This is a genomic window from Oxalobacter paeniformigenes, from assembly GCF_027158465.1.
Taxonomy (GTDB): domain Bacteria; phylum Pseudomonadota; class Gammaproteobacteria; order Burkholderiales; family Burkholderiaceae_D; genus Oxalobacter; species Oxalobacter paeniformigenes.
Genome location: NZ_JAMKYL010000001.1, coordinates 461,374 through 862,539, shown reverse-complemented (window position 1 = coordinate 862,539; position 401,166 = coordinate 461,374). Strand labels below are relative to the sequence as shown.

The 401,166-nt window shown below is 56.6% G+C and carries 361 protein-coding genes, 6 tRNA genes, 2 pseudogenes and 1 CRISPR repeat array (1 of these 370 only partly in view); of the genes and pseudogenes, 144 read left to right on the top strand and 225 right to left on the bottom strand.

Annotated features, from left to right (window positions below; translation table 11 throughout):
• Nucleotides 1-78 precede the first annotated feature (78 nt).
• The 4 genes from NAI64_RS03945 (at nt 79) to NAI64_RS03930 (ending at nt 4,102) form a co-directional block, all read left to right on the top strand.
• Nucleotides 79-1,248 (top strand): glycosyltransferase family 9 protein, encoded by a 1,170-nt coding sequence (locus NAI64_RS03945; protein WP_269297946.1) that lies wholly within the window; start codon nt 79-81, stop codon nt 1,246-1,248.
• A 207-nt stretch (nt 1,249-1,455) separates the two neighbouring features.
• Entirely contained in the window at nt 1,456-1,944 is a 489-nt protein-coding gene (locus NAI64_RS03940) for a class I SAM-dependent methyltransferase (RefSeq protein WP_331282605.1), read from the top strand.
• Nucleotides 1,944-2,885, top strand: coding sequence for a hypothetical protein (locus tag NAI64_RS03935; RefSeq protein WP_269297945.1), 942 nt, complete (start codon nt 1,944-1,946; stop codon nt 2,883-2,885). Before NAI64_RS03940 ends, NAI64_RS03935 begins: the two co-directional genes overlap by 1 nt.
• A 29-nt stretch (nt 2,886-2,914) precedes the next feature.
• Nucleotides 2,915-4,102, top strand: coding sequence for a glycosyltransferase family 9 protein (locus NAI64_RS03930; RefSeq protein WP_269297943.1), 1,188 nt, complete (start codon nt 2,915-2,917; stop codon nt 4,100-4,102).
• 220 nt (nt 4,103-4,322) lie between these two features.
• Here the strand turns inward: NAI64_RS03930 and NAI64_RS03925 are convergent.
• From NAI64_RS03925 to mutL, 5 genes are all read right to left on the bottom strand, one after another.
• Nucleotides 4,323-4,398 (bottom strand) — tRNA-Phe (locus NAI64_RS03925).
• Nucleotides 4,399-4,457: 59 nt separating this feature from the next.
• Nucleotides 4,458-4,534, bottom strand: a tRNA-Met gene (locus NAI64_RS03920).
• Nucleotides 4,535-4,628: 94 nt separating this feature from the next.
• Complete coding sequence (gene miaA, locus NAI64_RS03915) at nt 4,629-5,594, bottom strand: tRNA (adenosine(37)-N6)-dimethylallyltransferase MiaA (protein WP_269297942.1); 966 nt, start codon at nt 5,592-5,594, stop codon at nt 4,629-4,631.
• A 201-nt stretch (nt 5,595-5,795) separates the two neighbouring features.
• On the bottom strand, nt 5,796-6,263 hold the full coding sequence (locus tag NAI64_RS03910) for a hypothetical protein (RefSeq protein ID WP_269297941.1): 468 nt from the start codon (nt 6,261-6,263) through the stop codon (nt 5,796-5,798).
• Nucleotides 6,264-6,531: 268 nt separating this feature from the next.
• The gene (gene mutL / locus NAI64_RS03905) at nt 6,532-8,421 is read right to left on the bottom strand and encodes a DNA mismatch repair endonuclease MutL (RefSeq protein ID WP_269297939.1); all 1,890 of its coding nucleotides are present in this window, start codon (nt 8,419-8,421) and stop codon (nt 6,532-6,534) included.
• 198 nt (nt 8,422-8,619) lie between these two features.
• Between mutL and NAI64_RS03900 the strand changes: the two genes are divergently transcribed.
• The 3 genes from NAI64_RS03900 to NAI64_RS03890 are packed head-to-tail and all read left to right on the top strand — an operon-like array spanning nt 8,620 to nt 10,209.
• Nucleotides 8,620-9,267: a VTT domain-containing protein gene (locus NAI64_RS03900; RefSeq protein ID WP_269297937.1), complete on the top strand. Its 648-nt coding sequence runs from the start codon at nt 8,620-8,622 to the stop codon at nt 9,265-9,267.
• A 10-nt stretch (nt 9,268-9,277) separates the two neighbouring features.
• Nucleotides 9,278-9,736 (top strand): hypothetical protein, encoded by a 459-nt coding sequence (locus NAI64_RS03895; protein ID WP_269297935.1) that lies wholly within the window; start codon nt 9,278-9,280, stop codon nt 9,734-9,736.
• Nucleotides 9,733-10,209 (top strand): GNAT family N-acetyltransferase, encoded by a 477-nt coding sequence (locus NAI64_RS03890; protein ID WP_269297932.1) that lies wholly within the window; start codon nt 9,733-9,735, stop codon nt 10,207-10,209. The genes NAI64_RS03895 and NAI64_RS03890 overlap by 4 nt, the downstream gene beginning before the upstream one ends.
• A 65-nt stretch (nt 10,210-10,274) precedes the next feature.
• On the opposite strand, the gene NAI64_RS03885 is transcribed toward NAI64_RS03890, so the two are convergent.
• Both NAI64_RS03885 and NAI64_RS03880 read right to left on the bottom strand, forming a co-directional pair.
• On the bottom strand, nt 10,275-11,684 hold the full coding sequence (locus NAI64_RS03885; RefSeq protein WP_269297930.1) for a homospermidine synthase: 1,410 nt from the start codon (nt 11,682-11,684) through the stop codon (nt 10,275-10,277).
• Between the two features lie 126 nt (nt 11,685-11,810).
• Nucleotides 11,811-12,101, bottom strand: coding sequence for a hypothetical protein (locus NAI64_RS03880; RefSeq protein WP_269297928.1), 291 nt, complete (start codon nt 12,099-12,101; stop codon nt 11,811-11,813).
• On the opposite strand from NAI64_RS03880, the gene NAI64_RS03875 reads away from it, so the two are divergent.
• The 4 genes from NAI64_RS03875 (at nt 12,100) to prmC (ending at nt 15,202) form a co-directional block, all read left to right on the top strand.
• Entirely contained in the window at nt 12,100-12,606 is a 507-nt protein-coding gene (locus tag NAI64_RS03875; protein ID WP_269297926.1) for a response regulator transcription factor, read from the top strand. The two genes, NAI64_RS03880 and NAI64_RS03875, sit on opposite strands and share 2 nt — an antisense overlap.
• A gap of 103 nt (nt 12,607-12,709) precedes the next feature.
• Nucleotides 12,710-13,792, top strand: a complete 1,083-nt coding sequence (gene prfA / locus NAI64_RS03870) for a peptide chain release factor 1 (RefSeq protein WP_269297924.1) — start codon at nt 12,710-12,712, stop codon at nt 13,790-13,792.
• Nucleotides 13,793-13,881: 89 nt separating this feature from the next.
• On the top strand, nt 13,882-14,343 hold the full coding sequence (locus tag NAI64_RS03865; RefSeq protein ID WP_269297923.1) for a disulfide bond formation protein B: 462 nt from the start codon (nt 13,882-13,884) through the stop codon (nt 14,341-14,343).
• 19 nt (nt 14,344-14,362) lie between these two features.
• Nucleotides 14,363-15,202, top strand: coding sequence for a peptide chain release factor N(5)-glutamine methyltransferase (prmC, locus tag NAI64_RS03860; protein ID WP_269297996.1), 840 nt, complete (start codon nt 14,363-14,365; stop codon nt 15,200-15,202).
• Nucleotides 15,203-15,309: 107 nt separating this feature from the next.
• On the opposite strand, the gene NAI64_RS03855 is transcribed toward prmC, so the two are convergent.
• The 7 genes from NAI64_RS03855 to NAI64_RS03825 all read right to left on the bottom strand — a co-directional run bounded on the left by NAI64_RS03855 (nt 15,310) and on the right by NAI64_RS03825 (nt 23,857).
• Nucleotides 15,310-16,686 (bottom strand): MATE family efflux transporter, encoded by a 1,377-nt coding sequence (locus tag NAI64_RS03855; protein WP_269297922.1) that lies wholly within the window; start codon nt 16,684-16,686, stop codon nt 15,310-15,312.
• Nucleotides 16,687-16,796: 110 nt separating this feature from the next.
• Entirely contained in the window at nt 16,797-18,527 is a 1,731-nt protein-coding gene (locus NAI64_RS03850) for an ABC transporter ATP-binding protein/permease (protein ID WP_269297920.1), read from the bottom strand.
• Nucleotides 18,520-19,431 (bottom strand): ChaN family lipoprotein, encoded by a 912-nt coding sequence (locus NAI64_RS03845; RefSeq protein ID WP_269297918.1) that lies wholly within the window; start codon nt 19,429-19,431, stop codon nt 18,520-18,522. The genes NAI64_RS03850 and NAI64_RS03845 overlap by 8 nt, the downstream gene beginning before the upstream one ends.
• Nucleotides 19,432-19,441: 10 nt before the next feature.
• Entirely contained in the window at nt 19,442-21,733 is a 2,292-nt protein-coding gene (locus NAI64_RS03840) for a TonB-dependent hemoglobin/transferrin/lactoferrin family receptor (protein ID WP_269297916.1), read from the bottom strand.
• Nucleotides 21,734-21,749: 16 nt separating this feature from the next.
• A complete protein-coding gene (locus NAI64_RS03835) occupies nt 21,750-22,184 on the bottom strand; it encodes an ExbD/TolR family protein (protein ID WP_269297914.1) in 435 nt (144 codons plus the stop codon).
• Between the two features lie 2 nt (nt 22,185-22,186).
• Nucleotides 22,187-22,942 carry a MotA/TolQ/ExbB proton channel family protein gene (locus tag NAI64_RS03830; RefSeq protein WP_269297913.1) on the bottom strand — a complete coding sequence of 252 codons (756 nt, stop codon included), beginning with the start codon at nt 22,940-22,942 and terminating at the stop codon, nt 22,187-22,189.
• 33 nt (nt 22,943-22,975) lie between these two features.
• Complete coding sequence (locus NAI64_RS03825) at nt 22,976-23,857, bottom strand: energy transducer TonB (RefSeq protein ID WP_269297911.1); 882 nt, start codon at nt 23,855-23,857, stop codon at nt 22,976-22,978.
• A 184-nt stretch (nt 23,858-24,041) separates the two neighbouring features.
• Here NAI64_RS03825 and hutX point away from each other — a divergent pair, with 184 nt between their 5' ends.
• The 8 genes from hutX to NAI64_RS03785 all read left to right on the top strand — a co-directional run bounded on the left by hutX (nt 24,042) and on the right by NAI64_RS03785 (nt 33,840).
• On the top strand, nt 24,042-24,569 hold the full coding sequence (hutX, locus tag NAI64_RS03820; RefSeq protein WP_269297909.1) for a heme utilization cystosolic carrier protein HutX: 528 nt from the start codon (nt 24,042-24,044) through the stop codon (nt 24,567-24,569).
• Nucleotides 24,566-25,228 (top strand): NAD(P)-dependent oxidoreductase, encoded by a 663-nt coding sequence (locus NAI64_RS03815; RefSeq protein WP_269297908.1) that lies wholly within the window; start codon nt 24,566-24,568, stop codon nt 25,226-25,228. Before hutX ends, NAI64_RS03815 begins: the two co-directional genes overlap by 4 nt.
• Nucleotides 25,212-26,573 carry a heme anaerobic degradation radical SAM methyltransferase ChuW/HutW gene (gene hutW / locus NAI64_RS03810; protein WP_269297907.1) on the top strand — a complete coding sequence of 454 codons (1,362 nt, stop codon included), beginning with the start codon at nt 25,212-25,214 and terminating at the stop codon, nt 26,571-26,573. Before NAI64_RS03815 ends, hutW begins: the two co-directional genes overlap by 17 nt.
• A gap of 222 nt (nt 26,574-26,795) precedes the next feature.
• Entirely contained in the window at nt 26,796-27,449 is a 654-nt protein-coding gene (purN, locus tag NAI64_RS03805; protein ID WP_269297904.1) for a phosphoribosylglycinamide formyltransferase, read from the top strand.
• Nucleotides 27,446-28,702, top strand: a complete 1,257-nt coding sequence (locus tag NAI64_RS03800; RefSeq protein WP_269297902.1) for an RsmB/NOP family class I SAM-dependent RNA methyltransferase — start codon at nt 27,446-27,448, stop codon at nt 28,700-28,702. The genes purN and NAI64_RS03800 overlap by 4 nt, the downstream gene beginning before the upstream one ends.
• Nucleotides 28,703-29,114: 412 nt before the next feature.
• A complete protein-coding gene (locus tag NAI64_RS03795) occupies nt 29,115-30,728 on the top strand; it encodes a hydantoinase/oxoprolinase family protein (RefSeq protein WP_269297900.1) in 1,614 nt (537 codons plus the stop codon).
• An 11-nt stretch (nt 30,729-30,739) separates the two neighbouring features.
• On the top strand, nt 30,740-32,050 hold the full coding sequence (locus NAI64_RS03790; RefSeq protein WP_269297899.1) for a histone deacetylase: 1,311 nt from the start codon (nt 30,740-30,742) through the stop codon (nt 32,048-32,050).
• Between the two features lie 149 nt (nt 32,051-32,199).
• Nucleotides 32,200-33,840 carry an AAA family ATPase gene (locus NAI64_RS03785; protein WP_269297897.1) on the top strand — a complete coding sequence of 547 codons (1,641 nt, stop codon included), beginning with the start codon at nt 32,200-32,202 and terminating at the stop codon, nt 33,838-33,840.
• Nucleotides 33,841-34,051: 211 nt separating this feature from the next.
• Here NAI64_RS03785 and NAI64_RS03780 read toward each other — a convergent pair whose 3' ends face one another.
• Nucleotides 34,052-34,996 (bottom strand): MBL fold metallo-hydrolase, encoded by a 945-nt coding sequence (locus tag NAI64_RS03780; RefSeq protein WP_269297895.1) that lies wholly within the window; start codon nt 34,994-34,996, stop codon nt 34,052-34,054.
• 177 nt (nt 34,997-35,173) lie between these two features.
• Between NAI64_RS03780 and NAI64_RS03775 the strand changes: the two genes are divergently transcribed.
• Nucleotides 35,174-35,347, top strand: coding sequence for a hypothetical protein (locus tag NAI64_RS03775; RefSeq protein WP_269297893.1), 174 nt, complete (start codon nt 35,174-35,176; stop codon nt 35,345-35,347).
• Between the two features lie 48 nt (nt 35,348-35,395).
• Here NAI64_RS03775 and frc read toward each other — a convergent pair whose 3' ends face one another.
• From frc to NAI64_RS03755, 4 genes are all read right to left on the bottom strand, one after another.
• Nucleotides 35,396-36,682 carry a formyl-CoA transferase gene (gene frc / locus NAI64_RS03770; RefSeq protein ID WP_269297892.1) on the bottom strand — a complete coding sequence of 429 codons (1,287 nt, stop codon included), beginning with the start codon at nt 36,680-36,682 and terminating at the stop codon, nt 35,396-35,398.
• Between the two features lie 216 nt (nt 36,683-36,898).
• Nucleotides 36,899-38,212, bottom strand: coding sequence for a sigma-54 interaction domain-containing protein (locus NAI64_RS03765; protein WP_269297891.1), 1,314 nt, complete (start codon nt 38,210-38,212; stop codon nt 36,899-36,901).
• Between the two features lie 145 nt (nt 38,213-38,357).
• Complete coding sequence (locus tag NAI64_RS03760) at nt 38,358-39,068, bottom strand: alpha/beta hydrolase (protein WP_269297995.1); 711 nt, start codon at nt 39,066-39,068, stop codon at nt 38,358-38,360.
• A 209-nt stretch (nt 39,069-39,277) separates the two neighbouring features.
• The gene (locus NAI64_RS03755; RefSeq protein ID WP_269297889.1) at nt 39,278-40,189 is read right to left on the bottom strand and encodes a LysR family transcriptional regulator; all 912 of its coding nucleotides are present in this window, start codon (nt 40,187-40,189) and stop codon (nt 39,278-39,280) included.
• A 99-nt stretch (nt 40,190-40,288) separates the two neighbouring features.
• On the opposite strand from NAI64_RS03755, the gene metE reads away from it, so the two are divergent.
• Nucleotides 40,289-42,586, top strand: coding sequence for a 5-methyltetrahydropteroyltriglutamate--homocysteine S-methyltransferase (metE, locus tag NAI64_RS03750; protein WP_269297887.1), 2,298 nt, complete (start codon nt 40,289-40,291; stop codon nt 42,584-42,586).
• A 48-nt stretch (nt 42,587-42,634) separates the two neighbouring features.
• Here the strand turns inward: metE and sdaAA are convergent, their stop codons facing one another.
• Together sdaAA and sdaAB are read right to left on the bottom strand one after the other, a co-directional pair.
• A complete protein-coding gene (gene sdaAA / locus NAI64_RS03745; RefSeq protein ID WP_269297885.1) occupies nt 42,635-43,528 on the bottom strand; it encodes an L-serine ammonia-lyase, iron-sulfur-dependent, subunit alpha in 894 nt (297 codons plus the stop codon).
• Between the two features lies 1 nt (nt 43,529).
• Nucleotides 43,530-44,204, bottom strand: a complete 675-nt coding sequence (gene sdaAB, locus NAI64_RS03740; RefSeq protein ID WP_269297883.1) for an L-serine ammonia-lyase, iron-sulfur-dependent subunit beta — start codon at nt 44,202-44,204, stop codon at nt 43,530-43,532.
• Nucleotides 44,205-44,480: 276 nt separating this feature from the next.
• Here sdaAB and NAI64_RS03735 point away from each other — a divergent pair, with 276 nt between their 5' ends.
• From NAI64_RS03735 to NAI64_RS03720, 4 genes are all read left to right on the top strand, one after another.
• A complete protein-coding gene (locus NAI64_RS03735) occupies nt 44,481-45,752 on the top strand; it encodes an amidohydrolase family protein (protein WP_269297882.1) in 1,272 nt (423 codons plus the stop codon).
• Nucleotides 45,753-45,814: 62 nt separating this feature from the next.
• The gene (locus tag NAI64_RS03730) at nt 45,815-47,302 is read left to right on the top strand and encodes an NCS2 family permease (RefSeq protein ID WP_269297881.1); all 1,488 of its coding nucleotides are present in this window, start codon (nt 45,815-45,817) and stop codon (nt 47,300-47,302) included.
• An 84-nt stretch (nt 47,303-47,386) separates the two neighbouring features.
• Nucleotides 47,387-48,076, top strand: coding sequence for an MOSC domain-containing protein (locus NAI64_RS03725; RefSeq protein WP_269297879.1), 690 nt, complete (start codon nt 47,387-47,389; stop codon nt 48,074-48,076).
• 98 nt (nt 48,077-48,174) lie between these two features.
• On the top strand, nt 48,175-48,663 hold the full coding sequence (locus NAI64_RS03720; RefSeq protein ID WP_269297877.1) for an OsmC family protein: 489 nt from the start codon (nt 48,175-48,177) through the stop codon (nt 48,661-48,663).
• Nucleotides 48,664-48,802: 139 nt separating this feature from the next.
• On the opposite strand, the gene NAI64_RS03715 is transcribed toward NAI64_RS03720, so the two are convergent.
• Complete coding sequence (locus NAI64_RS03715; protein WP_269297875.1) at nt 48,803-49,279, bottom strand: RrF2 family transcriptional regulator; 477 nt, start codon at nt 49,277-49,279, stop codon at nt 48,803-48,805.
• A gap of 97 nt (nt 49,280-49,376) precedes the next feature.
• On the opposite strand from NAI64_RS03715, the gene NAI64_RS03710 reads away from it, so the two are divergent.
• The 3 genes from NAI64_RS03710 to NAI64_RS03700 are packed head-to-tail and all read left to right on the top strand — an operon-like array spanning nt 49,377 to nt 51,131.
• Nucleotides 49,377-49,946, top strand: coding sequence for an HPP family protein (locus tag NAI64_RS03710; RefSeq protein WP_269297873.1), 570 nt, complete (start codon nt 49,377-49,379; stop codon nt 49,944-49,946).
• Nucleotides 49,947-49,967: 21 nt separating this feature from the next.
• Nucleotides 49,968-50,198 (top strand): hypothetical protein, encoded by a 231-nt coding sequence (locus NAI64_RS03705; RefSeq protein WP_269297871.1) that lies wholly within the window; start codon nt 49,968-49,970, stop codon nt 50,196-50,198.
• A gap of 9 nt (nt 50,199-50,207) precedes the next feature.
• Nucleotides 50,208-51,131 (top strand): FAD:protein FMN transferase, encoded by a 924-nt coding sequence (locus NAI64_RS03700; RefSeq protein ID WP_269297869.1) that lies wholly within the window; start codon nt 50,208-50,210, stop codon nt 51,129-51,131.
• 247 nt (nt 51,132-51,378) lie between these two features.
• On the opposite strand, the gene NAI64_RS03695 is transcribed toward NAI64_RS03700, so the two are convergent.
• Nucleotides 51,379-51,627 (bottom strand): hypothetical protein, encoded by a 249-nt coding sequence (locus NAI64_RS03695; protein WP_269297867.1) that lies wholly within the window; start codon nt 51,625-51,627, stop codon nt 51,379-51,381.
• 247 nt (nt 51,628-51,874) lie between these two features.
• On the opposite strand from NAI64_RS03695, the gene NAI64_RS03690 reads away from it, so the two are divergent.
• Nucleotides 51,875-53,038 (top strand): serine hydrolase domain-containing protein, encoded by a 1,164-nt coding sequence (locus NAI64_RS03690; protein ID WP_269297865.1) that lies wholly within the window; start codon nt 51,875-51,877, stop codon nt 53,036-53,038.
• A gap of 140 nt (nt 53,039-53,178) precedes the next feature.
• On the opposite strand, the gene NAI64_RS03685 is transcribed toward NAI64_RS03690, so the two are convergent.
• The 15 genes from NAI64_RS03685 to NAI64_RS03615 all read right to left on the bottom strand — a co-directional run bounded on the left by NAI64_RS03685 (nt 53,179) and on the right by NAI64_RS03615 (nt 67,569).
• Nucleotides 53,179-53,868 carry a nitroreductase gene (locus NAI64_RS03685; protein WP_269297863.1) on the bottom strand — a complete coding sequence of 230 codons (690 nt, stop codon included), beginning with the start codon at nt 53,866-53,868 and terminating at the stop codon, nt 53,179-53,181.
• A 105-nt stretch (nt 53,869-53,973) separates the two neighbouring features.
• Nucleotides 53,974-54,465, bottom strand: coding sequence for a TspO/MBR family protein (locus NAI64_RS03680; RefSeq protein WP_269297861.1), 492 nt, complete (start codon nt 54,463-54,465; stop codon nt 53,974-53,976).
• Nucleotides 54,466-54,570: 105 nt separating this feature from the next.
• On the bottom strand, nt 54,571-55,008 hold the full coding sequence (locus NAI64_RS03675) for a pyrimidine dimer DNA glycosylase/endonuclease V (RefSeq protein ID WP_269297859.1): 438 nt from the start codon (nt 55,006-55,008) through the stop codon (nt 54,571-54,573).
• A 20-nt stretch (nt 55,009-55,028) separates the two neighbouring features.
• A complete protein-coding gene (locus NAI64_RS03670; RefSeq protein ID WP_269297857.1) occupies nt 55,029-55,616 on the bottom strand; it encodes an NAD(P)H-dependent oxidoreductase in 588 nt (195 codons plus the stop codon).
• Between the two features lie 267 nt (nt 55,617-55,883).
• Nucleotides 55,884-57,344, bottom strand: a complete 1,461-nt coding sequence (locus NAI64_RS03665; protein WP_269297855.1) for an efflux transporter outer membrane subunit — start codon at nt 57,342-57,344, stop codon at nt 55,884-55,886.
• A 9-nt stretch (nt 57,345-57,353) separates the two neighbouring features.
• Nucleotides 57,354-58,265: an efflux RND transporter periplasmic adaptor subunit gene (locus tag NAI64_RS03660; RefSeq protein WP_269297853.1), complete on the bottom strand. Its 912-nt coding sequence runs from the start codon at nt 58,263-58,265 to the stop codon at nt 57,354-57,356.
• Nucleotides 58,266-58,267: 2 nt separating this feature from the next.
• Nucleotides 58,268-58,477 (bottom strand): DUF1656 domain-containing protein, encoded by a 210-nt coding sequence (locus NAI64_RS03655; RefSeq protein ID WP_269297851.1) that lies wholly within the window; start codon nt 58,475-58,477, stop codon nt 58,268-58,270.
• The gene (locus NAI64_RS03650; RefSeq protein ID WP_269297850.1) at nt 58,474-60,537 is read right to left on the bottom strand and encodes an FUSC family protein; all 2,064 of its coding nucleotides are present in this window, start codon (nt 60,535-60,537) and stop codon (nt 58,474-58,476) included. The genes NAI64_RS03655 and NAI64_RS03650 overlap by 4 nt, the downstream gene beginning before the upstream one ends.
• Nucleotides 60,531-60,989 (bottom strand): MarR family winged helix-turn-helix transcriptional regulator, encoded by a 459-nt coding sequence (locus NAI64_RS03645; protein WP_269297849.1) that lies wholly within the window; start codon nt 60,987-60,989, stop codon nt 60,531-60,533. Before NAI64_RS03645 ends, NAI64_RS03650 begins: the two co-directional genes overlap by 7 nt.
• A gap of 99 nt (nt 60,990-61,088) precedes the next feature.
• Nucleotides 61,089-63,224: an FUSC family protein gene (locus NAI64_RS03640; protein ID WP_269297847.1), complete on the bottom strand. Its 2,136-nt coding sequence runs from the start codon at nt 63,222-63,224 to the stop codon at nt 61,089-61,091.
• Nucleotides 63,208-63,681 carry a MarR family winged helix-turn-helix transcriptional regulator gene (locus NAI64_RS03635; protein ID WP_269297845.1) on the bottom strand — a complete coding sequence of 158 codons (474 nt, stop codon included), beginning with the start codon at nt 63,679-63,681 and terminating at the stop codon, nt 63,208-63,210. The genes NAI64_RS03640 and NAI64_RS03635 overlap by 17 nt, the downstream gene beginning before the upstream one ends.
• 262 nt (nt 63,682-63,943) lie before the next feature.
• Complete coding sequence (locus NAI64_RS03630) at nt 63,944-65,083, bottom strand: metallophosphoesterase (protein ID WP_269297843.1); 1,140 nt, start codon at nt 65,081-65,083, stop codon at nt 63,944-63,946.
• Nucleotides 65,084-65,227: 144 nt separating this feature from the next.
• Nucleotides 65,228-65,728, bottom strand: coding sequence for a (R)-mandelonitrile lyase (locus NAI64_RS03625; protein ID WP_269297842.1), 501 nt, complete (start codon nt 65,726-65,728; stop codon nt 65,228-65,230).
• A 40-nt stretch (nt 65,729-65,768) separates the two neighbouring features.
• The gene (locus NAI64_RS03620) at nt 65,769-66,503 is read right to left on the bottom strand and encodes a carboxymuconolactone decarboxylase family protein (RefSeq protein ID WP_269297840.1); all 735 of its coding nucleotides are present in this window, start codon (nt 66,501-66,503) and stop codon (nt 65,769-65,771) included.
• Nucleotides 66,504-66,573: 70 nt separating this feature from the next.
• Nucleotides 66,574-67,569: an aldo/keto reductase gene (locus tag NAI64_RS03615; RefSeq protein ID WP_269297838.1), complete on the bottom strand. Its 996-nt coding sequence runs from the start codon at nt 67,567-67,569 to the stop codon at nt 66,574-66,576.
• Nucleotides 67,570-67,758: 189 nt separating this feature from the next.
• Here NAI64_RS03615 and NAI64_RS03610 point away from each other — a divergent pair, with 189 nt between their 5' ends.
• Nucleotides 67,759-68,715 (top strand): AraC family transcriptional regulator, encoded by a 957-nt coding sequence (locus NAI64_RS03610; protein WP_269297836.1) that lies wholly within the window; start codon nt 67,759-67,761, stop codon nt 68,713-68,715.
• A 582-nt stretch (nt 68,716-69,297) separates the two neighbouring features.
• On the opposite strand, the gene NAI64_RS03605 is transcribed toward NAI64_RS03610, so the two are convergent.
• Together NAI64_RS03605 and NAI64_RS03600 are read right to left on the bottom strand one after the other, a co-directional pair.
• Nucleotides 69,298-70,935 carry an FAD-dependent oxidoreductase gene (locus tag NAI64_RS03605; RefSeq protein ID WP_269297834.1) on the bottom strand — a complete coding sequence of 546 codons (1,638 nt, stop codon included), beginning with the start codon at nt 70,933-70,935 and terminating at the stop codon, nt 69,298-69,300.
• 353 nt (nt 70,936-71,288) lie between these two features.
• The gene (locus tag NAI64_RS03600) at nt 71,289-71,627 is read right to left on the bottom strand and encodes a hypothetical protein (RefSeq protein ID WP_269297833.1); all 339 of its coding nucleotides are present in this window, start codon (nt 71,625-71,627) and stop codon (nt 71,289-71,291) included.
• A 288-nt stretch (nt 71,628-71,915) separates the two neighbouring features.
• On the opposite strand from NAI64_RS03600, the gene NAI64_RS03595 reads away from it, so the two are divergent.
• Entirely contained in the window at nt 71,916-72,272 is a 357-nt protein-coding gene (locus NAI64_RS03595; RefSeq protein WP_269297831.1) for a DsrE/DsrF/TusD sulfur relay family protein, read from the top strand.
• A 49-nt stretch (nt 72,273-72,321) separates the two neighbouring features.
• On the opposite strand, the gene NAI64_RS03590 is transcribed toward NAI64_RS03595, so the two are convergent.
• Complete coding sequence (locus NAI64_RS03590) at nt 72,322-73,302, bottom strand: TDT family transporter (protein ID WP_269297829.1); 981 nt, start codon at nt 73,300-73,302, stop codon at nt 72,322-72,324.
• Between the two features lie 102 nt (nt 73,303-73,404).
• Between NAI64_RS03590 and NAI64_RS03585 the strand changes: the two genes are divergently transcribed.
• Nucleotides 73,405-74,307, top strand: coding sequence for a LysR substrate-binding domain-containing protein (locus NAI64_RS03585; protein WP_269297828.1), 903 nt, complete (start codon nt 73,405-73,407; stop codon nt 74,305-74,307).
• 42 nt (nt 74,308-74,349) lie between these two features.
• On the opposite strand, the gene NAI64_RS03580 is transcribed toward NAI64_RS03585, so the two are convergent.
• The 9 genes from NAI64_RS03580 to NAI64_RS03540 form a co-directional block, all read right to left on the bottom strand.
• Nucleotides 74,350-75,348: an aldo/keto reductase gene (locus tag NAI64_RS03580; RefSeq protein WP_269297826.1), complete on the bottom strand. Its 999-nt coding sequence runs from the start codon at nt 75,346-75,348 to the stop codon at nt 74,350-74,352.
• 158 nt (nt 75,349-75,506) lie between these two features.
• The gene (locus NAI64_RS03575; protein WP_269297825.1) at nt 75,507-76,070 is read right to left on the bottom strand and encodes a sugar O-acetyltransferase; all 564 of its coding nucleotides are present in this window, start codon (nt 76,068-76,070) and stop codon (nt 75,507-75,509) included.
• A 191-nt stretch (nt 76,071-76,261) separates the two neighbouring features.
• Nucleotides 76,262-77,119: a DMT family transporter gene (locus NAI64_RS03570; protein ID WP_269297822.1), complete on the bottom strand. Its 858-nt coding sequence runs from the start codon at nt 77,117-77,119 to the stop codon at nt 76,262-76,264.
• Between the two features lie 1,270 nt (nt 77,120-78,389).
• Complete coding sequence (locus tag NAI64_RS03565; RefSeq protein WP_269297820.1) at nt 78,390-78,770, bottom strand: transcriptional initiation protein Tat; 381 nt, start codon at nt 78,768-78,770, stop codon at nt 78,390-78,392.
• A gap of 290 nt (nt 78,771-79,060) precedes the next feature.
• The gene (locus NAI64_RS03560) at nt 79,061-80,131 is read right to left on the bottom strand and encodes an alpha/beta hydrolase (RefSeq protein ID WP_269297818.1); all 1,071 of its coding nucleotides are present in this window, start codon (nt 80,129-80,131) and stop codon (nt 79,061-79,063) included.
• Nucleotides 80,132-80,138: 7 nt separating this feature from the next.
• Complete coding sequence (locus NAI64_RS03555; protein ID WP_269297816.1) at nt 80,139-80,681, bottom strand: cyclophilin-like fold protein; 543 nt, start codon at nt 80,679-80,681, stop codon at nt 80,139-80,141.
• Between the two features lie 427 nt (nt 80,682-81,108).
• Complete coding sequence (locus NAI64_RS03550; RefSeq protein ID WP_269297814.1) at nt 81,109-81,366, bottom strand: hypothetical protein; 258 nt, start codon at nt 81,364-81,366, stop codon at nt 81,109-81,111.
• Between the two features lie 729 nt (nt 81,367-82,095).
• Nucleotides 82,096-85,347 (bottom strand): AAA family ATPase, encoded by a 3,252-nt coding sequence (locus NAI64_RS03545; RefSeq protein ID WP_269297812.1) that lies wholly within the window; start codon nt 85,345-85,347, stop codon nt 82,096-82,098.
• A 2-nt stretch (nt 85,348-85,349) separates the two neighbouring features.
• Nucleotides 85,350-86,588, bottom strand: a complete 1,239-nt coding sequence (locus tag NAI64_RS03540) for an exonuclease SbcCD subunit D C-terminal domain-containing protein (RefSeq protein WP_269297810.1) — start codon at nt 86,586-86,588, stop codon at nt 85,350-85,352.
• 525 nt (nt 86,589-87,113) lie between these two features.
• Here NAI64_RS03540 and NAI64_RS03535 point away from each other — a divergent pair.
• The gene (locus NAI64_RS03535) at nt 87,114-89,693 is read left to right on the top strand and encodes an AAA domain-containing protein (RefSeq protein ID WP_269297808.1); all 2,580 of its coding nucleotides are present in this window, start codon (nt 87,114-87,116) and stop codon (nt 89,691-89,693) included.
• 41 nt (nt 89,694-89,734) lie between these two features.
• Here NAI64_RS03535 and NAI64_RS03530 read toward each other — a convergent pair whose 3' ends face one another.
• The 5 genes from NAI64_RS03530 to pgaB form a co-directional block, all read right to left on the bottom strand.
• Nucleotides 89,735-92,260 (bottom strand): excinuclease ABC subunit UvrA, encoded by a 2,526-nt coding sequence (locus NAI64_RS03530; RefSeq protein WP_269297806.1) that lies wholly within the window; start codon nt 92,258-92,260, stop codon nt 89,735-89,737.
• Between the two features lie 181 nt (nt 92,261-92,441).
• Nucleotides 92,442-92,582: a hypothetical protein gene (locus NAI64_RS03525; protein ID WP_269297804.1), complete on the bottom strand. Its 141-nt coding sequence runs from the start codon at nt 92,580-92,582 to the stop codon at nt 92,442-92,444.
• Nucleotides 92,583-92,835: 253 nt separating this feature from the next.
• Entirely contained in the window at nt 92,836-93,360 is a 525-nt protein-coding gene (gene pgaD, locus NAI64_RS03520; RefSeq protein WP_269297803.1) for a poly-beta-1,6-N-acetyl-D-glucosamine biosynthesis protein PgaD, read from the bottom strand.
• A gap of 38 nt (nt 93,361-93,398) precedes the next feature.
• Entirely contained in the window at nt 93,399-94,676 is a 1,278-nt protein-coding gene (gene pgaC / locus NAI64_RS03515; RefSeq protein WP_269297801.1) for a poly-beta-1,6-N-acetyl-D-glucosamine synthase, read from the bottom strand.
• Between the two features lie 21 nt (nt 94,677-94,697).
• Nucleotides 94,698-96,698, bottom strand: coding sequence for a poly-beta-1,6-N-acetyl-D-glucosamine N-deacetylase PgaB (gene pgaB / locus NAI64_RS03510; protein ID WP_269297800.1), 2,001 nt, complete (start codon nt 96,696-96,698; stop codon nt 94,698-94,700).
• A gap of 561 nt (nt 96,699-97,259) precedes the next feature.
• Between pgaB and NAI64_RS03505 the strand changes: the two genes are divergently transcribed.
• Nucleotides 97,260-97,757 (top strand): hypothetical protein, encoded by a 498-nt coding sequence (locus NAI64_RS03505; RefSeq protein WP_269297798.1) that lies wholly within the window; start codon nt 97,260-97,262, stop codon nt 97,755-97,757.
• A gap of 205 nt (nt 97,758-97,962) precedes the next feature.
• On the opposite strand, the gene NAI64_RS03500 is transcribed toward NAI64_RS03505, so the two are convergent.
• Nucleotides 97,963-98,667, bottom strand: coding sequence for a phosphoribosylaminoimidazolesuccinocarboxamide synthase (locus NAI64_RS03500; RefSeq protein ID WP_269297796.1), 705 nt, complete (start codon nt 98,665-98,667; stop codon nt 97,963-97,965).
• A gap of 476 nt (nt 98,668-99,143) precedes the next feature.
• Between NAI64_RS03500 and NAI64_RS03495 the strand changes: the two genes are divergently transcribed.
• Nucleotides 99,144-99,725: a flavin reductase family protein gene (locus tag NAI64_RS03495; protein ID WP_269297795.1), complete on the top strand. Its 582-nt coding sequence runs from the start codon at nt 99,144-99,146 to the stop codon at nt 99,723-99,725.
• 55 nt (nt 99,726-99,780) lie between these two features.
• Here the strand turns inward: NAI64_RS03495 and NAI64_RS03490 are convergent, their stop codons facing one another.
• A complete protein-coding gene (locus NAI64_RS03490) occupies nt 99,781-100,998 on the bottom strand; it encodes a histidine-type phosphatase (RefSeq protein WP_269297793.1) in 1,218 nt (405 codons plus the stop codon).
• A gap of 202 nt (nt 100,999-101,200) precedes the next feature.
• Between NAI64_RS03490 and NAI64_RS03485 the strand changes: the two genes are divergently transcribed.
• Both NAI64_RS03485 and NAI64_RS03480 read left to right on the top strand, forming a co-directional pair.
• Nucleotides 101,201-102,112 carry a DMT family transporter gene (locus NAI64_RS03485; RefSeq protein WP_269297791.1) on the top strand — a complete coding sequence of 304 codons (912 nt, stop codon included), beginning with the start codon at nt 101,201-101,203 and terminating at the stop codon, nt 102,110-102,112.
• A gap of 151 nt (nt 102,113-102,263) precedes the next feature.
• Nucleotides 102,264-102,803 carry a flavodoxin gene (locus NAI64_RS03480; protein WP_269297789.1) on the top strand — a complete coding sequence of 180 codons (540 nt, stop codon included), beginning with the start codon at nt 102,264-102,266 and terminating at the stop codon, nt 102,801-102,803.
• Here the strand turns inward: NAI64_RS03480 and NAI64_RS03475 are convergent.
• The 8 genes from NAI64_RS03475 to NAI64_RS03440 all read right to left on the bottom strand — a co-directional run bounded on the left by NAI64_RS03475 (nt 102,790) and on the right by NAI64_RS03440 (nt 110,031).
• Nucleotides 102,790-103,767: a 3'-5' exonuclease gene (locus NAI64_RS03475; protein WP_269297788.1), complete on the bottom strand. Its 978-nt coding sequence runs from the start codon at nt 103,765-103,767 to the stop codon at nt 102,790-102,792. The two genes, NAI64_RS03480 and NAI64_RS03475, sit on opposite strands and share 14 nt — an antisense overlap.
• 100 nt (nt 103,768-103,867) lie before the next feature.
• The gene (locus tag NAI64_RS03470; protein ID WP_269297787.1) at nt 103,868-104,773 is read right to left on the bottom strand and encodes a transporter; all 906 of its coding nucleotides are present in this window, start codon (nt 104,771-104,773) and stop codon (nt 103,868-103,870) included.
• Nucleotides 104,774-105,125: 352 nt separating this feature from the next.
• Complete coding sequence (locus NAI64_RS03465; protein ID WP_269297785.1) at nt 105,126-105,911, bottom strand: PIG-L family deacetylase; 786 nt, start codon at nt 105,909-105,911, stop codon at nt 105,126-105,128.
• The gene (locus NAI64_RS03460; RefSeq protein WP_269297784.1) at nt 105,908-106,636 is read right to left on the bottom strand and encodes a hypothetical protein; all 729 of its coding nucleotides are present in this window, start codon (nt 106,634-106,636) and stop codon (nt 105,908-105,910) included. The genes NAI64_RS03465 and NAI64_RS03460 overlap by 4 nt, the downstream gene beginning before the upstream one ends.
• A 27-nt stretch (nt 106,637-106,663) precedes the next feature.
• Entirely contained in the window at nt 106,664-107,134 is a 471-nt protein-coding gene (locus NAI64_RS03455; protein WP_269297783.1) for a hypothetical protein, read from the bottom strand.
• Nucleotides 107,135-107,288: 154 nt separating this feature from the next.
• Entirely contained in the window at nt 107,289-108,236 is a 948-nt protein-coding gene (sppA, locus tag NAI64_RS03450; protein ID WP_269297782.1) for a signal peptide peptidase SppA, read from the bottom strand.
• Between the two features lie 28 nt (nt 108,237-108,264).
• Complete coding sequence (locus tag NAI64_RS03445; RefSeq protein ID WP_269297781.1) at nt 108,265-108,924, bottom strand: HAD-IA family hydrolase; 660 nt, start codon at nt 108,922-108,924, stop codon at nt 108,265-108,267.
• An 87-nt stretch (nt 108,925-109,011) separates the two neighbouring features.
• Entirely contained in the window at nt 109,012-110,031 is a 1,020-nt protein-coding gene (locus tag NAI64_RS03440; RefSeq protein ID WP_407946903.1) for an RluA family pseudouridine synthase, read from the bottom strand.
• A 539-nt stretch (nt 110,032-110,570) separates the two neighbouring features.
• Here NAI64_RS03440 and NAI64_RS03435 point away from each other — a divergent pair.
• On the top strand, nt 110,571-113,606 hold the full coding sequence (locus tag NAI64_RS03435; protein ID WP_269297779.1) for an Rne/Rng family ribonuclease: 3,036 nt from the start codon (nt 110,571-110,573) through the stop codon (nt 113,604-113,606).
• 152 nt (nt 113,607-113,758) lie between these two features.
• On the opposite strand, the gene NAI64_RS03430 is transcribed toward NAI64_RS03435, so the two are convergent.
• The gene (locus tag NAI64_RS03430; protein ID WP_269297777.1) at nt 113,759-114,451 is read right to left on the bottom strand and encodes an alpha/beta hydrolase; all 693 of its coding nucleotides are present in this window, start codon (nt 114,449-114,451) and stop codon (nt 113,759-113,761) included.
• Between the two features lie 277 nt (nt 114,452-114,728).
• Between NAI64_RS03430 and moaA the strand changes: the two genes are divergently transcribed.
• The 4 genes from moaA to NAI64_RS03410 are packed head-to-tail and all read left to right on the top strand — an operon-like array spanning nt 114,729 to nt 118,639.
• Nucleotides 114,729-115,814: a GTP 3',8-cyclase MoaA gene (moaA, locus tag NAI64_RS03425; RefSeq protein ID WP_269297775.1), complete on the top strand. Its 1,086-nt coding sequence runs from the start codon at nt 114,729-114,731 to the stop codon at nt 115,812-115,814.
• 2 nt (nt 115,815-115,816) lie between these two features.
• Complete coding sequence (mobA, locus tag NAI64_RS03420) at nt 115,817-116,479, top strand: molybdenum cofactor guanylyltransferase MobA (RefSeq protein WP_269297773.1); 663 nt, start codon at nt 115,817-115,819, stop codon at nt 116,477-116,479.
• Nucleotides 116,476-117,771 carry a molybdopterin molybdotransferase MoeA gene (gene moeA, locus NAI64_RS03415; protein ID WP_269297771.1) on the top strand — a complete coding sequence of 432 codons (1,296 nt, stop codon included), beginning with the start codon at nt 116,476-116,478 and terminating at the stop codon, nt 117,769-117,771. Before mobA ends, moeA begins: the two co-directional genes overlap by 4 nt.
• 31 nt (nt 117,772-117,802) lie before the next feature.
• Nucleotides 117,803-118,639, top strand: a complete 837-nt coding sequence (locus NAI64_RS03410) for a deoxyribonuclease IV (RefSeq protein ID WP_269297769.1) — start codon at nt 117,803-117,805, stop codon at nt 118,637-118,639.
• Here the strand turns inward: NAI64_RS03410 and NAI64_RS03405 are convergent.
• From NAI64_RS03405 to NAI64_RS03335, 15 genes are all read right to left on the bottom strand, one after another.
• On the bottom strand, nt 118,634-119,908 hold the full coding sequence (locus tag NAI64_RS03405; RefSeq protein ID WP_269297767.1) for a type II toxin-antitoxin system HipA family toxin: 1,275 nt from the start codon (nt 119,906-119,908) through the stop codon (nt 118,634-118,636). The genes NAI64_RS03410 and NAI64_RS03405 overlap by 6 nt on opposite strands.
• Nucleotides 119,909-120,368: 460 nt before the next feature.
• A complete protein-coding gene (locus tag NAI64_RS03400; RefSeq protein ID WP_269297765.1) occupies nt 120,369-121,451 on the bottom strand; it encodes a porin in 1,083 nt (360 codons plus the stop codon).
• Between the two features lie 397 nt (nt 121,452-121,848).
• On the bottom strand, nt 121,849-122,313 hold the full coding sequence (locus tag NAI64_RS03395; RefSeq protein WP_269297763.1) for a hypothetical protein: 465 nt from the start codon (nt 122,311-122,313) through the stop codon (nt 121,849-121,851).
• Between the two features lie 154 nt (nt 122,314-122,467).
• Nucleotides 122,468-123,472: a DUF3829 domain-containing protein gene (locus NAI64_RS03390; protein ID WP_269297761.1), complete on the bottom strand. Its 1,005-nt coding sequence runs from the start codon at nt 123,470-123,472 to the stop codon at nt 122,468-122,470.
• 106 nt (nt 123,473-123,578) lie between these two features.
• Nucleotides 123,579-124,526: a DUF3829 domain-containing protein gene (locus tag NAI64_RS03385; RefSeq protein WP_269297759.1), complete on the bottom strand. Its 948-nt coding sequence runs from the start codon at nt 124,524-124,526 to the stop codon at nt 123,579-123,581.
• Between the two features lie 290 nt (nt 124,527-124,816).
• Nucleotides 124,817-125,074 (bottom strand): glutaredoxin domain-containing protein, encoded by a 258-nt coding sequence (locus NAI64_RS03380; RefSeq protein WP_269297758.1) that lies wholly within the window; start codon nt 125,072-125,074, stop codon nt 124,817-124,819.
• A 213-nt stretch (nt 125,075-125,287) separates the two neighbouring features.
• Nucleotides 125,288-125,363, bottom strand: a tRNA-Asn gene (locus NAI64_RS03375).
• 113 nt (nt 125,364-125,476) lie between these two features.
• A complete protein-coding gene (gene ftsB, locus NAI64_RS03370) occupies nt 125,477-125,821 on the bottom strand; it encodes a cell division protein FtsB (RefSeq protein ID WP_269297756.1) in 345 nt (114 codons plus the stop codon).
• A gap of 78 nt (nt 125,822-125,899) precedes the next feature.
• Nucleotides 125,900-127,183: a phosphopyruvate hydratase gene (gene eno, locus NAI64_RS03365; protein WP_269297754.1), complete on the bottom strand. Its 1,284-nt coding sequence runs from the start codon at nt 127,181-127,183 to the stop codon at nt 125,900-125,902.
• Nucleotides 127,184-127,228: 45 nt separating this feature from the next.
• Nucleotides 127,229-128,080 (bottom strand): 3-deoxy-8-phosphooctulonate synthase, encoded by an 852-nt coding sequence (gene kdsA / locus NAI64_RS03360; protein ID WP_269297752.1) that lies wholly within the window; start codon nt 128,078-128,080, stop codon nt 127,229-127,231.
• Nucleotides 128,077-129,738, bottom strand: coding sequence for a CTP synthase (locus NAI64_RS03355; protein ID WP_269297751.1), 1,662 nt, complete (start codon nt 129,736-129,738; stop codon nt 128,077-128,079). The genes kdsA and NAI64_RS03355 overlap by 4 nt, the downstream gene beginning before the upstream one ends.
• A gap of 326 nt (nt 129,739-130,064) precedes the next feature.
• Nucleotides 130,065-132,488, bottom strand: coding sequence for a DNA internalization-related competence protein ComEC/Rec2 (locus NAI64_RS03350; RefSeq protein ID WP_269297749.1), 2,424 nt, complete (start codon nt 132,486-132,488; stop codon nt 130,065-130,067).
• On the bottom strand, nt 132,489-133,292 hold the full coding sequence (locus NAI64_RS03345) for a TatD family hydrolase (RefSeq protein ID WP_269297747.1): 804 nt from the start codon (nt 133,290-133,292) through the stop codon (nt 132,489-132,491).
• 37 nt (nt 133,293-133,329) lie between these two features.
• Complete coding sequence (gene lolD / locus NAI64_RS03340; protein WP_269297745.1) at nt 133,330-134,016, bottom strand: lipoprotein-releasing ABC transporter ATP-binding protein LolD; 687 nt, start codon at nt 134,014-134,016, stop codon at nt 133,330-133,332.
• The gene (locus NAI64_RS03335) at nt 134,009-135,277 is read right to left on the bottom strand and encodes a lipoprotein-releasing ABC transporter permease subunit (protein WP_269297743.1); all 1,269 of its coding nucleotides are present in this window, start codon (nt 135,275-135,277) and stop codon (nt 134,009-134,011) included. The genes lolD and NAI64_RS03335 overlap by 8 nt, the downstream gene beginning before the upstream one ends.
• A gap of 262 nt (nt 135,278-135,539) precedes the next feature.
• Between NAI64_RS03335 and recJ the strand changes: the two genes are divergently transcribed.
• Nucleotides 135,540-137,246, top strand: coding sequence for a single-stranded-DNA-specific exonuclease RecJ (recJ, locus tag NAI64_RS03330; RefSeq protein WP_269297741.1), 1,707 nt, complete (start codon nt 135,540-135,542; stop codon nt 137,244-137,246).
• Nucleotides 137,247-137,383: 137 nt separating this feature from the next.
• On the opposite strand, the gene proC is transcribed toward recJ, so the two are convergent.
• Complete coding sequence (gene proC, locus NAI64_RS03325; RefSeq protein WP_269297739.1) at nt 137,384-138,172, bottom strand: pyrroline-5-carboxylate reductase; 789 nt, start codon at nt 138,170-138,172, stop codon at nt 137,384-137,386.
• Nucleotides 138,173-138,558: 386 nt separating this feature from the next.
• On the opposite strand from proC, the gene nadB reads away from it, so the two are divergent.
• Complete coding sequence (nadB, locus tag NAI64_RS03320; protein ID WP_269297737.1) at nt 138,559-140,184, top strand: L-aspartate oxidase; 1,626 nt, start codon at nt 138,559-138,561, stop codon at nt 140,182-140,184.
• A gap of 20 nt (nt 140,185-140,204) precedes the next feature.
• On the opposite strand, the gene NAI64_RS03315 is transcribed toward nadB, so the two are convergent.
• From NAI64_RS03315 to mltG, 5 genes are all read right to left on the bottom strand, one after another.
• Entirely contained in the window at nt 140,205-140,918 is a 714-nt protein-coding gene (locus NAI64_RS03315) for an ankyrin repeat domain-containing protein (RefSeq protein WP_269297736.1), read from the bottom strand.
• A gap of 961 nt (nt 140,919-141,879) precedes the next feature.
• On the bottom strand, nt 141,880-142,680 hold the full coding sequence (locus tag NAI64_RS03310) for a TatD family hydrolase (RefSeq protein ID WP_269297734.1): 801 nt from the start codon (nt 142,678-142,680) through the stop codon (nt 141,880-141,882).
• 57 nt (nt 142,681-142,737) lie between these two features.
• The gene (holB, locus tag NAI64_RS03305; RefSeq protein WP_269297732.1) at nt 142,738-143,784 is read right to left on the bottom strand and encodes a DNA polymerase III subunit delta'; all 1,047 of its coding nucleotides are present in this window, start codon (nt 143,782-143,784) and stop codon (nt 142,738-142,740) included.
• 57 nt (nt 143,785-143,841) lie between these two features.
• Nucleotides 143,842-144,474 (bottom strand): dTMP kinase, encoded by a 633-nt coding sequence (gene tmk, locus NAI64_RS03300; RefSeq protein WP_269297730.1) that lies wholly within the window; start codon nt 144,472-144,474, stop codon nt 143,842-143,844.
• Nucleotides 144,471-145,472 (bottom strand): endolytic transglycosylase MltG, encoded by a 1,002-nt coding sequence (mltG, locus tag NAI64_RS03295; RefSeq protein WP_331282604.1) that lies wholly within the window; start codon nt 145,470-145,472, stop codon nt 144,471-144,473. Before mltG ends, tmk begins: the two co-directional genes overlap by 4 nt.
• A gap of 102 nt (nt 145,473-145,574) precedes the next feature.
• On the opposite strand from mltG, the gene ygfZ reads away from it, so the two are divergent.
• A complete protein-coding gene (ygfZ, locus tag NAI64_RS03290; RefSeq protein WP_269297728.1) occupies nt 145,575-146,546 on the top strand; it encodes a CAF17-like 4Fe-4S cluster assembly/insertion protein YgfZ in 972 nt (323 codons plus the stop codon).
• 50 nt (nt 146,547-146,596) lie between these two features.
• On the opposite strand, the gene thiD is transcribed toward ygfZ, so the two are convergent.
• Nucleotides 146,597-147,403, bottom strand: a complete 807-nt coding sequence (gene thiD / locus NAI64_RS03285) for a bifunctional hydroxymethylpyrimidine kinase/phosphomethylpyrimidine kinase (RefSeq protein ID WP_269297727.1) — start codon at nt 147,401-147,403, stop codon at nt 146,597-146,599.
• Between the two features lie 294 nt (nt 147,404-147,697).
• On the opposite strand from thiD, the gene NAI64_RS03280 reads away from it, so the two are divergent.
• The 7 genes from NAI64_RS03280 to bioC all read left to right on the top strand — a co-directional run bounded on the left by NAI64_RS03280 (nt 147,698) and on the right by bioC (nt 157,186).
• Nucleotides 147,698-148,951 carry an efflux RND transporter periplasmic adaptor subunit gene (locus NAI64_RS03280; protein ID WP_269297726.1) on the top strand — a complete coding sequence of 418 codons (1,254 nt, stop codon included), beginning with the start codon at nt 147,698-147,700 and terminating at the stop codon, nt 148,949-148,951.
• Between the two features lie 2 nt (nt 148,952-148,953).
• A complete protein-coding gene (locus NAI64_RS03275; protein WP_269297724.1) occupies nt 148,954-152,196 on the top strand; it encodes an efflux RND transporter permease subunit in 3,243 nt (1,080 codons plus the stop codon).
• The gene (locus tag NAI64_RS03270; RefSeq protein ID WP_269297722.1) at nt 152,193-153,626 is read left to right on the top strand and encodes an efflux transporter outer membrane subunit; all 1,434 of its coding nucleotides are present in this window, start codon (nt 152,193-152,195) and stop codon (nt 153,624-153,626) included. The genes NAI64_RS03275 and NAI64_RS03270 overlap by 4 nt, the downstream gene beginning before the upstream one ends.
• A 127-nt stretch (nt 153,627-153,753) precedes the next feature.
• Nucleotides 153,754-154,494, top strand: coding sequence for an NRDE family protein (locus tag NAI64_RS03265; RefSeq protein ID WP_269297720.1), 741 nt, complete (start codon nt 153,754-153,756; stop codon nt 154,492-154,494).
• 36 nt (nt 154,495-154,530) lie between these two features.
• The gene (gene bioF, locus NAI64_RS03260; RefSeq protein WP_269297718.1) at nt 154,531-155,685 is read left to right on the top strand and encodes an 8-amino-7-oxononanoate synthase; all 1,155 of its coding nucleotides are present in this window, start codon (nt 154,531-154,533) and stop codon (nt 155,683-155,685) included.
• A complete protein-coding gene (locus NAI64_RS03255) occupies nt 155,682-156,419 on the top strand; it encodes an alpha/beta fold hydrolase (RefSeq protein ID WP_269297715.1) in 738 nt (245 codons plus the stop codon). Before bioF ends, NAI64_RS03255 begins: the two co-directional genes overlap by 4 nt.
• Entirely contained in the window at nt 156,416-157,186 is a 771-nt protein-coding gene (bioC, locus tag NAI64_RS03250; RefSeq protein WP_269297713.1) for a malonyl-ACP O-methyltransferase BioC, read from the top strand. The genes NAI64_RS03255 and bioC overlap by 4 nt, the downstream gene beginning before the upstream one ends.
• A gap of 15 nt (nt 157,187-157,201) precedes the next feature.
• Here the strand turns inward: bioC and NAI64_RS03245 are convergent, their stop codons facing one another.
• Complete coding sequence (locus NAI64_RS03245; protein WP_269297711.1) at nt 157,202-158,830, bottom strand: MFS transporter; 1,629 nt, start codon at nt 158,828-158,830, stop codon at nt 157,202-157,204.
• A gap of 183 nt (nt 158,831-159,013) precedes the next feature.
• On the bottom strand, nt 159,014-160,327 hold the full coding sequence (locus NAI64_RS03240; RefSeq protein ID WP_269297709.1) for a YihY family inner membrane protein: 1,314 nt from the start codon (nt 160,325-160,327) through the stop codon (nt 159,014-159,016).
• A gap of 174 nt (nt 160,328-160,501) precedes the next feature.
• On the opposite strand from NAI64_RS03240, the gene NAI64_RS03235 reads away from it, so the two are divergent.
• Nucleotides 160,502-161,917 (top strand): FAD-binding oxidoreductase, encoded by a 1,416-nt coding sequence (locus NAI64_RS03235; RefSeq protein WP_269297708.1) that lies wholly within the window; start codon nt 160,502-160,504, stop codon nt 161,915-161,917.
• 4 nt (nt 161,918-161,921) lie between these two features.
• Here the strand turns inward: NAI64_RS03235 and NAI64_RS03230 are convergent, their stop codons facing one another.
• Together NAI64_RS03230 and NAI64_RS03225 are read right to left on the bottom strand one after the other, a co-directional pair.
• On the bottom strand, nt 161,922-164,753 hold the full coding sequence (locus tag NAI64_RS03230) for a bifunctional diguanylate cyclase/phosphodiesterase (protein ID WP_269297707.1): 2,832 nt from the start codon (nt 164,751-164,753) through the stop codon (nt 161,922-161,924).
• 497 nt (nt 164,754-165,250) lie between these two features.
• Nucleotides 165,251-165,640 (bottom strand): nuclear transport factor 2 family protein, encoded by a 390-nt coding sequence (locus tag NAI64_RS03225; protein WP_269297706.1) that lies wholly within the window; start codon nt 165,638-165,640, stop codon nt 165,251-165,253.
• A 142-nt stretch (nt 165,641-165,782) separates the two neighbouring features.
• Between NAI64_RS03225 and NAI64_RS03220 the strand changes: the two genes are divergently transcribed.
• A complete protein-coding gene (locus tag NAI64_RS03220; protein WP_269297704.1) occupies nt 165,783-166,136 on the top strand; it encodes a winged helix-turn-helix transcriptional regulator in 354 nt (117 codons plus the stop codon).
• 225 nt (nt 166,137-166,361) lie between these two features.
• Here the strand turns inward: NAI64_RS03220 and NAI64_RS03215 are convergent, their stop codons facing one another.
• Together NAI64_RS03215 and NAI64_RS03210 are read right to left on the bottom strand one after the other, a co-directional pair.
• Nucleotides 166,362-167,789, bottom strand: coding sequence for a DNA recombination protein RmuC (locus tag NAI64_RS03215; protein ID WP_269297702.1), 1,428 nt, complete (start codon nt 167,787-167,789; stop codon nt 166,362-166,364).
• 67 nt (nt 167,790-167,856) lie between these two features.
• Nucleotides 167,857-170,193, bottom strand: coding sequence for a heavy metal translocating P-type ATPase (locus NAI64_RS03210; protein ID WP_269297700.1), 2,337 nt, complete (start codon nt 170,191-170,193; stop codon nt 167,857-167,859).
• Between the two features lie 109 nt (nt 170,194-170,302).
• On the opposite strand from NAI64_RS03210, the gene cadR reads away from it, so the two are divergent.
• The 4 genes from cadR (at nt 170,303) to NAI64_RS03190 (ending at nt 173,982) form a co-directional block, all read left to right on the top strand.
• Complete coding sequence (gene cadR / locus NAI64_RS03205) at nt 170,303-170,782, top strand: Cd(II)/Pb(II)-responsive transcriptional regulator (RefSeq protein ID WP_269297698.1); 480 nt, start codon at nt 170,303-170,305, stop codon at nt 170,780-170,782.
• 87 nt (nt 170,783-170,869) lie between these two features.
• Nucleotides 170,870-171,706 carry a presqualene diphosphate synthase HpnD gene (gene hpnD / locus NAI64_RS03200; protein ID WP_269297989.1) on the top strand — a complete coding sequence of 279 codons (837 nt, stop codon included), beginning with the start codon at nt 170,870-170,872 and terminating at the stop codon, nt 171,704-171,706.
• A complete protein-coding gene (gene hpnE, locus NAI64_RS03195) occupies nt 171,699-173,012 on the top strand; it encodes a hydroxysqualene dehydroxylase HpnE (RefSeq protein WP_269297696.1) in 1,314 nt (437 codons plus the stop codon). The genes hpnD and hpnE overlap by 8 nt, the downstream gene beginning before the upstream one ends.
• 178 nt (nt 173,013-173,190) lie before the next feature.
• Nucleotides 173,191-173,982, top strand: a complete 792-nt coding sequence (locus NAI64_RS03190) for a copper resistance protein NlpE N-terminal domain-containing protein (RefSeq protein ID WP_269297694.1) — start codon at nt 173,191-173,193, stop codon at nt 173,980-173,982.
• Nucleotides 173,983-174,277: 295 nt separating this feature from the next.
• On the opposite strand, the gene radA is transcribed toward NAI64_RS03190, so the two are convergent.
• Together radA and alr are read right to left on the bottom strand one after the other, a co-directional pair.
• On the bottom strand, nt 174,278-175,648 hold the full coding sequence (gene radA, locus NAI64_RS03185; RefSeq protein WP_269297693.1) for a DNA repair protein RadA: 1,371 nt from the start codon (nt 175,646-175,648) through the stop codon (nt 174,278-174,280).
• A gap of 13 nt (nt 175,649-175,661) precedes the next feature.
• On the bottom strand, nt 175,662-176,741 hold the full coding sequence (alr, locus tag NAI64_RS03180) for an alanine racemase (RefSeq protein WP_269297692.1): 1,080 nt from the start codon (nt 176,739-176,741) through the stop codon (nt 175,662-175,664).
• 255 nt (nt 176,742-176,996) lie between these two features.
• Here alr and lplT point away from each other — a divergent pair, with 255 nt between their 5' ends.
• A complete protein-coding gene (gene lplT / locus NAI64_RS03175) occupies nt 176,997-178,247 on the top strand; it encodes a lysophospholipid transporter LplT (protein ID WP_269297689.1) in 1,251 nt (416 codons plus the stop codon).
• A 109-nt stretch (nt 178,248-178,356) separates the two neighbouring features.
• On the opposite strand, the gene NAI64_RS03170 is transcribed toward lplT, so the two are convergent.
• Both NAI64_RS03170 and NAI64_RS03165 read right to left on the bottom strand, forming a co-directional pair.
• Nucleotides 178,357-179,559 (bottom strand): multidrug effflux MFS transporter, encoded by a 1,203-nt coding sequence (locus NAI64_RS03170; RefSeq protein ID WP_269297687.1) that lies wholly within the window; start codon nt 179,557-179,559, stop codon nt 178,357-178,359.
• Between the two features lie 113 nt (nt 179,560-179,672).
• Nucleotides 179,673-180,095 carry a hypothetical protein gene (locus NAI64_RS03165; protein WP_269297685.1) on the bottom strand — a complete coding sequence of 141 codons (423 nt, stop codon included), beginning with the start codon at nt 180,093-180,095 and terminating at the stop codon, nt 179,673-179,675.
• Between the two features lie 273 nt (nt 180,096-180,368).
• On the opposite strand from NAI64_RS03165, the gene NAI64_RS03160 reads away from it, so the two are divergent.
• Genes NAI64_RS03160 through NAI64_RS03150 form a run of 3 tightly spaced genes read left to right on the top strand, consistent with a single transcriptional unit; the run spans nt 180,369 to nt 182,356 of the window.
• Entirely contained in the window at nt 180,369-181,208 is an 840-nt protein-coding gene (locus NAI64_RS03160) for an energy transducer TonB (RefSeq protein ID WP_269297684.1), read from the top strand.
• A gap of 22 nt (nt 181,209-181,230) precedes the next feature.
• A complete protein-coding gene (locus NAI64_RS03155; protein ID WP_269297682.1) occupies nt 181,231-181,941 on the top strand; it encodes a MotA/TolQ/ExbB proton channel family protein in 711 nt (236 codons plus the stop codon).
• Nucleotide 181,942: 1 nt separating this feature from the next.
• Entirely contained in the window at nt 181,943-182,356 is a 414-nt protein-coding gene (locus NAI64_RS03150; protein WP_269297680.1) for an ExbD/TolR family protein, read from the top strand.
• Here NAI64_RS03150 and NAI64_RS03145 read toward each other — a convergent pair.
• From NAI64_RS03145 to NAI64_RS03125, 5 genes are read right to left on the bottom strand one after another with little or no spacing between them, the layout of a single operon-like run.
• The gene (locus NAI64_RS03145) at nt 182,337-183,242 is read right to left on the bottom strand and encodes a uracil-DNA glycosylase (RefSeq protein WP_269297679.1); all 906 of its coding nucleotides are present in this window, start codon (nt 183,240-183,242) and stop codon (nt 182,337-182,339) included. The two genes, NAI64_RS03150 and NAI64_RS03145, sit on opposite strands and share 20 nt — an antisense overlap.
• A complete protein-coding gene (rimI, locus tag NAI64_RS03140) occupies nt 183,239-183,739 on the bottom strand; it encodes a ribosomal protein S18-alanine N-acetyltransferase (RefSeq protein WP_269297677.1) in 501 nt (166 codons plus the stop codon). The genes NAI64_RS03145 and rimI overlap by 4 nt, the downstream gene beginning before the upstream one ends.
• Complete coding sequence (gene tsaB, locus NAI64_RS03135) at nt 183,736-184,434, bottom strand: tRNA (adenosine(37)-N6)-threonylcarbamoyltransferase complex dimerization subunit type 1 TsaB (RefSeq protein WP_269297675.1); 699 nt, start codon at nt 184,432-184,434, stop codon at nt 183,736-183,738. Before tsaB ends, rimI begins: the two co-directional genes overlap by 4 nt.
• Before the next feature lie 60 nt (nt 184,435-184,494).
• Nucleotides 184,495-185,670, bottom strand: a complete 1,176-nt coding sequence (locus NAI64_RS03130) for an MFS transporter (RefSeq protein WP_269297673.1) — start codon at nt 185,668-185,670, stop codon at nt 184,495-184,497.
• Complete coding sequence (locus NAI64_RS03125; RefSeq protein WP_269297671.1) at nt 185,660-186,166, bottom strand: MarR family winged helix-turn-helix transcriptional regulator; 507 nt, start codon at nt 186,164-186,166, stop codon at nt 185,660-185,662. The genes NAI64_RS03130 and NAI64_RS03125 overlap by 11 nt, the downstream gene beginning before the upstream one ends.
• 406 nt (nt 186,167-186,572) lie before the next feature.
• Between NAI64_RS03125 and NAI64_RS03120 the strand changes: the two genes are divergently transcribed.
• On the top strand, nt 186,573-186,851 hold the full coding sequence (locus NAI64_RS03120) for a hypothetical protein (RefSeq protein WP_269297668.1): 279 nt from the start codon (nt 186,573-186,575) through the stop codon (nt 186,849-186,851).
• 223 nt (nt 186,852-187,074) lie between these two features.
• On the opposite strand, the gene NAI64_RS03115 is transcribed toward NAI64_RS03120, so the two are convergent.
• From NAI64_RS03115 to gluQRS, 3 genes are all read right to left on the bottom strand, one after another.
• Nucleotides 187,075-187,503 carry a CoA-binding protein gene (locus tag NAI64_RS03115; RefSeq protein WP_269297666.1) on the bottom strand — a complete coding sequence of 143 codons (429 nt, stop codon included), beginning with the start codon at nt 187,501-187,503 and terminating at the stop codon, nt 187,075-187,077.
• A gap of 87 nt (nt 187,504-187,590) precedes the next feature.
• Nucleotides 187,591-188,004: a CoA-binding protein gene (locus NAI64_RS03110; protein ID WP_269297665.1), complete on the bottom strand. Its 414-nt coding sequence runs from the start codon at nt 188,002-188,004 to the stop codon at nt 187,591-187,593.
• A complete protein-coding gene (gluQRS, locus tag NAI64_RS03105) occupies nt 187,994-188,920 on the bottom strand; it encodes a tRNA glutamyl-Q(34) synthetase GluQRS (protein WP_269297664.1) in 927 nt (308 codons plus the stop codon). Before gluQRS ends, NAI64_RS03110 begins: the two co-directional genes overlap by 11 nt.
• Nucleotides 188,921-189,066: 146 nt before the next feature.
• Between gluQRS and NAI64_RS03100 the strand changes: the two genes are divergently transcribed.
• Nucleotides 189,067-189,498, top strand: a complete 432-nt coding sequence (locus NAI64_RS03100) for a thioredoxin family protein (RefSeq protein WP_269297663.1) — start codon at nt 189,067-189,069, stop codon at nt 189,496-189,498.
• Nucleotides 189,499-189,501: 3 nt separating this feature from the next.
• Here NAI64_RS03100 and dnaQ read toward each other — a convergent pair whose 3' ends face one another.
• Both dnaQ and trhP read right to left on the bottom strand, forming a co-directional pair.
• Complete coding sequence (gene dnaQ / locus NAI64_RS03095; protein ID WP_269297662.1) at nt 189,502-190,254, bottom strand: DNA polymerase III subunit epsilon; 753 nt, start codon at nt 190,252-190,254, stop codon at nt 189,502-189,504.
• Nucleotides 190,251-191,627 (bottom strand): prephenate-dependent tRNA uridine(34) hydroxylase TrhP, encoded by a 1,377-nt coding sequence (gene trhP / locus NAI64_RS03090; RefSeq protein WP_269297661.1) that lies wholly within the window; start codon nt 191,625-191,627, stop codon nt 190,251-190,253. Before trhP ends, dnaQ begins: the two co-directional genes overlap by 4 nt.
• 212 nt (nt 191,628-191,839) lie before the next feature.
• On the opposite strand from trhP, the gene NAI64_RS03085 reads away from it, so the two are divergent.
• Nucleotides 191,840-192,106: a zinc ribbon domain-containing protein gene (locus NAI64_RS03085; RefSeq protein WP_269297659.1), complete on the top strand. Its 267-nt coding sequence runs from the start codon at nt 191,840-191,842 to the stop codon at nt 192,104-192,106.
• Between the two features lie 3 nt (nt 192,107-192,109).
• Here NAI64_RS03085 and NAI64_RS03080 read toward each other — a convergent pair whose 3' ends face one another.
• Nucleotides 192,110-192,484, bottom strand: coding sequence for a DUF805 domain-containing protein (locus NAI64_RS03080; RefSeq protein WP_269297657.1), 375 nt, complete (start codon nt 192,482-192,484; stop codon nt 192,110-192,112).
• Nucleotides 192,485-192,704: 220 nt separating this feature from the next.
• Between NAI64_RS03080 and NAI64_RS03075 the strand changes: the two genes are divergently transcribed.
• On the top strand, nt 192,705-193,004 hold the full coding sequence (locus tag NAI64_RS03075) for a hypothetical protein (RefSeq protein ID WP_269297655.1): 300 nt from the start codon (nt 192,705-192,707) through the stop codon (nt 193,002-193,004).
• Here NAI64_RS03075 and NAI64_RS03070 read toward each other — a convergent pair.
• Nucleotides 192,989-193,270, bottom strand: coding sequence for a hypothetical protein (locus NAI64_RS03070; RefSeq protein WP_269297653.1), 282 nt, complete (start codon nt 193,268-193,270; stop codon nt 192,989-192,991). The two genes, NAI64_RS03075 and NAI64_RS03070, sit on opposite strands and share 16 nt — an antisense overlap.
• A gap of 41 nt (nt 193,271-193,311) precedes the next feature.
• On the opposite strand from NAI64_RS03070, the gene NAI64_RS03065 reads away from it, so the two are divergent.
• Entirely contained in the window at nt 193,312-193,602 is a 291-nt protein-coding gene (locus NAI64_RS03065; protein WP_269297651.1) for a hypothetical protein, read from the top strand.
• Nucleotides 193,603-193,865: 263 nt separating this feature from the next.
• Here the strand turns inward: NAI64_RS03065 and NAI64_RS03060 are convergent, their stop codons facing one another.
• The 4 genes from NAI64_RS03060 to NAI64_RS03045 form a co-directional block, all read right to left on the bottom strand.
• Nucleotides 193,866-194,939 (bottom strand): NAD(P)-dependent alcohol dehydrogenase, encoded by a 1,074-nt coding sequence (locus NAI64_RS03060; RefSeq protein WP_269297649.1) that lies wholly within the window; start codon nt 194,937-194,939, stop codon nt 193,866-193,868.
• A 373-nt stretch (nt 194,940-195,312) separates the two neighbouring features.
• Entirely contained in the window at nt 195,313-196,161 is an 849-nt protein-coding gene (locus tag NAI64_RS03055) for an MBL fold metallo-hydrolase (RefSeq protein WP_269297647.1), read from the bottom strand.
• Between the two features lie 140 nt (nt 196,162-196,301).
• A complete protein-coding gene (locus NAI64_RS03050) occupies nt 196,302-197,159 on the bottom strand; it encodes an alpha/beta hydrolase (RefSeq protein ID WP_269297645.1) in 858 nt (285 codons plus the stop codon).
• Nucleotides 197,160-197,384: 225 nt separating this feature from the next.
• A tRNA-Leu gene (locus NAI64_RS03045) sits at nt 197,385-197,471 on the bottom strand.
• Nucleotides 197,472-197,960: 489 nt separating this feature from the next.
• On the opposite strand from NAI64_RS03045, the gene NAI64_RS03040 reads away from it, so the two are divergent.
• Together NAI64_RS03040 and NAI64_RS03035 are read left to right on the top strand one after the other, a co-directional pair.
• Nucleotides 197,961-198,614: a LexA family protein gene (locus tag NAI64_RS03040; protein WP_269297643.1), complete on the top strand. Its 654-nt coding sequence runs from the start codon at nt 197,961-197,963 to the stop codon at nt 198,612-198,614.
• Nucleotides 198,615-198,782: 168 nt separating this feature from the next.
• A complete protein-coding gene (locus NAI64_RS03035) occupies nt 198,783-199,517 on the top strand; it encodes a copper resistance protein NlpE N-terminal domain-containing protein (RefSeq protein ID WP_269297641.1) in 735 nt (244 codons plus the stop codon).
• A gap of 73 nt (nt 199,518-199,590) precedes the next feature.
• Here NAI64_RS03035 and NAI64_RS03030 read toward each other — a convergent pair whose 3' ends face one another.
• Nucleotides 199,591-200,283, bottom strand: coding sequence for a glutamine amidotransferase (locus tag NAI64_RS03030; protein WP_269297639.1), 693 nt, complete (start codon nt 200,281-200,283; stop codon nt 199,591-199,593).
• A gap of 153 nt (nt 200,284-200,436) precedes the next feature.
• Between NAI64_RS03030 and NAI64_RS03025 the strand changes: the two genes are divergently transcribed.
• A complete protein-coding gene (locus NAI64_RS03025; RefSeq protein WP_269297637.1) occupies nt 200,437-201,354 on the top strand; it encodes a LysR family transcriptional regulator in 918 nt (305 codons plus the stop codon).
• 17 nt (nt 201,355-201,371) lie between these two features.
• Here the strand turns inward: NAI64_RS03025 and mdcH are convergent, their stop codons facing one another.
• From mdcH to NAI64_RS02960, 13 genes are all read right to left on the bottom strand, one after another.
• On the bottom strand, nt 201,372-202,304 hold the full coding sequence (mdcH, locus tag NAI64_RS03020; protein ID WP_269297635.1) for a malonate decarboxylase subunit epsilon: 933 nt from the start codon (nt 202,302-202,304) through the stop codon (nt 201,372-201,374).
• Between the two features lie 19 nt (nt 202,305-202,323).
• Nucleotides 202,324-203,001 (bottom strand): malonate decarboxylase holo-ACP synthase, encoded by a 678-nt coding sequence (locus NAI64_RS03015; RefSeq protein WP_269297633.1) that lies wholly within the window; start codon nt 202,999-203,001, stop codon nt 202,324-202,326.
• On the bottom strand, nt 202,998-203,831 hold the full coding sequence (gene mdcE / locus NAI64_RS03010) for a biotin-independent malonate decarboxylase subunit gamma (RefSeq protein WP_269297631.1): 834 nt from the start codon (nt 203,829-203,831) through the stop codon (nt 202,998-203,000). Before mdcE ends, NAI64_RS03015 begins: the two co-directional genes overlap by 4 nt.
• Nucleotides 203,828-204,661 carry a biotin-independent malonate decarboxylase subunit beta gene (locus NAI64_RS03005; protein ID WP_269297629.1) on the bottom strand — a complete coding sequence of 278 codons (834 nt, stop codon included), beginning with the start codon at nt 204,659-204,661 and terminating at the stop codon, nt 203,828-203,830. Before NAI64_RS03005 ends, mdcE begins: the two co-directional genes overlap by 4 nt.
• Nucleotides 204,654-204,953 carry a malonate decarboxylase acyl carrier protein gene (gene mdcC / locus NAI64_RS03000; RefSeq protein ID WP_269297626.1) on the bottom strand — a complete coding sequence of 100 codons (300 nt, stop codon included), beginning with the start codon at nt 204,951-204,953 and terminating at the stop codon, nt 204,654-204,656. Before mdcC ends, NAI64_RS03005 begins: the two co-directional genes overlap by 8 nt.
• A 14-nt stretch (nt 204,954-204,967) precedes the next feature.
• A complete protein-coding gene (locus NAI64_RS02995; RefSeq protein WP_269297623.1) occupies nt 204,968-205,822 on the bottom strand; it encodes a triphosphoribosyl-dephospho-CoA synthase in 855 nt (284 codons plus the stop codon).
• Nucleotides 205,822-207,477, bottom strand: coding sequence for a malonate decarboxylase subunit alpha (gene mdcA, locus NAI64_RS02990; RefSeq protein ID WP_269297621.1), 1,656 nt, complete (start codon nt 207,475-207,477; stop codon nt 205,822-205,824). Before mdcA ends, NAI64_RS02995 begins: the two co-directional genes overlap by 1 nt.
• 332 nt (nt 207,478-207,809) lie before the next feature.
• Nucleotides 207,810-208,421 (bottom strand): N-acetylmuramidase family protein, encoded by a 612-nt coding sequence (locus NAI64_RS02985; protein WP_269297619.1) that lies wholly within the window; start codon nt 208,419-208,421, stop codon nt 207,810-207,812.
• Nucleotides 208,406-208,903 carry a methylated-DNA--[protein]-cysteine S-methyltransferase gene (locus tag NAI64_RS02980; protein WP_269297617.1) on the bottom strand — a complete coding sequence of 166 codons (498 nt, stop codon included), beginning with the start codon at nt 208,901-208,903 and terminating at the stop codon, nt 208,406-208,408. Before NAI64_RS02980 ends, NAI64_RS02985 begins: the two co-directional genes overlap by 16 nt.
• A 166-nt stretch (nt 208,904-209,069) precedes the next feature.
• Entirely contained in the window at nt 209,070-209,999 is a 930-nt protein-coding gene (locus tag NAI64_RS02975) for a DMT family transporter (protein ID WP_269297616.1), read from the bottom strand.
• Nucleotides 210,000-210,645: 646 nt separating this feature from the next.
• On the bottom strand, nt 210,646-212,145 hold the full coding sequence (locus tag NAI64_RS02970; protein ID WP_269297614.1) for a DNA methyltransferase: 1,500 nt from the start codon (nt 212,143-212,145) through the stop codon (nt 210,646-210,648).
• A gap of 19 nt (nt 212,146-212,164) precedes the next feature.
• On the bottom strand, nt 212,165-213,115 hold the full coding sequence (locus tag NAI64_RS02965; RefSeq protein ID WP_269297612.1) for an AvaI/BsoBI family type II restriction endonuclease: 951 nt from the start codon (nt 213,113-213,115) through the stop codon (nt 212,165-212,167).
• Nucleotides 213,116-213,289: 174 nt separating this feature from the next.
• Complete coding sequence (locus tag NAI64_RS02960) at nt 213,290-214,216, bottom strand: AEC family transporter (protein ID WP_269297610.1); 927 nt, start codon at nt 214,214-214,216, stop codon at nt 213,290-213,292.
• Nucleotides 214,217-214,588: 372 nt separating this feature from the next.
• Between NAI64_RS02960 and recC the strand changes: the two genes are divergently transcribed.
• From recC to NAI64_RS02920, 8 genes are all read left to right on the top strand, one after another.
• Nucleotides 214,589-217,930 carry an exodeoxyribonuclease V subunit gamma gene (gene recC / locus NAI64_RS02955; protein ID WP_269297608.1) on the top strand — a complete coding sequence of 1,114 codons (3,342 nt, stop codon included), beginning with the start codon at nt 214,589-214,591 and terminating at the stop codon, nt 217,928-217,930.
• Nucleotides 217,927-221,631 carry an exodeoxyribonuclease V subunit beta gene (recB, locus tag NAI64_RS02950; protein ID WP_269297606.1) on the top strand — a complete coding sequence of 1,235 codons (3,705 nt, stop codon included), beginning with the start codon at nt 217,927-217,929 and terminating at the stop codon, nt 221,629-221,631. The genes recC and recB overlap by 4 nt, the downstream gene beginning before the upstream one ends.
• Complete coding sequence (gene recD / locus NAI64_RS02945) at nt 221,628-223,463, top strand: exodeoxyribonuclease V subunit alpha (protein ID WP_269297604.1); 1,836 nt, start codon at nt 221,628-221,630, stop codon at nt 223,461-223,463. Before recB ends, recD begins: the two co-directional genes overlap by 4 nt.
• A 183-nt stretch (nt 223,464-223,646) precedes the next feature.
• Entirely contained in the window at nt 223,647-224,678 is a 1,032-nt protein-coding gene (locus NAI64_RS02940) for a hypothetical protein (RefSeq protein WP_269297602.1), read from the top strand.
• A 200-nt stretch (nt 224,679-224,878) separates the two neighbouring features.
• Entirely contained in the window at nt 224,879-225,277 is a 399-nt protein-coding gene (locus NAI64_RS02935) for a helix-turn-helix domain-containing protein (protein WP_269297600.1), read from the top strand.
• A gap of 216 nt (nt 225,278-225,493) precedes the next feature.
• Entirely contained in the window at nt 225,494-225,760 is a 267-nt protein-coding gene (locus NAI64_RS02930) for a hypothetical protein (RefSeq protein WP_269297598.1), read from the top strand.
• Nucleotides 225,753-225,974, top strand: a complete 222-nt coding sequence (locus NAI64_RS02925; RefSeq protein ID WP_269297596.1) for a hypothetical protein — start codon at nt 225,753-225,755, stop codon at nt 225,972-225,974. Before NAI64_RS02930 ends, NAI64_RS02925 begins: the two co-directional genes overlap by 8 nt.
• A gap of 414 nt (nt 225,975-226,388) precedes the next feature.
• Complete coding sequence (locus NAI64_RS02920; RefSeq protein ID WP_269297594.1) at nt 226,389-226,919, top strand: phospholipase D family nuclease; 531 nt, start codon at nt 226,389-226,391, stop codon at nt 226,917-226,919.
• Between the two features lie 385 nt (nt 226,920-227,304).
• Here NAI64_RS02920 and NAI64_RS02915 read toward each other — a convergent pair.
• Nucleotides 227,305-227,378, bottom strand: a tRNA-Gly gene (locus NAI64_RS02915).
• 247 nt (nt 227,379-227,625) lie between these two features.
• Here NAI64_RS02915 and NAI64_RS02910 point away from each other — a divergent pair.
• Nucleotides 227,626-227,711, top strand: a tRNA-Leu gene (locus NAI64_RS02910).
• Nucleotides 227,712-227,974: 263 nt separating this feature from the next.
• Here NAI64_RS02910 and NAI64_RS02905 read toward each other — a convergent pair.
• Both NAI64_RS02905 and NAI64_RS02900 read right to left on the bottom strand, forming a co-directional pair.
• A complete protein-coding gene (locus NAI64_RS02905) occupies nt 227,975-228,295 on the bottom strand; it encodes a hypothetical protein (RefSeq protein WP_269297593.1) in 321 nt (106 codons plus the stop codon).
• A gap of 53 nt (nt 228,296-228,348) precedes the next feature.
• Complete coding sequence (locus NAI64_RS02900) at nt 228,349-228,537, bottom strand: hypothetical protein (protein ID WP_269297591.1); 189 nt, start codon at nt 228,535-228,537, stop codon at nt 228,349-228,351.
• A gap of 343 nt (nt 228,538-228,880) precedes the next feature.
• Here NAI64_RS02900 and NAI64_RS02895 point away from each other — a divergent pair, with 343 nt between their 5' ends.
• The 6 genes from NAI64_RS02895 to NAI64_RS02870 all read left to right on the top strand — a co-directional run bounded on the left by NAI64_RS02895 (nt 228,881) and on the right by NAI64_RS02870 (nt 233,456).
• A complete protein-coding gene (locus NAI64_RS02895; RefSeq protein ID WP_269297589.1) occupies nt 228,881-229,138 on the top strand; it encodes a hypothetical protein in 258 nt (85 codons plus the stop codon).
• 97 nt (nt 229,139-229,235) lie between these two features.
• The gene (locus tag NAI64_RS02890) at nt 229,236-229,520 is read left to right on the top strand and encodes a hypothetical protein (protein WP_269297588.1); all 285 of its coding nucleotides are present in this window, start codon (nt 229,236-229,238) and stop codon (nt 229,518-229,520) included.
• Between the two features lie 305 nt (nt 229,521-229,825).
• The gene (gene hpnC, locus NAI64_RS02885; RefSeq protein ID WP_269297587.1) at nt 229,826-230,644 is read left to right on the top strand and encodes a squalene synthase HpnC; all 819 of its coding nucleotides are present in this window, start codon (nt 229,826-229,828) and stop codon (nt 230,642-230,644) included.
• 183 nt (nt 230,645-230,827) lie between these two features.
• On the top strand, nt 230,828-231,064 hold the full coding sequence (rpmB, locus tag NAI64_RS02880; protein ID WP_269297585.1) for a 50S ribosomal protein L28: 237 nt from the start codon (nt 230,828-230,830) through the stop codon (nt 231,062-231,064).
• A 37-nt stretch (nt 231,065-231,101) separates the two neighbouring features.
• Entirely contained in the window at nt 231,102-231,269 is a 168-nt protein-coding gene (rpmG, locus tag NAI64_RS02875) for a 50S ribosomal protein L33 (protein ID WP_269297583.1), read from the top strand.
• A 129-nt stretch (nt 231,270-231,398) separates the two neighbouring features.
• On the top strand, nt 231,399-233,456 hold the full coding sequence (locus tag NAI64_RS02870) for an acyltransferase family protein (protein ID WP_269297582.1): 2,058 nt from the start codon (nt 231,399-231,401) through the stop codon (nt 233,454-233,456).
• A 101-nt stretch (nt 233,457-233,557) separates the two neighbouring features.
• On the opposite strand, the gene NAI64_RS02865 is transcribed toward NAI64_RS02870, so the two are convergent.
• Genes NAI64_RS02865 through NAI64_RS02850 form a run of 4 tightly spaced genes read right to left on the bottom strand, consistent with a single transcriptional unit; the run spans nt 233,558 to nt 237,290 of the window.
• Nucleotides 233,558-234,544, bottom strand: a complete 987-nt coding sequence (locus NAI64_RS02865; protein ID WP_269297581.1) for a siderophore ABC transporter substrate-binding protein — start codon at nt 234,542-234,544, stop codon at nt 233,558-233,560.
• A 33-nt stretch (nt 234,545-234,577) separates the two neighbouring features.
• Nucleotides 234,578-235,336: an iron ABC transporter ATP-binding protein gene (locus NAI64_RS02860; RefSeq protein WP_269297579.1), complete on the bottom strand. Its 759-nt coding sequence runs from the start codon at nt 235,334-235,336 to the stop codon at nt 234,578-234,580.
• Nucleotides 235,333-236,310, bottom strand: a complete 978-nt coding sequence (locus tag NAI64_RS02855) for an iron chelate uptake ABC transporter family permease subunit (RefSeq protein WP_269297577.1) — start codon at nt 236,308-236,310, stop codon at nt 235,333-235,335. The genes NAI64_RS02860 and NAI64_RS02855 overlap by 4 nt, the downstream gene beginning before the upstream one ends.
• Nucleotides 236,310-237,290 (bottom strand): ABC transporter permease, encoded by a 981-nt coding sequence (locus NAI64_RS02850; protein WP_269297575.1) that lies wholly within the window; start codon nt 237,288-237,290, stop codon nt 236,310-236,312. The genes NAI64_RS02855 and NAI64_RS02850 overlap by 1 nt, the downstream gene beginning before the upstream one ends.
• Nucleotides 237,291-237,688: 398 nt before the next feature.
• On the opposite strand from NAI64_RS02850, the gene NAI64_RS02845 reads away from it, so the two are divergent.
• Nucleotides 237,689-238,051, top strand: coding sequence for a hypothetical protein (locus NAI64_RS02845; protein WP_269297574.1), 363 nt, complete (start codon nt 237,689-237,691; stop codon nt 238,049-238,051).
• Here NAI64_RS02845 and NAI64_RS02840 read toward each other — a convergent pair.
• From NAI64_RS02840 to NAI64_RS02830, 3 genes are all read right to left on the bottom strand, one after another.
• Nucleotides 238,048-239,220 (bottom strand): iron-containing alcohol dehydrogenase, encoded by a 1,173-nt coding sequence (locus NAI64_RS02840; protein WP_269297573.1) that lies wholly within the window; start codon nt 239,218-239,220, stop codon nt 238,048-238,050. The genes NAI64_RS02845 and NAI64_RS02840 overlap by 4 nt on opposite strands.
• Before the next feature lie 115 nt (nt 239,221-239,335).
• The gene (locus NAI64_RS02835; protein ID WP_269297571.1) at nt 239,336-239,755 is read right to left on the bottom strand and encodes a GNAT family N-acetyltransferase; all 420 of its coding nucleotides are present in this window, start codon (nt 239,753-239,755) and stop codon (nt 239,336-239,338) included.
• 89 nt (nt 239,756-239,844) lie between these two features.
• On the bottom strand, nt 239,845-240,267 hold the full coding sequence (locus NAI64_RS02830) for a hypothetical protein (protein ID WP_269297569.1): 423 nt from the start codon (nt 240,265-240,267) through the stop codon (nt 239,845-239,847).
• 9 nt (nt 240,268-240,276) lie between these two features.
• On the opposite strand from NAI64_RS02830, the gene NAI64_RS02825 reads away from it, so the two are divergent.
• Nucleotides 240,277-240,822, top strand: coding sequence for a DNA-deoxyinosine glycosylase (locus NAI64_RS02825; RefSeq protein WP_407946902.1), 546 nt, complete (start codon nt 240,277-240,279; stop codon nt 240,820-240,822).
• A gap of 113 nt (nt 240,823-240,935) precedes the next feature.
• Nucleotides 240,936-241,790, top strand: a complete 855-nt coding sequence (locus tag NAI64_RS02820; RefSeq protein WP_269297568.1) for a fumarylacetoacetate hydrolase family protein — start codon at nt 240,936-240,938, stop codon at nt 241,788-241,790.
• An 88-nt stretch (nt 241,791-241,878) separates the two neighbouring features.
• On the opposite strand, the gene NAI64_RS02815 is transcribed toward NAI64_RS02820, so the two are convergent.
• The gene (locus NAI64_RS02815) at nt 241,879-242,811 is read right to left on the bottom strand and encodes a universal stress protein (RefSeq protein ID WP_269297567.1); all 933 of its coding nucleotides are present in this window, start codon (nt 242,809-242,811) and stop codon (nt 241,879-241,881) included.
• 234 nt (nt 242,812-243,045) lie between these two features.
• Here NAI64_RS02815 and NAI64_RS02810 point away from each other — a divergent pair, with 234 nt between their 5' ends.
• Nucleotides 243,046-243,543 carry a low molecular weight protein-tyrosine-phosphatase gene (locus NAI64_RS02810; RefSeq protein ID WP_269297565.1) on the top strand — a complete coding sequence of 166 codons (498 nt, stop codon included), beginning with the start codon at nt 243,046-243,048 and terminating at the stop codon, nt 243,541-243,543.
• A 19-nt stretch (nt 243,544-243,562) separates the two neighbouring features.
• Entirely contained in the window at nt 243,563-244,843 is a 1,281-nt protein-coding gene (locus NAI64_RS02805; RefSeq protein WP_269297563.1) for a DUF445 domain-containing protein, read from the top strand.
• Between the two features lie 27 nt (nt 244,844-244,870).
• On the opposite strand, the gene NAI64_RS02800 is transcribed toward NAI64_RS02805, so the two are convergent.
• From NAI64_RS02800 to NAI64_RS02790, 3 genes are read right to left on the bottom strand one after another with little or no spacing between them, the layout of a single operon-like run.
• Nucleotides 244,871-245,296 (bottom strand): DUF6691 family protein, encoded by a 426-nt coding sequence (locus NAI64_RS02800; RefSeq protein ID WP_269297561.1) that lies wholly within the window; start codon nt 245,294-245,296, stop codon nt 244,871-244,873.
• A gap of 1 nt (nt 245,297) precedes the next feature.
• Nucleotides 245,298-245,735, bottom strand: coding sequence for a YeeE/YedE family protein (locus NAI64_RS02795; RefSeq protein WP_269297559.1), 438 nt, complete (start codon nt 245,733-245,735; stop codon nt 245,298-245,300).
• Nucleotides 245,732-246,058: an ArsR/SmtB family transcription factor gene (locus NAI64_RS02790; RefSeq protein ID WP_269297557.1), complete on the bottom strand. Its 327-nt coding sequence runs from the start codon at nt 246,056-246,058 to the stop codon at nt 245,732-245,734. Before NAI64_RS02790 ends, NAI64_RS02795 begins: the two co-directional genes overlap by 4 nt.
• 234 nt (nt 246,059-246,292) lie before the next feature.
• Between NAI64_RS02790 and mscL the strand changes: the two genes are divergently transcribed.
• Nucleotides 246,293-246,748: a large-conductance mechanosensitive channel protein MscL gene (mscL, locus tag NAI64_RS02785; protein WP_269297555.1), complete on the top strand. Its 456-nt coding sequence runs from the start codon at nt 246,293-246,295 to the stop codon at nt 246,746-246,748.
• Between the two features lie 42 nt (nt 246,749-246,790).
• On the opposite strand, the gene NAI64_RS02780 is transcribed toward mscL, so the two are convergent.
• The 5 genes from NAI64_RS02780 to mgtA all read right to left on the bottom strand — a co-directional run bounded on the left by NAI64_RS02780 (nt 246,791) and on the right by mgtA (nt 254,038).
• Complete coding sequence (locus NAI64_RS02780) at nt 246,791-247,567, bottom strand: potassium channel family protein (protein ID WP_269297553.1); 777 nt, start codon at nt 247,565-247,567, stop codon at nt 246,791-246,793.
• 217 nt (nt 247,568-247,784) lie between these two features.
• Nucleotides 247,785-248,648 carry a sulfite exporter TauE/SafE family protein gene (locus tag NAI64_RS02775; protein ID WP_331282603.1) on the bottom strand — a complete coding sequence of 288 codons (864 nt, stop codon included), beginning with the start codon at nt 248,646-248,648 and terminating at the stop codon, nt 247,785-247,787.
• Nucleotides 248,649-248,770: 122 nt separating this feature from the next.
• The gene (mdtD, locus tag NAI64_RS02770) at nt 248,771-250,210 is read right to left on the bottom strand and encodes a multidrug transporter subunit MdtD (RefSeq protein ID WP_269297549.1); all 1,440 of its coding nucleotides are present in this window, start codon (nt 250,208-250,210) and stop codon (nt 248,771-248,773) included.
• Between the two features lie 317 nt (nt 250,211-250,527).
• Entirely contained in the window at nt 250,528-251,070 is a 543-nt protein-coding gene (locus NAI64_RS02765; RefSeq protein ID WP_269297546.1) for an inorganic diphosphatase, read from the bottom strand.
• A gap of 256 nt (nt 251,071-251,326) precedes the next feature.
• Nucleotides 251,327-254,038, bottom strand: a complete 2,712-nt coding sequence (gene mgtA, locus NAI64_RS02760) for a magnesium-translocating P-type ATPase (RefSeq protein ID WP_269297544.1) — start codon at nt 254,036-254,038, stop codon at nt 251,327-251,329.
• Between mgtA and NAI64_RS02755 the strand changes: the two genes are divergently transcribed.
• Nucleotides 254,037-254,207: a hypothetical protein gene (locus NAI64_RS02755; protein ID WP_269297543.1), complete on the top strand. Its 171-nt coding sequence runs from the start codon at nt 254,037-254,039 to the stop codon at nt 254,205-254,207. The genes mgtA and NAI64_RS02755 overlap by 2 nt on opposite strands.
• A 163-nt stretch (nt 254,208-254,370) precedes the next feature.
• On the opposite strand, the gene NAI64_RS02750 is transcribed toward NAI64_RS02755, so the two are convergent.
• Together NAI64_RS02750 and NAI64_RS02745 are read right to left on the bottom strand one after the other, a co-directional pair.
• Complete coding sequence (locus NAI64_RS02750) at nt 254,371-254,886, bottom strand: hypothetical protein (protein ID WP_269297542.1); 516 nt, start codon at nt 254,884-254,886, stop codon at nt 254,371-254,373.
• A 185-nt stretch (nt 254,887-255,071) separates the two neighbouring features.
• Nucleotides 255,072-256,412: an MFS transporter gene (locus NAI64_RS02745; protein ID WP_269297541.1), complete on the bottom strand. Its 1,341-nt coding sequence runs from the start codon at nt 256,410-256,412 to the stop codon at nt 255,072-255,074.
• Between the two features lie 557 nt (nt 256,413-256,969).
• Here NAI64_RS02745 and NAI64_RS02740 point away from each other — a divergent pair.
• On the top strand, nt 256,970-257,551 hold the full coding sequence (locus NAI64_RS02740; RefSeq protein ID WP_269297540.1) for a manganese efflux pump MntP: 582 nt from the start codon (nt 256,970-256,972) through the stop codon (nt 257,549-257,551).
• A gap of 53 nt (nt 257,552-257,604) precedes the next feature.
• Here NAI64_RS02740 and ybaK read toward each other — a convergent pair whose 3' ends face one another.
• Complete coding sequence (ybaK, locus tag NAI64_RS02735; protein ID WP_269297538.1) at nt 257,605-258,090, bottom strand: Cys-tRNA(Pro) deacylase; 486 nt, start codon at nt 258,088-258,090, stop codon at nt 257,605-257,607.
• Nucleotides 258,091-258,142: 52 nt separating this feature from the next.
• Nucleotides 258,143-258,286, bottom strand: coding sequence for a hypothetical protein (locus tag NAI64_RS02730; protein ID WP_269297536.1), 144 nt, complete (start codon nt 258,284-258,286; stop codon nt 258,143-258,145).
• Between the two features lie 503 nt (nt 258,287-258,789).
• Between NAI64_RS02730 and NAI64_RS02725 the strand changes: the two genes are divergently transcribed.
• Entirely contained in the window at nt 258,790-259,764 is a 975-nt protein-coding gene (locus tag NAI64_RS02725; protein ID WP_269297535.1) for a hypothetical protein, read from the top strand.
• Nucleotides 259,765-259,773: 9 nt separating this feature from the next.
• On the opposite strand, the gene NAI64_RS02720 is transcribed toward NAI64_RS02725, so the two are convergent.
• The 10 genes from NAI64_RS02720 to NAI64_RS02675 all read right to left on the bottom strand — a co-directional run bounded on the left by NAI64_RS02720 (nt 259,774) and on the right by NAI64_RS02675 (nt 271,915).
• Nucleotides 259,774-260,109 carry a hypothetical protein gene (locus tag NAI64_RS02720; RefSeq protein ID WP_269297534.1) on the bottom strand — a complete coding sequence of 112 codons (336 nt, stop codon included), beginning with the start codon at nt 260,107-260,109 and terminating at the stop codon, nt 259,774-259,776.
• A 127-nt stretch (nt 260,110-260,236) separates the two neighbouring features.
• On the bottom strand, nt 260,237-260,683 hold the full coding sequence (locus tag NAI64_RS02715; RefSeq protein ID WP_269297532.1) for an Hsp20/alpha crystallin family protein: 447 nt from the start codon (nt 260,681-260,683) through the stop codon (nt 260,237-260,239).
• 309 nt (nt 260,684-260,992) lie between these two features.
• Nucleotides 260,993-262,555: direct repeats of the CRISPR family, unit length 32 nt; unit sequence GTTTCAATCCACGCACCCGCGTGGGGTGCGAC.
• Between the two features lie 216 nt (nt 262,556-262,771).
• On the bottom strand, nt 262,772-263,062 hold the full coding sequence (gene cas2, locus NAI64_RS02710; RefSeq protein WP_269297530.1) for a CRISPR-associated endonuclease Cas2: 291 nt from the start codon (nt 263,060-263,062) through the stop codon (nt 262,772-262,774).
• A gap of 3 nt (nt 263,063-263,065) precedes the next feature.
• A complete protein-coding gene (gene cas1c, locus NAI64_RS02705; RefSeq protein ID WP_269297528.1) occupies nt 263,066-264,085 on the bottom strand; it encodes a type I-C CRISPR-associated endonuclease Cas1c in 1,020 nt (339 codons plus the stop codon).
• Entirely contained in the window at nt 264,082-264,708 is a 627-nt protein-coding gene (gene cas4, locus NAI64_RS02700) for a CRISPR-associated protein Cas4 (RefSeq protein ID WP_269297525.1), read from the bottom strand. The genes cas1c and cas4 overlap by 4 nt, the downstream gene beginning before the upstream one ends.
• A 2-nt stretch (nt 264,709-264,710) precedes the next feature.
• Complete coding sequence (gene cas7c, locus NAI64_RS02695; RefSeq protein ID WP_269297524.1) at nt 264,711-265,556, bottom strand: type I-C CRISPR-associated protein Cas7/Csd2; 846 nt, start codon at nt 265,554-265,556, stop codon at nt 264,711-264,713.
• Nucleotides 265,553-267,607, bottom strand: coding sequence for a type I-C CRISPR-associated protein Cas8c/Csd1 (cas8c, locus tag NAI64_RS02690; RefSeq protein WP_269297522.1), 2,055 nt, complete (start codon nt 267,605-267,607; stop codon nt 265,553-265,555). The genes cas7c and cas8c overlap by 4 nt, the downstream gene beginning before the upstream one ends.
• On the bottom strand, nt 267,604-268,311 hold the full coding sequence (gene cas5c, locus NAI64_RS02685; protein WP_269297520.1) for a type I-C CRISPR-associated protein Cas5c: 708 nt from the start codon (nt 268,309-268,311) through the stop codon (nt 267,604-267,606). Before cas5c ends, cas8c begins: the two co-directional genes overlap by 4 nt.
• Nucleotides 268,312-268,320: 9 nt before the next feature.
• The gene (gene cas3, locus NAI64_RS02680) at nt 268,321-270,777 is read right to left on the bottom strand and encodes a CRISPR-associated helicase Cas3' (protein ID WP_269297518.1); all 2,457 of its coding nucleotides are present in this window, start codon (nt 270,775-270,777) and stop codon (nt 268,321-268,323) included.
• A gap of 262 nt (nt 270,778-271,039) precedes the next feature.
• The gene (locus tag NAI64_RS02675) at nt 271,040-271,915 is read right to left on the bottom strand and encodes a helix-turn-helix domain-containing protein (protein ID WP_269297516.1); all 876 of its coding nucleotides are present in this window, start codon (nt 271,913-271,915) and stop codon (nt 271,040-271,042) included.
• A 676-nt stretch (nt 271,916-272,591) separates the two neighbouring features.
• Between NAI64_RS02675 and ribB the strand changes: the two genes are divergently transcribed.
• Nucleotides 272,592-273,233 (top strand): 3,4-dihydroxy-2-butanone-4-phosphate synthase, encoded by a 642-nt coding sequence (gene ribB / locus NAI64_RS02670; protein WP_269297515.1) that lies wholly within the window; start codon nt 272,592-272,594, stop codon nt 273,231-273,233.
• 55 nt (nt 273,234-273,288) lie between these two features.
• Here ribB and ftsH read toward each other — a convergent pair whose 3' ends face one another.
• The 4 genes from ftsH to NAI64_RS02650 form a co-directional block, all read right to left on the bottom strand.
• Entirely contained in the window at nt 273,289-275,262 is a 1,974-nt protein-coding gene (ftsH, locus tag NAI64_RS02665) for an ATP-dependent zinc metalloprotease FtsH (protein ID WP_269297514.1), read from the bottom strand.
• Nucleotides 275,259-275,432 (bottom strand): hypothetical protein, encoded by a 174-nt coding sequence (locus NAI64_RS02660; protein ID WP_269297512.1) that lies wholly within the window; start codon nt 275,430-275,432, stop codon nt 275,259-275,261. Before NAI64_RS02660 ends, ftsH begins: the two co-directional genes overlap by 4 nt.
• 191 nt (nt 275,433-275,623) lie before the next feature.
• Nucleotides 275,624-276,610 (bottom strand): tRNA dihydrouridine(20/20a) synthase DusA, encoded by a 987-nt coding sequence (dusA, locus tag NAI64_RS02655; protein ID WP_269297510.1) that lies wholly within the window; start codon nt 276,608-276,610, stop codon nt 275,624-275,626.
• A gap of 87 nt (nt 276,611-276,697) precedes the next feature.
• Nucleotides 276,698-277,003, bottom strand: coding sequence for a hypothetical protein (locus tag NAI64_RS02650; RefSeq protein WP_269297509.1), 306 nt, complete (start codon nt 277,001-277,003; stop codon nt 276,698-276,700).
• A gap of 249 nt (nt 277,004-277,252) precedes the next feature.
• Here NAI64_RS02650 and NAI64_RS02645 point away from each other — a divergent pair, with 249 nt between their 5' ends.
• Complete coding sequence (locus tag NAI64_RS02645; RefSeq protein WP_269297507.1) at nt 277,253-277,381, top strand: hypothetical protein; 129 nt, start codon at nt 277,253-277,255, stop codon at nt 277,379-277,381.
• Between the two features lie 39 nt (nt 277,382-277,420).
• Nucleotides 277,421-277,900 (top strand): DUF2569 family protein, encoded by a 480-nt coding sequence (locus NAI64_RS02640; protein ID WP_269297505.1) that lies wholly within the window; start codon nt 277,421-277,423, stop codon nt 277,898-277,900.
• Nucleotides 277,901-277,936: 36 nt separating this feature from the next.
• On the opposite strand, the gene NAI64_RS02635 is transcribed toward NAI64_RS02640, so the two are convergent.
• The 9 genes from NAI64_RS02635 to NAI64_RS02595 all read right to left on the bottom strand — a co-directional run bounded on the left by NAI64_RS02635 (nt 277,937) and on the right by NAI64_RS02595 (nt 283,726).
• A complete protein-coding gene (locus NAI64_RS02635; RefSeq protein ID WP_269297503.1) occupies nt 277,937-278,506 on the bottom strand; it encodes a DUF2569 family protein in 570 nt (189 codons plus the stop codon).
• A gap of 53 nt (nt 278,507-278,559) precedes the next feature.
• The gene (locus NAI64_RS02630) at nt 278,560-279,111 is read right to left on the bottom strand and encodes a hypothetical protein (protein ID WP_269297501.1); all 552 of its coding nucleotides are present in this window, start codon (nt 279,109-279,111) and stop codon (nt 278,560-278,562) included.
• Nucleotides 279,112-279,543: 432 nt separating this feature from the next.
• The gene (locus NAI64_RS02625; RefSeq protein ID WP_269297499.1) at nt 279,544-280,059 is read right to left on the bottom strand and encodes a hypothetical protein; all 516 of its coding nucleotides are present in this window, start codon (nt 280,057-280,059) and stop codon (nt 279,544-279,546) included.
• A gap of 67 nt (nt 280,060-280,126) precedes the next feature.
• On the bottom strand, nt 280,127-280,696 hold the full coding sequence (locus tag NAI64_RS02620; RefSeq protein WP_269297497.1) for a lysis protein: 570 nt from the start codon (nt 280,694-280,696) through the stop codon (nt 280,127-280,129).
• A gap of 22 nt (nt 280,697-280,718) precedes the next feature.
• Nucleotides 280,719-281,213, bottom strand: coding sequence for a lysozyme (locus NAI64_RS02615; protein ID WP_269297495.1), 495 nt, complete (start codon nt 281,211-281,213; stop codon nt 280,719-280,721).
• A complete protein-coding gene (locus NAI64_RS02610; protein WP_269297493.1) occupies nt 281,213-281,512 on the bottom strand; it encodes a hypothetical protein in 300 nt (99 codons plus the stop codon). The genes NAI64_RS02615 and NAI64_RS02610 overlap by 1 nt, the downstream gene beginning before the upstream one ends.
• Nucleotides 281,513-281,961: 449 nt before the next feature.
• Complete coding sequence (locus NAI64_RS02605) at nt 281,962-282,291, bottom strand: hypothetical protein (protein WP_269297491.1); 330 nt, start codon at nt 282,289-282,291, stop codon at nt 281,962-281,964.
• Between the two features lie 282 nt (nt 282,292-282,573).
• Nucleotides 282,574-283,053 (bottom strand): hypothetical protein, encoded by a 480-nt coding sequence (locus tag NAI64_RS02600; protein ID WP_269297489.1) that lies wholly within the window; start codon nt 283,051-283,053, stop codon nt 282,574-282,576.
• A gap of 154 nt (nt 283,054-283,207) precedes the next feature.
• Nucleotides 283,208-283,726: a cupin domain-containing protein gene (locus tag NAI64_RS02595; RefSeq protein ID WP_269297487.1), complete on the bottom strand. Its 519-nt coding sequence runs from the start codon at nt 283,724-283,726 to the stop codon at nt 283,208-283,210.
• 222 nt (nt 283,727-283,948) lie between these two features.
• On the opposite strand from NAI64_RS02595, the gene NAI64_RS02590 reads away from it, so the two are divergent.
• Nucleotides 283,949-285,514 carry a TerC family protein gene (locus NAI64_RS02590; RefSeq protein ID WP_269297485.1) on the top strand — a complete coding sequence of 522 codons (1,566 nt, stop codon included), beginning with the start codon at nt 283,949-283,951 and terminating at the stop codon, nt 285,512-285,514.
• Between the two features lie 210 nt (nt 285,515-285,724).
• Nucleotides 285,725-287,125, top strand: coding sequence for an alanine/glycine:cation symporter family protein (locus NAI64_RS02585; protein WP_269297484.1), 1,401 nt, complete (start codon nt 285,725-285,727; stop codon nt 287,123-287,125).
• A gap of 34 nt (nt 287,126-287,159) precedes the next feature.
• Here the strand turns inward: NAI64_RS02585 and NAI64_RS02580 are convergent, their stop codons facing one another.
• Complete coding sequence (locus NAI64_RS02580) at nt 287,160-288,377, bottom strand: MFS transporter (protein ID WP_269297482.1); 1,218 nt, start codon at nt 288,375-288,377, stop codon at nt 287,160-287,162.
• A gap of 129 nt (nt 288,378-288,506) precedes the next feature.
• The gene (locus NAI64_RS02575) at nt 288,507-289,571 is read right to left on the bottom strand and encodes a porin (RefSeq protein ID WP_269297480.1); all 1,065 of its coding nucleotides are present in this window, start codon (nt 289,569-289,571) and stop codon (nt 288,507-288,509) included.
• A gap of 60 nt (nt 289,572-289,631) precedes the next feature.
• Here NAI64_RS02575 and NAI64_RS02570 point away from each other — a divergent pair, with 60 nt between their 5' ends.
• A complete protein-coding gene (locus NAI64_RS02570; RefSeq protein WP_269297478.1) occupies nt 289,632-289,847 on the top strand; it encodes a hypothetical protein in 216 nt (71 codons plus the stop codon).
• A 94-nt stretch (nt 289,848-289,941) separates the two neighbouring features.
• Here NAI64_RS02570 and rfaD read toward each other — a convergent pair whose 3' ends face one another.
• Nucleotides 289,942-290,925, bottom strand: coding sequence for an ADP-glyceromanno-heptose 6-epimerase (rfaD, locus tag NAI64_RS02565; RefSeq protein ID WP_269297476.1), 984 nt, complete (start codon nt 290,923-290,925; stop codon nt 289,942-289,944).
• Nucleotides 290,926-291,237: 312 nt separating this feature from the next.
• Between rfaD and NAI64_RS02560 the strand changes: the two genes are divergently transcribed.
• The 4 genes from NAI64_RS02560 (at nt 291,238) to NAI64_RS02545 (ending at nt 294,671) form a co-directional block, all read left to right on the top strand.
• Nucleotides 291,238-291,630, top strand: a complete 393-nt coding sequence (locus NAI64_RS02560) for a YgiW/YdeI family stress tolerance OB fold protein (protein WP_269297474.1) — start codon at nt 291,238-291,240, stop codon at nt 291,628-291,630.
• A gap of 85 nt (nt 291,631-291,715) precedes the next feature.
• Entirely contained in the window at nt 291,716-292,078 is a 363-nt protein-coding gene (locus NAI64_RS02555) for a NirD/YgiW/YdeI family stress tolerance protein (RefSeq protein WP_269297472.1), read from the top strand.
• A gap of 234 nt (nt 292,079-292,312) precedes the next feature.
• The gene (locus tag NAI64_RS02550) at nt 292,313-292,957 is read left to right on the top strand and encodes a hypothetical protein (protein WP_269297470.1); all 645 of its coding nucleotides are present in this window, start codon (nt 292,313-292,315) and stop codon (nt 292,955-292,957) included.
• Nucleotides 292,958-293,468: 511 nt separating this feature from the next.
• Nucleotides 293,469-294,671 (top strand): GNAT family N-acetyltransferase, encoded by a 1,203-nt coding sequence (locus NAI64_RS02545; RefSeq protein WP_269297468.1) that lies wholly within the window; start codon nt 293,469-293,471, stop codon nt 294,669-294,671.
• Nucleotides 294,672-294,686: 15 nt separating this feature from the next.
• On the opposite strand, the gene NAI64_RS02540 is transcribed toward NAI64_RS02545, so the two are convergent.
• Nucleotides 294,687-295,193: a hypothetical protein gene (locus tag NAI64_RS02540; protein WP_269297466.1), complete on the bottom strand. Its 507-nt coding sequence runs from the start codon at nt 295,191-295,193 to the stop codon at nt 294,687-294,689.
• Nucleotides 295,194-295,357: 164 nt separating this feature from the next.
• Between NAI64_RS02540 and bla (NAI64_RS02535) the strand changes: the two genes are divergently transcribed.
• The 4 genes from bla (NAI64_RS02535) to NAI64_RS02520 all read left to right on the top strand — a co-directional run bounded on the left by bla (NAI64_RS02535) (nt 295,358) and on the right by NAI64_RS02520 (nt 298,548).
• Nucleotides 295,358-296,413 (top strand): class A beta-lactamase, encoded by a 1,056-nt coding sequence (gene bla, locus NAI64_RS02535; protein WP_269297464.1) that lies wholly within the window; start codon nt 295,358-295,360, stop codon nt 296,411-296,413.
• Nucleotides 296,414-296,731: 318 nt separating this feature from the next.
• The gene (locus tag NAI64_RS02530) at nt 296,732-296,917 is read left to right on the top strand and encodes a hypothetical protein (RefSeq protein ID WP_269297462.1); all 186 of its coding nucleotides are present in this window, start codon (nt 296,732-296,734) and stop codon (nt 296,915-296,917) included.
• Between the two features lie 171 nt (nt 296,918-297,088).
• On the top strand, nt 297,089-298,123 hold the full coding sequence (bla, locus tag NAI64_RS02525; RefSeq protein WP_269297461.1) for a class A beta-lactamase: 1,035 nt from the start codon (nt 297,089-297,091) through the stop codon (nt 298,121-298,123).
• On the top strand, nt 298,120-298,548 hold the full coding sequence (locus NAI64_RS02520) for a hypothetical protein (RefSeq protein ID WP_269297460.1): 429 nt from the start codon (nt 298,120-298,122) through the stop codon (nt 298,546-298,548). The genes bla (NAI64_RS02525) and NAI64_RS02520 overlap by 4 nt, the downstream gene beginning before the upstream one ends.
• 64 nt (nt 298,549-298,612) lie before the next feature.
• On the opposite strand, the gene NAI64_RS02515 is transcribed toward NAI64_RS02520, so the two are convergent.
• The gene (locus tag NAI64_RS02515) at nt 298,613-299,506 is read right to left on the bottom strand and encodes a DMT family transporter (protein WP_269297458.1); all 894 of its coding nucleotides are present in this window, start codon (nt 299,504-299,506) and stop codon (nt 298,613-298,615) included.
• 75 nt (nt 299,507-299,581) lie between these two features.
• Here NAI64_RS02515 and NAI64_RS02510 point away from each other — a divergent pair, with 75 nt between their 5' ends.
• Nucleotides 299,582-299,887 (top strand): hypothetical protein, encoded by a 306-nt coding sequence (locus NAI64_RS02510; protein ID WP_269297457.1) that lies wholly within the window; start codon nt 299,582-299,584, stop codon nt 299,885-299,887.
• Nucleotides 299,888-300,240: 353 nt separating this feature from the next.
• On the opposite strand, the gene NAI64_RS02505 is transcribed toward NAI64_RS02510, so the two are convergent.
• The 7 genes from NAI64_RS02505 to NAI64_RS02475 form a co-directional block, all read right to left on the bottom strand.
• Complete coding sequence (locus tag NAI64_RS02505) at nt 300,241-302,694, bottom strand: autotransporter domain-containing protein (protein WP_269297455.1); 2,454 nt, start codon at nt 302,692-302,694, stop codon at nt 300,241-300,243.
• A 644-nt stretch (nt 302,695-303,338) separates the two neighbouring features.
• The gene (locus NAI64_RS02500) at nt 303,339-303,830 is read right to left on the bottom strand and encodes a GNAT family N-acetyltransferase (protein WP_269297453.1); all 492 of its coding nucleotides are present in this window, start codon (nt 303,828-303,830) and stop codon (nt 303,339-303,341) included.
• A gap of 153 nt (nt 303,831-303,983) precedes the next feature.
• Complete coding sequence (locus tag NAI64_RS02495) at nt 303,984-305,606, bottom strand: terminase large subunit domain-containing protein (RefSeq protein WP_269297451.1); 1,623 nt, start codon at nt 305,604-305,606, stop codon at nt 303,984-303,986.
• A complete protein-coding gene (locus tag NAI64_RS02490) occupies nt 305,593-306,006 on the bottom strand; it encodes a hypothetical protein (protein WP_269297450.1) in 414 nt (137 codons plus the stop codon). The genes NAI64_RS02495 and NAI64_RS02490 overlap by 14 nt, the downstream gene beginning before the upstream one ends.
• 33 nt (nt 306,007-306,039) lie before the next feature.
• Nucleotides 306,040-306,663 (bottom strand): terminase small subunit, encoded by a 624-nt coding sequence (locus NAI64_RS02485; RefSeq protein ID WP_269297449.1) that lies wholly within the window; start codon nt 306,661-306,663, stop codon nt 306,040-306,042.
• Nucleotides 306,660-307,751, bottom strand: a complete 1,092-nt coding sequence (locus NAI64_RS02480; protein WP_269297447.1) for a hypothetical protein — start codon at nt 307,749-307,751, stop codon at nt 306,660-306,662. Before NAI64_RS02480 ends, NAI64_RS02485 begins: the two co-directional genes overlap by 4 nt.
• A gap of 81 nt (nt 307,752-307,832) precedes the next feature.
• Nucleotides 307,833-310,103: a hypothetical protein gene (locus NAI64_RS02475; protein ID WP_269297444.1), complete on the bottom strand. Its 2,271-nt coding sequence runs from the start codon at nt 310,101-310,103 to the stop codon at nt 307,833-307,835.
• Between the two features lie 479 nt (nt 310,104-310,582).
• Between NAI64_RS02475 and NAI64_RS02470 the strand changes: the two genes are divergently transcribed.
• Nucleotides 310,583-311,392, top strand: coding sequence for a PDZ domain-containing protein (locus NAI64_RS02470; RefSeq protein ID WP_269297442.1), 810 nt, complete (start codon nt 310,583-310,585; stop codon nt 311,390-311,392).
• Between the two features lie 135 nt (nt 311,393-311,527).
• On the opposite strand, the gene NAI64_RS02465 is transcribed toward NAI64_RS02470, so the two are convergent.
• The 12 genes from NAI64_RS02465 to NAI64_RS02410 all read right to left on the bottom strand — a co-directional run bounded on the left by NAI64_RS02465 (nt 311,528) and on the right by NAI64_RS02410 (nt 320,776).
• Nucleotides 311,528-312,298 (bottom strand): hypothetical protein, encoded by a 771-nt coding sequence (locus NAI64_RS02465; protein ID WP_269297440.1) that lies wholly within the window; start codon nt 312,296-312,298, stop codon nt 311,528-311,530.
• 199 nt (nt 312,299-312,497) lie between these two features.
• Nucleotides 312,498-313,130, bottom strand: coding sequence for a hypothetical protein (locus NAI64_RS02460; RefSeq protein WP_269297438.1), 633 nt, complete (start codon nt 313,128-313,130; stop codon nt 312,498-312,500).
• 18 nt (nt 313,131-313,148) lie between these two features.
• Entirely contained in the window at nt 313,149-314,072 is a 924-nt protein-coding gene (locus NAI64_RS02455) for a hypothetical protein (protein WP_269297437.1), read from the bottom strand.
• Nucleotides 314,066-314,503, bottom strand: coding sequence for an acetate and sugar kinases/Hsc70/actin family protein (locus NAI64_RS02450; RefSeq protein WP_269297435.1), 438 nt, complete (start codon nt 314,501-314,503; stop codon nt 314,066-314,068). Before NAI64_RS02450 ends, NAI64_RS02455 begins: the two co-directional genes overlap by 7 nt.
• Nucleotides 314,500-315,936 carry a hypothetical protein gene (locus NAI64_RS02445; RefSeq protein WP_269297433.1) on the bottom strand — a complete coding sequence of 479 codons (1,437 nt, stop codon included), beginning with the start codon at nt 315,934-315,936 and terminating at the stop codon, nt 314,500-314,502. Before NAI64_RS02445 ends, NAI64_RS02450 begins: the two co-directional genes overlap by 4 nt.
• Nucleotides 315,937-315,938: 2 nt before the next feature.
• Complete coding sequence (locus tag NAI64_RS02440) at nt 315,939-316,643, bottom strand: phage adaptor protein (RefSeq protein WP_269297431.1); 705 nt, start codon at nt 316,641-316,643, stop codon at nt 315,939-315,941.
• Nucleotides 316,644-316,718: 75 nt separating this feature from the next.
• Nucleotides 316,719-316,955: a hypothetical protein gene (locus tag NAI64_RS02435; protein WP_269297429.1), complete on the bottom strand. Its 237-nt coding sequence runs from the start codon at nt 316,953-316,955 to the stop codon at nt 316,719-316,721.
• Nucleotides 316,939-317,604, bottom strand: coding sequence for a DUF4376 domain-containing protein (locus tag NAI64_RS02430; protein WP_269297427.1), 666 nt, complete (start codon nt 317,602-317,604; stop codon nt 316,939-316,941). Before NAI64_RS02430 ends, NAI64_RS02435 begins: the two co-directional genes overlap by 17 nt.
• Before the next feature lie 10 nt (nt 317,605-317,614).
• Nucleotides 317,615-318,121, bottom strand: coding sequence for an InlB B-repeat-containing protein (locus NAI64_RS02425; protein WP_269297425.1), 507 nt, complete (start codon nt 318,119-318,121; stop codon nt 317,615-317,617).
• Nucleotides 318,118-319,257 (bottom strand): hypothetical protein, encoded by a 1,140-nt coding sequence (locus NAI64_RS02420; protein WP_269297423.1) that lies wholly within the window; start codon nt 319,255-319,257, stop codon nt 318,118-318,120. The genes NAI64_RS02425 and NAI64_RS02420 overlap by 4 nt, the downstream gene beginning before the upstream one ends.
• A gap of 72 nt (nt 319,258-319,329) precedes the next feature.
• Complete coding sequence (locus tag NAI64_RS02415) at nt 319,330-319,662, bottom strand: hypothetical protein (RefSeq protein WP_269297422.1); 333 nt, start codon at nt 319,660-319,662, stop codon at nt 319,330-319,332.
• 64 nt (nt 319,663-319,726) lie between these two features.
• Nucleotides 319,727-320,776: a phage major capsid protein gene (locus NAI64_RS02410; RefSeq protein WP_269297420.1), complete on the bottom strand. Its 1,050-nt coding sequence runs from the start codon at nt 320,774-320,776 to the stop codon at nt 319,727-319,729.
• Between the two features lie 448 nt (nt 320,777-321,224).
• Here NAI64_RS02410 and NAI64_RS02405 point away from each other — a divergent pair, with 448 nt between their 5' ends.
• The 3 genes and pseudogenes from NAI64_RS02405 to NAI64_RS02395 all read left to right on the top strand — a co-directional run bounded on the left by NAI64_RS02405 (nt 321,225) and on the right by NAI64_RS02395 (nt 324,766).
• The gene (locus NAI64_RS02405; RefSeq protein WP_269297419.1) at nt 321,225-322,400 is read left to right on the top strand and encodes an MFS transporter; all 1,176 of its coding nucleotides are present in this window, start codon (nt 321,225-321,227) and stop codon (nt 322,398-322,400) included.
• A 618-nt stretch (nt 322,401-323,018) separates the two neighbouring features.
• Nucleotides 323,019-323,159: pseudogene (locus NAI64_RS09095) on the top strand (LysR family transcriptional regulator); the annotation flags it as partial.
• A gap of 485 nt (nt 323,160-323,644) precedes the next feature.
• Nucleotides 323,645-324,766 (top strand): iron-containing alcohol dehydrogenase family protein, encoded by a 1,122-nt coding sequence (locus tag NAI64_RS02395; RefSeq protein ID WP_269297415.1) that lies wholly within the window; start codon nt 323,645-323,647, stop codon nt 324,764-324,766.
• A gap of 193 nt (nt 324,767-324,959) precedes the next feature.
• Here the strand turns inward: NAI64_RS02395 and NAI64_RS02390 are convergent, their stop codons facing one another.
• Entirely contained in the window at nt 324,960-326,273 is a 1,314-nt protein-coding gene (locus tag NAI64_RS02390; RefSeq protein ID WP_269297413.1) for an OmpP1/FadL family transporter, read from the bottom strand.
• Between the two features lie 286 nt (nt 326,274-326,559).
• Here NAI64_RS02390 and NAI64_RS02385 point away from each other — a divergent pair, with 286 nt between their 5' ends.
• The 3 genes from NAI64_RS02385 (at nt 326,560) to NAI64_RS02375 (ending at nt 329,804) form a co-directional block, all read left to right on the top strand.
• The gene (locus NAI64_RS02385; protein ID WP_269297411.1) at nt 326,560-326,835 is read left to right on the top strand and encodes a hypothetical protein; all 276 of its coding nucleotides are present in this window, start codon (nt 326,560-326,562) and stop codon (nt 326,833-326,835) included.
• Nucleotides 326,836-327,767: 932 nt separating this feature from the next.
• A complete protein-coding gene (locus NAI64_RS02380; RefSeq protein ID WP_269297409.1) occupies nt 327,768-327,947 on the top strand; it encodes a hypothetical protein in 180 nt (59 codons plus the stop codon).
• Between the two features lie 1,113 nt (nt 327,948-329,060).
• Nucleotides 329,061-329,804: a cupin domain-containing protein gene (locus tag NAI64_RS02375; protein WP_269297407.1), complete on the top strand. Its 744-nt coding sequence runs from the start codon at nt 329,061-329,063 to the stop codon at nt 329,802-329,804.
• A 72-nt stretch (nt 329,805-329,876) separates the two neighbouring features.
• On the opposite strand, the gene NAI64_RS02370 is transcribed toward NAI64_RS02375, so the two are convergent.
• Nucleotides 329,877-331,310, bottom strand: a complete 1,434-nt coding sequence (locus NAI64_RS02370; protein WP_269297406.1) for a tetratricopeptide repeat protein — start codon at nt 331,308-331,310, stop codon at nt 329,877-329,879.
• 261 nt (nt 331,311-331,571) lie between these two features.
• Nucleotides 331,572-332,504, bottom strand: a complete 933-nt coding sequence (locus NAI64_RS02365; protein WP_269297404.1) for an EamA family transporter — start codon at nt 332,502-332,504, stop codon at nt 331,572-331,574.
• A 390-nt stretch (nt 332,505-332,894) separates the two neighbouring features.
• On the opposite strand from NAI64_RS02365, the gene NAI64_RS02360 reads away from it, so the two are divergent.
• The 3 genes from NAI64_RS02360 to NAI64_RS02350 all read left to right on the top strand — a co-directional run bounded on the left by NAI64_RS02360 (nt 332,895) and on the right by NAI64_RS02350 (nt 334,912).
• The gene (locus NAI64_RS02360) at nt 332,895-333,074 is read left to right on the top strand and encodes a hypothetical protein (RefSeq protein ID WP_269297402.1); all 180 of its coding nucleotides are present in this window, start codon (nt 332,895-332,897) and stop codon (nt 333,072-333,074) included.
• 235 nt (nt 333,075-333,309) lie between these two features.
• Nucleotides 333,310-333,522 carry a hypothetical protein gene (locus NAI64_RS02355; RefSeq protein ID WP_269297400.1) on the top strand — a complete coding sequence of 71 codons (213 nt, stop codon included), beginning with the start codon at nt 333,310-333,312 and terminating at the stop codon, nt 333,520-333,522.
• 514 nt (nt 333,523-334,036) lie between these two features.
• Nucleotides 334,037-334,912, top strand: a complete 876-nt coding sequence (locus NAI64_RS02350; protein ID WP_269297398.1) for a tetratricopeptide repeat protein — start codon at nt 334,037-334,039, stop codon at nt 334,910-334,912.
• Nucleotides 334,913-335,239: 327 nt separating this feature from the next.
• Here NAI64_RS02350 and NAI64_RS02345 read toward each other — a convergent pair whose 3' ends face one another.
• The 13 genes from NAI64_RS02345 to NAI64_RS02285 form a co-directional block, all read right to left on the bottom strand.
• Nucleotides 335,240-335,752 carry an FKBP-type peptidyl-prolyl cis-trans isomerase gene (locus tag NAI64_RS02345; protein WP_269297396.1) on the bottom strand — a complete coding sequence of 171 codons (513 nt, stop codon included), beginning with the start codon at nt 335,750-335,752 and terminating at the stop codon, nt 335,240-335,242.
• Nucleotides 335,753-336,017: 265 nt separating this feature from the next.
• The gene (locus NAI64_RS02340; protein ID WP_269297394.1) at nt 336,018-337,484 is read right to left on the bottom strand and encodes a carbon starvation CstA family protein; all 1,467 of its coding nucleotides are present in this window, start codon (nt 337,482-337,484) and stop codon (nt 336,018-336,020) included.
• 174 nt (nt 337,485-337,658) lie between these two features.
• Nucleotides 337,659-338,951, bottom strand: a complete 1,293-nt coding sequence (locus NAI64_RS02335) for a tetratricopeptide repeat protein (protein WP_269297393.1) — start codon at nt 338,949-338,951, stop codon at nt 337,659-337,661.
• Nucleotides 338,952-338,986: 35 nt separating this feature from the next.
• Nucleotides 338,987-340,612, bottom strand: a complete 1,626-nt coding sequence (locus tag NAI64_RS02330; protein ID WP_269297392.1) for an SEL1-like repeat protein — start codon at nt 340,610-340,612, stop codon at nt 338,987-338,989.
• 9 nt (nt 340,613-340,621) lie between these two features.
• A complete protein-coding gene (locus NAI64_RS02325; protein WP_269297390.1) occupies nt 340,622-342,874 on the bottom strand; it encodes a tetratricopeptide repeat protein in 2,253 nt (750 codons plus the stop codon).
• Nucleotides 342,875-342,884: 10 nt separating this feature from the next.
• A complete protein-coding gene (locus NAI64_RS02320) occupies nt 342,885-343,511 on the bottom strand; it encodes a tetratricopeptide repeat protein (RefSeq protein WP_269297387.1) in 627 nt (208 codons plus the stop codon).
• Nucleotides 343,512-343,721: 210 nt separating this feature from the next.
• Entirely contained in the window at nt 343,722-344,387 is a 666-nt protein-coding gene (locus tag NAI64_RS02315) for a MarR family winged helix-turn-helix transcriptional regulator (RefSeq protein WP_269297385.1), read from the bottom strand.
• Nucleotides 344,388-345,019: 632 nt separating this feature from the next.
• The gene (locus tag NAI64_RS02310) at nt 345,020-345,361 is read right to left on the bottom strand and encodes a hypothetical protein (RefSeq protein ID WP_269297383.1); all 342 of its coding nucleotides are present in this window, start codon (nt 345,359-345,361) and stop codon (nt 345,020-345,022) included.
• Nucleotides 345,362-345,384: 23 nt separating this feature from the next.
• Nucleotides 345,385-345,996 (bottom strand): tetratricopeptide repeat protein, encoded by a 612-nt coding sequence (locus NAI64_RS02305; RefSeq protein ID WP_269297381.1) that lies wholly within the window; start codon nt 345,994-345,996, stop codon nt 345,385-345,387.
• A gap of 355 nt (nt 345,997-346,351) precedes the next feature.
• Nucleotides 346,352-347,125: a RusA family crossover junction endodeoxyribonuclease gene (locus tag NAI64_RS02300; protein WP_269297379.1), complete on the bottom strand. Its 774-nt coding sequence runs from the start codon at nt 347,123-347,125 to the stop codon at nt 346,352-346,354.
• Nucleotides 347,122-347,538, bottom strand: coding sequence for a winged helix-turn-helix domain-containing protein (locus NAI64_RS02295; RefSeq protein ID WP_269297378.1), 417 nt, complete (start codon nt 347,536-347,538; stop codon nt 347,122-347,124). Before NAI64_RS02295 ends, NAI64_RS02300 begins: the two co-directional genes overlap by 4 nt.
• Before the next feature lie 5 nt (nt 347,539-347,543).
• A complete protein-coding gene (locus NAI64_RS02290; RefSeq protein WP_269297377.1) occupies nt 347,544-348,383 on the bottom strand; it encodes a hypothetical protein in 840 nt (279 codons plus the stop codon).
• On the bottom strand, nt 348,370-349,593 hold the full coding sequence (locus NAI64_RS02285) for a YdaU family protein (RefSeq protein ID WP_269297375.1): 1,224 nt from the start codon (nt 349,591-349,593) through the stop codon (nt 348,370-348,372). The genes NAI64_RS02290 and NAI64_RS02285 overlap by 14 nt, the downstream gene beginning before the upstream one ends.
• 197 nt (nt 349,594-349,790) lie before the next feature.
• On the opposite strand from NAI64_RS02285, the gene NAI64_RS02280 reads away from it, so the two are divergent.
• Both NAI64_RS02280 and NAI64_RS02275 read left to right on the top strand, forming a co-directional pair.
• A complete protein-coding gene (locus NAI64_RS02280) occupies nt 349,791-350,522 on the top strand; it encodes a LexA family protein (protein WP_269297374.1) in 732 nt (243 codons plus the stop codon).
• 231 nt (nt 350,523-350,753) lie between these two features.
• Nucleotides 350,754-351,011: a hypothetical protein gene (locus NAI64_RS02275; RefSeq protein WP_269297372.1), complete on the top strand. Its 258-nt coding sequence runs from the start codon at nt 350,754-350,756 to the stop codon at nt 351,009-351,011.
• A 566-nt stretch (nt 351,012-351,577) separates the two neighbouring features.
• On the opposite strand, the gene NAI64_RS02270 is transcribed toward NAI64_RS02275, so the two are convergent.
• A complete protein-coding gene (locus NAI64_RS02270) occupies nt 351,578-352,333 on the bottom strand; it encodes a class I SAM-dependent methyltransferase (protein ID WP_269297369.1) in 756 nt (251 codons plus the stop codon).
• A 261-nt stretch (nt 352,334-352,594) separates the two neighbouring features.
• Here NAI64_RS02270 and NAI64_RS02265 point away from each other — a divergent pair, with 261 nt between their 5' ends.
• The 6 genes and pseudogenes from NAI64_RS02265 to NAI64_RS02240 all read left to right on the top strand — a co-directional run bounded on the left by NAI64_RS02265 (nt 352,595) and on the right by NAI64_RS02240 (nt 361,815).
• Nucleotides 352,595-353,482: an HlyC/CorC family transporter gene (locus NAI64_RS02265; RefSeq protein ID WP_269297367.1), complete on the top strand. Its 888-nt coding sequence runs from the start codon at nt 352,595-352,597 to the stop codon at nt 353,480-353,482.
• A gap of 129 nt (nt 353,483-353,611) precedes the next feature.
• Nucleotides 353,612-354,115, top strand: a complete 504-nt coding sequence (locus tag NAI64_RS02260; RefSeq protein ID WP_269297365.1) for a hypothetical protein — start codon at nt 353,612-353,614, stop codon at nt 354,113-354,115.
• 88 nt (nt 354,116-354,203) lie between these two features.
• The gene (lnt, locus tag NAI64_RS02255; RefSeq protein ID WP_269297364.1) at nt 354,204-355,760 is read left to right on the top strand and encodes an apolipoprotein N-acyltransferase; all 1,557 of its coding nucleotides are present in this window, start codon (nt 354,204-354,206) and stop codon (nt 355,758-355,760) included.
• Nucleotides 355,761-355,981: 221 nt separating this feature from the next.
• Nucleotides 355,982-358,636 (top strand): annotated as a pseudogene (locus tag NAI64_RS02250) (calcium-translocating P-type ATPase, PMCA-type); the annotation flags it as partial.
• A 119-nt stretch (nt 358,637-358,755) separates the two neighbouring features.
• Nucleotides 358,756-360,966: a BspA family leucine-rich repeat surface protein gene (locus tag NAI64_RS02245; RefSeq protein WP_269297362.1), complete on the top strand. Its 2,211-nt coding sequence runs from the start codon at nt 358,756-358,758 to the stop codon at nt 360,964-360,966.
• Between the two features lie 96 nt (nt 360,967-361,062).
• Nucleotides 361,063-361,815 (top strand): SDR family NAD(P)-dependent oxidoreductase, encoded by a 753-nt coding sequence (locus NAI64_RS02240; RefSeq protein ID WP_269297360.1) that lies wholly within the window; start codon nt 361,063-361,065, stop codon nt 361,813-361,815.
• A 236-nt stretch (nt 361,816-362,051) separates the two neighbouring features.
• Here the strand turns inward: NAI64_RS02240 and NAI64_RS02235 are convergent, their stop codons facing one another.
• The gene (locus tag NAI64_RS02235; RefSeq protein ID WP_269297359.1) at nt 362,052-362,498 is read right to left on the bottom strand and encodes an anti-virulence regulator CigR family protein; all 447 of its coding nucleotides are present in this window, start codon (nt 362,496-362,498) and stop codon (nt 362,052-362,054) included.
• A 151-nt stretch (nt 362,499-362,649) separates the two neighbouring features.
• Here NAI64_RS02235 and NAI64_RS02230 point away from each other — a divergent pair, with 151 nt between their 5' ends.
• The 3 genes from NAI64_RS02230 (at nt 362,650) to NAI64_RS02220 (ending at nt 369,329) form a co-directional block, all read left to right on the top strand.
• A complete protein-coding gene (locus tag NAI64_RS02230; protein ID WP_269297357.1) occupies nt 362,650-364,056 on the top strand; it encodes a deoxyguanosinetriphosphate triphosphohydrolase in 1,407 nt (468 codons plus the stop codon).
• A gap of 496 nt (nt 364,057-364,552) precedes the next feature.
• On the top strand, nt 364,553-367,168 hold the full coding sequence (locus NAI64_RS02225) for an autotransporter family protein (protein ID WP_269297354.1): 2,616 nt from the start codon (nt 364,553-364,555) through the stop codon (nt 367,166-367,168).
• A gap of 973 nt (nt 367,169-368,141) precedes the next feature.
• Nucleotides 368,142-369,329, top strand: coding sequence for an iron-containing alcohol dehydrogenase (locus tag NAI64_RS02220; protein WP_269297353.1), 1,188 nt, complete (start codon nt 368,142-368,144; stop codon nt 369,327-369,329).
• Nucleotides 369,330-369,627: 298 nt separating this feature from the next.
• Here NAI64_RS02220 and NAI64_RS02215 read toward each other — a convergent pair whose 3' ends face one another.
• Nucleotides 369,628-369,900, bottom strand: a complete 273-nt coding sequence (locus NAI64_RS02215; RefSeq protein WP_269297352.1) for an autotransporter domain-containing protein — start codon at nt 369,898-369,900, stop codon at nt 369,628-369,630.
• Nucleotides 369,830-370,852: an autotransporter outer membrane beta-barrel domain-containing protein gene (locus NAI64_RS02210; protein ID WP_269297350.1), complete on the bottom strand. Its 1,023-nt coding sequence runs from the start codon at nt 370,850-370,852 to the stop codon at nt 369,830-369,832. Before NAI64_RS02210 ends, NAI64_RS02215 begins: the two co-directional genes overlap by 71 nt.
• Nucleotides 370,853-372,829: 1,977 nt before the next feature.
• Here NAI64_RS02210 and NAI64_RS02205 point away from each other — a divergent pair.
• From NAI64_RS02205 to NAI64_RS02190, 4 genes are all read left to right on the top strand, one after another.
• Nucleotides 372,830-374,362: a hypothetical protein gene (locus NAI64_RS02205; RefSeq protein WP_269297349.1), complete on the top strand. Its 1,533-nt coding sequence runs from the start codon at nt 372,830-372,832 to the stop codon at nt 374,360-374,362.
• A 69-nt stretch (nt 374,363-374,431) separates the two neighbouring features.
• Entirely contained in the window at nt 374,432-375,307 is an 876-nt protein-coding gene (locus tag NAI64_RS02200; RefSeq protein ID WP_269297347.1) for a tetratricopeptide repeat protein, read from the top strand.
• 272 nt (nt 375,308-375,579) lie between these two features.
• Nucleotides 375,580-376,563 carry a DUF4405 domain-containing protein gene (locus NAI64_RS02195; RefSeq protein WP_269297345.1) on the top strand — a complete coding sequence of 328 codons (984 nt, stop codon included), beginning with the start codon at nt 375,580-375,582 and terminating at the stop codon, nt 376,561-376,563.
• Between the two features lie 276 nt (nt 376,564-376,839).
• On the top strand, nt 376,840-377,739 hold the full coding sequence (locus tag NAI64_RS02190) for a tetratricopeptide repeat protein (protein WP_269297343.1): 900 nt from the start codon (nt 376,840-376,842) through the stop codon (nt 377,737-377,739).
• A gap of 879 nt (nt 377,740-378,618) precedes the next feature.
• Here NAI64_RS02190 and NAI64_RS02185 read toward each other — a convergent pair.
• Together NAI64_RS02185 and NAI64_RS02180 are read right to left on the bottom strand one after the other, a co-directional pair.
• Entirely contained in the window at nt 378,619-380,523 is a 1,905-nt protein-coding gene (locus NAI64_RS02185; RefSeq protein WP_269297341.1) for a heavy metal translocating P-type ATPase, read from the bottom strand.
• Between the two features lie 12 nt (nt 380,524-380,535).
• A complete protein-coding gene (locus tag NAI64_RS02180; RefSeq protein WP_269297339.1) occupies nt 380,536-380,811 on the bottom strand; it encodes a metal-sensing transcriptional repressor in 276 nt (91 codons plus the stop codon).
• Nucleotides 380,812-381,075: 264 nt separating this feature from the next.
• Here NAI64_RS02180 and NAI64_RS02175 point away from each other — a divergent pair, with 264 nt between their 5' ends.
• From NAI64_RS02175 to NAI64_RS02165, 3 genes are all read left to right on the top strand, one after another.
• Nucleotides 381,076-381,738: a tetratricopeptide repeat protein gene (locus NAI64_RS02175; RefSeq protein WP_269297338.1), complete on the top strand. Its 663-nt coding sequence runs from the start codon at nt 381,076-381,078 to the stop codon at nt 381,736-381,738.
• A gap of 134 nt (nt 381,739-381,872) precedes the next feature.
• Nucleotides 381,873-384,398, top strand: a complete 2,526-nt coding sequence (locus NAI64_RS02170) for an autotransporter outer membrane beta-barrel domain-containing protein (RefSeq protein WP_269297336.1) — start codon at nt 381,873-381,875, stop codon at nt 384,396-384,398.
• A gap of 233 nt (nt 384,399-384,631) precedes the next feature.
• Complete coding sequence (locus NAI64_RS02165) at nt 384,632-385,558, top strand: tetratricopeptide repeat protein (RefSeq protein WP_269297335.1); 927 nt, start codon at nt 384,632-384,634, stop codon at nt 385,556-385,558.
• Between the two features lie 502 nt (nt 385,559-386,060).
• Here the strand turns inward: NAI64_RS02165 and NAI64_RS02160 are convergent.
• From NAI64_RS02160 to NAI64_RS02150, 3 genes are all read right to left on the bottom strand, one after another.
• On the bottom strand, nt 386,061-388,289 hold the full coding sequence (locus NAI64_RS02160; protein ID WP_269297333.1) for an autotransporter outer membrane beta-barrel domain-containing protein: 2,229 nt from the start codon (nt 388,287-388,289) through the stop codon (nt 386,061-386,063).
• A gap of 369 nt (nt 388,290-388,658) precedes the next feature.
• Complete coding sequence (locus NAI64_RS02155) at nt 388,659-389,243, bottom strand: chromate transporter (RefSeq protein ID WP_269297331.1); 585 nt, start codon at nt 389,241-389,243, stop codon at nt 388,659-388,661.
• Entirely contained in the window at nt 389,240-389,923 is a 684-nt protein-coding gene (locus NAI64_RS02150) for a chromate transporter (protein ID WP_269297330.1), read from the bottom strand. Before NAI64_RS02150 ends, NAI64_RS02155 begins: the two co-directional genes overlap by 4 nt.
• A 360-nt stretch (nt 389,924-390,283) precedes the next feature.
• On the opposite strand from NAI64_RS02150, the gene NAI64_RS02145 reads away from it, so the two are divergent.
• From NAI64_RS02145 to NAI64_RS02135, 3 genes are all read left to right on the top strand, one after another.
• On the top strand, nt 390,284-390,991 hold the full coding sequence (locus NAI64_RS02145; protein ID WP_269297328.1) for a tetratricopeptide repeat protein: 708 nt from the start codon (nt 390,284-390,286) through the stop codon (nt 390,989-390,991).
• A gap of 155 nt (nt 390,992-391,146) precedes the next feature.
• Nucleotides 391,147-391,896: a class I SAM-dependent methyltransferase gene (locus tag NAI64_RS02140; protein WP_269297326.1), complete on the top strand. Its 750-nt coding sequence runs from the start codon at nt 391,147-391,149 to the stop codon at nt 391,894-391,896.
• A gap of 173 nt (nt 391,897-392,069) precedes the next feature.
• A complete protein-coding gene (locus tag NAI64_RS02135) occupies nt 392,070-395,486 on the top strand; it encodes an autotransporter outer membrane beta-barrel domain-containing protein (protein ID WP_269297324.1) in 3,417 nt (1,138 codons plus the stop codon).
• A 134-nt stretch (nt 395,487-395,620) separates the two neighbouring features.
• On the opposite strand, the gene NAI64_RS02130 is transcribed toward NAI64_RS02135, so the two are convergent.
• The gene (locus NAI64_RS02130; RefSeq protein ID WP_269297322.1) at nt 395,621-395,845 is read right to left on the bottom strand and encodes a hypothetical protein; all 225 of its coding nucleotides are present in this window, start codon (nt 395,843-395,845) and stop codon (nt 395,621-395,623) included.
• A gap of 143 nt (nt 395,846-395,988) precedes the next feature.
• On the opposite strand from NAI64_RS02130, the gene NAI64_RS02125 reads away from it, so the two are divergent.
• Nucleotides 395,989-397,335, top strand: coding sequence for a tetratricopeptide repeat protein (locus NAI64_RS02125; RefSeq protein ID WP_269297320.1), 1,347 nt, complete (start codon nt 395,989-395,991; stop codon nt 397,333-397,335).
• A 391-nt stretch (nt 397,336-397,726) separates the two neighbouring features.
• Nucleotides 397,727-398,074: a LexA family protein gene (locus NAI64_RS02120; RefSeq protein ID WP_269297305.1), complete on the top strand. Its 348-nt coding sequence runs from the start codon at nt 397,727-397,729 to the stop codon at nt 398,072-398,074.
• A gap of 425 nt (nt 398,075-398,499) precedes the next feature.
• Here the strand turns inward: NAI64_RS02120 and NAI64_RS02115 are convergent, their stop codons facing one another.
• Nucleotides 398,500-398,964, bottom strand: a complete 465-nt coding sequence (locus tag NAI64_RS02115; RefSeq protein ID WP_269297303.1) for a GNAT family N-acetyltransferase — start codon at nt 398,962-398,964, stop codon at nt 398,500-398,502.
• 278 nt (nt 398,965-399,242) lie between these two features.
• Here NAI64_RS02115 and NAI64_RS02110 point away from each other — a divergent pair, with 278 nt between their 5' ends.
• Together NAI64_RS02110 and NAI64_RS02105 are read left to right on the top strand one after the other, a co-directional pair.
• Nucleotides 399,243-400,706: an NAD-dependent succinate-semialdehyde dehydrogenase gene (locus tag NAI64_RS02110; RefSeq protein ID WP_269297301.1), complete on the top strand. Its 1,464-nt coding sequence runs from the start codon at nt 399,243-399,245 to the stop codon at nt 400,704-400,706.
• A 158-nt stretch (nt 400,707-400,864) separates the two neighbouring features.
• Nucleotides 400,865-401,166, top strand: partial view of a hypothetical protein gene (locus tag NAI64_RS02105; protein WP_269297299.1) — the 5' portion only. It continues 220 nt past the right edge of the window; 302 of the gene's 522 nt are visible here — the first part of the coding sequence; its start codon is at nt 400,865-400,867; its stop codon lies beyond the right edge, outside the window.

Here is a 401,166-nt window from a genome sequence, read left to right as displayed (position 1 = left end):
TTGAGAGTTAATTTGGTATAAATGCAATATGTGTTTTTGTTTCGTTTTGTAATTTTTACATAAGAGTGGAATGGTGTAATGCGTAAATATCTTGAAGATTTGCAAAGAAAGATCAAGAATTATAGCGTGAGAAAAGGAATAACTGCAAAACAAATTGCTATTAAATTGGTAGTATGGAATATTAAATTTTTGTTCAGAAAAATAAAAAAAAAGTCGGAATTTTCTGGTGATATTTTTCATGTTGCAATAATACCACAGGCTGGTGTTGGTGATTTTGTTTATGCAGCAAAATATATTTATTGTTTGAAAAAAAAATTTGATAAAAATATTTCTATTGATGTTTATGTGGATCATAATTTTGAGGTTGCTGAATGTTTTTGGCGTTCAGCATCATATATAAATAGTATAAATACGCAAAAAAATAATAAATGTTATGACTGCGAAATCGAAATATGTCGTTTTCCTTGTATTCAATATCTCGATAAAAATCGACTTCTTGAAATTGGGAATTCTCAACTAAAGGAATATTTTGAATTCATAGATAGATTTCAAGCGGAAAACGAGCTTTTATATCAATCGGATTATCTTGGGAGGTGTTATTCGATATTAAATGGAAGAAAATGTGAAAATCAGGCTGACATAGCTGATATGTTGAATATGACTGATGCTAATAAATTTATTATAAAAACTAAAGAGGATTTTGAAATTCTATCGAAATTTGGTTTAACTAAAGATCGTTACATTGTGATTCAAACTGGACCAGGTTTACATTTTAAAGGTGTAAATGATGTTCGTCAATGGCCGATAGAATATTATGTTGAACTGGTTGGCAAATTAAAGTTAGCATATCCTGATGTAAAAATTTTACAAGTTGGAGAAGTTTATCATAAACCTGTATTAAATGCTGATATTAATTTGCTCGGTAAAACTAGCTTTTTGGAAATGCTTGTTATATTAAAGTGGGCATGCATTCTAATTGCTCAAGATGGCGGTATGCCGATACTGCGACACTTTACTTCAAGGAAATCGTCATGTATTTTTTTTGGACCTACTGATAAGAATTTTTATGGATTTGATGAAAATATTAATTTATCTGCGAATGTTTGCGCAGGATGTGAATGGTTGACGGAAGATTGGTATTTGAATTGTGTAAATAAAAAAAAATCATTGTGTATGAAAAGTATATTGCCTAATTTAGCATTTGAAAAAATTAAAATGGTTATAAATAAGGCTCTTGGTTTTAATTGAGGTTTTTATTTCAAATGCTAATTTATTTTGATGGGGTGCGGTTATGAATTTTTTGTGTAAATATGAAGTGTGTGGAAATGGTGTAATAAAAGAAATAAATATTGATAAAAAATTTGTTTATGATAATGATTATGTTGAAAATAGTTATATAAGAAAATATCCGAACTTACAGCTCAAACGATGGCATATTTGCGTCTGGGAAATTTGGTGGGTGCAATTGGTCATGTTCCTGAGAGTATTTTGGATGTGGGATATGGTAGTGGGGTTTTTTTAAAAGCGGCAGCGGAAATTATTAGAGATGTTAATGGGTATGATGTGCCACCTGCGTATCCAATTGATGATAGCAGGATAAAGGTTCAAGATTCCATGTTTTCAAGATATTATGAATGTGTTTGTTTTTTTGATTCATTGGAGCATTTTCATGATATTTACGAAATTAGAAAATTGAAAACGAATTATATTTATATTTCTTTGCCATGGTGCCATTATGAAGAAAATAAAGATGATAAACAATTTATGCAATGGAAGCATAGAAAGCCATCTGAACATTTGTGGCATTTTGGAAAGAAATCACTGGAAAGTTTTATGAAAGAAATTGGGTTTGAATATATTTGCCACTCAAATATTGAGGATGCCATTCGAAAGCCAGAACGAAATGAAGCGAATATTCTTACGGCTTTGTTTAGGAGACGTTGATGTTTAAAAAAATACGTTATGATGATGGGCGGAGGGTAATTACTTTCCTTGGGTTAAAAATATTTAGTTATTATAAAAGAAAAACCTCCAAGGAAGTACAAAAGGAAATTCGCAATTATTTAAAGCAGATAAATGATGTTTCTAACTTTATTTGGCGTATTCATATTGAATATGTAAGAGGAAATTTGAGAGCTGTATTGCCAAAAGGGCGTCTTGAGCACTATGAGTTTTCTGTATATTCACAGAATGGTGAGGATGGAGTAATTGCTGAAATTATTAGGAGAACGGGTATAGATAATAGAACCTTTGTGGAATTTGGCTCTGCAGATGGAAGCGGAAGTAATACTCTTTATCTCTTAGTGCAAGGATGGAAAGGTTTGTGGATTGAAGGAAATTACAAATATTATGAAATCGCAAAAGATAGGTTGAAAAAATATATTGAGCAAAATAATTTGTTTGTTGAAAATAAATATATATATCCAAATAATATAAATGAAATTATATCAAAATATTTTGACAATGTAGAAATAGGTGTATTGTCAATAGATATCGATAGTTATGACTATGATGTATGGAAGGCTATTGATTGTATATCACCATGCATTGTTGTTGCTGAATATAATGCAACATATCCTCCACCTGTAAAATGGTATTTGCCATATACAAAAGACTACAGTGGATACCATGATGATAATTATTTTGGAATGTCACTTTCTGCAGCAAATTCTCTGGCTAAACAAAAGGGTTATGTTTTGGTTGGGACGGAAATGAATGGGTCAAATGCCTTTTTTGTTAGACAAGATATTTTCGATAAAGTAAAAGATAGATTTCCTTATCCACTTGATGAAGTTTCGCTATATAATCCGCCAAGATACAATTCTATGCCCTACTATAGGGGGCATAAAGAGAGTTTTAAATATTCAAAAATAAATGACGAATAAAGATTGTCTGTTATTTATATGGAGAGGCTATGAGTTATAGCGAGGAATCAGAACGTTTGATGGCGTATTATAGAAAAAAATATAATTACAATTCAAGAAAAATTGCATTGCGAATGCTTAAATGGAATTTTAAATGGCTATTTAAAGATGACATTGCGCTTGAACGTGGAAATCATTATCCATATGTTGCCGTTGCTACAGGCATTGGTGATGCATTATGGAGTTTTGTATTGATTCCCGCATTATTAAAAAAACTGAATACAAAAAAAATAAATTTGGTTGTTTATGATGATGATAATATGGGGGTGGTCAGAAAGCGTTCTTTTGATATGCTTTATAGATTTAATTATGTAGAGGACGTCGTATCATTCAATTTTAAGATATATGATAATCCACAAATTGATGATAAAACAGGGTGCTATAATTACCTGAAAGCTGGTAAATATGATTATTCATCCAAACATCCTTTTGACTATTCACTCATTGTGAATGGCTATCTAGAACGTGGTATAGGTTTTGATGCTATTGCAAATCAACTTGGATTAGATGAAAATTATATAGATCTTAACATATTTTCTCATTATAATGCTTTACCTCAGGATAGCATCATTAGTAATAAATTATTAAAAAACGGTAAATATATTGTTTTATACTTTGGCCCCTTAAAGGGAAATACCTCGGAGATGTTCAATCGAGGTGAATATTGGAAAACTAAAGATTGGTATTTGCTTTGTAAGGCATTGTATAAAGCATGGGGGTTGCCGCTTGTCATAATAGGAGCAAATTATGATTTGTCATACTATCATAAATTTATGAATGAAATACAGGATCTGGAAATATTGCCTTATATCATAAATCTTATTGGTGTAACATCATTACCAGAAACTATTGCGATTATAAAAAATGCGCATTGTTTGATTGGCTATACATCAGGGATGCCGATAGTATCTACTTATCTTGGTACAAAAACGGTAATGTTTTGGCGGCCTGGTAATTTGTCGTTATTTGAAGATCACCATGTTGGATTTAATGACGGTTTTACCACGAACTGGGTGCCAAAAAGTATGAAAGATCTGGGGGAATATATACCTGTATGGTATTCTCAAGATAATGCAAAATCTGTTTTTCAGAAAATAATATATTCTGGATGGTCTCCTACATCAACATGTGAGAAAAAATCAAAAGAAATATTAGATGATCCTGAATTCTTTATATAATTGGAAAATAATATTTATGGATGATGGTTGAAATATCATATATTTAGTGTATGCATTTTGATTTTTAAGATTTTAACTGAGCGATGTGGCTTAGTATTTGTGGTATAGGAATATTTTGAATAATGCATGTTAATTATTTAGTTTTACTAAAAATATGTTCTTAGATTAATTGAGTATAAAATAAAAAAAGCCCGATCATATGATCGGGCTTTTTAAATTCTGGTGGCCCGGGGCGGAATCGAACCACCGACACAAGGATTTTCAGTCCTCTGCTCTACCAACTGAGCTACCAGGCCATTGCGGTGATTATAACAGATTTTAAATACTGCTCAAAAATGTTATAACCGCTTTAATTTGGTGGTGATAGGTGGACTTGAACCACCGACCCCAGCATTATGAGTGCTGTGCTCTAACCAGCTGAGCTATATCACCGAAGAGATGTGCATTCTGACGGTTTTACGCCTGATTGTCAAGCGTCTTTTTTAATTTTGTCGTTTTGATGTGATAAAAACCTGTCATTTGTCATTTAGGACTTTTCGGAAATTATTGGTTTGCCGATCTTGCCCTTGATATGCTCCATGATTTGCACGGGCGCGTCGGGTGTGAGGCAGTCGATGACGATGCGTTCCGGCATGGCGCGCAGCCAGGTTAGCTGGCGTTTGGCGAGCTGACGTGTGGCGGCGATGCCTTTGTCTCGCAGGGTCTTTCGGTCGTAGTCTCCGTCAAGGTATTGCCAGGTCTGGCGATAGCCGACGCAGCGCATGGAGGGCATGCCGAGGTGCAGGTCACCGCGTTGGCGCAATCGGCGGACTTCTTCGATCAATACGTCGTTTTCGAGCATCTGGTCGAACCGCAGTGCGATGCGTTCGTGCAGTTTGCTGCGGTCGGATGGTTCCAGCGTGAACGGTATCAGCTCAAAGGGCAGGTTTGCCTGTTTTTTGCCTGAATGCAGGGCGGACAAGGGTTTTCCGGTCAGTTCGATGATTTCCAGTGCGCGCTGGATTCGCTGGGCGTCGTTCGGTTTGAGCCGTTGTGCGGTTTCAGGGTCCAGTTCGGCCAGTCTGGCATGCAGGGAGGGCCATCCGGCCTGTGCGGCTTCTTCGTCGAGTCTGGCGCGTATCGCGGGGTTGGCTTCGGGGAGGTTGTCCAGTCCTTTTGTCAGGGCGTGGAAATACAGCATGGTGCCGCCGACCAGCAGGGGCAGTTTTCCGCGCTGCAGGATGCTTTGGATGAGCGAGAGGGTGTCTTCGCGGAATTGTGCGGCGGAGTAGGTTTCGGCCGGGTCGATGATGTCGATGAGATGGTGCGGAACGGCGGCTTGTTCTTCGCGGGATGGTTTTGCGGTGCCGATGTCCATGTCGCGATAGACGAGGGCGGAATCGACCGAGATGATTTCGCATGGGATATGGCGGGCGATTTCGAGCGCGGCGGCGGTTTTTCCGGAAGCTGTCGGTCCCATGATGGCGATGACAGAGGGTTTTGTATCCTTCATGTTGTGTGTGATGCGGCTACGGAACAGGTGTTGCCTTGTTGTTTTTGAAAATGGAATGCCGGTTGTAAATGTTTTTCCGGCATACCCGTTGTGATAACAGGAAGCGATACAGACGGGATATCTGTATCGCTTGTATGATTTTACACGGACGTGAGGAATGGTTGCATTGCATGCACTGGCGGAAGTGCATGATGCGATGTGTTATCTCTTGAGCAGGTTTTTCAGAAGGTTGCTTCCCTGGTTCGTAGCGGAACCGTCGCCGGATGTCAGGATGGAATTTGACAGAACGCTTTTCGCGCTTGTCCGGATTTGTTCGCGGATCATGTAGGAGCTGATGGTGGTAGCTGCATCCTGCAATCCGGTCGTGGGTTCGTGCAATGCGACTTGTAAAGCCTCCTTGCTGCACGACGAGGCGACCAGTCGTGTCAACAGACTTTTGGTTTTCTGATCCACCTCGCTGGTTTTTTCAGCAGGAATGGTCGCGATCGATTTGGTGGCGCTGCTTTTGCCCAGTGTCACGAAAGCCCATTGCGTCAATGTCGTTTTGTCTTCGGATGTGGTGTTGTTGTAGAGGCATTCTCCCAGTGCGGTCGCGTAGTCTCCGGCAACGGCCGAGCCACAGGTTAACAGGCCAAGTAATGCTGCGGCAGTGATGGTTTTGATTTTCATGGTTTGCCTTTCTGTTTGCGATGTATGAATGGAAATATGCGTTTGCCGGAGTGTATTGCCTGAATGGATCGGTTTTCCGGCGATACGTGGATGGACAAAAGATATCCTGTTTGCAAATGATACGCTGTCGGAGCGATATGTTCAGCATGAAAATACGGCCGACGTTTGTCGGGATTCTGAAAGAGATATCAGCGCGGTGGTCCGGTATAACCGGAAATCGGTTTTTTCATCAATTGACTGTCGGAGTACGGGATATCCACGTTTCGGGTTATTGTCCGCGCATGAACAGGGCATCGAGTTCGGCCATTCCCAGTTGTGTCCATGTCGGGCGGCCGTGGTTGCACTGGTTGGCGCGTTCGGTTTTTTCCATGTCGCGCAGCAGTGCGTTCATTTCGGGGATGGTCAGGCTGCGGTTGGCGCGGACGGCATGGTGGCAGGCGATAGTGGCGAGTCTTTCGTTTCTTTTTTCCTGTGTGATGCTGGATGTGCCGTATGCGTGCAGGTCTTTCAGTAATGCGTGCAGGGTCGCTGGCAGGTCGGCTTGTCTGAGCAGCGTCGGGACGGTACGGATGGCGAGTGTTTCCGGCGAGAGGATGGAAATGTCGAAGCCAAGCGCCAGCAGGGTGTCGCGGTGTTCGAGTGCAGTGCCGGACTCGGTTTCGCTGACGCCGAGGGTGACCGGAATCAGCAGGGTCTGGGTTTGCAGGCTTTGTTCATCCAGTGCGTTTTTGAGTTTTTCATAGACAATACGTTCATGGGCGGCGTGCATATCGACGAGTACGAGTCCTTGCCGGTTTTGTGCAAGGATGTAGATGTCGTGCAGCTGCGCCAGTGCAAAGCCTAGCGGAAATTCGTCGGTATCGTTTTGCGCCTCGGCAAAATGCCTGATGGTATCGTCAGGTGATGCGGATGCGGTATTGTCGATGGCGGATGCGTGAGCCGTTTCAGTCTGGCGCAGGGTGTCGCGGAACAGGGTGCCGTACGCTTCGATGTTCTGTGCGATTCGCAGGGATGCAGGTGGCGGGGTGTGACGCCATGATACGGATGAAGTCGGGCCGGATGGTTTGTACTGTATGGCAGTCGTTGCTGGTGGCTGTTCTTCGACGGTTTCCGTTCCGGATGGCAGCGTTTGCGACAGCATGCGTCCAATGGATTGATAAATGAAGTGATGGATGGCGCGGCTGTCGCGGAAGCGGACTTCGGTTTTCGCGGGGTGGACGTTGACATCGACGCGGGAAGGGTCCAGCGTCAGATACAGCAGATAGACAGGGAACCGGTTGCCATGCAGGACGTCTTCATAGGCTGCGCGGACAGCATGTGTCAATAGCCGGTCTCGGACGAAACGGCCGTTGACATACAGATATTGCATGTCACCGCGAGTACGGGATGCCGTGGGCAAGCCGATGAAACCGGAAAGTGAGAGCATGTCGTTGCCTTCACCTGCCGTGATATCGACCGGCAGAGTAGAGGACAGGAAAGTTTCGCCCAGTATCTGGTGGCAGCGTTGTGACAGGTTGTTGGCCAGGTAATGCGCCGTTGTCTTGCCGTTATGCGACAGGTTGAAACGGATGCCCGGGCGGGACAGTGCGATGCGTCTGACGACTTCGGCGCAGTGTCCGTACTCGGTCTGCTCCGACTTGAGGAATTTTCGGCGTGCAGGTGTGTTGGCATACAGTTCGCGTACATCGACGGTGGTGCCTTGTGCGCCGGGTACCGGCGATAGCGTCATGGAGGGGTCGTTTCCCCTGATTTGCCATGCGTGAGGTTGTCCGGTGTTGCGTGATTGCAGGGTCATGTCGGCGACCGAAGCGATGGATGCCAGCGCTTCACCCCTGAATCCCAGTGTCGCGACGTTTTCCAGATCGTGCAGGCTGGCGATTTTGGATGTGGCGTGCCGCGTCAGGGCAAGGGCAAGTTGTTCGGGCGGGATGCCGCAGCCGTTGTCCGTGACGGCGATACGCTTGATGCCGCCGCCTTCGAGGCGGATGTCGATTTGTGTCGCGCCCGCATCGATGGCGTTTTCGAGCAGTTCTTTCACGACGGCGGACGGGCGTTCGACGACTTCACCGGCCGCGATTTGCGAAACCAGAATGTCGGGCAACAGTTGAATGATTCCCGAGGGGACGGATGCGTGGCGTTCGTTTTCCATGATCGGCATTATATCGTATGGCGTCTTCACGGATGCAGGTTGGCTTATGGTTTCAGTCTTGGCATACAGAAGTTTCACATATCATCGGAAACGGTTTTTTCATGGATGCATATTGCGAAAAAAGATGGCAAATGCGTCAAATAATGCGTTTTTACTGGCGATTTTCTTCTATACTTCTGGTTTGTTCTTTTTATACGTTTTCCTGTTATGGATATCATGCAATTGCTCAGCATGATCCTGCATGTCGATAAAGTGCTGGGCACGATGATTTCACAATACGGGACCTGGGTGTATGTCGTCCTGTTTGCTATCGTGTTTTGCGAGACCGGCCTGGTCGTCATGCCGTTTTTGCCGGGCGACTCGTTATTGTTCATCGCTGGCGCTTTCTGTGCCACGGGAGCCCTGAATGCCGAATTGCTGATGATTTTGCTGATTATCGCTGCCATTATCGGCGATAACCTGAATTATTTTATCGGGCGCAAGATCGGGAGGGCGGTGTTCACAAAGGATTATCGGTGGATCGACAAAAGGGCATTGCATCACACACATCTGTTTTTTGAAAAGCATGGCGGCAAAACGATCACGATGTGCCGTTTCATTCCATTGATTCGTACGTTCGCGCCGTTTGTCGCAGGCGTGACCGAAATGCATCTGATCAAGTTCCAGCTCTACAATATCGCCGGAGCCATTCTCTGGGTATGTGGTCTGGTGCTGGGCGGGTATTTCTTCGGCAATATTCCGATTATCCGGGATCATCTCAATACGATCGTGCTGATCGGGGTCGGCGGTGCCGTGATACCGCTTGTTCTGGGTGGGCTCTGGAAGTTCTACACGAAAACGATACGTTCTCATTAATGGATGGATTATGCGTAATGTTTTGAAGGCTTGTGTTTGTCTGTCGTTTCTGATGCTGGCGGCCTGTTCCAAACCGCGGCAGATCGCCATCAACGGCGCGCCGTTGCATGAACCCTCGAAAACCGCCATCCTTCAGGAAGGTTCCCTGTTTTTCCGTGGACTGGATGGCAAGCATCTCGATCTGGCCGATACGCCGAACCCCTATGATCATGTCGTTTATGTCCTGACAAGCGGCAGACATGTCATCTATGCCATGAATATCCAGGGCGGTCATATCATGATGCCTGAGGACTTGCGCTGTTACAAAATCGAAGCCGATCTGGAAGCAGGAATGCATTACATGATGGCAGAAGACAAGGACAGGCAGATCGCCTATATCAAGCGTGTGGATACGGATGTCCGTATCGCCACGGCCAAACCGTTTGAAACGCAGACGGCTTACAGCGGCGGGTGCAACTGGAAACAATGAGCAATGCCGTCATCAGCAGGGCTGGAGAAAGCGATATACGCGATCTGGTAGTTCTGACGTCAGAGTATCTTCAGGAAGTGGCACGTGCTGCCGGTCGGGATGGTTTTGTACCGGACAGGGAAAGAATCGGCGAAAAACTCGCGGAATTTCTGGATATGCCGGATTATGCCGTTTTTGTCGCACGTTCACCGAAAGGACATCCCCTCGGGTTCGTCACGGTTTTCCAGATGCCAGTTCAGATACGAGAGGAGCCTTTCGCCATTCTGGAAAGGCTGTATGTGCGGCCGGATTACCGGCGCCGCGGGATCGCGCATCAGCTGCTGGAGGATGCCAAGCGTTTCGCACGTTCCCGGAAATGCCGTCGTTTGCAGGCGACCTTGTCCGCTTTTTTCGTGCTTGATGATGCGCTTGCTTTTTTCAATGCGGAGCGGTTTTACGAAACCGGTGGAAGAAAGCACAAGATTGCCTTGTAAAGAAAAGGCGAATAAAAAAGCCGTAACGGCATGGCACGTTACGGCTTTTGTGTTTTTTCACGCGATCAGCTGACGCGGATGTTCTTGAACTGGAATGGATCGGACGGATCGACGTCTTCCTCGAAAGGCCAGTTGCGCCCTTCCAGTGGCGTCCATTGTCCGTATGAACCGACGATTTCACCCAGGTAGGGGCGGGCAATGTCAATCATGGTGTCGTGGTCGATATCGTCCGGTTCGATGACGCCCAGTTTCGGGTTGCGGATCGCCCAGACGACGCCGGCCAGTACGCCTGCTGCGACTTGCAGGCTCGTGGCGTTGTTGTAGGGGGCGCTTTTGCGTGCCTCGTCGATGCCCAGATGGGAACCGTACCAGTACACGCCTTTGGCGTTGCCCATGAGCAGTACGCCCAGTTCGTCTACACCTTCCTCGATTTCATCGCGCATCAGGCGCTTGACGGGTTGTTCACGCCAGTTCTTGCCGGCCAGTTCATGAACGGACAGCACGGCATCGTCACAGGGGTGGTAGGCATAGTGAACAGTCGGGCGGTAAACGACTTCGCCGTTTTCGCGTACCGTCAGATAGTCGGCAATCGAAATCGATTCGGAATGGGTGATGAGGAAACCGCGGTAGGATCCCTCCATCGGTGTCCAGCTGCGTACCTGTGTCGCCGCGCCAGGCTGGTTCAGATAGATGGCTGCCTTGCAGCCGAAGCTGTGCGTACCGGCGTCTTTCGGCCAGTGTTTTTCGTGCGATCCCCAGCCGAGTTCGGCAGGCTGGAGACCTTCGCCGATGAAGCCGTCGATAGACCATGTATTGACGAATTCGTTGCGTTTTTTGCGCACGGAAGTGTTTTGTGTGTCGCGTTCGGCGACATGAATGACGCGGATGCCGAGCAGGCGTGCCAGATTCGCCCATTCTTCACGGTTAGACGGCCTGGTATCGATGCCATTGTCTTTCGCGACGTTCAGAAGCGCCTGTTTCAGAAAGCCGGAAACCAGTCCGGGATTTGCGCCCTGGCAGACGATGGCGGTCGGGCCGCCCGGATGCTTGCGCCCGAAATCCAGTGCGGCTTCGCGCAAGGCGTAGTTGGAACGGTCGGAAGCGGATGTGCTGGTATCGGTATAGCCGCCTTCCCAGGGTTCGATCGAGGTATCGATATAAAGCACTTCTTTTTCGTGACAGAGCGCCATCAAGGCCAGACTGGAAACAAATACGGAAAGATTGACCAGAAAATCGCCTTTTTCAAGCAGCGGTTCGAGTACCTGCCGGTAATTGTTTTCCGTCAGACGGATTTGCTGGTAAGGTATGCCGTACTGACTGGCGATCTGTTCGTCATCGGTATCGGCTGAGACAATCCTGATCCGTTCAGGCGTAATCGGCAGATGCCGCAAAAATAACGGAAGAACGCCTTTGGCAATACTGCCGAAACCGATAAAAACGATTTTTCCCGTAAAATTTGCGAGTTTGTTTTCCAATTTGTTTCCTTAACAGTGATTTTCCGTTTTTCTGACGGAAACGGGGTACACGAAAAGTCGATATGAAACTTCTTTTGTATTCCGCATACCTTGCAAGTATATGAATACAAAAGGGTATAAAATTAGTTATTTTACGTTAATTCTAACGCCGATTGACAGGTTTTGATAAGTGATTGCGGAGAATCGGTTTTTGTTTTTTCCGGTTTGCCGCTTTTCCATGTTGGTATTCATGAAAGTTTTTCTGGTTGATACAAGTATGCCGGCGGTTTCAAAACTTGAGCGGGCATTGGCATTTTCCGGATTTTCCTGTGAAAAGCATATATTTTCCGGAAAATTTCCGGATTTTGGCGCAAGCTCTGACAATGGGGAAACCAAAAGGGTTTTGTTGCTGGGGCATGGGCTGGATGTTCGCGTCATGCTGGCATTCGTCCGGCATTGCCATGAAGTGGTGCCCGCCATGCCGGTCGTTGCGGTAGTCAGGGCAGGGGAGTGTGATGCGATCCAGTCGTTGCTTGACGCGGGCATTAAGGATTATCTGTGTATGCCGGTTCGTTTGCATGAACTGGTTACCCGGGTAAGCCTTGTGGTCAGACAGGTCTATCCGTCCGAATATGCGGCCGGTGTGAGTACCATCGGCCCGTTTGTTTTTTCACGTTATCCCAACAGGGTGACGCGTGACGGCAAGGAAATCGTTCTGACGGCGCGTGAATTCGAACTGGCATCGTTGTTGTTCGCGCATATCGGGCAACCTCTGTCACGTCTGACGCTTGAGGAAACGGTCTGGCCGGACAATGAAAACGAATTGAGCCGGACTGTCGATACGCACGTTTCGCGGGTGCGGAACAAACTCGGTTTGCATGAGGGATCCGGATTCAGTCTGCAGCAGGTCTATGGATACGGATATCGGCTTGTCCGGCGATGATTGCGCCATGTACAGACTTTGCGATGAACGAAAACAAGGGTACCGGACACGCTATAATGTCGGCTTTACCGAAATGCCTTCCTGAAATATTTTTTGTACGACCATGAAATCTTCCATGCTGGCCAAACTGGAACAGTTATCCGATCGCTTGACGGAAATCGACGAGTTGCTGATGCAACCCGATGTGGCGTCCGACCAGGAAAACTACCGCAAGCTCAATCGCGAGCATGCCGAACTCGCGCCGGTGGTCGCCTTGTACAAGGATTTTTTCCAGGTGCAACAGGATGTTGAAACTGCAAGGGAAATGCTGGCCGATCCGGAAATGAAGGAATTCGCCCAGCAGGAAATCGGCGAGGCGGAAGAAAAGATGGCGAAAATCGAGGAAGAATTGCAAATCATGCTGCTTCCCAAGGATCCCGATGATGGCAAGAACATCTATCTGGAAATCCGCGCAGGTACCGGCGGGGATGAATCGGCGCTTTTCGCGGCCGATCTGCTCAGGATGTATACACGCTTTGCGGAAAAAAACCGCTGGAAAGTCGAAGTCGTCTCGGCCTCCATGTCGGAACTGGGCGGTTACCGTGAAGTGATCGTCCGGCTGGTTGGACAGGATGTTTATTCCAGGCTCAAGTTCGAGTCGGGTGGTCATCGGGTGCAGCGTGTTCCTGTGACGGAAACACAGGGGCGAATCCATACCTCAGCCTGTACGGTCGCGGTAATGCCCGAAGCCGATGACGTCAGTGAGGTGCATATCAATCCATCGGAAATCCGTATCGATACTTTCCGGGCGTCCGGTGCCGGTGGGCAGCATATCAACAAGACCGATTCTGCCGTCCGGATCACCCATTTGCCGACGGGTATCGTGGTCGAATGTCAGGATGACCGCAGCCAGCACAAGAACAAGGCGCAGGCCATGCAGGTGCTGGCGGCGCGTATCAAGGACAAACAGTTGCGCGAACAACAGGCCAGGGAAGCGGCGACACGCAAGAGCCTGATCGGTTCGGGTGATCGCAGCGAACGTATCCGTACCTACAATTTCCCGCAGGGAAGGGTGACGGATCACCGGATCAACCTCACGCTGTACAAGCTGGAATTCATCATGGATGGCGATCTGGATGAACTCGTCAATGCGCTGGCGGCGGAACATCGTACCGAATTGCTGGCGGAAATGGCGGCGCATGCCTGAGTTTGCAGCGTGTCAAACGGATGGAAGTTTTTTTCATGGAAATGCCCGGTGCGATTGCCTGATTTTCAACGGGGTTGTATAAATCGGTTATGAAATCCCGATATGTCCTGATAACCATCTCGTTGCTGTGTACAGGGTTCATCCTGTTCGCATTGTATCTTCAGCTCTTCTGGATGATGCTGCCATGTCCGCTTTGCGTATTGCAGCGGTATGCCTTCATCGTCATCGGCTTGTGTGCTCTGGCAGGGCTGATGACACATCGGGTACGTTTGTGTGCTTTTTTCGCCTTTCCGGTTTCGATAACCGGTATGGGACTTGCGCTTTATCAGTTGTGGGTCATCGCGCATCCGGGGATCCAGTGCGGTCGCGATCCGCTGGAAGCGGCGGTCAACGGGTTGTGGCCTGCCAAATGGTTGCCGGTGCTGTTCCATTCGGACAGTCTGTGTGGCGATATTCTCGAACCCATACTGGGTCTGACTCCTCCGCAATGGGGGGCATGCTGGTTTGCGGTATTCGCTGTCGTTTTTTTCATCTTGATACGCCGTGGATAAGGTACAGACAGAACAGGGGATGCCGGCCATTCATGCAGGCATGACCATCCAGTCCGTTTTGCAAACGGTAAGGATGGTGCCGCTGGAATTGCGCATGCTGCTGGAACATACGCTCGGTTTTACACGCGTGAAGCTGATAACACACGCTGACCATGTGCTGACGGAAGCGGAAGCGAAAGCGCTTCTTGAGGCGATATCCAGACGGCTGGCTGGAGAACCGGTGGCCTATATTGTCGGGACGCGGGAATTTTACGGCTTGCCCTTTGTTGTGACGCCGGATGTGCTGATTCCCCGGCCGGAGACCGAATTGCTGGTCGATCTGGCGCTGGAACGTTTGCCCGAACGGGGCAGACTGGTCGATATGGGAACCGGTTCCGGTGCGATAGCTGTTTCGGTTGCCGCTATGCGACCCGATGCCGAAGTGTGGGCGAGCGATGTGTCCGAAAAGGCACTGGCTGTCGCCCGGAAAAATGCCGATGCCAATTTGCCGGAAGGCCGTTCCGTCCGTTTTTTGCAGGGCAGCTGGTTCGATGCGTTTTCACATGATGCACGTTTCGATCTGATTGTTTCCAATCCGCCTTATATCCATGCACAGGACGATCATTTGCGTCAGGGGGACTTGCGGTTCGAGCCACCCGATGCCCTGACGGACCATGCCGACGGTTTGTCCGCGCTTGAAATTCTGGTGAAACATGCGCCTGCGTTTCTGGCGAAGGGGGGATGGCTGCTGATGGAGCACGGTTATGACCAGTCCATCGCCGTTAGGGACATGCTGCTGTCACGGGGTTATGTGTTCGTGCAGAGCTGGAAAGATCTGGCCGGTATCGAAAGGGTCAGCGGCGGGCGGTACGGCATCTGAATGTTGCCGTTCCCATCTTTTTATGGCGTTTGTTTCCGATGGGGCAGAAGATGGCGCCGGTTTTTATCCATGGATGAAATGCGCTTCGTTCTATATGGCGAAAACACTCAGGATTTGATGCGTTGAGGTGCTTTTCTGAGGATTTTTGGAAACTGCCAGATAAAAATCAGTGTACAGCAAATAGCGGCTGTCCCGTCGGCGATGGCTTCGGCGGCATAAACACCGGTAACGCCTATCAGGCGGGATAACAGAAAGGTCAGCGGAATCAGCAAAATGACTTTTCTGAGCAATGCGATGAAGATCGAGATCCTGGCTTGTCCCAGTGAGACGAACATGTTCTGGCATGCGCGTTGCAGCCCGAAAATGCTCATGCCACCCAGAAAGATCGGCATGGTCCAGCTGACGGTTTCGATCAGTGCGGCATCGCTGGTGAAGGCGCGGGCGATCGTGGCGGGAAACAACATCATGACCAGTATCAGCGCAAGGTTGAACGAGAACATGATAGTGATGGCGATGATGGCGCAGCGTTTCACACGGGATGTATTGCCGCGACCATAATTGTAGCTGGCGACGGGGACGAAGCCCTGGGCGAAACCGACCATCGGCACGCCGGCGATTTGCATGGCGCTTTGCAGAATGGTCAGGGCACTGACATAGATATCACCGTACATTTTCAGGTGGCCGTTCAGTGCGAAACCGACCAGACTTTCCGTACTGGCCATGACGAACGGGGATGCGCCCAGGGCGAGTATGCCGAAAACGATGCGGTAATCGGGGCGGATATAGCGTTTTTCCAGCGGCAGTGAAGCGCGATGCGAACACAGGAAACCCAGTACACAGACGGCACTGCCCATTTGCGACAGGACGGTGGCGATAGCCGCTCCCCTGACGCCGAAATCGAGCCAGAAAATGAAGATGGGGTCGAGAATGATATTCAGTATGGCGCCTGTCAGTACGGCAAACATGCTGACGGTCGGACGGCCCTGTATGTTGATGAAACTGTTCAGTCCGGTGGCCATTTCGACGAACAGGGTACCGAGCAGATAAATCGACAGATAGTCGGTGGCGTATGACAACGTGTTTTCGGATGCGCCCGCGAAACGCAATACCGGTTCCATGAAAACGTAGATCGTGGACGATGTGCACAGGGTGAACAGAATCAGCAGCAAAAAACCGTTGCCCAGTATCTTGCCGGCACGTTCGCGGTCGCCTTGTCCTAGCGCGATGGCAGCCAATGGTGCGCCGCCTCCGCCGACGATCGCCGAGAAAGACGCGATCAGAATGATGATGGATGTCGTGACGCCGACACCGGCCAGTGCATCGGTTCCGATGCCGGGGATGTGGCCGATGTAGATCCGGTCCACCATGTTGTAGAGCAGGTTGACGAATTGTGCCGTGATGGCAGGCAGAGCCATTCTGAAAATGAGCGGGAGCAGGTTTTCCTGTCCGAGCCGTTCTTCATAGCGGAAATTTCTGTTGTTCATTCATGTCAGGATAATTTCGTGCGAAAAAAGTTTATTGTATGACCTTCACAGGTGTTTGTCGGTTTCCTGTCGCCATGTCAATACAGGCACGGGCGTGCAATGACGGTTTTTCAGGCAGTGGCATGCATGAACGTATGTTGTGCAGGTTGACTTGATGATGGCCAAAGGTCGATACGGCGATATTGACCGAGGCCTTTCGGCTCGCGGTGAGCGATGACGATGAATCCGGTATCAGGCAGCGAAGTACGTAAAAGATGATAGAGTTGTTCCTCTGCACAGGCATCCAGTGAACTGGTAGCTTCATCGAGAAATACCCATTTTGGCCGGGTGGCCAGAATGCGTGCCATCATCAGCCGTTGCTGTTCGCCGCCGGACAGGCGGTAGTCGCTGCCGATTTCTCCCGCCTGTTCAAGTTGTGCTTCGTGGCGCGGGCATGTCAGTCCGACTTTTTTCAGCAACTGGCGTATGTATTCCGGGTCGTCGGGTTTGCCGGGATAGGTGACACATTCGGCGAGGCTGCCCAGTGGCAGGTACGCTTTTTGTGGCATGAACAGTATTTTGCCGGCAGGTAATGTTACTTCGCCGTTGCAGTAAGGCCAGATTCCGGAAAGCGCTTTTAAAAGGGTCGATTTGCCGATGCCGGAAGGGCCGTCAATCCATATGGCTTCACCCGCAGTGACGACAAGTTCGGGGATGTGAAGCAGATTTTGCCCGGATGGGTTACGTAAAGTCAGGTTACGGATACAAAGCCGGTTATCGCTTGAATGGGAAACAGCAAGGGGCGAAGGTTGTTTACCGATAGTTTCGGCATGATGCATGAAAGAAGACAGACGGTTGGCAGTAGCCGAAAGTTCGGCCAGTTCCTTGTAGGAAAAAATGAACCATGACAGCGTCGTGACCAGACGGGTGAAAGCCGATCCGAGTTGCATCAGTCCTCCAAGGGCGACGAATCCTGCCAGATAGGCCGGAAACGCCAGAAAGAGTGGAATGCGCAGGACGGTCATATAGTAGGGACGTGTGAAAAGACCGAGGATGAATTCACGGTTGATACGATGACGCCAGTTTTCGATGATGCGTTTGAAACGTTTGTCGATGATGTCGTTTTCTGCCGTTTCACCGTTTTCCAGTGCAACGGCTTCACGGGATTCGCGCAGGCGTGCCAGCGCGAAACGCATATCGGCTTCCCGGTGTTGCTGAACGACGTTCAGTTTCATGAGCGGTGCACCCATCCAGTGGGTTAGACCGCTGGAAACCAGAACGTATATCGGAGCTGCCCAGACAAGATAATGCTCGATGACGATTTCCGTTCCGAAGAGAGTGAAAGCGATCGGGAAATCCGACAGTTGCCACAATAGCGTGAGATAGGTCGTCAAACCGACGAGACCGGTAAAGAGGTCCAGTCCTTTTCCTGTCAGCCTGTCGACGAAAATCCGGCAATCTTCCGATATTCTCTGGTCAGGATTGTCCAGTGGCGAATTTTCATCCGTATTCATGTGCCAGTATGCCTTGTGGGAAAACCAGCGTTCCAGCGAAGCACGGGTCAATGTGGTTCTCCAGCGGATCTGGACGAGTTGCCGGATATAGGATGCGACCAGAAATTGCAAGGCACTGACCAGTGTGATAAGACCGAAAATTCCGATTTGCCACAAGGCTGCGCGTGCATCGTATTTTTCCAGTGCACTGTAAAAATCCTTGTTCCAGCTGATCATCCTGATGGCAAGCTGGATTTCGACAAGGTTCAGTGCCAGTACAATGAAACAGTAAAGGATACCGATTTTGCCTCCCGGTCCTTTGATACACAGACTGACCAGGGTGGCAATGCGTTTTAAGGTGTTATTCATCTTGCGATCGTTTGTTTTCCCGGTTTTTCGGCATGGCGATTCTTGTCGCACGGGGTTCCGGCATGTCGATCCGGAAAATGGCGTCGGCCATTTTCCGGTCTGGTTCCGGTTGCCATTCGGGCTGGTCGGAAGTCAGTAATACGGCCGTGTCGGTGATACCGAGATCGGCCAGCTGATAAGGTGTTCCGTGACCGTATTCAAGGTGACCACGGCCGATGATGCCGATGATGAGCGGTTTGGGCGCGGCTGGCGGTATTTCATCCAGTGCATGAACGATATTGCAGGCGAATGCCCTGTCCCAGGTTTGCATGGCACGCATGAAACGTTCGCGGTCAGGCAAGGGGGCATTGGTTGCATTGTTCGGACGGCGAAGGCTTCCGTACGTAGCCAGATGGGCATGATAGGCATCGGTGGCCGGTGCCGCCGGAGTCAGTCCATCACGTTCGGGTTCTGGAATGGCATCCCACCCCAGTTTCCCGATACGTGAAACCAGTTCACGATAGCAGTTCAGTGCCAGCATCCGGATTTTTTGCTGACGACAGAAGTGAAAAAGCGGCAGGTAAATTTCGGCCGGGAATCCCCATACATCGAGCCATTCGGATTTTTCAAGAAATGTTTTCGTATCGAGCCGACCATCCACCCATTCGTCGAGTACGGGCTGAAGACGTCGCGGAAACATTTCGAAACCCATCATCATATTCGGACGTAAGGCATAAAGCGTTGCGGCTACATGCAACTGCCAGCGATGGATTTCTGCGACATCATGTGTTTCGCCAAGCATGACGACGGATTTTTTTGCCATTTCCGTCATCAGCGGTTTGAAGGACAGGAGTTTGCCTGTCACAGGATCTATCCAGGTGGCACGCGGATGTGCGACGGTCTGCGGTTTGATTGTGTCAGTCATGTCGCCTCCGTCAGAAACTTGCCGAAAGACTGACGGCGAATGTACGTCCCGGACCGGTATGGAGTTCCAGCGGATTGGTGTAGATCGTGGCGGGATTGGCCGGATGATCTTCCAGCGTGGCTGCCGAGCTTTCGAAATAACGGCGGTTCAGGATGTTCAGTACCGATGCGGTCAGACGGAAGGTCTTGTCGATTTGCCAGTTCACGTAACCATCGAACAGGGCGTATCCGCCCGGTTTGAAGTAATCGTTGTCGCTGACACGGTCGATTCCGTGAGTGAAGGTACCGAACAGCTGGGTGGTAAGACCGTATTGTGGCATTTCATAGGTTATTCCCAGTATCGCTGACAAAGGGGAAGCACCGTCGAATGGGACATATTTCCGTCCGTTGTCACTGGTCTGTTTGCCATACTGGTAAACGGCACTGCTGTTTAAAGTCCAGTTTCTCGCAAACCGCCACTCTGCAGAAGCCTCAAGACCGTACAGTTTGACCTTGTCGACGTTTTTGTAGGTATATTTGAGTTCGTTGGCTATCTGTTGTCGGCCGAGAATGAAATTGGTGTAATCACTGTAAAAGGCACCGATAGAGAACCAGCCTTTATCGAATTGTCCCCTGAATCCGATATCGAACGATTTGACTTCTTCGGGTTTCAGGTCGGGATTCGGAACGAGCTGCATGACACCCATGTCATAGGACGTGTAAAGCTGCTCGGCAGTCGGCATTTTGAATCCTTCCGCATAACGTGCATAAATGGAGTACTGGTTGTTCAGTTTGAAAAGCGTTCCCAGTTGCGGCAGCCATTTTGTTTCACTGATCTTGCGAGGTTCGCTTCCCTCGATGATGTCGTAATACCGGTTTGGCGTCGGATCAAGGGAATAATATGCACGCCTGATACCGGGAATGAGTTTGAAACGGTCATTGAACAGTTTGATTTCATCCTGAAGGTACAGGTCGGCACGAATCGTTTCGGCATTGGCGAAATTGCTGCCGCCACCTATGGTGGTAGTCGATGTTCCCAGCGTCAGATTGTCTGTAACGCTTTTGTTGTAGTAGTCCGTATCGGTTTTGTCGCCCTGAAAACCGTACGTCAGTTTATGTTTCGTGGCACCGAGGTCAAAACTGGATGTGAACTGTAAATCGGCCTGATAGAAATCCTGACCGTAGTCCGTGTGTCCGGAAGCGTAAAAGTTCTGGTTCGTCTTCGTGTTTCTGTACCAGCGGCGATCGGAAAGGGAACGTTTCTGTGGAGAATAGGAGAGACGCCAGATCACGTTGTCCAGTGCCGCCGCATTGATATCCCAATCGTGTTCCAGTGCGACGCGCAGCCGTGTCTGTCTCTGGTTTCTGAAACGGTCTCCGTTGTCGGTGCTGGACATTCCCATCGCACTGGGAAGAATGCCTCTGTCGTAAAGCTGGTTGATATGGGTATCTGATTCGAAAAATTCGCCCGTCAGTTTGAACTGGTGGTCGGCGTTCGGACGGAGAATCAGTTTGGTCAGTGCATTGTTGACTTCTGCATCTGTCGGGTTGAAACGGTCGCAGCCAAGACCATTGCGGTTACATCCCCATTGTCCTCCGTCGGAACGTGCATTTCGCAGCCGGGTTTCGTGATAGGTACGGTGCGTGTAGCCGAACATGACCTGGGCTGCCGGGTTGATCTGGGCGGCGACCATGGCATTCTGGCTGTGGGCATAATTGCTGCCATCGAATCCGTAGCTGGCCGTTCCGCCTACCTGATTGCCTTTCAGAAGATCGTCAGGATCAAGTGTCCGGTACGATACCATGCCGCCCAGCGCATCGGCGCCCCACAGAACCGATGCAGGCCCACGCTGGATTTCGACGGCTTTCAGGGTCGACATATCGACGAAGTCGCGGTTGCCGGCATCGTTGGCTTCGATCACGCGTGCACCGTCAACCACGATCTGGACCCTGTTTCCACCCACACCGCGGATCGTAAATCCACCGAGGCCGCCAAAAGGTGTGGTTCCGGATGCCTGGCGATTGACGGAAACACCGGGCTGGTAACGGACCAGTTCCTGAATGTTGTTGACATTGTGATCTTCGATTTCTTCACGGGTGATGACACTGACCACAGCAGGTGTATCCAGCACTTTTTCTTCCTGTCGTGTCGCGGTTACCGTGATGGCACCCATTTCATGGGGCGATTCTTCACGGGTTTTCCAGTCTGACGTGACGGCATGTGTGGTTTCAGATGGTGTTTCATCCTGTTGCGCATGTGCCATGGGCGCAAGGCAGAGTGTGGCAGAGGCGAGGCCTATGCCAAGCTTGTAAAATTTTTTCATTTGTATGTGTCCGCTGTTAAGGGAGAGAGGTTTGTTTTTCTTGTGGTCTGGTGATGAAACCGATGGTGGTCAGGCCGGCGCGACTGGCGTCCGACAAGGTTTGTGCGACATATTGATAATCGGCATGTCTGTCGGCATAGATATGGACTTCAGGCATGGGGGTTTCCCTTGCCGCTTCCGCGAAAAGTGCCTGTGCCGTGTTGCGCCCGACAGGGGTTCCGTTATACAAAAGGTTTCCGTTCGACTCGATGGCCAGATCGATTTTCGCCGGTGTGGTTTCGACATTTTTCGAACTCGCCTGTGGCAGTTCGATCCGGACCGAATGAGACAAAAGCGGTGCGGTGACGATGAAAATGACAAGCAGCACCAGCATGACATCGATTAACGGTACCATGTTCATTTCGGCCATCGGCGTCCGGCCGTGTTTGTTTTCGAATCCTCCGAAAGCCATGATCAGCCCCGCTTGATGTGATGGACTACCGGCGACATGGCTGTTTTTTCATGCGGTTCGGTATTGATGGAATAGGGTTTTCCGGTCGTCAGGAAGGTCAGCAGTTCGTTGGCGAACATGTCCAGTTTGGACATCGTGACATTGTTGCTGCGTACCAGCCAGTTGTATCCGATGACGGCAGGGATGGCGACTGCCAGTCCGATACCGGTCATGATGAGTGCTTCTCCCACAGGACCGGCGACCATGTCGAGCGTGCCTGCACCGCTTGCACTGATATTGATAAGGGCGTTGTAGATGCCCCAGACTGTTCCGAACAGGCCGATAAACGGTGCGGTCGATCCGATGGTCGCCAGAACGGTCAGCCCGTTTTCAAGACGGGCAGCGTCTTCATCCATGACCATGCGCATCGTTCGTGTGACGAATTCCTGTTGTGTCCCCGCTTCGGACAATTTCGCGGCGCCGTAGTGGATATGATGTTCCTTGGCATGTTGTGCATGGGCGGTCAGATGCGAGAAGGGGCATTTGATGCCATGTGTCTGGATTTCATGTCGGACCGCGTCAAGGGATGTGGCGTTCCAGAAAAACTGGAGAAATGCATTGCTGTAACGTTTGCGTCGCCATCCGGCGATTCCTTTGACGATAATGAGCGTCCAGGATACGACGGACATGCCGATCAGTATGACAAGAATCGTTTTCCCAAGAAAATCGCTTTGGGCGATGAAATGACTGAATCCGATATTGCTGGTTGTAGTTTCCATTTTGTGATGTTTTCCGTTGGTGGAACAGGTGGGTTATTTGTTGCTCAGGTTGAACCGGTAAGGGATGATGGCCATGGCGAAGAGCGGGCGGCCATGTTCGGTGTAGGGGTGGAATGTACTGTGTCGCGCTGCTTTCAGAGCCGCTTCATCCAGTCTGCTGAATCCTGAGGAAAGGACGACACGTGCGTCATGGACACGACCTGCCGTATCGACGACGACACGGACATTGACTTGGCCCGATTCATGTTTCTGGATGGAACGGGGCGGATATTCAGGTTTGACAGCCCGTTTGTAGCGTAAGCTGGAAAGCGATACCGAACGGGCGATGCCGTTTCCGGTACTGCCTGTTCCGATACCGTTACCGGTTCTGTTCCCTTCACCCTGTCCAACACCGCTTCCTGCACCGTTTCCCTTATCGTTTCCTGCACCGTTGTCGTTAGCAGTGTTTGATTCCTGAGAGGAATGCATCGGCTTGGCGGAAGCGAAAGAGGAACCGGAAATTGTTTTTGATTCAGGTGCAAGAGGGGATGCCCGTTCGGCAAGAGATTTTCTGACGACATTGCTTTCTGGCGTGGTTTTTCGTGTTGCGTTCGTTGTCGCAATGAGTTCCGTCAGTTTTTTCTTTTTTCCGGGAGCGGGTTTTTGGACGGAACTGAGTGGTTGCCGTACAACCGACATTCCTGACGTGGAAGGACTGCTTCGCAAAACGGAAACGATGAGCGCCTTGTTTCCACCACCTGTACCGTTGCCGCCACTGGCGTTTCCTCCCGGCTCGACCAGAGGGATGTTTTCCAGTGCGATGGCGACGAGAATACCGTGCAGTAGCAGAACAGCGCTTGCCAATCCCAGGACCACCGGTTGAGGCAAACGGTCGATATGCCGGAGCTGGAAATACGTCGGAATGTGTATGGTCATGGTTCGGTCAATGAAAGAAAGGCATGTAATTTTTTGTAAAATTTTTTACAAATGATAATCATTCTCATTTAAAATTGTCAACACAAACAAGAATGATTCTCATTTGTTTGGCGAAGACAGGTTTCAGGTATCGACGGGTCTTCAACAAACTTCACGAAGTTTTCAGAAAGAGAAGAAATACGACATGACGAATACAACATTACCCATGAACAAGACGGCCATTCGTGAAAAACTTTTGGAAAATCAGGGACTTATGCTAGAAGGGATTGCCACCAATGCCAGTCTGACGCTGGCTGAAGTGATCGAGCTGCTTCCTGAATCCATGTGGAAAAAGAAAGATGGCAGTTGTTTTGTGGAGATCATGCAATCGCTTCCTGCCTTGGGAAAGGTGACACTGGTCATGAATACGCCAGATGCGATCCTGGAATTTTCCGGTGTATTGCCGAATGGAAAGCTGGGGCAGGGTTTTTACAATTTTGCCTATAACGGTCCGTTGCACGGTCATTTGCGTGCCAGTCATTGCCAGTCGATTTATCTGGTGGAAAGGCCTTTCATGAAAAAGCAGACGGTGAGTCTGCAATTCATCAATAAAGCGGGAAATGCCATGTTCAAGATTTTCGCCGGACGTGACGAGAAAGGGGAGCTTGTCCCGGAACAGCTTGCCGTCATGCGATCCTGGTTTTCCGGTGACGAAACCGGAGCGACGGTATGAAAAAGGTCGATTTGCTGCTTTTTGGCGCGACACGCCATACCGGTTTTTCCATTGCTCGTCTGGCTGTCGGGAAGGGGGAGACGGTTGCAGTCATGGCAAGGAAAGAGAGCGATGTATCCGGTTTGGAAACGTTGGGAGTGACCGTTGTTCGTGGTGATGCATTCGATATCCAGGATTGCAGACGGACACTGAATGAAATACGGCCTCGCAGGGTGGTCAGCCTGATGGGGGGGAAGAATGCACAGGGTCGCCGTGTTTGCGGAGAAGGCAATATCAATGTCATTCGCGCGCTAAAAGAAAGTGACGCGGTAGAGCGGATTTTGCTGGTGACGTCGATGGGATGCGGCGAACAGTATGAAGCGTTGAACGATCATGTCAAAAAATTTCTTGGCGAGGCGCTGCTGGCCAAAACCGAAGCGGAAAATTATCTGAAAGAAAGTGGATTGCCCTGGACGATCGTCCGTCCGGGCGGTTTGAGTGACAAGCCTGCATCCGGCAATTTCTGCCTGCTGGATGAACCAGACGGAAGCAGGAAAGGCTATGTTTCCCGTGGTGATGTGGCTGCTGCGGTTTTGCGGGTGCTGGACGATCCTGTCTGGCTGTATCGTGCCGTGACTGTTCAATGCGATAAGGGAGTAGAGGATGGGATTCAAGCCTGAAATTTCCGATTTTTATGCACGGCTCTCGTCCGATCCGCTGACGATGGCTTTTGCTGAAGAAAAGAAAGCGATGCCTTCACTTGCGCGGATGCAACGTCAGCCGCCGGAGTGGAAGGGCGGGTCTTTTGCGGAGTTCGGTCCGGAAGCGTTTATGGCACGACCGGAACGTCCGCTCGCCCTGTATGTTCATGTGCCGTTCTGTCATCACCACTGTACTTTTTGCCCTTTTTATATCAATCAGACCAAAAAGGATTTCAGCAAGGAATATGCTTCGTTGCTTCTGAAAGAAATCGTCGATACGGCGCATGTGCTGAGAGAAGTAGTGGATAAACGGTCGGTCGATGCCATTTATTTCGGGGGCGGAACGCCGAGCGATCTGGATCGGGACGATATGGCGGCGGTCATTCGTGCCTTGCATGACTGTTTCAGAATATCTCCCGAGGCGGAAGTGACTGTGGAAGGCAGGACGACCGGATTTACCGCGGAAAAAGGCAAGGCGTGGGTCGAAGCAGGTGCAAACCGTTTTTCTTTGGGGGTTCAGTCAGCCAATACGGCATTGCGAAAAAAACTTGGCCGGATATCTTCCAGGGAAGAGGTCGGCGAAACGCTCAATGGTTTGTGCGAAAGCGGTGCTTCGGTCGTTATCGATTTGATGTACGGGTTGCCCGGACAGGATATTCCGATGCTGCTGGACGATATCCGGTATATCAGCGAGGAAACGGATATCGCAGGGCTTGATCTGTATGAACTCCGGTGTTTTCCGGACAGTCCGCTCGACAAGGCGATTCAGCGCGGAAAAATGCCGATGCTGCCGGAATTTCATGAAAAAGCCAGAATGTTCGGCGCTGCGTATGCACGTCTGTACGATTACGGGTTCGAGCATTTTTCGCCGAAGCATTGGCGCCGCAATCGTCGTGAAAGGTCGTTGTATAACCGTCTTGCAGGAAGGCAGACGGATATGATTCCTTTCGGATCGGCTGCAGGCGGTCGGCTGGGGACGATCGGTCTCGGTACGGCAAGGGATATCGCGAGTTATACGGAAATGGTCGAACGTGGCGAGAAGCCGCTTTCGAGAATCGCGTTTTCTCCGCTTTCCGTCGATCGTGGCGGTTTTTCCCATGAGCTGGATATCGCCATGGAAAGTTTGCGCTTGCCTGATATAGGCAAATGGCCGGTATCGTATCGCGAATCGGGAAAAAAACTGCTTGCGCAATGGAAAGAGGCGGGATTGCTTGCCGACAGCAGTGACGGAAAGGGAATGTCGCTGACTTGTGCGGGTTTTTTCTGGTCGGATCGGTTGAAAAAGTTGCTGGCGGACTTCGTTGCGGTTCCGGTCGCCGGATAATCCTGTTTTATTTCGGGAAAAAAGCTGTTTTCAGGAGCAGGCGGTTTTTTGTGAAATCGTATGGATGCGGGATTTTTCTGCTGTACAGGTTCTCACGATGACGGAAAAAGGCGGGACGATCCGGAATGAATCGGTTGTGACGGAAATGCCTGACTGTCTAGGAGTGCGGAATAATTCGCTACCGGCGTGGAATAAAGATGGCAGGACGGGTACAATTTGCGCATGAAAAATATCGTCATTCTTATTTCCGGACGGGGCAGCAATATGGAAGCCATCGTCCGTGCTTTCCGTCAGGAAAAGTGGTCTGCCAGACTGTGTGCCGTCATCAGCAATCGTGCCGATGCCGCCGGGCTTGTGTTCGCCGCAGAGGCAGGTATTCCGACACAGGTGGTTTCTCACAAGGATTATGCCGATCGTGAAGCATACGATGCGGCATTGCAGGCCGTTATCGATACCTATGAACCCGATCTGGTTATTCTGGCGGGATTCATGCGGATTCTGACGACCGGTTTCGTGGAACACTATACCGGTCGTATGATCAATATCCATCCCTCGCTGTTGCCCAGTTTCCGCGGGTTGCATACCCACCGGCAGGCGATTGAGGCGGGTGTCAGGGTGCATGGCGCGACTGTACATTTCGTCACGCCGGAACTTGATGGCGGGCCGGTCATCGCACAGGCTGTCGTACCGGTTTTGCCGGGCGACGATGAAGATACGCTGGCCGACAGGGTGCTGGCGCAGGAACATCGTCTGTATCCGCGGGTCGTCCGATGGATTACGGAAGACAAGGTTTCCTATACCGGCGAGGGCAAGGTCGTTCTGGCCGATGATATCGCCGGTTCGCTGGATTTCGTCGTCAAGGGAGGTGGATTGTGAGACTGTCTCCATGGGTGATTACGCATACCGAGCAGGTATTGCGGGAAGTTTTGCAATTTTCAGGGCCCGCCGATGTCGTGATTTCACGTTATTTCCGCGAGCATGCCAAGCTGGGTATGCGTGAGCGTGGTGCCATTGCCGAAACGGTCTATGCGATTTTGCGCAACCGTCTGGTGTATAACCATCTTTCGGAATCCGGAGCGGGACCGGCGATGCGACGTCTGGTATTGCTCGGACTGGCCGATGTATACGGACCGGATGCGATGGGTGGAATCAGTGACGAAGAACGTGACTGGCTGGAACATGTCATGAAGATCGATCGCAGCCGGTTGCCGAGGAAAATGCAGGCCAATTTGCCGGACTGGCTTTATGACAGGCTTCTCGCTCAATATGGCGAGGAAGAAACACAGGAACTTTCGCGCGTGCTCAACACGCCGGCGCCGCTGGATTTGCGCGTCAATACGCTCAAGATGAAACGGGAAGAAGCCGTCAGGGTGCTAAAAGAGGTTCCGGTCGAATGTGAGGTGACGCCGTATGCCGCGTCCGGCATCCGTCTTCACAAAAAGATCGCCTTGCAGAATATGCCGTTGTTCAAGGATGGTGGCGTGGAAGTGCAGGATGAGGGCAGCCAGTTGCTGGCACAGATCGTCGGTGCGAAACGGGGCGAAATGGTCGTCGATTTTTGTGCGGGCGCGGGCGGCAAGACGCTGGCGCTTGGGGTCGCCATGCGCAATACCGGCAGGTTGTATGCATTCGATGTATCGGAACGGCGGTTGGCGAAGATGAAACCCAGACTGGCCAGAAGCGGCTTGTCCAATGTTCATCCCATTCAGATCGCCCATGAGCGGGATGCGAGGATCAAGCGTCTGGCAGGCAAAGCGGACAGAGTGCTCGTCGATTCGCCATGCAGTGGTCTGGGAACCTTGCGGCGCAATCCTGACCTGAAATGGCGACAGACGTCGGAGACGATTGCCGAAATGGCGCAAAAACAGCGCGAGATTCTGGAATCGGCGGCGCGGCTGGTCAAGCCGGGCGGGCGACTGGTATATGCCACATGCAGTTTGCTTGATGATGAAAACGAGAAAATCGTATCGGATTTTCTGGCGAAAGATGGGCGGTTCGCGCTGGTACCCATGCAAAAGGTATTGGAAGAAAGCAAGGTCGATCTGGAAATGGGCGACTTTCTGAAACTGTTGCCGAACCGGCATCAGACGGACGGTTTTTTTGCGGCGGTTATTGAACGCAAGGAATAAACATATCGCGCAGACATGATACGAACGGCATTTTCTCTGAAAATGCCGTTTTTCTTTGTGTCCGTACCGCATGTGATGGTACCGAAAAATGCGGTTGTGAGCGATTCGACACGTCATATCCCGAAGTGTTGGCAGGTATTTGGGCAGGCCGCCGCTAAATTCTGGCAAGATCGGGTCAGTTCTTCTCCGCTAATGTTACAATGCTGGAACAAGGTATCGGGCATGCCGTACCGGTGGGGCGGTGTGCGTGTTTTGGGCAAGAATTTTCGTGATGTAACAACCTGATTTTTTACATTTCAAGAAACGATATGGCACGATTCTCATTTTTGAAATCCTCGATAAAACCGGTTACAGGGAGATGCGCATGATCCTTGGAATTGACGTTGGAGGTACGCATACCGATTCGGTTCTGATGAATAACCGAAAGATTGTCCGCAAATCGAAAGTGCTGACGGACAAGGAAAATATTCTCAAGTCCGTCCTGATGGCGACGGAGGCCGTTGCGAAACCGGAAGATATCCGGAATTTGCAGCGTATTGTGTTGTCGACGACGCTGACGACGAATGCCGTCGTCCAGAACCAGCTCGATCCCGTCGGACTGGTCGTCATGAACGGCCCGGGTGTCGCACCGAAAGATCTGCCGCTGTATGACAAGGCCAACTATATTGCCGGCTACATGAGCCACCGCGGTATCGAGGCAGAAGCGCCGGATCGTTCGGAACTGGCCGCCCTGAAAGAAAAATTCAAAAAGGAAAACATCAACCGTTTTGCCATCGTCGGCAAATTTTCGACACGCAATCCGGCGCATGAACAGGAAGTGGACGCCTATTTCGAGGATATGGCGGAACACGCCTCCCAGAGCCACCAGCTGTCCGGCGCGCTGAATTTTCCGCGCCGAATCGCGACCACTTATCTGAACGAAGCGGTCTGGGGCTTGCAGCGTACGCTGGCCGACCAGCTCAGGACATATATGGACAAGCTGGGCGTCAAGGTTCCCTTGTATATCCTGAAAGCGGATGGCGGTACCATCGAGGTCGAAGCATCGCGTGAAATGCCGGTGCAGACCATTTTGTCCGGTCCGGCTGCCACGATCATGGGCGTTTTGCCTTATGTCTCGCCGGAAAAAGATTCGATTTCCGTCGATATCGGTGGTACGACGACCGATATCGCCCTGTTCGCCGACGGGGTTCCGCTGCTGGAACCGCAAGGTATCACGATCGAGGATCACAAGACTTCGGTGCGTGGCCTGTTGACACATTCGATCGGTGTCGGTGGCGACAGTCATGTCCGTGTCGAGGATGGTGTGTTGCGTCTCGGACCGGAACGCAAGGGAGCTGCCATGGCGTTCGGAGGTCCGGTTCCCACGACGACGGATGCATTGATCGTGCTGGGTATCGCCGATATCGGTGACAAGGCCAAGGCGATGGATGCCATGAAGCAGCTGGCTGCGGACATGAAGAAAACGCCGCAAGAGGTGGCAACGGAGGTTGTCGATCTGGCCTGTTCGCTGATCGTGGAAAAAATCAAGACCATGCTTGCCGAAATCAACAGCAAGCCGGTTTATACCATTCATGAATTGCTGGAAGGTCGCAAGATCGAACCGAAGGAAATTCTGGTCGTCGGCGGTCCGGCACCGTATATGGCGAAACGGATCGGCGAAATGATGGATTGCCCGGTCAAGGTGCCGAACGATTCCGATGTCATCAACGCCAGCGGTGCGGCAACTGCCAGAACGACAGTCGAACTCAATATCGTCGCGGATACCGAAGCGCAGGTATTGAGCATCGCCGAAGAAGGTATCCAGCAGGAAATCCCGAAACGCTTCACGCTGGAAGACGTAATCGAACTGGGTACCGAAAAACTGGTCAGAAAGGCGAAAGAAGCCGGTGCCAGAGACGAGGATATCGTTGTCGAGGTGGCGGACAGCCAGGTATTCAATGTGGTCAGAGGCTATTCCACCATCGGCAAGAACATGCGTGTCAGACTTCAGGTCAAACCGGGTCTGATCAAAGAAGAATCGAATTGAAAGAGGCTTTCGTGAAAAAGAAAACAGGACTGGTTTTTTTCCCGGCGTTCGACTACGCGATCACGCCGACCCATCCGGAACGTGAAGAACGTCTTCTTTACACACAGGATCAGGTTGTCGAGGAAGGTCTTCTGGACTTCGACAATATCAAGGAATACAAGCCTGATCTGGCGACTCCGGCCGATATCAATCGGGTGCATTTTTGCGTTCCCGGCATTGACGAAATCGTCCACACTTCCCACCTGATTTCGGTGGGCGGTACGCTGACGGCAGCTGACAAGGTGCTGACCGGTGAAGTGGACAATGCCTTTGCGCTGGTGCGTCCTTGCGGACACCATTCCATGCGCGTCGTCCATGGCAGCCGCGGTTTCTGTACGCTGAACATGGAAGCGATCATGATCGAATATATCCGCCACAAATACGGTGTGAAACGTATCGCCGTTGTCGATACCGACTGCCACCATGGTGACGGTTCACAGGATATTTTCTGGCATGATCCCAATACCCTGTTTATTTCCATGCATCAGGATGGCCGTACCCTGTATCCAGGTTCGGGATTCCCCGATGAAGCCGGTGGTCCGAATGCCTACGGTACCATCGTCAATTTGCCGATGCCGCCGGAAACGTGCGAGGAAGGTTTCCTTTACACGCTGGACAATATCGTCATGCCGTTGCTTGACGATTTCAAGCCTGATCTGATCGTCAATTCGGCCGGCCAGGACAACCATTATTCCGACCCGATCACGAACATGAAGTTCACGGCGCAGGGTTATGCGATCCTGAACGATCGTCTGAAACCCGATCTGGCTGTGCTGGAAGGCGGCTATTCCATCGAAAGCGCGTTGCCGTACATCAATACCGGTATCATTCTGGCGATGGCGGGGCTCGACTACAGTCATATCAAGGAACCGGACTATAATCCGCGCAACCAGATCCAGTCGCCACACATCACCAATTATCTCAAGCAACTGAAAGATTACACGCTGGAAAACTGGAAGAACAAGGAAGCGCTCAAACGCAAGGCGTATCCGAACCAGCCTTTCCACCGTCGCAACCGCAGTATCTTCTACGATACCGATTACATCCGCGAAACACAGACCGAAACGCTCAGAACGTGTCCGGATTGCGGGGGCGCCGTCGTGATCGATTCGCAGGCCGATACCGGACGGCACAGCCATATCAAGGCTATCCAGATTCCGCGCTATGCCTGCGATGCCTGCCGCAAGTGGGGTGAACAGCAGTTCGAACAGGGCAAGAAGGAAGGCTACGCACAGGTCTTTTTGCAGGACAAGGACAAAGACCTGTATCTGGTCGACGAATGACCCACGAGTCATACGGTCTGTCTGTGAAGCCAGCATATATCATGCTGGCTTCAGCTTGCCGGCTGGATGACGTAATCGTAAAGACAGCCATAAAAGGGTTTCCTTTTATGGCTGACCTGTAACATTTATGCTTCAGATTGGTTTGTCATATGGAATTTGATCTTTCCGTTTCCCAGGTTAATGATTTGCTTGCCCATGTCGGCAAGGAAACCGAACTGGCACAGCGTCTGTCGTCACATGCGATGACCAACGGCCGTATTCTGGTACCTGATCATATCTTCGATGAAGAATCGATGAAACAGCTGTGGCGGATGGCTGAACAAATGGAGGACAAAGCCCTGTATTTTCAGCTGATCGCTGCACGCAATGTCGAAAGGGAAAAATTCAGTACACCTGTCGTCTCCAATATCGACTGGCTGATTCCGGCATTGCAGGCATATTTGTCGACCGATGCCATCGACGGCTGGCTGTATCGTCGCAATCGGGATGGTGTCCTCTTGCCATGGCTGATCGAAAGTATTGAATATGTGCCACGGGAAGAAGGGATGCCGGGACTGCCTTATGTCTGTATCCAGTTATTGGCCAATACGATTGCCGCGACGGGATATGTCGATAACGCAGCGCCGGATCAGTGGCGTACCGGTATGACGAGCGCTATCCTGTTTTACCAGCGTGAAATGGGAAAACTCTCCATTCCGGAATTGCTGGCCAGAAAGGGCTATTACAAGGAATGTCCTGAATTCAAGGAAGAATACGAAAAACACAGACGTGATTTCGCCAATTACCAGCCGTTTTACGGAAAACAGTTCCGTGCGAAAAATTCGGGTTTTCTGATCAGTGAAGGGGAAAACCGTCTGGTCAAGAATCTGGAATTTTTCAGGATTTCTCCAGGAACTTCGGTCAAGTGCGTCAATGATGAAGAAATCATCGAACGTCGTATCGAAACGCATTCCAACAAGAAAACCATCGTCAATGCGACATCCGGAGAGATTCCGATTCATTGCTATCTGCATATGTTCCATCTGGAACTGCACCAGAATTGCTGGGTACATGTCCAGAACCTGGAAGAATACCAGTACAGACCAGAACTGAAAACCAAGCTGATTTTGCCGCCGGAACACCGCAAGCTGATCGATATCCTGACGGCACATTCCGATATCCTGACCGATGACATTATCGAGGGCAAGTCGGGAGGAACCACCATTTTGTGTATGGGGGCCGCCGGTCTGGGCAAGACCCTGACGGCCGAAGTGTATTCCGAAGTCGTCGGAAAACCCTTGTACCGTGTCCATTCAGGGCAGCTGGGAACATCGGCAGAAAGCGTCGAAGCTGCACTTTCTTCAGTCTTGCGGCGTGCCGCGCGTTGGGATTCGATTTTGCTGATCGACGAAGCGGACGTGTATATCCGCCGTCGCGACAATGATTTGCAGCATAATGCGATCGTGGCGGAATTTCTCAGGACGCTCGAATATTTCGATGGTCTCCTGTTCATGACGACGAACCGTGTCGATGATGTGGACGATGCGATTCTCTCGCGATGTATCGCCGTGATCCGTTATGAAGTACCGCCGAAGGACGATGCGATACGTTTGTGGAAGTCCCTGTCGGAACAGTTCCAGGTCAAGCTGTCCGATGAACTGGTTGCCGATCTGGTACGCGATTTCCCGAATTCGACAGGACGCGATATCAAGGAATTGCTGAAACTGACCAGCCGTTTGTGCAGCAGCTGCAATGAACCCGTGTCTCTGGAAGCGTTTCACCAGTGTGCCGTGTTCAGGGGAAGACGGTAAAAGTTTTTGGAAACAAAAAAGCCGACATCATGTCGGCTTTTTTGCTGTCGGGAAGGATTCCGTGCCGGAAATATAAATCGGCTGCGACAAGGATTCAGCCATTTATATGTTACAGGTCATTATCTGAAGTCGTTCCGGAAAGCATGAGAGTGATAAACGTTCAGGTTGCCATCCGGCACGGAATTTTCCACTGACTATCGCATCTCCATTATCAGGCACAGCCACATCCACAGGTTTGGCGACGGCACATCGAATAATCGCCTTCCTGTTTTCTCGGCAGTTCACCCAGTGCGATCACGGTACCGGTATGTCCGAAAGTGACGATGTCGCCCAGATAGTCTTTCATCTGCTGCATGGCATTGTCGCCGGTACAGTGGCAGGGGATCAGGAAGTCCATATTCCAGCTCTTCATGGCTTCGAGGGTTTTGTCCATCCGTTCCTTCGAAGCGCGGATCAGATGCATGCCACCGACGATGCCGGAGATTTTTTCGATACCGCTGACCTTGCGGATATAGTTGACTGTGTTGACGATGCCGGAATGGCAGCATCCCAGAAGGATGACAAGTCCTTTATCCGTTTCGAACCACATCGACATGTCATCGGATACCGGATCAGGTTTGCTGCCTTCGAAATCCAGGAAGAGGGCGTCGCCCACATCCTCGAAAGTCGTCAGACGGGGAACCGGGCCGGTAATGGCTACGCCCGGCAACAGGTAATGCGGTTTGTCGAGTACGTGTTTCTGTTCCGGCGGAAGCGTTTCGAAAATCTTTTTGGCACTCGGAGGAGGGGACCAGTTCAGGGCCTGTTCTCCAGGGCGGCAACAGAAACGGTCTGCATCGATATTGCGTCCGCAATACATCGGTGCCTTGGGGTTTATGGCATAAAAGTCGGCCAGATTGTCCGTATGGTCATCATGGCCGTGACTTAATACCAGTACTTCTGCATCGGCGAGATTGATGCCCAGACGTTCGGAATTTTTCAGAATGACATCTTTTTGACCGGTATCGAAAAGAATACGCCGGTCACGAATCTTGATCCATGCAGCAAAACCATGAACACATTCAAGGCCTTCGCCGGCCTTGTTGTCGACGAGCAGCGTAATGCTCGAAGGCTGCTGGCTGCAATCGGATTGTTTTTCAGTTGTTGCGTTTGACATGATGGTTATTCCGTTAAAGTGAAGTCATACCGCTTCGAAACACCATTTTATCCATGAAACTTCAATATCTTCAATGATTATTTTAAGAGATGGTAATCTTTTAAAAATCAACGAGTTGACGATTTTTTTGAATGAACTGCATTCTGTGTTCCACTGTTATTTCATGTCAAAAAGGTAATGTTTGGCAGTATTTGGCAGTTATTTGGCAGTCATATGCCGATTGAAGGAAGTGAAAAGGGTGATATCGCCGATGGCGACATGTCAGCAGATTTTATGCCGGGACGTGTTTTTGTTTGCGATTTGGTTGAAAGAGCAAGAAAGCCTGGAGAAGGCCGACGGGACAGGCAATAAAAAATGGCGCTCCGGAGAGCGCCATTTCCTCGATGGAACCAGAGTCTATCAAACTACCTGTTTTGCATGCAGTTCTTTGATCTTGGCTTCGTCGCAGCCCAGTTCTTTCAGGATTTCATCGGTGTGTTCACCCAGCAGCGGAGCACGGGTGATGTCCGGTTTGAATCCGGAGAATTTGAACGGAGCGCCAACGGTCAGATGGTTACCACGAACTTCGTCGACAACTTCAACGACCGTACCGACTTTACGCAGGGACGGATCGTGAGCCAGTTCTTTCAGGGACATAACCGGGCCGCATGGAATGCCGTACTGGGCAGCCCATTCGGTAACTTCGAATTTGTCCTTGTCAGCGAACTTGGTTTCGATGAAGGAGAAGATGTCCATCAGCTTGTCGACACGACCTTCGAAGGTGTTGTAGTTCGGGTCGTCTTTCCATTCCGGCTTGTCGATCATGTCGCAGATCTGTGGCCACATGTTGGCAGCGATGGTGAAGTAAACGTAGGAGTCAGCATCGGTTTCCCAACCTTTACATTTCAGCATCCAGCCAGGCTGGCCGCCGCCACCTGCGTTACCGCCACGCGGTACGGAGTGGATGTTTTCGAAGGACAGCGGGTTGCCGTCTCTGTCGAATGCAAAGTTCGGCTGAGCCTGCGGGTATTCAGCCAGGATACCGGTTCTTTCCAGACGCTGCTGGTCACGCAGTTTGATACGGCACAGGTTGAGAACTGCGTCCTGCATAGCAACGGCAACTTTCTGACCACGGCCGGTTTTGTGACGCATTTCCAGAGCAGCCAGGATACCGATCAACAGGTGCATACCGGAGTTGGTGTCACCCAGAGCGGCGCCGGAAACAGTCGGAGGACCATCCCAGAAACCGGTGGTCGCAGCTGCACCGCCGGAGCACTGTGCAACGTTTTCATAAACTTTCAGGTGTTCGTTGGCGTGGCCTTCTGCATAACCCTTGACGGAAGCCAGAATGACACGTGGGTTCAGTTCCTGGATGCGTTCCCAGGTGAAGCCCATACGATCCAGAGCGCCCGGACCAAAGTTTTCGACCATGACGTCGGAACGCTTGATCATGGTTTCCAGCAGTTCCTTGCCTTCCGGGGTCTTCATGTCCAGTTCGATCGAACGCTTGTTGCAGTTGAACATCGTGAAGTACAGGGAGTCAACATTTGGTTTGTCTCTCAGCCAGCCACGAGTCATATCGCCGGAACCGCGACGTTCGATCTTGATGACGTTTGCGCCCAGGAAACCCATCATCTGCGTACAGGCAGGACCTGCCTGAACGTGGGTAAAGTCGAGCACGTTAATTCCATCTAATGGTTTAGTCATAATTTCTCATTTCCTTGTCGTTGGTACAACTTTTGGTTTTGTTCTCCCTGGTCGTATCTCCCTTTGGAGGCGCCCAAAAAGAAAAAGTTCACCCTTAAAGGGCTGAAGGTACTAACTTTGGATTGCTAACACTTCGCATAACATCTCAAAATGAAGCAAGCTTTATGTATAGCCCCTATATTTTACTCAATAGGCCATTTAAATCAAGTGTGTCTGTCATGTTTCATCGTGTCCGGATTTCTCACTGTCCGGTATGTTGTGCAGTTCGGCGAGGCGACGGTAAAGCGTACGTTCGCTGATACCGAGCATGGCGGCGAGCTTTTTGCGGTTACCCCTGAAAGTGGCGAGTATCTGTCTGAGACTGGCTTGTTGTGATGCGAAGTTGGCCGGGACTATAGTGTCGGCCGAAGTGGTGTCTTCCGGTATCAGAAGATGTTCGGGCGTGATGTCACTGTCGTCACACAACAGGCAGGCACGTTCGAGAAAGTTGCGCAATTCGCGGACATTACCGGGATACGGGTAAGTTTGCAGGCGGTACATGGCTTCAGGCGAGACCCTCAGGTTGCGTTCGGGGGCCATTTTTTTCAGCAGCGAGGTCACCAGCAGGGGAATGTCTTCCAGGCGATCCCGCAGGGGAGGAACATGAATCGGAAAAATGTCGAGCCGGTAATAAAGGTCTTTACGGAACAGGCCAGCATCGGCTTTCTGTTTCAGGTCATGGCTGGTGGCCGAAATGATCCGGATATCCGCACGGCGAGGGTCTGCCGAGCCCGGGCGGCGGTAGGCTCCCGTCTCGAGCAGGCGCAGCAGTTTCGATTGCATCGACAGGGGCAAGTCACCGACTTCGTCCAGAAACAGGGTTCCGCCATCGGCTGCATCGACCAGTCCTTTTTTGGCAGAACCGGTCTTTGAAAATGCCCCTTTTTCCTGTCCGAACAATTCGGTTTCGAAATAGGTTTCAGAAATACCGGAACAGTCCACCACGATAAACGGTTTCGCGGCCCGTTTGCCGGCGCGATGAATGGCCTGCGCGACCAGTTCTTTGCCGGTGCCCGATTCGCCGTACAACAGGATGCTGATGTCGGCGGACGCGGCTTTTCCGATCTGGTGCATCATATGCTCGAAAGACGGGGATTGGCCTTGCAGGCTGTTTCTTTCGGTGATGCCCTTGGCCATCTTGACCGGTTCGATTTTTTCCACGAAACAGGTGATTTCCCCGGATTCGTTTTTGACGGGAGTCAGTTCGATACTGACATATTCCTCGCCGTTGGGGGTATGGTGCATGTGCAGGACACGTTCTGTCTTGCCGGATCGCCGGCTTTTCGCCAGTGGACAGGTTTCGCCGGAGCGGTCGCAGGGCATGTCGTAGTTGTGCGACACTTCATAACAGGTTCTTCCGATCACGGATGTTTGTGGATTGCAGTATTTTCGGAAAGCCTGATTGACCGCGATGATCCGGTATTGGGTATCGAAAAGAATATGCGGTTCGGACTGTGCCTGGAGAAACGAGGCGAGTTCGGTAAATGGCATGGCAGCCTCTACGGTCTGTTTCGGAAAAGCGATGCCGCAATACTGCCATGAACTGCCATCACTGCCAATATGGGGGATATTTTTGGCAGCGATGACAACAAGAAGACAAACGGCGTCAGAAAAACGTTGCCGGAATGGGAATACGTTATTGTGGCCTGTTCAGGGAACGGTCAAGATAGAAGCGGATGGCTTTTTCGACGACGTGGGGATGGATGACATGTCGTCCGTGAAATTCCAGAAATTCCACATCGTAACCGGCTTTTTTCAGTTCATGATAATGATACAGTCCACTGGTATCCATCGGCAGCTGTTCGTCTTCCGGACTGTGCGCGATGAAAACAAGCGGACGGCCACGCGGGACGTAGAGATTCATGAAACCGCCGGAAAGGGCGATGACATGGGAAACGGTTTCGCCATTGGAGAGACCGATAGACAGGGAATAGCTCGCGCCGTCGGAAAAACCGCAAAAACCGAAATGGTTCTTGTCGAGATCAAAGTGGGAATTGACTTTTTCCAGTGCTCTTTCCAGTCGTTCCAGATCGGGACCGTTGCCGCCGATGGTCAAATCCCATGTCGGATAGGTCGATTGCGGCAGCATCAGCAAAAACCCGTTTTTTTCGGCGTGTTCCTTAAAAAACGGAAGCACCTTTTCGGCACTGCCCCCCGCGCCATGGAACATGACGAGCAGCTTGACCGGTTTGCCGGTATCCAGCCCCTCAGGGACGATCAGGAGCGTATCGCGTTCACCTTCCTGTCCGAGCGGGACGTTCAGGAAATGTGCGCCCGGTGGAAGCGGCGGCTGATCCGGGGTTTTGAACTGGAAGGTCAGATGTCCGAGAATGGACGGCGGCATCATTGAAAAGTCGAATTCGTGCAGGTTGGTTGGAAAATTGCTTTTCATGTTGTCAAGTCCGGTTAGGGCGTTGGGAAAAACCGTTCCGGTTACGGGAACGGTACGTTATATTGAATCAGCACTTTACCATCATTATCGCCGAATCGTGACGATGTCCGGCAAGAAATCGGTACTTTGCATGGTTTCATGAAGGGATGACTGGCCAACGGGCGTCAGTTCAGCAGCCGGATTCCCGGCAGTTCGCACAGGCTTCTTTCACGGATAAGCCGGATGAAATCGCGGATATAGGATTTATCGCTCATGTCGGAGCGGGTGGCTGCGTACAGTTTGCCAGTCAGTCCTTTTTCCGTGATCGGTCTGGAAACGACATATTGTTTGTCCAGATAGCTTTTGACGGCCCATAGCGGCAAGGCGGCGATACCGCGTCCACTGGCGACAAGCTGAAGGATAGCGACGGTCAGTTCCGATGTGCGGCGTTCGGGAGAGATGCCGGCAGGCAGGAGAACCTGTCGCATGATGTCGAGCATATCGTCGGGGACGGGGTAGGTGATAAGGGTTTCCGTGGCGAAGTGTTCTGGGCGCAAAAACGGTTCGTTGTTCAATGGGTGGTGTCTGGCAAGCAAGGCCAGGATTTCGAAATGAAACAACGGGGAAAAGGCGATGCCGGTTTCCGGTTCCGGAACGCCGACGATCGCCAGATCGGCACGGTGCTGGTGCAGCAACGCGACGGGATCGGCATGAAAACCGGAGATGATATCGAGTTCGACTTCAGGCCATCGCGAACGGAATATATCCATGGCGGGCATGAGCCAGTCGAAACAGGTATGGCATTCCACTGCGATTCTCAGTGTACCGGCCGTACCGTCTTTCAGGCGGATCAGGTTGCGTTCCGCATCTTCGATGGCAGGTATGACGGTGTCGGCCAGTTCCAGGAGACGTTGTCCGATGATGGTAAAAGCGACTGGCACGCTTTTTCGCTCGAAAAGCAGACCGTAATTGGATTCCAGCAGGCGAATTTGTTGCGATACGGCAGATTGCGTCAGATGAAGCATGTCGGCCGCCCGTGTCAGGTTGCCCGTTTTGCGCAATGCCCTGAGGGTTTTCAGATGTTTCAGTTCTATCATTAGAAAATCTTATGATAAGTTTTAAAAACTTTCATTTGAATAATGATATACGGGTGACTATGATTTTCCAACCGTATTTTGTTGAAAGAAAGGAAATTCATGGTTTGCAGTCATATTCCGGGTTTTCCGCGAATGGGAGTACAGCGGGAGCTGAAATCGGCGCTAGAGACGTACTGGAAGTCCGTTTCCTGTACGGATGGAAGTTTTCATGATGCGGACGATCTTGAAGCGATGGGAAAACGTCTGCGTTCTGCGCACTGGGCGTTGCAGAAAAAAGCGGGGCTGGACTGGGTGACGGTCGGCGATTTCGCTTTTTACGATCATGTCCTCAACCATGTCCAGATGCTGGGGTGCGAGCCGGCACGTTTCGGCTTTACGCCCGATGTTCCTGAGCTGGTTCGTTACTTTGCGATGGCGAGAGGAGCTACTGACGGCAAGTCGGGACAGGCCATGTCGATGACCAAATGGTTCGATACGAATTACCACTATATCGTTCCCGAATTTTTGCCGGAAACCGCTTTTTCATTATCGAGCGAGCGTCTGTTTTCTGAAGTGAGAGAAGCGAAAGCGCTTGGTCATGCCGTGAAGGCTGTTTTGCTGGGGCCTGTCAGTTTCCTGTATCTGGGAAGGGAAAAAGCCGAAGGGTTCGACCGTCTTTCGCTGTTGCCGGGGCTGTTGCCGGTTTATCGCCGGATTTTGTCCCGGTTGCATGATGAGGGTGTGGAATGGGTCCAGATGGATGAACCGGTACTCGGACTGGATATTGGGGAGAAGTGGCTGTCGTCTTTTTCGCGCGCATACGGGGAATTGTCCGGTCAGGGTGTGAAATTGCTGCTGGCGACTTATTTTTCTTCTCTGGACGATCATGTCGCCGAGGTATGTTCGTTGCCGGTCGATGGCTTGCATATCGATGCGGTCAGGGGAAGAAAGGATTTGCCGGACATCTTGCGGATGTGGCCTGAGGAAAAGATTTTGTCTGTCGGGATTGTCGATGGACGGAATATCTGGAAAACCGATCTGGACAAGGCGTTGTCGGTTTTGCGCATGCCGGGTTTGGTGGAAAGACCGAATGTATGGGTCTCATCAAGCTGTTCGCTGTTGCATGTTCCATTTTCGCTGGAAGGCGAAACGGCCATGGATGAGCGTCTGAAACAGTGTCTGGCGTTTGCGGTTGAAAAACTCGACGAGATCGGGGTGATCAGGCAGGCGTTGCGGCAAGGGGATGGTGCGGTCGCAGGGGCGCTGGAAGCATCGCGCCAGACAGTCGGGCTGAGAAAAGGGGACTGGGTACACCATGCCGGTGTCATGGAAAGGATGGCGAAGGCAGGCGACGGGGTGGATCATCGCCATTCACCTTTCGGTGTTCGTCAGCGCTTGCAGCGCAAACGTTTCGGTTTGCCGGCTTTTCCGACAACGACGATCGGTTCTTTTCCGCAGACGGCGAAAATCCGGTCGGTACGTGCCGCGTTCAAGCGGGGTGCCATGAACGAAAGCGATTATACGAAAGCCATGCAGGACGAAATCGCCTTTTGTATCGCCGAACAGGAGTCGCTGGGACTGGATGTTTTCGTTCATGGGGAGCCGGAACGCAACGATATGGTCGAGTATTTCGCCGGCTTGCTGGACGGGATGGCGATAACGTTCAACGGCTGGGTGCAGTCTTATGGTTCCCGTTGTGTCAAACCGCCGGTGATTTACGGGGATGTCTCAAGGCCGGGTGCGATGACGGTGGAATGGACGAAATTCGCGCAAAGTCTGACGGACAAGCCGGTCAAGGGGATGTTGACGGGACCGGTCACGATTTTGCAATGGTCGTTTGTTCGCGATGATGAAAAACGTTCTGTCGTGGCGGAACAGATCGCGTGGGCTATCCGCGATGAAGTCAGGGATCTTGAAAATGCGGGTATCGGTATCATCCAGATCGATGAGCCCGGTTTGCGCGAAGGTTTGCCGCTTCGCCGCGCGCAGTGGCGCGAGTATCTGGATTGGGCATGCCGCGTTTTCAGGATCGCGTCTTGCGGTGTACGGGACGATACCCAGATTCATACGCATATGTGTTATGCCGAGTTCGGCGACATTATGCCTGATATCGCCAGTCTGGATGCCGATGTGATCACGTTGGAAGCCAGCCGCGGCGATATGGATTTGCTCAAGGGATTCAGCGATTTCCGCTATCCGAACGAGATCGGTCCCGGTGTGTACGATATTCACTCGCCGCGCGTGCCTTCGGTCGATGAGATGGTAGCGTTGTTGCAGCGGATGGCAGGTGTCATTTCACCGGAACAGCTGTGGGTGAATCCGGATTGCGGACTGAAAACCCGGCAGTGGCGGGAAGTGATCGAAGCGCTGTCCAATATGGTGGCCAGCGCCAAAGTCATGCGCAAGGCGATGTGCTGACATGAACATGCGCCTGTGCCGGCGAACCTGTGCAGGCGCGTGCCAAGGTCAGTTTTCGGAATGGAACTGGTTTTTGCGGATCAGTTCTTTTACGATGATGCGGGCGGTCGGTGTGCTGGCAAGCCCTCCGCGTGCCGTTTCTTTCAGGTCGGAGGACATGGAATCTCCGACGGCACGGATGGCGTCGATGACTTCATCGGCAGGGATTTTGTGTTCGATGCCTGCCAGTGCCATATTGGCGCAGGACAGGGCATTGACGGCACCGATGACATTGCGCTGGACGCAAGGGATTTCCACAAGTCCGGCGATAGGATCGCAGACGAGTCCCATCAGGTTGGACAATGCCATGGCGCAGGCATATGAACACATCTGGCCTGTTCCGCCGCCCAGATGGGTCAGTGCGGTGGCGGCCATCGCCGAAGCCGTACCGATTTCCGCCTGGCAACCGCCTTCGGCTCCCGATATGGATGAACGGGTGGCGATGATTTGTCCGAAGCCGGCGGCTACATACAGGGCCTCGATGATGGTGTCGTCGGGAATCGCGCGTTTTTTGATGAGTGGTACCAGAACGGCCGGAATGACACCGCAGGATCCTGCCGTCGGCATGGCGACGATCCGTTTCATGCAGGCATTGCTTTCGCTGACTTTCAGGGCTTCGGATACGACTTCGTTGAAAAAGGTGCCGCCGAACAGAAGTCCCTTTTCGCTGGCGATGCGGACTTTTTCTCCGTCACCGCCGACCAGTCCGCTGTTGGAACGGTCGGCAGGGTGATAGCTGTCCACCGACGCTTTCATCGCTTCCCAGAAATAACGCATGCGTGCCAGGGATTCTTCACGGTTGAGATTTTGGGAATGGATGTCGTCTTCCAGAATCGTTTCCCACAGCGGCCGGTTTTCAGCAGCCGCACGTTCCAGCAGTTGTTTGACGGATTGAAATGCCATATCAGCCCCTGTCCTGTTCCTGATTGAGGTAAGTGATTTTCAGTATGCCTTCCATACCAGCCAGTTTTTCAACCAGTTCCGGCGGGATGGGATCGTCGCATTCGATGACCATGACGGCTTGTCCACCTTTGGAGCGGCGATAGAGCTGCATGGTGGCGATATTGATTCCGTAACGCGCCAGTGCGGAGGTCACCAGTGCGACATGACCCGGCCTGTCGTAGTGGGTATGGACGATCAGGGTATTTTCGTCGCCCGAGAAATTTGTCGTGATGCCGTCGAGGCGGGAGACCAGAATGCGGCCGCCACCCAGCGAGGACGCGACGATTTCCAGCTTGCGGCCATGGTCTCCTTCAAGCGAGATCAGGGTGGAATTCGGATGGGCGTTGGGGATGTGGGTGGTGTCGATGTCGAACGACAGGCCTTCCTTGCGAGCGATGTCGAAACTTTCCGGAATACGTTCGTCATCCGGACGGATTCCCAGCAAACCGGCGACGATGGCTCTGTCCGTACCGTGCCCCGCACCGGTCATGGCGAACGAGCCGTGCAGTTTGATATCGGCTTTCACCGGTTTTTCGCCCAAAAGCTTGCGTGCCACCAGTCCGATCTTGACGGCGCCTGCCGTGTGGGAACTCGATGGGCCGATCATGACGGGACCGATAATGTCGAACAGTTTCATGCAGACTCCGTAACGGAAAAATGAATCCGGATTGAATGCCTAAGGATACAATGCTTTTCCGATCTCTGCTTGCCGGTGATGGGCAGGGAAGGTATTTTCAATACATGTTTTTCTGAAAGGACTGCTGTTGCGGCGGGATGAAAGGCATGCGGAATCTTCGATGGTCATGGTATCGGCAAGGATGTGCCAGCCATCAGGCAGGCAGGTGCCGTTTCCCGGAAAAGCGGCCGATTATAATGACGTTTTTACGATAATGCTCATGTATTGAACAGCCTGATGAAAACATTTGCACTCAAGGGAAATCTGCTTTATACGGCGGGTCCGTCCCGCCTGGAATCTTTTCAGGATCATTATCTTGTTTGCGAGGATGGTCATGTGGCAGGGATATTCGATACTTTGCCAGCCCGTTATGCCGGTATTGCGGTGGAAGATAGCAGCGGTGCGTTGATCGTTCCGGGAATGACGGATTTGCATGTGCATGCACCACAGTATGCTTTTCGCGGACTGGGCATGGATATGGAATTGCTGGACTGGTTGCGTGCCTATACCTTTCCGGAAGAATCACGTTACGGCGATATGGTTTATGCGGAAAAGGCTTACGGGGTGTTTGTTGACGATCTGAAACATTCGACCGCCACACGGGCCTGCATTTTCGCGACGATACATCCAGATACCACATTGTTGCTGATGCGAATGCTGGAAAAAACCGGTCTGGTCACAAAAGTCGGCAAGGTCAATATGGATGCGAACAGTCCGGATGATTATGTCGAGACGACGGCGGACTCGCTGGCGGCGACCGTGGCATGGATCAGGCAAAGTCTGTCCGCGTTCAGGTATGTTTCGCCGATTCTGACGCCACGTTTCGTGCCGTCTTGCAGTGCGGCCCTGATGGCGGGGCTGGGGCGATTGCAGGGAGAATACGGCTTGCCTGTGCAATCGCATCTTTCGGAAAATCCCGGCGAAGTGGACTGGGTCAAAGCGCTTTTTCCAGACAGTACATGTTACGGGGATGTGTATGACCGCTTCGGCCTGTTCGGCAGCGGGGGACCGACAGTCATGGCGCATTGTGTCTATTCTTCGGATGCCGAAATAAAATTGTTGCGCGAAAGAGGGGTTTTCGTGGCGCATTGTCCGCAGTCCAATGTCAATCTTTCGTCCGGTATCGCTCCGGTCAGGAAATATCTGGAAAACGGTTTGTCTGTCGGGTTGGGCAGCGATATCGCGGGCGGGTATTCCCTGTCGGGGTTTCGTGCCGTCGCCGATGCCGTTTCGGTTTCCAGACTGTACTGGCGTCTGGTCGATGACGGTTGCAAACCGCTGACGTTGCCGGAAGCGTTTTATCTGGCGACGAAAGGTGGTGGCGCGTTTTTCGGCAAGGTCGGCAGTTTCGAGGCGGGATATGAATTCGATGCGCTGGTACTTGATGATACATTGTGGCCTTCGTTGCGACCGCTTGCTCCCGAAAAACGGCTGGAACGGCTGGTTTATCTGGGGGATGACCGGTGTATCCGGCAAAAATATGTGCAAGGCAGAAAAATTTTCGGATGAAACCGGCATCTGAAGGTGATGTCGGCAGATGCCGGTGCGGCTGGTGAAAAGGAGGGAATATATTGGCTGAACAAAAAACGCAAAGACAGGAAAAAAATTTCCCCGACCGTTTTTTCGGAATCAGCGAAAGCGGTTCGACGATGCGCACCGAAATTCTGGCGGGTATCACGACGTTTTTTGCGATGGCCTATATTCTGGTGGTCAATCCACAGATTCTGTCCGCGCCTTTCATCATTCGGGGTGAGACTGTCTATGCCGCGCAAGTGGCCAATGGCGTGTTTTTCGCGACCTGCCTGATCGCGTTCATCGGAACGCTGTTGATGGCAGTCTATGCCAAAGTACCGTTCGCGCAGGCACCGGGTATGGGACTCAATGCCTTTTTTGCCTATACCGTCGTTCTGGGAATGGGATATTCGTATCAGCAGGCGCTGGCGATGGTCTTTATTTCCGGTCTCTTGTTCATTTTCATTACGGCCATCGGTTTCCGGGAAGCCTGTGTCAGGGCGATTCCGCAACCTGTCAAGGCTGCCATGTCGGCTGGCATCGGGCTTTTTCTGGCACTGATCGGTCTGGAAAATGCCTCGATCGTGGTTTCCAACGGTGCCACCTTTGTCGGCATGATCGATTTTTCGCTCTGGAACGATACTGGGGATGCGGCAGGCATGATCATGGCGGGCGGTATGAAGTATCCGGTAGTGGAATATCACCGGATGATCGCTTCCGCGATAGTGGCACTGATCGGACTGGTCGTAACCGGTGTGCTGTTCGCACGGCGAATCAGGGGGGCGATTTTCATCGGTATTCTGGTTTCCACACTGGCAGGGATACCATTCGGATTGACGGCACTGCACGAGTTTTCATTCAATCTGACCGGCCAGATGCAGGATTTCCGGGAAATTTCACTGTTCAATATGGATTTTGCAGGCCTTTTCCGGAATACATCGAATTTGTTTGAAATGGCGCTCACCGTCATCATGATCGTCATTTCTTTTTCGCTGGTCGATATGTTCGATACGATCGGTACGCTGCTCGGTACGGCGAAACAGGCGAAAATGCTCGACGGGAACGGTGATATGCCGCGCATGAAAGAAGCGATGATGTGCGATGCCATCGCCACGACGGCAGGTGCCTGCCTCGGCTCTTCCACTGCCACGGTGTTTGTCGAATCCAGTACCGGTATTGCCGAAGGAGGGCGAACCGGGATGACGGCACTGGTGACTTCTTTACTGTTTCTGGCATCGCTGGTGATCGCACCGGTGATTACGGTCATTCCTGCCGCTGCGACGGCACCGGCCCTGATATTTGTCGGGGTATTGATGATGGGGTCGGTCAGGGAAGTGGATTTTTCGGATATGACTTCGGCCATTCCTTCTTTCGTCACGATGGTTTTCATGCCGTTTACCTATTCCATTGCCAATGGTATCGCGTTTGGCCTGATAACCTATGTGTTGATCGGCTTGCTGATGGGACGTATCCGGCAGATTCACTGTCTGACGGTGATACTTTGTCTGTTGTTCGTTTTGCGTTTCGCTTTTATGGTGACCGGATGAACGGAGTGCACGGCGTTTATCGCGGGTCATTGACGAAGCGTGCCATAACGTCAAAAATGAATTTTTTCTGAATGTCAGGTGGACATGATGCGAGTTTTTATCGGCAAGGTGCGTGAAACGGACATGGGATTTCCCAGCGCCATTTTCAAGTCGGAAGTATTCGGGGAATTGTGGCTTGGCGAAAACGGACTGGAAGGTGATGAACAGGCTTCCGGAAAGGTTCATGGCGGCCCTGAAAGAGCATTGCTGCATTATTCGTCGCTGCATTACGACTGGTGGAAAAAACGCTATCCCAAAAAGGGCAGCATGTTCGCACCGGCGCTTTTCGGCGAAAACCTCTCCGATCCGCGCTGGCATGAAAAGAACGTGTGTATCGGGGACATATTTCGCTGGGGTGATGCCGTGATACAAGTCAGTCAGCCGCGTTCTCCTTGTTACAAGCTGACGTACCGGACGGGGTGCGATGCCATGGCGCTGGTCATGCAGCAGCAGGCGCGCTGCGGATGGCTTTACCGGGTATTGCGAACCGGTACGGTCGGCGCGAACATGCCTTTCCGTTTTCAGGAACGTGTCAGCAGTGTGACGATACATGAGATCATGTCGGTCATGTTCGGTACAGAAAGCGAAGAACCTTCGATGAATCCGGATGACTGGCAAGCTTTGTCGGAGACGAAAGGGTTGTCGGAAAGATGGCAAAATACGTTGCGCAAGCGAATCGGATCCGGCCGGATCGAATCATGGGATGCCCGATTGCTGGGAACAGGTATCCTTTGAATTTTCCGGAAAACCCCCCTTGCAAGGGGGTTTTTTACCGGTGTAAACCTTGATAAGGTTACGTCAGACAGTTTGATAACGGATCAATGGAGGCGGAAATGCAAGACAGTCATGCCAATGAAGTCGTACTGGAACAGATCGAAAAGTTCCAGTTCAGGGCGCGTTTCGGCGGAAGCGGTGCCGAATGGGTCGTCGATGAACCGGAACCGATCGGAAAAAACGGAGGTCCCAGTCCCGAACAGCTGGTGACGGCCGGTGTGGCAAACTGCCTGTCGGATTCCCTGATGTTCGCCTTGTCGAAATTCAGGCAGGACCCTTCGCCGATCAGGACGGTCGCCAGAGCGCGGGTCGGGCGTAACGATGCCAACCGTCTGCGGATACTGGCTATCGACGTGGAAATCCGTCTGGGCAAACCTGCCGCATCGCTGGCGCATCTGGAACGGGCATTGAACCAGTTCGAGAATTTCTGTACGGTGGCCAGCAGTATCAGTACGGCCGTGCCGGTCAATGTCACGGTATACGACAGCGAAGGCGTCAGGCTCAAGGATGGCGATACCTGTCTTGTCGCGCCATGTGCGGATAACTGACGGTTCGTGACGGAGCCGGTTGCGCAGGAAACGCGTGTTTGCCGCCGGAGCGGTGACCACTTGTTTCCTGATTTCAGGGGCGCGCGCCGGAAAACGGGAGCAGGCACGGGGGATATGCCTGAAGAGGGTACGGTAAAGTTCAGAGCGGGATATCGCCTTTCCGGTTGATGCACCGGATGACGATTTTTTCTCCGCGTTCCCGATCCGTTTCCTGACGGTACTGGTCCAGAATGGATTCCAGCGAAACGCCTTCGAGTACGTCGCTGATTCTGTCGGAAACGGTTTTCCAGACGGAGCGGGTTTCGCAGATATGCTGGCGTGGGCAGTCATTGGACTTGTTGCCGAAGCAGACGATGAAGCGCACGCCATCGTCGAAAAGGTCGATCATTTTTCCCAGACTGATTTCACGGAGCGGCATGCCTAGCCGGATGCCGCCGTGTGCGCCGATGATGGCTTCCGTGATACCGTTTGACTTGAGGATGGCATGGATGTTTTCGACGGTTTTCTGGCTGATGTTGGTCTGTTCCGAGAGGGCAGCGATCGGAACGGGGGTGTTGGCCAGATGCAGTTCGAAAATGATACGGATGGCGTATCGGGTATTGGTTGACAGTCTCATGGCTGTGGCGAGGGGTATTCGTTCCGGATGACGATGAAAAGCGGCGGTAAAATCACGCGTTTCGCCGATTTTACAATGTTCGCACTGTTGTGCATGAATGAAAGGTTTTGAAGTGGTGCTGAAAAGCTATTTGTCGAAAATGAAGGGCGGTTCCAGAACATTGGTGAAAAAGCCGTTTTCTGAAATCGCATGGGCCTGGATTGGCGGTTTTGCCGGCATTTTCGGCGTATGGTGGCTGAACCACTGGATGGGTATACAGGAAAATGCCAATTTGTTTCTGATCGGTTCGTTTGGCGCGTCGGCCGTACTGATTTACGGGGTACCGATGGGAGAGTTGTCGCAGCCCAGAAATCTGGTCGGAGGACATGTCATTTCGGCACTTGTCGGTGTGATTGCGTATAATCTTTTCCCGGATAACGTACCCTTGGCTTCCGCACTGGCTGTCGCGACAGCGATCGCCGCCATGATGGCGACGAATACGACACATCCGCCGGGTGGTGCGACAGCATTGATCGCCGTGGTGGGGGGGGCGTCCGTTCATGAACTGGGATGGATGTATATATTGTCACCGGTGCTGGTCGGTGTGCTGATCATGCTGGTGGTTGCCGTGATTGTGAACAATTTTTCCTCGAACAAAAACCGGCATTATCCGAAGTACTGGATATGACGGTATGCATGCAAGGGACAGATGAAGGGATTTTTCGGAAAACCGGGATGGGCGCTTGCGTCGCTGTTGCTGGTGATTTCAGGTATCGCCACCGGAGCAAATGAACGTGCCGTGAAGCATGGCGACGTGAAAAAGGCGCCTGAAAAGACGAATGAGGCGAAAAACGCTGAAAAAGACCGCAATGCCGGTACCGACAAGGGAAAAGTTCGTCTCGAAAAGAAAAAACGGGAATGGGCTTCCGGGTCGCAATGATACGGAAACATGGACGGGCAACTCTACAAGGTTCAGACACGCTTTCTTTTCAGGGCGCATATTCGCGTCAAGATTCCGGCATCGTTCGACGATGCCGTTTTCGACCGGCTGTTTTCCGTCATGGAGTCATTCGACCGGCAATACAATTCCCATACCGCAGGATCGTATATAGACCGTATCAACCGGAATGCCGGACGGTTTGTCGAAGTCGATGCAGAGACGGTCTCGATGTTGGAACAAGCCGTTTCTTTCTCGGAACTTTCTGACGGGGGATATGACATTACGGTCATGCCGCTGATCAGACTGTGGGGCTTTTACAAAGACCGGGTGACGAGTATTCCCACGGATCAGGAAATTGCTGCAATCAGACGATTTGTCGATTACAGGGGGATCGATGTCGATGGAACGCGTGCGAGAATCCGGAAAGGGCAGGAAATCGTCACCGGTTCGTTTATCAAGGCGTGGGCACTTGACCGGATGGTAGCCGAAATGCGAGCGATGGGCATTGATGACGGTATCATCAATGCGGGCGGCAGCACGATTTATGCACTTGCTCCCGATATCTCTCAGGCCTGGGATGTCTCGGTGGCCGATCCGCTCGATAGCGGCAAGGTTTATACCGTTTCACTGTGCAACCAGTGTTTTTCGACATCGTCCCAGTCGCAGATATATGTCACGATAGCAGGCAGGCGTTACGGCCATATTCTTGACCCGCGTACCGGCTATCCCTCGCCGAACCGGCTGGTTTGCATGACAAGCGACAACTGTGCCATCGGCGATATGGCTTCGACGGCATTGTTCGTAGAAACGGCAGAAACGTTTTCCGGCAGCATGGCCGCCATTTCACGGCGATATCCCGTCGAGGGGTTTCTCGTGGATGCATCCGGGTGTTGTGTCCGTTCGGAGGGTGCGGTTTTCAGGGAAATGGCGTGAAAAGCGGGGATGGAAAACCGCGTGCCGGATGACAACTGGCATTGTGTCGTAAAAAGCATCGGTTCGCATGGTGACACGGATATCGTTTTTTGCTGAATGACAGAAGTATGATACGGATGAAATCAGGTGATATCGCTGCGCATCCAGACTGCCATCGGGACGCAAAAGACCATCCGTCATGGACCAAACCATGACGTGATGTTTTCCGGAAGCGTCCGGTTATGGAAGTGTTACGCGAACGAAACGATCAGAACGGCTGGATCGTCGGTTCGGTGCAATAGGCATGAAATTCATCGAAACGGGTAATCAGGCAATCGCCCCATCCCGATGCATATCCTCTTTTCATTTTGAAGATACGGTTGCAATACTGTTCCCGGTAAACCAGCCAGCCTTTCGTTCTTTTCAGGATGGTGATCTTGTTGCGATCCAGGCAGCCACATCCGCCGAAAAGGGTTTCTCCACCGTAAACCGTATTTTTCTTGAATCTGTGAATCATGATATGGGTTTTTCCTCAAGACTGAAACAAAACGGATAATTTTCTAGTATAACGTTATTTTTTTGCCAAACGACAGGTCATTTTACGATTTTCGCGTTTTTCATGACCGGACGGTGCCACAGGATTTCGAAAGGGAAGATGTACGGTTTTTTTCAGGAAATCCAGACTGGCGTTATGGAGCGTCGCGCGAATGGCAGTTTATAATCGTTCGCGATTGATTGGACAGCATAAGAAGAAGGGGGTGGCGATGAGAAGTACATGGGTATGCAGGCCTGACAAGTTGAGGGACAGGGTCAATGCGGCGATCGACAGGAATCTCGAACGAAAGATGACCGGCGGGGTGGTGGTTCAGGTATGCCATGACGGAAAGCTCGTTTACAGTCGTGCAGCAGGCATGGCCGATATCGAGGCCGGCAAGGCGATGCAGGAAAATACGATGTTCCGTCTGGCGTCGATCAGCAAGGCGTTGACCAGTCTGGCGGTCGCCGCGCTTATCGAACAGGGCAAGGTAGGCTTTGACGATCCGGTCACGAAATGGTTGCCGTATTTCACACCGGCACTGGCAGACGGCAGTGTACCGGTCATGACGATCAGGCAGTTGTTATGCCACATGTCCGGGCTGGATTACCGCTGGTCGCAAACGGAAGACGGTCCTTATGCCTCCGCAGGTGTATCGGATGGTCTCGATATCACCGGCTTGAGTCTTGAAGAAAACATGAGGCGGCTGGCTTCAGCCCCCTTGCGCTTCGCTCCCGGCAGCGACTGGCTGTATTCGCTTGCACCGGATGTACTGGGTGCAGTGATCGAGAAAGCATACGGAGCCGGTTTTGATACAGCCATGGCCGAACTGGTGCTCAAACCGCTGGGTATGCAGGATACGGCGTTTCATGTTCCGGTAGCCGAACGTGAAAGAGTGGCTGCGCCTTATTATCTGGATAATGGCGTGCTGACCCGCATGGCTGATGACCAGTATCTGACGGATCCGGAAGGCAGATATTTCCATTTTTCACCGGAACGGGTTTTCAACAAGAACGAATATCCTTCCGGCGGCGTCGGACTGACTGGCACCGCAGCCGATCTGATGCGTATGGTCGAGGCGATCAGAACCAGGGAAGCGCCTTTTGCCAGCAAGAAACTGATGACGCAAATGGCGACCAACCAGTTGCCGACGGGCAAGGAAGCACGTCCGGGTATCGGGTTCTGTCTTGGCTGGGGGGTTCTTGTCGATCCTGTCGCAGCCGACAATACGCCGCAGGCACCCGGTACGCTGGCCTGGGGCGGTGTGTATGGTTCCAAATGGTTTGCCGATCCGTCGATCAAGCTCTCTGTCGTCACCATGACAACGACGGCGCTTGATGAAGTCGTGGCAGTCGATATCCGTAACGCCATCTATGCCAGTTTCGGAAAGTGACCGGTTTTTCAGGGAGACGAAAAACCGGGATGCAGTATCAGTACGGTGAAGCGTTTTTCATCGTGCAGGATGACGGAACAATCGCCGGTATGCGTCATGCATACCGGCGTTTTCGCTGGTGACGGAGCGGGTGCCGGAAGCTAGCGATCCATAAAGGTGGCGAACGCATCGACAGGTTCACGTTCGGAGACAAGCCGGTTGATCACGGCTTCGGTATCGGCATAGCCTACCGCCATGCCGGCCAGTACCATTTCTTCAGGAGCCAGTCCCAGTACATCGCGGATAACCCGGTGATAATCGCTCCAGTATGCCTGGATACAGGTGTCCAGACCGTGGCTTTTTGCGGAAAGCATGATGTTCTGGAAAAATGCGCCGTAGTCGATGAAGTTCGCAGGCGGCAAATCGCGGTGCAGGGTGAATATGAGACCGGCGGGCGCACCGAAAAATTCCAGGTTTTTCCGGTGTTGTTCCAGTCGTTTTTCGCGGTCTTCACGGGCGATGCCGAGCAGGCGATACATGTCGTGTCCCAGCTTGCGACGGCGTGAGAGATACGGCTCAAGCGGCTTGTCGGGATAGTAGGCGTATTCCGAACGGTGTTTTTCCGCTTCCGTGTCGAAAGCGGCGCAAACGGCGTCGGTCAGTCTTTTGAGCGCCGCACCGGTCAGGACATAGACTTTCCATGGCTGTGTGTTGGTGGTAGAAGGGGCATGCATCGCCATTTCAAGCAGGTGGCGAAGCAGTTCGGGGGATACGGCATCTTTTTTGTAGGCGCGGACCGATTTCCGGCTGGTGATGACGGTATCGACGGCGGACAGGTCAATGGCAGTCATGGCATTTCTCCTTGAAGTGACGACCGGTTTTTTTACGGTTTCGTGTCGATTGTATGTGAAATCGGCAAAGTCTGCCTGGCACGACTGTGGTATCTGCCTGTCTTTTCAGTTATACAACCAGATATAAAGATTCAGGTATAGTGCAAAGCAGAGCCAGGCGATATACGGGATAAAAAGAATGGAGGCGGTTTTTCGTATCCGCCAGCTGCCGAAGGTGTAGTGAATGGCCGTGCCAGTCAGTACGATCAGGCACAGCAGTGCAACACCCGTCTTTTCGCAGATAAAAAACAGATAACACCAGAGAAAATTGAGACCGAGCTGGAAGGTGAAAAGCAGCAATGCCTTGTATTTTCGCCTGTCATCGGAGAGAAGAATCAGCCCCATGGAGAGACCTGTCAGGATATAAAGCGATGTCCAGACGATAGGGAAAACCGCATTCGGGGGTGTCAGCGGCGATTTTTCCAGTGTCGGATACCACAATCGCAGTGAATCGGATTGCATGCGTGCGGCAAGAGCGCCGACGATCAGGGTACAGGCGACAGGCAACGTGATGACAAAAAAACGGCCAGCCGCATGGCGGCGAAAAAAATTGGTCATGGGATGCTCCTTGATGATGTCATCATAGCTTGTGTATGGCGACAGGCAAAAGTTCCGCCGGGTCATGCAATTCCCGAAGAACGATGGCGTCGTGTGTCAGGAAAGTCATCCAGGTGCTTTTTCCCATTCCTCGACAGGGCCTTCATGTATGGAGAACAGGGGATGGGGCAGGGGGGATTCCGTTTTTTCAAGTGTTTCCGCCTGCCGGGGCGCACGCTTTGACAGTTTGGACAGCAAATGGCGTTTTTCGAAAGCCAGTTGTCCGGCCGTGACCGGAATGTCAGGCGGTGTACCCGCCGGTGTGTCGATACGGGACAAATCGAAACGGTAGGCACGGCGGTTCGCTTCCTGCCAGAGGACCAGGAGATAATAGCGTATCGCCGCGATGGGATCGCCGGACTGGCGGAAGCGTTGCAGTTGCGGATGATGACGGTAGCCTTGTGTTCGTCCTGAGAGGACTTTTTGCGCCAGCAAGGCTTCGCGCCAGCAAGCGGTCAGCCCGCGCGCATCAAGATAGACAGGATGCAATGTCCACAGTCGCATGGCTGACCGGTCCTTGCCGTTTAATGACGGTCGAACAGTTGTTGCAGGTGTTTGCGGTAACGCGCGACATCGTCGGCGATATGCGGATCCTTGACGACGTCGTTGCACATGAACGTGGGCAAGGGCGTCATGCCGATGAACTGGTTGGCCTTGTGGAACGGGAAGAGGACGGCATCGATGCCTTTTCCCTCGAAAAACTGTTCCGGATCGGTAAATGCCTCATGCGGTGCGTTCCATGTGATGGAGAACATGTATTTTTTGTCCCTGAGCAGACCGCCGGAACCGTATCGGCGAGCGCCGTCGGTACGGGAACGGCCATCGCTTTCATAGAGTTTGCCATGTCCTGCCGTGAAAACGTCGTCGATGTATTTTTTCATGATCCAGGGGGCGGCCATCCACCAGGCGGGCATCTGGTAAATCACGGTATCGGCCCAGAGCAGATTGGCAACTTCCGTATCGATATCGTAGCCGTCATCGATACGGGTCGAACGGACTTCGTAACCGAGGGCGACGAGCGTCTGTTCGGCGATCAGGGTGAGATGATCGTTCAGATTGCCACGGGAATTGCCAAGGCGTTTGGAAGCATTGAGGATGAAAATATGGTGCATGGTATTTCTCGCAAAAAATTCCGGATCGGCAGGATATTTTTGCACGAGCGGCAGACGACGATCTGTTTTCTCGCAATCGCCTGTCATGACGGATGTGCAGCAAAGAACGTATCACAATGCGGCAGTGTGACAAAACCGGCGCAATCCGGCAAAAAAAGGTGCCGTTGAAACCGCAGTGACGGTTTCAACGGGCGGACCGGCTCTGGAAGGAAAACCGGCCCTTTGACAAAACGGTGACCGGACAGAACACTGTCCGGCGAAACGGCCTTACTGTTTATCGCTTTCGGCAGGCTGCACATTCTGTTCCCAGCCGCCGCCGAGTGCCAGGAAAACGGAAATCTGGTCATCGACCAGTTTGGCCGTCGAAGCGGCATAGGCGCTTTCATCCGCAGCCAGTGTTCTTTCCGAGTCCAGGGTCGATAGAAAATCGATCCGGCCATGACGATAAAGACGTCTTGCCTGATCATTGGCGAGGGCGCTCTGGTCACGTGCCGCCTTGAGGGCTGCGTTTCTGTCGAGCTCACGCGCATAGGTCGTCAGTGCGCTTTCGGTTTCGCGCAGGGCATTCAATACAGTGGCGTCGAACCGTGCGAAGGCAGCCTGATGTTCGGCTTCGGCCTGTTTGATGCGGCTGCGGGCTGTACCGGTATTGGGCAGTGTCCAGGTAATGAGCGGTCCGATGCCCCAACGGAAGGTATTGTTGTCGCCGAAAGATGAGAATCGGCTGGTCATCCCACCGGAAAGTCCGAGATTGATGCTTGGATACAGGTCAGCCGTGGCGACGCCGATCTGGGCGCTGGCGGCAGCCATCTGTCGTTCGGCCTGACGGATATCGGGACGACGGCGCAACAGCGTGGCTCCGTCGCCGACCGGAATCGGTTGCGACAGTTGCGGCGGTTTGCTGCACTGGCCGACCGTATCGACCAGTGTGTTGGGCAATTCGCCCGTCAGGACGGCAAGCCGGTACAGTGCCAGTTTTTGTTGGGCCTTCAGGGGCGGGATGGCGGCCCGCAGGGCTTCATGTTGTGCACTGGCGCGCGAAATATCCATGGCGGTACCACGTCCGGCTACGGTCAGCTGGGTCGTGGTATCGAGAAACTGTTTCTGCAAGTCGGCAGAATGTTCGGCGATTTTGACCCGGTAGGCGGACGAGCAGGCATCCGCATAGGCTTTGGCGGTATCGGCCGCGATCGTGATCCGTGCCAGATCATAGGCTGCCTGAGCGGCTTCGGTATCGGCACTGGCGGCTTCGATACCGCGAGCGATCTTGCCGAACAGATCGAGCTGGTAGGAAATATTGATGCCGCTGTCATGCGACCACCGATCAGGATACCGTTCGGGCAAACCGTCAGCGGCTGCCGAGTTACGTCCGAATTTCGGTGCGACTTCGACATCGACAGTCGGAACGGTACCCATTTCGACTTCTTCCAGTACGGCGCGGGCACGTGCCAGATTGGCGGCGGCTACACGCAAATCGGTATTGGCGACGAGCGCCTTTTCGATGAGGGATGTCAATACCGGGTCGTCGTAAAGTTTCCACCAGTGTTCGGGGAGCGGTTCCTGGACATAGGTACCGGTTTCGGCGGCGGCAAACGGTTTGGCGGCATCGGGCTGGTTGACGGTTGCATTTTCCGGAATCTTGTAGTCCGGGCCGACGGTCATACAGCCGGTCAGTACCGAACAGGCAAGAAGCGGAACAAGGCAGGAAAGCAGTTTTTTGTTACACATGGCCAATCCTTATTGTGCCGGTTTGTCGTTTTTGGCGACGGTGACCTTTTCGGACGGGAAGACCTCGATAGTGACGGTCTGTCCCGATACCAGCTTGATATTGTCCGGAATCTTGTCGAGTTCGACACGGACCGGAATACGCTGGACGAGACGAACCCAGTTGAAAGCCGGATTGATGTTCTGCATGAGTTTTCCGCCGGTGGTTCTTTCACGATCTTCGATACCGCGGGAGATGCTGTGGACATGACCTTCAAGCACTTCATCATCACTCATGAGGCGAACAGTCGCGCGGTTGCCTTCGGCGATGTTCGGCAATTTCGTTTCCTCGAAGTATCCTTCGGCGTAGTAGGAGTTGCGATCGACGAGTGCCATGACCGGCGTGCTGACCGTGACATAGGAACCGACACGCAGATTGAGGTTGGTGACGATGCCGTCTACGGCAGCGACGACTTTGGTACGATCCAGATCAAGTTGTGCCTTGTCCCGGTTCACGATAGCTTCAAGCAGGGCGGCCTGTGCCTCTTCGACACGGGATTGCCCCTGTTCGGTCACTTCGGTTGCGACCAGGTCTTTCAGTTCGCGGTTACGTTTTGCTTCGCGGATGGCCTGCGCCAGTGTGACACGGGCGGATTCCTCGGCAGCCTTGGCCTGACGGAGCGCCAGCTCGAAACGGGCGGTATCGATTTCGAAAAGTACATCGCCGACATTGACCGTCTGGTTGTCGATAACATTGATTTTTGTAACCTGACCGGATACATCAGGAGCGACCTGCACCACGTCAGCCTTGATACGGCCATCACGGGTCCAGGGGTCGTTCTCATAATGTATCCAGAGACGCCAGCCGATGAACAGTGCGGCCAGCACGACAGCCAGGGTGACCAGATAGCGCCTGACGGTGGAGAGGGATATTTTGGAAAACATAATCAAGACCTGCCAAGATTAAACAAAGTGACGAAAATTCCGAGTACGACGAGAAACAGCGCGACATCGAACAATGGGGGATGCCAGACATGGCGGTAGAAACCGATGCGCGCCAGAAAGATGCTGATCAATCGGGTGGCGACGAGCGCCAGCAGCGATGTCAGCATCAGCCATGGAAAATACATACCGAAGAAACTGAATTCACCAGTCATACAATCTCCTTGGGAATCAGGGTTTGAGGGTAATAGGGGTGTGCCTTGGGGAACAGGTCCTGACGGATGCCGGCGATGGCCGCAATGGCGGCGTTCTGGCGGACGGTCGAGGACATGTGGCAGACTTTTTGCAATGTATTGTCTATCTGTTCGAGCAGGGCCGTCTGTTCGTCCGTTTTATGGTCACGCTTGGAAAAATAGGCGGACAGCGCCTGCAGAAGCGGCTGGATGGCGATGCCGTTGCGTTCAAGACGCGAACGCATGTGCATCAGGTATACCATGTTCATGCCGATACGCAGTTCGCGGAACAGTCCGGAGATGATGTTTTCCTTTTCGTCGCCGAAAGCGGAAAGACGGGGCGCAAGTACGCTGATCCGGTCGATCATGCGGACGGTCGTCTGGATGACCGACGGTGATTTGGCTGACTGCGACAGACGGGAAATTTCCTCGGAAAGGCTGTTGAGCAGGCGGCGTGTCGTCCATTCCGCATCGAAGGAACGGAAAATCATGGCCGAAAGCAGAGCCATGACGATACCGAAGCATTGTGCGAAGGATTGGCCATTGATGAACGAGGTGGCGTTTGCCATATCCAGATCGTACATGGTGAGCGTTGACCAGATGCCCATCATGAAAATGGTGGCACCCAGCCCTGTGGCGGGACGTGCCATGAATATCCCGACGAAAACGATGCACGGTCCCAGCAGCAGCATGAGTGTTTCAAAAGAATGGGTGCTGTACAGCACGACCAGCAGATAAATGCCCGCAGGCAACAGCGAATAGATCGTGAACAGCAGCACGATTTTCATGGCGCGGACGGAATTGTCGTTACGGATGAAGGACAGATAGAAAATGCTGGTCATCATCGGGGCGCAGAAACCGGCATTCCAGCCACTGACGACCCACATGAGGGAAACGATGGTGATGGTGAAAACAGCCGATGCCGAAACGAAAAATGCCAGTCTGCGATCCTTGTGCAGTTCGGTCAGCGAAACAGGGGCGGTTTTCGGCATGACGGTCGCCTTGCCGCTGATGCAGGCGTCAATGGCGCGGCGCTGGTCCGCACGGCTTTCGCAGTAGGAAATCAGTTTTCCGAGATCCGATGCCAGACGGATGATCATGGTTTCATCCCAGGTGGATTGCGGTGTGATTTTCGGCAATCCGCTCCGGATACGTTCGCGAAGCCATTGCGCGCTTTCCGGTGTGACATTGTCCTGTTCGATCCAGACGGCGATGTTGTCGAGCAGATATTTCCAGTATCCTGGGAGTTTGCCTGCTTTTTGCAGGGTGGAGATGCTGTCTTCGATCGAGGAAATCACGGGAATCATGACCGTCAGGCGATCCTGAAGCAGGCGGATGTTGGCGACTGCCCAGCGTTCGTTTGAGGCATCGAACGGCAGATTGGCCGAGAGCACCCGCAAATCGGTGATGATGCGGGTGGCATTGGTCCGTGGCGAGTCGTTTGCGGTCGCATGTCCCTGCAGGACGGATGCTGTCCACTGGCGGATGCTTTTCCAGACTTCGTCCATTCTGCGGACGACGACAGGACCAATGGAGCGCGGGAAGAACAGGCTGTGCACCACGATGGCGGAAAAGAAACCGATACCGGTTTCTTCGGCACGTGCGATCGCCATATCGGTGACATCCTGGACATTGATCAGCTCGATATCGCCGATGATGCCGTAAATGATGACCGGTACGGTAAAGCCCGCCACGGTAAAGACATAGGCATCTGTGGTGCGTTTGAGCATCGAAAAGTACATGCAGGTGCCGACCCACAGCGCAATGAGAAAACAGAGCAGAAAGGTGTAGTTGATAAAGGAAATCAGCAACAAAACGGCGACTACCGTACCGACCAGTGTGCCGATCAAACGCGAGGAAGCACGTACGAAAACGCTGCCGGACATGGATTGCGAAATGATGCAGGTCGCCATCGGTGCCCAGAATGGACGTGGCAGACCGATCCGCAGGGCGATATAAAGCGCCATGATCGCGGCCAGCAGGCATTTGAAGGCGAACAACAGTTCGTCGGCAGTCGGTTTTTGCAGGAAAGCCTTCAGCATGATGTCGTCTTGTCGCGCCTGATAATTGCCAAACGGAGTTTTTCCAGTACCCGCATCGCCGTTTCAAGTTCTTCGCGGTCGATATCCTGGAACAATGTACGCCGGAACGGCCGCATGGCCTGTCCGATTTCACGGACGCGCTGACGGCCGTTTTCCGTCAGGGTCAGCAGGCGGGCGCGCCGGTCGTTGGCATCTTCCTCGCGAATGAGCAGCTCGGCGGCGATCAGCTGATCGATCACCCTGACGACGGAAGAAGGGTCGAGTCCAAGCGCTTCGGCGACTTCGCCAGGACGGACGCCATCGCCCATCTGGTCGATCATGACAGCAGGCCATGCCGTGGCCTGTGACAAACCATGCTGCGAGGCGACCCTGTCGGCAGACGTTTTGTAGGCACGTGCCACTCGGGTGAGAACACTCGTGAAACGCATGAATAACTGGTCTGGAGTTTCCATTACATGTAAATAATTTGCATGTCAAATATTAAGGTTGTAAATATTATCATTTCAACCAGTTGTGTCAATAGGTTGATGAAGGTGCCGGACAGGTAAGTTTTACGGGTTGTTCGGGGTCTTGTCAGGGGGTTGCTGCCGGATGTTTTCGGCATGCCGGAAGCTGACCGATGACGGTGAATAAGGGAGCGCGTCCGGGAAGAGATCGCGCCGGATACCGGTCAGTGCGGCAATTGCCTGGCTTTGCTGGAGATGTGGGCCAGTGGCGTTTGCCATGCGGTAGAGGGTCATGTCGATTTCATCGAGGAGTCCTTCTGTCGCGACATCCCTCGTTTTTTTCTCATGCCGGTAGTATTCCGAGAGACGTTCCAGTACGGGGCGGACGCTCAGGTTCTGGTGTTCCAGCTTGGTTTCCGTACGCAAAAGGCGTGTCATGTTCAGCCCGACGCGCAGGTCGGACAGGATATTCGTGGCGGCCATCACGCCGGGATGGTCGGCCATGCCGGTTTTGGTCGCCAGCGCAAGGCGGGGAGCCAGCAGACTGATGCCGTCGACCATCTTGACAGTGACGGCGACGACGGACGGTGCCCTGACGGCATAACCGAGTCTGGAGATGTCTTCCCAGATAGAATGAACCAGCCTGCGGATAAGCGAATCGACACTGGCGGTACGGAATATGGCCATGAAAATGGCGGCCGAACCGACACCGATGGCCTGGCTGATCTGGGAGTTGATGTATGAGGTCATATTGGCTGAATCCATATCGAACATGGTCAGTGTCGCCAGTACAGTGAACATGAACGGAATGACCTTCACGGCAGTGGCCGGTTTGGAGAGATAGGTGCCGAACCAGATCAGGAACGGTGCGAGCAGCAGCATCAGCATTTCGAAGCTGTGTGCGGACGGCAACAGCCAGAGCAGATAAATGCCCGATACCGGACTGGAGAGTAGGGTACAGTAGAACTGGGTTTTCAGGATCGGTACCGGATTGTCGAATGTCGAGAAGAACATGCAGTACATCCCTGCCATCATCGGTGCGGCAAATCCTGTCGGCCAGCCGGAGGCGGCCCAGAACAGGCAGGAAACGATCATGGACATGGCTGTGGCGAAAGCCGAGGAAAGCGCCAGTTTGCGATCGACGTAAAGCGTCATGGTCGATACTTTCGGTTCACGCATTTCGTTAGGCGGCATTTCACCTTTCAGACCGATATCGACCTTGCGGCGCAAGTCGAAACAGTCTTCGCAGATATCGACCAGACGGTATAGTTCCGTTCCCAGATTGGCCAGCAGCATATCTTCCCAGTGCGATTCGCTGTTGAGTACGGGAATGATGCGGTCGATGCGGCGTCTCAGACGGATGGCGTTTTCGGGCCGGTCGTCTTCGGCACCGCGCGCGATCCAGTCGGAAATATCGGTCAGCAGTTTTTGCCATTCATCCGGCAAGGTACCCTGATTGCTGTTGTACAGGACATGCAGCCGGTCTTCTATCGCCGAGAGGACAGGGACAAGTGTGGAAAAGCGGTCCTGCATGGAACGTACGATATTGGATGTCCAGCGTACATTGTCCGTGTCATAGGGCAAATGGGTGGACATGATACGCAATTCGGTGATGATCAGCGCCAGCTTGTTGATATCCATCCGGCTTTCGCCGCCGGTCTTTGCCGATGTCAGGATATTGTTGACCCATTGCTGGCCGTCGCTCAATACCTGGTCGAGACGTTTGAGGATCACGCTGCCGATACCTTTGGGCAGGACAAGGCTGTGTACCAGGGTGGAACACAGCACCCCCAGGATGATTTCCTCAGAGCGTGCCAGCGCGACATCGAAAATGCCCGAAATATTGAAAGTGGACATGTCGGCCAGTGCGGGCATAGCGACGAAACCGACGGTATAGCCCCCCAGCAGGAAAGCGTATGAACGCGGCGTCCTGTCCATCAGCGACATGAACAGGCAAAATCCGAACCAGCCGCCCATGACCAGCGCGAACATGCCGGTGTAATTGACGAATGTCGGAATCAGGGTCACGATCGCCAGCGCACCGATAATCGTGCCGATGACACGGTAGAGTGCCTTGGAACGGACGGCTCCCGCCAGTGGCTGCGAAACGACATAGGCAGTCAGCGGCGCCCAGAACGGGCGAGGCAGGCCGATACGGAACGCCAGATACAAGGCCATCATGGCGCCGACAAAACTTTTCAGGGAAAAGATGAATTCTTCCCGGTCAGGCAACTTGATCATGCTGTTTCTGTGCGATTCTGTGTCGTTCGATGGATTGGCCGAGCGTTTTGAAGACGTGCATGCAGACGTCGAGTTCAGCCTCGGTCAGGCCGTGCAGGAGTTTGCGGCGCAGCGGTGCGAGCGCAGCCTCGAATTCACGAACCTTTTCACGTCCTTTTTCGGTCAAAAACAAAAGCCGTGCGCGACGGTCGTTGATATCCTCGCGTCGTTCGATCAGGCCGGCTGCGACCAGCTGGTCGATCAGACGGACGACGGAAGAGGGTTCGATGCCGACCGCCTCGGCGATCACGCCGGGGCGCACACCATCGCCAAGACGGCTGATGGCGACGATTGGCCATGCAATGGCTTGGGTCAGCCCGAAACGGGATGCAAGCCTGTCGCACACCGCCTTGTAGGCGCGCGAGACTTGTGTCAGGGTAATCATCAGTTCCATAAGGGAGCGATCGTTTCCGGACATTCGGTGTTCACTGTTAGATTGCTAAAAGTTCTGGCGCATATTATTCGCATGCGAAGTATTTTGTCAATGCCGTTTTGTATGGAGATTGCAGAAAACGGGTGTCACTTCATGATACTGAAGCGTTTTTTCACTCACGAAAAAATGTATGCATGGCTGGCAGGGTGGACAGGATGAAGGAAAGACGGGAAAGTCCGGGATACGGCATGATGAACGATACCATGGCGCGGGAGATGGAAGAGGAGGATATGGCGTATCCGGACGATTATTTCCCTGTCGGGGCATGCAGCACGATTTCCGTGATTTCGGACGGTTTGCCCAGCCGCAGCGGGAAGCCGCTCCACAGTCCTGTACCGTTGCTGACGTACAGTTGCATGTCGCCGATAGGGTACAGGCCGGAGATATAGCCTTCGTTGGCCATTTGCGTGATCCAGTGCAATCCCAGTATCTGGCCGCCATGGGTATGGCCGGACAGTTGCAGATCCACGCCTTGTTGCGCATGGGCGGCGGCACCGGATGGCTGGTGGGCAAGCAGGATGACGGGAACATCCGGCAAGACTTCACGAAGGGTCTTGTCGGGATCGGGTGTCGGCAGACCGAACCGTATCGCGACGGGGTCGGACAGTCCGGCCAGAATCAGGCATTGTCCCTGGTCGGTCAGCCGGACATGGGCGTTTTCAAGGAAATTCAGGCCCAGTCGGGCAAATGTCTGTCGCCATTGGTCATGACCGGAATAATATTCGTGATTGCCACTGACGGCGAAAACACCGAGTCGTGCCCTGAGGTCGGCAAGTGGTGCGACATCGGCGGCACGGCTGGCGGGGGTACCGTCGACGAGGTCGCCGGTCATGACGATGATATCCGGACGGATGGCGTTGGTTTTGTCGACGACGGCGCGTGTCCAGGATTCGCTGAACAGGCGGCTGGCATGCAGATCGGTGATTTGTACCAGTCTGATGCCGTCAAGTGCGGCAGGCAGACGTTTTAATGTGATATCGACGCGACGGATGTCGGGAATGCGGATGGCTTGCCAGACACCGAAGGCGGATAGTGAAAGGGCGACCAGTGCCATGACCAGTACGGTACGGTATCCTGAACGCAAGGTCGTCCCCGTCAGTCCGGCCTTGTGCATCGCCAGCATGGCAAGTATGGCGATGTCCCTGACGAGTAACAAGAACATCAGCAACAAGAGTCCACCGAACAGCCATCCTGCGAGTATCAGTACCGGAACCGGCATTTCAGGCGAGGCCATGCTGCCTGAAAAAATGCGATTGAGGAGATGGTATTGCGCGATCAGGAAGATGAAGGCGGCAATGAGCCATTTCCAGACCGTTCCGACCGGCAGGGGCGGTACGAATCGTATGATGACATACAGGCCGATCAGGGTGGCGACGAGGTGAAACATCGGAAAACGGTTCTCCAAACGGAAGCACTGGTGCCGGACTGGGGATGCCGGAAGATACAAATGCGGGAAGCATATCGGCAATCCATCATCCTGCACAGGAGTTTTACAGAATCTTACGAAGCTGGAGGACAAGGATACCCTGGACTAGTGTCCGGCATATTGCCTGTCGCTCACTTTTTCCAGCCACTCGACGTTTTTTCCGTTCACATCGCCGGTAATGGCGAGATGTGTCATGGTACTGCCGGGAGCGGCGCCATGCCAGTGTTTGATACCGGCAGGGCAGCGGACGACATCGCCCGCTTCGATGACGACGACCGGTTTGCCCCATTCCTGCGTCAGTCCCTTGCCAGAGACGACCAGCAAGGTTTGTCCGGCAGGATGGGTATGCCATGCCGTTCGTGCGCCGCGCTGGAAGGTTACATAGGCGCCGGATGCCGGTAATTCCGCCGTCGGTTGAAACAGCATTTCGATCTCGGCATCGCCAGTGAAATAGTCTGACGCACCTTTGAAGCGATTGTGCGTCTCGCTGTGGATGATGGTTTGTTCAGGTTTTTCAGGTACCGTTTTGTCGGTAGCGGCAGCCTGACAGCAGCATGATGCCGCCATCATGACGGCAGCGCAAAAAATACCGTATTGCGTTTTCATGGTGTTTTCCAGTGCATGAAATTATGGTTTATTTTTATAATCATTTTGTTAAAGATCTTTTTTCAAGTACTTTCCTGTAAATGCAGGCGGCGTTTTCCGCTTCCTTGTCGCCCACGCGTTTTTTCAGGACGGAGAGGATGTTTTCCATTTGTTCCGGTGTCACGCCGACATTCATGGCAGCTTGCATATGGAATTGCAGTTGGGCGCCGGTGCCGTGCATGGCGGCAAGTGCCGATACTGTCGCGATTTCACGGCTGGTGTAATCCAGCACGCCACGCCCGAAAATATCGGCAAAGAGATGCTCTTTCAGGAATGTGTCGATGCCGGGTGCGAACAGCTGGTAGCCGGCTTTTGGAGGCAAGGTCGTGATGCCGGCCAGCTTCATCCTGACCTGTTCGCCATAGGCGTCCCGGTCGGTTCCGGGTGGTAACGCGGCAGGCATTTCACCTTCCGGGTCATGGATGCCCCGGTTTTTCCGTTCCGCGACGACATCCATGAAAGTCTGGATACCGTTGAGACTTCGCGGGAAACCGGTATAGGCGTAAAGCTGGATCAGTATTTCCCGTATTTCGCTGACGTTCAGACCGCTGTCAAGTCCTTCATGCAATGCCGGTTTCAGACGGGACAAATCACCGTTGGCGGTAAAAGCGGCAATCATGACGATTTTTTCCTGCCGGGCGAGCTGCGTGTTTTTCTGTTCGGTATTCATGGTATCTGCCTTTGCACAGTTGCACAGGCTGCACAGTGTGAACACGATGGCAGCCAGTATGGACAAAAAATTTTTTCCTTCGGGTTTCATTTTACGTTTTCGCGGTTTCGTTTTGCCGGACTTAGGAAAAGTATGGTCAGCGACCTGTCATTTTTTCCAGTTTCTCAGGGTATCGTGCGCCGACCAGCCGGATTTTCGAGACAGCCTGATCGATTTCGCGCAATTCTTTTGCAGTCAGCGACATGTCGGCTGCGCCGATGTTTTCTTCCAGACGGGACAGTTTCGTCGTTCCGGGAATCGGAACGATCCAGGGTTTTTGTGCCAGCAGCCATGCCAGTGCGATACGTGCCGGTGTCGTCTGTTTTTGTGCGGCGAATTTTTTGAGCGGATCGACGATAGTCATGTTCGTTTTCAGGGCTTCAGGCGAAAAACGCGGCAGGATGCTTCTGAAGTCGGATGTGTCAAAACGGGTATTGGCACTGAACGCTCCTGTCAGAATGCCTTTGCCTAGCGGACTGTACGGTACGAAACCAATGCCGAGTGCTTCCAGCGTGGGCAGAATTTCTTCTTCCGGTTTTCGCCACCAGAGAGAATATTCGCTCTGTACGGCGGTGACAGGACAGACGGCATGGGCGCGGCGGATGGTATTGGCGCCGGCTTCGGAAAGTCCGAAATACCTGACCTTGCCCTCGGCGATGAGATCGCCGACGGTACCGGCGACATCCTCGATCGGGACATCCGGATCGACACGGTGCTGGTAAAACAGGTCGATCGCATCGACTTTCAGCCGTTTCAGGGACGCTTCGGCCACTTCGCGGATATGTTCCGGACGGCTGTCGAGCTTGCGCCACTGGCCGCCTTCTGACGGATCGGGTGCGAAACCGAATTTGGTGGCGATCATGACTTTTCCCTTGAATGGCGAAAGTGCTTCACCGACCAGTTTTTCGTTGGTAAAGGGGCCGTACACTTCGGCAGTATCGAAAAAAGTGACACCGCGTTCGACAGCAGCTCGAATGAGGCCGATCATTTCAGCACGGTCTTTCGGCAAACCATAGCCGAAGCTCATACCCATGCAGCCAAGACCGATAGCCGATACGAATGGGCCGTTTTTTCCGAGTCGACGTTTTTGCATGATGATTCCTCCTGTGGTGTGTCCGTAAATCATGACGGGCGGTTCGGATCGGCTTGCGTATGACCGCCCGCATGCGGTTTTCCTCAGGGAAAATCTTAATTTTCAACAGACTGAAATTTAAGATATGAAACTATCCTGTTCTTGCCTGATTCTCTCTGTTTGTGCAAAATCGGACAAGGACGACCTATCATGCAGAGAACAAGCGCAATGATTGCGGAAGGGGAGGAAATCATGCCGGAAAACAGCCAGAGTATTTTGCAGGAAAAAAACCGTCTTATTCGGGGAAAGCTGCTCAAGTGGTTGCCGGAACAGGGTGAGTACCAGACACAGATCGCGGGGTTTTCCCTGTTCAGGTTCGATGAAGGCGAATCGTGCGAGAACTGTTTTTACGAACCGGCAGTCGGTGTCGTCGTTCAGGGAAACAAACGGTCGGTTGTCGGCAGCGAGGAATATTTTTACCATGAGTACGACAGCCTGTTAAACAGTGTCGATTTGCCGAGCCAGAATTACATTCTCGATGCCACACCGGAAAAACCGTTTCTGGGGGTATCGCTGAAAATCGATCGGCACATCATTGGCCAGCTGCTTATGGAACAGCCTGAACTGGCACAGGGTAGTGTCGAAACAGCCAGAGGCTTGTGCGTCATGCGGATAGAGGTGGATGTGCTTGACGCTTTTTTGAGGTTGACCGAATTGCTGGACAATCCGGGACAGATACCGGTGCTGGCTCCGATGATCGTCAGGGAAATCCATTATCGCCTGCTGGCCGGACCGAGAGGCCGTTTTTTGCGTGCGATCAATACCGCCGGTTCCCAGGGAAACCGTATCGCGCAGGCTGTTTCATGGTTGAGAAAAAACTATAAGGAACCGTTGCAAGTCGATGAATTAGCGAAAAAAGTCAATATGGCGACTTCTACGTTTCATCGCCATTTCAAGCAGATCACCACGCTGTCTCCCTTGCAGTACCAGAAGCGTTTGCGTCTGTATGAGGCACAGCGGCTGATGCTGGTCGAAAACGAATATGCCTCGCGAGCCTGTCTGGCTGTCGGTTACGAAAGCCCGACGCAATTCAATCGCGAATACAAGCGCCTGTTCGGGGAACCGCCATCCCGCAATGTACACAAGGTCAGGGAATTGCAAGTCTGATGTGTGTCGTCATCCGGTTACGAGGGATGGCGGTGCCGTATAGTCGGATTTTATGGATATATGCGGCAACCGGAGCGGTATGCAGCAATACGAGTTTTTGCAACGTTTTATAAATATTTCATAAAATCATTATTATAAAGTGTTTTATTAAACCGTTTTCTACAGTGTTGGATGATCGGGATATCCGAAGAATCGCAAGTGAGATGGATTGCGCGCGAGTGCATTGAAAGGTCATGTCGTTTGTATGAAGGCAATGGCGCGGGATAGGGGAATGGATGGCGACATGCTGGATAATCAGAACAGCAATATCTCTGGATACATCATGTTTTCCTGATTACAGTGACGGTGCGAACGGATGACCGGATTCGTATGCAAAATCCATGAAACAACATGAAGATCATCTGGTAACATGATGAATATAAAATAATATTCATCATAAAAAAGAGGCGGTATCCGGTATTGCGGACAGGGGCGCATGATGAATGATGTGTAATGAAAACGGCACGTTTTCCGACTACACGGAAAACGTGCCGTTTTTTTAATGACAGGCCATCTTGTTGTACCGGCAGCCTTGCCGGTTTTTCAGGGTTTTTCGGTCAGCGCTGTCAAGCCGCCTGCAAGGCTGGTGACATTAAAGCCGTTTTGCCTGAGGATGCGGGATGCGAAGTAGCTGTTTTTGCCCAGTGCGCAAACGGTGACGACAGGACGGTTGCGATCGATCTTGTCGAGGTTGTCTCGCAAAGACGGTACCGGGATGTTGACCGAACCGGGTACCGGACTGGCTTGCGCAACCGGTTTGCCACGTACGTCGATGACCTGTACTGACGGATCGGACGGCAATGCCGTCGTCACATCGACCAGACCGTCGCGCTGGTTGCAGGCTGCGAAACCGGCGATATTGATGACATCCTTGGCGGAACCGAATGGCGGCGCGTAAGCCAGTTCGAGGTGGCAAATGTCGTCGATGGTCATGTTGGCGGTGATGGCGGTCGCCAGTACGTCCAGCCGCTTGTCCACACCGGCGATGCCGACAGCTTCTGCACCGAGCAGACGTCCCGTTTCGGGATCCCAGAGAATGGTCAGCGTCACCATTTGCGCACCCGGATAGTAGGAAGCATGGTGAACGTCGTTGACGGTCGTGACGGCATACGGCAGTCCGGAAGCCTTGAGGCGGTTTTCGGTCCAGCCGGTCGAACCGGCAGCGACATCGAATACTCTTACGATGGCTGTACCGAGCGATCCCGGGTAGGGACGTGCCTTGTCGCCCAGAAACAGGTGGTCGGCCGCGACACGTCCCTGCCGGTTGGCCGGGCCTCCCAGTGCAATGGCGACAGGTTTTCCGAAAACCCGGTCGGTGGTTTCCACAGCGTCGCCGGCGGCATAGATATCCGGGTCGGATGTCTGCATGAATTCGTTGACGACGATGTGGCCACGCTTGCCCAGCTTCAGGCCGGCTTCACGTGCCAGCTTGCTTTCCGGTTCGATGCCGATAGACAGGATGACGACGTCGGCCGGAAGCGTTTTGCCGGATGCCAGATGGCAAACCAGCGATGCATCGCCTTTTTCAAAACGCACGACTTCATCGTTCGTGAACAGTTCGATGCCATGGCTTGCCAGTGCGCGTTCCAGCGGTACGGCCATTCTGCCATCGACTTGCGGAAGGACGTGCGGGCCTTTCTGGACAATTTTCACCTTCAGTCCCTTGCGATGGAGCTGTTCTGCCATTTCCAGACCGATAAAACCCGCGCCGACGACGACGGCCTGCATGCCAGCAGCCGTATCGGCGATGATGCGGTCCATGTCGGAGAGATTGCGCAGCACATGAATCCGGGGATTGTCCACACCTTCGATGGCGGGGACGCGCGGTGCCGCACCCGGAGAAAGCATCAGTTTGTCGTAGGAGAGCCATTCTTCCCGGCCGGTCGACAGATCGCGAACCTGCACTTTTTTGTTTTGCCGGTCGATACGGATCGCTTCGCATCGGGTACGTGCGTTCACATTGAGCATGGCCTTGAGCGAGGCAGGTGTCTGGACAGCCAGTACATCGCGGTCGGTGATTTCGCCGCCCACGTGGTAAGGCAGGCCACAGTTGGCGAAAGATACGTCGTTGCCACGTTCGATCATCGTGATTTCGGCGCTTTCATCGAGCCGTCTGGCACGTGCGGCAAAAGAAGCTCCGGCGGCTACACCGCCGATAACCAGTAATTTCAAGGGATTCATCTGCTCTCCTGTTGGTTGGCTGGGGGTGAATAATATATAAAAAGATATAATATTAAAATATATATCATTGGTGCCTGTCAAGTACCGGATGGTGCCGTTTTCAATCCGACAAAAGATCGGCGTGAAACGGAAGGTTTTCAGGTTATGGCATGGATGACTGGTGGATGGTCCGGACTTGTGCCGATTCATGGATGGGGAAACCCATATGGGAAAGGGGTTTGCATGGCGACAGTTCGTTGTGGAGCGGCTGGAAAAGCTAGGGGCATGAAAGGGAAAGATATCATGCCGGAAAATGCCGTTTTCCGGCAGGTGCGAAAAGACAAGGAAAGCAGGGGAGGTCCCGGATGGATATGTCAGTGCAAGGCTTTGGAAGGCGATATGCCTCCGCCATACAATTCACTGAAAAATTTCAGTGCGGCTTCATCATAGGCTTCATCGGCTTGCAAGGTGATCTTGCCCTGGCTTTCCAGCAGGCGACCCAGATCGGCCAGTTTGCGCGACAGCGGCAACAAGCGCTGGAGTTCCATGAGGCTGCTGGTAATGGCGACTGCATCCGCAGCGAGTTCGCTGTGCAGGTCTTCCGTCATCGTATCGACCTTGATGGCATTGTCGTCGTCCTGTTCCGTTTTCGCTTTCGATTTCCGACACATCGTCAGAAATTTTTCGATTTTGTCTTTGAGTTTGTCGGTCATTGTATTCCCGGGGAACATGAATACCGACAGTATATCAAGCGGATCGTGCCGTGTGCACTGGAACCGGAATGATATGACACGCTAGCCGGTATAAAACGGCATCCTGTCACGTCGGCTGAATCGGCTGTTGTAAGCTGATTGTCAGGTATGGCATAGTCGTCATATGTGTATTGTGTATTCATCATCATGTTCGTGTCGCGGATCGTGATGGCGACGTTGCGGATGGTCGTGACAGGGGAGTGCCGACGATTCAGGCGGTATGCGGATGGCTTTTGAAAGGAAAGGGAAATGAAAATACTGATCGTATTCAATCGCGAACCCTATGATTCCACCGATGTCACATGGAACGGACTCAGGCTGGCGAATACATTACGGAAAAACGGACATGATGTCCGTCTGTTTCTGATGAACGACGCGGTCGATATGGCGAGAGATATTTGCAGGCCGCCGGAAAATTATGACCAGGATTTGTCGCAGATGCTTCGAGATCTGATCGCGCAGGGTGTTGCCGTCAGGGTGTGCGGTACCTGTATGGCACGTTGTGGCATATACAGAAATCATCCCTATTTTGCAGGTGCGGAAAAATCCACGATGCAAGCCCTGTCGGAATGGGTGGTGGAATGTGACCGTGTCCTGACGTTCTAGTGCCATCCGGTGCGAATATCACCCCGGATGGCACGTGGTCGATGACAGCTTAGCGGGCCGGACTTTTCACGCGGAAGCGAACGGTTTGCGGCCACAGATAATAGTAGCAGAACCGGGCGGACACGTAGGCGATGACCAGTGCTGCGATGACGGCTTCCCCTGTTGCCAGCATACGCAGCTGTTCGGCGTATTGTGTCGCTTGCGGAAAACCCGCGACCAGATGGGCCATCTTGTACAATGCTGTCGCGCCGATCGCCATGGGGAAGGTGAAGGCTGCGTAACCCGGCGTGAACGGCAGGCGCATCAGGTGAAACAGTGCGATATAGGTAAACAGGGTCATCAGCAGAGCGATACCGAGCAGAACCGCACAGACGAGCAGGGACGGTTCTTTGACCACTGTCAGGTAACCTGCCAGCGACAGGCTTGCAGGTGCAGCCATGATAGCGATGGTCGGTTTGGCGGCATCAGGTACTTCGCTTCTGAATACAAGGCGGTAAACCATCAGTGGCAACATGACAAGGTAGCTCGTCAGGCCGATCGCCAGCAATATCAGCGCCAGTTCCGTATAGGCGGCTCCCGGGCAGGTGACATCGGCGACGACAATGCCGACCGGTGGCACGAACCAGCTGGGTACCATGTGGTTCATTTGCCAGTCTCTGGCGCGGTGCCAGATGAACAGGGCCAGTACGACCAGATGGACGCCGACAGCCAGAAACCACAGAATCTCGCCTGTTACCGGAAATACCCGTCCCAGTGCTTTGGAAACTACCATGGTCGCCATCGCGAATGTCGGGACGATACTGCCGACGACCGGGTGCTTGAGATCACGGTGCAAGGTATCCGGGTGGCAGATGAACCGGACTGTCAGCATACACAGCAGAATACCGGCGATGACGGCTCCTGCGGTTTGTCCACGTCCGTCGAGTGGCAAGAGGTTTTCAAGACACCATCCCATGCTGGCGATACCCAGCGCAAGACCGGCAACCGGTGTCGGGATTTCGCGTGTTTTTGTGTGTATCCATTTGAACATGTCGCACTCCGTTGATTGTTTTTCCATGCCATTGATTGTAATGATCGGGTATCATTTGGAAAATCGAATAATTTTTGACATTGTGTTTAGAAAAATCAAACGATGAGGATTACCCTAAAACAGCTTTCGGTTTTCGTCGCCATCGCGCGGCACGGAACCATGACCCGTGCGGCGGATGTACTGTTCATGACGAAAGGTGCGGTTTCGCAGGCACTGGCCGAGCTGGAAAGCCAGCTGGGTGTCTGTGTGTTCGACAGGCAGCATGCACGTTTGCATCTCAACCGCGAAGGGGAAAAATTGCTGCCGCTGGCCGATGAATTGCTGGCGCGCTCGCAAGGCGTCGCTGCGCTTTTCGGCCGGCAGGGCGTAGATACCCGACTGGCCATAGGTGCGACACGCACCATCGGCAGCTATCTGTTGCCGGATATGTTTGCGGCGTTCAATCGGGAAAACGGCTGGTTGCCCAGTGCGGAAATCGGCAATTCGCAAGCTATCGAAGGGATGATTTGCCGTTTCGAGATCGATATGGCACTGGTGGAAGCTCCGCTGACGGACCCCATGATTGTCTGCGAGCCGTGGCTGGAAGATGAAATGGTTGTGCTGGCAGCGAAAACGCACTGGCTGGCAGGCAAAAAAACGGTTTCGTTTGCCGAACTGGCCGGTGAGCGCTGGCTGTTGCGCGAACCGGGTTCAGGCAGTCGTGCGTTTTTCGACAATCATCTTGCTCCTTGTCTGGGTAACCCGTCTGTTTTCCTCTCGCTGAATGCGCCCGACACGATTCTGGCCTGTGTCGGCAATAATCTGGGGGTGACTTTCGTTTCAAAACGCGTTCTGGCACAGCCGTTTTATGCCGGGCAATTTGTGGTACTGGATACGGAACGCCGTTTCGTTCGGCCGTTTACGCTTTGTTACCATCGGGACAAGTACGTTTCGCCGACGCTCGGAAAGTGGATGACGTTTTGCCGGGGATGGGAAAGGTTGCCGGGCCAGCCAATATCCGGATAAGAGAATCGGAGGCCCGGCAAGCGGTTTTCGTCAGGATCGGTTTCAGATGCCGGTTCCCTTTTCGTAGCTTTCGGGGAAGCGGTCGCCGTAAATTTCGATTTCGGCCAGAGAATCGCCGATGGTCCGCAAATCGGCGTCCGAAAGCCGGACATCGACCGATGCCAGATTTTCTTTCAGACGGTGTGATTTCGTCGTTCCCGGAATCGGTACGATCCAGGGTTTTTGCGCGAGTAGCCATGCCAGTGCGATCTGGGCGGGCGTTGCGCCTCTTTCATTTGCCAGTGCCTTGAGTTTTTCGACGAACCGCTGGTTCGCTTTCAGGGCTTCCGGGGAGAAGCGCGGGAAGAATTTGCGGAAATCGAAACCTTTGTCGAACGTGGCATCCGCCTTGAGGGCACCGGTCAGAAACCCCTGTCCCAACGGGCTGAAAGGTACGAAACCGATTCCCAGTTCTTCCAGCAGCGGCAGGATTTCTTCTTCGGGTTTGCGGTACCACAGGGAATATTCGCTTTGCAGTGCCGCGACGGGACAGACGGCATGGGCGCGCCGGATGGTATTGGCGCCGGCTTCGGACAAACCGAAATACCGTACCTTGCCTTCTGCGATCAGGTCGCCGACCGTTCCGGCGACGTCTTCGATCGGTACGGACGGATCGACACGGTGCTGGTAAAACAGGTCGATCGTATCGATATTGAGTCTTTTGAGAGAAGCTTCTGCCACTTCGCGGATATGTTCCGGACGGCTGTTGACTGCTGTCCATGCACCGCCATTGGCGGGATCGGGCGCGAAACCGAATTTCGTGGCGATGATGACCTTGTCACGGATGGGCGAGAGTGCCTTGCCGAGCAATTCTTCATTGGTGAACGGGCCGTAAACCTCGGCAGTATCGAAAAAATCGACACCCAGATCGACGGCTTCATGAATGAGATTGACCATTTCACCGATGTCGGCGGCTGGACCATATCCCATGCTCATTCCCATACATCCCAGACCCAGTGCGGACACTTTCAGGCCGCTTTTTCCAAGTTCGCGTTTTTCCATGGTTTCACTCCGTTTTGAAAGGATTTTCATGTGCATCCAGTATAAAAACGCGATAAAAAGTACTGAATACCCATTTCTTTTCCATTCTTGCCTGATTCTCTACGGAATAGATGTCAGGGGATAATGTTGTGGATGCCGGTCTGTGGGGGCGAATAGCGTCAAAGGGTTTTGACCACTTTTGCGGGGACACCGGCGACAACCGTATTGGCCGGTACGTCCCGCGTTACGACAGCGCCTGCGGCGATGACGGCATTGTCGCCGATCGTCACATTCTGCAATATCGTGGCATGCGCACCGATCCAGACTTTTTTTCCGATAACGATCGGTCCGGGCAGGGTTGTGGCACGCTGTTGAGGTTCCAGCGCATGATTGAGCGTCGCCAGTACTACCTGGTGGCCGATCAGGGTGCCGTCGCCGATTGTAATACCGCCCTGGTCCTGAAAACAGCAGCCGGAATTGACGAAAACGTTTTTTCCGAAACGGATGTTCTTGCCGAAATCCGTATAAAACGGCGGAAACAGGCGAAAAGTGGGATCGACAGGGACGCCCGTCAGCCGGGACATCAGTTCGCAGATGGTTTCAGGTGAATGACAGGAAGCGTTGAGTTCAGTTGTGATGCGTCGGGCTTCCTGACTGGTTTTTGTCATGAAGTCTTGCCATTCCGACGGTACCGGAACCGGACGGCGTTGTTTCATATGTTCCAGAAATGTATTCAGATCCATGTGTTTTTCCTCGTGTTGTGTATTGTGACGGCGTGTGCGGCCGTTGTTCGGACGGCATTATTTTTTCATGGAAAATGCCGGTGAAAAAGAGATGGAAATCCCGATAAATTGCCTGAAAATGCCATCCCATGCATGGAAAGTCGTTTGCGGCAAACGCTTGCGGACAGGCGAAAGCCGGAAGCGGCAGTCTCTTACTTCGGCGGTTTGCGCGACAATTCCGTGAAAACGACTGCGCCAAAAATCATCGCGGCACCGACATAACCGCGCAGTGCCAGAATTTCATGCAGAAAGATATAGGAAAGCAGGGCGGAGAATACCGGTTCCAGCGAAAAAATCAGCCCGATGTTTTCAGCCGAGGTATAACGCTGGGCGATTGGCTGCACCACGAAACCGTAAGCGCTGCATATCAGTCCCAGTCCCATGATCGCGCCCCACTGGAGCGGTGTCTCTGGCAGGGACGGTACTTCGAAGAACAGCATGAAAGCCGCACCGATCAGTGAAGCGACGCCCAGCTGGATAATGCTGATTATCAATGCATCGTTGCCTTTGGCGAGTTTGTCGAACACGATGATATAAAGCGCGTAAAAGAATGCGCCGATGAGACAGTAAATCGCACCGGCATCGAGTGATACGCCATCTTTTGCCGTCAGCAAAAACAGTCCGGTAATGGAAATCAGAATGGCGATCACGATATTGCGCGAGGGCAGCGTTTTGCCGATCAGGCTTTGCAGAAGCGGCACGATGACGACTGTCGTACTTGTGAGAAATCCTGCCGTCGAAGCTGTCGTCAGGTTGACCCCGTTGACCATGCCGTAAAAAATGAGGAACAGAATCACGCCCATGACCAGCCCTTTCGCCAGTGTCGGCAGCGTCAACTGGCGAAAGCGGGGAAAAAACATGAGCGACATGGCGATGAAAGCGATGCCGAAGCGCATGGCGATCAGGTTGTACGGCCCGATGCCGTCCAGCCCGACCTTCATCAGAAGATAGGAAGAACCCCATGCCAGCGTCACACTGGCCATCAGCAATTCGGCTTTACGGCTGTTCATTTCCTTTATACAAGACTTATTGAAAACGGTTGGCTGCGACATGCCGGGAAACCGCTCCGGTCCGAGGCGGCGCATTGCAGGTGGCAGACACGCAGGAAAACAATCCGCCATTTTATATCCTTGCATCAGTTGTCGGGGCATTTCCGTGACAGGCATGAAACGGCTGGCCCTGTTTCCTTGATGTGCAATCCGGACGGTTGTCGCGGCTATCGGACAGAACGATCACCTTAATGGAAAATATCATATATCCGGCGGTGAATTCAGAAAGAACCGTATGGGATAACGTTCAGCAGGATTTTTCTGACAGTCGTCCGAAAAAACAGGATCAGTCAAAAATATGAGTGGAAAACGGAATAACAGGATATTTCGGGTGAAATATCCAGAAAAATCCGGATGGCATATCTGTTTAATGGGGAAACCTGCCAGACGGATTGCCGATCGTTATGTTTGAACCGAACGTTGAGATATGCATTATTGAAACGTTTTCCGGACCGGCTGAAATCACCGAAACCGTAACTGATTCGTGAACTGTTTCCGTCACCGGTTTTCATTGTCTGTTTTTTGCTTTTTTTCGGGAAAATCGAAAGACATATTCAATGTCAAATCATGAAAAACAACATTAACTATCATTTATAACTATTTGATTGATAAAGATTGTTAATGTGTTGAAATATACCGGTTATATTTGGGTCGCCAGCGAGTTTTTCCATGGAAAGGAAAAAGCGCAGGATGATGGCAAAATACGGGTTATGTTGTGCTGGCATCCGGATGGGATTTTCCCGTCTCGCCGTTTTTTCATTTCTTGTATTGCCGTCCCGGATATACGGAAAAACGCAGGAATGAAGTTTTCGAAAAATATCAGGGCAGGAGAATGGGCAGGGAATTGTTGCTTGTAAGGAACGCGATGATCGGCATGTGTTGTCTTGAAGGTTTTTTGATGTTTTGTTTTGGATTCTGGAAATGAGCGAGATTTGTATAATCCGTTCCGGAATCACGTATTTTCCATCTGTTCCGGTCAATTCGCTAAGGATAAACAGTGATTGGCCGCATGTATCGGGGGTGATTCATTTTTGCCGCTGTCTGCCTTGTAACCTGTAATTCGGATGTATTCTGCAAATGTCCGGTTGCCATCGTCCGTTTTTTACCGATTGTCCAATCATGAAATATCAGGTCAAACCGGGTTGAAGCCCAAGGTATTCCAGCTTGTGCAGCGGCCGGCTTTTTCGTATCGGATTGAATCCCGACGTGTCATGCAGGAGATGATTCCATCTCATCGGGACGTGCGGCCGCGGTAGCGGCCCTGGCTGTCGTAGCGTCTGCCGCTGGCGTCTTCGCGCCCCGTATAGCGTCCCTGACTGTCGTAGCGGTGTCCGTTCGTGTCTTTTCGTCCGAGGTAGCGTCCCTGGTTGTCGTAGCGTCTGCCGCTGGTGTCTTCGCGACCGGTATAGCGTCCCTGACTGTCGTAATGACGCCCGTTCGCGTCTTTTCGTCCGATATAGCGTCCGGACCGGTCGTACATGCGACCGTTCGTATCCATGCGGCCCTGATAGACGCCCTGTTCGTCGTAGTGTCGTCCGGGTTGCGAGAATTCGGCGGCGTTTGCATGGAAGGCGAGCAGGGACAAGAGAAGGAGTGAGGGGATTTTCCGCATTTTTTTGACGTATCGTGTGCCTGTTTTGTTTGCAAGCGGTTTTCCGCCGGATGCTGGGTTTTGTGTCAGGCGTGAATTCAGGTATTTCGGGATGGTTTTCCGGCGGGGTGCAAGTTTTCAGTTTACCGTATTGCCGGCAGGTTATGCAGTTGTCCGGCAAGCAGTGTGAGGGATGCATAGGGTATGGCCGGAAACTGCGGGATGTGCTGTTGTGTTTCCGGTATGTGCCGCTTTTGTCCGGGAAAGCGTGTTCCTGTGGACGCTTTCCCGGATGAAGGGGGATTGGCGGGTCAGTTCAGGCTGGTTTTGAAGAAGTTTTCCAGTTTGTCGAACGGGATGATGTCGGTGCGGTCGTACAAATCGGTATGGTTCGCGCCGGGGATGATCATCAGTTCCTTGTTGTCGCCCTTGAGTTTTTTGAATGCGTCTTCGCTGAAATAGCGGGAATGGGCTTTTTCACCGTGAATAATCAGTACGGGGTTACGGATTTCGTCGCTGTACGCCAGAATCGGCATATTCAAAAACGAGAGCGCAGAGGTTGTGTTCCATCCCTGGTTGGAGTTGAGGGAGCGGGGATGGTAGCCTCGCGGTGTCTTGTAATAGGCGTAGTAGTCCTTGACGAATTGCGGTGCATCCTCAGGTAGCGGATCGACTACGCCGCCGGCACGGGCATAGGTGCCGTTGCGTGCGTCTTCAAGTCGCTGGGCGTTGAGTTGCTGGCGCAGTGCATAGCGCTGGTTTGCATCCATGCTGTCGAAGTAGCCTTTGGCGGTGACGCGGGTCATGTCGTACATGGTGGATGCGACGGTTGCCTTGATACGGGGGTCGTTTGCGGCGGCATTGAGGGCGAATCCACCCCAGCCGCAGATGCCGATGATACCGATGCGTTCTGCATCGACGTCGTCACGCAGCGACAGGTAATCGACGGCGGCGCTGAAGTCTTCGGTATTGATGTCGGGCGAGGCGACATAACGGGGCGTGCCGCCGCTTTCACCGGTGTAGGATGGGTCGAATGCGATGGTCAGAAAACCGCGTTCAGCCATGGTCTGGGCATACAGGCCGGAGGCTTGTTCCTTGACGGCACCGAACGGGCCGCTGACGGCGATGGCGGGCAGTTTGCCTTTGGCGTTTTTCGGGATGTACAGGTCGGCGGCCAGTGTGATGCCATAACGGTTCGTGAAAGTGATTTTGCTGTGCGTTACTTTGTCGCTTTGCGGGAAAGTCTTGTCCCATGCACTGGTCAGATTCAGTGTTTCCATAGTGTTTCCTTCAGTATGAACAGGGGTTGCGTTGACGGACATGGTGCCGATGGCGATCAACAGGCCCATGATAAGGTTTTTGGCAAGGCGTTTTCGGTTCATGGCAAGCTCAAGGGGATGTCTGGTTGGCGGATTGAAAGGTAATGGTTACGTCTGTATGGCCGAGTGCTTCGGCCAGCCCGGACGGGTTGCCGATTTTTCCGATGGGGGTGTACCGGTATGAGGTGGAAAAGGTTTTGTAAAACAGGACGATGCAGTCGTTTCCCCATAACATCAGGTCACCCGTCCGGATTTTGTCCGGCAGGGATGCATCGGTCGGCAAGGTATTTGCCAGTGTGTGGAATTTCTCGTTTCCGGCATGATCTTGCATCGTGATGGTCAGCGGCAGCAGTTTCCGGAATGCCTGTGCGGTCGGGTTGTCGGACAGGGTCGCCGAAAAGGTCGAGGGGCCGATTCTGATGGTGATTTCTTCATTCATGGCTGAGTGGTCTTTTTCGTTGTTTCGCATGGCTTTTTTCGTGACGGCAGAGGCTGTGTCCGGCGTTTCGGCAATCGGCATGTCGTTTGCGGAAACGGTCTTGCCTGCCGTGAAAAGGCAGAGCAGCAGGGCGGTTGTTATGCCGAAGCGTTTGAAGTTGCGTGCGATTTTCATGACGGGTAGCTTCCGGACGGCCGGAGCGGTTATGCCGTTGGCGGCCGACAGTTTGTATTGTCCGTATCGGCCTGTATCAGAATCCAGTATAGAAAAACATGCAGGATACGGATAGGCACGATTCTTTATCATTCTTGCCTGATTCTATCGGCTGAATGGAAAAAGCGGGATTTTCAGGAAGGTTCACCCGGGGTTGAGGGCGGACAAGCGATGAAGAGGCGGGGTGTATGAAAGGCTGTCGCCGGGCATGGCGAGGAGATCAGGCAGGCTGCCGGTTTGGCCGGTACGGCTGGGTATGGAGAAATCGGCAAAAAGCCGGTGAAAGCGCCGTAACGGAATGGAGAGGTTTTGTCGGGTGCGTTACGGGTAGGTTGTGTCCCGAATCAGGCAGGCCACAAAGGACGGAACCTGATTCGGGAAGGACGAGTCAGGACAGTCGGGTATCGGTATGCGTATGGCTTGCGTACAGGGATGGCAGTCCATGAGATGTCCCGGCATCATATGTTCCGGACTGTACATAATGAACCGGATGGATCGGATCGGCCGGTGTTGTGTCCTGTTGGCCGAATACGATGCCCAGCAGGGAGCCGATGATCAGAAACCAGAACGACAGGCTTGCCAAAGCACCGATGCACAGAGCTGATACATAAGAATCGATTTTCTGGAACTTGGCTGGATTAAACATGATAACCACCTTTGATAGTTCAATAAGTGCACTTGTCTTTTCAGAAAACGGTTTTAACGGGGTGAATGTCGGATATCCTGCAATTTTTCCCGGAGCGTTTTCCTGTAAGTCGATAGCCTTATTTTTGAGCAATTGGGAATCGACTTCAATAAAGTTTTTTATACATATTTATTCGCTTTTTTTCGAACAAAGTTACGATTTGCATCGAGATACTGTAAGTAATTACATAACTCCATGATTTGTAAAAGTAATTTTTCCGAAATATTGTTCTGTTTTTTCTGATGAAAAAAAGTGAAGCCAATATTAAAAATTGATGAAGTGTGACGACGGCATAATGCCTGAAGGGTGCCTATTCAGGATTTTTCGCTTGTCGCGGTCTTTTGCGGGGTGTTTCCGGGCAGTGTGCCGTACGGCAGTTCGTAAACGGTATTTTTGTCCGATTTCGATGGACGAGAGGGGCATGTGTCGGGATGGTGGCGGTATTTCACGGGGGAATTTTATGCCGGTGATCCGGCGGTGGTTTTCACGGCGGATACATCCAGCATGACGTTTCTTTCATGGGATACACGGAAGGACGCGAGCAGGATTTTCTGCATGGTAAACAGGATGGAGAAGATGCTGCTTTTCCATGAAAGTGGCGGATATTTTATCGAACGGACAGTGTGTTTTTGATCGTGTACGACCGTCATGCGGCATGGCGGTTTCGCTCATGCCGCAAGGTTTGTCTTGTTATGTGTCGTTTTGCAGGCTGCATCCCGGGCCTTCGATTCTGCTTTTGCCGTTCTTGCCGGGGATGACCCGGATTTGTGTGCGGATCCGGTCTTTCAGTGCGCTGACATGCGAGATGATGCCGATCAGTTTGCCGTTTTGCTGCAAGCCGGCCAGTGTATCCAGCGCGGTTTCGAGCGCCGCTTCGTCGAGCGTGCCGAAGCCTTCGTCAAGAAACAGGGAATCGACGCGGACATTCCGGCTGGCCATGCCGGACAGACCCAGTGCCAGCGACAGGCTGATGATGAAGCTCTCGCCGCCGGAGAGATTGCGGGTCGAGCGGATTTCTCCGGCCTGATAGTTGTCGATGACGTCCAGTTCCAGCGGCTGGGTGCGGTTGCGGATGAGCAGGTACCGGTCGGTCATTTTTTGCAGTTGCCGGTTTGCATGGGTGATCATGAGTTCGAATGTCAGTCCCTGCGCGAAGTTCCGGTATTTTTTGCCGTCTGACGAGCCGATGAGTGCATGCAGGTTTTCCCATCGGGCGCATTCCTGTTTTTGTGCTTCGATGACGGTTTGTTTTTCCCTGAACCGTTCTTTGGCTTCGGCGTTGTTTTGCAATGTGTGCCGGATGTCTGCCATGGTGTCGCGCAGGGTTTTCATGGCTTCGTTTTGCTGGCCGGATTGCTGTTGCAGTTCCGTCAGGGATAACGGGGTGACGGCTTTCGCGGTTTCGGCTGCCAGTCGTTCTTCGCGGTCTTTTTTGCGGGCGGTCAGCCCTGTCAGACGTTTATCGAGATTGCTGGCGGTTTCTGCCAGTGCGGCGCGCTCTTCGTCTCGCAGTCTGGCGGCAAGGAAGGCAGTTTCTTCGGGAAAACCTTTTGTCCGGCAGGCTTCGGCAAAAGTGTTTTCCTGTTTTTCCAGCTCCGGGGTGCGTTGCCGGATGGCGTTTTCCAGGGTTTGGATACGGGTATCGGCGGCCTGCCATCGCTGGTGGGCGGTGTCGTGCCGTTCTCTGGCTTGCTGTTCGGCGGTTTCGGCTTCGTCGATTTGCCGGTTCAGGCGTTTTTCGTCATCGTCGGGTTTGCGTTCGCCGAACAGGGTGTTGCGCGTATCGTGTTTCGCAGTCCATTCTTCCTGAAGGGTCTGGCGTTTTTGCATGAGGTTTTGCAGTGTTTCGCGCCGTGTTTCGATGATGGCGGCAAGCCGTTTGATTTCGCCGTCCGTGTCGGCACGCTGTTTTTCGACGGTCGTTTTTTGCGCGGTTTGTGTGTTCCATGCCGCCAGACGTTTTCGCAATGTGTCGATGCGTCCGGGGATATCCGTTTCCGGCGTTGTATCGGTTCCGAGTGTCTGAAGCCGCGCCGACAGAGCGTTGCGGTATGTTTCCTGTTCTTCGCGCGCGGTTGCCAGTTCCTGCGTGCGTTCGTCCAGCCGTTGTTGTGCTGCCTGTTGCCGGCTCGATGCTGTCAGTTCTTTTTTTTCGGCTTCGTTGAAGGCGTCACGCGTCCGGTTTGCTGTTTCCTGCAGTCGGGCGTTGGCGGTGTCCTGTGTTTCGGCCTGTGTGATCAGCCGGTCGATGGCGGCTATTTTTTCTGTGGTTTCGTCCGGTGCCGGTATCGTGTCTTGTGTGTAGGGGTGGTGCAGCGCGCCGCACAGCGGACAGGCTTTGCCGTCCTGAAGGCGCGCACGGTGTTCGGCCAGCGAGGCGACGAGCTGGATGTTGCGCAATTTTTCGTTCAACAGGTCTTTTTCGAGCCGGTATTCGCGCAATGTGCGACCTGCCAGTATTTTTTCCAGCGCGTTTTTTCCCTGTTCGAGGGCAGAAGCGGTGCGGGTTTGTTCCTGACGGATTTTCCCGGTTTCTTTCCGGCATTCGGCGAGGGCGGTTTCCGCCTGTTTCAATGCCTGTCGCGCCGCTTTTTCTGCGGCGGCTTTTTGCGCGGTGTCCTGTGCCATCGCGTCCAGGTGTCTGGATTGTTCTTCGATGGCGGGCAGGCCGGTGGCAAGCGCCTCATCCCGGGCATGTTCGACGAGGTAACGGTCGATGGTCGCCAGTGTCCGGTCGTATCGGGCAAGGTGTTGTGTCTGTTCGGACAGCGTGTTCCGGTCGGTGTCGGCGTGCGCTTTTTCCTGTTGGTATTGCGTGTTGATGTCGGCCAGCTGTTTTTGCAGGCCATCCAGTGTCTGGTCGAGCGCACGGACTTGTTGCCAGAGCGGTTGCATTTGCTGGCGGGTTTCTTTGCGCTGGCGCGTCAGTTGCGTGGCCGTTTCAAGTGCATGGGCCTGTTGCGTGAGTGCGGCTTGCAGGCCGGGCAGGGCGGTTTTTTCCGTTTCGAGGGCTTGCCGGTCGTCAGCTTGCTGTTTGCGTATCGCCAGCAGTGCCGCGTACTGGCCGTCGAGTGTGGCGGCGCGTGTGGCGTGTTCCAGTTTTTCGCGTTCCGGTCCGAAGGCTTCGATGGCTCTTTGCAGGGCGTTTTCCTGATCGGTCAGTTCACCGATTTCACGTTGCAGGTTTTCAATCGTGGTCAGCCATTGGATGGCTTGGGTCGTTTCGGCTATCTGCCCGGCAAGCGTGGTTTCTTTTGTCTTGTGGGTCGCCAGTTCCTGTTGCAAGGCGTTTTCCTGTTCCGGTTCCAGCAGGGTGATCGCTCCCAGTTCGGCTGTGAGCAGTTTCAGTTTTTCGCTTTCGGCGCGCGACAATTCGTGTACGCGGATGGAGATGTCGCTGTATATGCCGGTTCCGGTGATTTGTTCGAGAATCGGTGCGCGGTCGCTCGGGCTGGCTTTCAGGAAGGTGTCGAACCGGCCTTGCGCCAGCAGCATGGAGCGTGTGAACCGGTCGAAGTTCATGCCGGTAAGGTATTCGATTGTGCTGGCGGTACGCTGAATACCGGATTCGATGATTTCGCCGGTATCGGCGTTGGCGATTTCATGTCTGGCTTGCTGGAGATTGCCGTCGCTTTTCTGGTATGCGCGGCGGTGGCTCCAGTGGCAGCGGTAGTGTCCGGCCGGTGTTTCAAATGTGACTTCGGCAAAGCATTCTCCGGTCTGGCGGGACATGATGCCGTTTTCTTTTTGCGATATTTCAAGTCTCGGTGTACGTCCGTATAGGGCGAGGCAGATCGCATCGAGTATGGTGGTTTTGCCTGCACCGGTCGGTCCTGTGATCGTGAAAATTCCGTCCGATGTATATGAGGGATGGGTCAGGTCGATAAGCCATTCTCCCGCCAGCGAATTGAGGTTTTTGAAACGTATTTGCAGTATGCGCATGGTCAGTCTTTCTGTGTGGCGGGTCGTTCGTCGTTTTCCAGCGAGAAAACCGCTTCGCGGTAAGTGGCGGTCAGTGCCGGACGCTGTTCCTGTGGAATGTCGTGGGCATCCAGACAGCGGGAAAACACTTCGTAAACGTCCATGTCATGCAGTGTTTCTTCCGGCTGTGTCCGTTCCAGCACACGGTCGATAATGCGCTGGTCGCGGACGCGGATGATGTCCAGCCGGGTGCCTTCGACAGCGCTTTCCAGCTGCTCGCGCAAGTCGCCGATGATTTCGGCGCCTTTGTAGATGACTTCCAGCCAGATGTTTTCGTCCTCCGCAGCCAGTTCGCGGATGCGCGCCATGATGGTATCCAGATCGCCGTGGATGCTTTCCAGTCGCTGGAATACGGGGACGCCGAGGGGACGGACCGTCGGGACGGTTCCCTGAAATTCGACGAGGCAAACGCTTTTCTGTTGCCGTGCTTCACCGAAGCCCATCGGAAGCGGGGAACCGCTGTACCGGATGGTGTCGGTGTGATTGACGGTTTGCGGTACATGAAGATGCCCCAGCGCGACATAGTCCAGGTTGTCCGGGAAGATGCCGGCGGTGACGTGGGCGATGGAACCGACGTACAGTTCCCGTACACCGTCACCGTCAATTGTCTGGCCACCCGCGGTGAAGAGATGCCCCATCGCCACGACGGGAATATCGCCGCCGAGTTCCTGCCGCTTTTGTTCGGCAAGCGCGGTGACGTTTGCGTAATGCGTGCGGATGCCTTCGAGCAGCTTTTCTTCTTTCCGGTCGGCGCTTTCACCGGCTTCGGATGGCCGGATATCGCGATCACGGAGATAGGGGACGGCACAGACGATCAGTTCGGGATTGCGGTATTCATCATGCAGTACCAGAACTTCTTCTTCCGGCGGATGGTTGCCGTGACCGATGACATGGATGTCGAGTGCCTTGAGCAGCTGTTGCGGTGCGTCGAGAAAGGCGGGAGAGTCGTGATTGCCGGCGATGATGACGATATGCCGGCAGGACGAGCGGATGGTTTGCCCCAGAAAACGGTAATACAGTTCCTGCGCACGGGTCGATGGGGTGCTGTTGTCGAATATGTCGCCAGACACCAGCAGGGTGCTGACTTCGTTCCGCCAGATTGTTTCGGACAGCCAGTCCAGAAAGGCTTCGAATTCGTCATAACGCTGTCTGCCGTACAGCGAGCGGCCGAGGTGCCAGTCGGAAGTGTGAAGGATTTTCATGAAAACGTGGGCCTGGTACGTATCGAGGCGGTGTTCGGGAAGAAACTGTTTATATTACCGCCAAACAATGGTCTTTTCCGTTATGAAAGGAATAAATTTCAGGCGGGTATGGCAGAACATGGGGGGCGCCTGGTCTGATCGATGTCGTTGGAAACAATCGTCGTTTCGGTTATGAACAACGGGGGTGCTGTCTGCGTGTACCGGATTATTCTAGAATAGGCGATGATGATGGTTTCCCCGTTCGGGATGAATGATTTCGCTGGTATGTTCCCTCGTGAAAATCTGATTTTTGTCAAAGGCCAGAACAGGACGGCCAATATTGTGGCGATTGCCAGAAAGGGCAATAAAGTCTGGGTTGAATTCGGTGCTTATGGCAATTCGCCATCCCGTTCTTATACTTATCGTGCCGATAATATCAGATGGTTTAAAAAGCCCGCAGTTTACGATCCGGCAAGCAAGGTGCTGAAGCCGACAAAAAAATATTTCAATAAACATTCATTTTGGCCGAAAGAAGCATTTTCTTATTTGTGCCATTTTTCCGATGATGTCATCAGGGAAAGCGAGAGTGATTCGAAGGCCGGATACTGGTATGCCGAAACAGAAAGCGGATTGTGGTTTGTTTTTGACGAGTCGGAAGTCGTGGCGGTCGACAATCTTTTGTTGACTGACCGCAAGGTGACCGATGTTTTTGAATATCTCAGGACAAGTGCCGGCGCAAGCAAACTCAAAAACGAAAACGGACAGCTTTTGCTTCAGGGGCAATATGCTGATATTGTTTGTATTCCCGATACAGCTATCGCAAAGGAATATCTGTCGCCAGCGGAATATCGGGATATAAGAGCGCAAGTCGGAACAGTGCTTTATCCGTTCGGTCTGAATGAAAGCCAGTGCACGGCGATACGAAATGCATTGGCATCGAGGGCCAGTGTAATTCAGGGGCCGCCAGGTACAGGGAAAACCCAGACGATTCTGAATATTCTTGCCAATCTGGTATGGCAGGGCAAAACCGCTCTGGTGGTTTCCAACAACAATTCGGCGACGAAAAATGTGGCGGATAAACTGGCGGACTGCCAGCTGGATTTTCTGGTCGCGGCGCTTGGCAATGCCGATAACCGGAAAGCGTTTCTCGATAATCAGGGTTATATCGGATTACCGGACGGTTTTTCGGGTTGGCGACTGGATTTCGCATATGCAGCCGGACTGGAAAATGAATTGTCGGTACTGAGTGCGAATCTGGACCGTATTTTCCGGCTGGAGAGGGAAGAGGTACAGACAAAAACCGCCTTGTCGGAATTGTTGCTGGAAGCCTCCTATTTCCGCAAGGATTGCCGTCGTCCTGATGTTCCTTTTGAAATCAGATGGAAACTGTTCGATCAGGAAAAACAGCTCGATCGTCTGATAAGGTTATGGAAAAGCAAAAAGGTGCGGGAAAATTTGCAATCCGCTTCTTCCGGATTGTCTGGATTTTTGTGGAAAATCAAATGTTTATGGACGTTTCGTTCACCCGGTTTCCATCATTTGCCCGATCATGAGCAGGAATTGCTGCTCCAGCATGCCATTTATGATCTGAAAGAAAACGTTTTGCGTGAAAAGATCAGGACGATCAGGGCGGAACTTGACAGTATCCACAGCGATACCGCCATGTCGGCAGATGGTATTATGAAGCGTATCCAGTCGGTTTCGATGTTGTTGTTGAAGGATCGTCTTTTCCGGAAATATCATAAGAAATCACGATTGCGCTTCGATTCGTTTACGATGCGTTCGGACTGGCGTGCGTTTCTTGAGTGGTATCCCATTGTCCTGAGTTCGGCTTTTTCTTCACGTTGTCTGGGGCAGGATGTCGAATATGATTATGTGATTATGGATGAAGCGTCGCAGGTTTCTGTCGAAACCGGATTTCTGGCGCTGACATCCGCGAAAAATGCCGTTATCGTCGGTGATCAGATGCAGCTTCGCAATGTGGTCACCGACAAGGATCATATCGAACTGGATGATATTTACCGGAAATTCAGCGTACCTTACGGATATCATTGCGCAGCGCAAAATTTTCTGAGTTCGATTCTTGCCGTTTTGCCGAAGATTCCGCAAACCATACTTCGGGAACATTATCGTTGTGTACCGGCCATCATCGATTTTTGCAACAAACAGTTTTATGACGGTCAATTGCTCATTATGACCGAACCGATCGATGGCATGGTTCCCCTTGAAATTTTCCGTACCGTGGCAGGTCAGCATACGCTGGGACGATCTCATGTCAATTTGCGTGAAATCAAAGAGATACAGTCCAGGATATTGCCTTCGATTTCCGGAACGGACAGTATCGGTATTATTTCACCGTTCAGAAATCAGATCGATGCATTGCGTGATGTTTTGCAACACGATTATCCGGATGTCGAAATAGATACAGTGCACAAATTTCAGGGCAGGGAAAAAGATGCCATCATTTTGACACTGGCCGAAAGCCGGATTTCATCGTTTGCCGACAGCCCCGATCTTTTGAATGTCGCCGTTTCCAGAGCGAAGAAAAAACTTTGTATCGTCATCACGGGCAACGAGATACCGGAAAATACCCATATTTCCAATTTGCTGGAATATATCAATTACCAGGGTGGACCGGACCATAACGGTTCCGTCGTTTCGATTTTTGATTTTCTCTATCATCAATATACCGATATACGCAAGGAATTTCTGGCCAGACATACCCGTGTTTCGGAATACGATTCCGAAAATCTTCTTTATGGCTTGCTGGAGGATATATGGCAGGAATTTCCGGCATTCGGTGATTTGCAGGTATCCATGCATATCCCGCTCAATCGCCTGATACGCCGCCATGACAAACTGGATGCCGAAGAATCAGAGTTTGTCCGGAATCCGCTGTCGCATCTGGATTTCCTGATCTGGAAGAAGCTGACACACAAGCCGGTTCTTGCGATCGAGGTGGACGGTTACCGCTTTCATCACTCCGATATGAGCCAGAGACAACGGGATGAATTGAAAAACCGGATTTTCCGGAAATGTTCGATTCCGCTGCTTCGTCTTTCGACAAAGGGAGATAACGAAAAAGCGCGTATCATCGCTGCGTTGCGCTCGGATAAAGGAAAATAACCGTATGAAAACAAACGGGTTTTCATACGGTTCACCGATGTTCAAATCGTGGTTTTCCGGGCGAGATATTTCCCGGTGACGCTGTGCGGATTGGCTGCGATTTCGGATGGCGTTCCGGCGGCGACGATTTTCCCGCCGTCTGAGCCACCGCCCGGTCCCATGTCGATGATGTAGTCAGCATTTCGTATGAGATCGAGGTCGTGTTCGATGACGATGACGGTGGCGCCGTTTTCGATCAGCGTCGCGAATACGTCCAGCAGGGTCTGGACATCCAGCGGGTGAAGGCCGATCGTGGGTTCGTCGAATACGAATACGGTGTCGTTTTGCGCCTTGCCCATTTCACTGGCCAGTTTCAGGCGCTGTGCTTCTCCGCCGGAAAGGGCGGGGGTTTCTTCTCCGAGCGTCAGATAGCCAAGTCCGAGTTGCCGCAATACGTCCAGTCGCTGGCTGACGATTTTCAGATCCTTGCAGGCAGTCAGTGCCGTCCGGATGTCCATGTCCATGAGTTCGGGCATCGAATAGGCTTGTCCGGAGCGATTTTCGTAGCGGATTTGTCCGGCGGTTTTCGAAAACCGCGAGCCGCGGCATGCGGGGCAGGGGATGTCCACGTCAGGCAGGAATTGTACGTCCAGACTGATGATACCGGTGCCGTCGCAGACGGAACAGCGCAGTTTTCCGGTGTTGTAGGAAAAATCGCCTGCCTTGTAGCCTTGTTCTTTTGCTGCCGGTGTTTTCGCGAATACTTTTCTGAGTTCGTCATGGACGTTGGCATAGGTCGCGACGGTGGAGCGCACATTGATGCCGATCGGTGTGGCGTCGATCAGTTTGACCTGTCTGATACCCGGTGCGTCTATCGACAGGACGTGTTCCGGCAGGTTTTCTCCATGGATAAAGGCCGAGAGTGCCGGCACAAGGCTTTCCAGAATCAGCGTGGTTTTGCCGGAGCCGGAAACGCCGGTCACGACGGTCAGTTTGCCTTTTGGAATATCGACTTCAGCGGGTTTGACGGTATGGATAGCTGTTGTCGCAAGGTGAAGTTTTCCGGAAGAGAAGAGGGCGGACATGTCCGTCTTGCGCATGTGGATACGGTTTTTTCCGGAAAGGAAGGGAGCTATCCGTGAAACGGGATTGTCGGCGATGTCGGCGATTTTTCCCTCTGCAATGACATGGCCGCCCGACGCTCCGGCATCCGGTCCCATTTCGATCAGCCAGTCCGCTTCGGAGAGAATCTGTGTGTCGTGATCGACCAGTATGACGGAGTTGCCGTCGGCTATCAAATCCTGCATGACGCCGGTCAGTCCGGTGATGTTGGATGGATGCAGCCCGATGGATGGTTCATCCAGTACATAAAGCACACCGGTTGTCCGGTTGCGGACGGCACGTGCCAGTTGCATGCGTTGCCGTTCGCCTGTGGAAAGCGTGGACGCGGCACGGTCCAGCGTCAGATAACCCAATCCCAGATCAAGCAGACGTTTTGCCGTTGTGTCGAATGCCCCGCAAATGCTTTCCGCCATCGGCTGCATGGTTTCCGGCAGGCTGGCCGGGACGGCCGCTACCCATTTCACCAGATCGGAGAGGGTCATGCGGCAGACTTCGTCGAGAGAGATACCGCACAGTTTCGGCATTCTGGCCGCTTTGGACAGTCGTGTTCCACCACAGTCGGGGCAGGGGGATTCTTTCAGGAATTTCTCGACTCGCTTCATCCCTTTTTCATCCTTGACTTTGGCAAGGGCATTTTCGACGGTATAGACCGCGTTGTAATAGGTGAAGTCCAGTTCGCCGGCCTGATTGGAATTTTTGGCCTTGTAAAGGATGTGTTTTTTCTCGGCAGGGCCGTGATAGACGATTTCTTTTTCTTGTTCGGTCAGGTCGCGGAACGGTATGTCGGTACGGACGCCCATCGCACGACAGACATCGGTCATCAGCGACCACATCAGGGAATTCCATGGCGCGACCGCACCATCGTCGATAGAGAGACTGTCGTCCGGCACGAGTGTCGCCAGATCGACGGTCCGTATCATGCCCGTCCCGTCACAGGTACGGCATGCGCCCTGACTGTTGAAAGCCAGTTCTTCTGCCGAGGGCGCGTAAAACGATGTACCGCATTCAGGACAGCGCAGCGCCTGTCCGGCAGCGACAGCCAGCGAGGGTTCCAGATAATGCCCGTTCGGACAACGATGGTTGGCCAGTCGCGAAAACATCAGGCGAAGGCTGTTGAGCAATTCGGTTCCCGTGCCGAAGGTGCTGCGGATGCCGGGAATACCCGGACGCTGGCGCAATGCCAGCGCGGCCGGTACATACAATACCTCATCGACTTGCGGTCTGGCAGCCTGCGTCATCCGCCGCCGTGTATAGGTCGAAAGCGCTTCCAGATAGCGCCGCGATCCTTCGGCATACAGGACACCCAGCGCCAGCGACGATTTCCCGGAACCGGAAACGCCGGCGATGGCGACGATCCGGTTCAGCGGGATATCGACATCAATATTTTTCAGGTTATGGACTCTCGCACCGCGAATCCTGATCGATTCAGGTGCGGTTCTTTCTGTCCTGACAGTTTTTTTTGCCATGATTGCAGTAACGTTCAAACGTAGGGTTTGTTCCGGTCATGCAATAGAGGATAGAGGACTTTTGCACGATGTGCCAGATACTGTCTAGTGAAATGCGTCAGTAATTTTACATAATATAAATTATGCGAAGTTTTGTTTGCGGATGGTTGGTTGCCTGCGCAGTCCGCTGCGACACATGTTTTTATCTGTCGATGAGTTGTGTGGCACGGGCTTCTTTTTGCTGTTTCGTGATTGCCTGGTCTGCGCGTTGTGCGAGTTTGCCGAGGTCGTGGATCATGGCGACAAATGCGACGCGGGATGATGCATACAGTAGATTCATCATGCTTGCTCCGTAGGTAACCAATTTGACCAATATAGCAAATTATGCTGCCTTGAGGAAAATGGCAATGTTGCGAATGGCATGATTTTTCTGGAGGTTTCGCCGGTTTGGCCGGCGATGTGCGGATGTGGCAGTACCGTGTTTGGCTGGGCCGTTCAGTGTTTGGTAGGTGCCGTTCCGGACGGGATGTTTGGGGGGATTGTGGGGAGGGAAATGCCCCGCCCTGTCGTGCGGCAGGACGGGGCGGGTTCGGGGGTTATGCGCTGATTTTTTCGTGGATGATGGCGGCGTTTGCGGGTTGTTTTTCCCTGACGGTTTCGTTTGCGGTATCGCAGAGTACGCTGACGATGTTGCCGTTATCATCGAACATGCAGGTCATGATTTTCGCCTGATGCATTTTGCGGATGTCGTCAATGCCAAGCAGTGTCGTCTGGGCGGTTTCTTCCAGTGTGATGGACGGCGGCTGGGTCTGGCGGCGGTCGCGTTCGCCTTTGAAGCGCAGTTTGTTGTAGAGCGCCCAGAGCAGGAATACGCATATGAAGCCGCCTATCCATGGAAAGAAGCGCGTGATGAGGTGCTTGATTGCCAATGAGTCTTTTTTGTCGATGATGCTGGTGAACAGGGTGTCGTCGATCATCTGGCAGCACAGGGCGATGAAGGTGACGATCAGGTACAGCATGATGCACCAGAATACGATGTGCAGCAGGACACCCAGTGTGCGCTGTCCCGCCGTTTGACGGTCGCGATAGCACACTATCAGGTCTTTTGGATCGGTTTGCATCTTGGTGTTCCGTTTGGTTGGTCAGTCGTTTGGACGTGTCAGGATGTTGCGTTGTCTTCTTTTCGGGAATTGATTCCCCTGTCGGTCGTATGCCACCGTCCGCGTTTTTTGCCGCTGGAGAAGAACATGGCTTTCGGGAAGGCGATCATGGAAACGATCCAGTTCAGCAGCCAGTAGAAAATCGGGTACCAGATGATGGCGAGGTAGATGCTCAGGAGTCCGCGATCGTATTTGCGTTCCATGAAGAAACAGACGGCGAATTGCAACAGACAGGTCGCGCCCAGTATCAGTCCGGTATAGGGGAGCGAGAATAGCTGTTCTGTCGAGGTGTCGGGCAGATTGATGAACAGTTTGACGATGGATATGACGGTCAGCAGCAGGAGTATGTAGCTCCATGCGACACTCAGTATATATTCGATGAAGATACCCCAGAAACGGCGTGCTTTCCAGTTGAACAGATTGTGGCAATAGTTCTTGAAGGCTTCCCCTCCCCCGACTGCCCAGCGCAGGCGCTGTTTGAACAGGCCGCCCAGTGTTTCAGGCATGAGGATCCAGCACAGGGCGTGCGGTTCGAAGCGGATGTCCCAGTGTTTGACCTGCAATCGCCAGCTGATGTCGATGTCTTCGGTGATGGTCAGTTCGTTCCAGTAGCCGACGCTGTGCAGCGCACGGCGGCGGTAGGCGCCGATGACGCCGGAGATGGTGAAGATGCGTCCGTATATCCGTTGTGCGCGTTTGAGCAGTCCGACGATGGCGGAAAATTCGCCGACCTGGATGCGTCCCAGCAGCGTGCTGCGGGTGCGGATACGCGGGTTGCCGGTTACGGCGCCGACACGCGGGTTGTTGATGAAGTGGCTCATGATCCAGGTGACGGCGTAGTGGTCCAGTATGGCGTCGCCGTCGATACAGACCAGAAATTCGCCTTTGGCAGCCAGCGCGCCGGCTTTGAGGGCGACGGCCTTGCCCTGGTTGGTGGCGAGCTGGACGACCCGCATCCGGGGGATGGTTTTCGCCACGGCTTCAAGTTGTTCGCCGGTATCGTCGGAGCTGCCGTCGTTGATGGCGAGGACTTCGTAGTTGGGGTAATGCAGATCGGCCAGCGCCGTGAAGGTTTCGATGACGTTGGACGATTCGTTGTAGCACGGTACCAGTATGGATACGAAGGGGTATTCAGGCAGTTCCGGCGGAACGGTGTAGTGCTGCCCTCTTTCGTAGCGGTAGTAGTACAGCAGTGCCCCTGTCATCCACAGGTATGACATGAGCAACGGATAAAAGAAGGCGAAATCGAACAGCAATTCGAACAAGGAGTCAAACATTTCTATCTTTTCTCTGTGTTCTCAGTGGCGTGCCGAAAAATAAGGGGCGATTGCACGGACATCCGGATGGCCGATGATAGGGTCGTCGGGATAGTAACCGAAATTATAGGCGCCGTGTTCGAGCAGTTGTTGCATCTGTTTGACCATGATTTCGTTCGGCATCGGTCTCAGATTTTCCGGACGCCAGTCCTTGGCCTGCAGTTCGAAAACCGTTCTGCGCAGTCCGAGCGGATGTTGTGCGACCTTGTCGATGAGGTCTTGCATCCACTGGTCGGCATGGTCGGCAGCACCTTCCATGTAAGGCATGGCTTCCACCCCGGTATAGTCGTAGGTCGTCAGGAAGTCGTCGAAGTTCTGAGCCATCCATTCTTCTGCCTGTGGTGTGAGGATGACGGGCGCATACATGTTGCGGGACGTGAAGACCGGCGGATGCCATTTTTCGACGGTGGCCTGCAGTTCCTTGGTAAAGTCGATCAGTGCCCTGCTCTTCGCACGGGTGAAGGTGTGCATGAGTTTCGGGTCCTTGCGGATCTGTTCCGGGTCATCAGGCAGGCCGATGCTTTTCAGCCATGCTTTTCCTGCCGGGCTGACGTCTTCGAAGTCGCCGATGATGCCGTCGTCATGGAAGATGATGCCCATGATCGGTGCATGGGTTGCCAGATCTTCGTAGATTTCGTTGATGATACGACGGTTGTCGGCGTCGAATGGCGTCAGACGGGTGTAAAAGACTTTCTTGTCAGGAGATACGGCCTGAACGACCGGACGGTCTTTCAGGTCGAAACCGAGAATCGGCAGCCATGCATAGACTTCACATTTGTATCGTGTGGCCAGTTGCCAGGAAATATAGTTGAAGAAGTCCGAACGCATGGGCAGATGGCGGTTCGGGAAATACAGTTCGTCTGCGGTACCATTGCCGTCAGGATCGGCGAATGCCTGAAGATAGATGACGTTGGCGCCGGACGCCTGGATGCGGTCGAACAGCAGCGAGGTGTTTTTCTGGCGCTGTACAGGGTTTTCGTCGTAGATCATGTCCAGATCGACATGCATGACGCGCTGGATAGGCAGATCGGCGACAGGCAGGTCTGCCATGGCGTTGCGGCGGCGGTAATCGGTGCTGCCGCCCATGACGCCTGCTTCGACTTTGCGCATCATTCTCGGCAGATCGATTTCTTCATGCATCATGAGTCTTGGAATGGTCGGCCAGTCGGAGAAGAAAGCCAGCGATGCGGTCAGCGGGTAACCTGCTTCCTGTGCAGCCTGTACACCGACCTGGTTGTAACGTCCGTATGGCCAGACGGCGACGAGCGGACGATGTCCGGTCTTGCTGTAAATGATGTCGTAGGATTTTTTCCAGTCGTCGTGAATTCTTTGTTTGAAGGCTTCGACGGTTTCATACTGGCCGGTTTTTGCGTCATACAGTCTGTGTGCGCCGGCAGGCAGTTCGATGCCTTGCGGGTTGCCCTGGTGTCCGCGATGCAGGTTATGGGAATGCGATGCCAGTTCGACGATACCGGAATCGGCCATTTCACGGATTTGTTGCCAGTTCAGGAACGCCGAACGCGGGAGACGGGTCCGGCCGCCGTACTCGACGAGTTCGCCTTCCGGCGTTTCCAGCCAGCCTGTTTCAAGAGACAGAAAGGCGGTGTAGCCGTAGGATTTGAGCATCGGATAGACGATTTCATAGAAGCTGCTGTAACCATCGTCGAACGAGAGCAGTACGGATTTTGGCGGCAGCGGTTTTCCGGTTTCTTTTGCCTTGAGGACATCCTTGACGCTGATGATGTGGTAGCCGTTTTCTTTCAGCCAGTCGAAGTGGGTTTTCAGCTCCTCCTGCGAGACGGGTGCGGTGTCGTCGAGGATGCCGTTTCCGAGTGCGGGAACCACATTGTGGTAACACAGTGTGATGAACGAGGGAATCGGCGTTTCGGTATTTGCCGCGGTGGCGGCGGTTGCAAAGGTGCACAGTGCGAGCATGAAGCCGAGTGCGAATCTTTTTGCGGTAGTCAATATGTGAGCGATCATTGTGAAAAGTTCCACGTTGTATGCAGACTGGATTAAAACATTGTTCCTGGCGTTGCCGTATCCGGACGGCACCTTCACCGGCATGCTGGAGTGCAGCCGCTGACGGAATGGCTGTATGTCCCCTGGGGGCGATATGAATAAAATCTGCTCATTGTAGAGCGGATTGTCCTTTTTCTCTACTTTTCTTTTGTAAAACTCTGTTACAGCTCGCGACCTTTTCCGCAGGTTGCGGTTTTGCACTGATCCATATTCTACGCGAGCGCTGGACATGGTGCCTTGCGAGGCGGTGACCATGGTCCTGATCTGCCGATGCTTTCATCGGAAAAATGTGTGTCGCATAGCACGGTGAGCGAATTTTGCACCTCCGGCGCATGTGCGTTTCCTTTTCACGGCTTCATACCATAAACGGATATTACTTTCAAACAATTTTTCAAAAACATGCCTTAGATCATGAACAAAAAAAAGCAAGCGTTTTATATTAATAATTAATCGAACGATATGACAGAAAAAACCGAAGTATCTTGTGCGTTAAGCCAATCTTTATATGAGGAGTCATTCAAAATGGAAACGATGCTTGTATTTTTGACGCTCTCAGTATTTATTTTCGGTGGTATTGTGATCGTCCAGTTGTATGTCATGCAAAAGAAACGCAAGGAAATCGATGAAACCAGACATCGGCTGGAAGATATGCTTGTTCGTGATTGCGGCGATGCCATTTCCAAATATCGTATGCGTTTTATGCGTGTTCCGAAAAATGACGTCGGTTATCTGACCCGTGTCAAACTTTCCCACGAGGCGAACATGCCGGAGTTTTATCTGGCGTTCGGTGGCAACGATGCCGAAGTGCTGGGATATGCCAAATTTTCCAGGAAAGAAAACAATGGCCACAAATCGACCTATGTATTGAGTGAAGTGCTTCCGGCCAGTGCACCTGTTCCCTGCCCTGTTCTGTCGTTGCATAACGAGTTGTACACGCTGGATGAAGCGGTCAATACACACAAGACGATCGATGCAAAACTGGATCGTCTGATCAGTATTCGTGTGGCTGAAGCCGGCTGAACGGTTTTTTCCGGACAAAGACGGGATGATGCAATCCCGGAGGTAGGGTTCTTTTTTCCGGAAGAGAAAAAGTTTCCATTGAATGGTTGTGACCGGATGATATCGTCCGGTCTTTTTTTTGCCCGGAATCCGAGGTGAAACAAAAAACCGGCAAGCGTCGCTTGCCGGTTTCGGGATGTACCTTGCGGTATACGATAGCGGTATATCAGGCACGGAAGCAGTCCGACAGTGCCGTACCTGCGATCTTGTTTTTGCCGCTCATGTCGTATGCACGGCAGCCATTGGCACTGACTTCATCGATCAGCATGAGCTTGCCGGTTTCGGCATCACGGCCCCATTCGATCTTGATGTCCCAGAGATCGAGGCCTTTCTGTTTGAACAGGTCATGGATCAGGCCCATGGCACGTGCGTTCAGTTCGATCAGTTCGTTGAGGGTTTCGCGGGACATCATGCCCAGTGCGACGATCGAGTCGGGAACGATCAGCGGGTCGCCGCCTGCGTCGTCCTTGATGGTGATTTCATAAACCGGCGACGAAAAGATCATGCCGTCCTGTGCGCCCGGAACGGTTTTGTAGCGACGGATGAAACTGCCGGTTCCTCTCCAGCGGCAGACCCATTCCAGACCCGGCTTGAAGGTAACGGCTTTTCTGACGACCATCGACAGGTTGTCCAGGTCGTAGGAAACCATGTGGGTCGGGATGCCGTTGGCTGCCAGATAACTGAAAATGGTGGTGGTCATGGACAGGCATGCGAACCCCTGACCGGTTGCCAGCGAGTCGGATACATTGTTGCCGCCCGGATCGACTTCGCCCTGATCGTTGAGGGTCACCCGGTCGGTGAATTTCAGTTCCAGCGTGTAGTCGCCGTGGCTGTACACGTCTTTTGTTTTTCCGCGTTGCAGAAGCGCCATGCTATGTTTCCTTTTCTGTATGATCGTTGTCGAAAACGATATGGATGTTGTCAAACCGGCATTTTAAGCTGAAAGCCGCTGTTTGGAAAACGGTTTTTTCCCGAATGCGTTGACGCATACCGGATATTTTTTCACTGTATGCGATGTTGAGCATGGTACCTGTCTTTTTATGATGCGGGATCTGTGTGGCGGGATTCGGGGTATTCGTTCCGTTTTGCCGTGTCGTTCCGATCTTTGGTATGCACAGTCCCGCTTGCTGTTTTCGTGAATGGCATGTGACGACTGGATGAAGGTTTTTCAGAGGGAAAAGTACGGAAAGAATACGTTTGCGATGGCGTTGCGATGTTATCATGCTGTAAGCCGGTAACCGGATACGGGTGGTTTTTGGAAACGGTGTCGTGCAGGAAGATGTGCATGCCGTTTTTCCGTCCGGGATCGTCGCTTCTTTGTCGAAGACTTTTGAAAGGAATGAAAAAATGAGTGGATTCCGTCCTGTACCTCTTGAATATGCGACCAGACTGATCAATCATGGTCCGACGATTATGGTCACCAGCCGCAGCAAGGATGGCAAGAAGCGCAATGTGATGACCGCGGCGTGGTCGACGCTTGTGGAATTCGATCCGCCGCGTCTGGTCGTTGTCATCAACAAGGATGCCTATACCCGTTCCCTGATCGAGGAAAGCGGTGTGTTTGCGGTTTGTGTACCGACGGTTTCCATCGTCAATCAGGTTTATGCCGTCGGCAGCGTTTCGGGGCGCGAGATGGACAAATTCACGCAGTTCAATCTTGCTGTGGAAAAGAGTCCGGAACTCGATATTCCTGTGATCGAAAAAGGATGTGTGGCCTGGATGGAGTGCCGTCTGTTGCCGGAACCCGGACCACAGGAACGTTACGATACCTGTTTTGGCGAAGTGGTTTCCGCGGCGGCCGACGAACGTATTTTCAGGGACGGATTGTGGAATTTCACGAAGGAAAACCGCGATCTGCATACGATCCACCACCTTGGCGGCGGCAATTTCGTCGTCAGCAGCGATATGGTGCATGCCCGCGAAATCTAGGCCGCATGCCCTGCCCTTGCATGACCGTTTCCGGGCATTTCATGCGGTGGCAGGGTTATGGTGCACAGGCGTCGTCGACAGTCTGTGAAAAAACTTCCGGTGTATAGGCCGGTTTGCTTGCGTGTACGTATTCCGGTAGGACCACAGGCGCCGGTTCGGTATGCAGTGTCAGATAGGTCGGTGCATGGTAGTCGATACGGACTTCACGGCTGCCGTCCGCTTTTTGCCAGAGTCCGAAATGGATGAAACTGCCCGGAAAGATGGAATTGGGTCCCTGCCCCGGCAGATTCCAGCCTATATCCAGCAATCCGCCGATACCGGCGATATTCGTGTCGTGTCCGACGAGTATGGACAATGCAGGCGATGTGTCCGACAGCAGGGTATCCCGGATATGACGCAACAGCTCGCTGTTGCCGGCTTTCGCCAGCGCGGGAGTGCGGTGGATCGCGTCGAATATCCTGTCATGCAGCGGGACGATTTCTTGCAAAACGGTTTGATCGGCCTGTCCCCATCCCGCATTCTTGCCGGGCCATTGCCCGTATTCCAGTAACATGATTTCAGCCAGTGTGGAAGCGATCGGCCATTTTCCGGTGATGGCGAACCGTGCATTGGCGGTATTGATGGAAATCATGGTCGCCAGTTTTTCAAGCGGAATGTTTTGTCGTTGTTGTGAAGGTATGCTGCAACAGCCGGTGATTTCCTGTATCCGGTCAAGTGCGGATGTAATGGCAGGATCGTTTTCAAGGGCCTGAAGCCTGTCACGGACTTCTTCCAGTGCAGCTTGTCTGTCGAGGTGTTTGTATGCGGTGGCATCGGGATGAAACAAACGGTTATATCGGCTTCCCTGTTCCGGTTCGATACCGCAGTTCGGAAAAAGTCCTTCGGAAATGGCCATGGCCGTCCGGACGGTTCGCTGATCCTTGTCGGCGATCAGTGAATAGTGTTCCGGTGCCGGGCATCCGTTTTCCGGCAACAGGGCGTATTTTGACAGTTCCGGTTTGAGCGCACGCCATTGTGCCAATACCAGTTCGTACCCGCGTGGCGTCAGTTCGCCGGGAGCGACTGGCCAGGCAGGCCATGGCTTGTCGGCCCATGCAGCCAGTTTTTCCGGAGCCTGGGTAGGCGAGCGTACACCGTGACGGCTGAGAATGACGGAGCGTATCAGTTGTTCCTGTGGCTTGTGCGTTTCTGCAACCGGCGTTGCATGGATGGTCGCGGTACAGGAGATGGCGACGATCAGCATGTTTGCGAGGTATCGGGAGAAAGGTTTCATGATGAACCTGCCGTTTCGTTGGGGTAATGGATGGCCTGATTGTGCCAATGCCGTTACGTTGCCGGTTTGTTTTCGGGCAAACATACTGGTCAATGGCTGAAAACGGACAGGCAAGGTCTGCGGTATGGCAAAAGGATGCGCTGTATGTCGCACAGGTAGTGTAACATGCGGTATTTCCTTTATATCCGGGTTTGTTTTTCCGATGCGTTTTTCCGAGACGGCACGGGGTTACTGGCTGGCTTTGCTGGCGACTGTGCTATGGAGTACCGTTTTCCCCCTGGTCAGGGTATTGCCGGAGAGTCTGTCGCCGGTCGAGTTGGCGTTCTGGCGCTGGTTGTTCACGTTTTTGTGTATGGTGCCTTTCGGCCTGACGGCCCTGAAGACACACTGGTCACTGGTATGCGATAACTGGAAATGGCTCTTGCCTGCCGGGGTTCTGGGATTTTCGGCATACAGTATTTTGATGTTTGAAGCGGGACATACGACGGATGCCACCAATATGTCGCTGATCGCGGCGACGGCACCGGTTTTCATGGCATTTCTGGCATGTACGTTCATGGGCGAACGGTTGTCGCCGCTCCAGTTTGTCGGGCTGGCTGTCGCCGTGACCGGCGTTGTCGTGCTGGTGCTGGATGGTGACTGGCGTCATTTGGCCGATCTGTCGTTTACGATGGGTGATTTGTGGATGCTGGTGGCGGCGTTTCTGTTTGCGATATACAGTATGCTGGTCAGGCGGCGTCCTGCCGCCCTGCCCCAGAAGGTTTTCATGATGGCGATGCTGGTTTGCAGCGTGCTGGCGCTCTCTCCCATGATGGCGGTGTCAGCCATCCGTCCGGATTATGTCCTGCCGGACGGCATGACGATGCTCATCATGCTTTATATTGCAGCGATTCCGACACTGACGGGTTATCTGCTCTGGAACCGTTCTGTCGAATATATCGGTGCGGCACGGGCCGGTATCGTCTATTACAGTATTCCGCTCTTCAGCAGTCTGGAAGCTGTGGTCTTTTTGCATGAACAAGTCTCGTTTTCACAGATCACCGGTGGTGTGCTGATTATCGGCGGCATTCTGCTCTCTTCCCTCAATATCCTGAAGACGCTTCGCCGAAGTTGAAACGGGAACGTTTGAACAGGTTTTCCCTGGTTTCAAGGTAGAGAGGATCAGGCAATAACCGGATATTTTCGTTGCTTTCGTTACATCGCACCGGCAGGTATTCTTGTTCACGGATCGTGCCATATATATAGACAGCGTGATGGAGGTGACTATGGCGAACGTACTGATTGCGTATTATTCAAGGGATGGGGAAAACTATCGCGACGGGCGCATTGTCGATCTGGCGGAAGGCAATACACAGGTCGTCGCGAAAAAAATCCGGCAAATCACAGGAGGTGAACTGTTTCGTATCGAACCCTTGCATCCCTACCCCGCCGATTATCATGAAACGACCGAACTGGCGCAAAAAGAGTTGCAAGACAATGCACGCCCTGAACTGTCGGGCCCACCATGTCCGGTGGAACGGTACGATATCGTGTATCTGGGGTATCCGATCTGGTGGGGCGTGATGCCGATGCCGGTGCTGACCTTTCTGGAAAAATATGATTTTTCCGGCAAGACGGTGATTCCGTTCTGTACACATGAAGGCAGCGGAATGGGCGACAGTGTCTCGTATATCCGCCGGTGTTGTCCGGGGGTACGGGTACTGGATGGACTGGCGGTGTACGGCAGCCGTTGCGACCGGGCGGATCAGGCGATCCGGGCATGGCTGCAAAAGACGGAATCTGCCATGAAAGTCAACGGCGTTTGAAACGGTCGGCAGCTGTCCTTGTTTCAAAACCTGCACGGTCCGAACCGTTGGGGTACAGCTCGTCCAGAAAATTTTTCTCTTCTTCGAGTGCGGTTTCGGGAATTTCTTTCCACCAGTGCCTGTTGGCACCTGATGTCCCGTCATGCCAGCGGTAACCGCGGGTTTTCAGTGTATCGCGCACTTCGAAGGGAGCGCCGAACGCATGGACGGTAATGGTTTTTCGGCCAGCCTGTTCAAGCAGGTCGGCCATCGCGTCAGGATAGATATGCAGCAGCCACGCCAGTGCCAGACAGTCGATAGTGGCGCGATGGGCTTCGTAGAAATATCCGGATTTGAGCGACAGGTCTTCCAGCTTTCGGCGTGAAAAACCGAGCCGGTTCCAGTCGATGCCTTCCAGCGAGCAGGCCCAGTTCATGTCATCGAAGCCCGTAAAGCGTTTTTCGAAAAACGGCCGGTCGAACGAGGCGTTGTGGGCCACGATCAGGGATGCGTTCTCCAGACAGCTGGCGACGGTTTTTTCATCGATATGCTTGCCTCGCACCATATCGTCGGTGATGCCGGTCAGTTCCGTGATGAATGGCGAAAGCGGTTTGCCCGGATCTTCGTAGGCGCTGACGATACGGTCGATGGAGACAAGTTTTTTCGCGGAGGGCGAATACGATGCACGAACAAGGCCGAGTTCGATAATGACGTCCGAGTCGGCAGACAGTCCGGTGGTTTCCGTATCCAGAAATACGATGGGTCGTTCGTCTCCGACGGTTTTTGCCAGTTCATATGGTAAAACCAGTCCGGGTTTCGTTACCGGAATACGTTCCAGCAGACGGAAATCATCTGTCTGGGCAATGAGACGCCTGAGGCGATCACGGATGGGCGGACGTTCCTTGCGGGGGGCTTCGGCCTGTGGCTGTACCTGGCCGGTATCGAAAAGGTCTGGCTGCCGTGGTGAAAACAGGTCTCCGTTCATGGAATTGGCTGCATTCGTTGAAAACAGGGGCAATGATACATCCTGAGCCTTTTTCTGACGACTGTTTCTCTCTGGCGGCCCTTTTCCGGCCTGCGCCGGTTTAGGGGGCCGTTTTTCTGCGTTCCATCCAGAGCTGCCAGGCGTTGAACAGGTTTTGCCAGACGATATAGGCGCTGGCGCTGACGGCGACGATGGGGGTGAGGTACGTTTGTGCCAACCATGCGGCCAGAATGGCGTTTTTCTGGCCGAGCGCCTGTCCACTGGTGATGCGTTCACCGAAAAAAACGCCAAGCCATTTACCGAATGTGAACAGGACACAGCAAACGGCCATGGCAAGGCCGCCGAGCCAGATGGCCGTCATATGATCCGACGGTTCATTAACGAGCGTATGGACGGTTTTTCCGATCACGATCATCAGCGTAACCCCCCACAGGTAAAAGGCGGCTTCCTGCCAGCGGGCCAGTTTGGTCTGGATGGCGGGGACATATCGTTTCAGAAACCATGCGGTCAGCAGCGGCAAGACCAGTACGGGGAATACTTTTTGCGAAATGAGGAAAAAGGCAGGTATAAATCCGATGCCGTTTTCCATGGGATGGATGAGTGGGAAAAACAGCGGTGCGGCAATCGCTGTCGCCAGATTCGACAGCACCATGTAACTGGTCAGACTGCCGGGATTGCCGCCCAGTTTTTGCGTGATGACGGCCGCGGCGGTGCCTGTCGGCGTCATGATGCAGACCATGGCCGCTTCGGCAAACAATGTGTTTACCGGTTTGAGGATGAAATAGACGACGATCGCGCCACCGATTTGCAGTACGACTTGTAACCAGTGCAGCGGGCGGAAACGCAGGCTGGAAAACGGCATTTTGCAAAATGTCAAAAGCAGCATGGTGAAAATGAAATAAGGCACCAGTGCACCGAAATGTCTCCATAAGGGAAAACCGATCGCGCCGACGACGATGGCAAGCGGCAACGTCCAGTTTTTGATGAATGTGATAATGACGTTCATGATTTTTCTTTCTTTTCGGAAAAGCAAAATGCTTCGACTGTTTGTTGATAGTCTAGCGCGCCATTATCTATATAAAAAATACTTTTTTTGTTTGCAATTTATATTTTCTTTGTATGAATTGCCGATCTGGTAAGAATGACGGTGTAACGGGAACGGCAGTTCGGGCCGGTATGCCGAAACGCTGTTACCTGCCCCGCTTTCCGATGAAAGCTAACAGGTATTGTTCAGGCGAGGACGAGAGTCAGACATGATACGATCTTTTCCGCCCATCGAAGCGACGGAACTTGCCGTCGAACGGCATGAAGTATGGGGGCATCGGATGGTATGAAGACGCGTAGGCTGGCCAAGGAAGTTACGGAATGATATTGCGGCTTCGCAGCAGGATGACAAAACCGTTCCAGCGGTCATGTCTGAGCCAGTCTTCGTACCGGAACATGTGTTCATAAGACTTGCGCGGTCCTGATTGGCTGGCATAGACCGGTAGCATTTTTCCGGTCTTGACAGCGACGATGTCGTCTGGCAAAGGCTGGTGACGACCGAGTTTTTTGCTGTGGCGCGGTTTGTAATAGACACCGAAGTAATACAGTTCGCCATGCCGGATTTTTCTTTTGAAGATGGATGTGACGAAACGGCTCGTCATTTTGTGGTGGCGGTGTCCGTATTCTCCCCGCGGGTTGTGTGTGACGATGGTTTCCCAGGCCTTGGCGGTCATGATATTGGCAAGCGTTGCACGGATGTCGATACCGACGGTTTTCCAGCGATCCTGTTTGTTCATGGCGTCAAGGTCAGGAAAGCCGAGCTGGAGATACTGGGCGTCGCATATGGCCATGGCATTGCGCAATTCATCGTCCCTGACCGGGTCGGTTCCGGCTGTGATGCAAACGACAAGATAGCGCCCCTTGTCCTGGAGCAGATGCCCGCCTCCCCAGATGGTTTCGTCATCGGGATGTGCAACGATCATGAGTTTGTCGGCACGGTCGAGATTCAGTGTCTGCAACATCCGCGCGACGTGTTCCTGAAGTGCAAGCGTGCGGCTGTCTTCTTGCAGGTTTTCTCCATGTCGTCGGAGAAGGCGGAAAAGCTGGCTGATGATTAGCAGCAGTGCCAGCAGTATCAGGGCGATGAGCAAGGCGGTCATGGCTGGCTCAAGGACGTTTCAGGCAGCCACTGGAAGTCCATCTGTCGCCAGAGGCTGGTCAGACGGTTCATGGCTTCGTCCGGATTCATGGCACCGTAGTCCGGCGGTGTGAGCGTATCCGGTTTGGTGCCATAAGCCATCAGTTCGATGGAATAACAGTGGTTGTGGTGAACGGTGCGGTAGGCTTGTACGGCAATTGAGCGGTTCGTTTCCGTTTTGCCGCCGCTGAAGAAAGTGTAAAGCGTGCCGCGGTGACGGAATGTTTTGAGGCTGTCTTGTGCTGCGCTTTCAGGCAGCTTGCGACACTGTGCGACGGTGTCCGGATCGTCACTGACACCGATCCGGACCTCGGCGATCGTGGTTTTTTGCTGGGTGCCGGGCAGTGCCAGCGAAACCAGCGGGTGTCCCTGGTCTTTTTCACCGAACCAGCTCCAGTTGCCGTTCTGGAAAGAATCGGCTGTGAATTTCCGTTCCGGTTTGATATGTGCAGGATAGATGAACTGGAAGCCGTAGGTGTTGTCGATCCAGATATTGACTTGCCGTGGCGTTTCCATGATCCGCTTGCGTAACAGGTTGATGTCGATGACCGCGCTGTCCTTGCGGTATTCGGAAGGCGCATCGGCCGGATTCAGCGGGGGTTCGGCTGTTTCCGCCATGGCCGCGCCGGCTGAAAACGCCAGTCCGCATATGATGGCCATTACGCCCGCAATATCGTGTTTTCGCATGATATTCCTATTTCCTGACATGTCCGGTTACAGGGGGTGCCGCCGGAAACTTTCCGTTTTCGTCAGGTTCGCCGAAAACGATGTGGCGTAACCTGTGGCCGGGTTGAGATGACAGTCGAAGGTGAAATAATGCCAGTTGAAACCTTCCCTGACCTGCCCTGTTCCGGTCAGTCTGCTGTTTCCGTGAAGGGTGAGACTGCCTTCACCGCCGGTACCAAGGAAAACGCGGTCGGCTGTCTCATAGCGTTCCCTGAAATATTCCAGTGCGATCGGGCGGCACATGGTTTCCGCCACTTTCTGGGCGTCGCTCATTTGCATGGCCATTTTCTGTTCCGCTTTCGAGTGCAATCCCGAAAAGGCGTTCCGGATGGCTTGCTGTTGCCGCGGTGAAAGTTCGCTCTGGTCAGTCTGCTGCATGTCGGTATTTTCTGCCACAGCCGGAGTCAGCACCAGCCATATGGCTGCCGCACTGGCCAGTATTCCGGAAAATATGTTCATCGACACGCCACGATCTCCATGAGAAGGCAAAATCAGACATGACCATCTTTCGGGCTTTCACCTCGCACCGATTTCCTTATAGTAACAGGTAATGATGCAATTGCTAAATGTCCGGCGTCAGCATTTTGCGGATTGGCCGGACGTTTTGCTGGTGTCATTGTACGGATACCGGATTCCAGTCCAGACCTGCCCTGGCTGCGCCGTAGCCGACAGATGCGCCGAATTTTTTCAGGACGCGGTCCGCCAGTTTTTCCTGTTCGGTATAATCGACGATTTCCGGTGCCGCGATGACGTCGCGGGCGACGCTTTCCACAGTGCCCAGCTCGTCGGCGAGTCCTAGCCGGATGGCTTCAGGCCCCAGAAAGACCAGTCCGCTGAAAATTTCGCTGTTTTCTTTCAGGCGGTCTCCCCGTCCGGTACGCACGACATCGATGAATTGCTGGTGAATCTGGTTCAGCATGGATTGGGCGTATTTCACCTGCTGGGGTGTCTGTGGGCTGAACGGGTCAAGAAAACCCTTGTATTCGCCGGCTGTGAGCAGACGGCGTTCGATACCGAGTTTGTCCATCAGTCCTGTTACGCCGAAGCCGTTGATCATGACGCCGATCGAACCGACGATGCTGGCCTTGTCCACGTAGATCTTGTCGGCCGCCGCAGCGACATAGTAACCGCCGGACGCGCACAGTTCCTCGACGACGACGTACAGCGGCTTGTCGGGATAGATCTGGCGCAGGCGACGGATTTCGTCATAAATCATGCCGGCCTGTACCGGACTTCCGCCCGGACTGTTGATCTTGAGGATGACGCCGGTTGCCATCGGTTCTTCATATGCCTTGTCCAGTGCCTTGATGATGTTGGCGGCGGAAGCGTTTCCGTTGGGTTCGATGGTGCCGTTAATTTCGATCAGGGCGGTATGCTGCTGTACCGGTGCGCCATCACCTTCGGTAAACGACAGGTTGCGGATGGAAACAATGGCGAAAATGACCAGAACGATCGTGGTCAGCTTGAAAAAAATCCCCCAGCGGCGGCGTGCCCGCTGTTCTTTCAGGGTCTGGAACATCAGTTTTTCGAGAACATCGCGTTCCCAGCCGTTTTCATTCATGACAGTCCCGTTTCATATCAGATAAGGTTTATGCATGCCGGTTCAGCCACTGGTGAAGATCGGTGACTGATTCGGCGGTATAAAGCGGATTGAGGCGCTTGAGCTCATCGACCGGATGGGCGCCATACCGGACGGCGATTCCGGCGGCGCCGGCATTGATGGCCATTTGCAAATCATGTGTCGTATCGCCGATCATGACCGTGCTGCTCATCGGCTCGCCCAGTTGTTCGGTCAATTCGAGCAGCATGGCCGGATGCGGTTTGGACCATGTCTCGTCGGCGGTCCGACTGGCATCGAAGATGCCTTGCAATCCGGTTTCCGCAAAAGCGTGGTTCAGCCCCGCCCTGCTCTTGCCGGTTGCGACAGCCAGCAGGTGCCCCTGTTTTTTCAGATCGTCGAGCATGGCTTTCACGCCGTCGAAAAGCATGGTTTTCCGGCTGTTTTCCAGAAAATGGATACGATAGCGCGCAACCAGCTCCGGATAGTATCTCGCCGGCAGATCCGGCAAGACAGTCTCCAGCGCCTCTTTCAGACCAAGTCCGATGACATGGGATGCCTCTTGTCTGCCCGGTATGGGCAATCCCAGATCGAGTGCGGCATCCTGAAGGCTTTTGACGATGGCGGCTGTGCTGTCCATCAGGGTACCGTCCCAATCGAAAACGATCAGGTTGAAAGTGTGTTTTTGCATGGCGGTCGTTTATGGGAAACATGGCCGGATTATTCATCGCGCAATCCGGCATGGCGCGGCACTGAGCGCATTTTACCCCAACTTTTTTTAGGAATCCTTGTCGCTTCCGGCTTCGAGTGCGTTCAGGTAACCGCTGCATTCCCTGGGCAATGGTGCAGTGATCGTCATGGGTTTTCCGGTATCGGGATGAATGAAGGTGATCCGGTAGGCATGCAGGAACATGCGTTTGAGAGCGTTTTCACCTCTTCTGCCTTTTTGCAGTTGCCGGTTCAGTTCGAAGTCGCCGTATTTTTCATCTCCGGCGATGACGTGTCCGGACGACGCGAGATGTACCCGGATCTGGTGGGTACGTCCGGTTTTCAGTTCCGCTTCGAGCAGGGTGAAATCCGGGTAATGCTTCAGGACATTGAAAACGGTATGCGCTTCCTGACCTGCGGGATCGACCCTTACCCGCCGCTCGCCTTCCGCAGTATGGTACTTGAGCAGAGGCAAGCGGACATGTTGCCGTTTGTTTTTCCAGTCGCCGTGAACGAGTGCCTGATAACGCTTGTCCACACTGCCCTCGCGTATCTGTTCATGCAGTTTCGTCAGCGCGGAACGTTTTTTTGCCAGTACCAGAATGCCGGATGTTTCCTTGTCCAGCCGGTGGACGAGTTCCAGAAAGCGGGCATCCGGCCGCGTGGCGCGCAGCTGTTCGATCACACCGAATGAAACGCCGGAACCGCCATGCACGGCGACGCCTGCCGGTTTGTTGATGACCAGAATGCTGTCGTCTTCGTAGAGAATGTCGAAGCGGGCATCCGGTATGCGTGGAGTATCGCGCTGTGCGGTCTTGACGGGCGGGATGCGGATGACATCGCCTGCCACCAGCCGGTAGGTCTGATCGACACGCTTTCGGTTGACGCGTACCTGGCCGGAACGCAGAACGCGGTAAACGTGACTTTTCGGCACGCCCTTGAATGCTTTAAACAGGTAGTTGTCGATGCGCTGACCTTCGTCGTTTTCCGTCGCGGTGACGAGCTGAACCTGTCCCATCGGCGAAAGTGCCTCATTATCGACCTGTTTTTTAATGTCTTTGCTGACTTTTCCTCTATGAGTCGGGTTCATTTATCTATATAATCCTGCACTGGCCGGCGTTTTCCCGGCTTGTCTGTGTATGATAAAACAAGCATTCTACACAGTTGTGGCTTCCATTGGCCCTGTTTGAAACAAATTCAGTGGAAAAGATGTGTACGCACCTTCCGTCGTATTCCAGGCCGGCGCCGTAGCGCAGGCCGGACAAGGTAACGGAATGAGGATTTGCGTCTGGATGCAAAGGATTTGAAGGACAAGCAGAAATGGTTCGCTGCTTGTCCAGTGATGTGTTTGATAACCGGAATTTTGTTGTTTGGTTCTGATTTGCCGTTTTCAACGTGTGGGCTGTCTTATTTGAGATGCTGATTACAGGCGTAATCGCCAATCCTGAAACAGATCGAACTCATCCCCGTCCGCAGGACGGCGCGCTCGCTTGCGCCCTTTTGGCCGTTGCACGGCCCGCTTTCCATCCTGTCCATTCCATGCGTACACCCGATTGATTTTCGGTAACGTCCCCCCAGGCGTTCCAATTACAGAATATCGGCCTTGCGAAAGGCCACGGAGTGTATTTTATGAAACGTATGTTGTTCAATGCGACGCAGCAGGAAGAATTGCGCGTGGCGATTGTCGACGGGCAGAAACTGATCGATATCGATATCGAATCCAATGCCCGGGAACTGCACAAATCCAATATCTACAAGGCGGTCATCACCAGGATCGAACCTTCCCTTGAAGCCTGTTTCGTCAATTACGGTGAAGACCGGCACGGTTTTCTGCCTTTCAAGGAAGTATCGCGTTCCCTGTTCCGCGAAGGTGTCGATGTCAGAAACGCCACAATCAAGGACGCGCTGGCCGAAGGACAGGAAATCATGGTCCAGGTCGAAAAGGAAGAGCGCGGCAACAAGGGTGCTGCGCTGACCACTTTCATTTCGCTGGCCGGCCGTTATCTGGTTCTGATGCCGAACAATCCGCGTGGTGGTGGTGTCTCGCGTCGCGTCGAAGGTGAAGAGCGCCAGGAATTGCGCGAAACGATGGACAAGCTTGATGTGCCGCCCGGCATGTCCATCATCGCCCGTACTGCCGGTATCGGCAGGACCGTCGAAGAATTGCAGTGGGACCTGAATTATCTGCTCCAGCTGTGGAACGCGATCGAAAGCGCCGGTTCTTCCGCACCGGGTGCGTTCCTGATTTATCATGAATCGTCTCTGGTCATCCGCGCCATCCGCGACTATTTCCAGCCGGATATCGGCGAAATCCTGATCGATACGGACGAAATCTACGAACAGGCACACCAGTTCATGAGTTATGTCATGCCGGACATGGCCAACCGTGTCAAACGCTATCGTGACGGTGTTCCGCTTTTCTCCCGTTTCCAGATCGAACACCAGATCGAATCGGCCTATTCCCGCGTGGTCTCGCTGCCTTCCGGCGGTTCCATCGTCATCGACCATACTGAAGCGCTGGTTGCCATTGACGTCAACTCGGCCCGTTCTACGCGCGGCACCGATATCGAAACGACGGCGTTCACGACCAACTGCGAAGCGGCCGAGGAAGTCGCACGCCAGTTGCGTTTGCGCGATCTGGGCGGCCTGATCGTGATCGACTTCATCGATATGGAATCGCCGAAGAACCGGCGTGAAATCGAGGCACGTCTGAAAGAAGCATTGCATTATGACCGGGCGCGTGTCCAGATGGACAAGATTTCCCGTTTCGGTCTGATGGAACTGTCGCGCCAGCGACTGCGCCCTTCCCTGTCCGAAGGCAGCCATATCACTTGTCCGCGATGCAACGGTACCGGCCATATTCGCGATACGGAATCGTCCGCCTTGCAGGTATTGCGTATCATCGAGGAAGAATCGATGAAGGAAAGTTCTGCCGTCATCCATGTCCAGATTCCGGTCGATGTCGCCGCTTTCCTGCTGAACGAAAAACGCGGCGAAATCATGAAAGTCGAGTCTCGTCACAAGGTCAAGATCGTCCTGATTCCGAACAAGTATCTGGAAACGCCGCATTACAAGCTCGAACGGATCAAGCATGACGATCCCCGTCTGGAAGAGCCGGAAGTCAGCTACAAGCTGGCGGAACAGTCCGATGTGGACATGAGTTTTTCCAAACGCCAGAAAGAACCGTCCAAGCCGCCGCAGGAAGCCAAGGTCAAGAATATTCCCGAAGGCATGCCTGCTCCGGTCGTCGATCACACGCCGGCCCCTGTACCGGCACAGGCCGCTGTTGCGGAAAAAGGCTTTTTCGACCGGCTTCTGGGCTTTTTGGGTATCGGCAAGGATGAAGCGCCCAAGGAAGAAGAACAGGAAGAAAAACAGTCGGCCAAAGGTAGCCGCAGAGGCAGGAACCAGGATCGCTCCCGTGGCCGTGGCCGCCGCGGAGAAACCCGCGATGACAAGAACCGTACAACGCAACCGGCTGCCGATGCTGCATCCGAACAGGATGAAAGTGTACAGGCTGCACAGAAACCTGCCCGCCAGCGCCGTACCCGTGGCGAAAAGGCCGAACGCCAGCGTGACGAACGCAAGCCGTTGAAGAACGAGGAAGAATCCGTAAAACAGGAAACATCCGTACCGACGACGACCGCTGTCGCCAAGCCGGTGATGACAGCGCTGGTTCCTGTTTCCGAAGCGGTACAGGTCGTTTCGACGGAAACGAAAACATCGGCGGAAGCCGCCTCGTCCGAACGTCCGGCAGGTACCGAAGAAGAAACGCGCCGTCGCCGTCGCCGTGGCGGACGTGGACGCAACCGCCGCGACAATCAGACGGATACGTCTGCCGAACAGACCGAAATGCCGGTCGAAACCGAAGTCATGGTTGCCGAAGCGGTTTCCGTGCCGGTACAGGAAGCAGGAAATGAAGAAGCCCGTGTCGCGGAAACGGCCGGTACGGTACAGGATGGCAGCAATGTGGACGACAATGCGGTTCCACACCGTCGTGAAGGTCGCCGTTCGCATTCGAGACGCCGCCGCGAAGCCGCTGCGGATACGGCAGCGGATGCCGATGTCGTGAACGCAGTCGCAAAAGAACCGAACGTTGCTGCGGACAATGACACGGTGCAGGATGTCCATACAGTTCAGATTCATGCCGAAGTCGAAACGGTTCAGGCCGATACCGTTGCGGAAGCCGAAGTCGTGGCAGTCGAGGCGAAACCGGTCGTGATCGAAACGGAAGCCGTCGTGGTGGAAACGGTAACGGTCGAAACGAATGCCGCTCCCGAACTGGAACAGGCTCCCGCAGCCGGAACGGCTACCGTAACGGAAACGTCTGCCTCAGGTGAAACCGTAGCGGAAGAAAACGTCGTCAAGGTATCGGATGCCGAACCGGCTGCCGCTGCCGAAGCGCCGGAAGTACCGGTTGCCGGGGACGCCGAAACGCAGGAAGACAAGGCGCCTGCCGTTGCCGACGATCCGGTTTCCGCACTGGAAAAGATGCTGGCCGAAGCCGGTTTGACAATGGCGGTGACCGATCCGGACAAGATGAAACAGGTTCGGGAAAGCCAGCCGCAGGACGAAACGGTCAAGCGGCCCGTTCGCCGGAGAAAACCGCCGGTCGTGGTCGATGAAGGTCCGCTGATTCAGGTGGATACCCGCAAGCCCTCCTGATACGGCATATCATGAAAAAACCGCGTTTCAAACGCGGTTTTTTCATGTCCAGAAACGGATGACATGTATTCGTCCCCATGAATCGTACGAAAGAAAACGCCCTTTTCCGTTGCCGGAAAAAGGCGTTTTTGTCTGCGGAGATATTGTCGTTGTCAGCCGAGTGATTTCGCGGCTTCGTCGATCAATGCGACGATATCGTCGGCATGAGAGACGATGGACGCATGGCTCGAATCAAGGGTGACGGTTTTTCGGGCTGCCATCCTGTTCGCCAGCCACTGCTGGGTTTCGACGGGAATGATCCGGTCGGCTGATGAAATCTGGTACCAGCAAGGGAGTTTTTTCCATGCCGCTTCACCGGATGGATTGTTCATGGTGCTGGCATGGATCGGTTTTTGCGTGACGCTCATGACATAGGCCTGGCTGTCGCCGAGATCATGGCAATAGCTTTCCTTGAATTTGTCGTACTTGATCCAGATGTAGTCGTCCAGCGTTTCGGTGAAATTCATGGCGCTGGGCGAAGGATCGCGGTAGGTGAGTACGTCGTTGATGGTTTCGCTTTCGTCAAGCGAATAGGCGGCGCAATAGACAAGGCCGACGACGTTGTCTTCATTGCCCGCGCGGGTGATGACGGCACCGCCGTAGTCGTGACCGACCAGCAAAACGGGTTCCTGCTGGTGTCCGATCATGCGGATGGTATTGTCGATGTCCTCGTCGAGCGATTTGAGCGAATTTTCGACGGCACGTACTTTATAGCCACGGGCATACAGTCCGAGAATGACGTTTTCCCAGTGACAGGCGTCGGACCATGCGCCGTGCACGAGAATGATGGTAGGTTTTTTAGTCATGATTTTCCAGTCAAAGAAAGAGGTGAAAAGGAGTTTTTTGATACTGCCCTTTCAGCATAGGCAGGACAGTGGCGGCCGTGATGACATTCGGCAAAGGATGTGCACGGGAAGATGCATCCTTTCCGGTTTCGTGACGGGAGCGCGTGTGTACATCGTCCTGATGGTTTACTGACCGAACCGGTAGTCCGGCTTTGCTCGGGACGGCGTGCAGGGTCATGAAACAAACGGCAGTTCGTGGTATCTTTGGAATTTGTGTCGTTTCCGGGTGCTTTCATTCATGTCCAGTCCGATTGTCCAGCCCAATGACGTGCCGCATCCGGTACGGCAATCCGTATCCGGCGATATGGTGCCGGACAGGCTGGGGCGTCCCCTGCGCGATCTGCGCATTTCCGTCACGGACCGTTGCAATTTCCGTTGTGTCTATTGCATGCCGAAACAGGTATTCGGCAAGGATTTCCGTTTCATCCCCCATTCCGGGATGCTTTCCTTTGAAGAAGTCGCCAGACTTTCACGGCTGCTTGTATCGATGGGCGTGGAAAAAATCCGTTTGACCGGCGGCGAGCCGTTGTTGCGGCGGCATATCGAGCGGCTGGTCGGGATGCTCTCGCAGCTTGAAACGCCGGATGGTTGTCCGGTCGATGTGACGCTGACGACGAACGGGTCGTTGCTGGCGAAAAAGGCGCGTACCCTTTTCGATGCCGGGTTGCGCCGCATTACGGTATCGCTTGATGCGCTGGACGATGCCGTTTTCATGAAGATGAACGATGTCGGGGTCGGCGTGTCCGATGTCATGAACGGAATCGAGGCGGCGCTCGCAGCCGGTTTTTCGCCGGTCAAGGTCAATACGGTAGTCAAAAAAGGCATGAACGAAAGCGAGATATTGCCGCTGGCACGCCATTTCAGGAATACACCGGTCATCGTCCGCTTTATCGAATATATGGATGTCGGTTCATCAAACGACTGGACGAACCGGCAGGTTGTGCCCGCCGCAAGGATCGTTCAGACCATTCATGCGGAAATGCCGCTGGAACCTGTCGAACCGCATTACCGTGGCGAGACGGCTTCACGCTGGCGTTATCGTGACGGCGGTGGTGAAATCGGTGTGATCGCGAGTGTGACACAGGCCTTTTGCCGGGATTGTACCCGCTTGCGTCTTTCCACCGACGGCAAACTCTACAAATGCCTGTTTGCGACGGAAGGTTTCGATATGAGGCAATTGCTCAGGAACGGCACGTCGGATATAGAACTGGCAGCAGCGATGGCGGCTTTGTGGCGGCAGCGTGACAATCGCTATTCCGAGTTGCGCGGACAGGGATTGCCGCCGACGGAACGGAAAATCGAAATGTCCTATATTGGAGGATAGTGATGGTGTGGATGCTTTCGGGATTGACGGATATGCCCGATTCGTGCCTGTATGATGACGTGACCGGTGTCATTCTCGCCGGTGGTCAGGGCAAAAGAATGGGATCCGCGGACAAGGGATTGCAGCTTCTGGACGGAAAACCGCTGGTCGCGCATGTGATCGACCGGTTGCGCCCCCAGGTCAGTACCCTGATCGTCAACGCCAACCGGAATCAGTCGGCTTATGCCGCTTTCGGTTATCCGGTCTGTTCCGACGAACCGCTGGACTGGTCCGGCCCGCTGGCGGGTTTTCTGACGGGGCTTCGTCATTGCAAGACACTGTATCTGGTGACGGCGCCGTGCGATGCGCCTTTTTTGCCGTCACGGCTGGTCGAGGATTTGCATCGTTCGCTGGAAGAAAAACAGGCCGATCTGGCGGTGGCGGTTTCCAAGGATGATGAATATTGCCGGGTGCAACCGGCATTTTGTCTGATGAAAGCGTCGCTGGCAACGGATCTGGAAAATTTTATGGCACGGGGCGGACGAAAGATCGAACAATGGTATGCGACACGGAAAGTCGCGACGGCCTGTTTCAACGAACGTCACGGTTTCGAGAATGTCAACACGCCGGATGAGCTGGCGTGGTTGCAGGGAATGTCAGGCGACAGACAGGATGGTGCGGTATGAATGGATCATTGATGACGATGGCGGAACTGACCGCGTCCCTGCCCTCTTACAATCCCGATGCGATTTCCGTGAAAATGGCGCATGACCTGATCGCAGGCTTCGTCACGCCGGTATCGGGTATCGAACGCTTGCCCTTGCGTTATGCACTGGGGCGTGTGCTGGCCGAAGATGTCGTCTCTCCGGTTTCGGTACCCGGTTTCGACAATGCGGCGATGGACGGGTTCGCTTTTTGCGCGCGGGATGCGAATTTGTCCGGGCCGCTGGCGCTGGATGTGGTCGGTTATGCCTATGCCGGACATCCTTATCGTGGAGATATCGGCGATGGCGAATGTATCCGGATCATGACGGGTGCCCCCGTTCCGGGAGGATGCGATACGGTAGTTCAGCAGGAACATGTCGAAATGGCCGAGGATGAAACGCATGTGGTCATTCCGGCCGGTACGGTGACATGCGGCGACAATATCCGCAAGGCAGGCGAAAATTTGCGTGAGGGGGCGACGGTTCTGGCTGAAGGGACGGTTTTGCGCCCCGCCCATCTCGGTTTGCTGGCATCGGCGGGACTGCCTGATGTGGCTGTACGCCGGAAGGTTCGGGTCGCCCTTTTTTCGACGGGAGACGAATTGCGGACCGCCGGGATGGAACTCGATACCGGCGCGGTGTACGACAGCAACCGTACTGTACTGGCCGGATTGATGGAACGGCTGGGATGCGAGGTGCTGGATATGGGAATCATCGGTGACGATCGGGCAGAACTGGAAAAGGCGTTGCAAAATGCCTGTCGCAATGCCGATGCCATCGTTACATCGGGCGGTGTATCGGTCGGTGTGGCCGATTATACGAAACAGGTTATGGCGTCGATGGGCGATGTCGTTTTCTGGTCGGTGAAAATGCGGCCCGGCCGTCCGATGGCATTCGGCAGGATTCATGCCGGTGGCGATCATGCCTGTCTGTTCGGTTTGCCGGGCAATCCGGTTGCGGTGATGGTGTCTTTCTACTTTTTCGTGCGTGATGCGCTCATGCATATGATGGGTGCACTGCCCGCTCCGTTGCTGACGGTCAGGGCGCAGGCGGCGACGAATTTTTCCAAGCGTGTCGGCAGAACCGAGTTCCAGCGCGGGGTATTGAGCCAGAATGCCGACGGCAATCTGACGGTGCGAACGACAGGAGAACAGGGTTCGGGAATATTGCGTTCCATGGCCGAGGCGAACGCCATCGTCGTGTTGCCAGAAGAAGGCGGAACCGTTCGGGCCGGAGAATGGGTCGATGTCGTTTTGCTTGAGGGACTGGTCTGACCGGTTCGGTTGACGGCGCTTCGGAGGAAGCATGTTCAGTATAGGATGCCATTTGTCGGTTTCGAAGGGAATGTACCGGATGGGACAGGATGCGCTGTCGATCGGTGCGACGACGTTCCAGTTTTTCACGCGCAATCCCCGCGGCGGTTCCGCACGGGAAATCGATCCCGATGATTTTGCCGCATTGCGTACGCTGATGACGGAAAACGGTTTCGCTCCGGTCATCGCGCATGCCCCCTATACCCTCAATCCCTGTGCAAGGGATGAACGGTTGCGGGAGTTCGCCTGCGAAACGATGTGTGACGACCTGAAAAGGCTTTCGCTTTTGCCTGACGCCCTTTACAACTTCCATCCCGGCAGTCATGTCGGCCAGGGAGTCCAGGAAGGCATCGCGCTGACGGCCGCCCTGCTCCGACGGGTGCTGGAAACGGAACCGGAAACGATGATTCTTCTTGAGACGATGTCGGGACGCGGCAGCGAAATCGGCGGACGTTTCGAGGAAATCCGCGACATTCTCGATTTGTGCGGCAACCATCCGAAAACAGGCGTTTGTCTGGATACCTGCCATGTCTGGGCGGTCGGCTACGACATCGTCGACCGGCTGGATGACGTGCTTGAAACTTTCGACAAGGTCATCGGGCTTTCGCGCCTGCATGCCATTCATCTCAACGACAGCATGACACCTTTTGGCAGTCGCAAGGACCGCCATGCGAAAATCGGGGAAGGCACGATCGGTATGGATGCGCTGGTACGGCTGGTGAATCATCCGTGCCTGCGCCATTTGCCGTTTTGTCTGGAAACACCCAACGAATTGCCGGGTTATGCCGATGAAATCGCCATGCTCAAGGCGCGTTTCCAGTCGTCATGAACGGCTGTTGAGCTGTGCACGCAAATTGGCAATGCTGTAATAACGTGCGTCGATGATATCGTCGTCGATACCTGCGTTTTTCATGCGGTCTTCCAGTCCCGCAAGTTTTTCGGTGAAATCCCGAATGCCCTTGTCGAAATACTCCCGCTCCGCTTCGGGTATCGCGATTCGCCGGATGATTTCTCCCCAGTCATCGAGAATTTCCCCTCTTTCATCGACCCATTCCAGCGAGCGTGCGATATCGTCGGTCATGAGGTGGGATGGCGAAAAATCGTAAAGCGGCGCCAGTCCGGTCTGTTTGCCGGATGAGAGAATCGCGGTATTGTGCGGATGATTGTCCGTATTGCCCAGCGCGACATTGAGCATATCGCGTTTGACGTATTCCAGCGTGGTGCCTGCCGGGTCGCTTGTGAAATGCCGCAGCGTATCCAGTACGGTATTCTGGCTCGGCATGACGGTTTCGTCGGCGATGCCGCACAGGGATACCAGACTTTCCGTCGCATGCCGGATGACGTGGTTTCCGGAAACTTCGCGGTCGAACCGCGGGATGAACAGCATGTCGCTTTGCCAGGTCGGCAAACGGGAAACGGTGATGCCCATCTCATGCGCCACGCGGAAATATCCCGCCTCGTTTTCCAGTACCTTCCAGTCGGCCAGATTGCGTCCGGACGAAAGCTTCAGCAGAAAATGACCGGCTGCACGTTCGTCAGGCAGCGCGGCATCGGCATACCACAGACCGTTTTTGTCGCGTGTCATCAGGAATTTGGGCGTTTTGCCCTGGAGGCTGGTCGTACCGGCGGAAAGCATGCCGTGTTCCTCGAGATATTCGACGAAATCCTCGCTGCGCTCCAGTATTTCCTTAAGCGTGAAGCCACGATTGACCCATACCGGTGCACGATCGGCAAGGTGTCGTTTATAGGCTTCATAGGCTTCGGCGATCCGCAGGTTGCCGACGGGATCGATTGCACCCAGCAGCATGATTTGCCAGTTGACGGCAGCGGTATCGGGCAAGTGGTGTTCATAGAGCAGATAGTCGCGCCCTTCTCCATCCGGAATCAGATCGAACAGGAACGATGGCCAGTGCGGCAACAGGTAAGGTTCCGGACGGACGGGATAATGGCGCGAAACCGGAAGTGTTCCCGTTTTGATGTAGTCGGGAAGATATGTCAGTCTGGATGGCGATGTTTTTCCTTTTTCCGGCGTGTCCGTTTCGACCAGACAGCAGGGTTGCCAGCGACCTTGCCCGAATATTTCGATTGTACAATGCATGTCCGCTCCTGATGGCGCAATGCTTTTATCTTAACATCATCGTTTGTCGACAGACAGGCAAAGCTTTCCCTGTCGGGGATATACGGAGGCTTTCCAGGAATACGAACTGACATTTCCGTTTTAATGAAATGACATGAAAAAATCGTTGTAATATCTTGATTGAAAGTGATTTTTATGAATTGGATTGTCGATATGCGGATGAAATCAAATCGTATGGCGCGGCATATGATGGCATGCCGGGAAAGATAGTGTACCGTGCATGGGGGGACGGACAGATATGCCATGCATACCGTTTTTCGCGGTTCGCTTGTGGCCGATGGCCGGAAACGGGGTCGCCGGCGAGATAAAAACAGTTACGTTATAATACACGCATGGCCCCGCCGTGCCTGATGGACAGGATATGAAAAACGGGCTGCCGGCAATAGCCGGCAACCCGTTTTGCCACCGCTCTGAAGGGAAGTCAGAAGTTGTGGGTGATACCGATCTGGACACCGGTGACGGAATCGTCAGCAACCCCATTGCTGTTGTAGATTTCGCCGACCGCTTCGTTGTCACTGTCGGTATAGGATGCCATGGCATACAGGGAAGTCCGTTTGGAAAGGTCGTAGGTATACCCGACAGCATACTTGTTGACCTTGCCGTCATAATCTCCGTGGCTTTCGAGCTCACCACGGTTGTACGAGAATTTGACGGTATGCGGACCGGTGTTGTATTGCAGACCGATCAGCCAGTCTTTCTGGCCGATTTCCATGCCGTAATTGTCCAGCAGGATACTGGCGGCGGCCCGTTTGATCGTCGTGTCCTGATAACCTGCGGATACTGTGAAGCCTTCGTACGTATATGCACCGCCGATGTTCCAGAGCCAGGAATTGTCCGAGTCGGCCAGCCTGTCGTAGTTGGCGGTCAGCATCAGCGCCCCGCCATCGTATTTCATGCCGATACCGAAGCCGTCGTTCCCGTTGTTGTGATACCAGTTCTGGCTACCGTGCGTATCCTGTCCGAGCGTATAACTCAGATTGATGCCGAAACCGGCCCATGTCGGACTGTCGTAGCGGACGGTGTTTGCCAACTGTTCGGAATACAGAATGTTGTATCCGACCAGAGCGGAACCGACACCGGTTACGGCAAACGGATCGATATCGCCGAAGTTTTCGATGGCGACGTCATTGACACGCCCCAAACGGATGGCCCCCATGCTTTCGCTTTGCAAGCCCACATTGGCGGCACCCTGCCATTCAACACCGTTTTCCCCGTTGGGGTCAGCCCCCTGAAGGATATCCAGCGCATTGTTGCCGGAGAATTTCACCCCATTGTTCAGGTCGAAGCGGCGTTCAAGCTGGAATGTCGCTTTCACGCTGGAACCCAGTTCTTCGGTGCCGCGCACGCCGATCAGACTGTCGTCGTTGCTCCCCATCCGGACATCCGATCCGCTTTCCTTGATGAAACCGGTATCGACTGTACCGTAGATGGTGACATTGGTCTGTGCATGCGCCATACCGGCAATCCCCATTGCCATTAAAGACGCGAGTAATGTTTTATTCATTGTGAATAAATCCTCAAAATGAATTGTTAAAGAACAGTTGCTCGCATGCGCATGCTGGAGGCAATTATAGAGAGAAAGTCTCTAAATGAGAACAATTATCATTAAATATAAGAAATGATTATTGTTCTCAAACAACAATTTGACATGTAAAATAAATTCGGGGGAATTTGGCTTGTGATGACTGTTTTTCCGGAAAACGGAAATTGGTTTGGAGAATCAGGAAGTGTATGACGGTTCTGACGGGGATAAACGATGACGAAATGGCGGCTTGATCGGTGCCGCCCCTGAAAAGGCGATATCGTTTGTTTACGGCGATTGTGTATGTTTGGGGAAAGGAACGATGCCCTGCCCTTTTTGTCGGGCAAGGACACGGGAAACACCGCAAGTATTCGTTTTGTCAGAGAATGTGCGTCGATGGCGATACGGATTGCCGCCAGTTTTCGATGACTTGTGGCGTCAGGGTGCTGTTTGCCAGTTCCTGCCACATGTCGCCGATGGCTTTCCATTGACTGTATTGCATGGCAAGTTCTGATGCATGGGTCGCCATGGAGCAGCTTCCCGTCATTTTGACCATTTCGTCAAGCTCTGCTTTTTCTTTTTCCCAACCGCTGTTGTCCCTGTTTTTTTCGGTGACGATATGTTCGGTGAGCGTCTTCAGGCACAAGATCAGACCGTATTCCTCGCGATGCCCTTTTTTTCGGATAGCCTCAAGTTGTGCGGAAAAATCATCGAGAAATTTGCGATGGTACGGATTGACATCCATACCCGGCAACAGCGAAGCGATTTCCGATGCCAGATCCTGCCGGTATTTGAGCGGCAGCTTGCCGAACCATTCAATGAAACTGTCGTAAGGTGTCGTCATGAAATGCCTTCTGGTATTGAGCGTTTGAGTATGGAACCGGGCAATACCGGTATGCCTCATGATACCGGAAAGTGCGGCCTGCTGTCTGTCGTTTTCGGGTGTTTTTGTATCCTGTCGCAGTCTGTCGCGATCCGGTTCCGGTATCGGGAACCGGTCAGACGAGCGGCGAATACCGGACGATCCGGTTGTAGCTTTCGATGGCGTCGCTGTAACGTTTCATCATGCGGTTGAACGATATGGCTTTCCTGTCGGTTTTCATATCGCGATAGCAGGCGATCATCCGGGTCAGGTTTTCGCGGATGTTGTCCAGTCCCTTGTTTTTGTCACGCTGAGGATAGGCCTTGTCCAGAATTTTTTGCTGCGTTTCCAGCGCGCTTTCCATTTGCATAACCAGCGTATCGCATTGAGTGCAACTTGCCTTCATGGCGATTGTTTGTTGCGGCTGGTTGAGCAGCGTCACGAGTTCCTGTGCGAGCAGCAGGCTGGTTTCGGTGTAGTATCCGATCATGCTTTTGCTGCTGCGGTAGGCTGTGATCCGTTTTTCCGTTTCCGTTTTTTGCATGCCGAACAGGATGGTACCGAGCCGATCCATCGCGGCGATCATGTTGTCGTAGTCCTGTTGCAGGATCGGAAAGATTTTTTTCGCGCCGGCCAGGTCGTCGCGACGGTACATCTGGTTGCGAAAATATGGCAGACTGGTTTGTTCATCGGTACGGAGTTTTTCGCCCGCCTTGACGGCGGCGGCGATGGCTTCATCCAGTTCGGGCATTGATGTATCGGTGCTGGCCTGGCATTTTTTCAGCAAAATCAGTCCTTTGGGAAGACCATCGACGATGGGGAAGGAAATGGTGTCGGTTGACTGTGCCTTGAAAGTATGGTTTTGCAAGGTATGAAAGGATGGCCACAGGCTCCATGATCCGACCATGATGCTGTTGTAGGCTGTGATGCAGTTGTTGAGCTTTTCCGTCCGTGCGGTACCGTCCTTGTTCACCAGTTTCAGTGCGCCGGTGGCCGATTCCGCCACCGCACCGTCCGATTCGTTTTGCAGACGGTTCTGGTTGACGGCTTCGACAATCGTCGGAATCGCATAGTAGCATCCGGACAGGGCAAATGGCGCGATGGCCAGCATGGCAAGCCGGAGAAATACAGAATGCTTCATGGCGGCATTTCATGGGGATGACGGGATTAAGATAACTGAAATGTGCCGATTATGCCAGTATGGCCGCGCGTCGTTGTTCTGCGCATACTGACTGCGATGTACAGTATCAGTACGGTTTGCCTGTTCTCCGTCTGTTCGCCATCAGTGCGTCGTTGAATTTTTTGTGCATGGCGGCCAGATCGCCGGTTTTCTTGTGCTGGCGAAGGTCGCGGTAACTGCCGACAAGGCTCGTCAGGATACGGTATACCGAAAGCGATGCGGCCGTATTTTTTCTGCTGGATGCCCTGGCCTCTTCATATGCCTTGCGCTGGGCAGCCAGCGAGGTTTCGAGTCTGCGCAAGAGCTGGTTACCCCTGGCATACAGTGTGGTGCTGTCCAGCGGTTCTTCCGATTCGGCAAACAACGCCAGCAAGTCTTGCGCATTCTGGATGCTTTCTTCTGTGTAGTATCCCAGCCAGTCGCCTTTTTCACGGAAAAAGTCCATTCGTCGGACAGATTCTTCCTTGCGGTATTGAAGCAGCAAGGTTTCGATTTTCGCCATGTGGGAAAACATGGCTTCGTAGTCATTCTGGATAGCGTTGTACGATGCCCTGGCCTTGGCAAGATGGTCTTTGCGGTATTCGCGATTGCGGAAATACGGTTCCAGTTCCTGTTCGTCCTGTCTCAGCTTGTTTCCGGCCTGCCATGCATTGCGTACCGCGTCATCCAGATCGCCCAGGTTTTCATCTTCGATAGCCAGCCCCTGCCCGAAAAGTTCCAGTCCCCTGTTCAACGAGCGGGATGTCGAAAAACGGATGTCGTCGGCGGATTTCGCTTTTCTGACCAGATGAAAAGTGTTGTATGCCGGTTGCAGGCTGTCCGGACCGTTCATCAGCAGATAATAGGCTTGTGTGTACAGATCGAGTTTTTTTGAAAAAGCGTTTTCCGGGTGCTGAACGAAGGGCGTATGAGTGACGTTTTGCGTTACGGCAGGTTTTTCGGATGTCTGGTTGCATCCGGCCAGTCCGGCGGCGGCAGCCAGCAGCACAGGCAAGGCAATGGCGACGAATTTCATGAAAGTATCAAAATACGAGTCTGCAATGGCGACGGGAAGTTTTTCCGGAAACGGCCGGATACCAGGTTTTACGCAATGCCGCACAAGACCTTTCGCCGGTTGTGCGAACGGTCCGATATCCGGATGACATCGCCGGACGGCAAATGCCGGTCTGACGGTTAGCTGGCAAAACGGTGTATCAGGATGGGCAAAAAACGCATAAAAAAGGGTAACTTCCGTTACCCTTTCAGGTTTGTCCGGTTTTGCCGGGTGGCTTTCGCCATGCCTGCGGCATTACGGACGCCGTGTATTTATTTTCCCAGACGTTTGTCCAGTTCGCCGCTTTCGGCCATATCCAGCAATTCCGGAAGGCCACCGACATGGTCGTATCCGATGAAAATCTGCGGCAATGTATGGCAGCCGGAACGTGCCCACATTTCGACAGCCAGGTTCATATTGACGCCGACGACGATTTTCTTGAAAGGAATACCTCTGGATTCCAGAAACTGGCAGGCCAGATCACAGGCCTTGTGACCTTCCACGACGTACATTTCGATTTCGTTTTTCATCTTCATCCTTTGGTGCGTTAAGGTGGAACAGGACAATGTCTGTCATGTATCGAATGCCGCTTATTATATACCGAGTTGCCTGAGCGTTTTTTCTGCGAAACAATATTTTTTCGGTAAGAAAAATATCCGGCACCAGAATGGCCTGTCAGACAGGATTTCCCTTTTTCCGCATAAAGAAAAAGGGGTTACGTTTTCACGTAACCCCCAGTATTCTGGCTCCTCGACCTGGGCTCGAACCAGGGACCTGCGGATTAACAGTCCGTCGCTCTACCGACTGAGCTATCGAGGAATTGAGAAAAAAATTATATTCAATTCATTTGATGCTGTCAAGTTTTTTTAATTTGCCATTTTTTGAATGGCGTCTTGACTGCGTCAAGTCGATTTTTAAATTATAGCGTATTTCTAATCGTTGTGGGAATTTTTGTCGCTTTCCAGTTGTGTTTCAGGGATAGGTGTTGTTTTTTGTGCCTCATCCGTATCTTCCAGAAGCTGAATGAAGATTTCCCCTTTCCGGATCATGGACAGTTCGCTGCGTGCACGTTCCTCGATGGCTTCCGTGCCTTCGCTCAGTGAGCGGACTTCGGATGCCAGTCTGGCGTTTTTCAGTTTTTGTTCCTCGTTTTTTTCCTGAACGGCTTCAAGCTGACGGTGCAATTCCCATACACGCAGCCATCCGCCCTTCCCCAGCCAGAGCGGATACTGGATCAGAACCAGCAAAACGGCCAGCGCAATGGTAATCAGTCGCATGATGGTCGGCGCAGTATCGGAAAATATACCGGTTACTGGAAATCGGGCCGGTTATCAGCAAATGACCGGCCCGAACGGTTATTTGAGATTGTAAAAAGCGCTTCGTCCCGGATAGCTTGCGACTTCGCCCAGATCTTCCTCGATACGGAGAAGCTGGTTGTATTTGGCGATCCGGTCGGAACGTGACAGCGATCCGGTCTTGATCTGCAAGGCATTGGTTCCGACGGCGATGTCTGCGATGGTCGAATCTTCCGTTTCACCGGAACGGTGGGATACGACTGCGGTATAACCGGCGCGTTTCGCCATTTCGATGGCGGCGAAGGTTTCGGTCAGGGTACCGATCTGGTTGATCTTGATGAGGATCGAATTGGCCACGCCTTTCTGGATGCCTTCACGCAGGATGCGGGTGTTGGTCACGAACAGATCGTCACCGACGAGCTGGACGCGTTTGCCGAGTTTTTCGGTCAGGTATGCCCAGCCTTCCCAGTCGTCTTCGGACATGGCGTCTTCAATCGAAAGGATCGGATATTTGTCGCACCATGTTTCGAGCAGATGGGTGAATTCTTCTGCCGAGAGTACCAGCCCTTCACCGGTCAGGTGATATTTGCCGTCCTTGTAGAATTCGCTGGCGGCGCAGTCCAGACCGATACAGACATCGGTTCCGGGTACATAGCCGGCTTTTTCGATGGCCGTGATGATGAGTTGGATGGCTTCTTCATGATGGGCGACCGATGGAGCGAAACCACCTTCGTCGCCGACCGATGTGGTCAGGCCTTTTTCCTGAAGGATTTTTTTCAGGGTGTGGAAAATTTCCGCACCGCACTGGAGTGCCGCCGAGAAAGAGCTGGCGCCGACAGGAATGATCATGAATTCCTGGATGTTGAGATTGTTGTCGGCATGGGCGCCGCCGTTGATGATGTTCATCATCGGAACCGGCAACTGCATGATGCCGGAACCGCCGAAGTAACGGTACAGCGGCAAACCGGCTTCTTCGGCGGCGGCCTTGGCCACGGCCATGGAGACGGCCAGCATGGCGTTGGCGCCGAGACGGCTTTTGTTTTCGGTACCGTCCAGATCGATCAGGGTGCGGTCCAGAAACGCCTGTTCGCTGGCGTCCAGCCCGATGATCGCTTCGGCGATTTCCGTATTGATGTGTTCGATGGCTTTTCTTACGCCCTTGCCGTTGTAACGGCTGGCATCGCCGTCACGCAGTTCAATGGCTTCGCGCGATCCGGTGGATGCACCTGATGGAACGGCTGCCCGTCCCATGACGCCCGATTCCAGAAGGACGTCGCATTCGACGGTCGGGTTGCCGCGGGAATCGAGGATTTCGCGTCCGATGAGGTCAACGATAGCGCTCATAAATATATGTCTCCCAAACTAACTAGTATCTTTTGTATTTTGTTCTCAGAAACCGAATTCCGGCATGCCCGCCTGCTTGACGGCCTTGTCCAGTACGACAAGCTGTTCGAGCAAGTCTTTCATGCGGGCCAGCGGGACGGCATTGGGTCCATCCGACTTGGCTTCGGCTGGATTCGGGTGCGTTTCCATGAACAGGCCGGCAACGCCGACCGCCAGTGCGGCACGTGCCAGCACAGGGACGAATTCGCGCTGGCCACCGGATGCATCGCCCAGTCCGCCGGGCAGCTGGACGGAATGCGTCGCGTCGAATACGACAGGACACCCCGTCTGGCGCATGATGGCCAGGGAACGCATGTCGGAAACCAGATTGTTGTAGCCGAACGATGCGCCCCGTTCGCATACGGTGAAATTGTCTTCGGCAACACCTGCCTCACGAGCGGCTTCACGTGCTTTTCTGACGACATTGATCATGTCGCCGGGGGCGAGAAACTGTCCTTTTTTGATGTTGACGGGTTTGCCGCTGCGGGCGCATGCCTGGATGAAGTCGGTCTGCCTGCACAAAAACGCCGGTGTCTGCAAGACATCGACGACTTCGGAAACCGGACCGACTTCGGCTTCGGTATGGACGTCGGTCAGAACCGGAACATCAAACTGTTTTTTGACGTCGGCCAGTATGTCGAGCCCCTTTTCCATACCGAGTCCGCGAAACGACGAGGACGAGGAACGGTTGGCCTTGTCGTAGGATGACTTGTAGATGAACGGAATGCCCAGCGCGCCGGTCATTTCCTTGAGGGCACCAGCCGTGTCGATCGCCAGCTGGCGCGATTCGATCACGCATGGCCCGGCGATCAGGAAAAACGGTTTGTCGAGTCCGATGTCAACACCGCAAAGTTTCATGCTTTTTGTCCTTTGGCTTCTTTTGCCTGTCTGTTGGCGATCGCCGCCTTGATGAAGGCCGTAAAGAGCGGATGGCCGTCACGTGGCGTCGATTTGAATTCAGGATGATACTGCACACCGATGAACCATGGGTGCGCATGTTTGCCGGTTCTCGGCAATTCCATGATTTCGCACAATTTTTCGGTCGGCGTCATGGCCGAGACGACAAGACCTGCCTCCTTGAGGCGTTCCAGATACAGGTTGTTGGCTTCGTAACGGTGGCGATGGCGTTCGGTGACGACATTGCCGTAAATTTCGGATGCCAGCGTACCGGGTTCGACGGCACAGGTCTGCGCACCCAGACGCATGGTGCCGCCCAGATCGGAGTTTTCGTCACGATGCTCCAGTTCGCCGCTGCGGTTGTGCCATTCGGTGATCAGGGCGACGACCGGCTGATCGGTGTCCGGATCGAATTCCGTCGAATTGGCGTGCGTCAGGCCGGCGACATGCCGGGCGAATTCGATCAGGGCGACCTGCATGCCCAGACAGATGCCCAGATAGGGAACCTTGTGTTCGCGGGCGTATTGCGCCGTGGCGATCTTGCCTTCCACGCCGCGCTTGCCGAAGCCGCCCGGCACGAGGATGGCGTCGTATTTCGACAGGTGCGCCGTACCTTTTGCCTCGATTTCTTCCGAGTCGAGGAAATCGATGTTGACCTTGCAGCCTGTATGGATGCCGGCATGGCGGATTGCTTCGATAAGCGATTTGTACGATTCGGTCAGATCGACATATTTGCCGACCATGCAGATCGAGACTTCCGTTTCGGGATGTTCGAGGGCATAGACCAGCTTGTTCCACATGGACAGATCGGCGGGAGGCGGGTTCAGTCCCAGCTTGTCGCAGACGATGGCATCAAGCCCCTGATCGTGGAGCATTTGCGGAATCTTGTAGATGGTGTCGGCATCCCATACGGAAATGACGGCGTCTTCACGGACGTTGGAAAACAGGGAAATCTTGGCCCGTTCGTCTTCGGGAATCGGCCGGTCGGCACGGCACAGCAGCGCGTCCGGGTAAATCCCGATTTCACGCAACTTCTGGACACTGTGCTGGGTCGGTTTCGTTTTCAGCTCACCTGCCGAAGCGATGTACGGAACGAGCGTCAGATGGATGAATACCGTCGAGTTCTTTTCCGCACGCAGGCTCAGCTGGCGTGCGGCTTCCAGAAACGGCAAGGATTCGATATCGCCGACGGTACCGCCGATTTCGACCAGCGCGACTTCGTAACCTTTCGCGCCACGGTGAATGAAATTCTGGATTTCGTTGGTGATATGCGGGATGACCTGGACGGTCTTGCCCAGATATTCCCCACGCCGCTCCTTGCGGATGACGGATTCATAAATCTGCCCGGTGGTGAAGTTGTTCACCTTGTGCATCCGGGTGGAAATGAAACGTTCATAATGGCCCAGATCCAGGTCGGTTTCCGCGCCGTCGTCGGTGACGAAGACTTCGCCGTGCTGGAACGGACTCATCGTGCCGGGGTCCACATTGATATATGGGTCCAGCTTGATCATGGTGACTTTAAGGCCGCGCGATTCGAGGATGGCGGCAAGCGATGCGGCGGCGATACCCTTACCCAGGGATGAAACGACACCGCCCGTGACGAATACGAATTTGGTCATTACAGAAGGTGCTCTAGGCACGTAGCAGGAAATCCAAATTATAACTTAAAAGTGATGATGTCATGGCAATTTAATTCATTGCCCGAGGTCCCCTGCCCGGTACATGTATGCTTTGCGCAGCCAGCCGTGCAAAAGGTGTGTCCGATGAGGCGTCATGTCGTCGATATCGGTTCCGGAAAGTGTTGAGGATGCTGTGCGATATTTATCAATTTACTTTCGGTTTGTTTTACAATTTATTGTATTTCAAAGTTTTTTGCAAATGATGTTTTGTCAGGATGGTGATGGCGAACGGTATGCAGAACTGACGGGGTTGCGGCTTGTGCGTGTTATGGCGTATGCCAGTAACGCGCGTTTTCCGAACGCTGTGTGACGGTCTCGATTCCCGGTCCGATTTTCATGAGAATGGCGCCGTCCCGGTCGCTCCGGTAAAGGTACGTTTTCATGATGTCGTAACGTTCGGTGATGCGCGGATTCGGATGTCCATAGCGGTTTAGGTAGCCGGTCTGGAATATGGCGATTTCCGGGGAAACAGCCAGGAGAAATGGCCATGTCGATGATGTCGCACTGCCGTGGTGCGGGACGGCCAGTATGTCGGCATGCAGCGTTTCTCCGTAACGCGCGACAAGTTCCCGCTCTTCCCTGCCCTCGATATCACCGGTCAACAGCACGGAACGATATTCGTTCGATACTTTAAGAACACAACTTAAACTGTTGGTTTTCGATGATTTTTCAAGGTAATCATCACTGGATGGATAGAGAACATCGAAGCGGATGCCATCCCATTCCCAGTGTTGTCCGGCCAGACACGGGCGATGTGTCGGCAATACCTTGACCAGCAGTTTGTCGGGTGACATGGATGTGAGGATATCTTTTGCAGGCATGACTCGTGTGATCGCCAGCAGGCCGCCGGCATGGTCGTCGTCACCGTGCGAGACAACGATGGTGTCCAGTTCGCGGATGCCGCGTGTCTGGAGATAGGGCAGGATGATATGCCCTGCCGCATCCGATGCATAGGAATACGATGGCCCGGTATCGAACAGCAGTCGGTGGTGTTGTGTTTCGACGAGTACGGCGCCCCCCTGCCCGACATCGAGTACGGTGACATGCATTTCCCCTTTTTCGGGGTGTTCGGGGGCACCCAGAAACAGGGGGAGCCAGCACAGGATGCCCAGAGCGCGCAGCGGCCAGCCTTTCGGGGCAAGCATCCACAAGGTTCCGGCGATTGCGAATGCGATGAGGTAAAGCGGTGGCGATGGCGCATGCCAGACGGCGAAGGAAAAGGATGCCAGCCAGTCGAGGAAAACGGCGAGCCACTCGAAAGCGAGATGGGCGGTTTTGAGGATGTATGTGCAAAGCGGTTCGGGCAGGATGCTTCCGATGAGCGACAGCGGCGTGACCAGCAGCGTGACGACAGGGATGGCAATGGCATTGGCGGCGGGACCGATGAGGGATATGTGTCCGAAAAACAGCATGGTCAGCGGTACGAGGCCTGCGGTGACGGCCCATTGTGTTCTGGCTGCGGCGATGAGACCGTGCAGCCATTTTCGCAGTCGTGAGGTATTCTGTGTGACGGGATGTACCCTGCCGACGGTTGTGTACAGGATGATGCCGACGGCACCGAATGAAAGCCAGAATCCGGGTTTCATGACGGCTGGCGGATCCGTGAGCAATACCAGTCCTGCCGCGGCGAGCAGGACGCGGGAAATGCGGATTTGCCGTCCGCTCCACAGGGCAGCTGCGACGATGGCAAGCATACATAGTGTGCGTCGTGCCGGGACGCCGAAGCCGGCCAGCGCCACATAGATCAGCGCCATGACAAGACCGGCGATCGCGGCGGCTTTTTGTGCAGGCAGCATGAGCGGCAGCGGGATATTCGTGAAAAAGGAGCGTCGCCACAGGGCGCCGGTCAGGACGGCGAAAAGTCCTGCCACAAGTGTGATATGCAAGCCCGATATGGCGACGAGATGGGAAATGCCGGTCTGGCTGAACAGTTTCCAGTCGGCGCGGGATATGGCGTTCTGGTCGCCGATGACAAGCGCGATGATGACGCCGGCATAGGCATCTTCCTGCAATGCGCCGGCGATCCGCTCACGGATATGAAAGCGTAATGCGTCGATGACGTGCATCGGGCTCCATACAAACGGTTCGATCAGGGTATTGTGTGTCGCCTGTTTGTTGTCGATATGACCGGTGGCGCGGATTTTTTTGGCGAAAAGCTGGTATTCATAATCGAAGCCGCCCGGATTGGCGTGACCATGTGGGCGTTTCAGACGGACGTCGAACCGCCATTTCTGTCCCGGCATGAGTCGATGGGTATTTTCGCCACCGGCTGTTCCCGGTGTGTTTCGCCAGTGAAGCAAGATGTTTTCCGGTATCGTGACGGGTTTGTTTTCGCAGAAAGCCCGTTCGACATGAAAGGGGAAACGTATGCCGTTTTCTGTTGCTTGTGGCAGGTCGGCGATAGTGCCGGTAACGGTGATCGGGCGGTTTTCAAGCGATGGCGGCAGGTTTTCAGACAGGGTGACGTACGCGAGAGCGGATGCCCAGACGATGCCGGCGCAACATCCTGCCAGTGCGCGCGCGAGCATGACGGCCGGTTCGAAGCGCTGTTTGAGCACAGGGACGAAGGAAAGAACGAGGAATGCGACGGCCAGCGACGACAGGATCAGCAGGACGGTTTTTCCGGGCAATGCGGCTTGCTGTTGCAGGCCGGCGATGCCGAGGATGAAACCGGTGATGGCGCTGTACATTTATATTGCAAGCCGTTGCGCCAGTTTCGGAATGGCTGTGATGGCGTTGCGGCGGGTGTGTTCTGCCAGTTCGTCAGCCGTAATGCCACGGAGTGCGGCAAGGGTTTCTCCGATACGCGGCAGTTCCAGCGGACTGTTTTCCTTGCGGTTTTTCCATGCCGGGGGCAAATCGGGGGAATCGGTTTCAACGACGATGGTATCGATCGGCAAGGTAGCGACAAGTTGGCGGAGTTGCCGGGCGCGTTCGTGGGTGGATGTGCCGCAAAAGCTGAGTTTGAATCCCAGGTCGATGAAGGCTTGCGCCTGTTGCAGACTGCCGCTGAAAGCGTGGGCGATGCCGCTGTGGATGTCATGGCGTCTGAGGTATTTCAGGACGGTATCGACGGCGCGGCGGGTATGCAGCAACACGGGCAATCCGTGTTTTTTCGCCATTTTCAGTTGTTCGACAAAGAAAAATTCCTGTTTTTCGCGCAAGGGCGAACGCGTCAGTTCGGGAAGGTAAAAATCCAGCCCGATTTCCCCAATTGCCACGAGATGCGGATCGGCACGGTCTTTTTGCAGGATCTCGTCGAGTATGCGCAAGTCGTTTTCATCGCTGCCGGCGACATAGAGCGGATGGATGCCCAGTGCACAGGAACAGTTGGCGCAGGTATGGGCCAGTTCGGTCACTCTGGCGAATCCCGGACGGTCTATCGAGGGAATCACGATGTGGCAAATGCCCTCTTTCGCCGCTTCGGCGGCGATTCGCCGTTCATTGCCCGCAAATTCCGGGGCATCGAGATGGCAATGCGTATCTATCCACATGGCGACGACCGGTGACTGGAAACGAAAATACTGTAACCTATTCCGCCACTTTTTGCAGGCCTTTTCCCGACATGCGGTAAATCCTGTCGCAGCGGCTGGCCAGTTCGTTGTCATGCGTGACGATAACGAATGCGGTTTTGAGTGTGACGGAAAGTTCCATCATCAGATCGAAAATCTGTTGTGCCGTTTCCCGGTCAAGGTTGCCTGTCGGCTCGTCGGCCAGAACGCAGGATGGATGCGTCACCAGCGCACGCGCCAGCGCGACCCGTTGCCGTTCGCCGCCCGAGAGTTCGCCCGGGACGTGGATGGCACGGTTTTCCAGTCCGACACGCGCGAGCATGGCGATGGCCGTTGCATGCGCCTTTTCCCGTTTTTCGCGGCGAATCATCAGCGGCATGGCGACATTGTCCAGTGCCGAAAATTCAGGCAAGAGGTGATGGAACTGGTAAACAAAGCCCAGTGCGCGGTTGCGCAGTTCGCCACGTTGCGTTTCGTTGAGGTCGGCGAGGTTTTTGCCCAACAGGTTTACCGAACCGGCAGTCGGTGTGTCCAGACCGCCCAGCAGGTGCAAAAGCGTCGATTTGCCGGAGCCAGAAGCGCCGACGATGGCAATGCGCTGGCCTTCGGAGACGGAGAAATGGATATCCGAGAGGACTTCGACGGTATAACTGCCCTGCCGGAAGGTTTTGCACAGTCCTTCGCAGGACAAGACGGGTTCATTCATAGCGCAGCGCCTCCGCAGGATTGACCTTGGCCGCGCTCCAGCTCGGGTACAGCGTAGCCAGGAAAGACAGAATGACGGACGATCCGCCGATGACCAGCACGTCCGTCCAGCGCAAGTCGGACGGCAGCGAACTGATGAGGTAGATGTCCTTGGGCAGGAACTGGAAGCCGAACAGGCGTTCGATGAATGGAACGATGACGTCGATGTTGACGGCCACGAGTATGCCGAATCCGGCACCGATCAGGGTACCGAAAATACCGGCGAGCGCCCCCTGTATCATGAAGATTTTCATGATGGAACGCGGCGAGGCGCCCAGTGTGCGCAATATGGCGATGTCGGCCTGTTTTTCGGTGACGGTCATGACCAGCGTCGAGACGAGATTGAAAGTCGCCACGGCGATGATGAGCATGAGGATGATGAACATCATTTTTTTCTCGGTCTGGACGGCTGCGAACCAGTTGCGGTTCTGTTTCGACCAGTCGCGGACGATGACGTCGTCGCCGGATAGCATGAGAGAAAGTTCACGTCCTACCTGAGGAGCTTCCTGCATGTCGTTGATTTGTACACGTAATCCAGTTGGAGATACCGTACGGAACATGCGCATGGCATCTTCCATGTTGACGAATGCGAAAGAAGAATCGAATTCAAAATGCCCTGCTTCGAATACGCCAGTGACGGTGAACTGTTTCAGACGCGGCAAAACGCCGGCCGGGGTCACCTGCCCTTGCGGGACGATGACGGTCAGTTTGTCGCCCGGACCGATGCGCAGGACGCGGGCCAGTTCCTTGCCGATGGCGATGTTGAAGGTGCCGGGTTGCAGGTCGCCGAGCTTGCCGTAGCGGAACTGGCGGGCGATATCGGAAACGTTGGGTTCTTCCGATGGCACGATGCCACGCACGACGACGCCACGCATGATGTCGTTGCGGGTGACGAGCGCCTGTCCGATCACATAGGGGGCGGTACCGGTCACGTCTGGATGTTCACGGACGCGGGCGGCGGTTCTTTGCCAGTCAGGCAGCGAGCCGTAGACGTCCTGTACTTCGATATGCGGCAGAACCGACAGCATCCGGTCGCGCACTTCTTTCTGGAAACCGTTCATGACGGACAAGACGATGATGAGCGCGGCGACGCCCAGCGCGATACCGGCCATCGAGATGAGCGAGATGAAGGAGATGAAGCGGTTCCGGCCGCTGCGTTTTCCGGAACGGATGTAACGCAGGCCGACAAGCCATTCGAACGGCAGATTGGAAAATAGTTTCAACGTGTGACTCCCGGCAAGACCAGACAGTTTGCCACATATTTGCGCCGTCGTCACATGCGGGCGGTATCGTCTTTTGTCGCAGCGCATGCCATGGACGTTCGGACCGGTTTCACGGCATGCCGGGCAAGGTCGGTATCCATATGAAAATGAAAAACAAATCGTCGCGGATATTCCCGAATTTGCTGAAAAGTGCGAGAATTTTCCTTTTATGGTATCAATATCGCCACCGGTCAAATCAGGCGGTATGCGTTTTTGTCCTCTCATGACCCGAATCGTTGTCCGTTCCTGTCCTGCACCCGCTTTCCGGCATTTGTGCGATGCCGGTATCCATCCTGTGCTGGCCAGAATTTTCGCCTCGCGCGGCATTACGGATGCGGCACAGTTGTCCACGGGATTGTCGGGCATGATTCATCCGGAACAGTTGTCCTGCATTGGCGAGGCGGCGGCTTTTCTGGCCGATACCATTGCTGCAGGCAAGAAAATCACTGTAATCGCCGATTACGATTGCGATGGCGCGACAGCCTGTGCGCTGGCGCTTCGGGGCCTGCGCCTGATGGGAGCGCGTGCCGATTATATGGTGCCGAACCGTTTCGACAACGGTTACGGGCTGACCCCTGCCATCGTCGATATGGCTCGTGAAAATCACGGAACGGATGTACTGGTCACCGTCGATAACGGTATCGCCAGTCTGGAAGGTATCGAGCGCGCAGTCGCGCTGGGAATGGAAGTTCTGGTGACGGATCACCATTTGCCCGGCGAACGTTTGCCGCAGCATTGTATCGTCGTCAATCCGAACCAGCCGGGATGTTCTTTTCCCAGCAAGCATCTGGCGGGTGTGGGCGTCATGTTTTATGTCTTGATGGCCCTGCGTTCGGAATTGCGTTCACGTCATGTATTCGACGAACGGACGCAACCCCGTCTGGATTCTCTGCTGGATCTGGTGGCGCTGGGGACTTTCGCCGATGTCGTGCGACTTGATGCCAACAACCGGATTCTGGTGGCGCAGGGTTTGCGCCGTATCCGGAGCGGCAACATGCAGCCCGGTATTTCAGCGCTTTTCCGTGTTTCCGGACGCGATTACCGCAAGGCTTCCCCCTTCGATCTCGGTTTCGCCCTCGGTCCGCGCCTGAATGCGGCAGGACGGCTCTCGGATATGTCGCTGGGTATCGAATGCCTGCTGGCCGATGATTTCGATCGTGCGCTGGCGATGGCCGGAGAACTGAACCGGATCAATATTGAACGGCGTGAAATCGAGGCGGACATGCGACTGGATGCCCGTGAACAGATCGCGCACATCCATCCGGAAGACCGGGCGACGATCTGTGTGCAGTCTGCGGACTGGCATCAGGGAATCGTCGGCATTCTGGCTTCACGGATCAAGGAAAAATATTTCCGGCCGACAATGGCGTTCGCCGTCGGAAAGGACGGGATGCTCAAGGGCTCCGGCCGCTCGATTCCGGAATTTCATCTGCGTGATGCGCTCGATCTGGTCGCCAAGCGCCACCCTGGCCTGATCGTCCAGTTCGGCGGACATGCCATGGCGGCCGGTCTGACGCTCAAACCGGACGGATTCGCGACGTTTTCGGAGGCGTTCGAGGAAGTGGCGCGCGGATGGTTGACGCAAACACAACTCGAACGACAGATCGAGACGGACGGTTCGCTCGACGATGATTGTTTCACACTGCCGTTCATCGATATGCTGGATGCGCAAGTCTGGGGACATGGTTTTCCGCCTCCCCTCTTTTGCGATGAATTCACGGTACGCAACCAGCGGGTGCTGAAAGAAAAGCATCTGAAATTGCAGCTGGAACGCAATGGCCGCCATTACAACGCGATCCGTTTCGGCAACCCCGAACGTCTGCCCGAGCGGGTATTGCTGGCATACCGGCTTGACGCCAATGAATACAACGGGCGAACGTCCGTACAGATCATGGTCGAGCATGCCGAACCGGGCCGCGCTTTTCCCTGATCGCGATCTGAGGGACAAATTCCATGACGGCATGATGCCGGTACAGTTTCAGGCATATACAAAAAGACGATACCGTTCGGGTACCGTCTTTTTGTCGTCGCAAGAGGTATGGACCGGAAAAGCGGCTTGTATGCTTTTCAGTCCGGTTTTTTGAATGCGGCTTCCATGGCGTTCATCATCGCGATACGCAGACCGCCCGCCTCGAGCGCCTTGACGCCACGAATGGTGATGCCGCCCGGAGAACAGACATCATCTTTGAGTTTGCCGGGATGGGTTTTGGTGTCACGAACCATCTTGCCGGAACCCAGTACGGTCTGGCTGGCCAGTTTGTAGGCGATGTCTCTCGGCAGACCGTAATAGACGGCACCGTCCGCCAGCGCCTCGATGACCATGAATATCCATGCGGGGGCACATCCGGAGAGCGTGCCGCCGACCGCCATCATTTCGCTGGAAAGTTCCTCGACCTGGCCCAGCGAGCCGAACAGGCGGCGGGTGAAGATCAGCTCTTTTTGCGACAGATCGTTGGTGGCTTCGATGATGGTCATGCCCTCGCCGACCAGCGCCGGGGTATTGGGCATGATGGCGCATATGTGCGTCGAAGTATCGAGCAGTCGGCGCAGTCGGCTGTATTGCCATCCTGCGGCGATCGACAGCAGGGTTTTGCCTTTCAGGCGTTCACGCTGTTCGGCCAGAATGTTTTCGACGGCTTTCGGCTTGACGGCAAGCAACACGATTTCGCTGTCGGCGATGACTTCTTCCGTGGATGCGGCCCTGGCCATGCCGCATGCCTTGTTCATGCTGTCGAGCTTGAAGCCGTTCAGATCGTAGGCGACGGTTTCTTCACCCTTGAGAAAACCCGACCTGACGGCGCCCAGAAGAATGGCCGACGCCATATTGCCCATGCCGATAAATCCCAGTTTTTTCATGACTCCTCCTTTTGTCAGGTCCGGCCTGGCCGGATATCAGGCGATTCGCGCACCTGGCTTGATCGATTGTCGTTCTTTTCTATATCGATATGACCGGCAGCAAGGCATCGATGCCTTGCCGGCCGGCTCCTGCATAACGGTTTTCATTGTACGTTTGCGCAGTGTCTGGCGGAACCGCTTTTGTCGGAAACCGCAGGAAATGCCCTCTTGTGCAGGCGGATTGTTGTGCCTTTGCCAATACCGTACCGGCAAAGGCACGTCTTCGTGCGCCGATATGTACCAAAATGGACTTCGGACGGTACAAGCCGGTGCAAAAAACATGACGAAACGCGTTCAATGGAATATAGTGTTCGTTTCAGAAACAATAATTGTTCCGGTAAAAAGTCATGAATTTCGATGTCGTTATTGTCGGCAGTGGACTGGCGGGTCTGTCCGTTGCCTTGCGTCTTCCCGAAACGTACCGTATCGCGCTGATCTGCAAACGAACCTTGTGGGAAAGCGCGAGCAATTTTGCACAGGGCGGGATTGCCGCCGTACTCGATCCGGCACTGGACAGTATCGAAAAACATGTCAAGGATACCCTGACGGCAGGTGCGGGATTGTGCGATGAAGTCGCCACCCGTTTCATTGTCGAACATGGCAGTGAAGCCATCGACTGGCTGATCAATCAGGGCGTTCCCTTCTCCAGGGACAAGTCCACACAGACCGGTTATCACCTCACGCGCGAAGGCGGTCACAGCGAACGGCGGATCATCCATGCCGCCGATGCTACAGGTCATGTCGTCCAGCAGACGCTGGAAAAAATCATCCGCAGCCGTCCGAATATCCATCTTTTCGAGAACCATTTCGCCGTGGATCTGATCACGTCGGAAAAACTCTCGGAAAACCGTCAGCCTGTCGAATGTTACGGGCTTTATGTATTGAACGAGGAAGAAGGCAAGGTGCATACCTTCGCGGCACGTCATACCGTGCTGGCGACGGGTGGCGCCGGCAAGGTTTATCTATATACGACCAATCCGGACACATCGACCGGTGACGGTGTGGCCATGGCATGGCGTGCGGGTTGCCGGGTTTCCAACATGGAATTCGTGCAGTTCCACCCGACCTGCCTGTATCACCCGTATGCCAAGTCGTTTCTGATTTCCGAATCGGTCCGCGGCGAAGGTGGCCTTTTGAAACTGCCGCCGGATGCGGGAGCCGATGCCGGCATGCGCTTCATGCCGGAACACGATCCGCGTGCCGAACTGGCGCCGCGCGATATCGTGGCGCGTTCCATCGACTTCGAGATGAAAAAACGCGGTCTGGATTATGTCCATCTCGACATCAGCCACCAGAGTCCGGAATTTCTCAAGGAACACTTCCCGACGATTTATGCGCGTTGCATGGAACTGGGGATCGATATCACGAAAGAACCGATTCCTGTCGTTCCGGCGACGCATTTCACTTGTGGCGGCGTGGTCACCGATACCCTGGGACGTACGGATATCAGAAATCTTTATGCCGTCGGTGAAACGGCATGCACCGGCCTGCATGGCGCGAATCGTCTCGCCAGCAATTCACTGCTGGAATGTCTGGTCATCGGCAAGACGGCGGCGGAACATATCGCCAGCCTGCCGCAGGAACCGTTCCATGAATTGCCGCAATGGGACGAAAGCCGTGTTTCCAATGCCAACGAGGAAGTCGTCATTTCACACAATTGGGATGAACTGCGCAGGTTCATGTGGAATTATGTCGGTATCGTCAGGACAACGAAGCGACTGGAACGTGCCCAGCGCCGGATTCATCTGTTGCGTGAGGAAATCGACGAGTATTACGCCAATTTCATCATCAGCAACAACTTGCTGGAATTGCGCAACCTGGTCGACGTGGCCTCGATGATCGTGGAAAGTGCCCTGCTGCGCAAGGAAAGTCGCGGATTGCATTTCAATTCCGACTATCCGGCGACCTTCCCGAAAGCCATGCCGACGGTTCTGACGCCGTTCAGAAAACGTCCCACCGCCACTACGGCCTGAGGTGCATCAGAAAGTAGGCATCAGAAAGGAAACTTCGGCATGACGTTCTTGCGTTTTGCCAGTGCCGCTTCTTTTTTGATACGGTATTCCAGACCGGTGGCGATATCGGTATTCTTGTTTTCCCTTGCGAAGTCCATGGCCGAGTAACCGCGCTGGTTTTTCATCGTGGCATCCGCGCCATTGTCGTGCAGCAGCTTGACGGTATAGATATGCCCTCCCCGCGCGGCCATCATGATCGGCGTCGTGGCGTTGGGTGATACGGCATCGATGAAAGCATCCTTGTCCAGCAGCATCTGGACAATCCGGTTGTTGCCGCTGGCGGCGGCATAATGCAAAGGCGCCCAGCCGTTCTTGTTGACCTTTGCCCCTTTGTCCAGAAGGGCTTTGACGGCTTTTTCGTTGCCGTTGTAACACGCGATCATCAGGGCATTGTCGCCATTGAACGCTTCCGCGTCGATATGGGTTCTGCTGTCGGCCAGCAAGACTTCCATGACTCCCATCGAATTTTCGCGCATTGCCAGGATCAGCCCGGTGTCGCCTCTTTCCGGTTCGACGGCATTGGGGTTGAATCCGCGTCGCAGCAAGTCCTTTACCTTTCCGGGCTGGTCGTTTTTGACGGCGATGAACCAGTCATCGAAGGATCCGGCCTGTGCAGCCGACAGGCAGCACGACATGAGCAGCAGACACGAAAAGAAACGGAAGGCAAATCGGCGCAGTGTGATGGATATCGTCATGGTGGGGCAAATGATAGTTCGGTCGTTGCGCGTATTATGCGGCAAATTTCATCCCTGTCGAGATGCGGTGCGTCATTCCTGCAACGGATGGATTTTTGCATGGTACCGTCGGCCAGGCGAAACGGCGCACAGGATGTTCCCGTTTCGCCTGGCATCATATCGTCCGGATTATGGCAAACCATCCGCGGAAAATATCCTTTCCATTTTCCGGATAATGATGAATATATTTACATGTAAATCGTTCCGGATGCTTTTTTTGTTTCTGGATATTTGATCCATTGATGGTGAAAGATATTTGCTGACAGTGAATGTCGTTTATATAATCGTAAATAAAATAAATCTTTCACGGATTATCGGAAAAATCGGTATTTTCTGACGGTTTTATAAAAGGTTTCAATAAAACCTGAAAAAAGGAAAAACGTTTTTTTCAGAAAAAAATACCTGTTTTTACAGGTATTCGCAAAGACGGGGGGGGAATAAATGCTTTTTGCATGAAAATCGCGGAACCGATTATTCCATGTAAAAAAGCAAGACGGAAAAACAAAAACAAACGCTTTAAGAAGCGTTTGTAACAGAATGATTTGCAAGTATTTTTTTATTGAAAGGAAAACGGAGATTGCCGATGCAATCTCCTTCCCTGATAAGGCATGATGATCAGACTGCCTGAACCCACAGTGTGGTGATGACAACACCGGCGATAACGATGAACAGGGTTCTCAGAATCATGGAAGAGTTTTTCATAATAAATTCCTTACATCTCTCTGGTTTGTTGGTGATGAATATGCACCTCTTTTACATATGCCTTCCGGTTTAAAGTACCGTTGGTGCTCACGTTGAAAGTAATTCTACTCCCCTTTTTTTAAAAGGGGTAGTTTTTTTTCAAATATCGTTCAAAAAAACCGAAATGCGGTCGTGATGCAAAAGAAACCGTTTTATGAAAGGAAGTTTCTGCGGCGTTTTTTCAATCCTTGGCGAGGGTATTTTCAAGGCCGAAAAGCCTGAAATAATTTTCGGCGGTATGCCGCGCGATACGTTCGACGGACATGCCTTTGACCATGGCAAGCTGTTTGGCGACTTCGGTGACGAATGCCGGTTCATTGGTCTTGCCGCGCCAGGGTTGTGGCGTGAGCCATGGACAATCGGTTTCGATCAGGACGCGGTCCAGTGGAATCAGGCGGGCAAGCGAACGCAGGTTTTTGGATGCCGGATAGGTCAGAACGCCCGAGAAAGAAATGTAAAAACCCATATCCAGCGCGGCTTTCGCGATCGGCATGGTTTCGGAAAAACAATGCATGATGCCGCCGAAACCGCCCTTGTCCAGCCCTGCCCCTTCTTCCTGAAGTACCTGAATAGTATCTTCCGCGGCCTGGCGGGTATGGATGACCAGCGGTTTGCCGACCTTGCGGGAAGCGCGGATTTGCGCACGGAATCGGTCCCATTGCCATTTCTGGCGCGGTTTTACGCGATAGTAGTCCAGTCCGGTTTCGCCGATGGCGACGACTTTCGGATGACGTGCCAGTTCCACCAGTTTGTCGATGTCGATTTCACCGACGTCCTTCGGGTCAGGATTGGGGTGAACCCCGACGGTCGTGTGGATGTTGTCGTGCTTTTCGGCCAGCGCCAGCGCAGCCGGAAAATCCGCAAGACTGATGGTCACACACAGGGCATGGCTGACCTTGTTGGCTGCCATGTTACGCAATACTTCGTCCTGGCGCTGTGCCAGTTCACGCAGATGAATGTGGCAATGTGAATCGACGTACATGATCGTGCAAATCGGATTGGGTTGAAAGCAGGCCGGTATTTTACAGAAATTCGCTGCCTACCGTGAGAAAATTTTCCGGTATTCAAGGAGCATGTCTTCTATCGCCAGACGCGCCACCAGCGGGTGATCCGCTACCCGTTTGCGCTGGCCGCTTTCGCGGACGGCTTCGGCAAGTTGCAGGCTGTCGGCGCGGGCCGCCACCTTTTCCAGTTGACTGCGGTATCCCGGGTAATAGCGGATATGTCCGGCCAGCCGCAGCGAAAGCACGTCGCACAGCCAGCGCTGGTACCAGGTGATGATGTCACCCATCGGGACTTTCTGGAGTTTTTCGGCAGCGGCAAGCAGTGCCGTATCGTCCGGTGCGGAGAGAGTATCGAGCAGGCGGGTCATTTCTTCTCGACCGCCCTGCTGTGCCTGGTGCAGCGCATCGACAGGTGCGCCGCCTTCCTGTGCCAGCCAGTTTTGCGCGTCGGCAACGCCCTGTTGCGTCAGCCAGCTGCATGCCAGATCTCGGTCCGGCATGGAAAAAGCCGTCTTGAAGCACCGCGACACGATCGTCGGCAACAAGGCGTCCAGATGGTGCGCAAGCAGAATGAACAGCGTTTGCGGTGGCGGTTCTTCCAGCATTTTCAACAGTGCGTTCGAGGATTCGGACGTCATGGCTTCCGCCGGACAGATGAAAACGATACGTCGTCCGCCACGATGGGTGGAAATATTGATGAAATCCGCCAGCGCACGGATACGGTCGATCCCGATTTTTCGGGACGGTTCTCGCGAACCTTTCGCAACGGGTGCCTCTTCCTCACCGGAAGCCGAATCGCCGGACGGTTCGATACCGCGCGCGATTTCCAGCGCTTCGGGCATTACCATGCGGTAGTCGGGATGGGTATGCAAATCGAACCAGTGGCAGGATTCGCAGGCATTGCATGGATCGCCGCTTTCAGGGCGTTTTTCGCACAGCAAGGCCTTGGCGAATGTTTCGGCGAATGTGTCGATACCGGTGCCTGACGGGCCGTAAAACAACAGCGCATGCGGCAGTTTCGGCTCGGTCCTTAACAGGTGGCGCCAGTTTTCAAGATGCCATGGATAAACAAGATTTTCCATATTTTCATATTATTGCGCTGTTTTCTTGATATTCCGGTTTAGCTTTATCGTGCCACTTCATTTCAGGGTATCGATCAGGCTGTGGATCGTATCGCGGATTTCCGCGATCGGTCGGGAACTGTCAATGATCCTGAAGCGGTCGGGAAAGGCTTTGGCACGGTCGAGATAGGCTTGCCGCACACGATTGAAAAAAACAGCCTTTTCCCTTTCGAACTTGTCAGGGGAGCGCACAGCCTTGAGACGTTCGGCGGCCGTTTCCGGCGAGACATCGAACAGCAAGGTCATATCCGGTTGCAGGTGCGGATGCACCCAGCGTTCCAGCGCTTCGAGTCTGGTGATGTCAAGCATGCGTCCCCCGCCCTGATAGGCAAAGGAAGCGTCCGTGAAACGGTCGGAGAGTACCCAGTCGCCGCGGCGCAATGCCGGTTCGATGACTTGTTCGATATGCTCGCGTCTGGCGGCGAACATCAGCAGCGCTTCCGTTTCAGCGTGCATGGGTGTATGCAACAGCAGTTCGCGCAGTTTTTCGCCAAGGGGTGTGCCGCCCGGTTCGCGGGTGACGACGACCGTGAGATCACGCTCGCGCAACAGTTCGGTGACATAGTCGATATGGGTCGATTTGCCTGCGCCGTCGATTCCCTCGAATGTCAGGAAACGGCCTGTCAATGGATGATGTTCGTTCGGATTCATCGGATGTACTTGTCAACTGCCCGGTTATGTTCGTCGAGACTCCGGGAAAAATGGCTGGTTCCGTCGCCGCGTGCCACGAAATACAGCGCATCGGTTTCCGCCGGATAAAAAGCGGCTTCCAGCGATTCACCGCCCGGCAACGCGATCGGTGTCGGCGGCAAGCCGTACCGGGTATAGGTATTGTAGGGCGTGTCGGTCCGCAAGTCGATTTTGCGGATTTTTCCCTTGTACCGTTCTCCCATGCCGTAGATCACGGTCGGATCGGTCTGGAGTTTCATGCCGATTTTCAGACGGTTGGCGAATACGCCGGAAATCATGTCCCTGTCGCCCGGATGTGCGGTTTCCTTTTCGATGATCGAGGCCATGACCAGCGCTTCATAAGGCGTCTTGTAGGGCAATGCCGGGTCGCGTTCTTCCCAGAGGGCATTGAGCCGCATCATCATGGCCTCGTGGGCTTGCCGGTAAATCTGCATGTCTTCTGCCCCACGGCGGAACAGATACGTGTCCGGGAAGAACAGCCCTTCGCCGGCACGGTGGTCGATACCGAGTTTTTTCAGGAGTTCGCGTTCGGACAATCCGGCCGTTTCGTGTTTCAGGGCGGGATGCCGCGCGACGGCCTGACGCATCTGGCGGAAATTCCAGCCTTCGATGATGGTCAGCGACTCCATGGCGAAAATCCCTTTGGTGATTTTTTCCAGCAGTCTGGCCGGTGTTTCGCCTGCCTTGAGTTCATACGGTCCGGCACGCAATGCCGTACTGTTGCCGGTGAGGCGTACCAGCATGATGAACATCGTCTCGTTGAGCGGAACATCCTGTTTGGCAAGTTGCGTCGTCACGCTTTTGACCGTCGCACCGGGAGCGATTTCGAAATCGATCGGTTTTCCCTGCCCGAATACGGGCATGTGTGCCCAGCAAAACAGCGCGATGACGGCAAGGGAGACGGCCGCTATCGCCATGGCGACGGCGATGAGGATTTTTCTTTTGGCAGACTGTTTCATGCAAAACGGTCGGATCGGGACGGTTTGACAAAGATCATCATGAAAGGGAAAAAGAGAATATACTCGACTTCCATTGATACGAAAACAGTTTTTATGGAAACCATGAACCCGACACGCCTTTCCTGCTCGCCGGATATGCTGGCATCCGGTTATGTCATTCCGATGGATCAGACCGGCCTGCTCTCGCTGGAAGGCGAAGATGCCGTGCGTTTCATCCACGGCCAGCTCAGCAACGACATCGAACATCTTGATGGAAAAAGCGCCCGTCTGGCCGCGTATTGCACCCCGCAAGGCCGCATGCTGGCACGTTTTTGTGTATGGAAATCCGCCGGCAAGGTCTGGATGAGCCTGCCGGCCGATATACTCGACGCGCTGAAAAAACGGCTTCAGATTTATATTTTGCGCGCGAAGGTTGTCCTGTCCGATGAACGTGGCAATGTCCGGCTGGCCGGCATCGGTGGCAAACGTGCCGCCGCGTCGCTTTCGCGATGGTTCCCCGACTTGCCTGACGTCGTGTACGGCAAGACCGAAAACGAAAACGGTGTGCTGGTACGCATGGCCGATGCTTTCGGTGCGCCCCGCTACCTGCTGGCCGTTTCGGCCTTGCGCTATCAGGCGATGTATGACGCACTCGCCTCCGAATTGCCGGTTTGCGGCGCGGATGGCTGGACGCTGGGCGATATCGAAGCGGGTGTGCCGGACATCACGCTGGCGGTACAAGACCGTTTCGTTCCGCAGATGGTCAATCTGGAAGAAGCCGGCGGGCTTTCGTTCACGAAAGGCTGTTATCCCGGACAGGAAGTGATTGCGCGCAGCCAGTTCCGCGGGGCTGTCAAACGCAAGCTGTTCCACGGTTATGTCACATCCGGAGATGTTGACATTCCTGCCGGCGCCGATCTGATCGACAGAGGCGGCAATCCCTGCGGGGTGGTGCTTCAGTCCGCACGGCGTGACGGCGGGCGGACGGATTTTCTGGCGGTCATGAATCTGGATACGCAGGAAAACGGTGTCGCCGTCCATGCGCTTTCAGCGGACGGCCCTGCCGTTTCCTGGGTCAGCAAGCCTGCCATCTGAACGGAAATCACCGAGGCGACGCATACCGCCGCTTCAGGATGTTGGCAGAATCATTTCCAGCACGAATGGAAATGATGGACCGGGCCATGCCCGTGCCCGACATTCAAGGATGCCGATGCTTGCAGTGCGCCGGTCAGGTATTGTTTGGCGGCAGCGACGCTTTCTGGTAACGGCATGCGTGTCATCAGCGCGGCGATGGCGGCCGAGAGCGTGCATCCCGTGCCGTGGAGATTGTTCGTACGGATCCGCGGTGCGCTCAGCGGGATGACCTTCCCTTCTCCTGACAGAAAATCGGCACTGTCTTTCGAAGCGGTTTCCGGCAGGCTGCCGCCCTTTAGCATGATCCATCGCGCACCGAGTGCGTGCAGTGGCGGCAGCATTGCCCGCATGCCTGCGAGCGTATCGGGCGCATCCCTGTCGAGCAGGACGGCCGCTTCGGGCAAATTCGGCGTGATGATGGTCGCCATCGGTACCAGCCTGTCGCGGATGGCGGCGATCGCATCGGGCTTGAGCAGGATATCCCCGCTTTTGGCGACCATGACGGGATCGAGTACGACCGGACAGGCGGGATGTTTTTCCAGTGTATCGGCGATCGCTTCGGCGATCGCGGCGGTGGCGACCATGCCGATCTTGACGGCAGCCACCTCGACATCATCGAAAACGGCGTCGATCTGTTCGGCGACGAAAGCCGGTTCCAGTGTCCGGAAAGACCGGACGCCTTGCGTGTTTTGCGCCACGACGGCCGTAATGGCGGCCATGCCGTAGGTACCCAGCGCCGAAAAGGTTTTCAGGTCGGCGGATATGCCGGCGCCGCCGCTCGGGTCGGTTCCGGCGATTGTCAAAACGTTTGCGATCATATGGTTTCCTGTTGCTGGCTTTCGGACGGTTTTCCGCGAAGGATATGCTGTTCATTGTACGTGAAGTCAGCAAACGATGCCTCACTTGCCCTTTTTCCTCTTATTTCACTGATATGCGACATGCTCTTGATGCCAGGCAATCTTTTGCCGGCATGCCGGCAAATCGTGTCGTGTTCTGATTTAAGTAAAAGGTGCATGTCCCCCCTTGGGCTATGGTGGTGCCAGTGTTGTGCCGGTTTGTGAAGAAACGGCACATGCAAGGTTCCATGAAACGGCAATTGTCAGGAGAATCGGGTGGAAAATCAGGTACGGGTGACCGGTATGGTGGTGGCGATGGTGTTGTCGCTGCTGTTGTCGGGATGCGGAAAACGGCAGGACGATGCCGTAATGGAAAGACCGGAAGTCACGACCATGACGGTCAGGAGCGCCGATTTGCCGGTCACGATGGAATACGTGGCGCAAACCGCCAGTTCACACAAGGTCAATATCCAGGCCAGGGTCAACGGATTCTTGCAAAAGCGCCTGTATCAGGAAGGCGGCATGGTCAAGAACGGGCAAGTCCTGTTCACGATCGATCCGCGACCTTTTCAGGTACAGCTCGATGAAGCACGGGCGGCGCTGGATTCCAGTACGGCGGCACATGCCACGGCAAAAGCCAATCTCGACCGGATCAAACCGCTCGTCGAACTCAATGCATTGTCAAGAAAGGATCTGGACAATGCGCGCGGACAGTTTCTGACGACACAGGCTGCCATGCATCAGGCCAGGGCGCAGCTTGACGCGGCGAAACTGAATCTTTCCTATACCACGATCCGTTCCCCTGTCGAAGGAATGGCCGGCGCGGCTGCCGTTTCAGAAGGGAGCTATGTCAATGCCATCAACAGCCAGCTGACGACCGTTTATGTCATGACTCCCATGTGGGTGAATTTCAGCCTGTCGGAAAACAGTGTGCTCGATATGCAAAAGCAGGTTCGGGACGGACAGCTGAAAGTCCCGGTGGATGGAAGCTTTGTCGTCGAGGTGATTTTGCCGGACGGAACGGTTTTTCCGCATCGAGGAAAAATCGTGTTCGCGTCGCCCGATTACGATGCTGCGACCGGAACGAGCCAGCTGCGTGCCAGTCTGGACAATCCCGAAGGCGTGCTGAAACCGAACCAGTTCGTCAGGGTCCGCCTGACGGGTGCCGTTCGTCCCGATGCGGTCGCGATTCCGCAAAAAGCGGTACAGCAAGGTGCGAAAGGTCATTTCGTCTGGGTCATCAGGGACGGCAAGGCACAATACCGTCCGGTCATCGTCGGAGAAATGTCCGGTACGGATTGGGTCATCCGCCAGGGATTGCATGACGGCGAACAGGTCGTCGTCGACGGTGTTCAGTCGCTGTCGAACGGCATTGCCGTCAATGTAACGGCAGACATGCCCTCGCCTGCCGGTTCGCCGGCCGTGCCTGACAGCCGTGCTGGCGAAAGCTTCAACGACAGCTCCGGTACCGTGACATTGCCCGGCGATACAGACAAACAAGATACGCCGGCTCCGGCGATGAGGGGATGACGATGTTTTCCGCATTTTTCATCAAACGTCCGGTCTTTGCCATTGTCGTATCGCTGATTATCTGCATCGCCGGCGCCGTTTCGCTGGCAAGGCTGCCTGTGGAGCAGTATCCGGACATGAGTCCGGTGCAGATTACGGTGACGGCGCAGTATCCGGGTGCGGACGCGGCGACGCTGGCGGAATCGGTGGCAGCTCCGCTGGAAAGCCAGATCAACGGTATCGACAACATGCTGTATATGTCCTCGTCGTCTTCATCGTCCGGCCAGCTTTCGCTGACGGTCTATTTCAATATCGGAACCGATCCGGATATCGCACAGGTACAGGTCCAAAACCGTGTCAGTCTGGCGATGACGCAGTTGCCGGATGCCGTGACGCAAAACGGCGTTGATGTCGCCAAGGCGTCGTCCTCGATGCTCATGCTCGTCGGCATTTATGGCGACCCGGCGCGTTTCGACGAGGAATATGTCTCCAATTATGCCAATGTTCATGTACTTGACGCGATCAAGCGGGTTCCGGGTGCGGGACAGGCCTCGATTATCGGTTCTGCCGATCAGGCCATGCGCTTGTGGCTTGATCCGGACAGGATGGCTTCGCTGGGTGTGACGGCAAGCGATGTCGCCAATGCCGTCGCTATGCAAAACAAGCTGTTTTCCGCCGGTCAGGTCGGCGGGGAACCGTCGTTGCCGGATACGCAGCTGACCTACCCTGCCGTCACGGCTTCTCCCTTTCAGGATGCTTCGGGTTACGAGAACATGATTATCCGTGCCGACAACGACGGCAGCGCCATCGTGCGGATGAAGGATATCGGGCGTGCCGCGATGGGAAAACAATCATATCTGGTCGATACGCAAATGAACGGCCAGTCGGCCACCTTTATCCAGATCGTCCAGCAACCCGGTGCGAACGCGCTGGATGTCTCGAAAGCCATCCGCGCAGAGCTGGAAACGCTCAAATCGGGGTTTCCAGAAGGAATCGATTATGTCATCGCGGTGGATACGACCGATTTCGTCCGGATTTCGATTCAGGAAGTCATCAAGACACTGATTGTCGCCATATTTATCGTAGTGGGCGTCATTTACGGGTTTTTGCAGCAATACCGGGCGACGCTCATCGCCACATCGGCCATCGTCGTGTCATTGCTGGGGACATTCGCCGGCATGTACCTGCTGGGATTCACGATCAACATGCTGACGCTTTTCGGGCTGGTGCTGGCCATCGGGCTGGTCGTCGATGATGCGATCGTAGTCGTCGAAAACGTCGAACGGAACATGGAAAAAGGTACCATGCAGCGCAAGGAAGCGACCATGCGTGCGATGGGCGAACTCGTCAGCCCGATCATCGCGACGGTTCTGGTGCTGGTTTGCGTCTTCGTTCCTGCGGCATTCGTGCCGGGGACGACAGGACAGCTCTACAAGCAGTTCGCCATCACGATCGCCGTATCGGTGGCGATTTCCGGTTTTGTCGCGCTGACGCTCACACCGGCCCTGTGCGGTTGCTGGCTGACATATTCCCCGCCGCCGGAACGTGGGCCGTTCGCCTGGTTCAACCGCCGTTTCGAGTCGCTCACGCAGCGTTACGGCAAGGCGTGTGCCGCTATCATCCGGCACGGCATGCGCTCCTTTGCCTGTATCGCGGTCATGGTCGCCGCCATCGTCGTGCTGTTCGAGCGCTTGCCGACGAGTTTCGTGCCGCAGGAAGACCAGGGATATCTGATTACTGCGGTGATTTTGCCGGACTCGTCCAGTCTGGGACGCACGAAAGCCGTCATGGAAAAGGTTTCGTCGATCGCGGAAGGTTTGCCGGGTATCCGGACACGTGTCGGCATTTCTGGCTTTTCGTTGCTGGATAACGGGTACCGCAATTCGGCGGGAACCTTTTTCATGGCGCTCGATCCGTTCGACGAACGGTATAAAGACAGTGAAACGGAACAAACGCAAAGTGCAGGTGCGATCATGGCACGGCTCGGCCAACAGGCGCGATCCGTTCAGGAGGCGGAAATCCTGCCGATTCTGCCGCCGCCGATTCCCGGACTGGGCACCACGGGTGGATTCGAATTCTGGGTACAGAGTACCGGGACGGATACACCCGAACAGTTGCAGGATGTGATCGACCGGATTGTGGCGAAGGCGCGGACACGTCCCGAGCTCACAGGCGTCAATTCGACGTTTCGTGCCGGTTCGCAGCAGCTGGCGGTTTCCGTCGATCGTGACCGCGCGCAACTTCTCGGGCTGGATATGAACGATGTCTATGGTACGTTGCAAACCCTGTTCGGTTCGTCGATCGTCAGCCAGTTCACCCAGTTTTCCAAGGTCTGGTATGTCATCATGCAGGCCGAGCCGGCATTCAGAACCACACCGGACGATATTACGCGGCTTTACACCCGCAATGCGAAGGGACAGATGGTACCGCTTTCATCGGTGGTGACGACGTCCTATACCACCGGTCCCGACCTGATTTCCCATTTCAACGGGTTTCCGGCAGCCAGAATCACCGGCAATGCCGCGCCCGGCTATTCTTCCGGCGAAGCCATGGACGTGATCGCGTCGATCGCGGCGGAAACGATGCCGCGTTCCTATACCACCGGCTGGTCGGGTGTCGCCTATGAAGAACAGAAATCCGGTACATCCTCGATGATCGTGTTTGTTTTCGGCGTACTGTTCGTGTTTCTGATTCTCGCGGCACAGTATGAAAGCTGGATATTGCCAGCCGTGGTGTTGATGGCGGTACCCTTCGGGGTAATCGGCTCGTTGCTGGCGACATGGTTGCGCGGGCTGGACAACGATGTGTATTTCCAGATCGGCTTGCTGGTCATGGTCGGTCTGGCGGCGAAAAACGCTATCTTGATCGTCGAGTTCGCCGTCAGGCTTTCGGAAAATCCCGCGACGACACCGGCACAGGCCGCAGTCGATGCCGGAAAAATTCGTCTGCGTCCGATCATCATGACCTCGCTTGCTTTTATCGGCGGGGTCATCCCGCTGGCACTGGCGACCGGTGCGGGCGCCAATTCGCGTCATTCGATCGGTACCGGCATCATCGGCGGCATGATCGGTGTTTCCACGCTGGCATTGCTGTTCGTGCCGCTCTTTTTCGATACGTTCATCCGCTTCGCGCGCAGGATCAGGCAATATTTCGCGTCCCGTTCGCAAAAAGTCGAAACGTCCCCTGTCACCCTGATGCCACCTAACGGCACGCAAACCGGAGACAACAAACCGGACGAAAACAAATCACAGGGGGGAACGCCATGAAGACGGAAAGGTTCGTACCGGTCTTGCTGCTTGCCGCGGTTCTTGGAGGCTGCGTGATGGGACCGGACTATCATCGTCCGGATATCGCCGTGCCGGACGCTTACCGGCCATTGACCGACGATGCCTTGCCGACAGCACTGGATTCGCGATGGTGGGAAAGTTTCGGTGATCCGGTATTGAACGGCATGGTCTTGCAGGCCGTGCGCAACAACCGCAACCTGAAAGCGGCGCTGGCCAATTCGGAAAAAGCGGCAGCCGCCATCATGCAGGCACGTTCGGAACTGTTTCCGCAAGTCGGAGTGGATGCCCGGACGACACGCGAGCGGCTTTCGGAAAGGGATGCTGAACCGGTCATCGGCGTTCCCAATCCCCAGAACAACAGGCAGGCCACCCTTTCGGCAAGCTGGGAACTGGATTTCTGGGGGAGAATCCGTCGGCTGACCGAGTCGGCCGAAGCGGATGCACGTTCGATGGAACAGGCGCGGCGTGGCGTGTTGCTCTCCGTCGTCGCCGATGTCGTCACAAACTATATCAATTTGCTGGCGCTGGACGAACAGCTGAAAATCGCGCAAAGCACTTCCGATAACTATGCCGAAGCCTTGCGGATCGCGCAGTTGCAGTTCAAATATGGCGTTACGTCGCAAATGACGGTGGCGCAGGCCGCTTCGCAGTATGAAACGGCGCAAAGCAGGATACCGCCGATACGTCACAGTATCGCGGCGACGGAAAACGCGCTCAATATCCTCATGGGACGCAATCCGGGGCCCGTCATGCGGGGACTGACGCTCGACAAACTCAGGGAGCCTGCGGTACCGGCGGATTTGCCATCGAACCTTTTGCTGCGACGTCCGGACATTCTGGGGGCGGAACAGGATCTGATCGCTGCCAATGCCATGATCGGTGCGGCACGCGCGCAGTATTTCCCGACGATTTCACTGACCGGCGCATTCGGTACGTCCAGCGAATCGCTGAACAACCTGTGGGGCGGTCATGCGAAAGTCTGGAATTTCGGCGGTGTCGTCAGTCTACCGCTGTTTCAGGGGGGCGCGATCCGTTCCCAGGTCGAACAGGCTGAGGCCGGACAACGCGCCGCTCTCGCGAAATACGAATCAGTCGTGCAATCGGCGTTCGCCGATGTGGACAATGCCTTGTCGCTCATGCAGGAAAGCAAACGGCAACTCTCACATGAAACCCTGCTTGTCGGGCAGCTCGACGACTATGCCAGACTGGCACGGCTTCAGTACAAGGAAGGCTATTCGGCCTATTCGGTTGTCCTGCAGGCGGAACAGTCGCTGTTTCCTGAACAGCTTTCGCTGGCGCAACTCAAGGCGACATCGCTCACTTCGCTGGCCGGGTTATACAAGGCGCTGGGCGGCGGCTGGATAGACCGTGCGGACGAGCTGGGCGGTGATGAAAGAAAATTGCCCTGAAAATCATGGACTATGCGAAAACGGGCGTGAAAAACCTGAAAATCCATTTTGTTTTAAAATAAAAAACGGTTTTTCAGCGTCCGGCTGGAATCTTTTGTCGGTTGCTTTTCCGGAGAATCTGTTTCGCATGTGTCTCATTGTCTTTGCCTGGCATGTCAAGCCCGGCACTCCCCTGATCGCCGCGTCCAATCGGGACGAATTTTATGCACGCCCCGCCATTCCCGCCCACCGCTGGCAGGATCATCCCCAGATTTACGCCGGACGCGATCTGGAAGGCGGCGGTACCTGGCTGGGGGTGGCGCATGGCAAAAACGGGCGAGGCAACCGGTTTGCGGCGCTGACCAATGTACGTGCGCCGCATCTGATGAAGGAAAACGCGCCGACACGCGGTTTGCTGGTCAGCAATTATCTGGCGTCGAATCTGACGCCGGAAGAATATATCCGCGAAATCAGGCACGAGTCTTACCACTACAACGGGTTCAATTTGCTGGTGGGCGACGGCGATACCATGATCTGGTATTCCAATTTCGGCATGATGAATCCGAAAAACGGCATGCCGCTCAAGCCCGGCATTTACGGACTGTCCAACGCCCTGCTCGACGATCCCTGGCCGAAGGTCGTCCGTACCCGCGCCCAGTTCGCCTCGCTTCTGGGGATCAACGCGCCGGAAGAAGCCTATTTCGAAATGCTTTCGGATACGACGAAAGCGCCGGACAGGCTCTTGCCGCATACCGGTGTTTCCTATGAATGGGAAAAACTCCTCTCGTCGGTATGCATCGAGTCGGATGACTACGGAACGCGCGCATCGACATTGGTAGAACTGTATAATGATGAGCCTCCCGTCCTGCATGAGCGGGTGATTCGCTGAACGGATGCGCAAGGCATCCGGCTTTGGAAAACGGAAATGATCTGGGAAGAACTGACGTGCCAGCTTCAATCGCTGGCAAGCGACAATCTGTTGCGCCGGCGCAGGACACTGGAATCCGCCTGCGGGCCTTATGCCGTGATCGATGGCAAGCCGTTTTTGGCTTTTTGCAGCAACGACTATCTGGGGCTGGCCTCTCACCCCGCACTGATGGAAGCGGTGGCATCCTCGGTACGACGCTGGGGAACGGGTTCAGGCGGCTCGCACGTGGTCAGCGGACATATGCAGCCGCATGAGGAGCTGGAAAAGGCACTGGCTGCGTTTGTCGGTGCGGAACGCGCCCTTTTTTACAGTACCGGCTACATGGCCAATATCGGAGTCGTTCCCACACTGGTCGGACGCGGTGACGCCGTGTTTGCCGACAGGCTCAACCACGCTTCGCTGATCGACGCGGTCCAGCTTTCCCGTGCTGAACACCGGCGCTATGCGCATAACGATATGGCGCACCTCGAAAGACTGCTTTCCGCCAGCACGGCGAAACGAAAACTGATTCTTTCCGACGCCGTGTTCAGCATGGACGGCGATCTGGCGCCGCTGGAAAAACTTGCCGAACTGGCCGAACGTTACGATGCCTGGCTGGTGATCGACGATGCGCATGGTTTCGGCGTACTGGGACGGAACGGACGCGGCTCGCTCGATCATGCGGGACTGCCCTTTTCGCCGCGTCTGGTCTATATCGGCACACTGGGGAAAGCCGCCGGGGTGTCGGGCGCTTTCATCGCCGGTTCCGATACCGTGATCGAATGGCTGATGCAGCGTTCCCGTTCCTATATTTTCACGACGGCCAGCAGTCCGGTACTGGCAAGCGCGATTTGCGCCTCGCTGGAACTGATCGCCAACGGCGACGATCGGAGAAGCCATCTTCAAAAGCTCATCACCCGCCTGCAAAACGGTCTGTCGGGTTCCCGCTGGAGATTGTTGCCTTCGTTCACCGCCATCCAGCCTGTCGTCATCGGGGAAAACGATGCCGTGCTGAAAGTGTCGGAAGGCTTGCGTGACCGCGGTATCTGGGTTCCGGCGATCAGGCCGCCGACGGTTCCTGTCGGCAGCGCGCGTTTGCGGATTTCATTGTCCGCCGCCCATACGGAAGAACAGGTGGACACTCTGGTACAGGCATTGAAGGAACTGGCATGACGTCACTGGTTTTCTGGCACGGTTGGGGCATGTCCCCAACGGTATGGGATACGCTGATCGGCGAGTTGCGTGAGCTCATGCCGAATGAGGTACATTACGATGCCATCCCCTTGCCGGGGTATGGCGCGACTGCCCTGCCAGGCGGCGATCCCCTTGCCTGCTGGGCGGATACCATGATGGCGTCCGTTTCGGGTCCGGTCGTGCTGTGCGGCTGGTCGATGGGTGCGATTCTGGCGTTGCAGGCCGCCGCCCGCTATCCCGACAAGGTTGAAAGACTGGTGTTGTTCGGTGGAACACCGTGTTTCGCCGCGAAAGCTGATTGGGCGTTCGGTATGCCGCGCGATACGGGCGATACGTTCAGACAAGGGGTACGATCCGATCCGAAAACGACGATGCGTCGCTTCGTTTCGTTATTCAACCGTGCAGACAGTCACGGGCGCGAAATCGTCCGCCGGCTCTCGCGGCTGGAGATACCCCCTGTCGCTGTACTCGACGCCGGGCTGGATTTTCTTGATCATGCCGATTTTCGCATGCTGGTTCCGTCCATCTGGCAAAAAACCCTGCTCATACATGGCGAAAACGATCCGTTGATGCCGCCGGATGCGGCACGCTGGCTGGAAAAGAATCTGCCGGACGCTTCCCTTGCCCTGTTGCCGGATGTGGCGCATGCGCCGTTTCTCTCCGAACCGCAGCGGTGCGCGGCACTGATGACGGCCTTTATGGAACAGGCATGATGGAAAAAAAACGGATTTGCGAAGCGTTTGGCCGTGCAGCCGACGCCTATGACTCGCTGGCGCTGTTCCAGCGGCGGGTTTGCGAGCGGATGTTGTGCCTGTTGCCCGAATGGTTGCCGCGCGGGTTTTCCCCGGAAAACATCCTCGACGGGGGATGCGGAACCGGTTTCGGCGCACAGTGTCTCCGCAGTTTCTGGCCCGATGCCCGTCTGACCGGTTGCGATCTGTCTGGCGAAATGGTCGAACGCATGCGTCAAAAGGGATTTTACGCCGTCTGCGGCGACCTGGAAGCCATGACCTTCGATGACGGAACGTTCGATTTCGTCTGGAGCAGTCTGGCATTGCAATGGTGCCATCCGCAAACCGTTTTCCGCGAATTGCACCGCGTATTGGCTCAGGACGGCATTTTGTATTTCTCGACGCTGGCGCCTGGTACGCTTTGCGAAATCGCCCATGCCTTCGATGGTGTCGATACGTCCCGCCGCGTGCTGTCGTTTTCTTCTCCTGACGAACAGCGAAACTGCTTGCTGAAAGCCGGTTTCACCGATGTTCACGTCATTCACGAAACCCACCGGATGCATTACCCGGATGTCCGTTCCGCCCTGGAATCGGTTCGGGGGATCGGTGCGGGTTATTCTGCCGGAAAGCGGCGTGCCATGATGGGCAAGACGGCATGGCAAACGGTACAGCAACGTTATGAAGCCTTGCGGGAAACGGAAGGTTTGCCGGTGACTTATGAACTGGTGATCGGGTTCGGTATCGCGTGAGCCTGAAGCCTTTTGCTACTCGAAAATCCGCCGGTGTCCGATAGCCGAGAGCAGCCGGTTGACTTTCGGCGGCGAGCTGCCCTGATGGAAGGCACGTGCCTTTTCGCGGACTTCGAGGTCGGAGACGGTCATGCGTTCGCGCTGGCGCAGCATTTCCAGCATGGATTCGATGAGATAGGATTCGACCATGATGCCCGGACGGGTCATGTCGTTGAACAGGTTCCACATCATCGCGCCGTTACGCTGGCGGATGTCACGCAGCCGGGTCATGGCTGCGATGAAATCGTCGGCATCTTCCGGACGGATCAGGTACTCGATGGTGACCATGATCGGTCCTTCGTGCATTTCGATATTGCGCGGTACAGGTCCTGCCCAGTCGGATGACAGGGTCGTCAGATCGGCCTTGTCATGCAGACCGACATAAAACCGCCATGAAACCGCGATACCGATATACAGGCAAATCGAGGCGATGATGAGTGCCGTCGGGATATTGAGCAGGCCGGCCACTTGTCCCCAGATGACGCTGCCGCCGGCCATGCCGCCGGTGAATACGATCCAGAAAAAAGCCAGTCCGCGTGCCCTGACCCACCCGGGAAGCGAAATCTGTGCGGCAGTCATCAGGGCCGAGGCTGTCATCATCCAGGAAAGTCCGATCACGAGCATGGCGGCACATGCCGCGGCGACGATATCGGACATGGCCAGCGCCAGCATCGCCAGCCCATAAAGCGCCGAGGCACAGCGGATGATGGTGTCACGTGTGACGCGACGGATCAGGCGGGGCATCAGGATGGCGCCCGTGATCGCACCGACGCCGATGCAGGCAAGCAGCAGACCGTAGGTGCTCGGCCCGCTTTTGAGTTCCTGCCGGACGATCAGCGGCATCAATGCCCATGAGGCGCTGGCGAAAATGAAGAAACAGCATCCGCGTACCATGACGGCTCGCAGCGCCTGTGAATGGCGTGCGAAGCGCAATCCGGTACGGACGGCACTGATAAGATGTTCGGCGGGAAGCGTGCTTTGCGGAACGTTGCGCTTCCAGCGGAAAATCAGGAAGAGCACGATGGTGTAGAAGCAGGCGTTGGCCATGAATACGGCGCCGGAACCGGCCGCCGCCACGATGGTGCCCGCGATGGCCGGGCCGATGGAGCGTGCGACGTTGATGGCGATGCTGTTCAGTGCGACTGCGGACTGCAATTCTTCACGCGGGACGAGTTCGGGAATGATCGCGCCCCATGCCGGCATCATCATGGCGATACCCACGCCCAGACAGAAGGTAAAGAGCAGCAAAAGAAAGGAGCCGGTCACGCCGGTCAGGGTCAATATCCCCAGCAATCCGGCACAGCATGCCATCCAGACCTGTGTACCGATCAGAAAACGGCGACGATCGACGATGTCGGCCATGGCGCCTGCGGGGATGGCAAGCAGGAAAAACGGCGTGCTCGTCGCCGCCTGCACGAGCGAGACCATTACCGGCGTCGGCGCGAGCGATGTCATCAGCCACCCTGCCCCGACGTCCTGCATCCATGACGCGATGTTCACGAACAAAATCGCGATCCATAGCATGCGGAATACGCCGTGACGGAATGGCGTCCATGCGCCGATTTGCCGGTCTTCCTTTTTGTGCTGTGTTTCGTCTATCGCCATTGTGTCGCCCGGCTTTGTCGTCTGTAGAAAGTTTGCATCCTATTAAGATAACACCGCATAAAGCCTTTTTTTCCGCACATGCGTCAAGAAACGGGAAAAGAACGCCGCTTTTGCAGGCCAAACTGCCCGTCCCGGGTGGGGAATGTCCGGAAAACAGCCGGTGAAAGTACTGTTTTCAGGCAATCAGGGGCGTTTTTCCGTATGGCCGGCATGTACCGGAACGGCGCCGGGATGGCTGAAATATTCCGCCAGCGTCATATCCAGTATGCCGCCGACCGCTTTTTCCACCTCGAGCGAAATGGGGACATCCCGGCTTGCCGTGAAAACGAAGTGTCTGAAGACGTCCGCGACGGTGATATGGTCTGCGTCTCCGAGCCATCGCCATGTCTTCAGGGTGCGTCTGCCCAGCGGAACCGTATGGAACATGGGAGGATCGAACGGTACTGCCCATCCCAGATTTTCCAGTGTCTTGAGACAGGATTCGACTTCCGCGGTTCCCAGCCGTGTACGTCGTTCCAGTTCGATACGCGAGAGGTTGCGTACCGTTCCCTCAGGGTACATGATACCGATGATTTTCAGGGCATCCGAAAACCGGCTGCCGGGATGCTGCACGGTTTCCCAGTGGCCGCTGCGGATTTCCGGAAGCGCTGCCGTGAGCATGGCGCCCAGCAGCATGATGAGCGAACTGATATAGACCCACAACATGAAGATCGGGAATGCCGCCAGCGCACCGTAGATTTTTTCGTAAGAGCTGAAATTCACGATGAAAAACGCGAAAACCCGGATAGCGATTTCAAACGCGATGGCGGCGAACAGCCCGCCGGACAGCGCGTCTTTCCAGAGGACAAGCCGGTTGGGCAATACGCGGTATAGCAGCGTAAAGGCGGTTGTCGTCCAGATGACGGCGATCAGCGGCGAGGATATGCCGTTGAGAAACGGCAGCCAGCCGATCAGTCCGTGACGTGACAGCACCAGATAAGTCGTCAGGTAAATGGAGATGCCCAGCAACGGCGGCGCAAGCAAGGCGATGGCGAGATACAGGACGATACGGGTCAGCAACGGGCGTGGCGTGAGGATATGCCAGATACGGTTGAAAGCGCTCTCGATTGTGGAAATGGTCGTCAGCGTCGTGAACAGCAACGCCAGCGCGCCGATGATGGAGACGTTGGCCGCATTGGCGGCGAATGTGCCGAGATAGTCCAGGATGGTCTGGGCGATGTTGCCGGGAATCAGGCCCTGGGCGAAATAGGTTTCCAGCGTCTTCCGCAGGGAACCGAATGCCGGGAAACGGGTGAAAACCGCCAGCATGATCGCCAGTATCGGCACCAGACTCAGGATGATGGTGAAGCTGATATTGCCCGCGACGTCGGTGAGGTTGTCCGCTTCCACTTTCGCATAGCAGTACTTGAGGAAGTTCTTGATGCGTTTGCGGTCGAGGTGACGGAAAATATCCTGTACCTTGCGCCATGCGCCGGGGGTGAAATCGGGTGTGTTCATGAAAACATTTTAAAATGAAACCGTCTCCGGCAGGCAACCGGACAAAATTGTTTTATCATGTGTTTCCCGGCCGAATATTGATTTTGCGCTGCAATCCGGCAATCGGCGCGACGGTGCGGGACGTTGCGGTCACCGACAGGTTGCCGTTGCGGATTTCACGGAACGGTTTTCATCATGACACAGCCATCCTTTATCGAATTGTGCAAAAAGCGGCTTGGCAGCGCCCATGTCATCAGCGATCCGGCCAGAATGGATTTTTATGTGACCGACTACCGTAAACGGTTTGCGGGAAAGGCGCTGGCCGTCGTGCAACCCGGCAATACGCAGGAAGTCGCCGATATCGTCAGACTTTGCCGCCGTCACGGGATACCCATCGTGCCTCAGGGAGGCAATACCGGGCTGGTGCTGGGCAGCGTACCGGATACCTCAGGGAAAGCGGTCGTGATTTCGCTGGCACGCATGAAACGGATACGGGAAACCGATCTGGCCAACAATACCATGACCGTCGAGGCGGGTTGCCTGCTGGACGATATCCACAAGGCGGCGCAGGATGCCGACAGGATGTTTCCGCTGTCGCTGGCCTCGTCAGGTTCTTGCATGATCGGCGGCAATCTGGCAGCCAATGCCGGCGGTACCGCCGTCTTGCGCTACGGTACGGCCCGCGAATTGTGCCTTGGGCTGGAAGTCGTCCTGCCAGACGGCGCGATATGGGACGGTCTGTACAAACTCCGCAAGAACAATACCGGCTACGATCTGCGGGATCTGTTCATCGGCTCGGAAGGAACGCTGGGCATCATCACGGCGGCGGTTCTGAAACTGTTTCCCCGTCCGAGAACGCGACAAACCGCCTTTGTCGCGCTGGATACGCCTGCCGACGCGTTGCGTCTTTTGTCCATCGCACAGCAGTTCGCCGACGGTGTACTGACCACGTTCGAACTGATGTCGCGTTACAGTCTGGAACTGGTCACCCGGCATTTTCCGGAACTGTCGTCTCCCCTGCCGCTCATGCAGGACTATTATGTCCTGATGGAACTTTCCAGTACCGAACCGGAAGAACATGTCGCCAGCCGTTTCGAAAAACTGCTCCAGTATGCGATGGAAGACGCCGTGATTTGCGATGCCGCCCTGGCGCAGACGCTTTCGCAATCGAAATCGATGTGGGCATTGCGTGAAAACATTTCCGCCGCACAATCCCGCGAAGGCAAAAACATCAAACACGATATTGCCGTTCCGACTTCGCTGTTCGCCGAATTTATCGAAACGACGGACAGGCAGCTCCAGTACCGTTTTCCTGGGTGCCGGATGGTGACGTTCGGCCATCTCGGCGACGGCAGCCTGCACTATAACGTCGGCGCGCCCGAAGGCGTGGCGGACGACGACTTTTTGCGGATGCAGGGCGAAGTCAACCGGATCGTCTATGACAACGTCATCCGGTTGCATGGCGCCATTTCCGCCGAACACGGGCTGGGCGCATTGAAGCACGACAGGAACGCTGCCTACAAAAGCGAGGTGGAAATGCGGATGATGCGGCTCGTCAAGCAGGCGTTCGATCCGGACAATCTGATGAATCCCGGCAAGGTTCTGCCCTGATCTGTCATCGTTTTTCCGTCATCGTGCGGCTTTTCACGCCTTGCCGTGCGCGGTTTCGTTCCAGAAATTCGCTTGCGGCACCGGCATCGAGTGCATCTGAAACAAGGTTTCCCTGAATGGCTTTGCATCCCGCCTGCTCGAGAAAGCGCATCTGACCGGCTGTTTCGACACCCTCGGCCACGGTACGGATACCCAGCGCACCAGCCAGCGAGATCATGGCACGCACGATGGTGGCTGCTTCGTCGTCCACCGTGACTTCCCTGATGCACGACGGGTCGATCTTGAGACTGTATGCCCCCAGTCGCCTCAGGATGGCGATGGAGGAATAACCTGTGCCGAAACGGTCGATGGCGACTTTCATTCCGGCGGCATGGAACGCATCGACGGCGCCGATGGCGTCATGCGGTTTTTCCATCACGACGGTTTCCGGCATTTCCAGTACCAGTCTTTCCGGCGGAACGCCCGCTTCACTGAGCCATTGTGCGATACGTTTCGGCAAATTGCGGTCGTGAAACGGAATGGCCGAAAGGTTGACCGAGATGGTCACGGCATCTTCTCCGGCTTCATGCCATGCCCTGAGCTGCCCTATCGCTGTCCTGATCACCCATTGGCCGATGGCCATGATTTGCCCGTTCGATTCGGCGATACGCAAAAATTCGTCGGGAGCGATCGTGCCGAGTTGGGGATGCTCCCAGTGCAACAGGGCTTCGAACCCGGTAACGGTGCGGTTTTCCAGCGAAAGAATCGGCTGGTACAACAGCGAAAACCCGTTGTCTTCCAGTGCATTTTGCAAGGCGCCGCCGATAAGATGCGTACGGGTCGAGCTGGCCTGCATTTCCGTCGTGAAGAATCGGAAATGGGCACGACCGTTCTGTTTGACACGGTACATGGCGGTATCGGCGCAACAGGAAAGCGTCTCGAAGTCCGTTCCATCATACGGATACATGGCGATGCCGATCGAGGCGGACAGGTTCAGTTCCTGTTCATCGATACGATAGGGTTCTGACGCGATAGCCAGCAGTTTGCCGGCGATGTGCGCCGCGCCGCTGGTATCCGTATCGGGCAATACCAGGACGAATTCATCACCGCCCTGCCGCGAAACGGTATCCTGGTCGCGCACCACGCCTTCAAGACGTGCTGCGAAAAGCCTGAGCAATTCGTCGCCTGCCTTGTGGCCGAGCGTATCGTTGACCTGTTTGAATCCGTCGAGATCGACGAACATCAACGCCAGCGGTTTCCGGCTGCGTTGCGCCAGACTGATGGCCTGTCGGCACCGTTCATGCAACAGTGTCCGGTTCGGCAAGCCTGTCAGGGCATCGAAATGCGCCAGCCACTGGATCTGGTCTTGCGCCTTTTTTCGTTCGGTCATGTCGCTGAACAGGCCGATGTAATGGGTCAGCTTGCCAGAGGGATCATACATGGCCTGGATGGAAAGCCATTCGGGATAGCTGGTGCCGTTTTTGTGCATGTTCCAGATTTCGCCCTGCCAGCATCCTTTTTCCCGGATTTCGTTCCACATGGCTTCGTAAAACGCCCTGTCGTGCCGTCCCGACGAGAGAATCCGCGGATTGCAGCCCATCACTTCGGCGCGGTCGTATCCGGTGATCCGTGTGAACGCCTGATTGACCATGACGATGCGACATGCGTCATCAAGCAGCATCATGCCTTCGTTGCTCTGGGTGAACATGTCCGCCGAAAGTTGCAATTTTTCATTGCGGACATAATTGTCCAGCGCGAAATCGATGCCGGCCGTCAGTTCTTTCAGCAGCTTTTGCACCACGATATCGAATGCACCGGCCTTGAAGGCATGCAAGACCAGCATGCCGGCGATTTCACCATTCTTGTGCAACGGCAGGCAGGCAATGGCGCAGATAGGCTGTTCATCGGCAAGACACTGCCAGCGGGGCATGATGGCATCGCAATCACATGCCGGATCGCCCGCACAATCCTGTATCCAGACCGGTCTGTCATCCCGAACGGCTTGCCGGATGATGTGTGTCGTCATCATTTCGCCGATTTTCGCGATGATTTCGGGCGATGCCCCTTCCATGGCGACGGGTATAAGATGCTGTGCACGGTCCATGACACCGATCCATGCGATGTCGATGGTGTCGTACTGTACGGCGATGCGGCAGATTTCGCCGAACAGTTCGTCCTGTGTCTTGCAGCGGGCAATAGCCTGGTTGCAGTACCCCATTGTGGTATAGAGCTGGTTGAGACGGCGGATTTCGCTTTCCGTGACACTGCTTTCGACATACAGGCGGCGCAATTCGCGTTCGGCATTCATGCGTATCTGTTCGCGGCGAAAGTTGGCGACCGCAAAATCCATGTCGTCCGCGATTTCAGCCAGCAGTCCGCGTAATGCCGGATCGAAGGCATCCGGTTCGGCCGACGCCAGCAGAAATACACCGATGGTTTTCCCGTTTTCGTGCAGTGGCAATGCCGCCAGCGAACGCAGGGAAATTTCATTCGATGCATTTTCCGGCCACCATGCCGATACCGGGTCGCTTCCGAAATCACGGTTCCAGAATGCCTTTCCCGTTGAAAACGCTTTTACGGCAACGCTTTCAGCATCCGGATGTCCCGCCGTTGTCGATAGCGACATTTTTTCTGGAAAATCAATTTCTTCTCCGCTTTTGTTGTCAAAACGGATCAGGTTTTCCGACGGGTTTGCGAAACCGGTGCAAGCCATTCGGATACGACTGTGTCGGACGATGATGGCGCAGATATTGGCGAAAAGTTCGCCTTCGTCGCCGCTGCGTGAAATCGCGTGGGAACAGTAGTTGCGGATGAGCAAAATATCAGATGAGCGGTTATCCGGTAATGGAATCGGCATGAGATACAGTCCCTGTCAACTAGTCATCAGACAGTTTTGCCGTGTACTGTAAAACCGGTACAGGATGCCTGTATGGAAATGCCTGCCACATGAACAAGCATGCATTGTTTTGGATATACCATGTCATCGGCAGGCAATGTACACGGGAAATGTCCATGTCCGGAATATTATGGCACGTGTCAGGAGCGCAGGGTATGAAAAGTTGTGTGATGACGGCGGTATATTCCGCTATTGGCGAAATACGAAAATGTCCGTCCGTTTCTCGCCAACAAATTAACCGTCCGGTGGGATGCCATTGAAAAAAACCCGATGTTTTTTATGAATATATCGTTTCGGAATTTTTATCTCCGTTTGTTTTGCGGTATGGCAAATTACGAATGACGTGCATTTTTCAACAAGCGCATGATTTTCAATCTGTCTGGAAAACATGCCGTGCATTATCGTAAAACGGTAATGCACGGTAAAACTTTACGGTCAGGATTTTTCGGTTACGGATATTATTTCCCGTTTTGAATCGTATTGGAATTCTGGTTATAGGCTTTTGCAACGCATTTCCATTTTCCGTCTATCTTCATCAACAAAAGATAATCGGTAAAATCAATGCGTCCGCCCCATTTTTCTTCCAGCACCTTTACCACCGCAAGCGTTTCCTCGATATCGACGATATCGATGCGCGCCCTGAAATCCTTTCCTGCGTCCACGGTATCCACATTTTTGTAAAACTGTTCGATGCTGCCATGTTCCGGTTTTCCATCCAGATAACCAAACAAAACAGCGTCATCGACAAACAGTTCTTTTGCGTAACGACTGTCACCTTCAGCGACGCTTTTGACGAATTTCATGGCCGCTTCTTCAACTGCACGGTATTCCCCGATACTTGCTCTCATAATAATGCCCTTTATATAATTCATTGACGCTGATTATGTTACGTGTTATGTTTTTCTAACACAATCACCGAAAAATTATTCATATACCGAAAATTTTTTCCGTATATGTCCTGCATGAAAACAACCGGTTTTATTTTGGATCATGTATCAGAGAAAAACACCCGTCGATCTGGAATGTCCGTTGAGATTGACGATAAGCCTGCTGAATTCAAAATGGAAATCCTGTATTCTGGATGAATTGCGCCACAAGACACTCCGTCCCAGCGAAATTCACAAGATATTTCCGGACGCTACGCCGCGTGTGCTTGATCTCCAGTTGAAAGAACTAGTCGAGGATGGGCTGGTTTCAAGAACCATTTATCCGGAGTCCCCACCCCGTTCCGAATATGCCCTTACGGAATTGGGGAGTACCCTCATTCCGATAATCGATGCCATGATTGCATGGGGTGACGTGAACAAGGATTTGTTTGAAAAAAAATATGGCTGTGCAGAATGAGACCGTTCCATTCCGCTTCCGTATTTGCCTGATTTTCCGGTTCGGTTTTCAGAAAGGGCTTTTTCCAGTCACCGCTTTCATGCCGCTATTGCGCAAATGATTCTGCCCAGTGGCGGTACTCAGGGATTTTCCTTGCCAGTGCTGGCATACAGTCATGGTCATGCCGGCGAAATACGCCATCACGAAAAGACGGAAACGCCTGAAAACGGGAATACTGGTCCGGATTCATTCATTGTCAGCAGCTGTTTCGTCTGGCAATTTCGTCATTCCCAGCAATTCCTGGGCACGTTCTTCGGGCAATGCCTCGATTTTCTTGAGCTTGCGGCTCATCTGGCGGGTACGTACCTGTGCGTCGTCGATACTTCTCGCTGCACGTTCCAGCGTTTTGCGCGTGGCTTCCAGTACGGTGCCGAATTTGCCGAATTCGGTTTTGACCGCGCCCAGAATGTCCCACACTTCGGATGAACGTTTTTCCAGCGCCAGTGTCCTGAAGCCCATTTGCAGGCTGTTGAGCAGTGCCGAGAGCGTGGAAGGTCCGGCGATGCTGATCCGGCAGGTTCGCTGCAAGTCGTCGGCCAGTCCGGGGCGGCGCATGACTTCGGCGTAAAGTCCTTCCGTCGGCAAAAACATGAGCGCGAAGTCGGTGGTATGCGGCGGCGCGAGATATTTGTCCGCAATGGTTTTCGCCTGAAGCCGGATGGCACGTTCGAGTTCTTTTCCTGCCTGTGCGACGCCCTCGGCATCGGCCGCTTCGGATGCCTCGACCAGCCGTTCATACTGTTCTTTCGGGAATTTCGCGTCGATGGGCAACCAGACCGGTGCGGTTTCGTCTCCCCTGCCCGGCAGACGGATGGCGAATTCGACGATGGCGCCGGAACCGGGTACCGTTTCCACGTTGCGGGCATATTGCCCCGGTGTCATGAGCTGTTCCAGGAGCATTTCCAGCTGGACTTCACCCCATGTCCCCCGCGTTTTCACATTGGTCAGCACCCGTTTCAGATCGCCCACGCCCATCGCCAGCCGGTGCATCTCGCCCAGTCCCTGATGGACTTTTTCAAGGCGTTCTGAGACGAGCCGGAACGATTCGCCCAGACGCTGTTCCAGTGTGGCATGCAGTTTTTCGTCGACGGTCTGGCGCATTTCTTCCAGTTTTTTCGCATTGTCTGTCTGCAAGTCGCGGATTTTTTCTTCCAGCACGGTACGTATTTCGTTCATGCGTTTCGCGTTCGATTCCGTCAGCGCCGTCAGGGTCTGTTGCAGGGTATCGGCAAAGCGTTTGATGGCTTCGGCCTGTTCCTGCCGGGCGGCGCCGGCCTGTCGGGCATTGTCTGCCGTCAGGCGCGCGAGCTGTTCGGAAAACGTCCGCATCTGGTCGTTTTGCAGGGTGGAAATCTGGGTCATCTGCTGGGTCAGACCATGCTGGAAGCGGGAAAGCGCACTGGCCAGTTCTTGTCGTGTCCCCTGTGCACTGAGCTGGATCTGTTCCCGCATTTGCCGTTCGGTGCGTTCGGCGGCATTGCGAATGGCGTTTTCCGTCTGCTGTCGCAGGATTTCGGAAGTTTCGCCTGCCTGCCATGGCCGCGACCTGAAAAGGAGAATCAGCAACAAAACGATCGAAAGCGCACCGAAAATGAGCGGGAGATAGGAAAGCATAGCGTTTGCGAAAAAATGGCTGGGTGAACGGGCTGACTATTTTACGCCGTACCACACGCGACCGTCGTCATTTTCGCAGGACACGCAAACCGTTGAGCAAGACCAGCAGGCTTGCGCCCACGTCGGCGAAAACCGCCATCCACATCGTGGCGGAACCTGCCAGCGCCAGCGCAAAAAACACGAGCTTGATCCCCAGTGCGATCAGGATGTTTTGCCAGAGAATGATATAGGTGGTTTTCGAGAGCGAGATCAGCTGTGCCACCCGCCGCAAGTCGTCGTTCATGATGACCACATCGGCCGCTTCCATGGCGATGTCCGTTCCCGCATTGCCCATGGCGATGCCGATATCGGCATGGGCCAGTGCCGGCGCATCGTTGATGCCGTCGCCGATCATGGCGACCTTTCTGCCCTGTTTGCGCCATGCCAGAACGGCTTTTTGCTTGCCGTCAGGCAAGAGGTTTCCGAAGACGGTCTCGATTCCCGCTTCGCGGGCGATGCCTTGTGCGGTCGTCTGGTTGTCGCCCGTGAGCATCGCGGTGGCGATTTTTTGCCGTCTGAGCATGGCCAGCGCCTCGCGTGCCGTATCACGGATGGTGTCGGCAACGGTGAAGATGGCCAGTACGCCTTCCTTGTCGGCCAGTATCGTCACCGTATGCCCCTGTCTTTCGTGTTGGAGCAGCAGCGCATGTACGTCCGGTGTACACAGTCCCGCTTCCTCGATCAGGCGGTGGTTGCCCAGTATCAGCGCGCATCCGTCGATGACGCCGCGCACGCCTTTGCCCGGCATGTCGGCAAAGTCGGAAACGGCGGTCATTTTCCGGCCCAGCCCGAAGGCGATCGCCTTGGAAACCGGATGGTTGGAATTGCCCGCCAGTGCCGCCGCCCTGTCGAAAACGGTATCGCGCGGGACACGATTCGCCAGAATGACCGTATCCACAAGGCGTGGTTTGCCTTCGGTGACGGTGCCGGTCTTGTCCAGCGCCACGATGTCGAGATGGCGTGCCTGCTCCAGATGGATGCCGCCCTTGATGAGAATGCCGCGACGGGCCGCGGCGGCCAGTGCGCTGACGATCGTCACCGGCGTGGCGATCACGAGTGCGCACGGACAGGCGATCACCAGCATGACCAGCGCCTTGTAGGCGGCATGCAGCCATGTCCAGCCGAAAAACAGTGGCGACAGGACGGCGACGCCCAGGGCGAACAGGAAAACCAGCGGGGTATATATCGCCGCGAAACGATCGACGAAGCGCTGGATGGGGGCGCGTTTTTCCTGCGCCTCTTCGACCATCCGGATGATACGGGCAACGACGGTATCGGAAGATGCTGCCGTCACGCGGAAAGCCAGCGTGCCGCTTTCGTTGATCGTTCCGGCGAAAACGGTGTCTCCCCTGCGCTTGTCCACCGGAATGCTCTCGCCGGTGACAGGTGACTGGTCAACAGTGCTGTGTCCGGTGGTGACGATGCCGTCAAGCGCGATGCGTTCTCCGGGACGCACGCGAACCGTCATGTCGTTTTCGATGGCGTCCACCGGCATGGATACCCAGCTGCCGTCTTTTCTGAGGACGTCGGCCACAGGCGGTGTCAGATCGAACAGGCGTTGTATCGCATGGCGTGCCCTGTCCGCCGAACGGGCCTCGATCAGTTCGGCGACGGCATAAAGCGCCATGACCATTGCCGCCTCGGGCCATTGCCCGATCACGAACGCACCGGTGACGGCGACGGTCATCAGGGCGTTGATATTGAGCTGCCGTCGTGCTATCGCGGCGATGCCTTTTCGGTAGGTATCCAGTCCGGAAAGCCAGATGGCGACAGCAGACATGGCCATGCCGGAGAGCATGACGGAACGTGTGTCCGGGCCAAGCAGATGCATGATTTCCACGACCAATGCGATACCCAGCGCCGTTCCGAGACGCCACATCCGTTTCTTGTCCGCCGGTTCTGCGGTGTTTTCCATGCCGGGGCGGATACGCTCGGCGCGATATCCGGCCTTTTGGATGGTAGCGAGACACAGCGAGACCGTTTCCTCGTCTGCATCGATCGCCAGCTGTCTGCGCGGGAGGCTGCATTCCAGATGGCGGATGCCGCCGATACCCGAGAGAATCCGGCGGATGTCGTTTTCCTCGACGGCGCAATCCATGTCCATGATATGCAATACGGCATAATCCGGCGGCCAGCTGACGTCGTCTTGCCGCGGCATGGCCGGCGAATGGGCGCAACAGCAAGCGTCATCGTGCGAATGGGGATGGTGATGATGGGCACGATCGTGTCCGCCATGGTCATCATGTCCATGGTCATCATGGGGGTGTGCATGGTTTTTGCCATGGCGACACCCGGATTTTTCTTCATGCCCATGTCCGCAGCATCCGTGCGAATGGCCATGTGCGTCGAAATTTCCGTCAGTCATGGCTTTTTCTCCCGTTTTGTTTATTGAAAACCATGGAGTGACTTCAGGGTCAAGCGGTTACAATAGGTGAAAACCATGGTTTTTGTCTGTTTTTCCAAAAAAGTATGTCATGAAAATCGGTGAACTTGCCGAAAAGGCGGGACTGCCCGTCGAAACGGTACGCTATTACGAAAAAGAGGGATTGTTGCCGGACGTCGCACGCACGCAGGGCAATTACCGGATTTATACGGATGATCATGCCGAACGGTTGCTGTTCATCCGGCATTGCCGTTCGCTGGACATGACGCTCGAGGAAATCCGTATCCTGCTGCATTTCAAGGACAAGCCGGATGAAAGTTGCGACCGCGTCAATGCCCTGCTCGATGCGCATATCGGCCATGTCTGCGAGCGGATACGTGATCTGGAAAAACTGGAGAAACAGCTCAAGGCCTTGCGCGAGCGTTGCCATGAGGCGAAAGACGCAGCCAGCTGCGGGATTCTCAATGCCCTGTCAGGACAGGAACCCGGCGTGTTTTCGCGGCATGACGAGACCTGTTCGCATGTCCACAGCGCGCACGGCATCCGCAAATCCGGGCGAAAGCCCCGATGAAGGCGCCTTCCCCATACCGGTAAGGTTCCGCGTTTGGAAGCACGGAAGTTTTGCGGGATAATGGCTTGTTCCGATCAGACACAGCCTATGTTGCCAGACCAGTATTGCCAGCACAAGGCGGCCGGCAGCGGTTCGAGTTTTTATGCCTGTTTCCGTTTTTTGCCGCCTGCACGCCGAAAAGCCATCACGGCCCTGTATGCCTTTTGCCGTGAAGTGGACGATATCGTCGATGACCGGGCGCTGCCTCCGGAATCGGCACGCTACAAGCTCGCGGGTTGGCGGCGTGAAATCACCGATCTGTATGCCGGTCATCCCGATCATCCGATTACCCGTGCGCTCTTGCCCCATCTCGCTTCCTGTTCGCTGGAACAGGCGCATTTCATGGCGATCATCGACGGCATGGAAATGGATCTGGACCGTCATCGTTACAGTACCTTCGACGAACTGGCACGCTATTGCTGGCATGTCGCCGGTGCGGTGGGCATTCTTGCCGCGAAAATCTTCGGGGCAAGCCGTCCCGAAACGCTGCTTTATGCCGAAAAGCTCGGACTGGCGTTCCAGCTGACCAACATCATCCGCGATGTCGGGGAAGATCTGGCGATCGGACGGATTTATTTGCCCGCCGATGAAATGGCGCGCTTCGGCGTGACGGAAACCGATTTGGCAAGACAGGATGGCGGCGCGGCTTTCACCGGACTGATGCGTTTTCAGGCCGATCGTGCGCTGGCCTTGTACGACAAGGCGTTCTCGCTTTTGCCCGAGGAGGACAGGCCCGCGCAAAAACCCGGCATCATGATGGCGTCGATCTATCGCGAACTGTTGCTGGAAATCGTCCGCTGCGGTTTTCCGGTCCTGACGCGGCGCGTTTCGCTCACGAAAGGGAAAAAACTCTGGCTGGCATGGAAAGCGTGGCTGCATGAATAAACGGATCGCCATCGTCGGAGCGGGATGGGCCGGTTGCGCAGCCGCCGTCACCGCCGTGAGAGAGGGATGCCATGTCACGGTATTCGAGGCGTCGCACCTTGCCGGCGGACGCGCCAGGAAAACGGTGCTGGAAGGCATGGCGCTCGACAACGGCCAGCATATCCTGCTCGGCGCATACCGCAAAACGCTGGAGATGATGCGCGAAGTCGGTGTCGATCCGGATACGGCACTCGTGTCGCTGCCGCTGCAAATGCACTACCCGCCGGTTCCGCCGTTGCTGCAATTCGAAGTCCCGCGATGGCCGGCACCGCTCAATTTGCTGGCAGGACTGTTCGGGGCGAAGGGGCTGGACTGGGAAGACAAACTGGCACTGGCGCGTTTTTTCACGATATGCCGCGCCATTCGCTGGGATATCGGGGAAGACCGGCCGCTCATCCGGCTGCTGGAACAGTTCCGCCAATCTCCAAAGCTCTATGCCCTGCTCTGGCGTCCATTGTGTCTGGCCGCGCTGAACACGCCGCCTGAACAGGCGTCCGCCCGTGTTTTCATGCGGGTCTTGCAAGACAGCATCGGCAAGCGCCGTGCCGATTCCGACATGCTGCTTCCGGCAACCGATCTTTCCGCCCTTTTCCCCGAACCCGCGATCCGGTATTGCCAGGATCGCGGCAGTGAATTCCGTTTCGGCACAACGGTTCGCCGCATCGTGCATGACGGTAAGTCATGGACGACAGACGCGGCGCCACAAAGCCGTTTCGACGCCATCGTGCTGGCGACACCACCGACTGTCGCATGGCGTCTGCTGGCCGGGTTCGGTGCGGCAGAACCTGCGCCATTGCCTGCACCTTCGCCGATCGTGACGGTCTATCTGAAATATCCGCCATCACTGACGCTCGGTAAGCCTTTTTTCGCACTGCTTGACGACAGCGAGCGCGACGAATGGGGGCAATACGTTTTCGACCGCGGGCAAATCATGCCGGAGCAGCAAGGATTGTTCGCCGTCATCGTCAGCGCGGCGCATGCGCTGGCGGATGTCCGAAGCGACAGGTTTATCGCCGATACGGCGCGCCAGCTTGCCCGCTGTTTCGGTAACGACGCTTTTTTGCATCCCCTGTGGGGACGGGTCATCATGGAAAAGGCGGCGACGCTTGCCTGCCTCCCCGACCGTACGGTGCCTGCCATCCGTCAGGATGGCCGTGGCCTGTTTCTGGCTGGCGATTATCTGCATCCCGCCTATCCCGGTACGCTGGAATCGGCCGTATCGTGCGGCATACAGGCGATCATGGCCTTTCTTGAAGACGCGGACTGAATTTTTCACGCGATCTCACCACCCTGCCGGGCGAAATGTCCGGCGAATTTCCTTTTCCCGCCGCCGTCTGCCGGTTTTCGGGATTCATGCTATGTTCATGTTTTTATGCATGGCGTGACCGGCATTGTCCTCAATACCGGATCCCGCCTGCCGAACCGCAAACCGATGGAGAATCACCATGACAACAGCGAATTTCTTCAAAACTGCCGCCATGGCCCTGTTGGGATTGTCGCTGGCATCCTGCGCCACACACCATGACACGAAACAAGCCGATACGCAGCAGCCTGCGGCCTGCACGGGCATGTATCGTGCGACGCTTCCCTGTGCCGATTGCCCGGGTATCGTTACACATGTCAGTATCGAACCCGACCATACCGCGGCGGTCACGCGCCTGTATCTGGATTCGGACGACACGTCGGAAACGGATTACGGTCACTGGACGTACCGGAACGGACGCCTTGACGTCACGACCGTTTCAAGCGGTCCGGTACCCGATACGGAAACGCTGTCTTTCATCACATTGCCGGGGAACCGTATCGCGCTGGCAGGCGATGGCGACGGGATACGCGAGGACTATGTTTTCAACAAGGCCACCCCGCTGTCCGTTACGGATTTCGCGGGAACCTACCATCAGGGAAATGCCGCCAGAGGCGCTTACCGGCAAAGCCTTGTGATCGCACCGTCTGAAAACGGCAAAGTCTCCGTCACGATCACCAAAACAGGCGGAAAAGCCAAAGGTTGCGATTTCCACGGCGAGGGCCATATCGTGAACGACCAGATAGAAGTCAACCTCAAAGACCTGAATCCCGCACTGGATGCCGTGATGGTGATACGTCCCTTGCCAGACGGGAACGGACTTAATGTATTTTCTTCAAAATTCGACCAACGCTATGATTTAATGTATTTTTGTGGTGGCGGCGGTACGCTGGCAGGCGACTATGTCAAGGCCGCAACTTCTGTCGGGCATTGAAAGGAAGTATCCGGGCGGCACGCCGTTGTCCGGTGTCGCCCGCACATTGCGACGTGACTTTCACAACAGTGGTTCAGGTTTCGTCGCGATATTCCGGATTGAAACAGGATACGGGATCGCCATAAACGAATGGTGCATGCGACGATGAGATATGTCATGAAACAAAACGCGAAAAACCTCATCCTGTTTCTTGAAATAGATTAAAACCTGTTGTTTATAATGATGATTTTTAAGACAACAGGCGCGCGCCGTACACCGAAAAACCGAAAGTGCGGTCATGGCTATGGGGTATGCTCTACCATTCCCTGATTTTGTCGAAAGCTTCGTCGATACGTTCCACGCCGATGACGGTCAACCCCTCGAAAGGCTGTTTCGGGACATTGGATTTCGGAATCATGGCGATGGAAAATCCCAGCTTGACGGCTTCGCGCAAGCGGTCCTGCCCTCTCGGCGCCGGACGGATTTCACCGGCCAGGCCGACTTCCCCGAACACGACCAGTCCGCGCGGCAACGGCTTGTTGCGCAAGGATGAATGAATCGCCATCAATACCGCCAGATCGGCGGCCGGTTCACTGATACGTACCCCGCCGACGGCATTGATGAACACATCCTGGTCGTATGCGGCGATATTGGCATGCCGGTGCATGACCGCCAGCAGCATCGCCAGCCGGTTCTGTTCCAGCCCGACGGAAAGCCGCCTTGCGTTCGGTGTCGGCGAATTGTCGACAAGCGCCTGGATTTCGACCAGCAGGGGACGCATGCCTTCCAGCGTCGCCATGACGCATGAACCGGCGATCTGTCGTTCGTGTTGCGACAGAAAGAGCGCGGACGGGTTGGATACGCCCTTCAGTCCCTTTTCCGTCATGGCGAAAACGCCCAGTTCGTTGACGGCACCGAAGCGGTTTTTGAATGCGCGGATCAGCCGGAAACTGGAATGGGTGTCGCCCTCGAAATACAGGACGGTATCGACCATGTGTTCCAGCACGCGCGGGCCGGCCAGCGCGCCTTCTTTCGTCACATGTCCGACCATGATGACCGTCGTACCGGACTGTTTCGCGAAACGGGTCAGCTGGGCCGCGCATTCCCTGACCTGCGCCACGGAACCCGGCGCGGATGTCAGGGCGTCGGAATACAGGGTCTGGATGGAATCGATGACCGCCACATCGGGTTTGCGTTCGGCGAGCGTGCCGAGGATTTTCTCAAGCTGGATTTCGGCCTGGAGTTGCAGGTTCGGCGCGACCAGTCCCAGCCGTCTGGCACGCAGCGCCACTTGTGCGCCGGATTCCTCGCCGCTGACGTAGAGGACGTTTTTTTCATAGGCCAGATTGACCAGCGTCTGCAACAGCAAGGTCGATTTGCCGATACCCGGGTCGCCGCCGATCAGGACGACACCGCCCGGCACCAGCCCGCCGCCCAGCACCCGGTCGAATTCACCGATGCCGGAATGAAAGCGCGGCACTTCGACGGCATGGATATCGGCCAGCGACATGACCGGTGCGGTCTGCGCGAACCCTTGCCGGTTCGCGGAAAAGCGGTTGGCGGAAACCGGTTCGGCCACCGTTTCGACAAGCGTGTTCCATTGCCCGCAGGACGGGCATTTTCCCGCCCATTTGCTGCTGACGCCGCCGCATTCGGAACAGGTGTACTGGATCTTCGCTTTCGCCATACCGTACGCTTCCCTACCAGCATTCCACGATGCGGGGACGCAGCGACAGCGCGCACATGAGTTCGTATCCGACGGTTCCTGCGGCTTCCGCCACCTCGTCGATCGGCAGATCGTTGCCCCAGAGCGTGACTTCGCTGCCGACATGGGCATTGGCGACCGGCGTCAGATCGACGGTGATCATATCCATGGAGACCCGTCCGACCAGCCGTGTCCGGATACCGTCGACGATGACCGGCGTGCCTTCCGGTGCCATGCGCGGATAGCCGTCGGCATAACCGCAGGCCACCACACCGATGGTCATGGGCGACGTCGCCGTGAAAATGCTGCCGTATCCGATGCTTTCGCCTTCACGGATATACTGGATCTGGATGATTTCGCTCTTTAGGGTCATGGCCGGTTTCAGACCGTATTCGGCTGCGGTTTTGCCGCCGGGAGAGCCACCGTAGAGCATGATGCCGGGGCGTACCCAGTCCGTCCGGATATCGGGATGCAGCAGGATGGCACCCGAATTGGACAGGTTGCGATCCCCTTTCAGTCCCTGCGTGGCGGAATCGAAACGCCTTAACTGTTCCTCGACCGACAACGCCGGATGGTCTTTCGTTTCGGAATTGGCGAAATGGGTCATGTAGGAAATGTCGCGGACATTGGGAATCTGCTTGAGCCGCTTCAATGCATTGCCGTATTCGGACGGCAAAAAGCCCAGACGGTTCATGCCGGTATTCATTTTCAGATGCACATCGACCGGCATTTCCAGATGCGATTTTTCAAGCATCTCGATCTGTTCGTCGCAATGGACGGCGAAAGCGATGTTGTAGCGTGCCAGAATGGGCAGCTCGTGCGCATAAAAAAAGCCTTCCAGCAGCAAAATCGGTTTTTTCCAGCCCATTTCACGCAAATGGATGGCCGACTCGATTTCGATCAGTGCGAATCCGTCGGCATCCGAAAAGGCGCGCACGGAACGTTCCAGGCCGTGGCCATAGGCATTTGCCTTGACGACTGCCCAGATTTTCGCCCGTGGCACGGTGTTTCTGACGACGGAAAGATTATGCTGCATGGCAGCGATATCGATATTGGCAACTAGCGGTCTGGTCATGAAATCCGTTCCATAAAAAACCGTCCGGTGCGGACGGCAGACAAAAAGGCTCGCCCCATCGGGCAAACCGTACGACAAACTTACATCTTACCCCCCTTGCATGCCTTGAAGCAATCGTATCTCCCCAAACGCCTCGTTACCGGAAAAGATGGACGAATTCATGTCGAACAGATCATTTCCCACAGTAAAAAAACTGCATGAAACGGGTCTGATGGAGTAAACTTTTCACTTCTTGAATGAACGGACAGGACCACCATGAATCGAGGCTTTTATTCCGTCATGGCCGCGGAATTCTTTTCTTCTCTGGCCGACAATGCCCTGCTGATCGTTGCCATCGCCCTTCTGGCGCAAATGAATGCCGCCCCCTGGATGACGCCCCTGCTAAGGCTCTTTTTCGTGATGTCCTATGTCGGTCTTGCCGCTTTCGTCGGCGCTTTCGCCGATTCCTTGCCCAAAGGCAAGGTGATGTTCATCACCAATACCATCAAGTTTTGCGGTTGCAGCCTGATTTTCGCCGGTGTCCATCCCCTTTTCGCCTATGCGATCGTCGGTCTGGGAGCCGCCGCCTATTCCCCGGCCAAGTACGGTATCCTGACGGAACTTTTGCCTGCTGAAAAACTGGTCATCGCCAACGGATGGATCGAGGGGCTGACGGTCAGCTCGATCGTGCTGGGGACCGTTCTGGGCGGCGCGCTCATCAACAAGCATGTATCGGCCTTCCTGCTGGACCATATGACCTTCGCCGGTTCCCCTGCCGCGGCGGCGCTGGTCGTCATCATGGGGGTTTACATTCTGGCCGCGCTGTTCAACCTGCGGATTCCCGATACCGGCGCACGGTATGCCAAGCAGCCGATCAACCCCATCCTGTTGGTCAGAAACTTCTATCACAGCTTCACAACGCTCTGGCATGACAAGCTGGGCCAGATTTCGCTGGCCGTCACCACCCTGTTCTGGGGGGCCGGCGCGACGCTCCAGTTCATCGTGCTCAAATGGGCGCAACATTCTCTCGGCCTGACGCTGGACAAGGCCGCTTTCCTTCAGGGGATCGTCGCCGTCGGCATCGCTTGCGGCGCCGTATCCGCCGCCAAATTCATCAAGCTGCGCCAGTCGCTGAAAGTCATGCCGCTGGGCGTGGCCATGGGGATGGTCGTCATGATCATGACGCTGGTCCATTCGGTCTATCTCGCCTATCCGCTGCTGGTTCTCGTCGGCGCGCTGGCCGGATTCTTCGTGGTACCGATGAACGCCTTGCTGCAACATCGTGGCCATGTGCTGCTTTCCGCCGGCCATTCGATCGCTGTCCAGAATTTCAACGAAAACCTCTCGATCCTGACCATGCTGGGCGTGTATTCCCTGCTGGTATCACTGGATTTGTCGGTCAATGCCGTGATCGTCATTTTCGGCAGCTTCGTCTCATGCATGATGCTGCTGGTCATCAACTGGCACAACCGCAACCAGAAAGTCGAGGATTCCCTGCATCTGATCGGCGAGGACAAGCGGCACTGATTCGTTTCGGCAGTCGATATGCGGACGGGACGCGATGCGTCCCGTTTTTCATGATCTGGCCGGTTTATCGCTGCCGGATGGAAACGCCTTGCCGGTTGCGTGGCGTGCTTTATGCCTTCTCTTCCCGATTCTGCCGTGCGCGTCTTGCGGCGATGCGCAGGAAAACGAAAGCCAGCAGACAACATAACAGGGTCATGACGCTGATGGACAGGATCATCGGCCCGAATCCGGTCATGGGGGATACGATCGCGCCGAAGATGAACAGGAAAAAGCCGATCACGGCAGACGCACCGCCGGCGTTTTTGCGTTCCAGCGTCAGGGCGAGCGATGTCGATGTCGGCAAAATCATGCCGAGAAAGACCATCATGATGAACAGGAGCGCTTCCATCACGTAAAACAGCCCGCCGGCAAAGAGGACGGCGACGAACAGGCCGCTGGCGATACACAGGCCATACACACCGGTTTTGAGCGCGGAAAACACGTCGGAAAAACGGGGCGTGATCCGGCTGCCGACGATCATGCCGGATGCATTGATGGCGAAGCACAGGCTGTATGCAAAGGCATCGAGACGGAAATGTTCCTGTATCAAAAACGGCGATGAAGCGATATAGGTGAAAAAGACGCCCATGGAAAACGTCTGTATCCAGACATAGTGCATGAAGCTGCCGTTGCGGATGATCGGGACGAATTTGCCGAAAGAACGCCACACGCTGCCCGGAATGCGCTGCTCGGGCGGCAGGGATTCACGGAAACGCACGCTGACGGCGAACAGGATGACACCGACGGCCAGCAGGATGATGAAGATGCCTTCCCAGTCGGTATAGCGCATGATGAAACCGCCCAGAACCGGCGCGACGATGGGCGCCAGTCCGTTGATGACCATGAGCAGGGAAAAGAAGTCGTTGAGTGCCTTGCCCTGATAGAGGTCGGCGGCGACCGATTTGGAAATGACCACCCCGCCCGCTCCGGCGATGCCCTGGAATATCCGGAAAAAGACGAACGATTCGATATTCCATGCGAAAAGGCAGGCCAGTGTCGAGAGGATGAACAATGCCATCGACAGCATCAGGGGCATCCTTCTTCCGTAACGGTCGCTTGCCGGGCCTATCAGGAGCTGACCGCCGGCCAGTCCGATCATGCTGGACGTCAGACTCATCTGAACCCACGACGTCGTCGTACCGAAGCTTGCGGCCAGCGCGGGCAACCCCGGCAAATAAAAGTCCGTCACGAACGGGCCGAAGGCGGACATCATGCCCATGGCCATCAGCAAAAACACCCTGGAATTCGTCGCCGCTTTCATGTTGTCAGTCACGGTTTCTGGTCGGTTTTACGGAAAACTGCCTTTATACTCTTGCCGCCCCGTTTCTGGCAAGCGGCAAGGCGTCATGACCGCCTATCCCGACACGCCCGACGACTGGCGTACCGTCAGGGCAAGAGCCGGATTCTTCCCCATTCATTGGCGGCGATGCCCGCCCAATCGAGAACGGATGCCAGCACAAAAACCGGATCGTAGGCCCACTCGCCTTCCTGTTTGCCCAGATATTCCAGCGCGATGGCGCCGACGACCGTATCGCCGGAACATTTTTCATGGCCGACGCGTTTTCGTCCCGACCCTTTTTTCGCCTTTCCGCCAAGCCTTTGCAGCAACGAAACGATGACATCGAACACTTCAAACCTGAATGCCCTTGGTAATACCGGACAGGTGAAACTGTCCCCCGTTGCCGTGATGTCATACCGGCATTTCCGGTTGAAAGAGATGACTTCGATCTGTCCGCCCGCCTGCCGTATTTTTTCGCGGATGATTTCCGATGCTTTTTTGCCGTCTGTTTGCCATGCCGAAGTTTTCATGTCGCCGTCCTTTCGATAAACCGTTTGCAAGACATGCCGCCGCTCGTACCATTCCTTACGGTATCGCCGCAATGTGGTATCCGGTACTGACATCGAGCAGGAACCATCATAACGGCGATTGCCGTCGCCTGTCATTTATTCAAGCGTTGTGTATTGATTTGCTGCACGGTGCCCATCCCCTCTTTTCCGGCATATAGGATTTGGCTGCGTTCACGGCTACAATACCCGCTACGCAAACCATGGGCCGCCTGTGCGGCCGGATGCCACGTTTTCATGAACCATACCGGTAACGCCGTTTCCCGTCCGTCTCCGCGGCCCGCCCTGTCGCGGGCGGAATGGCTGTGTCTGGCGCTGGTGGTGCTCGCGCATGTCTTGCCGGTTTGCTGGCTGCTTTGCGGCAGCGTGACCGATCCGCCTGAGATGACGCCGCCGATCGCGGGCGTGCTGGTATCCGGTTCCGGCGGAACCGGTGGCGGTGCGGCAGGACGCGCGGGCGACGGCCTACCCGGCCACAAAGAGCGCGGCAAGACGACGCACGATCAGGGCAAGGCGGCTTCTGCGCCAAAAACCGCGATGGTGAAAAAACCGCTTCCGTCCCGTGCCGAACGCGCCATGGCGAACCGGACTGCCGTTTCACAGACATCCCCTTCGGTCGCGTCTTCGGTCACGCAGTCGCATGACGCCGCCACGACAGCGACGGATAAAAACGTCGCCGGGGGGGCCGGGCTTCAGGCGACATCCGGCGGTACGGGAAAAGGCGGCAACGAGCTTTCAGGCAACGGGAACGGAAGCGGTACGGGAGGCTCCGGGCATGGCAGCGGGAGCGGAAACGGATTTTCCGGACCTGACGGATCGGGCTTTTCCAATCCGAAACCGCCCTACCCTGCCATTTCCCGCAGGATGGGTGAAGAAGGTCTGGTCGTGCTGTCGGTGTATATTCTGGCGGATGGTACGGTCGGCGAAGTCAGTATCAAGAAGTCCAGCGGATTCCGCAGGCTGGATGAGTCGGCGCTGAAAACCGTCCGGCGCTGGCGTTACGCTCCGGCGAAACGGCACGGCAAACCGGTCGCCATCCGGTACACGCAACCCATACGGTTTTCGTTGAACGATTGAGGCAACAGACAGGATGTATCAAATGGAAAACAATCCTTACGGCATAGTGGCCCTGTGGTATCAGGGCGGATGGGTGATCCGCTTCGTGGCGTTCGTGCTTCTGGTCATGTCGGTACTGTCATGGGCGATCATCGTCATTCGCCTGCGGCGGGCATGGCGCTTGTACGGTATCGCCAAACAGGTATCGGCTTTCTGGAACGCGCCCGCTTTCGACAAGGGGCTGGCGTTGCTCGATACGCCGCCGCAAGGCAATGCATTTCACGATCTGGCGATACAGGGGCGTCATGCCGCCGGACACTATACGAAAAATCCTGAAAAGCTGGCGAAAAACATCGGTTTTTCCGAATGGCTGACCGAAAACCTGCGTGGCGCCATCGACGACAGTATGGCACGCATGCAAGGTGGTCTGACCGTGCTGGCTTCCATCGGCGCGACGGCGCCGTTCGTCGGTCTGTTCGGGACTGTCTGGGGAATTTACCATGCGCTGGTCGCCATCGGGATTTCCGGCGAGGCTTCCATCGACAGGATCGCCGGACCGGTCGGCGAATCGCTGGTCATGACGGCGCTGGGGCTGGCCGTCGCCATTCCGGCATTGCTCGGATACAACGCGCTGTTGCGGATCAACCGGTATTTCTCCGCCGAACTCAACCGTTTCGCCCGCCAGCTGTACGGCTGGTTTTTGACCGGTCTGCCAGCCGGTTCCGGCATGCGCGACGACAAGGAAGGAAACTGACATGGCCTTCGGCGGCAAATTCGACGATCGGGACGATGTCGCCAGCGACATCAATGTGACGCCCATGGTGGATGTCATGCTGGTGTTGCTCGTGATTTTCATTCTGACGGTGCCGGTGTTGACCCATTCGGTCGGGGTGGAACTGCCGCAAACGCAGGCGGTACGCACCCAGACGGAAACGAAGGCGGTTTCCCTGACGGTCGCGCAGGACGGGATCGTTTACTGGAATGGCCAGGCAATCGGTGAAGCGGCGCTGGAAGAAGCGCTGGCGGAAGCGGCACAATCCGAGCCGCAGCCGGAAATCCGGCTATATGGCGACCGCAAGACCGATTACGAACATGTCGTGCGCGTCATGGCGGCGGCACAGCGCGCCGGTATCGCGAAACTGGCGTTCGTCACGAAGCCGCGCGACTGATACCGGACGGCGCGCCTTTTTCGCGTCCGTAAATCTCCATGGCGCTGCACAGATCCTGCCATGCCTGTTTTTTGCCGCCCGGCGTGCGCAACAGATAGGATGGATGGTATGTCACGACAAGCGGAATGCGCATGTCGCCCAGACGATAGACATGTTCGCGGTTCCTCAGCGAAGCCAGTGACACTTCCCGGTCGGTATTGAGCAGTGCGACGGCAGCGGTCTTGCCGAGTGCGACAATGATGGCCGGACGAATCAGGGCGATTTGTCTTTCCAGATACGGCATGCAGGTCGCCGCTTCTTCTTCGGTCGGCTGTCTGTCCTTGTCCGCACCGTCGCTGGCGCGGCATTTGACGATATTGGCGATATAGACGTTGTCGCCGCGTTTGATCCGCATGGCCGCCATCATGGCGTCGAGCAGCTTGCCCGCACGACCGACAAAAGGTTCGCCCTGCAGGTTTTCCTGTCGCCCGGGTCCTTCCCCGATGAAAAGCCAGTCTGCATGCCGGTCGCCCGTTCCCGGTACGATGCGGTTGCGTGTCTTGCACAGGTCGCAGCGCCGGCAAGCGCCGATGTCTTCCAGAAGGATTTCCCAGCTGTCACCACCCTGCGGGCTTGTCACCCGCCCCGCTTCGGGTGGCATGTCCTGCAAGACGTCAGGCGGCACGACGCTATCCGGCAGGATTTCCGGCGACTTCACCATGGATACGGTGTGTTCGGGAGACTGCGCCATCCGTTCGGGCGCAGGAACGGAAACGGCAGACGCCCGGGCGGGCATGGGTGTTTCTTCCGGCTCCACGGTGCCCGGATCGTCCACGCGCAGCGTCCAGCGGGTGATTCCCATGGCCTTTAGATAGCGCGTCCGTGTCTGTTCGTCCATTCCGCTCATAAATCCAGTCTCATCACCAGCGCGTCTTCATGATTGTCGGCGTAATAGCCCTTGCGTACCCCGACGGTTTTGAATCCGGTATTTTTGTACAGCGCGACGGCGGGTGTATTGCTCGGGCGCACTTCGAGAAACATGAACGCCATCTCACGCTCGCGCGCCAGCGCGACGGCCTTGTCCATGAGGATGCGGCCATAGCCTTTCCCATGCATGTCGCCCGCGACGGCGATTTTCAGCAGGTGCATTTCATCCAGCACTTCCATGCACACGAAATAGCCGACCATTTTTCCGGCGGCGTTGCGCAGCACCACACCGATGTTTTCGTTGGCGACCGAACTCTGGAAGTTCTGGTAAGTCCAGTGATAGGAAAAAACGCTTTGTTCGATGTAATAGACTTCGTGCAGGTCATGAAAGACCATCGGACGGAAAGTCAGTATTTCTTCTGCCGGTTCCGGCTTTACGGCTCCGGATGACGCGGACGTCTTTTCAGGGGCGTTCATGCCGTTTTTTCCTTCAATGCCAGTCGTTCGGACGTTTTCAGGGCGACCTTGTTGCGCAGATACAGGGGTTCGATGGCGGAAGCCTTTACGGTCTCGCCTCGCAAAAAGCGCGCGTGCGCCAGCCGGGCGATCGCTTCGGCATGCGGGTAGATATCCGGGTATCGCGGCAAATCCCCTGCCTGCTCCGGCAGTTCGTCGGCATAGGCGGTGATGCCGTTGCCGCACAGTACCGGTTCGCCCTGCGGCATGATTTGGGAAGCGGCGCGCAGGGACGGTTCGGTAACGGCGAGCCAGCGCCCGTTTTCATGGCGGTATTGCGCCCAGTATACTTCATGCATGCGTGCGTCGATCATCGCCAGCACATCGGAAGCGCCGGTACGCTCGCGGCAGGTTTGCGCCATGGCTTCCAGCGTGACGACCGGAACGACGGGCAGCGAAGTCGCCAGGGACAATCCCTGCGCGATGCCGCAGGCCGTGCGCAAGCCGGTGAAAGAACCGGGACCGCAACCGAAAGCGATGGCGTCGCAGGTGGCTACCGTCAGGTTTTCGCGTGCCAGCAGTTCCTGCAACATGGGCAGTACCGTCATGGAGTGGCTGGAAAAGCCTTCGCTGGCCGAGGAATGCAGGTTTTCTCCATTCAGGATGGCGACCGATGCAATATCGGACGAGGTATCAATGGCAATTATCTTGGACATGCCGCTATTGTACCGCGAGGCGGCCGGCTGGCGAATAGTCCGGCATGTCCGCCGTTGTCTTCAGAGCTTGTGCAGGCCACGCGAGGCGATGCCCACGAAAATCATCAGTCCTGCCACGATGCCGAATACGGCATACAGGCTGCTGGCATGGGCGATGAATCCCATGATCGGCGGGCCCATCAGCAACCCCAGATAGCCCAGTGTCGTCACCGAGGAAATCGCCAGATTGACCGGCATGATTTTCTGGTGGGATGCGATCGAAAACAGGATCGGAATGATGTTGGAAGCGCCCAGCCCGACGACGACGAAGCCCGCGAAAGCCGTCACGGTCGAGGGAGCCGCCATGACGAACAGAAAACCCGCCGCCGCCAGAATGCTGCTGGCCAGCATGACTTTTCCCGCGCCCAGCCATTCGACAAGACGATCTCCGAAAAGGCGTCCCGTGGAAATGGCGACGGAAAAGACGGCGAATGAAAGCCCCGCCGTATCGGGGGCGACAGCCTTGGTCGTCGTCATGAACAGCGCGCCCCAGTCCAGCACGACGCCGTCACCCATGTACATGATGGCGCACAGAACGCCCAGCAACAGGATGCTGCCTCTGGGCAGCACGAAAAAGGAACGGCTTTTTCCCTGATTGCCGTAGGGAAACAGATAGCGCGCGAATACGGCGACAAGCAGCACGGTCAGCGTCACCGCCAGCGCTGCCGTTGCGACCAGCGGAGACAGTCCGGCGTTGAGCAGGAGCGAAATCACGACCGCGCCGAAAAATCCGCCGACGCTGTACATACCATGAAAGCCTGACATCATGCTCCGGTTGCGCTCTTTTTCGACCAGAATGGCCTGGATATTCATGGCGACGTCCACGACGCCGGACGATGCACCGAACAGAAACAGGGCGATACCGAACAGCCAGGGCGACGAGACGCAGGCGAGCATGACGAGCGCCATCATAAAGAGCGTGGTGGATACCACCAGCGTCTTGCGGCAACCGAAACGCCCTGTAAGCCAGCCTGCAAAAGGCATCGACAACAATGCGCCGGTACCGATCAGCAACAGCAGCATCCCCAGTACGGCTTCATCGACGGCAAGCCGCGCCTTGGCATAGGGAACCAGCATCGCCCATGCGGAAATCGCCAGCCCCAGCGCCAGAAAGACGAACCGCGTGGCATGCCCGTGTCCGCGCGTGCCTTCGGCCTGCGCCGGTTGTGTGACGACCGTTGCCTGTTCAGGATTCATCTGCCAGCCTCTTTTGCAGTTTTTCGACGATTTGTGCGTAAATCCGGTTGAATGTCGCGATTTCCTCGCGCGAGATGTCCTCGGTCACCGCCTGTTCGTGCACAGAAAGCTTTTCGAGAATGCCGTCGATGGTTTCCCTGCCCTTTTCCGTCAGGTACAGACGGGTGCGCCGCCGGTCCGCCGGATGGGCTTCGCGCCGGATCAGACCGTTTTTTTCCAGCTGGTCCAGCAGGCTGGTCATGCGCTGTCGCGGAATCGAGAGACGATCGGCCAGCATGGCCGGTTCGATATGTTCCACCCGCAACAGGGTATCCAGCACGATCATCCACAAATAGGAAATACCGTGCTTTTTGCACCATGTCGCATAAATGCGGTTTTCCTGCTGCATCAGCATGAAGTGCTGATAAAAAATGTCGTCGGTTACCATCGGTATGATTTGCCTTGCGCCCGTCAAAAAATCCGAACAGAGATTATCCGAAATCGGACTATTTGGCAAGCGAACAGGGTTTCCTGTGCTGGATGCCTTCTGCCCCATCTGTCATTGCAGCATGTAAACTCAAAAAAGTCATCCTGTCTATTTGTTTTGAATCAATAAGTTAAAAAATATATTTCGTGTGATTTATCAGGAAATGACAGGGTATCGCAAATGTGTCGGCGTGATGCTGTAAACGGTCATATCGATACCTGACCTTCCGGGACTGCTTCAGTCCGGCGTTCGCCGCCTGTGCCTGCCGTGACGGTTCACAGGCATGATCGGCAATCGTGGCAGATCATCATGATCTACTTCCCGGAAGACAATATCCGGGATACCTCCTGCAATCTGTCGGTCGTTATACCGGAAATCGGATAGCTTATACTTGACGAAACAAACGGCAGGTACCTCACATCGAAGGGTTCGGGTCATGAAAAAAATCATTTGCGCTGCGCTGCTTTTCGCTTCGGTTCCGGCTTTCGCCGGACAGCTTTCGGACAAGGATGCACAAAACATCCTGTCCGCCGAAGATACGCTAAATGGATTTTGTCGTGGATGGAGCGGTGACAAACCAGAAACACAAGAAGCATGCATCTCCAGAGACAAACTTGTCGCTGTCCTGAAAAACAATGGCTGGTGCTATGGCAAGAAAGGACAGGCCGGCTATCAAAAGACATGGCACAAATGCACAAACGATTCAGAAAGATGATCGCTGTCCTGATGGTATCCTGACATTTCCTGTCAGGATATCGCCTTGCCTTGTCCCATTTCCCTCGACGGCTTGTGTACCCGGTTCCGGAATTCGGCACCGTGCAAGGTGGTATCGCCATTTTTGTCCGGATGCCGGTTTCTGCACCGGCTTCCACGCCATTTCCCTCGGCACAATACGTCGAATCACACGGCGGCAACAGGTGTTTTTGCGGACTATTCGCTCAAAACAAGCACTTGTGTTCCCGCATGGTGCAGCGGTTTTCGACGACGGTCATACCGGCTTTGCCGGCGATTTTCCGTGCCTGTTCACTGGTGATGCCGGACTGCATCCACAGGACTTTGGCGCCGATGGCGACAGCCTCGCGTGCGATTTCCGGAATGAATTCCGGGCGGCGGAAGCAATCGACCATATCGATACGGATATCTTTCGGGATGGCTTTCAGCGACGGGTAGCAGGTCTCGCCGAGTCCCTGCGTGAGTGACGGATTGACGGGAATGACCCGGTATCCCGCTTCCTGCAGATACCGGGCGACATAATGGGCCGCCCTGCCCGGATCGTCGGAATAGCCGACGACGGCGACGGTTTTCGTATCCTCCAGGATGTCCCGGATGGCGTCCGGATCGCGGACGGCGGCGTAGTTTTCAGACATGTTTTCCCTTTTTCCATGCCGCGGCGCACGCCATGCCCTGCAGCATGGCGTACCGGTCGGCGTTATGCGGTTGCGACGGAGCCGCGTCTATTTCAGAAACAGTTCCGTATATTGTTCCAGCATGCAGCGGTCGGATACGACTTTCAGGTCGGCACAGGAACAGATTTCGGCCGCTTCATCGCATTCGATGCCTTTTTGCATCCACAGGACTTTCGCACCGATGGCCACGGCGTCACGCGCGATTTCCGGCATGGCGTCCGGGCGGCGGAAACAGTCCACGATATCGACCGGAAACGGAATGTCCCTGAGGGACGCATAGGCTTTTTCGCCCAGTCCTTCGGTGATGTTCGGATTGACCGGTACGATCTGGTAGCCGTGTTTCTTGAGGAACTTCGGGACATAATGCGCGCCCTTTTCCTCGTTGGTGGAATAGCCGACGATGGCGACGACATGGTTGTTTTTCAGGATTTCCCTGATACCTTCCTCGTCTTTAACGATCATGTTGTTTCTCCTGCTGGGTTGGGTCGGGACTTTCGATAGCCTGTTTTCCGGGTACATTTCCGACAGACCAGTGCATTATCGCCCAGTTCCACAATTCTTTCAGGGAACATTCGCTTTTTCCCGGATCAAGATTGAGAAAACGCATGGCCGCGACAAGCGGCGCGAGCGGTTCGGCGGCGCAAACCGGGGCGGCACGTGTCTGTTTCGAGAGTTTTTCGCCGGCGGCATTGACGGCCAGCGGCAAATGGGCATAATGCGGCGGCGTTTCGTCCAGACATTCGTACAGCCATATCTGGCGTGGCGTGGAAGCGAGCAGATCGGCGCCCCGCACGACGTGGTTTATCCCCTGTTCGATGTCGTCGGCGACGACGGCGAGTTGGTAGGCGAACAGGCCATCGGCCCGTCTGAGGACGAAGTCGCCGACGTCTTTCGCCAGATTCTGGCGTTGCACGCCCTGTATGGCGTCTTCGAAGACGATTTCGCGATCCGGCACGACAAGACGCCATGCGCGCGGCTGCCGTCCGGGCGGCAGACCGTTGCGGCAGGTACCGGGATAGATATGCGCCCCGTCGATGCCGATGGCGGAATCGGCGATTTCACGGCGCGAACAGGCGCATCCATAAACGAGTCCCTTTCGCTTCAGGTACGAAAACGCCTCTTCGTAATACGCCGTGCGCTGCGACTGGAAAACGACGGGACCGTCCCACTCGAATCCGAAAGCGGCGAGCGTTTCCAGAATGGCGGCCGAAAATTCGGGATGGCAGCGTGTGGTGTCCACGTCTTCGATACGAACGATCCATTCGCCGCCGTTTGCGCGGGCGTCAAGATAGCTGCCGACGGCCGCGACCAGCGAACCGAAATGCAGCGCTCCGGTCGGCGATGGCGCGAACCGTCCGCGATAGGGACGTTTTTCCAAGTGCCGTTTCTCCTGTCTGGCTCCGGCTGGCTTGAGGTGTCATGACGCAATCGTCTGCCGGAATGTCGTGAAATGATGCATTTGCCGTCATGCTTACGCTAGAATAACAGACCCTTGTCCATCTTGCCGTTTTCTTTGCAGCCATTATGCCATTTGCCCAGTTGAACGAAGCGGATTATCCAATCCTTGAAAAGACCCTGACGGACAGTTCATGGATCGTCGCCTGTTTCTGCGCCCACTGGTGCGGCGCCTGCCGCGGCTGGCGGCCGGCTTTCGAGAAACTGGCGGGCAAGTATCCGGATATCGTCTTTTTGTGGATCGATATCGAGGATCATGCCGATTTGCTGGGCGACCTGGATATCGAGAATTTCCCCAGCCTTTTGATCCAGTACGGCGACATCGTCAATTTTTTCGGATGCATCCATCCCGATGCCGGGGTGGCGGAACGGCTTTTGAAAAGCCAGCTCGATACCGGTATCGATGAAATGCGGCGGCTGGCATCAAGCAATGAGGAACATGTCTGCTGGCAAAAGGATGTCAATCTGCGCCGGCTGTTGCGTCAGGCCACCGGTTCATGACGCTCATGACGCCGTCTGCGTCGGGGCGACATCGTCTTCCTTCGTTTCCGGTTCGGGTTCCTTGCGCCAGATGCAGGTCGCACCCTTGTTTCCCTTTTCGATGTCATCGAGCACTGCTTCGTGACGGGTCAGTTCCTCGTCCGTCGGGGCCAGCACCAGTATCTTGCGCGACGCCAGCGAGCGGCTTTTCGCCAGTTCTTCCTCGCTCTCCAGCGTCAGTTTCTCGATTTCCAGCGTTTCCTGTCCCCGCGTCATCGCCAGATAGACTTCGGCAAGCAGTTCCGAGTCCAGCAACGCCCCGTGCAGTGTCCGGTGGGTATTGTCGATTTCGAAGCGTTCGCACAGCGCGTCCAGGGAGTTGCGCCGCCCCGGAAACATGTCGCGTGCCTGAACCAGTGTGTCGATGACGCCCGTCGTGATTTCCTCGACGGGCTGCATGTCCAGTCGCGCCAGTTCGGCGTTCAGAAAACCCAGATCGAAGGGGGCGTTATGGATGATGAGCTCGGCATCGCGGATGTAGTCGCAAAACGCCTGAGCGATGTCGGCGAATTTGGGTTTGTCGGACAGAAATTCCGTCGTCAGTCCGTGAATGGCGACGGCATCTTCGTGCGAGTCGCGCTCCGGGTTGATGTATTGATGAAAATGGTTTTTCGTGACCCGGCGGTTGATGATTTCCACACAACCGATTTCGATGATCCGGTCGCCATCGTTGGCGTACAGACCGGTCGTTTCGGTATCCAGCACGATTTGTCTCATTCGGCGCGCTCCCCGTCCTGCCCGGTGCCGTTGAGCCTGCGTGCGATGAATGCGCCGTCATAGCGCGCATCCAGCGGAATGCGCACGCGGTGGCCGCTGCCCGGCGCGACGGAAACGGCCTGCCCTTCTTCGTCGCGCATTTTGTCGAGCGCGACGACGGCATTGCCGTCCGGATGGAAAATTTCCAGCGTATCGCCGACGGCGAAACGGTTTTTGACCAGAACGGTCGCCCAGCCGTCCTTGACCGATACGACATCGCCGACATAGTGGCTGTTGTGCAGCTCGGATGCGCCGGTGATGTAGTTCTGGTATTCCTGCGTATGGTGGCGCTGGTAGAATCCGTCGGTATAGCCACGGTTGGCCAGCCCCTGCAAGGCGCCCAGCAGGCGCGTGTCGAACGGTCTGCCCGCCACGGCGTCGTCGATGGCTTGCCGGTAGGCCTGTGCGGTGCGCACGACATAGTAGATGGATTTGGTGCGTCCCTCGATCTTGAGCGAATCGACGCCGATTTCGACAAGCCGCCCGATATGTTCGATGGCGCGCAAGTCTTTGGAATTCATGATGTAGGTGCCGTGTTCGTCTTCCATGATGGGCATGAGCTGTCCCGCCCGCTTGCCTTCCTCGATGAGATAGACCCTGTCGGCGGCCGGATGACGCGGCATGCCGCCCAGCGCGGCCGGTGCGGCGTCGGCAGAAGCCATGATTTTCGCCATATCGACCGGCAGGATGTCGCCTGTGGCATCTTCTTCGGCATTGGCGATACGGTAGCGCCAGCGGCAGGAATTGGTGCATGTCCCCTGATTGGAATCGCGGTGGTTGAAGTAGCCCGACAGGAGGCATCGCCCCGAATAGGCCACGCACAGCGCGCCGTGCACGAACACTTCCAGCTCCATGTCGGGGCATTTCTGGCGGATTTCCGCGATTTCGTCCAGCGACAGCTCACGCGAGAGAATGACGCGGGTCAGTCCCATGCGTTCCCAGAATTTCACGTCCGCCCAGTTGATCGCATTGGCCTGTACGGAAAGATGGATCGGTACATCGGGCCAGCGGTCGCGCACCAGCATGATAAGGCCGGGGTCTGCCATGATCAGTGCGTCGGGTTTCATGCCGATGACCGGTTCCATGTCCGCCAGATAGGTTTTGAGTTTGGCGTTGTGCGCATAGATGTTGCTGGCGACATAAAACTTTTTGCCGCGGCGATGCGCTTCGTCGATTCCCGCTTTCAGCGCATCGAGCGTGTAAAACGCATTGTTCCTCGCCCTGAGGCTGTACCGGGGCTGCCCGGCATAGACGGCATCGGCGCCGAAATCGAAAGCGGCGCGCATTTTTTCGACAGAGCCCGCCGGCAGCAGAAGTTCGGGAGAATGAGACATGACAAAACGATCGTTGGGTAAAAGATCATTATAGCGAATGCGCAGGGACACTTCACCACTGTCCCCGTTCTGGCGCATTCCGCCGGAAATGTGATATAACGAAAGAATGGAAGGCTGGACCGCTCTTGCCGGGCATGCCTGCGGGATCCATGTGTTTCCGGATACGAAACGCTGGATGGAGCATATATCGACTGACGAAAGGATGGATGATCATGGAAAATGCGAAACGCTGCCAGTCGTGTGGCATGCCGATGTCGGATCGGGATATTGTTTACGGCAAGAACGCAAACGGCACGACCAATGCCTATTATTGCAGCTATTGTTACAACCACGGCCGCTTCACTTCCGACATGACGATGGACCAGATGATCGAACACTGCGCTCCGCATCTGGCCCTGCAGGAAGGCATCACGCGGGACGAGGCGCGCCAGCTCATGAGGGCTTTTTTCCCGACGCTCAAGCGCTGGAGCGACCACTGAAAGTCATGCCGCCTGTGCGGTAGGCCCCTTGCCATCATCGTCGCCTGGCGGCGCTCCGTACCGGTTGATGCCGGGTTCGCTCTTGAAACAGAGCAAAACGAACAGCGCGCACAGATTGACGACCGGTATGAACAGGGTGAGAAGATACCAGCCGGATGCGCCGATGTCGTGAAACCGCCGTACCGCCAGCGCAGCCATCACGATCATGGCGATGATATGGACGACCGCCACAAGCAGGTTGCCGCCCAGCATGTATGCGACCAGTTCGGCCAGCATCGTGACCAGAATGAAATTCCACATATCCCCGCGTGACGATCGCCCGTCGTACTGCGTGTACCGTGAGCAGGTCATTGCATAGCGGACAAACCATTTTTTCATGCGCATCCCTTTTTGCATTCGATCGGGAAAGTGTAACAACAATTCCCGTGTCATGACAGTTCCGCGATGCCGTCACCAGCTCCGCTCCCTTTTCCTGCGGCGCCGCAAACTTTCATGCATCACTTGTCTGCCGGCAAATGTCGCCTTGCGGAAACATGTTTGATAAATCCATGATTTTCAAGTATCTTGATATCGTGTTGATAACCAAACGGAGAATGCCATGATATTGTCCAGAAGCCGTTTTCTGGTCGCTGCCGCGGCGTTGACCGGTTTCGCGCTTGTTTCTCCCTTGCAGGCGAATGCCCATTGCCGTGACTATTACGACCATTGCGACGGACCGGGTTATTGTGCCGGCGGTCCGGGATACCGTTACAGCGACGCCCGCCGCGAAACAGACCGTTCCGATCGCGACCGTGCCCTGAACGAGTCCGAACGGGAAGAATTGCAGCGCTATCGCGAACAGGCGTATCGCAACGGCGACCGTCCTCATTACCGCGGGGGACGTCACCACGGCTGGTAAGGTGCCGTACCATCGCACGTCAGGCCGACTTGCCTGCATCCGCCGTCATCACTCCCGGACGGTTTGTGTCGCCCGGTTGCAGGGAACGTGTCTACACCGATCTTCACCCGTTGTTCATCCGTTCCATGCATGCGAGCGCACCGGTTCGATTGCCGTTCACTGACTTGCCAGTCCGGCTTGCCCCCCTTTTCCCTGCCGTTTGCCATACGATTCTTGTCTTGCCGCGCCATGACCGGTTGCGCGGTCCGTTTGACCGTTTCGCGCAAAGCGGAGTATCCTGCCCTGACATATGAAACCGGAGAAAACGATGAACCGTTTCCGTTGCCTCGCCGCCATCCTCGTCGCCGGTGTGTCCTGCCTGCTGTCCGGTACCGCGCTGGCAGACACCCAAGACTATGGACATCAACGCACGAAAAATACGTATCATTACCAGAATATGCGCTCGCCCCAATACGATATCGAACGGGAACACACGCGCCTGCAACGCGACCACGACCGGCTGGAACGGCAACAGGAACAGTTGCAACACCGGCAAAACCGCGCATATCGCGATTTCAACCGTTCCAGAAACTATATGGGCGGCAGTCGCAGACGCTAGCCCGGCGAAGTTTTCGCCGTCATCCACCGCTTGCCAAAGGACTTTTTTCGCTCTCCGCGCCTGACGCAGGATCAGGTTTTCTGCCTTTGCTTTTCGCCGAATGCCTCGTCGTTATACAACGGGATGCGCCGGCAATTCACCCGAAAGATTCGCTTTCCCTGCCGGAAACCGGGCGGCCTGTCCCCCACGATCGCCTGTTCCGGACAAAAACAGCCGGATGACGCGTGCCACCCGGCTGTATCATGTGTTTTTTCAGGCGTCCGTCAGGGCGTGATGGCGATTTTCAGCACGCCGTCACGGGCATTGGCGAACAGGTCGTAGGCTTCCTCGATCTGGTCGAGTTTGAAACGGTGGGTCACCAGCGGTTTCAGATCGACACGTCCGCTGGCCACAACATTGAGCAAACGGCGCATGCGTTCCTTGCCCCCCGGACACAGTGTCGTGATGATGGCCTGATCGGCCAGACCGGATGCGAACGCATCGCCCGGTACCGTGAGCTGGCCGGAATAGACGCCGAGGCTGGAAAGCACGCCACCCGGCTTGAGCACACGAAGGCAACTTTCGAAGGTCTGCTGGGTACCCAGCGCCTCGATCGCGACATCCACGCCCTTGCCGTCGGTGATTTTCATGATTTCGTCGACCGGATTTTTTTCGCGGAAATTGATCGTGATGTCCGCGCCCATCCGTTTCGAGATCGCCAGCCGTTCCGGAATGCCGTCCACGGCGATGATGCGTGTCGCCCCCCGCAGCCGCGCGCCTGCTGTCGCGCACAGGCCGATCGGTCCCTGGGCGAAAACCACGACCGTGTCGCCGATCTTGACGCGCCCGCTTTCCGCACCGGAAAAACCGGTACTCATGATGTCCGGACACATCAATACCTGTTCATCGGTCAAATCGTCCGGAATCGGTTCCAGATTGGCCATCGCATCGGGCACCAGCAAATATTCCGCCTGACAGCCGTCGATGGTATTGCCGAACTTCCATCCGCCGATCGGTTTCCAGCCGTAGGCACCATGGCCGCCGCATTGGGACGGATGATTGTCCAGACAGGCGTAGCACTGTCCGCAAGGAGTGATCGCACCGACGATGACGCGCTGGCCGACACGGTAACCGGTCACGCCGACGCCGAGTTCCTCGATGATGCCGACAGGTTCATGCCCGATGATGAGGCCGGGTTTGACCGGATATTCCCCTTTCAGGATATGGACATCGGTACCGCAGATGGTGGTCGTCGTGATTTTGACCAGTGCCTCGCCGGGACCGACACTGGGAACCGGTTTCTCATCCAGAACGATCCGGCCGGGTTTGACGAATACTGCCGCTTTCATGGTACGCATAGGCTCATCTCCATACTGGTTTTGGACTGGGCGGAAAACGCCTTCTCCCGCCCGACTGGCAATACGGGTTACCGGTACCGGCCTGCCCGGTTCATGCCTGCGTCACTGTGTCGTTACAGGCGGCTGGCATGCCGGTAGCTTCATGATTTTAGGGTACCCGCAGTTACCGCTATTGTCCAGCGGGGATAGCGTACACGGATGCAATTTCGAGACACAATGGCGGTTTTCCGCCGGGTGTTTAACGTGACATAAACGTTTCGGCCTGCGCCCGTGACAAATGCCTCACATGACCTGACGAAACCGTGAAACGGATATCGTCCGGGCAAGCGATGCCTTTTGGCCGACGCCGGCGTGCTTTCGCACGCCATGTCGTTCAGAAAACGAGCGACCTGCCCGCTCCCATGGACCTGACGGCACGCTCGCCCAGTGTTTCGCCGAAGTAGCGCAAGACATTTTCGCCGGTACAGTGGCCGCAGCAGAAAAAGAAACCGTCCGCCATGATCCGTTTCGTGCAATCGATGGCATCGGCCAGCACGTTTGCCGGCGCATTGAGCAGATGCAACCCGCCGATGACGGCCAGCAACCTGTCTTGCGGAAAGGCTTCATGGATGGCCGCGATGATGTTGGTATAACCGGCATGACCGCACCCGACGATCACGACCATGCCGCGCGACGTGCGTACGACGAGCGAGGCATCGTCGATCAGCGGCACCGGACCTGTGCCGTCTTCATTGAAAAAATTGCCGGCAACGGGGGCGAAGCTGCCCGGCGCTCTTGGAATATCGGTAAAAAAGTAAAGATCGTCATCCAGACGGGCCATGCCGTTGACCGGATGGAACGACGGCGCGGCGTCACGTCTTGCCAGATACGGCATGCCGGTAATCCGCACCGGTTTGCCGGGACGGATCTGGTAAGACTTGTGCCAGATGTAGGGATGCCCGTAAACCGGCGGCTTGCCTGCCAGACGCGAATAAAATGTCAGACCGCCGGTATGGTCGTCATGCCCGTGGGTGATCGCGATACCTGCCAGACCGTCCAGACGGATGCCCAGCCTGCGTGCGTTTTCCTGATAGATGTCTGTCGTCCCGGTATCGACAAGCCAGCGCCGTCCGTTTGGCAGCGTTACGAGAATGGAAACGCCATGCTCGGCCATCAACCCGTCCTGCGCGATAGTATCGTCTGTCAAGACGACAATTTCCGTTTTTCCTGTTTGCGACGGCATGATGGTTTTCTCCTTTCGGACTGTTCAGACAATACGATTGTTTTGCATCATATCGGAACCGCAGCGGAAACGGCAACCGCCGGATGAATCCGGTATGGCGATTGAGCGCGAAAAAATGCTGTAACCGGCAGGTATGCGCCCTATTTCGTTCCGTATGCCAGCGCCTGTATTTTTTCAAGCATGTCGGCCAGCGCGGGCATCCGCCATGTCCCGACGGAATGCCCTTCGCCCTCGCCGATGACGGCTTGCGCCTGTCCGCCGTATTCGTGCCAGAGCCGCGCCATGCGCAAGGCCGTATCTTTCGGCAGGCGGATATCGTCGCTTCCCTGAAAGAACAGGGCTTTCGGCAAGCCCGTGCATATGCCGCTCTTGAGCACGCTGGAGACAGACGCCGCTTCCATGGCGGATACAGTACCGAAAAAGGCGTGATGGCATGCCATGATGTCGGTCATGCCGTTTTCCTGCGCCATGCGGTAGCGCGCCACCGGATCGAGGACACCCGAACAGGTCACGACAAATGCCATGGCGGCATCCGCTGCTTTTCCCGGCTGCATCTCTTCAGGCGTTTCGCCGCCGAATGGCGACTTGCCGGGGCACAGCGACGCAAGCAATACCAGATAACCGCCACTTGACACGCCGAGCGCGCCGACGTTTCCGGCATCGATGTCATATTGTCCGGCATGGGCCTTGAGCCAGCGCACGGCGCAGTTCACGTCCTCGACGGCGGCGGGATACGGGTGGCGAGGTGCCAGCCGGGTGTCGATCGCCATGACGACGATGCCGGTGGCGGCCACCAGTTCGGCAAATCCGGATGTCGCGAAACGGTCGCCCGACACCCATGCCCCGCCATGCACGCAGACCAGCGCGGGAAACGGCCCTTTTCCGGCCGGGCGGTACACCAGCGCCTTGCGCGGATCGGCAGATGTTTTGCAATAGACGGTTTCGGTAACGGACATGCCGGCCAGGCTGGGCGGCCACTGGAAGGAAACGGATGACATGGGTGGCTTTGCGTATGAAGAAAACGGGCATTATATCGCAGGCACGGTTCCGGCTTTTATGCCGCACGTTGCGGATACAGCCACCGTAACGCCAGCGGGTATGGCACTGCCACCCGTACGGAAAGCGGAAACAGGCAGCCTCCTGCGGTACCGGCATGCGCATTCACCGCGCATGCGGCCCTTCCGGCAATGGAAGGGGTCCGTGAGAAACGCAGCGGAAAACGTTGGTGCCCGAGACCGGAATCGAACCGGTACGCCATTTCTGGCGAGAGATTTTAAGTCTCTTGTGTCTACCAATTTCACCACCCGGGCAACGGTGAGGCATTGTAACAGATCGTCAGACTGTTACAAAAGGCTTTTTCCCTATCCTTTCGTTTCGCGAAAAACATTGTTTTCCGTTATTTCCATCGTATTTTTCAGCCTTTGTGAGAAGACCTTTCCCGTCTGTGGCATCAAAAATGTAACAAAATGTAACAGATGCCGACTTTACTATTCAAAAGTTTAATAGTGTACAAGCGGGTTCATTATATACACAGTCCGACATAAAGATTGCTTGCTGAAAGCCGGGAAGCCGGTATCGGGAACCTGAAGCTGATTTTTTTATCAAAAAGACAGGAAAACGTTTGAAAAAAACTGTCGGCGACAAGGTTTTTCCGGAAGGAAAAACGGTTTTCATTCTCATTGTCACTTTCTTCCGGTATCAGGCGCAAAAACATTGAACATCGTGTTGATTGCGTACTTGAACATATCGTATAACACAGATCGGGTTAATTCTGGAAAATGCATGGTATGCATGAACAAATGAAACGACTATACGAAGCGGCCAGAGTGATGAAACGCGTGCACGGCCAGTCAGAGCTGGCGCGTCTGCTCAACGTTTCGCCGCAAACCGTCCATAACTGGCAAGCCAGGGGAATTTCCAAACAGGGCATTCTGAAGGCGCAGGAAATGATCGGATGTTCCGCTTCCTGGCTGGAAACCGGAAAAGGACAAATGTCCCTGAATACCCTCCAGATTCCGCATTCCCAGCTGGGCAAGATCAACCAGATTCCCATGATTTCGGACGAACAGGTTTTCGGTTTCAACAGTTCATCGCGCAATCCTGTCCAGTTCAGCGAACAGCAGGCATGCCTGTTCACCCATCTTTCCCTGTCGCCCCGCTCGTTTGCCATGAAAATCGAGAATGCGGCCATGATGCCGGATTTCGAGGAAGGCGACTGGATCGTGATCGACCCGTCCGTCAAGCCGGAACCCGGTGATTTCGTCGTTGCCAGAAACGGTGAAAAAGGCAAGGTCGTCGTCAGGAAATATCGTCCGAAAGGGCTGGATTCCTCACACCGCATGCTTTTCGAACTGTTGCCGCTGAACGAGGATTACCCCGTCATCCGCTCCCACATCGATTCCGTCGAACTGATCGGCACAGTCATGGAACACCGCAAATTCCGCAAGAAATAGCTTCCGTTTCACGCTTTTTCCGACGGCAGGCTTTCCGTTTTTTCCAGTTTCCGCGTTATTTTCCCGTTTTCTGACATGGATCAGTTCCGTACTGTCCCGCCGCGCTAGTCTTGCGGTACCGGCCGGTCCGATGCCGGCAATTTCTTTTCTTTTCACTCCGGAGACAGCATGAAACGATTTCCGCTTTTTCTGACAGGCCTGTGCATGGCGGCCGCCCTGTCCGCCTGCCACCAGTCCGAACCGCAACAAACGCCGCCGCAAGGCATGTATGTCGGTACGCTCCCTTGCAAGGATTGTTCCCCCATCCGAACGGCGATTACGTTCCGCCAGGACGGCTCCGCCATCGAAACCCAGCTTTTTTCGCAAGGCGATGTATCGTCCCTGTCGCAAGGGGGCGGCTGGACGATGGATCAGGGTATCGTGACGGTTTCCCTGCCCCTTCAGACACAGTATTACCGTGTCAGCTCGCCTGATGCCATCGTCATGACGGACAGCGCCGGCAAGATCGCTGCCGATGCCGGGGCCTATACGCTCACGAAGGTCAGGCCCAGGGTTGCATCCGATTTCGCGGGGCGCTACCGTCTCTCCGGCGATGCGGCGGCAAACGGTTATGCCGGTGTGCTGACGATCGCGGGAACGGCGCAGGACGGTGTCACGGTCGATATTTCGGCCGACGGTATCGAGGAAGGCTGTACGTTCAACGCCCATGGCAAAATCATCAACGACCAGATCGAGATTCCCTTGCAAAGCGCCAATCCCGGCATGAACAGTACGCTGGTGATCCGCTCGGATGTACCGGATGTGATGAACGTTTCCACTTCGAATGCGGGCGACAGCGAGGATCTTGCGCTTTTCTGTTCCGGCGGCAAGACGCTCGCGGGGGATTACGTCAAGGCACGCTGACGGTCTTTTTCAGGACGTTACGCACGGCACGCAGCCCGGTCGCAGCCACTGCCGTGCGTTTTTTCATGCCTTTTCAGCCGATGTCTTCGACGATACGGCAGAAGTTGTGCAACAGTCGCCGCGGCCAGACGGTTTCGTTGGCGACGGTACCGTCATGCGGTATGACTTTCCCGTTTTCACAGGCTGCCCTGAGAATGTCGGCCGTGAATTCCGGATGGAACTGCACGGAAAAAGCGCTGTTGCCGTAGCGTAATATCTGGTACGGATCTTTTTCCGAGAACCCCAGCACATCGCAGCCGGACGGCGGCGTCAGCACGCTTTGTTCATGGAAAAGATAGGCCGGAAACTGGAGCGGAAAGCCATCAAGCAAAAGATTGTTTCGCCCTTTTTCGGTGAGCGTGATGGTGAAGGTGCCTTTTTCGCCGCCTTCCGGGTTTTCGCCGACTTCACCGCCCAGCGCGTAGGCCATCAGCTGGTGGCCGTAACACACGCCGAACAGCGGGATGTCGAATACCAGCGCCTGCCGGATCCATTCCGCCGTTTTCTCGCTCCATTCCTCGTGGTCCGTCACCATGCTCCATGAACCGGTGATGATGGCGCCTGATACGGATGTCGGAACCGGCAGCGCCTCACCGAGGTAGGGACGAACGATGTCCCCACGCTTGCCGATTTCGTTCAGGGCGTCGAGAAACCATTGTGCGGTCGATCCGCACCGCTGGGGGATATCGCCGGGGGGCATCCCTGTTTCGACAATCAGAATAGCCATTTTCCTGTCCTGTTCGTTTTTTGTATATTGTAGTGTGACAGCGCGTCGCTGTGCCAGTCCCCGGTCGTGTACCGGGGATGGACAAGCACGCCCTGTACAGGGAAAATGGTTGTCCGGTTTCCGACGTGCGCCGTCGGCTTTTCAACAAAAAACATGATCGATTCCGAACTGACGATTCGCAAGCTGGAGATTTTTCTGGCTTTCATGGATAAACGCAATATCGCACGCACCGCCGAAACGCTGGGTATCAGCGGAGTCAGCGTGCATCGTGCCCTGCATTCGCTGGAAGAAGTCCTGAGATGCCCGCTTTTCGCGCAGGACGGGCGCAATCTCAAGCCGTTGCCCGCCGCGCAGACGCTGGCGCATTATGCCGATGAAATGCTGATCGTATTGCGCCGCGCGATCGAGGCGACGCGCAAGGCCGCGGGTTACGGCAGCGGACGCATGAAACTGGGGTGCCTGTATTCGCTGACGACGGGTACCGTTCCGCGCCTGATCATGGGGCTGAAGCGCAGACGGCCGGAAATGGAAATCGACTTGTCGATGAATTCCAGCCGCGAATTGCTGCTCCAGCTTGCCGACGGCCTGCTCGATGCCATTCTGGTTTCGCTGCCCGGCGAACGTGTGGAGATGGCCGGGCTGGAAACCCTGCCGCTGTTCGAGGATACCTTTTATCTGGCAGTGCCGCTGTCGATGGCGGACAAGGTGACAGAACCCGCCGATCTGGCCGATTTGCGACATGAAAAGTTCGTGACGATGAACGAGGGATTCGCCACCGCCCAGCGTTTCGACGACGCTTTCCGCGAAGCCGGTTTCAGGCCGGTCGTCGTGACACGCCTCAACGATATTTTTTCCCTGATGAACATGGTACAGGCCGGTGTCGGCTGTTCGCTGGTGCCGCATCGTATCGGCAAGGTATTCGAAAACTCGGTGCGTCTGATCGAACTGGCGGAACGTTACCGCAAACACCAGACGATCGCGCTCGTGTTTCCGAAAAACCGCGAGCGCGATCCGGATATCCTCTCGCTGGTCGCCGAGGCGCGGATGCTGGCGCACCCGCCGCAAGACTGACGGCAGGTCCGATCCGTTCAGTTCGCCTTCCGGCGCAATGCCAGCGCCAGTGCACCTGCCATGCCCTGTTGCTGGCATGACAGGGCTTCGCCGTCGGCAAGCACCCGTTTGGCCAGTCCCGTCAATACCGAACCCGGCGGCATTTCGATGGCCAGCCGCACGCCCCGTTCGCAGGCTGCCTGCATGGCATCCGCCCAGCGTACCGGACGCGCCATGTTGAAGGCGAGATCGTCCGCGATGCGTTGCGGCTGCCACAATACCCTGCCGGTGCTGCCGCTCAGGTAGGCGATGGCCGGACGTCTGAACGTGACCTGACCGATAGCGTCATGCAAGAAACGCGCCGCGTCTGCAAGCAGCGGGCAATGGGACGGAACGGCCACCGCGAGCCGGTCGGTCTTCGTCGCGCCCTTTTCCCGCGCCATGTCCAGCACTTTTTTCATGGCATCGTCGGAACCGGCGATGACGAACTGGTCGGATGCGTTGATATTGGCGAGATAGACGGGAGATGCCGGTGCGCAAACGGCATCGACGAGCGTCTGCACCGTCCGTTCCGGCAAGCCGCCGATGGCGCACAATCCGTATCCGGCGGGCGCGGCTTTTTCCATCAGTTCGCCACGCAGGGACACAAGCCGCAAGGCATCGGCGAAATCCAGCGCACCGGAGACGACCGCCGCCGGAAACGCGCCGATGGACAGTCCCGAGACGAAGTCGGGAACGGCTTTTCGCGCAATGAGCCATGACGCGCTGGCCACGCCCGCGATCAGGATGCACAACTGGACGGCGCGGGTGCGTTCGAGCGCTTGCGGCGTATCCAGCGTCATGACGTCCTCGCCGAGAATGTCGCTTGCCTGTCTGAGAAGCTGTCCGTGTTCTCCCTGTCTGTCGAGTTCGTGCAGCATGCCGGGAATCTGTGCGCCCTGTCCCGGAAAGGTGAAAAGGATTTTGTTCATGGGATGCCTTTCTCGTCGTTTATTCCGGTTGCCATGGATCGTCCGTCAGTACCGGCCCGAAATCCGTTTTGAGCAGGACGCGCCCGCGCGGATTGTTCCGGCACTCGCGCAGCCATTCTTTCAGTGCGAATGCACCTGCCGGGGTTTCGATCTGGACGTCTGTGCGGCATGGCAACGATGCCATGATGCCGGCCAGTCCGGCGAAATCCGCCGGTTTCGCCGGTTCCGGGCAACGAACCAGAATATCCAGATCGCTGTCGGCATGCATGACGGCCTTGCCGGTCGCCAGCGCATAACCGCAGCTGCCGGTGACGCCCCAGCGCCAGGGTATCGCCTGACGCACCAGCCGAAGAAGCGCCTGTACCGGCCGTGTACCGGCAAAAGGCGAAGCCGCCAGTTTTCCGGCATCATCGACCAGCGCCTCGGGCGTGACGGTTTCGATGACCGAATCCGGAGCGACCCAGACGGCGGCCCTTTCGGCACGGGTATTGCCGCGTATGCCGGCCGGTATCAGGCCATCCGCGGAAAAATCGCGCCGTACCACCAGCGGCAGTCCCGGATGCCATGCGTCGCCGACCCAGTCCGGCAACGGTGCGGCGGATTGCAAGGCATCCGCACCGTTCACCCGGATCAGATCGTGGGGCCGGCAGCCGTGCCGCCCGCCGTGTTCCCGCAACAGCTGGCCGGCGGATTTCATGATGCCGTGTCCTGCCACTGGCTGCGCATGGCTTCGCGTACCTGCGAGGTGCTGGCGCGGTTGGGCGAACCCAGCCGGTTCGTCAGCGAGACATCTCCCTTGCGTGCACTGGCGATGGCACGGATGACGGCTGTCCGGATGGTTGCGACTTCCGCATCGTCGGGTCTGGCCGGATCGGCGACGTCGATCAGGTCTTCCAACAGGCCGAGCGTGCGGTAGTTGGTGATGTCGTAGGCCATCGGCGGGATGGTGGACGCCAGTTTTTCCAGTGCCTCGACGCTGCGCAGGGTGATGCGCGCGGCGGATGCCTTGCCCATGGCGTGGATCATGACGCCGGGGTCGTTGATGGCGATCAGGCGGTTGGCCTGATAGCCATGCGCCAGAAACGCGCCGGACATGGCTTTGCCGACGATCAGTCCGATGACCGGATGCCCCGCAAGGCGTGCCGTGGCGTATGCGCCTGCCGCGGCTGCCAGCGCCAGATGGATGCCGAAGGCTTCTTCCCGTCTGCCGTATGCCTGGCTGGGAACGTCGATGATGGCGAGGATGGCGCGTTTTTCGGCATTGTCCTTGTCCGCCTGTACCGCTTCGGCAACCATCTTGCCGAGCGTCCAGCCCTCGAGCAGGCCGACTTCGCCTTTGGCCGCGCGGGGATAACGGTTGTCCGGGTCGGGGATGACGGCGATCGCCCGTACCGGATAGCCGTCGAGTTCACCGTCGGCGACCTTGACCGACGGGCATTGTCCCGTACGCTGCGCGAAATCGCCCGCCAGCAGATCGAACCAGATTTCCCCCCTGCCCTTTTCACGGGTATCGTTTCCGTTTTTCATGAGCGTTCTCCTTTTCCAAACAATGCGGCCGCACGTTCCGCGCTGGCCTGTTCGCGGGTATCGAAAGCGTTGAGTTTTTCCAGATAGTCGTCATAGCGTTCGCATCTGAGGGATGCCGGACGTCCCATGGCGATACAGTCGGTAGCGGCTTTTCTGACAGCGGCAAGCGAATCATCGACGAGTGCATCGACGAACCCGGTACGGTAACGCGCTTCTCCGCCGGTCAGGCTCCAGATGAAGGGACGGTTGCGCGAGTCGTATTCCTCGATACCGGCTTCCTGTTCGATGACTTGCGGGCCATTGAGACCGAGCCGGGCTTCGCGGGTGACGATCAGATAGCTGCACAGGGCTGCCGCGATGGACATGCCGCCGAAACAGCCGACGGTTCCTGCGATGATGCCGATGACCGGGACATAACGGCGCAAATCGACGATGGCGGCATGGATGTCGGCGATGGCCGCCAGCCCCAGATTGGCTTCCTGAAGGCGGACGCCGCCAGTTTCCAGACAGAGGATGGCCTGTGTCGGAATGCCCTTGCGATTGTCTTCGGCCGCCATTTCGAGCGCCGCCGCCATTTTCGCGCCGGAGACTTCGCCCATGCTGCCGCCCTGGAAGGTGCCTTCGATGGCGATGACGACAGCGGGTTTTCCGTCTATCGTGCCTTTGGCGACGACCATGCCGTCGTCGGCCTGGGGAACGATGCCCTGCGGCGGGAGCCAGGGCGACATGATGTAGTCGAACGGGCCAAGCAGTTCGCGGAACGTACCGGCGTCCAGCAATCCTTTTTCCCGTTCACGAGCAGACAATTCGATAAAACGGGTGTCATTCATGGCGTGCCTCCTCGAAAACCTGTTCGATTCTCAAACGGGCGACACCGGGTGTCGCGCCGAAATCGTGGATGACCAGACGGCCTGCCGGCAAGGGGGCGGCATCCGAGAGTCTGGCAAACAGCCGTTCCCAGCGTGCGGCGCTGCCGTCTGTGGATGTAATGATAGATACGTCGAGCCTGTCTGCGGTATCCGGTTCGAACAGCGCTTCCATGTCGCCCGAACCGACGACACCGGCGAGCGCTTTTTTTCCGGCCGCTGCGCGGCCGGGATATTTGAGTGTGATGTTTTGCATGTTCTTGTCTCCTGTTATTGGATGGCTGCACGGTCGAGAAACAGTGTCGCCGCCAGCAAGTCGGCCGCCCCGCCCGGTGAGGCACGGGTTTCGCGCATGACGTCCTCGAGCCGTGCGAACGCCCTTTTGCCCGCTTCGGTACCGATACCCCCCATGTCGAGCACGGCGCGCGCGCCTTTCTGCATGGCGGCAAGCGCCGGCATGCCGCCCCGCGAGAGGACACAGGTGTCGGTCAGCGAGGTCATGACGGCCAGCAGGGCGTCGATTCGCGCTTCCGGTTCCAGGCTGCCGCGATGGCGGCTGGCCGCCAGTTGCGGCAAGGCCAGTCGGGTGACATGCGGAAAACCGCCTTGCGCTTCTTCCAGTGCGCCCGGTACCTTGTAGCGTGCCGTGACGTATTTGCCCTTGGAAAAACGCTTCGGACAGGCTTCGTCGCCGATTTTCGCCAGCGAGGCGGCCTTCCCGCAGATGTCATGCGTGAAGGCCTGACCTTCGTGCATGGCGCAGGCCGTGACCATGAGTCCCAGCGCCCAGATCGCGCCGCGGTGGGTGTTGACGCCGCCGGTGGTTTTCATCATGACCCGTTCCCCTTCCCGGCCGATGGCGCCGATCTGCCGGCGCAATGCCGCATCCGGCATACGTCCCCAGCCGGCAAGCGCCATGTCGAAAAAGGCGGTTTCCAGACTTTCGGCGGAAGCCTCCAGCATGGACAGGTCCATATCGTCATGGTTGCCGCTGCCGCGCATATCGACCAGCCCGGGTTTCGGGGTCAGCCGCGCTTCGTCGAGCAGTGCCGTGACGGCATGGCGCGCCAGTGCGTAGGCGGCGGCTTCGGCCTGCGGCGTGCGTTGTCCGATCGTGCAAGCCATTACCAGCTCCTGAAACGTGCCGGCGGGTTGTACAGGCCGCCCGACCATTCGACGAGTTCTGCAATGCTGCCGGCGGCCAGCAGCGAGCGTTTGGCGTCGGTTCTGGCGATCCCCAGATCTTCGGGGAAGGCGACCTTGTTTTCGCTGCGCAAGCGCCGGACGGTCTTGGCGTCGGCGGCCATGCCGATTTCGGTGATGCCCGCAACGGCGGCCACCATCTGCTTGCGTTCTTCAAGCGACTGTGCGCGGTACAGATAAGCGATGCCTTCTTCCGTCAGTACATGGGTGACGTCGTCGCCGTAAATCATGACCGGTGCGAGCGGCATGCCGGATTCTCGGGCGACCGATACGGCATCCAGACTTTCGACGAATGTCGGGCTGGCGCCGGACTGGTAGGTTTCGACCATCTGCACGACAAGTTTTTTGCCCCTGCCGAGCAAGTCGTCGTCTTCCATCATGTCCAGCCAGGCCGGTGTGGCGTGGCGGCGTCCGTGCGGATCGTGCCCCATGTTCGGTGCGCCGCCGAAGCCCGATACCCGCCCTTTCGTGACGGTCGAGGAATTGGCAGCGCCGTCAAGCTGCAAGGTCGAGCCGATGAACATATCGACGGCGTACTGTCCTGCCATCTGGCAAAACGCCCGGTTCGAGCGCATGGAACCGTCGGAACCGGTGAAAAATACGTCCGGACGTGCGGCGATATAGTCTTCCATGCCAAGTTCCCCGCCGAAGCAGTGGACGGTTTCGACCCAGCCCGATTCAATGGCGGGAATGAGCGTCGGATGCGGGTTCAGTGTCCAGTTCTTGCAGATTTTCCCTTTCAGGTCGAGTTGTTCACCATAGGTCGGCAACAACAGTTCGATGGCGGCGGTGTTGAATCCGATACCGTGATTGAGCGATTGCACCTGATGCCGTGCATAGATACCCTTGATGGCCATCATCGCCATGAGGATATGAACCGGTTTGATCAGGCGCGGGTCACGGGTGAACAGCGGTTCGATGAAAAACGGCTTGTCCGCCGGTACGACGAAATCGACCCATGAACCGGGAATATCCACACGCGGCAAGTCGGCCTCGCTGTCGACAAGTTCGTTGACCTGCGCGATGACGATGCCGTTCTTGAAGGCGGCGGCTTCGGCGATCGCCGGGGTGTCTTCGGTACTCGGGCCGGTATAGAGGTTGCCATTTTTGTCGGCCTTGTAGGCGGCGATCAGCGCGACATTGGGTATCAGATCGACGAACAGGCGCGAATACAGTTCGATATAGGTATGGATGGCGCCGACTTCGAGCATGCCGTCTTCCAGCAGCTGCGACATGCGCAGGCTTTGCGCGCCGGAATAGGAAAAGTCGATTTTGCGGGCGATCCCTTTTTCGAACAGGTCGAGATGTTCCGGCAGACTGACGCTCGGCATGATCATGTGCAAGTCGTGCAGTTTCTCCGGATTCGCCTGCGCAAGCATGCGGGCGAGAAAATCGGCCTGTTTCTGGTTGTTGCCTTCCAGTACGACACGGTCGCCCGGGGCGATGAGTTTTTCCAGCATGGCGGGAAGATCGTCGCGCGGCAATACTTTGCCGGCGATTCCCAGACGGTCTATCCGCCGGTTTTTTTCCTGCCGCCGGGTGTCCCATTTCCCCGGCGGGATGCTTCGTTGCAACATGGAATGTCTCCTTTCGTTTGACGTTCGATGGCGTCGGGTTTGACGTTCGATGGTGTCAGCTTAAAAAAACGGCAGGTTCCGATCAATCAAGTTGTTGTCAAAATCATTAGCCCAAGAGTAATGATTTATCGGAAAGCAAATGGATGGAAAGACAAGGCATGCGTTTTTTGCATGATAAGATATTGCATGAATTTTTACATGCAAGCTGATGAATGAATGGATGTTTTTTCGAAAATTATTTTATTGGACAAAACGAACGCTTGCCTGAATCGGCCCAGACGATCCCGGCCGGAATATTCCGGTTCAATCGCAAGAAACGCACTGCGACACGGCTAGCGGTATCCGGGCCGGTTGCCGCTGCGCACGGTATGGCGGTAATAGGCCTGCCCCATTTTCCATGCCAGGTCGTCCGGCGCGAGGGATGTCCCGGTATAACGGCGAGAAAAAGCCGGCCAGTCGTGCACGCACAACAGCGGAATGGCACCTTGTGTTTTCAGCAGGGTGCACAGGGTTTCCAGCTGGCGGCATACGCTTTCGTTCTGTGCCGAGACGAACGCTTCGACACTGTCGAAACCGCAATCGGCATACCGTTCGCCCGGAATCTGGAACATGCCGTAGGATGCGGACATCAGCGCCGCTTCCGGATGGATGGCGCGTGCCTTGTCCAGCCGTGCGTATTCGCCGGCCCCACCCTCGTCGTAACGGATGGTGGGTTCCCGAAAGAGAATGTTCTCGTTGCCGGCGCGGCATGTGTCGGGGGAAATGCCGGCTTTTTCCAGATTGCGGTAAAACAGGTGCCCTTCGAAAAACAGGCTGGCCCGTCCGTCCGGCAGGAAAGCGTCCGTCTCGCTTGCCGTCTCGGCAAGCGATTGCAGTACCGCGGTTTCCAGTCCGAAACGTACCGCCAGCGCCTGTAACTGTTCTTCCGTCAGTTTCTCAGGCATATACAGCCTCCTTCTTCTTGCGCGTGGATACGTTCCTGTGAGAGCAGCCATGCTTTCAGCGGCAATCCGCCGCCATAGCCGGTCAGCGTGCCATCGGAACCGATGACACGGTGGCAGGGAATGACGATGGCGACGGGATTTCGGTGGTTGGCCATGCCGACGGCACGGTATGCCTTCGGATGTCCGATCACGCGTGCGATATCGCCATAGCTGCGTGTCTCACCATAAGGAATCGTTTTCAGGGCATTCCAGACCGCCATCTGGAACGGTGTGCCGGAAAGTCTCAACGGCAGATCGAAGGTTTTGAGGCTGCCTTCGAAATAGGCGTCCAGTTGCGCTGCCGCGCGGGCCAGTACGGGCGTTTGCCTGTCCTGTGCCGCAGGGGGCGGCTCGCCTGTTGTGCGAATACCGACGATATACCCGTCTTCTTCCAGAAGCGTCAGCGTGCCTGCAGGAAACGGGACAATCCGGTAATGGCGCATGGCGGGGGATCATTTGTGGCCTGTATTGCCATACTGTACCTTTTTTTTCGGAAAAATTCCAATTATTCCGCGTTAAAACAGGCTGTTATCCGGCTGGCATTCCCTGCCTGCCGACATCCCGGAAAAGTGCGGAAAAACCTGTGCAGGCGGCGTCCTGCAAGGCCTCTCAAGACTGGCGGTTTTTTTCGATGGCTTTTTCCGCCAGCGTACGGTTTCTGTTTTGCGTGACCAGAAAAACACCGGTGAACACGAAGGCGACGGCGACGGTTTTCATCAGGGTGAAGGTATCCATTCCCCACATGATGGCGACGACGCTGGCCGCCATGGGCTGGATGTAGTTGTAGATGCTGACGATGGTCGGGCGCAGGCGTTTTTGTCCGACCGACACGAGCAGATAGCTCAAAAACGTGCCGCAGCCGACGATGAAGGCGATGCCGGCGAGATAGCGCCACTGAAGCGCCGTCCAGTCGATGGCGAGCAAATCGCCGAAGGTGAACGGCAAGAGGCTGAGCGAAGAACCGGTGAACATCCATTTCATGATGGTGACAGGCGAATACCGTGCGATCAGGCCGCGGAAAAAGACGAGGTAGATCGAAAAGCTCAGCTGTGCCGCGAAAATGAGCAAGTCGCCCCAGATATTGCTGCCGTTGCCGCCGCCCTTCGCGCCGCCGAGCACCAGCAGCAGCGCGCCTGTCGCACCGAAGATGATGCCGATGATTTTCCGGATGGTGACCGGTTCCTTGAGGTAAAAGGCCGAAATGACGAGGGTCAGGATCGGCAGGCTTGTCGTGATGATCGAGGCGTCGATCGGCGAAGTCAGGCTCACACCGAAGACGAACGATCCCTGGTTGAACACGATGGCGCATTGCGAAGCGAGCAGCAAAAGCAGCAGGTCTTTGGGGGCGACCGGGTCTTTTTTCATGAAAAGCGACAGTATCCAGAACAGGACGGCTGCGCCCAGCACGCGGCAATCGGTCACGACCATGGGGGAGATGATGCTGCCTGCCATGACCATCTTGGAGACGGGCGACATGATACCCCACATGGCATTGGCGCCGAACATGGCGGCATGTCCCGTGAATTGTCTCAAGTCCATCGCTTATGCCCCCTGCCTTGCCGAGAGACCTCGCATATGGCGCAGGCGCACCGCCACCGCGCATGAAAAGGCCATGCGGATGTTTTCGCAAACGGTGATGCGGTAAAAAACGGTGTTCATGGTTTGAGGACGGCTGATTCACGAAACAGCGCATACGTTACCACTTCGGGAAACGGCAGGCGTATCTTTTTTATGCTAGACAATTCTCAATCATTTGAGAATTTTATCAATCTAGCAACACAGTCTATGATAAATACTAACAATCCCAGCAAATAATATTGCAATATATTTCCAAAATTTCTCAAAATAAAAATAGTTTTTTGAATTTTTCAATCAAGCAAATTTAATTGCACTCCGCAAAATTCAAACATATTTTTAAATTAAGACTCAAATAACAAAATACTAAAAATTTCAAAATTTAACCACAATCTAAACAACAAACAAAATAAAATAATATCAAAATATTTAACAATACAATCACTATCTAATCAAAATAATTCTTTGTTAAACTCAAATCAAAAATTGTCAAAAAAATCTACCACATTTTATTAGATTTGAATAAAATACAAGTAAATCAAAAATTATTTTGACACCTTTATATTGCAGCCTCAACAAAGTTTTCCTTTTCACCACATCAATTCAATTATTACTCTTTAACCCAAACAGTAACGCTTTTTCTCAAAGGAACCCTCCCATATTTTGCCATCTGTTGACTACTGTTCCCCTTTTGCTGTTTTAATGTATATATTGTTTTTATCTTAAAACCAAATTGTTCCGCAAACAAAGAGCTCAAAAAATCAACAGGAATAACCTCACCAGCATATCGAACATTATCATTTACAAATGCCACCATCGCACCCGATTTACAAACGCGATAAAGTTCAGCATAAATGAAGGCCAATTCCGTAAAATAACCTTCTACCATGCGAATTACACCATTATTATTTAGATCACCACTTTCCTTTCTCATAAACAAAGCTGTCATTATCTCCGAAAAAACCTCATTTTCTTTAATAATAGAATAAATATAATCAAAACGGTTTATTTGACCAATTGAAAAATAATAATCTCTCAACTCATCGAGCTTAGATTTATTTTCTACTGTACAGGATAATAGACACTGACGCATTTTTTTCACATCTTGTTCTTTTAAACCAAGATAAACAAGTTCAAGCGCATAAATCCTTGTGTAATCATATCTATTACAATATGGAGGTGATGTAATCACCCCTTTAATTTTGCAATCATCAAGCAAGGGAAGTTCATATAAAACGTTACTAGGCACAAAATCAATTTCAGCCTGTACTTTATCCATTCCATTTTTTTGAATTACCTTAATATCTTCAAATACATGAGCTAATTCATCAAGTATAGTTAACTTTGAATCAAGAATTTCTTCCCTAACATATTTTTTTGGAAATAGTTTCTTTCCACTAATTTTTCTTATTTCGTTTGCTTCACGTATTTTTTTTGATCTACTATCCCAACCAAGATACTGCCCAGACTTAATGGTATAACTACATCTCTCCAGTGAATTAACAATACAAAGTGTAAGCAAATTTTTTGCTTCTTTAGTATATTTTGAATGTTCAATCCAATCATATATATATGCTAAAAACCTTTCGTTTTTACAAGGATAGGCATCACGTGTAATATCAATATATGGCGTCTTTTTTTTATAATCCAAAGGAACCGTCATTTCTGAAATATTTCTTATCATATTGTTAATTTCATTGAGATCATACTTCAGTACTGCAGCTTTCGCTTTAATGGATAAAGCAGAAATTGGCATAATATCATATCCAATACTGTTAATACCTCGCATTTGACATACAAGAGCTGTGGTTCCAGAACCCATAAATGGATCCATCACCCAATCACCAGGACATGCCCCCATTTCATCCAACAGCACATTAACAAGATTAGCAGAAAATCCTTCTTTGTATTTTAACCAACTATGAAGCACATCTTTTTTGCTTAACTGATAACTTACACTTTGTCTGTTAAATTTTTCCGTCACCACCAAGCATTCCGAAAATTTTTTTTCAAGTTTTTTTCGTTCATTATCAGGAGCAAAACCATTTGCAGAAAATGAATCAACAATAAATGGCTTGATTGTTGGTTTAATAAAAGAAAGCTGTTCCATAACGCAAGCCTCTTATACATCAAATATCTAGCAGCCAGTTGCAATATTCTGTAAGCTGGTTACTATTGGTCAAATTTGCAGCATTAGTCAGTTTTTTATTTTGCAACTGACTAAAAATTTCCACTGCCATGCTATTTTCAATAGCTGCTCCCACAAAAGAAGTCATTACAGGATGATTAACTTTATTAAAGCTTTCTCTAATTCTATCCAAAGCGGTATTTGCTGTTTTCCAATGTTCATCTGCGCCCGCCGGATCAATCCCGCCCTTCAATTCACCAAACATAATTGCTTTATTAATCTTCTGAACAATTTTGCCGCGATTAAATTCTTCAGATTTACCATCAAACAGACAGATGTCAATATTCTTTTTTACTACTGGAACCTTCATATTGAATATTAAAATACGCGAACCATTTTTGTTCATCCAATGAAGTGCTTTTATCTCCTTTTCTATATCTATATCATTATTTTCCCCGTACAACCAGTTATGTTGTTTATTATTTTTCATCCAACTATAATTAATACCTCTCACATTTATACAGGAAAGAATTGCGCGAATCAGCTTTTCTTGACCAATAACTCCTATCCGATTTCGCATTACTCCACCAACAGCATCCCCTTTTATTAACAAATAACGATAAATCACTTCATCCACATAGTTCTCACCTGCTGGCTTTAAGAATTTTTCTATAAGCTCTTTAATTGCTGCAGTTTGATCATTATCTCTCAAATGCTGCATCGCTTTATCAGAAAGACCAGAAGCAGTAAGCAAAAAAGGTCTTATTTTCGGCATATTCAAAAAATCTTCTGGATCATTTGTCCCCTGAACCATTGTTTTAAAAGCCAGTGCATTCTTTACATATGGATCACTTACCCTATTTTTTTCTAATGCAATACTTAAAAAACCTGCTCGTATTTGATCATGTGTTGTCACAAGATCAGAAGCCACTTTAATAAACCTATTAAACATAAATTGCTTTCTTTTATTTATCATTTAAATATAAATTAAATTCTATCTTCAATACCATAACTTAAAACTCTGTACACTTTTTCTACAACTAGACTGATAGATACAAAAAATTATAATTTTGTTATCTAACCGTTTTACTTTACCATATAGTTCCGCAAGGACTATCTGGCGCGCCTAAAGGAGCGTCAGGCAGACGGACAGGGTCACGATACCCAGCACGGTGGAGAGAAAGATCGTCCGTGAAGCGATTCCACCGCCCCTGCCGTAGAGTTCGGCGAGCATGAAAGGGCCTGTGCCGGTGGGCAGCGCCGAGAGGATGACGGCGGAATGCGCCCAGAGCGGCGGCATGTCGAACACGCAAAACGCGAAATACCAGGCGATCAACGGCTGTGCGACGAGCTTGAGGACGACCAGCCAGATGGCGACAGCTGGACTGGCGCTTTCCTGACGCTGTGCAAGAAACAGCCCTGTTGCGACCAGCGCGCAGGGGCTGGCGGAAGCGCCCAAGAGCTTGATGGACTGCGCAACCCCGTAGGGAAGTTGCAGGCCGGTGGCGCAAAAAAGTCCCGCCAGTACCGGCGCGACGATCAGGGGGTTCTTGCACAGGGAAATACCGACGTTTCTGAAGGTGACGAACAGGCTCTTGCCCGTTTGCGAACCGGCTTCGATGAAGATGATGGAGACGGCGAAGTTGGCCGAGACGGTCAGGATGGCGGCGACCATGGCGGGACCGAGTTTGTCCGCGCCGAAGGTCAGCGCACACAGCGGCAGGCCGATGTATCCGGTATTGGCATAGGATGCCGATGTCGCGTCGATGGCGGCCGAAACCAGATTTTTCGTTTTGAGCCAGTGCAGCACGAGTACGGCGAAAAAGATGATGAAAACGCCCAGTTCGAAAGCATAGAAAAATTCGGGCTGGTACAGCTCCGACCATGAGCTGTTGACCATGACGTCGATCATCAGGGCAGGCAGCGCGAGCCAGACGACATAGCGGTTCAGTTCGGTACTGGCGTTCAGACTCAATATGTTGCGACGGCGCAGGATATAGCCTGCGACGATCAGCGCGAAAACCGGAAGGACGATATTGGCGATGGCGAACATGTTCTTGCGTAAATGATCCGAAACTGACGGCACGATGGCGGGTGCGCCGTGCCGTCTTTATGAAATGGCGTAACCTTATCATTTGCACGGCGACCACAATAGTATATTTTTGCGCTTTTATCGTATATTTTTGCCATTCACTGGCATCCAGTACGGGATGCAACCGCTTTCGGCATGCGGTTTCGCGATCGTGGCGACGATGTCGTGCAACAAGGTGTTGTATCGGTGTGCCTGTATGCAAAACACATACTAGGCATCCTGCGTCCGGTTGTACAATAAAGACCGTTTCGCGTGACGCGTTTTCCGGCATCCGCCGGTTTCGTCACTGTCCGTGCCGCAACGGCACCAACGTTTCCGACAAGGCGCGATGGCATGCTGTATCTGAACCAGTCCAACCGTTTTGAAGTATTGCAGGAAAAACTGTGCGACAAGCTGGCGTCGCACCCCGCTCCGGTATTCACGCCAATACAGGTCATCGTGCCGAGCGCGGCGATCAAGCGCAAGCTGATGCTGGCGATCGCCGACCGGCATGGCGTTTGCGCCAATGTCTCGTTCGCCTTTCTGGCGCAATGGCTCTGGGAACTGGCCGGAAAGGCTGCCGGATCGGGCGGCAAGTCGTCTTTTTCGCCGGACGTGTTGTCATGGCGGATTTTGCGCCTGCTTGGCGACGAAACGTTCGTCAGTGCCCATCCGAGGCTGTCCGCCTATCTCGAACGCTGCGACGACGCCATGCGCTTTGAGCTTGCCTGCCGTATCGCCACCCTGTTCGACCGGTATGGCGTTTACCGTACGCAATGGCTTGAGAGCTGGGCGAAAGGCAAGATGGCCGACATCGGCACGCAGGAAGCCGCCGCGCAGGCGGATCAGGCATGGCAGGCCGACTTGTGGGCGCGTATCGTCAGCGAGACCGGCGCGGACGAAAGCGGCACGATCACAGCACTTCTGGCCATGCTCGTCTCCGACGATGAAAAAGTCATCGGCCTGCTGCCGGAACGCCTGCATCTTTTCTGCGAGCCGACCGTCGCGCCGCCCTATATCAGGATATTGCGCGAACTGGGACGACATACCGATATCGAGTTGTATGTCATGAATCCATGCCGCGAATACTGGTTCGATATCGTCGACGAGCGCCGGATGGCCCGACTGGAAAGCCGCGATCAGGTACAACACCACGAAACCATCAACCCGCTTCTGGCCTCCTGGGGCAAACAGTGTTGCGCCTCGCTTGGCTTGATGATGTCGAAGCTGGACGCGCTGGAAACGGAAAACGACGGTTTCGTGAACGCCTGCCGGCCGGATTCGAACAATCCCCTGCTGGCACGGATTCAGGACGCCATGCTGGACTTGCAGGAATGGAAAGACGCTTCACAGTCGGCATACGGAACGGACGACAGTCTGGAAATCCACGTGGCGCATTCGCTGACGCGGGAAATCGAGATTCTGCACGACCAGCTTTTGCGCCGTTTCGCGTCCGGCGATGCGCCCTCGCCTTCCGACATGCTCGTCGTCACGCCCGATCTGGATACGGCCGCCCCGATGATCGACGCCGTTTTCCGGCACAACGGTTCGGGCGTGCAGATTCCCTACGTCATCACCGGACGATGCAGCAACCGTCTCAATCCGGTGGCGCGCGCCCTGCTCGACATCCTTGCGCTGGCCACTTCGCGCTGCACGGCCTCCGCTGTGATGGATGTGCTGATGTTGCCGGAAGTCGGCGCGACTTTCGGATTCGACGGCGACAGGACGCTGCTGCGCCGCTGGCTCGACGATGCCGGTATCTGCTGGGCGCTCGACGGGGAACACAAGGCCGCTTTCAATGTGCCTTCGGACGAAAAACACACTTTCCGTGACGGGTTGCACCGCCTCTTTCTCGCCTACGCGTTGCCTGACGGAATGCAGTCGCCGGTAGCGGATCGTCTGCCCGCCGGTCACGGGCTGGGGCTGGAATCGGCGGGACTTGGGCAATTGTGGCGCTTCATTGAGGCGCTCGACCGCTTGCGGCACGATCTCGACGACGTGAAAACCCCGCATGGCTGGCAACAGTGCTGGCTGGACGTACTCGACACCTTCGTGACGGTGACACCGGCCTTGCTCGACAGCGACCGCGAAATCCGTTCGCGGATCACCGATTTGTGCGAAACGATGGCGTTCGCCTCGGAGACTTTCGCTTTTTCGCATGATATCGCGATGGCCGCGCTGGAAAAGGCGCTCGAAGGCGCGGGACAAGGCAGCGTCCCGGCGGGCGTCGTGGTGTTCGCGCCGATGCACAGCCTGCGCAATTTGCCGTATGACCATATTTTCGCCATCGGCCTGAACGACGGCGCCTATCCGGCGGACAACCGGCCGGACGAATTCGACCTGATCGCGCTCTCGCCCTGTCCGACCGACCGTATCCCGCGAGACACGGACAAGAACGTGTTTCTCGATCTGCTGCTCTCGGCACGCAAGAGCCTTTACCTGAGCTATACCGGCAGAAGCATCCGGGACGACTCGGAAAAACCCCCCTCGATCCTGATCGCCGAACTGCTCGACGTGCTTTCGCGTGCACTGGCAAGTTCCAGTAAAAAGGACGATATCGATGCCGCCCGCAAGCGGCTCGTGACCGAGCATCCGCTTCAGCCGTTTTCCGGCCGGTATTTCGATGGTTCTTCGGGCGTGACCCTGTCGAGTTTCCGGAGCGACTTGTGTCGCGCACTGCAAAACCGGTATGAAAAAGCACTTGAAAAAGAACAGGATGCAATCGGTTTTTCATCTGTTTTATCACCTGAAGATGCTGACGGTGACGCACCTGTCCGCGAAGCGGGAGAACGCTTTTTCACCGGCATTTCCGCGCCGGACGAAACATGGCGCGAGGTATCGCTGTATGAGCTGACCCGTTTTTTCAGCCATCCGAACCGTTATCTGCTGCGCCAGCGGCTCAATATCCGCTTTCCGTCGCCGGATGAGGAATTGCCTGCCGACGAACCGCTGGTGCCCGACCGGTCGGCAAGCCGGATGCTGGCCGACCGTATTTTGCCGATGTATCTTGCCGGTCAGTCCGATGAGGCCATTCGCCGTGCCTCCCTGTCCGGCAACGAATTCCCCTCAGGTCGCATCGGCTCGGACTGCATCGAGGGCGAACTCAGGGCGATGTCCGCTTTCGCTTCCACCCTGTCGGCCGATCTGGCTTCCGGAATCCTGCCGCCTGTGACCCGGACGCTGGATTTCACGATCGCCGGGGAACGCTGGCGGCTTTCCGGTTCGTTGACCGATTTGCGCCGAAACGGGCTGGTACGCTACCGGTACCGCCCGAAAACGCACTGGGCCTGCCTGCCCTGGTGGATCGAACACCTGTTTCTGAACGCCTGCGCACCGGACGGGGTGAATTGCCGTTCCATCTGGCATTTCACGGACGGGACGCTGCCTGTCGGCCCTGTCGACAATGCACGTGAGCTCTTGTCGGACCTGTTGGCGATTTACCGTGCCGGACTGTCGAAACCGCTGCCCTTTTTCCCGAATACTTCATGGACCTTTGTGGAAAGCGGCGGGCAGATGGACAAGGCAAAAGCCAAATGGGAGCCGTCCTATGCCGGTTATGAGGGCGAAAGCGACGATTTGTACAACCGGCTGGCGATGCGCGGCAATGCCGATCCGCTTGCCGACGAGGCCTTTTCCGATCTGGCCAATCGGGTTTTCGGCGCGCTGTTCACTCGCTGCAAGGGAGAAAACGCATGACGGTGGCAACTCAATTCGACATACTGAACTGTCCGCTGGATCGCCGTTCGATCATCGAGGCTTCCGCCGGTACCGGCAAGACATGGAATATCTGCAATCTGTATCTGCGCCTGTTGCTGGAAAAGAAGCTGGAAGTCAGCCAGATTCTGGTGGTGACGTTCACACAGGCGGCGACCGACGAATTGCGCCAGCGTATCCGCGACCGCATCGCCGATACGCTGGCTTCTCTGGCAACGGATGCATCGGATACAGACAATGCCTTCGTCACGGAGCTGCTGCAACGGTGCATGGCAAACGGCCAGTCGCACAAGGAAATCGCCGGACAACTGAAGCTGGCGTTCCAGTCGTTCGATCAGGCAGCGGTTTTCACGATCCACAGTTTTTGCCAGCGTGCGCTGTCGCTGTCGGCGTTTTCGTCGGGTCAGGCGTTTTCGGTGAATGCCGAATCGGACGATTCCGAGCTGGTACGCGAAACGGTCAATGATTTCTGGCGTGCATATGTCGCCGGCGGCGATCTTCCGCCGGCCCTGTCGCGCTCGATCCAGACTTCCGGCTTTTCGCCGGACACGCTGGAATCGCTGTTGCGGCAACGCATGAAAAAACCGCTGGCCGATTTGCGCTGGCCGGATGTGCAATCGACGGATGTCCAGTCGCAAGCCATCGAGACGGCTCTCTCGCAGCTTGAAGCGGCGTATGCGGCAGCGTCCCGTTGCTGGCAGGCCGAAAAAGAGACTGTCCGGGCGCTGCTTGAGGAAAGTTGCCGCAATGAAACGCTGAAATACCCGAATACGAAACTTCCCCGTATCGGCAAGGCGTTCCGTGAATATGAGCGTCTGTTCGCCGCAAACGATTGCCTGTTCATGCTCGCTCACGACGACAGCATTGCCATAATGACGACAACGCTGCTTCAGAACCAGACGAAGAAAAACCGGCAGACGCCGGTACATCCGTTTTTCGATCTTGCCGATACACTGGATGCGTGTTGCCGCGAATTGCAAGCACAGCTCGAGGCTGCACGCTATGGATTGATGCGGTGTTTTCTGGATGAGGCACCCGAAAACCTGAAAGCGAAAAAACGCCAGCGCCGCACGATCGCGTTCGACGACATGCTCTCGAATTTGTACGACGCCCTGCACGATCCGGACATGCACTGGCTGGCCGATGCCATCGGCAAGCGTTTTCCCGCCGCGCTGATCGACGAATTTCAGGATACCGACCCGCTCCAGTATGCGATTTTCTCGACGATTTATCACCGGCAGGATGCCCCGGTATTCATGGTCGGCGATCCGAAACAGGCCATTTACAGTTTCCGCAACGCCGATCTGTTCACGTATCTGGCGGCACGGGAACAAACCGGCGCGCGTTATACGCTGGTGAACAATTACCGTTCGGTTCCCGGGCTGATAAACGCCTGCAATACGCTGTTCGGGCTGAACCGGCGGGTTTTCATGCAGGACGGACTGGATTTCGCGCCGGCTTCATATGCCGAGCATACGATAGCCGCCCTGCGTGACGACGGTGCGAACCCGGCGGCTTTTCATGTCTGGATGCTGCCTTGCGAAAACGACGAACCGATGCACTGGCAGGACGCTTTCGCGCGTTCTCTCGAGGCTGTCGCCAACGAAATCGCACGGCTGGTCAGGGGTGGCGTGAACGGGACGTGCCTGATCGGCGACAGGCCGGTCGCGGCGGGCGATATCGCCGTACTGGTCCGCAGCCACCGTCAGGCGGCACAGGTTTGCGAGGCGCTTGCCCGCCATGGCGTCGGCAGCGTTTCCCTGTCGAAAGACAATGTGTTCGACTCGCGGGAAGCCGATGAGCTGGAATGCATTCTTTCCGCGATGCTCGCACCGGACGATGAACCGCTTTTGATGGCGGCGCTGGCGACCGAGATGATGGGAATGGATTCGACGGATATCGAGGCCACCGCCGACGACGAAACGAAGCTCTCGCCCATCATCGAACGGTTTGCCGAATATCGCAAGGCATGGCTGGATCACGGCGCGGGATATGCCTTGCGCTGGTTCATGAACCGCGAGGATATCCCCTGCCGCCTGCTGGCGTTTCCCGACGGGGAACGGCGCATGACCAATCTGATGCATCTGTTCGAGTTCATCCATCGCGAAAGCGAAACGTATCCGACGCCCGAAGCACTCATGGAATGGTATGTGACGCACCGTGAAAACGGATACAGCGCCGAGGATGAGGAGTTGCGTCTGGAAACGGACAGCAATCTGGTGCAGGTCATGACGATACACCGTGCCAAGGGACTGCAATTCCCGTTCGTTTTTTGCCCGTTCATCTGGCTTAACCGCACACAGAACAATTCACCCGGCAAAATCGGTCTGGAATACTATGACGGCGATACCCGACGACGGATCATTGATTTGCGCCCGCTTTCAAAAGACGAGAAAGCTCCGTTTGCCCAAAGCAACGACAGGCTTTCTTCCGCCGAGGACATGCGCCTCATTTATGTCGCGCTCACCCGTGCGATTTACCGCTGTTATCTGGTGGCGGGCTGCTATAAAAGTCCTCACAACAAAACCGAATCGCGCCGCAGCCTGCTGAACTGGCTGGTCGCAGGTGACGGTGTCGCTCCCGAAGACTGGATAAATCCGCCGAAAAACAGCGGTTTGCCGCTGCCCGAGACGCAAATCATGGCGGACTGGATGGCGCTGGAAAACCATGCGGATATTTCCGTCACCGCGCTGCCTGATGAGGCGTTCATTTCCGCAGACGATGTCAACCGGGAAATTCCCGCCCTTTCGGCCAGAACGTTCGACAGGTATCTGGCGGCCGACTGGCGGATGAACAGTTTCAGCGGTCTCATGCGCAACGCGACCGGTGAAACGGAGGGCGGCGACCATGATGAATATGTCGCGGAAGAGACGCCCCGAACGTACCGGGCGGACGATGCCGTCATGACGGCTCCCGACGATATCCTCATGTTTCCGAAAGGCACTTATGCCGGCAGCTGTCTGCATGCGGTATTCGAACACGCCGATTTCACCGACAAAACGACCTGGGATGCCGCCGTGAAAACCGCCCTGTCGCTCTTTCCGCAAAAGTCGGAACCGCCGCTTGCCGATGACGACGCCACATTCGGTGCGATGGCGTCGAAGATGCTGGAAAACGTGCTGGAAACACCGCTGCACGAAAATTTCAGACTGGATACGCTCGACAATGCGCACAAGCTGGTGGAATGGCCGTTTTGCCTGTCTTCCGCGCGGCTGTCGGCCGGACGGATGAACCGGCTGGCGAAAGATGTCTCCCGCAATATGCCGCAACTGGCTTTCAACGACATGACGGCCTATCTGAACGGGGTCATCGATCTGGTGTTCGAGGCGAACGGCAAGTTCTGGCTGCTGGACTGGAAGTCAAACCATCTGGGATACCGTCCGGAAGATTATGACGTGAAAAGCCTGTCGGCCGCGATGGATGAACACGGTTATCACTGGCAATATCTGCTTTATACCGTCGCGCTCCATCGCTATCTGTCGTCGAGGATCGACGATTACGACTATGACCGCCATTTCGGCGGCGTCTATTACCTGTTCGTCCGCGGCGTCCGTCCGGACTGGAAAAACACGGACGGCTCGCCTTCGGGCGTCTTTTTCACCCGGCCAGACCGGGAACTGATTACGGCGATTGACCGGTCGCTCATGCCGGCACAGCCGTCTGACGGGGGGATAACGGCATGATGGATACCGCTTCTCTGGAAACACCGGAACAAACGCTTGCGAAAGCTTTCGCGCGGCATGTGCTGGACTGGGCATGCGAAACCATGGCGGAACGCGGCGGCACGCTTGACCGCGCCACCCGCACCCTGCTGGAAAGGGCGGCCTATCACACCAGTCTGGCGGTCTCCTCAGGCGATACCTGCCTGCCGCTGGCGGCGCTCGCTTCCGACGGAATGGATGATCGCGATGCATTGCGTGCCTCGCTGCTGGCCTCCGGCATGGTCGCCCCTTCGGATGCGCCGGGCAGTGCGCCGCTCGTTCTCGACGGGGGCGACCGCCTGTATCTGCACCGCTATTTCGATTATGAACGCACGCTGGCGCAGCGGCTGGCGACGATGCGCGCGGTTCGCACCGTCGATACGAAATCCCTGCTTGCGCTTTTCAATGAACTTTTCTCCAGCTCGGACACCAACGAACCCGACTGGCAGAAAATCGCGGTGGCACTTGCATTGCGGCAACAGCTTCTGATCGTCTCGGGCGGGCCTGGAACGGGCAAAACGACCACGGTGGCATCGCTGCTGGCCTGCATTTTGCATACCGACAGAGACAACCGGATCATGCTGGCCGCGCCCACAGGCAAGGCGGCCGCCCGCATGCTGGAAGCGATCAGGGATCGTCTGGGCGGCCTGCCGCCCGAATTGCGGCCGCTGATTCCGCAACAGGCGCAAACCATCCACCGCCTGCTGGGCATGACAGCCGACGGGACTTCGGTCCGTTATCATGCGGACAATCCGCTGCCGCTGGATACGCTGGTTATCGACGAAGCCTCGATGCTCGATCTGGCGATGGCCGCGCGATTGTTCGATGCCGTTCCCGCCGGTGCGCGAGTGATATTGCTGGGCGACAAGGATCAGCTGGCCGCTGTGGAAGCGGGTTCGGTATTCGCCGAGCTGAGCGCGCACCGTGTTTTTTCGCAGGATTGCATGAACGATCTGGCGGCGCTGGCCGGATCATCGGCCCTGCCGGAGTCGCCATCGACGGCATCGCAGACCGCCCCGCTGGCCGACAGTGTCGTATGGCTGACGCGCAATTACCGCTTCAATGCCGATTCCGGCATCGGGCTGCTGGCTTCGGATATCCGGGAACGCCGCACGCAGCAAGCCTTGCATCGGCTTTGTACCGGGCAATATCCTTCGGTCTGCTGGCGGGATATGGACGATCCTGGGCTCGCCGCTTCCTGTACCGGTTTTCTGCTGGAGCGGTATTCGCCTTATTTCGAATGCGTCAAAACCGCTCCCCATGACATCGCAAAGGTTTTCGCCACATTCAACCGTTTCCGTATCCTGTGCGCCGTGCGCGAGGGGCCTTTCGGCGTCGGCGAAATCAACCGCCAGATCGCCGCGGCGATGGCCAAAACCGTATCGTCCGCTTCCGGTGACGGTTCGGGATGGTTCGCCGGAAAACCGGTCATGATCCGGCGAAACGATTATGCCTTGCGTCTGTTCAACGGCGATGTCGGTATCGCGCTGCCGGACGGTACCGGCAATCTGGCGGTATGGTTCATGAAAGACGACAAGACGTTCCGCAGCGTCTCGCCATCCCGTCTGGGCATATATGAAACCTCGTTCGCCATGACGGTTCACCAGTCGCAGGGATCGGAGTTCGATGAGGTCGCCCTGCTCTTTCCGGAACAGTTTTACCGCGTACTGTGCCGCGAGCTGGTTTATACCGGCATCACCCGTGCCAGGGATACGATGACGGTCATGGCCGGCGCCAATGTGCTTGAACAAAGTTTGCAAACCGATTCCGCCAGACATTCCGGCCTTGCCGACCGCTTGCGGGAAGTGGCGTAAAAAAACGGACACTTGCACGGCGCCACAGGCGACATATTGGCTGATACTATTGTTTTTTCTTGTGTTTTGTTGGCAAAATGAAATATTGCCGGTCGATGGCGACCGGCACTCGGGACACAGGCTCTTGCAGCCTGTATGGCGATATGCGGGAAGCGGTATTTCCCTTTGACTGCAAGTTGGCCCATGCTTATCAACATTATCGAAGAAATCGCTGTCGGCACGGTGATCGTGCTGGTGTCTTCCATGATCGCCTGGCTTTACCATATCCGCCAGCTTTATGCGAGCGCACCGGTCCTGTTCCAGAACCATACGGATGACAGTCAATATCCTGTCTATCAGATCGTCATTTCCAACCGCGGCAACCAGGTCGAGGAAAATGTCCGTGTCGAACTCGATCCGTCCGTGCAGGCCAACATCGTCGCATCGAGCCTGACCGACGTGATACTGGTCAATCACGTCATCCATATCATGCGCATTCACAAAAAGCAGGAAGTCAACCTGCTGCTCCAGATCAGAAGCGGTTTTTTCGATTCGTCGAAAATCCTGTCGGTCTCGTCCAACGAAACCACCGGCAAAATCTGCAAGTCGCCGCATGACATTCCGTTCAATTACGGCGTCAGCGCACTCATCATCAGTTTGCTGATCGGTATCTGCCCGATTTTTTACTATACGGGACAAATCATCGACTACGTCACCGACAAGCTCGACGAACGCAATCTTTCCGGTATCAGCAATCAGGGATGGGGCAATCTCGATGCTTATCAGGAATCCGATCTTCGCAAGAGTTACAGCGACAACGAGTTCCCCGTCCGGCTGCTGGGTATCCGGAAAAAATCCGATTACAGCGACGTGTCCATACCCGACAGCCTCAAGCGCATATGGCCGCAACTCAACCAGAACAGCCTGTTGCTCAACTATGAAGTCAACAACAAGACGGCGTCCGATCTGGGCGTGCTGGCTTTTCGCCAGGGCGCATACAACACGCCGCCTTTTTACCGGAATGTCCCTCCCATGTCGAAAGCGGTCATCATCATCCCGGTCCGAACGGTACCCGCTTCCGGCAATATCCGGATCGAATTCATGTTCAGGCTGCATGCGGACTGGATGGACCGGATCGATCATACGTTCAATCCCGCCATACTGGACGGCACCGTCATCCGGCCGGCCGAAGAACACCAACCGTCCGGCAAGACAGGGACTGCCCCGGCGCACTGATCCGGCGACACCGGCACGCGCATGATACGGCAATTTCCGCCATGACGCTTCGTGAAACGATACGGGACCGGGACGCTTTGCGGGAAATCTTTCCTGCATGACTGGCGACGGATGATTTTATTTTGACGGATGAGTGCGGTTTGGTAATACAATATGGCCGTTTTCAATCTTTATTGCACGAACTCCTGTTTGTCTTTTGCATGGAAAAAATCGCCAAAAGAATCGAGAACTGCCGTCACAGCATGAATATCAGCCAGTCCGAACTGGCACGTAAAATCGGCGTGACGCCGCAGGCCGTGCAAAAATGGGAAAAAGCGAAAAATCTTCCCCGCGGCACGACACTGAACAAACTGGCCGATGTACTCGGCGTATCGCCGGCCTATCTCCAGTTCGGCATTTCGGCAACGGCAAGCGTCCATTACCCGTCTGTCGAGGAAGAACATGCCGAATATCTGGTCGGCGACCGGATACATGCCTGCGACGACTGGCCTTTTTCCATCACCCGCGAACAATTCAGCCAGTTTTCCGATGAACAGCTTTCCCTGATCAACCGTTATATCGAAATTCTCTGGGAATCCATCGAAAAAAAGGAACACTGACACCGGTTTTCCGCTCACGACATCCTGCGGTATGCGCGTGTACTCCGCGCGCCGTTCCGCATTTTCGTGAAATCCTGCCGTATTGCAACTTTTCGTTGTAGAAAAAATTTTTTTACTGTAACATTCGCTTTCAATCCTGTAACTTCCGGTTCCAGATTTTCCGCTTCATCCGGAACGGTACAGGTCATCCGGACATAATTTGCGAAACGGTGCGGTATGCAGGACAGACTCGTCAACATTCATTACGAAATCATCCGCAATTCTGCGGGAAACAGCCCGGAAATCGCCGAGGGTATCGGCGATGCCTTGTTGCGACATTCGAACGGACATGATCTCGGCGAGGTGGCTACCGCCCTGCTGGCTGGCAACCGGGACGAGGTTTTCGATCTGATGGAAAAGATACTCGACGACGCCATCTGGGCCATGGCCACGGAACAATCACAGGAAAACGATCCTGACGGAAACTTTCACTATAATGACTGAACAATCCACCATTCTGGAAGGACTGGAAATCAGCATCCATGCGCTGGTCCAGTCGATCAACGGGCTGATGCAGCGCGAGGAAAAGTTGCGCTCGCGCGGCCTGCATGAACGTGCCGACAAGGTACGCCTTGTGATCGACCGGCTTTATGCCCTGCGCGACGAGCTCATCCGGATACTGGAAAAACAGCGCCTGGAACTCACGGCCGTGGTTTGAGCGGATGTATTCCCCCCCTCGTTCCATCGCAGTCCATTTCCTGCCATCGGTTTCCCGCTTTCCGTCCGCCGTTTTTCACCCGCTTGCGGCCACCGCAGTCCGCCTGTTTTCCTGCCGGACTTTCTTTCCGCCTGCATGACGCCATGTTCAAGGCAAGCTGCCGGACGGTGGTCAAGCTGGCGATTTTTCCCGATTCGGCCCGTATTTTGACGGTCATCTCATACGCCCGCCCCGTTCGACACCGTTTTTTCAAGGTGCCCACGAAAAAGCCTTATCGTTTCCCGCTATTTTCCGCATGAACGGAAATACAGGCACCGGATGATGCGTGCGGGAAGCATCCCGTTTTTCATGGACCGGCACGCTCCTGAAATATAATATCGGTCCCATTCATTTTTTAAGGGAGATCGTCCATCCATGAAACGGATCCAGCAATTTTTCCTGTTTGCCCTGATTCTGTGCTTTTCGGCACAGCTTCGTGCCCAGACCGTCATCGAAGCCGCCTTTTCGCCGGACGACGGTGCGGAAGCCCTGATTCTGAAAGTGATCGATGCCTCGCGGGAGAACCTGCGACTGGCCGCCTATTCGTTCACATCCCCTGCCGTCATGAAAAGCCTGCTCGCCGCCAAAAAACGGGGCGTGGACGTCCGCATCATCGTCGATGAAAAAGGCAACCGCTCCCAGGCCAGCAAGGCGGCCATGAACCTGGCCGTCAATGCCGATATCCCCCTGCGTACCGTATCGGCCTACCGTATCCATCACGACAAATACATCATCGTGGACGGCAAGCACGTCGAAACAGGCAGTTTCAATTACAGCAAGTCCGCCGCGAAAAACAACAGCGAAAACGTGATCGTGGTCTGGAACCGTCCGGACATCGCGAAACGCTATTTGCAGCACTGGGAATCCCGCTGGAAACAGGGAACCGACTGGAAGTCCGAATACTGAGCAGCCGATCCCGCACCCACAGGTCGAAAAAAAGGGCCGGAAAAATTCCGGCCCAGCCTGTCAAGGGGAAAGAAACATACCACACCCGCTTTGCCGGACATGGCACCCAATGACAAGCATAAGCCGTGCCATATGCCACCCCGCCGCCTGTTTTTCCCTTATTAGTCCGCACTCCATTATCCTCATCGTTTGCATGTTCGGCTCATGCCGTATTGACGGAAAAAACGCCGCTGTACCAAAAGATCCTTTCATGTCTGCATATACGCCGGATACTTCACAAGCCTGATTGTCATGCCAGACCACACCGCTTCACGCAACAAGGCAGTCCAAACGATTGTTTTTAAATGAATTTTCCGGCCTGACATGGCCGATCTGGAAGGAAGGTTGGAGCGGAGGACGGGAATCGAACCCGCGTCGTAAGCTTGGGAAGCTTCTGCTCTACCATTGAGCTACCCCCGCGATGATGCCGCCATTATAGCCTGCTTCATGCGTGCCGTCGCCTTTTTTGTGTCTCTCATTCGCTTCGTTCCCATTGCCGCTTCGGATTGTTGCCTTTTTTGCAACATGAGGCGTTTTTCCTGCGTGCGGCGGATGGCTGCGGTGGATCGGTTGAATGGGCAGCAGGCGGTCGCGTTCGGTTCGATGCGATGGCGCAGGCCATCCCAAACCGGACAAAATGCAGTAAAATTGCGTGCTCCGAACAAATGCGAGGGTGGCGAAATTGGTAGACGCACCAGGTTTAGGTCCTGACGCCATTGCGGTGTAGGGGTTCGAGTCCCCTCCCTCGCACCATGTTTTTCCGCTTCACGATTGCTTCCCCTTCTTTGCCTGTCTTTTCTTTGCCGTTTCAGGTCATGCCGTCCGGCATACGCCTTTCCTGTTTGCCTTGCCCCTTCATGGCATATGAAGCCGTTGTCATGCCGGCGGTGCAGCAGGCATGAAAAAACCTCTCTTGCGAGAGGTTTTTTCATCAAGCCCCCGGTCAATGATATTCCGGTTTCCTGTGTGTCGTACTGCATTGCGCACCTGCCAGGATTTCAGGTTGCGTCTTTTGGCTAGTTGGTCGGATACCCCTGTTTTTCCAGATAGAAGTCCAGCAGGTCTTCGGTATCGTAAAAGTCGGACCATGCCTGAACCGAGCGGATGCCCTGTTCCTGCATTTTGTACTGTTCGAAGTATTCGTTGCTTTCCGCAGTGTCCGTGATCTCCGGATGTGCCTGGAAGGGGTAGCCCTGTTTTTCCAGATAGACGTCCAGCAGGTCTTCGGTATCGTAAAAGTCGGACCATGCCTTGACGGAACGGATTCCCGGTTCCTGCATCTTGTATTGCTCGAAGTATTCGTTGCTTTCCGCGACTTCGGGGCATTCATTCTGCATGCAGGCTGTTTTCGTTTTGTCTGTTTCCTGTAGCGGTAGGTCTCCCGGCGCTTTCAAAGATTCGTTTGTTCCCATTGTGACTCCTGGCATTGATGTGCATTCCGGCTGCGTTTCATCGCGCTGTCGGGATATTTCGCCCGCTCTCCGGCGCACTGGAAATTCCATCGCATCTCTCTCGGTATAATAGTACCGTAAGTCAACACGTTCGTGGCGAACAGATACCGGTTATTGCGTTTTTTCATGCCGTTTCGCACGATTTCGTGCAAAGGACGATTTTTTAGCGACAGTTCCCGTCAGAAAACGATCCGTTTCCGTGCGAAAAACGGCACTTTTCTTCAGTGGAAGTTCTTTTTTTGCACTGCGACGGTGCATCTTTTTTCCGGGTGCTTTTCTGTCATTGCGACCGCCTGAGGCATTCTGTCCGTCTGTGTCGGGACTTTTCTGGCGCTCCGGTCGCTTTCACTCCGTCACGACGGCCGGATGCGATGGCAAAAAGTGGAGCATCCTCGCCTGAATTGGTTACAATACGGATTTTTCACCGGCGACGGCTGTCCGTATCCGGTCACTGGCACTGAAAGGTTAGAAATGAGCGAATCCGACAACATGTACGACAATACGGTACCGAGAGCATTCATGGAATCCCTGGGTTTTGAACTGCCGGAAGAAGCCTTCAGCTTCCAGATCGATGGTTCCGATATCGTCTTCACGCTCCAGATCGTCGAGGAAGTCGGTTGCGACTTCCGGATTTTCGAGAAACAGGAAAAATTCCCGCTGTCTGATGAACAGGTCGCCAAACTCAAGGAGGCCGGTTATTACCGTCCCGAAGGGTTCATGATCCTGTAATCGGCACGACAGCATGAACTGTGGCGCCGGTCGCGAAAAGACCGGTTCGCCTGGCATCGACACAACCATTTTTTTCATTCCTGACGGAAATTCATCCATGAACGAAAAAGAAATCGACAAAGCTTTTGGGGATTTTGAAAAGAAATACAACTTGCCTCCGGTTTTCCGGATGTCCAACGGCAAGATTCTGGGCGCTTTCATCATCACCAAGGACGGTGAATCTTTCATGATTACCTTTGAAAGCAGCGATGCGGATATTATGGAAGCCGCAGCCATGGTCAGCCCGGACAATACCGAAGCCGCAGCCGGCGATTTGCGTGCGCTCAAGGCGTTCTGTTCCGCGCCGCTCGTTCCCTCGCCTGCTCCCGATACGCTTCAGTAAGCGTCTGTCAGTACAGTGCACGACAGGCCGGCATCGCCGGCCTTTTGCGTTTCATCGCCCGGTGATCGTCTTGTCCCGCATGGGGTGTCGTTTTTTTGCAAGCCTGAGCGACATGCCTGACATGTTGAATGAAATGCGCACGTCAACCTACTGATATTCTTTCGCTTTCAAGATGGCGCCATTTCCGTTCGTTAAACGGAAGCGACTGATTTCAATAAACAAATTCCGTCTCGCGCCACCGTCTGATTTCAATATCCGCACTTTTTGTTTTACCATAAGTGCTTTATATCAGCATCCGGCATGCCATGGCAGTCGAACATTACGAAAATTTCCCCGTCGCATCCATTCTCCTGCCGCCGCACTTGCGGCAGCCGGTGGAGACGATTTATCGTTTCGCGCGTTCTGCCGACGATATCGCCGACGAGGGTGATCTGACGCCGCATGAAAGGCTGGCCGCACTGGCGTTTTACAACAGGGAACTCGACCGGATCGAACACAGCGAGACGCCGGAAAACAGCCTGTTCGTTTCCCTTTCCGGCGTGATCCGCGACTTCAATCTGCCGATAGAACCGTTCAGGAACCTGCTTTCGGCTTTCCGGCAGGATATTTCCGTCACCCGTTACAATACCTATACCGATCTGCTCGATTACTGCCGCCGTTCCGCCAATCCTGTCGGCTTGCTGATGCTGCATCTGTACAAGGCGGCGACCGATGAAAACTGCCGGATGTCCAATGCCATCTGCACCGCGCTCCAGCTGATCAACTTCTGGCAGGATGTGGCGCTGGACTGGCTCAAGAACCGTATCTATATCCCGATGGAGGACATGCTCCGTTTCAACGTCACGCCTGAAGATATCGCCAACAGCAAGGTGACGGAAAACTGGTGTTCGCTCATGGCATTCGAAATCGGTCGTACCCGCAAGCTGATGCTTTCCGGCGCGCCGCTGGCCGGAAAACTGCCCGGACGTATCGGCTGGGAACTCAGGCTTGTCGTACAAGGCGGCCTGCGTGTGCTGGAACGTATCGAAACGGCCGGTTTCGACGTATTCAGCCGCCGTCCGTTGCTGCGCGGCGGCGACTGGCTCAGTATCATCTGGCGTTGCCTGAAACGCCGCAGCCGCTGACACACCTTCCCTTTTCCCGAAAAAGGCTTGATAAACAGTATCTTGCGCCTTGTTTCGCCTAAATTGTGACATATATTCAAATTATAAGACACACTTGTTTTTGACAAGTCACTGTTTTTTCTTGTCTTTTGTTTTCCTTTCATATAGAATGCAGCCTTCGCTTTTTTTATTTCGGAGGTTCTTATGGCTCGCGTTTGCCAGGTCACAGGTAAAAAACCCATGTCCGGTAATACGGTTTCTCATGCCAATAACAAGTCCAAACGGCGCTTTATGCCCAATTTGCATTACCGCCGCTTTTTCGTCGAGTCCGAAAACCGCTGGGTTTCGCTTCGCGTTTCCAATGCCGGTCTGCGTGTCATCGACAAACTCGGTATCGATGCCGTTCTCGCCGATCTTCGCGCTCGCGGCGAAAAAATCTAAGCCGGTCTTCGGTTCTTTTTTTTGAGAGGTTTTTGTTATGGCTAAAGCAGGCAGAGAAAAAATCAAACTGGAATCCACCGCGGGTACCGGTCATTTCTATACTACGACCAAAAACAAGCGGACTACGCCTGAAAAGATCGAAATCATCAAGTTCGATCCCAAGGCTCGCAAGCATGTCCCTTACAAGGAAACCAAAATCAAGTAATCTCCCTCGTTTCCTTTCCTTGTTTCTTTCAAAGCCGGCTTCCGCCGGCTTTGTCGTTTTGTACTGCGACAAATTTTTCATGAAAAATTGATATAATCTGCCGCTTGCATACGTATTTTCCTGACTGTAATGTCTTCGACTCCTACAAACCAATCTGCCGCAAATACCATAAACCATCACACCCAATCGGCCGGGTATCGTCCGGATATCGATGGATTGCGTGCGCTTGCGGTCTTCGCCGTTTTCATTTTTCATGCCTTTCCGAAAGCCATGCGCGGCGGCTTCGTCGGTGTCGATATTTTTTTCGTCATTTCAGGTTTCCTGATTTCCTCGATCATCTTCAGTCAGCTCGAAAGCGGCTCTTTCAGTTTCTGGAACTTTTACAGCCGCCGTATCCGTCGGATTTATCCGGTTCTGATTACGGTTTTGCTTGCATGTCTTGTTTTCGGATTTTGTTTTCCGTTCATCAATCATTTTTTTCAGGGATCGCTTTTTTTTCTCAGCAATGAATTTGCACAGCTCAGCAAGCATGTCGCCGGCGGTGCAGGGTTCATCTCCAATTTTCTGCTCTGGTTCGAAAGCGGTTATTTCGACAATGCCGCCGAAACGAAACCGCTCTTGCATCTCTGGAGCCTCGGTATCGAGGAACAGTTTTACATCATCTGGCCTTTACTCTTGTGGCTGCTCTGGAAAAAACGCTTCAATCTACTGGTCATTTCGCTTGTTCTCGCAGTTATTTCATTCGGCCTGAATCTGTACTTCTACCATGTCGATCCCGTCGCAGATTTCTTTTCCCCGCAGACCCGTTTCTGGGAATTGCTTTGCGGAGCGATGCTCGCATGGGTTTCCCTGCACCCTGCCCAGCTGACATTCAAACCCGGTCTGTTTTATCGTGTTACGTCCAACGACACAACGTCCGATATTTATACCCGCTTTTTCCGTTACCGGCATATTCTGTCCAGTGCCGGATTCATACTGTTCGTAGCTTCCATCGTATTCATCAAACAAACCAGTTCCAGAAACTATCCCGGTATCTGGTCACTGTTTCCCGTTCTGGCGACTGTATTGCTGATCGCCGCCGGGAAAGACGGCTGGTTCAACAAACTCGTGCTTTCTAACAAGGTACTGGTCTGGTTCGGTCTGATCAGCTACCCGCTTTATCTCTGGCACTGGCCGCTGCTTTCGATAGCACGTATCGTGCTGACTGAAGAACCGCCGCTGTGGTGGCGCGTTACGGCTTTCCCGATCGGCATTTTGCTGGCCTGGCTGACCACGAAATGCATCGAAAACCCTTTGCGCTTCGGAAAACATGGCAATATCAAAACTGTTTCACTTTTCGCAGTCATGTTGCTTCTCGGTTTTGCTGGTCTGCTGTCATACAACCGGGACGGGTTTCCTTCAAGGTTTCCGGCAACTGTTTCAAGCCTTATCAACGTACAAAGATTACGTTATGAAACCAATGAGGTTTACAGTTATGAATGCAACAGTTCCGCCAGCAACAAACCGGATTATTCGTCATGCCGACTGAAAATCAGTAATCCGTCCAAACCTGTCATGGTAATCTGGGGAGACTCTCATGCTACAGCGATCGCCCATGGCATTCTCAAATATTTCGATGAGCGATATAACATCGTGCTGCGCCAGACTAGTGCATGCCCGCCTGTATTCGACAAGTCTGTACAGCCCCGTTGCAAGAACAACAATCATTTCATTTTTCAGGAACTAGCGGACATTAAACCGCAAAAAGTCATACTGGCGGCTTTCTGGACTGCTCCGGGATATAAGGATATTTACAAAAAACTGGAAACATCCATTGCCCGACTGCGTACCGAAAATATCGCTGATATCGTTGTCATCGGTCCGTTACCGCTCTGGAAAGGACAGCTTCCATCATTGCTTGCTTCCGAATATATGAAATCCGGTCAGCTTGCCAAATCGCTCGAACCTCAGGATTATGAACGTCTGAGAAAAATAGATAGGGATCTTTACGCCTTGTGCCAGCAATGGAATGTGTCCTATATTTCCCCTGTCAGCCTGTTGTGCAACAAGGATGGATGTCTGACCATGACCAACGACGATCCAGCCAGCGTCATGACTTTCGACAGTAATCATCTGACCGGCAACGCATCGGATTATCTGGTATCACGATTCAAAGACGACCCAGCCTTCAAAGTCAAATCACATTGACGCTTTCTTTTCATATGCGCTCATTCATTCGGCGTGATTTTTCCTGACACATGGTGACGAGACCGCCTGAATGTTACCTGACGACTGCTTGAAGCACAGGTTTATTTCCCCAGTCCGGTGAGGATATCGTCGATCATTCTGTCGGTGGCGGTCAGGCCACCGGCTGTCAGGTACCATGCTTCGGCGTCCATGTTGACGATTTTGCCGTTTCTGGCGGCGCGGGTGCTGGCAACAAGCGGGTTGTCCAGCGTGGCGTTGGCGTATTTCGTGCCGCCGATGACGGCGGTTCTGTCCACGACGTAGAGGATGTCCGGATCGACCCGCGCGATGTATTCGTAGCTGATTTCCTGTCCGTGCAGCGAGGGTTTGATGGTGTCGTCTGCCGCCGGAATACCGAAGATGTCGTGGATCATGCCGAAGCGCGAGCCTTTGCCGTAGGCGCTTATACTGCCGTCGTTGGTCAGGATGACAAGCGCTTTTTCACGGGTACCTGCCGCGGCGGCTTTCGCTTTATCGACCTTGGCAGCCAGTGCATCGAGCTTTTCACGGGCGACATCCTCGCGTCCGAAAATCTTGCCCAGTTCGGTGACGTGTTTTTCCATGTCGCGCAGGTAATTTTCCGGATCGGTCTGCATATAGACGGTCGGCGCGATCCGGGACAATTCGGGATAGTAGGCTCTCTGGCGACCGCTGATGAAGATGATGTCCGGCTTCCAGTTATACAGTCCTTCCATATCGGGTTCCTTGATTCCGCCGATACGGATGTCGTTTTTGTATTGCGACAGGTATGACGTGACGATATCGCCCGGTACTGCGATTTGCGCGTTTGCGCCGATGACATTGATGATGTCGAGCGTTCCCATGTCGAAAACGGCGACTTTGGCCGGATGCAGTGGAACGACTGTCATGCCCAGTTCATGTGCGATGGCGACCGACCCGCTGCCGTTTTGCGTGGATGCGGTTTGTGCCGATGCGGTTTGCTGTGCGGCCGGCTGCGTGGCTTGCGGAGCGTCCTGCCGTTTGCTGCAGGCGGCCATAAGGCCCAGTGTCAATGCGAATACGAAGGCATAAAGAAGTTTTTGTTTCATGATGGTTTTTCGGTTGTTGAAAAAAAAGCGTTGTCAGCTGTAATACAGACAGACCGGACGACCGTCGATGTCGATGACGCGGATGTCCATGCCATAGATGCGCCTGAGTACGTCGGTGCGGATGATGTCCCTGACATCGCCCTGTGCGACGATTTGTCCGTCTTTCAGTGCGATGATGTGGTCGGCATGCGCGGCGACGAAATTGATGTCGTGAATGACGACGAAAACGGTTTTTCCTGCCGTCTCCACGAGTTGCCGCAAGACGTTCATGATGTGTACCGAATGGCGCATGTCGAGGTTGTTCAGCGGTTCGTCGAGCATGATGTATTCGGTGTCCTGTGCCACGATCATGGCGATGAACGCCATTTGCCGCTGGCCGCCGGAGAGTTCGTCCAGATAGCGTTCTTGCAGCGCTTTCAGTCCGAGGCACGCCAGTGCGTTGTCGATTTGCCGTTCATCCCCGGCATCAAGCCGTCCGCGTGTGTAGGGAAAACGCCCGAAAGCGACGAGTTCGCGCACGGTCAGCCGGATGTCGATGTCGTTGGTCTGACGCAGGATAGAGAGTTTTTTCGCGAGTTCCCGGTTGTTCCAGTCGGCCAGTTCGATATCGTCGATGATGACCTTGCCTGCCGAACGCGGCAGCGTGCGGGCGATCAGCGACAACAGCGTGCTTTTTCCCGCGCCGTTGCCGCCGATGAAGGCGACCAGCTTGCCGCGCGGCAGCTCCAGTGTGATGTCGGACAATACGGTTTTTCCGCCATACTGTTTGGAAAGGGAGTCGGTGGCGATCATGTTTTGCCGTCCTTGAGTATCAGGAAGATGAAATACAGGCCACCGATGAAGTTGATAATGACACTGACGGTGGTGGAAAACTGGAATACCCGTTCGGTCAGCCATTGGCCCGTCGTCAGAAACAGGCAACCGAGCAGGACGGAACAGGCGATGATGCGGCTATGGCGGAATGAGCCGGTAAGCTGGCGCGCGAGATTGGCCACCAGTATGCCCAGAAAAGTGACCGGCCCGGTCAGCGCGGTGGAAACGGAGACCAGTACCGCCGTGACGATCAGGCTTTTGAGGATGGCGGCCCGGTAGGATATTCCCAGACTGATGGCCTGTTCCGGCCCAAGCGCCAGAACGTCGTATTGCCGGCAGTCGCGCCATGTCAGGACGATGACGGCCAGACAGATGAGGATGCACAGTCCCAGAAGGCCGGTATTGATGTTGTTGAAGCTGGCGAACATCTTGCCTTGCAAAAACAGAAATTCGTTGGGGTCCATCATGACTTGCATGAATGTCGCCAGACTCTGGAAAAGCGCGCCGGCGACCAGTCCGGCCAGCAGCAGAAAATAGACGCTGCGCCGCATTTTGCCGAACAGCAGCAAAAACAGCAGACCGCTTGCGCCGGTCATGATGGCGACCGACAACAAGAAATTGCCGTATCCGCTCATCATTTCGAGCTTGCCGGAACCGAAAAAGCAGATGACGACGGTCTGGATGAACAGGTACAGCGTATCGAGCCCCATGACGGACGGGGTGAGAATGCGGTTGCAGGTGATGGTCTGGAAGGTCACGGCGGTATAGCCGATGCACCATGCCGAAACGGCGATGGCAAGTATTTTCGCCAGCCGTTTCGGCAGGAAATAACCGATATTGTCCGCGTCGAGTCCGCCGGCGATGAACAGGAACGCGGCGGCAGCAGCCAGAATGGCCAGCCAGACGATTTTGCCGGTACCGGATATGGCAGGACGCGAAACGAAGGCGCGCATCAGCGTTTCCTCCTGAACAGGATCACCAGAAACAGCAGGCTGCCGGCGATACCGGAAACGACGCTGATATTGACTTCATAGGGATAAATGACGATACGCCCGGCCAGATCGCATGCCAGCAGAAAAACCGCCCCCGACAGTGCCGTTTCGGGCAGCGTTCCCCTGAGGTTGTCACCACGGATCATGGATATGATGTTGGGGATGACCAGCCCGACGAACGGGATGCTGCCGACGGTGACGACGATCAGCGAAGTGAGCAGCGCGACGATCGCCAGGCCGAGCAGTATGGTGCGGCGCGGATTTTCGCCCAGACTGATGGCCATGCTCTCCCCCATGCCGGCGATGGTGAAGCGGTTGGCGTAGTACCATGCCAGAACCAGACAGGGCAGCCCCAGATACAAAAGTTCGTAATTGCCGCGAACGACAAGCGCGAAATTGCCTTGCAACCAGGACAGCATGTTCTGGATGATGTCATAGCGGTAAGCGATGAAGATGGTGACCGCGTTGACGACATTGCCGAGCATGATGCCCGCCAGCGGGACCATGAACACGTTGGTGAAACGGATGTTTTGCAACAGGGCGATGAAGCAGAAAGTGCCGGCCAGCGATGCCGCGAAAGCAACGCCCAGACGCAACCATGGCGGTGCGCCTGCCGTCAGCAATATCGCCAGCATCACGCCGAAACGGCACCATGCGAGCGTGCCGGCCGTCGTCGGCGAAACGAATTTGTTGTTCGTCAGGGTTTGCATGATGATGCCGGAAATGGCGAGTCCCGCACCGGTGAGGATGATCGCCAGTGTGCGCGGCATGCGGCTGATGAAACCGATAAAGCGGTCTGCCCCTTCCCCGGCGATGAAGCCCGACAGGCTGAAATCCTGTACCCCGGTTTGTATCGAGAGGATGGCCAGCACGCACAATATCAGCGACATGCCTGCCCTGAACACTGCCGGACTGTTCCATTTGATTGTATCGACTGCCATCGGTCAAACGCTGCCTTGTGGCCACTCCTTGCTTTCCGCTTCGGCGTGGCGTGTTTTCGATGGCGGTATTATACCGAATTAAATGATAATGACTATCATTATCATTTAATTTTTTTGTTTCACTCCCCGATTCTTCCCTGTTCGATGGGATTCATCCGGTGGTGACGAAGACATGAACGCTCTTGGGGAAAGACGGGAGATACCGGTTGCCCGTCTTCAAACGGCTGTCGGAACCGGTATGCGGCAGGCGATGGACACGAAAAAATATGGACGGTGTACCCGACGGGGATGACGTGCGGACAGGTGACGATATGGCAAACAGAAACGGCATCTGCGACATGGTGCGAATATGGCTTGCGGAATATCGCCCGTGGGCTATGGCGTGTGGATGACGGTGTATGCGATTGCCGTGGCATCGTGTAGCGGCATGGCAGGATGATGGGATATGCGGGCTGCGACGGCAGATGGAAGGCAGTGTGCGCTCCGCAGATATGTCGTTGCCCTGGGGAAGGCTGTACGAAAGGCTGTCATTGAATCGTGCACGACGGCATGGCGAGGCTGGCGGGGAAAAGCACGCTGACCGGAAGGCAAAAAATGATACCCTGACGGATACGGTATGTGCCTTGCGGTTGGTATATGGCTGGCAAGATATGGCCGGCGCGGCAAGGAAAATGACGGTATGCGGGCAAAACGGCAGGCATCCGTCACGCGCCGTCGGGCACGTGACGGGATGGAAATATGCCCTGCCCGGCTCCTTCTAGCGATAGGAGTGTTCGTAGATGGTGATGCAATCGGCTTCGGAGAGCATGACCGGATCGAGCAGGAACAGGTCGCCCATGGTTTCACGGGCGTTTTTCGCCATGGCGGGCAAGTCTTCGCGACGGATGCCGTAATCGGACATTTTGAGGTTGTCCACGCCGCAGGCGGCTTGCAACTGCACCAGCGCGATGACGAAATCCATCGGATGGGTCGCATCGGTCTTGCCCAGCGCACGGGCCATGTCGATCATTTTGGCGTCGCAGGCGTGCGCCTGTGCGAAGTGGGTGTAATAGGCCTGGCTGATCATGATAAGCCCTGCCCCGTGCGGCAATTCGGGATGATAGGCCGACAGGGCGTGTTCCAGCGAGTGTTCCGACAGGCATGACGAAATGGATTCGACCATGCCGGAAATGGTGCTGGCGATCGCCATGCCTTCGCGTGCCGCCAGATTCTTGCCGTCACGCACGGCGACCGGAAGGTTTTTGCCGATGAGTTCGATGGCCTTGAGCGACAAGGCCTCGCTGACGGGATTGGCACATTGCGCCAGATAGCCTTCGGTGCTGTGGAACAGGGCGTCGAAACCCTGGAAAGCGGTCAGTGCAGGCGGGACGGTCAGCATCAGTTCCGGATCGACGATCGAGAGTACCGGAAAGGTGTCGTCGTAGCCGAAGCCGATTTTTTCGTTGGTTTCCTCACGGGTGACGACGGTCCACGGATCGGCTTCGGTGCCGGTACCTGCGGTGGTGGTGATGGCCACGACGGGCAACGGACGGTGTGCGGGTGCTTTCGCCTTGCCGCTGCCGCCGGCGATGTAGTCCCAGTACGTGCCTTCGTTGGTCGCCATCAGTGCGATGGATTTGGCGGAATCGATACTGCTGCCGCCACCCAGACCGACGATGAAATCGCAACCCTGTTCCCGTGCGATTTGCGCACCTTCCATGACATGGCGTTCGACCGGATTGGGCATTATCTTGTCGAATACGACAGACGCGACGCCGGCTTTTGCCAGTTCTTTTTCAACGCGGTCGAGATAGCCGTATTTCCGGATGGACTGGCCCGATGTGGTGACGATCAGCGCTTTTTTGCCGGGTAACTGCTGGGCATGCAGCTGATCGAGCGTTCCGGTACCGAACAAAATCCTTGTCGGGATGTAATAAGTGAAATTCATCATGTTTTTTACCTCTTGCGTAACGTCTGTCCCGCTATAAACAGATCGTTTTGTCATCTTACCTCTTTGCGCAAGCGAGAAAAAGAGCCGGTAACGCCATTTGCCGTATCCGGCGAATTCAGTCGGGGGTAAAGGAGACTTCGCCTTTGAGTACCCAGGCTCTCGGATTGTGTTCGAAGCCGATTTGCGGATAGTATTCATTGGCGCGCGGCGCGGCCAGCAACACGATTTTGCAGGTGGGCGCCATCCGGGCGCGCGTTTCCTCGATCAGGCGTTTGCCGATGCCCTGTCGCTGGTAGGCTTCGTCCACCGCGAGATCCGCCAGATAGGTGACGTAGCCGAAGTCGGTGAGGCTGCGGGCGATGCCGACGAGTTTGTCGCCGTCCCATGCGGTGACGACCAGATTGGCGTTGTCGCGCATTTGCCCGAAAATGTCGGGTCTGTCCAGAGGCCGCCGCTTGCCCAGCGTCGAACGCCGGTAAAGGTCGATCATTTCGGCCACCGTAAAGGTCGCGCCGCTTTTGTAGTGTATATCCATGGTATTGCCGTTTCTGGAAAGGTCGACGGCGGATGCCGCAATGACAGTATGACATATCCGCCGTGCTTTTGCCCTGTCGTGCCTGCGCCCTACGGCAACAGGCGATCCGTATCCGGCACGGATTGTTCATCCGTCATTTTGCCGTGGCGATCCAGCCGCCTGCGCAAAATGCCCGCCAGAATGTCGGGACTGTCGGGATGCGCCTGCATGAAACGTTCCGCCGAGGCAAAGCCCTGTCCGAGCGCCATGTCGATGCCCCGATCGACCATGTCGGCGCGTTTGCGGTTTCTTCGCGCGTTTTCTTCTCCGGTAAAATCCGTTTCCGTCGCGCTGTATCCGGTTTGCATGATGCCGCCCTGTATCTTGTTTTGTTGTCGAGCTTTCAGTATAGGAATCCCCTGTTTTCCGGTTTTGTCGCAACGCAATGTTTTCACGGTCGCGTCTGCCGCTTCCCTCTCGGCAATGGCGGTATTTGCCGATACAATGCCGGTGTCCGCCAACCTTTCGACCATACCCTGACGATGCCAGAAAAAACGTTTTCCGGTTCCGGCCGATGCGCCATGCCGCTTGCTCCCCTGAACGGGCTGGCCCCCGTGCTGTCTTCCGATATCCGCGTGATGATTCTGGGCAGCTTTCCGGGACGCGAATCGCTGGCGGCCCGCCAGTATTACGCCCATCCGCGCAACCAGTTCTGGCGGCTGCTCTCGGCCGTGCTGGGCGAGGATTTGACCGCCCTGCCCTATGAAGAACGGCTTTCGCGCCTGTTGCATCACGGTATCGGCCTGTGGGATGTGATTACGATGTGCGACCGGATCGGCAGTCTGGACGCCCGTATCAGAAACGCCGTTCCCAACGATTTCGGCCAGCTCAAAAGCGCCTGCCCGCGTCTGGAGACAGTCTGTTTCAATGGCAAGGTGGCGGGAGCGTACGCACCGCGGCTGGAAGCGGCAGGCTACCGGACGATACAGCTTCCCTCGTCGTCGCCCGCATATGCCAGCCGGACTTTCGAGGCGAAACTCTCAAGCTGGCAAGCCGCGCTGGGCGACATCGCCGCCCCGAACCGGTAGCGTTGCGGATGTCTTGCCGGATAGTGGCGGCGTTTGGGAAATGCGGGCTTTGGCGGTATGATTTTGCACGATGGCAATGACAAAACCGACGTCAATTTTCAGGAGACTACATCATGAAACTGGTTCGTTACGGAAGACCCGGCAAGGAAAAACCCGGCCTGATCGATGCCGAGGGGAAATTGCGCGATCTGTCGGGCAAGATAGATGATTTCACGGCCGATCAGCTCTCCGACCGTGCGCTGGCGAAACTGGCGAAACTCAATACCGACAGGCTCCCGCTGGTCAAGGGGCGTCCGCGTCTGGGTGTGCCGGTCGCGCATGTCGGCAAATATATCGCGATCGGCATCAACTATATCGAGCATGCCGCCGAGGCGAAGATGCGTATTCCGCGCGAGCCGATCGTGTTCATGAAGGCGGTGACCTGCCTGTGCGGCGCGAACGACAATATCATTTTGCCGAAGGATTCGAAAAAGTCGGACTGGGAAATCGAGCTGGGCGTCATCATCGGGAAAAAGGCGCAGTACGTGACGGAAGAGGAAGCACTGGATTACGTCGCCGGTTATTGTGTCGCCAACGATTTGTCCGAGCGTGAATTCCAGATCGAACGCGGCACGCAATGGGACAAGGGCAAGGGATGCGACACCTTCGGCCCGATCGGTCCATGGCTCGTCACCCGCGATGAAATCCCCGATCCGCAGAATCTGGAAGTCTGGCTGGATGTCAACGGGGAACGGATGCAGCACGGCAATACGAAGACGATGATTTTCACGGTGGCGAAAATCGTCAGCTATCTGTCGCATTTCATGACGCTGCTTCCCGGAGACGTGATCGCGACCGGTACGCCGCCCGGTGTGGGGCTGGCACGCAATCCGCAAGTGTTCCTCAAACCCGGCGACGTGGTCGTCGCCGGTGTCGAAAAGCTGGGAGAACAACGCCAGAAAGTCGTGGCCTGGCCCGGCAAGAAATAAGGGCTGAAACCAGACCGCATCCGAACCGCCGTCCGCCCCTGCCGGGGTGGACGGTTTTTTTGCGCCCTGCCCGCCGGTCGCTTGCCGGTTAGTTGCCCGACATGGCAGCCTGCATTTGTGCGGCGACGGCTGTCGGCGGTACCACCAGTATGTCGCAGTCGGTTTCGTAGATGGTGTTGCGCGAGGTGCTGCCGAGGATGAATTCCTCGATCCGGCTGCGTCCGAGCTTGCCCATGACCAGCAGGTCGGGATTTTTGGAACGGACGTGTTCCTTGATGACGGTATGCGGCACGCCGAGCTGGATGACCGATGTCACATGATTGGTGATCTTCAGGCTGGCGATGAACGCCTGCATTTCCGCGCCTGCCTTGATACGGATGTCGGAACGGAATTCATGCAGCAATCCTTGCGATACGTTGGCATAGCGCATGATGCCTTCGTTGGGAACTTCATAGGCGTGAATGAACACGATTTCCGTTTTCGGCGTCGCCAGTTCGAGTGCTTGCAAGGCCTGATAACGCGAAATTTCCGTAAAGTCGATCGCGATCATGATTTTGTCGTAGGCGCGTACCGGCTTGTTGCGCACGACCAGCACGGGCGCGGGACTGACCTGGAGCAGCTTGCCCGGCACATTGCCCAGATATTCATGGCTGTTGGGATACTCGCCATGGGCGCCGACGACGAGCAGGCCGGTCTTTCTGGCGATGGTTTCCTGCACGATCTCGGTGGCTGCCTTGCCGAAACGCACCATCGGCTCGCACTTGATCTGGTAAGTATGCTCAAGGTTTTCCGCCCGGGCTTGCAACTCGCCCGTCACGCCATCCTTGAGCGCCTTTTCGGCCAGATCGGCCGAGCTTTTCATGGCACGCGTGAGCATGTCGATGACGGACAAATCCTGAACGTTGATGATGTCCAGCCGCGCCTTTTCAAGCTGTTTGCACAGCATGGCAGCCCGGTTTTCCGCCATGGCGGCGAAATCGGACATGTCGGTTGCCACCATGATACTGTCTGCATTTTTCATGATGTTTCCCTTTCTTTCCTGTGGCGGCAAACGGGGCGGCTTGCCTGCCTGCAATTCTCCGGTACCTGCGAAAGCCCTTGTTTGCCCCCTGTTTTCCGGTACCGTTCCGACAGAAAGGCGGCGATGTCGCTTTCCATCTCGATTCACTGTCAACTATACCTTAAAATAAGGGGATATCCGGAACCATTTTCCCCCCTGCGATACAAAAAAACGCACGTTTTGAAAGGAGCGGCAGTGATACAGAATATTCTCGTGATTTGTCTTGGCAATATCTGCCGCAGTCCGATGGCCGAAGGGCTGTTGAAAAAACGTTATCCGGACAAGCAGATCGCATCGGCCGGCTTGCGGGAAATCACCGCAGGCTGGTCGGCCGATCCGTTTTCCATTCGTGTCATGCGGGAAAACGGGATCGACATCAGCCGCCACCGCGCCCGTGTGCTGACGAACGACATGCTGAAAAAGGCCGATCTGGTGCTGACGATGGAAAAGGAACAAAGCGCGATCGTCAAATACAGCTTCCCGAACTACCGTGGCAAAATCATGCGGATCGGCGAATATGGCAACTATGATGTGCCGGACCCTTATTCCAGAAACATCAATGCATTCCGTGAATCTTTTGAACTGATTTCTCAAGGTCTGGACGCCATCGACCGGCAACTCATCCAGCCTGATGCCGCTTCCGGCGCCATACCGGACGCCGCATCGGATGCGGTAACGGATACGCCACGCTAGCCTGCATGCGGATATCGGCATGAAACAGGACAACCGCCTGTTCCAGCTTCGCAAGATGAAATGGCTGGCACTGGCACTGCTGGTGGCGATGGCCGTGCTTTTCGTGGTTTCGCGTCTGTACGGGCGTACCGGCATCTGGGCATGGATCGGCGCTTTTTCCGAAGCGGCGATGATCGGCGCACTGGCTGACTGGTTCGCCGTCGTGGCGATTTTCCGTCATCCCCTGAAACTGCCGATCCCGCGCACGGCGATCATTCCCGAAAACAAGGACAAAATCGCGGAAAATCTCGCGGTATTCATCCGCGACAATTTTCTCTCGCGCGAGACGATGACCATGCGCATGCGCGACTGGGACCCCGCCCGGCGTATCGCCAACTGGCTTTCTTCGCGTGAAAACGCGGATTTCCTCGCCGACAAGGTCGTGCGGGTACTGATCGGTGCGCTGGCGTTCGTCGATGACCAGCGTGTGGGCAAGCTCATGCGCAATGCCATTTACCGCAATCTCGAAGAACTCGATCTGGGCAACCTGATCGGACAGCTTATGGATGTGCTCACGCACAACAACCAGCATCAGGCCTTGCTGGATGTGGGCTTGCGCCGGATTTCCTCGGTGCTGGATGAACCCGGTACCCGCAAGCAGCTGGCGACGGTCATCATCGAGGTATCGCGCCGCGAGTACCCCAAGCTCATCAAGATGCTGGGACTGGTGATGGATACGGAAGAATTCGGCATCCGGGTGGCCGGCACGCTGGTCGAAAGCATCCAGCTCTGGCTGCACGATATCGGACGCGACCCGAACCATCCGCGCCGCCGGCAATTCGACGAACTGGCGAGCCGTTTTATCGGGAAACTCAAAAGCGACCCGGAATATCATGCCCGTATCGAAGGCTGGAAACGCCAGTTTCTGGGAACGCCTGTCGTGGCGGAATATTTCGAGACGCTGTGGGTGCAGTTCAGGAAATGGATGCAGCGCGATGCCGCGGGCGATGATTCGGAGATGAAACACCGGCTGTCGCGCACGTTCCGGCGTTTCGGACGCTGGGTGCTGGAAAATCCCTCGATGACGGAATCCATCAATGACCAGATCGTGATGATGACGGGGGCGATGTCCGAAGAAATCCGTTCGACTGTGTCGCAACATATCGTGCTGACGGTACGCAACTGGGACAGCCGATCGATGGTGCGCGAGCTGGAATTGTCCGTCGGCAAGGATTTGCAGTTCATCCGGATCAACGGCACGCTTGTCGGCGGCATCATCGGGGTCGCGCTGCACGCGGTCGTGCTGCTCTTTCCGATGTGATGCGCGCTGCCCCTGCCCACATCCGCACTAGGATTTTTTCGCAAACAGACGGTTGAACAGGCCGTACAGTCCCATGCCCGCCAGCGTCGCCGCCATGAACACCCATGCCTGCGGCAAGCCCCCGGCGATGCCCACAAGCGCCGGCCCGGGACAGACGCCCGCCAGCCCCCAGCCGATGCCGAACAGCGAACTGCCCGCAAGCAAACGCCAGTCGATATGTTTTGCCGATGGCCATTGCATCGGTGCATCCAGCCATGAGCAGGACATTTTTTTCGCACGGGTAAAGGCGATCAGTCCGACGCCGATGGCGCCGCCCATGACAAAAGCCAGCGAGGGGTCCCAGTTTCCGGCAAAGTCCAGAAAGGCGACGACCTTGCCGGGGTCGGCCATGCCGGAGAGCAAAAGACCGGTTCCGAAAAGCACTCCTGCCACAAGCGATACGAGATAGAACATGTCAGCCCCCTGCCAGATGGCGAACGACGAATACCGTCAGCGCGCCGAATACGATGAAAAGTGTCGTCGCCACGACCGAACGGACCGACAGGCGCGACAAGCCGCACACGCCGTGTCCGCTGGTGCATCCCGATCCCAGACGGCTGCCGAAGCCGACGGCCAGGCCGGCCAGTATGAGCAGCGCCCATGAACGACCGCCGTAGTCGATGTCGGGCAGCGGGAAAAACAGGGCGTAAAGCCAGGGCGCCGCGACGATGCCCGCGATGAAGGCGATGCGCCAGAACCGCTCATGCCGGTTGCGGTTGGCAAGCCCCGCGAGAATGCCGCTGATACCGGCGATGCGCCCGTTGGCCAGAATCATCAGGGCAACGGCCAGACCGATCAGGATACCGCCTGCCAGCGATGCTCCGGGGGTGAAATGGTTCCAGTCGATCGTCATGACGGATTCTCCTGACGGCAACGGAAGTGTTTGTGCAGAATCATCATGATTTCCATGACAGGTCCGTCATTCAAATGGTAGAAAATCTGTTTGCCTTCTTTTCTCGGCACGATCAGCCCGCCCCTTCTCAGGACGCCGAGCTGTTGCGAAAGCGTCGGCTGCCGGATGCCGCACTCGGCTTCCAGCTGCCCGACATGGCATTCCCCCTGCGACAGGCGGCATAACAGTTTCAGGCGGTCGGCATTGCCCAGTTTCTTGATGAAATCGACGGCTTGCGCGGCCGATGCGTTCAGGGCATCCCATTCGGTTTCATTGGCTGACATGGCGATCTCCTCGTCATTGCGGTTAAATTATACTTTTTTATATTATATATAAAAATATAATGTTGTCCATCCCGCGTTTCGTCCGGTATTGTCGTGCCGGATTTCGTCCGTATGGACGAGGTTTGATCGTTGTCCTGCGCAAAACCGGTATTGCCTATACAATGCTTTTTATCTTCGTGTGATTCATTGCCCGTTATACCGAACGGGTCGTTTTCTTCCCTGAAAGCATCCTTTATGAAAAAAACCCTGCAGGAATTCAAGGCATTCGCCTTGCGTGGAAACGTGATCGATATGGCTGTCGGTATCATCATCGGCGGCGCGTTCGGCAAGATCGTCTCGTCGCTGGTTTCCGATGTCCTGATGCCGGTTCTCGGTCTGCTCGTCGGCGGCATCCATTTCAACAACCTGAAATTCGTCATCAAACCGGCCGTGATCGAAAGCGGCAAGACGGTTTCACCGGAAGTGGCGATCAATTACGGCAATTTCATCCAGGTCACGTTCGATTTCCTGATCATTGCCTTGTCCATTTTCATTCTCGTCAAGCTCATCAGCAAGCTGTCGTTCAAAAAGGCGGAAGAAGAAAAGGCCTCGCCGCCTCCGCCGCCTGCCGATATCGTCCTGCTGACGGAAATCCGCGATCTGCTCAGGGAAAAGAACGGCGATTCCGCCAAAAACGGCGACAAACCATGATAGATTCCCCCCTTCCGCGTTCCGGCGGCATGGGGCGTTTTCCTAGGGACGCGGGTCGCTATCGGTCGTGCCGTCGTCTTGCATGCCGGCCGTTTCCGCCGATTTCGCACCCTGTCTGGCATGGCGCACGTTCCGTCGTTTGCGATCGGCGTTTTTCACCAGATCGGTGATATAGACGGTGAAGATGGGAAAGAGCATCATGCCCAGCGCCGCCAGCACCACGGACATGACTTTGCCGGTGGTGGTCATGGCGTAAATGTTGGAACCGACGGTGGTGACGTCCATCGCGGCCCACCACAGGGCGGCACCGTAGTTGTCAACCATGGGGTTGACGGGGTGTTCGACGGCGAAGAAGATGAGGCTGGCGAAATAGACGGTCGCGCCCAGCATGGTGATGTACGACATGAACAGGCTCGATATCCGGCTGTATGTGAGCCAGCCCACGACGATGGCCAGCGCGTAGCCGCCCCGTATCATGGGAATGAACCGGATGAAGTAGTTGGCCTCGGGCGGAAAGCTTATGCCGAAATAGTCGATGATGTTGAGGTACGGTATCGAGACGATCAGAAACAGGCTGTGCGTGAAAAAATAACGTGCGCGTTTTTCGGCGAGGAACCATTCCAGAAAGAACACGAACAGGAAGAACAGGCAGATCCACCACTGTATTTCCAGATATTGCGACTGGTCCTGAAAGGCTATGTTGTTGAAAATGTCGTATGAAATGCTGACGACGAGAAACAGGGACAACACAAGTATGACGATGTGCAGAAAGTCGAGCAATCCCTGTTTGACTCGCGTAAAGGGTATGGCGTCTGGCATGGCTGATACATTCGGTCTGGGTTGCGGGAAGCCTCGCCCGACATCGGCAGGCTTGGCGGCAAAGCGGTTTCCGGATAGCGCCGGTCATGGCGAATTTTACGCTACCGGCAAATCGTGCGGTTTGTGATGGGTCACGAAACCGCCTTCACGGATATCATTCACCGTCGGAAAAACGCCCGGCGGTGAATGGCGAGTGGCCGGCAGGATGCCCTGGGTATCAGATATTGAAGAAAATCATCAGCGCGCCGGCGGCTCCCGGAAGCAGCACCATCATCCATTTGAGGAACCATCTCGGGGCATGGCGGGTGAATTTCGCGCCGACATAGGCGCCGATCATCAGGCCCAGCAGCACTTGTATGAAGAGCATGAAGTCCAGATAGCCGGAGAGCAAATAGCCGAATCCGCCGAATGTGGCGATCGGCAGGATGATGAGCATGGTGGTGCCGACCGACTGGAAGAGCGGCATGGCGAAAAAGATGAGCAGCGAAAGCTGGATGAATTGCGCCGCGCCGAACCCGAAGGTGCCGGAGAGCAGTCCGTTGCCAAGCCCTGCCAGTACCCCCAGAATCCAGAAACGGCTGCCGTCTGTGACGGGTTTCTGGCCTTCCCGTGTGTGGAACAGGGGCAGATTCGGATAGGTCAGCCGGGTATAGACGAGGACGGCCGAGGCGACGAGCATGCTGGCCGTACAGTATTTGAGTTCGGTTCCCGGCAACAGTGTCGAGATTTTGGAACCGATGAACGCGCCTGCCGCACCGGCCAGTCCGACGGTCAGGCCGACCTTGATGTTGAGGTTGCCTTCACGGAAATGGCTGAATGCGCCGGATAGTGTGGTAAAGATCATCGCGGCCAGCGAGGTGCCGACTGCGGTATGGATCGGGATATTGAATACCAGTGTCAAAACGGCGATGACGACGCCAGCGCCGCCTGCACCGACGAATCCGATCAGGGCGCCCATCGCCAGCATGGTCAGGAAAACAAGCATCTGTGTGTGTCTTTCTCCGGTGGTTTTTTCATGATTGCGAAAGATGCCGGCAAACCGTGTCTTTGCGATGCCTGCCGCCATCAGGACCGCCAGCATAACGCCGCAGGCGGCTTCGATCAATGCTCGTCGCTGTTATGGCGTTAACATGGGGCTAATGATCGAACCGGTTTTCCGTCCGGGTTGCATGCAGGTTCGCCCTGCCCTGCTTTCGGCGTCCGCTAGTGTTCCGGCGCGACGGGATCATGCGGTTTTTCGTGCGGAACCTTGCCGCTGTCGGGATTGACGTGGATGAAGATCACGGTCGATATCGCGGCCAGAAAGCCCAGACACAGGTAGGTCTTGGCGAAGGCGCCGATGACGTCCTGTCCCTGTGTGAGCGCGCCGTTGCCGGTAAAGCCGCCGAGGATGGCGGCGGCGATGGCGATGCCCATGCTCATGGACAGTTGCATGATGACGGACAACAGGCTGTTGCCGCTGCTGGCCTGCCGGTCGGAAAGATCGACGAGGGTGACGGTGTTCATGGCGGTGAACTGCATGGAGTTGATGACGCCGAACACGCTGAAGATGAGGAGCATGAGCCAGTAATTCGTATCGCGTCCGATGACGGAAAACAGGGCGATCATCGCGCCCAGCGACAGGGTGTTGACCGCGAGGATCGTGCGGTATCCGAAGCGTCTGACCAGCGGGGTGGCGACGCTTTTGGCGATGAGTGCGCCCACGGTCATGGGAATCATGGACAGCCCGGCATGCATGGGCGAGTATCCCAGTCCGACCTGCAACAGAAGCGGCGTCAGAAACGGCATGGCGCCGTTGCCCAGCCGCGCGAACAGGTTGCCGAGGATGCCGACGGCGAAGTTGCGCACGGAAAAAAGTTCGGGGGAAAACAGCGGTCTTGCCGAGGCGCGGGCGTAAAAGACGTACCCCGCCAGCGAGGCCAGCCCGAAGATGATGAGCAATATCATCGGCAGATATGCCAGATGCAGTTCGCCGATGCCTTCCAGTCCGAGGGTGACGGCGAGCATGAAGGTGGCGAAAAGCATGAAACCGGTTTTGTCGAACGGATAAAGTTCACCTCCCCGCGGGAGATACGGCATGTATTTGAGCGTCGCGACGATACCGAGAAAACCCACCGGGATGTTGATGAAGAATATCCAGTGCCATGAGGCATACTGGACGAGGAAGCCGCCGAGCGTCGGGCCGATGAGCGGGCCGATCAGTCCCGGTATGGTGATGAAGCTCATGATGGTCACAAGCTGTTCGCGGGGATAGGCGCGCAAGACGGAAAGCCGCCCGACAGGTACCATCAGCGCGCCGCCGACGCCCTGCATGACGCGGCAGGCGACGATGATTTCCAGCGTGGGCGACAGGCCGCAGGCAAGCGACCCCAGGGTGAACAGGCCGATGGCGAAGAGGAAGATTTGCCGGATGCCGAATTTGTCGGCCAGCCAGCCCGACGCGGGAATGATGACGGCCACCGTCAGCATGTAGGCGATGACGACGCTTTGCATCTGGAGCGGATTGGCGTCGAGATCCCTGGCCATGGTCGGCAGCGCGGTATTGAGTATCGTGCCGTCGAGCATTTGCATGAAAAAGGCGACGGCAACCACCCAGGGCAATATTCTGGCCGTTCTGGCGTCCAGTATCGGTTGGTCTGCCATGTGTTCCCTTGTCTGAAAAGCTGCCGCAGGCGGATGCATCCGGCAGGGTTGTCTTGAGAATCGGCGGTTTTCGTTGCGCCAGTGTACCGTATTGTGCGGCGACGGCTTTCCGGTACCATCAGGCCTGCGCGTTTTTTCACCGCCTGTCAGGGCGGGTACGAGTCGTTTTCCCTGCGGAAGCGGCCCTTTTCTGTTTAACGGTGAAAACGGGAAACGGTTTACAAAACCGCCGGCACCGCGATGTCTGCGGGGCCGGCGAATCGGCCGCGAGACGGTACAAACGGACCGGATCGCGGCATGCGAGGCTCAGTCAGCCATCATTTTTTGGAATACTGCGGAAATTCCTGCTGGTATTTGGCGATGCACGAAGCGATGATTTCTTCGGCACACTTGTGATCCTTGACGGATTCGATGAAGGTTTTCTTGCCTTCCAGCGCCTTGTACACGGAGAAGAAGTGGGACATTTCTTTCATGATGTGTTCCGGCAGCTCGCTGATGTCTTCATAGCTGTTGTAGGTCGGATCGCCATACGGCAGCGCGATGATCTTTTCGTCTTTTTCGCCACCGTCTTCCATCATGATGACGCCGATCGGGAAACAACGGACCATCGAGAGCGGGACCAGCGTTTCGGAGCACAGCAACAGCACGTCCAGCGGATCATGGTCGTCGGCGTAGGTTTTCGGAATGAAGCCGTAATTTGCCGGATAGTGGGTGGACGTGTAAAGCACACGGTCCATCATGAGCATGCCGGTTTCCTTGTCGAGTTCGTATTTGACCTTGCAGCCCTTCGGGATTTCGATGACGGCGTAAAAATCCTGTGGATTGACACGTTCTGTGGCGATGTCGTGCCAGATATTCATGTTGCAGCTCCTTTGTCGGGTTCTTCTTTTGAAAGACGCGTTAACGGAAAAAACCGGCGCACACCGGATGTTCTGTTCCGCGCGCCGGTTGTTCCTGGGTATGGCGGCCATGCCCCTTGCAGGCATCCCGCCGGAATTCCTGTTTCCGGGAAAGCCGTGCATGCGGTTTTTCCGGAAACTTGGAATTTTATCAGGTACGCCTGTTTTTTTGAACCGCCCCGCCCCTTTCGTGCATGAAAAGTCCGGATCATCGCCGTCAGAGCCATTCTCCGTATCGGCGGATATAGGCACGTCTGGCCAGTGCGACCAGTGCCATGTAGGCGGCCGCGATCAGGATGAACCAGCCATAACAGCTCCATGGCAACCGCGCCAGTCCGATCGCCTGTCCCGGCGAAGTCATCGGGATGACGCTGGCGATGACGACACCTGCCGTCGAAGCCAGCAGCACCGGCCAGGATGCCAGGTTTCTGAAAAACGCGCCTTTTTCCGTCCGGATGACATGCATGACCAGTGTCTGCGTCCACATGGATTCCACGAACCATCCGGCATGGAACACTGCGATGAAAACAGCTTGTCCGGCCATATCGAGCGTGTCGAACGGGCCGCCCGCCACGGCGGGGCAGACGATGAAATACATCAGAAGGAACGTGACGATATCGAAAACCGAGCTGACCGGCCCGATCCTGACCATGAAACGGCCGATCGAGGAAGCGTCCCACCGGCGCGGTCTGGCCAGAAAAGCCTGATCCACCCTGTCCCAGGGCATGGCGATGTTGACGGTGTCGTATATCAGGTTCAGCAGGATGATCTGGACGGCTGCCATCGGCAGAAACGGCAAAAACAGGCTGGCGGCCAGAACGGAGAACATGTTGCCGAAATTGGAGCTGGTCGTCATCTTGATGTATTTGATGAGGTTGCCGTAAATCCGGCGACCTTCGACGACGCCCTGCTCCAGCACCATCAGGTCTTTTTCCAGCAACACGACATCGGCCGATTCCCGCGCGATATCGACGGCGGAATCCACCGAAATTCCCACGTCGGAAGCTTTCATGGCGAGCGTGTCGTTGATGCCGTCGCCCAGATAGCCCACGATTTCGCCCTGTTCGCGCAGGACGGTGACGATACGCGCTTTCTGTGCGGGAGACAGTCGCGCGAATACCTGGACTTGTCCGATTTTCCGCGCCAGCGCGGCATCGTCCATCGCTTCCAGTTCGGCACCGCTCATGATCGCGGTAACGGGCATGCCGACCTGACGGCAGATGGCGCGCGTGACCCGTTCGTTGTCGCCCGTCAGGATGCGCACGCCCACGCCATGGGAAGCCAGCGCGGCCAGCGCCTGCTTCGTGCTTTCCCGCGGCGGATCGAGAAACGCCAGATAACCGGCGAAAATCATGTCCGATTCATCGGCTACCGAAAAAGACGATATATCTTCGGACGGTGTTTTCCATGCGACGGCGATGACCCGCATGCCGTCGTCGTTGAGCGCATCGACGGTTTTTCGGATCGTGTTTTCCATGGCTGCGTCCAGCGGCACGATCCGTCCATCATATTCGGCATGGCTGCAAACGGAGAGCATTTCTTCCAGAGCGCCCTTGGTGATGACGGTCTTATGACCGTCGGGACTGGCGACGACGACGCTCATGCGGCGACGCTCGAAATCGAACGGGATTTCGTCGATCTTGGCATATCCGGTCACGAGATGACGCCAGACAAACCCTTTGGCGGCTTTTTCTTCGGCCAGTTCGATGATGGAGCGATCCATCAGGTTTTTCAGGCCCGTCTGGTGAAAGCTGTTCAGAAACGCGAGCATCAGCACACGGTCGTCGCTTTGGCCATGGCAATCCAGATGACGTTCGATAATGACCTTGTCCTGCGTCAGTGTGCCGGTCTTGTCGGTGCACAATACCGTCATGGCGCCCAGATTCTGGATGGCGCCGAGGTTTTTGATGATCGTTTTTTTCCGGCTCATGACCACGGCGCCCTTGGCCAGCGAGGTCGTGACGATCATCGGCAGCATTTCCGGGGTCAGTCCGACGGCGATCGAGATGGAAAACAGGAGCGCTTCCATCCAGTCGCCCTTGGTCAGCCCGTTGATGAGAAAAACGACGGGGACCATGATGAGCATGAAACGGATCAGCAGGCCGGAGACGGCATGCAAACCTTTTTCGAAACCGGTTTTTTCCCGCCGTCCGGAAAGCGCGGCGGCCATATCGCCGAAAAGGGTGTTTTGGCCGGTGGCGACAGCCATGACGGTGGCGCTGCCGCTGACGACGGTGCTGCCCATGAAAACCAGCGCCGGGCAATCGGTAATCGCCTGATTGGGGACAATATCTTCCGTCCGTTCCGTCTTTTCGACGGGTTCGCTCTCGCCGGTCATGGCCGATTGCGAAATGAACAGGTCTTTCGCGCGCAGGATGCGGCAATCGGCCGGTACCATGTCGCCGGCGGCCAGCCGGATGATGTCGCCGGCCACGATGTCCGTGATGGGCCGTTCGCGCATGCCGTCCGGCTGCCGGATGACGGCCGCGGTGCTGGAGACCATTTTGGCCAGGCCTGCCGCGGCACGGTCGCTGCGCGCTTCCTGGATGAAACGCAGCAATCCCGACAGGAAGATCATGACCGCGATCACGCCGACGGTCATGACATCCCGCGCTCCGGGCGGCGGCAGGATGATGTCGGTGAATACCGAAATGCAACCGATGACGGCCAGAATGGCGGTAAACGGATTGACGAAAGCCTGTGCCAGACGCAGGCCGGCGGATTTGTCGCGGCCGTCGCCGATCCGGTTGTCGCCAAAGCGTGCGCGGTTTTCCAGAACGGCGGCTTCCCCGGACAATCCTGCCGGTGAGGAGCCGTATTGCCGCATCAGGTCGTCCGCGGGCATGGCGGCGGCCTGCAACAGTTTTTTTTCGATATGCATACGCAGCGTCTTGCGCGCTGCCATGGAAGTAGCGGTTTTGCCGTACATGATAGCCTCCAGTACTGGTGCACTCTGGATGGATACGATCGAAGCGAAGACCGGCCTTACGGCAAGACCGGCAAAACCTGTCGGAGGTTATCCGGGATATGTCCCGGTTTGCGGCTGGCCGTCAGACCGTATCGAACTGCAACTGTCTGAGTCCATTCTCGTTACCTGACAATAAAAAGATGATGGGAATGCCGGCGCCATGGCCGGCGGGAAAGTCCGGGGAAAAGCGCGTTCCCCGAAAGCTGGCGGCAATTTACTGGTGTCGCGAGCTGTTGTCAACCGCGCCGGCAAACTTTTTCATGCATGCCGGCGATGATGGCGAGGGCAAACGGTCAAAGCGGTGTCTTGCCGTTTCGCGAGCGCGGCAGCGGCGGGAACGACGGTTTGTACCAGTCCACTTCCGCCATGACCTGTTTGGTGATGTCGGCGTGCTTGTTGTACCCGAGGGTTTCGTCGGCGGCGACGACGGCGGCGACCTGACGGTTTTTCGACAGCCAGGAGCGGACGGCGGCGGCGACGATGTCGCCGATTTCGTTATCGAGTTTTTTCTGGTACAGCGCCAGCTGTTGCTGGTAGTTGGACTGTGCCTGTGCGATGGCGCGCAGTCCTTCAGGCGTCTGTTCGCGCCCCTGATAGGCCAGTCTGACTTCCTCGACGTTGCGATGCAGGATGTTTTTCACGGTCTTGATGTACTGGGCGGCCGCGCGTCCCGGCAGCGAGCGTTCGGCCACCACGTCCATATCGAGAACGACGACCTGCTTGCGGCCCAGACGATGCTTCTTGATAGCGCGCCATGCCAGTGGCAGCAATACGGCGGCAAGCGCCAGTATCATTCCCTTGCGTTTCATGATTTCCGTTTCCTTTCCCCAATCGGCTGACAATACGGTGCGTGCGTCAAACAGAGCATTTCCAGAGGCATTTTAATCTATTGCCGGAGAAAAAAAACGGTCTGGGCGCAGGAATACAACGCTTTTGCCCTTCGGGCCGCCACCGTGCCGTATCGGCGCTTTCCATACCGGTCGTCATACCGTTTTCAGACTGTGAATACAAGGAAATTGCGGCGTGTCCATGCATAAACGGAGACGGAAACGGCAATGGCCAGATTGAAGGCGAACGGGAATTGCTGGCTTTCAAGACGCAGCAGCCACCCGCAAAAGCTAATGATGAACGGGCAGGCCAGGATGGCGATATAGTTCATGGCCATGACAAGTGCCAGCGCCATGGTGACTTTTTCCGGTATGGCCATGCGGGTGGCTTTTTCATAGACCCATGGCTGGATGACGCCATAGCCCAGTCCGGCGATTATGCAGCCCGGCGCGATGAACGATTCGACAGGGGCGACGAGTATGGAGAGCAGTCCGGCGGCGATCGCGGCAAATCCTGCGAACAGGGTTTTGTTTCCCAGATACCGGATCACCTGCCCCATGATCAGCCCCGGCACCATGATGGCCAGAAAGAACAGGGAAATCATGATGCCGGCGTTTTCACTGGAAAAACGGTATTCGCGCATGAGAAACGGCAGATTGAAGCTGATGATGATGACCAGATAGGTCGCCAGTCCGTAAAGGATCATGGTTTCGACGAGTTTGCCGGTCATGAAGCCGGTTTTGCCGGTGATTTCGGCGGTTGTATCGTTGTCCGCCGCGACCGGCAGGTTCCCGGAAGCCCCCTGCCCGTCGTGTCCGATGCCGCGTATCAGGGAGTATGACAGGACGATGGAGACGGCCGGCAGCAGATAGACGACGAAGGGAAGCCGCCAGCTGATTTGCGCCAGATAGCCGGTGACGATCGTCGCCAGCACCAGCGTCAGGTTCGTGATCGCGGAACTGTAACCGAATTGCCTGACCCGTGCCTCGCCGGTGAAAAAATGCGAGATCAGTCCGGTCGAAAGCGGAACGATCATGCCGGAGCCGACTCCCAGCAAGGCGGAAACGGCGATCAGCTGCCACATGCTGTCCGATACCAGATAGAGGATACCTGAGAGCAGGAAAAGCCCCAGCCCGGTTTCCAGCAGGATGATCTGGCTGATTTTTTCCGCCAGTTTGCCCGCTATGAGGACAAACGGAATCGTCATCAGCGACGGCAGCGAGGCCAGCATCTGCAAGTCCAGTTCGCTGGCGTCAGGAAATGTTTGCGAGAGCTGGCCCAGTATCGGCGAGACCGCCAGTCCGGGCAATGCGTTCAGCGCCGAGACAGACCAGATGCCGATGAGGGTGATGAGCGAAAGGGTTCCTTTTCCGGTATCGATTTTCATATCGTTCTCCATGCAGTCGTCGGGTACACCCTGGCGGGTGTTCCAGTCATGAATCTGCACGAATGCGGAAAACGGGTTTTGCGTTGCCTCATCGGCCGGTGCATTCGATCCTGTTTTCACTGCGCTCGCTCCGGAAAAAACGATGGATCGCGCCGGCAAGTCAGTCCGGACGGGGTTCCGGGTATCATGTCGCCGGCCGGCATATCGGGATTTTTCCCCGAATACGCGGACAACGGCAAAACCGTCCGGGCTAACGGCAACGGGACGGCGCTCCGGCCGGAATCGTCAGTAATGTCATGACGGCTGTCGCATGGATGACGATATGGGAACAGCACGTGACCGCCCTTTTCCGGCACTGGCGGCAAGACGGATGGCACGATGGTGAAAAGGGTCGTGCATTATCGGAAAAAACGGCACCGGGTACGACGAAACCGGAAAAACGCCGGTATTTCGCCGCGCCGGATATTGCCCCGCCGGATTGTACGGTATGTTTCGATGCAGCATCGGATACGGTATCTCCGGGATGCCAGGCCGGAATGTGTTGCAATTTTTCCGTCTGGCTGCCGACAGTTCAAAAATTATTGAACGGCGGTTCAAAATACGCGGTTTTTCTTTTAATATGCCTGTTGCACTTTCTTCCGTTCTCTCTGAACACGTTCAACAACCCTCCGGCAGATATGACAGCGCTCGAATTGTGGATACTGGCAGCCGGTCTGGCCATGGACGGCTTTGCCCTCTCGGTATCCGGCGGCATTTTTCTGAAACGGCTGCAATGGCGGATCGTTCTGAAAAACGCTTTCCTGTTCGGTTTTTTCCAGATGCTGATGCCCGCCATCGGCTGGGCCGTTTCGAGCTGGTTCAATCGGGTCATCGACGATTTCGATCACTGGATCGCCATCATTTTGCTGGCCATCATCGGTTCCAGAATGATTTACGACAATTTCAAGGCGCCGTCACGCAAGAACCGGACGATCGATTTTTCCAATACCCGCGTCGTGCTGGCACTGGCAGCCGCCACCAGTATCGACGCACTGGCCATCGGCATGTCGCTGTCTTTTCTGGGAGCTTCCACCATCGCTTCGCTCGTCTGGCCCGTCGTCATCTTCGGGCTGGTGTCTTTTCTGTTTTCGGTGGCGGGCTATCTGGGTGGGTTATCTTTCGGCGGCTTCAGGAAATTCCAGCCGGAATTGCTGGGCGGCATCATCCTGATCGGTATCGGCATGAAAATCTGCATCCAGCATTTGCTGGCGAACCTGTAAGCCATCCGAAAGGCTGCGGTTCCGGCGGTTTGCCGGAGATACCGTAACGGCGCTTATTCCGCGACGAGGTCGGCGAGCGTTCCCCGCACTTCGCGGATCAGGTCGTCCGGCGCGATTTCGATCTGGACGCCGCGCACGCCCGCGCTGACGTATATCCGGTCGAATTGCGTCATAGTCTGGTGAATGTATGTCGGAAAATGCTTTTTCATGCCGACGGGCGAGCAACCGCCGCGGATATAGCCGGTCAGCGGCAACAGTTCCTTCACGGCGATCATTTCGCATTTCTTGTTGCCCGACACCCGGGCGACTTTTTTCAGATCGACTTCATGGTCGCCGGGTACGACGCAAACGAGATGCCCGGTCTTGTCGCCGTGCAAAACGAGCGTCTTGAATACCTGTTCGATGTTTTCCCCGACGCTTTCGGCGACGTGTTTGGCCGACAGGTCGTTTTCATCGACTTCATAAGACACCAGCCGGTAAGCGATTTTCGATTTGTCCAGCATGCGTGCCGCATTGGTCTTGGCGATTTTTTCTTTCATGTCCTCACTCCGGAAATTCCACACAGAATTGTCGTTCGCCCGGCACCGTTTATCAAGCGGCTTCCCCCTGAAAACCGATCCGGTATCCATCGGATACCGTCACGGAACCTTCGTTCATCCACGGCGCCCCCATACAGGGAATATCATCCGGTACGAAATGGCGATTTCTCAGAAAATCGCCACAAATCAGGGTCACTTCATCTCTTTTTCGTGCATTTGTCCAACATATTGCTTCAAGGCAATATCCGTTGACGCACTTCAACAAACGTTTTATCCGGGACTGTTTCCTGATAACTGTCCGATGATTATACAGATCACCCTGTTGTACCGACATGCGGCTGGTGGGCCTGCCCGGACATGCCGGAAGAAAATGCCTTTAAAAACAGCAACTTGAATAACCGTACTTTCTTTTCAGTGTATCAGCCGTCATTGCGGCCTGTCTGGGCGCGATACCGGTATTTCCGTTGGTGTTTTCCGTTTCTCTGGAAAACAACCGCCACGGAAACTTGCATGAACCATTTTGTCGGACGCTGTCCGGTTTTCGTTTGCCGCTGTCGAAGCCGTCAGGGTTTTCTCCACATGTTGCCGTGTACGCCGCCACTTTGCCGCCGCGCATGCGATTTTTCCCCGTCCTTGCTGCAAAACACCGATAATCTGTTATCTTCTTGCTGTCGCTTTCGCTCATACAGGGATTTCACCATGACCAAGCCCACAGGAAAACCGTTATCCGGCGTCTCCGTTCATCTGCGTTCATGGGGCGCGATGGCACTGGCGGCCGGTGAAATCAGGCCCGGCGCGGATTACGGCGCGAAAATGAACCGCGTGCTCGCCAAGGCGCATATTTATCTGCTTTGTCGCCGTCCGCGCTTTTCTTTCGATCCGGATACGTTTTCATACGACGGCAACACGGTTTCCGGCGATTTGCACTGCATGGCTGACGGGAATCCGCTGTCCATCCATTTCGGATTTCCTCTTGCACTGGCGGAAAACGAGACCAACGTCGCCCTGTCGCCTTCGCCGTATCATGAGATCCGCACGCTGGATGCCGACGGGAACTGCCTGCGCCGAATCAGCGCGGGCGGCCTGAGCCAGCATCCCGCCATCATCGCCGAACGAGAAGCGCTCAATGATCTGGAAGTGCTGTATGTCGGCAATGTGTTCGGGGATGGCGATACACCGGTTTTCGACCGCATTTTCCGCGATGCACCGTTGCAGCATCTGCTTGCCGAATTGCAAAATGCCCTGCCGGACGATGAAGTGATCGTCTATGCGTTCGAATACCTGCCTTATGAACTGGTGACGCTTCCGGGACGCCTGCAACATGACGGCATCTCTTCAGCCGACGGCATCCCCGCCGGCGAACGGCGTTTTCTGTCCGTCCGCGACCATCCCCTGACAGAGCGGCAGAAAATCTGTCTGGCGCAAGCGGGTCTCATCCATTATTTCCGCCCCGCATGGCAGGAGACGGGCGACCGCATGATGCCCCACCCGCAACAGGCTGCCTTCACCGCATGCGAGTCGCTGGATATTTCCGGGCTGATTCTGGAACTGTCCACCATCCGCAGCCATTTCCGGTTGCATACGCCGCATTCCGCCCTGCTGCCGCACCACATGACGATCATCGACTTGTCCGATCCTGCCGAACGCGCGGCCTTTTTCGCCATGCCGATCTAGCCTGCATCGTCACGCCTTTGACCGCCGTCCGTTTTTTACGGCTGTGTCTTGCTGCCTTTCCATCAGGCTCCTGCGACCGGTATGGCAGCGATATGCACGCATGGCGACCGGGTGACTGTCCGGAATGTATTCCGCTTCCTGACTTTTATCGTATCCAGCGCGCGTTTTGCGCGGGATGATCCGTTTTCCGGCGACAAGGCGATCGGATGCGCAACTGGACGACTGGACAACTCCTGCCTGTTCCGTGACGTCACCGGCATCGCCCGCACCCGGCCCGATGCTGTATCCCGGAAGAAACGGTTTCGGGATGAATCTCTGGCCACCCTGTTCGCCTCCGGCGGACACGACGACACGATACTTCCCGTACAGGCGACATACCCCGACGGCTTCGCCCCAAACGGCATGCGGTACTGTTCAGGCAATAAAAAAGCCGGAATGATTCCGGCTTTTTCTCTCATGCTTTCCCCTGCGATCAGGCAATGGAAATCAGCTTGGTTTCGGGCTGTTTCGGTTCCGGTGCTTTCGGGAAAGAAATTTGCAGGATACCGTTTTCGAATTTGGCCGTGACATCCTTGTGATCGACGTTTTCGCCGATATAGAAGCTCCGGCTGCATTCGCCCGTATAACGTTCACGGCGGATATACTGCCCTTTCTTGTCCTTTTCACCGTCATCGGAAGACTGGGTGGCGCTGATCGTCAGATAACCGTTATCCAGTTCGATCTTGACATCTTCTTTCTTGAAGCCTGGCAGATCGATATCCAGTTCATAGGTTTTTTCCAGCTCACGGACATCGGTTTTCATCAGGTTCTTGGCATTGGCGCCGAATACCTGCGAATTGCGTGCAAAGGCAGGAACCAGCGTAAAGGCATCATTGAACATATCGTCAAACAGTTTTTCACCAAAGACACTCGGTAACATCATCAACTCCTTTTCTGTCATCGCGGAAACACTGCCATGAAGCGTGCATTTCCGTTTTATTCTTTTCAAACCGGCCCGGGCGACATCCGGACGGGACGCCGACCCGCACCGACCTTCGGAGCCTTCCGGCATCCGTTCATCGTTATTGCCTAGATATGTCCGATACCTCTTTTTTCAAGTCTTTTTCCTGTTTTTTTTCGCCTTTTTTCGCCAAAAACAGGCTTCCCTGTTTGACGTACAGACAAGGCACGGTCGCACCCGCGTGGGGTGCGACAAGTAGTCAGATAACGGATGCGGCGCAACGCCGTAGTTTCAATCCACGCACCCGCGTGGGGTGCGACATTCAAGGACTTTATCCCACGTTCTCGTTTCAACGTTTCAATCCACGCACCCGCGTGGGGTGCGACCTGATATCAACACCAAAACAACCGTTTCGCTTGAAGTTTCAATCCACGCACCCGCGTGGGGTGCGACGCAGGGACACAAAACACCGTTATAGATCTTGGGAGTTTCAATCCACGCACCCGCGTGGGATGCGACATCCGTCAATCAATTTGTACAGCCGCCGAAAGAGTTTCAATCCACGCACCCGCGTGGGGTGCGACAACAGCGCAGTCCAGAATCATGTCGCTGACTTCAAGTTTCAATCCACGCACCCGCGTGGGGTGCGACCGCATACACAGTAATGTTCTGCGTAACCGTCGGAGTTTCAATCCACGCACCCGCGTGGGGTGCGACCTCCCGTTTTGCCAAACCATCTTTGAGGTAACTATGTTTCAATCCACGCACCCGCGTGGGGTGCGACCTATTGCACGGGTCACAAAGAAATCGTGGACTTGTGTTTCAATCCACGCACCCGCGTGGGGTGCGACAATCAGAAACTCTTCCAGAAGCACTTCCCCCGGATGTTTCAATCCACGCACCCGCGTGGGGTGCGACTCCTTTTTTCTCGGCTTCTGCAACGGTCAATGCATAGTTTCAATCCACGCACCCGCGTGGGGTGCGACTGACCTTGGCCAGCCGGTACTGACTGATACCCATGGGTTTCAATCCACGCACCCGCGTGGGGTGCGACGGATGTCGATAATCCTAATCTTGAGTGGCGTATAGTTTCAATCCACGCACCCGCGTGGGGTGCGACGTGTCGTAACCGGCGGTTTCGGAGTTTGGCAAGGCGTTTCAATCCACGCACCCGCGTGGGGTGCGACACATTTTATGTCCTGCTTGATACGCTAAAAGCAAGTTTCAATCCACGCACCCGCGTGGGGTGCGACGGCGGACAACCGCCATCAGCGCGGTTTCGAAGTTTCAGTTTCAATCCACGCACCCGCGTGGGGTGCGACGCTGCCGATCGTTGACATGGCACTATCGCTGCCAAGTTTCAATCCACGCACCCGCGTGGGGTGCGACACAGGATGTTTTTCCCGTTTTCCGCCGTGGCATCGGTTTCAATCCACGCACCCGCGTGGGGTGCGACGTTCCGGTCTTTGTCATCCAGAGCGTTTGAGGCGTTTCAATCCACGCACCCGCGTGGGGTGCGACTTGATGGCTGCAGGCAGGATTGCGGACGAGCATGTTTCAATCCACGCACCCGCGTGGGGTGCGACACCGTTTCCGTGCCTATGCGACCCGTTACGCATGGTTTCAATCCACGCACCCGCGTGGGGTGCGACTCGGAACGTGCTTCCATCATGGCGCACGTATCCTGTTTCAATCCACGCACCCGCGTGGGGTGCGACTTATTAAACGGGCGCGAACCAAAGAACGAATTAACGTTTCAATCCACGCACCCGCGTGGGGTGCGACTGTTTTGATGTCCATTCCATTCAAGGCGGCGGCAGTTTCAATCCACGCACCCGCGTGGGGTGCGACGGTATCTTTGGAAAGCATGCTATTTCGGTGCTTTTCATAGATACTTGCGGGAATCTGTTCTTTTCGAAGGGGTTTTGCCTGCCCATTTTGGGAAGGTTTTCTTTTTTCCTTATTTTTCAACAAGATGGCTTTGCGGGCATCTTGTCTGGGAAAAGGTTGTGAACTGGAGGTTCCCGAATGGCATTTTACCTGTTTTTCCCTCCTTTTTCCGTTTCTTCAGAATACCAGCGGTCCTTCCGGATCGATAGCGGCTTTCGCGCCGACGTGTTCCAGTCTGTTTTTCCAGTTGGCGCCGAGAAAATAGAATCTCAGGCTGTCTTTTTCCTGATCGATATTGTCGATCAGCGAGGCACGCAGCGCTGTCCATTGTGCCGGTTCCACCAGACATTCAAAGACCGAATACTGGACACGCTGCCCCCAGTTTTCGCACAGTCGCGCGATTTTGCGCAGGCGTTTTTGCCCTTGTCTGTCTTGTGTGTTGACGTCATAACTGACCAGTACCATCATGGTTCACCTCATCACAAATGGCGGATACTCTGCCTGATCGCCTCGCAGTGTTCTTGCCAGCAATCTTGCCTGCATGTGCCAGAGCAGGCCTATTGGCATTTTTTCCTTCAAAAAGGGATGCTCGACGGTTTCTTTTTTCCGGTTTTGCCATGCAAGCAGTATTTCCTTGCGCAAGTCGTCTGCCATGAGTACGGCGCCGGATTCGGTTTTCCGGAATTGTTCCGCCCTGATTTGTCCCCGGTTGATCAGGGTGCAGACGAGTCTGTCCACGAGATAGGGTCTGAATTCTTCCATCATGTCCAGCGCCAGTCCAGGCCTGCCCGGCCGGTCACGGTGCAAAAAACCGACGGCCGGGTCCAGTCCGGCAGTTTCGAGCGCGCTTCGGATGTCATGGGCCAACAGGGTATAGCCGAAGGATAGCAGGCAGTTGATTTCATCTTTCGGGGGTCTTCTGCTTCTGCCGTTGAAGGTGAATGTTCCGCTTTTTTCGCTGACAAGGTGGTTGAATACGCTGAAGTAGGTGCTGGCGGCTTCGCCTTCGATTCCACGGACGGTATCCAGTGCCGGGGATTGTCTCAGACGGGCGAGCGACCGGTTCAGCCGGTCGCAGGCTTGTGTCAGCGCCGGATGGGGGCGTTCCCGTGCCGTCCGCCTCAGCACGGTGCGGCTGTTGATGATTTTGCCGATGCAAAATGCCCGCGCAAGCCGGGCGCTGGCTTCATGATCGTCCGCTTGCCGGTATTGCGCGCGCCGAAGCAGGACATTGCCGGATACCGCACCGTTCATGGTTGCCAGAAAACGGCCGTTTTCGGTCAGCCATGTGACGGTGACGTTGTTTTCGGCACAGTGTCCCAGCAGGAAGGGGCTGCATGAGATTTGTCCGAAGAGTACCAGACTGCCCAGGGTATGGATAGGGATTTTTCCCCTGACCTGCCCTGCCTGCCGGATGGCGACGCATTCGCCATCCTTGAACAGATAGCTTTCCGGGGTCGTCACATACAGGGTGTTCAGGTATTGTTTCATGTGGCTTCCAGCAGGGTTTGCAGATAATGCTGCGACGGATCGCCGGCCAGTTCCGGCATGCAGTCGTTTTTCAGCGAGCAGTCCCGGCAACGTTTGTCATTGACGGGGAGCGGCCGTTTTGTTTGTGAAAAAAGCGCATGGACGTCGGCGATGGTTTTTTCGGTCAGTTCGCGCAGTTGCCGGTCGAACAGGACGGTTTCGCGCCGGTGTGTCTGTCCGTAATACAGTGCGCCTTCGGTTATGGTGGTCTGGCGCATTTCTTCCAGACACATCGCCTGTGCGCAGAGCTGGACGCGATCGGCGTCGGACTTTTTCGGGCGTCCGCGCTTGTATTCGACGGGATACGGTTGCCAATGGCCGTTCGTCCGGTGAAATTCGACGACATCGGCCACCCCGCTGATGCCGAGCCGTTTCGAGCACAGCATCAGCGCGGTGGTTGTCCGGATGTTTTTCCGGCTTTCTGTCCCGGCGGTATGGGCGTTTTCGTGCATGAGCCGCCCTTGTGCCGTAAAGACGTTTTCTTCCCATGCCCTGTCCAGATGGATCAGGGCACACTGGCGCGGACAATACAGGTAGTGTTGCAGCGCCGATATGGGGATGAAATCGGCTTCCGGGTATGACATGGCTAGAATCCGTCGATCACTTCCGGTACCAGTCCTTCCGTGGCAGCCTTGTCGATCGTATAGGAACCGTCAGCATGAACGGTCAGGCTTTTATGGACCTTGGCCGATGAGTATTGTCCCGATTTGCAGTTATGTTTCCACCAGAAGACTTTTTTGACGGCCATGCTGCCTTCCGGACGTGCCGAGGATGCATCGTTTTCAAACAGTTTCGGCAAAAGCGATTTGATGGTTTCCGCATCGTCGTCGCTGAATCCGGTTCTTTCCGCAAGTTGTGGATTCATGCTGCCGTAAAAGACATAAATGCCTTTATCGACGCGATGTTTCATGCCCATCGTATCGGAACTCCGTTTGGTGCCGTCACCCTCTCCGCTGACGCTTTTCGTGATCTGGGTACTGGTGATGCTGACTGGTTCGATACTGAAAGCGGACTGTACGGTGACGGGGCCGCGAATCGGGATGGAAACACCGGCGGCATCGCCTCCGAATGCGAACAACTGGCCGAAAGCGCGCACGTCAAACCATTTTTCGCAGGCTTTTCTGGCAGCGACATCCTTGGGCGTTTTCTTTTCGTTGAATGTTTCTTTTCCCAGTCCGTATTCCGGCGACTCGGCACGGTTTCTGAGGGATGTCATGCCATCCTGTTTCTTTTCGTCCGACTGGACAAAGATGGATTGCCCGTTTTCCTGAAGTCTGTCGCGCAATTTCCGCTTGATGCAGACGTCTGTAATTTCGCCAAAGCCGTCGTAGTCCACACGCGGACGGTTTCCGTTCAATGGGTCGCCATTCGGGTTGGCATGATCGACGGTCAATATGACGGCAAAATCGATTTTGTGTTGTAATGGATTCATTCGTTTTCTCCCTGTGTCTGTTCATCATTTCCGGATTCTTTCGCTGTGCGGAATGCCTGTCGCTGGCAATGGTATCCCAGCAAGAATTCACCGCTTAATCTGCCTGCTTTCATGAACGCTTCCGGATCGAAAGCGTTCAGTATGCTGTCCATGAGTTTGTCCATGTTCGTGACAAAGCCTGCCCTGCCCTGCATCAAACGCTGCCGGTAAGGCTGGAGCGCCATTTCGAGCTGGCGCCATGTGGTATAGGGCGAGTCGGCGAAACGTTGCATCAGTCTTTCGGCATTGGTCGGCCGGTTTTCTTCGGCACGGGCAAGCGCCACTCTTTCCATTCTTTCGGCTATCGCCAGCAACCGGCCATACAGGTAGTCGCGTGACGTGTTGTTTTCGTCCAGCCCCATTGTGTATTCCCTCCTTTGTGTTTTGACGGGATGTCGTTTGCAATATCCTTTGTACATGGCGCAGGCGACTCCCAGTACGGTTTCCCATTCCCAGTTTTCCAGTCCGGCACGGTTGCATGCCCTGTTGACACAGCAATTCATCAGATCGAGCGGTATCGGTCTTTTTTCGGCGATGCAGGAAAGCAGCCGTTCAACCGTGTTTTTCTTCAGCTGGGTGTCCATCCGCTTGCCATAGGCCGCCATGGCGATTTCATTGGGTGTCGGCGCCGTTGCTTTCCAGAAAACTTCCGTTTTCTTTTTCTTGCCGGTCTTAACCGCACTTTCCCGCGTCCGGCGGATCCACCATGACATGTCGTTGTACCAGCTTTCCAGCGTTTCCCTGTATTCCGGCCAGAATTGCTCCATATAGAAAACGACCGACAATCGTCCCGGTGTGGCTGAATCAAGTCCCAGAATGGCAACAGTGTCCGATTCGCCGATCTTGCCGTCATAACCGCGCAGGCTCCTTTTCAGTTTTTCTGAAAAGGTTGCGCCAAGATCCCTGCGATGATCGACTTGCGTATTCTGTTCTGTACCCGCAAGGTCTTTTTCCGGCGTGTCTGCCATCGACTCGAAATCCGGCAGGTCATCGGCCATCAGATCGTCGCAAGGCTGTGGCAAGGGAATGCCTTTCGGTGTCCATGCCAGGATGACTTGCGTATCGTTTTTGTATCCCTGCCGTGCGATGAGCCAGCGCAAGGCGTTGTGTGCCTTGTGGCTGACGGTATAACCGACGGAGCAGGCTTGTTCGGCTGTGGTGAAACGCCCGCGATAGGTAAACCCGCTCTTGTCGTTTGCCGATACAAGTTTGGCGCCGTCTCCCGGTCGCCTGATATTGCGCGGATGCTGGTTGGCCAACAGCATTTCCGTCCCCGAAACCATACAAAGCCCTGTTTTATCCATCTGGCTGGCGTCATAGGCTATCCAGCTTTCCTGCAAACTCTTGTTTTTCCAGGTTCTCGGTTCGGGTTCTCCGGATATTTCGACCTGCCATGCGATCATCAGATTTCCCTGATCGCGACGAGCGATGCCCTCTGTGTCTTTTTTGGCTGTCAATACCTTGAATACCGGTATTTCCTGCCCTTCCGGGGCTACGGTCATGAGTTTTCCATCGGCATCCAGATGCAGGATGTTTTCCCTGACGAGATCGGCGACCAGTGTTCCCTTGCTGACATAGTCATATACCGCCTGTGCCATGGGATGGGTGTTTGGCGAGCTGACCCAGCCTTGCAAGGTTTCCAGATAGGTTTTCGGCTGTTCGGCTTCCGGTTTTTCGAGTTTTTTTTCAGACAAGGTTTCCTTGCTGAAGTAACCTTCATTGCCGGAGTAGCGTGCATAATCTTTGGCGCAATATTTGATCTGGTCGATCAGCGGATGGGCGACCCGTCCACTGGTACGGCCCGCGGAGTCTTCGGTCGCCGGCAGAATGACCGATTGTTTGTTGATGAATTCGGCACCCAGAAAGTTTCCGTTTCCATCTATCCTGACGATGATGTGAACCTGCTGGCTGGTGTGCCCGACAGGCATCAGACGATTGTCTTCGTCATCGTCGTAACGGGGGTCGCCCAGTACATTATTGTATGTTTCATACAAACACTTGAACCAGGTCATAAGAGTCCCTCCTCTTTCAGACCGCTGAAATTTTTGCCCTGGACGAAGACCTTCGGTTTCATGGGATGTATCGGCTTGACGATATCGCATTGTTCCGGCCGGATGAATTCGATGATGCCGTTTTTCATGACGGGGCGCCAGAATCTGGCCTTGAGCATGTTTTCACCGGTTTCATCGGGATAACTGAATCCGTGAAACATCAATCCGAATCCCAGTTCGTCCAGATCGTCATATGCGCCTTTTCCTTCTCCGAATCGACAGGGTTCGACATATCCCTGGCAATCGCGGGTGCCCAGAAATATGTCTTGTCTGCCGCCTTTGGCAAGCATCCGTTTCGCGATTTCGTAATGTTTTCCGTCGATCCGGTCATGCGCCAGTTCCTTGCGATAGGTATTCCATTCGAAACAGGCTTCGACCTGATAGGCGACATCGGCCAGACAGGTATAAATGGACAGAGTATTGCCTGCCTGATCGTAGGCAATCGGTTTCATGCTTCGGGTTTGTGTCCGGAACGGTTTCATGATCCTGACACGTTTGATATACCAGATCAGGGTGGGTTTCCAGTAAATCGATTTGACGATTCCTTTCAATGCCTCATACGTCGGAATATGGTAGGAACACTTTTCTCCGCCGAGATGGGTAACCGGATCGGTAAAGAGTGCGTACCGTCCATAAACCAGAAAGGTAATGCTGTTTTTTGCCATAATGACCTTTCAATAATGCAGAAAATCCATTTCTCCCGTCGCTTCTGCCGTTACGCCGGTTTCCTTGTCGTAATATGATTCAAGAAGATACATGATTCCCGTTTCCGGTATGCATGCCACTGCATTTCCCAGTTTTTTCAATACATCGGGATACAGGTTGACCGAATACCGCTGCGCTTTTTTCAACAATTCTCTCTGCACGGATAATGCCGCCGCATTTTCAGGTTGCCATGAACAAAGCTGTGCGATGATCCGGCGTCCTTCGCCATAGGGAACGAGAATGCCTTGTGTTTCGGCATCGATCGCTGCAAAACAGTTCGCGGCTGTCTCAAATGACTGGCGAAGCATTCTTCCTTCCGTTTTTGCGATATTGCCCTGGTTGGCACCCAGCAAATCCAGAAGGTTTTCTTTTTTGTTTTTTGTTCTGCATGGATACGCCATCAGATGATCGCGTTGATAAAAATAATATTGAAAATAGCGTTCGATGATTTCAGGGTCGGAAAGATCTTTCGCTTTTTTCCGTATCGGTTCGCGATATTCGTTCAATACTCTCAGAAAAACATTTCTGCCTTCACGTATGTCATCGAGCCGGGTGATGTTTTCCTGTCCGTCAACCACTCTTACGATATGGACGGTTCCCGCCGTTTTTTCCATATTGCGGTTGCATCTTCCTGCCGCCTGCAATATGGAATCCAGTCCTGCCGCCAGCCGGATGACGCTTCTGAAACTGATATCCACACCGCATTCGACAAGCTGGGTCGATACGAGCAAAACCGGTTCATCCTGCTCAAGTTTTTGACGGACAAGGTCGAGAATTTCGGTACGGTGGGCTGCACACATGGATGTGCTGAGGTGAAAAACGTTTTCCGCTCCCTTGTCGAGACAGTATCGGTAAAGCGCTTTTGCCCAGTTTTTGGTATTGACGATCACCAGACAGTTTTTCCTGTCCCGCTGTTCGCCGATCGCCAGATCACCGATCTGTTCAAGATTCATCGGCGTGTCTGTATGGTCGATGAAGCTGACGCGCCGGAGTTCTTCAAACAAGCCTTGCAAGTCCGGCATCAGTTCGGCATGTTGCGCCAGCCGCAGCTGCCCTTTTTCGGGGCGCGGCACTTTTCCGAGCAAGGGCTGTGTCGCCGTACACAATACGGCTGTGCTGCCACACTGTTCGACCAGAAAATTGATGGCATTGCAATAAAGATAAACGCAACGTACCGGCAACGTCTGGATTTCATCGAAAACCAGAACGGCATTGGCCAGATTGTGCATGCGTCGTGCGGAACCTGTACCCGAACCGAACAGGGTTTCGAGAAACTGGACCATGGTGGTGAATACGACGGGGGTTTCCCAGTTGGATGAGAGAAGTTTGCCCTGCCATGTTTCTTTTTCCGGTTCGATGTTGGAATGATGTTCGAGTACGACGGTACCGGGTTCTTCGCCGTTTTCGAGAATATCACGCACCACCCGCGCATTCTGTTCGATAATCGAGGTATAGGGAATGATGAAAAAGATGCGTTCCAGCTTGTGTTTTTTCGCATGGTGCAATGCAAAACGCAGGCTTGAAAGGGTTTTTCCGCCCCCCGTCGGTACGGTCAACGTATAAATTCCTTGCGGCGAATCCGAGCGTTCAAGGCAGGCATCGGCAATTTTTTGCCTGATTTTCCGGATTTTCGTATCGTTCGGAAAATCGGACAACGCCTTTTCCAGACGGCCGATCAGTTTGTCCCAGTCCGGTTTTCCCAGCCTGTCGCGCAACTGTCTGTACTGTTCATTTTCAAAAGCGGCACTGTCGATACGGTCGGCATCCAGCAGGCAACTGAAAAAACAGCGCAACAGCATGCCGAGTTTGAAAAAGGCGGTGTTGTTGTATTCTGCACTGACTGTCTTCGCATTTTCGTGCCTGTTCATGAAATCCTTTTCTGTTGAAAGAATACTTTTGTATTTTTCGTACCATTCTTTCAATAGGGTTTCATCCGACAGGCTGTCGAGTTTTTCCCTGACGGCTTCGTCCATTCCCGAAACGGATTCATTCAACGGTACTTGCTTTTTCAGGCGTTCGTCGAAACGGTTTTCACCATCCGGAGTCAGGCAATCGATCAGACCGCTATGATGTGAACAGACCGACAGAAACATCATCTGTGCAAACGGTTTGTATTTTTCCAGTCTGTTCCAGAGATATTGCGCACCGGCGGTCGAATGGTCGATTTTTCCCTTGCTGGAAACCGGATCGATGAATTCATCGCTGTCCTGTTCGATCATTCCGTTTGCCGACAACAGATATTGCTGGAAAATGCTGGAATATTTTCCCATATCGTGAGAACATCCCGCGATTTGCCCGCTTGAAGTCAAGCCGATTTTTCGTGCGAAAAATCCTGCCAGTTTTGCGACAGAAAGCAAATGTTCTTCCAATGGTTGTTTTTTACCATCGGCTTGACGAATATGCGCAAGGGCTTTGGTATTCAGCATGATCTCCCCGCCTCTATTTGTTCTTTCAATCAATATCCGGTTTTATTATTTTAAATATATTTTTAATTTGAAAACAAACGGATTTCATATTCCTGAATTTTTATCGATTACCGGATTTGTTAATACGATATTCAACGAATGGATAAACGGCAGATTATCTGTTCATTTTTTCTTTAATACCACACGCATGCGACAAGGTATGTCGCATGCGGTATCGGGAAGGCGTTTTTTTCGATGGGAACGGTTTTCCGGTACGGTTCCGCTACGCTGTCACGTCGCTGCGGCTGTTTTTGCGGTATTGGCCTGGGGTTTGGCCGGTCAGGGTGCGGAACTGGCGGTTGAAGTGGGTCTGGCTGGCAAAGCCGCTTTCCCAGGCGATGGCTGAGATGCTGCGGTTTGTGGTGTAGAGCTGCTGGCAGGCGTGTGCGATGCGGATTTCGTTGAGGACGGCGGTGAGGGTTTTTCCGGTGTGGTGCCGGAAGTGGCGGCACAATGCGCTGGGGTTCATGCCGGTGTGAGCTGCGATGGTGGCCAGGGTCAGGGGTTCACGATACCGGGTCTTGAGGTATTGCATGACCTTGTCGATGACGGTCAGTTGTTTGTGGAGCCGTTTTTTGTCGACGGGTTCGGGGGCGATGGTGCTGGCCGGGATTTGCGCGAGGGTGTCGAGGATGTCGAGCAGGATGCGTATTCTGGCGATGCCATTCGCGCAGGCGAGTTGCCGGATTTTGTCCAGGATGTGCGCGGTTTCGCCGTTCGTCCGGAATCGCAGGCCGCAGGCGCTTTTTTCCAGCATGGATGCGATGGCGGCATATTCGGGGATGGCGGCGATGTTGTCGGGAAAGAGCGCGGGGGAGAAGTAAAGGATTTCGCAGGTGCTGGCCGGGGTGTCCGGGTTGCCGTCGAGTGAGTCGCACAGGTGCAGGTGGGGAATGTCGCGCCCGATGAGGGTGATGTCGCCTGACCGGTAGGGGGCGACGGCGTGGCCGATGTATTCCCGCCCGCTTCCGGCGGTCATGATGATGAGTTCACAGGTGTCGTGGCAGTGCATGGGCCAGACGAGTTGCGGGAAATGCATGCAGGTCAGGGTCTGGCCGGTGTCATGGATGATTTTTCGTTGTACGACTTTGGTGGTCATGGCGCATGGGTTCCGGGGCGCGTGTGGTATGCGGCGTGCCGATGCCCGCACGGGGAGGCCGGATGCCGTGTCCGGGTATCGTCTGTGGATACTGGCCGCACCGCCTGCATGATACGGATACGGAAAGTGTATTTGTCCGCTTGCGGGCTTGTCAATTCGGCCTGTACTTTCGTCGGATGCCTGTGCCGCGATCTGCTCCGTGCAGGGTTTTTCCGCCCTTTTCCGCCCTTTTCCGCCCTTTTCCGGCCTGCGCTTTCCGGTCGGGTCGTTTGTCCGGCGTTCGGCGTGGTGTGAGGATATGGGGGTGGGTGTATTGCGGGATGACGGATTGCCGGGGATGGCGCATGTCGGCTGCCGGCGGATAAAAAAAGACCTCATGAAATGAATGACGACGAGTATTCATTTCATGAGGTTCAAGGAGCAAACTGCAGAATAAAGAGGAAACGAGCTTGAATCTCATTCATGTTGACGATTCATGGTCATGATAGCCATTTGTCCGTTCCCGAAAAGGCTTTATTGCAATTTCTTACAATTTGGTTTCGTGCCCTGTTCCGGTCTCATGTTTGCCCTGTTTTTCCTGTATGGGCAAATTTTGTGCTGTTTTCGGCAAATCGCCGCTCATTTTGGCGTGGCGCTTTTTTTATCATGGGCTGTCGTTGTTTTTCGGGAGACGGATATGGATGGTACATGGATGTCGGACGAGGGTTTTGCGCGCCGGGTGGCGGATGCGGTTTCGGCGCTGGCTGCCGGTGGCGGTGTGTTGCTGGTGGATGATGCCGATCGTGAGAACGAAGGCGATCTGATATTCGCCGCGTCTGAAATGACGGTGGAACAGATGGCGCTGATGATCCGTTCATGCAGCGGGATCGTTTGCTTGTGTATGGAATCGGATGCGGCGCGGCGTCTGGCCTTGCCGCCGATGGTTTCGCGCAATACGAGCCGTTTCGGTACGGCGTTTACGGTATCTGTCGAGGCATCGCGCGGGGTGACGACGGGGGTTTCCGCCGCCGACAGGCTCACGACTGTTCGTGCCGCGATCGCCGATGGCGCGGTGCCGGATGATCTGGCAAGGCCGGGGCACGTGTTTCCGCTGGTGGCGCGGGAAAACGGGGTGTTGTCCCGGGGCGGGCATACCGAGGGGAGTGTCGATCTGGTGAAGCTGGCGGGTTTGCCACCGTTTGCGGTGTTGTGCGAATTGATGAATGCGGACGGGACGATGGCGCGCTTGCCGCAGATCGAGGCGTTTTCGCGGGTGCATGGTTTTCCGGTGGTGTCGGTCGCCGATGTCGTGGCGGTTCGCCGGCGGATGCGCGCATGAAAAAACCGCTCCCCTTCGGGAGCGGTCGAGTCTGCCGGCGCAATGACGGGCGCGTTCAGGCGTTTTTGCCGGTCGGCGTGGTACCGTTGTCGCTTCCCGCCGGGCTGCCGGTTGGGTTGCCTGTATCGTTACTGTTTCCCTTCCCGGTTTTTTCAGCCGTTGCGTTACCGGTTTGTGCGGCGTTTTTTTCTGCCGTGCGCCAGTCGCGTCCCTGTGCGATGGCCAGCACTTCGGCTTCGGTCAGGGTTTCCTGTTCAAGGAGCGCGGACGCGCCGGTCTGAAGGGCTTGATACCGTTCTTTCAGGATGGCGCTTGCCCGTTCGAACGCCTGTTGCAAAAGGCGGCGGATTTCGCTGTCGATGACGCGGGCGGTTTCGTCGGAGTAGTTGCGGCTTTCCTGCTGGATTTCGCCGGCTTGGGCCAGAAAGACGTTGCGCGTGGTTTCGTAGGCGATTTGTCCGAGTTTGTCGCTCATGCCGTAGCGGGTGACCATGCTGCGGGCGATTTCGGTGGCGCGCACGAGGTCATCGGACGCGCCGGTGGTGACTTCGGAAAATTGCAGCGCTTCGGCCGCCCTGCCGCCCAGAAGCACGGCCATTTTGTTTTCCAGTTCCTGCTGTGTCATGAGGTAGCGGTCTTCGGTCGGGCGGTTGATGGTGTAGCCCAGCGAGCCGATGCCGCGCGGGATGATGGAGACCTTGTGGACGGTTTCGGAACCGGGGAGCGCGAGGGAGACGAGTGCATGCCCCATTTCATGCCAGGCGACGATTTCGCGTTCCTTGGGGTTGATGAGGCGGTTTTTCTTTTCCAGCCCGGCGATCATGCGCTCGATGGCGCCGGTGAAATCCTCGAGCATGACGGCGTTGTGCTGGCGTCGTGTGGCGAGGATGGCGGCTTCGTTGACGAGGTTGGCCAGATCCGCGCCGGAAAATCCCGGTGTGAGCGCGGCGATTTTTTCAACGTCGATGTCGTTGCCGAGCCGGATTTTTTTCAGGTGGACGCGCAATATCTGGATACGGCCGGTCTTGTCGGGACGATCGACGAGGATTTGCCGATCGAAGCGCCCTGCCCGCAACAATGCCGGATCGAGGATTTCGGGCCGGTTGGTCGCGCCCAGCAACACGAGTCCGGAACGGGAGTCGAAGCCGTCGAGTTCGGCAAGCAGCTGGTTAAGGGTTTGTTCTTTTTCGTCGTGTCCGCCGACGCCGTAGGCGCCGCGGGCTTTGCCCAGTGCGTCGATTTCATCGATGAAGATGATGGCGGGCGCCTGTTTTCTGGCCTGTTCGAACAAATCGCGCACACGTGCCGCACCGACGCCGACGAACATTTCCACGAATTCGGAGCCGTTGATGGAGAAGAACGGAACGCCCGCTTCACCGGCGACGGCCTTGGCGAGCAGGGTTTTGCCGGTTCCCGGCGGCCCGACGAGCAATATGCCGTGGGGAATGCGTCCGCCCAGCCGTCCGTATTTGTCGGGATCGCGCAAAAAGCCGACGACTTCCTGCAATTCTTCTTTCGCTTCATCGACACCGGCGACATCGTCGAAGGTGACCTTGATGTCTTTTTCGACATAGACTTTGGCGCGGCTTTTGCCGATGGAGAGAAAGCCGCCGCTGCCGCCCATGCCGGATTGCCCTGCCATGCGGCGCATCAAAAACATCCAGATGCCGAAGAAAACGACGGTCGGAATGATCCAGCCGAGGATGTCGGACAGGAAGGTGTTTTCGACGACGCCGGTGAAGCGCACGTCGTGGGCGGCGAGCTGGTCGGCGAGCGCGTTGTCCACCCGGGTGGTGGAAAATTCGGTTTTGCCGTTGACGGGTTCCTTGAGGGTGCCGCGGATTTCGTTGCCGACGACTTCGACCTGTGCGACATTGCCATCATTGAGCTGCTGGAGAAAGGCACTGTACGGCAGGGGTTCGCTCGGCTGGTAGTCCGCCCAGAATCCGCGTGCGAGTACGATGCCGATCACGGCGAACATGATGTACCACATGAGCCACCGGTTACGCTGGGAATTGTCGTCATTCATGGTGTTCTCCTGTCAGGTTGGCAAGGCCGGATCACCGGATGGCTTGCTATCGGCTCCAGCATAATGCCGTTTCGCTTTTCCGGCTTGATACGGGACAACGGAGCCTGCCACAAGGCGGCTGCGTCCTCACCCGCCATCGCCTGCCGCATGGCTTGTCGCTGTACGGTCATCTTAACAGACTCTGCCGTTTTGTGTCGTGAGCTGCTCAATATCCTGTCGTCCTGCGCCCTGTCCGTCGCCTGCCGGTGACGGGAAAGACACGGATCAGGATACTGCCGCCGGTGTGGTCACGACCGGCCAGCGACGGGGATTCCGCTTGCCGCCGATGACGATACCGGCACTGTCTTTTGCAGGCGTATCGTTACAGGCGGACGGCTGCGAGCGCTTCCAGGAGCACGGCGGCGGGTTTGCCCGTTGCCAGCCGGCTGGCATCCGAGAGTATCTGGCGGAAGCGTCTTGCGCCGGGCTGTCCGTGCATCAGTCCGAGCATGTGGCGGGTGATGCCGTGCATTTTCAGGCCCTTTTCGCCGTAGCGCGAGAGCTGGGTTTCGATGTAGGGGATCATGGCTTTTACGATGTCGGCCTGTGTCGGCGCCGGTGTGTCGTCGCCGTAAAAGCGCCTGTCGAATTCCGCCATGCGCCAGGGGTAATGGTAGGCGGCGCGTCCGATCATGACGCCATCAACCTGTTCGAGGTGCCGCGCGACTTCGTCGGCCGTTTCCACCCCGCCGTTGATCAGGATTTCCAGTTCGGGAAAGTCTTTTTTGAGCCGGTAAACGACGTCGTAGCGCAGCGGCGGGATGTCGCGGTTTTCTTTCGGGGAAAGTCCCTTGAGGATGGCGTTTCGGGCGTGGACGATGAAGGTACGGCACCCCGCTTCGGCGATTTCGCCGACGAAGTCGCGGACAAAGTCGTAGGTATGGACGTCATCGACGCCGATGCGGTGTTTGACGGTCACGTCGATGGAGACGGCGTCGCGCATGGCGGCGACGCAGCGCGCCACCAGCGTCGATTCTTTCATGAGGCATGCGCCGAACGCGCCTTTTTGCACGCGTTCGGACGGGCAACCGCAATTGAGGTTGATTTCGTCATATCCCCATTTTTCGCCGAGTTTCGCGCATTGGGCGAGATCGTCGGGTTCGCTCCCGCCCAGTTGCAGGGCGACGGGATGTTCTTCATCGCTGAAATCGAGATGCCGCGCGACATCACCGTAAAGCAGCGCGCCGGTCGTGACCATTTCGGTGTAAAGCCAGGTATGGCGGCTGATGAGCCGGTGGAAATAGCGGCAATGCCGGTCTGTCCAGTCGAGCATCGGGGCGACGGAAACGGTTCTTTTGGGTAGTTTCATGGATGACGTTTGCGGGATAGATACGGGTTTTTCGCCGTTTCCGGTATGGTCCGGTGTTCCCGGTACGGCGGCACGGTGCGAAGCTTATCAGATTTTCACGCGCTGGCAAGACGAGCGCTGCTTTCCGACTTTTCCTGTGGATAACCCGGTGGACAAGTTTGTGCATAACGGTGTGGAAAACGCGCCGCGAGGGGCTTGTGTCCGGGGTTTGCCGGTTTTTCCGGCGCTCGATTGTTTGCCCGTTCGGGTTTGCCGCGCATGTTCCGGTACTGGCGAAAAGCGGTTGCGCCAGTCTGGCGCGGGGTGCCGGTTCGTTCCGCTGCTCTGCCCCGCTGCGGGGTTCGCCAGCGTCCACGCGATGCCATCGCTTTGCGCTTTACCTGAAAATGGCATGATAATGCCTTGTTTTTCAAAGGTTTTCATTTTGCACAACGTCTTGCCGGTATCGTTTTGCCGGCGTTGGGCTCATGGGAGTTCCGCAGAGGAACGGGACGTCTGGTGCCGCTTTTGCATATGCACGGAAAAAACATATGTTTTTTACGGCGCAAATGGATGACGCAGGTGCGTGAAAGGATTAAGATGGATGCCGGATAAGGCGTTTGTGTGCATAACCTGTATCCGTGTTTAATGGCAGGGTTTGCGATGTTGTGTCTTTTTTATCATTTGTTCCATTTTCTTTTCCGCCGCGACGGGGATTTGCCGGCGTGTGCGGCCGGCAAGGACAAGGCGTCTTCGCGTGAAGATGACGATGAAGTGATTTTCTGGCCGTAGTCCGCCCGCTTTGGCGCGTGCGGCGTGACGGAGTTCCCGATGTCCCGTGTTTTCCAGGGGTCGTCCGTGCCGAAAGGTGTGGGCGGCTGGCTCTTGCTGCTGATCGTGATGCTGGCGTTTTATACGCCGGGGACGGGGTTGCGCGCGCTGTATCTCGATTTCGTCGTTCCGGCGCGGCTTTTGCCGGCGCTGGAGACGAATCCGGCGTGGGTGCAGTACCGCACGACGGTTTATACCCTTTCCGCGATTGTCTGGAGCGTTTCGGTTGTGGCGGCTGTCGCCTTGTGGCGATGGCACCGGCCTGTTTCGGTATGGCTCGCGCTGGTTGCGCTGTGGTTTTCCGGCCCGATTCTGCCGCTTGGGTATGCCGTCGCGGCGTCTTTCGCTTTCCGGACGGCATTTTTCCAGACCGTCAAGCCGTTTTGGCTGGCGATCGCCGTCTCGTCGATTCAGGCGACGATCTGGACGGGGTATTTGCTGCGCTCGGTGCGGGTGCGGCTGACCTATTTCGGCGGCTGATGCCGCGGCCGATCCGGCAAAGACCGTCAGCCGGGTTTACCGGTAGGTGTTTTTGACCCGTTTGGAGCGGCGCAGGTAAATATGCCAGATGATCGCGCCGATAAGAGGCTGCCAGCGTTCCCCTGCGATGCCTGCCAGTGCATACCAGACGTTGCCGGTGGTCGCCCAGGTATAAACGATCATGGCGATCGCGGGAAACAGGGCGATGAACCACAGGGCGATGATGGCGCTGTTCACGGACTTGCGGACAGGGTATTTCCACAACCGGTAGCCCGCGATGATGCTGACGATGCAGCATATGAGCAAAATGGCCCATGAAAAATGTTTGTACTGGGTGAAAGCGGGATGGTTGACGATGTCCGGAAACAGCGCTTCGGCTTTCCCGATTTCAGCGGCATGGAAAAAAATGCTGACCAGCGGACCGATGACGGTCAAGAGGATGACCAGCAGTTTCAGCCATCCGCCGACGCCTTCCGGTGCGTCCGGATAGGGAAGCGCATCTTCCTGCTGCGACCGTTCGGCAGGCGCAAGCGTCTGCCCGGAAGCGTTCGTTCCGGAAACGCCGTTGTCTTTCGGCAGGATGTCTCCGTTATCGTTTTTGTCCATGATGTCGTTTCTCCACCGGATGGCTGTCGGCCGCCCTGACGGCGCAAGCCGTGTCAGCTTTCCTCTTCCCCAGTATAGCCGTAAAGTTCGCGGATGTGACGGGATTTTCCCAGCCAGGTCGTCCATACCAGTGTCCAGAGCAACGATTTGGCCATCGGCAAGAGAACGTATCCCAGTATCTTGTAGCCGGATACGCTGATGAAAAAGAGGCAATAGACGCCTTGCAGCAACAAAACCTGCAACGGCCCGATGAGCCAGAACATCCAGCGGGCGAACTGGATGGACGCCCATTCCCTTCTCTCGCCAAGCCGATATCCCGTATAAAGGCTGACCAGCGAGGAAAAGATGACGATGAACCAGCCGTATCCGGTATAAAAGCTGAAAATGTCGGGAAAGACCCGGACGATGCCGACTCGTTCATACAGCCTGAGCTGCATCAGAAACGAGCAGGTATCGAACAGCGGATTGCCGAACATGAACAGCAGGATCAGGAAGATGAGCCAGACCGGTTCATCCGGGCGGTTTTCCGGATGTGCCTGTATCGTGTCGTCCGGCGGTGCCGTCGGGCTTTTTTCTTCCGTCGGTGCCGTTTGCTGTCCTTCCATGTTCGGGTATCGCTGCGATAAAAAAACGGCGTTCGTGAATGCCGTTACGGTACGCGTTCGCCAAAGCGGTGCCGGGCGACGCGCGAGGCGCTAATGATACAGCATATGCGCCGAAAAGACTGCCCGATTCCATAAAAGGCATGCCCTGCCCTGTCGGCCACCCATGTCCGCTACCGTTCGCCGCCCGTCTGTTGCAAGTCGGCCGCCCGCCTGCCGCCATTTGTCGTCCGTCTTTTTCTCCGTCAGCCGGACGCGTTCGCCCTGCGGATACGTGAAACGCCGCCGTTGACAGGCGATTTCGGCGAAACGGCAAGGCGATTCCGTCCATGCGTGCGGCCTGCACGCGAATCGGTACCTTATGTCTGTCCGGCGAACTTTGCCACGCGGATTTTGCCATGCCGCCGCCGTCAACTGTCCTTCCCCGTGTGCGCTTCAGGTATCGTCCGGCCAATACCGCGCCCTGACCCGACGGGAACGGTAGAGGTAACATGTCCAGATGAACGGCATGATGCACGAGAAGACAAGGTTTTTCCGTTCGGCAAGGAGCCAGAGCGCGGCGCGGACCGGGTCGCCGTACCAGAGCCATCCCGCGCTCTGGGCAAGGCAGGCGCCCGGCCATGCGAGCCACAGGACGGCGACGGCATACCAGACGGCGGCGGGACGGCGGGTTTTCCAGAGCATGATGCCGGCGGAAACGCTGAGCAGGGTCGTGAGGAAAAACACGCTCCAGATGATCCGGCAATGCCGCTGCCAGACGATGTCGTACCATATCGCGGGATCGGCCTGCCACTGGCGCGTCAGGACAAGCGATTGCGTCACGCCATGCCACAGCGGACGGCCGACGATGAAAATGAAAATCAGCAACGTCAGCCAGATACCGCCTTGCCGCTCCTTTCCGGGCATGTCGCGCTGACTGGCTGGGTCTTGTGAACGGTAACGGTCGGGCATAGGGAAATTGCTTGCGGATAACGTCAGGATTGTAACGCAACACTTTCATACAGTCCCGAACACTTTTTCAGGTATGCTGCGCCGCTGTCCGGCTTGCTGCCGTCTCCGGTTTTGCGTCGCCGCTCGCCTTTTCCACCCTGTCGCCCGGGCGTTTCGGGCTGCGCAAGGTCTCGAACCGTTCCCGAACCGCACGGTACTGGTCGATACACTGGTTCAGTTCCCGGATGGCGGCATCGCCGTCGTGTCCGACAGACAAAATGCGTCGAGCAGTCTCCGGGTCAAGTCCGGCGTCCGTTTTTCCAGCTGCATCGGCGGCACGTCCGGAACAGGACAATCCGCCGGCGGTACGGACGGGGATTGACAGCCTTGTATCGCCGCGAGCGATACGAGCCAGCAAAGCATGGTATTTTTCCTGTGCATCTTTGTTTTCCTTTTCTCTTGTCGCCTGCAAGCGACTGATTTCATGGTGCAATGTCCGGTTGTTTTCCATCACTTCGGCCAGCCGCGCGTTTTCCTGTCGCGCCTGTTGCGCGAGATACCGGTCGTGTCCGGCCTGACTGACGGCGCTTCCCGTCCGGTACCCCGCCAGCGTGCCGATGATGAAGGCGATCAGTGCCGCCAGTACGATTTTCCGCATGTGTGTCTCCTTTCGCCTGTTTTCACTTCGCCGCGATTGTCTTTCCGTTTGACGACGTCCCCTTGCACATGGCGTATTCCGCTTCCCGCCGCTTGACGAGTCCCGGCAAGACCTTGCCGCCCGCGCGGTTCCAGCGCCTGATTTCCTCGCATGCGCCGCCGTAATCGCCGGCGTTGAGTTTTTTCACGAGGGTGGAGCGGCAAAACGCCCCTGCCCCGATGTTGTAGGACAGCGAGATGTAAGCGTCGAATTCGTGCTGGTACAGCGGGACATGGATGCAGGCGCGGATGGCGTCGGCATGTTTTTCCGTACTTTCCAGCAGTTGCACAAGCGCCCGTTCCGGTGTGGTCTTGTCGCCCATCTTCACACCTGACGTTTCGCCGTAGCCGATGGTGGGAATGCCGGCCGCGTCACGGTAGGCTTCGCCGCGATAGCCTTCGTGCGTGGCGATGGCGACCAGCAGTGCCGCACCGATGCCCAGCGCACCGGCAGCCATCCGGGTTTTCTTTCCGTCCATCATGCCCCCCTGTGCGGCCAGTTGACGATGGCATACCACAGTGCATAAGCCGCGGACGAGAGGCTGCCTGTCCAGATGAGCAGTTTGCCGAACCAGCGAACGGCCTTGAGCGTGCCGTCGCCCGCGCGGAATATTTCCACCAGCATGGACGTGTTTTTCTCGATCCGTTCCAGCCGTTCGTCCTGCTTGCGGTTGGTTTCGATCAGGCTGTTGATGGCGTCGGTATGTTCGTTGAGTTTCTGCCGGATGAGCGCGTGCGCGGCTTCCGGTTCGTGCGGCAATTCGTCCCGGATCGTCATTTCGCGTCTCCCGCCGTCACGGAGCCTGCCGGTGTCTTGCCGGGGCCTTTGGCTTTCGCCGGTTCGTGCTGTCTCTGGTATCCGTCCATATGCTTTCCTTTCTGCCGGCAACGGTATTTCCGGCCATGGGGTTTTCCGATAAAAAAAGCCCGCGCGAGGCGGGCTGTTTTCCCTGCGGTATCCGGTACGATTGCGCCGGAAAAACCTGCGGGCGATAAAAAACCCCGCCGGTCTAGCCGTGCGGGGTTTCGTGTGTTCTGTCGGATATGTGCTGTCGCCGCTACCCGTCGCAAGACGGGCCTGGCGAATGCGATCAATGAGAGAGAAGGCAGGGAAGCTATCTGGTTGCAATCATTCCCTGCCTTCAATCCATCAAAAACCGGCAATCGTTCAGCGGATGTCCCGTGCAAACGGTGCCATATGCCGGATGACATGCCGGTTCAACGATTTTACATGCTGTTGCCCCGGCTAGCCAATAGCATGTTGTACCGGGATGCCGGGTATTTCGTCCTGCCGGAGAAGGTACGGCATAACGCGGCATGCGCCCCCCTGTCGCGCAGGGTGTTTGCCGCGATGGCGCGGCGGCATTTCGACGGTTTGTCTTTCACCGGTTTTTCACGATTCCATCCGGTGTTTTTGCCGGAGACTGCCTTGCCCGCGGCATGCCGGTAGCGTGCCAGCCGCTCGCGTTCGTAATGCAGATCGTCTTTTTTCCATACCCAGTCGAACAGGGCGTCTTGCCTGCCGCTTTCCTGTGCGGGATGTATCGCTTCGGACATCCTTTTTCTCCTTTGCGCCTGTCCTGTCCCGGGCCTGCGGCCTTGCGGAAAGAAACAGGGCTTGTTACATGGCATAAAAAAAGCTCCGCCGTGCGGAGCCATGAGTCGAACTGGTGCGTGCGGGATGCACTTGCGTATCGCCAGACATATCGTATCGCCGCATGGCTTGCGTCCCGTTGCGCATGGTTGCGCCGTGTCGCATACGACGGGCATCCCGGTCTTGCGCGCTTTTGGGCGAGCGCGCCCACCACAATCATGATTGTAAGGGGTATTTTTCTTCTGTCACCCCCCTGCCGCTTTCCGGCATGCCGGCGCGCCCGCTTGCGGTTTCAGCTGCCGCCCCCGACGCCATGCCCGGCCTGCGACCGGATGCATGGCGCTGTGCGTGAGCAGGCAGCGCCCCGCCATCTTCGGCACGATCGCTTTCACGGCGTGCCGGTATGCCTGCGTCGTCTGCGGCATGTTTACCGCACGCGAACCGCTGCGCCGCCGCATTTCCAGTCCGATCGCCCGTTCCATTTCCGGCGGCAGGCTGTTGATACAGCATTCGACCGCTTCCATCCGGGCGCGGCACAGGATTCCGTCATCGTCGTCATCGCAAACCGCCGCGTTTTCCTGTGCATCGTAACCGTATGGCGAACTGGTCCTTATGCCCAGCTGCGGTCGCCATTGCCGCGTCCATTCATACCAGTCCTGCAACAGGGCTTCCGCCTGACGTACCAGTTCCGGCCGGATGGTTTCTTCTCTCAGGTCTGACGGCATTTTTCACTCCTTTTTCATCGCTTTTCATCCATTCAGGCACCATATGGCTAGCCATATATGGACTATACCGCGATTTCCGGGGTATCCGGCACAATAATGCGCCGTTGCGTATGGTGATGCGGATATTTCCGGGATGCCGGCCATGCCTTCGCGTTCAGGGGCAAAATTCGCCGATGGTGGCGTGTGCCTGCGGAAAGGCTTGCAAAAGACGTGTTTTCTCGCCCAGTTCGAAGTCGGCGAAATCGAAGCCCGGCGATACGGTGCAGCCGACGAAGGAAAAGCCGGTACCGGCGCAGGGTTTCGCACCGAACCAGACGCCGGCGGGAACGACGTACTGGACGTATTGCCCGGCTTCGATGTCTTGTCCCAGCACGATTTCTTTTGCCGTGCCGTTCGGGAAAATCATCGCCAGACGCAAGGGACCTCCGCCGTAGAAGTGCCATATTTCGTCGGAGCGGATGCGGTGCAGTCTGGAGACGTCGCGGTTTTCAAGCAGGAAGAGAATGGCGGTCGAGCAATGGCGAGGTCCCGAAAAGCCTTCGGGCAATGCCTCGCGCGCGATGACGGTATCGCTGCGCCAGGTTTCACGGTAATAGCCACCTTCCGGATGGGGTTCGAGGCGATAATGTGCGATCAGGGTAGCGGCCTGCATGGGGTGTCCTCCTTTTTCCATGACGGGATTGTATCCCCGAAGCGGCAGTCAAATACCGGTATCCCGCTTTTTCCGCATGGTCTCCACACGATGGCCGATATTGTTATTTTGACGTGATTTGCAGATGTTTTTCGATATTTTCATGAAAAATGATGGCATTTTCGCCGAAAATGCAAAAATGATTAGGCACAACTCCCCATTTTTTGCGATAATACAATCCTCGAAACAACTCTTTATTCGTCTATGGAATGGCTGTTTGATCCGGCAATCTGGATCGGTCTGTTGACCCTGGTCGTACTGGAAGTCGTCCTCGGTATCGATAATCTTGTTTTTATCGCCATTCTGGCCGACAAACTCCCCACCAAGCAGCGCAATCATGCCAGACTGACCGGTCTGGTGCTCGCCATGTTCATGCGGCTGGCGATGCTCTCGCTGCTGTCCTGGATGATCACGCTGACGAAACCGCTGTTTTCCATCTATACGGTTTCCTTTTCCGGGCGTGACCTGATTTTGCTCATAGGCGGTATTTTCCTGCTGTTCAAGGCGACGATGGAATTGCATGAACGGCTCGAAGGCCGCCCGCACCCGCAGGATGAACAGCGTGTCTTTCCGAGTTTCTGGGTCGTCGTGACCCAGATCGTGGTGCTGGACGCGATTTTCTCGCTCGATTCGGTCATCACCGCCGTCGGGATCGTTTCGCATTTGCCGGTCATGATGGCGGCCGTCGTCATCGCCGTCTGCATCATGGTCTGGGCATCGAAACCGCTGACCGAATTCGTCAGCAAGCATCCGACCGTGGTCGTGCTGTGTCTGTCGTTTTTGCTGATGATCGGCCTGTCGCTCATCGCCGAGGCGGTCGGTTTCCATATTCCGAAGGGGTATCTGTACGCCTGTATCGGATTCTCGGTGCTGATCGAACTGTTCAACCAGATCGCGCAGCACAATTTCATGAAGCATATGGCGAAAATCCCGTTGCGCGACCGCACGGCGGATGCCGTGTTGCGCCTGCTCGGCGGCAAGACCCGTACCGAGCCGCGCGAGCTGGAAGCCGAGGAAAAAACGGTGATCGCCGAAGAACCCGCTTTCGGCGAGGAAGAACGCAACATGGTTTCCGGCGTGCTGACGCTGGGCGAACGCCCGATCCGTTCGATCATGACGCCGCGCAACGAAGTCAGCTGGGTCGATCTGGATGACGATGCCGAAAAAATCCAGGAACAGTTGCGCAATACCCCCCACAGCTTTTTCCCGATCGCCCGCACCCGTCTGGACAATGTCCGCGGCATCGCCCGCGCGCAGGATCTGATGGACGATCTGCATACCTACGGCCGGATCAACGACGAGAGCATCCGCGAAGTCATCGTCATTCCGGAATCGGTCGGCGTGCTGCAGGCCATTGATCTGTTCAAGACTTCGCGTGGCCAGATGGCGCTGGTCGTCGATGAATACGGTTCCGTCGAGGGGCTGGTCACGCCGATCGACATTCTGGAAGCCATCGCCGGCGAATTCCCCGACGAGGATGAGCAGCTCTCTGTGAAGGAGGTCGAGGACGGGGTCTGGGATATCGACGGCGCGACGGATCTGTACAGCGTCGAACAGACGCTGGAAACCGACGGGCTTGTCGATGAGGAGCAGGAATATTCGACCCTGAACGGCTTTTTGCTGGAACGTTTCGGCTCGGTTCCGCAAGTGGGCCAATCCTTCGAATATGACGGTTTCCGCTTCGAAGTGCTCGAAATGCGCGGCCGCCGTATCCTGACCGTCCGTATCACGCGCCTGGCCAAATCCCATCCTGCCGAGGACGAACGCTAGCGTTTGCCGGGCGCCGTCGGGCGCACCGGCCGCTGATCCTTTTTCGCCCGTTGTCCGTCCCGAAATCCGGCATGGCGTCGGGTACGGTTCACACAGCGTTTCCCGCAACGGCATCCTCTTGTTACAATAACCGGCTTCAATATATCGAACCGGGCAGGCAATTCCTTCTTTCGTTCTGCCCTGCAACCATCGGAAAGGGTCGGCATCGGCATGGACGGCATTATCGAACTGATCAAACAATTCAACAGTTTCGTCAGCGGCCCCGTATTGCTGCCGCTTCTGGCGGGAACCGGCCTTTTCCTGACCGTCGGCTACCGTTTCATGGTGCAGCGCCGCATTCTCTACGGTTTCCGGATGATGTGGCGCGGCCGCCGCAAGGAAGGGACGGCCGGCGATATTTCCCCTTTCAACGCCCTGATGACCGCGATGTCCGCCACGGTGGGCACCGGCAATATCGCGGGGGTGGCCACGGCGATTTTCTGCGGCGGGCCGGGTGCGCTGTTCTGGATGTGGCTGATCGCGCTGGCCGGCATGGCGACGAAGTTTTCCGAAGCGGTACTCGCGGTGCATTTCCGCGAACAGGATGAACACGGCAACTATATCGGCGGCCCCATGTACTATATCCGCAAGGGACTGGGCGAAAAATGGAAATGGCTGGCGTTTCTCTTCGCCTGCTTCGGCATGTTCGCCGGTTTCGGCATCGGCAATACCGTGCAATCCAATTCGATCGCCGATGCGATGCATCATACCTTCGGGGTGCATCCCGTCATCAGCGGCATCATTACGGCGATTCTGGTCGGGCTGGTGCTGCTGGGCGGTATCAAGCGCATCGGCGAGGTGGCGGGACGTCTCGTGCCGTTCATGGCGGTCTGCTATTTCGCCGCCGGCATCCTCATTCTGATCCTGAATTTTTCGGAAATCCCGTCGGCCGTCGCGACAATCGTCAAGAGCGCGTTCACGCCGGTATCGGCCGCCGGTGGCTTCGCCGGCGCGACGGTCTGGGCGGCGATGCGTTTCGGTATCGCGCGCGGCATCTTTTCCAACGAAGCCGGCATGGGCAGTTCCCCGATCGCGCATGCCACCGCCATCACCGACAGCCCCGCACGGCAAGGCACGATCGCCATGCTCGGTGTCTTTCTGGATACCATCGTCATCTGCTCGATCACCGGTCTGGTCATCGTCATCACCGGCGCATGGCAAAGCGGCAAGAACGGCGCGGCCATGTCGGTCGTCGCATTCGAACAGGCGCTGCCCGGCGCGGGACAGTATATCGTCAGCATCGGGCTGGTTTTGTTCGCGCTCACGACGATCATCGGCTGGAGCCTTTACAGCGAAAAATGCACGCAGTACCTGTTCGGCATCCGCTCGGTCATGCCGTTCCGTGCGCTGTGGGTGCTGGCGATTCCGGTCGGCACGCTGCCTTTCGTCGATCTGGCTTCATTGTGGCTGGTGGCCGATACGCTCAATGCCCTGATGGCGATTCCGAACCTGATCGCCCTGCTGATGCTTTCCCCCGTCCTGTTCCGGATCGCGCGGGAATACTGGCGCGCCGTCGATTCCGCCGAAAAGGCGTTGCGCGACAACAGCGATACGGAAGAAACCGCGCCATAACGGCAACGATACCGACACCGTCTCCTGACGGCAGTCATACGCCTGCCGCATCATGCTCCTGTTCCGGCGGGGGGATTTTCGCCGACCGCGCATACAGGATGACCAGCGCAATCCCCGTCAACGCGCAAACCGTGCCCGCAGCGAATACGGATGAATAGCCAAGCGCCGTCGCCATCATGCCCGTGGCAGGCCCGGTGAACGCATACGAAATATCCTGGAACGCCGCATAACCGCCGATGGCCGTCCCTCTGGCCTGTACCGGAACGCGCCTGACGATTTCGACGCCCAGCGACGGGAACATGAGCGAGCAGCCGCAGCCGGTTATCATCGCGCCGGCCAGCGCGACCCAGGCATTGCCCGCGAAAAAGATGAGTGCCTGCCCTGCCGCCTCGACGGCAAGCGATACCATGGCGACTTTCATGCCGCCGATTTTGTCGGGAAGGCTGCCGAAGATGACCCGCACCCCGACGAATGCCACCCCGAAACAGCTCAGGGCCGCGCCGGCATGTTCCCAGCCTTCGGAAACGAACAGCAGCGACATGAAGGTGCCGATCAGGGCGAACCCGCAGCCTTGCATGGCCAGCGCGAGACCGGGTTGCCAGATCGCTTTCGCGACGGTATGCAAGGCGACCTGTCTGCCGGGCGAAACCGGAATTTCGGGAATGCGTCTGTCGAGCATGAAGGCGATGAGCGGCAACAGTACGGTGACAAGTCCCAGCGCGACGAAACCGGCCTGTCCGTTCATCCACAGGCCCAGCGGCGCACCGGCGGCGAGCGCACCGTAAATCGCCATGCCGTTCCATGACATGATCTTGCCCGCGCGGTTCGCGCCGATCAGTCCGATCGCCCAGGTGAAGTTGCCGGAAACCAGCAGGCTTTCGCCGAAGCCGAGCGAGAGCCGTCCCGCAATCAGCAGGCCATAGCGTGCCAGCGGCGGCAGCGGGAGCGCGGCGGCGAGCAAATACAGCGCGCCAGCGGCCGAACAGGCCAGCATGCCCCGCAAGGCGGTTTTGCGCGCGCCGCTGTTGTCGGCGAGACGTCCCGCATAGGCACGGGTGAGGACGGTGGCGATGAACTGGCAGCCGACGGCGATGCCGACCAGCGTATTGGAAAGCCCCAGTTCGTGATAGACGAACAGCGGGATGACCGGCAGGGGCAATCCGACGGTCAGATAGGTGAGAAAAACGGCCAGCGACAGCGCGCCGAGGGTTCGGTTTTCAGCCGGTATGCGGCCGACGGGAAAAAGGGACATGATCCTGACTGGCTGATACGATATCCGGAGGACAGGTGCTGGCCGCGGAAAGCGCGGCGGCCCCTTTTCCGGCAAACGACGCCATTATCGTGCCGCCGGATGCAAAAGGCAAACCGGCGGTGGCCGTGTTCAGAACTTGTGGTTCAGCCCGATCTGGATACCGGTCATGGAGCTGCGTTCGGTGCCGTTGCTGTTGTAGATCGCGCCGATGGCCGGGTCGCTGTTGTCGACATAGGTCAGGCTGCTGTACAGGGTCGTACGCTTGGAAAATTCGTAGTTGTAGCCGACGGCATATTTGTTGGCATGGCCGTCATAGATACCGGCGTCGATTTCCCCGCGGTTGTAGGATGCCAGAATGATGTGCGGTCCCATGCGGTAGAGCAGACCGGTGAGCCATTCGGACTGGTTGCCCGCCTTGCCAACGAGTTCGTTGAGCTTGAATACCGTGCGTTCATAGCCGAGGAACAACCTCAGATCGCCCCACTGGTAGGTTCCGCCCACATCCCAGAGATAGGAATTGCCGGAATCCGCGACACGCTCGAAGTTCGCCAGCAACATGACCGGGCCGTTGCGGTAGCGTGGGTTGATGGCGAAGCCGTCGTTGCCCTCGCGACGAACGAACTGGTCTTCGGCGGAATCGCCGTGTTTGTCGTCGCCCAGTGTATAGGTCAGTCCCAGTTCGAAGCCGTTGATGTTCGGACTGTCATAGCGGACGGTATCGCTGAGGAAATGCGAGTGCAGCAGGCTGTTGACCGAATACGAGGATGCGATGCCGTTCTGGTCGAACGGGTCGATCATCGTGAAGGTTTCGGCCACGAGGCTCATGACGCGTCCGAGACGCACGGCACCCCACTGGCCGGCCAGTCCGACGTTGGCATACCCCGTCCATCGCGTATCGTCGTTGCGTCCCAGGCGGTTGCGCAGTTTTTCATCCCAGCTGTAACTGCTGCTGGGGGTGCCGTCATTGAGGCGGAAACGCTGTTCCAGCTCGAACGTCGCTTTCAGCCCGTTGCCCAGATCCTCGGTGCCACGAAAGCCGATACGGCTGGACATATAGTCGCCCATGCGGACATCCGAACCGGATTCCTTGATGAGGCCGGTATCGAGAATACCGTAGATATTGACGGAAGATTGGGCATATGCCGCTGCCGAAAGCAGGCCGGACAATACGGCGGCAACCAGTGTTTTTTTCATGTTCAGTTCCGATATCGAGTGCCGTGACGGCAGGCGGTTGGCAAAAAGGCGCAAAAAGCGGTGAAACGGCTGCTGGAAACGATTGCACGACAAACGCACTTTCCGGTGCAGTTCGCGCATAAAATGCGTCTTTATACCTTAATTAGCGCAAACGGGAAAGAGTACGTTGTGCAAACACAAAAAACGGCAGGAATTTCCGCCGGCTTGCACGAAAACGTTTTCGTTCGGCAAAAAACCGCAAAATACGGAAAATCAGGCGAAGATATGCAACGATAGATGAAAATACGCGCAAGATGCAAACCGGGCGACGACGAAAAAGCGCAAACAGGACCGGCAGGCGGCATGCGCCGCCATGCACCCTCTCCCGCTCTTACAGGTTCTGTTCCAGATAGGGGTCGTCTTTCATCATATAGTTGCGGACATAATCGGCGACGCCTTCCTCGAGACTGTGGAACGCCACATCGCAACCGGCTTTTTCCAGCCAGCCCATTTCCGCCTGCGTGAAATACTGGTATTTGCCCCTGAGACTTTCCGGCATGTCGAAATACTCGATGACGGGCGGCATGTCCATCGCGGCATAGACGGCACGCGCCAGATCGTTCCATGTCCGCGCCCGTCCGGAACCGATATTGAGAATGCCGTTGACTTCGGGATGTTCCAGCAGCCAGTACAGGACATTGACGCAGTCTTTCACATAGACGAAATCGCGGAACGATTCCCCGTCGCCGTATTGCGGATTGTCCGACTTGAACAGGCGGATCGGCAGCCCCTTGCGGATATCGGCGAAGACTTTGCAGATCACGCTTTTCATGTCGCCCTTGTGGTATTCGTTCGGGCCATAGACGTTGAAGAACTTGACGCTGGCGATGGAAGCAAGGCGTTTTTCACGATACGCCCACATGTCGAAAAGCTGTTTGGACCAGCCGTAGGCATTGAGCGGCTTGAGCTTGAGCGCCGTGTCGATGCTGTCGGAAAAGCCCATCGAACCGTCGCCGTAGGTGGCTGCGCTGCTGGCGTTGATGAAGCGCACGCCCCGTTCCATCGCGCGGCGGCAAAGCAGTTCGCTGTACTTGACGTTGTTTTCCATCAGGAAATCGACATTGCGTTCCGTCGTCGAGGAACACGCACCCAGATGGATGATGCCGTCGATCTTGTAATGCAGGCGGTTGTCTTCCAGCATCTTGCGGAAAGTATCCCGGTGCAGATAATCGGTGAAACGGCGATTGACCAGATTGTGCCATTTCTCGCTCGATGCCAGATTGTCCACCACGATGATGTCGTCGATGCCCATCTGGTTCAGTTTCCAGACCATGGCACTGCCGATGAAACCGGCGCCGCCTGTCACGATATACATGTCGATTCTCCCGTTTGTGTCCCGTTTGTGCGTCAGGACAGACTGTCCGCGTCCGGCGTTTCGCCGCGATACGTCCTGCCCTGCGGCCTGCCACGCGGCAGGCAAGTTGTCCAGACCGGCATTTTAACCTGTTTTGTCCCGTCATCGCCGTTTTTGCACCCGTCGCGGACGATTCACCCGGCGGCAATCACAGCGTGCAGGCAAACCGCACGGGATTTGATGCGGTCGTCTGCACCGATTTTCAAAATACGTTAATATGGTGCTTCAGGGAAACATTTTGGGCGTTCCCTCCCCCCACGATAAGGAAAAATCATGTTCAGAAAACTTGCATCCCGTTCTCTTGCCGTCGTATGCGGCGCCACGATTCTTGCGGCATCCGGCATGATGGGCGTCATGAACGCGGCCCATGCCGAATATGTCGGCCCCAGCAAGGTCCGGCAGTACAAGAACGTCGCCGAAATCCTCAGGGAACCGGTTGACGATACCTATGTGACCCTGCGCGGCAAGATCATCATGCAGCTGACCGACAAGATGTACCAGTTCTCCGACGGTTCCGGTGTCGTCAACGCCAAGATCGGTCCGAAGGAATTCGGCGGCCAGCGCATCGATGCCAACACCCCTGTCGAAATCTGGGGCAACATCCATGAAGACCCGATGAGGAAAGATTTGCACATCGACGTCAAGCGCCTGACGATCGTCAACTGATTTTTGCCTGCACATTCCGCCCCGTCTTACGGATATGTGTCCAACCCTTTTTTTCAACGACAACGCCAAAAGCAAAGGAGAAAACATGCTCAAGAAAATCGCCGCCACCCTGCTTGTCGCTTCCGGTGTCATGTGTGCCGCCAGCACGGCACAAGCCCAGTACACCGGCCCAAGCCAGGCCGTTTCCTACAAAAACGTTGCCGAAATCCTGAAAAACCCGGTCGATGACACCCGTGTCACCCTGCGCGGCAAGATCATCAACCGCATTTCCAATGACATGTACCAGTTCACCGACGGTACCGGTACCATCAAGGTCGAAATCGATGAGGAAGATTTCGCAGGCCAGCGCGTGGACGCCAACACCCAGGTCGAAATCTGGGGCAAGGTCGACAAGGACCTGATGCGCGCACCGGAAATCGATGTCAAGCGTCTGACCGTCATTCGCTGATTCCCGCCCGCACGAACGGAACGGCATGACCGTTCCGTTCTGTCGCCGGATAGGGGCTTGCGTCAATTCCGTTTGCGCATGCCGTTTCGTTTCCCGCAAAACCTTCATGACCGAGACCTGAAACAGGACGTTGCAAGCACTCCGTTTTTCCGATACATTTCCGCTTTTCCGGTGCGCATCCATCCGAAACGGCATGGGGCGTTCCTGATCTGAAATCCCATCTGACGGACTATCGTGAGACCGACCCTATACTATGACGCACGCCTGAAAGGCGTCGCTACCGCCGGCAACGGCGAAAAACGACTGGTCATTGAATACCGTGGCAGGGAACTGTCGCTGCCTGCCGATCCGGCCAATGCCCTGCATTACGAAAAACGCCTGAACACCTCCGGCGCGGACGCCGTCATCATCGGACTGGCCAGGCTCATCCGCAAGAAACCCCAGGGCGGCAACAGGCCGCGCCTGTTTTACCGGTTCGACGCCTATGTCGACCAGAGCCTGCGCCGCGCCTTCGAACTCGACGATTACGAATTCATCGACAGCGACTACAACATCAATTGCATCGGCTGGCGAAACGACAAGAATCCGGACGGTTTTCTCGCACCGCGCGGCATCATTCCCGGCGAGGGCGGCCGCTTCGTCTCGGACAATACGGCAAAACATGCCGTCGCCATTCCCTTCGAATTCATCGAACTGGCGACCCGCATGAAAACCGATCCCGTCAGCGTCATCCAGCTTTTCATCGCCGACGTCTGTCATCTGCAAAACACGCCGGAACTGCCGCGCGCGGACGGATTTTCCAGTCGCGGAACGGAAACCTCGCGCAAGGCGCAGGACTATCTCCGGCAGGCGTGGCGGCTGAAAAAAGACTTTTTCTGACCCGCGTCATCCATTCCCGCAACCGGTGTCATCCCGCCGTCATGTCCGGCGTGATATAATGACGAAAGGTTTCATCGCCAGACGCACCTTTCATGCGTGACCGGTTCATCCGCGCGCACGGTACGTCCACCGGACGGCAGCGGCAGTTTTTCCGTTCCCGTCCCTTCCTGTTGCGGCAACAGGCCGTGCGCGACCCTTTCGCTTCGCCTGCGAAAACGGTTCGCCGGCTTCCCGTTGCAAAACATCCGCCCGGCAGGACGGCGGTGACGGACATACTCACACATCCAACGGTCAATCTGGCGTACCTGTCAAGACGATACAACCCGTTTTCATACTCGCCGTCCGGTTCATCCGGCACCTGTCTGTTTTCACGCGAACGTCATTCCCGCAAGCGGCCCATGCCGGACTTGCCGCATGTTCCCGCACGGACATCGTCCGGAACCGGTACGGCCGGCGATACCCGCCGAACCCGCACAACGCGCCGCAAAACGGCGCAAGCCAGAGGAATATCATGGTCAAAAGCAATTTTCATATCAGGGAACTGACATCCGCCGACCTGGATCAGTACAATGCCCTGTTGCGTTACGCCTTCCAGGTCACGGAAAAAAACCTTCAGGATTATGGCTGGGAAGAGGACGATATCAAGCAGTCCAAATTCCCGATTCTCGAACGCGCCGATGTCTGGGGCTGTTTCGATGACAAGACACTCGTGTCCCAATTCGCGGTCTATCCGCTCAAAATGAACGTCCATTCCGCCGTGTATCCCATCGGATTCGTCACGAGCGTGGCGACCTATCCGGAATATTCCGGTATGGGACTGATGTCGAAACTCATGAAATGCGGACTCACGGAAATGCGCAGGAACGGACAATCGCTTTCGCTGCTGTATCCGTATTCCATCCCGCTGTACCGCAAACGGGGCTGGGAAATCGTCTCGGACAAAATGTCGTACCGCATCCGCGATATCCAGCTGCCGCGCCATCTCTCGGTTCCGGGATATGTCCGCCGCGTCTCGTGGGACAATACCGATTTCATGACGCTGCACACCCGTTTCGCGAACCAGACCCACGGCTGCCTGTACCGCAACCGGCTGGCATGGGAAGAATACTGGCGATGGATCGAGGACGATACCGCCGTGGCGATCTATTACAACGCCGACGACAAACCGCAGGGATACATGGTCTATCTCATCAAGGACGACGTCATGTACATCCGCGAGACCATCTATCTCAACAGCGAGGCGCGAAAGGGGCTGCTCAAATACATCAGCGCCCATGAGTCCATGGTCAACGAAGTCAGGGGCAGCAACTATTTCAGCGAACCCGTCGCTTTCAGTCTGGACGACAGCGACATAAAAGAAACGATCCGCCCCTATATCATGGGACGGATCGTCGATGTGGCGATGTTTCTCGAAAACTACCGTTGCGACCCGGACGCGACCGGAAAAATCACGCTGCACATCACCGATTCCTTCCTCGAATGGAACGACAAATCCTTCACCCTCGTGTTTTCCGGCGGAAAAGTCTCGCTCGCCGAAGGCGGTGCGCCGCATGAGGCTTCCATGTCCATCGGCACGCTGACGACCCTGCTTCTGGGCTACAAACGCGCTTCCGAGCTGGCCAGACTGGAACGGATCACCGCAAGCGATGCCGCCTTGCGCCTGCTGGACAATGCCCTGATCTCGGAAAAACCCTATATCTCGGATTACATCTAGCGCAAACGCCGGGCGTCACGGATTGTCGCGGTAAGACGGCGAATTGCCGCCCGGCATGCTTCCCTGCTTTCTGGGATCGCGCATGAAAAACGGCACCCGTCTGGGCGCACCGGGCTGTTTCGCTCTCGGATCGGGGTTGCCGCGATTGAGAATGTCGATCAGCTGATCTTCCAGCTGAAGCATCATCTTGTCGATTTCCCTTTCTCCCTCAGGCGACAACTCCGCATCCCTGCCGCCGGGTTCCATGCCATTCGAACCGGACTGGCGGAAGCGTCCGCCGGGCGCCGTGTCGTTCCAGTAGCGTTCGCGCGACTTCTCGAATAAACGTTTTCTGTAATCGGACATCATAGAACGATCCGGATCGGAATAAGAACGCCCGTCTTCTTTTGCGGCATCCATCAATTCCTGGCGGCGGTTCCCTTCGTCAAGCCATTTGTCCAGCGCCATACCGGCTTCATAGAGATTGTCGGCCGAACTGGGCATCGACAGCGCCTTGATGAATCCATTCATGAAATTGTTCATACATACTCCTTCCCTGACTAAGATTGCCTGTATATCCCGGCGATACGGCCAGCGCGGCCCCACGGGACACCCCTTTTTTATACCCCGCCCGGAGACGGACAACGGACTTTCGTGGCACTTTTCCGCCGGAGCTCCCTTGCCCGGAAAAACCGCCTGTCCGGAACATGGCTTACATCCGCGGCATGATGGGTTACAATAAAAAATTCGCTGTCGCGTCCGGCAGCCATCATCCGGCCCGTCCACAAAACGCCCGTTTCCCGATGAAAAACAAGCTGATCCGAATTCTTTGCGCCTGTGTCGCGCTCTTTCCGCTTTGTGCCTCCTGCGCCGGCACGCTCCAGCTGCAGGCGGAGGCCATCGCCGCCGGCGATTCCGCCGACGTCGGTCTGGCGATAGAAGCCACAGGCTCCGGCGAACGTGCGGCCGTGCGTGCCGGAAAGGCTTACCCGATGTACAGCATCGTGAAGTTTCCGCTGGCGCTGGCCGTACTCGAACGGGTCGATCGCGGGGAACTTCGGCTTGACGACACCATCACGATCACCCCGGCCGATCTGAAACCGGATACCATCAGCCCCTTGCGCGAACGCTACGAAGGCCAGACCGCCGAGGTCAAGACAGTCGATATCCTCTACGAAACCATCGCCCATTCCGACAACAACGGTTGTGACATCCTCATGCGCCAAATCGGCGGCCCCGGGGCCGTCGAACGCTACGTACAATCGCTCGGCATCACCGGCATGCACATCGGCGCGACCTGTACCGCGATGCATGACACCCCCGGCATGCGCATGGCCAACACCGCCACCCCCGAAGCGGCCAACCGGCTGCTCGCCCTGTTTTACGGAAAAGAACTGTTGCACCCCGACAGCCATGAACTGCTCTGGGAATACATGCAGGAAACCATGACCGGGCCGGGACGCCTGCGCGGGCCGCTGCCTGCCGGAACCGTACTGGCCCACCGTACCGGTACCGGCGAAAATCCGTCCGACGGCAGCACGACCGTCAACGATATCGGCATCATCGTGTTGCCTGACAAACGTCCCGTCTTCATCAGCGTCTTCGTCACCGGAGCACGCGGCTCCATACTGGACGCCGAAAAAACGATTGCCGATCTCTCGCAAGCCGCCTGGGACTACTACAGCAAAGAAAAAGACGGCAACCCGATCGACATCGCCGAGCGTGGCGTGCGCGAACTGCTGCGACTGGAAACCCGCCCATGAGCCATACGGCACGCCTGCATCCGGCCTGAAACGCGAAAAAACGCAAACTTCACCGTAAAAAACACAAAGTCCACCGAAAAAAGCATCAAGTTACGGAAATTTTGTGTTACCATGCACGCGCCTCGCACCTTGGGAAACGCTGCGGCACATGACCGGCCGTTCGCGCCGTGCAGGCCGAAGCGGCGCCGGTGGGCGACACCGGACACCCCCAGGTCAAGCCGGGCGGAAAGCGACTGCCATCCGCCGGCGCGGCAAGGCAGACCGACCGCCCCGAAAGGCATTTATCCACCCCATTCCGGAGAAAGGAGAACCCGACCGATGAAAAAACACCCGATCCACCATGAGATCGTCTGTGACAACTGTGGAAAGAACATCCATCACGACAGCATGGCCGTCACGACCGAAGTCCGACAGACCCTGCTGACCTTCTGCTCGGAACAATGCGACGCCGAACGTCGTGCCAACATCGCCCTGAGAGAAATGACCTGGGGCAACGCTTCCTGACCGGCGTACGCACTGCCTGTCCAGAAGCCGGGCGAGAACATCGTCCCTTCCGGACATGGCAACCACCCGCCCCGTGATACACCGGCTGGCGAAACACTCCCTTCAGCGGTTACAATCCACGCATTGCCTACATTGCCGCCCCGCATATCGAAGGAAATCCGTAACCGCACCATGAAATTCCGCACCATCCTCGCCGCATGCTGCTTTTCGCTCGGCATCTGGCACACCGCCGTCTCCGCCGCCCCCGCACTTCAGGAAAAAATCGCCGCGACGATCGAAGGACACCAGGCTGTCGTCGGCGTCGTCATCGAAAACGCGGATGCCACCGACACCGTCGCCATCGCGCCAGACGAGGCTTTCCCCATGCAAAGCGTTTACAAATTCCCCATCGCGCTCGCGGTTCTCGACCGGGTGGAAAAAGGCGAACTCTCTCTGTCGCAACCCATCACCGTCACAAGGGATGAACTGCGTCCCGACACATGGAGCCCCCTGCGCGACAAATACCCTGTCGGCAAAACCGTGCGTATCCCCCTTGCCGAAATCGTGCGCACCACCATCTCGGAGAGCGACAACAACGGTTGCGACATCCTGCTGAAACTGGCCGGCGGCCCGGAAAAAGTCACTACATGGCTGCGGCAACACGGCATCGACGGCATGACCGTCGCCACCACCGAACGCACCATGCACAGCGACTGGAACATCCAGTACAAAAACCGCACCACCCCGGCGGCCGCCACCGCACTGCTGCGCCTGTTTCATGAAAAAAAACTCCCCGGCCCCGCCACGTATCCCTTGCTGTACGCTGCGATGAAAAACGCCATGCTCGCCCCCGAACGCCTGCGCAGCGGCCTGCCTGACGGCGCCGACCTCATCCACAAGACCGGTACCTCGCTCGCGTTTTACCGGAAACAGGGCATGACCCTCAACGACATCGGCATCATCCTGCCGGACGGCAAACCCGTCTATATCAGCGTATTGGTCTATCGCTGCAAGGAACCCAGGGCTCGCGCCGAAAAAATGATCGCCGCCATCGCCCGCACGACATGGGAACACTTCACGACGCCGCCCGTACCGGACCACGCGCCCGATGTCTCCCCTGCCGCCATGACGGTACACCAGCCGGCGGCAACCGCAAACGGCACGACATCCCTGCCGCCTGACACGGCACACCGTCCCGACGAAACCCGGCAAAAACCTGCTTCATGAAACGGATCGTTCATTTTTTCCCGCTCTTTTTGTACTGGCTCGCCAGCCTGTGCATCATCATCGCCCACCGGGGTTCCCTGACCACATTCGCCAGCGTCGTTTTCCTCATCATGCTGGGCGGCGGCATCTATCTGACCGTGTTTTTCCTGCGCCAATGCGACAACGCCGCCCTGTGGCGCTTTCACGCCGTCCAGCCCGTATGCTGGGCATGCGACGTACTGGCCGCCAGAATCATCGGCCCGGATACCACCATGCTCATCCTCATCATGCCATGCCTTGCCCTGCTGGGCATACCGGCAATCGCCGCATGGCTCGCTTTCATGAAACAGCCGCGAAGCACCCGGATATGTGCCGTATTCGCCTCGGTATTCCTGCAAATCGGCATGCTGCCCGTGCTCATCCTGCTGACCCTGTTCTCTCTCTAGGACACCCCGGAAAAACGCCCCCGCCTGCCGGTGTACACTCCGGTACGACCTCCGGCAGCGCGCCTCACTTGTCCCGATGCACACGGCGCTGCCCCAGAAAAACCCCCGCGAGAATCAGCGCGCACCCGAGGAGCATCACGGCATTGACCGGTTCATCCAGCACAACGGCGGACGTCAGCATCGCCACCAGCGGAACCAGATAAATATAATTCGTCGCCAGCACCGCGCCGATCTCCCTGACCACCAGATTCCAGGTAATGAAACACAACATCGACGCCACCAGCGACAAAAACAGCAGATTCGTCCACACCGGCGTACGGGCAAGCACCCGCCAGTCGAACCCGAACGGCAACACCGGTAAAAACGGCAACACCGTCACCACCCCGTAGAAAAACACCTTGCGCGTGATGAACAAGGTCGGATAATGGACATCGAGCCGTTTGAGAATCAGGCAATAAAACGCCCATGACAATGCCGCGACCACCGTCAGCAAATCCCCTGCCGGCGACAGTTCCAGAATGAAATGGCCGTTGAACACCACCAGCGCCACCCCGACAAGCGCCATCACCGACCCCGCGAGCAAAGTCTTGCGCACCGTCTCGGTACGATAAAAGACGATCACCAGAAACGCCGTGAGCAACGGCGAAATACACACAATCAGCGAGACATTGGAAACGAGCGTCCATTCCAGCGCCGTATTTTCCGTCACGAAATACAGCGCCCCGCCGCAAAACCCGGCAGCCGCCAGCCAGCATTCGTCCCGCCAGGAATCGGCGAACAGCTTTTTCGGCGCAATGAACCAGATACACACATACGCCAGCACGAAGCGGCACACGAAAATATCGACCGGCGTCATCCCGCTGCCGATCAGCACCTTTGTCGAGACGAACGTCGTCCCCCAGATCGCCACCGTCGCCAGCGCGACCAGATGAAACAGAAAAGTTCTTTTCAACACCATACACCACCGGAAACCCGCCCGACGGCCGCACAGGCTCCGCCAGGACACAACCACCCCGACAGACAACAGGACAGGATGAAAAATGCCACCATTATAGGGACAGCGGCGAAATATGCCAGACAAGCACGCCCGACGGCAGGGACGGAAACGACTGCACAACCGGACAACCCGCCGACATCGTGCGGAATCACCCGCCATCATGCGGACAACATGCGAAAACCGCCAGCCCGCCGCAACGGCGACAGCTTCCGCACCTTCTCGCTATCGGCACCTTGCCGCAAGGCCGGTCCCAGCCCTGCCGTCACCGTCCCTGATACGACATTGCACCGGAATATTGCACCGGCACGACATTATCCCCGTTTCCTGTGGACAACTCCGTGAACAGCGCGCTTTTTCCCTTTACCGGCAACGACTTGCACCCCCTGCCCGTCAAACGGGCAAAAAGGGCATATGGTGCGAGTGCGCCGGTGTTTTGGCATATTGCCCGTATATCGGTTGCCGTTCCATCCCGATCATGCATTCGTTATGCCATTCATTTTGCGCCGGCAATACGGAAAAACAGCTTGTTCTGAAAGGGGTGAACCTGCTTTGCCGTTTTCCGCCTGCTCGACTTTTTGTTCTGTTTCTCTGGTGTCGCCTTGCTGTCGGTGTTTTTTGTGCACACAAAAAAACCGCCCGTTCGTTGCCGAGGGGCGGTTCGGTGAAACGGCGGTATGCCGTGGGGCAGACTGCGTTCAGAACAGGTAATTGACCACCAGATTGCCGGCGACGCCTTCCCTTTGTCCGGCATAGCCTTGCAGGTTGGCGTCGATTTTCCATGCGCTGTCGGCCGTCGGGCTGAAGGTCACGCCGATTTCCGCCACACCCGTGTCTCCTTTCAGGCTGTTGTCGTCCAGCGAGTAGCCATAGACGCTGCCTCTGGCCGAACCGGAAAATTCGTGTTCCCATGCCACGCCGATATACGGGGTGTATTGTTTGTTTTCCGTGTAGTTGAGCCGTGCGCCGACTTTGGTGCGGTGGCTGTCTATGTCGTCGAATTTGTACGGGTCGTTGGCGATGTCCGTGTTGTATCCGTCAAGGTGGAGCCACTGGTACCGCGCCGACAGGTCGAGTGTATAGGCTTGTGTGATTTCCCACAGGTAGCCGACTCCGACTCCCGCTCCGTAGTAGGTGGAATCTTCGTCGTATTCTCCCCGGTTTCCGTTCACGTCATAGAGGTTGCTTTCAAGGTCGGTGCTGGCACGTCCGATTTTGGCGTTGATCTGGGCATAGGCGCCTTTCATCGTGCCTTCGTTTTGCTGGTAACGTCCGATGAGGCCGATGCCGTAGTAGTGGGTGTCTCCGTGGCCGCTGGCGAAGCTGTTGTCGCTGTCGATGTTTCCCCAGCCCGCTTCGGCATAGATGCTGCCGATGAGGTCGTAATCTCTGGCGGTATTGAGTTTGCCTGCCAGTCCGAGCAGCCAGTGGGTTCCGGATACTTCCGCATCCCCGCCCTTGTCGAGGTCATGCCGGATGTCGCTGCCCCGGATGGCGCCGTAGGCGCCGTATCCTTTGGCACGGATGGTTTCCATGGCTTTGGTCATGCCGGTGTCGAGTGCGAAGTCGGTGCCTTCGTTGAGAAAGCCGACTGTGGCGAGTCTGCCGTTGGTGAACACGCCTGTCGCCGGATCGACGGTTGTCCGGTTGTCATAGGTCGCGGTAAGGGTGTTGCTGTCCGCTTGCAGGGTGTAGTGGTGGTTCAGGGAGACGCCCTGCCGTACGATGGCTGTGCCCGACAGAGTATTCGCGTCGGTGGTCAGTCCGTTGGCGTTTTCGATGAGTGTGACGGTGGTAGCGAGGGGTTGTGTCTGTGTGCCGCCTGCGATTGCACCTTGCATGTTGACCTGGGTGCCGCTCAAATCAGTGCCTGCCGTATCGTTCAGGGCGAGCATGGCTTGTCCCGCAGTCGGTGCGGTTTCGGCATTGACGTTGAGGTTGACGGTCTGGAAGTTGGCGATGTTTTTGACTTCGACATGGCCGGTATCGACGTTGAGGGTGTTACCCGTTTTGACATCGGCTCCGGCGACATTCGAGTTACCGCCATAGACGATAGCGCTTGCAAGGTTCGCGCCTGCGCCGGTCGCCAGAGTGACGGTGTTGCCTGTCGCATCACCTTCGGTGGCGGTGCCATTGAAATTGTGGACAAAACCGCCGTATATATCAAGGCTGACCGTGGCATCCCCCGCGACAGTGACGCTGTTGCCGGTCGCGCTACCTGAATCATGCACATTGGCGCCGAAAACCTCCTTGGCGGTACCATCCGTCAGTATCACGCTATTGCCGCTCGCGATGCCGTTGTGCGCCCAACCGCCATAGACATTATCGACCGTAGTGCCCGTCACCTCGACCTGGTTGTTTCTCACCGTACCAGTGCCCTGATAGTATGTATAACCACCGGCAACATAGCTGGGGTCAGAGCCACCAGACCCTGTCACATCACTGTTCGTCACCTTGACCCGGTTGTTTTCCGCCGTACCGGTACTTGCATACCCACCCATGACATAACCGACCGTACTGTCCGATACCGTCACGCTGTTTCCGCTGACGGTGCCATTTCCCGTATAACCGCCATAGACATACCCTTCAACCGTCGCACCGCCCGTCACCGTCGCACTGTTTCCGCTCGCGTTACCATTGGTCACATAAGCGCCATTGACATTCCATCCAACCTGCGCGCTGCCCGTCACCGTCGCACTGTTTCCGCTGACGACACCATTGTTGACATACGCACCGTTGAAACTGGTATCAATCGTACCGCCGCTCATTGTCACACTATTGCCAGTCGCCGTGCCATTTCCGTCCACAATACCGCCATAAACAGTATGGCCGACTGTTCCGCCCGTCATCGTGATCCGGTTGTTATCCGCCGCACCGGTGATTGCATAGCCGCCGATTACATCGTTTCCGACATCGCTGTCGATCGTGACGGTATTGCCCGATGGGGTGTCGTTACCGTAGTCGCCAGTTCCCGGTACATTTTCCTGACCACCACTGTTGGCAGCCAGCGCGAACGGCGCGGGCACGAAAACCAGACATACCAGCAACGGCAACAGCCGCTTGCGCCATACCTTTCCCGTTGCCTCTGCGGTTCCCGTACCGCATCCCGCTTTCGACCGTTTCTGTCCCGATTTTCCGCTGTCTGTCATCATGCATCATCCTTTCTACTATTCCGGTTGCCAACCGCATCCCGCGCTTCAATACCGTTTCACCATGGCGTTTTTTTATACAGCGGCTAATAATGATTAGCGGCTGTCAAAATGATGCATAATTTATTGATCTTATTATGGATTTTAAAAATGTCTTGCTTGTGGTAAATAAACCGTTTGTATATAATTTTGGAATCTGTATTCCGTAAATTGCGGACTTACAGCTGATTAGTCGGATTTATTCCGTTTCAAGACAGCCGCTAATCATTATTAACGGACGCGCTATCCTGCCCGAAAAAAAGAAGTCCGCAGCCTTCCCGTCCGTCCAGCCGATCTGGCATTACCGGTTTTGTTGAATATATTCATGCAGTTGCACAACACGTCATGCCGAAAGACGCTGCATCGGCACCCTGTTCCCAACCTGCCGTGACGATCGGCGTCCGCTCCCGAAATCTCTAAACCGCGCGGTTAACACAAAAAACAACATTCACTGGCAAACAACGGTTTCAGGTGTTCCGGATATGACCTTTCCTTCTGTTTCGCCGCTTCCGGATCGCTTTCGCACACAAAAAAAAACCGCCCGTTCGTTGCCGGAACGGGCGGTTTGGACGGGGCTGGCGGTCTGTCGTGCCGTTGTCGCCGTTTTTTCAGAGCAGGTGATAGTACGGGCAGATGTCCTCGTAATGACCGTCTTTCATGCGGAAGCCGCCGGGGATGACGCCGAGCTGCACGAAGCCGAGGCGTTCGTAGAGATGCCGCGCGTGGGTGTTGGTGGCGACGACGGCGTTGAATTGCAACACGCGGAACCCGATCCGTTTGCCCTGCACGAGCGAATCCATGACCAGCTTTTCCCCGATGTGCAGCCCGCGGCATGCCGATGAGACGGCATAGCTGGCGTTGCTGATGTGGCCGCACCGTCCGACGTTATTCGGGTGCAGGATGTACAGGCCGAGGATTTCGCCGGTTTCCGTGTTTTCCGCCACCGCCGTCCAGGACTGGCTGGCGAAAAACGCCGCGCCGCTTGCCATGTCCAGCAAGTCTTCCTGCGGGAAGGCGATGCCTTCTTCCACGACTTCGTTCCAGATGGCGATCATCGCCGCCAGATCGCCGTCCCTGTATTGGCGTACACTGATTTTCATATCTTGCCTTTCTTTCATTCATGACTTTGCCCGCCGCTGCCGCACGAGGCGGCTCCGCGACGGACCGGAAACCGCCTTATTCAATCCCTTTACGGCATTGCCGTCAATGCCGACGTTGCCCTCACCGCACGAAAAGCGGTGCGATTTCCGGCCTCATCGCGCGTTTTCCTGCACGTTGGCGCATGAACGTGGCGTCTTCGCGGCATTTTCGCGTTTTTCGCCCGATTTTTCCGTATCGTCCGCATACCGTGCAGCCATCGTGTTTCCGACGGCAAGCCAATGCTGTCCGTCCGCACCGACATGCACGCCTTCCTGCCCGTTTTCCGTTTGCGTCTCATTGTCCGGCATGCCGGGAACGCGGCGGCGGCGCATGACGCCATAGCGGGTGGCATCCCAGGCATGATCTTCGGCGGTGGTGTCCACATCTTCCGGATTGAGTTCGTCCGGCAAGAGGCACGGCACGGTGCGCAACCAGTGCTTGCAGGTGGAAAAGATTTTGAGTTTCCCTTGCGAGAGCAAACGGATGATTTCCTGCGCGCCGTTGACGCGCGAGCCTTTGGCGTTCCATGCCGGTTGCCAGCGGATGCCTTCGTCACGGAATATCTGCCCGATGGAACGGTCGGTGCCGTTTTTCGCGAAGATGGACGGGTCCGCCAGATTGATGCGGTAATCGTAGCCGAAGCGTTCGTCACGCTGTTCGATTTGCCGGATTTTCGCGGCGACTTTTTCCGCGCTCTCGCGGCTGCCCTGCCCGGCACGTTCGCCAGCGCCGTACAGTTCGCGCCACAGATAGATGCAACCGTCGGGGTCCATGGCGAACCAGTACACGGCATACGGCGCGGCGTATCCCCAGTCCATCGCTTTCCAGACCGTCCATGACGGCGGTATGTCGAAAGGCGCGACGATGTGTTTGCCCGCGTCCCAGACGCCTTCGAGAAACGAGCCGGCATGGATATCCCAGTCGCCTGCCAGCCAGGCCTTTCGCTTGTTGGGGTCGGTGATGCCTTCGAGGGTCGGCAGATAGTCGGGGTCGTTTTCGAGCAAATGCCGGTTTTCATACACAGTCGAATGGATACGCACGCGGGGTTTCTTGCCCGCCTCGCGGATGATTTCACCCGCCGGCACCTCACCGATCCGGTAACGCGCCTTCACCCAGCCATGCCCCACCCCGTAAGGGTTGCAGGTGGCGCGCACCATCCGCGGCATCCCCGCGAAAGACGAACGGCAGGTAGATTGCATCGCCTCGAAAAACGACGAATCCCGCCAGTTCGTCAATTCCTCAAACCCCAGCCAGGGGTATTCGTGCCCGTGGTAGTTCCAGTAATCGTCCTCTGTCGCGCCATAGCGGAAATACAGCGTCTCCCCGTCCGGCCATGTCCACCGGTAGTCGGATTCGTTGAATTTCGCCCCGGGGAAAATCGCATAAAACCAGCGCTTGGACTTGGCGACCACGTCCGCGAGCTGCGGATAGGTCAAACGAAACAAGGCGCCCCGCCAATGCTCCCCGAAGCCCAGCCCGCAATACCGCGCAAACGACATCAGCAGCGCATCCGTCTTGCCACCCCCGCGCGTGCCTTCCAGCAGCGCCTCGAACACCGGACAGGTCAGAAACCGCGTCTGGCTCCCCGGCAAGGGTTGCCAGATGACGCGCGGCATCTCCGGCGCGGCATGGTCCGCATTTTTTCCGCCGCATGCCGGCACACCGTCCGCACGGGATACGCCGCCAGCGGGAAAGCCCGACATACGGGCGGTACCGGCGGTATCAGCGGTATCCATCGGGTCTGCGGGCAACATTCATGCCGTTTCCACCTGCGCTGCCGTTTTCATCCGCATCGACCAGCCCCATTTGCACCAGCCGTGCGGCGATCCGCTCCAGCAGGGGATCACCTGCCGCGTCGCTGCCGGAGGGAACGCCCGTTTCCCCCTGACTGTTCCGCGTTTCCGCCCCGCCATATGGCGAGAGCATGCCGCGCATGGCGCGCACGGCTTCAGGGCCCGGCATGGGGCCTGTCTGGCCGCCCGCCGGTGCGGCGAACCGCCTGTCCGTCTGCGTGTCCGGCAAGGGCGTCACGCCCGCCCGGCGGGTGATGATCCGCTGCAAGGTATCCAGCAGTGCGCCGATGAAATCGCCGTTACCGTCCGTTCGTCTGCCCGATGGCATATCGTATCTGTCCATATCCGTTTCCTTTCTTCCTGTATCGCATTGCCGCTATCGCGTGTCGTCGCGTGCCGGATTTTCCTGTGTGTCCTGCCGCATTGCGCCGCACCAGGTCCGTTCGCTCATGACAGACGGCACCAGCAAGACGCCTGATTGCAAGGCTTGCCCGCCGCTGGTCATATCGACCCGGTCGGCGAACAGTCGCATGTGCCGCCCCAGCATTTCCAGCGCGCGATTGGCCGCCGCCGGCTCGAACATCATGCCCTCGACTTCGACCGGCTCGGCGGTTCCCTCGCGGGCGTTTTTGACGATGGTCATGATTTTGACGGGCTTGCGTCCCATGCAAATGTCGCGCAGTTCGCGCAAGTCGCCGATGACTTCATCCGCCGTGAGTTCCGTCCTTTTTTGCCGCTCGCCCATCGCATTTTTGAGTGCGGTCTTTACCGGCGCTTGCGCCAGCAGGCGGCTGGCGCACTGGCGCGCGCCGCCCGGCGCATAGCCCGCCCGTATCGCCGCCTGCGTCCCGTTGAGGTCAATCAGGTATTCGGCGACGAAACGGCGCTGTCTGGGCGTGAGCGCATCGGCTGCGGCGCCGTCATGCCCGGCACCACATCCGGTTTTCCGCGCATTTTCTCCCGCCGGCGCTTCCCCACACCTGTCCGTTACCGCGCTCACAATCCCATTTCTTCCATACGCTGCATGATGCGCTGCTCGCCGGTGCTGGCGGGATTGCCCGCCGGTCTGCCGAAAGCCACCGGCGAACTTCTGACCGGCGTGACCGTATCGGCCTTGGCAGGCGGCAAGGCCAGATTGTCGTAGAGATATTTCACATGCCGCGCCCACATCGGTCGCGGGACATTGGCGACGAATTCATCCGCCCAGCCCGGTGCGGACATGTATTCGTAGATCCGGCGCATTTTCGCCGGATGATCCGCCTGCGCGGCATACGGCTGCAAATAGCGTCCCAGCGTTTTCATGAAATCCGCCATATCGGAAAACAGCGCCATCGCCTGCCGTCCTTTTTCCGCTTCCAGCATCTCGCGCTCGCGCATGGCGCGTTCGGCACGCTCCACTTCAGCCAGCCGCAAGGCATGATCGAACCGGAGTTCGCGCCGCGCATAGGCGTCGCGGATTTCCGGCACGTCGCCGAACAGATCGACACCGGGTTGCGGCATGCCCAGACGGCGGCACAGGCTTTCCCGCTCGCGGTTGAGCTTGTCCAGCGCGACGCGCATGTATTCCGGACGTCCGCTGCCGACCAGCCAGCCGTAATGCAACAACTGCGCGACATCGCGCATGTCCATCCCCATCGTGCGCAACAGCTCCCCGAAACGCGCAAGCTTGTCCTCGCTGCGCGCAAGACGTTCCTGCGCCTCGCGCCGCGCCGCGATGATGGAACGGATACGCGCACGCCCCCGTTCGGATTTCACCGTTTTCAAAAGCGCTTCCTCATCCTCGCCTTCACCGGACGCATCGGGCATATCTGCCGGCGGCTGCGGCCCGGTCAACTCATCCAGCATTTCCTGCACTTCCGGCAAGACTTTCGCCCCCTGCGGCGTCTGAAGCGGCGACACGGCATCCGGCGGCACCGTCTGCGGCACCGGCATGACCTGCCCCGGTACCGCCTGTACCGTCCCCGCATCCGGCACGACCGGCACACCGGCCGCCGGTACCGGCAAAGCCGGCACATTCGCCATACCGCCCCCCGCTTCGCCCGCCTGTGCATCTTGCCATTTCATCCCGTTCGTTTTTCTGTTCTTCATTCCGACTCCTCATATCTGTCAGTTTTTCCACGGCATCGGCCACATGCCGCGCCATCCCCGCCGCCCCTGCGGGCCGCCCCTTTACGGCCTGCCTTGCCGGCCGGCCCTGTCTTTTTCCGCGCCATCATTTTCCGGACCGTCTTCCATACCCCCGGCCCCGGCTCCGGCACGCTCCGCCAGCCACATCAGCAAGGGCAACAGGACATCCGTCCCCGCCTGCGCCTCACCGGAAACCGCGCCCTGCACCGGCATCGCCTGTTCCGCACTTCCCGCCGGTGCCGGCAGCCCCTGCAACATCTGCATCCACTGCGCCAGCTGTTCCGGCTGCGCCGCCTGCATCATCCGCACCAGTTGCGCCAGCCCGCCCGAGCGCTCATCCTGCGCGGCCTGCGCCTGCCGCATCGCGTCTTCCGCTCCGGCCGCCTGCGCGCCCTGTCTTGCCGCTTGTGCTTCTCCGGCCGCACCGGCTGCCGCCTTGCCGTCCGTCGAGCCGCCCGCGTCCTGTACCGCGACGGGTTTTTGCAGGTTCGGCACAAACGCTTCCAGATCGAGCTTGTCGTCGAAGCGCAAGACCGTTTCTTTCAGCAGGCTGACAAGCGCCGCCGGATTGATGCCTTGCAGCTGGAATTGCATGATCTGGCCGATCAGCGGCTGGATGACGGGCAACAGCTTCGTCCAGGATTCCTGCTGTTCCAGATCGTTCGGCACGCCCGTCGTACCCGCCCGGATTTTCAGCTGCACCAGCCCGAACACTTCATCACGCGAGAGCTGCGGCCAGTCGTATGCCAGTTCGATGACGCCTTCTTCCGGGAAAACCCCGCCATTTGCGGTACCCGACGGCAAAAAGCCCCGCCGGTGCGGTCCCATGATTTTTTCGACCTGCGCCTCGTCGAGTTCCTGTATCAGGATTTCGGCGGTATATTGCGCGATCTGTTGCAGGTAATCCTCGACCTGGTCGCGGAATTCGGAAATGCGCCCCGACAGCGACTGCTGGAGAATGCTGGCTTCTGTCGCGGTCTTCGGCGTGACGATGGACGCGCGCGCCGCGTCCTGCAAACCGGTGACCATCTCCCAGTCAAGGCGTACCTGCGACGTGTCGTAAACCGCCGGATCGATCGGCGGAAACGACTTCGGCATGATCGCCTGCTGGATCGATTGCCCGTCCGCATCGATGAGCGTGATCTCGCCCAGCTCCGAGTCGGAAAAGCGTTTCAGGGTGCGTTCGTTGATGTCCGCGCTGGCGATATAGCCCGGCTTGATGAGATCGCGATGCTCGTTGTAGCGGTCGCGCGCGGTGTTGTGCTCGTTCTGGAGCCGCTCGGTCAGATCGACGATGGACGGCCCCACGAAACAGCCGTCCACCGTCTGGAACGGCAAGAGGAAAAAGGGATACCACCGCTCCCCCGCACGCGGCGGACTGTACGGCGCGCGCAGCCAGAAATCGCACCCCTGCGCCATCGTATAAACCCGTTGCGTCTGCTTGTCCCAGATTTCCAGCACACAGATCTGCGCATCGTCGCCGGCCAGCTCCGGCATCCCCGAAAACAGACGCCCGCTATCGGAAGGCGCGCCGCTGTCGGCCGTGCGGTACACCGTCGCCCGGTCGAGACGGATACCGTACAACCCTTCGGCGACAGCCTTTTTCATCGGGACGATCTGCGCCATCCAGTCCGCCTGCTCATAGTCCCAGAATTCCGCAATCGCCGGGTCGATCAGCAAATGCTCCGTCATGACGCGGTCGATGACCAGCCCCTGCGCACGCGAGACTTCCGTGCGTTCGTCCGCTGCGGCATATGCCTGCCGGACTTCCTCGGCACGGCTGTCGTCGGCGCTTGCACCGTCTTCTTTCAGACGCATAGCCAGCCCCCGCGCGCGCACCAGATTGTCCTGAACGTCCTGTATGCGGGCATGGATGAGCGGATCGGAGCCCATCTCGCGCTGGTACATCACCTTGAGCACGCCGAACGAACACGTCAGCGCCGCCCGAACCGTCGCCTTGGCACGCTGCTTGAGATGCGCCTCGTCCAGATAACGGTTCGTGACCGTCTCGATCGTCTTGCACAAGAGTTTCAGATCGCGCGAGGCATGCAGCGGCGTGACCGCGATTTCCGGATTCCGGGCATAAATCCCGGGCAAAATCCCCATGATCGTGCTGTGGATCAGGTTGGCGCGGTGCATGTAAAAATCCGTGCTGTCCGGCTCGCGCGTCCAGTCCAGACCGGATACGACTTGCCTGTTGTGGCGAATGCGGCGATGGAACTTGTCCCAGTGCCGCCATGCCCGCCCGATACGCTCGCCCCACTTCCGCGCCAGCGGTTCCGACTCAGGCGTTTCCCGTAACGTATTTTTCATCTGCCTCCCTCTTTCGGGTTCCCAACATGATTCTTTATACGCCCGGCACAGACCGTTTACGGACTTTTATCGCACTTTCATGACAGCGCCCGCCAGACAAACCGGCATAAAAAAACCGCGCGTCACCGCGCGGTCAAAGAGAGAAGAGCAGGATGGATTCCTGCCTGAAAGCGTACACCGCCTGCACGACACCGCCTTGCGAAGCCGCAAACTCTGCCGCAATGACTTCGCCGGGCCAGCGAAACGGCACACCGGCCTGCGGGTCCGGACTTCCGTGACGGCGAAAGACCGGTCAAAACACTTCACGACACTGCCATACAGGAAAACCAAAATACCTGACAGAAAAAACCGTTGTTTTCATGAATGAAATCGGCGATTTCATACAATACACTTGCGATTTTTAACACAACACTTTACAGTCCGTACAGGCACAGACCGATACTCGCATCGTCCTCCGGATCAGACAAAGGATCGCTCCAATGAAAAAAACCTTGCTGCTCGTTTCCGCCGCTCTTTGCGTCCTGCTCGGCGGTTGTCATACCAATCCCTACAAGGAATATTTCATTCCGGAATTGACGCCGGAAACGGACGAAAAATACCTCGTTTATCTCAGGGAAGGCGAAAAACCGGTACTGGAAAGGACCGACGACCTGGAAAACGCCATTTACGGCGCACTGGCCTCGGAATATGTCTGTGTGGGACGTGCCGGCTTCATCGGCGCCCTGCGTGAAATCGGCCTGATCGCCGAACAGGCCAGGGACATCCGCGCCACCCATGTCATCTACAATATCACCTACGCCGACACCCGTTCCGGCGTATCCGCCATTCCCGTGCCGGACTACAAGGTGACGAGCACCAGCGGAAGCGTTTCGGCGCCTTACGGCCATTTCGCCAACTATCAGGAATCGACCACGACCAAAGGCACGAAGTACATCCCGTACACCTACCATATCGACCGCTACGACCAGAGCGCCTATTTCTTCGTCAAATCCCTTGAACGCGCCAGGTTCGGCGTATGGACAAAAGACCTGACAAACGAGGAACGGGAACGTATCGGACAAAACAACGGCGCCCGCATCACACTGGTCATGTATGACCGCCCCGCTTTCAACGCGAACGTCCTCAAAAACGACATCCTCCTGAAAATCAACGACATCGACATCCGCGACTCCCGGCATGCGGACGACATCATGCAGAATTACCCCGGCAGGAAAATCACCTTCACCGTTTTCCGGAAAAACAAAAAAATCGTCATCCCGATCGTACTGGATTCACCACCCGCCCGGTAACGCACGTCCGCACGCTTCGGGCTTCGGAACTCCGTGCTTTCGGTGCCGGCATGAGAGAAAGACCGGCATTCCGGTCACGGTAGCGCCGACACACCTGCGCATACCGCCGTCCGGCAAGGGCATGCGCCCCGCGTATCAGTCGAAAAACCCGTTTTTGACGGCTTCCCGGTCGAGTTCCTCGACGAGATCGGTGCGGCCCGCCTCGAGCGCGCGTTTGCGTGCCGCCTGATATTTCGCTTTCATGGATTGCGTCGGACCGCCGTCACGGTCTTCGCGATAGGTGCGGCCGCGTGAGTTTTCGCGGCTGCGCGAGTTTTGCCGCTTGCCGGTCGCCTGCGCCGCCAGCTTGCGGTTGTAGGCGCGGGTCAGGGTATCGTCGCCCTTGAGGATTTCGCCGGTTTCGCGGTTGAGGACATACCCGCTTTGCCCCACCGGCGTATAGGGCTGGTGCGGCTTGCCGTAAAGTATCGAAAGCAGCCGGTTGAGTTTTTCCGGATCGTCGAGATGACGCATGAGCTGTTCGCGCAGATGCTGCTTCTGGAATTCGGAAGCCGCCAGCGCGAAATGATGGAGATTTCTGTCGCCGGTCACGCGGTATGCCTCGTAAGCCTGCCGCAGGTATTCCGGCATACCCGGATTGGCCTCGACGAACGCTTTCATGCGCTCGCGGTACGATTGTGCATCCCGTGCCGGATGACGCGCGTTTTCGCGCTGCTGCCGTGCCGACAGCAGCGCCATCCAGGATTCCGGCGTATCGCGCCCGTCGGGCGCATAGTGATAGTCGGGCAACGGCGTATTTTCGAGCACGGGATCGAAAAGCCTCGAATCGGCCTGCGCACAAGTCGGCAGGACGCAACAAACGATCAGTGAAAACAGCGCGGATTGCCTTGCGAAACGGAAAAACATGAAGACCAGAACCGGTTACGGGAACATGGTCTATTTTACCCGCTTGCCGCCGCTTATCAAAGTATCGCCGATAAACGCAACGTATATCCGCGACATGGACGCGACCGCCCGCAAGACGATACCCCGCCGCTACATTCCTGCACCTCACGGCGCCGCGCCCATGCCATCTTCCGCCGTTTCCGTCCTGCCGGATGCCGTCCTATTTCGTGGCGACGCCGCCTGCCGATTTCACGGAATCCTTCACCAGCTTGTCGAGTTCGTTTCCCAGCATGACGCCACCGTATCCGCCCAGCACTTCCGATCCGATTTGCAAAAACGGGTTGCCCTGTCCCGCCGCCTTGATCGCGTAGCTGTCCACGTTATACATTCGGTTGGCATAGTCGTTGAGCCGCGCGATTTCGGATGCGTTGTCCGCCATGTCGATCGCCTCGTACTGGCGCAGGCGGTTCGCGCTGTTCTTGCGTCCGAGCAGCGTCGCCAGCTCTTTGGCCGAATTCATCTGGCGGCTGTCGGAAGCGGACTTGGCATTGAGATAATCCTGCGAAACGTCGCCCTGCGTGCGCGATGCCGCGGCATGTTCGGTCTGCGCCGCCTCGACCGGCCGGAAATAGGTTTGCGTCAGCTCGTCGGCTATCTCGTCCTGTTTTTTCTCGCGGGTATCCGTGCGATATTCCTGCGCATTGTCCATCGCGATTTTTTCCGCACGCATCTGGTAATCGCGCTGGCGCTTCATCGCCTCGCGCGTGGCCTTCTGTTGTCTGGACGCCGCCATACTCGTATTGATTTGTTGCAATGCCGCCGAAGCGACCAGTGCCGCGATTGCTCCCCACATATCCTCCTCCTTTCGTCATCATGTGTTTCCCTGATAGGTACTGCGCGTGGACATGCCGTTCGAGCTCACCCCGTCGCCGGAAAACAAACTGCTGCCGTTCGCGATCTTGTTGTAGCGCAAATACGCCTGCCCCAGCGAACCGAACAGATCGCCGACCGACGAGCCCGCACGTTCGCCCTGCGCCTGCTGTGCCGTGGCATTGAGGCTTTCGATCGCCATTTGCTGCGCCGTGCCGGTGTCGATACCGGACTGCGCCATGGAAATCAGGCTTTGTCTCGCGCTTTCGTCCTGCGCGCGCAATTTCGCCGCCGCGCTGTCGGCGATACCGCCCGCCTGAAGCAACCCTTCGTTGGTGATTTCCTGAAGCCGCGCATTCGAATCGACATCGGCGGAACCGCCCATCAGGCCGTTTCGCGCCAGACCGAAGCGGTTGGCTCGCTCCGCATCCGCATACTGGTCGTTGACATCTTTCGCATTGATTTCATAAACGGCATCGCGCTGTTCGTCGTAGAGCTTTTCCCGCGAATCGGGCGTGACCGTTTTCGAGCCGTAGAGCGAACCGCTCTGGATGGCGTTGTTGATCTTGTCCCAGTCCAGATACGTCACCGTGCGCGTACCGGTGATATAACCGTTTTCGTCGCGGTTGACGGACGTCATCGGCCTTTTGCGGTATGTCTCCGTGCGCGTGGACATCGGATCGAACACGGTGCCGTCCGCCAGATAATAGGTTTGCGACGGATCGTAACTCGTCACCTTGTTATCCAGATCCGCCGTCACATACGGCTGCGGGTCGAAAATATCGTTGATCGCCTTGACGGCAGCATCGATTCTCGCCTGCCGTTCCTCTTCCATCTTGCGCATGTCGCTCGCGCCGCCGTCGCCGCCCTTGAAATAAAGGCGACGCCCCTGCACATAACCATTCAATCGTATCGGTATCAACATGTTTCCCCCCTGATATCGAGTCTCATATTCCGGTAAACCGGCCTGAATCCGTAACGGCCGTGCATCCGCGCCATCGCGGGCGACACCGCGCATTCGATCCAGTCGGCCCCCGCCCCTTTGCAAAATGCCGCAAACGGCGGCAAAAACCGCGTCATGAACCGCGCCAGATCGCGGCCCCCCATCGCCAGCACATTGACGGCCGTGGCCGACGGATAGCGCCTGAACTCGAACGCCACCGCCATGACGGGCGTCTTCCCCCCGTCATCCTCGCGCGCCAGCCCGACCGTAATCCGCCCGGCTTTCGCCAGCCGGAACAAATCATCGACCGTAAATTCGCCATGCACCGCCTTTTCGACCACCTTTTCAAACAGCGGCGCGACATCCGGCCAGACGTCGGCGACGTCATCCGGCCCGTAAAACCGCAGTCTCACAGCACCCCCAGCGTCTCGTAATAGACCGTCAGGGCGTCCAGCTGGAACGCCTCGCCCGTCACATTGCGGAAACGCGGCGAAAACTCGGTTCCCGCCACTTCCAGCGGAATCAGCCCGCCCCCGTAGGTATTGCCCACGACCCGCACCTCGCTGGTCACCGCTTTCGTATTCCGGACATCGAACCCCATCGAAAAAAAGCATTCCCCCTGCATGACCAGATCGACGCCATAGACGCGCTTCAATACCCCCGGCGACTTGAAATTCATGTAAGGCAATTCCAGCATCACTTCATACGGCGTGCCGTCATCGGTATGCGCGTTCTCGTCGAGCTTGTAGATATCGTCGCCGCTGCGCAAATACAGTACGCCGTCGAGTTCGTCCATCGCATCGACCGGAAACGGCAGTTCATACCGGCTCCAGGCGGCGATTTTCGAGGTGCGCGAGACGGAATAGACGAACATTTGCCTGTCGATGGCGCACAGATACTGCCCCGTGCCGTAGAAATAGACCGCCCGCGGCGTCCCCTGCAAATCCTTCAGCACCGGCCGCACCAGATCGTCGATCGGCGAACCGATATCCAGATCGTCCAGCCGCGCCACCAACTGCTGCGTCGTAATCGAGCGGAAACCGAAATCCGACAGGAAATACAAATCCCCCGCCACCGTCGCCAGCGATTGCGGATACGACGACCCCACGTTTTCCACCGTCTCGCCCAGACTCATGGCCGTCGGATCGGGATCGACCGCCCAGACCTGCGCCCCGTCACGCATCAGCACCACCAGATTGCCGCGATACAGCCCCAGCGCATTCGCGTTGCGGCTGCCCAGCGCATTGAGCCCCGTCGGCAGAAAACCCGCGTCGTCCGTCTCCGTCCACACCACCGGATCGCCCGTCTTGGAATACCGCACCGTCGCGCCGTCCGGCGAAATGGCGAAAATCTTGGAAGCCGTCTTGACCGCCGCACGGGTATGCGGGCAATTCGCGTCGGTGACCTGCGTGATTTCCCCGCCGTCCAGATAATGATGGCGGCAAAAGTCGCCATGCTGCGCCGCGACATACAAATACCCGTTGAACACATCCACATAATGCACATCGGTGACCGCCTCATGCACCGCAGCGAACGACGTCTCGCCGCTCTCGTCGTCCGTCGTCTCCTCGGCACACACCAGCCGGTTCGCCTGAAACAGCGGATCGGCATGCACGATTTCCTGCGTCCCCCCGTAAAACGTATGCAACTTGCCCAGCGCCGAGGCCAGCCCCTTCGTCCCCGCTTCCAGCGTCGTCACCTTCGTGAACCCCGGACGCTTGGCAGTCGCCAGCCCCGTCGTCACATACGCGTTTTTCATCTCGCGCAGACGGTTCGCGTCGGACACCGCCGCCGATTTTCGCAAATCGATCCCCAGATCGAACTTGTTGAACGTGATCGTCGCCATGCCTACCTCACCACACAGCGATACACCCCGTCGGCGCCGCGCACCACTTCCGTCCCCGGATGGTAATGCCCCGTCACGTGATACCGCCGGTTCTCATGCTGGCGCACCCGCTCCCGCCGCATCCTGGCATTGAACAGCGCCGCCACCGACTGCGCATCGGGATGCCGGTAATGCGCTTTCGCGCTGACCAGCGCATACAACAGCACCAGCCTGTCCGGCACCCCGGGCCGGTCGGCATCCTGCGAAAAACGCGGACGGCTCGCGGTATATTCCACCAGCAAGCCATACCCCGCCCGGTCCGGCACCGGCCACAACTCGATCTGCCCGTTGAGCGTGTCGTAGCGCAGCGGCTGGCCGCGCGACGTATCTTCCCGATGCCGCTCCGTTATCCCCTGCGCCAGCCGGTAACGGTTCTCCCCGTCGATCAGCCAGACCGAATGCACCAGCCCCGGGTCGATATTTTCATCCTCTTCATCGTTATGCCAGTCGTACAGATACGACCCCTGCTCCAGCGCGATCACCGTCTTTTTGCGCATCGGCGACGGGTCGAGCTGGTCATACACATACTCATGCGCCTCCTGAAGAAACGACATCATCAAAGGCGTATTGTTGTTCGCCGCCGGCCCCTGCGCGACGAACCCCAGACGCGCCTTCAATTCCGTCAGCAACTCCCCCAGCGTGCGATAACGCTGCGTCAAACCGTTCATCCTTCTCCCCCTTTCCGCAGCCATCCGGCCGCCTGCATCCGCCTCACCCCAAAAGCGCATGTTTTCCTGAACGCCTCACCGCAACGCCGGCGGACACTGCAAGCGGTTCTTCTCGGACAGATAGGCGCTCTCGCAATGGTCTTTCTGCCAGAAAAAGATCGCGTCGATCACTTTGCGCAACAGCGCCCATCCCCTGCTGTCGCCGCGCTTTCTCCATGCCCGGCTGGATATGGTTTCGTCCGCCCAGCCGCCGAAAACCGTGTTGACGAGCTGGTCAAGCGCGATCGGGATTTGTTCAAGACGCTTCGGCATTTTCCGCTCCTTCTTCGCCGTTCGCCGCTTCCATCGCCTGTGCCTTGAGCGTATCGGCAAGTGCCGCGATGGTGTCTGCCGATATGTCGATGTCCGCAACCGCTTGTGCCGTCTGCGCCTGCATGATTTGCGCCTCGATCGTCCATTTGGCCTGATACAGGTACTGGCTGTTGATGACGATTTCCTTGCGCATGATTTCCAGCTGTTCCCGCGTGACTTCGTGGAAGCTGTTGTCGTATGCCCTGAACAGGGTGGTCTCTTCCGGCTGCATGACGAGTACCAGTCCTTCGATGTTGCGGTTGGCGATTTCGTCGGCGTCGATTTCGAAGCCTGCCGATGAGGTGCAGTGCGCTTTTTGCGAGGCTTCGTCGAAGGCGGTCTGCAATGCCAGCGTCCTGATCGTTCGGGCTTTTTCCAGGTTCGGTACGCAGGTACAGATCTTTTCGATGCTGTCTTCCGTTTCGTCGTAGGAAAACGAAATATCGCACCATGCGCTTTTTTCGCTGTCCGGTGTGTTTTCCTTATAGATTTTGTAGCCGTTTTCTTTCAAAAGCGCTTCGCCGGGGTTGTAAAAATACTGTCCGTTCACCACCAGCGGATTTTTGAAAAATTCCGGCTTGCCTTCGATCAGTTTTGCGTATGTCGTCATTTTCTTTCCCTTACTCGATATATCCGGAAACCGTGTAGTTGATGTAGTACTGCACCTTATTACTGTCGACTTCTCTGCGACGCCATGAAAAACCCGTCAGGCTGTACTCTGTCTGGATACCACCCAGCCTGTCTGAAATCGTTGCCGAAAAGGATGCAATTCTGCCGAATACATGCTGGAAGTTCGCCGATCCCGCTATTACGTAGTATCTTTCCAACGGGCCGCTTTTTACGGTTTCGATTTCTGTGGGCACGGTGCCGCTTTCCACGATGAGGCTGGGTGTCCATTGGGCTTTCAGCACCAGATCGGCTATGACGGGTTTGTCGAAGTTGTATGCTTCCCCGTCCGGTGTCACCCATTTTTCAAAGTTGTAATATGCTTTTTCGGGTTGTGCCGGTAACCGTGCGACCTTGTTTTTTTGCACGATCTGTTTTTCCGGTACCGGTGTTCCTCCGTCCGCGTCGAATGTCACCGTGAAAAAACGGTCTATTGGCAACAGGTTTCTGAACAGGCTCATACCGGCTTTTTCTCCATTTCCTGCATGATGAGGGTGTTTCCCATGATGGATATCACGTAGTGGCTGTATGGTTCCGTTTCCGGTATGGCATCCACGATCTTGTGTTCGACATTGATCTGGATCGTGACGCTCTGGCCTTGTGTGTCAAACCATATGGAGGATTCCCTCAGGTTGTTTTTTTCCGGCAAACTGTTGATTTCCAGTACGCTTCCTTCAAATGCGTATTCGCCGTTCCTTGTCAGGAAGTAGGCTTTGCCGGGGGCGATATCGAGTGTGGTCGTTTCTCCGGATGTCTCGACTTCCACGACTTCCATCGCTCCGGTATCGACTTTTTCCCAATACGGGGTTTCGCCATCGGTGCTCAGGTATTTCCCTGTATGGCCTGTCTGTGTCGGCAGGCAATCCTTTTCCGCTATCTTCGTATCGACTTGTGTTTTGGTGTAGGCGTCCACAATGCCGTAACCCGCTATCGTCGAAGGCTTGTTCAAAATCGCCGCCGCGCCTTTGCTGGCGTTCCAGTCGGCGTTGACCGGTTCCGGTATCGCCGCAATCGCCGCGGCGACTTCCGCACCTGTGGCGAAGTCCAGCGCATTCGTTTCTCCGTCATACGGGACGTATCCCAATGCCCCTTCGATCGTCTCCGCCGTCAGTCCGGGAATGACGGTATTGCGCAAGGCGTCATCGACGGCGGCCGATACTTTGCCGTCGATTTGCGCGGTTTCACCCAGTGCCTGTTCCGCCTTGGCGTCGGCCTGCTGTGCCTGTTCCTGCGCCGCATGGGCCGTCGTGACCGCTTCATCCGATTTTTCCACCGCGCCGGTGGCTGTCTGTACCGCGTTTTCCGCTTGCTGTTGCGCTTCGCGGGCGATGGCGGTGGCGGCGTCGGCCACGGCGTTCGCCCCTGCCAATGCGGTCGCCTGTACATAGTCCAGCACTTCCTGTGCCAGTGAATCGGTCGTGATGGATGAGGCGCGGATTTTTCCGTCGTCTGCCTGAATGAGCGCCAGATTGGCGCGGATGTCGTTGATCGAGTTGGATGCACGATCCAGCTCGGCGTTCAGCGCCGTGTGGTCGGTCTCGTTGCCGAAATCCTTGGCGAAGTCTTTTTCCCGGTTATAGGCTGGTGGTTGTGCCATACTGCTCCCCCTTCTGTCCTGTCGTTATGCACATGTGCGGGAACAGGTCTCCCCGTTCCCGCGCCCGCCCCCTTATCCGGCCGCCTGACGGCTTTTCGCGGTTTTCGCCGAAGCGCCGGAGATCGCCTTGTCGAACGCGGCAGCCCCCTTCTTGCCGAACACCTGCTCCATCCGTTCGACACCGTATTTGGCGCACAAACGGTCATACTCGTCCCCTCTGGCATCAAACGTCCCCGCCTGCGGACCGCAACCGGCCTCATCGACCCGCTTGCCCTCGGCGTTGTGGACGTTTTCCGCCCCGAAAATATCCTGCAAGACCGGCACTTCGTATTCCGGCACCATCACCGGCGTCACCGTATGGGCATCGCGGCGGATGCGGATGGCATAAATTGGCGTCATCTTCATTTTCTCCCTGAAAAAAATGGAAAACCGGCCGCCGGAGACCCGGCGGCATCCGAAAAAACCTCCCTCAGGCGATCGACATGACCGAATGCGCGTTCGCGCGTTTCATCACCAGCGCAAGACGCAAATTCACCATCTGGTACAAGGCCAGCACGTTGTAGGGACGGGTCGGCGACACGATGTCCATCGTGTCGTCATGCAATTCCAGATACTTCGTATTGATGAAATAGCAGCGCTTTTCCCAGGGAATCGACGGAGACTCCAGCGCGTCGAGCTGTTCGAACTGCGGGTCCCAGATGATTTCCACGCCCTTGAAATACAGCCCCGTCGACGTACCGGAACCCACCCCGGCATCGAGCTTCTTGACCGCACCCGCTGCCGCGTTGTTCGTCACTGTCACCGCATGCTGGCGATACGCGTCGATAAACGCCGAACCCGCCAGAATGAAATCCGGGCTGCCCCCGTTGCGGATACACGCACGCCACTGCCCTTCCATGGCTGTCGCCAGCGCGCCATCCGTCGTCGAAGCGATCCCCGTCGCGGCATTGTTGCGCCAGTAAGTCGCCGTCGCGCGGTCGATACCGCCCACAACCCCCGTCTCCGGCGTCGTCGAAACCAGTGCATCCAGCCCCGTCACGGCGTCTTCCGACGACGTCCCGTCGCGATGCAATTCCATGGAAAGTTTTTCGGAAAAACCGGTACGGAACGCTTCCGTCTGTTCCGCCAGCAAATTGAGCAACTGGTTCTTTTCGCTCACTTCCAGACGGTAAGCACGGTGTCCCCCCTCGCGCACCTTGATCCCGTTGGCAAACAGCGTATCGTGCGCGATATAGAAACCGTCCACCGCGCGACGCCACGGGAAAGCCGCGTTTTCCACCGTATTGCGCTTGTTGAAGGCCACCGGCTCCTCGCCATAGGCCCAGGCGAAATTGGAATCATGCGACTTGCGGATATTGACTGTCACATTCTGTTTGGCGCCCGCGAAATCCTTGCGTTTGGCCATCAGCTTTTTAAGCAGCGGAATATCGACCGAAACCTGATCGACCGGTTCGTTGCGCAAATAATCGTCAAGCGTGGATTTGCCCAGCGCCTGCAAATCTTCAGAAGAAATTGGCATCTGTCGCTCCTCATATGAAAGACACAAAAAACGCTTTCACACCGGCACGGGACGCAACCCCCGCATTGCGGCAGACCGTTGCCGGACGCGACCCCGGAAAACGGCGACTGGCGATCCGCCTTGTGCGCTACCGGGACGCGACCCCCGGCGATACAGCGACAAATTACGATGTAAAACCCCCGCCGGAAAAACCGGCACGACACGGGCATATCCCCGTGACCAGCGTCATCATACGCCCGGAAAACATGCCCGCCGGACATTTGGGGCACTTTCGTGACGCCCCCGCCCGACCCGTACCCGACCGCGAACGCGGCCGCCGCCTTGACACGGCAACAGGGATTCATACAATACCCCGACATATCCGCCGCACCCGCATGCCGCGACCTCCGGCGAAGCCGGATACCCCCCGCGCAAACACCGCCCATGCCCGAAGGCAGGCAACCGCACCATGAAACAGGAACTGACAGAAAACGCCGGACTGCCGGCCCACATCCTCTGGACACTGGCCATCGTCGCCGGCGTCACCATCGCCAACCAGTACTACAACCAGCCCCTTTTGAACCTCATCCGGCAAGACCTGGCCGAAACCGGCTTCCGCACCAACGTCATCACCATGATGGCGCAAACCGGCTACGCCCTCGGACTGCTCTTCATCGTCCCGCTGGGCGACCTGTGCCGCCGCCGGACAATCATCCTCACCAACTTCGTATTACTGATCTTTTCCCTGTTCGCCATCGGCATCGCCTCGAACCTGCCCGTCATCTGGGTCGCCTCGCTCATCACCGGCGCCTGCTCCGTCATCCCGCAAATCTTCGTCCCCATCGCCTCGCAATTCTCGCGGCCCGAACACAAAAGCCGCAACGTCGGCATCGTCATGTCCGGCCTGCTCACCGGCATCCTCGCCTCGCGCGTCATCTCCGGCTTCGTCGGCGACTGGTTCGGCTGGCGCGCCATGTACTTCATCGCCGCCGTCCTCATGATCCTGTGCGCCGCCGTCACCCTCAAAATCCTGCCCGACATCCGCCCGAACTTCACCGGCAGCTATGGCGACCTCATGCGCTCCATCTTCACCCTGGTCAAACAATACCCGTCCCTGCGCATCTGCTCCCTGCGCGCCGCATTCGCCTTCGGCTCCTTCCTCGCCGTCTGGGCCTGCCTCGCCTTCAAAATGGCGCAAGCCCCCTTTCATGCCGACAGCGACACCGTCGGCATCCTCGGCCTGTGCGGCATCGCCGGCGCACTCACCGCCTCCGCCGTCGGCCAGTACGTCGGCAAAGTCGGCCTCAGAAACTTCAACTACATCGGCGACGCCCTCATCCTGCTCGCCTGGCTCATCATGGGCATCCTCGGCGACACCTACACCGGCATGATCGCCGGCATCATCATCATCGACATCGGCATCCAGTGCATCCAGCTCAGCAACCAGTCCAGCGTCATGCAACTCAACCCCAAAGCCGCCAACCGCGTCAACACCGTCTTCATGACCACCTTCTTCATCGGCGGCACCTTCGGCACCTTCTCCGCCGGCACCGGCTGGCAACTCGCCGGCTGGACAGGCGTCGTCGCCGTCGGCATCGCGCTCGCGCTCCTCTCCCTGTGCTTCACCCTCTTCACCCGGCACTGACAACCCGGCCGACAACCCGCACGACACCCCGCTGCCGGACGCCAGCCCCTTGCAAGACACCCTGCCGACCGGCGACCGGCCACCGGCAACCCGCTGCCGGCCAGCCCGAAACAGATCGCCGCAAAACCTCACCGCCTCACCGTCTCACCGCACGCCCGAACCGTTTTCCGTATTCGCCGCACCGGCAGGACGCGACAACACCCACTCGCCCCGCTCCAGCCACAACGAAAACCCCCCGTCCGACCAGATACGCCCCCGCCGCGACAACACCCGCGAACCGGACACATCCGGCAAAAACACTTCCGCCCGCTCCCCGTCCGTCCCGAACACCACGAACGTCGAAAACCCCGGCCGCGCCCCGGGATCGACCACCGTCACCCCGCTCTCGAACACCCGGATACACCCGTTGCGCACCACGCTGAAGGTATAACGCGCCGCCCCGCCATCCGCACCGGTACCCGCTCCCGCATCCGCCAGCCGCCCCGCACACCCCGCCAGCGCCACACACCAGCACCCCGCCAGCACCATCCGCCCGAACCATGACACCCCCATCATCCCCCCTTGCCAGAACCGGAAAAACACCCTGCCATTATCCCTGAAATCCCCGATAATAACGGCATGGAAACCCCACGCATCGACCTGCGCGCCCTGCGCTACTTCACCGTCCTGGCCGAAGAACTCCACTTCGGCAAGGCCGCCGAACGCCTGCACATCGCCCAGCCCGCCCTCAGCATCCGCATCCGCGAACTCGAAAACACACTCGGCGGCAAACTCTTCATCCGCAACCGGCGCAACGTCACCCTCACCCCGACAGGCCAGCGATTTCTCACCGACGCCCGCGCCCTGCTGCGGCAAGCCGCCGCCATCGAAGAAAACGCCCGCCGCGCCTTCCGCGGCGAAACCGGCCGCCTCGAACTCGGCTACGCCGACAACGAAGCCTGGTCAGGCATCCTCGCCCGCCTGCTCGAACGCTTCAAGACCGCCCGACCGGCAAAACCCGCCCCGCATGACCCCGCCGCGCATGCCACCGGCGCCACCACAACGCCACACGGCACGCCCCGTCAGCCATCGGAAAAACAGCGACAGGAAACAACGGAAAACGGAGAAAAGAAAAAGACCGGCGCACGGCGGACACCCCCGCAAAACACCGGCCGGACACAGGTGTACAATAAAAAAACACCCCGCACCAACGACACCCCCTGCCCGCGCCCGCCCGCACAGGGAGACACACAAGGGAGACACACATGGACTGGCACTACACCCAACCCGTCACCATCCACTTCGGCAACGGCCAGCTCGCCCGCCTCGGCGAAGAAATCCGCAAAACCGGCAAAACCCGCGGCCTGCTCATCACATCCCCCTTCTTCGGCAAAAACGGACTGGCAGACCGCCTCATGGCCGACAGCGGCGGCACACTGTGCGCCACCTACCGGCAAGTCTCCCCCAACCCCGACATCCGCGAATGCGACGACTGCATCCGCCTCATCCACGAAAACCACTGCGACTTCATCGTCGCCCTCGGCGGCGGCAGCGTCCTGGACTGCGCCAAGGCAGCCGCCGCCTTCAGCAACGGCAACCACCCCGCCGGCGCCTACCTCGACGGCACCCTCCCCGTCCCCGCACGCGGCCTGCCCCTCATCGCCATCCCCACCACCGCAGGCACCGGCAGCGAAGTCAGCCGCGTCACCGTCCTCTCCGACCACGCCAAAGGCATCAAGGCCCCCCTGTTTTCCCCGGCCTTCTACCCCGTCTGCGCCATCATCGACCCCGAACTGACCCGCACCCTGCCCAAAGCCGTCACCGCCTGCACCGGCATGGACGTCCTCTGCCACGCCATCGAAGCCTACTGGAGCATCCACCACCAGCCCATCTGCGACGCACTCGCCATCCACGCCGCCCGCCTCGTCATGCACCACCTCGAAACCGCCTGCGAAAACCCCGGCGACATGCACGCGCGCGAAAAAATGGCCGAAGCCTCCGTCACCGCCGGACTCGCCTTCGCCCGGCCCGGCACCACCGCCGCACACGCCTGCTCCTACCCGCTCACCAGCATCCTCGGCATCCCCCACGGCGAAGCCTGCGGCCTGACCATCGACCACTTCATGCGCATCAACGCCAAAGCCGACACCGACGGACGCCTCGCCCTGCTGGCCGAAGCCACCGGCTTTTCCGACGTCGCCAACCTCGCCGACGCCATCGCCGAACTCAAATACCGCACCGGCCTGAAAACCGACCTTTCCGCATGGAACCTCAGCGACAGCCAGATCGACACCCTTGTGGCCGCCAGCCGGCAAGCCCCCCTCTACAACAACCCCGTCCCCATCACCGACGACATGTTGCGCACCCTCTACCGGAGCCTGCGCTGACGGCCACCGGGCGGCACCCCGCCCCCGGCACAAGCCGCCTGCACCATCCTGCCCCGCCGAACCGGACAAAACGCGCCCGACACCATCCCGACATCCCCGCACAAAAAAAGCGCGGCAACCGCCGCGCCAAAAAACCGTCAAAACACACCGCGCCCCGCCAGACCCGGCCAACCCCGTGCCCCGGAGCCGGCATTCAGTACGCATAACTGATCGTCGCCATCACGATATTGTCCTCCACATCCCGACTGTGGGCGCTGCTTATATTGGATACTGACGAGATGACACCTGCGACACCCGAATCCCTGTAATCCAGATCATGCGACCGGCGATAGGCATACGCCAGATCCAGCGTCCAGGGTCCCCAGTTCATCCCGACGCCCAGCCCGACACCGGTACTCCCGTCACCCGGAGACATGAACCCCGCCGCATGATCCCTGACCGCCGACGTATCATGCCAGACCCCCGCCCTGAGCGCGAGCCACTGGCGCGGCTTGTATTCCACACTGGCATTGACATTCCAGCTGTTGCGCCCGCCACCCTTGCCGTCTTCGTCAAAGTCGGAATGATACGTCGTGTCATAATCGAACCGTGACCAGTGCGTAAACACCGTCCCCACCTCGACACTCAGATTATCCATCGGCTTGTAGGCCAGCCCCAGCGCCAGGGAGCCCGGCAAATGAATCTTCGTATCCGTATCGGTATCGACCGTATGCGGAACCTCTCCCTTTTCGGCCAGAAAATTGGGCTGATGCAGGGAATATTCCGCCCGGCCGTTGAGACGAAGCGTGACCGGACTCTTGTAGGCGACCCCCAGCGACAGCGCATCCGTCATACGCCAGTGCGACCCCAGATGCAACCCCATCCCCCAGCCCGTACTGGTTCGACGCTCCTTGCTGTCAGGCCCTTTTTGCGGAAGAGGACCAATATACTGCAACGAAGGAATCTGCCGGGTCATGGTGAAATCGGCATACATCACCTCCACACCGGCCGACACCGACCAGGCATCGTTGACCTTCATCGCCAGACTGGGCACAAACGAAATCGTCCGCGCCTGCGCACTGGTCATGTTATACCGGCCGAGCCAGCTGTCCGAAAACTCGTTATCCGCGCCAAAACGCGAAAACATGCCCAACCCCACCCAGAAACGGTCATCGAGCTGATGCGTCACATACGCATGCGGCGTCGCCCAGAGATTGGACCGGGTATCGGTGGACTTCCTGCTGCCATCTACCATCCGGGCATCGATCGAACCCGTCGGCACATGAAGGTCGAAACCGCCCATGACCCGCGTGCCGGAAAGCTGCGTTATCCCGGCAGCATTGTACGCCAGCGCCGAAGGATCATCCGCCCGCCCGACCATACCGCCTGCCAGCGCAAGCCCGCGCGCACTCCACCCCTTCAGCGCGAAATCGCCGCCCCCCACCGCATCATCACTGTCCGCCCAGACCAGACCGGCCTGACAGGCACACAGCACCCCACACAACAGCACCCGATACCGTTTCTTCACGCACTCCCCCCGCAAAAACCCTTCAGTCCCTCACATCGTCATACCGGAAGTCACTGAAATACCACAACAATTCTTGCAAGCATATTTCCTTGAAACATGACAAGTCAAGTCAATTCAGCCCCCTGAAAAAACGCGACATGCCCAAAAAGAACACCGGCCCCGCTCACACACCCCTGCATAACGCCCATGCATGACCTGGGCACTGGCAATCTTCGCCCAATCCTTTTAAGATGCAAAAAAAACACAACCGGCAAAATACCGCCAACCATCACAAAAGGAGATCCCCTTGGACGACGAATCCAGCCAGTTCAGCAAAAAAACGCGCATCATCGTCATGATCGTCGCCGCGCTCGCCATCGCCGCCATCCACATCATCTACATCCGGCCGCGCTACGGCGACTCCATCCCGATAATCCTGTTCCAGTTCTTCCCGCTGTACTTCCTCTGGAGAATTTTGTTCGGCGCGAAAAAGGAACCCCCGAAAAAAGCGCCCGAAAAACCCCTGAGCAAAAAAGCCCGCAAAAACATCCGCCGCGAGCAGGAACGCCAGCAGGCACGCTGAACATCGCCTCACCCCCACCGCGTCGGCCCCTCACACCCCGACGCGGGGATGTCGCACGTCGCCACACCGGCCACAACCGCGCCCCCCGATGCACCCCATCGCCATCCCCCAAACGAATCACACCGCAACCAGCACACCCGCATGCCCGCACACAGGCTCCACCGTAACCCGGCAAACCGCCTGCCGTCACACCTTCCGCACCATCCATCCGCCAGCCAGACACCCCGCCGGCACACGACTCGCGGCAGGCTTGCCGACCCCGCCCGCCTTCGCCTTCCTTCCCCAGCGAAACCGCCCTGTCCGGCACGCAAACCGCACCGGCAACCCGCTCACCCCACCTTCCGATCCTTCCGGCCTGATACCACCCCAAAAATGTACAAATGTATCGACTGTAACAAACCGTAATAAAAACAGCGCATTACCCATGAATGCGCCATCATCTCCCTACACTCTCCTTAATCATGAAAAACGCCCGTCAACACCAGCCGTTGCGGGTGTTTTTTATGCGCGGCGCAGCGCAGCCCCACACCCCGCCATCCCCCGCAACAAACGCGCAAACGCTATCGCCTCGCCTCATGACCACAGCTTCTGGACACAGCTTCTGGCTATGGTTTCTGGCTATGGTTTCTGGCTATGGCTGGGTGAACCTATCGTCCCACCCAGATCGCACGAACCGTGCCCGGCAGACACCACGAAAATTCCGATACCCCCCGAAACCCGCTAACCCGCTCACCCCACCTTCCGATCCTCCCGGCCTGACACCACCCAAAAAATGTATCAAATGTATCGTCTGTAACGAACCGTAAAAAAACCCGCCCGAACCGGCCAGCCTTGCCATAATCACCCCATGCCCTTCCCTGATTGAAAAAAACGCCCGGCAACACCGAACGTTACGGGCGTTTTTCACGAACCGGACACCCAAAGGAGCGACCATGCAAAACACGAACCTGCCCGAAACCTACCGCGGCTACCCCACACGCGAACTGCTCGCCATCTGCCGTGCCATCCCCTGCGGCGTCCTGAACCGGCACAAACACACCCCCGAAAAAACCCGTGCGCTGCGCGAATTCATCATGGAATACGACATCGACCCCCTCAAACACCCCCTGTAACCGGCAACAGACACCGCCAGACCACCCGAAACATGACGGACAGGCACCATCCTGCCCGCACCAGACACCCTCCGGCGAACCGCCCGCCATCCATGCCACCTGACCCCGTTTGCCGAAAAAAACCGCCAACCACCCGGCCCCCCCGGCCGGACAACCACCGGAACCCGCGCCCCCCACGACAACCACTTATCCCGCACAATCCCATTCCCCCGGCAACAAACACCCCCATCCTGAACCGCCCGGAAAACATACCGAATATATCGACCATAACAAACCGCAATAAAAACAGCGCATTACCCGACAATACGCCATCATCTCCCTAGACTCTCCTTCATCATCAAACACCCGCAGACACCGGCCAACCGCCGTCGCAGGCGCTTTTTCACGCGCCGCACACAAATCCCCGGCACATCCCGCCTGCCCCCTGCCCCAACGGCAAACCGCACAAAAAACCCGCCATCCGCGTCACCCGTCCCGTCTTTTGAAGACCGATCCCCAAACCCGGCGGCTCCCCGGCCGGACAACATGGCAAAACCGCATCGGCCGGCACAACCATATCCCATCTGCAACGCAGCGAACCGCCATCCCCACATCCACGCCATCCGCCCCTGCAAGCCATCCACCGCCGCGAAAATGTATCAAATGTATCGTCTGTAACGAACCGTAAAAAAACCCGCCCGAACCGGCCAGCCTTGCCATAATCACCCCATGCCCTTCCCTGATTGAAAAAAAACGCCCGCAGACACCGGCACCCACCGTCGCGGGCGTTTTTCATGCCCGCCACACCGGCCACAACCGCGCACACAGCCCCCACCATAACCCGGCAAACCGCCTGCCGTCACACCTTCCGCACCATCCATCCGCCAGCCAGACACCCCGCCGGTACACGACTCGCGGCAGGCTTGCCGGTTCCGCCCGCCTTCGCCTTCCTTCCCCCGCGAAACCGCCCTGTCCGGCACGCAAACCGCACCGGCAACCCGCTCACCCCACCTTCCGATCCTTCCGGCCTGATACCACCCCAAAAATATACAAATGTATCGACTGTAACAAACCGTAATAAAAACAGCGCATGACCCATGAATGCGCCATCATCTCCCTACACTCTCCTTAATCATGAAAAACGCCCGTCAACACCAGCCGTTGCGGGTGTTTTTTTATGCGCGGCGCAGCGCAGCCCCACACCCCGCCATCCCCCGCAACAAACGCGCAAACGCTATCGCCCCGCCTCATGACCACAGCTTCTGGCTATGGTTTCTGGCTATGGTTTCTGGCTATGGTTTCTGGCTATGGCTGGGTGAACCCATCGTCCCACCCAGATCGCACGAACCGTGCCCGGCAGACACCACGAAAATTCCGGTAAAATCCAAAAAAAACCAGCGAAACCATCCCCGCCCGACCACCGCGACACCAACCGAGGAAACCGCCATGACCACACCGACCGATCCCCTCTTCCCCATCGGAAAACCCGTCAAAAGCCGCAAATTCAGCGGCGCCGTATGGCTCCAATGGCTCGTCGAGCCAGACCCGGTATTCAACTGCCCCATCGTCAACGTCACCTTCGACGCCGGCTGCCGCAACAACTGGCACCGCCACCCGGGCGGCCAGATCCTGCTGTGCACCGCCGGAGAAGGCCGCTACCAGGAACGCGGCAAACCCCCCGTCATCCTCCAACCCGGCGACATCGTCAAAATCGCCCCCGACATCGAACACTGGCACGGCGCCGCCCCCGGCACCCCCTTCACCCACATCGCCATCGAAACCCGTCCCGAAGCCGGCCCCGCCGTCTGGCTCGAACCCGTCAGCGACGACGACTACCATGCCGCCCCCGTTCCCCTGACGACACCCGGCGCCCCCTGAACCCGGACAAACGGCACAAAAAAAGGGCATGGAAAACACCATGCCCTGCAAAAACCCGTTTTCATGCCGCCCCTACGTCGACAAATCCGTATCGATCCCGTCCTCATCGACCTTCGGCAAACGCTCCAGACTCTTTTCCGCCTCCGGCAAGCCCTGCTCCGCCGCCTTCGTAAACCAGTAACGCGCCATCTCCACATCACGATGCACACCGTGGCCCAGCAAATACATCGTTCCCAGATTGAACTGCGCCTGCGGCAAATGCTGCGCGATCGCCTTGCGATACCAGGCGATCGCACGGGCATAATCCTGCTCGACCCCCAGACCGCGCGCATGCAACACCCCAAGATTGTTCTGCGACTCCGCATACCCCTGCCGGGCCGCCTTGCGGAACCAGGACACCGCCCGCGCATAATCCTGTTTCACCCCGATCCCGTTCGTGTACATCAGGCCAAGCCTGTCCTGACTTTCCGGAACCCCCTTGCGCGCCGCGAACTCATACCACTTCACCGCCAGCTTGTCGTTACGTTCCACCCCCTCGCCGCGGTAATACGCCTCCGCCAGAAAAAAAGCCCCCTCCGGCTGCCCCTGCTCCGCCGCGCGGGCATACCAGTAAACCGCTTTTGCGGCATCCTGATCCACCCCCAGCCCGTAAGCATACAAAATCCCCAGATTCGTCTGGGCCTCGGCATACCCCTTGTCAGCCGCCCGCTGGAACCAGACAAACGCCTCATCCTCATGCCCGGTAAAGCCGCTGCCTTCCATATACAAACGCCCCAGATTGTTCTGCGCCTGCACATGCCCCTGTTCCGCCGCCTTGCGATACCAGGCCGCCGCCACCGGCAAATTCACCTCGACGCCCGTACCGTCCTCATACATATTGCCCAGCGCGAACTGCGCATCGGCCTCGCCCTGCACCGCCGCCTTCTGATACCACTCCAGCGCCCTGTGCAGACTCTGCTTCACCCCGCGACCGGAGGCATAAAGCAGCGCCAGATTCGTCTGCGCCAGCGCGACCCCCTCTTTCGCCGGCACAGCCAGAAGCGCCGCCGCACGCGCATCGTCATGGCGAACCCCGTGCCCCTCCATATACAGAATCGCCAGATTCGTCTGGGCCATCAAATGCCCCTGATCCGCCGCCTTTTTATACCAGGCGACAGCCTTTTTCACATCCTTTTCGACCCCCTCGCCCGCCTCATACAACTCGCCAAGCGAAAACTGCGCATCACGATTCCCCAGTTCCGCCGCCTTCAGATACCATGCGGCGGCCGAAGCCAGATCCCGTTTTGTCCCCTCGCCGTTATACAACATGGCAGCCAGCGCCGACTGGGCCGCGGCATCCCCCTGCCCGGCCGCCCGCGAAAACGCGGCAAACGCCTTGTCATAAGCCCCGTCATGATAGAACTGAACGCCATCATCATAATCGCCAGCCCAGGCGGCACCGGCAAACAACAGACAACCGGCAAACCCCAGCCATGCACGACGGACACGGCCAACACTCCAACCCATCACCATTCCTTGAGACATCCCGCCCGGCAACGGGCCACCGGACGGCACATCGAAAACACACCGCAACGCGGAAAAACCGGCGAAACCGCCGGAAAAACAGGCGCATCCAGACAACGGCGACACCTGCCGCGCACCCCAACCGTGCGCAAAAAACTATTCGATACAATGCGCATTCGGCACGTCGCTGTCAAGAACATTTTTACCACAACATCCGGGCGCCACACCTTGCGCCAAACCATGAAAAAACCGGATCGCCGTCCCCTAGCGGAACCGCCCGCGGTGCGACGACAAACGATGCAACGCATGGACAAGCGCCTGCCGCGACAAGGCACGCCCCGCGATAATCAGCACCACCGCCGCCAGAATCAGCACGATCCCCACGACCAGCTGCATCGTCAGACGCTCCCCGAACACACCGACACCGATCACCACCGCCGTCAGCGGTTCCAGCGCCCCCATGATCGCCGTCGGCGTCGACCCCACATTCTGCACCGCCACCACCATCATAATCAGCGAAATCACCGTCGGTACCAGCGCCAGCAACAACGCATACCCCCACATCGCCGGCTCATCAAGCCACTGAATCCCCCCGTGACCGCCGACAAACGCATGAGACGCCACCGTCAGCACACAAAACAGCAACACATAAAACGTCAGCTTCACCGGCGACATCACCATCGACGACTTGTTCACCACAATGATATACACCGCATACGTCAGCGACGACAGCATCACCAGCAACACCCCCGTCATCGACAACGTCTCCCCGTCCCCCTGATACAACAGACCGATCCCCGAGAGCGCCAGCACGATCGAAAAAATCGTCACCCAGGTCACCTTCTCGCGGAAAAACAGCGCCATCATCACCGCCACCATCACCGGATACACGAACAGCAAGGTCGACGCCACCCCCGCATCCATATAATGAAAACTCACGAACAACGACAACGACGACGTCCCGAACAACGCACCGAGCAACACCAGAATCCCCAACTCGCGCCGCGACAGCGAAAAATCCACCCGGCGCACCAGCATCAGCCCCCCCAGCACCAGCGCCGCCAGCAAAAACCGGTAAAACAACACCGAATGCGCCGAAATCCCGTGCGCATACAAAAACAACGCCCCCAACGGATTCGTCCCGTAACTCACCGCCGCGACAATCCCGCAAATCGTTCCCTTGACCCTGGCATCCATACATCACCTGAAATCCGTGCAACGGCAACCACCATGCCACCGCAGCATATCCCCATAGCATACCCGCATTTGCGCCACAAAACCGCAAACCGCCTCCCGCCGTATGCCGCAGACAACAGCCCGCCCCCGCCGACACCACCCACCCCAAAAAACGCCGCCCGGACGGACGGCGAAAACACACCGGCAAACGAAACGGCAAACCATACCGCACAAACCATGCAAGCAAAAGCCGGACACAACAGCGCATCCGGCCCCGAAACGTCACCTGCCCGCCCCTATAAAAACCCATCCGACCGTCAGAAAAAACCGAAACAACAACACAGAAAAATGCCGTAATCTTGAAAATACGCCGATTCAGGTCAACCAACATCCCCGGGGAAAGGAAGCGTCATGCACAACCGAATGCCGATACTCATTGCATTTACCATCGCCTGCGTCCTCGTATTCGCCCTGTTCTTCCTCAAAAACACCCACCGGCAAATCACCGAAGCCCACCACAACGGCCTCGAAAACATCGTCAACACCTGCTACACCAGCCGCACCGCCACGACAGGCAGACTCCTGCTCTAGCCGCGACACCGGCGCCACCCCCCGTACCCGAACACAGCGCCGCCGGAAAAACCGGAAAAACCCCCCGCCCGACACACCTTCCCGCCACCCCAAAACTTTTATACCTGAAAAATTATTTTGACTTTGAGTAAAAATATTTACTTAAAAGTGTACATTTTTCACAAAATGCGGTATAGTGGTACCTGAAGTGAAAAGATAGTGGCCAACAATGCATCCAACGGCAAAGGAGACAGACATGATTGACCGGATATTTATGATCACCCTCTCTATCGGCTGCCTGCTTGCCATGCTCGTATTCGCCCAGCAAAGCACCTTCCGTCCGACCGGACAAGCGCACCACATGACCGCCATCAAATGCGCCAGCCTGGACGGAAACAAAGCCCGCGACACGGCAGCCATCACCATCGACACCAGCCCTGCCGCAGCGGAACACACCGCGATTGTGTAGCGGCGATATCGGGCCGTCTCCACCGGAAACCGGCCATTCCGTCGCCTCGCAGGAAAACGCCTTTCCACAGTCGTGGAGACGGCCACGGTGTCAAGACGCCGCACCCGACCACGGCCCGACCCGACACGGTCAGGCCGTTTTTTCATCCCCCGGCACAACATACCCGCCCCGCCACCTTCGCCGCCATCGTCCGTCAACCGCCATACCACCCCCATCATCCGGACACACCTTGCACCTGCCATATCACCGTTTTCATCCCGAACCATGAACAAGCCCCATTCCGCCCCGTTCCGATCATCCGGATACCGGGAAAAAACCTGATGAACCATCAGGAAGTGACCGACAAAATCACCGTTCGGCCATTCATCCCCTCTCGGCCTGCCTGAACCCGACTGCCCGTCACCGGCCGTTTTCGCCCAAGCCCTCGCCATGCCCCCTTTCACCGCTCACGATCTTGACCCGCCGGAACCGGACTGCCCATAATAGACCGGTTCCGTCCGACGACCTGATACCCATGGCTTTTTCCAAAACCCTGTACTGGCTTGCACTCTGCATCCTGCCCCTTTCCGTCTGCGCTACCAACGGGGAAACATGCAACCGTCTCTACGCGGCCGCCAAATACCGCGAAGCCATGGCTTGCTACATGCAACCCGATATCATCACCCATCCTGCTGTCATGAACCGTATCGGCTACATGCACAGCAAGGGACAAGGCGTTCCCGCCGATCCGGAAAAAGCAGCCTACTGGTACCGCCGCTCGGCGGAAACCGGCTTTGCCGCCGCACAGTTCAATATCGGCATTCGGTATGAACAGGGGCGCGGCGTCCCTCAGGACGCCTCTGAAGCCGCAAAATGGTTCTTGAAAGCCGCAGAACAGGGACTTGCTGATGCCGAAGAAACAATGGGCTATTACTATGCCAGCGGCACCGGCGTCACAAAGGATTACCGTGAAGCCATGAAATGGTTTCGCCGCGCAGTCGAACACGGCAATACCAGCGCCTGTTCATCCATCGGCATCCTGTATGACAAGGGGGACGGTGTCCCGATAGACCACAATCGCGCCGTCCAGTACTACATCATGGGCGCCATGGGCGGGGATGCGCAGGCGCAAGCCCTGCTCGCCTTCAAATACCTTCTCGGCGGCGGCCTCTCCAAAGACAAGCGCCGTGCCGCCTACTGGTTCGAACAGGCCGCCAACAACGGCTATCCCGTCGCCATGCAACAAATGGTGAAAATTTATACCTACGGACGGTACGGCTACGACCGTGACCCCGAAAAAGCCGAATACTGGCGGAACCGCTACAACCAAACAATCGACGAACAGCGCAAAACCGGTTCCCGCTCCGTCGAACCGCCCTTGCCTTTTCCCCTGCCTTCACTGACCGATTGACTTTTCCCCTGTTGACCTCTCTGAACCGGGTTCACCATTACCGACCGTTTAACCGGCCCTCTGCACCCAAGCCTTCGCCATGAAATCCCGCTATTTCAAAGCACTGCCACCGCGCGGCAATTCTGCACCGCCATTCACCGAAAACCGTCATCCCTTGCACGAACAGACCGGCTACGGCTGCGCCATCCATGACGAACCGGCATACTCCACCTGCATCCGCCTATCGCCCCTGCCATCCAGTCGGCCAGATCACCCGGCCCGCCAGACCGGACACCGGACAAAAAAAATGGCGCGAAAACCGCGCCATCCTTCTGCCGAAAAAAACGGTCAATCCATGATTTCCAGCAAATCGACCTCGAAAGTCAACGTACTGCCCGGCGGAATCTGGCCGACCTGATTATTGCCATATGCCGTATCAGGCGGGCAAACCAGCTTGACCTTGCTGCCAACCGGAACCGACTGCAAACCCTGCTGCCAGCACGGAATCGTCTGGTTCAGATTGAAAACCGCCGGATTGCCGCGGGCATACGAACTGTCGAACTCGGTACCATCCTGAAGCCAGCCGCGATAATTGACCTTGACCTTGCTGTTCGGACCGGGTTTGGCGGTATTGCCGGACAACTTGACCGGATACACGGTAATCCCTGCCGGGCCGATATACGGCACCACGACAGACGGAGACGAAGCGGGGCCGACCGGGCCGACATTGCCGTCAGGGCCGACACCCTGTCCCTGCTGGACGGGCGGCTGTTCCACGATCCCGCCGGACGAAGCCGCCAGCACCGGGCCGGCCAGCATCAGAGAAGCCACCAGTAACAATCCACGAGTACGGTTGCGCATAAGAAAATCCTTCCTGTTGAAAATACCACTGATTGAACACATCAAAACAACCCTCTGTTTTCATGGATGCTACAACAGAGACCGGACAGAACTTTTGACAAAAATCGCTTTCATGCATCGCGGCCGTACCGGCATGGCGACGACATCATGCAAACGCCCACCCGGAGGGCAACCGCATACCCGGCACACCCGCCGCCGGCAAAGCGACGAAACGCAAGACCGGCCGCACGGCCAAAGCCGCGCCGGCCAGCCACGAGCCACAAACCTAGCGGGCCGAATCCTGCCGGACCGCAGCCGGCGCATCGGCCGCCGGAGCAGGCGCCAGACGCGAACGCCAGCGCAGGAAAAAGAACGCGCAAACCGCCGTCACCGCCAGCGCCAGCACATAAGAAACCGGTCTGGACAACCCCAGCGTTTCCGGCGCCACGAACAGATAAGCCGACACCACCGCCGTCATGAACAGCGCCGGAATAAACGCAATCACGAAATTCTTGCGCCGTCCCGCCAGATAAATCGACACCGCCCACAACGTAATCGTCCCCAGAATCTGGTTACACCAGGCAAAATAACGCCAGATCACATCGAAATCGATAAACAGCAGCACAAACCCCGCGGCGAAAAGCGGCAACGACACCAAAAGCCGTTTCAAAAGACTGCGCTGATCGATCTTCAGCGCATCGGCCACGATCAGACGGGCCGAACGGAAAGCCGTATCCCCCGACGTAATCGGTGCAGCGATCACCCCCAGCACCGCCAGCGCGCCCCCGAACGTCCCCAGCCAGTTATTCGACACGAAATCCACCACCTGAGCCGCATTGCCGCTCGTGAAAAACGCACGCCCCTCCGGCGTATGGAAAGCGAAATTCGCCGCAGCCGCCCAGATCAGCGCCACGATCCCTTCCGCGATCATCGCCCCGTAAAACACCGGACGTCCCTGCCGTTCATTCGTCATGCAACGCGCCATCATCGGTGACTGCGTCGCATGAAAACCCGAAATCGCCCCGCAAGCGATCGTAATGAACAACATCGGGAAAAGCGGCGTCGTCTCCGCCTTCGGATGCGTATTGGCCAGCCCGTCCATCACCTCAGGCAACGCCGGCATATGCACATACAGCGACACCAGAATCCCCAGCGCCATAAACAACAGCGCCGCCGCGAAAACCGGATACAGCCGCCCGATCAACTGATCGATCGGCAACAGGGTCGCCGCGATGAAATACACGAAAATCACCGCCGTCCACACCCCGAAAGACAAGCCCAGCGTATTGCCCGTCAGACTGGTGAGCAAGCCCGCAGGTCCCGCGACGAACACCGCCCCGACCAGCACCATCATCACCGGCGTGAACACCCGGACCACCTGCATGAAAGGCCGTCCCATAAAACGGCCGATAATCTCCGGATAACTCTCCCCGTTATAGCGCAGCGACAACATCCCCGACAGATAATCATGCACCGACCCGGCGAAAATACAACCGAACACAATCCACAAATACGCGCTCGCGCCGAACTTCGCCCCCATGATCGCCCCGAAAATCGGTCCCAGCCCCGCGATATTCAGAAACTGGATCAGAAAAATCCGCCAACCCGGCAAAGGCAAATAATCCACCCCGTCGCGCATCGCGATCGCAGGCGTCACCCGCTTCGGATCGATACCGAAGACCCCTTCCACATAGCGGCCATACAACCAGTACCCCGCCACCAGCAACACCATACTGACAGAAAACGTAATCATAAAAACACCTCTCCGCCGCCCTCACCGGAAACGGCGAACGGCGGCGGACAACACCGCAAACAACGGAAAAAACACGGAAAACATCCGGAAAACCGCCATTTTACACCCGCACGGAAAAGACGACGCAGCAACCATCCGAAACGGCCATCCGTCCCGTCGCCCGCCCCGCCAGAACTAGCCCCGGATCACCGCCCCGCTGAAAAAACGCGCCATCCCCGTGCCGGGACGGCTGGAAAACAGCGGCATCATCGCCTGACTGTCCGGCACCCCCGTCTCCAGCTCCCTCAGCCACTGCGAAGCCAGCACATCCCCCGACGCACGCGCCTTTTCCAGCCACAGCGCCGCGCGCTCGCGGTTCACCTCGACCCCGATCCCGTTGGCATACATATACCCCAGATACAACTGGGCATCGGCCTGTCCCTGCAACCCCGCGCGATAAAACCAGCCCGCCGCCACCATCACATTCTCCGGAACCCCGTCACCGACAAGATACGCCAGCCCCATCATAAACTGCGCCTGCGCCAGCCCGTGATGCGCCGCGCGGTCAAGCCACATCAACGCCCACTCCCCGTCGCGCTGCATCACCAGTCCCAATTCGGCAAACCGCGCCATCGTAAACTCAGCCTCCGGCAAACCCTGCTCCGCCGCCAGCGCCGTCCAGTGCAACGACGCGACATAATCCGGCGCGATCCCCTCGCCATCCTGATAAATCTGCCCCAGCGCATACTGCGCGCCCGCGACCCCGGCATTGGCGGCACGCAACAAATCCCCCGCCACAGGAAAACGGCCATCCGAAAACCCCGCCACATAACGCGGCAACATCCCCGCCGCATACGAAGCCAGCGCGAACCCCCGTTCAGCCGAACGCAACACCCAGAACCGCGCCCGCGCCACATCCCGCGGGAACACACTCCCCCGCGCATACAACAACCCCAGATACAACTGAACCGACGGTTCCCCCTGCGCGGCCGCCTTCTCCAGCCAGACACGCGCCGCCTCCGGATCGAACGATCCCGCCGTGCGACTCGAAAACAACAACCCCAGATACAACGGCGCCTGCGCATCCCCCGCGGCAGCCGCCCGTTTCAGCCAGCCGATCCCCTCGCCGACGCTCTCCGGGCCATCCCCGTCCTCGACAAGAAACCGGCCCAGCCAGTAACATGACGCCGCATCCCCCGACCGGGCCTGCCGGCGCAACTGCCCCATCCAGACCCCATCGACCGCCCCGTCATCATCCCCATTCCGGCGAAACGGCTTCGAAAACTCACCCGAAAACCCCAGCGCCCTGTCGAACGAATCGAAAAACGCCTTTTCGTCCTGCACCAGAAAAACCGGCTGCTTCGGCACCGGAATATCCTGAATCGTCATCTGCCTGCCCGAACTGCACGCCAGCAACCCACACACCACAACACACACCAGCGAAACCGCCAGCGCCGCCCTTCCGGACAACCATTTCCACACCGCCATCACATCACACCTCAACGACACACAACCGGAAACACCTACCGTCCACCCGCCAGACCCGGCATCTGCTCAAACAACACCCGCGCCACCTTGTCGCCCGACTTCGCCCGCGACGCAAGCCACCCGAGCCGCTTCCGGCACACATCCGGCCCGGTAGCCACACACATCCGCGCAAGCTCCCTGGCATCCCGCGACGTCACCGCATCCGGATCGATGCGCGCCAGCCAGCGACGCGCACACGCCCCGTCCCCCAGCTCCGCACACACCAGCGCCAGCGGCAAAAACGCCTCAGCCATCCCCTGCTCCGCCATCATCGCATACACCGCACGCGCCGCCTGCGGAAACCGTTCACTGCCATGCTCACCGGAATCGTACATCAAGGCCAGATACTGCATCGCGTTTTTCTCGCCCAACCAGCCCAGACGGCGCACCTCGCTCGCCACCTCATTCTCACCGGCCACCGGCGCGATCCCCTTGCCATAATACAACGCCACCACCCCCAACAAATCCGGGCGATCCGTCATACCGGCAAGCCTTGCGAACCACCGTCCCGCCTCCTCCCGCCGATCCAGCATCATCATCCGCAACGCAAGCGCCCCCACCGCCTCAGGCACATCCTTCTGCGCCGCGCGCTCCAGCCACTTCACACCGGCCGCATCCCCAGACCCATCCGCCCCGGACAACAACCAGTACCCCAGCAACGCCATCGAATCCCCGTCACCGGATGCAGCCGCCTTTTCCACCCAGCCGCGGATTTTCCCGCGCCCCAACGCATCGCACCCGAAATCCTTGCCATACTCATCATCCAGACACAAAGACCCCAGCGCCACCGTCGCCGGCGCATCCCCCCTTTCAGAAGCCGCCGCCAGCCTGCCGACACCCGCCGCCACATCCTGCGGCACACCCGCCGACGCCATCGACCCCGTCACCTGCCAGACACCCGCCAGCGCCAGCGCCGTCACATCCCCCGCATCCAGCGCACGCCAAAAAGCCGGCGGCACCTGCCCCGAAACACGCGCGCCATCCTCCAGCCAGGCCTCACGATACGGCAACACCGTCAACTCCATCATCGAAAACTTCCCCTTGCGGACCTGATCGCGCCACAACGCCTCGCGGCGTGCCCGCACCTCATCCGAAATCCCATCCTGCCGCATCAGCAACGCAGACGCCGTCGCACACCCCGAAGCCGAAGCCTTCTCAATCCAGTCCATCCCCCGCTTCACGGCATCCGCATCCCACCAGCTCCGCAACAAATACATCCCCAGCGCCAGCTGCGACAAACCATCCCCCCGCCGCGCCGCCTTCTCCAGCCAGACCGACGCCGCCACATCATTGGGCAACACCCCGTCCCCCATCAGCAACCGGAACCCCATCGAACGCATCGCCGCCACATCCCCGCGCCCCGCACGCGACTTCAGAGACTCCCACTCCCTGCAAGACACCGCATCCCGGCAAAAAACCGCCACCCTCGCCGCATCCGGCGCCTTCGCAGGCACCCCCTTCGCCCAGCGCGCCGCCAAAGCCGGATCAAGCGACGTCCCCGCAGGCGGCAACACCTCAAAATACCCCGCCCCCTGCGCCTGCGCCGAACCCGACACCACCAGCGCCGACACCGCCAGCGCCACCGCAAACAACCACCGTCCCGCCACCGTCACCCCCTGCATCCGCACACCTCACACCGCCGCCTGCCCCGGCACAACCGCACCCGCCGAAGGCGGCACCGCGCCATCCGAACCACCCTGAGCCGCCTCACACCCTGCATCCTCAAGCAAACCCGCATCCCCCGACGCACCGATCCGCGCACACGCCGACTCCCGCACATGAACCGCTGCCGCCTCATCCTTCGGCACATACCAGCCATACTCCAGCAACACCGCCATCAACAACTCCGCCGCCGGATTGCCCGACACCACCATCCCGCGCAAAAAATCCACCTTCCGCGCGATCCGCTCCATACGCGCGCCATCCACCGCACCGGACGACACCTGCGCCCCCGCGGCACCGGCCTTCGCCCCATCCCCGGCCACAACCGCGCCCTTCAAAGCATCCTTCGACATCCCCCTCGACACATCCTTCGGCGACCCGCTTCCTGCACCGTTACCCGCCGCTTTGCCCGCCTCTTTCGCGGCGCCACTGGCGTCATCCGGCCCCATCGACGCACCCTTCACCGAAACCGCCGCATCGCCATCCCCGTCCGTGGCCACCGGCTGATCCGCAAACACCAGCTCCAGCATCCCTTCATCCAGCGCGAACGAAAACGCCCCCAGACGCGCCGCCTCGGCAAACGCCTCCCGCGCAGGCTCCGGCCTGCCCGACCCCGCATAAAACAAACCCAGCGGAATCCACACATCCCCGTAACCCTGAGCCGCCGCCGACAAAAACCAGCGCTCCGCCTGAACCGTATTCCGTGCGACACCCCAGCCCTCCTCGAACAACAACCCCAACATCAACTGCGCCTCCGGCTCACCCCGCTGCGCATACCGGCGCACCTCCGTCACCTTCTCGCTCTCGCCCGCGACCGCAGCATCCCCCCAGCCATACAACACCCCCAGCATCGACAACACCGCATCATCCCCGTTCTCCGCAGCCAGTGAAAACCAGCGCGCCGCCTCCTCACGCTCATCCCGTGCCAGCGCATTCATCGCCATCATCAACCGCGCCCGCGGCTCACCCGCATCCGCCGCCTTGCGAATCCAGACAAACGCCTCCCTGCGATTCTCCTTCACCCCCTTGCCACCGGCCAGCATCGACCCGTAACTCGTCATCGCCTCACGCAACCCCTGCTGCGCCGCACGACCCATCCACAACGCCGCCTTTTCCTGATCTTTTTCCAGCGGCCCCCAGCCCAGCATATACAACTCACCCAAAGCCGCCTGCGCATACCGGTGCCCCGCATCCGCCGCCTTGCCCAACCACTCCACCGCCAGCTTCTCATCCTTGCCGACCCCGTTACCCGTCGCCAGCAACACCGCCCCCACCGACAACGCCGGCACAATCCCGCGCTCCACCGCAAGACCGACCGCACGCACATCCACCGCCGGCACCACCCCGTCGAGCGAATCCACATCAGAGGCCACCCCCTGCGACCTGCCCGCAGCCCCCCTCGCAAGCCGCCACTTATCCGCACCCGTCGCCGCGATCCGGAAAGCCCAGTCCCGCATCGACCGGTCCGCCTGCTCCTGCGCCGCCTCACGCCACTGTTGCGCCTCCGCCGGGCTGCGCGTCACCCCCAGCCCCGCATCCAGCATCCGCGCCAACTCCGCCTGCGCCTGCGTATTCCCCTGAGCCGCCGCCTTGCCGAACCACACCAGCGCCCCCGGCAAATCCTGCGCATCGCTCTCGAACGCCAGCATCGTCGCCAGAGACACCTGCGCCACAGCATCCCCCGCCATCGCCCCCTGACGCAACCAGACCATCGCCTGCGCATCATCGGCAGGCACCCCGCGCCCCATCACATAACGCAAACCCAGCGCCGTCTTCGCCCGCGCATCGCCTGACGCCGCCGCCGACACCAGCGCCGCCTCGGCCGCCGACACCGCACGCGCCGGCGCCGTCACCCTTGCCGCACCTGCCGCCGGCTGGCCATCCGCCGGTTTCCCCGCTCCCTTGCCTGCGGCCGCCAGCCTGTCCGCCTTCCCGCCGGTCTTCTTCAGCACCGCACCCGCCGCCCGGCCCGTACCCGAAGCCGCAAAAACCGCCTCGCCCGGCATCGCCAGCGCCATCGCCAGCACACACACCGGCAACACCTGGCCAACCGGCCACACCGTAACCAAACCCGACACACCCCTGGAAAACACCGAACGGAACATAAAAACAACCCGAAAACCACACAAAAAACATATTCTTCCACACAACAGCGCCCCATATCCAGCCCCGGCACCCCGACAAACAAAAAGCCGGCATTTCGCCGGCTTTCCGAACCACATACACACAACACTACAACCCGTCATCGACCCCCTCAAGCGCGATCCCGTTCCCCGAAGCCGCCGCCTTCTCCAGCCAGTAAGCCGCCTTTTCCGCATCACGCGGCACACCCGACCCGTTCTCATAAGCGAACCCCAAAGCCGACTGCGCCGGCGCATACCCCTGAATCGCCGCCCGGCGGAACCACACCGCCGCTTTCGCCGCATCGCAAGGCACACCGACCCCCATCGCATACAACGCCCCCAGCTCATACTCCGCATGCGGCATCCCCTTCTCCGCCGCCCGCGAAATCCAGGACACACCCGCCGGAACATCACGCACCCCGTCACGCCCCATCAACAAACGCAACCCCAATTCCAGCTCCGCCGCATCCTCACCCGACTCCGCCCGCGCACGCACCTCCTGCAAAGGCACATCCGCATACAACGTCGCCACCTTCCCCGACACCACACCCGGCACCGGACCATTCACCGCACCGCCCGACACCCCGTCATCCTGAACCGCAACACCCTGTGCCGCACCATCCGGCAACGCCCCATCCTGCCCGGACACACCCTGCGCCGACACAACCCCGGCACCCAGCCACACCGCAGCCAGCGCCACAGACACCCGAACACCCCAACCAGACCAACCAGACATACCCCGCTCCTTCCCGAAAAAACACACCGGCAGCACACCGGACACCACGCCAACACCGTCGGAAAAACCACCTCCCCCGACATTCCCGCCCAAACTGGCCTGACACCATATTAGCCCGAAACACCGCCCTGCATACCCGAACAGCGCAAAAAAAACAGGCCTGCCACCGCAAGCCTGTCCGAAACCGCGACAACCGGCACCCGTCCGGCCTCACCCATGCCCATGACCGCAACAACCGCCATGCCCGCCATGACCATGACCGCAATGCCCCCCATGACCGAAACCGGCATGACCCTGCCCGCCATGACCGCAGCACCCGCCGCCGACACCCGCGGCGACATCCGCCCCGGCCCCATGACGACACCCGCCGCCATGTCCGTGACCGCAACAACCATCCCCATGTCCGGCGACGACACCCTCCGGCACACCCGCAGGTGCACCTTCAAGCCCACCCGCCAGCGACACCGCCAGCTTCTCCAGCAACGCCGCCAGCTGCGCCCGCTCCTCCGGAGAAAACGCCGCCAGCAAGGCATCCGCCTCCATACGGCGATTGCGCCCGACCACATCCGCCAGCCGCATCCCCTTCTCCGTCAAAAACACCTGCCAGACCCGGCGATCCGCCGCATTCAGACGCTTCTCCACCAGCCCGTCCGCCGCCAGCCGCTCGATCAACTCACTCGCCGAAGGCGCACGAATCCCCAACCGGTCCGCCAGCTCCCGCTGACTGATCCCCTCATGCTCCCGCAACAACGCCAAAAGCCGCCCGCGCCCGCGAAACCCGCCCCGGCAATGCCGCTGACGGCCATCCCCGCGATCCAGAAGCCGCGAACACAAACGCACATTCCCGAAAATCGCCATCAACGCATCATCCTGCATCCTGCCCTCCAAACAAATAAGGAACCTAATAAAAGCATACCACAAAATCCGGAAACGGCACAACACACACGAAAACCCGCCCAAAAAACGCCAAAAACACCGAACCGCCGGCACCCCCGCCCAAATTCCCGCATCCGCCCATCCACCAGCGCCACCCGCAACCGCCATCACGTTTTCCGGAAAACCGGCGACATCCCGCAAAATACCCCATCCCATACACAAGCACCCGTTCCGCACACCGGCCACCCACCGTATCCACCACACGAACCGCGCACAACCCGCACACCAGACCACCGGACACCCAAAACCGCCCGACACCGCCCCGCCGACAGGCCGCCGAACGACCGCAAAACCGCACATCATGCCCGCATCATCCCCGCATCATCCCGAAACGGCGAAACCCGCGGCAACAGCGACCACTCCCGCCTCTTGCCTGCCATGCCCTTGCCGCCCGATCCCACAACCCGCACCCGGCAGCTTATCCCCGTTTCCTGTGGACAACTCCGTGTACAGTCCCGCTTTTCCGTTTACCGGCAACAACTTGCACCCGCTGCCCATCCGACAGGCACTCCTCCCCGACATCCGCACGAAAACACCCCGCCCGTCCCCCTGTCCGGCAAAATAAACAAGTCTCACCTCTCGAAATAACGACGGCGAACGGCATCCCGGCCACCGGCAACATCACGCAACCATTCCCGATATCGCGGAAAACCCGCGCATCTCACGTCAATATCACAGCAACCGATACCCAATCCGGGAAAAAACGATAACACCGGAAAAACGCCAGCCCGGCACAAAAAAATCAGGAACCCGCCTCGCGCCAGCGCCACCCCGATACCCGGAAACAGCGATCCCGCCAGAACGCGCACCACACGCCTGGCCAAACCATCATCCCGACCACCGGCACAAGCACCGCGACGATCATCCAGCGACAAAAAAGCCCGTGCATGAATGGCACGGGCCTGACACCCCACGACACAGCGGACAACCCCATATCCTACCTGCCGGACCCGGCATGCACCGGATACGCCCCATGTCCGGACTGAACCGGTTGCGAAAGCGCCTTCAGACGGGCGACGGCATACTCATCCCCCTGCTCAGCCGCCTTTTCATACCAGAAACGGGCACGATCGGCATCCACAGCCGTACCCACCCCCTTTTCATAACACTTGCCCAGCATCCGTTGCGCCACCATATAACCGTTCTCGGCAGCACGCTTGTACCAGTCGAACGCCTGCACATCATCACGCACCACCCCGCGACCGACCGCATACATCCATGCCAGCCCCGCTTCCGCACGCGCATACCCCTGCTGCGCCGCCGCGCGAACCCAATGCAACGCCATCACATCATTACGTTCCAGCCCGACCCCCTGAAGATACCGGCGACCCAGCTCGAACTGTGCATCCGGATCGCCCTCCTCGGCCTTGTCCTTGAGCAACACCAGCTCGAAAAGCGCATCCCCCTTGTCACCCTCCTCATCGGCGAACGACGACGCCACCGTCACACCGGAAGCCGTCCTGCCCCTTCTGTCCTCTGAAGAAAACCCCAGCGCCTCGGACGCGAAAAACGCCTCACAAAAAAACAGGCACAGAAACAGCAGAACCATCTCCGGAAACCGGAACACCCCATACCCAGACCTGATCCCACGACACATACCCGACTCCACAAACACGGCTCACAGCCACCCGGAAGCGAGTTTACGACACCCGGAGCACTCCCGCCACAAAACCGTACCCAAATGATGCACCAAACCCACAAAACCCCCTGAAAACCCCCCATAATCCCCGAAAAAACCGCCGAAAAACCACGCAACCCCCATCATTTCACACCGATCCCCCACAAAAACCGGAATATCACTGCGAAATTCCCGAAATAACCGGCAAAAAATCCCCGAATCCCCCCGAAAATCACCCGATACCCGCCCCAAACCCCCACCATCACCGGAAACCGCCCCCGTTTTCTCAATCCAGCCGCGTCAGAAACTGCGGCTGGAGCGTCACACAATCATCCGCGCGCATCCCATCCACATACACACAAATCACCCGCTCGAAATGATCCTGCTTGCTCGTCCCGCTCAAATGCCGACGCACCTGCGCCAGACGCCCCGACGGCGTCCTCACCCGGCAATTCAGCGGAAACCGCTCCACAGCCGACGAATCATCCGACAAATGCACCGATTTCCCCTCCGCACGATCCCGCCCCGGCGGCATCATCGCCCGGCAATTCAGCGGAAACCGCCCCGCCGACGAATCATCCGGGCAATGCGCCTGCTCCCCGTCAAAAACATCCGCACGATCCGCCCCGTCATGCCCCGCATCGTCCAGCGGCGCGATACACACCTCCACACGCGCCTGCCCGTCCGGCACCGCACGCTTGCCCGTGATATGCCTGACCTGCGCATCATCGGAAAACGCCACCCCTTCCAGCGCATCGAACAAAATCTTCTGCGCATTGTCCAGATCGATACACTGCACCGAATCATCCCAGCGAACCGGATCCGCCTTCACACGCCGCTTCCAGTCCGAAGGCCGTCTGGGAAACAGCACAAACGACACCCCCACCCGGCCGGAAAACGGACGCACGACCCCCGCCTCAAGCGCCAGACGGCGCACCTGCGTCTTGTACGCCCGTGCTTGCGCACTCACCGTCGTCACCGGACAACGCGCCCCATTCGGCCAGACCGTCCGCCAATACCGGTTCCCCGACACCGGATAAGGCAACGTCAACTCAATCATCTCAACCCCCTGATTCTGAACAACCAATCATCCAGACCCTCCCGCCTGAAACAAACAGGACGATCCCCCACAAACACACCGGCCTCCCCGTCCGGCCGATTCCTCCCAGCCTCCCCGGAACGCGGCGGACGCGCCGGACGCGGCACCGCACGCCCCGCCCCGATCCCCCACACCCGAACCATCGCCGTCGGCAACACCCGCCAATCCACCACCCGAACCGGACGACCGCAAGCCACCAGCGTCCGCAGACGACTCCTGACCGTATCCGGCGACACCCCGATCACAGGCGCCAGCTCCGCCACCGTCATCGGCCGCTTCCCCAACGCCGCCTCGATCGCCGCCAGCTGCCGCGCCTCACGAAGCGCACAAGCCCCCGTCCCCCTGACTGCACACTTGCCACCCTTTCCATCCATTCCATTCACTCCTTCACACAAGCACCCGTCATACCACACAAACCCGCCGCCCCCGGCACATCCGCCGAACCGGCAACCGCCACTCCCTCATCCCGGACGCCATGCAACGCCCGCTTTCCGCACGACTTCTCCCCCGACACCAGCCGCCGCTTCAGCGCCGCCAGACGACGCAACGCCGTTTCGCGATCCGTCACCCCGCGCCCGGGCTGCGGCAAAACCGCGCGACACACCGGAACCGGCGGCAAAGCCCCCTCCTTCAGACGGCACTCCCGCCACACACGCGTCCAGCGCCCAGCCGCCTGCTGCCAGGACATCACCCGCAAGTCATACCAGCCGAACGCCACCGCCGCCCAGTAAAGCGAACGATCCGGCCACACATCACCCCCCCACGCCCGCCTGCCCGCCTGCACCTGCGCCACCGCAAACGCACGCTCCGCATCCGGCTCCGGACGGCACAACGCCAAAAACTCCGGCAAAGTCGGCGGCCAGACACGCCCCCGGCAAGCCGCCAGCCCCGTCCGCAACTCCTCATCCGACACATCCGAAAGCGCATGCGCCCATTGCGCCTTCACCGCCCCGGGATCGACCCCGCGCCACATATCCGCAAACCGCGCCCCGTAAAACGACGCCAGCACCCCGAACACCCGCTCGACACGCCGCACACCATCCGCACCACCGGCCTGCCCACGCGCATCCCCACCGCCAGGCGGCAACCCGGCATCCCCAGACCTCCTTTTCCGCGCGCCACCATCCGGCAAACCGCCCCGCGCCCCGCCACCGGACACTTTTCCCCCGTCCGGCAAAACACCGTCCCGCCCAAAAACCGACACACTAGGCACCATCATTCCCCCCATCCATCACAACATCCGACGACACCGGCAACACCACCCCCTCAAGCGTATGCCGCCCCGTCAACGCATCCAGCACCTCGCGACGCTCATCCGCCGAACACGAACGCGCCGCCCGAAACCGCCCGCCGGCGCGCCCCGCAGCGGCAACCCCCGCCACCCCGTCCTGCAACCATCGCGTCACGATCCGCGCCACATAAGCCACCCCGATCCGCTCATCCGGACGCACCCGCCGCGCCTCCATACAAGCCGACGCCAGCAACGCCGAATCCACCCCCTGCGCCACCATCGCCCGCACCCTCGGATCGGACACCGACGCCACCACCCCATAACGCCGCAACACCCCCACCAGCGCACCCGCCGAAACACCATTCGCCCCACCGGCAGACACCCCTTCCCCGCCGGACCGCCCGGCAAAAACCGCCGCCCCCGCCGCTGCATCCGGTACCATTCCGGCATCCCCGTCACAGGCGCCCCCCACAACCTCCCCGGCGACACCGTCATCCCCACCGCGAGGCACCGGCACATTCCCGGCAAACACCGCAACACCGGCAGCCTGGCAAACACCGTCCATCCCCGCACCTTCCCCCGCACGCCGGCAAATCCCGCCATCGCCGGCACCATGATCGCTGCTACCGATCCCGTCCGGCGAACCGGTCGGCGCCCCCGGCGCACACGCAGCCGCCACCACCGTCGTACCCATCCCCGTACAACCGGACGTGGCACGATTCGTGACCATAAACGGTTGCAAACCATAAATGACTTGCGTATCATGCACTTTGCACACTTCAGACACTTCGGCAGACGCATGATCCCCCTGACAACCGGCCAGCTCCCCATTCCCCCCTGCGAAAGACCCGCCGGGCGCAAGCTGCCGTTGCAATCGGCGGCGCTCCTCACGGGCCAGCGCGATTTGCCGGTTCACCTCCGCCTGCTTCTCGGCCCTCGCGATCTCGACACACGCACGGCGATTGACCAGACCGCCGTCCGCCGTCTCCCAGAACTGCGCCGCCACCGAATCCACGGCCAGCCTGTCCTGACGGCTCCCGGCCCGCACCAGACGGTAAAGCGCCCGTTTATCAGCCGGCAACGGCTTGCCCGTCGCATAAAACGCATCCAGCATCAGGCGGTAAGCGCCATGCTCCGTCAGGGACAAATGCCCCGTATCACGCTGATAATCCCCGATATAATGCTTGTAAAAATTCATGATTGCGGCGTCCTCCGAAACATGCGAAAAACCGGAAAACTCCATCCCGACGCCCCCGCCGCCACCCCGGCAAGGCGCCGGAACACCCCGAAAAACAGCCTTCCGACACAGGCGGACATCATAGACCATTTAAGGCTAAAACTCAAGTCAGACAAGGTCTGCAACGCCATGTCGCTGACCGGAAACGGACAAAACCCATGAAAAAGAAATCCAGAGAAATCGTCGCCGAGCAGCTCGACATGCTCATGAAACAAAACCCCCATCTCGGAACCCAGATGAAACTGGCCAAAAAAACCGGCATCGGCCAGACCACCATCGGACGCATCCGGCGCGGAGAAGTCAACGCCACCGCCGAAAACATCCGCGCCATCGCCGACGCCTTCGACGTCAGCGTCGGATTCCTCTACGGAGAAGAAAACATCGACGGCATCCGCCCCGACCTGGACAACCCCGCACCGCGACCGCCGCGGCCGGGATCAGACACCGGCCATGACGGAGAAAACGACATCCGGATAGGAAAACTTCCCCTCATCTCGTGGGTTCGTGCCGGCAACTGGTCCGAAACCATCAACAACTTCGCACCGGGCGATGCCGAAGAATGGATTCCCTGCCCGTTCAAACACAGCGAAAACGCCTTCATCCTGCGCGTCGTCGGCAAAAGCATGTACAACCCCGGCGGCGAACGCTCCTACAACGACGGAGACTACATCGCCGTCGATCCCGGGCGCGAAGCCAGAAACGGCAGCATGGTCGTCGTCCGCCTCGACGACGACCACACCGCCACATTCAAACAACTGCTCATCGAACCCAACGGCGAACGCATGCTCATGGCACTGAACCCCTCATGGCCCGACCGCATCATCCGCGTCAACAAAAACGCCACCATCTGCGGCGTCGTCATCGGCAAATGGACAGCTGAAGAACTGTAAAACCGGCAAAACGCGGCAACCACCCCACACACCGGGCACCGAACTTGCAATCAGGCGACAGGCACGGTACAGTAAACAACAAGGCACGCGTCATCGGCAAACGCGCCGTGGAAAACCGTCATGCGGAACAACCGGCACCCCGGGCGACAAAACCCGCACCACCGGAAACCCCCATGCACAACCGCGACAGCGCATAACACCCGGACAAGACCACCGAACAAGGGAGCGAACATGACCAATCAGGAAACCTGTCCCCTATCCAATCCACTGAACGTCGATCATCTGGCACTCGTCGTCGATGCCAGAAAAGTCATCGGACTCGTATTCGATCTGGCGATCGAAGCCAAGCGCGGCCTGACCCCGGAAGAATGTGAATGTCTCGCAGCCGTCAACCGGCTGTTCGACGAATGCGCGGAAACCTGTCTGGAACACCTCTACGCCTCGAAAAAAACACGCCAGTCCGGACACGGCGCCAATCCGGCAGACTGAAAACCACACCCGTACCGCTACCCGCCCCGTCCCTGCACGCGGGCAAGCCGTCGCCCCGTCATCGCCCCGCACACCGATACCGGCGCAAACCGCCCGTATCGAACACCCTGTCCCCCACCCGGACATACCGGCCCCCTTCCGGCATCCCATACAGGCACACCATCTCCCCGCCAGAAACCGCAAAACACCCCGTATCCAGCGTACATCAAACACCATCATGCCACCATCTCACGCCATTTCCCGCCATCACGCACCATCATGCAAAACCGCCACCCCACGAAAAAACCGCGGCATTTTCCAGCCTGCCCCGCCCTGACACAACCGCCATCGGGCACCAGCCGCCACCTTGTCCCCGTTTCCTGTGGAAAACCCCGTGAACAGCCCATCTTTTCCCTTTTCCGACAACGACTTGCACCCCCTGCACATCAAACAGGCAACCATCCCGTCCCGCCATCCACCCGAAAAACAAAAAAGGCGACCCCGCAGGATCGCCCCGTCACAAAAAAACCGCCACACACCCCGAAGCAGCCGGAAAACGCCCGCGCCGCGAGCACCAGACCAACCGGCTAGCGCTTCACCGCAAAAAAGCGCAACCGCACATAATCGGCGACCCAGCTTCCGTCCGGCCGCAACAGCTTCGGCCGGCAAAGCGCCGTCACCTCATCGAGAAACACATCACGCTCCTTCGGATGCAGGCACGACAAATAATTTTTCGCGAAAACCGACAACCATTGCGCGATCGTTCCGGGCAACACCGTCGGCCGCTCGATCACCTCGACCGAACGCACCTCGAAACCGCCCGCCTCCAGCAAGGCCGTCGCATCCCGCTTCGTCACGAACACCCAGGGATGCAGGTTATCCACCTCGATACCGCGCCTGTCCAGCGCAGTGGCCACCGCATCGACAATGGTTCTGACATTGTTTTCCTCGCCACACTCCCCGACGAAACGCCCGCCGGACTTCAGCGCACGCGCCACACACGCGATCACCCGCCCGGGATGACGCATCCAGTGCAGCGATGCATTGGAAAACACCGCATCGAACTCGTCCGAAAAAGGCAAGGCCTCGGCATTGATCGGCCGGGCATCCACCCCGCGCGCTTTCGCCGCCTCGACGGCACGGGGATTCGTATCCACCCCGACCACCTCGCAACCGCGCCTGACCATCTCCTCGGCCCAAACCCCCGTGCCGCACCCCAGATCAAGAATCCGCTCCCCGGCCTTCGGCGCCAGAAGCGCCAGAACCGGCGGCCCCATATCCGTCAGGATACTGGCCATCTTCAGCATATCGGCATGGCTGTCAGCCTGACCATCGTTCACCATACACACTCCGGAAAAAAACGACAGTAACCAGACGGCAAGCCCGCGTCCGTTTCCCGTGTTCCTGCAAACGGAGGGCTGCCGCCCACCCCTATCCAGTCAGAACAAGCATAACGCCATTCCCGCAAAAGAAAAGGCATTACCGGCAACACTTTACCATGTACACAACCGAAACTTCCAAAATATTGGCCGATGTTACAAATCACACCCCCCAAATCGTGTATCCTATAACTTTCGACAACAAGGAGTTTCCGACAAACCGCCATGCCCGAGCATCCCGAACACAGTCAAAACACCCACAAACTCGCCAGAACCTTTCTCGACAAACTGGCATCCTTCATCTCATCCGAACCGGACACCCGCACCGAGCTGCTGGAAATCCTCCAGGACGCCCACGAACGCAAGCTGATCGATTCCGAATGCCTCTCCATGATCGAAGGCGTCTTCCGTCTGTTCGACTCCGCCGTGCGCGACGTCATGGTGCCGCGCTCCCGTATGTACGTCATCGACATCACCCGCCCCCTTGCCGAATGGATAGGCGACGTACAGGAAAACGGGCACTCCCGCTACCCCGCCATCGAAGGCGACGGTGAAAAAATCGTCGGCATCCTGCACGCCAAGGACCTGCTGCACATCGGAAACGAACAATACGTCACCCGCGACATCCTGCACCCTGCGATATTCATCCCGGAATCCAAACGTCTGAACGTCCTCTTGCGCGACTTCCGCAACAACCACAACCACATGGCGATCGTCGTCGATGAATTCGGCAACATCTCCGGACTGGTCACCATCGAAGACGTCCTCGAACAAATCGTCGGCGACATCGAGGACGAATTCGACAGCGACGACGAAGACGAAGACCGCATCGTCCCCGTCAAGACACCCGCAGGCACACCGCGCTGGCGCATCCCCGCCCTGACCGAAATGGAAGACTTCAACCGTACCCTGGGCACCACCCTCGAAGACAGCCGGGTGGACACCATCGGCGGCTACATCGCCAACCACCTCGGACGCGTCCCCCACAAAGGCGACACCTTCGACATCGGCGACCTGCACTTCGAAGTCCTGCGTGCCGACGCCCGGCGCATACACACCCTGCTCGTCGAAAAAAAGAATACCGTAACGGACAAAAACCCCGTGAAGCTGTAAAATAACGCAAATGTTATTCCGCAGGTTTCCAGACAACAACGAAAAAACCTGAATGCACGGCAAACAGCCACAACCTGTCGCGCCGGTAACGGAAAGCAAGGCACCAACCATTAGCCAACGAGGTATTTTATGAACTCTGAAAAAGACATCGAACTGCACGATGCCGACGACACCGGCATCTGCCTGACCTTCATCGAAAAAGAGGCAGACGACCCCACCACCGACGTGGACTTCACCGGCACCAGCGTCAACCACATCGAACCGGACGACGACCCGACGACCGACGTGGACTTCACCGGCACCAGCGTCAACCACATCGAAACCGATGACGACGCCGGCTACACCATGCGCGGACGCAACCACATCGATGCCCAGTGCGAAGGCATCGACATGGACCCCATGTTCGCCTTCGGCTCCGTCTCCTACCAGGACCCGCTGGGCGACGTCGAACTCGGCGACTCCGACGACACCGGCATCTGCCTGCACTATATCGACACCGACACCGAACTGGACGAATTCGAACCCGACCTGAACCTCACCGGCACCAGCACCATGCGCATGGACGACGACGATACGGACCCGACAACCGACGTCGACGTCACCGGACGCGCGGTCGGCAAACTGATCCAGTAACCGCCGTCAGGCAGGCACGGCGAAAAAATCCGGCACCCGCCGGACAAAAGACACTATTTTTTGAAAGATCGGGACACAACCGGCACACATGAAGCGACAACACCACCTGACATTGCCTGCCATCGCACTGGCTGCCGGCCTGGTGACCCCGCTCGCCTTTTCCCCATTCAACATCTGGCCCGTCCAGATCATCGCACTGGCCATACTCGCCGGCGTCATCCGGCACACCGAAACACCCCGTGCCGCCCTCGTCGCCGGCTGGGCCTACGGCTTCGGACACCTCGTCACCGGCCTCTACTGGCTCACCGTCAGCATGCACACCTACGGCGGCATGAACATCATCCTCGCCGCCATCGCCGTCGCCCTGCTCGCCCTCTTCCTCGGCTCGCTCGCCGGAATCGCCGGCATGCTCACCCGCTTCTTCGCCAACCGCTGGCAAGCCGGCGCAGGCATCACCTGCCTGCTCATCTTCCCCGCCTTCTGGACACTCGCCGAATGGACACGCGGCTGGATCGTCACCGGACTGCCCTGGATCGCCACAGGCTACGCCCACACCGACAACCCGCTCGCCGGATACGCCCCAATCGCCGGCGTCTATGGCATAGGCTTCGTCGCCGCCATCGCCGCGGGCGCCATCGCCTTCTTCTTCCAGATCGAACGCCAGCGCTGGAAAACCTCGCTTGCAACCGTCGCCGCGACACTCATCCTCATCTTCGGCGGCGGCGCCATCCTGCGGCACATCGACTGGACACACCCCCACGGCGAACCCATCCGCGTCCGCCTGCTGCAAGGCAACGTCCCGCAAGAATTCAAATTCACACCATGGCAAATCCACAGCGCCCTTGCCATGTACACCGGCATGATCACCGCCAGCCCCGCCGACCTCACCGTCACCCCCGAGACAGCCATCCCCGTCTATCCCCACCAGCTTCCCGACGGCTACCTCGGCCGGCTCGCCGCCTACACCGCCGAAAGCGGCACACGCCTCGCACTCGGCATCCCGCTCGCCGACAGCCCGACCGAATACACCAACAGCCTCGTCCTCATGACACCGGAAAGCGCCGGCACCCCCGGCTACTTCCGCTACCGCTACAACAAACACCACCTCGTCCCCTTCGGCGAATTCATCCCCACCGGATTCCGCTGGTTCGTCAACCTCATGCGCATTCCGCTGGGCGACTTCACCCGTGGCGAAGCCCTGCAAAAACCCTTCCGCGTCAAAGACCAGTGGATACTGCCCGACATCTGCTACGAAGACATCTTCGGAGAAGAAATCGCCGCCCAGATACGCAACGAATACAAGGCGGGCAACCCCACCCCCACCATCCTGCTCAACATCTCCAACATCGCATGGTTCGGCGACACCATCGCCCTGCCCCAGCACCTGCAAATCTCACGCATGCGCAGCCTCGAAACCGGCCGCCCCATGCTGCGCGCCACCAACACCGGCGCCACCGCCGTCATCGGCCCCAAAGGCGACATCATCGCCCGGCTGCCCGCCTACACCCGCGGCGAACTCGACCTTGCCGTACAAGGCATGCGCGGCCCGACACCCTACATCCGCTTCGGCAACATCCTCATCCTGATCGTCACCATCCTGACCCTTGCCGCCGCCAACATCATCGCCGCCCGCAAACGCCGCTGAAAACCGCCAAAACCGTCTTCCGATTTTGTAAAATTTCCCCGGTCGATGCTATCATGTTCCCTAACCGGGAAACTCATACGAGAAACCCCGCCGTAAACCGTGCGGAGGCCCCCGTACACAAACAGCCCGCAAGACCGAAACGGTCTGGCGCAGGCTGTTTATGCGCATAAACCCGGCAAAACCGGACACCGCACGGCAACACCGGAAAGGTTCCGGTCGAAGAATCTATGGAAACGACAGAAGGCTTACTCAACAGGCTCCAGACCGACGCAGACACCGGCCTGACCCCGCAACAGGTACAGGAAAACCGTCAGCGATACGGCGCCAACACCCTGACCCGCAGCCAGCCAGAAACCCTGTTCGGCCGGATTCGCGACGCCGTGGCAGAACCCATGATCATCATGCTCATCATCGCATGGCTGATCGCCCTGTCCGTCAACATCTACGAAAGCCTCACCGGCGGCGAAGCCGACCTGCTCGAATGCACCGGCATCCTCATCGCCATCATCCTGTCTGTTTCCATCAGCGTCTTCATGGAAGGCAAAAGCGCGCGCGCATTCGAAACCCTCTCACGCATCAGCGACGACATCATCATCCGCGTCATCCGCTCCGGCGAAACCGTCAGGCTCCACCAGAGCGACATCGTCGCCGGAGACATCCTGCTGCTGGCGACCGGCGACCGCATCCCCGCCGACTGCCGCCTGATCGAAGCCGCCAGCCTCGCCGTGGACGAATCGGCGCTGACCGGCGAAAGCGTCCCCGCCGAAAAAGACCCCGCGCGCGCCAGCGACGACGATACACCGATGGCCGAACGTGCCGACACCCTGTATGGCGGCACCTATATCACCAGCGGCCACTGCAAAGCCGTCGTCACCGCCACCGGCGACGCCACCGAATTCGGCCAGATCGCCCGCGAACTCGGCCAGACCGGCAAAACCACCACCCCCCTTCAGGAAAAACTCGCGCGGCTGGGCAAAGTCATCACCGTCTTCGGCATCATCGCCGCCTCCATCGTCTTCGCCGCCCAGATCATCACCTTCGCCTGGCACGGCAACCTGCGCATCGAAGACATCATGGAAGCCTTCGTCACCAGCATCGTCCTGATCGTCGCCGTCGTTCCCGAAGGACTGCCCACCATCGTCGCCATCTCGCTGTCCATCAACATCATCAAACTCTCACGCGAAAACGCACTGGTCAAAAAACTCATCGCATCGGAAACCATCGGCGCCATCAACGTCATCTGCTCCGACAAGACCGGCACCCTCACCGAAAACCGCATGACCGTCCAGGGCTACTACGACACCGCATGGCACACCGACCTTTCGCGCATGGACAACGAATGGCTCATGCACAACTTCTGCCTGAACACCACCGCCGACATCGGCGAAAACGGCGCCTTCATCGGCAACCCCACCGAATGCGCCATGCTCAACTTCCACGAACGCTCCGCCATCCGTGCGAAAACCGGCAAAAGCTACCGTGACGAACGCGCAGACCACGACACCCTGTACGCCTTCCCCTTCTCGTCCGAACTCCAGCACATGACCACCATCTCGCGAGTGGACGGCAAAATCATCTCCTACGTCAAAGGCAGCCCCGAAAGCATCTTCGCCATGTGCGACATCGCACCGGACAAAAAAGCCGACATCGAACACCACATGCGGCAGGCACAGGAACAAGCCATGCGCATCATCGCCTTCGCCCACAAGGAACTGCCCGGCATGCAGGACTACGAAGACGAAGCCGCCCACCGCGCCATGGAAAGCGGCATGACCTTCGACGGCTTCATCGCCATCGCCGACCCCCTGCGTGCGGACGTCTTTAACGCCGTCCAGTCCTGCCGGAAAGCCGGCATCGCCCTGAAAATCCTCACCGGCGACAACATCGTCACCGCCCGCGCCATCGCCCGCGAACTGGGCCTGCTCGATACAGGCGGCATCGCCGTCGAAGCCCGCGACGTCGCCCTCATGAGCGACGACGAACTCCAGGCGAAACTCCCGACCATCGCCGTCATCGCCCGCAGCACCCCCATCACCAAAATGCGCGTCGTCAACCTGCTCAAGGCCGCAGGCAACGTCGTCGCCGTCACCGGCGACGGCATCAACGACGCCCCCTCGCTCAAAAACGCCGACATCGGCATCGCCATGGGCATCGCCGGCACCGAAGTCTCCAAACAGGCCAGCGACATCGTATTGCTCGACGACTCCTTCTCCACCATCGTCCGCGCAATCGAATGGGGACGCAACATCTACGAAAACTTCAAGCGCTTCATCACCTTCCAGCTCACCGTCAATCTCGCGTCCGTCATGGTCGTGCTGACATCCGTACTCCTCGGCCTGAAAGCCCCCTTCACCGCGCTCGAACTCCTCTGGATCAACATCATCATGGACGGCCCGCCCGCGCTCACCCTCGGCCTCGAACCCGGCCACAAAGACATCATGCAACGCCAGCCCGTCCGGCGAAACGCCAGCATCATCTCCAAAACCATGCTCGCGCGCATCATCCTGACCGCCGTGTACATGTCCGCCCTGTTCCTCGCGCAATACAAATACAACATCCTCGGCGCACAACCCGGACAAATGGGGACCGTCCTGTTCACCCTGTTCGTCTTCTTCCAGCTCTTCAACGCCTTCAACTGCCGCGAACTGCACAGCGCATCCATCCTGCCCTACCTGTTTTCAAACCGCCCCATGCTGATCGCCACAGGCTGCACCTTCGTCCTGCAAATCTTCATCATCGAATACGCAGGCAGCTTCTTCGGCACCGTCCCCCTCGAACCCGCCATGTGGTTCAAAATCACCGCAGCCGCGGCCAGCACCCTCATCCTCTCCGAAATCGCCCGCTTCATCTGGCGGCAATTCGACCGCCGCGCATGAACCGCCATCCGGTACCCGCATCCCGCAAATCCGCTCAATTAACCCTGCTTTCCCTCATACCTTCAGATATCATCTGATTGTCGCCCTTTTCAATCGGCATCAACAAAACACGCGAAATCATGATGAGCAAAACATACAAGCCACGCAGCCGGAAGGAACTCAGGAAGCTGGTGAGTGACCCGAGCGTCTGCCTTGGTGACATCGACACCTCCCTGATAACGGACATGAGTTGTCTTTTCTGCGATTTGGAACGCCAAAACTTCGACGGACTTGAAACCTGGGACACATCCAACGTCACCACGATGGAACGCATGTTTTACAGGACAAAACATTTCAACCATCCCGTCGGAAACTGGAATGTCTCCTCTGTCACGAATATGGCATTACTGTTTTGCGGTTGCAGCGACTTCAATCAGCCGCTGGAAAACTGGGACGTCTCGTCAGTCACGAATATGGAATCGCTGTTCGGCGGATGCAGCAACTTCAATCAGCCGCTGGAAACCTGGAACATCTCGAAAGTCAAAACCATTGCGTGCATGTTTTGCGAAGCCGCGCGCTTCAACCAGCCGCTCGGTAAATGGGATACTTCCGGAGTCCGCAATATGTCCTGGACATTCGCCGGATGCAGCGCGTTCGACCAGAACATCGACACATGGGACACATCCAATGTCACCAGCATGGAAGGCATGTTTTGCGAAGCCCTGCGCTTCAACCAGCCGCTCAACTCATGGCAGACAAGCAACGTCCAGCTTATGCGGCTTATGTTCGACAGAGCGAAAAAATTCAATCAGCCCCTCGACCGCTGGGACGTAAGCCGCGTCGAAAGTACCGAAAGAATGTTCAGAAACGCCCGCAGCTTCGACCAGCCGCTCGACATGTGGCTGATACCGAGATTCTGTGACGTAAACAATATGTTCATGTTCGCGCCGCGCTTCACCGACGTCAAAACCCTGGTGCTTTGCTTTTACCTCACGACGAAAAAGAGCGGACAGGCAAGACTCAAACAAACGCTGGACAATTTCGACGCGGCAAAAGTACACGCGGAACTTTCACGCTACGACAGCAAGCACACCGCGGAATACAAAAACGAACTGGAAGCGGCCCATCCGGAACTGCGCGGCGCCGTCCCCGCCGGCACCGGCACGGTGAAACACAAACCGCGCTCGAAACGCGAACTGACAGAACTGATGGACATGAGCGACCGAATACCGCTTGGCGCCATCGACACATCGTGCATCACCGACATGGAAGGCCTTTTCAGACAATCCAGACGCAAAAACTTTGCCGGCCTTGAGACGTGGGACACCTCGAACGTCGTCACGATGAAAAACATGTTCGCCGGCGCGATATACTTCAACCACGACATAAGCCGCTGGGACGTCTCCAGCGTGCGGGATATGTCCCACATGTTCGACGGGGCGAAAAGATTCAACCAGCCGCTTGAAACCTGGGACACATCCAACGTTACGGACATGCGCTTCATGTTCAACGAAGCCGAACGCTTCAACCGGCCTTTGCGGAAATGGGACGTGGGACAGGTAACGGACATGACCAACATGTTCTCCCGCGCAGAATGCTTCGACCAGCCGCTTGACGGCTGGAACGTCTCGCAAGTCCGCAGCATGCAATACATGTTCTACCGCGCCTTCGCCTTCAATCAGGACCTGAACACATGGAACGTCTCAAGCGTCATCGACATGTCCCACATGTTCGATACGGCCAGACACTTCAACGGACCGATCAGCGACTGGGACGTCTCATCCGCCACCACCATGCAGGAAATGTTCGTGCGCGCAGCGGCATTCGACCAGCCGATCGGAAAATGGAACGTCTCGAACGTAACGGACATGAAAGGCATGTTTTGCGACGCATCGCACTTCAACCAGCCTCTTGGCGACTGGAACGTCTCATCCGTCACGAACATGCGGGAAATGTTTTGCGGCGCATCGCGCTTCAACCAGCCGCTGAACGACTGGAACGTATCGAACGTCGAAAACATGATGCGGATGTTCGACGCCGCGGAACACTTCGACCAGCCCCTCGACCACTGGGACGTCTCGAAAGTCAAGGACATGGCCGGCATGTTTTGCGGCGCGACCTCGTTCCGGCAACCGATAACGGCATGGAAACTGCGCGACCAGTCACCGAAAGGCATATTCCACAGAGCGCCACAATACGACGACATGGAATCCCGCGTCATGTGCCTTGCCGCACTTGACAGCGAGACAATGACATACGCCATGGAAGACATGATCCAAACATTCGGAGAAAAAGCGGTTCACGACGCACTGCGGCATTACGGCGCGAAATACGGCCTCAAGGAGTATTAGCCCACCAAGCCGGATCGACGTATCCGGACGAGAAAACGCACACGACGGAAAACCATCAAAAACAAACCTGACCGACAAACCACACAAGGAAAAACCATGACCAAAACCGTATTCATCACCGGCGGCGCCACCGGCATCGGACAAGCCTGCGTACAGAAATTCCATGCCATGGGCTGGAACACCGCCTTCATGGACATCAACACAGAAGCCGGACAAGCCACAGCCGCCCCCCTGTCAGGCGTACGCTTCTACCCGGGCGACGTCAAAAACAAGGAACAAATCGCCAGCGCAGTCGAACAAACCCTCGCCGCCTTCGGCGGACTCGACTGCGTCGTCGCCAACGCCGGCATCCATCGCTGCAACACCCTGCTCGACATCAGCGACGAAGAACTCGACCTCATGATCCGCACCAACATCATGGGAACCGTCAACACCCTGCGGCTTGCCGTCCCCCACCTCAAACGCGGCGGCAGCATCGTCATCAACGCATCCGACCAGTGCTACGTCGGCAAGCCCAACAGCTTCGCCTACGGCCTGACCAAAGGCGCCATCGGCCAGATCGCCCGCAGCCTCGCCATCGACCTCGGCCCCCGCGGCATACGTGCAAACGCCGTCTGCGCCGGCACCATCAAAACCCCGCTGACGGAAAACCTTTTCCAAAAATTCGCCGACATCACCCACAACGGAGACGCCAGCGCCTACTGGGAAGCCGAAGCCAAACGCTACCCGCTGTGCCGTGTCGGCGAAGCCGGCGAAGTCGCCGAACTCATCCATTTCCTCGCCAGCGACGCCGCCAGCTTCATGACCGGCGGCCTCTATCTCATCGACGGCGGCCTCGTCGCCGGATAACCCCGGCCGTTTCATCCACCGGCATCACCGCGCCGCCGAACCTGCGGCGCGACAAAAAAACACGCCGCCTTTGCGCAACGAAAGACGGCGTACATGAAACAAACCACGGCAACGCGGCATCAGGCAACACAGCCGCCGGAACCACCCGCCCCGTTACCGACCGGCACATTCCGGCCCTCCTGCGTCACCCGGTGCGTGAAAACCGCCGGAAACCGCAGCATCCGGCGACACGCACATCACTGAAACACATTGAGCAGCACATCCGCGACCACACCGCTTGCAATGGCGACCAGCACCAGATCCGAGCCGACCACCCGCCACTCATACCCCGCATGGCGCGGCAAATGCTTGAGCATCGGAGACGGCACCGCCTTTTTGGCGATACCCGGCGGCAACGGCTTGCCGCGCCCCAGATTCTTCGCCACCCCCGGCGGCAGCGGCTTGTATCCCGTATAGTGGTAATTATCCGCCCAGCGGCGTGCATCCCGAACCGAAATACCCGCATACACCAGATCGGCATGGTCATCCGGCCCATGCCCCTTCTTGCCCTTCGGTTTTTTCCCTACCTTCTCCGGCTTGCCCTTGCCATGCGGCGGATCGGCCAGAACCGGCGATACCGCCAGAGACAACGCCAGCGGCACCGCCACCAGCCAGCGCAAACCCCTGCGCAAACGACTCTCCATCTCTCCCTCCATTGCCAAAAACCCCCGACCCGGCGCAAGCCGAAACGGCACGACCGGCGCCACCCGATCAGGACACCTTCATCATACCTGCCGGCAACACGGCACGCCATACCCGTACGCGAAAACCTCCCCTTTTGAAACCGTCACCGTTTTGAAACATAATAAAGCTATCATGACACCGACAGACAACAGGGGAACCATGCAGCCAGACACGACCCAAACCCGCAAAGCCCGCTGGACACGAATGCTCGCCCCGGTACGCAACAGCCAGACCGACCCGGCAAGCGTCGTCTTCGACATCACACGCAGCCCTTTCATCCAGGACTACGACCGCATCCTCTTTTCCAACTCCTTCCGGATGCTCGCCCGCAAGACACAGGCCCACCCCTTCGCCACCAACGACCACGTCCACCACCGGCTCATGCACTCGCTGGAAGTCTCCAGCGTCGGCCGCTCGCTGGGCATCATGGTCGGCTACTTCCTCAAGGAACGGCAGGAACTCCCCGACGCCATCACCCCCGAACACATCGGCCAGATCGTCCAGGCCGCCTGCCTCGCGCACGACATCGGCAACCCCCCCTTCGGGCATGGTGGCGAATCCGCCCTGCAAGACTGGTTCCGCGACCCCGTCAACAACGACCGCTACCTCTCCGAACTGACCGAACGCCAGAAAGCCGACTTCAAATCCTTCGACGGCAACGCACAAGGCTTCCGCGTCGTCACCGCCATCGAAAACCACAAGGACAAGGGTGGATTGCGCCTGACCTACCCCACACTGGCCGCCATGGTCAAATACCCCCGCTCCGCCTACGACGCCATGGGCGACGGCTCATCCAAATTCAACTACTACCAGTCCGACAAAGACACCTTCCATGCCGTCTTTTCCACACTGGGATTGGCAAATGGCCAGCACTACCGGCGACATCCGCTCTCGTACCTGACCGAAGCCGCCGACGACATCTGCTACTGCATCATCGACATGGAAGACGCGCTCGAACTCGGCATCATCCGCTTTACCGACCTTGAAAACGTCGTCGCCCCCGTCGCCGGCCGCCTCAGGCTCAACCCCGCCTATCTGGCCGGCATGGACAGCGACCGGCGACGCGCCGGCCTCATCCGCGCACGGCTCATCACCCTCATGATCGACGCCACCTTCACCGCCTTCACCGAGTGCTATGACGACCTCATGGACAACGACGACATCCACAGCCTGCTCGAACACACCACAGAGGACATCCGGGAATACCTCGAACGCGCACGCCGCCTCTTTTTCGACGTCATCCTGAAAAACCACGCCAAAATCGCACTCGAAATCGGCTCATACACCCTCTACAAGCGGATACTGGACACCTTCATCCCCGCCTGCCACCAGGCCAAAAGCGGCAAGCGCCTCACCAGCCGCGACAAACAGGCACTCATTCTCATGGGCAACGACGCCCCTGGCGAAACCGACGACCTCTACATGGCCTACATCCGCGTCATCGACTTCATCACCGGCATGACCGACCCACGCGCCACCTTCCTCTCCCGCCAGCTCGCCGGCATCACCGACGCCTGACCCCCCGGCAAACCGGTTCCCGCAAGACCTGCGGAACCGGCCGCCCCGGCACGATCTACCATACCGTTATCGGCACATCCCGTTTACAACCGGCACAAACAACACGCCATCCCCAGCGACCCCACCATCCCCGTACCGCAGAGATCGCCCGTGCATCCCGCATATACACTGGCATCGCACCAGACAGTTGTAAAATAGCGACACTGGCTAATAACAATTAACGGATGTTTGAGAATCGACAACACATTTTTTTTTCCCTTTTCCATCACACGCTTTCCTGCAAGATCAATCAGACATTACATCACTTTGCCGAAAACAAACGACTTCCGCAAGCGCGCAATATTGCGGAAAAATCACAAAAATACCTTGATTTTCAACCATTTGAAACATCCATTTCCTTCATGAAAGACCGTTAATTGTTATTAGCGGTCTTTATCGTTCAAACGCCTTCCGCTACCTGCTTGCCGGCATCCTCCTCGCAGTCGGCAAACCTGCCTTGAGCGACACCGTCAACTTCAACGACCCGTCGGCGCCCTATACCGGCGACATCACCGTCGGCGAAGGCACCTCGTCCATCACCGCCGCCACCGTCGACGGCACCATCCGTGTCAGCGAAACCGCCACCGGCGGACAGCAAAAAACCGGTTCCCTCGCCATCGACACCGGCACCCTCACCAGCGACGGCATCACGACCTATCTCACCGCCGATGCAAGAAACGGTGGCCAAATCAGCTTCGACCACACCCTGAAAGCCGATACCATCGACATCGACGGCAAGGGAAACGGCATCTACACCGTCTCCACCGTCAACAATGCATCCGGCCTGACCGAAGGCAGCATCGCCAACCGGCAACACACGACCATCGACACCGGCAGCCTCACCATCCGGTCCGGCTCCTACGGCATCACCATGCAAGCCTTTCCCGTCGGCAGCGGCGCAGTCAAAGGCATCGCCAACACCATGATGATCGACACCGGCAATCTCACCATCGCCACCGGACAAGGCCCCGCCATCTACCTTGAAGGCAGCTATCGCGCCAACGGCGACACAGCCGACCCATCCGCCCTCACCGAAGGCGTCGGCCTGACCGTCAAATCCGCACACGCCGACATCACCGGCGGCTGGGCATTCGGCGCAACCTACACCGACAACATCGCCGTTTATGTCACCAAAAACGCCGCCATCCGAATCACCGGCGACGGCACCGACGGCAACACCCTCACCATCACCGCCGAAGACCAGTACACCAACACCGATCCCGCCCTGGGACACAACACCGCCCTGTACGCCAAAAACGGCGGCCGAATCGACATCGCATACGGACAAAACGCCACCGTCACCCTCAACGGCGGCATGGCCGCCTTCGGCGACAACGCCCGCGCCAGCCTCGAAACCGGCAGCGGCACGACCACCACCATCAATGGCAACATCTCAGCCATCGACGGCATCACCCACATCAAAACCGCAGGCAACACCCGCATCGCCACCCCGATGGTCATGACCCAGGGCGCCGGCACCGTCAACATCGACATCGGCAGCGAAGGCACCAGCCGCATCACCGGCGACCTGCTCGCCGCCTACGGCGACCCGGGCGCGGAAAGCACCATCAACCTCACCCTCGACGGCGCGAACAACACCTTCACCGGCGGCGTATGGACGCAATACGACAAAACCTATCAATACGACCACAACCACATCAACGTCACCCTGAAAAACGGCGCCCAATGGAACGTCGTGGACTATAACGACGGCGACAACAACCACGTCACCAACCTTCGCCTCGAAAACGCCACCGTCAACCTGCGACACAACACCAGCCGTGCCGCCGGCCAATACAAAACCGTCGAAGTCGAACACATGAGCGGCGACGGCGGCCTGCTCCTGTTCAGCGCCGAGCTGGCCGAAAGCAACGAAGCCAACGATATACTCGAAATCACCAACGGCTACACCGGCACCCACACCGTCCATGTCGTCTCCGCATCCGGAAAAGAACCCACCAAACAGGAAATGGCAGGCTACCTCATCCGGACCGTCAACGACAACGCCCTGAACTTCGCCGCCGACAACAACCGCCTCGAACTCGGCGTCCACTACAAGGACTACCAGCTCAAAAGCCGCCTCAATAACGCAGGCGAAACCGAATGGTACCTGAGCCTCGCACAGCAAACCTCGGAACCGCAGCTCACCCCGACCGCCGAAGCCGTCGTCGCCATGGCCGCCACCGGTTCGCAAAACGCCCTCTACCAGAACAACCTCTCCGACCTCAGAAAACGCCTCGGCGAAGTCAGAAACGGCCAGCGCGACGGCCTGTGGGCCACCGTCTCCGGCTGGAAAGACGTCCTCTCCGGCTATGCAGGCAGCCGCTTCCGCCAGGAAGCCTACGCCCTCTCCTTCGGCCTTGACCGTGCCGTCAGCGACAACTGGCTCGTCGGCGCCAACTTCCGCGCCTACATCGCCGACCAGCGCACCCACGGACACCACGACACCAGCGCCTCCGGCGACGCCGACTCGCAAGGCATCAACCTCTACGCCACATGGACACACGAAAACGGCGCCTACGCCGACTTCGTCCTCTCCGCCGACCGCTACGGACAAGACATCGACACCCGCATGGGTGACGGCCGCAAAGTCAACGGCAGCTACAACACCTTCGGCTACGGCCTCTCCGCCGAAATCGGCCGCAAATTCGCACAACCCGGAACCGGCAAAACATGGTTCATCGAACCGCAAGCACAATTAAGCTGGTACCACGTCAAGGGCGACGACTTCACCATGAGCAACGGCATGCAAGTCCGGCAGGATGACGCCGACAGCCTCACCGCACGGCTCGGCATCGTCGCCGGACGCGACATCATCCTCGAAGGCGGACGCAAAGGCCAGTACTACCTCAAGGCCGGCATCAACCACGAACTCGACGGCGACCAGTCCATCACCCTCAACGACGAACGCTTCTCCGAACACGACATCATGGGAACCCGCTACTACTATGGCGTCGGCTTCGACTGGGAACTGGACAAAACCACCCGCCTCTACGGCCAGATCGAACGCGAAGAAGGCTCGCACTACACCCGCGAAATCGAAATCCGCGCCGGCATCAAACACAGCTTCTGACCCAGACCTTCACCCGTGACCGGCAGCACCACGCCGCCGGTCATTTTTCACCGCCACCGACCACCCATCCGACCGCTTGCCTCACACCCCGCATTCGTCCGGCGAACCGCACACCATCCCCCATCACACCCCACCATCGCAGAACCGGCCCACCCCGCACGGCGACCTGCCCCCGTTTCCCGGCAACCACTCCCCCTGCCCGTCCAGCGTGCATTCCCCGTCCCTCACCCCTTGCGTCCTTCAATCCGGCATCCGGCACCCGTCTCCGACAGGCAAGACGAACGCACCGCCCCCTGACGCCACGTTTTCCCGCCGTCCCGCCCCCCGTTTTCAGGAACCGCCACGAAAATATACCGAATGTATCGTCTGTAACAAACCGTAATAAAAACAGCGCATTAGCCGGCAATACGGCACCATGGCGATACACTCTCCTTAATCATCAAACGCCCGCAAGCACCGGCACCTGCCGATACGGGCGTTTTTTTTATACCCCCGTCCCGCGCAAACCTGCCGGCACACCGAACCGGCACAACCGGACACCCCCCCAAACACAACATAACCGCACCGGCGACACCCCCGTAACGGCATGTCCCCCTGCACGGCAACGACTTGCACAACCCCCACGACAACATTTCCATCCCGCCATCCCGTCACCCGCACACCCGGCCCGCGACAAAACATCCGTCCGGCAAACGAACCGCGCAGCCCCACGAAAATGTATCAAATGTATCGTCTGTAACGAACCGTAAAAAATCCCGCCAACACCAAACCGCCTTGCCATAATCCCTCCATGCCCTTCCCTGATTGACGAAACGCCCGCACATCCCTGCACCCACCGATGCGGGCGTTTTTTATCCCCCCGCCGCCATCCCGTCCCGCCACAATCACCCGCACCACACCCCGCCGCAAGCCACCGCCCCTTCAAAAACCGGACCGACACCGGTAACATCACAGGCAAAAGGAGACGAACACCATGGAAAACTTCACCTTCAGCCATCCCACCCGCATCCACTTCGGCCGTGGCGAAGAAAACCACGTCGGCGACCGCATCCGGCGGCGGGGCGGCACACGCGTCCTCATCCACTACGGCGGTACATCCGCCGTCAAATCCGGCCTCATCTACCGCGTCACCCGCTCGCTGGAACGCGCAGGCCTTGCCACCTTCCCGCTCGGCGGCGTCCTGCCAAACCCGCGAAGCGGACACGTCCGCAACGGCATCGAACTGTGCCGCAAGGAAAACATCGACTTCATCCTCGCCGTCGGCGGCGGCAGCGTCATCGACTCGGCCAAAGCCATCGCACTCGGCGCGGCCTACACAGGCGACTTCTGGGACTTCTTCGACGGCAAAGCCATCCCCACAACCGTCCTGCCCGTCGCATCCGTCCTCACCATCGCCGCGGCCGGCAGCGAAGTCTCCCCCGTCACCGTCATCACCCGTGAAGACGGCATGCTCAAACGGCACTACTCCAGCGAACGCATCCGCCCCGTATTCGCCGTCATGAACCCTGAACTCACCATCACCGTCCCGCCCTACCAGACCGCATCCGGTGCGACCGACATGATGGCGCACGTCATCGAACGCTACTTCACCAACACCACCGGCGTCGAACTCACCGACCGCCTGTGCGAAGCCGTCATGCTCACCATCCGCACCGAAGTCCCGCGCGTCCTCAAAGACCCCGGCAACTACGACGCCCGCGCCAACCTCATGTGGGCCGGCGCCATCGCCCACAACGACATCTGCGGCGTCGGACGCGAACAGGACTGGGCAAGCCACGCCCTCGAACACGAACTCTCAGGCCTGTACGACTGCGCACACGGCGCGGGCCTTGCCGTCATCCTGCCCGCCTGGATGGAATACGTCATGCAGCACGACATCGCACGCTTCGCACAATTCGCCGTCCGTGTCTGGGGATGCGACATGAACTTCGCCCACCCCGAAACCACAGCCCGCGCCGGCATCGACGCCTTCCGCGCCTTCCTGCGCCAGATCGGCATGCCGACCAGCTTCGCCGACATCCGCGCACGGGAAGAAGACATCCCCACTCTCATCGACAAACTCCACCTCGGACACAACACCCTCGGCGCCTTCGTCAAACTCGACCGCAACGACTGCGAAAACATCTACCGCCTCGCCTGCCGGCAGACAACCGCGCCATAGCCGCATACCGGGCGCCATGACGGCGCCCGTCCCCCTTGTCCATCCGTTCATCCACAAACCGTCAGCCCCCGGCCGCCCGCCGCACAAGCCCCCCTTCCCCTTTGCCGGAAACAACGGACAATTTTCATACCCGCCACACGGCATCCTGCCTTTCCCCACCTATCAGCAGGCACATTTCATGCGCCCACAAAAAAACCGTCCACCTTCAGGCAGACGGTTACAAAGCCGCACAGGCGGCAATACATCACCCGGTAAAAAGCAAAAAAACAACCAAAAACGAAGCCCGGATCACTTCACATCAAAACAGATAATTGAGGACAAGACGCCCGGCGACCCCCTCGCGCTGGCCGACATACCCCTGAACACGGGCATCGACCATCAAGGGACCCGCTGCCTTCGGCTGGAAACGCACACCGATCTCGCCGATTCCCGTATCGCCCTTCAGACTGTTTTCTTCCAGCGAATAACCATACACGCTGCCCCGGGACGTACCGCTGAACTCATGCTCCCACGCCAGCCCCGCATACGGCGTGAACTGTTTGTCCGCCGTATAATTCAGCCGTGCACCCATTCAGCCGTACACCCAGTCGGGTGCGATGACTGTCGATATCGTCGAACCGGTACGGATCGCCCGCGATACCGGTATCGTAACCCTTCAGGCGCAACCACTGGTAACGGGCCGACACATCCAGCTCATACGCTGACGCCAGCCCGATCAGATAACCCGCACCCACACCGGCGCCATAATACGTGGACGCCTCGTCATACCCGGCACGTTGACCGTCCGCCGCGGACAAACTGCTCTTGAAATCGGTGCTGGCACGGCCGATTTTCGCATTGGCCTCACCATAGACCCCCTTGAACGGCCCCTCGTTTCGCTGATACCGTCCGATCACGCCGACCCCGTAATATCGGGTATCGCCATGACCCCTTGCATAAGCATTGTCGCTTCCGATGTTGCCCCAGCCAGCCTCTGCATACAACGAACCCAGCACATCGTATTCACGATCGGGATTCAGCTTGCCGGCGACCCCCAGCATCAGATGCGTACCCGACACATCCGCATCGCCGCCCTTGTCCAGCTTCTGCCGCATATCGCTTCCGCCAATGGCGCCATAAATCCCCAGCTTGCCCGATTCCGATAACTCCATCGCGTTGGCGATACCGGTCATTCTCGCAAAATCCATCCCCTCATTCAGAAAACCGAGCGTCGCCCCTCTGCCTTTCTGGAAAACCCCCGTCCCCGGATTGACCTGCACCCGGTTCAACACCGCATCGATACGCTGTCCATCGCTTTCCAGCCTGAAACCGTAATCCAGCGAAACCCCCTGACGCAAAGTTCCCGTCGTCTCTGAAAGCGTCGCATCGGCGACAATCCCGTTATCGTTGCCGACCAGCGCGATCCTCGTCCCGTTCGCCAGCTGCTCTCCTCCGCCCGCGATCGTACCGGACGCATCGATTGTCACCCCCTGCAACTGCGTACCGCCGGTATCGAGCAGCTCCAGTACAGGTATATCCGTCACGGCAGCATTGTTCAAATGAAAATTGACCTTCTCGAAATTCGCGATATTGTTGACCGCCACATGCGCAGCCTCCACATTTATTGCCGGATACGACATCACCCGTTCCCTGATTGCCAGGGAGATAACGGAAGCCACCATAAATCGTGCGGTTTTCAAGATGCGCACCTGCATCCGTGGCAAGCGTCACCGTATTGTTTATCGCAGCAGCCGAAGCGGTTTCGACAGAGCCGCCATAAACATCAGCCATCAGAACCGGCGCCCCTGCGATAACGACCTGATTATCCGTGGCATTCCCATGACCGGAAGCGCCACCGATCACATCCATATCCACCCTGCCGCCACGGATGACCACCACGTTGCCGACCGCATTCCCCTGATAGGAATAACCGCCCATCACCTCCCTGCCGACTATCCCGTCCTCCATCGTCACACTATTGCCCTGCACGACGCCATCACTGTAAGAGAAGCCGCCGAAAAGGGCCGACATGGATTCACTGCCGGTCATCACGACATGATTGTCGATGGCATTACCATTGTCGGTCTGCCCACCCATCACGAATCCGCCCACATAACTGCCGCCGGACACCGAAACCCGGTTATGACTCACATCCCCCTGAATGCGAACATAAGCACCATATGCCTCACCGACATGGGTACCCACAATCGTCAAGCGGTTGTTCTCCACCGTACCGTTTTGTGCATAGCCTCCGTATGCATTCCGAGGGACTTCGCTCCCCACATAAACGTCATTGCCGCTCGGCACATCGACATTGCCATAATCCCCATTCCAGGGCACATTGCCATGCCCGCCATAATTGACCCCGGTATCGACATATTCCCCATAAGCGCAAACCAGCTTCGGAAACATCGCCATACACAACAACGTCGGTACGAAAAACCGCCTCATGCATTTGTCAGGCCTGACATTCATCACAGGACCACCACACGCTCGCTAGTGAAAACCCTTGTCAAACATAAAATCTCCAATCCCTGATACCGTAAAACAAAAAACAAACCACCTTGAAAAACAAACCGTTACCGCATTCCGGCTCCCATCCGGACACCATTCGGCCATCAGCCAAACGACCGGTATGCACAAAAGCAGCGGTCAAAACACCCCGGAAACGATCGCATGACGTACAACGCCACCCGCCATACCGACACGGACGATACACATCATGTTTAAAAACACGTTGCAAGAAAAACGAACTCCTTCATCCCCTTTTCCGGAATGCCGTTCGTCAAACTTGTCTATGTAGATTTCTGTGAAAAATATGCCGGACAAAGACAGAACCTGTTCAGATGAACGAACCGGTATCTATTTGACCTTCATGTAAAAAAGCGCACCTCACGCAAAAAATTCACTGCAAGCGTGGCAAGCGACACCACGCGCCGTCCGGCTGAACTCTCGACTATCGACGAATGTCCCGTCACCCGATCGCTTGCCCCCACAAGGCCAAACGACGGACATCCATGACAATCATCAAATGAGATTGATTTTCAGATTGATTTTTAATTTGATTCTTGAATTGATTTCCGTTTAGCTTAACATACAAAATGAAAAGATATGCTCCTGTTTCTTTTCCACAACATTCCACGAACAAACCACTGTCCCCTGAACCGAACCCGCACCTTTCCCCCATTTTTCCCGCCAGCCCCCGTTATCCGAAACAAACCGCCCGATCCCGGTACGCCGAACGAGCGCCCCCCTGCATCCTGCACGCCCACACACCCGCATCGCGCTTGCCGTATGTCCGGTTTCCCGACTTTGCCATCATCCGCACCCCGATCCATCCGGCAAACCGCATCTTGCTCCGTCAACCGTACTTCCACTGTGCTTCCGTCTGGCTCCGGTTCTCAAAAGTGCCACGATTGTCCGAAGTCTTCTTTTTCCGGTCTTATCATCGTTTTCATGTATTCATTCGGAACTTGTTTTTTTCCGTTCCGGTTTGTTTGTCCGGTTACGATGGGGGGGTTATGAATTTTTCGGATGGTTCCGATAAAAGGTCTGGCCAGTCTTTTTTTCCTGTTTCTTCAACTTCGTCTTCACGGCGCGAATCTTTTCCTTTCGGTACCGATCGTCCCGACAGTGCCGATTTCGGCAAGACGCTTTCCGATCCTTTTCGATGGTTGTCTTCTTCCCAGATCGACGGGCTTCTCGCTTCACGTTTCGTGGGCGATCCACCAAAGGATTTGATGGGGAAGCCGCTCCCGGAGCCTGAGGCCGGGCAGTATGCGAAGCGCTGGCTGGATCGTGTCGCTTCTTTTTCTCCTGATTTGCGTGATATATCTTTCGGTATTCAGTACCGTTCGAATCCGGTTTTCCGGCAGCGGGCCAACCGCTCTGTTTTCGGGAACTGGCTTGCGCTTTCGGGTTCGTCGGGTTCCGATACGGACAAGCCGGTTTTTCCGGTTTCCGGCTCCGCTTCCCGTTCCGTAACGGCAAACCGTTTTTCCGGTCGGCCGTCCGGTTCGTCCGGTGTGTCGGGTTCGGATGCAAAGGTTCTCTTGCCTGATGATGGGGCTTCGGTGTCTGTGTCACGGGGTGCCGGGAAGGGGTCTTTTCTGGATGATGTGCTGGATACGTTCGGGAATGCTCTGGGTGCGTCGAGCCGGGTGCATGGGGATCGTCCTGTCGGGCATGCCGATGAGAGTGCAATTCAGTTTTTCCGGTCTTTAGGTGAAGCGGCTCACCAAAATCTCGGGCAGAATTCCGCCGTGAATGGTTACGGGCGTTCTCCTGTCGGGCATGCCGATGAGAGTATGGGGTTGCTGGAACAGGCGGGTTTTTCTTCTTTGCAGCATGAGGCTGTCGCGGATTCCATGCTGGACACTTTCGAGAGAGAGGGGTTTTCTTATGACCGGGACAAGGTCGATAGGCAGTCCAGGGCGTTTTCCGGGGGAGTGGAAAACGCTGCAAAGACCGCACAACGTTCGCTTTATTCTTTCGCTCATGTGTCCGGCAGCTGGCTTTATGATTTGACCGGTGGAGACCCGGTTGCCTTGCGCAAGATGGAGGCGGATATCGCACGTCTGGACAGGGAACTCAAGGATATGCGTGTTCTTTCTCCATCGGAGATCTGGGTCGCGGGGGATCCTGTGAAGACCAAGGAGAATCTGACGGTTTATTTTTATCAGCAGTTGGGGGATTGTCTGGTGAATGTTCCCATCGAGCTGGTGTTCGGGCATATCAACGGTCTTGCCGCGACTGTCGGGGTTTCTTCCGCACGGCTTGCTTCCCGTATCCATGCCGATGTCATCGGCAAACAGGGGCATGGCGATCACCGGGCCGCGACGCTTTATGCTATCCCGCTCGGGCTTCTCGCCGCCGCCAAAATCCCGACGCCTTTCCCGCCTTCGATCAGGAACGGAAAGGAATTCAGTTCGTGGCTGGAAGGTACTCTTAACAATTCGGCTATCGACTGGCTTCAGGATATGGGGGTTCAAAAGGTGATTAGAGAACGTACAAAAATCCATTCAAACAAAGGCAATAAAAACCGATCTATCTAAAATACGATCTTGACCCGCCGGAACCGGACTGTCCATAATAGACCGGTTCCGTTCGACGACCTGATACCCATGGCTTTTTCCAGAACCCTGTACTGGCTTGCACTCTGCATCCTGCCCCTTTCCGTCTGGGCCGACAAGGCGGAAAAATGCGACCGCCTCTATGACGAAGCCCGATACCGCGAAGCCATGGCTTGCTACATGCAACCTGACGTCCGAAACGATCCGGGAATGATGAACCGTATCGGCTACATGCACAATGAAGGACAAGGCGTTCCCGTTGACATTCAGGAAGCGCTCCGCTGGTATCGACGGTCTGCTGAAGCCGATTTTGCTGAGGCACAGTTCAATCTGGGGCTTATGTACGATAATGGTTGCGGCGTCCCGCAGGATTACCATGAAGCCGCAAAATGGTTCATGAAAGCCGCCGAACAGGGACATGCCGACGCAGCATATAATCTGGGCTATTACTATGCCACCGGCAGCGGCGTCACGAAGGATTACCAAAAAGCCCTGCACTACTACCGCAAGGCCGCCGAACACGGCGATATCACCGCCTATGCATCCATCGGCCTTTTCTACGACAAGGGAGAGGGTGTCCCGATAGACCACAATCGCGCCGTCCAGTACTACATCATGGGCGCCATGGCCGGTCATGCCCATGCGCAAGCCCTGCTCGCCGTCAACTATCTCGTCGGCGACGGTGTCCCGAAAGACAAGCGCCGTGCCGCCTACTGGTTCGAACAGGCCGCCAACAACGGCTATCCCGTCGCCATGCAACAAATGGTGAAAATTTATACCTACGGACGGTACGGCTACGACCGTGACCCCGAAAAAGCCGAATACTGGCGGAACCGCTACAACCAAACAATCGACGAACAGCGCAAAACCGGTTCCCGCTCCGTCGAACCGCCCTTGCCTTTCTCCCTGCCTTCTCTGACTGATTGACCATCCTGAACCGGACTGCCCCGCGCCGTTCATCGCATTCCACAACCGGCGCTGCCACACATTCCGCACACCCGCCTGCACACTTTCCACCGACCTGTCGCCATCACCGATCGTTACCGGATATACCCGCACTGGTCTCGCCATCCGTCATCGGTACCGTCACCCGGACTGCGGTGACATTTTGATAAAACGCCTTTCGCGGGATACACCGCAAGGCTAAAATATACGAACAAGCCCCTGACAAGGCACCGTACCCGTTTCCGGAAAAAAACATGAATCCCCGAACCGCCGTCCGACTGTTTTTCGACCTCGTCATACTCATCACGCTCGTCCTGCTCTACAACAAGCGCGCCATCAGCATGGCATGGCATGAAATCTCCGGACTGGTCCTGTTCGCCTTCATCGCCGTCCACCTCATCATCAACCGGACATGGATCAGCGCCATCACCGCGCGCATTTCATCCGGCAAACTGCCCGCACGCACGTTGCTGAGCTACGCCATCTCCTTCGGTGCATTCATCGCCTTTTTGCTCGTCGCCATCAGCGGCATCGCCCTTTCCCGCGTCGTATTCGGCATTCACAGCAACCTTGCCGTCTGGAAAATCATGCACAAGACCGGCGCGGCCGTCGCGCTTGCCCTCGTTGGCGTCCACCTCGGCCTGCACTACGACTTCATCACCAGCATGCTGGCCCAATGGTTCGCCGTACCGGAAAAAGCGCGCTCCATCCTGCATGAACTGCAACTGGTCAAACCGGTACTGAACATCCCGCGCGGCATACGCACCCTGCTGAAAAACACCTTCATCGTCATTGCACTGGCCGGCGGCGCCGTCAGCTTCGCCACCAGTCCTTTCCTCGGCTGGCTCGCCCTGCCCTTCGTCACCCGTCCCGCCAAACCGGCCACCCCGCCGCAACCCCCCGCCACCGTCATCGCCGCCGCCCCGCAAGCAACTGCCGCCGAACGCCCCGTCCGGCAACAGCAACGCATCCGCGCCCGCGACGGCAGCGGACAAGGCACAGGACAAAACACAGCGCAAACCGGCGAACAGGGTGCCGGATACGGCAACACCGCACAAATCAGGGCAAGACAGGGAGCCGTACAAGGCAACAAAGGCAAGGTACGCGACCAGCCCGGACTGGCGACCATCCTCAAGACCCTTGGCCAATACACCAGCATCACCCTGACGATTGCCATCGTCACCGCGTTCATCGACGTCGCCCTGCGGAAAATCCGTGAAAAACGGGCCACATCCTGAACGGTCAGCCGTCCTGTCCACCACCGCTCACACACTGCACGTCAGCCTGTCCCGGCACCAAGGCCTGCCGCGACACCGCGACAAAAACACCCCGCACGCCATCAACCCGCATGCCCTGGCGGCATGTCCCATACGTACCGGCCACATCCCGTACAAGACCTGCCGGCAAGTGGCAAGCCACATTTTGCACAGCAAACGCTTTTCCAGCGCTTGTCATACTGTTATCATTTCAAGTTAAAGATGCACCCCCCATCACACTTTATACAGAGGCCATCCATGCAAGCAAACAAACGGCAAAGCGGATGGAAACGCTATGTTTCCCTGCTGATATTCGTCCTTCTGATCGCACCGGCCGGACTGGTATTCGCCGGCGTAGCCGAAGATTCCGCCCAGGGCGTCGCGCTATACAAGGTCAAGCGCTACGAAGACGCGCTGCCCTACCTGCAAAAAGCGGCAGAAGGCGGCGACACCACCGCCCAACTCTATCTGGGCAACATGTACCGCGAAGGACTGGGCGTCAAAAAAGACTATGCCAAAACCATCCCGTGGTTCGAAAAAGCCGCCGCAGCCGGCAATCCACGCGCACAGACCTATCTGGGCATTGCATACAGCGAAGGACTGGGCGTCGAACCCGACTACGAAAAAGCCGCCCAATGGTTCCTGAAAGCCGCCGAACAGAATCACCCGCCGGCACAAACCCTCGTCGGCGTCATGTATTACAAGGGCATGGGCGTCGAACAGAGCTTCCCCGAAGCGAAAAAATGGCTTGAAAAAGCATCCGCCAACGGCGAACGCGATGCCCAATCCTTCCTCGGCCTGATCTATCTGGACAACAGCGAAGAAAGAAACCCGGCCAAAGCCATCGCCTTGCTGACCAAGGCCGCCGACCAGAACGAGCCGCTGGCACAAACCGTTCTCGGCATCATGTACATCCAGGGCAAATACGTCAAACAGGACTACGCAAAAGCCGAAGCCCTGCTCACCAAGGGCGCCGAAGCCGGCAACCCTGACGCCGCCACCTTCCTGGGCAACATGTACTACCGTGGCCAGGGCGTCAAGAAAAACAAGGAAAAAGCCGTTTACTGGCTTGAAAAATCCGCCATCCGCGGCGACGTCGATGCACAGGAACTCCTCTATCGCATCCACCACGCCAAACCCGGCGAATTCGACGACTGAACCATCATCCAGTCCGAATGAAAAACGCCTGCGATGCAGGCGTTTTTTTACATCCCGACCGCCGGAAAAACCGCCGCCTTCCCCCTGTCGCACGACAGCCACCCATCCCCCCTACCGGACACGCTTTTTCTGCCGGGGACAAACCGCCGCCGATACCGCCCCCAGCTCAGGATGCTTTCATGCACAAACCTGCCGACCATCAACCGGAAACGGCAGCCATCCGGGAAAAAAGCGGAAAGAGGCACCGCCATCCGGAACACAAGCCGTCGGCAATCCCGCAGTCAATCACCAGTCCTGACCGCAGTCTGCCCCCCGCCGGATACCGTCATTTCACCAAACCGCCCGTTCCGGCAACGAACGGACATTTTTTGCATGGATGCAAGAGAATACGGACAGGAAAAACATCGCGGACAGACGAAACGGCGGGAAAAACCGGGGATACGGAAGTATGCAAACCGTGACCGAACCATTCATCACAGGCTGTTCCGGCAGTATTCGGGTGACCGTACCTTTCCGTGAATGGCTGACACCCGAAAACGGGACACGGATCGCCGGCGGATCGGAAAGGCGGAAAAAGTGCCTCGTACCGGCGCGATCATGCCCTATGCTTTTTTGCCCGTTTGTGCAGCACATGCGGTATTTCCCTGATTGCAAAGGAAAAATGACGCTTGCCGACAGACTTGTCCACAGGAAACGGGGATAAACCCCATTCCCCGGAAGAAGCGGAACGAACGAATCGCAAGCAACATTTCGCCTTCATCTCCCGCCATCTTCCGTCATATTGCACGCTTTTTGCACCATCCTCGTGATGAAGCGCATCATTCCCGGCAAACCGCCGTCAGAACGGGAAACACAAGGCTATCCGCCATCCGGCAGACCTCAACGCCCGCCCGCCGCAGGCAACGCCTCACCCGCCGCCTGTTCCCCGTCATCGAAACGGCGGTCATAAAGCAGCGCGGCATTCAACACCACCAGCACCGACCCGACATTGTGAACCAGCGCCCCGGAAATCGGCCCCAGCACCCCCATGACCGACAAAACGATCGCCACCGCATTGATCGCCATGGACAAGGTGATATTGAACCGGATGGATGATACCGTCGCCCGCGACAGGCGTTTCAGATACGCGATCCGTCCGGGATCATCCCCCATCAGGGCGATATCCGCCGCCTCGACCGCCAGATCGCTTCCCATCGTTCCCATCGCCACCCCGACATCCGCCGTTTCCAGCGCCAGCGCATCGTTCACCCCATCGCCGACCATGCACACCACCCGACCGTCCTGCCGGAAACGATCCACCTGCGCCGCTTTCCGCTCCGGCAGCAATTCCGCATACACCGTATCCACCCCGACCTGCCGCGCGACATATTCCGCCGTCTGCGCATGATCCCCCGTCAGCAACACCGTTTCGATACCATCCCGCCGCAAGGCTTCCACAACCTGACGCGCCTGCGGACGCACCGTATCCGACAACGCGACCACACCGGCGGCCCGACCGTCCGCCATCACCAGCACCGCCGCCTTTCCCTGCCGCCGGAATCTTTCCAGCGCCGCAACTGCCACATCCGGAACCATCATGCCGCACTGTTCCGCAAACGCCGCCGTACCGCACAAAACCGCACGATCCCCGACACGCCCCCGGATTCCCCGGCCCGGCTCCATTACAAAATCCGACACCGTCTCCATCGTGACACCCCGCAGCCGCGCACACGCCACGATCGCCTGACCGAGCGGATGCTCCGAACGCGCCTCCGCCGAAGCCGCCAGCGCCAGCACATCCCTTTCCGTCCAGTCCGGCAAACACGGAAAAACATCCGACACCGCCAACAACCCCGACGTCAGCGTCCCCGTCTTGTCGAACGCCACCAGATCGACCTGCCCCATCCGCTCCAGCGCCTCGCCCGACTTGACGATCACCCCGTTCTTCGCCGCCTGGCCGACCGCCGCCATAATCGAAGTCGGCGTCGCCAGCACCAGCGCGCACGGACAAAACACCACCAGCACCGTCACGGCGCGAACGATATCGGACGTCACCAGATACGCCACCACCGCGATAACCATCGCCGCAGGCACCAGCCATTGCGCCCAGCGATCCACGATCCGCTGCATCGGCGCCTGCCGTTCCTGCGCTTCCTCGACCAGCCGGATCAGCTTGCGCAACGAAGCGTCATCCCCCGTCTTCGTCACCCGGATATCGACCGTCCCGAACCGGTTCACCGTCCCGCAAAACACCTCGTCACCCACCGACTTGTCCACCGGCAACGACTCGCCCGTCATCACCGACTGATCCAGCGACGTCATGCCCGAGACGATCACCCCGTCGGCAGGCACCGCCTCACCCGGCAACAGGCGCACCGTATCCCCCACCTTCAGCGTATCGGCGGCGACGACCGACTCCCCCCCGTCCGTCACGCGCCGCGCCGTAGCCGGCACCAGATCGAACAGGCGGCGCAAACCCTTTTGCGCCCGTTCCACCGTCCTGTCCTCAAGCCATTCCCCGATCGCCATGATGAACGCCACCTCGCCGGCCGCGAACAACTCCCCGATCGCAATGGAAGCCGCCATCGCCACCGAAATCAGCAAGGCAGACGAAATCTGCCGGTCACGCACCAGCCGCACCACCGCCAGATACACCAGCGGAAACCCGCAAACCGCCACCGTCCCCCATGCCGGATCGAGAGGCCAGGACCATCCAGCCAGCATCGCCGCCAGACTTGCCGCCAGCAATACCCCGCCGGCCACCGTCATCGCCGGACGCGTACACAACCGGAACAACGCTTCCATCATCGCCTCCGCCTAGACCATCCGCGAAAACTGCTCGATCGCCGAAAACAGCCTGTCCATCGTCTCATCCTTGCGACCGCTCTCGATCCCGTCCAGCACACAATGATGCATATGCCCCTGCAACACGATCTGGCCCGTCTTGTGCAACGCCGCTTTCGCCGAACCGATCTGAATCAGAATATCCTCGCAAGGCTTGTCCTCCTCGATCATCCGGATAATTCCCCGGATCTGTCCCTCGATCCGTTTAAGCCGCAACGTCACCGCATCCACATCCATACACTGCTTCATATCCACTCCTTCCGAACCAATATACCCTATACCCCTACCCCCTATACCAATACCGTCATCCTAATACCGTCCGCAAACCCCGTCAATCATTCCCGTGCCAGCGCCCGTCCGCCCGTGCCACAACCCGCCGCCCGGCGCAAGCCCTGCCGCCATTTTTCTGCACGACACTCAACATTTATCAGAACAAGCACCGAATCCCTGCCCTATCCTGCAAGAAAAACAGGCGAAAAACCTGTCCATCCACCCCAAACCAGAGGAAAAACCATGTCACAAAAAAGCATCCGCACCACACTCGCAGCGACCGGCATCGCCGGTCTGGCAGCTCTCATTTCCGGCAACGCCGCAGCGGCGACCGGCGACCACTACACCATGCTCAACCAGTGCATCGGCTACTACAACCAGAGCCAGTACGAACAGGCGCTCCCCTGCTTCACCAAAGTCGCGCAAACCGGCAACGACCAGGCACAAACCTATCTGGGTATCATGTACCAGCACGGCTTCGGCACCCAGACCGACCTCGCCACCGCCGCGAAATGGTACAAACTCGCCGCCAAACAGGGCGATGCCTGGGCGAGAAGCAACCTCGCCGCCATGAGCAACCCCGAACTGGCCACCGGCAAAGACTACGCCGAATACCGCGAAGCGCTGGATACCGGCCTGTCGCAGAACGAACCCGAAGCCCAGATGGCCATGGGCATCATGCACTACTACGGACTGGGTGGCGTTCCGCAAGACTACGGCAAGGCACGCGAACTCTTCGAAAAAGCCGCCAAAGGCGGCAATGCGGACGCAGCCGGCTACCTCGGACGCATGTACTACTACGCCATCGGCACCGAACAAAACAGCATGATGGCGCGGCAATACCTCCAGCAGGCAGCGCAAGGCGGCAACGTCCAGGCCAAAAAACTGCTCAAGACCATGCAATAAGCCGGCGACATCCGGATTCTGTTGCAAAAAAGAAAAGCCGGATGCATGGCATCCGGCTTTCTGCGGAAAAACCCGTCCAAAACCGGTATCATAATCCGGTACCACCCCATCCTGATCCCCCAAGGATAACCGCCATGCCCAGCCATAACGCCCCCTTACCCGGCCTGCCGGACAAACACCGTTCGCTTTCCGCACCGTCCCTGCCGTTTCCCCTGAAAAAAACCGTCCTGCTCACCGGCATATTCCTCATCGCCGGCCTGTTTCCGGGACCGGGAAATACCACCACGATCAACAACGGCAACCTGACCAGTACCTTCGGCGACGGATCGGCGAACCTCGATCTGCAAAACAACGGCACCATCACCGTTTCCGGCAACGGCATGGCAGCCGGCGACAACTCGACACTGCAAAACAACGGCGCCATCACCAGCAACAGTTACCGCGCCTACGGCATGACCGCCACATCCGGCAGCGACCTGACCAACGGCAAGACCGGCACCATCACCATGAACCGGCCCCACGGATACGGCATGGCCATCAGCGGCACATCCGGCACCCTCACCAACGACGGCCAAATCACCCTGAACAACACCCTCACCGCAGGCCTTTATGCCGCCAACAGCGGCACATCGCCAGCCGCCATCAGCGTCACCAACAACGGCACCATCACCGGCAAAGGCAACGACAACGTCGGCATCAGCGCCAGCGGCAGCGGCATCACCGTCACCAACAACGGCACCCTCAACATGCAGGGAAGCAACAACGGCGGCATCGTCGTCAACGGCGCCGGCAGCACCGTCGCCAACACCGGACAAATCAACGTCAGCGGCACATCCGGCAAAGGCGCCGAAATTTTCGGAACCGGCACCACCTTCACCAATACCGGCACCCTCGACATCTCCGGCATGTACGGCACCGCGATCGAAGCCGGCCCGCAAACCACCATCTACCAGAACGGCACACTGACCGTCACCGGCACCAGCGGCACCGGCGTCAGGCTCGAAACCGGCGCGACACTTTCCAACACCGGTACCATCACCACCACACAGGATTACAGCTACCCCGTACTGGGCTACGACGAAAACATCACCGTCACCAACAGCGGCCTGATTTCCACAACGGGAACAAAAGCATCCGCCATCGCCCTCTCCGGAAACAACAGCCGCATCACCAACACCGGCACCCTCTCGACATCGGGCGACTACGCCTACGGGATTTCCATCAGCGGCGACGGCGGCAGCGTCACGAACAGCGGCAACATCATCACCACCGGCGACAATGCGCACGGCATTCTGGTCACGGGCCAAAACATCACCATCTCCAGCACCGGCACGATCACCACGACCGGAACCGGCAGCCATGAACTGTCCATCGGCAATACCGACGGCAGCTTCACCGGCAGCGCCACCCTGACGGCATGGTCCGTCACCCTCTCGCCCAACCAGTGGACCGATACAGACAGCCGGCCCATCGCCGTCGGTCCGGGTTCCACGCTGAATTTTGCCAACACCCGGCTCATCCTGCGTCCCGGCAGTACCGCCAGCGGTTTCGCCTTCAACCAGCGCTACAACGTCGCCGACATGATCGACAATGACGGCACCGTAACAGGCGGCATCGGCAGCGACGTCCCTGACGCCGCCATTGCCGGCGCCATGCCCATGCTCAAGGCACAACTCTACGGCAGCAGCGCTTCCGGTGCCGGAAACCAGCAAGTCTCGCTCTCCATCGAACCCGAAGACAACCACGGACAAGGCGCCAACAGCGCCGCCGTACACCGCGCCGCCGCCCGCATGTGGCTGCTCAACCGCACGCTCGGCAACGCGCTTGACGCCCTCGTGGCCGCATCCGACTGGACATTCTTCATACAACCCTACTACCAGCACTCGCGCGTGACCGGTTCGGCCTCCAGCCGCTCCGAAAGTGAAGGCCTGATATTCGGCGCGACCGGCCGGCTCGCCGACAACTTCACCCTGGGCTGGCACGCCGGACTGGAACACACCGACACCTCCGTCGGCGGACATGGCCTGAAATCGGATGGCCACGCATGGATGGCCGGACTGCACGGCCGGTACAGCATCATGCCGGGCTGGCATCTCCAGGGACAGACAAGCGCAACCGTCTCGAGAAGCGACTACCGCTTCGCCATGGAAGGCGACAACGCAAACGACAAACGAACCGAATACGGCGTATTCGCCAGCCTCAAAAGCATCTGGGACATCCCCCTGACCGAACGCCAGACCCTTTCGCCGGAAATCGGACTGGCATGGGCATGGATGCGCAACCCCGCCATGGACGCGAACTGGCGACAAACCGCCAACCAGGACATGAACCTGCACTTCGAAAAACGCGATTTTTCTGCGGTTTACGGCACCGCCGACCTCCGCTGGAGAGGCAATTTCACCCACGCGGGCAACACCTTCCTGCCGACTTTTGCCGTCGGTGTCCGGCAAAACCTCGCCGATGGCCATGTGGATTCCGGCTTCACCTTCATGGACAAGCGCTACACCGCCAACCTGACCGAAGACCGAACATCCGGCATCGTCGATGCCGGACTGCGCATCACCCGTGGCAACTTCTCCGGCGCACTGCGTTACAACGGCGAATTCGGCAGCCACTTCACCGACCACATCATCTGGGCGGAAATCGGCAGCACCTTCTGAATACCGTCCACCCCACGATACCGGCACCGGCCGTCAGGCGGGCGCCGGGTCCGCTTTCGCATCCCCCGGCACGCGCCGCCCGGCACATCCATCCGTTCCCCCTCATCGCAAACCGTTTTTCCATCATGAAATATGGCTGCAAAACAACACTTTAGCCCCAACCGCTACGCAACCACGCGTCCGCTTTGCTATCATCGCCACACACGAAATACCGTCATACACAAGATTTCGCCATGTTTCGCCCGATTTTCACGAACAACCCGTTCACCCGATGGGCCTCGCGGCTTGTCCTTGCCTGCTGCCTGCTGCCCGCCGCCACACCGGCCATCGCCGCCGAAGAAAAAAACGAAGGCATACGCCTGTACCAGAACCAGCAGTACCACGAAGCCGCCCCCCTGCTCAAACGCGCCGCCATCAAAGGCAACGCCAAAGCGCAAGCCGCCCTCGGTCTGATGTACATGGAAGGACTGGGCGTTTCGCAAAACTACCGCAAAGCCAAAAAATGGTTTGAAAAAGCCGCCCGCCAGGGACGCGCGGACGCCCAAACCTTCCTCGGCATGCTCTACAGCCGTGGCCAGGGCGTCGAACAGGACTTCACGACCGCCAAAACATGGTTTGAAAAGGCCGCCGAACAAGACTTCGCCCCCGCCCAGACACTCGTCGGCATCATGTACGCCAAAGGCGTCGGCACCTTCCGGAACATGACACAGGCCGAACGCTGGCTGGTACGCGCCGCCGACCAGGGCGAAAACGACGCCGCGACCTTCCTCGGCATCCTGTATCTGGACGGCAAAGAACTGCCGGCCAACACCGAAGAAGCCTTCCGCCGGTTCTCGCAAGCCGCCGAACGGGGCGACGCCAACGCACAAGCCGCCCTCGGCATGATGTACTTCTCCGGACAAGCCACCACACGCGACCCGCAAAAAGCCGCCGAATGGCTTGAAAAAGCGGCGACAGGCGGCAACACAGACGCCCAAACCTTCCTCGGCACCCTCTACTACCGGGGCATCGGCGTCGAAAAAGACCCTGCCAAAGCCTCCTACTGGCTCCAGAAAGCCGCCATCGCAGGCGATGCCGACGCACAAGACACCCTCAACGACCTGCTCGGCAACGACACCACCACCCCAAACGCCCCGGAAACGGCATCGTCCGCAGAATAACCGCCCCCTGTCCGGGCAGAAAACTGCCCGGCATTCCGCCATCGCGTTTTTCCGGAAAAACCGGCCGTTTTCACTACCGTCACCATACACCGCGCCGCCCGCCACCGACCGCACGCGCCACAGCCCCCCGAAAAACCGCGCATACAACCGCCAACCGTCACGATCATGCCGCCATCGCAAGCCATCATGCATCCATCATGCATCCATCATGCAAAAAAACAGCCAAACCCGCGAAAAAACGGGCGGCATTATCCCGGACTGCCCCATCCTGACGCAACCGCCATCGGACACCAGCGGTCACCTTATCCCCGTTTCCTGTGGACAACCCCGTGAACAAAACGGCTTTTCCCTTGCCTGACAACAGCTTGCACCCCCTGCCCGTCCGGCAGGCATTCCCGTCGCCCTTCACCGACTCCCGTTTTCCCATGAAAAAACCCTGTTCCCGTCAAATGGGAACAGGGTTGCCTGCCACCGCCCGTTTACTGCCGGAGATGGTATCGTCCTAGAAACTGTACCGGATACCGCCTGATACCTGATACGTGGTTCTGACCGGATTACCGGCAGTCGTTTCGATTTCACCATAAGCCGCCAGACTCTTGTTGATATTGAACGTACCGCCCAGTGCGAATTCACCCCAGGTACCGCCCATATCTTCCGTCTCGCTCATGCTGCGACCGTTCATGCTGACCCGCGTTTTGGCCTCGCCTTCCCAGTCATGCAACACACTGGCGCGGACATACGCACTGCCGGTCTTGTCCGGCGATACCCAGCCCGCCGCGACACCCAGACGGCCCACCACCGTATCGATACCATCCTGTTTGACGCGAGCATTACCCAGATTCGTATGGTTGGTATAGCTCGTCCCGCTCAAATGCCCCAGCATCAATTCCGCCTGCGGCTCGACATAATAACCGCTGTCCCCCAGTCCGAGACGCCAGCCGTATTCCACACTCGCGCTGGTACCCCAGGTATCCATACTGCCCGAACCGGATGCACCATTCTGGTAATAAATATCGTATTCGCTCTGGAGCTTGTGCCGCTTCACGATCACGTCCACATACTGGCCGCTTTCACCCATCCAGCCGCCGTACAGGCCGAAACTGTAATTCTTGTCGTCAGTCGAACCGTTTTCCAGCGAACCGTCACCGTCCGTATAACTGGCCGTGGCACCCACATAAAAATCGCCGATACGCTTGTCCGCGCCGATCTGCAAGGTCTGGTACGTATTGTGGATGTTCTTGTATTCGCTCTGACCTGCAATCGCTCTCGCCCACATGCCATCTGCCTGCGGCATCGTGCGCAAATCGCCCATCCGCTTCGACACATCGTTCATCTGCGCACGGAACGTCAGGAAATTCATCGCGCTGATCATTTGCAGCGCATCCGTACCCGTATTCTTCGCCTCGCTTTGCGAAACGACATTGCCCGTACCGTCCACGACTTGCGTCATCGCCCCGTTGACGATACCTTCCTGAACGCTCTGCAACTGCGTCAGGCTGCCGGTACTTCCGGTTCCCGTAACCTGCACCGCATCTTTCAGCCCCGTCATATCCTTCACATCATCGGCCGTAATACCGGTGAAATTCACCGCCATGCGGGCATCACCGCTGACCTGATCGACCGCCAGCTTGCCCATATCGAACTGCGTGCCGTCTGCCGTGCTGGCGCGGACATTGACCGTACCGCCCGTACCGGAAAGATTTTCCACCCTGACCGTCTGCGCACTGCCGTGATTGAGATTGATGACCCCGCCGTTCATCGCCAAATCGTTGATCGCCACAGTCTGCAATCCCGATGTCGTATCCCCGTGTTCGGAAACCAGCGACGGATTCCACTGTGCCCCGTTGGACAGCCCCAGCTTCAGACCGCTGACTTCCAGATACTCCGGATCGCCAGGCTGACCGGTACCATAGGACGTCACGGCATTGCCGTTCCAGTAGGAACCGGCGCCGTTGAGATTGACCAGCACATCGGCATCGGCGACCGTCCCCGAAGTCGCCTTGTCGAAATTGAAATCGATATTGCCGTTGAGTTTGACGGTCTTGTCCCCTGCCTCGTTGACACGGACAATCGCACCGCCGCGCGCCACGATGGCATCATCGGCATTGACTTCGAGATTGCCGTTGACCTTGACGATACCTTGCGACATCGCCACGATACCCGATGCCTTGCCCGCTTGCGTCGAAGTGGCGTTGATTACGGTATTTTCCGCATTGATCTCTACCGTCGCGATCTGGTTCGGATCGCTTGCATCAGTCGTTCTGTTCTGCGCATAAATCGCATAAACATCGCCGTTCCCGCTGACATTGATATCCACCTGTTTCGCCGTGATCGAAACCAGACCACCCGGAAGAGACGCGCTGTCGTTATTGGCCGTCACACCGCTGGTGACTTCATAAGCAGTCGTCGAAGCGCTGCTGTCCACATTGATCTGGACAGATTGTGTTTCGGCATTCCCCAGATTCATGATCGCCCTGTCGCTGCTGTTGCTGCGTGCGACCACACCTTGCTTCTGGACGACGGTTCCGTTTGCCAGTGTGACATCAGCACCGCTGACGGTGATCTGGCTATCGTCAATCGATGTAGTGCCGCCCTGGATAATGTACGGATAATTGGTTGGATCGACCGCCTCGATGGTGGCGGCGAAAGAAGGTAACGCAACCACCAGCGCAGCCGACAGAACCGACAGGCGGAAAACGCCTGCCTTGCAGAATACAGATTGGATAGGCATAAAAACTTTCCTTAAACAGGCACGGCGCGACCGCACCGGCAAAATGTCATGTAACGGAATCAACCGCAAACAGTTCAGGACTGTTCAATACAGTTCTGCTAAACACTATTTAGCGGACATGTTTGTTTATGCCAAAAAAATGAAACAAATGCAACAAAAAAAGTACCCTACCTCATCCGGATTTCACCGGAAAATTTCCCAAAACCGGCTCACATAAAGTACATGAATATAAAAGATTTTTTAAAAACATTATGTTATGCGCACATCAACATCCGCCAATAGTGTTTACCGGAATTTTCCGGACACGGACAGACTGCCACACAATGTTGCATGAACGAAACAGTCAATACACTTTATACAATTTTTAATCTACTTCGCCCAGAACGGCAACAGATACAACACGATCCCCAGCACCCCCGTTCCCAGCATCACATGGATAGGATCGACCTTGCGCCAGCGACGCAAAACGACGAGCGCCGCGCCGAAGATGAACACCGCCACCCAGTCCGTATGGGGGAAATCGGCGAAAGACGGCGCCGTTTCCTTGTGCCAGAACGCCAGAAACACGATCGCCAGACCGGCGAACGCGATCATCGACACCACCGCCGCCCGCAACTGCAACAACACATTCCTGACCATCCGGAACCCGCGGAAACGGTAATAGGCGAACGCCAGCGCCAGCACGATCAGGCACGACGGCAGCACACAACCGAACGTCGCGACCAGCGCACCCGGAATACCGGCGATATTGATGCCGACGAACGTCGCCGAATTGATCGAAATCGGTCCGGGCGTCATCTGCGAAATCGTGATGATGTCGGCGAACTCCGCCATCGTCAGCCAGTCGTGCACCTCGACCACCTGATGCCGGATCAGCGGCATCGCGGCATAGCCGCCCCCGATGGAAAACAGGCCGATCTGGAAAAAACACCAGAACAGTTCCAGATAAATCATGCCCCGTCACCCCGCTTTCCGTCAGCCTGCCCGTCGTCCGCCGGTTCTCCCTGAGCCTGTCCGCCCTCGCGGCGCGCCTTTTTCTCCTCGAACCGTATCCGGCGCAGGCGTTCGCCGTAAAACGTATCGATCACCCCGATCAGACCGCACACCACGATCACGGCAAACACATTCACATCGAGCAGCCAGACAGCGGCAAACGCCCCGACCATGATGAAAACCGGCAAAATCCGCTTGCGCGACACCACGTTTTTGCCCATCGTCCAGACCACATCGAGAATGATCGCCGCCACCCCGGCCTGCATCCCCCGCATCGCCAGCGCGACATACACGTTATGGCGAAACGCGGCATAAAACACCGACACCAGCGAGAGAATCAGCAAAGGCGGCAAGACCGTCCCGAACAGCGTCACCAGCACCCCGCGCAACCCCGCCAGCCGATACCCCAGCAAAATGGACGCATTGACCGCGATCGAGCCGGGCGCCGACTGCGCGATCGCCGTCAGGTCTAACATCTCATCCTCGTCGATCCATTGTTTTTCGCGGATGAACTTGCGGCGCATCAGCGGCACGATCACGAAACCGCCCCCGACCGTAAACGCGCTCAGCTGAAACGTCGTAATGAAAAGCTCCCAGAAAAACCGTTTGTTCCTGACCGTCATGCCTGCACTTTCCGGCATTTCCGTCCTGCCGGATACTCCTGTCCGATACCGTCCGGCAGCGCGACACCCGACCCGCCGGACACCCAAGCCGTAAACATAACCGCCATTTTGCATTTGCACAATCGGCACCCCGCTTCCGGAACCGTCGGCAAACGGCTGCCGCCCCCTGTTCCGACGCCCCCTGTTTCGCGGTACGGCACCCGCACAACATCATTTTTTTTACCCTGCGTCGAAAACTGCCCATGCACGCAAGCCGATTTTGACAGAAATCGTCAAAATCCGCCAAAACCGCCGATTTCACGTGTTCTGACGGCAAAACACCCTTTTTTCCAGCGAAAAAGCAAAAATCGCTTTGAGCACAAGGCAAGCCCTGTTATCATGGCGTCCGTTTTGAAAACCGTTTACACGAGCCATACCGGAATGTCCAAAAACATCACCCGCAAACGCAGGATCCTGCCCTGGATCGTCGCCTTTCTGACCCTGGTGCTGGTCATCATCAGCAAGACCGCCTATTCCGCCGGTGAAACCGACTTCCGGCAGGGCATGACGCACTACAAAAACCGCCAGTTCGATCAGGCATTGCCATGCCTTGAAAAAGCCGCCAATGCCGGCAACACGGACGCACAGGCGATGATGGGCGTTCTCTACTTCCGCGGCAACGGCGTCAAGCAAAACGACAGCGAAGCCGCCCGCTGGTTCGAAAAAGCCGCACGGGCAGGCAATCCCGACGCACAAACCTTCATGGGCGTCATGAATCTGGAAGGACGTGGCGTTCCGAAAAACGAACGGCAAGCCCTCGTCTGGTTCGAAAAAGCCGCACGGGCCGGAGAAACCAACGCACAAAATTATCTGGCGACCGCCTACATGAAAGGACAAGGCACCACGCCGGACACCGCCAAAGCCATCTACTGGTACACCCGCGCCGCGAAAGCGGGCGACGCCAACGCCCAGAAAATCCTCGGCGCCCTCTACCTCAACGGTCATGACGGCGTCACCAAAGACACCGCCAAAGCCAGACAATGGCTGAGAAAAGCCGCGGATCAGGGCGATACCGACGCCGAACAACTGCTCAGGCAAATTCCATAAACCGGCAGGCGCCGGCATCGCCTCCGGGCGTTGCGAAATCGCGCCATCCCCTGCACAATCCCGCGGAAACACCATCCATATCAATGACAAAACCGGCACGGGACGCCACACTCCCGTACCGTTACCGAAACAACCAGACGCCATCCACAAACAAGATGTCCACACCAGTAAAACCGGCTCGTACCGGCGGCAAACGCACACGGACGAAAAACGCGAAAACGGCAGCCGGACAAGCTGACAACATCACCACCCCCGAAACCATCCGCCTGCACCTGCCCGAACCGGCCATGCCCGACTTTTGCGGCAAACGCGTGCTGGACATGGGCTGCCGGGACGGCTGGCACTGCCGCTACGCCATCGAACACGGTGCCATCGCCTGCACCGGCATCGACGCCTCCGAACCCCACATCCGGCAAGCCCTGCGCCACAACGCATCCTTCTGGACGGAATACCGCTGTGCCCCCCTCGAAAACCCCGGACTAAAACCGCAAACCTGCGACATCGCCCTCTGCGCCTACGCACTGGACGAACACCCCGATCCGCAAACCGTACTGGCACACATCCATCGCAGCCTCATACCCGGCGGCACCCTCGTGCTGTGCGCCAGACACCCCCTTCACACCGCCACAGGCACACCCGATACCGCAACGGACAACAACGACACATCCGCCGCCACCCTGTTCGCCCGCTACTTCGACGAAAGCGAACGCGCGCCCGCCAAAGGCAAACCCGCCCCCTGCCGCCACCGGACGACCGCCACCCTCGTCAACCGCGTCATCACCGCCGGATTCACCCTGACCGGCCTCTCCGAACACGCCCCCGTACCGGCGCACACCGACGACACCCAAACCCCCGTCCCCGCCTCGCCCGCCGCCCTCGTCATCACCGCGAAGCGCACCGGCTGACACCGGCACACCCCCTGCCGGACAACCGCATCCCGCCCCCACATCACGGCAACCGGCCGCCCCTACCCTGCATATCCTCTCCCGCATCACGCCCCCTTCACCGCCATCCGTCAACTTTCCGGCAAGCAGCATATCCCGGTATAATCCAGCCTGCACCCAACCCGTCATCGCCCATGCCAGCCAACCCGAAAACGATAAAACGTCCCGCCCGGACATACCTGTATCGTACAGTCGCCCGCCTGCTGACCGTACCCGCCTGCCTGCTGACCGCCCTGGCAGCGCCGCTTGCTTTCTCCACCGCCTCGGCAACCGATACACAAACCGTCTATACCCCGTCCGGAAAACCGCTGTTCGCCATCACCTTCCTCGAGAAAGGGCAATACTTCTCGCAGGCCGACCCACAGGAAGACTCCCCCTCGCTGTGGAACATGAACGCGCAACAAAAAAACGCCACCCTCACCGCCCTGTCGCTATGGGCCGAAACACTGGGCCCCGGCAGCGCCAACACCACACCCCTGCAAATCGAAGTCGCCACCAATAACGACTTCAACGCCTCGGGCGGCGACCTCATCAGCGGCGGCATGACCGGCACCGAAGCCCTGCTCACCCAGAACCGTCCCCAATCCTTACCCGCCTACTTCATCATCGGCCAGATGGACTTCAGCTACGCCAGCCACTTTTCCCCGATACCCGAAACCGGCGGCACGGATTATATCGGCGTTGTCTATCACGAAATGGCACACCCCCTGGGCATCTTCTCCGGAGTCGAGCAAGACACCGACAACACATGGAACACACAGCGCATCACGCAATGGGACACCCACCTCTACGACCGGAACGGCACCCGTCTGCAACAAGGCATGACCATCGGCCATGACACCACGGCGGATTTCGTCGTCGGCTACGAGATCCAGAGCGGCGTCACCTTCCGCGGCACACACGTCTCGCAGGTACTCGACGCCACCATGAACCCCGGCAACCCGCTCCAGAACGGCCTGCCCATCGAAGGCTTCGAAGGCGACGGCACCGATGATTACCTCGACCTGTCGCACATCGAACTGGAGCACAGCCTCATGAGCCACCAGAACTGGCGCAACTACACCACCCTCATGGAAGCCGAACTGGCGACCCTGCAAGACATCGGCTACACCATCGATCGCAAAAACTTCTTCGGCTTTTCCGTCTATGGCGACGGACTGACCCTGACCAACACCCAAGGCTACTTCGCCCGCAACGCCACCGGCACCGGCTGGCTCGAAGGACAGGAAAACACCGCCACACTCGGCGTCGGCCTGCACATCTACGGCAAAAACAACACCATCACCCAGGCCGCCGACATCCTCGCCGGCGGCACCGCCGGCACCGGCATCCGCATCGACGGCCTCGGCAACACCCTCACCATCGCGCCGGACATCACCGTCGCCGCCAACGGCGACTACGGCACCGGCCTGCTCGTCGCCTACGGCAAAAACCAGCACATCACCAGCCGCGGCACCCTCACCGCCACCGGCACCGGCGGCATCGCCGCCCGCTTCGACTTCGGCGACAACCTGCTGGGCAACGACATCGAATACCGCGGCTCGTGGATGGCCAACAGCTTCGGCAGCGACATGGCCGTCGATGGCGACGACATCAATGGCCTGCCCCTGAACCTCGACGGCGCGATGGTCACCTCCTTCGACGTCACCGGCGCCCTCGCCGGACAAACCGCCGCCATTTACATCGCCGAGAATGCCCTCGTCAAAAACATCCACATCATGAACGGCGCGACCCTCTCCGGCGACATCGTCTCCGAATGGGACGCAGACAACCCACTGATACAAAGCAGCATGGCCGCCGCAGCCGGCGACGACCTCACCACAACCCTGTCATTCGGCATGAAAGCCGATGACGACGGCAACGCCACCACCGATGGCGACCCGGATTTCTCGCTGGCCTACACCGGCAACATCACCGGCCCGAAAAGCCTGCACATGACCCTCGACGGCGGACACCTCACCTTCAACGGCACCGCCGACATCCTCGATGTCACCCTCGCGGAAAACACCACGCTCGACGGCAACGCCCTCTACCGCCTGAACACCGTCACCAGCGCCACCACCGGCGACACCGGCGGCACCTTCACCAACCGCGGCACCCTCACCAGCACCGCCCGCACCGGCTACATCACCATCGACGGCAACTACACTCAAACCGCGAGCGGCACCCTCGCCACCGGCTTTTACGGCGACGGCACGACCGACACCCTCGCCGTCACCGGAAACGCCACACTCGACGGTACACTGGTTCTCGCACCGCAACAAAGCTACTACACCGGCACCGTCACCCCCGACACCGCCGCCACATCCGTCATCACCGGCGCGACCACCCTCACCGGCGCATTCTCCGGCACCCGCATCGACCTGTCGCACTTCGCCTCGCCGACCCTCGAACTGAACCTTGCCAACGGTGGCAGCGCCGTCACCGCCACCCGCAGCGCCACCGCATACAGCCGCTACGCCACCGGCGACGACCGCTCCCTGGCCCGCATACTCGACGCCAACGCCGACCATGCACAAGGCGACGCACAAGCCCTCTACGCCGCCATGGACTTCTCCGCCGCCGACGGCAGCGCCCTGCGGCAAGGCTACGCCTCCCTCTCACCCGCCGCCTACGGCCAAAGCGCGCTCGCCTCGCTCGCCCTCGAGCGCCACCTCTCGCAAGCCATCCTGAACCGTCCCATCCTGCCATCCGAACCGGAAAACCGCGAAGGCCGCCACCTCTACGCCATCCCGCTGGCCGGCCACATGGACGCACATGACGGCGGCGACGGCTACCGCAGCAACTACGCCGGCATGATCGCCGGCGCCGACATCACCCGCGACGGCATCACCGGCGGCGGCTACCTCGCCGCCATCCACCAGTCCATGCGCGACAAAAACCACAGCCGCATGCAAGGCGAAGGCATCTGGGCAGGCCTCCACGGCAAGGCAGCCCCGGCATCATGGCACGGCTGGCAACTCACCGGACTGGCGCAACTGGGCATCTTCAACGCCGACATGAACCGCACCGCCACCATCGGCGACTACACCCGCCGCACCGAATCCGACTGGACACAAGTTTCCGGCAGCGCCATCGCCCACATCGGCCACGCCTTCACCCCCGCCGACAGCCTCACCCTCATGCCATACCTCGGCGCGGACTACGCCTTCCTGCACACCCCGTCCATCCGAGAAAGCAAAGGCGGCGCAGCCCGGCTGTCCATCGACTCCGAAAACTGGCAATCCCTGCAAGCCGTCCTCGGCATCAGCGCCGAAACCGCCGGATACCCCGCCGCACGCGCCGGCTACACCCTCAAAGGCCATGCCTCGCTCGCCTTCCGCCACGAACTGCTGAACGACCCCGGCGACGCCACCGCACATTTCACCGACCTGCAAGGCGACTTCACCCGCGACATCCGCTTCGCCACCCGCAACAGCTTCACCGCATCCGCAGGCGTTTCCTACACCGCCCCCGACGGCACCGCCCTCGACCTCTCCCTCGCCACCGACCTCGCCCCGGGACACGGCACATCCGTCGGCGGCTACGCCCGCATCCAGCACCCCTTCTGAACGCACCGCCATCCCGTCCCCGACTTGTCCCCGTTTCCTGTGGACAACTCCGTGAACAGCACGGCTTTTCCCTTGCCGGACAGGGACTTGCACCCGCTGCCTGTTTTCATGGCATTTGCCCTCTTCATCCGGCATCACCGGTCGCCGCATTCCAGACAAAACACCCGTTCGGATACCGGAACGGGCGATCCGCCGGCAACGGCACGAACTTTCAGCGGACATCCCACCGGTATCGGAAACGCTCCGGCGACATGCCGCAACAACGCAACCTGCCGCGCTCCCCCGTATCGACCCTTTCCCGTCCGCACACCACCGGCAATCCGGCCCGTGCCGAACAACCCGCGACACGATCGTGCCATCCCGCACCCGTCCCATTCTCCCCGCCCGTTGCCGTCCGCCGCGACAAAACGGCAAGTTTCCCGCACAGGCGCACCCTTCACGCACACCGCCCGAACGGTTAGAATCAACGTTTGCCCGCAAGACCGAACCGGAACCGGAAACCATGCCATCCCGCCATACCGCACGCGCCCTGCGCTCCCTGTGCCTCGCCACCCTCATCGCCCCCCTGCTGGCGACAATACCGGCAGCGCATGCCATGACGGACTGGCCCGACCCCTACCGCACCACCATCGCTGGCAAAACCACACCCGGCGCATTCCAGTGGCAAACCGAACTCGACCGCGCGCTGGAAAACGCCGCACAAGCCGCCGCAGACCCCCTCTTGCGCAACTTCCATGCCTCGCGCTTCGTCCATGGCCCGGCAAACAGCACGAACTGGCACCTCACGCGCCTCAAATACGAACAGGCCGCAACCGAAGGCGACCGCGCGGCGCAATACTTTCTCGGCCTGATGTACCTCAGCGGCAAAGGCACCGCCATCCAGCCCGACAAGGCCTTCGACTGGCTCTTGCAGGCCGCGCGGCAAAACCTGCCGGAAGCGCAATACTGGCTCGCAGACTGCTACGCCAGAGGACGCGGCACGCTCCAGAGCGACCGCGAAGCCGTGCGCTGGTACGCAAAAGCCGCCGAAAACGGTCATGCCGTCTCGCAAACCGCCATCGGGCTGGCGCTGCTCTACGGTATCGGACTGGAAAAAAATGAAAAAGAAGCCGCCGTCTGGCTCGAAAAAGCCTCCGTCGCCGGCAACGCCCGCGCACAGTTCTACCGTTTCCGCCAGCTCGCCAACGGACTGGGCGTTCCCAAAGACCCCGAACGCGCCGACCACTGGCTGATCCAGTCCGCCGAGGGCGGCTGGCAGGAAGCCCGCGTCATCGTCGCCGCCCGCGACATCCTGCGCTACAACGAACGCAAGGACAACCCCGAACAGGCCACCCGCGCCGTCGTCTGGCTCGGCGAAGCCGCCACCCGCAACGACCGCAACGCCCTGTACCTGCTCGGCACCCTGTATTACACCGGCACACTCGTGGACAAAAACGACTCCCTCGCCGCAGAATGCTTCCTGCGCGCCGCCCGGGCCGGACACTCAGACGCCCAGCGCACCGTCGGCGCACTCTACGAAAACGGCATCGGACTGCCCAAAGACCCCGCCAAAGCCTTCCAGTGGTACACCGAAGCCGCCAAAAGCAACGCCCCCGCCGCCCTGCTCGCGCTCGGCAACTGCTACCTGAGCGGCACCGGCACCCCCCGCGACCTCCCCAAAGGCTTCGCCCTCATCCGGCAAGCCGCACAAGCCGGACTGCCCGACGCCCAGTTCCGGCTGGCCCAGTGCCACGAAACCGGCACCGGCACCCCCGCCGACCCCGAAGCCGCCCGCCACTGGTACACCGAAGCCGCCAGAAACGGCAACCCGCAAGCCAAAGCCCGCCTTCAGACACCGGGCGGCAAGTAAGGCCACTTCCGCCACACCGACCCGCTCCCGCCCGGCACGGTTCGCCGGAAACCATTTTCCTGTCCACCACCGCACCCCGACCTTCCCACCCGCCAGCCCCCACATATCAGACACGGCACGATACGACATGACATCGCATGCGCATTCCCTTGCGCCGCCCTCATCGCCGCCGCACCGCCGACCGGACTTTCCCCGCGCACCCGCCACCATCCATGCACGGCACGACATCACACGCCCTTGCCTTCCCGTCCGCGCTCCATCACTCGGAAAAACATGGCAAACCCGCCATCTTCCACCACACCATACCACCGCCCCGCCACCCCTTGCCCTCACCCGCACCTGCGTCTAAAATACTGTATATAAATACAGCTATCGAAGTATTGGAGGCAACATGACCTTTCCCCTTCCGCACACCGACCTGTCGGGCACCGAAATCGACCTGAACGACATCTTCAACATCCGCAAGCATTCATGTTTTCTCTTCCGTGTACGGGGCAACGCGATGGACGGCATCGGGATCATGGAAGGCGACACCGTCGTCACCGACCGTTCGATCCCGCCGCAAAACGGGCATGTCGTGCTGGCCGTCATCGACGGGAAAATCATCATCCGCCGCCTGAAAAAACACCCTTTTTGCCTCCTCGCCGAAAACCCGCGCTTTTCCCCCATCCGTCCCGTCGAAGGGCAGGAAGTCCGTATCTGGGGCGTCGTCACCGCCTGCCTGAAAAAACTGGTCTGAGCGCGGCGGCGACCGTTCCGGCAGACCGCCCCCGCGATTTTCCGCCTTCTTCCGGACGGACAGCATCGCCATACCGCCCCGCCCGCTGCCGGGCACCGGAAACGCACCGAACAGCACACGCACGATTTTCCGCCCATCCGCATCGGAAAACACGGGAAAAACAGGCGATCTGCATCCAATTCACACAAAAACCCCTGTTCCGCAAAACCGTACACGACATACCGCCCACCTGCCACCGGCGCTATCCGCACGCAACCGAACCCTCCGTGCCATCGGCAAACCATCCGCGAACCGCCATCCCCAACCGCCCTGCGGCACGACCGCAGGTTTCCTGTACCGGCGGTGCATACCAGCGAGGCATAAAAAAACGGCAACCTGTATCGGTTGCCGTTTTCATATTCGCCTGTCGTGCGATGCGTCCGTTTTCACGCGCCGGTTTTCGCCAGTTTTTCCATATAGACGAAGCGCAATTCCGGTGTGACCTGTTCCTCGCGGAAGCGACGGTATCCCAGTCCTTCGTAGAGGTTCATGTTACGGATGCTGATATTGCTGGTGAACAGTTCGTAGCGCGGTTTCGGGCATGATTTCTCGATGGCGACCAGAAGCTGCGTGCCGATACCGCGGCCCTGTTTTTCGGGCAACACCATCAGCTTGCCGATATACAGCGTATCGCCGTCTTCATGCGCCCTGACCGAACCGATAATGACGCCCGCTTCATCCACCGCCTTCAGGATCGTGCCGTGCGCATATTCCTGTTCCAGATCGGCAAGGTTCTGCGTCAGGGGGGCGATCCCCTCGTTGCCCAGCAATTTCGCCTCGCTGCGGAACGCGCGATACTGCAATGCCAGAATCACGCCCAGGTCTTCAGGCTGTGCTTTCAGAATCCTCAAAACGAAATTCCTTCCAAAAAGAAAACCAAAACGCGAATATAACCCTAAATTCATGAAAATAAAACCGAAATATCGTTTTTTTTGCGCAAATCCCCGTCAGGATTCCCTCGCCGTCCATCCGCTCACGCCCCTGTTCTCCCCATATCGTCCCGATGCGCCAGACTGTCGCCGCCGCCATGCATCGGTGCAAAACTTCCCTTCGTCCGCCATCATGGTCAAACCCCGCCGACTGCGGTATCCTTGTCCGCACGAAACACATTGCGGAGAAGGACATCGAAATGAGCGCATTGCACGACACCCTCAGCCGGAACAACTTTTTCAAAACCGGCGCTTTCATCCATGGTAAATGGATCACGACCGGCAAGACCTTTGCGGACACCAACCCGTCCACCGGCGAAAAACTCGCCGACATCGCCTTCAGTGGACGTGAAGAAACCGAAGCCGCGATCATTTCCGCGAAAACCGCGTTCGCCACCTGGCGCAAAACCACCGCGACAGAACGTGCCGACATCCTTTACCGCTGGTATGAACTGATGGTCGCGAACCGGCCGTTTCTCGGCGAACTCATGACCGCCGAACAGGGCAAGCCGCTGGCGGAAGCACTGGGCGAAGTCGATTACGCCGCCAGCTTCATCCGCTGGTTCGCCGAAGAAGCACGCCGCGCCAACGGCGAAATCATCCCGCCCTTCAAGCCGAATTCCCGCATCTTCGCCACACGTGAACCGGTGGGCGTCGTCGCCGCGATCACGCCCTGGAATTTCCCGATGGCCATGCTCGCCCGCAAACTCGGCCCCGCACTGGCCGCCGGTTGCACCGCCATCATCAAGCCGGCGGATGAAACCCCGCTGTGCGCCAACGCCCTGCTCGCGCTGGCCGATGCCGCAGGCGTCCCGCCCGGCGTCCTGAACGGCGTCTGCGGCGATACCCTGGCGATTTCAGACGCCATCATGGCCTCGCCCGACGTGCGCAAGATCACCTTCACCGGCTCGACCGCCGTCGGCAAACTGCTGATGCAAAACGCGGCAGGTACGATGAAGCGCATCTCGATGGAACTCGGCGGCAATGCCCCGCTCATCGTGTTCGACGATGCCGACATCGATGCCGCCGTCGCCGGCACCGTCGCCAACAAGTTCCGCAATGCCGGACAAGTCTGCGTCGCCATCAACCGCATTTACGTGCAAGACCGCATCTATGATGAATATGTCGGCAAACTGGCCAAAGCCATCGGCGAACTGACCGTCGGCGACGGCTTCGCACCCGGTGTCACCGTCGGCCCGCTCATCCGCGAAAGCGCCGTCGAAAAAGTCGAACGCCACGTACAGGACGCCCTTGCCAAAGAAGCCGAACTCGTCACCGGCGGCCACCGCAGCGCACTGGGCGGCACGTTTTATGAACCGACCCTGCTTTCGCACTGCACCGACGACATGCTGATCGCCAGCGAAGAAACCTTCGGTCCCGTCGCCGCCTGCTTCCGCTTCGAGACCGAACAGGAAGCCATCAACCGCGCCAACAACACCCCCTTCGGACTGGCGGCATACTTCTACACGAAAGACCTCTCCCGCGTATTCCGTGTTTCCGAAGCGCTCGAAGCCGGCATGATCGGCATCAACGATACCGGCGTATCATCCGCCGTCGCCCCGTTCGGCGGCGTCAAGGAATCCGGCATCGGACGCGAAGGCTCGGTACTGGGACTGGAAGAATATCTGGACGTCAAAACCCTGCATCTGGGCAACCTCGGCTGAGCGGACACATCCCGCGTGCCGGAAACGACCGGCACGCACCGCTTCACACCACCGGAACGGCAAAGCCCACCCACGCGGTCTTTGCCGTCCGGACAAGCCATCCGCAAGCACGCAACAAACCTTGCCCCTCAGGACACACCGCAAAAAACCCCCACCTGATGCCAGAAAAACACATCGTCGCACTGGAACCGCTTGCCCCGCCGGACTTTTCGCTGTTCGTGAAAGCCTTGCAGGAAGCCTTTTCCGTCACCCCGCGCGAAAAATTCGGAAACCCCGATCTGGTGCCTTCCGAAAACGACATCCGAGCCTCATTCCAGACCGACGGCGCACAGGCATTCCACATCCTCCTGAACGGCGAACGTGCAGGCGGCGCCGTCGTCGTGATCGACGAAAAAACGCAACGCAACTCGCCGGATTTGTTCTTCATCTCGCCGGGATACCATGGCAAGAACGCGGGACT

Excerpts from the sequence above, each read along its gene's own strand:
- NAI64_RS03945 (WP_269297946.1), top strand. The coding sequence starts at position 79 with ATGCGTAAATATCTTGAAGATTTGCAAAGAAAGATCAAGAATTATAGC.
- NAI64_RS03935 (WP_269297945.1), top strand. The coding sequence starts at position 1,944 with ATGTTTAAAAAAATACGTTATGATGATGGGCGGAGGGTAATTACTTTC.
- NAI64_RS03930 (WP_269297943.1), top strand. The coding sequence starts at position 2,915 with ATGAGTTATAGCGAGGAATCAGAACGTTTGATGGCGTATTATAGAAAA.
- miaA (WP_269297942.1), bottom strand. The coding sequence starts at position 5,594 with ATGAAGGATACAAAACCCTCTGTCATCGCCATCATGGGACCGACAGCT.
- NAI64_RS03910 (WP_269297941.1), bottom strand. The coding sequence starts at position 6,263 with ATGAAAATCAAAACCATCACTGCCGCAGCATTACTTGGCCTGTTAACC.
- mutL (WP_269297939.1), bottom strand. The coding sequence starts at position 8,421 with ATGCCGATCATGGAAAACGAACGCCACGCATCCGTCCCCTCGGGAATC.
- NAI64_RS03900 (WP_269297937.1), top strand. The coding sequence starts at position 8,620 with ATGGATATCATGCAATTGCTCAGCATGATCCTGCATGTCGATAAAGTG.
- NAI64_RS03895 (WP_269297935.1), top strand. The coding sequence starts at position 9,278 with ATGCGTAATGTTTTGAAGGCTTGTGTTTGTCTGTCGTTTCTGATGCTG.
- NAI64_RS03890 (WP_269297932.1), top strand. The coding sequence starts at position 9,733 with ATGAGCAATGCCGTCATCAGCAGGGCTGGAGAAAGCGATATACGCGAT.
- NAI64_RS03875 (WP_269297926.1), top strand. The coding sequence starts at position 12,100 with ATGCTGGCATTCGTCCGGCATTGCCATGAAGTGGTGCCCGCCATGCCG.
- NAI64_RS03880 (WP_269297928.1), bottom strand. The coding sequence starts at position 12,101 with ATGACGCGAACATCCAGCCCATGCCCCAGCAACAAAACCCTTTTGGTT.
- prfA (WP_269297924.1), top strand. The coding sequence starts at position 12,710 with ATGAAATCTTCCATGCTGGCCAAACTGGAACAGTTATCCGATCGCTTG.
- NAI64_RS03865 (WP_269297923.1), top strand. The coding sequence starts at position 13,882 with ATGAAATCCCGATATGTCCTGATAACCATCTCGTTGCTGTGTACAGGG.
- prmC (WP_269297996.1), top strand. The coding sequence starts at position 14,363 with ATGCCGGCCATTCATGCAGGCATGACCATCCAGTCCGTTTTGCAAACG.
- NAI64_RS03855 (WP_269297922.1), bottom strand. The coding sequence starts at position 16,686 with ATGAACAACAGAAATTTCCGCTATGAAGAACGGCTCGGACAGGAAAAC.
- NAI64_RS03850 (WP_269297920.1), bottom strand. The coding sequence starts at position 18,527 with ATGAATAACACCTTAAAACGCATTGCCACCCTGGTCAGTCTGTGTATC.
- NAI64_RS03845 (WP_269297918.1), bottom strand. The coding sequence starts at position 19,431 with ATGACTGACACAATCAAACCGCAGACCGTCGCACATCCGCGTGCCACC.
- NAI64_RS03840 (WP_269297916.1), bottom strand. The coding sequence starts at position 21,733 with ATGAAAAAATTTTACAAGCTTGGCATAGGCCTCGCCTCTGCCACACTC.
- NAI64_RS03835 (WP_269297914.1), bottom strand. The coding sequence starts at position 22,184 with ATGGCTTTCGGAGGATTCGAAAACAAACACGGCCGGACGCCGATGGCC.
- NAI64_RS03830 (WP_269297913.1), bottom strand. The coding sequence starts at position 22,942 with ATGGAAACTACAACCAGCAATATCGGATTCAGTCATTTCATCGCCCAA.
- NAI64_RS03825 (WP_269297911.1), bottom strand. The coding sequence starts at position 23,857 with ATGACCATACACATTCCGACGTATTTCCAGCTCCGGCATATCGACCGT.
- hutX (WP_269297909.1), top strand. The coding sequence starts at position 24,042 with ATGACGAATACAACATTACCCATGAACAAGACGGCCATTCGTGAAAAA.
- NAI64_RS03815 (WP_269297908.1), top strand. The coding sequence starts at position 24,566 with ATGAAAAAGGTCGATTTGCTGCTTTTTGGCGCGACACGCCATACCGGT.
- hutW (WP_269297907.1), top strand. The coding sequence starts at position 25,212 with ATGGGATTCAAGCCTGAAATTTCCGATTTTTATGCACGGCTCTCGTCC.
- purN (WP_269297904.1), top strand. The coding sequence starts at position 26,796 with ATGAAAAATATCGTCATTCTTATTTCCGGACGGGGCAGCAATATGGAA.
- NAI64_RS03795 (WP_269297900.1), top strand. The coding sequence starts at position 29,115 with ATGAATAACCGAAAGATTGTCCGCAAATCGAAAGTGCTGACGGACAAG.
- NAI64_RS03785 (WP_269297897.1), top strand. The coding sequence starts at position 32,200 with ATGGAATTTGATCTTTCCGTTTCCCAGGTTAATGATTTGCTTGCCCAT.
- NAI64_RS03780 (WP_269297895.1), bottom strand. The coding sequence starts at position 34,996 with ATGTCAAACGCAACAACTGAAAAACAATCCGATTGCAGCCAGCAGCCT.
- NAI64_RS03775 (WP_269297893.1), top strand. The coding sequence starts at position 35,174 with ATGTTTGGCAGTATTTGGCAGTTATTTGGCAGTCATATGCCGATTGAA.
- frc (WP_269297892.1), bottom strand. The coding sequence starts at position 36,682 with ATGACTAAACCATTAGATGGAATTAACGTGCTCGACTTTACCCACGTT.
- NAI64_RS03765 (WP_269297891.1), bottom strand. The coding sequence starts at position 38,212 with ATGCCATTTACCGAACTCGCCTCGTTTCTCCAGGCACAGTCCGAACCG.
- NAI64_RS03760 (WP_269297995.1), bottom strand. The coding sequence starts at position 39,068 with ATGATGCCGCCGTCCATTCTCGGACATCTGACCTTCCAGTTCAAAACC.
- NAI64_RS03755 (WP_269297889.1), bottom strand. The coding sequence starts at position 40,189 with ATGATAGAACTGAAACATCTGAAAACCCTCAGGGCATTGCGCAAAACG.
- metE (WP_269297887.1), top strand. The coding sequence starts at position 40,289 with ATGGTTTGCAGTCATATTCCGGGTTTTCCGCGAATGGGAGTACAGCGG.
- sdaAA (WP_269297885.1), bottom strand. The coding sequence starts at position 43,528 with ATGGCATTTCAATCCGTCAAACAACTGCTGGAACGTGCGGCTGCTGAA.
- sdaAB (WP_269297883.1), bottom strand. The coding sequence starts at position 44,204 with ATGAAACTGTTCGACATTATCGGTCCCGTCATGATCGGCCCATCGAGT.
- NAI64_RS03735 (WP_269297882.1), top strand. The coding sequence starts at position 44,481 with ATGAAAACATTTGCACTCAAGGGAAATCTGCTTTATACGGCGGGTCCG.
- NAI64_RS03725 (WP_269297879.1), top strand. The coding sequence starts at position 47,387 with ATGATGCGAGTTTTTATCGGCAAGGTGCGTGAAACGGACATGGGATTT.
- NAI64_RS03720 (WP_269297877.1), top strand. The coding sequence starts at position 48,175 with ATGCAAGACAGTCATGCCAATGAAGTCGTACTGGAACAGATCGAAAAG.
- NAI64_RS03715 (WP_269297875.1), bottom strand. The coding sequence starts at position 49,279 with ATGAGACTGTCAACCAATACCCGATACGCCATCCGTATCATTTTCGAA.
- NAI64_RS03710 (WP_269297873.1), top strand. The coding sequence starts at position 49,377 with ATGAAAGGTTTTGAAGTGGTGCTGAAAAGCTATTTGTCGAAAATGAAG.
- NAI64_RS03705 (WP_269297871.1), top strand. The coding sequence starts at position 49,968 with ATGAAGGGATTTTTCGGAAAACCGGGATGGGCGCTTGCGTCGCTGTTG.
- NAI64_RS03700 (WP_269297869.1), top strand. The coding sequence starts at position 50,208 with ATGGACGGGCAACTCTACAAGGTTCAGACACGCTTTCTTTTCAGGGCG.
- NAI64_RS03695 (WP_269297867.1), bottom strand. The coding sequence starts at position 51,627 with ATGATTCACAGATTCAAGAAAAATACGGTTTACGGTGGAGAAACCCTT.
- NAI64_RS03690 (WP_269297865.1), top strand. The coding sequence starts at position 51,875 with ATGAGAAGTACATGGGTATGCAGGCCTGACAAGTTGAGGGACAGGGTC.
- NAI64_RS03685 (WP_269297863.1), bottom strand. The coding sequence starts at position 53,868 with ATGACTGCCATTGACCTGTCCGCCGTCGATACCGTCATCACCAGCCGG.
- NAI64_RS03680 (WP_269297861.1), bottom strand. The coding sequence starts at position 54,465 with ATGACCAATTTTTTTCGCCGCCATGCGGCTGGCCGTTTTTTTGTCATC.
- NAI64_RS03675 (WP_269297859.1), bottom strand. The coding sequence starts at position 55,008 with ATGCGACTGTGGACATTGCATCCTGTCTATCTTGATGCGCGCGGGCTG.
- NAI64_RS03670 (WP_269297857.1), bottom strand. The coding sequence starts at position 55,616 with ATGCACCATATTTTCATCCTCAATGCTTCCAAACGCCTTGGCAATTCC.
- NAI64_RS03665 (WP_269297855.1), bottom strand. The coding sequence starts at position 57,344 with ATGTGTAACAAAAAACTGCTTTCCTGCCTTGTTCCGCTTCTTGCCTGT.
- NAI64_RS03660 (WP_269297853.1), bottom strand. The coding sequence starts at position 58,265 with ATGTTTTCCAAAATATCCCTCTCCACCGTCAGGCGCTATCTGGTCACC.
- NAI64_RS03655 (WP_269297851.1), bottom strand. The coding sequence starts at position 58,477 with ATGACTGGTGAATTCAGTTTCTTCGGTATGTATTTTCCATGGCTGATG.
- NAI64_RS03650 (WP_269297850.1), bottom strand. The coding sequence starts at position 60,537 with ATGCTGAAGGCTTTCCTGCAAAAACCGACTGCCGACGAACTGTTGTTC.
- NAI64_RS03645 (WP_269297849.1), bottom strand. The coding sequence starts at position 60,989 with ATGGAAACTCCAGACCAGTTATTCATGCGTTTCACGAGTGTTCTCACC.
- NAI64_RS03640 (WP_269297847.1), bottom strand. The coding sequence starts at position 63,224 with ATGATCAAGTTGCCTGACCGGGAAGAATTCATCTTTTCCCTGAAAAGT.
- NAI64_RS03635 (WP_269297845.1), bottom strand. The coding sequence starts at position 63,681 with ATGTCCGGAAACGATCGCTCCCTTATGGAACTGATGATTACCCTGACA.
- NAI64_RS03630 (WP_269297843.1), bottom strand. The coding sequence starts at position 65,083 with ATGTTTCACCTCGTCGCCACCCTGATCGGCCTGTATGTCATCATACGA.
- NAI64_RS03625 (WP_269297842.1), bottom strand. The coding sequence starts at position 65,728 with ATGAAAACGCAATACGGTATTTTTTGCGCTGCCGTCATGATGGCGGCA.
- NAI64_RS03615 (WP_269297838.1), bottom strand. The coding sequence starts at position 67,569 with ATGCAAAAACGTCGACTCGGAAAAAACGGCCCATTCGTATCGGCTATC.
- NAI64_RS03610 (WP_269297836.1), top strand. The coding sequence starts at position 67,759 with ATGCAGAGAACAAGCGCAATGATTGCGGAAGGGGAGGAAATCATGCCG.
- NAI64_RS03605 (WP_269297834.1), bottom strand. The coding sequence starts at position 70,935 with ATGAATCCCTTGAAATTACTGGTTATCGGCGGTGTAGCCGCCGGAGCT.
- NAI64_RS03600 (WP_269297833.1), bottom strand. The coding sequence starts at position 71,627 with ATGACCGACAAACTCAAAGACAAAATCGAAAAATTTCTGACGATGTGT.
- NAI64_RS03595 (WP_269297831.1), top strand. The coding sequence starts at position 71,916 with ATGAAAATACTGATCGTATTCAATCGCGAACCCTATGATTCCACCGAT.
- NAI64_RS03590 (WP_269297829.1), bottom strand. The coding sequence starts at position 73,302 with ATGTTCAAATGGATACACACAAAAACACGCGAAATCCCGACACCGGTT.
- NAI64_RS03585 (WP_269297828.1), top strand. The coding sequence starts at position 73,405 with ATGAGGATTACCCTAAAACAGCTTTCGGTTTTCGTCGCCATCGCGCGG.
- NAI64_RS03580 (WP_269297826.1), bottom strand. The coding sequence starts at position 75,348 with ATGGAAAAACGCGAACTTGGAAAAAGCGGCCTGAAAGTGTCCGCACTG.
- NAI64_RS03575 (WP_269297825.1), bottom strand. The coding sequence starts at position 76,070 with ATGGATCTGAATACATTTCTGGAACATATGAAACAACGCCGTCCGGTT.
- NAI64_RS03570 (WP_269297822.1), bottom strand. The coding sequence starts at position 77,119 with ATGAACAGCCGTAAAGCCGAATTGCTGATGGCCAGTGTGACGCTGGCA.
- NAI64_RS03565 (WP_269297820.1), bottom strand. The coding sequence starts at position 78,770 with ATGCGGAAAATCCCCTCACTCCTTCTCTTGTCCCTGCTCGCCTTCCAT.
- NAI64_RS03560 (WP_269297818.1), bottom strand. The coding sequence starts at position 80,131 with ATGAACCGAAAACGCCTTGCCAAAAACCTTATCATGGGCCTGTTGATC.
- NAI64_RS03555 (WP_269297816.1), bottom strand. The coding sequence starts at position 80,681 with ATGAAAATCGCACGCAACTTCAAACGCTTCGGCATAACAACCGCCCTG.
- NAI64_RS03550 (WP_269297814.1), bottom strand. The coding sequence starts at position 81,366 with ATGTTTAATCCAGCCAAGTTCCAGAAAATCGATTCTTATGTATCAGCT.
- NAI64_RS03545 (WP_269297812.1), bottom strand. The coding sequence starts at position 85,347 with ATGCGCATACTGCAAATACGTTTCAAAAACCTCAATTCGCTGGCGGGA.
- NAI64_RS03540 (WP_269297810.1), bottom strand. The coding sequence starts at position 86,588 with ATGAAAATCCTTCACACTTCCGACTGGCACCTCGGCCGCTCGCTGTAC.
- NAI64_RS03530 (WP_269297806.1), bottom strand. The coding sequence starts at position 92,260 with ATGGCAAAAAAAACTGTCAGGACAGAAAGAACCGCACCTGAATCGATC.
- NAI64_RS03525 (WP_269297804.1), bottom strand. The coding sequence starts at position 92,582 with ATGATGAATCTACTGTATGCATCATCCCGCGTCGCATTTGTCGCCATG.
- pgaD (WP_269297803.1), bottom strand. The coding sequence starts at position 93,360 with ATGCAAACCGATCCAAAAGACCTGATAGTGTGCTATCGCGACCGTCAA.
- pgaC (WP_269297801.1), bottom strand. The coding sequence starts at position 94,676 with ATGTTTGACTCCTTGTTCGAATTGCTGTTCGATTTCGCCTTCTTTTAT.
- pgaB (WP_269297800.1), bottom strand. The coding sequence starts at position 96,698 with ATGATCGCTCACATATTGACTACCGCAAAAAGATTCGCACTCGGCTTC.
- NAI64_RS03505 (WP_269297798.1), top strand. The coding sequence starts at position 97,260 with ATGGAAACGATGCTTGTATTTTTGACGCTCTCAGTATTTATTTTCGGT.
- NAI64_RS03500 (WP_269297796.1), bottom strand. The coding sequence starts at position 98,667 with ATGGCGCTTCTGCAACGCGGAAAAACAAAAGACGTGTACAGCCACGGC.
- NAI64_RS03495 (WP_269297795.1), top strand. The coding sequence starts at position 99,144 with ATGAGTGGATTCCGTCCTGTACCTCTTGAATATGCGACCAGACTGATC.
- NAI64_RS03490 (WP_269297793.1), bottom strand. The coding sequence starts at position 100,998 with ATGAAACCTTTCTCCCGATACCTCGCAAACATGCTGATCGTCGCCATC.
- NAI64_RS03485 (WP_269297791.1), top strand. The coding sequence starts at position 101,201 with ATGCGTTTTTCCGAGACGGCACGGGGTTACTGGCTGGCTTTGCTGGCG.
- NAI64_RS03480 (WP_269297789.1), top strand. The coding sequence starts at position 102,264 with ATGGCGAACGTACTGATTGCGTATTATTCAAGGGATGGGGAAAACTAT.
- NAI64_RS03475 (WP_269297788.1), bottom strand. The coding sequence starts at position 103,767 with ATGAACGGAGACCTGTTTTCACCACGGCAGCCAGACCTTTTCGATACC.
- NAI64_RS03470 (WP_269297787.1), bottom strand. The coding sequence starts at position 104,773 with ATGAACGTCATTATCACATTCATCAAAAACTGGACGTTGCCGCTTGCC.
- NAI64_RS03465 (WP_269297785.1), bottom strand. The coding sequence starts at position 105,911 with ATGACCGCCTTGCTCATCGCCCTGATACTGCTGGCACTGCTGCTAATC.
- NAI64_RS03460 (WP_269297784.1), bottom strand. The coding sequence starts at position 106,636 with ATGCGAAAACACGATATTGCGGGCGTAATGGCCATCATATGCGGACTG.
- NAI64_RS03455 (WP_269297783.1), bottom strand. The coding sequence starts at position 107,134 with ATGAACATATTTTCCGGAATACTGGCCAGTGCGGCAGCCATATGGCTG.
- sppA (WP_269297782.1), bottom strand. The coding sequence starts at position 108,236 with ATGAATGAAAACGGCTGGGAACGCGATGTTCTCGAAAAACTGATGTTC.
- NAI64_RS03445 (WP_269297781.1), bottom strand. The coding sequence starts at position 108,924 with ATGCAAAAACACACTTTCAACCTGATCGTTTTCGATTGGGACGGTACC.
- NAI64_RS03440 (WP_407946903.1), bottom strand. The coding sequence starts at position 110,031 with ATGAACCCGACTCATAGAGGAAAAGTCAGCAAAGACATTAAAAAACAG.
- NAI64_RS03435 (WP_269297779.1), top strand. The coding sequence starts at position 110,571 with ATGAAACGTATGTTGTTCAATGCGACGCAGCAGGAAGAATTGCGCGTG.
- NAI64_RS03430 (WP_269297777.1), bottom strand. The coding sequence starts at position 114,451 with ATGACTAAAAAACCTACCATCATTCTCGTGCACGGCGCATGGTCCGAC.
- moaA (WP_269297775.1), top strand. The coding sequence starts at position 114,729 with ATGTCCAGTCCGATTGTCCAGCCCAATGACGTGCCGCATCCGGTACGG.
- mobA (WP_269297773.1), top strand. The coding sequence starts at position 115,817 with ATGGTGTGGATGCTTTCGGGATTGACGGATATGCCCGATTCGTGCCTG.
- moeA (WP_269297771.1), top strand. The coding sequence starts at position 116,476 with ATGAATGGATCATTGATGACGATGGCGGAACTGACCGCGTCCCTGCCC.
- NAI64_RS03410 (WP_269297769.1), top strand. The coding sequence starts at position 117,803 with ATGTTCAGTATAGGATGCCATTTGTCGGTTTCGAAGGGAATGTACCGG.
- NAI64_RS03405 (WP_269297767.1), bottom strand. The coding sequence starts at position 119,908 with ATGCATTGTACAATCGAAATATTCGGGCAAGGTCGCTGGCAACCCTGC.
- NAI64_RS03400 (WP_269297765.1), bottom strand. The coding sequence starts at position 121,451 with ATGAATAAAACATTACTCGCGTCTTTAATGGCAATGGGGATTGCCGGT.
- NAI64_RS03395 (WP_269297763.1), bottom strand. The coding sequence starts at position 122,313 with ATGACGACACCTTACGACAGTTTCATTGAATGGTTCGGCAAGCTGCCG.
- NAI64_RS03390 (WP_269297761.1), bottom strand. The coding sequence starts at position 123,472 with ATGAAGCATTCTGTATTTCTCCGGCTTGCCATGCTGGCCATCGCGCCA.
- NAI64_RS03385 (WP_269297759.1), bottom strand. The coding sequence starts at position 124,526 with ATGAAATTCGTCGCCATTGCCTTGCCTGTGCTGCTGGCTGCCGCCGCC.
- NAI64_RS03380 (WP_269297758.1), bottom strand. The coding sequence starts at position 125,074 with ATGAAAAACGAAATCGAAATGTACGTCGTGGAAGGTCACAAGGCCTGT.
- ftsB (WP_269297756.1), bottom strand. The coding sequence starts at position 125,821 with ATGCGACTGATTACCATTGCGCTGGCCGTTTTGCTGGTTCTGATCCAG.
- eno (WP_269297754.1), bottom strand. The coding sequence starts at position 127,183 with ATGAGCGCTATCGTTGACCTCATCGGACGCGAAATCCTCGATTCCCGC.
- kdsA (WP_269297752.1), bottom strand. The coding sequence starts at position 128,080 with ATGAAACTTTGCGGTGTTGACATCGGACTCGACAAACCGTTTTTCCTG.
- NAI64_RS03355 (WP_269297751.1), bottom strand. The coding sequence starts at position 129,738 with ATGACCAAATTCGTATTCGTCACGGGCGGTGTCGTTTCATCCCTGGGT.
- NAI64_RS03350 (WP_269297749.1), bottom strand. The coding sequence starts at position 132,488 with ATGTACAGCGCCATCACCGGTTTCATCCTCGGCATCGCCGGCCTGCAA.
- NAI64_RS03345 (WP_269297747.1), bottom strand. The coding sequence starts at position 133,292 with ATGTGGATAGATACGCATTGCCATCTCGATGCCCCGGAATTTGCGGGC.
- lolD (WP_269297745.1), bottom strand. The coding sequence starts at position 134,016 with ATGAATGAACCCGTCTTGTCCTGCGAAGGACTGTGCAAAACCTTCCGG.
- recJ (WP_269297741.1), top strand. The coding sequence starts at position 135,540 with ATGACCCGAATCGTTGTCCGTTCCTGTCCTGCACCCGCTTTCCGGCAT.
- proC (WP_269297739.1), bottom strand. The coding sequence starts at position 138,172 with ATGAAAAAACTGGGATTTATCGGCATGGGCAATATGGCGTCGGCCATT.
- nadB (WP_269297737.1), top strand. The coding sequence starts at position 138,559 with ATGAATTTCGATGTCGTTATTGTCGGCAGTGGACTGGCGGGTCTGTCC.
- NAI64_RS03315 (WP_269297736.1), bottom strand. The coding sequence starts at position 140,918 with ATGACGATATCCATCACACTGCGCCGATTTGCCTTCCGTTTCTTTTCG.
- NAI64_RS03310 (WP_269297734.1), bottom strand. The coding sequence starts at position 142,680 with ATGTACGTCGATTCACATTGCCACATTCATCTGCGTGAACTGGCACAG.
- holB (WP_269297732.1), bottom strand. The coding sequence starts at position 143,784 with ATGGAAAATCTTGTTTATCCATGGCATCTTGAAAACTGGCGCCACCTG.
- tmk (WP_269297730.1), bottom strand. The coding sequence starts at position 144,474 with ATGAATCCGAACGAACATCATCCATTGACAGGCCGTTTCCTGACATTC.
- mltG (WP_331282604.1), bottom strand. The coding sequence starts at position 145,472 with ATGAAACAGTCTGCCAAAAGAAAAATCCTCATCGCCGTCGCCATGGCG.
- ygfZ (WP_269297728.1), top strand. The coding sequence starts at position 145,575 with ATGAACCCGACACGCCTTTCCTGCTCGCCGGATATGCTGGCATCCGGT.
- thiD (WP_269297727.1), bottom strand. The coding sequence starts at position 147,403 with ATGATCGCAAACGTTTTGACAATCGCCGGAACCGACCCGAGCGGCGGC.
- NAI64_RS03275 (WP_269297724.1), top strand. The coding sequence starts at position 148,954 with ATGTTTTCCGCATTTTTCATCAAACGTCCGGTCTTTGCCATTGTCGTA.
- NAI64_RS03270 (WP_269297722.1), top strand. The coding sequence starts at position 152,193 with ATGAAGACGGAAAGGTTCGTACCGGTCTTGCTGCTTGCCGCGGTTCTT.
- NAI64_RS03265 (WP_269297720.1), top strand. The coding sequence starts at position 153,754 with ATGTGTCTCATTGTCTTTGCCTGGCATGTCAAGCCCGGCACTCCCCTG.
- bioF (WP_269297718.1), top strand. The coding sequence starts at position 154,531 with ATGATCTGGGAAGAACTGACGTGCCAGCTTCAATCGCTGGCAAGCGAC.
- NAI64_RS03255 (WP_269297715.1), top strand. The coding sequence starts at position 155,682 with ATGACGTCACTGGTTTTCTGGCACGGTTGGGGCATGTCCCCAACGGTA.
- bioC (WP_269297713.1), top strand. The coding sequence starts at position 156,416 with ATGATGGAAAAAAAACGGATTTGCGAAGCGTTTGGCCGTGCAGCCGAC.
- NAI64_RS03245 (WP_269297711.1), bottom strand. The coding sequence starts at position 158,830 with ATGGCGATAGACGAAACACAGCACAAAAAGGAAGACCGGCAAATCGGC.
- NAI64_RS03240 (WP_269297709.1), bottom strand. The coding sequence starts at position 160,327 with ATGAACACACCCGATTTCACCCCCGGCGCATGGCGCAAGGTACAGGAT.
- NAI64_RS03235 (WP_269297708.1), top strand. The coding sequence starts at position 160,502 with ATGACACAGCCATCCTTTATCGAATTGTGCAAAAAGCGGCTTGGCAGC.
- NAI64_RS03230 (WP_269297707.1), bottom strand. The coding sequence starts at position 164,753 with ATGCCGATTCCATTACCGGATAACCGCTCATCTGATATTTTGCTCATC.
- NAI64_RS03225 (WP_269297706.1), bottom strand. The coding sequence starts at position 165,640 with ATGAGAGCAAGTATCGGGGAATACCGTGCAGTTGAAGAAGCGGCCATG.
- NAI64_RS03220 (WP_269297704.1), top strand. The coding sequence starts at position 165,783 with ATGTATCAGAGAAAAACACCCGTCGATCTGGAATGTCCGTTGAGATTG.
- NAI64_RS03215 (WP_269297702.1), bottom strand. The coding sequence starts at position 167,789 with ATGCTTTCCTATCTCCCGCTCATTTTCGGTGCGCTTTCGATCGTTTTG.
- NAI64_RS03210 (WP_269297700.1), bottom strand. The coding sequence starts at position 170,193 with ATGACTGACGGAAATTTCGACGCACATGGCCATTCGCACGGATGCTGC.
- cadR (WP_269297698.1), top strand. The coding sequence starts at position 170,303 with ATGAAAATCGGTGAACTTGCCGAAAAGGCGGGACTGCCCGTCGAAACG.
- hpnD (WP_269297989.1), top strand. The coding sequence starts at position 170,870 with ATGTTGCCAGACCAGTATTGCCAGCACAAGGCGGCCGGCAGCGGTTCG.
- hpnE (WP_269297696.1), top strand. The coding sequence starts at position 171,699 with ATGAATAAACGGATCGCCATCGTCGGAGCGGGATGGGCCGGTTGCGCA.
- NAI64_RS03190 (WP_269297694.1), top strand. The coding sequence starts at position 173,191 with ATGACAACAGCGAATTTCTTCAAAACTGCCGCCATGGCCCTGTTGGGA.
- radA (WP_269297693.1), bottom strand. The coding sequence starts at position 175,648 with ATGGCGAAAGCGAAGATCCAGTACACCTGTTCCGAATGCGGCGGCGTC.
- alr (WP_269297692.1), bottom strand. The coding sequence starts at position 176,741 with ATGACCAGACCGCTAGTTGCCAATATCGATATCGCTGCCATGCAGCAT.
- lplT (WP_269297689.1), top strand. The coding sequence starts at position 176,997 with ATGAATCGAGGCTTTTATTCCGTCATGGCCGCGGAATTCTTTTCTTCT.
- NAI64_RS03165 (WP_269297685.1), bottom strand. The coding sequence starts at position 180,095 with ATGAAAACTTCGGCATGGCAAACAGACGGCAAAAAAGCATCGGAAATC.
- NAI64_RS03160 (WP_269297684.1), top strand. The coding sequence starts at position 180,369 with ATGAACCATACCGGTAACGCCGTTTCCCGTCCGTCTCCGCGGCCCGCC.
- NAI64_RS03155 (WP_269297682.1), top strand. The coding sequence starts at position 181,231 with ATGGAAAACAATCCTTACGGCATAGTGGCCCTGTGGTATCAGGGCGGA.
- NAI64_RS03150 (WP_269297680.1), top strand. The coding sequence starts at position 181,943 with ATGGCCTTCGGCGGCAAATTCGACGATCGGGACGATGTCGCCAGCGAC.
- NAI64_RS03145 (WP_269297679.1), bottom strand. The coding sequence starts at position 183,242 with ATGAGCGGAATGGACGAACAGACACGGACGCGCTATCTAAAGGCCATG.
- rimI (WP_269297677.1), bottom strand. The coding sequence starts at position 183,739 with ATGAACGCCCCTGAAAAGACGTCCGCGTCATCCGGAGCCGTAAAGCCG.
- tsaB (WP_269297675.1), bottom strand. The coding sequence starts at position 184,434 with ATGTCCAAGATAATTGCCATTGATACCTCGTCCGATATTGCATCGGTC.
- NAI64_RS03130 (WP_269297673.1), bottom strand. The coding sequence starts at position 185,670 with ATGAATCCTGAACAGGCAACGGTCGTCACACAACCGGCGCAGGCCGAA.
- NAI64_RS03120 (WP_269297668.1), top strand. The coding sequence starts at position 186,573 with ATGAAAAAAATCATTTGCGCTGCGCTGCTTTTCGCTTCGGTTCCGGCT.
- NAI64_RS03115 (WP_269297666.1), bottom strand. The coding sequence starts at position 187,503 with ATGTCTGAAAACTACGCCGCCGTCCGCGATCCGGACGCCATCCGGGAC.
- NAI64_RS03110 (WP_269297665.1), bottom strand. The coding sequence starts at position 188,004 with ATGATCGTTAAAGACGAGGAAGGTATCAGGGAAATCCTGAAAAACAAC.
- NAI64_RS03100 (WP_269297663.1), top strand. The coding sequence starts at position 189,067 with ATGCCATTTGCCCAGTTGAACGAAGCGGATTATCCAATCCTTGAAAAG.
- dnaQ (WP_269297662.1), bottom strand. The coding sequence starts at position 190,254 with ATGAGACAAATCGTGCTGGATACCGAAACGACCGGTCTGTACGCCAAC.
- trhP (WP_269297661.1), bottom strand. The coding sequence starts at position 191,627 with ATGTCTCATTCTCCCGAACTTCTGCTGCCGGCGGGCTCTGTCGAAAAA.
- NAI64_RS03085 (WP_269297659.1), top strand. The coding sequence starts at position 191,840 with ATGGAAAATGCGAAACGCTGCCAGTCGTGTGGCATGCCGATGTCGGAT.
- NAI64_RS03080 (WP_269297657.1), bottom strand. The coding sequence starts at position 192,484 with ATGAAAAAATGGTTTGTCCGCTATGCAATGACCTGCTCACGGTACACG.
- NAI64_RS03075 (WP_269297655.1), top strand. The coding sequence starts at position 192,705 with ATGATATTGTCCAGAAGCCGTTTTCTGGTCGCTGCCGCGGCGTTGACC.
- NAI64_RS03065 (WP_269297651.1), top strand. The coding sequence starts at position 193,312 with ATGAACCGTTTCCGTTGCCTCGCCGCCATCCTCGTCGCCGGTGTGTCC.
- NAI64_RS03060 (WP_269297649.1), bottom strand. The coding sequence starts at position 194,939 with ATGCGTACCATGAAAGCGGCAGTATTCGTCAAACCCGGCCGGATCGTT.
- NAI64_RS03055 (WP_269297647.1), bottom strand. The coding sequence starts at position 196,161 with ATGCCGTCGCAAACAGGAAAAACGGAAATTGTCGTCTTGACAGACGAT.
- NAI64_RS03050 (WP_269297645.1), bottom strand. The coding sequence starts at position 197,159 with ATGTCATCCGTTTCCTTCCAGTGGCCGCCCAGCCTGGCCGGCATGTCC.
- NAI64_RS03040 (WP_269297643.1), top strand. The coding sequence starts at position 197,961 with ATGAAACGACTATACGAAGCGGCCAGAGTGATGAAACGCGTGCACGGC.
- NAI64_RS03035 (WP_269297641.1), top strand. The coding sequence starts at position 198,783 with ATGAAACGATTTCCGCTTTTTCTGACAGGCCTGTGCATGGCGGCCGCC.
- NAI64_RS03030 (WP_269297639.1), bottom strand. The coding sequence starts at position 200,283 with ATGGCTATTCTGATTGTCGAAACAGGGATGCCCCCCGGCGATATCCCC.
- NAI64_RS03025 (WP_269297637.1), top strand. The coding sequence starts at position 200,437 with ATGATCGATTCCGAACTGACGATTCGCAAGCTGGAGATTTTTCTGGCT.
- mdcH (WP_269297635.1), bottom strand. The coding sequence starts at position 202,304 with ATGAACAAAATCCTTTTCACCTTTCCGGGACAGGGCGCACAGATTCCC.
- NAI64_RS03015 (WP_269297633.1), bottom strand. The coding sequence starts at position 203,001 with ATGAAATCCGCCGGCCAGCTGTTGCGGGAACACGGCGGGCGGCACGGC.
- mdcE (WP_269297631.1), bottom strand. The coding sequence starts at position 203,831 with ATGAAAAACGGAAACGATACCCGTGAAAAGGGCAGGGGGGAAATCTGG.
- NAI64_RS03005 (WP_269297629.1), bottom strand. The coding sequence starts at position 204,661 with ATGAATGACACCCGTTTTATCGAATTGTCTGCTCGTGAACGGGAAAAA.
- mdcC (WP_269297626.1), bottom strand. The coding sequence starts at position 204,953 with ATGCAAAACATCACACTCAAATATCCCGGCCGCGCAGCGGCCGGAAAA.
- NAI64_RS02995 (WP_269297623.1), bottom strand. The coding sequence starts at position 205,822 with ATGGCTTGCACGATCGGACAACGCACGCCGCAGGCCGAAGCCGCCGCC.
- mdcA (WP_269297621.1), bottom strand. The coding sequence starts at position 207,477 with ATGTTGCAACGAAGCATCCCGCCGGGGAAATGGGACACCCGGCGGCAG.
- NAI64_RS02985 (WP_269297619.1), bottom strand. The coding sequence starts at position 208,421 with ATGCCTGAGAAACTGACGGAAGAACAGTTACAGGCGCTGGCGGTACGT.
- NAI64_RS02980 (WP_269297617.1), bottom strand. The coding sequence starts at position 208,903 with ATGCGCCATTACCGGATTGTCCCGTTTCCTGCAGGCACGCTGACGCTT.
- NAI64_RS02975 (WP_269297616.1), bottom strand. The coding sequence starts at position 209,999 with ATGGACTTGAGACAATTCACGGGACATGCCGCCATGTTCGGCGCCAAT.
- NAI64_RS02970 (WP_269297614.1), bottom strand. The coding sequence starts at position 212,145 with ATGGAACAGCTTTCTTTTATTAAACCAACAATCAAGCCATTTATTGTT.
- NAI64_RS02965 (WP_269297612.1), bottom strand. The coding sequence starts at position 213,115 with ATGTTTAATAGGTTTATTAAAGTGGCTTCTGATCTTGTGACAACACAT.
- NAI64_RS02960 (WP_269297610.1), bottom strand. The coding sequence starts at position 214,216 with ATGTTCGCCATCGCCAATATCGTCCTTCCGGTTTTCGCGCTGATCGTC.
- recC (WP_269297608.1), top strand. The coding sequence starts at position 214,589 with ATGCTGTATCTGAACCAGTCCAACCGTTTTGAAGTATTGCAGGAAAAA.
- recB (WP_269297606.1), top strand. The coding sequence starts at position 217,927 with ATGACGGTGGCAACTCAATTCGACATACTGAACTGTCCGCTGGATCGC.
- recD (WP_269297604.1), top strand. The coding sequence starts at position 221,628 with ATGATGGATACCGCTTCTCTGGAAACACCGGAACAAACGCTTGCGAAA.
- NAI64_RS02940 (WP_269297602.1), top strand. The coding sequence starts at position 223,647 with ATGCTTATCAACATTATCGAAGAAATCGCTGTCGGCACGGTGATCGTG.
- NAI64_RS02935 (WP_269297600.1), top strand. The coding sequence starts at position 224,879 with ATGGAAAAAATCGCCAAAAGAATCGAGAACTGCCGTCACAGCATGAAT.
- NAI64_RS02930 (WP_269297598.1), top strand. The coding sequence starts at position 225,494 with ATGCAGGACAGACTCGTCAACATTCATTACGAAATCATCCGCAATTCT.
- NAI64_RS02925 (WP_269297596.1), top strand. The coding sequence starts at position 225,753 with ATGACTGAACAATCCACCATTCTGGAAGGACTGGAAATCAGCATCCAT.
- NAI64_RS02920 (WP_269297594.1), top strand. The coding sequence starts at position 226,389 with ATGAAACGGATCCAGCAATTTTTCCTGTTTGCCCTGATTCTGTGCTTT.
- NAI64_RS02905 (WP_269297593.1), bottom strand. The coding sequence starts at position 228,295 with ATGCAGAATGAATGCCCCGAAGTCGCGGAAAGCAACGAATACTTCGAG.
- NAI64_RS02900 (WP_269297591.1), bottom strand. The coding sequence starts at position 228,537 with ATGAAAAAACGCAATAACCGGTATCTGTTCGCCACGAACGTGTTGACT.
- NAI64_RS02895 (WP_269297589.1), top strand. The coding sequence starts at position 228,881 with ATGAGCGAATCCGACAACATGTACGACAATACGGTACCGAGAGCATTC.
- NAI64_RS02890 (WP_269297588.1), top strand. The coding sequence starts at position 229,236 with ATGAACGAAAAAGAAATCGACAAAGCTTTTGGGGATTTTGAAAAGAAA.
- hpnC (WP_269297587.1), top strand. The coding sequence starts at position 229,826 with ATGGCAGTCGAACATTACGAAAATTTCCCCGTCGCATCCATTCTCCTG.
- rpmB (WP_269297585.1), top strand. The coding sequence starts at position 230,828 with ATGGCTCGCGTTTGCCAGGTCACAGGTAAAAAACCCATGTCCGGTAAT.
- rpmG (WP_269297583.1), top strand. The coding sequence starts at position 231,102 with ATGGCTAAAGCAGGCAGAGAAAAAATCAAACTGGAATCCACCGCGGGT.
- NAI64_RS02870 (WP_269297582.1), top strand. The coding sequence starts at position 231,399 with ATGTCTTCGACTCCTACAAACCAATCTGCCGCAAATACCATAAACCAT.
- NAI64_RS02865 (WP_269297581.1), bottom strand. The coding sequence starts at position 234,544 with ATGAAACAAAAACTTCTTTATGCCTTCGTATTCGCATTGACACTGGGC.
- NAI64_RS02860 (WP_269297579.1), bottom strand. The coding sequence starts at position 235,336 with ATGATCGCCACCGACTCCCTTTCCAAACAGTATGGCGGAAAAACCGTA.
- NAI64_RS02855 (WP_269297577.1), bottom strand. The coding sequence starts at position 236,310 with ATGCGCGCCTTCGTTTCGCGTCCTGCCATATCCGGTACCGGCAAAATC.
- NAI64_RS02850 (WP_269297575.1), bottom strand. The coding sequence starts at position 237,290 with ATGGCAGTCGATACAATCAAATGGAACAGTCCGGCAGTGTTCAGGGCA.
- NAI64_RS02845 (WP_269297574.1), top strand. The coding sequence starts at position 237,689 with ATGCGATTGCCGTGGCATCGTGTAGCGGCATGGCAGGATGATGGGATA.
- NAI64_RS02840 (WP_269297573.1), bottom strand. The coding sequence starts at position 239,220 with ATGATGAATTTCACTTATTACATCCCGACAAGGATTTTGTTCGGTACC.
- NAI64_RS02835 (WP_269297571.1), bottom strand. The coding sequence starts at position 239,755 with ATGGATATACACTACAAAAGCGGCGCGACCTTTACGGTGGCCGAAATG.
- NAI64_RS02830 (WP_269297569.1), bottom strand. The coding sequence starts at position 240,267 with ATGGTCGAAAGGTTGGCGGACACCGGCATTGTATCGGCAAATACCGCC.
- NAI64_RS02825 (WP_407946902.1), top strand. The coding sequence starts at position 240,277 with ATGCCAGAAAAAACGTTTTCCGGTTCCGGCCGATGCGCCATGCCGCTT.
- NAI64_RS02820 (WP_269297568.1), top strand. The coding sequence starts at position 240,936 with ATGAAACTGGTTCGTTACGGAAGACCCGGCAAGGAAAAACCCGGCCTG.
- NAI64_RS02815 (WP_269297567.1), bottom strand. The coding sequence starts at position 242,811 with ATGAAAAATGCAGACAGTATCATGGTGGCAACCGACATGTCCGATTTC.
- NAI64_RS02805 (WP_269297563.1), top strand. The coding sequence starts at position 243,563 with ATGAAACAGGACAACCGCCTGTTCCAGCTTCGCAAGATGAAATGGCTG.
- NAI64_RS02800 (WP_269297561.1), bottom strand. The coding sequence starts at position 245,296 with ATGTTCTATCTCGTATCGCTTGTGGCAGGAGTGCTTTTCGGAACCGGT.
- NAI64_RS02795 (WP_269297559.1), bottom strand. The coding sequence starts at position 245,735 with ATGACGATCGACTGGAACCATTTCACCCCCGGAGCATCGCTGGCAGGC.
- NAI64_RS02790 (WP_269297557.1), bottom strand. The coding sequence starts at position 246,058 with ATGTCAGCCAATGAAACCGAATGGGATGCCCTGAACGCATCGGCCGCG.
- mscL (WP_269297555.1), top strand. The coding sequence starts at position 246,293 with ATGAAAAAAACCCTGCAGGAATTCAAGGCATTCGCCTTGCGTGGAAAC.
- NAI64_RS02780 (WP_269297553.1), bottom strand. The coding sequence starts at position 247,567 with ATGCCAGACGCCATACCCTTTACGCGAGTCAAACAGGGATTGCTCGAC.
- NAI64_RS02775 (WP_331282603.1), bottom strand. The coding sequence starts at position 248,648 with ATGCTGGCGGTCCTGATGGCGGCAGGCATCGCAAAGACACGGTTTGCC.
- mdtD (WP_269297549.1), bottom strand. The coding sequence starts at position 250,210 with ATGGCAGACCAACCGATACTGGACGCCAGAACGGCCAGAATATTGCCC.
- NAI64_RS02765 (WP_269297546.1), bottom strand. The coding sequence starts at position 251,070 with ATGAATATCTGGCACGACATCGCCACAGAACGTGTCAATCCACAGGAT.
- NAI64_RS02755 (WP_269297543.1), top strand. The coding sequence starts at position 254,037 with ATGATAGCCTCCAGTACTGGTGCACTCTGGATGGATACGATCGAAGCG.
- mgtA (WP_269297544.1), bottom strand. The coding sequence starts at position 254,038 with ATGTACGGCAAAACCGCTACTTCCATGGCAGCGCGCAAGACGCTGCGT.
- NAI64_RS02750 (WP_269297542.1), bottom strand. The coding sequence starts at position 254,886 with ATGAAACGCAAGGGAATGATACTGGCGCTTGCCGCCGTATTGCTGCCA.
- NAI64_RS02740 (WP_269297540.1), top strand. The coding sequence starts at position 256,970 with ATGACAGCGCTCGAATTGTGGATACTGGCAGCCGGTCTGGCCATGGAC.
- ybaK (WP_269297538.1), bottom strand. The coding sequence starts at position 258,090 with ATGAAAGAAAAAATCGCCAAGACCAATGCGGCACGCATGCTGGACAAA.
- NAI64_RS02725 (WP_269297535.1), top strand. The coding sequence starts at position 258,790 with ATGACCAAGCCCACAGGAAAACCGTTATCCGGCGTCTCCGTTCATCTG.
- NAI64_RS02715 (WP_269297532.1), bottom strand. The coding sequence starts at position 260,683 with ATGTTACCGAGTGTCTTTGGTGAAAAACTGTTTGACGATATGTTCAAT.
- cas2 (WP_269297530.1), bottom strand. The coding sequence starts at position 263,062 with ATGATGGTACTGGTCAGTTATGACGTCAACACACAAGACAGACAAGGG.
- cas1c (WP_269297528.1), bottom strand. The coding sequence starts at position 264,085 with ATGAAACAATACCTGAACACCCTGTATGTGACGACCCCGGAAAGCTAT.
- cas4 (WP_269297525.1), bottom strand. The coding sequence starts at position 264,708 with ATGTCATACCCGGAAGCCGATTTCATCCCCATATCGGCGCTGCAACAC.
- cas7c (WP_269297524.1), bottom strand. The coding sequence starts at position 265,556 with ATGAATCCATTACAACACAAAATCGATTTTGCCGTCATATTGACCGTC.
- cas8c (WP_269297522.1), bottom strand. The coding sequence starts at position 267,607 with ATGACCTGGTTCAAGTGTTTGTATGAAACATACAATAATGTACTGGGC.
- cas5c (WP_269297520.1), bottom strand. The coding sequence starts at position 268,311 with ATGGCAAAAAACAGCATTACCTTTCTGGTTTATGGACGGTACGCACTC.
- cas3 (WP_269297518.1), bottom strand. The coding sequence starts at position 270,777 with ATGCTGAATACCAAAGCCCTTGCGCATATTCGTCAAGCCGATGGTAAA.
- NAI64_RS02675 (WP_269297516.1), bottom strand. The coding sequence starts at position 271,915 with ATGACCACCAAAGTCGTACAACGAAAAATCATCCATGACACCGGCCAG.
- ribB (WP_269297515.1), top strand. The coding sequence starts at position 272,592 with ATGGATGGTACATGGATGTCGGACGAGGGTTTTGCGCGCCGGGTGGCG.
- ftsH (WP_269297514.1), bottom strand. The coding sequence starts at position 275,262 with ATGAATGACGACAATTCCCAGCGTAACCGGTGGCTCATGTGGTACATC.
- NAI64_RS02660 (WP_269297512.1), bottom strand. The coding sequence starts at position 275,432 with ATGACCGTACAGCGACAAGCCATGCGGCAGGCGATGGCGGGTGAGGAC.
- dusA (WP_269297510.1), bottom strand. The coding sequence starts at position 276,610 with ATGAAACTACCCAAAAGAACCGTTTCCGTCGCCCCGATGCTCGACTGG.
- NAI64_RS02650 (WP_269297509.1), bottom strand. The coding sequence starts at position 277,003 with ATGCCATTTTCAGGTAAAGCGCAAAGCGATGGCATCGCGTGGACGCTG.
- NAI64_RS02645 (WP_269297507.1), top strand. The coding sequence starts at position 277,253 with ATGTTGTGTCTTTTTTATCATTTGTTCCATTTTCTTTTCCGCCGCGAC.
- NAI64_RS02640 (WP_269297505.1), top strand. The coding sequence starts at position 277,421 with ATGTCCCGTGTTTTCCAGGGGTCGTCCGTGCCGAAAGGTGTGGGCGGC.
- NAI64_RS02635 (WP_269297503.1), bottom strand. The coding sequence starts at position 278,506 with ATGGACAAAAACGATAACGGAGACATCCTGCCGAAAGACAACGGCGTT.
- NAI64_RS02630 (WP_269297501.1), bottom strand. The coding sequence starts at position 279,111 with ATGGAAGGACAGCAAACGGCACCGACGGAAGAAAAAAGCCCGACGGCA.
- NAI64_RS02625 (WP_269297499.1), bottom strand. The coding sequence starts at position 280,059 with ATGCCCGACCGTTACCGTTCACAAGACCCAGCCAGTCAGCGCGACATG.
- NAI64_RS02620 (WP_269297497.1), bottom strand. The coding sequence starts at position 280,696 with ATGCGGAAAATCGTACTGGCGGCACTGATCGCCTTCATCATCGGCACG.
- NAI64_RS02615 (WP_269297495.1), bottom strand. The coding sequence starts at position 281,213 with ATGGACGGAAAGAAAACCCGGATGGCTGCCGGTGCGCTGGGCATCGGT.
- NAI64_RS02610 (WP_269297493.1), bottom strand. The coding sequence starts at position 281,512 with ATGACGATCCGGGACGAATTGCCGCACGAACCGGAAGCCGCGCACGCG.
- NAI64_RS02605 (WP_269297491.1), bottom strand. The coding sequence starts at position 282,291 with ATGTCCGAAGCGATACATCCCGCACAGGAAAGCGGCAGGCAAGACGCC.
- NAI64_RS02600 (WP_269297489.1), bottom strand. The coding sequence starts at position 283,053 with ATGCCGTCAGACCTGAGAGAAGAAACCATCCGGCCGGAACTGGTACGT.
- NAI64_RS02595 (WP_269297487.1), bottom strand. The coding sequence starts at position 283,726 with ATGGAAAAAGGAGGACACCCCATGCAGGCCGCTACCCTGATCGCACAT.
- NAI64_RS02590 (WP_269297485.1), top strand. The coding sequence starts at position 283,949 with ATGGAATGGCTGTTTGATCCGGCAATCTGGATCGGTCTGTTGACCCTG.
- NAI64_RS02585 (WP_269297484.1), top strand. The coding sequence starts at position 285,725 with ATGGACGGCATTATCGAACTGATCAAACAATTCAACAGTTTCGTCAGC.
- NAI64_RS02580 (WP_269297482.1), bottom strand. The coding sequence starts at position 288,377 with ATGTCCCTTTTTCCCGTCGGCCGCATACCGGCTGAAAACCGAACCCTC.
- NAI64_RS02575 (WP_269297480.1), bottom strand. The coding sequence starts at position 289,571 with ATGAAAAAAACACTGGTTGCCGCCGTATTGTCCGGCCTGCTTTCGGCA.
- rfaD (WP_269297476.1), bottom strand. The coding sequence starts at position 290,925 with ATGTATATCGTGACAGGCGGCGCCGGTTTCATCGGCAGTGCCATGGTC.
- NAI64_RS02560 (WP_269297474.1), top strand. The coding sequence starts at position 291,238 with ATGTTCAGAAAACTTGCATCCCGTTCTCTTGCCGTCGTATGCGGCGCC.
- NAI64_RS02555 (WP_269297472.1), top strand. The coding sequence starts at position 291,716 with ATGCTCAAGAAAATCGCCGCCACCCTGCTTGTCGCTTCCGGTGTCATG.
- NAI64_RS02545 (WP_269297468.1), top strand. The coding sequence starts at position 293,469 with ATGGTCAAAAGCAATTTTCATATCAGGGAACTGACATCCGCCGACCTG.
- NAI64_RS02540 (WP_269297466.1), bottom strand. The coding sequence starts at position 295,193 with ATGAACAATTTCATGAATGGATTCATCAAGGCGCTGTCGATGCCCAGT.
- bla (WP_269297464.1), top strand. The coding sequence starts at position 295,358 with ATGGCTTACATCCGCGGCATGATGGGTTACAATAAAAAATTCGCTGTC.
- NAI64_RS02530 (WP_269297462.1), top strand. The coding sequence starts at position 296,732 with ATGAAAAAACACCCGATCCACCATGAGATCGTCTGTGACAACTGTGGA.
- bla (WP_269297461.1), top strand. The coding sequence starts at position 297,089 with ATGAAATTCCGCACCATCCTCGCCGCATGCTGCTTTTCGCTCGGCATC.
- NAI64_RS02520 (WP_269297460.1), top strand. The coding sequence starts at position 298,120 with ATGAAACGGATCGTTCATTTTTTCCCGCTCTTTTTGTACTGGCTCGCC.
- NAI64_RS02515 (WP_269297458.1), bottom strand. The coding sequence starts at position 299,506 with ATGGTGTTGAAAAGAACTTTTCTGTTTCATCTGGTCGCGCTGGCGACG.
- NAI64_RS02510 (WP_269297457.1), top strand. The coding sequence starts at position 299,582 with ATGAAAAATGCCACCATTATAGGGACAGCGGCGAAATATGCCAGACAA.
- NAI64_RS02505 (WP_269297455.1), bottom strand. The coding sequence starts at position 302,694 with ATGATGACAGACAGCGGAAAATCGGGACAGAAACGGTCGAAAGCGGGA.
- NAI64_RS02500 (WP_269297453.1), bottom strand. The coding sequence starts at position 303,830 with ATGAAAATCAGTGTACGCCAATACAGGGACGGCGATCTGGCGGCGATG.
- NAI64_RS02495 (WP_269297451.1), bottom strand. The coding sequence starts at position 305,606 with ATGGATACCGCTGATACCGCCGGTACCGCCCGTATGTCGGGCTTTCCC.
- NAI64_RS02490 (WP_269297450.1), bottom strand. The coding sequence starts at position 306,006 with ATGGACAGATACGATATGCCATCGGGCAGACGAACGGACGGTAACGGC.
- NAI64_RS02480 (WP_269297447.1), bottom strand. The coding sequence starts at position 307,751 with ATGAAGAACAGAAAAACGAACGGGATGAAATGGCAAGATGCACAGGCG.
- NAI64_RS02475 (WP_269297444.1), bottom strand. The coding sequence starts at position 310,103 with ATGAAAAATACGTTACGGGAAACGCCTGAGTCGGAACCGCTGGCGCGG.
- NAI64_RS02470 (WP_269297442.1), top strand. The coding sequence starts at position 310,583 with ATGAAAAAAACCTTGCTGCTCGTTTCCGCCGCTCTTTGCGTCCTGCTC.
- NAI64_RS02465 (WP_269297440.1), bottom strand. The coding sequence starts at position 312,298 with ATGTTTTTCCGTTTCGCAAGGCAATCCGCGCTGTTTTCACTGATCGTT.
- NAI64_RS02460 (WP_269297438.1), bottom strand. The coding sequence starts at position 313,130 with ATGTGGGGAGCAATCGCGGCACTGGTCGCTTCGGCGGCATTGCAACAA.
- NAI64_RS02455 (WP_269297437.1), bottom strand. The coding sequence starts at position 314,072 with ATGTTGATACCGATACGATTGAATGGTTATGTGCAGGGGCGTCGCCTT.
- NAI64_RS02445 (WP_269297433.1), bottom strand. The coding sequence starts at position 315,936 with ATGGCGACGATCACGTTCAACAAGTTCGATCTGGGGATCGATTTGCGA.
- NAI64_RS02440 (WP_269297431.1), bottom strand. The coding sequence starts at position 316,643 with ATGAACGGTTTGACGCAGCGTTATCGCACGCTGGGGGAGTTGCTGACG.
- NAI64_RS02435 (WP_269297429.1), bottom strand. The coding sequence starts at position 316,955 with ATGCCGAAGCGTCTTGAACAAATCCCGATCGCGCTTGACCAGCTCGTC.
- NAI64_RS02430 (WP_269297427.1), bottom strand. The coding sequence starts at position 317,604 with ATGACGACATACGCAAAACTGATCGAAGGCAAGCCGGAATTTTTCAAA.
- NAI64_RS02425 (WP_269297425.1), bottom strand. The coding sequence starts at position 318,121 with ATGAGCCTGTTCAGAAACCTGTTGCCAATAGACCGTTTTTTCACGGTG.
- NAI64_RS02420 (WP_269297423.1), bottom strand. The coding sequence starts at position 319,257 with ATGGCACAACCACCAGCCTATAACCGGGAAAAAGACTTCGCCAAGGAT.
- NAI64_RS02415 (WP_269297422.1), bottom strand. The coding sequence starts at position 319,662 with ATGAAGATGACGCCAATTTATGCCATCCGCATCCGCCGCGATGCCCAT.
- NAI64_RS02410 (WP_269297420.1), bottom strand. The coding sequence starts at position 320,776 with ATGCCAATTTCTTCTGAAGATTTGCAGGCGCTGGGCAAATCCACGCTT.
- NAI64_RS02405 (WP_269297419.1), top strand. The coding sequence starts at position 321,225 with ATGAAACAGGAACTGACAGAAAACGCCGGACTGCCGGCCCACATCCTC.
- NAI64_RS02395 (WP_269297415.1), top strand. The coding sequence starts at position 323,645 with ATGGACTGGCACTACACCCAACCCGTCACCATCCACTTCGGCAACGGC.
- NAI64_RS02380 (WP_269297409.1), top strand. The coding sequence starts at position 327,768 with ATGCAAAACACGAACCTGCCCGAAACCTACCGCGGCTACCCCACACGC.
- NAI64_RS02375 (WP_269297407.1), top strand. The coding sequence starts at position 329,061 with ATGAAAAACGCCCGTCAACACCAGCCGTTGCGGGTGTTTTTTTATGCG.
- NAI64_RS02370 (WP_269297406.1), bottom strand. The coding sequence starts at position 331,310 with ATGGGTTGGAGTGTTGGCCGTGTCCGTCGTGCATGGCTGGGGTTTGCC.
- NAI64_RS02365 (WP_269297404.1), bottom strand. The coding sequence starts at position 332,504 with ATGGATGCCAGGGTCAAGGGAACGATTTGCGGGATTGTCGCGGCGGTG.
- NAI64_RS02360 (WP_269297402.1), top strand. The coding sequence starts at position 332,895 with ATGCACAACCGAATGCCGATACTCATTGCATTTACCATCGCCTGCGTC.
- NAI64_RS02355 (WP_269297400.1), top strand. The coding sequence starts at position 333,310 with ATGATTGACCGGATATTTATGATCACCCTCTCTATCGGCTGCCTGCTT.
- NAI64_RS02350 (WP_269297398.1), top strand. The coding sequence starts at position 334,037 with ATGGCTTTTTCCAAAACCCTGTACTGGCTTGCACTCTGCATCCTGCCC.
- NAI64_RS02345 (WP_269297396.1), bottom strand. The coding sequence starts at position 335,752 with ATGCGCAACCGTACTCGTGGATTGTTACTGGTGGCTTCTCTGATGCTG.
- NAI64_RS02340 (WP_269297394.1), bottom strand. The coding sequence starts at position 337,484 with ATGATTACGTTTTCTGTCAGTATGGTGTTGCTGGTGGCGGGGTACTGG.
- NAI64_RS02335 (WP_269297393.1), bottom strand. The coding sequence starts at position 338,951 with ATGGCGGTGTGGAAATGGTTGTCCGGAAGGGCGGCGCTGGCGGTTTCG.
- NAI64_RS02330 (WP_269297392.1), bottom strand. The coding sequence starts at position 340,612 with ATGCAGGGGGTGACGGTGGCGGGACGGTGGTTGTTTGCGGTGGCGCTG.
- NAI64_RS02325 (WP_269297390.1), bottom strand. The coding sequence starts at position 342,874 with ATGTGGTTCGGAAAGCCGGCGAAATGCCGGCTTTTTGTTTGTCGGGGT.
- NAI64_RS02320 (WP_269297387.1), bottom strand. The coding sequence starts at position 343,511 with ATGTCTGGTTGGTCTGGTTGGGGTGTTCGGGTGTCTGTGGCGCTGGCT.
- NAI64_RS02315 (WP_269297385.1), bottom strand. The coding sequence starts at position 344,387 with ATGCAGGATGATGCGTTGATGGCGATTTTCGGGAATGTGCGTTTGTGT.
- NAI64_RS02305 (WP_269297381.1), bottom strand. The coding sequence starts at position 345,996 with ATGGTTCTGCTGTTTCTGTGCCTGTTTTTTTGTGAGGCGTTTTTCGCG.
- NAI64_RS02300 (WP_269297379.1), bottom strand. The coding sequence starts at position 347,125 with ATGATTGAGTTGACGTTGCCTTATCCGGTGTCGGGGAACCGGTATTGG.
- NAI64_RS02295 (WP_269297378.1), bottom strand. The coding sequence starts at position 347,538 with ATGGATGGAAAGGGTGGCAAGTGTGCAGTCAGGGGGACGGGGGCTTGT.
- NAI64_RS02290 (WP_269297377.1), bottom strand. The coding sequence starts at position 348,383 with ATGATGGTGCCTAGTGTGTCGGTTTTTGGGCGGGACGGTGTTTTGCCG.
- NAI64_RS02285 (WP_269297375.1), bottom strand. The coding sequence starts at position 349,593 with ATGAATTTTTACAAGCATTATATCGGGGATTATCAGCGTGATACGGGG.
- NAI64_RS02280 (WP_269297374.1), top strand. The coding sequence starts at position 349,791 with ATGAAAAAGAAATCCAGAGAAATCGTCGCCGAGCAGCTCGACATGCTC.
- NAI64_RS02275 (WP_269297372.1), top strand. The coding sequence starts at position 350,754 with ATGACCAATCAGGAAACCTGTCCCCTATCCAATCCACTGAACGTCGAT.
- NAI64_RS02270 (WP_269297369.1), bottom strand. The coding sequence starts at position 352,333 with ATGGTGAACGATGGTCAGGCTGACAGCCATGCCGATATGCTGAAGATG.
- NAI64_RS02265 (WP_269297367.1), top strand. The coding sequence starts at position 352,595 with ATGCCCGAGCATCCCGAACACAGTCAAAACACCCACAAACTCGCCAGA.
- NAI64_RS02260 (WP_269297365.1), top strand. The coding sequence starts at position 353,612 with ATGAACTCTGAAAAAGACATCGAACTGCACGATGCCGACGACACCGGC.
- lnt (WP_269297364.1), top strand. The coding sequence starts at position 354,204 with ATGAAGCGACAACACCACCTGACATTGCCTGCCATCGCACTGGCTGCC.
- NAI64_RS02245 (WP_269297362.1), top strand. The coding sequence starts at position 358,756 with ATGATGAGCAAAACATACAAGCCACGCAGCCGGAAGGAACTCAGGAAG.
- NAI64_RS02240 (WP_269297360.1), top strand. The coding sequence starts at position 361,063 with ATGACCAAAACCGTATTCATCACCGGCGGCGCCACCGGCATCGGACAA.
- NAI64_RS02235 (WP_269297359.1), bottom strand. The coding sequence starts at position 362,498 with ATGGAGAGTCGTTTGCGCAGGGGTTTGCGCTGGCTGGTGGCGGTGCCG.
- NAI64_RS02220 (WP_269297353.1), top strand. The coding sequence starts at position 368,142 with ATGGAAAACTTCACCTTCAGCCATCCCACCCGCATCCACTTCGGCCGT.
- NAI64_RS02215 (WP_269297352.1), bottom strand. The coding sequence starts at position 369,900 with ATGGGTGCACGGCTGAATTATACGGCGGACAAACAGTTCACGCCGTAT.
- NAI64_RS02205 (WP_269297349.1), top strand. The coding sequence starts at position 372,830 with ATGAATTTTTCGGATGGTTCCGATAAAAGGTCTGGCCAGTCTTTTTTT.
- NAI64_RS02200 (WP_269297347.1), top strand. The coding sequence starts at position 374,432 with ATGGCTTTTTCCAGAACCCTGTACTGGCTTGCACTCTGCATCCTGCCC.
- NAI64_RS02195 (WP_269297345.1), top strand. The coding sequence starts at position 375,580 with ATGAATCCCCGAACCGCCGTCCGACTGTTTTTCGACCTCGTCATACTC.
- NAI64_RS02190 (WP_269297343.1), top strand. The coding sequence starts at position 376,840 with ATGCAAGCAAACAAACGGCAAAGCGGATGGAAACGCTATGTTTCCCTG.
- NAI64_RS02185 (WP_269297341.1), bottom strand. The coding sequence starts at position 380,523 with ATGGAAGCGTTGTTCCGGTTGTGTACGCGTCCGGCGATGACGGTGGCC.
- NAI64_RS02180 (WP_269297339.1), bottom strand. The coding sequence starts at position 380,811 with ATGAAGCAGTGTATGGATGTGGATGCGGTGACGTTGCGGCTTAAACGG.
- NAI64_RS02175 (WP_269297338.1), top strand. The coding sequence starts at position 381,076 with ATGTCACAAAAAAGCATCCGCACCACACTCGCAGCGACCGGCATCGCC.
- NAI64_RS02170 (WP_269297336.1), top strand. The coding sequence starts at position 381,873 with ATGCCCAGCCATAACGCCCCCTTACCCGGCCTGCCGGACAAACACCGT.
- NAI64_RS02165 (WP_269297335.1), top strand. The coding sequence starts at position 384,632 with ATGTTTCGCCCGATTTTCACGAACAACCCGTTCACCCGATGGGCCTCG.
- NAI64_RS02160 (WP_269297333.1), bottom strand. The coding sequence starts at position 388,289 with ATGCCTATCCAATCTGTATTCTGCAAGGCAGGCGTTTTCCGCCTGTCG.
- NAI64_RS02155 (WP_269297331.1), bottom strand. The coding sequence starts at position 389,243 with ATGATTTATCTGGAACTGTTCTGGTGTTTTTTCCAGATCGGCCTGTTT.
- NAI64_RS02150 (WP_269297330.1), bottom strand. The coding sequence starts at position 389,923 with ATGCCGGAAAGTGCAGGCATGACGGTCAGGAACAAACGGTTTTTCTGG.
- NAI64_RS02145 (WP_269297328.1), top strand. The coding sequence starts at position 390,284 with ATGGCGTCCGTTTTGAAAACCGTTTACACGAGCCATACCGGAATGTCC.
- NAI64_RS02140 (WP_269297326.1), top strand. The coding sequence starts at position 391,147 with ATGTCCACACCAGTAAAACCGGCTCGTACCGGCGGCAAACGCACACGG.
- NAI64_RS02135 (WP_269297324.1), top strand. The coding sequence starts at position 392,070 with ATGCCAGCCAACCCGAAAACGATAAAACGTCCCGCCCGGACATACCTG.
- NAI64_RS02130 (WP_269297322.1), bottom strand. The coding sequence starts at position 395,845 with ATGGCACGATCGTGTCGCGGGTTGTTCGGCACGGGCCGGATTGCCGGT.
- NAI64_RS02125 (WP_269297320.1), top strand. The coding sequence starts at position 395,989 with ATGCCATCCCGCCATACCGCACGCGCCCTGCGCTCCCTGTGCCTCGCC.
- NAI64_RS02120 (WP_269297305.1), top strand. The coding sequence starts at position 397,727 with ATGACCTTTCCCCTTCCGCACACCGACCTGTCGGGCACCGAAATCGAC.
- NAI64_RS02110 (WP_269297301.1), top strand. The coding sequence starts at position 399,243 with ATGAGCGCATTGCACGACACCCTCAGCCGGAACAACTTTTTCAAAACC.